The organism is Streptomyces sp. Je 1-332 (assembly GCF_040730185.1).
In the GTDB taxonomy this organism is placed as follows: Bacteria; Actinomycetota; Actinomycetes; order Streptomycetales; family Streptomycetaceae; genus Streptomyces.
Map to the genome: position 1 here is coordinate 4998486 of NZ_CP160402.1, position 455617 is coordinate 5454102.

General features: G+C 70.1%; 400 protein-coding genes, 2 tRNA genes and 4 pseudogenes (2 of these 406 only partly in view). 216 read left to right on the forward strand and 190 right to left on the reverse strand.

Annotated elements, in window-relative coordinates; all coding sequences use genetic code 11:
- The 3 genes from ABXJ52_RS22795 to ABXJ52_RS22805 all read right to left on the reverse strand — a co-directional run.
- Positions 1 to 852, reverse strand: the 5' portion of a protein-coding gene (locus ABXJ52_RS22795) for an acyltransferase (RefSeq protein ID WP_367044490.1). Its footprint begins 204 nt before the window's first position; 852 of the gene's 1056 nt are visible here — the first part of the coding sequence; the start codon lies at positions 850 to 852; the stop codon falls past the left edge of the window.
- Positions 853 to 935: 83 nt separating this feature from the next.
- Positions 936 to 2294, reverse strand: a complete 1359-nt coding sequence (locus ABXJ52_RS22800) for an alpha-2,8-polysialyltransferase family protein (RefSeq protein WP_367044491.1) — start codon at positions 2292 to 2294, stop codon at positions 936 to 938.
- Positions 2294 to 3271, reverse strand: coding sequence for a glycosyltransferase family 2 protein (locus tag ABXJ52_RS22805; RefSeq protein ID WP_367044492.1), 978 nt, complete (start codon positions 3269 to 3271; stop codon positions 2294 to 2296). The genes ABXJ52_RS22800 and ABXJ52_RS22805 overlap by 1 nt, the downstream gene beginning before the upstream one ends.
- Before the next feature lie 198 nt (positions 3272 to 3469).
- On the opposite strand from ABXJ52_RS22805, the gene ABXJ52_RS22810 reads away from it, so the two are divergent.
- From ABXJ52_RS22810 to ABXJ52_RS22870, 13 genes are all read left to right on the forward strand, one after another.
- Positions 3470 to 4822, forward strand: a complete 1353-nt coding sequence (locus ABXJ52_RS22810; RefSeq protein ID WP_367044493.1) for a DUF6716 putative glycosyltransferase — start codon at positions 3470 to 3472, stop codon at positions 4820 to 4822.
- 56 nt (positions 4823 to 4878) lie between these two features.
- Complete coding sequence (locus tag ABXJ52_RS22815; protein WP_367044494.1) at positions 4879 to 6165, forward strand: N-acylneuraminate cytidylyltransferase; 1287 nt, start codon at positions 4879 to 4881, stop codon at positions 6163 to 6165.
- A gap of 14 nt (positions 6166 to 6179) precedes the next feature.
- Positions 6180 to 7121 (forward strand): N-acetylneuraminate synthase family protein, encoded by a 942-nt coding sequence (locus tag ABXJ52_RS22820; RefSeq protein WP_367044496.1) that lies wholly within the window; start codon positions 6180 to 6182, stop codon positions 7119 to 7121.
- 87 nt (positions 7122 to 7208) lie between these two features.
- Complete coding sequence (locus ABXJ52_RS22825; RefSeq protein WP_367044497.1) at positions 7209 to 8321, forward strand: hypothetical protein; 1113 nt, start codon at positions 7209 to 7211, stop codon at positions 8319 to 8321.
- 139 nt (positions 8322 to 8460) lie between these two features.
- Positions 8461 to 9720, forward strand: a complete 1260-nt coding sequence (locus ABXJ52_RS22830) for a M20 family metallopeptidase (RefSeq protein ID WP_367044498.1) — start codon at positions 8461 to 8463, stop codon at positions 9718 to 9720.
- A 175-nt stretch (positions 9721 to 9895) separates the two neighbouring features.
- Positions 9896 to 11002 carry a BMP family ABC transporter substrate-binding protein gene (locus ABXJ52_RS22835; protein ID WP_367044499.1) on the forward strand — a complete coding sequence of 369 codons (1107 nt, stop codon included), beginning with the start codon at positions 9896 to 9898 and terminating at the stop codon, positions 11000 to 11002.
- Between the two features lie 209 nt (positions 11003 to 11211).
- Positions 11212 to 12267: a BMP family ABC transporter substrate-binding protein gene (locus ABXJ52_RS22840; protein ID WP_367044500.1), complete on the forward strand. Its 1056-nt coding sequence runs from the start codon at positions 11212 to 11214 to the stop codon at positions 12265 to 12267.
- A 54-nt stretch (positions 12268 to 12321) separates the two neighbouring features.
- Entirely contained in the window at positions 12322 to 14076 is a 1755-nt protein-coding gene (locus tag ABXJ52_RS22845; protein ID WP_367044501.1) for an ABC transporter ATP-binding protein, read from the forward strand.
- On the forward strand, positions 14073 to 15215 hold the full coding sequence (locus ABXJ52_RS22850; protein WP_367044502.1) for an ABC transporter permease: 1143 nt from the start codon (positions 14073 to 14075) through the stop codon (positions 15213 to 15215). The genes ABXJ52_RS22845 and ABXJ52_RS22850 overlap by 4 nt, the downstream gene beginning before the upstream one ends.
- Positions 15212 to 16474, forward strand: a complete 1263-nt coding sequence (locus ABXJ52_RS22855) for an ABC transporter permease (RefSeq protein ID WP_367044504.1) — start codon at positions 15212 to 15214, stop codon at positions 16472 to 16474. The genes ABXJ52_RS22850 and ABXJ52_RS22855 overlap by 4 nt, the downstream gene beginning before the upstream one ends.
- The gene (locus ABXJ52_RS22860) at positions 16471 to 16860 is read left to right on the forward strand and encodes a cytidine deaminase (RefSeq protein WP_367044505.1); all 390 of its coding nucleotides are present in this window, start codon (positions 16471 to 16473) and stop codon (positions 16858 to 16860) included. The genes ABXJ52_RS22855 and ABXJ52_RS22860 overlap by 4 nt, the downstream gene beginning before the upstream one ends.
- Before the next feature lie 134 nt (positions 16861 to 16994).
- Positions 16995 to 18272, forward strand: coding sequence for a thymidine phosphorylase (locus ABXJ52_RS22865; protein WP_367044506.1), 1278 nt, complete (start codon positions 16995 to 16997; stop codon positions 18270 to 18272).
- 262 nt (positions 18273 to 18534) lie between these two features.
- Positions 18535 to 18894 carry an STAS domain-containing protein gene (locus ABXJ52_RS22870; protein ID WP_367044507.1) on the forward strand — a complete coding sequence of 120 codons (360 nt, stop codon included), beginning with the start codon at positions 18535 to 18537 and terminating at the stop codon, positions 18892 to 18894.
- Here the strand turns inward: ABXJ52_RS22870 and ABXJ52_RS22875 are convergent.
- Both ABXJ52_RS22875 and ABXJ52_RS22880 read right to left on the reverse strand, forming a co-directional pair.
- Positions 18781 to 19788, reverse strand: a complete 1008-nt coding sequence (locus tag ABXJ52_RS22875) for a sigma-70 family RNA polymerase sigma factor (RefSeq protein WP_367044508.1) — start codon at positions 19786 to 19788, stop codon at positions 18781 to 18783. The genes ABXJ52_RS22870 and ABXJ52_RS22875 overlap by 114 nt on opposite strands.
- 112 nt (positions 19789 to 19900) lie before the next feature.
- Complete coding sequence (locus ABXJ52_RS22880; RefSeq protein ID WP_367044509.1) at positions 19901 to 21214, reverse strand: MFS transporter; 1314 nt, start codon at positions 21212 to 21214, stop codon at positions 19901 to 19903.
- Between the two features lie 62 nt (positions 21215 to 21276).
- Here ABXJ52_RS22880 and ABXJ52_RS22885 point away from each other — a divergent pair, with 62 nt between their 5' ends.
- Positions 21277 to 22275, forward strand: coding sequence for a LysR family transcriptional regulator (locus tag ABXJ52_RS22885; protein WP_367044510.1), 999 nt, complete (start codon positions 21277 to 21279; stop codon positions 22273 to 22275).
- Between the two features lie 125 nt (positions 22276 to 22400).
- On the opposite strand, the gene ABXJ52_RS22890 is transcribed toward ABXJ52_RS22885, so the two are convergent.
- Entirely contained in the window at positions 22401 to 23165 is a 765-nt protein-coding gene (locus ABXJ52_RS22890; protein ID WP_367044511.1) for an alpha/beta hydrolase, read from the reverse strand.
- 114 nt (positions 23166 to 23279) lie between these two features.
- On the opposite strand from ABXJ52_RS22890, the gene ABXJ52_RS22895 reads away from it, so the two are divergent.
- Both ABXJ52_RS22895 and ABXJ52_RS22900 read left to right on the forward strand, forming a co-directional pair.
- Entirely contained in the window at positions 23280 to 24449 is a 1170-nt protein-coding gene (locus ABXJ52_RS22895) for an adenosine deaminase (protein ID WP_367044512.1), read from the forward strand.
- Positions 24450 to 24582: 133 nt separating this feature from the next.
- Positions 24583 to 25002: an ATP-binding protein gene (locus ABXJ52_RS22900; RefSeq protein WP_367044513.1), complete on the forward strand. Its 420-nt coding sequence runs from the start codon at positions 24583 to 24585 to the stop codon at positions 25000 to 25002.
- A gap of 91 nt (positions 25003 to 25093) precedes the next feature.
- Here ABXJ52_RS22900 and ABXJ52_RS22905 read toward each other — a convergent pair whose 3' ends face one another.
- From ABXJ52_RS22905 to afsQ1, 5 genes are all read right to left on the reverse strand, one after another.
- Complete coding sequence (locus tag ABXJ52_RS22905; RefSeq protein WP_367044514.1) at positions 25094 to 25297, reverse strand: PspC domain-containing protein; 204 nt, start codon at positions 25295 to 25297, stop codon at positions 25094 to 25096.
- 90 nt (positions 25298 to 25387) lie between these two features.
- Positions 25388 to 25936, reverse strand: a complete 549-nt coding sequence (locus ABXJ52_RS22910; RefSeq protein ID WP_367044515.1) for a VanZ family protein — start codon at positions 25934 to 25936, stop codon at positions 25388 to 25390.
- A 113-nt stretch (positions 25937 to 26049) separates the two neighbouring features.
- Complete coding sequence (locus ABXJ52_RS22915) at positions 26050 to 26649, reverse strand: hypothetical protein (RefSeq protein ID WP_367044516.1); 600 nt, start codon at positions 26647 to 26649, stop codon at positions 26050 to 26052.
- Positions 26646 to 28226, reverse strand: coding sequence for a HAMP domain-containing sensor histidine kinase (locus ABXJ52_RS22920; RefSeq protein WP_367044517.1), 1581 nt, complete (start codon positions 28224 to 28226; stop codon positions 26646 to 26648). The genes ABXJ52_RS22915 and ABXJ52_RS22920 overlap by 4 nt, the downstream gene beginning before the upstream one ends.
- On the reverse strand, positions 28223 to 28900 hold the full coding sequence (gene afsQ1, locus ABXJ52_RS22925; RefSeq protein ID WP_030562528.1) for a two-component system response regulator AfsQ1: 678 nt from the start codon (positions 28898 to 28900) through the stop codon (positions 28223 to 28225). The genes ABXJ52_RS22920 and afsQ1 overlap by 4 nt, the downstream gene beginning before the upstream one ends.
- A gap of 181 nt (positions 28901 to 29081) precedes the next feature.
- Here afsQ1 and ABXJ52_RS22930 point away from each other — a divergent pair, with 181 nt between their 5' ends.
- Complete coding sequence (locus ABXJ52_RS22930) at positions 29082 to 29849, forward strand: SigE family RNA polymerase sigma factor (RefSeq protein ID WP_367044519.1); 768 nt, start codon at positions 29082 to 29084, stop codon at positions 29847 to 29849.
- A gap of 169 nt (positions 29850 to 30018) precedes the next feature.
- On the opposite strand, the gene ABXJ52_RS22935 is transcribed toward ABXJ52_RS22930, so the two are convergent.
- Positions 30019 to 30657 (reverse strand): ATP-binding protein, encoded by a 639-nt coding sequence (locus tag ABXJ52_RS22935; protein WP_367044520.1) that lies wholly within the window; start codon positions 30655 to 30657, stop codon positions 30019 to 30021.
- Positions 30658 to 30780: 123 nt separating this feature from the next.
- Here ABXJ52_RS22935 and ABXJ52_RS22940 point away from each other — a divergent pair, with 123 nt between their 5' ends.
- The gene (locus ABXJ52_RS22940; protein ID WP_367044522.1) at positions 30781 to 31176 is read left to right on the forward strand and encodes a hypothetical protein; all 396 of its coding nucleotides are present in this window, start codon (positions 30781 to 30783) and stop codon (positions 31174 to 31176) included.
- Between the two features lie 23 nt (positions 31177 to 31199).
- Here ABXJ52_RS22940 and ABXJ52_RS22945 read toward each other — a convergent pair whose 3' ends face one another.
- The gene (locus ABXJ52_RS22945) at positions 31200 to 31727 is read right to left on the reverse strand and encodes a hypothetical protein (protein WP_367044524.1); all 528 of its coding nucleotides are present in this window, start codon (positions 31725 to 31727) and stop codon (positions 31200 to 31202) included.
- On the opposite strand from ABXJ52_RS22945, the gene ABXJ52_RS22950 reads away from it, so the two are divergent.
- A complete protein-coding gene (locus tag ABXJ52_RS22950) occupies positions 31726 to 31857 on the forward strand; it encodes a hypothetical protein (RefSeq protein WP_367044525.1) in 132 nt (43 codons plus the stop codon). The two genes, ABXJ52_RS22945 and ABXJ52_RS22950, sit on opposite strands and share 2 nt — an antisense overlap.
- A 105-nt stretch (positions 31858 to 31962) precedes the next feature.
- On the opposite strand, the gene ABXJ52_RS22955 is transcribed toward ABXJ52_RS22950, so the two are convergent.
- Genes ABXJ52_RS22955 through deoC form a run of 3 tightly spaced genes read right to left on the reverse strand, consistent with a single transcriptional unit; the run spans position 31963 to position 35254 of the window.
- Positions 31963 to 32853 (reverse strand): aldehyde dehydrogenase family protein, encoded by an 891-nt coding sequence (locus ABXJ52_RS22955; protein WP_367044526.1) that lies wholly within the window; start codon positions 32851 to 32853, stop codon positions 31963 to 31965.
- Positions 32846 to 34285, reverse strand: a complete 1440-nt coding sequence (locus ABXJ52_RS22960; protein ID WP_367044527.1) for an aldehyde dehydrogenase family protein — start codon at positions 34283 to 34285, stop codon at positions 32846 to 32848. Before ABXJ52_RS22960 ends, ABXJ52_RS22955 begins: the two co-directional genes overlap by 8 nt.
- Positions 34286 to 34288: 3 nt before the next feature.
- Positions 34289 to 35254 carry a deoxyribose-phosphate aldolase gene (deoC, locus tag ABXJ52_RS22965; protein ID WP_367044528.1) on the reverse strand — a complete coding sequence of 322 codons (966 nt, stop codon included), beginning with the start codon at positions 35252 to 35254 and terminating at the stop codon, positions 34289 to 34291.
- Positions 35255 to 35472: 218 nt separating this feature from the next.
- On the opposite strand from deoC, the gene ABXJ52_RS22970 reads away from it, so the two are divergent.
- Together ABXJ52_RS22970 and ABXJ52_RS22975 are read left to right on the forward strand one after the other, a co-directional pair.
- Entirely contained in the window at positions 35473 to 36123 is a 651-nt protein-coding gene (locus ABXJ52_RS22970; protein WP_367044529.1) for a PH domain-containing protein, read from the forward strand.
- A 215-nt stretch (positions 36124 to 36338) separates the two neighbouring features.
- On the forward strand, positions 36339 to 36479 hold the full coding sequence (locus ABXJ52_RS22975; protein ID WP_367044530.1) for a hypothetical protein: 141 nt from the start codon (positions 36339 to 36341) through the stop codon (positions 36477 to 36479).
- Between the two features lie 9 nt (positions 36480 to 36488).
- On the opposite strand, the gene ABXJ52_RS22980 is transcribed toward ABXJ52_RS22975, so the two are convergent.
- From ABXJ52_RS22980 to ABXJ52_RS22995, 4 genes are all read right to left on the reverse strand, one after another.
- Positions 36489 to 37736: a glycosyltransferase family 39 protein gene (locus ABXJ52_RS22980; protein ID WP_367044531.1), complete on the reverse strand. Its 1248-nt coding sequence runs from the start codon at positions 37734 to 37736 to the stop codon at positions 36489 to 36491.
- A gap of 141 nt (positions 37737 to 37877) precedes the next feature.
- Positions 37878 to 39521, reverse strand: a complete 1644-nt coding sequence (locus ABXJ52_RS22985) for a phospho-sugar mutase (RefSeq protein WP_367049194.1) — start codon at positions 39519 to 39521, stop codon at positions 37878 to 37880.
- 617 nt (positions 39522 to 40138) lie between these two features.
- Positions 40139 to 40960: a purine-nucleoside phosphorylase gene (locus ABXJ52_RS22990; protein ID WP_367044532.1), complete on the reverse strand. Its 822-nt coding sequence runs from the start codon at positions 40958 to 40960 to the stop codon at positions 40139 to 40141.
- Between the two features lie 133 nt (positions 40961 to 41093).
- Complete coding sequence (locus ABXJ52_RS22995; protein ID WP_367044533.1) at positions 41094 to 41531, reverse strand: gamma-glutamylcyclotransferase; 438 nt, start codon at positions 41529 to 41531, stop codon at positions 41094 to 41096.
- Positions 41532 to 41691: 160 nt separating this feature from the next.
- On the opposite strand from ABXJ52_RS22995, the gene ABXJ52_RS23000 reads away from it, so the two are divergent.
- Positions 41692 to 43140: an NAD(P)H-quinone dehydrogenase gene (locus ABXJ52_RS23000; protein WP_367044534.1), complete on the forward strand. Its 1449-nt coding sequence runs from the start codon at positions 41692 to 41694 to the stop codon at positions 43138 to 43140.
- Positions 43141 to 43350: 210 nt separating this feature from the next.
- A complete protein-coding gene (locus ABXJ52_RS23005) occupies positions 43351 to 44328 on the forward strand; it encodes a DeoR/GlpR family DNA-binding transcription regulator (RefSeq protein WP_367044535.1) in 978 nt (325 codons plus the stop codon).
- Here the strand turns inward: ABXJ52_RS23005 and ABXJ52_RS23010 are convergent.
- The gene (locus ABXJ52_RS23010; RefSeq protein WP_367044536.1) at positions 44314 to 44961 is read right to left on the reverse strand and encodes a helix-turn-helix domain-containing protein; all 648 of its coding nucleotides are present in this window, start codon (positions 44959 to 44961) and stop codon (positions 44314 to 44316) included. The two genes, ABXJ52_RS23005 and ABXJ52_RS23010, sit on opposite strands and share 15 nt — an antisense overlap.
- Before the next feature lie 165 nt (positions 44962 to 45126).
- Positions 45127 to 46899 carry a biotin carboxylase N-terminal domain-containing protein gene (locus ABXJ52_RS23015; RefSeq protein ID WP_367044537.1) on the reverse strand — a complete coding sequence of 591 codons (1773 nt, stop codon included), beginning with the start codon at positions 46897 to 46899 and terminating at the stop codon, positions 45127 to 45129.
- Positions 46900 to 47248: 349 nt separating this feature from the next.
- On the opposite strand from ABXJ52_RS23015, the gene ABXJ52_RS23020 reads away from it, so the two are divergent.
- The gene (locus ABXJ52_RS23020; RefSeq protein ID WP_367044538.1) at positions 47249 to 47707 is read left to right on the forward strand and encodes a hypothetical protein; all 459 of its coding nucleotides are present in this window, start codon (positions 47249 to 47251) and stop codon (positions 47705 to 47707) included.
- Positions 47708 to 47745: 38 nt separating this feature from the next.
- Here ABXJ52_RS23020 and ABXJ52_RS23025 read toward each other — a convergent pair whose 3' ends face one another.
- The 4 genes from ABXJ52_RS23025 to ABXJ52_RS23040 form a co-directional block, all read right to left on the reverse strand.
- Positions 47746 to 48363 carry a nucleoside triphosphate pyrophosphatase gene (locus ABXJ52_RS23025; protein WP_367044540.1) on the reverse strand — a complete coding sequence of 206 codons (618 nt, stop codon included), beginning with the start codon at positions 48361 to 48363 and terminating at the stop codon, positions 47746 to 47748.
- A gap of 20 nt (positions 48364 to 48383) precedes the next feature.
- Positions 48384 to 48512 (reverse strand): hypothetical protein, encoded by a 129-nt coding sequence (locus tag ABXJ52_RS23030; RefSeq protein WP_272902837.1) that lies wholly within the window; start codon positions 48510 to 48512, stop codon positions 48384 to 48386.
- Positions 48513 to 48608: 96 nt separating this feature from the next.
- Positions 48609 to 48815 (reverse strand): acyl-CoA carboxylase subunit epsilon, encoded by a 207-nt coding sequence (locus ABXJ52_RS23035; RefSeq protein ID WP_367044542.1) that lies wholly within the window; start codon positions 48813 to 48815, stop codon positions 48609 to 48611.
- Between the two features lie 26 nt (positions 48816 to 48841).
- On the reverse strand, positions 48842 to 50488 hold the full coding sequence (locus ABXJ52_RS23040) for an acyl-CoA carboxylase subunit beta (protein WP_367044544.1): 1647 nt from the start codon (positions 50486 to 50488) through the stop codon (positions 48842 to 48844).
- A 128-nt stretch (positions 50489 to 50616) separates the two neighbouring features.
- On the opposite strand from ABXJ52_RS23040, the gene ABXJ52_RS23045 reads away from it, so the two are divergent.
- The 5 genes from ABXJ52_RS23045 to hutH all read left to right on the forward strand — a co-directional run bounded on the left by ABXJ52_RS23045 (position 50617) and on the right by hutH (position 57240).
- On the forward strand, positions 50617 to 51510 hold the full coding sequence (locus tag ABXJ52_RS23045; RefSeq protein WP_367044546.1) for a biotin--[acetyl-CoA-carboxylase] ligase: 894 nt from the start codon (positions 50617 to 50619) through the stop codon (positions 51508 to 51510).
- 617 nt (positions 51511 to 52127) lie between these two features.
- Positions 52128 to 53207, forward strand: coding sequence for an adenylate/guanylate cyclase domain-containing protein (locus ABXJ52_RS23050; protein WP_367049196.1), 1080 nt, complete (start codon positions 52128 to 52130; stop codon positions 53205 to 53207).
- A gap of 98 nt (positions 53208 to 53305) precedes the next feature.
- Complete coding sequence (locus ABXJ52_RS23055) at positions 53306 to 54103, forward strand: enoyl-CoA hydratase-related protein (protein ID WP_367044547.1); 798 nt, start codon at positions 53306 to 53308, stop codon at positions 54101 to 54103.
- Positions 54104 to 54198: 95 nt separating this feature from the next.
- On the forward strand, positions 54199 to 55365 hold the full coding sequence (locus ABXJ52_RS23060; RefSeq protein ID WP_367044549.1) for a diguanylate cyclase: 1167 nt from the start codon (positions 54199 to 54201) through the stop codon (positions 55363 to 55365).
- Positions 55366 to 55701: 336 nt separating this feature from the next.
- A complete protein-coding gene (hutH, locus tag ABXJ52_RS23065; protein ID WP_367049198.1) occupies positions 55702 to 57240 on the forward strand; it encodes a histidine ammonia-lyase in 1539 nt (512 codons plus the stop codon).
- 92 nt (positions 57241 to 57332) lie between these two features.
- On the opposite strand, the gene ABXJ52_RS23070 is transcribed toward hutH, so the two are convergent.
- Both ABXJ52_RS23070 and ABXJ52_RS23075 read right to left on the reverse strand, forming a co-directional pair.
- Positions 57333 to 58103 (reverse strand): PepSY domain-containing protein, encoded by a 771-nt coding sequence (locus ABXJ52_RS23070; protein WP_367044551.1) that lies wholly within the window; start codon positions 58101 to 58103, stop codon positions 57333 to 57335.
- Positions 58104 to 58157: 54 nt separating this feature from the next.
- Positions 58158 to 58892, reverse strand: a complete 735-nt coding sequence (locus tag ABXJ52_RS23075; RefSeq protein WP_367044552.1) for a TetR/AcrR family transcriptional regulator C-terminal domain-containing protein — start codon at positions 58890 to 58892, stop codon at positions 58158 to 58160.
- Between the two features lie 130 nt (positions 58893 to 59022).
- Between ABXJ52_RS23075 and ABXJ52_RS23080 the strand changes: the two genes are divergently transcribed.
- Entirely contained in the window at positions 59023 to 60330 is a 1308-nt protein-coding gene (locus ABXJ52_RS23080) for an MFS transporter (RefSeq protein WP_367044553.1), read from the forward strand.
- Here the strand turns inward: ABXJ52_RS23080 and ABXJ52_RS23085 are convergent.
- Positions 60324 to 60677 (reverse strand): hypothetical protein, encoded by a 354-nt coding sequence (locus tag ABXJ52_RS23085; RefSeq protein WP_367044554.1) that lies wholly within the window; start codon positions 60675 to 60677, stop codon positions 60324 to 60326. The genes ABXJ52_RS23080 and ABXJ52_RS23085 overlap by 7 nt on opposite strands.
- A gap of 110 nt (positions 60678 to 60787) precedes the next feature.
- Between ABXJ52_RS23085 and ABXJ52_RS23090 the strand changes: the two genes are divergently transcribed.
- From ABXJ52_RS23090 to ABXJ52_RS23100, 3 genes are all read left to right on the forward strand, one after another.
- Positions 60788 to 61156 carry a hypothetical protein gene (locus tag ABXJ52_RS23090; protein WP_367044555.1) on the forward strand — a complete coding sequence of 123 codons (369 nt, stop codon included), beginning with the start codon at positions 60788 to 60790 and terminating at the stop codon, positions 61154 to 61156.
- Between the two features lie 258 nt (positions 61157 to 61414).
- Positions 61415 to 62677 (forward strand): Ig-like domain-containing protein, encoded by a 1263-nt coding sequence (locus ABXJ52_RS23095; protein WP_367044556.1) that lies wholly within the window; start codon positions 61415 to 61417, stop codon positions 62675 to 62677.
- A gap of 185 nt (positions 62678 to 62862) precedes the next feature.
- Positions 62863 to 63546 (forward strand): ABC transporter ATP-binding protein, encoded by a 684-nt coding sequence (locus ABXJ52_RS23100; RefSeq protein WP_367044557.1) that lies wholly within the window; start codon positions 62863 to 62865, stop codon positions 63544 to 63546.
- Positions 63547 to 63710: 164 nt separating this feature from the next.
- Here ABXJ52_RS23100 and ABXJ52_RS23105 read toward each other — a convergent pair whose 3' ends face one another.
- Positions 63711 to 64088, reverse strand: a complete 378-nt coding sequence (locus ABXJ52_RS23105; protein ID WP_367044558.1) for a nuclear transport factor 2 family protein — start codon at positions 64086 to 64088, stop codon at positions 63711 to 63713.
- Positions 64089 to 64147: 59 nt separating this feature from the next.
- Between ABXJ52_RS23105 and ABXJ52_RS23110 the strand changes: the two genes are divergently transcribed.
- Positions 64148 to 64540 carry a helix-turn-helix domain-containing protein gene (locus ABXJ52_RS23110; RefSeq protein WP_367044559.1) on the forward strand — a complete coding sequence of 131 codons (393 nt, stop codon included), beginning with the start codon at positions 64148 to 64150 and terminating at the stop codon, positions 64538 to 64540.
- 154 nt (positions 64541 to 64694) lie between these two features.
- Entirely contained in the window at positions 64695 to 65147 is a 453-nt protein-coding gene (locus ABXJ52_RS23115) for a hypothetical protein (protein WP_367044560.1), read from the forward strand.
- Between the two features lie 22 nt (positions 65148 to 65169).
- Here ABXJ52_RS23115 and ABXJ52_RS23120 read toward each other — a convergent pair whose 3' ends face one another.
- Positions 65170 to 66105, reverse strand: a complete 936-nt coding sequence (locus tag ABXJ52_RS23120; RefSeq protein ID WP_367044561.1) for a helix-turn-helix transcriptional regulator — start codon at positions 66103 to 66105, stop codon at positions 65170 to 65172.
- Positions 66106 to 66223: 118 nt separating this feature from the next.
- Between ABXJ52_RS23120 and ABXJ52_RS23125 the strand changes: the two genes are divergently transcribed.
- Both ABXJ52_RS23125 and ABXJ52_RS23130 read left to right on the forward strand, forming a co-directional pair.
- On the forward strand, positions 66224 to 67282 hold the full coding sequence (locus ABXJ52_RS23125; RefSeq protein ID WP_367044562.1) for an NAD(P)-dependent alcohol dehydrogenase: 1059 nt from the start codon (positions 66224 to 66226) through the stop codon (positions 67280 to 67282).
- A 218-nt stretch (positions 67283 to 67500) separates the two neighbouring features.
- Positions 67501 to 67884: a VOC family protein gene (locus ABXJ52_RS23130; RefSeq protein WP_367044563.1), complete on the forward strand. Its 384-nt coding sequence runs from the start codon at positions 67501 to 67503 to the stop codon at positions 67882 to 67884.
- On the opposite strand, the gene ABXJ52_RS23135 is transcribed toward ABXJ52_RS23130, so the two are convergent.
- Entirely contained in the window at positions 67881 to 68675 is a 795-nt protein-coding gene (locus tag ABXJ52_RS23135; RefSeq protein WP_367044564.1) for an alpha/beta fold hydrolase, read from the reverse strand. The genes ABXJ52_RS23130 and ABXJ52_RS23135 overlap by 4 nt on opposite strands.
- A 43-nt stretch (positions 68676 to 68718) precedes the next feature.
- On the opposite strand from ABXJ52_RS23135, the gene ABXJ52_RS23140 reads away from it, so the two are divergent.
- Positions 68719 to 69705, forward strand: a complete 987-nt coding sequence (locus ABXJ52_RS23140; protein WP_367044565.1) for an aminoglycoside phosphotransferase family protein — start codon at positions 68719 to 68721, stop codon at positions 69703 to 69705.
- A gap of 116 nt (positions 69706 to 69821) precedes the next feature.
- Positions 69822 to 70280: a helix-turn-helix transcriptional regulator gene (locus ABXJ52_RS23145; protein ID WP_367044566.1), complete on the forward strand. Its 459-nt coding sequence runs from the start codon at positions 69822 to 69824 to the stop codon at positions 70278 to 70280.
- A 9-nt stretch (positions 70281 to 70289) separates the two neighbouring features.
- On the opposite strand, the gene ABXJ52_RS23150 is transcribed toward ABXJ52_RS23145, so the two are convergent.
- Both ABXJ52_RS23150 and ABXJ52_RS23155 read right to left on the reverse strand, forming a co-directional pair.
- The gene (locus tag ABXJ52_RS23150) at positions 70290 to 70895 is read right to left on the reverse strand and encodes an ATP-dependent Clp protease proteolytic subunit (protein WP_367044570.1); all 606 of its coding nucleotides are present in this window, start codon (positions 70893 to 70895) and stop codon (positions 70290 to 70292) included.
- 5 nt (positions 70896 to 70900) lie between these two features.
- Positions 70901 to 71545: an ATP-dependent Clp protease proteolytic subunit gene (locus ABXJ52_RS23155; RefSeq protein ID WP_367044571.1), complete on the reverse strand. Its 645-nt coding sequence runs from the start codon at positions 71543 to 71545 to the stop codon at positions 70901 to 70903.
- 223 nt (positions 71546 to 71768) lie between these two features.
- On the opposite strand from ABXJ52_RS23155, the gene ABXJ52_RS23160 reads away from it, so the two are divergent.
- Both ABXJ52_RS23160 and ABXJ52_RS23165 read left to right on the forward strand, forming a co-directional pair.
- Positions 71769 to 72581: an MBL fold metallo-hydrolase gene (locus ABXJ52_RS23160; protein WP_367044572.1), complete on the forward strand. Its 813-nt coding sequence runs from the start codon at positions 71769 to 71771 to the stop codon at positions 72579 to 72581.
- A 150-nt stretch (positions 72582 to 72731) separates the two neighbouring features.
- Positions 72732 to 73283: a hypothetical protein gene (locus ABXJ52_RS23165; protein WP_367044574.1), complete on the forward strand. Its 552-nt coding sequence runs from the start codon at positions 72732 to 72734 to the stop codon at positions 73281 to 73283.
- A 306-nt stretch (positions 73284 to 73589) separates the two neighbouring features.
- Here ABXJ52_RS23165 and ABXJ52_RS23170 read toward each other — a convergent pair whose 3' ends face one another.
- On the reverse strand, positions 73590 to 73937 hold the full coding sequence (locus ABXJ52_RS23170) for a hypothetical protein (RefSeq protein ID WP_367044575.1): 348 nt from the start codon (positions 73935 to 73937) through the stop codon (positions 73590 to 73592).
- A 300-nt stretch (positions 73938 to 74237) separates the two neighbouring features.
- Here ABXJ52_RS23170 and ABXJ52_RS23175 point away from each other — a divergent pair, with 300 nt between their 5' ends.
- Positions 74238 to 75359, forward strand: a complete 1122-nt coding sequence (locus ABXJ52_RS23175) for a helix-turn-helix transcriptional regulator (protein ID WP_367044576.1) — start codon at positions 74238 to 74240, stop codon at positions 75357 to 75359.
- 300 nt (positions 75360 to 75659) lie between these two features.
- On the opposite strand, the gene ABXJ52_RS23180 is transcribed toward ABXJ52_RS23175, so the two are convergent.
- The 3 genes and pseudogenes from ABXJ52_RS23180 to ABXJ52_RS23190 form a co-directional block, all read right to left on the reverse strand.
- Positions 75660 to 76232 (reverse strand): SAVMC3_10250 family protein, encoded by a 573-nt coding sequence (locus ABXJ52_RS23180; RefSeq protein WP_367044577.1) that lies wholly within the window; start codon positions 76230 to 76232, stop codon positions 75660 to 75662.
- A gap of 56 nt (positions 76233 to 76288) precedes the next feature.
- Positions 76289 to 76620: pseudogene (locus tag ABXJ52_RS23185) on the reverse strand (type II toxin-antitoxin system PemK/MazF family toxin).
- Between the two features lie 72 nt (positions 76621 to 76692).
- Positions 76693 to 77283 (reverse strand): TetR/AcrR family transcriptional regulator, encoded by a 591-nt coding sequence (locus ABXJ52_RS23190; RefSeq protein WP_367044578.1) that lies wholly within the window; start codon positions 77281 to 77283, stop codon positions 76693 to 76695.
- Positions 77284 to 77436: 153 nt separating this feature from the next.
- On the opposite strand from ABXJ52_RS23190, the gene ABXJ52_RS23195 reads away from it, so the two are divergent.
- On the forward strand, positions 77437 to 77823 hold the full coding sequence (locus ABXJ52_RS23195; protein ID WP_367044579.1) for a DoxX family protein: 387 nt from the start codon (positions 77437 to 77439) through the stop codon (positions 77821 to 77823).
- Positions 77824 to 78213: 390 nt separating this feature from the next.
- On the opposite strand, the gene ABXJ52_RS23200 is transcribed toward ABXJ52_RS23195, so the two are convergent.
- The 6 genes and pseudogenes from ABXJ52_RS23200 to ABXJ52_RS23225 all read right to left on the reverse strand — a co-directional run bounded on the left by ABXJ52_RS23200 (position 78214) and on the right by ABXJ52_RS23225 (position 83517).
- Positions 78214 to 78594: a hypothetical protein gene (locus tag ABXJ52_RS23200; protein ID WP_367044580.1), complete on the reverse strand. Its 381-nt coding sequence runs from the start codon at positions 78592 to 78594 to the stop codon at positions 78214 to 78216.
- Between the two features lie 15 nt (positions 78595 to 78609).
- Complete coding sequence (locus ABXJ52_RS23205; protein WP_367044581.1) at positions 78610 to 79173, reverse strand: hypothetical protein; 564 nt, start codon at positions 79171 to 79173, stop codon at positions 78610 to 78612.
- Positions 79174 to 79500: 327 nt separating this feature from the next.
- Positions 79501 to 80725: pseudogene (locus tag ABXJ52_RS23210) on the reverse strand (IS701 family transposase).
- 330 nt (positions 80726 to 81055) lie between these two features.
- A complete protein-coding gene (locus ABXJ52_RS23215; RefSeq protein WP_367044582.1) occupies positions 81056 to 81472 on the reverse strand; it encodes a hypothetical protein in 417 nt (138 codons plus the stop codon).
- Positions 81473 to 81574: 102 nt separating this feature from the next.
- Positions 81575 to 82282: a peptide-methionine (S)-S-oxide reductase MsrA gene (gene msrA / locus ABXJ52_RS23220; RefSeq protein WP_367044583.1), complete on the reverse strand. Its 708-nt coding sequence runs from the start codon at positions 82280 to 82282 to the stop codon at positions 81575 to 81577.
- 116 nt (positions 82283 to 82398) lie between these two features.
- Positions 82399 to 83517: a hypothetical protein gene (locus ABXJ52_RS23225; protein ID WP_367044584.1), complete on the reverse strand. Its 1119-nt coding sequence runs from the start codon at positions 83515 to 83517 to the stop codon at positions 82399 to 82401.
- Between the two features lie 90 nt (positions 83518 to 83607).
- Between ABXJ52_RS23225 and ABXJ52_RS23230 the strand changes: the two genes are divergently transcribed.
- Positions 83608 to 84762, forward strand: coding sequence for a cystathionine gamma-synthase (locus ABXJ52_RS23230; protein ID WP_367044586.1), 1155 nt, complete (start codon positions 83608 to 83610; stop codon positions 84760 to 84762).
- A gap of 19 nt (positions 84763 to 84781) precedes the next feature.
- Here ABXJ52_RS23230 and ABXJ52_RS23235 read toward each other — a convergent pair whose 3' ends face one another.
- The 3 genes from ABXJ52_RS23235 to ABXJ52_RS23245 form a co-directional block, all read right to left on the reverse strand.
- Positions 84782 to 85036: a hypothetical protein gene (locus tag ABXJ52_RS23235; protein ID WP_367044587.1), complete on the reverse strand. Its 255-nt coding sequence runs from the start codon at positions 85034 to 85036 to the stop codon at positions 84782 to 84784.
- Positions 85033 to 85515, reverse strand: a complete 483-nt coding sequence (locus tag ABXJ52_RS23240; RefSeq protein WP_367044588.1) for a sigma factor-like helix-turn-helix DNA-binding protein — start codon at positions 85513 to 85515, stop codon at positions 85033 to 85035. Before ABXJ52_RS23240 ends, ABXJ52_RS23235 begins: the two co-directional genes overlap by 4 nt.
- A gap of 96 nt (positions 85516 to 85611) precedes the next feature.
- Entirely contained in the window at positions 85612 to 86115 is a 504-nt protein-coding gene (locus ABXJ52_RS23245) for a MarR family transcriptional regulator (protein WP_367044589.1), read from the reverse strand.
- A gap of 145 nt (positions 86116 to 86260) precedes the next feature.
- Between ABXJ52_RS23245 and ilvA the strand changes: the two genes are divergently transcribed.
- From ilvA to ABXJ52_RS23260, 3 genes are all read left to right on the forward strand, one after another.
- Positions 86261 to 87490 carry a threonine ammonia-lyase gene (gene ilvA, locus ABXJ52_RS23250; protein ID WP_367044591.1) on the forward strand — a complete coding sequence of 410 codons (1230 nt, stop codon included), beginning with the start codon at positions 86261 to 86263 and terminating at the stop codon, positions 87488 to 87490.
- Positions 87491 to 87786: 296 nt separating this feature from the next.
- Positions 87787 to 88803, forward strand: coding sequence for an ATP-binding cassette domain-containing protein (locus tag ABXJ52_RS23255; RefSeq protein ID WP_367044593.1), 1017 nt, complete (start codon positions 87787 to 87789; stop codon positions 88801 to 88803).
- A 14-nt stretch (positions 88804 to 88817) separates the two neighbouring features.
- On the forward strand, positions 88818 to 89657 hold the full coding sequence (locus tag ABXJ52_RS23260; protein WP_367049200.1) for an ABC transporter permease: 840 nt from the start codon (positions 88818 to 88820) through the stop codon (positions 89655 to 89657).
- Positions 89658 to 89731: 74 nt separating this feature from the next.
- On the opposite strand, the gene greA is transcribed toward ABXJ52_RS23260, so the two are convergent.
- Entirely contained in the window at positions 89732 to 90229 is a 498-nt protein-coding gene (greA, locus tag ABXJ52_RS23265) for a transcription elongation factor GreA (RefSeq protein ID WP_367044595.1), read from the reverse strand.
- 222 nt (positions 90230 to 90451) lie between these two features.
- Positions 90452 to 90859, reverse strand: coding sequence for a DUF4307 domain-containing protein (locus ABXJ52_RS23270; RefSeq protein WP_367044596.1), 408 nt, complete (start codon positions 90857 to 90859; stop codon positions 90452 to 90454).
- A gap of 113 nt (positions 90860 to 90972) precedes the next feature.
- Here ABXJ52_RS23270 and mca point away from each other — a divergent pair, with 113 nt between their 5' ends.
- Together mca and ABXJ52_RS23280 are read left to right on the forward strand one after the other, a co-directional pair.
- Complete coding sequence (gene mca, locus ABXJ52_RS23275) at positions 90973 to 91854, forward strand: mycothiol conjugate amidase Mca (protein ID WP_367044597.1); 882 nt, start codon at positions 90973 to 90975, stop codon at positions 91852 to 91854.
- Complete coding sequence (locus tag ABXJ52_RS23280; RefSeq protein ID WP_367044598.1) at positions 91847 to 92101, forward strand: hypothetical protein; 255 nt, start codon at positions 91847 to 91849, stop codon at positions 92099 to 92101. The genes mca and ABXJ52_RS23280 overlap by 8 nt, the downstream gene beginning before the upstream one ends.
- Before the next feature lie 57 nt (positions 92102 to 92158).
- On the opposite strand, the gene ABXJ52_RS23285 is transcribed toward ABXJ52_RS23280, so the two are convergent.
- The 6 genes from ABXJ52_RS23285 to ABXJ52_RS23310 all read right to left on the reverse strand — a co-directional run bounded on the left by ABXJ52_RS23285 (position 92159) and on the right by ABXJ52_RS23310 (position 100763).
- Positions 92159 to 95353: a tetratricopeptide repeat protein gene (locus ABXJ52_RS23285; RefSeq protein ID WP_367044599.1), complete on the reverse strand. Its 3195-nt coding sequence runs from the start codon at positions 95351 to 95353 to the stop codon at positions 92159 to 92161.
- Between the two features lie 208 nt (positions 95354 to 95561).
- A complete protein-coding gene (locus ABXJ52_RS23290; protein ID WP_367049202.1) occupies positions 95562 to 96101 on the reverse strand; it encodes a hypothetical protein in 540 nt (179 codons plus the stop codon).
- Positions 96102 to 96121: 20 nt separating this feature from the next.
- Entirely contained in the window at positions 96122 to 98101 is a 1980-nt protein-coding gene (locus ABXJ52_RS23295; protein WP_367044601.1) for a hypothetical protein, read from the reverse strand.
- Positions 98098 to 99261: a 5'-methylthioadenosine/S-adenosylhomocysteine nucleosidase gene (locus ABXJ52_RS23300; RefSeq protein WP_367044603.1), complete on the reverse strand. Its 1164-nt coding sequence runs from the start codon at positions 99259 to 99261 to the stop codon at positions 98098 to 98100. Before ABXJ52_RS23300 ends, ABXJ52_RS23295 begins: the two co-directional genes overlap by 4 nt.
- The gene (locus ABXJ52_RS23305) at positions 99262 to 100005 is read right to left on the reverse strand and encodes an NUDIX domain-containing protein (protein ID WP_367044604.1); all 744 of its coding nucleotides are present in this window, start codon (positions 100003 to 100005) and stop codon (positions 99262 to 99264) included.
- 191 nt (positions 100006 to 100196) lie between these two features.
- A complete protein-coding gene (locus ABXJ52_RS23310; RefSeq protein WP_367044605.1) occupies positions 100197 to 100763 on the reverse strand; it encodes a Uma2 family endonuclease in 567 nt (188 codons plus the stop codon).
- Positions 100764 to 100900: 137 nt separating this feature from the next.
- On the opposite strand from ABXJ52_RS23310, the gene ABXJ52_RS23315 reads away from it, so the two are divergent.
- Positions 100901 to 102922 carry a thioredoxin domain-containing protein gene (locus tag ABXJ52_RS23315; protein WP_367044606.1) on the forward strand — a complete coding sequence of 674 codons (2022 nt, stop codon included), beginning with the start codon at positions 100901 to 100903 and terminating at the stop codon, positions 102920 to 102922.
- 66 nt (positions 102923 to 102988) lie between these two features.
- Here ABXJ52_RS23315 and ABXJ52_RS23320 read toward each other — a convergent pair whose 3' ends face one another.
- The 5 genes from ABXJ52_RS23320 to ABXJ52_RS23340 all read right to left on the reverse strand — a co-directional run bounded on the left by ABXJ52_RS23320 (position 102989) and on the right by ABXJ52_RS23340 (position 107226).
- Positions 102989 to 103750 carry a Mut7-C RNAse domain-containing protein gene (locus ABXJ52_RS23320; RefSeq protein WP_367044607.1) on the reverse strand — a complete coding sequence of 254 codons (762 nt, stop codon included), beginning with the start codon at positions 103748 to 103750 and terminating at the stop codon, positions 102989 to 102991.
- A 189-nt stretch (positions 103751 to 103939) separates the two neighbouring features.
- Positions 103940 to 104077, reverse strand: coding sequence for a hypothetical protein (locus ABXJ52_RS23325; protein WP_367044609.1), 138 nt, complete (start codon positions 104075 to 104077; stop codon positions 103940 to 103942).
- Positions 104078 to 104119: 42 nt separating this feature from the next.
- Positions 104120 to 104755 carry a TetR family transcriptional regulator gene (locus ABXJ52_RS23330; protein WP_367044611.1) on the reverse strand — a complete coding sequence of 212 codons (636 nt, stop codon included), beginning with the start codon at positions 104753 to 104755 and terminating at the stop codon, positions 104120 to 104122.
- Positions 104756 to 104766: 11 nt separating this feature from the next.
- Positions 104767 to 106320 (reverse strand): MFS transporter, encoded by a 1554-nt coding sequence (locus ABXJ52_RS23335; protein ID WP_367044613.1) that lies wholly within the window; start codon positions 106318 to 106320, stop codon positions 104767 to 104769.
- A gap of 159 nt (positions 106321 to 106479) precedes the next feature.
- The gene (locus ABXJ52_RS23340; RefSeq protein ID WP_367044614.1) at positions 106480 to 107226 is read right to left on the reverse strand and encodes a hemolysin III family protein; all 747 of its coding nucleotides are present in this window, start codon (positions 107224 to 107226) and stop codon (positions 106480 to 106482) included.
- Between the two features lie 310 nt (positions 107227 to 107536).
- On the opposite strand from ABXJ52_RS23340, the gene ABXJ52_RS23345 reads away from it, so the two are divergent.
- Positions 107537 to 109390 carry a phosphoenolpyruvate carboxykinase (GTP) gene (locus ABXJ52_RS23345; RefSeq protein ID WP_367044615.1) on the forward strand — a complete coding sequence of 618 codons (1854 nt, stop codon included), beginning with the start codon at positions 107537 to 107539 and terminating at the stop codon, positions 109388 to 109390.
- Between the two features lie 150 nt (positions 109391 to 109540).
- On the opposite strand, the gene ABXJ52_RS23350 is transcribed toward ABXJ52_RS23345, so the two are convergent.
- Positions 109541 to 109951: a hypothetical protein gene (locus ABXJ52_RS23350; RefSeq protein WP_367044616.1), complete on the reverse strand. Its 411-nt coding sequence runs from the start codon at positions 109949 to 109951 to the stop codon at positions 109541 to 109543.
- A 91-nt stretch (positions 109952 to 110042) separates the two neighbouring features.
- Positions 110043 to 111254 (reverse strand): pyridoxal phosphate-dependent aminotransferase, encoded by a 1212-nt coding sequence (locus ABXJ52_RS23355; RefSeq protein WP_367044617.1) that lies wholly within the window; start codon positions 111252 to 111254, stop codon positions 110043 to 110045.
- A gap of 233 nt (positions 111255 to 111487) precedes the next feature.
- On the opposite strand from ABXJ52_RS23355, the gene ABXJ52_RS23360 reads away from it, so the two are divergent.
- Complete coding sequence (locus ABXJ52_RS23360) at positions 111488 to 112321, forward strand: serine protease (protein ID WP_367044618.1); 834 nt, start codon at positions 111488 to 111490, stop codon at positions 112319 to 112321.
- Between the two features lie 193 nt (positions 112322 to 112514).
- The gene (locus ABXJ52_RS23365; RefSeq protein ID WP_367044620.1) at positions 112515 to 113399 is read left to right on the forward strand and encodes a trypsin-like peptidase domain-containing protein; all 885 of its coding nucleotides are present in this window, start codon (positions 112515 to 112517) and stop codon (positions 113397 to 113399) included.
- Between the two features lie 69 nt (positions 113400 to 113468).
- Here ABXJ52_RS23365 and ABXJ52_RS23370 read toward each other — a convergent pair whose 3' ends face one another.
- On the reverse strand, positions 113469 to 114893 hold the full coding sequence (locus ABXJ52_RS23370; RefSeq protein WP_367044621.1) for an FG-GAP-like repeat-containing protein: 1425 nt from the start codon (positions 114891 to 114893) through the stop codon (positions 113469 to 113471).
- Between the two features lie 257 nt (positions 114894 to 115150).
- Here ABXJ52_RS23370 and ABXJ52_RS23375 point away from each other — a divergent pair, with 257 nt between their 5' ends.
- Positions 115151 to 115762 (forward strand): hypothetical protein, encoded by a 612-nt coding sequence (locus ABXJ52_RS23375; protein WP_367044623.1) that lies wholly within the window; start codon positions 115151 to 115153, stop codon positions 115760 to 115762.
- 1873 nt (positions 115763 to 117635) lie between these two features.
- Here the strand turns inward: ABXJ52_RS23375 and ABXJ52_RS23380 are convergent.
- Positions 117636 to 119240 (reverse strand): D-aminoacylase, encoded by a 1605-nt coding sequence (locus tag ABXJ52_RS23380; protein ID WP_367044625.1) that lies wholly within the window; start codon positions 119238 to 119240, stop codon positions 117636 to 117638.
- 304 nt (positions 119241 to 119544) lie between these two features.
- Positions 119545 to 120852 (reverse strand): amino acid deaminase, encoded by a 1308-nt coding sequence (locus ABXJ52_RS23385; RefSeq protein ID WP_367044627.1) that lies wholly within the window; start codon positions 120850 to 120852, stop codon positions 119545 to 119547.
- 227 nt (positions 120853 to 121079) lie between these two features.
- Between ABXJ52_RS23385 and ABXJ52_RS23390 the strand changes: the two genes are divergently transcribed.
- From ABXJ52_RS23390 to ABXJ52_RS23410, 5 genes are all read left to right on the forward strand, one after another.
- Positions 121080 to 122213, forward strand: a complete 1134-nt coding sequence (locus ABXJ52_RS23390; protein WP_367049204.1) for a sugar kinase — start codon at positions 121080 to 121082, stop codon at positions 122211 to 122213.
- Entirely contained in the window at positions 122210 to 122968 is a 759-nt protein-coding gene (locus ABXJ52_RS23395) for an IclR family transcriptional regulator (protein WP_367044629.1), read from the forward strand. The genes ABXJ52_RS23390 and ABXJ52_RS23395 overlap by 4 nt, the downstream gene beginning before the upstream one ends.
- Before the next feature lie 7 nt (positions 122969 to 122975).
- The gene (locus ABXJ52_RS23400) at positions 122976 to 123395 is read left to right on the forward strand and encodes a RidA family protein (protein WP_361181956.1); all 420 of its coding nucleotides are present in this window, start codon (positions 122976 to 122978) and stop codon (positions 123393 to 123395) included.
- 173 nt (positions 123396 to 123568) lie between these two features.
- Positions 123569 to 125056, forward strand: a complete 1488-nt coding sequence (locus ABXJ52_RS23405) for a gluconate:H+ symporter (protein WP_367044631.1) — start codon at positions 123569 to 123571, stop codon at positions 125054 to 125056.
- A gap of 150 nt (positions 125057 to 125206) precedes the next feature.
- Positions 125207 to 126538 carry an Nramp family divalent metal transporter gene (locus ABXJ52_RS23410; RefSeq protein WP_367044632.1) on the forward strand — a complete coding sequence of 444 codons (1332 nt, stop codon included), beginning with the start codon at positions 125207 to 125209 and terminating at the stop codon, positions 126536 to 126538.
- Between the two features lie 78 nt (positions 126539 to 126616).
- Here ABXJ52_RS23410 and ABXJ52_RS23415 read toward each other — a convergent pair whose 3' ends face one another.
- On the reverse strand, positions 126617 to 127630 hold the full coding sequence (locus ABXJ52_RS23415; protein WP_367044634.1) for a chitinase: 1014 nt from the start codon (positions 127628 to 127630) through the stop codon (positions 126617 to 126619).
- A 283-nt stretch (positions 127631 to 127913) separates the two neighbouring features.
- On the opposite strand from ABXJ52_RS23415, the gene ABXJ52_RS23420 reads away from it, so the two are divergent.
- The 12 genes from ABXJ52_RS23420 to ABXJ52_RS23475 all read left to right on the forward strand — a co-directional run bounded on the left by ABXJ52_RS23420 (position 127914) and on the right by ABXJ52_RS23475 (position 138502).
- On the forward strand, positions 127914 to 128828 hold the full coding sequence (locus ABXJ52_RS23420) for a hypothetical protein (protein ID WP_367044635.1): 915 nt from the start codon (positions 127914 to 127916) through the stop codon (positions 128826 to 128828).
- A gap of 93 nt (positions 128829 to 128921) precedes the next feature.
- Positions 128922 to 129635: a Flp pilus assembly protein CpaB gene (gene cpaB, locus ABXJ52_RS23425; protein WP_367044636.1), complete on the forward strand. Its 714-nt coding sequence runs from the start codon at positions 128922 to 128924 to the stop codon at positions 129633 to 129635.
- A 187-nt stretch (positions 129636 to 129822) separates the two neighbouring features.
- Positions 129823 to 131448, forward strand: coding sequence for an AAA family ATPase (locus tag ABXJ52_RS23430; RefSeq protein WP_367044637.1), 1626 nt, complete (start codon positions 129823 to 129825; stop codon positions 131446 to 131448).
- Between the two features lie 166 nt (positions 131449 to 131614).
- Positions 131615 to 131941: a TadE/TadG family type IV pilus assembly protein gene (locus ABXJ52_RS23435; RefSeq protein WP_367044638.1), complete on the forward strand. Its 327-nt coding sequence runs from the start codon at positions 131615 to 131617 to the stop codon at positions 131939 to 131941.
- Positions 131942 to 131951: 10 nt separating this feature from the next.
- Positions 131952 to 133310 (forward strand): CpaF family protein, encoded by a 1359-nt coding sequence (locus ABXJ52_RS23440; RefSeq protein WP_367044639.1) that lies wholly within the window; start codon positions 131952 to 131954, stop codon positions 133308 to 133310.
- A complete protein-coding gene (locus ABXJ52_RS23445; RefSeq protein ID WP_367044640.1) occupies positions 133310 to 134254 on the forward strand; it encodes a type II secretion system F family protein in 945 nt (314 codons plus the stop codon). The genes ABXJ52_RS23440 and ABXJ52_RS23445 overlap by 1 nt, the downstream gene beginning before the upstream one ends.
- A gap of 27 nt (positions 134255 to 134281) precedes the next feature.
- Positions 134282 to 135157 carry a DUF5936 domain-containing protein gene (locus ABXJ52_RS23450; protein ID WP_367049205.1) on the forward strand — a complete coding sequence of 292 codons (876 nt, stop codon included), beginning with the start codon at positions 134282 to 134284 and terminating at the stop codon, positions 135155 to 135157.
- A gap of 475 nt (positions 135158 to 135632) precedes the next feature.
- The gene (locus ABXJ52_RS23455) at positions 135633 to 135821 is read left to right on the forward strand and encodes a hypothetical protein (protein WP_367049207.1); all 189 of its coding nucleotides are present in this window, start codon (positions 135633 to 135635) and stop codon (positions 135819 to 135821) included.
- Entirely contained in the window at positions 135818 to 136429 is a 612-nt protein-coding gene (locus ABXJ52_RS23460) for a pilus assembly protein TadG-related protein (RefSeq protein WP_367044641.1), read from the forward strand. The genes ABXJ52_RS23455 and ABXJ52_RS23460 overlap by 4 nt, the downstream gene beginning before the upstream one ends.
- A 33-nt stretch (positions 136430 to 136462) precedes the next feature.
- Positions 136463 to 137059, forward strand: a complete 597-nt coding sequence (locus tag ABXJ52_RS23465; RefSeq protein WP_367044642.1) for a hypothetical protein — start codon at positions 136463 to 136465, stop codon at positions 137057 to 137059.
- Between the two features lie 3 nt (positions 137060 to 137062).
- A complete protein-coding gene (locus ABXJ52_RS23470; RefSeq protein WP_367044643.1) occupies positions 137063 to 137713 on the forward strand; it encodes an OmpA family protein in 651 nt (216 codons plus the stop codon).
- Between the two features lie 45 nt (positions 137714 to 137758).
- The gene (locus ABXJ52_RS23475) at positions 137759 to 138502 is read left to right on the forward strand and encodes a hypothetical protein (RefSeq protein WP_367044644.1); all 744 of its coding nucleotides are present in this window, start codon (positions 137759 to 137761) and stop codon (positions 138500 to 138502) included.
- 337 nt (positions 138503 to 138839) lie between these two features.
- Here the strand turns inward: ABXJ52_RS23475 and ABXJ52_RS23480 are convergent.
- Positions 138840 to 138956 (reverse strand): annotated as a pseudogene (locus ABXJ52_RS23480) (ketosteroid isomerase); the annotation flags it as partial.
- Between the two features lie 58 nt (positions 138957 to 139014).
- Between ABXJ52_RS23480 and ABXJ52_RS23485 the strand changes: the two are divergent.
- The gene (locus ABXJ52_RS23485; RefSeq protein ID WP_367044645.1) at positions 139015 to 139773 is read left to right on the forward strand and encodes a class I SAM-dependent methyltransferase; all 759 of its coding nucleotides are present in this window, start codon (positions 139015 to 139017) and stop codon (positions 139771 to 139773) included.
- Positions 139774 to 139939: 166 nt separating this feature from the next.
- Positions 139940 to 140446, forward strand: a complete 507-nt coding sequence (locus tag ABXJ52_RS23490; protein WP_367044647.1) for a DinB family protein — start codon at positions 139940 to 139942, stop codon at positions 140444 to 140446.
- A gap of 75 nt (positions 140447 to 140521) precedes the next feature.
- On the opposite strand, the gene ABXJ52_RS23495 is transcribed toward ABXJ52_RS23490, so the two are convergent.
- Positions 140522 to 141742, reverse strand: a complete 1221-nt coding sequence (locus ABXJ52_RS23495) for a winged helix DNA-binding domain-containing protein (protein ID WP_367044649.1) — start codon at positions 141740 to 141742, stop codon at positions 140522 to 140524.
- Positions 141743 to 141857: 115 nt separating this feature from the next.
- Between ABXJ52_RS23495 and ABXJ52_RS23500 the strand changes: the two genes are divergently transcribed.
- Positions 141858 to 142250 (forward strand): helix-turn-helix domain-containing protein, encoded by a 393-nt coding sequence (locus ABXJ52_RS23500; protein ID WP_367049209.1) that lies wholly within the window; start codon positions 141858 to 141860, stop codon positions 142248 to 142250.
- 249 nt (positions 142251 to 142499) lie between these two features.
- On the opposite strand, the gene ABXJ52_RS23505 is transcribed toward ABXJ52_RS23500, so the two are convergent.
- A complete protein-coding gene (locus tag ABXJ52_RS23505; protein ID WP_367044651.1) occupies positions 142500 to 142832 on the reverse strand; it encodes a DUF192 domain-containing protein in 333 nt (110 codons plus the stop codon).
- A gap of 309 nt (positions 142833 to 143141) precedes the next feature.
- On the opposite strand from ABXJ52_RS23505, the gene ABXJ52_RS23510 reads away from it, so the two are divergent.
- Positions 143142 to 143666: a hypothetical protein gene (locus ABXJ52_RS23510; RefSeq protein WP_367044653.1), complete on the forward strand. Its 525-nt coding sequence runs from the start codon at positions 143142 to 143144 to the stop codon at positions 143664 to 143666.
- Between the two features lie 297 nt (positions 143667 to 143963).
- A complete protein-coding gene (locus ABXJ52_RS23515) occupies positions 143964 to 145166 on the forward strand; it encodes an IS110 family transposase (RefSeq protein WP_367040134.1) in 1203 nt (400 codons plus the stop codon).
- A 28-nt stretch (positions 145167 to 145194) separates the two neighbouring features.
- Here ABXJ52_RS23515 and mgrA read toward each other — a convergent pair whose 3' ends face one another.
- Positions 145195 to 146232: an L-glyceraldehyde 3-phosphate reductase gene (mgrA, locus tag ABXJ52_RS23520; protein ID WP_367044655.1), complete on the reverse strand. Its 1038-nt coding sequence runs from the start codon at positions 146230 to 146232 to the stop codon at positions 145195 to 145197.
- Between the two features lie 129 nt (positions 146233 to 146361).
- Here mgrA and ABXJ52_RS23525 point away from each other — a divergent pair, with 129 nt between their 5' ends.
- From ABXJ52_RS23525 to ABXJ52_RS23540, 4 genes are all read left to right on the forward strand, one after another.
- Positions 146362 to 147123, forward strand: a complete 762-nt coding sequence (locus ABXJ52_RS23525; protein ID WP_367049210.1) for an isoprenyl transferase — start codon at positions 146362 to 146364, stop codon at positions 147121 to 147123.
- Positions 147124 to 147452: 329 nt separating this feature from the next.
- Positions 147453 to 148775 carry a PhoH family protein gene (locus tag ABXJ52_RS23530; RefSeq protein WP_367044657.1) on the forward strand — a complete coding sequence of 441 codons (1323 nt, stop codon included), beginning with the start codon at positions 147453 to 147455 and terminating at the stop codon, positions 148773 to 148775.
- 417 nt (positions 148776 to 149192) lie between these two features.
- A complete protein-coding gene (locus tag ABXJ52_RS23535; RefSeq protein WP_367044659.1) occupies positions 149193 to 149933 on the forward strand; it encodes a lytic transglycosylase domain-containing protein in 741 nt (246 codons plus the stop codon).
- A 125-nt stretch (positions 149934 to 150058) separates the two neighbouring features.
- On the forward strand, positions 150059 to 151408 hold the full coding sequence (locus ABXJ52_RS23540; protein ID WP_367044660.1) for an AI-2E family transporter: 1350 nt from the start codon (positions 150059 to 150061) through the stop codon (positions 151406 to 151408).
- An 82-nt stretch (positions 151409 to 151490) separates the two neighbouring features.
- Here the strand turns inward: ABXJ52_RS23540 and ABXJ52_RS23545 are convergent, their stop codons facing one another.
- Positions 151491 to 152024 (reverse strand): alkyl hydroperoxide reductase, encoded by a 534-nt coding sequence (locus ABXJ52_RS23545; RefSeq protein WP_367044661.1) that lies wholly within the window; start codon positions 152022 to 152024, stop codon positions 151491 to 151493.
- Positions 152025 to 152040: 16 nt separating this feature from the next.
- Positions 152041 to 152595, reverse strand: coding sequence for a peroxiredoxin (locus tag ABXJ52_RS23550; protein ID WP_361832984.1), 555 nt, complete (start codon positions 152593 to 152595; stop codon positions 152041 to 152043).
- Between the two features lie 129 nt (positions 152596 to 152724).
- On the opposite strand from ABXJ52_RS23550, the gene ABXJ52_RS23555 reads away from it, so the two are divergent.
- Entirely contained in the window at positions 152725 to 153663 is a 939-nt protein-coding gene (locus ABXJ52_RS23555; protein ID WP_367044662.1) for a LysR substrate-binding domain-containing protein, read from the forward strand.
- 48 nt (positions 153664 to 153711) lie between these two features.
- Here the strand turns inward: ABXJ52_RS23555 and ABXJ52_RS23560 are convergent, their stop codons facing one another.
- The 3 genes from ABXJ52_RS23560 to ABXJ52_RS23570 form a co-directional block, all read right to left on the reverse strand.
- Positions 153712 to 156027: an ABC transporter permease gene (locus ABXJ52_RS23560; protein WP_367049211.1), complete on the reverse strand. Its 2316-nt coding sequence runs from the start codon at positions 156025 to 156027 to the stop codon at positions 153712 to 153714.
- A gap of 107 nt (positions 156028 to 156134) precedes the next feature.
- Entirely contained in the window at positions 156135 to 156821 is a 687-nt protein-coding gene (locus tag ABXJ52_RS23565; RefSeq protein WP_367044663.1) for an ABC transporter ATP-binding protein, read from the reverse strand.
- Positions 156818 to 157345, reverse strand: a complete 528-nt coding sequence (locus tag ABXJ52_RS23570; RefSeq protein ID WP_367044664.1) for a PadR family transcriptional regulator — start codon at positions 157343 to 157345, stop codon at positions 156818 to 156820. The genes ABXJ52_RS23565 and ABXJ52_RS23570 overlap by 4 nt, the downstream gene beginning before the upstream one ends.
- 273 nt (positions 157346 to 157618) lie before the next feature.
- Between ABXJ52_RS23570 and ABXJ52_RS23575 the strand changes: the two genes are divergently transcribed.
- Complete coding sequence (locus tag ABXJ52_RS23575) at positions 157619 to 159883, forward strand: transglycosylase domain-containing protein (protein WP_367044665.1); 2265 nt, start codon at positions 157619 to 157621, stop codon at positions 159881 to 159883.
- A gap of 69 nt (positions 159884 to 159952) precedes the next feature.
- Here the strand turns inward: ABXJ52_RS23575 and ABXJ52_RS23580 are convergent, their stop codons facing one another.
- The 4 genes from ABXJ52_RS23580 to ABXJ52_RS23595 form a co-directional block, all read right to left on the reverse strand.
- Positions 159953 to 162031, reverse strand: coding sequence for a SpoIIE family protein phosphatase (locus tag ABXJ52_RS23580; RefSeq protein ID WP_367044666.1), 2079 nt, complete (start codon positions 162029 to 162031; stop codon positions 159953 to 159955).
- A gap of 55 nt (positions 162032 to 162086) precedes the next feature.
- Positions 162087 to 162734 (reverse strand): class I SAM-dependent methyltransferase, encoded by a 648-nt coding sequence (locus tag ABXJ52_RS23585; RefSeq protein WP_367049213.1) that lies wholly within the window; start codon positions 162732 to 162734, stop codon positions 162087 to 162089.
- Between the two features lie 172 nt (positions 162735 to 162906).
- The gene (locus ABXJ52_RS23590) at positions 162907 to 163593 is read right to left on the reverse strand and encodes a DUF402 domain-containing protein (RefSeq protein WP_367044667.1); all 687 of its coding nucleotides are present in this window, start codon (positions 163591 to 163593) and stop codon (positions 162907 to 162909) included.
- A 64-nt stretch (positions 163594 to 163657) separates the two neighbouring features.
- Positions 163658 to 165070 carry a class II fumarate hydratase gene (locus ABXJ52_RS23595; RefSeq protein WP_367044668.1) on the reverse strand — a complete coding sequence of 471 codons (1413 nt, stop codon included), beginning with the start codon at positions 165068 to 165070 and terminating at the stop codon, positions 163658 to 163660.
- A gap of 122 nt (positions 165071 to 165192) precedes the next feature.
- On the opposite strand from ABXJ52_RS23595, the gene ABXJ52_RS23600 reads away from it, so the two are divergent.
- On the forward strand, positions 165193 to 166734 hold the full coding sequence (locus tag ABXJ52_RS23600; RefSeq protein ID WP_367044669.1) for a ricin-type beta-trefoil lectin domain protein: 1542 nt from the start codon (positions 165193 to 165195) through the stop codon (positions 166732 to 166734).
- 84 nt (positions 166735 to 166818) lie between these two features.
- Here the strand turns inward: ABXJ52_RS23600 and ABXJ52_RS23605 are convergent, their stop codons facing one another.
- Positions 166819 to 168519: a fumarate hydratase gene (locus ABXJ52_RS23605; RefSeq protein ID WP_367044670.1), complete on the reverse strand. Its 1701-nt coding sequence runs from the start codon at positions 168517 to 168519 to the stop codon at positions 166819 to 166821.
- Positions 168520 to 168698: 179 nt separating this feature from the next.
- On the opposite strand from ABXJ52_RS23605, the gene ABXJ52_RS23610 reads away from it, so the two are divergent.
- Together ABXJ52_RS23610 and ABXJ52_RS23615 are read left to right on the forward strand one after the other, a co-directional pair.
- Complete coding sequence (locus ABXJ52_RS23610) at positions 168699 to 169388, forward strand: DUF1707 domain-containing protein (protein ID WP_367044671.1); 690 nt, start codon at positions 168699 to 168701, stop codon at positions 169386 to 169388.
- A 127-nt stretch (positions 169389 to 169515) separates the two neighbouring features.
- Positions 169516 to 169896 (forward strand): WhiB family transcriptional regulator, encoded by a 381-nt coding sequence (locus ABXJ52_RS23615; RefSeq protein ID WP_361055699.1) that lies wholly within the window; start codon positions 169516 to 169518, stop codon positions 169894 to 169896.
- An 81-nt stretch (positions 169897 to 169977) separates the two neighbouring features.
- Here ABXJ52_RS23615 and glpX read toward each other — a convergent pair whose 3' ends face one another.
- On the reverse strand, positions 169978 to 171009 hold the full coding sequence (glpX, locus tag ABXJ52_RS23620) for a class II fructose-bisphosphatase (RefSeq protein WP_367044672.1): 1032 nt from the start codon (positions 171007 to 171009) through the stop codon (positions 169978 to 169980).
- A 226-nt stretch (positions 171010 to 171235) separates the two neighbouring features.
- Here glpX and ABXJ52_RS23625 point away from each other — a divergent pair, with 226 nt between their 5' ends.
- Positions 171236 to 171754: a DUF4245 domain-containing protein gene (locus tag ABXJ52_RS23625; RefSeq protein ID WP_367044673.1), complete on the forward strand. Its 519-nt coding sequence runs from the start codon at positions 171236 to 171238 to the stop codon at positions 171752 to 171754.
- A gap of 92 nt (positions 171755 to 171846) precedes the next feature.
- Here ABXJ52_RS23625 and ABXJ52_RS23630 read toward each other — a convergent pair whose 3' ends face one another.
- The 4 genes from ABXJ52_RS23630 to ABXJ52_RS23645 form a co-directional block, all read right to left on the reverse strand.
- Complete coding sequence (locus ABXJ52_RS23630) at positions 171847 to 172437, reverse strand: malonic semialdehyde reductase (RefSeq protein ID WP_367044674.1); 591 nt, start codon at positions 172435 to 172437, stop codon at positions 171847 to 171849.
- A gap of 176 nt (positions 172438 to 172613) precedes the next feature.
- Positions 172614 to 172901, reverse strand: a complete 288-nt coding sequence (locus ABXJ52_RS23635; RefSeq protein WP_367044675.1) for an exodeoxyribonuclease VII small subunit — start codon at positions 172899 to 172901, stop codon at positions 172614 to 172616.
- A 10-nt stretch (positions 172902 to 172911) separates the two neighbouring features.
- Positions 172912 to 174138, reverse strand: coding sequence for an exodeoxyribonuclease VII large subunit (gene xseA / locus ABXJ52_RS23640; RefSeq protein ID WP_367044676.1), 1227 nt, complete (start codon positions 174136 to 174138; stop codon positions 172912 to 172914).
- 383 nt (positions 174139 to 174521) lie between these two features.
- The gene (locus ABXJ52_RS23645; RefSeq protein ID WP_367044677.1) at positions 174522 to 175964 is read right to left on the reverse strand and encodes an APC family permease; all 1443 of its coding nucleotides are present in this window, start codon (positions 175962 to 175964) and stop codon (positions 174522 to 174524) included.
- 76 nt (positions 175965 to 176040) lie between these two features.
- Here ABXJ52_RS23645 and ABXJ52_RS23650 point away from each other — a divergent pair, with 76 nt between their 5' ends.
- Entirely contained in the window at positions 176041 to 177033 is a 993-nt protein-coding gene (locus tag ABXJ52_RS23650) for a 4-hydroxy-3-methylbut-2-enyl diphosphate reductase (protein WP_367044678.1), read from the forward strand.
- 35 nt (positions 177034 to 177068) lie between these two features.
- Complete coding sequence (ppgK, locus tag ABXJ52_RS23655) at positions 177069 to 177812, forward strand: polyphosphate--glucose phosphotransferase (RefSeq protein WP_367044679.1); 744 nt, start codon at positions 177069 to 177071, stop codon at positions 177810 to 177812.
- A gap of 78 nt (positions 177813 to 177890) precedes the next feature.
- On the opposite strand, the gene ABXJ52_RS23660 is transcribed toward ppgK, so the two are convergent.
- Positions 177891 to 178574 carry a DUF6542 domain-containing protein gene (locus ABXJ52_RS23660; RefSeq protein ID WP_367044680.1) on the reverse strand — a complete coding sequence of 228 codons (684 nt, stop codon included), beginning with the start codon at positions 178572 to 178574 and terminating at the stop codon, positions 177891 to 177893.
- A 197-nt stretch (positions 178575 to 178771) separates the two neighbouring features.
- Here ABXJ52_RS23660 and ychF point away from each other — a divergent pair, with 197 nt between their 5' ends.
- The 3 genes from ychF (at position 178772) to ABXJ52_RS23675 (ending at position 182561) form a co-directional block, all read left to right on the forward strand.
- The gene (ychF, locus tag ABXJ52_RS23665) at positions 178772 to 179860 is read left to right on the forward strand and encodes a redox-regulated ATPase YchF (RefSeq protein WP_367044681.1); all 1089 of its coding nucleotides are present in this window, start codon (positions 178772 to 178774) and stop codon (positions 179858 to 179860) included.
- Between the two features lie 282 nt (positions 179861 to 180142).
- On the forward strand, positions 180143 to 181876 hold the full coding sequence (locus tag ABXJ52_RS23670) for a DUF262 domain-containing protein (RefSeq protein ID WP_367044682.1): 1734 nt from the start codon (positions 180143 to 180145) through the stop codon (positions 181874 to 181876).
- A 16-nt stretch (positions 181877 to 181892) separates the two neighbouring features.
- The gene (locus ABXJ52_RS23675) at positions 181893 to 182561 is read left to right on the forward strand and encodes a UPF0758 domain-containing protein (RefSeq protein WP_367044683.1); all 669 of its coding nucleotides are present in this window, start codon (positions 181893 to 181895) and stop codon (positions 182559 to 182561) included.
- A gap of 5 nt (positions 182562 to 182566) precedes the next feature.
- Here ABXJ52_RS23675 and ABXJ52_RS23680 read toward each other — a convergent pair whose 3' ends face one another.
- The 5 genes from ABXJ52_RS23680 to hsdR form a co-directional block, all read right to left on the reverse strand.
- Complete coding sequence (locus tag ABXJ52_RS23680; RefSeq protein WP_367044684.1) at positions 182567 to 183676, reverse strand: restriction endonuclease subunit S; 1110 nt, start codon at positions 183674 to 183676, stop codon at positions 182567 to 182569.
- A 29-nt stretch (positions 183677 to 183705) separates the two neighbouring features.
- Entirely contained in the window at positions 183706 to 185226 is a 1521-nt protein-coding gene (locus ABXJ52_RS23685) for a class I SAM-dependent DNA methyltransferase (RefSeq protein WP_367044685.1), read from the reverse strand.
- 1 nt (position 185227) lies between these two features.
- A complete protein-coding gene (locus ABXJ52_RS23690) occupies positions 185228 to 186169 on the reverse strand; it encodes a nucleotidyl transferase AbiEii/AbiGii toxin family protein (RefSeq protein WP_367044686.1) in 942 nt (313 codons plus the stop codon).
- The gene (locus ABXJ52_RS23695) at positions 186166 to 186765 is read right to left on the reverse strand and encodes a hypothetical protein (RefSeq protein WP_367044687.1); all 600 of its coding nucleotides are present in this window, start codon (positions 186763 to 186765) and stop codon (positions 186166 to 186168) included. The genes ABXJ52_RS23690 and ABXJ52_RS23695 overlap by 4 nt, the downstream gene beginning before the upstream one ends.
- 101 nt (positions 186766 to 186866) lie before the next feature.
- Positions 186867 to 189389: an EcoAI/FtnUII family type I restriction enzme subunit R gene (hsdR, locus tag ABXJ52_RS23700; protein WP_367044688.1), complete on the reverse strand. Its 2523-nt coding sequence runs from the start codon at positions 189387 to 189389 to the stop codon at positions 186867 to 186869.
- Positions 189390 to 190087: 698 nt separating this feature from the next.
- Between hsdR and ABXJ52_RS23705 the strand changes: the two genes are divergently transcribed.
- On the forward strand, positions 190088 to 190372 hold the full coding sequence (locus tag ABXJ52_RS23705; protein WP_367044689.1) for a hypothetical protein: 285 nt from the start codon (positions 190088 to 190090) through the stop codon (positions 190370 to 190372).
- Complete coding sequence (locus tag ABXJ52_RS23710; protein WP_328902081.1) at positions 190354 to 190767, forward strand: PIN domain-containing protein; 414 nt, start codon at positions 190354 to 190356, stop codon at positions 190765 to 190767. Before ABXJ52_RS23705 ends, ABXJ52_RS23710 begins: the two co-directional genes overlap by 19 nt.
- Before the next feature lie 734 nt (positions 190768 to 191501).
- Here the strand turns inward: ABXJ52_RS23710 and ABXJ52_RS23715 are convergent.
- The 3 genes from ABXJ52_RS23715 to ABXJ52_RS23725 form a co-directional block, all read right to left on the reverse strand.
- A complete protein-coding gene (locus ABXJ52_RS23715; RefSeq protein WP_367044690.1) occupies positions 191502 to 192341 on the reverse strand; it encodes an HAD family phosphatase in 840 nt (279 codons plus the stop codon).
- Positions 192342 to 192559: 218 nt separating this feature from the next.
- Complete coding sequence (locus tag ABXJ52_RS23720) at positions 192560 to 192718, reverse strand: hypothetical protein (protein WP_367044691.1); 159 nt, start codon at positions 192716 to 192718, stop codon at positions 192560 to 192562.
- 143 nt (positions 192719 to 192861) lie between these two features.
- Complete coding sequence (locus ABXJ52_RS23725) at positions 192862 to 193008, reverse strand: TetR family transcriptional regulator (RefSeq protein ID WP_367044692.1); 147 nt, start codon at positions 193006 to 193008, stop codon at positions 192862 to 192864.
- A 391-nt stretch (positions 193009 to 193399) separates the two neighbouring features.
- Here ABXJ52_RS23725 and ABXJ52_RS23730 point away from each other — a divergent pair, with 391 nt between their 5' ends.
- Positions 193400 to 195007, forward strand: coding sequence for an MFS transporter (locus ABXJ52_RS23730; protein WP_367044693.1), 1608 nt, complete (start codon positions 193400 to 193402; stop codon positions 195005 to 195007).
- Between the two features lie 203 nt (positions 195008 to 195210).
- Positions 195211 to 195410 (forward strand): annotated as a pseudogene (locus tag ABXJ52_RS23735) (IS30 family transposase); the annotation flags it as partial.
- Here the strand turns inward: ABXJ52_RS23735 and ABXJ52_RS23740 are convergent.
- From ABXJ52_RS23740 to ABXJ52_RS23775, 8 genes are all read right to left on the reverse strand, one after another.
- Positions 195410 to 196807 (reverse strand): lysine 2,3-aminomutase, encoded by a 1398-nt coding sequence (locus ABXJ52_RS23740; protein ID WP_367044694.1) that lies wholly within the window; start codon positions 196805 to 196807, stop codon positions 195410 to 195412. The pseudogene ABXJ52_RS23735 and the gene ABXJ52_RS23740 sit on opposite strands and share 1 nt — an antisense overlap.
- Positions 196791 to 198080 (reverse strand): pyridoxal phosphate-dependent aminotransferase, encoded by a 1290-nt coding sequence (locus ABXJ52_RS23745; RefSeq protein ID WP_367044695.1) that lies wholly within the window; start codon positions 198078 to 198080, stop codon positions 196791 to 196793. The genes ABXJ52_RS23740 and ABXJ52_RS23745 overlap by 17 nt, the downstream gene beginning before the upstream one ends.
- Positions 198080 to 199708 (reverse strand): AMP-binding protein, encoded by a 1629-nt coding sequence (locus ABXJ52_RS23750; RefSeq protein WP_367044696.1) that lies wholly within the window; start codon positions 199706 to 199708, stop codon positions 198080 to 198082. The genes ABXJ52_RS23745 and ABXJ52_RS23750 overlap by 1 nt, the downstream gene beginning before the upstream one ends.
- Positions 199709 to 199786: 78 nt before the next feature.
- Positions 199787 to 200104: a phosphopantetheine-binding protein gene (locus tag ABXJ52_RS23755; RefSeq protein WP_367044697.1), complete on the reverse strand. Its 318-nt coding sequence runs from the start codon at positions 200102 to 200104 to the stop codon at positions 199787 to 199789.
- Positions 200101 to 201147 (reverse strand): ketoacyl-ACP synthase III family protein, encoded by a 1047-nt coding sequence (locus ABXJ52_RS23760; RefSeq protein ID WP_367044698.1) that lies wholly within the window; start codon positions 201145 to 201147, stop codon positions 200101 to 200103. Before ABXJ52_RS23760 ends, ABXJ52_RS23755 begins: the two co-directional genes overlap by 4 nt.
- Positions 201148 to 201359: 212 nt before the next feature.
- Positions 201360 to 202238 (reverse strand): NAD(P)-binding domain-containing protein, encoded by an 879-nt coding sequence (locus ABXJ52_RS23765; RefSeq protein WP_367044699.1) that lies wholly within the window; start codon positions 202236 to 202238, stop codon positions 201360 to 201362.
- A gap of 73 nt (positions 202239 to 202311) precedes the next feature.
- Positions 202312 to 203574, reverse strand: a complete 1263-nt coding sequence (locus ABXJ52_RS23770) for a cytochrome P450 (RefSeq protein WP_367044700.1) — start codon at positions 203572 to 203574, stop codon at positions 202312 to 202314.
- A 33-nt stretch (positions 203575 to 203607) separates the two neighbouring features.
- Complete coding sequence (locus ABXJ52_RS23775) at positions 203608 to 204786, reverse strand: acyl-CoA dehydrogenase family protein (RefSeq protein ID WP_367044701.1); 1179 nt, start codon at positions 204784 to 204786, stop codon at positions 203608 to 203610.
- Between the two features lie 421 nt (positions 204787 to 205207).
- On the opposite strand from ABXJ52_RS23775, the gene ABXJ52_RS23780 reads away from it, so the two are divergent.
- Positions 205208 to 206557, forward strand: a complete 1350-nt coding sequence (locus tag ABXJ52_RS23780; RefSeq protein ID WP_367044702.1) for an NAD(P)/FAD-dependent oxidoreductase — start codon at positions 205208 to 205210, stop codon at positions 206555 to 206557.
- 67 nt (positions 206558 to 206624) lie between these two features.
- On the opposite strand, the gene ABXJ52_RS23785 is transcribed toward ABXJ52_RS23780, so the two are convergent.
- Entirely contained in the window at positions 206625 to 208736 is a 2112-nt protein-coding gene (locus tag ABXJ52_RS23785) for a BTAD domain-containing putative transcriptional regulator (protein WP_367044703.1), read from the reverse strand.
- 258 nt (positions 208737 to 208994) lie between these two features.
- Positions 208995 to 210587 (reverse strand): aminotransferase class III-fold pyridoxal phosphate-dependent enzyme, encoded by a 1593-nt coding sequence (locus ABXJ52_RS23790; protein WP_367044704.1) that lies wholly within the window; start codon positions 210585 to 210587, stop codon positions 208995 to 208997.
- A gap of 174 nt (positions 210588 to 210761) precedes the next feature.
- Here ABXJ52_RS23790 and ABXJ52_RS23795 point away from each other — a divergent pair, with 174 nt between their 5' ends.
- Together ABXJ52_RS23795 and ABXJ52_RS23800 are read left to right on the forward strand one after the other, a co-directional pair.
- The gene (locus ABXJ52_RS23795) at positions 210762 to 211310 is read left to right on the forward strand and encodes a flavin reductase family protein (RefSeq protein ID WP_367044705.1); all 549 of its coding nucleotides are present in this window, start codon (positions 210762 to 210764) and stop codon (positions 211308 to 211310) included.
- A 103-nt stretch (positions 211311 to 211413) separates the two neighbouring features.
- The gene (locus ABXJ52_RS23800) at positions 211414 to 211818 is read left to right on the forward strand and encodes a nuclear transport factor 2 family protein (protein ID WP_367044706.1); all 405 of its coding nucleotides are present in this window, start codon (positions 211414 to 211416) and stop codon (positions 211816 to 211818) included.
- 79 nt (positions 211819 to 211897) lie between these two features.
- Here ABXJ52_RS23800 and ABXJ52_RS23805 read toward each other — a convergent pair whose 3' ends face one another.
- Positions 211898 to 212314 carry a nuclear transport factor 2 family protein gene (locus ABXJ52_RS23805; protein WP_367044707.1) on the reverse strand — a complete coding sequence of 139 codons (417 nt, stop codon included), beginning with the start codon at positions 212312 to 212314 and terminating at the stop codon, positions 211898 to 211900.
- 208 nt (positions 212315 to 212522) lie between these two features.
- Between ABXJ52_RS23805 and ABXJ52_RS23810 the strand changes: the two genes are divergently transcribed.
- The 4 genes from ABXJ52_RS23810 to ABXJ52_RS23825 all read left to right on the forward strand — a co-directional run bounded on the left by ABXJ52_RS23810 (position 212523) and on the right by ABXJ52_RS23825 (position 244492).
- A complete protein-coding gene (locus ABXJ52_RS23810; RefSeq protein WP_367044708.1) occupies positions 212523 to 226259 on the forward strand; it encodes a type I polyketide synthase in 13737 nt (4578 codons plus the stop codon).
- Positions 226260 to 226346: 87 nt separating this feature from the next.
- A complete protein-coding gene (locus ABXJ52_RS23815; RefSeq protein ID WP_367044709.1) occupies positions 226347 to 236984 on the forward strand; it encodes a type I polyketide synthase in 10638 nt (3545 codons plus the stop codon).
- A gap of 68 nt (positions 236985 to 237052) precedes the next feature.
- A complete protein-coding gene (locus ABXJ52_RS23820; protein ID WP_367044710.1) occupies positions 237053 to 243610 on the forward strand; it encodes a thioester reductase domain-containing protein in 6558 nt (2185 codons plus the stop codon).
- Positions 243611 to 243724: 114 nt separating this feature from the next.
- Entirely contained in the window at positions 243725 to 244492 is a 768-nt protein-coding gene (locus tag ABXJ52_RS23825) for an alpha/beta fold hydrolase (RefSeq protein WP_367044711.1), read from the forward strand.
- Positions 244493 to 244556: 64 nt separating this feature from the next.
- Here ABXJ52_RS23825 and ABXJ52_RS23830 read toward each other — a convergent pair whose 3' ends face one another.
- The 4 genes from ABXJ52_RS23830 to ABXJ52_RS23845 all read right to left on the reverse strand — a co-directional run bounded on the left by ABXJ52_RS23830 (position 244557) and on the right by ABXJ52_RS23845 (position 247670).
- Positions 244557 to 244775: an acyl-CoA carboxylase epsilon subunit gene (locus ABXJ52_RS23830; RefSeq protein WP_367044712.1), complete on the reverse strand. Its 219-nt coding sequence runs from the start codon at positions 244773 to 244775 to the stop codon at positions 244557 to 244559.
- Positions 244776 to 244789: 14 nt separating this feature from the next.
- Positions 244790 to 246361, reverse strand: a complete 1572-nt coding sequence (locus ABXJ52_RS23835) for an acyl-CoA carboxylase subunit beta (RefSeq protein ID WP_367044713.1) — start codon at positions 246359 to 246361, stop codon at positions 244790 to 244792.
- Positions 246362 to 246441: 80 nt separating this feature from the next.
- Positions 246442 to 247299: a 4'-phosphopantetheinyl transferase superfamily protein gene (locus ABXJ52_RS23840; RefSeq protein WP_367044714.1), complete on the reverse strand. Its 858-nt coding sequence runs from the start codon at positions 247297 to 247299 to the stop codon at positions 246442 to 246444.
- Positions 247300 to 247301: 2 nt separating this feature from the next.
- The gene (locus tag ABXJ52_RS23845) at positions 247302 to 247670 is read right to left on the reverse strand and encodes an acyl carrier protein (RefSeq protein ID WP_367044715.1); all 369 of its coding nucleotides are present in this window, start codon (positions 247668 to 247670) and stop codon (positions 247302 to 247304) included.
- 274 nt (positions 247671 to 247944) lie between these two features.
- Here ABXJ52_RS23845 and ABXJ52_RS23850 point away from each other — a divergent pair, with 274 nt between their 5' ends.
- From ABXJ52_RS23850 to ABXJ52_RS23870, 5 genes are all read left to right on the forward strand, one after another.
- Positions 247945 to 248577, forward strand: a complete 633-nt coding sequence (locus tag ABXJ52_RS23850; RefSeq protein WP_367049215.1) for a TetR family transcriptional regulator — start codon at positions 247945 to 247947, stop codon at positions 248575 to 248577.
- Positions 248578 to 248690: 113 nt separating this feature from the next.
- A complete protein-coding gene (locus tag ABXJ52_RS23855; protein ID WP_367044716.1) occupies positions 248691 to 249356 on the forward strand; it encodes a DsbA family oxidoreductase in 666 nt (221 codons plus the stop codon).
- Positions 249357 to 249481: 125 nt separating this feature from the next.
- A complete protein-coding gene (locus tag ABXJ52_RS23860; RefSeq protein ID WP_367044717.1) occupies positions 249482 to 249964 on the forward strand; it encodes a nucleoside deaminase in 483 nt (160 codons plus the stop codon).
- A 93-nt stretch (positions 249965 to 250057) separates the two neighbouring features.
- Entirely contained in the window at positions 250058 to 250378 is a 321-nt protein-coding gene (locus ABXJ52_RS23865) for a multidrug efflux SMR transporter (RefSeq protein WP_367044718.1), read from the forward strand.
- Positions 250379 to 250477: 99 nt separating this feature from the next.
- Positions 250478 to 250897, forward strand: coding sequence for a multidrug efflux SMR transporter (locus ABXJ52_RS23870; protein WP_367044719.1), 420 nt, complete (start codon positions 250478 to 250480; stop codon positions 250895 to 250897).
- Between the two features lie 74 nt (positions 250898 to 250971).
- On the opposite strand, the gene ABXJ52_RS23875 is transcribed toward ABXJ52_RS23870, so the two are convergent.
- The 3 genes from ABXJ52_RS23875 to ABXJ52_RS23885 all read right to left on the reverse strand — a co-directional run bounded on the left by ABXJ52_RS23875 (position 250972) and on the right by ABXJ52_RS23885 (position 252577).
- On the reverse strand, positions 250972 to 251742 hold the full coding sequence (locus ABXJ52_RS23875; RefSeq protein WP_367044720.1) for a glucose 1-dehydrogenase: 771 nt from the start codon (positions 251740 to 251742) through the stop codon (positions 250972 to 250974).
- Positions 251739 to 251861 (reverse strand): hypothetical protein, encoded by a 123-nt coding sequence (locus ABXJ52_RS23880; RefSeq protein WP_367044721.1) that lies wholly within the window; start codon positions 251859 to 251861, stop codon positions 251739 to 251741. The genes ABXJ52_RS23875 and ABXJ52_RS23880 overlap by 4 nt, the downstream gene beginning before the upstream one ends.
- A 65-nt stretch (positions 251862 to 251926) precedes the next feature.
- Positions 251927 to 252577, reverse strand: a complete 651-nt coding sequence (locus ABXJ52_RS23885) for a ScbR family autoregulator-binding transcription factor (RefSeq protein ID WP_367044722.1) — start codon at positions 252575 to 252577, stop codon at positions 251927 to 251929.
- Positions 252578 to 252815: 238 nt separating this feature from the next.
- Between ABXJ52_RS23885 and ABXJ52_RS23890 the strand changes: the two genes are divergently transcribed.
- A complete protein-coding gene (locus tag ABXJ52_RS23890; RefSeq protein WP_367044723.1) occupies positions 252816 to 253742 on the forward strand; it encodes a ScbA/BarX family gamma-butyrolactone biosynthesis protein in 927 nt (308 codons plus the stop codon).
- 89 nt (positions 253743 to 253831) lie between these two features.
- On the opposite strand, the gene ABXJ52_RS23895 is transcribed toward ABXJ52_RS23890, so the two are convergent.
- The 10 genes from ABXJ52_RS23895 to ABXJ52_RS23940 form a co-directional block, all read right to left on the reverse strand.
- Positions 253832 to 254572 (reverse strand): 4'-phosphopantetheinyl transferase superfamily protein, encoded by a 741-nt coding sequence (locus ABXJ52_RS23895; RefSeq protein ID WP_367044724.1) that lies wholly within the window; start codon positions 254570 to 254572, stop codon positions 253832 to 253834.
- Positions 254573 to 254626: 54 nt separating this feature from the next.
- Entirely contained in the window at positions 254627 to 254869 is a 243-nt protein-coding gene (locus ABXJ52_RS23900; RefSeq protein WP_367044725.1) for a DUF6253 family protein, read from the reverse strand.
- The gene (locus ABXJ52_RS23905) at positions 254866 to 255705 is read right to left on the reverse strand and encodes a maleate cis-trans isomerase (protein ID WP_367044726.1); all 840 of its coding nucleotides are present in this window, start codon (positions 255703 to 255705) and stop codon (positions 254866 to 254868) included. Before ABXJ52_RS23905 ends, ABXJ52_RS23900 begins: the two co-directional genes overlap by 4 nt.
- A 51-nt stretch (positions 255706 to 255756) precedes the next feature.
- The gene (locus ABXJ52_RS23910; RefSeq protein ID WP_367044727.1) at positions 255757 to 256482 is read right to left on the reverse strand and encodes a transglutaminase family protein; all 726 of its coding nucleotides are present in this window, start codon (positions 256480 to 256482) and stop codon (positions 255757 to 255759) included.
- A 14-nt stretch (positions 256483 to 256496) separates the two neighbouring features.
- On the reverse strand, positions 256497 to 257627 hold the full coding sequence (locus ABXJ52_RS23915) for an acyl-CoA dehydrogenase family protein (RefSeq protein WP_367044728.1): 1131 nt from the start codon (positions 257625 to 257627) through the stop codon (positions 256497 to 256499).
- 82 nt (positions 257628 to 257709) lie between these two features.
- Positions 257710 to 258084 (reverse strand): ectoine synthase, encoded by a 375-nt coding sequence (locus ABXJ52_RS23920; RefSeq protein WP_367044729.1) that lies wholly within the window; start codon positions 258082 to 258084, stop codon positions 257710 to 257712.
- A gap of 104 nt (positions 258085 to 258188) precedes the next feature.
- Positions 258189 to 258452 (reverse strand): acyl carrier protein, encoded by a 264-nt coding sequence (locus ABXJ52_RS23925; protein WP_367044730.1) that lies wholly within the window; start codon positions 258450 to 258452, stop codon positions 258189 to 258191.
- Positions 258449 to 259918, reverse strand: a complete 1470-nt coding sequence (locus tag ABXJ52_RS23930; RefSeq protein ID WP_367044731.1) for an AMP-binding protein — start codon at positions 259916 to 259918, stop codon at positions 258449 to 258451. The genes ABXJ52_RS23925 and ABXJ52_RS23930 overlap by 4 nt, the downstream gene beginning before the upstream one ends.
- Before the next feature lie 215 nt (positions 259919 to 260133).
- On the reverse strand, positions 260134 to 260577 hold the full coding sequence (locus ABXJ52_RS23935; RefSeq protein ID WP_367044732.1) for a MarR family transcriptional regulator: 444 nt from the start codon (positions 260575 to 260577) through the stop codon (positions 260134 to 260136).
- 125 nt (positions 260578 to 260702) lie between these two features.
- Positions 260703 to 261812: a transposase gene (locus ABXJ52_RS23940; protein WP_367049216.1), complete on the reverse strand. Its 1110-nt coding sequence runs from the start codon at positions 261810 to 261812 to the stop codon at positions 260703 to 260705.
- Between the two features lie 120 nt (positions 261813 to 261932).
- On the opposite strand from ABXJ52_RS23940, the gene ABXJ52_RS23945 reads away from it, so the two are divergent.
- Complete coding sequence (locus tag ABXJ52_RS23945; RefSeq protein ID WP_367044733.1) at positions 261933 to 262541, forward strand: TetR/AcrR family transcriptional regulator; 609 nt, start codon at positions 261933 to 261935, stop codon at positions 262539 to 262541.
- Positions 262542 to 262575: 34 nt separating this feature from the next.
- On the opposite strand, the gene ABXJ52_RS23950 is transcribed toward ABXJ52_RS23945, so the two are convergent.
- From ABXJ52_RS23950 to fusA, 3 genes are all read right to left on the reverse strand, one after another.
- A complete protein-coding gene (locus tag ABXJ52_RS23950) occupies positions 262576 to 263802 on the reverse strand; it encodes a serine hydrolase domain-containing protein (protein WP_367044734.1) in 1227 nt (408 codons plus the stop codon).
- A gap of 57 nt (positions 263803 to 263859) precedes the next feature.
- Positions 263860 to 264813: an aldo/keto reductase gene (locus ABXJ52_RS23955; RefSeq protein ID WP_367044735.1), complete on the reverse strand. Its 954-nt coding sequence runs from the start codon at positions 264811 to 264813 to the stop codon at positions 263860 to 263862.
- Positions 264814 to 265052: 239 nt separating this feature from the next.
- Entirely contained in the window at positions 265053 to 267149 is a 2097-nt protein-coding gene (fusA, locus tag ABXJ52_RS23960; protein WP_367044736.1) for an elongation factor G, read from the reverse strand.
- A gap of 427 nt (positions 267150 to 267576) precedes the next feature.
- Between fusA and ABXJ52_RS23965 the strand changes: the two genes are divergently transcribed.
- Positions 267577 to 268218 carry a hemerythrin domain-containing protein gene (locus ABXJ52_RS23965; RefSeq protein ID WP_367044737.1) on the forward strand — a complete coding sequence of 214 codons (642 nt, stop codon included), beginning with the start codon at positions 267577 to 267579 and terminating at the stop codon, positions 268216 to 268218.
- Between the two features lie 150 nt (positions 268219 to 268368).
- Here ABXJ52_RS23965 and ABXJ52_RS23970 read toward each other — a convergent pair whose 3' ends face one another.
- A complete protein-coding gene (locus tag ABXJ52_RS23970) occupies positions 268369 to 268638 on the reverse strand; it encodes a hypothetical protein (RefSeq protein ID WP_367044738.1) in 270 nt (89 codons plus the stop codon).
- A 171-nt stretch (positions 268639 to 268809) separates the two neighbouring features.
- Here ABXJ52_RS23970 and ABXJ52_RS23975 point away from each other — a divergent pair, with 171 nt between their 5' ends.
- Positions 268810 to 269088, forward strand: a complete 279-nt coding sequence (locus ABXJ52_RS23975; RefSeq protein WP_367044739.1) for a chaplin — start codon at positions 268810 to 268812, stop codon at positions 269086 to 269088.
- Between the two features lie 80 nt (positions 269089 to 269168).
- Here the strand turns inward: ABXJ52_RS23975 and ABXJ52_RS23980 are convergent, their stop codons facing one another.
- The 7 genes from ABXJ52_RS23980 to ABXJ52_RS24010 form a co-directional block, all read right to left on the reverse strand.
- Positions 269169 to 270041, reverse strand: a complete 873-nt coding sequence (locus tag ABXJ52_RS23980) for a tyrosinase family protein (RefSeq protein ID WP_367044740.1) — start codon at positions 270039 to 270041, stop codon at positions 269169 to 269171.
- Positions 270042 to 270080: 39 nt separating this feature from the next.
- Positions 270081 to 270494, reverse strand: coding sequence for a tyrosinase family oxidase copper chaperone (locus ABXJ52_RS23985; protein WP_367044741.1), 414 nt, complete (start codon positions 270492 to 270494; stop codon positions 270081 to 270083).
- Positions 270494 to 271087 (reverse strand): vitamin K epoxide reductase family protein, encoded by a 594-nt coding sequence (locus ABXJ52_RS23990; protein ID WP_367044742.1) that lies wholly within the window; start codon positions 271085 to 271087, stop codon positions 270494 to 270496. Before ABXJ52_RS23990 ends, ABXJ52_RS23985 begins: the two co-directional genes overlap by 1 nt.
- Positions 271088 to 271247: 160 nt before the next feature.
- Positions 271248 to 271751 (reverse strand): DUF5949 family protein, encoded by a 504-nt coding sequence (locus ABXJ52_RS23995; RefSeq protein WP_367044743.1) that lies wholly within the window; start codon positions 271749 to 271751, stop codon positions 271248 to 271250.
- A 265-nt stretch (positions 271752 to 272016) separates the two neighbouring features.
- Positions 272017 to 272298, reverse strand: a complete 282-nt coding sequence (locus tag ABXJ52_RS24000) for a hypothetical protein (RefSeq protein ID WP_367049218.1) — start codon at positions 272296 to 272298, stop codon at positions 272017 to 272019.
- 244 nt (positions 272299 to 272542) lie between these two features.
- Positions 272543 to 273187 (reverse strand): hypothetical protein, encoded by a 645-nt coding sequence (locus ABXJ52_RS24005; RefSeq protein WP_367044744.1) that lies wholly within the window; start codon positions 273185 to 273187, stop codon positions 272543 to 272545.
- A gap of 199 nt (positions 273188 to 273386) precedes the next feature.
- Positions 273387 to 273626, reverse strand: a complete 240-nt coding sequence (locus ABXJ52_RS24010; RefSeq protein ID WP_367044745.1) for a chaplin — start codon at positions 273624 to 273626, stop codon at positions 273387 to 273389.
- A gap of 371 nt (positions 273627 to 273997) precedes the next feature.
- On the opposite strand from ABXJ52_RS24010, the gene ABXJ52_RS24015 reads away from it, so the two are divergent.
- The 8 genes from ABXJ52_RS24015 (at position 273998) to ABXJ52_RS24050 (ending at position 283373) form a co-directional block, all read left to right on the forward strand.
- The gene (locus tag ABXJ52_RS24015) at positions 273998 to 275146 is read left to right on the forward strand and encodes a glycosyltransferase (RefSeq protein ID WP_367044746.1); all 1149 of its coding nucleotides are present in this window, start codon (positions 273998 to 274000) and stop codon (positions 275144 to 275146) included.
- Positions 275143 to 276621: a sugar transferase gene (locus ABXJ52_RS24020; RefSeq protein WP_367044747.1), complete on the forward strand. Its 1479-nt coding sequence runs from the start codon at positions 275143 to 275145 to the stop codon at positions 276619 to 276621. The genes ABXJ52_RS24015 and ABXJ52_RS24020 overlap by 4 nt, the downstream gene beginning before the upstream one ends.
- A gap of 98 nt (positions 276622 to 276719) precedes the next feature.
- A complete protein-coding gene (locus ABXJ52_RS24025; RefSeq protein ID WP_367049219.1) occupies positions 276720 to 278018 on the forward strand; it encodes an O-antigen ligase family protein in 1299 nt (432 codons plus the stop codon).
- On the forward strand, positions 278015 to 279667 hold the full coding sequence (locus ABXJ52_RS24030; RefSeq protein WP_367044748.1) for a lipid II flippase MurJ: 1653 nt from the start codon (positions 278015 to 278017) through the stop codon (positions 279665 to 279667). The genes ABXJ52_RS24025 and ABXJ52_RS24030 overlap by 4 nt, the downstream gene beginning before the upstream one ends.
- Positions 279668 to 279728: 61 nt before the next feature.
- Entirely contained in the window at positions 279729 to 280442 is a 714-nt protein-coding gene (locus ABXJ52_RS24035) for a polysaccharide deacetylase family protein (RefSeq protein ID WP_367049220.1), read from the forward strand.
- Positions 280439 to 281587 carry a glycosyltransferase gene (locus tag ABXJ52_RS24040; RefSeq protein ID WP_367044749.1) on the forward strand — a complete coding sequence of 383 codons (1149 nt, stop codon included), beginning with the start codon at positions 280439 to 280441 and terminating at the stop codon, positions 281585 to 281587. Before ABXJ52_RS24035 ends, ABXJ52_RS24040 begins: the two co-directional genes overlap by 4 nt.
- Positions 281587 to 282246, forward strand: coding sequence for a lipopolysaccharide biosynthesis protein (locus ABXJ52_RS24045; RefSeq protein WP_367044750.1), 660 nt, complete (start codon positions 281587 to 281589; stop codon positions 282244 to 282246). Before ABXJ52_RS24040 ends, ABXJ52_RS24045 begins: the two co-directional genes overlap by 1 nt.
- Positions 282247 to 282251: 5 nt before the next feature.
- Positions 282252 to 283373, forward strand: coding sequence for a GNAT family N-acetyltransferase (locus tag ABXJ52_RS24050; protein ID WP_367044751.1), 1122 nt, complete (start codon positions 282252 to 282254; stop codon positions 283371 to 283373).
- A 47-nt stretch (positions 283374 to 283420) separates the two neighbouring features.
- Here ABXJ52_RS24050 and ABXJ52_RS24055 read toward each other — a convergent pair whose 3' ends face one another.
- Positions 283421 to 284650, reverse strand: a complete 1230-nt coding sequence (locus ABXJ52_RS24055) for a glycosyl hydrolase (RefSeq protein WP_367044752.1) — start codon at positions 284648 to 284650, stop codon at positions 283421 to 283423.
- Between the two features lie 130 nt (positions 284651 to 284780).
- On the opposite strand from ABXJ52_RS24055, the gene ABXJ52_RS24060 reads away from it, so the two are divergent.
- Together ABXJ52_RS24060 and ABXJ52_RS24065 are read left to right on the forward strand one after the other, a co-directional pair.
- The gene (locus tag ABXJ52_RS24060; protein ID WP_367044753.1) at positions 284781 to 286061 is read left to right on the forward strand and encodes an ATP-grasp domain-containing protein; all 1281 of its coding nucleotides are present in this window, start codon (positions 284781 to 284783) and stop codon (positions 286059 to 286061) included.
- A complete protein-coding gene (locus ABXJ52_RS24065; RefSeq protein ID WP_367044754.1) occupies positions 286054 to 287334 on the forward strand; it encodes an NAD(P)-binding domain-containing protein in 1281 nt (426 codons plus the stop codon). The genes ABXJ52_RS24060 and ABXJ52_RS24065 overlap by 8 nt, the downstream gene beginning before the upstream one ends.
- Positions 287335 to 287525: 191 nt before the next feature.
- Here the strand turns inward: ABXJ52_RS24065 and ABXJ52_RS24070 are convergent, their stop codons facing one another.
- The 3 genes from ABXJ52_RS24070 to ABXJ52_RS24080 form a co-directional block, all read right to left on the reverse strand.
- Positions 287526 to 288410 (reverse strand): chaplin, encoded by an 885-nt coding sequence (locus ABXJ52_RS24070; RefSeq protein WP_367044755.1) that lies wholly within the window; start codon positions 288408 to 288410, stop codon positions 287526 to 287528.
- Positions 288411 to 288512: 102 nt separating this feature from the next.
- On the reverse strand, positions 288513 to 288704 hold the full coding sequence (locus tag ABXJ52_RS24075) for a chaplin (protein WP_367049223.1): 192 nt from the start codon (positions 288702 to 288704) through the stop codon (positions 288513 to 288515).
- A gap of 291 nt (positions 288705 to 288995) precedes the next feature.
- Positions 288996 to 289406 (reverse strand): rodlin, encoded by a 411-nt coding sequence (locus tag ABXJ52_RS24080; protein WP_367044756.1) that lies wholly within the window; start codon positions 289404 to 289406, stop codon positions 288996 to 288998.
- Positions 289407 to 289612: 206 nt separating this feature from the next.
- Between ABXJ52_RS24080 and ABXJ52_RS24085 the strand changes: the two genes are divergently transcribed.
- The 7 genes from ABXJ52_RS24085 (at position 289613) to ABXJ52_RS24115 (ending at position 295778) form a co-directional block, all read left to right on the forward strand.
- Positions 289613 to 290023, forward strand: a complete 411-nt coding sequence (locus ABXJ52_RS24085; protein WP_367044757.1) for a rodlin — start codon at positions 289613 to 289615, stop codon at positions 290021 to 290023.
- A gap of 597 nt (positions 290024 to 290620) precedes the next feature.
- Positions 290621 to 291556 carry an LCP family protein gene (locus ABXJ52_RS24090; protein WP_367044758.1) on the forward strand — a complete coding sequence of 312 codons (936 nt, stop codon included), beginning with the start codon at positions 290621 to 290623 and terminating at the stop codon, positions 291554 to 291556.
- Positions 291557 to 291667: 111 nt separating this feature from the next.
- On the forward strand, positions 291668 to 292075 hold the full coding sequence (locus ABXJ52_RS24095) for a rodlin (RefSeq protein WP_367049225.1): 408 nt from the start codon (positions 291668 to 291670) through the stop codon (positions 292073 to 292075).
- A 106-nt stretch (positions 292076 to 292181) separates the two neighbouring features.
- Positions 292182 to 292490 (forward strand): trypco2 family protein, encoded by a 309-nt coding sequence (locus ABXJ52_RS24100; RefSeq protein ID WP_367044759.1) that lies wholly within the window; start codon positions 292182 to 292184, stop codon positions 292488 to 292490.
- Positions 292491 to 292502: 12 nt separating this feature from the next.
- A complete protein-coding gene (locus ABXJ52_RS24105; protein WP_367044760.1) occupies positions 292503 to 293570 on the forward strand; it encodes a trypsin-like peptidase domain-containing protein in 1068 nt (355 codons plus the stop codon).
- A gap of 124 nt (positions 293571 to 293694) precedes the next feature.
- Entirely contained in the window at positions 293695 to 293859 is a 165-nt protein-coding gene (locus ABXJ52_RS24110; protein ID WP_367044761.1) for a hypothetical protein, read from the forward strand.
- A gap of 59 nt (positions 293860 to 293918) precedes the next feature.
- Entirely contained in the window at positions 293919 to 295778 is a 1860-nt protein-coding gene (locus ABXJ52_RS24115; protein WP_367044762.1) for an HEXXH motif domain-containing protein, read from the forward strand.
- Positions 295779 to 295813: 35 nt separating this feature from the next.
- Here the strand turns inward: ABXJ52_RS24115 and fxsT are convergent, their stop codons facing one another.
- The 3 genes from fxsT to ABXJ52_RS24130 all read right to left on the reverse strand — a co-directional run bounded on the left by fxsT (position 295814) and on the right by ABXJ52_RS24130 (position 302897).
- Positions 295814 to 299716, reverse strand: coding sequence for an FxSxx-COOH system tetratricopeptide repeat protein (gene fxsT / locus ABXJ52_RS24120; RefSeq protein ID WP_367044763.1), 3903 nt, complete (start codon positions 299714 to 299716; stop codon positions 295814 to 295816).
- A gap of 419 nt (positions 299717 to 300135) precedes the next feature.
- Entirely contained in the window at positions 300136 to 301587 is a 1452-nt protein-coding gene (locus tag ABXJ52_RS24125; protein ID WP_367044764.1) for a hypothetical protein, read from the reverse strand.
- A 203-nt stretch (positions 301588 to 301790) separates the two neighbouring features.
- Positions 301791 to 302897, reverse strand: coding sequence for a threonine synthase (locus ABXJ52_RS24130; protein ID WP_367044765.1), 1107 nt, complete (start codon positions 302895 to 302897; stop codon positions 301791 to 301793).
- 250 nt (positions 302898 to 303147) lie between these two features.
- On the opposite strand from ABXJ52_RS24130, the gene ABXJ52_RS24135 reads away from it, so the two are divergent.
- From ABXJ52_RS24135 to ABXJ52_RS24165, 7 genes are all read left to right on the forward strand, one after another.
- The gene (locus ABXJ52_RS24135; RefSeq protein ID WP_367044766.1) at positions 303148 to 304722 is read left to right on the forward strand and encodes a S8 family serine peptidase; all 1575 of its coding nucleotides are present in this window, start codon (positions 303148 to 303150) and stop codon (positions 304720 to 304722) included.
- A 268-nt stretch (positions 304723 to 304990) separates the two neighbouring features.
- Positions 304991 to 306139 carry an alpha/beta hydrolase gene (locus tag ABXJ52_RS24140; protein WP_367044767.1) on the forward strand — a complete coding sequence of 383 codons (1149 nt, stop codon included), beginning with the start codon at positions 304991 to 304993 and terminating at the stop codon, positions 306137 to 306139.
- 174 nt (positions 306140 to 306313) lie between these two features.
- Positions 306314 to 307066, forward strand: a complete 753-nt coding sequence (locus tag ABXJ52_RS24145; RefSeq protein ID WP_367044768.1) for a GntR family transcriptional regulator — start codon at positions 306314 to 306316, stop codon at positions 307064 to 307066.
- A 411-nt stretch (positions 307067 to 307477) separates the two neighbouring features.
- A complete protein-coding gene (locus tag ABXJ52_RS24150; protein ID WP_367044769.1) occupies positions 307478 to 307663 on the forward strand; it encodes an SPOR domain-containing protein in 186 nt (61 codons plus the stop codon).
- An 18-nt stretch (positions 307664 to 307681) separates the two neighbouring features.
- Positions 307682 to 308077, forward strand: a complete 396-nt coding sequence (locus tag ABXJ52_RS24155) for a (deoxy)nucleoside triphosphate pyrophosphohydrolase (RefSeq protein WP_367044770.1) — start codon at positions 307682 to 307684, stop codon at positions 308075 to 308077.
- 180 nt (positions 308078 to 308257) lie between these two features.
- Positions 308258 to 308674: an ATP-binding protein gene (locus tag ABXJ52_RS24160; RefSeq protein ID WP_367044771.1), complete on the forward strand. Its 417-nt coding sequence runs from the start codon at positions 308258 to 308260 to the stop codon at positions 308672 to 308674.
- A 166-nt stretch (positions 308675 to 308840) separates the two neighbouring features.
- On the forward strand, positions 308841 to 311459 hold the full coding sequence (locus tag ABXJ52_RS24165; RefSeq protein ID WP_367044772.1) for a SpoIIE family protein phosphatase: 2619 nt from the start codon (positions 308841 to 308843) through the stop codon (positions 311457 to 311459).
- Between the two features lie 58 nt (positions 311460 to 311517).
- Here the strand turns inward: ABXJ52_RS24165 and ABXJ52_RS24170 are convergent, their stop codons facing one another.
- From ABXJ52_RS24170 to ABXJ52_RS24200, 7 genes are all read right to left on the reverse strand, one after another.
- The gene (locus ABXJ52_RS24170) at positions 311518 to 312231 is read right to left on the reverse strand and encodes a PspA/IM30 family protein (RefSeq protein ID WP_367044773.1); all 714 of its coding nucleotides are present in this window, start codon (positions 312229 to 312231) and stop codon (positions 311518 to 311520) included.
- 97 nt (positions 312232 to 312328) lie between these two features.
- Positions 312329 to 314437, reverse strand: a complete 2109-nt coding sequence (locus ABXJ52_RS24175; RefSeq protein ID WP_367044774.1) for a TPM domain-containing protein — start codon at positions 314435 to 314437, stop codon at positions 312329 to 312331.
- Positions 314438 to 314648: 211 nt separating this feature from the next.
- On the reverse strand, positions 314649 to 315323 hold the full coding sequence (locus tag ABXJ52_RS24180) for a phosphotransferase (RefSeq protein WP_367044775.1): 675 nt from the start codon (positions 315321 to 315323) through the stop codon (positions 314649 to 314651).
- Positions 315324 to 315421: 98 nt separating this feature from the next.
- On the reverse strand, positions 315422 to 316228 hold the full coding sequence (locus ABXJ52_RS24185) for a succinate dehydrogenase/fumarate reductase iron-sulfur subunit (RefSeq protein ID WP_367044776.1): 807 nt from the start codon (positions 316226 to 316228) through the stop codon (positions 315422 to 315424).
- Positions 316225 to 318177 (reverse strand): fumarate reductase/succinate dehydrogenase flavoprotein subunit, encoded by a 1953-nt coding sequence (locus ABXJ52_RS24190; protein ID WP_367044777.1) that lies wholly within the window; start codon positions 318175 to 318177, stop codon positions 316225 to 316227. Before ABXJ52_RS24190 ends, ABXJ52_RS24185 begins: the two co-directional genes overlap by 4 nt.
- Positions 318177 to 319010 carry a hypothetical protein gene (locus ABXJ52_RS24195; protein ID WP_367044778.1) on the reverse strand — a complete coding sequence of 278 codons (834 nt, stop codon included), beginning with the start codon at positions 319008 to 319010 and terminating at the stop codon, positions 318177 to 318179. Before ABXJ52_RS24195 ends, ABXJ52_RS24190 begins: the two co-directional genes overlap by 1 nt.
- A gap of 101 nt (positions 319011 to 319111) precedes the next feature.
- On the reverse strand, positions 319112 to 319426 hold the full coding sequence (locus ABXJ52_RS24200; RefSeq protein WP_367044779.1) for a hypothetical protein: 315 nt from the start codon (positions 319424 to 319426) through the stop codon (positions 319112 to 319114).
- A gap of 378 nt (positions 319427 to 319804) precedes the next feature.
- Between ABXJ52_RS24200 and ABXJ52_RS24205 the strand changes: the two genes are divergently transcribed.
- The 14 genes from ABXJ52_RS24205 to ABXJ52_RS24270 all read left to right on the forward strand — a co-directional run bounded on the left by ABXJ52_RS24205 (position 319805) and on the right by ABXJ52_RS24270 (position 338312).
- Complete coding sequence (locus ABXJ52_RS24205) at positions 319805 to 322129, forward strand: ABC transporter family substrate-binding protein (RefSeq protein ID WP_367044780.1); 2325 nt, start codon at positions 319805 to 319807, stop codon at positions 322127 to 322129.
- A gap of 333 nt (positions 322130 to 322462) precedes the next feature.
- Complete coding sequence (gene typA / locus ABXJ52_RS24210) at positions 322463 to 324337, forward strand: translational GTPase TypA (RefSeq protein WP_367044781.1); 1875 nt, start codon at positions 322463 to 322465, stop codon at positions 324335 to 324337.
- A 437-nt stretch (positions 324338 to 324774) separates the two neighbouring features.
- Positions 324775 to 325377, forward strand: a complete 603-nt coding sequence (locus ABXJ52_RS24215; protein WP_367044782.1) for a hypothetical protein — start codon at positions 324775 to 324777, stop codon at positions 325375 to 325377.
- Between the two features lie 521 nt (positions 325378 to 325898).
- Complete coding sequence (locus ABXJ52_RS24220; RefSeq protein ID WP_367044783.1) at positions 325899 to 327539, forward strand: ABC transporter substrate-binding protein; 1641 nt, start codon at positions 325899 to 325901, stop codon at positions 327537 to 327539.
- Positions 327540 to 327681: 142 nt separating this feature from the next.
- The gene (locus ABXJ52_RS24225) at positions 327682 to 328608 is read left to right on the forward strand and encodes an ABC transporter permease (protein ID WP_367049226.1); all 927 of its coding nucleotides are present in this window, start codon (positions 327682 to 327684) and stop codon (positions 328606 to 328608) included.
- Positions 328601 to 329593 carry an ABC transporter permease gene (locus ABXJ52_RS24230; protein ID WP_367044784.1) on the forward strand — a complete coding sequence of 331 codons (993 nt, stop codon included), beginning with the start codon at positions 328601 to 328603 and terminating at the stop codon, positions 329591 to 329593. The genes ABXJ52_RS24225 and ABXJ52_RS24230 overlap by 8 nt, the downstream gene beginning before the upstream one ends.
- Positions 329594 to 329613: 20 nt before the next feature.
- A complete protein-coding gene (locus ABXJ52_RS24235) occupies positions 329614 to 330666 on the forward strand; it encodes an ABC transporter ATP-binding protein (protein ID WP_367049228.1) in 1053 nt (350 codons plus the stop codon).
- Positions 330659 to 331825, forward strand: coding sequence for a dipeptide ABC transporter ATP-binding protein (locus tag ABXJ52_RS24240; RefSeq protein ID WP_367044785.1), 1167 nt, complete (start codon positions 330659 to 330661; stop codon positions 331823 to 331825). Before ABXJ52_RS24235 ends, ABXJ52_RS24240 begins: the two co-directional genes overlap by 8 nt.
- 92 nt (positions 331826 to 331917) lie before the next feature.
- Complete coding sequence (locus ABXJ52_RS24245; RefSeq protein WP_367044786.1) at positions 331918 to 332448, forward strand: GNAT family N-acetyltransferase; 531 nt, start codon at positions 331918 to 331920, stop codon at positions 332446 to 332448.
- 90 nt (positions 332449 to 332538) lie between these two features.
- A complete protein-coding gene (locus tag ABXJ52_RS24250; RefSeq protein ID WP_367044787.1) occupies positions 332539 to 334170 on the forward strand; it encodes an ABC transporter substrate-binding protein in 1632 nt (543 codons plus the stop codon).
- 71 nt (positions 334171 to 334241) lie between these two features.
- Entirely contained in the window at positions 334242 to 335165 is a 924-nt protein-coding gene (locus ABXJ52_RS24255; RefSeq protein ID WP_367044788.1) for an ABC transporter permease, read from the forward strand.
- Positions 335158 to 336135: an ABC transporter permease gene (locus ABXJ52_RS24260; protein WP_367044789.1), complete on the forward strand. Its 978-nt coding sequence runs from the start codon at positions 335158 to 335160 to the stop codon at positions 336133 to 336135. The genes ABXJ52_RS24255 and ABXJ52_RS24260 overlap by 8 nt, the downstream gene beginning before the upstream one ends.
- Before the next feature lie 4 nt (positions 336136 to 336139).
- On the forward strand, positions 336140 to 337186 hold the full coding sequence (locus ABXJ52_RS24265; protein WP_367044790.1) for an ABC transporter ATP-binding protein: 1047 nt from the start codon (positions 336140 to 336142) through the stop codon (positions 337184 to 337186).
- Positions 337173 to 338312, forward strand: a complete 1140-nt coding sequence (locus ABXJ52_RS24270) for a dipeptide ABC transporter ATP-binding protein (RefSeq protein ID WP_367044791.1) — start codon at positions 337173 to 337175, stop codon at positions 338310 to 338312. The genes ABXJ52_RS24265 and ABXJ52_RS24270 overlap by 14 nt, the downstream gene beginning before the upstream one ends.
- Positions 338313 to 338646: 334 nt before the next feature.
- On the opposite strand, the gene ABXJ52_RS24275 is transcribed toward ABXJ52_RS24270, so the two are convergent.
- Positions 338647 to 340824, reverse strand: a complete 2178-nt coding sequence (locus ABXJ52_RS24275; protein ID WP_367044792.1) for a prolyl oligopeptidase family serine peptidase — start codon at positions 340822 to 340824, stop codon at positions 338647 to 338649.
- Positions 340825 to 340973: 149 nt separating this feature from the next.
- Here ABXJ52_RS24275 and ABXJ52_RS24280 point away from each other — a divergent pair, with 149 nt between their 5' ends.
- From ABXJ52_RS24280 to ABXJ52_RS24295, 4 genes are all read left to right on the forward strand, one after another.
- Positions 340974 to 341168 (forward strand): hypothetical protein, encoded by a 195-nt coding sequence (locus ABXJ52_RS24280; RefSeq protein WP_160507048.1) that lies wholly within the window; start codon positions 340974 to 340976, stop codon positions 341166 to 341168.
- A 31-nt stretch (positions 341169 to 341199) separates the two neighbouring features.
- On the forward strand, positions 341200 to 342171 hold the full coding sequence (mshB, locus tag ABXJ52_RS24285) for an N-acetyl-1-D-myo-inositol-2-amino-2-deoxy-alpha-D-glucopyranoside deacetylase (RefSeq protein WP_367044793.1): 972 nt from the start codon (positions 341200 to 341202) through the stop codon (positions 342169 to 342171).
- A complete protein-coding gene (locus ABXJ52_RS24290) occupies positions 342168 to 342638 on the forward strand; it encodes a DUF6113 family protein (RefSeq protein WP_367044794.1) in 471 nt (156 codons plus the stop codon). The genes mshB and ABXJ52_RS24290 overlap by 4 nt, the downstream gene beginning before the upstream one ends.
- A gap of 170 nt (positions 342639 to 342808) precedes the next feature.
- The gene (locus ABXJ52_RS24295; protein ID WP_367044795.1) at positions 342809 to 345028 is read left to right on the forward strand and encodes a hypothetical protein; all 2220 of its coding nucleotides are present in this window, start codon (positions 342809 to 342811) and stop codon (positions 345026 to 345028) included.
- 135 nt (positions 345029 to 345163) lie between these two features.
- Here the strand turns inward: ABXJ52_RS24295 and ABXJ52_RS24300 are convergent, their stop codons facing one another.
- Both ABXJ52_RS24300 and ABXJ52_RS24305 read right to left on the reverse strand, forming a co-directional pair.
- A complete protein-coding gene (locus ABXJ52_RS24300) occupies positions 345164 to 346006 on the reverse strand; it encodes a transglutaminase-like domain-containing protein (protein ID WP_367044796.1) in 843 nt (280 codons plus the stop codon).
- A gap of 69 nt (positions 346007 to 346075) precedes the next feature.
- Entirely contained in the window at positions 346076 to 346543 is a 468-nt protein-coding gene (locus ABXJ52_RS24305; RefSeq protein WP_367044797.1) for a DUF2000 domain-containing protein, read from the reverse strand.
- A 49-nt stretch (positions 346544 to 346592) separates the two neighbouring features.
- On the opposite strand from ABXJ52_RS24305, the gene ABXJ52_RS24310 reads away from it, so the two are divergent.
- Positions 346593 to 347399, forward strand: a complete 807-nt coding sequence (locus ABXJ52_RS24310) for an AraC family transcriptional regulator (RefSeq protein WP_367044798.1) — start codon at positions 346593 to 346595, stop codon at positions 347397 to 347399.
- Positions 347400 to 347409: 10 nt separating this feature from the next.
- On the opposite strand, the gene ABXJ52_RS24315 is transcribed toward ABXJ52_RS24310, so the two are convergent.
- A complete protein-coding gene (locus tag ABXJ52_RS24315; protein ID WP_367044799.1) occupies positions 347410 to 348246 on the reverse strand; it encodes a transglutaminase-like domain-containing protein in 837 nt (278 codons plus the stop codon).
- Positions 348247 to 348286: 40 nt separating this feature from the next.
- The gene (locus ABXJ52_RS24320; RefSeq protein ID WP_367044800.1) at positions 348287 to 349306 is read right to left on the reverse strand and encodes a GNAT family N-acetyltransferase; all 1020 of its coding nucleotides are present in this window, start codon (positions 349304 to 349306) and stop codon (positions 348287 to 348289) included.
- A 143-nt stretch (positions 349307 to 349449) separates the two neighbouring features.
- On the opposite strand from ABXJ52_RS24320, the gene fdxA reads away from it, so the two are divergent.
- Positions 349450 to 349770, forward strand: a complete 321-nt coding sequence (fdxA, locus tag ABXJ52_RS24325; RefSeq protein WP_030573070.1) for a ferredoxin — start codon at positions 349450 to 349452, stop codon at positions 349768 to 349770.
- A gap of 106 nt (positions 349771 to 349876) precedes the next feature.
- Positions 349877 to 350980, forward strand: coding sequence for a bifunctional succinyldiaminopimelate transaminase/glutamate-prephenate aminotransferase (locus tag ABXJ52_RS24330; RefSeq protein ID WP_367044801.1), 1104 nt, complete (start codon positions 349877 to 349879; stop codon positions 350978 to 350980).
- Here the strand turns inward: ABXJ52_RS24330 and ABXJ52_RS24335 are convergent.
- Positions 350893 to 352137, reverse strand: a complete 1245-nt coding sequence (locus ABXJ52_RS24335; protein ID WP_367044802.1) for an MFS transporter — start codon at positions 352135 to 352137, stop codon at positions 350893 to 350895. The genes ABXJ52_RS24330 and ABXJ52_RS24335 overlap by 88 nt on opposite strands.
- Positions 352138 to 352217: 80 nt before the next feature.
- Here ABXJ52_RS24335 and ABXJ52_RS24340 point away from each other — a divergent pair, with 80 nt between their 5' ends.
- Positions 352218 to 353198, forward strand: coding sequence for an ArsR family transcriptional regulator (locus ABXJ52_RS24340; protein ID WP_367044803.1), 981 nt, complete (start codon positions 352218 to 352220; stop codon positions 353196 to 353198).
- 75 nt (positions 353199 to 353273) lie between these two features.
- Here the strand turns inward: ABXJ52_RS24340 and ABXJ52_RS24345 are convergent, their stop codons facing one another.
- Together ABXJ52_RS24345 and ABXJ52_RS24350 are read right to left on the reverse strand one after the other, a co-directional pair.
- Positions 353274 to 353744 (reverse strand): ATP-binding protein, encoded by a 471-nt coding sequence (locus tag ABXJ52_RS24345; RefSeq protein ID WP_367044804.1) that lies wholly within the window; start codon positions 353742 to 353744, stop codon positions 353274 to 353276.
- Between the two features lie 302 nt (positions 353745 to 354046).
- On the reverse strand, positions 354047 to 354970 hold the full coding sequence (locus ABXJ52_RS24350) for a heavy metal transporter (protein WP_367044805.1): 924 nt from the start codon (positions 354968 to 354970) through the stop codon (positions 354047 to 354049).
- A gap of 62 nt (positions 354971 to 355032) precedes the next feature.
- Here ABXJ52_RS24350 and dapE point away from each other — a divergent pair, with 62 nt between their 5' ends.
- Together dapE and ABXJ52_RS24360 are read left to right on the forward strand one after the other, a co-directional pair.
- Entirely contained in the window at positions 355033 to 356124 is a 1092-nt protein-coding gene (gene dapE / locus ABXJ52_RS24355; RefSeq protein ID WP_367044806.1) for a succinyl-diaminopimelate desuccinylase, read from the forward strand.
- A gap of 105 nt (positions 356125 to 356229) precedes the next feature.
- The gene (locus ABXJ52_RS24360; RefSeq protein WP_367044807.1) at positions 356230 to 356985 is read left to right on the forward strand and encodes a TIGR00730 family Rossman fold protein; all 756 of its coding nucleotides are present in this window, start codon (positions 356230 to 356232) and stop codon (positions 356983 to 356985) included.
- 64 nt (positions 356986 to 357049) lie between these two features.
- On the opposite strand, the gene folP is transcribed toward ABXJ52_RS24360, so the two are convergent.
- A complete protein-coding gene (gene folP / locus ABXJ52_RS24365; protein ID WP_367044808.1) occupies positions 357050 to 357910 on the reverse strand; it encodes a dihydropteroate synthase in 861 nt (286 codons plus the stop codon).
- Positions 357911 to 358033: 123 nt separating this feature from the next.
- Between folP and ABXJ52_RS24370 the strand changes: the two genes are divergently transcribed.
- Together ABXJ52_RS24370 and ABXJ52_RS24375 are read left to right on the forward strand one after the other, a co-directional pair.
- Positions 358034 to 358438 (forward strand): DivIVA domain-containing protein, encoded by a 405-nt coding sequence (locus ABXJ52_RS24370; RefSeq protein ID WP_367044809.1) that lies wholly within the window; start codon positions 358034 to 358036, stop codon positions 358436 to 358438.
- Positions 358435 to 359025, forward strand: coding sequence for a DNA-3-methyladenine glycosylase I (locus ABXJ52_RS24375; protein WP_367044810.1), 591 nt, complete (start codon positions 358435 to 358437; stop codon positions 359023 to 359025). The genes ABXJ52_RS24370 and ABXJ52_RS24375 overlap by 4 nt, the downstream gene beginning before the upstream one ends.
- On the opposite strand, the gene ABXJ52_RS24380 is transcribed toward ABXJ52_RS24375, so the two are convergent.
- Positions 359022 to 359822, reverse strand: coding sequence for an enoyl-CoA hydratase-related protein (locus tag ABXJ52_RS24380; RefSeq protein ID WP_367044811.1), 801 nt, complete (start codon positions 359820 to 359822; stop codon positions 359022 to 359024). The genes ABXJ52_RS24375 and ABXJ52_RS24380 overlap by 4 nt on opposite strands.
- Positions 359823 to 360142: 320 nt before the next feature.
- Here ABXJ52_RS24380 and ABXJ52_RS24385 point away from each other — a divergent pair, with 320 nt between their 5' ends.
- Positions 360143 to 360310 carry a DUF3117 domain-containing protein gene (locus tag ABXJ52_RS24385; protein ID WP_003966491.1) on the forward strand — a complete coding sequence of 56 codons (168 nt, stop codon included), beginning with the start codon at positions 360143 to 360145 and terminating at the stop codon, positions 360308 to 360310.
- 89 nt (positions 360311 to 360399) lie between these two features.
- On the opposite strand, the gene ABXJ52_RS24390 is transcribed toward ABXJ52_RS24385, so the two are convergent.
- Positions 360400 to 361098 (reverse strand): O-methyltransferase, encoded by a 699-nt coding sequence (locus tag ABXJ52_RS24390; protein WP_367049230.1) that lies wholly within the window; start codon positions 361096 to 361098, stop codon positions 360400 to 360402.
- Positions 361099 to 361251: 153 nt separating this feature from the next.
- Between ABXJ52_RS24390 and sigE the strand changes: the two genes are divergently transcribed.
- The 5 genes from sigE to ABXJ52_RS24415 all read left to right on the forward strand — a co-directional run bounded on the left by sigE (position 361252) and on the right by ABXJ52_RS24415 (position 366660).
- Positions 361252 to 362019, forward strand: a complete 768-nt coding sequence (gene sigE / locus ABXJ52_RS24395; RefSeq protein WP_367044812.1) for an RNA polymerase sigma factor SigE — start codon at positions 361252 to 361254, stop codon at positions 362017 to 362019.
- Complete coding sequence (locus ABXJ52_RS24400; protein WP_367044813.1) at positions 362016 to 363119, forward strand: zf-HC2 domain-containing protein; 1104 nt, start codon at positions 362016 to 362018, stop codon at positions 363117 to 363119. Before sigE ends, ABXJ52_RS24400 begins: the two co-directional genes overlap by 4 nt.
- Positions 363120 to 363245: 126 nt before the next feature.
- A complete protein-coding gene (locus ABXJ52_RS24405) occupies positions 363246 to 365234 on the forward strand; it encodes a trypsin-like peptidase domain-containing protein (protein ID WP_367044814.1) in 1989 nt (662 codons plus the stop codon).
- 82 nt (positions 365235 to 365316) lie between these two features.
- A complete protein-coding gene (locus ABXJ52_RS24410) occupies positions 365317 to 365799 on the forward strand; it encodes a sec-independent translocase (protein ID WP_367044815.1) in 483 nt (160 codons plus the stop codon).
- A gap of 186 nt (positions 365800 to 365985) precedes the next feature.
- Positions 365986 to 366660, forward strand: a complete 675-nt coding sequence (locus tag ABXJ52_RS24415; protein ID WP_367044816.1) for a hypothetical protein — start codon at positions 365986 to 365988, stop codon at positions 366658 to 366660.
- Positions 366661 to 366753: 93 nt separating this feature from the next.
- Here the strand turns inward: ABXJ52_RS24415 and ABXJ52_RS24420 are convergent, their stop codons facing one another.
- From ABXJ52_RS24420 to ABXJ52_RS24430, 3 genes are read right to left on the reverse strand one after another with little or no spacing between them, the layout of a single operon-like run.
- Positions 366754 to 367887 (reverse strand): Mrp/NBP35 family ATP-binding protein, encoded by a 1134-nt coding sequence (locus ABXJ52_RS24420; RefSeq protein ID WP_367044817.1) that lies wholly within the window; start codon positions 367885 to 367887, stop codon positions 366754 to 366756.
- A gap of 44 nt (positions 367888 to 367931) precedes the next feature.
- Positions 367932 to 368507, reverse strand: coding sequence for a DUF1003 domain-containing protein (locus tag ABXJ52_RS24425; RefSeq protein WP_367044818.1), 576 nt, complete (start codon positions 368505 to 368507; stop codon positions 367932 to 367934).
- Positions 368494 to 369774: a CBS domain-containing protein gene (locus ABXJ52_RS24430; RefSeq protein ID WP_367044819.1), complete on the reverse strand. Its 1281-nt coding sequence runs from the start codon at positions 369772 to 369774 to the stop codon at positions 368494 to 368496. Before ABXJ52_RS24430 ends, ABXJ52_RS24425 begins: the two co-directional genes overlap by 14 nt.
- 194 nt (positions 369775 to 369968) lie before the next feature.
- Between ABXJ52_RS24430 and ABXJ52_RS24435 the strand changes: the two genes are divergently transcribed.
- The gene (locus tag ABXJ52_RS24435) at positions 369969 to 370745 is read left to right on the forward strand and encodes a hypothetical protein (RefSeq protein WP_367044820.1); all 777 of its coding nucleotides are present in this window, start codon (positions 369969 to 369971) and stop codon (positions 370743 to 370745) included.
- Positions 370746 to 370808: 63 nt separating this feature from the next.
- Here ABXJ52_RS24435 and ABXJ52_RS24440 read toward each other — a convergent pair whose 3' ends face one another.
- Together ABXJ52_RS24440 and ABXJ52_RS24445 are read right to left on the reverse strand one after the other, a co-directional pair.
- Positions 370809 to 371336 carry a hypothetical protein gene (locus ABXJ52_RS24440; protein WP_367044821.1) on the reverse strand — a complete coding sequence of 176 codons (528 nt, stop codon included), beginning with the start codon at positions 371334 to 371336 and terminating at the stop codon, positions 370809 to 370811.
- Positions 371337 to 371370: 34 nt separating this feature from the next.
- On the reverse strand, positions 371371 to 372492 hold the full coding sequence (locus ABXJ52_RS24445) for a magnesium and cobalt transport protein CorA (RefSeq protein ID WP_367044822.1): 1122 nt from the start codon (positions 372490 to 372492) through the stop codon (positions 371371 to 371373).
- Positions 372493 to 372963: 471 nt separating this feature from the next.
- On the opposite strand from ABXJ52_RS24445, the gene ABXJ52_RS24450 reads away from it, so the two are divergent.
- Positions 372964 to 373548 (forward strand): suppressor of fused domain protein, encoded by a 585-nt coding sequence (locus ABXJ52_RS24450; protein WP_367044823.1) that lies wholly within the window; start codon positions 372964 to 372966, stop codon positions 373546 to 373548.
- 18 nt (positions 373549 to 373566) lie between these two features.
- Here the strand turns inward: ABXJ52_RS24450 and ABXJ52_RS24455 are convergent, their stop codons facing one another.
- On the reverse strand, positions 373567 to 374856 hold the full coding sequence (locus tag ABXJ52_RS24455) for an MFS transporter (RefSeq protein WP_367044824.1): 1290 nt from the start codon (positions 374854 to 374856) through the stop codon (positions 373567 to 373569).
- 191 nt (positions 374857 to 375047) lie between these two features.
- Here ABXJ52_RS24455 and ABXJ52_RS24460 point away from each other — a divergent pair, with 191 nt between their 5' ends.
- From ABXJ52_RS24460 to ABXJ52_RS24470, 3 genes are all read left to right on the forward strand, one after another.
- A complete protein-coding gene (locus tag ABXJ52_RS24460) occupies positions 375048 to 375689 on the forward strand; it encodes a DUF6758 family protein (RefSeq protein ID WP_367044825.1) in 642 nt (213 codons plus the stop codon).
- Between the two features lie 236 nt (positions 375690 to 375925).
- Positions 375926 to 376813 carry a PHP domain-containing protein gene (locus ABXJ52_RS24465; RefSeq protein WP_367044826.1) on the forward strand — a complete coding sequence of 296 codons (888 nt, stop codon included), beginning with the start codon at positions 375926 to 375928 and terminating at the stop codon, positions 376811 to 376813.
- A 79-nt stretch (positions 376814 to 376892) separates the two neighbouring features.
- Positions 376893 to 377498: a MarC family protein gene (locus tag ABXJ52_RS24470; protein WP_367044827.1), complete on the forward strand. Its 606-nt coding sequence runs from the start codon at positions 376893 to 376895 to the stop codon at positions 377496 to 377498.
- Between the two features lie 138 nt (positions 377499 to 377636).
- On the opposite strand, the gene ABXJ52_RS24475 is transcribed toward ABXJ52_RS24470, so the two are convergent.
- On the reverse strand, positions 377637 to 377813 hold the full coding sequence (locus ABXJ52_RS24475) for a hypothetical protein (protein WP_367049494.1): 177 nt from the start codon (positions 377811 to 377813) through the stop codon (positions 377637 to 377639).
- Between the two features lie 184 nt (positions 377814 to 377997).
- Between ABXJ52_RS24475 and ABXJ52_RS24480 the strand changes: the two genes are divergently transcribed.
- Positions 377998 to 378948: an NYN domain-containing protein gene (locus ABXJ52_RS24480; protein WP_367044828.1), complete on the forward strand. Its 951-nt coding sequence runs from the start codon at positions 377998 to 378000 to the stop codon at positions 378946 to 378948.
- On the opposite strand, the gene ABXJ52_RS24485 is transcribed toward ABXJ52_RS24480, so the two are convergent.
- Both ABXJ52_RS24485 and ABXJ52_RS24490 read right to left on the reverse strand, forming a co-directional pair.
- The gene (locus ABXJ52_RS24485) at positions 378945 to 379844 is read right to left on the reverse strand and encodes an alpha/beta hydrolase (RefSeq protein ID WP_367044829.1); all 900 of its coding nucleotides are present in this window, start codon (positions 379842 to 379844) and stop codon (positions 378945 to 378947) included. The two genes, ABXJ52_RS24480 and ABXJ52_RS24485, sit on opposite strands and share 4 nt — an antisense overlap.
- A gap of 732 nt (positions 379845 to 380576) precedes the next feature.
- Complete coding sequence (locus ABXJ52_RS24490) at positions 380577 to 382853, reverse strand: DEAD/DEAH box helicase (protein WP_367044830.1); 2277 nt, start codon at positions 382851 to 382853, stop codon at positions 380577 to 380579.
- Positions 382854 to 383316: 463 nt separating this feature from the next.
- On the opposite strand from ABXJ52_RS24490, the gene ABXJ52_RS24495 reads away from it, so the two are divergent.
- Complete coding sequence (locus ABXJ52_RS24495; protein ID WP_367044831.1) at positions 383317 to 384054, forward strand: ferritin-like fold-containing protein; 738 nt, start codon at positions 383317 to 383319, stop codon at positions 384052 to 384054.
- A gap of 431 nt (positions 384055 to 384485) precedes the next feature.
- Here the strand turns inward: ABXJ52_RS24495 and ABXJ52_RS24500 are convergent, their stop codons facing one another.
- The 4 genes from ABXJ52_RS24500 to ABXJ52_RS24515 form a co-directional block, all read right to left on the reverse strand.
- Positions 384486 to 384758: a hypothetical protein gene (locus ABXJ52_RS24500; protein WP_367044832.1), complete on the reverse strand. Its 273-nt coding sequence runs from the start codon at positions 384756 to 384758 to the stop codon at positions 384486 to 384488.
- A gap of 219 nt (positions 384759 to 384977) precedes the next feature.
- A complete protein-coding gene (locus ABXJ52_RS24505; RefSeq protein WP_055565193.1) occupies positions 384978 to 385205 on the reverse strand; it encodes a DUF3107 domain-containing protein in 228 nt (75 codons plus the stop codon).
- A 131-nt stretch (positions 385206 to 385336) separates the two neighbouring features.
- Positions 385337 to 385978, reverse strand: coding sequence for a TetR/AcrR family transcriptional regulator (locus ABXJ52_RS24510; protein ID WP_365860495.1), 642 nt, complete (start codon positions 385976 to 385978; stop codon positions 385337 to 385339).
- 144 nt (positions 385979 to 386122) lie between these two features.
- Positions 386123 to 386338 carry a hypothetical protein gene (locus tag ABXJ52_RS24515; protein ID WP_367044833.1) on the reverse strand — a complete coding sequence of 72 codons (216 nt, stop codon included), beginning with the start codon at positions 386336 to 386338 and terminating at the stop codon, positions 386123 to 386125.
- A gap of 233 nt (positions 386339 to 386571) precedes the next feature.
- On the opposite strand from ABXJ52_RS24515, the gene ABXJ52_RS24520 reads away from it, so the two are divergent.
- The 7 genes from ABXJ52_RS24520 to moeZ all read left to right on the forward strand — a co-directional run bounded on the left by ABXJ52_RS24520 (position 386572) and on the right by moeZ (position 395434).
- Positions 386572 to 387561 (forward strand): alpha/beta hydrolase, encoded by a 990-nt coding sequence (locus ABXJ52_RS24520; RefSeq protein WP_367044834.1) that lies wholly within the window; start codon positions 386572 to 386574, stop codon positions 387559 to 387561.
- A gap of 8 nt (positions 387562 to 387569) precedes the next feature.
- A complete protein-coding gene (locus ABXJ52_RS24525) occupies positions 387570 to 389117 on the forward strand; it encodes a DUF3152 domain-containing protein (RefSeq protein WP_367044835.1) in 1548 nt (515 codons plus the stop codon).
- A gap of 234 nt (positions 389118 to 389351) precedes the next feature.
- Positions 389352 to 391088 carry a DUF3492 domain-containing protein gene (locus ABXJ52_RS24530; RefSeq protein WP_367044836.1) on the forward strand — a complete coding sequence of 579 codons (1737 nt, stop codon included), beginning with the start codon at positions 389352 to 389354 and terminating at the stop codon, positions 391086 to 391088.
- Complete coding sequence (locus ABXJ52_RS24535; protein WP_367044837.1) at positions 391085 to 392323, forward strand: hypothetical protein; 1239 nt, start codon at positions 391085 to 391087, stop codon at positions 392321 to 392323. The genes ABXJ52_RS24530 and ABXJ52_RS24535 overlap by 4 nt, the downstream gene beginning before the upstream one ends.
- Positions 392324 to 392501: 178 nt before the next feature.
- The gene (locus ABXJ52_RS24540) at positions 392502 to 393455 is read left to right on the forward strand and encodes an NAD-dependent epimerase/dehydratase family protein (RefSeq protein WP_367044838.1); all 954 of its coding nucleotides are present in this window, start codon (positions 392502 to 392504) and stop codon (positions 393453 to 393455) included.
- The gene (locus ABXJ52_RS24545; protein ID WP_367044839.1) at positions 393443 to 394192 is read left to right on the forward strand and encodes a spherulation-specific family 4 protein; all 750 of its coding nucleotides are present in this window, start codon (positions 393443 to 393445) and stop codon (positions 394190 to 394192) included. The genes ABXJ52_RS24540 and ABXJ52_RS24545 overlap by 13 nt, the downstream gene beginning before the upstream one ends.
- 63 nt (positions 394193 to 394255) lie before the next feature.
- On the forward strand, positions 394256 to 395434 hold the full coding sequence (gene moeZ / locus ABXJ52_RS24550; protein ID WP_363209138.1) for an adenylyltransferase/sulfurtransferase MoeZ: 1179 nt from the start codon (positions 394256 to 394258) through the stop codon (positions 395432 to 395434).
- Between the two features lie 135 nt (positions 395435 to 395569).
- On the opposite strand, the gene ABXJ52_RS24555 is transcribed toward moeZ, so the two are convergent.
- The 3 genes from ABXJ52_RS24555 to ABXJ52_RS24565 all read right to left on the reverse strand — a co-directional run bounded on the left by ABXJ52_RS24555 (position 395570) and on the right by ABXJ52_RS24565 (position 401792).
- Positions 395570 to 397135 carry an alpha/beta hydrolase gene (locus tag ABXJ52_RS24555; protein WP_367044840.1) on the reverse strand — a complete coding sequence of 522 codons (1566 nt, stop codon included), beginning with the start codon at positions 397133 to 397135 and terminating at the stop codon, positions 395570 to 395572.
- A gap of 91 nt (positions 397136 to 397226) precedes the next feature.
- Entirely contained in the window at positions 397227 to 398771 is a 1545-nt protein-coding gene (locus tag ABXJ52_RS24560) for an alpha/beta hydrolase (RefSeq protein ID WP_367044841.1), read from the reverse strand.
- A gap of 114 nt (positions 398772 to 398885) precedes the next feature.
- Complete coding sequence (locus tag ABXJ52_RS24565) at positions 398886 to 401792, reverse strand: lysylphosphatidylglycerol synthase transmembrane domain-containing protein (RefSeq protein WP_367044842.1); 2907 nt, start codon at positions 401790 to 401792, stop codon at positions 398886 to 398888.
- Between the two features lie 161 nt (positions 401793 to 401953).
- On the opposite strand from ABXJ52_RS24565, the gene ABXJ52_RS24570 reads away from it, so the two are divergent.
- The 6 genes from ABXJ52_RS24570 to nudC all read left to right on the forward strand — a co-directional run bounded on the left by ABXJ52_RS24570 (position 401954) and on the right by nudC (position 412750).
- Positions 401954 to 402373, forward strand: a complete 420-nt coding sequence (locus tag ABXJ52_RS24570; protein ID WP_367044843.1) for an MGMT family protein — start codon at positions 401954 to 401956, stop codon at positions 402371 to 402373.
- 251 nt (positions 402374 to 402624) lie between these two features.
- Positions 402625 to 405840, forward strand: coding sequence for an ATP-dependent DNA helicase (locus tag ABXJ52_RS24575; protein WP_367049232.1), 3216 nt, complete (start codon positions 402625 to 402627; stop codon positions 405838 to 405840).
- Positions 405841 to 405954: 114 nt separating this feature from the next.
- Positions 405955 to 406650 (forward strand): hypothetical protein, encoded by a 696-nt coding sequence (locus tag ABXJ52_RS24580; RefSeq protein ID WP_367044844.1) that lies wholly within the window; start codon positions 405955 to 405957, stop codon positions 406648 to 406650.
- Between the two features lie 90 nt (positions 406651 to 406740).
- Positions 406741 to 410304, forward strand: coding sequence for an ATP-dependent DNA helicase (locus tag ABXJ52_RS24585; RefSeq protein ID WP_367044845.1), 3564 nt, complete (start codon positions 406741 to 406743; stop codon positions 410302 to 410304).
- A gap of 10 nt (positions 410305 to 410314) precedes the next feature.
- Positions 410315 to 411736 carry a dipeptidase gene (locus ABXJ52_RS24590; protein ID WP_367044846.1) on the forward strand — a complete coding sequence of 474 codons (1422 nt, stop codon included), beginning with the start codon at positions 410315 to 410317 and terminating at the stop codon, positions 411734 to 411736.
- Positions 411737 to 411802: 66 nt separating this feature from the next.
- Positions 411803 to 412750 carry an NAD(+) diphosphatase gene (gene nudC / locus ABXJ52_RS24595; protein ID WP_367044847.1) on the forward strand — a complete coding sequence of 316 codons (948 nt, stop codon included), beginning with the start codon at positions 411803 to 411805 and terminating at the stop codon, positions 412748 to 412750.
- Here nudC and ABXJ52_RS24600 read toward each other — a convergent pair.
- Positions 412747 to 412986 carry a mycoredoxin gene (locus ABXJ52_RS24600; protein WP_344522160.1) on the reverse strand — a complete coding sequence of 80 codons (240 nt, stop codon included), beginning with the start codon at positions 412984 to 412986 and terminating at the stop codon, positions 412747 to 412749. The two genes, nudC and ABXJ52_RS24600, sit on opposite strands and share 4 nt — an antisense overlap.
- Positions 412987 to 413136: 150 nt before the next feature.
- Between ABXJ52_RS24600 and ABXJ52_RS24605 the strand changes: the two genes are divergently transcribed.
- The 5 genes from ABXJ52_RS24605 to ABXJ52_RS24625 all read left to right on the forward strand — a co-directional run bounded on the left by ABXJ52_RS24605 (position 413137) and on the right by ABXJ52_RS24625 (position 417070).
- Positions 413137 to 415350: an ATP-dependent DNA helicase UvrD2 gene (locus tag ABXJ52_RS24605; protein WP_367044848.1), complete on the forward strand. Its 2214-nt coding sequence runs from the start codon at positions 413137 to 413139 to the stop codon at positions 415348 to 415350.
- 167 nt (positions 415351 to 415517) lie between these two features.
- Positions 415518 to 415892, forward strand: a complete 375-nt coding sequence (locus tag ABXJ52_RS24610) for a hypothetical protein (protein ID WP_367044849.1) — start codon at positions 415518 to 415520, stop codon at positions 415890 to 415892.
- 167 nt (positions 415893 to 416059) lie between these two features.
- Positions 416060 to 416428, forward strand: a complete 369-nt coding sequence (locus tag ABXJ52_RS24615) for a WhiB family transcriptional regulator (protein WP_160507109.1) — start codon at positions 416060 to 416062, stop codon at positions 416426 to 416428.
- Complete coding sequence (locus tag ABXJ52_RS24620) at positions 416425 to 416748, forward strand: hypothetical protein (RefSeq protein ID WP_367044850.1); 324 nt, start codon at positions 416425 to 416427, stop codon at positions 416746 to 416748. The genes ABXJ52_RS24615 and ABXJ52_RS24620 overlap by 4 nt, the downstream gene beginning before the upstream one ends.
- 121 nt (positions 416749 to 416869) lie before the next feature.
- Complete coding sequence (locus ABXJ52_RS24625) at positions 416870 to 417070, forward strand: hypothetical protein (RefSeq protein WP_367044851.1); 201 nt, start codon at positions 416870 to 416872, stop codon at positions 417068 to 417070.
- A 20-nt stretch (positions 417071 to 417090) separates the two neighbouring features.
- Here the strand turns inward: ABXJ52_RS24625 and ABXJ52_RS24630 are convergent, their stop codons facing one another.
- Together ABXJ52_RS24630 and ABXJ52_RS24635 are read right to left on the reverse strand one after the other, a co-directional pair.
- The gene (locus ABXJ52_RS24630) at positions 417091 to 418446 is read right to left on the reverse strand and encodes an AarF/ABC1/UbiB kinase family protein (protein ID WP_367044852.1); all 1356 of its coding nucleotides are present in this window, start codon (positions 418444 to 418446) and stop codon (positions 417091 to 417093) included.
- Between the two features lie 41 nt (positions 418447 to 418487).
- The gene (locus ABXJ52_RS24635) at positions 418488 to 419636 is read right to left on the reverse strand and encodes a ThiF family adenylyltransferase (protein WP_367044853.1); all 1149 of its coding nucleotides are present in this window, start codon (positions 419634 to 419636) and stop codon (positions 418488 to 418490) included.
- 225 nt (positions 419637 to 419861) lie between these two features.
- On the opposite strand from ABXJ52_RS24635, the gene ABXJ52_RS24640 reads away from it, so the two are divergent.
- The 4 genes from ABXJ52_RS24640 to ABXJ52_RS24655 all read left to right on the forward strand — a co-directional run bounded on the left by ABXJ52_RS24640 (position 419862) and on the right by ABXJ52_RS24655 (position 423698).
- A complete protein-coding gene (locus tag ABXJ52_RS24640) occupies positions 419862 to 420458 on the forward strand; it encodes a M48 family metallopeptidase (RefSeq protein WP_367044854.1) in 597 nt (198 codons plus the stop codon).
- 117 nt (positions 420459 to 420575) lie between these two features.
- Positions 420576 to 422234, forward strand: a complete 1659-nt coding sequence (locus ABXJ52_RS24645) for a TerD family protein (RefSeq protein WP_367044855.1) — start codon at positions 420576 to 420578, stop codon at positions 422232 to 422234.
- A gap of 11 nt (positions 422235 to 422245) precedes the next feature.
- Positions 422246 to 422926, forward strand: a complete 681-nt coding sequence (locus ABXJ52_RS24650; protein ID WP_363308073.1) for an AIM24 family protein — start codon at positions 422246 to 422248, stop codon at positions 422924 to 422926.
- 16 nt (positions 422927 to 422942) lie between these two features.
- On the forward strand, positions 422943 to 423698 hold the full coding sequence (locus ABXJ52_RS24655; protein ID WP_367044856.1) for an AIM24 family protein: 756 nt from the start codon (positions 422943 to 422945) through the stop codon (positions 423696 to 423698).
- Between the two features lie 111 nt (positions 423699 to 423809).
- On the opposite strand, the gene ABXJ52_RS24660 is transcribed toward ABXJ52_RS24655, so the two are convergent.
- A complete protein-coding gene (locus ABXJ52_RS24660; RefSeq protein WP_367044857.1) occupies positions 423810 to 424334 on the reverse strand; it encodes an NUDIX hydrolase in 525 nt (174 codons plus the stop codon).
- Entirely contained in the window at positions 424331 to 425776 is a 1446-nt protein-coding gene (locus ABXJ52_RS24665; RefSeq protein WP_367044858.1) for a zinc-dependent metalloprotease, read from the reverse strand. The genes ABXJ52_RS24660 and ABXJ52_RS24665 overlap by 4 nt, the downstream gene beginning before the upstream one ends.
- A gap of 191 nt (positions 425777 to 425967) precedes the next feature.
- Between ABXJ52_RS24665 and ABXJ52_RS24670 the strand changes: the two genes are divergently transcribed.
- The 4 genes from ABXJ52_RS24670 (at position 425968) to ABXJ52_RS24685 (ending at position 429132) form a co-directional block, all read left to right on the forward strand.
- Positions 425968 to 427080 carry an NAD-dependent epimerase/dehydratase family protein gene (locus ABXJ52_RS24670; protein ID WP_367044859.1) on the forward strand — a complete coding sequence of 371 codons (1113 nt, stop codon included), beginning with the start codon at positions 425968 to 425970 and terminating at the stop codon, positions 427078 to 427080.
- Positions 427081 to 427200: 120 nt separating this feature from the next.
- On the forward strand, positions 427201 to 427665 hold the full coding sequence (locus ABXJ52_RS24675) for a molybdenum cofactor biosynthesis protein MoaE (protein WP_367044860.1): 465 nt from the start codon (positions 427201 to 427203) through the stop codon (positions 427663 to 427665).
- A 141-nt stretch (positions 427666 to 427806) separates the two neighbouring features.
- On the forward strand, positions 427807 to 427977 hold the full coding sequence (locus tag ABXJ52_RS24680) for a hypothetical protein (RefSeq protein WP_367044861.1): 171 nt from the start codon (positions 427807 to 427809) through the stop codon (positions 427975 to 427977).
- 66 nt (positions 427978 to 428043) lie between these two features.
- Positions 428044 to 429132 carry a PDZ domain-containing protein gene (locus ABXJ52_RS24685; protein WP_367044862.1) on the forward strand — a complete coding sequence of 363 codons (1089 nt, stop codon included), beginning with the start codon at positions 428044 to 428046 and terminating at the stop codon, positions 429130 to 429132.
- A 72-nt stretch (positions 429133 to 429204) separates the two neighbouring features.
- Here the strand turns inward: ABXJ52_RS24685 and ABXJ52_RS24690 are convergent, their stop codons facing one another.
- Positions 429205 to 429744, reverse strand: a complete 540-nt coding sequence (locus ABXJ52_RS24690) for a PPA1309 family protein (protein ID WP_367044863.1) — start codon at positions 429742 to 429744, stop codon at positions 429205 to 429207.
- Positions 429745 to 429890: 146 nt separating this feature from the next.
- Between ABXJ52_RS24690 and ABXJ52_RS24695 the strand changes: the two genes are divergently transcribed.
- The 4 genes from ABXJ52_RS24695 (at position 429891) to ABXJ52_RS24710 (ending at position 435289) form a co-directional block, all read left to right on the forward strand.
- Complete coding sequence (locus ABXJ52_RS24695; protein WP_367049234.1) at positions 429891 to 432860, forward strand: UPF0182 family protein; 2970 nt, start codon at positions 429891 to 429893, stop codon at positions 432858 to 432860.
- Positions 432861 to 432910: 50 nt separating this feature from the next.
- Positions 432911 to 432984 (forward strand) — tRNA-Met (locus ABXJ52_RS24700).
- A gap of 219 nt (positions 432985 to 433203) precedes the next feature.
- Positions 433204 to 435003, forward strand: coding sequence for a tetratricopeptide repeat protein (locus tag ABXJ52_RS24705; RefSeq protein WP_367044864.1), 1800 nt, complete (start codon positions 433204 to 433206; stop codon positions 435001 to 435003).
- Positions 435004 to 435215: 212 nt separating this feature from the next.
- Positions 435216 to 435289: transfer RNA gene (locus ABXJ52_RS24710), tRNA-Met, on the forward strand.
- A gap of 58 nt (positions 435290 to 435347) precedes the next feature.
- On the opposite strand, the gene ABXJ52_RS24715 is transcribed toward ABXJ52_RS24710, so the two are convergent.
- The 4 genes from ABXJ52_RS24715 to ABXJ52_RS24730 all read right to left on the reverse strand — a co-directional run bounded on the left by ABXJ52_RS24715 (position 435348) and on the right by ABXJ52_RS24730 (position 438750).
- On the reverse strand, positions 435348 to 436499 hold the full coding sequence (locus ABXJ52_RS24715) for an ABC transporter substrate-binding protein (RefSeq protein WP_367044865.1): 1152 nt from the start codon (positions 436497 to 436499) through the stop codon (positions 435348 to 435350).
- A gap of 54 nt (positions 436500 to 436553) precedes the next feature.
- The gene (locus ABXJ52_RS24720; RefSeq protein ID WP_367044866.1) at positions 436554 to 437432 is read right to left on the reverse strand and encodes an ABC transporter permease; all 879 of its coding nucleotides are present in this window, start codon (positions 437430 to 437432) and stop codon (positions 436554 to 436556) included.
- Positions 437429 to 438223: an ABC transporter ATP-binding protein gene (locus ABXJ52_RS24725; protein WP_367044867.1), complete on the reverse strand. Its 795-nt coding sequence runs from the start codon at positions 438221 to 438223 to the stop codon at positions 437429 to 437431. Before ABXJ52_RS24725 ends, ABXJ52_RS24720 begins: the two co-directional genes overlap by 4 nt.
- A 110-nt stretch (positions 438224 to 438333) precedes the next feature.
- Positions 438334 to 438750 carry a Fur family transcriptional regulator gene (locus ABXJ52_RS24730; protein WP_367044868.1) on the reverse strand — a complete coding sequence of 139 codons (417 nt, stop codon included), beginning with the start codon at positions 438748 to 438750 and terminating at the stop codon, positions 438334 to 438336.
- A 126-nt stretch (positions 438751 to 438876) separates the two neighbouring features.
- Between ABXJ52_RS24730 and ABXJ52_RS24735 the strand changes: the two genes are divergently transcribed.
- Complete coding sequence (locus ABXJ52_RS24735; protein WP_367049236.1) at positions 438877 to 440346, forward strand: catalase; 1470 nt, start codon at positions 438877 to 438879, stop codon at positions 440344 to 440346.
- An 88-nt stretch (positions 440347 to 440434) separates the two neighbouring features.
- Here the strand turns inward: ABXJ52_RS24735 and ABXJ52_RS24740 are convergent, their stop codons facing one another.
- Together ABXJ52_RS24740 and hisN are read right to left on the reverse strand one after the other, a co-directional pair.
- Positions 440435 to 440836 carry a CBS domain-containing protein gene (locus tag ABXJ52_RS24740; RefSeq protein WP_367044869.1) on the reverse strand — a complete coding sequence of 134 codons (402 nt, stop codon included), beginning with the start codon at positions 440834 to 440836 and terminating at the stop codon, positions 440435 to 440437.
- Between the two features lie 168 nt (positions 440837 to 441004).
- Positions 441005 to 441805 (reverse strand): histidinol-phosphatase, encoded by an 801-nt coding sequence (gene hisN / locus ABXJ52_RS24745; RefSeq protein WP_367044870.1) that lies wholly within the window; start codon positions 441803 to 441805, stop codon positions 441005 to 441007.
- A gap of 162 nt (positions 441806 to 441967) precedes the next feature.
- On the opposite strand from hisN, the gene ABXJ52_RS24750 reads away from it, so the two are divergent.
- A complete protein-coding gene (locus tag ABXJ52_RS24750; protein WP_367044871.1) occupies positions 441968 to 442573 on the forward strand; it encodes a helix-turn-helix domain-containing protein in 606 nt (201 codons plus the stop codon).
- Between the two features lie 18 nt (positions 442574 to 442591).
- On the opposite strand, the gene ABXJ52_RS24755 is transcribed toward ABXJ52_RS24750, so the two are convergent.
- From ABXJ52_RS24755 to ABXJ52_RS24770, 4 genes are all read right to left on the reverse strand, one after another.
- On the reverse strand, positions 442592 to 442915 hold the full coding sequence (locus tag ABXJ52_RS24755) for a multidrug efflux SMR transporter (RefSeq protein WP_367044872.1): 324 nt from the start codon (positions 442913 to 442915) through the stop codon (positions 442592 to 442594).
- Positions 442916 to 443024: 109 nt separating this feature from the next.
- Positions 443025 to 444038, reverse strand: a complete 1014-nt coding sequence (gene rsgA / locus ABXJ52_RS24760; RefSeq protein ID WP_367044873.1) for a ribosome small subunit-dependent GTPase A — start codon at positions 444036 to 444038, stop codon at positions 443025 to 443027.
- 16 nt (positions 444039 to 444054) lie between these two features.
- Positions 444055 to 445371, reverse strand: a complete 1317-nt coding sequence (gene aroA, locus ABXJ52_RS24765) for a 3-phosphoshikimate 1-carboxyvinyltransferase (RefSeq protein WP_367044874.1) — start codon at positions 445369 to 445371, stop codon at positions 444055 to 444057.
- Between the two features lie 41 nt (positions 445372 to 445412).
- A complete protein-coding gene (locus tag ABXJ52_RS24770) occupies positions 445413 to 446135 on the reverse strand; it encodes a M50 family metallopeptidase (protein WP_367049238.1) in 723 nt (240 codons plus the stop codon).
- A 61-nt stretch (positions 446136 to 446196) separates the two neighbouring features.
- Here ABXJ52_RS24770 and ABXJ52_RS24775 point away from each other — a divergent pair, with 61 nt between their 5' ends.
- From ABXJ52_RS24775 to ABXJ52_RS24820, 10 genes are all read left to right on the forward strand, one after another.
- On the forward strand, positions 446197 to 447012 hold the full coding sequence (locus tag ABXJ52_RS24775; RefSeq protein ID WP_367044875.1) for an SOS response-associated peptidase: 816 nt from the start codon (positions 446197 to 446199) through the stop codon (positions 447010 to 447012).
- 1 nt (position 447013) lies between these two features.
- Positions 447014 to 447655, forward strand: a complete 642-nt coding sequence (locus ABXJ52_RS24780) for an alpha/beta family hydrolase (RefSeq protein WP_367044876.1) — start codon at positions 447014 to 447016, stop codon at positions 447653 to 447655.
- A 275-nt stretch (positions 447656 to 447930) separates the two neighbouring features.
- Positions 447931 to 448611: a sigma-70 family RNA polymerase sigma factor gene (locus ABXJ52_RS24785; protein WP_367044877.1), complete on the forward strand. Its 681-nt coding sequence runs from the start codon at positions 447931 to 447933 to the stop codon at positions 448609 to 448611.
- Entirely contained in the window at positions 448608 to 448952 is a 345-nt protein-coding gene (gene rsrA / locus ABXJ52_RS24790; protein WP_367044878.1) for a mycothiol system anti-sigma-R factor, read from the forward strand. The genes ABXJ52_RS24785 and rsrA overlap by 4 nt, the downstream gene beginning before the upstream one ends.
- Before the next feature lie 191 nt (positions 448953 to 449143).
- Positions 449144 to 450496 (forward strand): HD-GYP domain-containing protein, encoded by a 1353-nt coding sequence (locus tag ABXJ52_RS24795; RefSeq protein ID WP_367044879.1) that lies wholly within the window; start codon positions 449144 to 449146, stop codon positions 450494 to 450496.
- 20 nt (positions 450497 to 450516) lie between these two features.
- Positions 450517 to 451749, forward strand: coding sequence for an HD domain-containing protein (locus tag ABXJ52_RS24800; RefSeq protein WP_367049240.1), 1233 nt, complete (start codon positions 450517 to 450519; stop codon positions 451747 to 451749).
- A 101-nt stretch (positions 451750 to 451850) separates the two neighbouring features.
- A complete protein-coding gene (locus ABXJ52_RS24805; protein ID WP_344530122.1) occupies positions 451851 to 452831 on the forward strand; it encodes a hypothetical protein in 981 nt (326 codons plus the stop codon).
- Between the two features lie 64 nt (positions 452832 to 452895).
- Positions 452896 to 453546, forward strand: coding sequence for a peptide deformylase (def, locus tag ABXJ52_RS24810; protein ID WP_367044880.1), 651 nt, complete (start codon positions 452896 to 452898; stop codon positions 453544 to 453546).
- Between the two features lie 305 nt (positions 453547 to 453851).
- Entirely contained in the window at positions 453852 to 454973 is a 1122-nt protein-coding gene (gene cyc1, locus ABXJ52_RS24815) for an epi-isozizaene synthase (protein WP_367044881.1), read from the forward strand.
- Positions 454970 to 455617, forward strand: partial view of a cytochrome P450 gene (locus ABXJ52_RS24820; protein WP_367044882.1) — the beginning only. 702 nt of this gene lie beyond the right edge of the window; only the first 648 of its 1350 coding nucleotides appear in the window; the start codon lies at positions 454970 to 454972; its stop codon lies beyond the right edge, outside the window. The genes cyc1 and ABXJ52_RS24820 overlap by 4 nt, the downstream gene beginning before the upstream one ends.

A 455617-nucleotide genomic window follows, 5' to 3' on the forward strand; every position in this document is an offset into this window, starting at 1 on the left:
TCCCGCCACCGTCAGCCACTTCCAGTCGACCCGGTGCAGCGCGCCGAGCGCGATCAGCAGGACCGCCGCGAAGCCCGCCGTCACGACCGCGATGATGCCGAAGGACGTGCGGTAGGAGAAGAACTCCGGGTCCGGCGCGTGCCAGAGACGGTCCACCGCGTAGTGCTGGCCGATCAGCCAGCTCACGCCCACGATGCCCCACGCCGTGAGGTCCCTGCGGTCCCGGTGGACGAGGTAGATGCCGATGCCGCCGATGAAGAAGGGCGCGTACTCGGGCATGAGGACGAGGTCGAGCAGCGGCTCGTTCGCACCCTCCGCGACGACCGCGGCCAGGGTCCACACCGCGCAGAACAGGATCACGCGGGCCCGGTTCGCGCCGGGCATGACGACGCAGAGCGCGAAGAGGGCGTAGAAGCGCAGCTCGGCCCAGAGCGTCCAGCAGACCCCGAGCACCCGGTCCACGCCGAGCGGTTGCTGCAGCATGGTCAGGTTCACCAGGGCGTCGCTGGGCGAGACCGCCTCGTACGCCACGACGGGCAGCGCGAAGACCGCCGTCACCAGGATGATCGCCGCCCAGTAGGAGGGGAGCAGCCGCGAGGCGCGCGAGGCGAAGAACGCACGCAGCGGACGGCCCCAGCCGCTCATGCAGATCACGAAGCCGCTGATCACGAAGAAGATCTGCACGCCGAGACAGCCGTACGCGAACCAGTTGTGCGCCGTGGGGAACTGGAGCTGCGGCGAGCTGCCCCACGCCTCGGAGATCTCACCGTCACGCCCGCCGTAGTGGTAGGCCGCGACCATCAGGGCCGCGATGAGCCGCAGCCCGTCCAGGGCTCTGAGGCGCGGGCGCACCCGCCGGATGGTGGGAGCCGCGATGGTGCGCGCGAGAGTGTCCGCCCCTGAGTTTTCCCTCGGGAGCGTGGCTGTGGGAGAGGTCATCCGAGTGCGGTCCGCTTGATGGAGCGCTGGACCGAACGGGCGCGGCGCGCGACCCTGCGTACGGCCGCGTTGCGCGGGATGAACGAGAGCTGCGGGGGCAGCGCTCCGGGCAGGGCGAGGGCCGTGAGGCGGCGCCGCTTGAAGTAGCGCCAGGTGTGCGGGGTCAGGCGCGTCGAGAGGTAGCTCTCGGCGGCCCCGCGCCGGCGCGGGTAGATCTGCGGCTGCATGGCGAAGCCGACGGCGACGAGCAGCTCGCCCAGGTCGGCGACCGGCATACCGGGCTGCCGCCCGGTGACCGCGCCCTGGTCGCCGAGGTCCGGGATCAGCGCGTCCACGATGGTGACCGGGACGCGGTTGCTGTTCTGGTAGGGCGCGAGCCGCTCCAGGAGGGTCTCCGTGCCCGTGCGGGCGACTGGAAGGCCGTAGAGCGCGGATGCGGTGAGCAGCGCGGTCGAGAAGCAGCCGATGACGAGCGCGGGCCGCATCCGCTGGTACAGGACCTCGGCGAGGACCGGCGAGTCGAGAACGGTCAGCTCCACGCCGATCGCCTCCGCCTCCTTCTCCAGCATGCGCGACCAGCGGGCGGGCGCCGTCGGGTGCGGCTTGAACACCACGCGGGTATGGCCGAGTTCGGCGGCGCCGCGCACCATGCGTACGTGCAGCTCCTCCTCTTCCTCGGCGGTCAGGATGCCGAGGGCGGAGAGGTACTGGCCGAGGAGCAGGGCGGGTTCGGCGATGTCCGGGACGTCCGCTGCGCCCGCGTCGGATTCGGCGAGGCGGGCGAGCACCTTCACGAACGCCTCGGTCGGCACGATCTCCGGCTCGACGTCGAACTCGGTCAGGAGCAGCGGGGTCAGGCCGGGCACCAGGTCCAGGTGCAGGAGGCGGCGTACGCGCGTTCCGACCAGCGGGTCGATCTTGTTGCGGGTCGGGCCGTAGCTCATCAGGCCGTCCGCGTAGACGTCCACGGGCGCGCCCGTGAAGATCTGCGCGAGGGCCAGGGCCGGGTTGACCTGGATCGACTCGACGGCCAGCTCGATGTCGTCGTCACCGAGGTCCCACAGGAGCCGGATGTACCGCTCCCACATCGGGATGTCGTCCGCCCGGGGGGCCCAACCGCCCGGGTGGAAAGGGGAGATGGTCTCGTTCCAGGACCGTACGTCGTCGAACCGGTCCCGCAGTTGCGCGAAACCCGGCATCTCGTCCACGGCGACCGTCGTCTCCGGTGTCGCCGCGTTGTTGCTGACGAGCAGCAGCCGCCGGTCGGCGGGACCGAAGCGGTCGGCGTCGATCGCGGCGGCCAGCGTCGCGGTTCCGTACAGCGTGGACGCGAAGAAGATCTGCGTCGTCGCCATTACGCGGCCACCTCCGCCGAGACCGGGCGCCTGCGAAGACGGCGGAGACGGGTCGCCCGCTGTATGTCCATGGAGTCGAGGGCGTCGTCGAGAACGCCCTGCGGCATCCGCTTCAGGGCGGCCGCGCTCAGTCTCTTCAATTTCCGCGCCACTTGTGGCTCGAACCTTTCGATGGATCCCAGATGGTGGGAAATGATCGCGCAATAGGTACGGACGGCCTTCGGCAGGAGTTTGTCGGCGTCCCGGTCCTCGGCTGTTTCGCGTACCACCTGGTCGAATGCCCGGATGAAATCGAGTTGCCGCACGTCGCCGATCTGGGTCAGTGACGAGGCGACCCCGCGCCGGTAGAACACACCGAGCAGACCCACCGCGGCGAACGATTCCGCCTCGCGGTGCAGGCGCCAGATCCAGGGCCGGTCCTCCGCGGTGCGCAGACCGTCCGTGAAGTGCAGGATGCCCTGGTCGGCGAGGCGCCGGTGGTAGATGCCCGCCCAGGCGTAGGCGTAGTCGACGGACGTCGACCGGTCGGCGGGCAGGATGACGTCCCGCGGCGGCATGACGACACCGCGCCTGCCGTGCGGGACACGGTGGATGCTGCGGGCCCGAGCGGTGCACTGCACATGGTCGGTACGCACGAAGTCACAGCCCAACTCCTCGATGGCTGCGACGAGTTGCGCGTAGTAACCGGGGGCGAGCCAGTCGTCACCGTCCAGGAAGGTGAGGTACTCGCCGCGCGCCGCGTCAAGGCCCGTGTTGCGGGCGGTCGCCAGACCGCCGTTCGTCTCATGTCGGAGATGGACGGCGCCGGGCAGCTCGCGCGCGGCACGCTCCAGGATCTCTGGAGTCTCGTCCTTCGAACAGTCGTCGACGAGAATGAATTCGAAGTCTTCACGTGCGTTCGCCCGCAGACTCCTCAAGGTGTCGGGCGCGTATTGCTGCACGTTGTAGAACGGCACGATGACGGAGAGCTTAACCACGTGGGTGACGTTAGGTGTCGGCCCGGCATTCGTCTTGGCCGAGGGTGAGATGCCAGGTGAACGAAGCATGGCGGAACGGTTAACCCGCCTGCTTGGCCGCGGATTCCCGGGCTGATTCGCCATTCGTCGGCGTTCTGTTAACCGTTTGTTGCACCTGAGTTGGGCCGCCAATCTCAATGCCTTCCTAGCGTCCTTCCTGTGCCAGTAAGCAACAGCGGGACGACACGGATCACCGTGCTCGCCGACTCCGACACCCGGTGGAAATGGGGCGCGCTCACCGCGAGCCGCCTCGCCGGCGAGGGAGCGGACACTCACCTCGACGGACGCCTCCTCAGGGGCAGGGCCACGCCCACCGTCCGGCAGCTCGAAGAGGTCGGGGTGCGCGCGGACACGCTCCGCGAGGTCACCGCCGTCGAGTTCCTGCGCGAGGTGGAGCGCGAAGCGCCCGACGTGATCGTGCTCGCCCTCGTGGGCGGCGCGGTCCAGGCGCTCCTGCACGGGCTCGCCCGTACGGCGGCCTCGGCGGTTTCCGGGAAGCGGCGCCCCGTGATCGTCACCGGCTACGTCGGAGTCGTCTACGAGAAGCTCGCCGACGGCCTGCTGTTGCGGCACGGCGCGGACGTCGTCCTCGCCAACTCCCGGCAGGACGCGGAACGTTTCCGCGCCGTGTACGAGGGAGTGGGCGCCGACGCGTCGGGCGTCGTGGAGAGCGCGCTGCCGTTCCTCGGCGGCGCCGCCTACCGCGAAAAGGGCCGGGGGACGGACCAGGAGACCGACCAGAAGAACGACCCGTACACGGTCGTCTTCGCTGCCCAGCCCTCCGTGCCCGACAGCCGCGCACACCGCACGTATCTGCTGCGCCGCATGGTCGAGCACGCACGGCTCCACCCGGACCGCGAGGTCCTGATCAAGCTGCGCAGCAAGCCCGGCGAACACACCACGCACATCGAGGAACTGCCCTACCAGAAGCTCGCCAAGGGCGAGGACCTGCCGCCCAACTGCCGCCTCGTGTACGGGAACATGGGCGAGGTCCTCGACCGCACCGACCTGCTCGTCACGGTCAGCTCCACCGCCGCGCTCGAATCCCTGCACCGCCGCATCCCCACCGCGGTCCTCACCGACCTCGGGGTGCGCGAGGCGCTCGGCAACCACCACTTCATCGGCTCCGGATGCCTGGCGTCCTGGGACGAGATCGACGCCGGGTACAGCCCCGAGGCCGCCCCGGAGTGGGTCGCACGGCAGGGCGTCGCGCCCGACGGGACGTACGCGAAGGCCTTCGACGCGGCACGTGAGCGCGTCACGAGCCTCCTCGCGCAGGACCAGCTGCCGCCCATCACCCCGTACTACAGCCTCATCACCGCCCCCGGATACCTCCCCGGCATCCTGGCCCGCCACCACCTCGGCCCCGACGGCTCCCCGCTGCCGGGCGCCCCCGCCGCGGACCGTGGGCCCGGCCCCGTGCGCCAGGCCGTCCGCAGCGCGGCACGTGGCGCCTACCGGCACGGGGTGCAGCGCGTGGCCCCCGTCATCCGGCGGATGGGCGAGCTGTGATCCCCGCGCGAGGCATCCCCAGACAAGGCACTCACGGCATCCCCCAAGGAGCCCCCATGTCCCACCCCCACCCAGCGGGAGCCCCCGCCCGCCGCGTCCTCGCCGTCATCCCGGCCCGCGGCGGCTCCAAGGGCGTGCCCGCCAAGAACCTCGCCCCGGTCGGCGGCGTGCCCCTGGTGGCGCGCGCCATCCGCGAGTGCCTGGCCGCGCGGTTCGTCACGGACGTCGTCGTCTCCACGGACGACCACGTGATCGCCGAGGCGGCGCGCTCGGCCGGCGCCGAGGTGGTCCTGCGGCCCGCGGCGATCGCGGGGGACACCGCGACCAGCGAGGCCGCGGTCCTGCACGCCATGGACGCCCACGAGTCGCTGCACGGCGCCTCCGTGGACGTCGTCCTGCTCGTGCAGTGCACCAGCCCCTTCATCGTCCGCGAGGACGTGGACGGCGTGGTCGGCTCGATCATCGAAGGCGGCGCGGACACCGCGCTGACCGTCGCGCCCTTCCACGGCTTCGTGTGGCGCGACGCCGACGACGAGCCCAAGGCCATGGACGCGCGCCGCACCGGCGAGGTGGGCGGCACCACGAAGGTGGCGAGCTCCACCGCCACCGACGGCGGCTACGGCATCAACCACGACAAGTCGTTCCGCCCGCGCCGCCAGGACCGCCCCCAGGACCTCCTGGAGACCGGCGCGGTCTACGCGATGGACGTCACCGGCTTCCGTGAGCACAAGCACCGCTTCTTCGGCCGCACGGAGCTGGTCCGCACGGACCCCGCGCGCGTCCTGGAGATCGACGACCCGCACGACCTCGCCCGCGCCAGGGCGCTCGCGCCGCTCTTCGACTCCGGCCGGGCGGACGCCCTTCCGACGCGCGACGACATCGACGCGGTCGTACTCGACTTCGACGGCACCCAGACGGACGACAGGGTGCTGATCGACTCCGAAGGACGGGAGTTCGTCTCCGTGCACCGCGGGGACGGCCTCGGCATCGCCGCCCTGCGGGACGCGGGCATCCCGCTGCTGATCCTGTCCACGGAACAGAACCCGGTCGTCGCCGCGCGGGCCAGGAAGCTGAAGCTTCCCGTCCTGCACGGCATCGACCGCAAGGACCTCGCACTCAAGCAGTGGTGCGAGGAGCAGGGCATCGCTCCCGAGCGCGTGCTCTACGTCGGAAACGACGTCAACGACCTCCCGTGCTTCGGCCTCGTCGGCTGGCCCGTGGCGGTCGCGAGCGCCCACGACGTCGTACGCGGCGCCGCACGTGCGGTCACCGCTCTCCCCGGTGGTGACGGCGCGATCCGAGAGATCGCCGCATGGATCCTCGGCCCCTCCCTCAACAAGTAAGGAAAGTTCCTGCCATGAGCTCTACGGTCTCCAACTCCCGTCTGCGCACCTTCGGTTCGAAGACGGCCGGACCCGGTCAGCCCGTCTACATCACCGGCGAGATCGGCATCAACCACAACGGCGAGCTCGACAACGCGCTCGCGCTGATCGACGTGGCCGCCGACGCCGGCTGCGACGCGGTCAAGTTCCAGAAGCGCACCCCGGAGATCTGCACCCCGCGCGACCAGTGGGACATCGAGCGCGACACCCCCTGGGGCCGGATGACGTACATCGACTACCGCCACCGCGTGGAGTTCGGCGAGTCCGAGTACCAGGCCATCGGCGAGCACTGCAAGAAGCGCGGCATCGACTGGTTCGCGTCCCCGTGGGACACCGAGGCCGTCACCTTCCTGGAGAAGTTCGACGTCCCCGCCCACAAGGTCGCATCTGCCTCCCTCACGGACGACGAGCTCCTTCGCGCCCTGCGCGCCACGGGCCGCACGGTCATCCTCTCGACCGGCATGTCGACCCCGAAGCAGATCCGCCACGCGGTCGAGGTCCTCGGCTCGGACAACATCCTGATGTGCCACGCCACGTCGACGTACCCGGCGCAGGCCGAGGAGCTCAACCTCCGGGTCATCAACACCCTCCAGGCCGAGTACCCCAACGTCCCGATCGGCTACTCCGGCCACGAGACGGGCCTGCAGACCACCCTCGCGGCGGTCGCACTCGGCGCCACGTTCGTCGAGCGCCACATCACCCTCGACCGCGCCATGTGGGGCTCGGACCAGGCCGCGTCGGTGGAGCCCCAGGGCCTCACGCGCCTCGTCCGCGACATCCGCACCATCGAGGCCTCCCTCGGTGACGGCGTCAAGAAGGTCTACGAGTCGGAGCTCGGCCCGATGAAGAAGCTGCGCCGCGTCGCGGGCGTCGTCGCCGAGGCCGACGCCGCCGAGCGCGAGCCGGTCGCGGTCTGAGCGCGCAGGCGCTCTTGGCGGGACCTCTCACCGGGAGTCCCGGAGCCCCCGGGACCCCCCACAAGGACAGGACACGGTCATACGACGATGAGCCCCCGACCCGGGCCGACGGCCCCCACCGCTGCGGCGCCCACCACCCTGGCGTTCGTAGAGAGCCCTGTGCAGCTCCTCAACGTCCTGGAGTGGGCGCATTCGGCGGGGGCGACAGGCCCGGCCGGGGGGCTCACCGTCGTCGTCCTGTCCCCGAACGACCCCATGACCCGCGGCCAGCTGCGCCGCATGGCCCAGCTGGCCCGTGACGAGGGCCTGAACGTCCGCTGGGAGGAGGCGCGCGGCGGCGCGGCTGCTCCCTTCCAGACGATCGGCGGCCTGACGGGCTCGCTGCGGGCGGCGGACAGGATCGTGATCGGCGACCCGTTCTCGCGCTACGTCCAGCTGTTGTTGACCATCACCAGGGCCCGCTCGCTGGTGGTCGTGGACGACGGCACGGCCACGATGGAGTTCGTGGCGCAGCTGGCGGCGGGCGAACGCCTGGTGCGCTGGCACCGCCGCGGGGGCCGCCCCGGCATGCGCGACCTGGCCTTCGCCCCGATCTCGTCCTCCGCACGCCGCCGCCTGACGCCGGGCGGCAAGCGCACGGTGGAGGTCTTCTCGTCCATGCCGATCGAGAAGGCCCCGGAAGGCGTGACGGTGACGGCCAACACCTTCGCGTGGACGCGGGAACGGTTCGGCCCGCCGCGCATCTCCAAGGGCGCGGACCTGGTGGGCACGTCGCTGGTGGAGACCGGCGTGGTGGACCCGGACCGCTACGTGGAAGCGGTCCGCTCCCTGGCCCGGGCACACGGCGCCACACGCTATTTCGCACACCGGCGCGAAAGCGCCGAGAAACTCCACCGCCTGGCGGTGGAGACGGGCCTGCAGGTGGTACGCCCGGACCTGCCCCTGGAGCTGATCGCCCGCCGGGGCCCGATCGGCCGCACGATCCTCAGCTTCCCGTCGACGGTCGTCCACACTTTGCCCCTGGCCCTGGCGGGCACGGATGTCCGCGTCGCGGTCTGCGACATCGACCCGGCCTGGCTCACGGAGAACGCCTCACCACGGGCGCAGGGCTTCTTGTCGGGGGTGACGGGAACGGCACGCGATGTGCACCGGCTGGCCTCCATCGCCTCCCCGACACAGAAGATCGCGGCCACGGCCTGAAAGCCAGGAACTTTACCCACCTCAACCAGCGCTCATGCGCCCCGCGGCCACTTTTTCTTACCCTATCGGGCTGAAGTTTTGTTGATCGTGGGTCAGTTGGACCGTGCCTCGCCCTACCCTTCAGAGGGTGAACCAACTGATGTCACGAGAGTCCGAGCGAGGGTCCGGGGCCGATCTGCCCGGGGAAACAGCGGGGGACGCCCCCGGGGAAGCGGTGCTCCCGGGTGCGCTCCCGGAAGCCCTGCGCGCCGAACTCATCGCCTTCCGCCGCGACTTGCACATGCACCCCGAGCTCGGAAACCAGGAGTTCCGCACCACCGCGGCCCTCAAGGCCCGGCTCGAACGCGCGGGCCTCGAACCCCGCGTACTGGACATCGGCACGGGGCTCGTCTGTGACATCGGTGAGCAGGGCGACCCCGTACGCCCCATGCTCGCTCTGCGCGCCGACATCGACGCGCTGCCCATCCCGGACACCAAGCTCGGCGTCCCGTACCGCTCCACCGTGCCCGACCGCGCCCACGCCTGTGGGCACGACGTGCACACCACCGTGGTGCTCGGGGCCGGCCTCGTCCTCGCCGAACTCGCGAAGCAGGGGCAACTGCCGCAGCCCGTACGGCTGATCTTCCAGCCGGCGGAGGAGGTGCTGCCCGGGGGAGCGCCCGACGCGATCGAGTCGGGGGTGCTCGACGGAGTCGGACGCATCGTCGGCGTGCACTGCGATCCGCGGGTGGACGCGGGGAAGATCGGGCTCCGGCACGGTGCCATCACCTCCGCCTGTGACCGCCTGGAGGTCTCGCTCGACGGTGCGGGGGGCCACACCGCGCGCCCCCACCTCACCACCGACCTCGTCACCGCCGCCGCCAAGGTCGTCACCGAGGTCCCCGCCCTGGTCGCCCGGCGCATCGACGCCCGCTCGGGGCTCGCGGTGACCTGGGGCCGCGTGGAGTCCGGGCACGCCTGCAACGTCATCCCGCAGCACGCCGAACTCTCCGGCACCGTCCGCTGCCTCGACCTCGCGGCCTGGCGCAAGGCGCCCGACCTGGTGCACGGGGCCATCCAGGAGATCGCCGATCTCTACCGCGCCAAGTCCGAGGTGAACTACATCCGCGGCGTGCCGCCCGTCGTCAACGACCCGGACATGACCGAGCTGTTGCGGGAGGCCATGGAGCTGCGGCTCGGGGAGCACTCCGTCGAGGACACCGAACAGAGCCTCGGGGGAGAGGACTTCTCCTGGTACCTCGAACACGTCCCCGGGGCCATGGCCCGCCTCGGCGTCCGTACGCCCGGCGAGCGCACTGTCCGCGATCTGCACCAGGGCGACTTCGACGCGGACGAGACGGCGATCACCGTGGGCGTCGAGCTCTTCACCGCCGCGGCGCTGATCGACGGCATCCGGTAGGTAAGCACCGCTATCGGCCGGTTACGGCGGGCCCGTTCACCCGGACGTAACCGGCCCTCGGCACGAATAGGTAACGGCAGTGCGAAACCCCGTTCCCCTCCCTTTCTACGCGCGTTACTGTGCGCCGAAATCAGGCCCGTCCAGGGTGCTTTGGGGAACGTAAGGGGTGCGTCCTATGCGTCTTCGTCGAGGATCTCGTGGAACACGGGGATCGAGGCTCTCCCAGGTGGCCGTCGTGGTGGCGTCCCTCGCCCTCGCGGCCTCAGCGTGCGGCAAGACAAGCAACGAGGCGTCGGAGGACGAGGGCAAGGACGACAAGTCCGGTGGTTCCTCGGAGTACAGCGCCAAGGGCATCGGCCTCGCCTACGACATCGGCGGCCAGGGCGACCAGTCCTTCAACGACGCCGCGTACGCCGGGTACGCGAAGGCCCGCAAGGACTTCAAGATCGGCGGCGTGGACATGGAGCCGGGCGACGGCGAGTCCAGTGCCGACAAGGTGCAGCGGATCGAGCAGCTGGCCAAGCAGGGCTACAACCCGGTCATCGGCGTCGGCTACATCTACGCCCCCGCCATCAAGGAAGCCGCGGCGAAGTTCCCGAAGACCACCTTCGGGATCATCGACGACAACACCGTCAAGGCGGACAACGTCTCCGACCTGGTCTTCCACGAGGAGCAGGGGTCGTATCTGGCGGGCGTCGCGGCGGCCAAGGCCACCAAGGCCGATCACGTCGGGTTCATCGGCGGCGTGGACATCCCGCTCATCCACAAGTTCGAGGCCGGCTTCGTGCAGGGCGTCAAGGACACGAACCCCAAGGTCAAGGTCGAGAAGCAGTATCTGACCGAGAAGCCCGAGGACGGCGGCTTCAGCAGCCCCGACAAGGGCCAGAACGCGGCCAGTGGGCAGATCGAGTCGGGCGCCGACGTGCTCTACCACGCGGCGGGGCTCTCCGGTCAGGGCGTGATCCAGGAGGCCGGCTCGCAGAAGGTGTGGGCGATCGGCGTCGACTCCGACCAGTACAAGCAAAAGGCCCTCGCCAAGCACAAGGACTACATCCTCGGCTCGGCCCTCAAGGACGTCGGCGGCGCCGTCTACGACCTGACGAAGTCGGTGGTCGACGGCAAGCCGATCACGGGCGAGCAGCGCTACGACCTCAAGTCGGGCCGCGTCGGGTTCGCCGACACGAACCCGAAGTACACGGCGATGAAGGACGTGGTCGCCGCCGTGGAGAAGGCCGAGAAGGACATCATCGACGGCAAGGTCACGGTCAGCACCACGCCGTAACCCGGTCCGTGGCAGGTGGGGCGCCCCGTGCGGTGAGGGGCGCCCCACAGTGCGTACATGCTCCCGCAACCTCGCGGCCACAGCTCGATAACGGACGGGACAGAAGGGTTCTTATGTCAGGTCTACGCGCGTTACGCTGCGGCGAAATCAGCGCCAGGTGAGGCGCTCGTACGTGCTTGTGCTTGCTTGTACATAAGGAGTTCCTCTCTATGCGCCGGGTTTCCCGAATTGCCGCAGCGGGCGCAGCCGCCGCCGCACTCGCCGTCTCCGCCACCGCTTGCGGCGGCACGTCCAGCGACGCCGCAGGCTCCAAGAGCGACGGCAAGAGCAAGGGCGTCGCCATCGCGTACGACGTCGGCGGCCAGGGCGACCAGTCCTTCAACGACGCCGCGACGGCAGGCATGGACAAGGCCGCCAAGGACCTGAAGGTGGGCAAGAAGGCCGTGGAGCCGACGGACGGGGAGTCCGACGCCGACAAGAGCCAGCGCCTCACCGAGCTCGCCAAGCAGGGCTACAACCCGGTCATCGGCATCGGCTACGCCTACGCCCCGGCCGTGAAGGAAGTCGCCGCGAAGTTCCCGAAGATCAGCTTCGGCATCGTCGACGACGCCACCATCAAGGCGGACAACGTCTCGGACCTGGTCTTCAACGAGGAGCAGTCCTCGTACCTCGCGGGCGTCGCCGCGGCCAAGGCCACGAAGACGAAGAGCGTCGGCTTCATCGGCGGCGTGAACAACAACCTGATCCGCAAGTTCGAGGCGGGCTTCGTCCAGGGCGTCAAGGACACCGACAAGTCGGTCAAGGTCAAGCGCCAGATGCTCACCGAGAAGGCCGAGGACGGCGGCTTCTCCAGCCCCGACAAGGGCAAGGAGGCGGCGAGCGGCCAGATCGAGGGCGGCGCCGACGTGGTCTACCACGCCGCGGGTCTCTCGGGTCAGGGCGTCATCGAGGCGGCCGCCGCCGAGAAGGTCTGGGCGATCGGTGTCGACTCCGACCAGTACAAGCAGAAGGCCCTGGACAAGTACAAGAAGTACATCCTGACCTCGGCGACCAAGGACGTGGCCGGGGCGGTGTACAACCTGACGAAGTCGGTCCAGGATGGCAACGCCAAGGGCGGCGTGGTCCGTGCGGACCTGAAGTCCGGCGGTGTCGCGCTCGCCGACTCGAACCCCGAGTTCAAGAAGATGAAGGACCTGCAGGCCGCCGTGAAGAAGGCCGAACAGGACATCGTCAGCGGCAAGACCAAGGTCAAGACCACGCTGTAACCGGACTGCGCTGTCACAGCGAAGTCAGGGGCGCGGAACGGGGTGTGGGGGACGATGGTTTCCCCCGCGCCCCGTTCGCGCGGACCACTGCCCAACTCCCGTCGAACCAGGGGCGCTACGCGCGTAGGTGGCCCCTTTCCTGAGGATTCCCGAGGAGAGTGCGCCATCGACGCGTCCACCAGTCCCGACAAGGACAAGTCCACCGCCAAGGTCTCGACCGGCCCGGATGGCACCGCCGTTGAACTCACCGGCATCACCAAGCGTTTCCCGGGCGTCGTGGCCAACCACGACATCCGCCTGACCGTCCGCAAGGGCACCGTGCACGCCCTCGTCGGCGAGAACGGCGCGGGCAAGTCGACCCTGATGAAGATCCTCTACGGCATGCAGAAGCCGGACGAGGGCACCATCTCCGTCGACGGCACCCAGGTGACCTTCGCCGGCCCCGCCGACGCCATCGCGCGTGGCATCGGCATGGTCCACCAGCACTTCATGCTCGCCGACCAGCTCACGGTCCTGGAGAACATCGTTCTCGGCAGCGAGAAGCTGCACGGCATCGGCGGCGCCGCCCGCCGCAAGATCGCCGAGATATCCGACCGTTACGGCCTCGGGGTGCGCCCCGACGCCATGGTCGAGGACCTGGGCGTCGCCGACCGGCAGCGCGTGGAGATCCTCAAGGTCCTCTACCGAGGCGCCACCACGCTGATCCTGGACGAGCCCACGGCCGTGCTCGTGCCGCAGGAGGTCGACGCGCTCTTCGACAACCTGCGCGAGCTGAAGTCCGAGGGCCTGTCCGTCATCTTCATCTCCCACAAGCTGGGCGAAGTCCTGTCCGTCGCCGACGACATCACCGTCATCCGGCGCGGCACCACGGTGGGCACGGCGATCCCGTCCGAGACGACGCCCCGCCAGCTCGCCGAGCTGATGGTCGGCAGCGAGCTGCCCACCCCGGAGACGGCCGAGTCGACGGTCACCGACCGCGCGATGATCGAGGTCGAGGAGCTCAAGCTGCTCGCCGACGGCGAGTCGGGCCGCGCCCTCCTCGACGACATCTCCTTCACCATCCACGAGGGCGAGGTCCTCGGCCTCGCGGGCGTGGAGGGCAACGGCCAGACCGAGCTGATCGACGCGCTCATCGGCCTCAAGCACGCCGACTCCGGCGTCATCCGCATGGCCGGCAAGGACATCACCGACCTCGCCACCCGCCACCGCCGCGAGCAGGGCGTCGGCTACATCCCCGAGGACCGCCACCGCCACGGCCTCCTCCTGGAGTCACCGCTCTGGGAGAACCGCATCCTCGGTCACGTCACCGAGAAGCCCAACTCCCGTGGCAAGGGCGGCTTCTGGCTCGACACCAAGGGTGCGCAGGCCGACACCCGGCGCATCGTCGAGCAGTACGACGTCCGCACCCCCGGCATCGACGTCACGGCGGCCTCCCTCTCCGGCGGCAACCAGCAGAAGCTGATCGTCGGCCGCGAGATGAGCCACAAGCCCCGCTTCCTGATCGCCGCCCACCCCACCCGTGGTGTGGACGTCGGCGCGCAGGCCCAGATCTGGGACCAGATCCGCGAGGCACGGCGCGAAGGGCTCGCGGTGCTCCTCATCTCGGCGGACCTGGACGAGCTGATCGGCCTCTCCGACACCCTCCGCGTGATCTACCGCGGACGGCTCGTCGCCGACGCCGACCCGGCCACCGTCACGCCGGAGGAGCTCGGCTCGGCCATGACCGGCGCGGCGTCCGGCCACCTCGAACACGTAGAAGAAGACCCCGAAGAGGGCTCTGGCGACGCTTCGGAGGACGAGGCCCGATGAAGAAGTTCGACAAGGAGCGCGTGCTCCTCGCGGTGGCCGGACCGGTCATCGCGCTCGTCGTGGCCGTGGCGCTGACCTCGGTCGTGCTGCTCGCCTCGGGCAAGAACCCGATCGAGCCGTACACCCTGATGCTGGAGCAGATCAGCTACTCCGACGTCCAGGTCCTGACCATCAACCAGGCCGGGATGTACTACCTGGCGGCGCTCGCGGTGGCCATCGGCTTCCGCATGAACCTGTTCAACATCGGTGTGGACGGGCAGTACCGCCTCGCCGCGATGACCACCGCCGTGGTCGGCGCGCACATCGCGCTGCCGGCCCCGCTCCAGATCCCGCTCCTGATGCTGGTCGCCATGCTCACCGGCGCCTTCTGGGCGGGCATCGCGGGCATCCTGAAGACCACCCGCGGGGTCAGCGAGGTCGTCGCGACGATCATGCTCAACGCCATCGCGACGAGCGTCATCGGCTACATGACCCTCACCGACAACTTCGGTGTCCCGGTCGGCAACAACCAGACCACCGGCGAGATGCACAAGTCCGGCTGGTTCCCCGGCATCAGCATGGGCGAGTCCGGCGAGATCTACGGCTTCGTGATCATCGCCGCGCTCGCGGGCGTCCTGTACTGGGTCGTCCTCAACCGCACCCGCTTCGGCTTCGACCTGCGCGCCACCGGCGCCTCCACGTCGGCCGCAGCGGCCTCCGGCGTGAACGCCAAGCGCATGGTGCTCAGCGCCATGCTGATCTCCGGCGCGGTCGCGGGCCTCGCGGGCATGCCGATCCTGCTCGGCGACACCCACACCTACAGCCTCAGCTTCCCCGCAGGCCTCGGCTTCACCGGCATCGGCATCGCGCTGCTCGGCCGCAACAACCCGGTCGGCATCGCGTTCGCCTCGCTGCTCTGGGCCTTCCTCGACAAGGCGTCGCCCGCCCTCGACTACGCGACCCCGGTCGCGTACGACAAGGAGATCGCGGTGATCATGCAGGGTCTCATCGTGATCGCGGTCGTCGTCTCCTACGAGGCCGTACGCCGCTGGGGCCTCAAGCGCCAGCAGCGCCGCGTCGGTGAGGAACTGGCCGCCGCCGCGCGCAAGAACGGCAAGAACGGCACCAACGACACCGTGAAGGAGGTGGCTGCCCGATGAGCTCGGCAACCGTAGCCAAGCCCCCGGCCAAGCAGCCCGCGCCGGGCCGCCGCCGCATATCGCTCCCCGTCCTCCTTCTCGTGATCGCGGGCGTCCTCGTCCTGACGTCCGTGGTCCGGCTGATCACCGACGCGAACGGCATCACCTCCACCGGCCAGATGTCGACCGCGCTGCGGCTCGCCGTGCCGATCGGCCTCGCGGGCCTCGGCGGTCTGTGGGCCGAGCGCGCGGGCGTGGTCAACATCGGCCTCGAGGGCATGCTGATCCTCGGCACCTGGTTCGGCGCGTTCGCCGGTTACCAGTGGGGCCCGTGGGTCGGCATCCTGTTCGGCATCCTCGGCGGAGCGCTCGGCGGTCTGCTGCACGCGATCGTCACGGTCACCTTCAACGTCAACCACATCGTCTCCGGTGTGGCCCTCAACATCCTCGCCCTGGGCGTCACGCGCTATCTCTCCACCTTCGCCTTCGAGGGCAAGGAGGGCGGCACGTCGAAGCAGTCGCCGCCGGTGGACTCGCTCGGCGAGTTCTCCGTGCCGGGCCTCTCGAACTGGCTGCAGGACCTGAACGAGAAGCACTGGTTCCTCGTCTCGGACATCGCGGGCCTGCTCGGCGGCCTGTTCACGAACCTGTCGCCGCTCACCGTCATCGCCATCGCGATGGTGCCGCTGAGCTGGTGGGTCCTGTGGCGCACGTCGTTCGGTCTGCGCCTGCGCTCCTGCGGCGAGAACCCGGTGGCCGCCGAGTCCCTCGGCGTGAACGTCTACAAGTACAAGTACCTCGCAGTGATCATCTCGGGCGGCCTCGCAGGCCTGGGCGGCGCGTTCCTGTCGCTCGTCGCCTCGAACATCTACCTGGAGGGCCAGACCGGCGGCCGCGGCTACATCGGCCTCGCCGCCATGATCTTCGGCAACTGGATGCCCGGCGGCCTCGCGCTCGGTGCCGGCCTGTTCGGTTACACCGACAGCCTGAAGCTCCGGGGCGGCGGCACGAACGTCCACGCACTGCTCCTGCTCCTGGCAATCCTGCTGGTCATCGGCGCGGCGTACCTCGTATGGCGCAAGCGTTACGTCCCCGCGGCGATCACCGCGGCCGTCTCGGCGCTGATGTTCGCGTGGTACGGCTTGACCGACGAGGTGCCCAACCAGGTCGTCACCGCGACGCCGTACGTCGTCACGCTGCTCGTGCTCTCGCTCTCCGCCCAGCGGCTGCGGATGCCGAAGGCGGACGGCCAGCCCTACCGAAAGGGACAAGGAACGTGACCGATACCGACTGGGACGCGCTGCGGGATGCTGCGCGGGAGGCCATGTCCCGTGCGTACGCGCCCTACTCAGGCTTCCCGGTCGGTGCCGCGGCCCTCGTGGACGACGGCCGCACGGTGGCGGGCTGCAACGTCGAGAACGCGTCGTACGGCCTCGGCCTGTGCGCCGAGTGCGGCCTTGTCTCGCAGCTCCAGCTCACCGGGGGCGGCCGTCTGACGCACTTCACCTGCGTCGACGCCAAGGGCGAGATCCTGATGCCGTGCGGCCGCTGCCGCCAGCTGCTCTACGAGTTCGGCGGCCCGACGCTCCTGTTGGAGACGGCCGCGGGCATCCGGACGCTGGAGGACATGCTGCCGGACGCGTTCGGCCCGCAGCACCTGAACTGACGTACGGCCCCTGCCGGTTGCGGTCCGGTCGGCAGGGGCCGTCTTCATCTCGTGGCTCTATGCGCGTAGAGTTTCGCGATCACTGTGTTGGACCCGTTGTAGATCATCGTTGTAGGCGCAAGAGGGGTTATGCCATGGACGTCATCTCCGTCATCCGTACGAAGCGGGACCGCGGCGAGCTGAGCGGCGAGCAGATCGACTGGGTCATCGACGCGTACACGCGCGGCGCGGTGGCCGACGAGCAGATGTCGGCCCTGGCCATGGCGATCCTGCTGAACGGCATGAACCGCGGCGAGATCGCCCGCTGGACCGCCGCGATGATCGCGAGCGGCGAGCGCATGGACTTCTCGTCCCTGTCCCGCCCCACCGCCGACAAGCACTCCACGGGGGGCGTCGGCGACAAGATCACGCTGCCGCTCGCCCCGCTGGTCGCGGCGTGCGGCGCGGCGGTCCCGCAGCTCTCGGGCCGGGGCCTCGGCCACACCGGCGGCACCCTGGACAAGCTGGAGTCCATCCCGGGCTGGAAGGCGCTGCTCTCGAACGAGGAGATGCTCTCGGTCCTTGACGGCGTGGGCTCGGTGATCTGCGCGGCGGGCGACGGCCTGGCCCCGGCGGACAAGAAGCTGTACGCGCTGCGGGACGTGACGGGCACGGTGGAGGCGATCCCCCTGATCGCCTCCTCGATCATGTCGAAGAAGATCGCCGAGGGCACGGGTTCGCTGGTCCTGGACGTGAAGGTCGGCACGGGCGCGTTCATGAAGACGCTGGAGGACGCGAGGGAACTGGCGTCCACGATGGTGGGCCTCGGCACGGACCACGGCGTACGCACGGTGGCGCTGCTCACGGACATGTCCACGCCCCTTGGCCTGACGGCGGGCAACGCCCTTGAGGTCCGCGAGTCGGTGGAGGTCCTCGCGGGCGGCGGCCCGGCGGACGTGGTGGAGCTGACCCTCGCGCTGGCGCGCGAAATGCTGGACGCGGCGGGCCTGAAGGACGTGGACCCGGCGAAGGCGCTGGCGGACGGCTCGGCGATGGACGTATGGCGCCGGATGATCTCCGCGCAGGGCGGCGACCCGGACGCGGCCCTCCCGGTGGCCCGGGAGACGCATGTCGTGACGGCGCCGACGTCGGGCGTCCTGACCCGCCTGGACGCGTACGACGTGGGCGTCGCCGCGTGGCGCCTGGGCGCGGGCCGCGCGCGCAAGGAGGACGTGGTCCAGGCGGGCGCGGGCGTCGAGCTGCACGCGAAGCCGGGCGCTCAGGTCCGCGCGGGGGAGCCGTTGATGACCCTGCACACGGATACTCCGGAGCGCTTCGACTACGCCTTGCAGGCGGTGGCCGGTTCCTTCGACATCGCCCCCGAGGGCACGGGCTTCGCGGCGACGCAGATCGTCCTGGACCGCATCGCCTGAGCCGGACCTGGGGCTCCGCCCCAGACCCCGCTCCTCAAACGCCGGAGGGGCTGTTTCCCGCCCACCCACCCGATTACCCCGGAGCTGGCCATTTCCAGCCCGTCCGGCGTTTGAGGACGAACTCGGCGAAGCCGGTGATGACGGCACCCAAGGCCCCCGCGCCAGAGCGGGTTTTCGGGAAGGGGCGGGGTTGGGGAAGTGCCCGCCGCAGGCGAAACGGACCTACCGATGAGTTCCGAGCGCCCGCACGGTCTCCCCCAACATGGACGACACACACCGGCCGGAGCTGACGCTGACCGGCACCCTCGACCGAGAGGCCACGCACCGCCTCTGCGAGGAGGCCCGCGCCACGCTGCGAACGAGCGGCGCGGAAGTCCTCGTATGCGACGTCGCAGACGTAGGCCCACCCGTCCTCTCCGCGATAGACGCCCTGGCCCGCCTGCAACTCACCGCCCGCCGCGCAGGCGGCCGGATCCGCGTCAGGAACCCGGCCCCGGCCCTGCGCGAGCTACTGCACCTCGTCGGGCTCCCCATTGAGATCGAGATGGACCGGCAGGCCGAACAGCGGGAACCACCTGGGCGTGTCCAGGAAGCAGTGGAAGCCCGCGATCCGCCCCTCTGAGATCTCGATGACCTGCACCGCCCACGGCGCGAACCCGCCCTTCTCGGGGTCGGGCTTGTAGTGGGCGAACCCCGGTGTGCCGTTGACGTCGACCGGGAACAGCCGGCTGCCGGCGCAGGCGGCGCCCATCGTCGACATGAAGCCGGTGATGTCGGACGTGCCGCGCAGCCAGAGGTCGAACGGGGGCATCGTCATGATGGCGTCTTCGTGCAGCAGGGCCGTCAGGGCCGCCATGTCATAGCCCTCGAACGCGGCCACGTACCGCTCGAGGAGCTTTTGCTGCTCGTCGTCCAGGGGATCGGACACCGCGGTGTCGTCGGCGTGCCCCTCGGCCAGCGTCGCCCGCGCCCGCTGCAACGCGCTGTTGACGGAGGCCACCGACGTGTCGAGGAGCTCGGCGGCCTCGCTGGCCTTCCACGCGAGGACCTCGCGCAGGATCAGCACGGCCCGCTGTCTGGGCGGCAGTTGCTGCAGGGCGGCGACGAAAGCGAGCCGCACGGACTCCTTCGCCACGGCGGCCTCGGCGGGGTCGCTGACGGAGGGCAGCACGCGCGCGTCCGGCATCGGCTCCAGCCACACGTTGTCCGGGCGGGGAGTGAGCGCGGCCTGGGCCAGCGGCGCCGCCGCCGTCAGGTCCATGGGCCGGGCGCGGCGGCTGCCGGCGTTCAGCATGTCCAGGCAGACGTTCGTCGCGATGCGGTACAGCCAGGACCTCAGGCTGGAGCGGCCCTCGAACTTCTCATGGCTCCGCCACGCCCGCACCATCGTGTCCTGCACCGCGTCCTCGGCCTCGAAGGCCGAGCCCAGCATGCGATAGCAGTACCCGGTCAGCTCGACCCGGTGCTTCTCCAGCGTGACGTCGAGCTCCGACGTCGTACCTGCGATGTCAGTCATACCAACCCACCCACCCCTGCGGCTGCCACGAAAGTCCCAGCACTTTGGAAGCTACCGCAGCCCACTGACAACGGCCCCCGGAGTGAGAAAACCCGCAGGTGAGAAGGGTGGTTCAGTGCGCCGCCACGAGCCCCCGCCGCTCCTGACGCGCCCGCCGCTCCTGCACCCGGGCCACGCGCGACCCCCAGACGGTGATGGAGACGACGCCGAGCACCGCGAGCAGCCCCAGGCCCACCGTCCCGGCCCAGCCCCCCGCGTGGAAGGCGACCGCGCCGAGCGTGCCGCCCGCGCTGGAGCCCAGGTAGTACGCGGACTGGTAGAGCGCCGAAGCCTGCGCGCGCCCCGCGGTGGCCGTACGGCTCACGGACGAGGAGGCGACCGCGTGCCCCGCGAAGAACCCCGCGGTGATCAGGACGAGCCCGAGCAGCACCATGACCAGGGAGTCGGAGAGGGAGAGCAGCAGACCCCCAGCCGTCGTGCTCACCGCCAGGTACAGCGCCCCGCGCCTGCCGAGCCGCGCCACCAGCTTGCCCGCTGCGGCCGACGAGACCGTACCGACGAGGTAGACCAGGAAGATCGAGCCGATGATGCCCTGCGGGAGCGAGAACGGCGCTTCGGTGAGGCGGTAGCCGATCACGGTGTAGACCGCGCCGAAGACCGTCATGAACAGCGCGCCGATCGCGTACAGGCGGCACAGCAGCGGGTTGGAGAGGTGCGAACGGATCGTCCTGCCGAGCGCCTTGGGGTTGAGCGAGCCCGCCGTGAAGTGACGCGGCGCGGGCAGCAGCGCGCGGAAGGCGAGTGCGCACAGGACGGCCACGACACCCACCACGCCCACGGCCACGCGCCAGCCCCATGCCTGCGCGACCCAGCCGGTGATGATGCGTCCGCTCATGCCGCCGATGGAGTTGCCCGCCACGAACATGCCGATCGCGGCGACCAGCGCCTTGGGCCGCACCTCTTCCGCGAGGAAGGCCATCGCGGACGCCGGGAGCCCGGCGAGCGCCGCGCCCTGCACGGCGCGCAGCGCGATGAGCGCGCCGATGGACGGCGCGAAGGGGACGAGGAGACCCACGACGACCGCGACCGTCAGGGAGACCGTCATGAGCGTCCGGCGCCCGAAGCGCTCGCTGAGCGCGCTCAGGGGCAGGACGAAGAGGGCCAGTGCGCCCGTCGCCGCCGACACCGTCCAGCTCGCGGAGCTCGCGCTGACGCCGAAGTCGGCGGAGACGAGGGGGAGCAGTGCCTGCGTGGAGTACAGGAGGGCGAAGGTCGCGACGCCGGCGAGGAAGAGGGCGAAGCTCATCCGGCGGTAGCCGGGCCCGCGGGGCGTGAGCCGGGAGTCGGCTTCGGGAGAGGCATCGGTGGACGACGGGGGAAGGGCGGCCGCGTGGGTGGCGGACGCCCCGCTACTGGCAGGAGGCATGCGTCGAACGTAAGCACCCAGGACTCATCCGTCCAATGCATGAACTGGTCATAATCGTTCCCATGGAGCATGAGCGCAGTTCAGGGCGGCGTCTGTCGCAGAGTAGTAACGTAGGAGACATCGGCGCGACAGTGTCCGCGCCGGCCGAGCTGACCCCGGAGTCCTGGTCGGCGCTGCTCTCGCCGCGGCTCGCGTACTTCGCGGGGGTCGCGCGCACGGAGCATGTGACGCGGGCCGCGCAGGAGATGCAGGTGCCGCAGTCGACGCTGTCGCGCGCGTTGGTACGCCTCGAACAGGACCTGGGTGTCGACCTGTTCGCGCGGCACGGCAGGACGGTGTCCCTGACCCCGGCGGGCCGCACCTTCCTCGCCTCGGTGGAACGGGCGCTCGGTGAGGTGGAACGGGCCGCGGAGTCCGTACGGGCGGACGCGGACCCGGCGTCGGGCAAGGTGGCCTTCGGGTTTTTGCACACGATGGGCTCGGAGACCGTGCCCGGTCTGATCCGCGCCTTCCGCGCGGACCATCCGAGGGTCCGCTTCAGCCTCGTACAGAACTACGGGGAGGCGATGATCGAGCGGCTTCGGGCGGGGGAGCTGGACCTGTGTCTGACGTCGCCCGTGCCGGACGCGCCCGATCTCGTCGCCCGCCGCCTGGACGAACAGCGCCTGCGCCTGGTCGTGCCGGACGACCACCGTCTCGCCTCCCGCAAACGGGTCCGCCTCGCGGAGGCGGCGGACGAGGCCTTCGTGACCCTCGAACCCGGCTACGGTCTGCGGCGCATCACGGACGACCTCTGCCAGGAGGCCGGCTTCAAGCCGCGGATCGCGTTCGAGGGTGAGGAGGCGGAGACGCTGCGGGGCCTGGTCGCGGCGGGGCTCGGGGTGGCCCTCTTGCCGCCACCGGCCGTGCCGCGCCCGGGAGTCGTGGAACTGACGGTGACGGGCCAGCGGGCGGTACGGGAGATCGGCGTGGCCTGGCTGGACGGGCACCCGGACACTCCGCCGGTGGCGGCGTTCAAGAGGTTTCTGTTGGGGCGGCGGGGGCGGTTGCTGCCGGAGTAGTTCCTTTCCCCAGATCCAGCCCGTCCGGCGTTTGAGGACATCTTGTACGGGGGTCCAGGGGGCGGAGCCCCATGGTTTCGGGAAGGGGCGGGATCGGGGAAAGCCCCGCAGGGCCCGCCCCCCCCTCAGTGCCGCATCGACTCCCCGAACCCCGCCGCGAGCGGCATCCGCAACCCCAACGGCGGCGGAGCCGCCAACGCGTCCTCCAGCGGCCGCGCGTACGCATGGCCGAACAGCGATCCCAGGACGAAGTCCGAGGCCAGCGCCTCCACTTCGGACTGGTGCTGCTGCAACCGGTGTCTGTCGGAGTGGACTTCGAACCGGCACACCTCCCGGTTCGCCTTCTTCGCCCGCGCCGCGAGCCGGAACGAGAGCTCGGGGTCGGTCCGCTCATCGTTCGTGCCGTGCACGATCAGGACCCGCCGCCCCGCGAGCTGTTTCACCGGTTCGGGGGACGCGGCCACGTCGTCCTCCGGCAGCCAAGGGGCCAGCGCCAGGACGGAGTTGACCGCTTCGTGGCCACTGGCCCGCAGGGCGGCCCGGCCGCCCATGTCCCTGCCGACGAGGCAGATCGAGACGTCGCCGTAGAGCCGGACGATCTCGTCCGCCGCCCACTCCGCGTCCCGCGCGAGCTGCGCCTGCGCCCCGTTCCAGCCGCGGTAGCGGTAGTGCACGACGTGCGCGGCGAGCCCCTCCGCGCGGCCGTCCCGGGCCAGCCTGCGGCCGAGCGCGCGCATCGAGTTCGCGGCGAAGGGGGCCGGCTTGCGGGCGGAGGTCTCGTGGCCGCCGGGGAGCAGCAGCACCGCGCCGCTGACCGCCGATGGGCGGGCGCCGATCACGCGCCCGAGCCTGGCCGCGCGCGCGGAATCGGGCGTCGCTTGCTGTGCCATGACAGAACAGTGTCAGAAGCGATGGTGTACGCCACCCTTCCGCAGGGTCACTGTTACGTATCGACCCGTGAGATCCCCCCGGCGATCTACGCGCGTAGGCGCTAGAGTGCCGAGATGACGAGCCAGACCACCAAAGCCGGTCAGACGGACCGCGAAACGCCCAGCGCCGACCAGATCCGCCGCGCCCCGAAGGTGCTCCTGCACGACCACCTCGACGGCGGCCTGCGCCCCGGCACGATCGTCGACCTCGCCCGCGAGTCGGGTTACGAGGGTCTGCCCGAGACCGACCCCGACAAGCTGGGGATCTGGTTCAGGGAGGCCGCCGACTCCGGTTCGCTGCCGCGCTATCTGGAGACCTTCGCCCACACCTGCGCGGTGATGCAGACGAAGGACGCCCTCAAGCGCGTGGCCGCCGAGTGCGCCGAGGACCTCGCCGAGGACGGCGTCGTCTACGCCGAGATCCGGTACGCCCCCGAGCAGCACCTGGAGCAGGGCCTCACCCTCGAAGAGGTCGTCGAGGCCGTCAACGAAGGCTTCCGGGAGGGCGAGCGGCGCGCGAAGGCCAACGGCCACCGCATCCGGGTGGGCGCGCTGCTGACCGCCATGCGGCACGCGGCCCGCGCCCTGGAGATCGCCGAACTCGCCAACCGCTACCGCGATCTGGGCGTCGTCGGCTTCGACATCGCGGGCGCGGAGGCGGGCTTCCCGCCCACCCGGCACCTCGACGCGTTCGAGTACCTCAAGCGCGAGAACAACCACTTCACCATCCACGCGGGCGAGGCCTTCGGTCTGCCGTCCATCTGGCAGGCCCTGCAGTGGTGCGGCGCCGACCGCCTCGGCCACGGCGTGCGGATCATCGACGACATCCAGGTCGCCGACGACGGCACCGTGAAGCTCGGCCGCCTCGCCAGCTATGTGCGCGACAAGCGCATCCCCCTGGAGATGTGCCCCAGCTCCAACCTCCAGACGGGCGCGGCGAGCTCGTACGCCGAGCACCCCATCGGCCTGCTGCGCAAGCTGCACTTCCGCGCCACGGTGAACACCGACAACCGCCTGATGTCGGGCACCAGCATGAGCCGCGAATTCGAGCACCTGGTCGAGACTTTCGGTTACACGCTCGACGACATGCAGTGGTTCACAGTCAATGCGATGAAATCAGCGTTCATTCCTTTCGATGAACGCCTTGCCATGATCAGTGACGTGATCAAGCCCGGATATGCCGAGCTGAAGTCCGAATGGCTGTTCCGTCAGACCGCCTCCACCAGGGCTTCTGTCGACGTGTAACAGAAATCGAAGCATTGTGGGCGCGGCCGGGAACATTAATTCCCGGTCGCGTTTTGCTGTTTGCGGACCGCCCCTTCACATGTTTACGGTCATGGGCCGCTCAAAAGTCCCCGTCATCAAGGACGCATTGAAGATGAAGCAGTCTGCAGCCAAGACCCTCGGTGTCGCCGCTCTCGGCGCCGCCTTCGCCGCCGCAGGCGCGGGTGCCGCCAACGCCGCGCCGGCCCTGCCCGACGCCACGGGCGCCCTGGGTTCCGCCACCGCCATGCTGCCCACGGAGCAGCTCGGCGAGAACCTGCCCGCGGGTGGCCCCGAGGCGGTCTCCGCCGGCCAGAACGTGGTCGGCAGCACCCTGCAGGCCTCCGCGCCGACCGTCGGCAAGCTCGGCGAGAGCATGAAGCACGCCGACGACCGGGGCAAGCCCGCTCCGGCCGACCCGGTCACCGGTCTGCTCGGCGGCCTGCCGCTGGCCGGCGCCCTGCCCGTGCAGGGGCTGCCCCTGCAGGGACTCCCCCTGGAGGGCCTGCCCGTGAACGGTGTGCCGCTCGGCTGATCAGCACGGTCTCCGCACACGCCGATGGGGCGCACCCCCGCTCAAGGGTGCGCCCCATCGGCGTACGTGTGTGGCAGCAAGGGCCGCCGATTCACCAGGCTGCCTGCCTGGCCTTGCTGTCGGAGGGCAACAGGACCCAGAGCGCGATGTAGAGCAGGAACTGCGGGCCGGGCAGCAGACACGACACCACGAAGATCACGCGCATCGTGGTCGCCGATGTGCCGAAACGCTTGGCGAGGGCGGCGCACACTCCGCCGATCATCCGGCCGTTGGTGGGGCGGGCAAGGGCGGTCATGGTGGCTCCTTCGTGAACCGTCGGTACGAGCTCCGGGGCGTGTACCCCGATGTCTCAAAGCTACGTTCGCGAAGCGGGCAAAGCGTCGCTCTAGGGTGCGATACCGACCCTGGGAATCGTCGGGGTCGACCCCTGAGAAGCGTCCTCCCGTGGGAGGGGCGCGCGGTGCTCCACATCAGTACGGCGACGGAGCCTGGCCCTGAGCGCGGGCACCACCGCGACATGCGCGAGAGCCACACCCACGGCGTTCAGGAACAGCGAGTCGACATCGACGACCTGCCCGGGGACCCCGGTCTGCAGCAGTTCGATGCCCAGCGAGATCAGCGCGCCCGCCGCGACCGTCCGCACCAGCGAACCCAGCGGCGACACATGGACCCGACCGCCGGCGAGCGGAAGCAGCACACCGAGCGGGGCGAGCAGCAGCAGACTGCCGCCTATCTGCCGGGCTGCCTGCGCGGGACCGAGCGCCAGATCCGCCTTGATGCCGGCGAACGGCTGCAGATTCGCCGCGCTGACCCACGGCACGTCCAGTGGACGCAGAGTGAGCCAGCCGACGAACAGAAGATGCGCGACGAGGAGGAATCCTCCTGCCGCACGGAAGCGGATGGCGGCCCCGTGGCCGCCCGAGCCTTGACGCACGCACCCCAAGACGCGCCTAGCGGCAGGATCGGTTCCGCGCATTCACTCCCGGTGCGCGGCAGTGTCCTGATCGCACACCGTGACTGTCCTGATCGGCCGCTTCACCGGCTCGGTCACTTCACCGTCTCCGTGGGCGGAGCCACCGTCCCGGGGCGCTGGCGGACCTCCTGGGTGCATTCGTAGCGGCGCAGGGGGGCGTCGCCGGGGCCGCCCATGATGACCTCGCGGTCGTCGCCCGCCGCCGCGCTGTCCGCGAACGTGCAAACGACCTGGGCGAGCGCGAACGCCGACAGGTCCTCCGGAGACGTGCTGAACCGCAGCGCGTCCTCGGGGTCCCCCTTCCCGGGGCCGCCGACCACCGTGCCACCCCGTACGTCCGTGGCGAAGCCCGCCTGCTTCTCCTGGTCCGATGGCGTGTGCGACAGCTCGTCGAGGAGCGCCTGCGCGATACGGACCCGGTCCGTCGTCGCCTTCTCGGTGGGGATCCGCACCGACCGGTCGACGGTCACCAGCTGCGCCGCGCACACCAGGAAGACCTGCACCGGGACCCCGCTGGACTGCGAGGCGATGCTCGACCCGGACATCACGCAGGGCACCCGTGACGGGCCGGGGCCGAAGTCCGTCGGCACCTCCGTCGAGCGGATGCCGCAGCCCGCGAGAAGCGTGGTCAGCGCGGTGGCGAGGAGTGCGGCGCGCAGCCGTGGGCGGCTCATCGCTTCTCTCCCTCGACGGCGGCGTCGCCGTCCGTGCCCTCCGCGGCCTCGTCGTCGGGCAGCAGCTCCGACGGATCGCGCGGCAGCCACAGCGTGAACACCGCGCCGCCCTTGGGCGAGTTCGCGGCGGTGATCTCACCGCCGTGGATATGGGCGTTCTCCAAGGCGATGGAGAGCCCGAGCCCGCTGCCCTCCGACCGCGGCCGGGACGCGCTCGCCTTGTAGAAGCGGTCGAAGACGTGCGGCAGTACGTCCTCGGGGATGCCGGGGCCGCCGTCCCGCACCGCGATGAGGAGCTTCTCGCCCGCGAGCCGTACGGAGACCTCCACCGGGGAGCCACCGTGCTTGAGCGCGTTGCCGATGAGGTTCGCCAGGATGACGTCGAGGCGGCGCGGGTCGAGCCGCACCGTGATGCCGCGCTCCGCGTCGAGCTCGACCGCGTCGAGCCAGGCACGGGCGTCGATGCAGGCCGTGATCTGGTCGGCGATGTCCACGTCGTCCAGGACGAGCCGCGCCGTGCCCGCGTCGAAGCGGGTGACCTCCATCAGGTTCTCCACCAGGTCGTTGAGGCGGCGGGTCTCGCTGACCACAAGACGCACGGCGGGCTCGATCATCGGGTCGACGCTGCCGGTCTCCGCGTCGAGCTCCTCCTCCAGGACCTCGGTCACCGCGGTGATCGCGGTCAGCGGCGTACGCAGCTCGTGCGACATGTCGGCGACGAAGCGCCGCGACGCCTCGTCACGGGCGCTCATGTCGTCGACCTTCTTCTCCAGGCTCTCCGCGGTCCGGTTGAACGTCCGTGACAGGTCGGCCAGTTCATCCGTGCCCGACACCCGAAGCCGCGTGTCCAGCTTGCCCTCGCCGAGCCGCCGCGCGGCAACCCCCAGCCGGTGCACCGGTTTGAGCACGGTGGTCGCCGCGGCCTGCGCGAGCAGGGCGGAACCGATGAGCGCGAGCCCGGTGGCGATCGCGAGTGACCAGCCGAGCGAACTGAGGTCCTTCGCCTCCGGCTCCAGGGACTTGAGCATGTAACCGGTCGGCCCGCCACCGATGACCTTGGCGCCACCCACGAGATACGGGGCGCCGTCGTCGACGGTCCGCTGCCAGTACAGGTGGTACGGGCTCTTGTTGCTGGAGGTGAGCGGCTGCTCCTTGTTCACCGTCTTGCGCAGCGACTTGGGCACGTCGGCGAGCGTGAAGGCGTCCAGGTCCGAGTAGCCGACGATCGTGTCACCGTCGGTGTTCTCCCCGATCAGGAGCACGCTGTAGCGCTGGCTGCTGTTGGCCATCGTCCCCGCGGCCTGCTGCAGTTCGTCCTGGGTCGGATTGGGCGGCAGGGCGCCGGCGCGCGTCTGCATCTCCTGCTGGAAGTCCTTCAGGGCCGCGTCCTGCGCGCGCGTCAGGACGGCCTCGCGGTTGAGCCAGTACGCGATTCCGGAAGCCGTCACGGCGGCGGTGAGCGCCACCAGACCGAACACCACGACGAGCCGGAGCCTGAGGCTCGTGAAGCGCAGCCCCGCCATGATCGCCTTGCGCGCCGCGGCCCAACCGCGGAGCTTGTCCTGCGGTTTGGTCACTGAGGAGTGTCCAGCCGGTAGCCCACTCCACGCACCGTACGGATCAGCGTCGGCGAGGACGGCACGTCCTCCACCTTCGCGCGAAGCCGCTGCACACAGGCGTCGACGAGCCGGGAGTCGCCGAGGTAGTCGTGCTCCCACACCAGACGCAGCAACTGCTGCCGCGACAGGGCCTGTCCGGGCCTGCGGCTCAGCTCCAGGAGCAGCCGCAGCTCGGTCGGCGTGAGCTGCAGATCCTCGCCGTTCTTCGTGACGGTCATCGCGGCGCGGTCGATGACGAGCGAACCGAACGTCGCCGCGTCGTTGGCCTCGCGCTCACCGCGGCGAAGGACCGCGCGGATACGGGCGTCGAGCACCCGTCCCTGCACGGGTTTCACGACATAGTCGTCGGCACCGGACTCGAGCCCGACGACCACGTCGATGTCGTCACTGCGCGCGGTCAGCAGGATGATCGGCAACTGGTCGGTGCGCCGGATGCGACGGCACACCTCGAAGCCGTCGATGCCCGGCAGCATCACATCCAGCACGATCAGGTCCGGCCGCTGCTCACTGAGCAGCTTCAGGCCGTCCTCGCCGGTGGCAGCAGTAGCCACCCGATGCCCTTGGCGGGTGAGCGAAAGCTCAAGGGCCGTACGGATGGCGTCGTCGTCCTCGATCAGCAACAGGGAAGGCACGGACGTCATTCTGTCCCATGGCAAGGCCACAGTTCGACTGTTGGAGCGCTCCCACACCTACCCCCTACAACTAGAAGCGCTGTTGCAGGCCTGTGACAGTCGGCGGACACCGTCATGAAGTGGGTCCGGCAGAGTTTTGGTCACACGGAAAAGGCCGGACTCCACCGACGGGGGGCGCGAGATGAACACACTGCACAGCACCAGCTCAAGCGCAGTAATCACGCGTCTCCATGACGTGATCCGACCTGCCGAGAGGCACGAGAAGTCCGGTGCCGTGAGCGGGCGGGGGTGCGCTCGCGGCACCGGGCGTCAGCACACCACGTACATGACGGTGGTTGACGCGTTCCGGGGGGAGACCCGCGGAGACGATGGGGGGGCTCACGGGGGAGCCGCGTACAGGGAGGGCACGGGGGAGCGCACTTCGGTGTCGGAGGCGGAGTTCACCGCCTACGTCCAGGAGCGTCGTGCCTCCCTGTACGCAACCGCCTATCACCTGACCGGTGACCGTTTCGAGGCCGAGGACCTGCTCCAGAGCGCCCTCTTCTCGACGTATCGCGCCTGGGACAGGATCAGCGACAAGGCCGCGGTCGGCGGTTACCTCCGCCGCACCATGACCAACCTGCACATCAGCGCCTGGCGGCGCCGCAAGCTCAACGAATACCCGACCGAGGAGCTGCCGGAGACGGCGGGCGACACGGACGCGATGCGTGGCACCGAACTCCGCGCGGTTCTCTGGCAGGCCCTGGCCCGCCTCCCCGAACTGCAGCGGACGATGCTGGTCCTGCGTTACTACGAGGGCCGCACGGATCCCGAGATCGCGGACATCCTCGACATCAGCGTGGGCACGGTGAAGTCCAGCATCTGGCGCTCCCTGCGTCGGCTGCGCGAGGACGAGGTCCTCAGCTTCGGCCGTGACCAGGAAGAGTCCTTCGGCGAGTTGGTCGCCTAGGGATCATGGGGGGCCGCCGCTCCCGGGGGGAGGCGGCGGTGGCAGGGGGGGGACACGGGGGAAGACGGGGATCACGGGGGATCCACGGGGGAAACAAGTGGCGGGACCGGAAGGCCGGGGGGTCTTTCCGGTCCTTCTGCTTTTGCTACGGAATTGCTCCCCGGCGGAGTTACGCGGCTTCCGCGCGGGCCTTCGCGCACCGGCCGGCGGCGGCTGCCGCGAGCCGTCCGAGGGCCTCGTCCTTGCCGCAGGGGTGACAGCCGAGCGCGGTCTGCCGGGCGACGATCACGCGCTCGGCCCGCATCAGCCGCCACCCGCGCCGCAGCAGGAACGCCACGGACTTGCGTCCCTCGCGCAGATCCCGCAGGAGCCGCCGCCGGAAGGTGGTGGAGGGGCGGCCCCGGAGGCAGATCGCGTCGGCGAGCACGCCGATCTCCCGGCACCGGTCCACGATGTCCGCCGCGAAGATGCCCTCGGCGATGAACAGGGGTGTCCGCTCGATGTCCATCGCCGTCTCGCCCGTACGCGAGCTGGTGGCGATGTCGTAGACGGGGATGCGCGTACGTCCCGTGCGGCACAGCTGCTCGATGGCGGCGACGGCGACGTCCGTGTCCCAGGATTCGGGGGAGTCCCAGTCGATGTCCGTGCTGCCGGGGACCTGCGGCAGTGTCGGGTCGTCGCATTCCTTGTAGAAGTCGTCGAGGCACAGGACGGGCAGTCCGGAGCGGGCGGCGAACGACGACTTGCCTGAGCCCGAGGGGCCGGCGAGCAGCACGACTCGGGTGGGTATCGGGGGATGGGAACTCACGAGAGAACAGTTTGCTGCATTGAGCCGCCCAGGCGACCCGACGGGTAGGGCTTTGGTGCCCGCAACCCACCTCAACTACGCTGTGTGCGCATCTGATTACCCAAGAGGATTAGGGCGGAACCCATGGCACGGCACGCAACAGCCTCCAAGCACCTCTCCCGCGTCCTGCTGCGGGCGGGTCTGACGGTCACCGTCGCGGGCACGGCGCTCGGTATCGGCGGCGCGGCGACGGCGAGCGCCGCTCCGGAGCCCTCGGCGTCCGAGAATCTCCCGGCGGCCGGTGCGGGCGTACTCCGGGCCGTCGAGGAGGTCGCCGCGGGTGGCCTCGGGCCGACCAAGGAGCTGAAGCTCAACCCGCTCGCGGGCACGGGGTCCGACCCGCTGGACAACGCCCTCGGCACCCAGATCGCGGACTTCAAGCCGGTCTCGACGGCCCCGCTGACCGCTCCGCTGACGCAGGGCGCGGCGCTGAAGGACCTGCCGCTGGTGAGCCAGGCCACCGGCGTGCTGCCCGGCTAGGGGCTGCTGACGCGGGGCCCCTGTCACCCCTTCCGCAGGGGGACTTCCCGCACCAGCCACGCCACCGCGAAGGCCGCCGCACCGAGCATCGCGGCGCCGAGAGCCACGCCGTGCATGCCGCCGGTGACCGCCGTGCGCACCGTCTCGCGCACTCCCTCCGGCATGTTCCTGACCGCATCGGGTGTCCACGAACTGCCGCCCTCCGGCATGCCGCCCGATGTCAGGCGGCTCGCGTAGACGGCGCCCAGGACGGCGATGCCCAGTGAGCCGCCGATCGTGCGCAGGAGTGTGGTGGTGCCGGTGGCGGCGCCCATGTCGCGCGGCTCCGCGCTGTTGATGGTGATGAGCAGGGTGCTCTGGATCAGGAAGCCCATGCCCGTGCCGAGCACGAGCGTCAGCGCGGAGGTCACCGCGGTGGGGGTGTCCGCGCCGACCGCGAGGAGCGCGAGGCCGCCGACGGCCGTCAACGCGCCCCCGTGGACGGAGTCGGAGGGCTGGTCGTCCGGTGACGAGACCAGGATGGGCCTCGCGCCGCAGATGACGTACCTCATGGACACCGGCCGCTGCCCCACCTACCAGCGCTACGGGAGGAAGTCGCGCCGCAAGGACGACGCCACCTGGATGTACGAGACGGGCCTCGAATGTGTCCTGGACGGGATCGCGGCACGGCTCGGCATCTGACCGAGCCGCTGAGAAGGGCGAAGCCCCGGCGCCTCCTGGACGGAGGGGGTGCCGGGGCTTCGCCGTGCGGAGTGGCTCGGTGTGCTGTGGTCGGGCGGCGGGGCCTCAGTACGAGGAGCCGGACGCGCCCAGAGAACCCGTGGGGTGCCAGACGGTCTTGGTCTCCAGGAAGGCGGTCAGGCGGTGCGTGCCCGGGTCCGCCGACCAGTCCACAGGCTGTGGACGGACGACGCGCTTGAGGTTGTCCGCCGCGGCGACCTCCAGCTCCTTGGCCAGTACGTCGTCCTCGACGCCCGCGAGGTCGATCGCGTTCACGTCCTGGTGCGCGGCGAGCGACGGGGTGATCTCCGCCGTACGGCCCGAGAGGATGTTGACCACGCCGCCGGGCAGGTCGGAGGTGGCGAGCACCTCGCCCAGCGAGAGCGCCGGGAGCGGGGAGTCCTCGCTCGCGATCACCACGGCCGTGTTGCCCGTCGCGATCACCGGGGCGATGACCGACACCAGGCCGAGGAACGAGGACTTCTGCGGGGCGACGACCGTCACCACGCCCGTCGGCTCCGGCGAGGAGAGGTTGAAGAAGGGGCCCGCGACCGGGTTTCCGCCGCCGACGAGCTGGGCGATCTTGTCGGTCCAGCCCGCGTACCAGACCCAGCGGTCGATCGCCGCGTCCACCACCGCGGCGGCCTTCGACTTGGACAGGCCCTCCGCCTCGGCGACCTCGCGGACGAACTGCTCCCTGCGGCCCTCCAGCATCTCCGCGACGCGGTAGAGGATCTGGCCGCGGAGGTAGGCCGTCTTGCCCGCCCAGCCACCCTGCGCCTTGCGCGCGGCGGAGACGGCGTCACGCGCGTCCTTGCGGGAGGAGAGCGGGGCGTTGGCCAGCCACTTGTTCTTCGAGTCAGTCACCTCGTACACCCGGCCGCTCTCGGAACGCGGGAACTTCCCGCCCACGTACAGCTTGTAGGTCTTGAAGACGCTCAAACGCTGCTCAGACATCGAGGTAAGCCTCCAGGCCGTGGCGGCCGCCCTCGCGGCCGTAACCCGATTCCTTGTAGCCGCCGAAGGGCGAGGTCGGGTCGAACTTGTTGAACGTGTTGGCCCAGATGACGCCCGCCCGCAGGCGGTCGGCGACCGCGAGGATGCGCGAGCCCTTCTCCGTCCAGATGCCGGCGGAGAGGCCGTACTGCGTGTTGTTGGCCTTGGCGACGGCCTCTTCCGGCGTGCGGAAGGTCAGCACCGAGAGCACCGGGCCGAAGATCTCGTCGCGCGCGACGGTGTGCGCCTGCGTGACGTTCGTGAACAGCGTCGGCGCGAACCAGTAGCCGGAGGAGGGCAGTTCGCACGGGGCGGACCAGCGCTCGGCGCCCTCCGCCTCGCCGGTCTCGGTCAGGGCCTTGATGCGGGCGAGCTGCTCGGCGGAGTTGATCGCGCCGATGTCCGTGTTCTTGTCCAGCGGGTCACCGAGGCGCAGGGTGGTCAGGCGCCGCTTCAGGGCGTCGAGCACCTCGTCCTTGACCGACTCCTGTACGAGGAGGCGCGAGCCCGCGCAGCAGACCTGGCCCTGGTTGAAGAAGATGCCCGTGACGATGCCCTCGACGGCCTGGTCGATGGGGGCGTCGTCGAAGACGATGTTGGCGCCCTTGCCGCCCAGTTCGAGCGTGACCTTCTTGTCCGTGCCCGCGACCTGGCGCGCGATGGCCTTGCCGACGGCGGTCGAGCCGGTGAAGGCGACCTTGTTCACGTCCGGGTGCGCGGTGAGGGCCGCGCCCGCGTCGCCGTACCCGGGAAGGATGTTGACGACGCCCTTGGGCAGGCCCGCCTGGCGGCAGATGTCCGCGAAGAACAGGGCGCTCAGGGGCGTGGTCTCGGCGGGCTTCAGGACGACGGTGTTGCCCGTCGCGAGGGCGGGGGCGATCTTCCACGCGAGCATCAGGAGCGGGAAGTTCCAGGGGATGACCTGGCCCGCGACGCCGAGCGGCTTCGGGTCCGCGCCATAGCCCGCGTGGTCGAGCTTGTCGGCCCAGCCCGCGTAGTAGAAGAAGTGCGCGGCGACCAGCGGGAGGTCGGCGTCGCGCGTCTCCTTGATGGGCTTTCCGTTGTCGAGGGTCTCCAGGACGGCCAGTTCGCGGCTGCGCTCCTGGATGATCCGCGCGATGCGGAAGAGGTACTTGGCGCGCTCGGCGCCCGGCAGCGCGGACCACTTCTCGAAGGCCCTGCGGGCGGCCTTGACCGCGCGGTCGACGTCTTCGGACGAGGCCTGCGCGACCTCGGAGAGGACCTCTTCGGTGGAGGGCGAGACGGTCTTGAAGACCTTGCCGTCGGCGGCCTCCACGAACTCGCCGTCGATGAACAGGCCGTACGACGGCGCGATGTCGACGACCGCGCGGGACTCCGGCGCGGGAGCGTACTCGAAGCGTGGGGAAGTCATGGGTCAGTCCACCGTCACGTAGTCGGGGCCGGAGTAGCGGCCCGTGGCCAGCTTCTGGCGCTGCATCAGCAGGTCGTTGAGGAGCGATGAGGCGCCGAAGCGGAACCAGTGGTTGTCCAGCCAGTCCTCGCCCGCGGTCTCGTTCACCAGGACGAGGAACTTGATCGCGTCCTTGGAGGTGCGGATGCCGCCCGCGGGCTTCACCCCGACCTGTACGCCGGTCTGCTCGCGGAAGTCGCGCACGGCCTCCAGCATCAGGAGGGTGTTCGCGGGGGTGGCGTTGACGCCGACCTTGCCGGTCGAGGTCTTGATGAAGTCCGCGCCCGCGAGCATGCCGATCCAGGAGGCGCGGCGGATGTTGTCGTACGTGGACAGCTCGCCGGTCTCGAAGATGACCTTGAGCCGGGCCTCGCCGGAGGCTTCCTTCACGGCGCGGATCTGCTCGAACACCGTCATGTAGTCGCCGGCGAGGAAGGCGCCGCGGTCGATGACCATGTCGATCTCGTCGGCACCCGCCGCGACGGCCTCGCGGACGTCGCCGAGCTTCACGTCGATGGCGGCGCGGCCCGCGGGGAAGGCGGTCGCGACGGAGGCGACCTTGACGCCGCTGTCGCCGACGGCTTCCTTGGCGGTGGCCACCATGTCCGGATAGACGCAGACCGCGGCGGTCCTCGGGGTGCCGCGGTCGGTCGGATCGGGGTGCACGGCCTTCGCGCCGAGCGCCCGGACCTTGCCCGGGGTGTCGGCGCCCTCCAGCGTCGTCAGGTCGATCATCGAGATGGCGAGATCGATGGCGTACGCCTTCGCCGTCGTCTTGATCGAACGGGTGCCGAGCGCTGAGGCGCGTGCCTCCAGGCCGACCGTGTCGACGCCGGGCAGCCCGTGGAGGAAGCGGCGCAGCGTGCGGTCCGACGCTGTGGCGTCCGTCAGCGCGTGTGCGGTGGGGGCGGATGCAGGGGGCATGGTCACGAGGGGAGCATATCTACGCGCGTAGCGGCTGTACAGGGGGCGGGTTGCTCCGGGGGTGGCTCCGTGGGTTGCTCTGCGGGTGGCTCCTGGGTGGCTCCCGGGTGGCTCCCCCTTTGGCAGGGCGCCGTCTTCCTCTCGAGGCCCGCCGCTTCGTGGCGGATTTCTCCCACCCGCCCACCCGATCACCCCGCAGTGAAGCGCTCAGGCAGAATCAACCCATGAGTGAGCCCCAGCACCCCCAGGCTGAGCCCGAGTACAAGGACCGGACCTACCGGTCGTCCGGCGGTATCGCCGGAGGCGTCCTGCTGCTCGCCCTCGGCGGCTGGCTCGGCATCGACGCGATGATCCGGGGGGAGGGCCGCACCCCGTGGCTCGCGCTCGCCGGGCTGCTCCTGGCGGTGCCGCTCGTCGTCGCCTTCACCCTGCGCCCCGCCGTGTACGCCAACGACGACCGGCTCCGCGTCCGCAACCCGTTCCGCACGATCACGCTCCCGTGGGCGTCGGTCTCGGGGCTGCGTTCCGGGTACTCGAACGAGGTCCTCACCCAGTCCGGCACCAAGTACCAGCTCTGGGCCATCCCGGTCTCCCTGCGCGGCCGCAAGAAGGCGGCGCGGCGGAGGTCGCAGGCGATGGCCGCCGGTGATCCGAGCGTCGGCGGCCCCGGTCTGCGTGCTTCGACGCGGCCCGGTCAGCCGCCGTCCCAGCGCGCCGCCGGTGACCAGGTCATGGACGACCTGCGCGACCTGTCCGAGCAGCGCGCCGCCGCGAAGTCCGCGCAGGGCGAGCCCGAGGTCCGCTGGGGCTACGAGATCCTCGCCCCGGCGGTGGCCGGGGTGGTGCTGCTCGCGGTGATCCTCGCCGTTGGCTAGAGGCCGCGCTCACGGCGGGCCCGTCCACGCGAGCAGCGTGTGGCCCCCGAACGCTGCCGATGTCGTCGCCGCTACCACCGTCACCGTCACGGCCACGTGCGTCCGTTGGGGCTTTGAGAGTCTCGCGCCGGCGGTGGCCGGGGTGGTGCTGCTCGCGGTGATCCTTGCCGTTGGTTAGAGGCCGCGCTCACGGCGGGCCCATCCAGGCGAGCAGCATGTGGCCCCCGAACGCTGCCGATGTCGTCGCCGCTACCACCGTCACCGTCACGGCCACGTGCGTCCGTTGGGGCTTTGAGAGTCTCGCGCCGGCGGTGGCCGGGGTGGTGCTGCTCGCGGTGATCCTCGCCGTTGGTTAGAGGCCGCGCTCACGGCGGGCCCATCCAGGCGAGCAGCATGTGGCCCCCGAACGCTGCCGATGTCGTCGCCGCCGCCACCATCACCGTCACGGCCACGTGCGTCCGTGCGCGGGCCAGTGTCGCCGCGAGCGGCAGCAGCAAGGGGAAGCCGGGGAGCAGGAAGCGGGCGCGGGGGAAGTAGACCCCCTTGCTGCCGAGCACGATCAGGAGCAGCAGGCCCGTGAAGACCAGCAGCGGCAGCGGCTGCCGGTCGCCCACCGACAGGACGAACAGCGCCACCGACGCGAGCAGCGTCGCGGTCACCATGATCAGGAACAGCTGCGGACGCTGCGCCGCGAGCAGGTCGTACATCGTCCGCAGGGTGGCCACCCCGCCGTCCCACTCGTTGCGCCACAGCTTCTGCACGGCGAAGTAACCGTCCCAGCGGCCGAGCCGCAGCCCCACCCAGCCGACGTACGAGAGCCAGCCGAGCGGGGCGAGCAGGGCGCCCAGAAGCGTGTGTACGCGCGCCTTGCCGTCGCCCTTCGCCCGGCGCGTGCGCCACAGCGTGAGCAGGGCCGTCAGGGACACCGCCGCCGCGAGCGCCACCCCCGTAGGGCGGGTCAGGCCCGCGAGTGCGGCCAGCGAACCCGCCCAGATCCAGCGGCCGGTGAGCACGGCGTACAGGGACCACGCCGTGAGTGCCGTGAAGAGCGACTCCGTGTAGCCCATCCACTGCACGAGCGCGATGGGCAGCGAACCCCAGAGCGCGGCGAGCAGGACGCCCGCCCTGCGCCCGTACAGATGGTCGCCCACCGCGAAGATCCCCCACGCCGCGAGCAACGAGCAGAGGACGGAGACCGTGAGACCCACGGCGCCGCGCGGCTCCGGGACGAGCACGCTGCCCGCCCTGATGAGCAGCGGGTGCAGCGGGAAGAAGGCGAGGTTGTTCGCGTCGATCTGGGTGCCCAGGGTGTTCGCGTACCCCTTGTCGGCGATCCTCAGATACCAGTCGCAGTCCCACGACTCCGCAAGAAGATGCCAGACGTCCCGGTGCTCCCTGCGGGCCCACAGGGCGAAGACGACGGCCCCGAAGAGGCGTACGGCGGCGTACGCGAGGAGTGCGGGCGACGCGTGGCGCAGGGCGCGGGTGGCGCGTGCCCTGCGGTCCGTGCTGAGGTTCCGCGCGCTGCCGGGGCGGCCGGCCGGGGGAACGATCCGGGGTGCGGCGGCGGACGCCGGGGCGGTCGAGGTCTCTGGGGTCGGTCCGTACGGCACTGCGGCAGCTCCCGGAACGTGATCGTGCGCTGCCGGTCACCCTTCCTGGGGGACCGGCAGCGCACGGGGTCGCTGCGGCAGCTGCGCCGGCGGAACCACCCGGACGGGTGGCCCCCCGCCGCTGTCCGCGTCGGCTATCGGCTAGATGCCGGCGGCCGCCGAAAGGTCGCGCTTGATCGCCGCGAGGAGTTCCGTGGCCTCGGTGCGGGCGGCGGGCAGGCCGGACTTCTCCGACACCGGGACCACCACCTCCAGGTAGCACTTCAGCTTCGGCTCCGTGCCGCTCGGGCGCACGATGACGCGGGCCCCGTCGAGCGTGTAGCGCAGGCCGTCCGTGGGCGGCAGCGTGTCCGTGCCCCGCGTGAGGTCCTCGGCCCTGGTCACGGGCAGACCCGCGAGCACGGTCGGCGGCTGCTCGCGCAGGCGGCGCATCGCGTCCGCGATCACGGAGAGGTCCTCCACGCGGACCGAAAGCTGGTCGGTGGCGTGCAGCCCGTGCTCCACGGCGAGGTCTTCCAGAAGGTCGAGCAGGGTGCGCCCCTGCTCCTTCAGCTCGGACGCCAGCTCGGTCAGGAGCAGCGCCGCCGTGATGCCGTCCTTGTCGCGTACGCCTTCGGGGTCCACGCAGTAGCCGAGGGCCTCTTCGTAGCCGTAGCGCAGGTCCTCCACGCGGGCGATCCACTTGAAGCCGGTGAGGGTCTCCTCGTAACCGAGGCCCGCCTTCTGCGCGATCCGGCCCAGCAGGGAGGAGGACACGATCGACTCGGCGAACGTGCCGCGGGCGCCCCGACGCACGAGGTGGGCCGCCAGGAGCGCGCCGACCTCGTCGCCCCGGAGCATGCGCCAGTCAGCGCCGCCGGGGCCGTCCTTGACCGCCGCGGCGCAGCGGTCCGCGTCCGGGTCGTTGGCGATGATCAGGTCCGGGTCCGCCTCGCGGGCCTTGGCGAAGGAGAGGTCCATCGCGCCCGGCTCCTCCGGGTTGGGGAACGCGACGGTCGGGAAGTCCGGGTCGGGCTCCGCCTGCTCGGCGACGAGCTCCGGGGCGGGGAAGCCCGCCCGCTCGAACGCCGCGAGGAGCATGTCCTTGCCGACGCCGTGCATCGCCGTATAGACGGTGCGGGCCGTGCGGGGGGAGCCGGGGGACAGGACGGCGTCGGTACGGGCGAGGTAGGCGTCGAGGACGTCGTCGCCGAGGGTCTGCCAGCCGGACTCGGGGCGGGGCACGTCGTGCAGGCTCGCGACGGCGTCGATCTGCGCCGCGATCTCCGCGTCGGCGGGCGGGACGATCTGGGAGCCGTCGCCGAGGTAGACCTTGTAGCCGTTGTCGCGCGGGGGGTTGTGGCTCGCCGTCACCTCCACGCCGGCGACCGCGCCGAGGTGCCTTATGGCGAAGGCGAGTACGGGGGTGGGGAGCGGGCGGGGGAGCACCGCCGCCCTGAGTCCGGCGCCGGTCATCACGGCGGCCGTGTCGCGCGCGAAGTCGGCCGACTTGTGGCGGGCGTCGTAGCCGACGACGACCAGACCGCCGGTCTGTCCCTTGGCCTTGAGGTACGCGGCGAGGCCCGCCGCCGCGCGGATGACCACGGAGCGGTTCATGCGCATGGGGCCCGCGCCGAGCTCCCCGCGGAGGCCGGCGGTGCCGAACTGGAGGGTGCCGCTGAAACGGGCGGTCAGCTCTGCGGTGTCCTCGGCGTCGATGAGCTTCGCGAGTTCCTCGCGGGTCTCGCTGTCCGGGTCCTCGGCCAGCCAGGCCTGGGCCCGCGCGATGAGTTCAGAGTCGTCCAGCACGGTTCTTCAGCCTCTCGTATGCGGGGTTCTGTGCGGGCCGGGTATGGCTACCCGAGCCCGGGGCGGGTGCGGGGTGGGTACCCGGGCGGTTCGGTTCCGGGGCGGCCCCCGGTGCGTCTACCCGTTGCGGGTCGGGGGGCTTGCCCGGCTTGGGCCGCGGGTGCGTCTGTCTTTGGTGCGGCCCCCCCGGTGGGGCCTTTCTGTCCCACCGCTTCGCGGTGGATCTTTCCCGCCCACCCACCCGTTCACCCCGCGGCGGCAATGGCTTACGCACCCGCCCGACGCTCCGGGGCAAACGGGTGGGTGGGCGGAAAAGCCCGTGCGGCAACAGGCCTGACGCTCCGGGGCAAACGGGTGGGCGGGAGGGAAGGCCTGTACGGCAACAGGCCCGACGCTCCGGGGTAAACGGGTGGGTGGGAGGGAAGGCCTGTACGGCAACCAGCGCTCCGGGCCACCAAGGCACAGTGCAGGGGCGCTCCCCCGGGGAGAGAAGCCCCAGGCCGACCGAAGCGCTCCCGGAGCAACGCACCCCGCCGGGCAAGTCGCCCCGCCGGGCAAGGGCACCCGCTAAGCAAGACGGCCCCCGCCAGGCCGGAGTCCCCCGCAGGGAAAAATTAAATGCGGCCCAAGACGTCGCCCAGCAGCTCGCCCATGCGGGTAGCGCTGTCGCGGCCCGCCTGGAGGACTTCCTCGTGGTTCAGGGGCTCACCCGTCATGCCCGCGGCGAGGTTCGTCACCAGGGAGATGCCGAGCACCTCCGCACCCGCCTCACGCGCGGCGATCGCCTCGAGGACCGTCGACATGCCCACCAGGTCCGCACCGATCGTGCGGGCCATGCGGATCTCCGCCGGAGTCTCGTAGTGCGGGCCGGGGAACTGCGCGTAGACGCCCTCTTCGAGGGAGGGGTCGATCTCCTTGCAGAGGGCGCGCAGCCGCGGCGAGTACAGGTCCGTGAGGTCCACGAAGTTCGCGCCGACGATCGGCGACGTGGCCGTCAGGTTGAGGTGGTCGTTGATCAGGACCGGCTGGCCGGGACGCATGCCGTCGCGCAGACCGCCACAGCCGTTCGTCAGCACGATCGTCTTGCAGCCCGCGGCCACCGCGGTACGCACGCCGTGCGCGACGGCGGCGACGCCACGGCCCTCGTAGTAGTGGGTGCGGCCCAGGAAGACCAGGGCGCGCTTCTCCCCGATCGAGATGGAGCGGATACGCCCCCCGTGTCCTTCCACGGCCGGCATCGGGAAGCCGGGCAGCTCGGTGACGGGGAACTCGGCGTCGGGCTCGCCGAGCGCGTCCACCGCCGGCGCCCAGCCGGAGCCCATCACAAGGGCTACGTCATGGGTCTCGGCGCCCGTCAGCTCACGCAGACGCGTGGCGGCGGCGTCGGCGGCGACGTAGGGGTCGCCCTGGTCATCCGAAATAACTGAAGCGTTCACGCGGACGAGAGTAGCCGCTCTCGCCCTACGCGCGTAGATGACGATGCTCACGGGATTCGGATCGTTGTCTTGTCGTTTCCGACGAGAGCCCGCCGGGGCATGCCGCGAGCGCCCCCGCGCATCCCGCGAGCGCCTAGCAGGGCCGCTTCCGCAGCTCCATCACATAGTCGTGCGGCGCCCCCGCGGTCTCCGCCGCGTCGGCGATCTCCCCCAGATAGCGCGCGGACGGCAGGCCACCCTCGTAACCATTGAGGACGTACACCCAAGCGGGTTCCTCGCCGTCGAGGGTGTCCACGCGCACCCGCATCCTGCGGTAGATGTCGAGCCCCACGCCCTCCCACCGGTCCATGGAGTCCTCGTCCATGGGGGCGACGTCGTAGAGCGTCACGAAGACCTGCGAGCGCGGTGCCTCGACGAGAGTGGCGAGTGCGCCCTCCCACCCCATGTGCTCCCCGCCGAACGTCAGCCGCCAGCCGTTCAGCCAGCCCGTCTGGCGCAGCGGCGAGTGCGGGGCGCGGCGTGACATGAGCCGCGGATCCAGATTGCCGGCGTACGCGGCGTAGAGCGACATGTGATCGAGGGTACGGCAGGTGACGCGTGCGCCCCTCCGGTGCGCACCGGCCCCTCCAGTGGTGCGCGCAGGCCCCTCCAGCGGTGCGCGCAGGCCCCTCCAGTAGGGAGAACGTCCGGATGGCGCCCCCGGGGCGAAGCACCTTGAAGCGTGCGGGACAATGGAGTACGTGACTCGGATCGTGATCATTGGCGGCGGACCCGGCGGATACGAGGCGGCACTCGTTGCCGCCCAGCTCGGCGCGGAGGTGACCGTCGTCGACTGCGACGGTCTTGGCGGGGCGTCGGTGCTCACCGACTGCGTCCCGTCGAAGACTCTGATCGCCACGGCCGAGGTGATGACCACCTTCGACTCCTCCTATGAGGAGCTCGGCATCATCGTCGCGGACGACACCCCGCACATCGACACCCCCGCCCGCGTGGTCGGCGTGGACCTGGGCAAGGTCAACCGCCGTGTGAAGCGCCTCGCGCTCGCGCAGTCCCACGACATCACCGCGTCCGTCACGCGCGCCGGCGCCCGCGTGCTGCGCGGCCGTGGCCGTCTGGAGGGCCAGCAGGACACCGACGGCTCGCGCAAGGTCGTCGTGCGCGCGGCCGACGGGACCGAGGAGACCCTCGTCGCCGACGCCGTGCTGATCGCGACCGGCGGGCACCCGCGCGAGGTTCCCGACGCGCAGCCCGACGGCGAGCGGATCCTCAACTGGACGCAGGTGTACGACCTGGACGAGCTCCCCGAGGAGCTCATCGTGGTCGGATCCGGTGTCACCGGTGCCGAGTTCGCCGGCGCCTACCAGGCGCTCGGGTCGAACGTCACGCTCGTCTCCAGCCGCGACCGCGTGCTGCCCGGCGAGGACCCGGACGCCGCCGCCGTCCTGGAGGACGTCTTCCGCCGCCGTGGCATGAACGTGATGTCGCGCTCCCGCGCCGCCTCCGCCAAGCGCGTGGGCGACCGCGTCGAGGTGACGCTCAACGACGGCCGTGTCATCTCCGGTACGCACTGTCTGATGGCCGTGGGTGCCATCCCGAACAGCAGCGGCATGGGCCTGGAGGAGGCCGGGGTCAAGCTCAAGGACTCCGGGCACATCTGGACCGACAAGGTCTCCAGGACGTCCGCTCCCGGTGTGTACGCCGCCGGTGACGTGACCGGGATCTTCGCGCTGGCCTCCGTCGCCGCCATGCAGGGGCGCATCGCGATGTACCACTTCCTCGGCGACGCGGTGACGCCGCTGAACCTGAAGACCGTCTCGTCGAACGTCTTCACCGACCCCGAGATCGCGACCGTCGGCTACAGCCAGTCCGACGTCGACGGCGGCAAGATCGACGCCCGTGTCGTCAAGCTGCCGCTCCTGCGCAACCCGCGCGCGAAGATGCAGGGCATCCGCGACGGCTTCGTCAAGATCTTCTGCCGTCCCGGTACGGGCATCGTGGTGGGCGGTGTGGTCGTCGCGCCGCGCGCTTCGGAACTGATCCACCCCATCTCGATCGCGGTCGACAACAATCTGACGGTCGAGCAGATCGCGAATGCGTTCACCGTGTATCCATCCCTTTCGGGCTCGATCGCCGAGGTCGCGCGTCAACTGCACACGCGGAAGTCGGCGGGCGAAGCCTGATCGCGGGCCGATGGTCGGTTGAACGCCGACTGACCGGGATTCGCGCGGTGTGGCAACTCCGCGCAGGTCACAGGCTGTTGTCGCCCATTCTCCCGGCATAGGCGTGGCGAGTAGGCGCCTATACCACTTCGCGCCCAGCTGTGCGAACAACTTCTGTAATTCGGCGCAAACTGCTGAAAGCAGACGGTCGTTGGGGTTACTGTCAGTTTCGTGTTCGCTGCAGAACGTCGCCAATTGATCCTCGAAATGGTGCGGGCCAACGGAGCGGTATCGCTCCGGGAGCTCGCCCGCGTCGTCCAGACCTCCGAAGTGACCGTACGGCGGGACGTGCGCGCGCTGGAGGCAGAAGGACTCCTCGACCGCAGACATGGCGGTGCGGTATTGCCGGGCGGATTCACGCGGGAGTCCGGCTTTCCGCAGAAATCACATCTCGCGACCGCCGAGAAGACGGCTATCGCCGATCTCGCGGCGGGACTCGTCGAAGAAGGCGAAGCCATCGTCGTCGGGGCGGGTACGACCACGCAGGAGCTGGCCCGACGGCTCGCGCGGGTACCCGGTCTGACCGTCGTCACCAACTCCCTGTTGGTGGCACAGGCGCTGGCCCATGCCAACCGCGTCGAGGTCGTCATGACCGGCGGCACCCTGCGCGGGTCCAACTACGCGCTCGTGGGCAGCGGGGCCGAACAGTCCCTGCAGGGCCTGCGGGTCTCACGCGCCTTTCTGTCGGGCAGTGGTCTGACCGCCGAACGCGGGCTCTCCACGTCCAACATGCTCTCGGCGAGCGTGGACCGTGCGCTCGTGCAGGCCGCGGCCGAGGTGGTGGTCCTCGCCGATCACACCAAGCTCGGCACCGACACGATGTTCCAGACGGTGCCGACGGACGTCATCACGCGCCTGGTCACGGACGAACCGCCCACGCACGACGACCGCGCGGCCACCGAGCTGCAGGCCCTGGCCGACCAGGGAGTGCAGATCGCCGTCGCCGGCGGGACAGTGAGCCCCAACTCCGGGCCGGGGGTGGATTCCGTCCCGGCGCGGCAGCCGCGCCGGGACGTGCCACTGCCGGGACAGCGCCGTAACCACGGCGGTCACGGGTCGGGCCCCGGGGCGCAGTTGCGCAGTGCGGTGCTCGGGGAGCAGCAGCCCGGGGAGCGGGCCGCGCGGGTGGCGGATCTACGCCGCCGCTGAACCGGCAGCCGCCGCCGGGGCCGGACCGCGGTCTTCGGGTGCCGATCCTTCGGGCTTCAGGCCGCGCAGGGTCAGCGTCAGGAGACGGTCGGCCAACTCGGGGTCGTCCGGGGTCTCTTCGGCGGCCAGCGCGATCGCGTTGGTCAGCTGCAACAGATCGCCGATCGAGACACCGGGGCGTACGGCACCGGCCTGCTGGGCCCGTACGAGCAGGGCTGTGCCCGCCTCACGCATGGGCCTGCTGCACTGCGAGAGTGCCGAACTGTCGTCGTGCGACGCCGACATGAGGGCGCGCGACAGCCCGCGGTACTCACCCGCATGAGTGATGATGGCGCGCAGCCAGGTCACCAGAGCCGAGCAGGGCTGCGGGTCTTCGAGCAGCGCTCGGGAGCGGACGAGCAGATCGCTCAACGCCTCTTCGAAGACCGCGTTCATCAGGGCGTGGCGGTTGGGGAAGTGGCGGTAGAGGGTGCCGATGCCTACGTTCGCGTGGCGGGCGATTTCTTCTAGCGAGGCGCTTGTGCCGTGCTCTGCGAAGGCGGCGCGGGCCTCTGCGAGGAGCTTGTCGTAGTTGCGGCGCGCGTCCGCCCTTTTCGAGCGGGGGCGCTCTTGCGGGCTCTCTGCCTCTGCCATGGCGTGCCTCCCTGGACGTACGCGTGCTTCAAGTCTGCCCGAAGCGTGCGTGCCGTTCATCACCGGCTTCGCCGAGTTCGTCCTCAAACGCCGGACGGGCTGGATACTCCGCTGGCCGGGCTGGAAGCTCCAGCCCGGCCAGCGTACGAGCAAACGCTCTGCGGGTCAGTCCTTGATCTCGCAGATCACCGCGCCGGAAGTCAGGCTCGCGCCGACCTCCGCCGTGAGGCCCTTGATCGTGCCCGAGCGGTGCGCGTTCAGGGGCTGTTCCATCTTCATGGCCTCCAGGACGACGACCAGGTCGCCCTCCTGCACCTCCTGGCCCTCCTCGACAGCGATCTTGACGATCGTGCCCTGCATGGGGGACGCCAGGGTGTCGCCGGAGGCCGCGGGGCCCGACTTCTTCGCCGCGCGGCGCTTGGGGCGGGCGCCGCCCGCGGCGGCCGTGCGGGCGATGGTCATGCCCAGCGAGGAGGGGAGCGAGACTTCGAGGCGCTTGCCGCCTACCTCGACGACGACCGTCTCGCGGCCCGGCTCCTCGTCCGTCTCGGCGTCGGCCGTCGCGGAGAACGCGGGGATCTCGTTGACGAACTCGGTCTCGATCCAGCGCGTGTGGACCGTGAACGGGTCGGTGGAGCCGGTCAGTTCGGGGGCGAATGCCGGGTCCTTGACGACCGCGCGGTGGAACGGGATGGCCGTGGCCATGCCCTCCACGTTGAACTCCGCAAGGGCGCGCGCGGCCCGCTGCAGCGCCTGCTGACGCGTGGCGCCGGACACGATCAGCTTGGCGAGGAGCGAGTCCCACGCCGGGCCGATGACGCTGCCGGACTCCACGCCCGCGTCCAGGCGCACGCCCGGACCCGACGGCGGGTCGAACACGGTCACGGTGCCGGGCGCCGGCAGGAAGCCGCGGCCCGGGTCCTCGCCGTTGATGCGGAACTCGAAGGAGTGGCCGCGCATCTCCGGGTCGCCGTAACCCAGTTCCTCGCCGTCGGCGATGCGGAACATCTCACGGACCAGGTCGATGCCGGTGATCTCTTCGGTGACCGGGTGCTCCACCTGGAGACGGGTGTTGACCTCCAGGAAGGAGATCGTCCCGTCGGTGCCGACGAGGAACTCGACGGTGCCCGCGCCCTCGTAACCGGCTTCCTTCAGGATCGCCTTCGAGGCCGCGTACAGCTCGGCGTTCTGGGCCTCGCTCAGGAACGGCGCGGGCGCCTCCTCCACCAGCTTCTGGTGGCGGCGCTGGAGCGAGCAGTCGCGGGTCGAGACGACGACCACGTTGCCGTGCTTGTCGGCCAGGCACTGCGTCTCCACGTGCCGCGGCTTGTCGAGGTAGCGCTCCACGAAGCACTCGCCGCGGCCGAAGGCGGCAACAGCCTCGCGCACCGCGGAGTCGTACAGCTCGGGCACCTCTTCGAGGGTCCTTGCCACCTTCAGACCGCGCCCGCCGCCACCGAAGGCGGCCTTGATCGCGATCGGCAGACCGTGCTCCTCGGCGAAGGCGACGACCTCGTCGGAACCGCTGACGGGGTCCGGCGTACCGGCCACCAGGGGGGCACCCGCGCGCTGCGCGATGTGCCGGGCCGCGACCTTGTCACCGAGGTCACGGATGGCGTGGGGCGGCGGGCCGATCCAGATCAGGCCCGCGTCCAGGACGGCCTGCGCGAAGTCGGCGTTCTCCGAAAGGAATCCGTAACCGGGGTGGACCGCGTCCGCCCCCGCGTCCTTGGCCGCAGCAAGCACCTTGGAAATGTCCAGGTAGCTGGTGGCCGGAGTGTCACCGCCCAGCGCGAACGCCTCATCTGCCGCACGTACATGCAGAGCATCCCGGTCAGGATCTGCGTAGACGGCTACGCTCGCGATCCCTGCATCCCGGCATGCCCGAGCAACGCGGACAGCGATTTCGCCACGGTTGGCGATGAGCACCTTGCGCACGATGGCTCCCTCCTTGAAACAAGCCGAGTTTAGGGACTGCCGACACGACCTTTCGACCCGTCCCCAATGGTGAGCTTGCCCACACGGAGCGTGATCCGGGCCTGCCCGTACCGCGAAATCCCTTGTCGCACCACGGTACGCAGGGTCCCTTACCGGCAGACTAACGTCCCGGTGTGGCCAAGGTCTCTGTGAGAGCGTGCTGCGGCAGAGGGCCAATCTTTGTGGAGTCCCTACGAATGGCCCAATGATTCTTTGCCTTCGGTCAGCCCCTTGTCCCCCGGTTTACCCGTTAGTAGCGTTCGCGATGTGTGGCACGTACTGGCGGTAACAGTGGAAGAGGGTGGGCGCCGTGGCGCGTAGACCGGTGGCCTGGGTGGGCGCGATCGTGCTTCTCGTGGAGGCGGTCGGCATCGCACTCCTCAACTGGTTCCTCGGACTTGTGGTCAACAAGCAGGACATGTCCCTCGCCGGGCTCGACCCGCACGCGATGTCCGTCTCGACGTGGATCGCGGGCGGCGTCTTCGGCCTCTACCTCGCGCTGTGCGGCGTCGTCATGCTGCGCTCGGCGATCACGGACCGCGCGCCGGGCCGCTTCGGCCGCCTGCTCCTGATCAGCGCCGCCGTGGTGCACGCGCTGCTCGGGGCGTTCTCGGTGGGCCTGGTGGGCTGGCCCGCCTTCGCCTTCATGATGATCGTGCTCGGCCTGATCGTCCTGACGCTGGTCGCGTACGACCGGCAGGGGGCGGCGGCGGACGGCGACGCCCCGGAGAGCGACGCCCCCGGGAACGGCGCCCCTCAGCCCGCCTGAGCCCTTCGGGCCCGCGTCCGAGCCCTCGACCGTCCTGCCTACTGCGCCCACAACTCCGTGATGCCGACGCCCAGTTCGGACAGCAGGCGGCGCAGCAGCGGCAGCGAGAGGCCGATGACGTTTCCGTGGTCGCCCTCGATCGAGTCGACGAAGGGGGCCGAGCGGCCGTCGAGCGTGAACGCGCCCGCCACGTGCAGCGGTTCACCGCTCGCCACGTACGCGGCGATCTCCTCGTCCGACGGCTCCCCGAAGCGCACGACGGTCGACGCGACCGCCGACACATGGCGGCCCGCCACGGTGTCGTACACGCAGTGGCCGGTCTGCAGGACGCCCGCGCGCCCGCGCATCGACTTCCAGCGGGCCGTGGCCTCCTCGGCGTCGGCGGGCTTGCCGAGCGCCTGGCCGTCCAGTTCGAGGACCGAGTCGCAGCCGACGACCAGCGCGCCCTTCACGTCCGGGCGCGCGGAGACGACCGACGCCTTGGCCTCGGCGAGAGCGAGGGCGAGTTCGGCGGGGGTCGGTGCGGAGATCGCGTCCTCGTCGACCCCGCTGACGATCACCTCGGGGGCGAGACCGGCCTGGCGCAGGAGGCCGAGCCGGGCGGGGGACTTGGAGGCGAGGACGAGACGGCGGGGCTGTCGGGGCTGATCACTCATGCGGGCCAGGTTAGCGAGCCTCAGTGGATGCCGAGGACGAACATCGCGACGACCATGGCCAGGGCGAGGACGAGTCCCGCACGGCGCATCTTCGCCTGCATGTCCCGCATGTCCTTGGGCGGGTTGTTCTCCGGGTCCGACCACAGCATGTAACCGATACTGCTCGCGGTGACGGCGGGGCGCCTGAGTACGCGTACTCAGGCGCCCCGGCCCGTCTCACTCATTCTCGCGCCGCGCGGCCCCGCTCACCCGGGCCAGTAGGTGCGGCCCCACGACGTCGGCCCCGGTGCGGGCAGCCGGTGACGGGCCACGCGCGCGGGGTCCGCCCAGGCGTCGAGGGCCCGGGGCGCGCCGGACGGCTGGTCCGCGACCGCCGCGGCGCGCGCTTGGACCACCGCGAGTGCGGCGGCCAGCTCCTCCGGGGTCGGATTGCCCCGTACGACCTTGATCATGAACGGTCTCCTCTCGGGGGCGGGGTCTAGAGGGGGATGTTGCCGTGCTTCTTCGGGGGAAGGGATTCCCGCTTCGTACGCAGCTGACGCAGGCCCCGTACGAGATGGGAACGCGTCTCCGAGGGCATGATCACGGCGTCGATGTAACCGCGCTCGGCCGCCGTGTACGGGTTGAGCAGCCGGTCCTCGTACTCCTGGATGAGGCGGGCACGGGTCTCTTCGACGTCCCCGGAGGCCTCGGCCGCCGCGATGGTCTTGCGGTGCAGGATGTTGACCGCGCCCTGCGCGCCCATCACCGCGATCTGCGCGGTCGGCCAGGCCAGGTTCAGGTCCGCGCCCAGGTGCTTGGAGCCCATGACGTCGTACGCGCCGCCGAACGCCTTGCGGGTGATGACGGTGATCAGCGGGACCGTCGCCTCCGCGTAGGCGTAGATCAGCTTGGCACCGCGGCGGATGATGCCCGTGTGCTCCTGCTCGACGCCCGGCAGGAAGCCGGGCACGTCGACGAAGGTGATGACCGGGACGTTGAACGCGTCGCAGGTGCGGACGAAGCGGGCGCCCTTCTCGGAGGCGTCGATGTTCAGGCAGCCGGCGAACTGCGTCGGCTGGTTGGCGACGATGCCGACGGGGCGGCCCTCGATGCGGCCGAAGCCGGTGACGATGTTCGGCGCGAACAGCGGCTGCGTCTCGAGGAACTCGGCGTCGTCCAGGACGTGTTCGATCACGCCGTGCATGTCGTACGGCTGGTTCGCGCTGTCCGGGATGAGCGTGTCGAGCTCGCGGTCCTCGTCCGTGAGCTCCAGGTCCGCCTCCTCGGGGAAGGCCGGGGGCTCGCTGAGGTTGTTCGAAGGGAGGTAGGACAGAAGGGACTTGACGTACTCGATCGCGTCCTTCTCGTCGCCCGCCATGTGGTGCGCGACGCCGGAGGTGCTGTTGTGGGTGCGGGCACCTCCGAGCTCCTCGAAGCCGACGTCCTCGCCGGTGACCGTCTTGATGACGTCGGGTCCCGTGATGAACATGTGCGACGTCTGGTCGACCATGACGGTGAAGTCGGTGATCGCCGGGGAGTAGACGGCGCCGCCCGCGCAGGGCCCGACGACGAGGGAGATCTGCGGGATGACTCCGGAGGCGTGGGTGTTCCGGCGGAAGATCTCCCCGTACATCCCGAGGGCCATGACGCCCTCCTGGATGCGGGCGCCGCCGGAGTCGTTGATGCCGACGACCGGACAGCCGGTCTTCAGGGCGAAGTCCATGACCTTGACGATCTTCTGGCCGAAGACCTCGCCGAGTGCACCGCCGAAGACGGTGAAGTCCTGGGAGAAGACGGCCACGGGGCGGCCGTCGACGGTGCCGTAACCGGTCACGACGCCGTCGCCGTACGGACGGTTGGCCTCGAGGCCGAAGTCCGTCGATCGGTGCTGGGCGAACTCGTCGAACTCGACGAAGGAGCTCTCGTCGAGGAGCAGTTCGATGCGCTCGCGCGCCGTCAACTTGCCCTTGGCGTGCTGCTTCTCGACCGCGCGGGCCGAACCGGCGTGCTTGGCCTCCTCGATGCGGCGCTGCAGATCAGCGAGTTTTCCCGCAGTCGTGTGGATGTCGATACCCGCGCTGGACCCGGGGGTATCGCTTGCGGCGCTTTGCACGGGCACGTTGGGCTCTTCCGGCTCGGACATAGGGATATGGCTCCCTGCCTGCTCAAAGGGGCGACTGGCTGCTTGCGGCTGGCTTGCTACTGACTCGTAGGGTATCGGCGCGCATACGGTTCGGCAGTGCGGCGTTTACCACACCTAAGGTGGCTTGCATGACGCCGCGAGATGCTTCAGACGACTCCTCCGACCTCCCTGAGGGCAACCGCTGGTCCGACCTGGAAAGGCCGCCCCTGAACGTGGCGTCGCTGCGGCGAGCGCTCGTGCGGGACGGGGGGCTCTGGACCTCTCTGGACGTGGTGCCCACGACGGGGTCGACCAACACGGACCTGGCCGCCCGCGCGGACGAACTGCCCGAGGGGGCGGTCCTGGTGGCCGAGGAGCAGAGCTCGGGCCGCGGCCGCCTCGACCGCCGCTGGTCCGCGCCGGCGCGCTCTGGTCTCTTCTTCTCCGTACTCCTCAAGCCGGGGGCCGCGGTGCCGGTCGAGCGGTGGGGGTGGCTGCCGCTGCTGACCGGGGTCGCCGTGGCCACGGGGCTTTCGCGGGCGGCCGGGGTGGATACGGCGCTCAAGTGGCCGAACGACCTGTTGGTGACGGTGGGCGGAGAGGAGCGCAAGGCCGGGGGAATTCTGGCGGAACGGGCGGGTTCCGGTTCCGGCGCCGGGGGCGGGGTGGTGGTGGGCGTCGGCATCAACGTGACCCTGCGCGAGGACGAACTGCCGGTGCCGGGAGCGGGGTCGCTCGCGCTGGCGGGGGCGGCTTCGACGGACCGGGACACGGTGTTGCGGGCCGTGCTGCGTTCCCTGGAGCAGTGGTACGGGGACTGGCGCACCGCGGAGGGCGACCCACTGGCGTCCCGCCTCCAGGAAACGTACGCGGCGGGCTGCGCGACGCTGGGCCGCAAGGTCAGGGCGGAGCTGCCGGGCGACCGCTCGATCACGGGGGAGGCGGTGGCGGTGGACGGCGACGGCCGCCTCGTCCTGGCTACGGAGGATGGGGTGCAGGAGCCTGTGGGGGCGGGGGATGTTGTGCATTTGCGGGGGGCGTAGGGGGGCGTAGGGGGGGGCGGTGCGGGTGCGGTGCGTGGGTTGCGGGCCTGGTCCGCCTTCGGGTGCGGGTGCGGGTGCGGGTGCGTGGGGCTGCGGGTCCGGTCCGTGTGTGGGTGCGGGGCCGCGCCGGTATGTCCGTCCTCGCTATCGTCCGGTGGCCGCTGGGGTGCTTCGGCTCCGGAGCGCCGCGAACCGTGCTCCGGGCAGACATACCGACACGTCCCCTCCCGTCTCGTCGCCGACTGCGGGTGCGCGCGGGCTGCCGACCGCGCGCGGAGGCTGCCCTGCGGACCCCTGTAAACACCCCGGGGTAATCGGGTGGGTGGGTGGGAGAGGTTTGTTCGTTCAGGTGAGGATGCGGGGCAAACGGGCGGGTGCGTGGGGAAGAGGTGTTCGGCGGGGCGACTGCGGGGGACCCAGTCCAAGGCGCCCCGCCAGAGAAAGGCGTGAGCTGCGGCACACCTGCCGTAAAGTTGGCGCCGGTCGATACCTGACCGCGGCAGATCGGAAGGGCAGCAGGCGTGACCGTCGACGACACGGGCTCCGGAGCGGGTGCATCCCCCGGCCCCGACGGTGAGCCCGGACGTACCGCCGGGCCCGTCGATGCGTTCGACTCGATGGACTCCGGGGACGAGAAGCCGGGAGACCCGGAGAAGGACCCCCTCGCCCTGCGCCTCGAAGGGCTGATCCTCGGCGCGGACCGCCGCTACACCCCGTTCCAGGCGGCCCGCAGCGCCGGCGTATCCATGGAGCTGGCCTCCCGCTTCTGGCGGGCCATGGGCTTTCCCGACATCGGCCAGGCGAAGGCCCTGACCGAGGCGGACGTCCTCGCGCTGCGCCGCCTCGCCGGCCTCGTCGAGGCGGGACTGCTCAGCGAGGCGATGGCGGTACAGGTGGCCCGGTCCACCGGACAGACCACCGCCCGCCTGGCCGAATGGCAGATCGACTCCTTCCTGGAGGGTCTGACGGAGCCGCCCGAGCCGGGCATGACGCGGACCGAAGTCACGTATCCGCTGATAGAGCTGCTGCTGCCGGAGCTGGAGGAATTCCTCGTCTACGTGTGGCGCAGGCAGCTCGCCGCCGCCACCGGACGCGTCGTACAGGCCGCCGACGACGAGGAAATGGTCGACCGGCGCCTCGCCGTCGGATTCGCCGACCTCGTCGGCTTCACGCGGCTCACCCGCCGTATGGAGGAAGAGGAACTCGGCGAGCTCGTCGAGGCCTTCGAGACCACGGCGGCGGACCTGGTCGCCGCGCACGGCGGACGGCTCATCAAGACGCTGGGCGACGAAGTGCTGTACGCCGCCGAGAACGCGGGCGTCGCCGCGGAGATCGCCCTGCGGCTGATCGAGACCATGGCCAACGACGAGACGATGCCGGAGCTGCGCGTCGGCATCGCGTTCGGCACGGTCACGACGCGGATGGGCGACGTCTTCGGTACGACGGTGAACCTCGCGAGCCGCCTCACGTCGATAGCGCCCAAGGACGCGGTCCTGGTGGACGGCGCGCTCGCCGAGGAGCTGACGCGGACGGGCGATGCGCCGGCCTCCGAGACCGAGGCGGCGGAGGCCGCGGAGCTGGCCGAGAAGGAGGGCTCCGAGCCGCCCTCCTACCGCTTTGCCCTGCAGCCGATGTGGCAGCGGCCCGTACGAGGCCTCGGTGTCGTCGAGCCCTGGCTGCTTGCCCGGCGTAGCTGACCCGGAATTTTCCCCGCCCGCCCTCGTGGCGCTCCGTGACGGTGACATGATCCTCGTACGAAGAGGTAACGGTCGTTAACCTGACGTGGAGGAATGCGATGAGTGGCGAGCAGCGGTTCGGGGATTTCGTCGGCGTCAGGCGGCACGCCTATGTCGCCGAGCTCGTTCTCGACCGGCCCAAGGCCATGAACGCCGTGTCCACGGACATGGCCCGCTCCATCGGCTCCGCCTGCGACGCCCTGGCTCAGGACCCCGACGCCCGCGTCGTGGTCCTCACCTCCACCCATGAGCGGGCCTTCTGTGTCGGCGCCGACCTGAAGGAGCGCAATTCCTTCTCCGACGCCGAGTTGGTGCGGCAGCGGCCCACCGCGCGGGCCGCCTACACCGGCGTACTCGAACTGCCCATGCCGACCGTCGCGGCCCTGCACGGCTTCGCGCTCGGCGGCGGGTTCGAGCTCGCGCTCGCCTGCGACCTCATCGTCGCCGACCCGACCGCCGTGGTCGGGCTCCCCGAGGTGTCGGTCGGCGTGATCCCGGGCGGCGGCGGTACGCAGCTGCTTCCGCGCCGGGTCGGCGCGGCGCGGGCCGCCGAGCTGATCTTCACCGCGCGGCGTCTGGAGGCGGGCGAGGCGCGGGAGTTGGGGCTTGTCGACCAGCTGGTGGGCGAGGGCGAGGACCGTACGGAGGCGCTCGCGCTCGCCGAGCGGATCGCCGCCAACTCGCCCGTCGGGCTGCGCGCCGCCAAGCGGGCCCTGCGGCTCGGGCACGGGCTCGACCTGCGGGCCGGCCTCGAGGTCGAGGACGCCGCCTGGCGCTCGGTGGCCTTCTCCGGTGACCGGGCGGAGGGCGTCGCGGCGTTCAACGAGAAGCGGAAGCCGCAGTGGCCGGGGGAGTGAGGGGCACGGTGCTCCGGGGTCACTGGAACAGGTAACCCACACGCTGCGTAATGTTCCAAACGCCCAAATTGTCGTAAATCTCCTAGCCTAGGGAGATGGGAGAGGATGTCAGGCTGCGGGCCGTGGTCGTGCTGGCGCAGGGGATGGCCGCCGCGCACACTCCGCGTGAGTCCTGGCGGGCGGCAGCGCGCGGCGCGTGCCGTGCGCTGTCCGGGAGTTTCGCTGCGCTGTCCGTCTGGGAGCGTGACCTCGGGCGGCTGAGGGTGCTCGTGAACGTGGGCGAACGGGCCGAGGGGGAGGAAGAGTTCCCGGAGCGCGAGGCGTATCCCGTGAACGAGTTCCCGGAGATCACCGAGTTTCTGCACGAGCGGTGGGCGGGCGGCGGTGAGCCGCACGCCTGGGTGGAGACGGCGCGGGGGCCCGATGAGGCCACGGCGCCCGGTTACTGCCATCAGCGGGTCGCGGCCCTGCGCAGGCGGGGGCGCGGCTGCTGTGTGGTCGCGCCGATCGTGCTGCACGGGCGGGCGTGGGGCGAGCTGTATGTGGCGCGTCCGGTGGGGGCGCTGCCCTTCGGCCGCGCGGACGCGGACTTCGCGACGGTGCTCGCCTCGGTGGTCGCGGCGGGCATCGCGCAGACCGAACGCCTGGAGGAGGCCCGTCGCCTCGCCTTCACCGACGCGCTGACGGGCCTCGCCAACCGGCGTGCGGTCGATCTGCGTCTCGAGGAGGCGGTGGAGCGGCACCGGGCGGAGGGGACGGTGGTGAGTCTGGTCGTGTGCGACGTGAACGGCCTCAAGTGGGTCAACGACACCCAGGGCCACGCGGTCGGCGACCGCCTCCTCGAACGCTTCGGTTCGGTGCTCTCGCTGTGCGGGGCGATGCTGCCGGGGACGCTGGCGGCGCGGCTCGGTGGGGACGAGTTCTGCCTGCTCTCGGTGGGGCCTTCCGCGGATGAGGTGGTGCGGGTGGCGGACGAACTGTGCGTACGGGCGGCCGAGTTGGAGCAGGGGGAGGGGGTCGCGTGCGGGGTCGCCTCCACGGAGGATCCGATCGGCGAGGTGCGCTCGGCCCGCCGCCTGTTCCGCCTCGCGGACGCGGCACAGTACCGCGCGAAGGCCGCGCGTGCGGCGAAGCCGGTGGTTGCGGGGCGCGAGGGGGTGGACGATCCGGTGGTCCGCCTCGCGGACTCCGCGGGGGCGTTGCCCGCGGGGGCGTTGCCCGCGGGGGAGCGGCGGCGGTTTCGGGGGCGGGGGCGGAGGTAGGGGGGCGGGGGGCTGGGGGGTGTCTTCCCCTGCGGGCCGGTGGGGGCTTGTCGCGCAGTTCCTCGCGCCCCTGGTGGGGCTGGGCGTGTATGTCCCCGTGCGGGCCGGTGGGGGCTTGTCGCGCAGTTCCTCGCGCTCCTGCTGCGGGCCGGTGTGATCGGGCCCCGTCAGGGGCGCGGGGAACTGCGCGGGCGGCCCCCACCGGGCCGCAGGGGAGGTGCGGGCTCAGCCGTTCCGTCCGCCCCGGCGGGGGCTGGGGCAAGGGCCGGTAAGTGGCTCAGTCCCGCTTCGGTCGTGACACTTTGGGATTCAGTCCGTACGCTGCTGAATATGGATATGCACACCGTGGTCCTGGGGACGTCCGGGACAACCGCGGCGGACGTCATCGCCGTCGCCCGCGGCAACGCCCGCATCGACCTCTCGGCCGAAGCCGTGACCGCCCTCGCCGCCTCGCGCGAGATCGTCGACGCGCTCGCCGCCAAGCCCGACCCCGTCTACGGCGTGTCGACCGGCTTCGGCGCCCTCGCCACCCGGCACATCGGCCCGGACCTCCGCGCCCAGCTGCAGCGCAACATCGTCCGCTCGCACGCGGCGGGGATGGGCCCGCGCGTCGAGCGCGAGGTGGTGCGCGCGCTGATGTTCCTGCGGCTGAAGACGGTCTGCTCGGGGCGCACCGGCGTACGCCCCGAGGTCGCCCAGACCATGGCCGACGTGCTCAACGCGGGGATCACCCCCGTCGTGCACGAGTACGGCTCGCTCGGCTGCTCCGGCGACCTCGCCCCGCTCAGCCACTGCGCACTCACGCTCATGGGCGAGGGCGACGCGGAGGGCCAGGACGGCGAGCTGAAGCCCGCGGGCGAGCTGCTCGCCGCGCACGGCATCACCCCCGTGGAGCTGCGCGAGAAGGAGGGCCTCGCCCTCCTGAACGGCACCGACGGCATGCTCGGCATGCTGGTCATGGCCCTCGCCGACCTCGACGCCCTCTACAAGTCCGCCGACATCACCGCCGCCCTCACCCTGGAGGCGCTCCTCGGCACCGCCAAGGTCCTCGCCCCCGAGCTGCACGCCATCCGCCCGCACCCGGGCCAGGGGGCCTCCGCCGCCAACATGCTCGCCGTTCTCGAAGGGTCGGAGCTGACCGGCCACCACCAGGACGACGCGCCGCGCGTCCAGGACGCGTACTCGGTGCGGTGCGCCCCGCAGGTGGCAGGCGCGGGCCGGGACACGATGGCGCACGCGCGCCTCGTCGCCGAGCGCGAGCTCGCCGCCGCCGTCGACAACCCCGTCGTCCTGCCCGACGGCCGCGTCGAGTCGAACGGCAACTTCCACGGGGCACCGGTCGCGTACGTCCTGGACTTCCTCGCGATCGCCGCCGCCGACCTCGGCTCGATCGCCGAGCGCCGCACCGACCGGCTGCTCGACAAGAACCGCTCGCACGGCCTGCCGCCGTTCCTCGCGGACGACGCGGGCGTCGACTCCGGCCTCATGATCGCCCAGTACACGCAGGCGGCCCTTGTCAGCGAGATGAAGCGGCTCGCCGTCCCGGCGTCCGCCGACTCCATCCCGTCCTCCGCGATGCAGGAGGACCACGTCTCGATGGGCTGGTCCGCCGCCCGCAAGCTGCGTACGGCCGTCGACAACCTGACCCGCATCGTCGCGATCGAGCTGTACGCGGCGACCCGCGCGGTCGAACTCCGAGCCGGTCTCACCCCGGCCCCCGCGACGCGGGCGGTCATCGAGGCGGTCCGCAAGGCGGGCGTCCAGGGACCGGGCCCCGACCGCTTCCTCGCACCGGACCTCGCGGCGGCCGACGCGTTCGTGCGCTCCGGCGCGCTGCTCGCCGCGGTCGAGCCGGTGACGGGCCCGCTGGCCTAGCGACAGCAGTTCGTATGGAGGGTGCGTCGCGTACGCGGAAGGGGGCGCCGTCACAAAGGTGACGGCGCCCCCTTCCGCGTGGTGACGGAGTGTCAGTCGCGGTCGACGTGCTCGCGGGTGATGTTGCCCTTGACCGCGTCGATGTCGAAGTCGGTCTTGTTCCAGTCGTCGGTGACGACGTCGACGGACCAGACGAGCGCCTTGTTGTCGTTGTCGTCGAGGCCGATCGACGTGACCGTGCCCTTCTTCTTGTCCGTCGCGGTCTTGGCCGCCTGCTCCGGCGTCTGCTTGACGCGGGAGAGCCAGTCGGCCGTCTCCTTCTTGTCCTCGGCGTCCTGGTCGCTGTCGGGCGCGGAGCTGATCACCTTGCCCGAGACCGCGTCGATGCGGACGTGGTGCACGGTGCCGTCCTTCTCGGCGACCTCGGCGACCCACTGCGGGGTGCCCGCGCTGCCGCTCGGGCTGGGGCTGCCACTCGGGCTCGCGCTCGCGTCGTCATCGTCGGTGTCGTCGTCACCGTCGTCCACGCCATCGAGGTCGAGGTCGGTCAGCTTGCCGCCCGAGACCTTCCCCACCGCCGTGGTGGCGGCCTTGTCGTAGGTGACCTTGGTGGTGGCGAGCAGCGCCTTGCGCTCCTGCTGGTCCTGCGTGAGGGACGCGCTGCCCGTGGGGCTCTCTGTCGGCGCCTCCTTCGGAACGGACTTCGCCGCCTTCGAGGTCGCCTCCGAGGACGCCTTGCCGCTGTCCTCACCGCACCCTGTCACCAGGGCCGCCGAGGCCACGAGGGCGCACATGGCGCCGACGAGACGGAGGTTGCGGGCGCGCGGGGCGCCGCTCTTGCTGAAACGGGGCTCGAATCTCATACCCGCATGCCTAGCCCCAGCCCCGTATCAGGCGCAGTTGCCGCGCGGCCAGGGTCACCCGATCGCGCGGCGCGCGAGCCCCTCCAGCAGCACATCCACGGCGAACTCGAAGACGGCGTCCGAGGATTCGGCCGCCAGCTCATCGGTCGCCCTGCGCAGATACGGCAGGTCGTCACCGGACCCGGAGCGCAGCCATGGCGGCGGGACCTGCTCCAGGTCGGCGCGGTCGACGTCCGGGGGCGGCCGGTCGTACGCCCGGTCCTGCAGCTCGACGAAACCGACGACGAACCGGATGGCCTCCATGCACGCGAGGTAGGCGTCGCGCAGGGGCAGCCCGACCTCGGTGAAGAAGCCGATGAGCCCGTCGACGTTGCGCAGCATGGCCGGATGGCGGGCCGTGGTGATGTTCTCGCTCAGCGCGAGGGTGGTCATGCCCGGATGACGCCGGTAGTGGGCCCGCAGACCCCGGAGGTAGGCCCGCAGGGAGTCGCGCCACCGGTCGGGGTCGAGCCCCGGCGGTGACCACCGTGCCTCGAACACCTCTGCGGCGACGGTGATCAGGTCCCGCCGGTCCTCCACGTAGTTGTAGAGCGCCCGCGGTGAGACGCCGAGCTCGCCCGCGAGGGAGCGCATGGTCAGCTCGGCGGCCCCATGGCTGCCGAGGAATTCCAGCGCGGCACCGCCCACACCCTCGCGGGTGAGGGTGGCACGGCCTTTGCGGTGGGTGGGCCGCCGCCGGGAACTTGTGGCCGCGGGCGGGGAATCGGGGTCCGGAGTCTCGCTGTGCATTGCCCTGAAGGTATCGCCCACTTGAACTTCACACCCGTTGACTTTAGTGGACCGGCACGACAGAGTGGCGCGAAGTAAGGCAGACCTAACCCGACACCCGACACCCCGTGCCCGCCTCTTGGAGTCGCCCGTGCCCCGCCTGTCCGGCCTCGCCATGGATCTCACGCCGCTGCGCGAGCACCGCGATTTCCGTCTTCTCTACGCCGGGTTCCTCGGCGCCCTGCTCGGCACCCTGATGACGAGCGTCGCCGTGGCCGTGCAGATCTACGAACTCACCGGATCGCCGTTGCAGATCGGTCTGGTCAGCCTGGCCAGGGCGCTGCCGCTCGTGGTCGGCGTACTGATCGGCGGTGTCCTCGCGGACCGCACGGACCGCCGCCTCCTGATGCTGGTGACCCGGCTCCCCCTGGCGCTCGTGGCCGCCGGGCTCATGCTCAACGCGCTCCTGCCGCACCCCCAGCTGTGGGTGATCTACACGGCGACCGCTCTCACCGGGCTCTTCGCAGGGCTGGGCGGCCCGGCGATGATGGCGGCGATCCCCGCCCTCGTCGGCACCGAACGGCTGGCGGCGGCCGGTGCGTTGACGGCAGCGTCCACGCAGCTCGCCGCGCTGCTCGGGCCCGCGCTCGGCGGCATCCTCATCGCGGGACCCGGGATCGCGGCCTGCTTCGCGGTCGACGCGGCGGGCTTCCTGGTCTTCGGCGTGGCCCTGTTCTTCGTGCGCCCTCTGCCGCCGGCGACGGCCGCCGGGGGCAAAGGGGTCCGGCAGGCCTTCGCCGCCGTGGCGGACGGCGTGCGCTTCGTGCGGGGGCACCGGCTCATCGTCGGGCTGCTGCTCGTCGACGCGGCGGCGATGGTCTTCACGATGCCGCAGGCGCTGTACCCGGTCCTCGCGGACGAGCAGTTCGGCGGCGGGCCCACCGTGGTCGGCCTGCTCTACGCCGCTCCCGCGCTGGGCGCCCTCGTCGGGGCGGCGACCAGTGGCTGGACGGCACGGGCGGGCGGGCACGCGCTGATCGGGGCGGTGCTCGTGTGGGGTCTGTCGCTGACGGGCTTCGGACTGACGACGTATCTGCCGCTGGCGCTCGCCCTGCTGGCCCTGGCGGGCCTCGGCGACCTGATCTCGGAGACCCTGCGTTCGGCTCTGCTCCAGCACGGCACCCCCGACGCGCTGCGCGGCAGGGTCAGCAGCCTCTGGATGGTGCAGGCGACGGTCTCCCCGGCCCTGGGCAACGCGGCGGTCGGGTTCCTCGCCGAACTGAGCGGCGCACGGTCCGCGGTGACCGTGGGCGGACTCGTGTGCGTGGTGGCGACGCTCCTGGTGGCCGCGGGATCCCCCGCGCTGCGGGCCGCGCGCCTGGGCACCCCGGCACCGGCCGGGGCCGCGGCCCCGGGGCGCCCCGAGGAGCATGCCCCCCGGTCAAGCGCCCCTCAGTAAGCCGGCCCCTGCCGCTCCCTGCGTACCGAGAACGCGACGAACCCCGCCCCGAGGCCGAGGAACGCCGTCCCGCCGATCAAGTACGGGGTCGTGTCGACCCCGGCGCCCGTGTCGGCGAGGCGGTCCTCCGCGGCGGCGGTGTTCTTGGCGGCGGCGGTGCTCTCCGAGGTGGCGGCGCTCTGCGAGTTCAGCGTCGCGCGGCGCTGTTCGGTGTGGACGACCCGGGGGGCGTCGGGGGCCTCCGGGGATCTGAAAGTCGCCGTCGCGTTCGCGGAGGGAACGAACCACAGGGCGCCGAGGAGGGCCCCTGCGGCGGTGGCGGTCAGCAACGATCGACGTGCGGACACGGAATCGGATCCCCCTTGTGGCGCTGGCGAATTGGCCGTGTGGGGCGATGGTAATGAAAGGCGCGGGTCGCGGGAAAGTCGCGGGGGCCATGGGTCGTACGCTCCGACTCATGAGCACACCTGAGACATCACGTTTTGTACGGCTCCGCGTCGAATTGGTGGTGGAGGTCGACGGATCCGGCGAGCTGGCGTCCTCGGCCCTGCGCCGGATCGCGGAGGACGAGCACATGCCCGCCGAGGAGCGAGTGCACGCCGAGACGGCCGTCAAGGAGGACGACGCGGAGGCGCTCGCCTATCTGGTGGACCCGTTCGACCTGGTCAGCGGCGTGCCGGGAGTGGAGCTCACGCAGGCCTCCTGGAGCAGCGAGCAGATCGACTACGACCCCGATTCGCCGGACTGGGGCCCGGACGAGGATGATGACGACGACGAGGCCGATGAGGACATGGCCCGGGACGGTGCTGGTGGCCGTGGGCTGTAGACGGTAGACGGTGGGCGAGAGGTCTTACGTCTAACCGGACGGAAAAACGGAACCCGCAGCCCCGGACGGCAACCGCCGCCCGGGGTTCCGTCGTCTCAGAGGTGCACGGCTGTCACCGGCGCACCGCATGACGTGGTGTTCCCCACATCTTCCGCGGAAGTGGAACGGGACGAACCGGGCAGGACGTTATGCGGGATTACGGGGACTCCCGGCGTTCTTGGCGTGTTGGGGATTTCGGCAACGATGGAGAAGCGTGTGATGACGGACAGTAGGCGTCGGCGCGGACGGCGCAAGGGTCTTGCGGCCGTGTCCGCTCTGGTCGGCGGCGTCCTTGTGCTCTCGGCCTGTAGCGGCGACGACGGCGACAAGAACAGTGCCGGTGGCGGCAAGGAGTCGCAGAACCAGGTCGACGAAGCCGCCGCCAAGAAGACGTCCGAGGCCGACATCAAGATCGCGCCCAAGGACGGCTCCGACAACGCGAGCATCAACAGCGCGGCCAAGGTCACGGTGAGCAAGGGTTCGCTCACGGATGTCACGATGACGACCGAGACCGGCACCGCGGTCGAGGGGCAGATAGCTGCCGACAAGAAGAGCTGGAAGCCCAGCGGCCAGCTGGAGCGTGCGACCACGTACAAGATCTCCGCGACCGCCAAGGACTCCGACGGCCGCAAGGCGCACGAGAACTCGAAGTTCACGACGGTCTCGCCGGACAACAGCTTCATCGGGAACTTCACGCCCGAGGACGGCTCCACGGTCGGCGTGGGCATGCCGGTGTCGATCAACTTCGACAAGGCGATCACGAACAAGAAGGACGTCCAGTCCCACATCAAGGTGTCGTCGAGCAGCGGCCAGGAAGTCGTCGGCCACTGGTTCGGCAACAACCGCCTGGACTTCCGCCCCGAGGACTACTGGCAGGGCAACTCCACGGTCACCATGAAGCTGGCCCTGGACGGTGTCGAGGGCGCGGACGGCGTCACCGGCGTCCAGGAGAAGACGGTCCAGTTCAAGATCGGCCGTAACCAGGTCTCCGTGGTCGACGCCAAGACCAAGCAGATGAAGGTCATGCGGGACGGCAAGGTCGTCAAGACCATCCCGATCTCCGCGGGCTCCCCGGAGAACAAGACGTACAACGGCAAGATGGTGATCTCCGAGAAGTTCAAGGAGACCCGGATGAACGGCGCGACGGTCGGCTTCACGGACGACGACGGCAAGGGCGAGTACGACATCAAGGACGTGCCGCACGCCATGCGTCTGTCGAACTCCGGCACGTTCATCCACGGCAACTACTGGGGCGCGAAGTCCATCTTCGGCGGCGCCAACACCAGCCACGGCTGTGTCGGCCTCGAGGACGCCAAGGGCGCGGGCGACAAGAGCACCCCGGGCGCCTGGTTCTACGACAACTCGATGGTCGGTGACGTCGTGGACGTCCGGAACACCGGCGACAAGACGGTCCAGCCCGACAACGGCTTCAACGGCTGGGTCATGGACTGGGCCCAGTGGAAGGCCGGTTCGGCCGTCTAGGACGCCGAGCACGCGACGAACGGCGGCGGCCCGCACCCCTCGACGGGGGTGCGGGCCGCCGCCGTCGTGGCTTCTCATCCTTCTCTCAAGCCGCCCTTACCCGACGATCAGGGGGCGTACCTAGCTTCGCGTACACGCACGCTCGCCGACGGCCCTCGCCGTGGCCGTACCGCAGGAGTCACCGCATGTACCAGCTCAAGGACGTCACCAAGCAGTACCGCAGGGGCACGGAGACCGTTGACGTGCTCGCCGGGGTGGACCTGGCCATCGGCGACGGTGACCGGCTCGTCGTCCAGGGCCCGACGGGCGGCGGCAAGTCCACGCTCCTGCAGATGCTCGGCGGGCTCGACCGGCCTACGTCCGGCAGCGTCGAGCTCGACGGCGTCGACCTGGCCGCGCTGCCCGAGGCGCGGCTGACCAAGGTGCGCGCCGAGTCCATCGGCTTCGTCTTCCGGTCCTGCAACCTGATTCCCACGCTCAGCGCCGAGGAGAACGTCGAGACGGCGCTCGTCCCGACGGGCCTGCGCGCCGCGGACCGCCGCGAGCGCGCCGCCGACGCGCTGGCGTCCGTGGGCCTCGCCGAGCGCCGCAGCCGGCTGCCCGCCGAGCTCTCCGGCGGCCAGCAGCAGCGCGTGGCCATCGCCCGCGCCCTGGTGAAACGGCCGAAGGTACTGCTCGCCGACGAGCCGACCGGCGACCTCGACGCGTCCACGCGCGACGAGATCATGGAGCTGCTCGAAGGGCTCTGGAAGGAGCACGGGCTGACGTTCGTGATGGTGACGCACGACAGCGCCATCGCAGACAGGGCGCCCCGGCTCGCGACGATCCGGGGCGGGCGGATCAAGGTCACGGAGCGGACCGCTCCGTGACCCACTCACGCCCGCGGCGGACGCCGAGGACCGCCACGGCCACGGCACCCACGTCGCGTCCGTCGCGGCCGGCTCCGGCGCGAAGTCGGGCGGGGAACAAGTCGACGCTGTCGATCTACAACGCCTACTACGGCAAGTAGACCGCGGGCAGGTCATCGCGTGAGCTAGCCGCTCACGCCGGGCGCGGCGCCGAACGGACTGTCGATCACGTATCGCCAGTACCCGTCGGCGCCGCGTCTCGCCACGTCCGTGGCGGTGGACTTCACGACGCCCTCGATCTCCCAGTCGACGACGAGCAGCGCGATGTCGCCGGAGACGTGCACATGGCGGGGGTGCACGGAGATGGGCAGTCCGATCGCGAGGAACGGGCCGTTCTCCCGCGCGATGGCCGCGAGGCCGTGCACCGCGTCCCCCGACTCCGGCACGAACGCGGCACTCTCCTCGTACAGTTCGTGCACCGCCCCCGGGTCCCCGCTGTTGAACCGCTCGGCGAAGGCCGCGGGGACGTCGGCGGCGCGCGTGGGCAGGGGAATGTTCGGCATGGGCAACCCTTCTGGCACGGCTCGACAACCGCACAGACCGCACAGTAGGAGGCGCCCTCGTGACTCACCGAACGGTAAGCCAGGGCGCGGGCCAGGGGCTCCCCGACGACCCCCGGGCCCGCGTCGAGGCACCCACCCCCGGCTGCCCCGTGGAGATCACCCTCGCCGCCCTGCGCGGACGCTGGACCACCCTGATCGTCCGTGAACTGCTGCGGACCGGTTCCTACACGTACAGCGAACTGGCGTCCACACTGCCGGAGTTGTCGGACAAGGTGCTCACGGAGCGGCTGGGCCAGCTGGTCGCCGCGGGTGTCGTCCTGCGTACCAGGACACCTGCCTGGCCCTCCACGGTCACCTACGAACTCACCCCCCACGGGAAAGAACTCGGCCCGGTCCTGCAGGCGTTGTGGGACTGGGGAGCGAGCGTGCCGGCACCACCCACCGCAGAGTAAGCCGACGTCAGCGGACGTCAGCGGACGAAGCGGGCCTTCTCGGCGGACGCCGAGTTCCGCTCCGCTTTCCGCGCCTGCATAGAGTGGTGCACCCGCGTGGCGGTCCACTTCTCGTCCCCGACAGCAGCCCATCAACGCACCGGTAGGTTTTCCCATGCCCGACAATGATCCGCGCGTCTACGAGGCCACGTTCCTCCGCACTCCTTTCCAACTGCTGTTCGGCGCGGGATGGAAGAAGCTGGTGGCCTTTCGGGTGGACAGTGAAGGTGTCCTGCTCGGTGGCGCCCCGGCTCAGTACAAGAAGCAAACGGCCTTCGCGCCATGGGAAGACATCGAGTCGGTGGTCCTCTGGTACCAGAAAACGGCCGGTCAAGGAATCAACCACATAGGCCTCAGGCGCCGACCGGGGGCTCCTCGCCTTGCCGGACCGAACAGCAAGATGACGCCACAATCGGCGGAGAGAGTCGCTCCGCACGTGGAGTACGACCTTCTCCTCGCCAGCCGCCCGATCACCTTCTGGCGCGTGGACCCAGAGGCGCTTCACGCGGCGGTCACCGCGTTCGCACCGAACGTGCCGGTACTGGTCCACCAACAAGCAGCGCAGTAGGCCCGGCGGGCGCCCGGGAGAGCTAGCTCCCCGCCCCCGCCGCTCCGGCGCGCGTGGCGTCCGCTCCCCAGTTGGCGAGGAGGCGTAGCGCGTCCGCCGACGCCGAGTCCGGCTCCGCGTGGTACGTGATCAGTGACTGGTCGTGGTCGTCGGGGAGGCGGAGCGTCTCGTACGACAGGGTCAGATCGCCCACCAGGGAGTGATGCAGGCGCTTGACGCCGTGGCCCTTCTCCCGCACGTCATGCGTGGCCCACAGGCTCCGGAACTCCTCGCTCTTCACGGAGAGCTCGCCGACCAGGGCCGAGAGCAGCGGGTCGTTCGGATAGCAGCCCGCGTCCATCCGCAGGAAGCTCACGATGTCCGACGCCTTCTGGTCCCAGTCCCGGAACAGGACGCGCGACTCGGGCCGCAGAAAACAGATCCGGGCCCAGTTCCGCTCCTCCGGCGGCAGCGCACCCCAGTCGCCGAAGAGCGCGGCGGCCATGCGGTTCCAGCCGAGGATGTCCGTGCGGCGTCCTGCCACATAGGCGGGGACGCCGTCCAGCGCGTCGACGAGCTGGAGCAGCGCGGGCCGCACACGCTGCGGGCGTGCCGCGCGCTTCTTCTTGTGCTGCTTCGGCTTGGCCAGATGCGTCAGGTGGGCGTGCTCGGCGTCCGTCAGACGCAGGGCACGGGCGATCGCGTCCAGGACCTCGCCCGATACGTTGCGGCCGTTGCCCTGCTCAAGACGCGTGTAGTACGCCACGGACACCCCCGCGAGCTGCGCGAGCTCCTCGCGGCGCAGCCCCGGCACCCTCCGGTGACGCCCGAAGTTCGGCAGGCCGACATCCTCCGGCTGCAGCCGGGCCCTGCGGGTGCGCAGGAACTCGCTGAGCTCGGCGCGCCCGTCGAGGGGCTCCGGCGGCTCGGGGGCGGTGGAGTGCGCGGCGGGGGAGTGCGCTGGCTGGTCGGCGTCCATACAGTCCAGTATCCGGGGTCGTACGCAGCTGAGCCTGTCCCCACCAGTAGTAGGACCACTGGACGTACGCAAAGCCGTGACCTGGGTAGATGCCCGCAAGGCTGGCACGGTGGATGGCATGACCGCACAGACCAGCACCACCACCGTCTCCGCTTACGCCGCGCCCTCCGCCAAGGCCCCCCTGGAGCGGACCACCGTCCCGCGCCGCCCCGTGGGCGCGTCCGACGTACTGATCGACATCAAGTACGCCGGCATCTGCCACTCGGACATCCACCAGGCGCGCGACGGCTGGGGCGAGGGCATCTTCCCGATGGTGCCGGGCCACGAGATCGCCGGCGTCGTCACCGAGGTCGGCTCCGCCGTCACCAAGTTCGCGGTCGGCGACCGCGTCGGCGTCGGCTGCATGGTCGACTCCTGCCGCGAGTGCGACAACTGCAAGGCAGGCCTTGAGCAGTACTGCGCCCAGGGCAACATCCAGACGTACAACGCCCTCGACAAGAGCGGCGAGCCCACCTACGGCGGCTACTCCACGCACATCGTCGTCGACGAGGCCTTCACCCTGCGCATCCCCGACGGCCTGTCCCTGGACGTCGCCGCGCCGCTCCTGTGCGCCGGCATCACCACGTACTCCCCGCTCCACCGCTGGAACGCGGGCCCCGGCAAGAAGGTCGCCGTCGTCGGCCTCGGCGGTCTCGGCCACATGGGCGTCAAGATCGCGCACGCCATGGGCGCGGAGGTCACCGTCCTCTCGCAGACCCTGCGTAAGAAGGACGACGGCCTGAAGCTGGGCGCCGACCACTACTACGCGACCAGCGACGAGTCGACGTTCGAACAGCTCGCCGGTTCCTTCGACCTGATCCTCTCGACGGTCTCCGCGCCGCTGCCCCTGGACAAGTACCTGGGCCTGCTGCGCCCGGAGGGTTCCTTCGTGAACGTCGGCGCCCCCGAGGAGCCGGTCTCGCTCAACCTGTTCTCCGTGATCGGCGGCGGCAAGACCCTCGCGGGCTCCATGATCGGCGGCATCCGCGAGACCCAGGACATGCTGGACTTCTGCGCCGAGCACGGCCTGGGTTCGGAGATCGAGCTGATCGACGCCGACCAGATCAACGAGGCGTACGAGCGCGTGCTCGCCAGTGACGTGCGCTACCGCTTCGTGATCGACGCGTCGACGATCTGAGCAGGCCCGCTCTGAGCAGGCCCGCTCTGAGCAGGCCCGCTCTGAGCACGCCCGCTCCAGCCTGGGGCCGCATGGCCGGAACTCGACTCGGCCTGCGGCCCTAGGCCGCATTGCGCACCAGGTGGGGGGCCATGTGACCGATGCCGGGGGCAGGGCGCGTGCCTAGGGTGGTGGACATCAGCACGGCACTTCAGACGAAGCAGGGAAGAGGTCGCACGATGTCCATCGCGCTCAACCACACCATCGTCGCCGCCAAGGACAAGAAGGCGTCCGCTCAGTTCCTCGCCGACATCCTGGGCCTCGAAGTGAGCCCCCAGTACGGGCCGTTCATCCCCGTCGAGATCCCGAACGGCGTCACGCTCGACTACATGGAGAGCGGCGAACCGATCACCCCGCAGCACTACGCCTTCCTGGTCTCCGAGGACGACTTCGACGCCATCTTCGGCCGCATCAAGGACGCGGGGCTCACCTACTGGGCCGACCCGCACCACACGGTCGTGGGCGAGATCAACACCAACGACGGCGGCCGGGGCGCGTACTGGGACGACCCGGACGGCCACAGCCTGGAGATCCTCACCAGGCCGTACGGCAGCGGAAGCTAGGACCCGACCTCCGCCAGGAAACCCAGCACGAGCGGCGTCGCGACCTCCGCGAACTCCTCGAAGTACGCGTGCCGCGCACCGGAGATGAGCCGCATCCGCGCCCCGGGGACACGTTCCGCGAGCAAGGGCGCGTTGGCGGCCGGGTTGAACGCGTCGTCGGCCCCGTGCACGACGAGGGTCGGCGCCGCGATCCGCGGCAGCGCGTCCCAGGCGTCGTGCCGCGCGCTGGCCCGCAGATGGCGCCGACGGGCGTGCGGGGGCATGTCCGGATCGCCGAGGGTGTGAAACACCTGCCGTTCCCCCTGCCGGGCGAGCCAGCCGGGGGTGTACATCAGCTCCAGCAGGGCCCGCCGCGCTGCCGCCGCGTCGCCCTGCCCGAGCGCGGCGCGCACCTCCGGCCCGCGTTCGACGCCGTGCGGCGCCCCCGGCGACGTACAGCCGAGGACGAGCCGGTCCACCCGCTCCGGATGGTCGGCGGCCAGCCACTGGGCGACCCGGCCGCCCATCGACGTTCCGTACACATGCGCGCGGTCGATACCCGCGTGGTCGAGCACGGCGACGACGTCGCGGGCGAAGCCGGGCGTGCTGTAGCTGTCGGTGTCGGGGCGGCCGCTCTCGCCGGTGCCGCGCCAGTCCAGTACGACGGTCGTGTACGCGGCATCGAAGCCACCCCGCACCGGGTCCCACCAGCGGCGGCTGTTGGACTGCCCGCTGAGCAGGACCAGGGGGCGGCCGGAGCCGTGGACCTCGTAGTGCAGGGCGGTGCCGTCGGCGGCTTCAGCGAAGGGCATGGGGTGAACCGTAGCCATCCGCCGTCCTCGCTAGGGTGCCGGGATGACCGGGACACCCATCGAGGTACCAGAGAGCTTCGCGCTGAGCACGGTCCAGCGGGAGGGCGAGCGGGGCAGGGCCTGGCTCGCGACACTTCCCGAGCTGGCCGGTGATCTGCTCCGGCGCTGGAAGTGCGAGCCGACGGAGGCGGTCACGCACGGGCAGGTCGGCATCATCGTCCCCGTGAGACGGACGCACGACGGGATGCCCGCCGTCCTGAAGATCTCCTTCCCGCACCCCGGCAACGTGCACGAGCCGGACGCCTTCGCGGTGTGGTCGGGCCGGGGCGCGGTCCGGCTGTACGAGCGGGACGACGCGCGGTTCGCGATGCTCCTTGAGCGGGCCGGGGCTGCGGCCGGAGCGGGCGGGGGTTCGTTGGCCGACGTGGAGGACACCGACGAGGCGGTGGCCGTGGTCGGGCGCCTGGCGCGCCGCCTCGCCGTGCCCGCGCCGCCGGGGCTGCCGCGGATGAGCTCGCTCGTGGCCGAGTGGGAGTGTGAACTGCGGGACGAGGACCGGGAGTTGGGGTCACCGCTGCCGGCCCGCGTGGTGGCCGCCGCGATCGGGACCGTGCGGGAACTGGGCCGGGATCAGCCCGACACCCTCATCCACGGGGACCTGCACTTCACCAACGTACTGAGGTCGGAGAGGCCGGAGGGGTCGGAGGGGGCGGAGAGGTCGGAGGGGTCCGAAGGGCCGGAGCGAGACCCCTGGCTCGCCATCGACCCCAAGGGCTACGTCGGCGACCCGGCGTACGACTCGATCACGCTGCTCCGCAGCCGTTTCGAGCCCTTGCTCACCGCGCCCGATCCACGGGCCGCGGCCCTGCGCAGACTCGCCGTCTTCGCCGACGCGGCGGAGGTCGACCGCGAACGGGCCAGGCGGTGGGCGCAGGCGCGGGCGGTGACGGCGGCGCACTGGGGGATGCGGCACGGCGACCCCGCGTGGATGGTCAAGGCGACGGAGGCGCTCGCGGAGGCGCTGACGTGACGCGCTGACGGGAGGCCTCCGCACGGGGTGTTCGCCGGGGCGTTCGCGCGGGGCGTTCGCGGGGGGCGGAACGCCGATCACTGCCCGCAGGGCCGGGCGGCTCCTACGCTGAGAGGGTGAGCAGCCAAGAGCGGTACCACGAACCGGAGCAGGGCCGGCAGAGCGAGCAGCAGGCCCGCGTCATCCCGTTGCGCCCGCGCCCGCGCTCGGAGCGGCCCGCGCCGCAGCGCCCCGCCCCCGTGCGTACGACTCCCGTGCCAACTCCCGTGACACCGGCGGCGAAAGAGCCCCTGTGGCGTGACGTGGTCGGTGACGTGCTGCGCCGCGAGCGCCTCGCCCAGGAACGTACGCTCAAGGACGTCGCGGAGGCGGCCCGCATCTCGATGCCGTACCTCTCCGAGCTGGAGCGCGGCCGCAAGGAGGCTTCCTCCGAAGTCCTCGCGGCCGGCGCCCGTGCGCTCGGCCTGAGCCTGGCTGACCTGCTCTCCCTGGCCCAGACCGAGTTGATCCGGCACGCCGCCCCGCAGCCGACGCGCACGAGCCCGCGCCAGGGAGACATCCGACTGGCGGCCTGACTGACGGGATCAGGCCGCGGCGAGCATCCGCCGACTGAGGACCTCGTCGGCGAGTCCGTACGCCACCGCGTCCTCGGCGGTGAAGACCTTGTCACGGTCCATGTCCGCGCGCAGCGTGGCGACATCGTGTCCCGAGTGCCGGGACAGGACGTCCTCCACCTGCGAGCGGATCCGCAGCATCTCCTTGGCCTGGAGAGCGAGGTCGGAGACGGTGCCCTGCTGCCCGCCGCTCGCGGGCTGCCCGAGCAGGACGCGCGAGTGCTCCAGGACGAACCGCCGACCGGGGTCGCCTCCGGCGAGGAGCACGGCGGCGGTGGAAGCGGCCTGCCCGACGCAGAACGTCGAGATCGGGGCGCTGACGAAGCTCATGGTGTCGTAGATGGCCATGAGCGAAGTGAACGATCCTCCGGGCGAGTTGATGTAGATGGCGACCTCGCGCTCCGGGTTCGAGGACTCCAGGTGCAGCAGCTGCGCGATGACGACGTTGGCCACACCGTCGTCGATCTCGGTCCCGAGGAAGATGATCCGCTCCGAGAGGAGGCGGCTGTAGACGTCGTAGGCACGCTCGCCCTGGGGGGTGCGCTCGACGACGGTCGGAATCGTGTACTGGCTCATCTCGGTCAGACCCCCAGTCCCATACGCGGCTTCGACGCGGCAGGCCGTACATCGGCGAGCGAATCGAGCACCCGGTCGACCATCCCGTACTCCTTGGCCTGCTCGGCGGTGAACCACCGGTCGCGATCCCCGTCACGCGAGATGGTCTCCGGTGACTGACCGGTGTGCTCGGCGGTGATCCGTTCGACGGACTTCTTCGTGAACTCCAGGTTCTCGGCCTGGATGGCGATGTCGGCGGTGGTGCCGCCGATGCCGGCGGACGGCTGGTGCATCATGATCCGCGCGTTGGGCAGGGCGTACCGCTTGCCCGCGGTGCCGACGGTCACCAGGAACTGCCCCATGCTGGCGGCGAATCCCATGGCGAGGGTCGAGACGTCGTTCGGGATCAGCCGCAGGGTGTCGTAGATGGCGAGCCCCGCGGTGACGGACCCGCCCGGGCTGTTGATGTAGAGGCTGATGTCGGTCCGCGGGTCCTCGGCGGAAAGCAGCAGCATCTGCGCGCACACGCGGTTCGCGGACACCTCGTCGACCTGGGTCCCGAGGAAGATGATCCGCTGGGTCAGCAGCTGCGCGGCCAGATGATCGTCGAACCGCGTCGAGGGCGTCTCGCCCTCGGAGGCTGCTCGCGGGGCACTGACGACGGTCGGCATCGTTGGTCCTCCTGACGGTGGGTCTTTCCTGTCCCACCACCTTCGGCCGCCCCCTCCCGCCGCGTAAGACTTCTTGGCCTGCGGCAGATTCGCTGACGGCAGAGGGCCCGGAAGGGCCCGGAAGGGCCCGGAAGGGCCCGGATGCGGGGGTCGTCGGATGGGCCGACGATGGAGAGGTAGGCCGCGGCGCGATCACCACCCCTGGGGGGCTCGGAGGTGCGTCATGGTCGTGCGCAAGGTTCGCCCGGACGTCAGCGTCCTGAGCGACAGTCTCGAGGTTCCGGGGATCGGGCACATCCCGGTCAACGCCTTCGTGCTGCACGCCGCCCAGCCCGTCGTCGTCGACACCGGCCTCGGGCTGCCCGACCGGAACTTCCTGGACGAGGTCGCGTCCGTCATCGACCCCGCCGACGTGCGCTGGATCTGGCTGACCCACCCGGACCGTGATCACACGGGCGCGATCTTCGACCTGCTGGCCGCTGCGCCCGAGGCCCGTCTCGTGACCACGTTCCTGGCCTGCGGAATCATGTCCTGCGAGCGGCCGGTGCCGCTGGATCGCGTCTATCTGCTCAACCCGGGCCAGACCCTGGACGTGGGCGACCGCACCCTCACCGGGGTCCGGCCACCGCTGTTCGACAACCCGGCCACCGTTGGCTTCTTCGACGACCTCTCGGGAGCCTGCTTCAGCTCGGACTGCTTCGGAGGCCCGCTGCCCAGCGCCGAACTGGCCCAGGCCGACGACGTCCGTGCCGTCGCCCCGGAGGACCTGCGTGCGGCGCAGCTGCTGTGGGCCACGGTCGACAGCCCGTGGGTGCACAACGTGGACCCACAGAAGTTCCTCGGCAGCTTCCAGCAACTACGGGACAGAGGACCCGAGTTCATCTTCTCCACGCATCTGCCACCGGCGGTGGGAATCGCCGGACCGATGATCGACACCCTGGGCTCGGCAGCCGGCGAAACGGCCTTCGTGGGCCCGGACCAGGCGGCTCTGGAACAGATGCTGACGCAATTCGAGCCCAGCGGCGGCGGCCACTAGCCGCGGCGCCGGGCACCGGCCTCGAAGAGGCGACTGACGCAGGAAAAAACGGATGCCCAAGGCGACGTCGCCGTACACAGGAACAACTCGTGGTGTCAGCGCATCACGGCCCATATCGCCGACCTGCAGGGTCAGATCAACCGCTTCGGCATGCAGGCCGCCGAGAACTCACCGCAGGACGCGGAGATCCTCCGGAAAGCCGCGATGCAACTCAAGGCGGCCAGGGATTCCCTGCAGGAGAGCAGCCTCTGGTCGCGGACCACCGGCGGGGCGACCGACCGGGCGCTGGCCAATGTTCACGAGGCCGAGGTCGCCCTCCTGCGCATCGCGCCGCAGGAGGAACTGCGCTGGAAGGGGCTGTCCGTCCTCGTACAGGCCCGCTCTGGTATGCCCTTCGGGACCACGCCGACCTGGCGAAGCGTGTGCCTCATCGAGTTCATCGGGCTGTTCTCGGCAGCGGTCGCCGGAGCGGTCTCACTGCGAAGGGTGCGCGGAAGCTCCGGCCTCTACCACGTGGCGACCAGCCTGCTCCTGCTCCGGCTTCCGGTCGGGGCGCTGACCGCGGTCATCGGAATCATCCTGCTCAGCGGCAGTTCTTTCGACAAGAAGAACCGGGGCCGCAGCGGCAGACCGGGGGAACTAGCGCCTACCGCTCTCCCCTTCCAGGCCAGGAGCGTCGAACCGGCGGAACTGGCGCAGTGACGCCACGCCAGCCCCGCCCTGCACTACGTCGGCGAGCCCGCCTCACCCAAGGCAGGATGGGTGATCGTGGCACTGAAGAACTGAACCGCCGACAGCTCGAATCCGGTGTGGTGCGTCATGCCTGCGTGCCGGAGACACCACAACTGCACCTCATCCGGGTCAGCTGCACCTCATCCGGGTCAGCCAAATCCACCGAGTGCTCACTACAGACGAGGCACTTACCTACGTGGCGCACGGCCGTCCCTGGCATGGCCGCCAGCGTCCATTCGAGCGGCACGAAACGGCCTCGTGGCAAGCCGCCCTCACTCACTCGACCGCCCCTGCCGGATGCTGCGGATCGTCGTCGTCCTCGTCGCTGTCGTCCACATCGGATGGGTCGAAAGCGGACAAGCGATCTCCCCGGCTCTCCGCGATCCGGTGGACCTCCCGAAGCGACTCGGTCAGCCGGGCAGCCACGAAGCGGAGTTCCTCAGGCGTGGCCTTGCGGTCAGCGATCGTGTCCGCCGCATGCCCGAGCAGATCACCTGCCATGCCCAGTTGCACGCTCTCGATGTTGTCGGCCATCCGCGCCATGAAGCCGGTGCCCGGACCCACGAGAACGCAAGGGTTCCCATCTAGCGTCGACCAAGGCAGCACCCTCACCTGATTCGTCATGCCGTCACCTCCATCCTGTGCAGCAGGCGGGGCCAGATGGCCCGGGCCAGGGGCAGGTGAGGCCACGTCGAAGGCCCAGTGGTGCTCCGGATGAGGAGGCAGAGGCCGTGACGACGGCTTGGCGACCCGGGTGAAGAGTCCGGCATGTTGACGCTCCTTATCAGCGTTGACCATGCCCCGGGGCCGGTCGCACGGTCGCCGGGGTCTGTCTCGCCATCCTTGCCATTAGGCCTGCGCTAGCGGGAGTTGACAGCCGTTGACAGCTAAGGTGGAGGCCACGGTCAACACCAGGGGAAGCCCATGAGCGCCGACTTCGGAATCAAGCTCCGCGCACTCCTCACGGAGAGAGGGATGAGCCTGCGCGGCACTGCTCGTGCGCTCAACTACAACGTGGCCTATCTGTCTCGTGTTTCCAACAGCCGTCAGCGCCCCTCCGTCCAGTTGGCCGAAATGCTGGATGATTTCCTTCAGGCTGGCGGGGAATTAGCGCAATTGGCCGCGCCGAAAAGCGCACTCGCGGCAGTCGAGTTCAGTGGTCCGGATTCGGATATCTCGCACATGAAAGAGAGTGCGGCGTTCACTCTTCGGCACGCTGACCAGCACGGCGGGGATTCTGTGGCTCCCGTCGCAGTTCAAGTTTGGCGCTCTGCCCAACGCAAGCTTGATGCCGGAGAAATCCCGGAAGCGGCGCAGCGACGCTACCTGGCCGCCGTGTCGGAAGCCGCCGAAGTCGCTGGATGGCTTCTGTTCGATGCTGGGGCACACGACGCCGCCCGCAGCGCGTTCCTCGAATCGCACATGCTGGCCCGTCACGCAGGTGAGCGCCCCCTTGAGTGGTTTGCCCTGGACATGCTCGCCATGCTCGACACGGAGCGAGACCGGCCCGGAGGAGTCCTCCGTATTGCTGAAGAGGTCTTGTCGCGGCGCCGAATTCCTCCCCGCGTCGCACTACTCGCTCGCGTCAGGCGCGGCAGGGCACTGGCGCAGATAGGGGAACGACAGCGCGCCTTGATTGACCTGAGTGCGGCACGTGGAGGGCTTGAGGATTCTCTAGATCCGCGAGACCCAGAGTGGACATGGTGGGTGAACCAGCAAGAGGTCAGAGGGCATTCGGGGCATGCCTTCTTGAGTCTCAGCGATCTGGGTTCGGCTATCCACATTTTTCACGAGGCGCTCGAACGCGCCACACCGAGGGGTGCCATGCTCTACCGCATTGGGCTTGTGCGTAGTTACGCGCAAGGGAAAGCATGGAAAGAGGTCGAGGAGGAAATCCACAAGATCTTGCCACTCCTGAACACCATCAGCTCAGGCCGGAATCGCCCCCTGTTGCGGCATGCACTGCAAGTGGTTGATCAAGCGACTTCGGTACCCGCAGGCCTCTCGGCCCTTGCCAGGGACACAGTCGCGACGATCGCTCCCTGAGGCGTTCGCCTGATCACTCATCGGTGCCTAGATTCCAAGGCGTTGATCATGCGATCCGGGATGGCAACACATGATGAGAATCTTCAGCTTCGGCTGGCTGGTGGAAACGTCGAAGAAGGGTGTCGCTGTGGCATTGATGGCGCGACTGAAAGCGCGGTGTTGGTCAAGGCCAAAGAAGCCTATGTCACGCGAGACGTAGTCTCGTGATCCAACGAGTCGGCTTCCGTGAGGTGTCCTGCACATAGAGGGGAGTAGCGACGATCAGACGCGGAACGTAATTGCCCTCCGGGATGTTGAGATCTACGCGTGCCAAACCTTGTACGCGGGCGCGATGGGCAGGTGCATGTGCCGGGCGATCATATCGAACACCCAACGTGCAACCTGGTTGGGCTGGTTCACGCGAGGTACTGCCAGGGCTTGCCGATCCAGGTCCTCGGGAATCTCCATGCTGCCCCGCGCGTCGGACCCGTTGATCTTGAGGATGAGACTGTGCGGCCACCCGGTTCCTGAACCCATCCGTCCGGCGGTCGCCGTCTTCTCTAGGAGATGTTCTGTCGAGCCGCAAAGCATGAGATCGACAGGAGTGCCGCCGCGTCCGCGTTCGTTTGGCAAGGAACCGAAGAACAACAGGACGTCATCGAGGTCGGGAAGCGCGCTGTCTTCGTGAGACGTGCTCCATCCCATCCTGAGATCGAAGTAGATCCAGTCCCCTGTAGTCAGATCGGGCGCATAGAAGTGAGCTGCTTCGCGCTCGATGTCCCGTCGCACTTGGTGCAGTTTGTGTAACTCGGCTTCAGTGGGCGTTCGCGCAGCTGGAGGCGCCAGTTCCACCGCAGCGACTTGGAAGCCAACGGAGGCAGCTACGGTTGGCATGCGCCTAGTACTCCAGCCGTAGATCGTGATCTCGATGGTGAGTGGCGCCTCTCCGCCTACCCGGGTTCACCGAGACGGAGGGCACCCTCAATCTCGCTGAGCTTCGCGGAGGACAAGACGCCCGCCCGCTCGATCAAGTCGCCCCGGGACACAGTGGTCAGCCACGTGCAGGGGGAAAAGCCCGGGCGCGGGAACACGAACCGCAGCACGCCTTCAAAGGGCGATCCTTCCATGGCACCTACTTGCACTTCGACGCCCGGACCGCTGGTGTCGACGCCGCAGGAGTGACGACCTGCATCGCCCGGGTCCTGGACGCGTCATCTGCCGCCAGCAGTACGACCAACCGCCGCTCGTCGAACTTCACCCACCAGACTTCGCCACGTTGCACATGTCCTCCTGACTCAGGACGGCAGGCGGAACTGCGCGACCCTGACGCGTTGATCGCGGTACCTGGCAGGGCTCAACTGCGGGTTCCGTACGCAGCGAGGAACATCTCGATCAGCGCGTCGACCTCGGCTGTGCCGACGGGCCGGTTCGAGAGCAGGTAGCGGTAGTAGAGGGCGCCGCAGAGGACTTCGGTGGGGAAGGTCAGGTCCGCGTCAGCGGCCAGTTCGCCGGTGCGCTGCGCGCGCGTGGTGCGTTCGAGGGTGCGCTGTTCGACGGTGGCCAGGAAGCGTTGGTGCAGTTCTGCCCGTAGGTCGGGATCCGCCTGCGCTTCGGCGATCACTGCACGGTAGAGAGGCCCGAGAGGTGGCTCGCTGAGCGCTGCGGTGGAGCGCAGGAACTGTTCGCGCAGGTCCGCGCGGACATTCCCGGTATCGCGGTAGTCCAGATCAGTGGTCCACACATGGCTGAGCGCATCGAAGATCAGGGCGGATTTGGACGGCCAGCGGCGGTAGACCGTGTGCTTGCCCACGCCTGCCCGGCGGGCGAGCGCCTCGATGCTCAGGCCGGCATAACCGTCCCGGGCGGCGATATCGATCGTCACGCTGAGCAGTTCCTGGGTGCGCACTGTGCCGCGGCGTCGTGGGGTGGCGGGCGTGTCAGGCATGCCTCCATCGTATATCGGCACAGGGCGTGCCGTTGACAGGCTTGGGTGGATGCAGGCACGATTCAGCCATGGATCGGCACGAGCCGTGCCGATCCAGGCCCCGTCGCTGCCCTAAGGACTGCCGGGGCCCGCCATGGAATCAGGAGAATCGTCATGACTACTGCCCTGTGGATTGTCGCCGGGCTGCTCGCGGCCGCCTACTTGATCGGCGGCGGCGGCAAGTTGCTCCTAGCGAGGGAGAGGATCGCCGCCGTCGGAGCGAGTTCGCGATGGGTTGAAGACTTCAGCAGAGGCGGCGTGAAGGCCATCGGAGCTGTCGAGGTCCTGGCCGCGGTGGGTCTGATCCTTCCCGCGACGCTCGACATCGCGCCGATTCTGGTGCCGATGGCCGCCCTCGGCTTGATGATCCTTATGGTCGGCGCCGTGGCCACCCGCATCCGGCGCAACGAGCTCAAGTTCATGGCCGTGGACCTGATTTACGTCGCCCTTGCCGGTTTCGTCGCGTGGGGACGCTTCGGCCCCGAGTCCTTCGCCCACTAAGAGCCCGTCCTTGGACCCTGGCGCCTGTTCAACCGCTACGGCCTGGGCGATGCCCACCTGCGACGCCGAAGGCAACCGCACCAACACCTGAGCCTGCCCCACACATGGCTGTGATGTTGTACAGCGACCCCGGCATGTTGGCTTCCGACGGCCCCCTGTGTTTCGCTTCCGTAGCCTTCGGACGTCCTGAAGCGGAGCTGACCACTAGGCAAGTGCGTGTTTGAGTACCTGGGAAAGCCAGGTCGGAGCGGGTGCGTGACGCGTGGAGCAAGAGTCCTGCGCGAGCGTCACGGTCGGTCCGACCGAGCCCTTCGTAGACGACGAAGTCGCCTTGAGAACCCGTCTCGGAACCCTCGAATCAGGGTTCCGAGACGGGTTCTGACAGTACGGTTAGCGTCCGCTGAGTCGGGTGCTCAACTCCGTGACGAGGTGGTAGCCGCCGGCGAGGTCGATGTCGGTCCGCTCTCGGAGGAGCCTGATGGCGGCGTCGCGATTGCCGCCGTTCAGGAGAGCCGTCATCTCGGTCACCAGCTGGGTGTCGAGTCCCTGCAGGGTGTCCAGTGCCTGGCTATAGGTAGTGGGCAGCGTGTTGCCCTCGGTGAGGAGACTCAAGGCCACAGGGGCTTCGCCCAGTCCTAGGCCCGAGCCCTTTCGCAGGCGTCGTACGGCCTTGGCCGTGCGGCCATCACCTGCCAAAGCCTTCGCCTCGTCCTGGGCTTCCTGGTCGACTGGTGTGATCAGCGCGGTCGTGCGTGCCTTGGCAGTCGTCATGGTGCGGACCTCCGGTCAGCTGCAGTGCTTTTTGATCATGTCGACACCGAGGATGGCTCCCGCCAAGCCGCCGAGGGTCGCGCCCAGTTCGCTGAGCTTCTCCTCGCCCTTGGAGACGCGGATCAGGAGGGAGGCTGCCTCCTTGACGGAGCCCACCTTCTTGATGAATGCCTTGAGCTTGAGGAGCTTCGCAACCGGAATCGCGGCTGACGCGAGAGCGCCCGCGACGGCGGTGACGCACTTGGCCTTCTGCCACCAGCCGAAGGCCACCGCTGCGTTCTTGCTGTTCTTGCTGTCGGCAAGGTGTTCGTCCAGGTATGCCTGTACTGCGGCGTCTCCTTGCTTCGTCACGCTGTCGGGCATCGCGTCGATCACGGTCAGCGCTGCAATCAGCCGCTGGCCATCGGGCGTGTCCAGCTCCTCCTGGGCTGTCATGGGCCGGTCTGCAGCGGCGGCTACGGTGCGGGCCGCAGGGCCATGCTCGGCTGCTGAAGCGGCGTAGGAGAGCCCGGTGCTGAAGATTGCGGCTGCAGCTATCACAGCAGTGGCGGTGGTCACTCTGGTGAACTTCACGTTCATTCCCCTGATTGCATGGAACCCAGTTGGTCATGGCTGGGCGGCACACAGCGCTTCCGGTGGTCCTACGGAACGCGTGCGCCGGAGTGATCTTCTAAGGTCGACGCGTGTAGCACCAAGAGACTTGAGGATCTTCAGAGGAACTCCGGCGCAAGCGGGGAATTCGCCTCGGCCTCCACGCCGACTACCCACGCCACCTGATGCTGAGCACCCAGCGAGCGGGGGCGGCCCTCGGGCGCCGATTCATCCAACGAGACGCATGTACAAGATCAGCCGATGTTCAAGGACAAGCTCTAAGCGCCCTAATGCTCCAGCTGTAGAGCGTGATCTTCACGTCATGGACGCGGCTTGTCGCCGGTAATGACTCGTTCGTGATCGCGCCTGGTGGCGGCGTCGCCAGTCAGACCAGCCGAGCCGGTGGGCCAGCCCGTGGAGGGGTCGGATGGCGACGGTGAGGAACAGTCGTTGGATCTCGTTGCAGGTGAGCGGGATGAGGTCGTCGGGTCCTGGTCGGCGGGTGTGTTCGTCGGCGCGGACGACGGCGAGGAAGGCGTGGGCGAGCATGGCGAGGGTGACCCAGCGGGCCCATGAGGGGTAGCGGCGGACCTGGTGCTCGTCGAGCCCCGCCAGCTCCTTCTCGGCCTGGAAGGTCTCCTCGACCCGCCACCTGGAGCCGGCCGTCTTGACCAGGGTCCTGAGCGGTGCCGGGTGGATGGAGTGGCAGCGACAGTAGGCCAGTTCGCCGGCGGTCCGGTTGCGGCGAATCAGCAGTTGGCGGTGGCCGGGTGCGGGGTCGGTGAGGTCGATGACGGCCCAGTCGTAGAACCGCTGCCCCTTCGCCCCACGTCCGGCGGAGAGCGTCTGCCATGCCCTCTTGGGCAGTTTCCCCGCCAGGTTGTCTGCGCGAAACTTCCCTGCTGGGGTGGTCACCTCACTCGAGCACGCCACTGCCAGCACGTAGCCCATCCCACGTTCCTCCAAGGCGGAGCGCAGTCTCGGGTTCCCGCCGTAGACCTCATCGCCGGTCACCCACTCGACGCGGTGTCCGGCGTCCAGGAATCGTTCGATCATCGCCGCGGCCAGTTCCGGCTTGGTCGCGAAGACGGTCTCCTGGCTCAGCCCGGCTGCCCGGCAACGTTCGGGGTCGTCACGTACAACTCCCGGTCCACCGCGGCGTGCCCGCGGGCGCCGGCGTAGACGAGGTAGACGGCGACCTGGGAGTTCTCGATCCGTCCGGCGGTGCCGGTGTACTGACGCTGAACCCCGACGGTGCGGGCGCCCTTCTTCACGTCCCCGGTCTCGTCCACGACCAGCACCGCAGCCTCGTCGTTCAGATGCTCCGCGACGTACGCGCGGACATCGTCGCGGACGGCATCGGCGTCCCAGGATGCCCGTGACAGGAGGTGCTGCATGCCATACGGAGTCCCTTCCCCAGCCCACTCCGCGCGAGCGTCCAGCAGTTCTTGCGCGGCAGGTCCGACAACAGCCCCCGCACCAACCGCCCAGCGCGCAGCCGGGGTTCGACCCGGGCGAACCGTCCCGCGATACGGCCCATGGGCACCTCGAACGCCTCCCGCCAACGGCCGGGATCTATGCCGTGACCTGCGGCCACCGTCTGATCGTTTGTCTTCACACACTGATGATCACCGGTGGCCGCACCCATGTCCGGACCGGCCCCCACCAGCAAGGTCACGATCTACAGCTGGAGTACTAGGCGGGCGATCCGGGAAAAATGCCTCCAGCCGCCGCCGAGAGAAATAGATCATGTTGTTGAAGCGCATGCCCTGCCCCCTCGTAGGTCATCCGATAGTCCGGCAACCGGGACGCTCAGAAGGTCAGTGCGACCGACATAAAAAGAAGCCGCCCCTCCCGGCCACTAGCGCCCTCACTGGACGACGACGCCAGGTACCAACGCAACCAGACCTGATACGAAGCTGCCTGCCCCGGCCAGCGTGACGATGGCTGCCTTGCCGTCAGAGAACAGCCCTGAGCAGAAGGCGCGCACCTGCCGACGGACAATCAGCATCTTCAGCTTCTGCCAGCGGTGTTGGCGGATGTGGCACCCCAGCAGCAGACCCGAGGCGTTGTTGCGGCACCCGTCTACGCGCCCTCGAACCGCTGCGCCGCACGTCACGGGCGCCTGAAAGAAGCACCACAAGAGCACGACCGCGGACAGGATGACCACCACTGCCGGGCCAGCGGCAGAGTTGACCCACGCCGCGATCAGTAGCGCGCCAGCCAGGACGCCCCACCATTGACCCAGTCCGCCGAAATGCTTCTTGCTCGCCCCCGAAGTCGCCATGAACAACATCGTGGCGACTAGGAAGCATGGTCATGCCGCCGAGGCCAACGTTGACTGAAAGTGACCTTCCGACGGCTGGCGGGTGGGGCTTTTGCCCTGCCGCTACTCCGTAGCCCCCGGGGCAGGAGCGATCCCCGTCGGGCAGGCGCGGCCCCAGTTCGTCTCCGACGGGCTGTCCAGCCGGAGGCCCGTGCCGCCGATTCCGCAGTAGCCGTCCGGGTTCTTGTCCAGGTACTGCTGGTGGTAGCCCTCGGCCGGCCAGAACGGGCGGGGGGCCGCCGGGAGGATCGTGGTGGTGATCTCGCCGTGGCCCGCCGCGGTGAGTACCTGCTGGTACGCGTCGCGGGACGCCACCGCGCCCGCTTCCTGGTCGGCGGAGTGGGTGTAGATCGCCGAGCGGTACTGCGTGCCCACGTCGTTGCCCTGGCGGAAGCCCTGCGTGGGGTTGTGGGACTCCCAGAAGAGCTTCAGGAGCGCGGCGTACGAGACCTGGGCCGGGTCGAAGACCACGCGGACCACCTCCGCGTGACCGGTCAGGCCCGAGCAGACCTCCTCGTAGGAGGGGTTTTCCGTGTAGCCGCCCTGATAGCCGACATACGTCGTCCAGACCCCTTGCGTCTGCCAGAACTTGCGCTCCGCTCCCCAGAAGCAGCCGAGCCCGAAGTCCGCCATCTGCAGGCCGTCGGGGTATGGGCCGAGGAGGGGGTTGCCGAGGACCGTGTGGCGGGAGGGGACCTCGAATTCGGGGGTCGCTCGGCCCTTCAGGGCCTGCTCGGGGGCGGGAAGCTCGGGCGTGCGGCCGAAGAGCATGGGGGCGTTCCTCCTGGGGCGGGATGAAGCGTGATCGCGCGGCTCTCACGTCAACGTGCGCGGGGCGAGCCGCATTCCTCGGCCGGGCTCGGTACGCCCCTCGGGGGGGGCGGCGCTCAGTGCGACAGCGTCGCCGGGCTGCCGCCGTTCGCCTCGTACCCCGCGACCGCGAGCGCGCGGTACACCGCGTAGTCCGCGGCGGGGTCGAAGGACTCGGTCCAGGGCAGGGCGCCGATGTGGCCGTCCACGTGCACCAGCTGGTTCATCGCCTCCGCCCAGCGCTCGCTGCGGACCAGGAACCACAGCAGGAGGTGCCGCACATGGGCGAGCATCGGGTCGTCGGGGCGGGCCGAGTGCACCGCGTACAGCGCGCCCTCCATGGCCTTCGCGACGACCTCGCTCTCGTAGAAGCCGCGGACGAGATTCACCTCGGGCATGTGCTCGTACACCGCGAAGAGCGGGAGCGCGGACAGCAGCGAGCCCTTGGGGGCGCGGGCCGCCGCGGCCTCGGTGAAGTCGGTGGCCAGCTCGCGCGAGCCGTGCCACTTCTCGCACCAGTAGTGCAGGGCCGCCAGATGCGCCCCCATGTGCGCGGGCGCGCGGTCCAGGATCTTCAGCCACAGCTGCTCGAACTCCTCGCGCGGGTACGCGAGGCCACGCGCGATGGAGAGCTCGATGATGTACGGGACGGGGTCGCCGGGGGAGAGGAGCGCCGCCTGTGCGCAGGCCGCCTTCGCCTCCTCCAGGATGATGCGGAACTCGTCGGTCCCGGGCTGGGACGAGCGCCAGGCCTGCTGGACCAGGAACTCGGCGTGCACCGCGGCGCCGCCCGCGTCCTTGGGCGCCTCGGCGCGCCACACCCGCAGCCACTGCCCGCCGGGCTGGTCGCCGACCCCGCCGGGCCGCTCCTTCAGCTCCAGGGATGCCGCGCCCGCGAACGCCTGCACGCGCTGCCAGCGCACCTCGCCGTGCACCTCCGTGCCCGCGAGCAGCTGCGAGGCCGCCTTCCAGCTCTGCGACTGCTGGACCACGTCGAGGACGTCCAGGAGGTCGTGGTCCGGGCCCGGCATGCGGATGTCCAGCTCCTCCTGGCGCGCGAAGCCGTAGTTCGCCGGGTCCGCGGCGTCCGGCGAACCGGGGGCGACCTGGCGGATTCCGCCGCGCCTGCGCAGCAGGAACGGCCCCAGAACCGCGCCGATCATGATCGCCGCCATCAGCACCCAGAGAATCTCCATGAGTACAAGCGAACCAGACTGCTCTGACACTTGGCGAACCAGTCCTGAACTCGTCTGCTCCCTCCCCGCCCCGGACTAGGCTCTGGCCACATGAGTGACACGTTCAGGAGCCAGAGTTTCGAGACCGTCGCGATCCACGCGGGCAACACCGCCGACCCGCTCACCGGCGCGGTCGTCCCGCCGATCTATCAGGTGTCGACGTACAAGCAGGACGGCGTCGGCGGGCTGCGCGGGGGCTACGAGTACAGCCGCAGCGCCAACCCCACCCGTACCGCCCTTGAGGAGAACCTGGCTGCCCTGGAGGGCGGCAGGCGCGGGCTCGCCTTCGCGTCGGGGCTGGCGGCGGAGGACTGCCTCCTGCGTACGCTGCTCGCTCCCGGTGACCACGTGGTCATCCCCGATGACGCGTACGGCGGCACGTTCCGGCTCTTCGCGAAGGTCGTCTCCCGGTGGGGCGTGGAGTGGTCGGTCGCCGACACCTCCGACCCGGCGGCGGTACGGGCCGCGGTGACCGACCGTACGAAGGCGATCTGGGTGGAGACCCCCTCCAACCCGCTGCTCGGCATCACGGACATCGCCGCGATCGCGCAGGTCGCCAAGGAGACGGGGGTCAGGCTCGTCGTCGACAACACCTTCGCGAGCCCCTACCTCCAGCAGCCACTCGCGCTCGGCGCGGATGTCGTCGTGCACTCCCTGACGAAGTACATGGGCGGGCACTCGGACGTCGTGGGCGGTGCGCTGGTCGTCGACGACGCCGAGCTCGGCGAGGAGTTGGCGTACCACCAGAACGCGATGGGCGCGGTGGCCGGGCCCTTCGACGCGTGGCTGGTGCTTCGCGGCATCAAGACGCTGGCCGTCCGGATGGACCGGCACAGCGAGAACGCGACGAAGATCGCCGAGATGCTGACGCGGCACGCGCGCGTGACGCGTGTTCTCTACCCCGGGCTTCCGGAGCACCCCGGTCACGAGACAGCGGCCAAGCAGATGAAGGCGTTCGGCGGGATGGTGTCCTTCCAGGTCGCCGGGGGCGAGGAGGCGGCGGTCGCCGTCTGCGACCGGGCGAAGCTGTTCACCCTGGGGGAGTCCCTGGGCGGTGTGGAGTCCCTGATCGAGCACCCGGGGCGGATGACGCACGCCTCCGTGGTGGGCTCGGCGCTCGAGGTTCCCGCGGATCTGGTGCGCCTCTCCGTGGGCATCGAGTCCGCCGACGACCTGCTGGCCGACCTGCAGCAGGCGCTGGGCTAGGCCGCGCCGCGGCCCCCGGTCACCAGCGGGTGAGGGGTGGAGTCGTCTCCGACGGCGGTTCCACCCATGGCTGCTCGACCGACGCCCAGACCACGAAGGCGATCGCCGCTGCGAGCAGCAGCAGCCACAGCAGTCGGCGCAGGGCGTTTCTGCGGCGCAGCATGCGGCTGCCGCGCCGGACGGCTTCCTCATAGAGCTCCGGCGGGGCCGAGGGGGGTGTGCCGCCGTCCAGGAGTCGGCGGACGGCGTCGGCCCTTCGGTCGTACTGGTTCATGACGGGGCCGCCTCTCCCAGGGGCAGCGTCGGCGCCGGGCCGCGCGGCGGGTGCAGGACCGTCTCCATCGCGCGGACGCAGATCGCCTCCACCCGGTCGGCGGGCAGACCGAGCAGCGCCGCCGTCTGCTCCTCGGCGACGCCCTCGTAGAGCCGCAGTACGAGAATCAGCCGCTCCTGGGGCGTGAGGCGGGCCAGGATGCCGCCATGGCCGCGGTGGCGCCGCCAGGCCCCGCGTGCGAAGCGCAGGGCCAGCTGCTGGCGCGTGCGGTCGTACGGGTCCTCGCCGCGCATCCGGTCCCAGGTCGCGTACGAGTGGGCGAGGGACGCGGTGAGCAGGGCACGCGCGCGTGGGTTGGCGCCGGACGGTTCGGCGGTGAGCAGCGTCGCGGCATGCAGCAGCCGCCCTGCCGCGCCCGCGACGAACGCCTCGAACTCCCGGGCCCGGCGGGCGTTCAGGAACGCCTGCCGCTCGCGCACCGCGCCTCCCGCCTGGAGGGGACCGGGCCCCCGGTCTCATATGAGGCCAGGCACGTGTCCCGGGTCAAGAGGCGGGCGCCCCGGAGCTTTTCGGCCTTACGAGGCGGGCGCGTCCGGGGCCGGCTGCGAGGCCTGGCGGGCGGAGAGCGCGGAATTGAAGCGCGTGAGGAGCGTGCAGAAGCTCTCGCGCTCCTCCGGGGACCAGTCGCCGGTCAGCTCGGCCATGAGGTCACGCCGTGACGAGCGCACTTCGTTGAGGCGCGCCTCGCCGCGCGGCGACAGCTGGAGCACGACGGCGCGGCCGTCCTCGGGGTGCGAGGTGCGCTTGACGAGACCGGTGTCGACCAGCGGGGCGACCTGCCGGGTGACCGTCGAGGAGTCGATGCCCATGCTCGCCGCGAGCGCTTTGACACCCATCGGCCCCTCCTTGTCGAGGCGGTTGAGCAGCAGGTACGCGGCGCGGTCCATGGAGTTGCGGACCTGTCCTACGCCGCCGAGGCGGGTCTGCTCCGCACGGCGGGCGAACACGGCCACTTGGTGCTGCAGCGTGTCGAGGAGGCCGGGATCGCTGGCGGTCGTCATGTCCGGAGTTGTGGGCATGGCCGGGGGCTCACTTCATGCGAGGGCGATGGGTTGGGGGACAGGGTACGCGGCCGGGACGCGGGGCGTACCGGCGCTGCGCAAACCAGTCTCGGCACGTGGGCACCGCAGGAGGACCCCGGTGTGAACTGGGAGACTTGCGGTCATGAGCTACCGCACGCCTCACTCCTTGCCTTCGGTCACCCTCGACGACGTGCGCGGCGCCCAGAAGATGCTCTCGGGCGTGTCCCGGATGACGGCGATGGAAGGCAGCAGGCACCTGTCGCAGCTGGTGGGCGCGCCGGTGCACTTCAAGTGCGAGAACCTCCAGCGGACGGGTTCGTTCAAGCTGCGCGGCGCGTACGTACGGATCGCGGGCCTGCTCCCCGAGGAGCGCGCGGCCGGTGTGGTCGCCGCGAGCGCGGGCAACCACGCGCAGGGCGTGGCCCTCGCGTCCTCGCTGCTCGGCGTGCGGTCCACGGTGTTCATGCCGGTGGGCGCGCCGCTGCCCAAGGTCGCGGCGACCCGTGAGTACGGCGCGGAGGTGCGGCTGCACGGCCAGGTGGTCGACGAGACGCTTGCCGCGGCCCAGGAGTACGCCGACGAGACGGGCGCGGTCTTCATCCACCCCTTCGACCACCCCGACATCATCGCGGGGCAGGGCACGGTGGGCCTGGAGATCCTGGAGCAGTGCCCCGAGCTGCGCACCCTGGTCCTCGGCGTCGGCGGCGGCGGGCTCGCCGCTGGCATCGCGGTGGCCGTCAAGACGCTGCGCCCGGACGTCAAGGTGATCGGCGTGCAGGCCGCGGGCTCGGCGGCGTATCCCCCCTCGCTCGCGGCGGGGCACCCGGTGGCGATCGAGAACCCGGCGACGATGGCCGACGGCATCAAGGTCGGGCGCCCCGGCGACGTGCCGTTCCGGATCATCGACGAGCTCCTGGACGGCATCGTCACCGTCTCCGAGGACGAGCTGTCCAGCGCGCTGCTGCTCTGCCTGGAGCGGGCCAAGATGGTCGTCGAGCCGGCGGGCGCGAGCCCCGTCGCGGCGCTCCTGAGCAGGCCGCGGGAGTTCGAGGGCCCGGTGGTCGCCCTCCTGTCGGGCGGCAATGTCGACCCGCTCCTGATGCAGCGGATCCTGCGCCACGGCATGGCGGCGGGGGGCCGCTATCTGTCGCTGCGCCTGCGCCTCACGGACCGGCCGGGAGCGCTGGCCACGCTGCTCGGGGTGTTGTCGGTGGTCGACGCCAACGTCCTGGACGTGGGCCATGTGCGGACCGATCCGCGGCTCGGACTCACGGAGGTGGAGGTGGAGTTGCACCTGGAGACCAAGGGGCCCGCGCACTGCACCGAGGTCGGCACGGCTCTGCGCGAGGCGGGTTACACCGTCATCGGCTGACGGCTGCACCTCTCATCGGCCGACGGCCTGCACTCCTCATCGGCCGACGGGCCTGCACTCCTCATCGGCTGACGCGCCTACACCCACGTCGGCCGACGGCGCGGGCTCATCGAAATTCCCCTGCATCAGGCTCCGTTCCCCGCTATTTTGCGTTATCCACAGGCTTCGCCCAACCCGTTGAAGAGACGCGATGTATCGCGTTATGGTGTGTCTCACGTCACTGGTCGCCGGGCGCGTCATACCCGGCAAATCTAAGCTTTCCGTAGAAACTCACCCAAACCACTGGGGGAACCCACATGCCAGGCGCCATCTACGCCGAGGGACTGGTGAAGACCTTCGGCGACGTAAGGGCTCTGGACGGCGTCGATCTGGATGTCCCGGAAGGCACCGTGCTCGGCCTCCTCGGGCCGAACGGCGCGGGCAAGACGACGGCGGTGCGCTGTCTGACGACGCTTCTCACGCCGGACAGCGGGCGCGCGGTCGTCGCGGGCATCGACGTACTCAAGAATCCGAACGAAGTGCGGCGCTCGATCGGCCTCTCGGGCCAGTTCGCCGCGGTCGACGAGTACCTCACGGGCCGCGAGAACCTCCAGATGGTCGGCCAGCTCTACCAGATGAGGGCGAAGGAAGCGAAGGTCAGGGCGGGCGAGCTGCTCGACCGGTTCCATCTCGCCGACGCCGCCGACCGCCCCTCCAAGACGTATTCGGGAGGCATGCGCCGCCGTCTCGACCTCGCCGCGGCGCTCGTCGTGTCACCCCCGGTGATGTTCATGGACGAGCCGACGACGGGCCTCGACCCGCGCAACCGCCAGCAGCTCTGGGAGGTCATCCAGGAGCTGGTCTCGGGCGGCACGACCCTGCTGCTCACCACCCAGTACCTCGAAGAGGCCGACCACCTGGCGCACGACATCTGCGTCATCGACCACGGCCGCGTCATCGCGCGCGGCACCTCGGACCAGCTCAAGGCGCAGACCGGCGGCGAGCGCGTCGAGGTCGTGGTGCACGAGCGCGAGGACATCACCGCCGCCGTCGAGGTCCTGCGGGGCCTCGGCAAGGGCGAGGTCGCCGTAGAGAACCACACCCGCAAGCTCACGGTCCCCGTCTCCGGCGGCGCCAAGCTGCTCGCCGAGGTCATCCGCGAGCTGGACGCCCGCGGGGTCGAGATCGACGACATCGGGCTGCGCCGCCCGACCCTGGACGACGTGTTCATCTCGCTGACGGGCCATGCCGCCGAGGTGACCGACGAGGGGAACGGCGAGGCGGAAGACGCCCAGGGCGCCCAGGGCAAGGCCAAGAAGGAGGCCGACAAGTGAGCACCGCCACCGGCATCGTGAACAAGTCCACGACGGGCCCCAGGCCCGCGGGCGGCATCGGCCAGTCCGTCAGGGACTCCCTGGTCGTCGCCAAGCGCAACCTCATCCGGATGTCGCGCATCCCGGAGATGGTCATCTTCGGCCTGATCCAGCCGATCATGTTCGTGGTGATGTTCAGCTACGTGTTCGGCGGCTCGATGCAGATCGGGGCCAGCACCGACCCTTCGGTGTACCGCAACTTCCTGATGGCGGGCATCTTCGCGCAGACCGTCACGTTCGCCACCGCCGGCGCGGGGGCCGGTATCGCCGACGACATGCACAAGGGCCTCATCGACCGCTTCCGGTCGCTGCCCATGGCCCGCGGCGCCGTCCTCACCGGCCGGACCATCGCCGACCTCGTCCAGACCGCGCTCACCCTGGTAGTGCTCGCGATCGTCGCGCTCCTGGTCGGCTGGCGCGTCCACGAGGGCATCGGCAAGGCGCTGGCCGCCTTCGGCCTGCTGCTCCTCCTCGGGTACGCCTTCACCTGGATCGGCGCGCTGATCGGCCTGTCGGTCCGCACCCCGGAGGCGGCCACATCGGGCGGCCTGATCTGGCTCTTCCCGGTCACGTTCATCTCGAACGCCTTCGTGGACTCCAGCAACCTGACGCCCTGGCTGCGCCACGTCGCCGACTGGAACCCCTTCAGCGCGACCGTCCAGGCCTGCCGCGAACTCTTCGGCAACCCCGGTGTCTCCACGTCCACGGCCTGGCCCATGCAGCACCCCGTCTGGGCCTCGGTGATCTACTCCATCCTGATCGTCGTGGTCTTCCGCACCCTCGCGGTCCGCAAGTACCGCTCGGCCACCGCCTGACGCCGGACACGCGAAAGGCCCCCGGCGCCACGTGCGCCGGGGGCCTTTCGCGTCAACCGAAGAGCCAAGAGGCCTCAGGCCTGGTACGGCTTCGCCTGGAGGATCTTCACCGAGGCGAGCTTGCCGTTCGGCAGTTCGTACTGCGCGTCCTCGCCGATCTTCTTGCCGTTCACGCCGCTGCCGAGCGGGGACTGCGGCGAGTACGTCTCGATGTCGGAGCTCGCGTACTCGCGGGAGGCGAGCAGGAACGTCAGGGTGTCGTCCTCGTCACCGTCAAAGGCGATCGTCACGACCATGCCCGGCGCGACCACGCCGTCCGCGGCCGGCGCCTCGCCGACCTTCGCATGCTCAAGGAGCTGGGTCAGCTGGCGGACGCGGAGCTCCTGCTTGCCCTGCTCCTCCTTGGCCGCGTGGTACCCGCCGTTCTCGCGCAGGTCGCCCTCCTCACGTGCCGCCGCGATCTTCGTAGCGATCTCGGTGCGCGCGGGACCAGACAGGTACTCCAGCTCGGCCTTGAGCTGGTTGTACGCCTCCTGGGTCAGCCAGGTGACGTTCTCGCTGGTCTGGGTCACAGGTGCTCCTCGTAGGTACTGGGAATACAAAGCATCGCCCTACCCAGAAGGATGTTCCCTCACGGGTGGGCGAAACCACGAGCCTAACAATTCAGGCGCGTGAGGGGGAGGACATAAGCCGTCAGAAATACGTCGACGCAGGTGAGAGCCGATACGCCGGGGGCGTCGGCCGGTCAGCGTGACGCGTGGGGCGGCCTGTCGACGGCCCGCAGACGGCCCGCGTCAGTCGGAGTGGCAGCCGAGCAGCTCGGCGCTCGTCCCGCGTGCCTTCGTGCGCAGCGTGACGACCTTGTCGATCCGGCCCTCGTTCTGGTCGAACCGGAAGTCCGCGCGGCCCACCTCTTCGCCGTCCTCGGCCTGTGAGCGCAGGGTGCAGTAGCCCTTGGCGTCCGCGTCCTTGCGCACCTCCAGGTGCACCTTGACCGCGCTCGCCGACACGACGTCGAACTTGATCACTTCGCCGCTGACCTTGGTGCCGGAGACGTAGTCGTATCCGAACCAGCCGATCATCAGGAGGAAGAGCACACCGAGGACCCCACCGGTGATCTTCAGCTTCCGGTCCGCGCGCTCGTCGGCCGAGCGCGAGTGGCCGTATCGACCCTCGACGGGCTTCTCGCTCACGGCCGTCATGATCGTCCTCCTGGAAAAGGGATGCCGGAATTTTCCGCCCCCCGGTTCCGTCACTATAGAAGCCGCCCATTGCGCCATATTGACCAGGGCGCCGGATCACTGAGGATCGAGTCTTGACTGAGCAGCTGCGACTGATGGCCGTCCATGCCCACCCCGACGACGAGTCGTCCAAGGGCGCGGCCACCATGGCCAAGTACGTGTCCGAGGGGGTGGACGTGCACGTCGTGACCTGCACGGGCGGGGAGCGCGGCGACATCCTCAACCCCAAGCTCCAGGGTGACAAGTACATCCAGGAGAACATCCACGAGGTGCGCCGCAAGGAGATGGACGAGGCCCGCGAGATCCTCGGCGTCAAGCAGGACTGGCTCGGCTTCGTCGATTCGGGTCTGCCCGAGGGTGACCCGCTGCCGCCGCTGCCCGAGGGCTGCTTCGCGCTGGAGGACGTCGACAAGGCGGCCGGTGAGCTGGTCCGGCAGATCCGTTCCTTCCGTCCGCAGGTCATCACGACGTACGACGAGAACGGCGGCTATCCGCACCCCGACCACATCATGACCCACAAGATCACGATGGTGGCCTTCGACGGTGCGGCGGACGCCGAGAAGTACCCGGAGAGCGAGTTCGGCCCGGTCTTCCAGCCGCAGAAGCTCTACTACAACCAGGGCTTCAACCGCCCCCGCACCGAGGCGCTGCACAAGGCGATGCTCGACAAGGGCCTGGAGTCGCCCTACGGGGACTGGCTGAAGCGCTGGGACGAGTTCGAGCGGGTCGAGCGGACGCTGACCACGCACGTTCCCTGCGCCGACTTCTACGAGGTCCGCGACCGGGCGCTGATCGCGCACGCCACGCAGATCGACCCCGAGGGCGGCTGGTTCCGCGTGCCGATGGAGCTCCAGAAGGAGGTCTGGCCCACGGAGGAGTACGAGCTCGCGAAGTCGCTCGTCGATACATCCCTCCCCGAGGACGACCTCTTTGCGGGCATCCGCGACAATGCCTAGCGTGAACGCACATCTGGCAATGACGCATCTCGTCCCTCTCGCCAAAGAGGTCGACGATGACAAGGTGACCCCGGGTGTTCTCGGCTTCATCGTCTTCGCGGTGATGGCCCTCGCCGTCTGGGGGCTGATGAAGTCGATGAACAAGCACATGCGGAAGGTCGACTTCAAGGAGCCCGCGGGGTCCGGCAAGGGTGAGGCGAAGCCCGCCGAGGCCGAGCCCGCCGAGGCCGAGGCCCGCAAGGGCTGACCCGCCCTCGCCGGGAGCTGGCCCGTCCTCGCCGGGAGCTGGCGCCCTCGCTGAGAGCTAGCCCGCCCTCGTCACCGTCACTCCCATCACCTCACGGGAGTGACGGTTCGGCACCATGCCCAGGCGCCAGGCCTGCCAGCCCGCCTCCAGCTCGGCGCCGCGCTCCAGGAGCAGGCCGAACGCCTCCATGTAGTCGGCGAGCTTGCCGTCGCGCGTCGGGTGGCCGGCGCGGGCCAGCTGGCTGAGTTCCTCCTGGGCGACGGCGGTGCCGATCTCCCAGCCGCCGGGCGAGCCGTAGGGCAGCAGGGTGCAGCGCAGGAAGCGGGCCCAGTCCTCGCCCCTGCGGTCGCCGTACGACGCGAACAGCGCCGCCGCCTCGTCGCACAGAGCCAGCGCCTGCTGGGCGCGCGTGTTCCCCGCGTCCACGACCGCGAGCTCCAGACACGTCCAGGCCTCGCCGTGCGCGACCCCGATGCGCTGGAAGTCGGCGCGGGCGTCGACCAGGAGCTGGCGGGCGAAGCCGGAGTTGCGCAGCGACCCCGTCTGGGCGGCGCGCTGGTCGCGGGTCACGCGCGCCGAGTGATGCCGCGCGCAGGCCAGGCCGTACACGTCCCGCATCCGCGAGAACATCGTCCGCGAGCGCTCCAGCTCGCGCACCGCCTGGTCCAGGCTGCCCGCCTCCTCCAGGGCCTGGCCCAGGTAGTAGGCGCTCCACGCCTCGCCGCGCGCGTCCTCGTTGTCGCGGTGCCGGGAGACCGCCTGCCGCAGCCCGTCGACCGCGGCCGATGCGTCGCCGTCGACAAGCCGGGCCCGCGCGAGCTGCGTCAGGGCCCATGCCTCGCCGCGGCCGTCACGCGTACGCCCGTACAGGTCGAGGGCTCCCCGCAGCTGCTCCTCCGCGCGCGGTACGTCGCCCATGCGCAGGCAGAGCTGGCCCAGCTGGAAGTGCGCCCAGGCCTCGCCGTGCAGGGAGTCGTTCTCGCGGTGCAGGACGAGCGAGGTCTCCAGGAGGCCGAGGGCCTGGTTGAGGTTGGCGCGGTCACGCTCCACCGCGGCGAGGGCGTGCATCGTCCAGGCGCGGTCACCGGCGAGCTCGTCCGGGGCCTGCAGATCGAGGGCCTCCCGCAGCCGCGCCGACGCCTCCGTCAGGTTTCCCTGGTGGTGCAGGGTGATCCCCAGGGAGCACAGGGCGAGGGCGGCGCCCGCGTCCTGATGGGCCTCCATGTACAGGTCCACGACGGACGTCAGGGTCGTGCGCGCCTGGTCGAGCTCGCCGAGCTGACGGGACGCGATGCCGGTGCGCCACTGCACGCTCCGTGAGAGAAGCCCCTGCCCGACGGCCTGCGTGAGCTCGCTGATCTCGCCAAGGCGGTAGAGGTCGCCGCGCAGCAGGCAGTAGTCGCACAGGGCGCCCAGGAGATGGAGCACCGCCTCCTGGTCCACGCCCTCCGCGTGCCGCAGCGCCGCCGTGATGAAGCTGGACTCGTCGTCGAGCCAGCGCAGGGCCGCGTCGAGCGAGGAGAAGCCGTGCCGGTCGAACTGGCCCGCCCGCGTCGACATCTTGCCGTCGACCAGGCGGATCACCGATCCGGCGAGCTCGCTGTAGCTGACGATCAGGCGTTCCTGCGCGGCGGTGCGCTCGCCGGGCTCCTCCTCGTCGATGAGGCGGGCGAGGGCGAAGGCCCGTACGAGGTCGTGCAGGCGGTAGCGGGTGCCGCGCACGTGGTCGACGAGGCCCGCGCGCGAGAGCGCGGTCAGCTGGCGGCCCGCCTCCTGCTCGTCGGAGCCGAGCAGGGCAGCGGCGGCGGCCGCCCCCAGCGACGCGCGGCCCGCGAGCGCGAGCCTGCGCAGCAGACGCCGCGCGGGCTCGCTCTGGTCGGTGTAGCGCATCCACAGGACGCGCTCCACGGGGTCCACAGGGCCGTACGCGGCCAGGTCCGCGGCCAGCTGCGTCGCCGTGCGCGAGCCGATCGACGACCCGGCGACGCGCAGGGCGAGCGGTAAGCCGCCGCACAACTCCCGTACGGCTTCGGCGGATTCGGCGTCATAGGGCCCGGAGGCGTCCTCGGCCGCTTCCCTCAGGAGCTCCTCGGCGCCCGCCGCGTCCAGCGGCTCCACCGGCAGCTGGTGCACCCAGGCGGGCAGGTCGGCGGGGAGGTCGAGGGGCCCCCGGGTGGTGACGAGCACGAGGCTGTCGGAGCGCTCGGGCACCAGCGTGCGCACCTGCTCCGGGTCGCTCGCGTCGTCGAGCACGACGGTCACCGCGAGGCCGGTCAGATACTGGTGGTAGATCTCGCTGAGCCGCTTGACCTGCTGTTCCTGCGAGGAACGCTCACGGAAGAGCAGCTGCTCGCGCGGGGCGCCCAATCGATTCAGCAGGTGCAGGAGCGCGTCCCGCGTGGACAGCGGCTGTGAGCTCTCGCCCCGCAGGTCGACGACGCACGCGCCCCGGAACTGGTCCCGCAGATCGTGCGCGGCCCGCACGGCGAGCGAGGAGCGCCCGGAGCCGGGCGCGCCGTGCAGCACGACGACGGTGGGCCGGGTCTCGGTGCTGGCCCGCGCGGCGTGCACCCACTGGGCGACGCGGGCGAGCTCGGCCCGGCGCCCCGCGAACGGCCCGTCGGGCGCGGGAAGTTGGGTGAAGGACTGCTCCAGTACGGTACGCCGCCGAGCCGCCGCGCTCTTGTCCGTGCCGCGCAGCTGCGGCGACGCCTTCTTCTTGCCGGTGGAGGTCTGCAACACCCGCTGCTGGTCGAGGAAGGGCCGGATGCCCCGCACGTCGAGGGCCGTCAGCCACTGCAGCCGCAGCTGCGCGGGCCCGCCCGGCTGGCTGATCGCACCGGCGCGACGGCTGGCCGCGGGTACGTGCGCCGCGGTGACCTTCAGAACGGTGGTGGCCGCGCCGACGACGGCGACGGCGGCGCCCGCGCCCATGGCGGTCGACACCGCGGTCCCCAGGACCAGGTCGGCAAGACACGCGCCCACAGCGGCAACTGCCGCCACCAGCAGCGGAGTTCCCGCCCCTTCCCTGGCATACCGCTGCCGGAAGGAGAGCTGCCCCGCCTCCGCCTCGTCGACGGCCTGCGCGTACGCGGCGTACTCCTCGGCGGCGGTCTGCTCCATGGTGTCCAAGGCGCCACGGGCCCGCGAGAGCAGCACACCCCCGTCGATACGACCGCCGGAGCGCCGCACCTCTTCCTCCACCGCCCGCACCAACAGCCGCTCGGCTTCGGCCCGATGGCTGTCCCGCATATGGATCCCCCTCCGAGAGCAACATCTGAGATCACCAGTCACCTGCGTTCACAAGTGTCCTGCGTAGGAGCCTTCGACGCGAGGGCGTCAGCGGATCACGTGGGAGCACCACCAAGACGCCTTCGCCCGTAGCCCAGCGCGCGGCCACGAAGCCCGAACCCGCGCGGCTCGCCGCGGGCCCGTGGCAGCTGCGCACCGTCCGGTGCGGCTACCGCTCCACGCGGCGCAGGAACTGCCAGCCCAGGACGATCAAAGCGAGCGTCTGCACGAGAGAAGTGAGCGCGAGCAAGGGCTGAACGGTAGGAGAGCACCAGAACGCGGCCGTGCAGACCATCGGCAACACCAGGTACGCGAACAGGTCCACCGCGGTCTGAAGCCGCTTGCGCATGGTGCGGCCTGCAACGTTGCGGTGGTAGACCTCCCAGCCGAACATCGTGCCGTGGGTGGAGGCGAGTTCCCCCAGGCGCGGTCCCAGTTGGTCGCGGACGTAGTAGCTGATTGCCGAGACCTTCTCGTCGTTGACCAGGTAGGTCCATCCCAGAATGAGGCAGATCACGGGGACGGAGAGGAGTAGTCGGAACTGTCCGCTCTGGACGGTGATAGCCACGACCGCAGTGGCCGCGGCGAGCGTGAAATAGAGCAGGTTGTCGCGGAATCCTATGCGGGCCTTCTGTTCCTCCTTGAGGCGGTCGTATTCGGTCAGCAAGATTTTTCCCTCGGTGACATCATCCGTGGAATTCACAGGCATTCCCATGCTCGAATTCAGGATCACCCGGCGAACTGAAATGGCGTCAGGTTGTCGGGGCTGTGTCGTTCGATCCAACCCTTCCCGTCTGCCGCGATCCCCTCCAGTAGGCGGAAGGTATGGGTGGATCCGGCCGCGCTGAGGTTGATCTCGGAGATTTCCCTGGAATTCTCGTCCGGCGCCAGTTGATGGGCATCGGCGTCCTTGACGCGTATCTTCCTGGCTGGCCCGTTGGTGAGGACGAGTTCCAGGTCGTAGCCTCCATCGACGTTCTCCGCGACCTGGACGGAGGACAGAGCGTCGAAGCGGTAGTTGCTCCGCTGTTCGTTCTTGCGCGTTGCGTCGGAGAAGCTGAACTCGGAGCTCATCTCGCGGATGCCGTCCTGGGTGAACAGGAACAAGCGGAACACGTAGTGCGAGTACCGCCAGGGGCCGCGCCTGACGCGCCCTCGTTTGTAGGAAGGGGCGGGGGAAACCAGGATGGTGTGGGTGATCAGATCGCGCCAGGTGAGCCGGTGGTGCCGGAGCGCCTCATCGACGAACGAAGTCTTGTCGCAGGCGAGCCAAGTCTCCATTTGCTGCTCGCTGGGACGCGTGGTGTCCAGGAGGGACTGCCAGCGCTGGTGCGCAGCCTGTCGTGCTGTCAGTTGCTCACGGTACTTCAGGGTCTCCCTGGCCAGCCGGTGCTCTTCACGCCGGACCTGCAGCCACAGCGAAGCGGTTGCGTGCCCGGACCAGGCAGCACCGAGCATGGCAAGGAAAGCCCATAGCGATCTAGGCGAGGGGGCACCCGAAACTGCCGTTTCGAACGCGGTCAGAGCCGTGACGCCGAGAACGGCTAGGGCCACCACGGTCACGGCCTTCGTCTTGACAGGAGTCCGGCTATGGCGGTGATCTTCGAATAGGGTGCCGTTGTTGTGGCGGTTCCTGGCGTCCTCAGCGAGGTACCGGATCAACCAGGTGACCCGGTCCACACCGACCCGGCTCTCCCGATAAAGGTCCGCGATCTCGGCGGCGAGGCTGTTGCGGACCTGAGCGGTGTGGGCGAGCCAGGCGTCCGGCGTGAACTCGTGTGGCGTGCGAACGCTGAAGTAGTGATCGAACGAATGGCGGACGCGTTTGGTGAACCCGTCCTCGTCTGAGGAAGGACTGTACGTGTGCGGGATGCGAGCCCCGGCAGTGAGGTGCAACCGGGGTTCCTGGCACCACCGGTCACCGAAGCGGGCGGCAGTCAGACCCGCGCTGAGCGCCACCAGTAACTCGACGGTCGCCTCGGCCGCATCCGAGATCAGTGCCAGGCACCAGAGGAGCACGCTGCTGATGATGAACAGGACTGTGCGGACAGGGAGGGCCGCCTCGGCGGCGGCAGCGGTGCTCGGGTGGGGCTGAACGGCGCGCGCCCCGATAGGGGCAGGCGCGAAGTAGGCCCAGACCCGCCGGCTCCGGTCGTTGCCGAACCGCCCCGCCCTGGCTCGTTCACAGGTCTCCGCCCACAGGTCGTCTTTCAGTCCTCCGGTGAGCATGAGGTCGAGGTGGCGGAGGATTGCGTTGTGCTGGCGGAGCGGCAGATCTTGCAGCTGCTTCAGCACTGGGCCGGTCTCGCCGTGGGCGGTGCTGAGCACCGTCAGCAGGCCGAAAGTGACGCGCAGAGCTTCTTTCCACTCGTCCTCGGCGAAGGTCTGTACGAGCCCGGAGCTGTAGTGGAGCCGTTGGACCTCTTCGGCACTGAGGTCGTCGTAGGTGCGTGCGCTGAGCACGGCGAGCGCCCAGTGGAAACGAACTTCCGCGCTGTCGTACCCGTGAGCGATCGCATCAGTGATCATTTCGCGGGCGCGGCTGGGGATGCCGTCCTCCAGTAGCCGCACGCCCACCCTGTACTTCTCCTGGGGTGAAGCGTCCGGGTGGACGAAGTAGACACTGGAGTTGTGTACGGTCTCAGCCTGGATTCCGACGGTGGAGTCGTATGCGGCCGAGTTGTATGCGGCATCGCTGGTCTGGCTCATGCTCGCTCACCGGCCGCCGCCACCATGGGGGCCAGCTCGGCCACCAGTGCGGGGCACTCCGCGACCAACCCACGCAGCCTCTTGAGCGTCATGGCAGTCCGCTTCGACGATTCGGGGGTGTTCCTCCCGGCTGTCCGGAGGGCGGAGTCCAGATCGTTCAGGGCCTCTCGGTAGGTGTCCTCGTCGAGGGCGCCCTCAGTACGGTGCCGCCCCAACTGCTCGCGGAAGCCGTTCAGCTCCGCGATCAGGTCCGTCGTGCCGGATGCCTTCGGGGCCGAGTTCATGTGGACACTGCTGCCCATGACCGAGCCGGCCATGATACCGACGGTGCTGTTGTGTGCGGTGTTGCTGACGCGTCGGTCCAACCTGTCGGCCGAACGGACCCCGTCGTCCTGAGACATTGCGGTCTCCTTCTGTTCCCCCAACAACTCCACTGCTAAGCGGGTGGCGAACGCAGCTGCGTTCGCCACGGCCCGTGGCTGCCAGCTGCGGTCCGTAGCACTGTTTTTCGTGCCGTCCGCCCGGTCGCTGATCCCTCGGACGATGGCCACCGGAGCCCCGTTGAGATGGCCGGCTTGTGCCACACCTGCAGCCTCCATCTCGATGGCGAGTGCGTCGTTGTAGTGCTGTCGGATCCACTTCGCTTCGTCCGAGATCATCGAGTTCTGGACGACCTCTCCAGCGGCGATCGCCCCGAAGCACACCCGCGGCATGTCCTCGTAACCGGCCGTGGGGTCCGCCCAGTCGTTCAGGCGGGCCAGGTGTGCAGCGAGCTGGCTGATGCCGTGCGGTGCTTCCCACACCCGAGGGCGGGCTTTGAGTCCATCGTCCTCGCTGGTGCCGCCGTGGTAGGCGTACACGTGTGTCGCCATCACCACGTCGCCCAGCCTGGCGGTCTCCCACAGGGCTCCAGCGACCCCGACGAACAGCACGGCCACCGGCGAGAATTCCTGAATCGCGCGTTCGGCGATCACTGCTGCGGAACTGTTCCCCTTGCTCGTCAGGCCGAGTGCGACACGGCACGATGTGCCCTGCACAGTTCCCACCTCGAACCGGGTACCACGCTTATGACGATGCACCTGCGTACCCGCGAGCTTCTGGCGCACAGCCTGGTATTCAAGATTGAGGGCAGTGAGAACCACCACTTGGCCACTTGGCATCTATGCCTCCTTCTCTTTCGTGATCTCTTCCATCACGGATGGCGCGGGTCGGATCAGCGGGGGGAACAGCATCGTCTTCGGGCCGGTCCGGTACAGCCGTGCCGGCCGTCCTCCTGTGGTCCTGCGATTCGTGCCTACTGGGACGATGAACCCCTTTACGGCTTGGACCTTTCGGTAGAAATTGCGAGTGTCGAGTTCGGTGCCCCAGACGGCTTCGTACACTTGTTGTAGCTCTGTGATGGTGAAGTTTTCTCTGCAGAATGCTGTGGCCAGAGAAGAGAACTCGAGCTTGGTGCGCGCGCGTTCGATCCCGTCGCTAACGATTCGGCGGTGATCAAAGGCGAGCTTCACTTCACCGGACAGGACGGCTTCTGCGGGAACCCACGCGGCATCGGTGGCATCCGTTCCCGCGACCGGCTCCGGCAGCCTCGGTGCGATCGCCAGGTGGGCTACGGATACGACTCGGCCCCGAGGATCACGGCCCGAGTCCCCGTACACGGCCAGCTGTTCAAGGTGGACCGAACCGGCGGGTAGGGCGGTTTCCTCGCTCAGTTCGCGGTGGGCGGCATCCAAAATCTCCTCATCGCCGTGGCTCAGAAATCCTCCGGGCAGCGCCGAGATGCCACGGAAGGGATCTTCACCCCTCTCCACCAGGAGCACGTGGAGGCGGCTCTCCCTCAGCGTCAGGATCACGAGGTCGACCGTCAGCAGTACAGGAGGAGGTGACCACACGTCATGTTGCATGTCGTGCAAGGTACTTCAGTTACTGTCACTTGCACAATAAGGAAGTCGCCGTGCCAGGGTCGGCCATGGTGGCGAAGGGCGAGCGGGGCGTGTGTGGAGGGTTCCAACCCGGTCGGCCCCGCCGACGGCAAGGCTGCAGACCAGTCCGGCGATGGGTGTCGTCGGTGGGGCTGTCGCGCAGATGCAGACCGTCAGATGGAACCCAGGTCGACATTGACGGAGAAGGGTGCAGCAGTCTTGATCGCGGCGGTGAACATCTCGCCGTCCCTGTAGCTCTTGGTCGCAGGGTCGAGGACGTAGGTGTAGACGATGGGAACGCCGGTGGCGGCCTGCTCGACCCGCCAGTAGAAGGGGATGCCGGCCTTGGCGTACTGGTCGACCTTTACGACCCGGTCCGTGGTTTCCGAACCGGGCGACACGATCTCGACGACCAGAAGCACGTGCTCGGGGCGGGTGGGCGTGAGGTCGATGGTTTCCGCCCGGTAGACGATGACGTCCGGACGGCGGTTGGTGAGTGGAACGTCCTGCAGGCGGACGTCGAAGTCCGTGTCTGCGTTCCAGTCGGGGCCCGCGGCTGCGTCCAGGGCATTGGCCAGGATGCGGGCCAGCCGGTTGTGGCGCTTCGAGGCGCTCGGGCTCACGACGACCATCCCGTCCACGATTTCGATGCCGGTGCACTGCTCCTCGGACCAGGAGTCGTACTGTTCCGCGCTGATCTGCGTATGCATCCAGGCGGGCGCCACCATCTCGGCGGTCATGGTGTACCTCCTTCGAGAGGAGCCTCGGCAGTTCCGGCACTCTTGTGCTCAGCCTACTGTCCTGCGATGCGGCGCACCGGATTCGGAAGATGGTGGGCTTCGCCCTCAGGGCGAAGCGCTGTGAGAGCCTGGATGGCATGAACCGGCTAGCTGGTGTGACCTCGCCTTATCTGCTTCAGCACGCTGACAATCCGGTCGACTGGTGGCCCTGGGAACCGGAGGCATTCGAGGAAGCGCGACGGCGCGATGTACCCGTCTTGCTGTCGGTCGGCTACTCCGCGTGCCACTGGTGCCACGTCATGGCGCACGAGTCCTTCGAGGACGCCGGCACGGCCGCCTTCCTGAACGCGAACTTCGTCAGCGTCAAGGTCGACCGCGAGGAGCGGCCCGACATCGACGCCGTCTACATGGAGGCCGTACAGGCCGCGACCGGCCAGGGTGGCTGGCCCATGACGGTCTTCCTCACGCCCGACGCCGAGCCCTTCTACTTCGGCACGTACTTCCCGCCCGAGCCCCGGCACGGCATGCCCTCCTTCCAGCAGGTGGCCGACGGGGTCCGGCGTGCCTGGGAGGACCGGCGTGACGAGGTCGCCGAGGTCGCCGGGAAGATCGTGCGGGACCTCGCCGACCGGCAGCTGGCGTTCGGCGCCGACGAACTGCCCGGCGAGGACGAGCTCGCCCAGGCGCTGCTCGGCCTGACGCGCGACTACGACGCCTCGCGCGGCGGCTTCGGGGGTGCGCCCAAGTTCCCGCCGTCCATGGTCGTGGAGTTCCTGCTGCGGCACTACGCCCGCACCGGCTCCGAGGGCGCCCTCCAGATGGCGGCCGACACCTGCGAGCGGATGGCGCGCGGCGGCATCTACGACCAGCTGGGCGGCGGCTTCGCGCGGTACTCCGTGGACCGGGAGTGGGTCGTGCCCCACTTCGAGAAGATGCTGTACGACAACGCCCTGCTCTGCCGGGTCTACGCCCACCTGTGGCGGGCCACGGGCTCGGACCTCGCGCGGCGCGTGGCTCTGGAGACGGCCGACTTCATGGTGCGCGAACTGCGCACGAACGAGGGCGGTTTCGCCTCCGCGCTCGACGCCGACAGCGAGGACGCGGCGAGCGGCAAACACGTCGAGGGCGCGTACTACGTGTGGACGCCGGAGCAGCTGCGCGAGGTGCTCGGCGACGCCGACGCGGAGTTGGCCGCGACGTACTTCGGGGTGACGGAGGAAGGGACCTTCGAGGAGGGCGCCTCCGTGCTCCAACTCCCCGACACGGGCGGTGTGGTGGCCGACGCCGCGCGGATCTCCTCGATCCGGGAGCGGCTGCTCGCGGCGCGCTCGGAGCGCCCCGCGCCCGGCCGGGACGACAAGATCGTCGCCGCCTGGAACGGGCTCGCCGTCGCCGCGCTCGCGGAGGTCGGCACGTACTTCGACCGGCCGGACCTGGTGGCGGCGGCGGTGGGCGCGGGCGATCTGCTCGTGCGGCTGCACATGGACGACAGGGCGCGCCTCTCCCGTACGTCCAAGGACGGTCAAGTCGGCGCCAACGCAGGTGTGTTGGAGGACTACGCCGACGTCGCCGAGGGGTTCCTCGCGCTGGCCTCCGTGACGGGGGAGGGCGTGTGGCTGGAGTTCGCCGGGTTCCTGCTCGACCACGTGCTCGGGCAGTTCGTGGACGCGGAGTCCGGATCCCTGTACGACACGGCGGCGGACGCCGAGCAGTTGATCCGCCGGCCGCAGGACCCCACGGACAACGCGGTGCCGTCCGGGTGGACGGCGGCTGCGGGGGCGCTCCTCTCGTACGCGGCGCAGACCGGCGCCGAGCCGCATCGCCTCGCGGCGGAGCGGGCGTTGGGTGTGGTGAAGGGGCTCGCGCCGCGTGCTCCGCGGTTCATCGGGCACGGGCTCGCGGTGGCCGAGGCCGCGCTCGACGGGCCGCGTGAGGTCGCGGTGATCGGTTCCGTGGGCGGGGAGTTGCATCGCACCGCCCTGCTGGGGACGGCGCCGGGGGCTGTGGTCTCGGTCGGCCCCGAGGGGGGCGACGAGCTGCCGCTGCTCGCGGGGAGGGGCATGGTGGGCGGACTTCCGGCGGCTTACGTCTGCCGCCGGTTCGTCTGCGACGCGCCGACGGTGGATGCGGGGGAGTTGGCGGCGAAGCTTTCGGGCTGACGCCTGGGGGTTCTTTTCCCCAACCCCGCCCCTTCCCGAAAACTCGCTCGGCGCGAGGGCCCCTCCTCAGCCGGGAAGGGGCGGGGTTGAGGTTGGGGTTGGGGTTGGGGAGAATTCCGCGACCGCCCCCGCCACGATCCCCTCCAGCCGGTCATGATGGGCTCCCCGCCAGTACACCCGCCCGCACTCCCCGCACTCCGCGAACACGTCGTACGACCCCCGGGTGCCGCCCTCCAGGCGGTCCGCCACGTCCTCCTTGGTGGCCGCCCGCAGGGAGCCGTTGCAGGCCGTGCATCGCGTCCAGGGGGCCAGTGCGGGGGCGAACCGGCCCAGCACGTCCCGCAGTTGCTCCTCCGGCGCGTCGCTGTAGACGTACGCCCCGGCCCACAGCTCCCGCCGCCGCAACAGCCCCCGGTCCCTGCTCAGCAGCACCCGCCGCTCGGCGGCCGAGCGCGTGGCGAGGGCGGGGTCGCCGATGTCCGTGCTCTCGTACGCCGCGTCGACGCCCAGGAGCCGCAACCGGCGGGCCAGCGTGCCGAGATGGACGTCGAGGAGGAAGCGCAGAGGGGCGCCGGGGACGGGCTGGGGGCGCGGGACGGCGCGGACCTCCACCGACTCGTCCGCCGACGGGACGTGCGAGACGGGGACTTCGGCGCCGTCCACGAAGAGCGAGCCGACCTCCGTCAACGGCACCCCGAGCGACTCGACGACGTGCCCGAGCGTGGACACGCCGTCCGTAACGGCCTTGGTGGGACCGCCCCTTCGCTCGTGCGGGACGAAAATGCCCAGCTCGGGGGCGAAGCGGATGAGGATCTCGGGACCGTCCATGCGGTCAGGATGGCATGCGGTCAGCTACGGCGACCGGGTATTTTCCCGAGGGATCTCCCCGGGGCGCACGCGCGAGTCAGGCCTCCCGCGTGCCCGTGCCGAAGCCGTCGACCAGCATGCTCAGGGGCGCGGTCGACCAGCTCGCCCAGGTCGTCCCCGTGGCTGTCATCCCCGGGGCGCACGCGCGAGTCAGACCTCCCGCGTGCCCGTGCCGAAGCCGGTGATCAGCATGCCGAGGGCTCGGTCCACCAGAGTGCCCAGGTCGTCCTCGTGGCTGTGTTCAGCCCAGTACGCCGCCGTCTGCGTGAGGGCGGCGGTGAGGATCATCGCGAACGCCCGGACCCCACCTACCCAGGGTGCACGCGCGAGTCAGGCCTCCTGCGCGCCCGTGCCGAAGCCGGCGATCAGCATGCCGAGGGCTCGGTCCACCAGGGTGCCCAGGTCGTCCTCGTGGCCGTGCTCGGCCCAGTACGCCGCCGTTTCCGTGAGTGCCGCGGTGAGGCTCATCGCGAACACCCGGACCTCCAGTTCCTCGGGGTCGCGGCCCGCGCGTTCCGCGATGACGCGGCACAGCATCCGGCCGGTGACCGACATGCTTTCCAGGAGCCGGGAGCGGACCGCGGGGACCTCGATCATCAGGCGGGTGCGGAGGCGCGAGACCTCCGGCTCCTCCGTGAAGCCGAGGCTCACCGCCCTGCGCAGCACGTGCCGCAAGGACTCCACGATCGGCTCGTCCGCGGGGCGCGCCCGCAGATCGTCCTCCAGGAGCGGGTCGTACTCGTCGGTGAGGACGATGTCCTCCTTGGTGGGGAAGTACCGGAAGACGGTGGACGGCGACACCTCCGCGGCCTCGGCGATCTGCTCGACCGTCGTCGCGTCGTACCCCTGCTCCTCGATCAGCCGGTAGGTGGCCTCACGGATCGCGATGCGCGTCTTGAGCTTCTTCCGTTCGCGGAGCCCCAGCTGGGAGCCCTGCGAGGAAGCGGTGATTCGTGCGGCCGTCATGGCGTTCATTGTCAGGCATCCTCGATCCGCCGTGCCATGTCGCCGTCGTCCGGCGGCGCGGGATCCGACTTCGGCAGCAGCGCGGCGACCAGCAGCGCCGTCACAAGCGCCGCGACACCGCTCACCAGGAGGACCGTCACCATGCCGTCGATGTACGCCTCGTCGGCGGAGTCGGCGAGCCGGGAAACCCCGAGCCGTTCGGCGACCGCGTGGGCGGCCACCACCGACTCGCCCGACGCCTCCGCTGCCGCGTCCGGGATCGTGCCGGTGTCGAGGCGGTCGACATACACGCTGGAGAGCAGCGAGCCGAGCAGGGCGATGCCGATGGCGCTGCCGACCTGCCGCACGGTCATCAGGAGCCCCGCGCCCGATCCCGCCCGCTCCACGGGCAGCGCCCCGAGGGCCGAGTCCATGGCCGGCACGACGGCGAAGCCGAAGCCGACCCCGGCGACGGTGAGCCACAGCGCGGTGAAGCCGTAGCCGGAGTCGGGCGTCGTACGGCTGCCGAGGATCGCCGCGAAGGCGAGGACGACGAGCCCGGCGCTGATCACCGCACGCGCCCCGAAGCGGCGTACGACGGGCTCCGCGCCCTTCGCCGCGACGAGGAGGCCGCCCATCATCGGCAGCATCCGCAGACCGGTGCCGAAGGCGTCATGCCCGAGCACCGCCTGCAGATACTGCGGAAGCACGAACATCAGGCCCGACAGGACGAACATGACGAGCGTCGCCGCGACCGTGTTGAGCAGGAAGCCGCGGTGGCGCAGCAGGGACATGTCGAGCATCGGGCGCGGCATGTTCCGTTCGCGCAGGACGAGCCCGGTGAGCAGGACGGCCGCCCCGGCGAACATGCCGAGGATCAGCGGGTCGCCCCAGCCCCGTACGGGGGCTTCGATGATCGCGTAGATGAGCGCGCCGAGCCCGGCCGCGGTGAGGGCGGTGGCGGCGACGTCGACCTTGGGGGCGGACGGATCGGTCGTCTCCGGGAGCAGGAAGACGCAGGCCGTGATCCCGATGCCCACCATGGGGACATTGATCAGGAAGATCGAGCCCCACCAGAAGTGGTCGAGGAGCCAGCCGCCCACGATCGGCCCGAGCGGGGCGCCGAGCGCGGAGGCCGCGGAGACGATGCCGATGGCCTTGGTCCGCTCGCCGGGGGCGAAGAGCGCCGGCAGCACCGCGAGAGCGAGGGGCATGACGAGCGCGCCGCCCATGCCCATGACCGCCCGTGCCACGACGACCAGCTCCACCGAGTCGACGAAGGTGCCGATCAACGAGCCCACCAGGAAGATCCCGAGCCCGGTGACCAGCATCCGGCGGCGCCCGAACCGGTCGCCGAGCAGCCCGGCCGGAAGCATCAGGGCCGCGAACACGACGACGTACGCGTCCGCCATCCACTGCTGTTCGCCCGTGCTCGCGTCCAGTTGTCCGGCCATCGTCGGCAGGGCGACGTTGAGGATCGTCATGTCGAAACCGAGCACGAGCATGCTCGCGACCAGGGCGGCGAGCGCCCACCAGCGGCGTGGGTCCTGCCGTTGTGCGGCAGACGAGCTTGTGACAGTGGCCATGAATTGAGAGTAACTATCAAATAGTAGTCACCGTCAAGAGGTGCACGTGCGCGTCCGGGCGCGTGCGTCCGGGCATGCGCGTCCGGGCATGCAAATGGCCGCGGCTCGAAAGCCGCGGCCATGAGAGAGCGGAGGGGGCAGGTAGCCCCTCCGCTGGTTCTATCCGTGCCGGTAAGCCACCAGCGAGATGCCCACGTAGTGCACCGCGAACGCGGCCAGCGTCAGGGAGTGGAAGACCTCGTGGAAGCCGAAGAAGCGCGGGGAGGGGTTGGGGCGCTTGATGCCGTAGATCACGCCGCCCGCGCTGTAGAGCAGCCCGCCCACGATCACCAGGACCAGGACGGCGACGCCGCCCGCCCGCAGGAAGTCGGGCAGGAAGAAGACCGCGGCCCAGCCCATGGCGATGTAACAGGGGGTGTAGAGCCAGCGGGGCGCGCCGACCCAGAAGACCCGGAAGAGAATGCCGGCCACCGCCGCGCCCCAGACGCCCCAGAGCAGCCACTGCCCCTTGGAGTCGGGCAGGAGCAGCATCGTCAGCGGGGTGTACGTGCCCGCGATGATCAGGAAGATGTTGGCGTGGTCGAGTCTGCGCAGTACGCCGTCCGCGCGCGGACTCCAGGTGCCCCGGTGGTAGATCGCGCTGACTCCGAAGAGCAGGCACGCCGACAGGACGTAGATCCCGCAGGCGATCCGCGCGCGCGTGGAGTCCGTGAGCGCCAGCAGCACGATGCCCGAGACGAGCACCGCCGGGAACATGCCCGCGTGCAGCCAGCCGCGCATCTTGGGCTTCACTTCCGCGAGGTCGGGAAGCGGCAGGGCGTCGAGCACGGACGAGTCGGAGCTGGAGGCCGCGTCGCGGCCGTTGGTCTTGCTGTTCGTGATCGCGTCAGGGACGGGAGCGGTCATGGGAGAAATCGTACCTACGCAACCGTAAGTTAGGCATCAGTCAGGGGAGAACCGTGGCGCACAAGTGGCGATGCTCACGGTGATACCCGAGCGTACAAGTGACGGATTCGCGTACGGCAGGCCGACCGGGCGAGTGGCGATACTCACGCCGCTCACTTGTGACGCCCCCTGGACATATGCGCGGATGCGTCGGATGATCAAATGAGTGCGGTCGGCACCGGATGAGCGCCAGAGGGATCAACACGTGAAGCGTCCGGGTCGCAGCCCCCACGGGGCAACAAACCTATAAACCCCTCGTATAGGAGCAATCGTGGCGCGCGACATCGCGGCTCCCCTTCTCTCTGAGACTCTGGGCACCGTTCCCACCAACCACCAGGAGCTCGTCTCCTGGGTGAACGAGATCGTCGAACTGACGCAGCCGGACAGCGTGGTCTGGTGTGACGGATCCGAGGCCGAGTACGAGCGCCTGTGCGAGGAGCTCGTCGCCAAGGGCACCTTCAAGAAGCTCGACCCGACGCTGCGCCCGAACTCGTACTACGCGGCCTCCGACCCGACCGACGTCGCGCGCGTCGAGGACCGCACCTTCATCTGCTCCGAGAAGGAAGAGGACGCGGGCCCGACCAACCACTGGAAGGCCCCCGCCGAGATGCGGGAGATCTTCCAGGGCTCGGACGGCGAGGGTGGTGTCTTCCGCGGCTCGATGCGCGGCCGCACGATGTACGTCGTGCCCTTCTGCATGGGCCCGGTCGGCTCGCCGCTGTCCGCGATCGGCGTGGAGATCACCGACTCCGCGTACGTCGCCGTCTCCATGCGCACCATGACCCGCATGGGCCAGGCGGTCCTGGACGAGCTCGGCGACGACGGCTTCTTCGTGAAGGCCGTCCACACGCTCGGTGCCCCGCTCGAAGCGGGCGAGGCCGACGTCCCGTGGCCCTGCAACTCCACGAAGTACATCTCGCACTTCCCCGAGGACCGCGAGATCTGGTCGTACGGCTCGGGCTACGGCGGCAACGCCCTGCTCGGCAAGAAGTGCTACGCCCTGCGCATCGCCTCCGTCATGGCGCGCGACGAGGGCTGGCTGGCCGAGCACATGCTGATCCTCAAGCTGACGCCCCCGCAGGGCGAGTCGAAGTACGTCGCCGCCGCGTTCCCGAGCGCCTGCGGCAAGACCAACCTCGCCATGCTGGAGCCGACGACCCGCGGCTGGACCGTCGAGACCATCGGCGACGACATCGCCTGGATGCGTTTCGGCGAGGACGGCCGGCTCTACGCGATCAACCCCGAGGCCGGCTTCTTCGGCGTCGCGCCCGGCACCGGCGAGCACACCAACGCCAACGCCATGAAGACCCTGTGGGGCAACTCGGTCTTCACGAACGTCGCGCTCACCGACGACAACGACGTCTGGTGGGAGGGCATGACGGAGGAGACTCCCGCCCACCTCACCGACTGGAAGGGCAACGACTGGACCCCCGAGTCGGGCGTCCCGGCGGCCCACCCGAACGCCCGCTTCACCACGCCCGCCTCGCAGTGCCCGATCATCGCGCCCGAGTGGGAGGACCCCAAGGGCGTGCCGATCTCGGCGATCCTCTTCGGCGGCCGGCGCGCCAGCGCGGTGCCGCTGGTGACGGAGTCCTTCAACTGGCAGCACGGCGTCTTCCTCGGCGCGAACGTGGCCAGCGAGAAGACCGCCGCGGCCGAGGGCAAGGTCGGCGAGCTGCGCCGCGACCCGTTCGCGATGCTGCCGTTCTGCGGCTACAACATGGGCGACTACATGGCCCACTGGGTCAAGGTCGGCGCGGACAAGCCCGACCAGTCGAAGCTCCCGAAGATCTACTACGTGAACTGGTTCCGCAAGAACGCCGAGGGCAAGTTCGTGTGGCCCGGCTTCGGCGAGAACTCCCGCGTCCTGAAGTGGATCGTGGACCGGCTCGACGGCAAGGCGGAGGGCGTCGAGACGCCCATCGGCATCCTGCCGACGGTCGACTCGCTGGACACCGAGGGCCTCGACCTGGCCAAGGACGACCTGGAGTTCCTGCTCACGGTCGACAAGGAGGTCTGGCGCGACGAGGCCTCGCTGGTCCCCGAGCACCTGAACACCTTCGGCGACCACACGCCCAAGGAACTGTGGGACGAGTACCGCGCCCTGGTGCAGCGTCTCGGCTGACGATCCCGTATCCCGGGTAGGTGGCTCCCGGTCCGAGCGCCTAGAGGCGTTCGGACCGGGGCCGTTCATGGGCCGTGCCCGAAGGGGCGCGGGGAACTGCGCGCCCAGCCACGGCGCATCCGCGGTCGCGCAAGCAGCCTTCGCGGTAGCTCAGTGGGCGCCGACCAGCCGGGCCGCGCCCGCATGCGCATCCATACGTCGCGCGGCGAGAATCGCGGCGGCCGTGTCCGCCCGGGACGCGGCCACAACCAGCGCACGCCCGGCGAGGGCGTGGGCGCGCTGGTGCAGGGCGGTGAGGTGCGGTTCGTGAATGGCGCTCACCACGGCCGAGCGGACGGGCGGCAGGCCGCCGCGCAGCCGGGCCACCTCGGCCGACAGCTGCTCGGCGGCGTCGTCCAGATCGGCGGCGGGCGCGAGGGCGCGCAGCTCGTCCGTGACGGCGAGCAGCGCGGCCAGATGCGCGGCGAGCTGGATGTCCAGCTCCTCCTCGCGGGAGCGGTGGGGGAAGTCGCCCGGGTCGGCCATGGCATGGACCGACTTGGTGCGGATCGGCTCGTACATGGGATGGCCTCCTGGCGGGTAGCTTGAAAGCCATCCTACATTAGATTCAGTCTAAAGTTGAGTCGGGTAGCTCTCCGGAGTCGGTACGGGGCTAGGGCTGGCTGTAGCCCTCCAGGAAGGTGCCGATCCGCGTCACGGCCTCGGTCAGGTCGGTCACCGTGGGCAGCGTGACGACCCGGAAGTGATCGGGCTCCGGCCAGTTGAAGCCGGTGCCGTGGACGACCATGATCTTCTCGGCGCGCAGCAGGTCGAGCACCATCTGGCGGTCGTCCTTGATCTTGAAGACCTTCGGGTCGAGCCGCGGGAAGAGATAGAGCGAACCCTTCGGCTTCACGCAGCTCACGCCGGGGATCTGCGTCAGCAGGTCGTACGCCGTGTCGCGTTGCTCCACCAGCCGGCCGCCCGGCAGTACGAGGTCGTTGATGGTCTGGCGTCCGCTGAGCGCCGCGACCACGCCGTGCTGACCCGGCATGTTCGCGCACAGGCGCATGTTCGCGAGGATCGTCAGACCCTCGATGTACGAGGACGCGTGCGCCTTCGGACCCGAGATCGCCACCCAGCCGACGCGGTAACCGGCGACTCGATACGCCTTCGACATGCCGTTGAAGGTGAGGGTGAGCAGGTCGGGGGCGATGGCGGCGGTGGGGGTGTGGACCGCGTCGTCGTAGAGGATCTTGTCGTAGATCTCGTCCGAGCAGACCAGGAGATTGTGGCGGCGCGCGATGTCCGTCAGGCCGCGCAGCATGTCCTCGCTGTAGACGGCGCCCGTCGGGTTGTTCGGGTTGATGATCACGAGCGCCTTGGTGCGGTCGGTCACCTTGCGCTCGATGTCGGCGAGGTCCGGCATCCAGTCCGCCTGCTCGTCGCAGCGGTAGTGCACGGCCGTGCCGCCGGAGAGTGAGACCGCGGCCGTCCACAGCGGGTAGTCCGGGGCCGGTACGAGGACCTCGTCACCGTCGTCGAGCAGGCCCTGCATGGCCATCACGATCAGCTCGGAGACGCCGTTGCCGATGAAGACGTGCTCCACGTCGGTCTCGATGCCCAGGGTCTGGTTGTGCATGACCACCGCGCGACGGGCCGCGAGGAGACCCTTCGCGTCGCCGTAGCCGTGCGCGTCGCCGACGTTGCGGAGGACGTCCTCCAGGATCTCGGGCGGGCACTCGAAGCCGAAGGCGGCGGGGTTGCCGGTGTTGAGCTTGAGGATGCGGTGGCCCGCGGCTTCCAGGCGCATCGCCTCCTCGAGTACCGGGCCCCGGATCTCGTAACAGACGTTGGCGAGCTTCGTCGACTGGATGACCTGCATGTCCGCGAGCTTACGGGCGCACAACGAGACCCGCCTCGTGTTTTGCGCCACGTAGCGCAGGGGGGCGTAGGGGGGGAGGAGGCAGGGGGGGCAGGGGGAGGCGGAGAGAAGCGTCCTGTCAGCGGTCAGCTCTGTCCGTATGCGGTCTTGTCCTCGCGGCCGGGTGCCCCAACAATGCGCATGACAAAACCGAAACAACTTCGGTCACACAGTCATCAGAGGGGACCCCCCACATGAACAAGCCTCTCGTCGGTGCGTGCTTCGCCGTGCTGCTCCTCGGAGCGACGGCGGCGCCCGCGACGGCCGTCAGTGACGAACGCCCCGCCAAAGCCAAGGCGGTTGACTTCGCCGGGACGGTGGCGCTGAGCAACTGTTCCGGCTCCGTCGTCCGCGTGCCCGACTCGCAGCCCGGCGACCCTGCGCTCGTGATGTCCAACGGCCACTGCCTGGAGAGCGGCTTCCCGGCGCCCGGTGAGGTCGTCGTCGACAAGCCGTCCTCGCGCAGCTTCACTCTCCTCGACTCCAGCGGCGGTGACGCGGGCACGGTCAAGGCGAGCAAGATCGCGTACGGGACGATGACCGACACCGACCTCTCGCTCTACGAACTCACCAGCACCTACAGCGAGATCGAGAGCCAGTTCGGCATCAAGGCGCTCGAACTGAACGCGGCGCGCCCGGAGCAGGGCAAGGCGATCACCGTCGTCTCCGGCTACTGGAAGAAGATGTACAAGTGCAGCATCGACGGCTTCGCGTACCGCCTCAAGGAGGGGAACTGGACCTGGAAGGACTCGGTCCGCTACACCCCCGACTGCCAGACGATCGGCGGCACTTCGGGCTCTCCGGTGGTCGATGACGCGACCGGCAAGGTGGTCGCCGTCAACAACACCGGCAACGAGAGCGGCGAGGAGTGCACGGACAACAATCCGTGCGAGGTAGACGAGAACGGCAAGGTGACGGTCCGCGAGGGCATCAACTACGCCCAGCAGACGTACGGCGTCGTGCCGTGCGTGGCGCCCGGCAACAAGATCGACCTGAGCCGCGAGGGCTGCGAGCTCCCCAAGCCGTAAGGGTCCGTTCCTCGGCGGGACCGGCTCTCCCCGGCCGGTCCCGCCATCGGTCGGACCGGCTCTCCCCGGCCGGTCCCGCCGAAATGCAAGAGTTCTCACCCCTTGTCCCTGATTCACGGCCCCCCGAAGAATGCCCATGACAACAACACAGGGCACGGCACAGCCACATGCAGCTACAAGGGGGGCTCCACACATGAAGAAGGCTCTCGCGGGCGGGTTACTCGCCCTCACCCTCGTAGGGTTCGGCTCCGCTCCCGCGATCGCGGTTCCGGACAGCGCACCGTCGAAGCCGGCGGTCGGGGAGGCCGCGGCTGGGGAGGCCGCGAAGAAGGGCGTCGACTTCGCGGGCACCGTCGCGCTCAGCAACTGCTCGGGCTCCGTCGTCCGGATGCCGCAGTCGAAGGCGGACGACCCCGCCCTCGTCCTCTCCAACGGCCACTGCCTGGAGACCGGGTTCCCGGCGGCGGGCGAGGTCATCGTCGACCAGCCGTCCACCCGCACCTTCGAGCTCCTGGACGCGAAGGGCGCGGAGAAGGCGACGCTCACGGCGAGCAAACTCTCGTACGCGACGATGACCGACACCGACATCTCGCTCTACCAACTCACCACCAGCTACGCCGACATCAAGAAGAAGTACGGCATCAAGGCGCTGGAGATCGAGGACGACCACCCGGTCAGGAAGCGGGCGGTCACCGTCGTCTCCGGGTACTGGAAAGAGACGTACACCTGCAAGATCGACGGGTTCGCGTACCGCCTCAAGGAGGGGGAGTGGACCTGGAAGGACTCCGTCCGCTACACCCCCGAGTGCCAGACCATCGGCGGCACGTCCGGCTCACCGGTGATCGACCACAAGACCGGCAAGGTCACCGCCGTCAACAACACGGGGAACGAGGACGGCGAGCGCTGCACCCTCAACAACCCGTGCGAGGTGGACCGGAAGGGCAACGTGACGGTCCGGCACGGCATCAACTACGCACAGCAGACGTACGGGATCGTGCCCTGCGTCGGACACGACAGCAAGATCGACCTCACCCGCAAGGGCTGCAAGCTGCCGCGTCCGGCGGCGAGGCGGGGGTAGCGGCTTCGCGCCTTCCGACGTACGTGGCCCCCGTCTCCGTCCCACCGACGGGGCGGGGGCCGTTCGCCGTCAGTCCTGCATGGCCTCGCCGAAGCGCGAGCCGGCCGCGAGGCCGAACTCGGCCGAGCTGAGGGACTGGGAACCGGAGCCGGTGAGACCGGACGACGTACCCGGCAGGGTCCACAGGCCACCGCTGCGGTTGTTCTCGAAGGAGGCTGTCACCGCCAGGTCGCCCTTGCCGTTCTTGTCGTAGTCGGCGATCCGGACCCGTGCACCGAAGAGGTCCCCGGCCTCCGCGGCGCCCGGAACTCCGGCGGTGTCCTGGGAGATGCGCACGACTCCGGACTGCGAGACACCGGAGGCGGTTCCGCGGAACACGGTCACGTCACCGGCGTTGTCCAGGTCGCCGAGCTGTTCGCCGTTGGCGCCGACCACCAGTTCGGCCTTGCCGTCGCCGGTGATGTCACCGATCGCCACCGAGGCACCCCAGTTGTCGCCGTCCTCGTTGACGCCGGGCACACCGGTGCTGTTCTGGTGCAGGGTCATCGGCTCGCCGAAGCCCGTCCGGCTGCCGTAGCGGACGGTGACATAGCCGGAGCCGTTGCTGGGGTCGTCGATGGAGAAGGAGCCGGGCCAGGTCAGAGAGGTCGCCATGTCGTCGTAGCCGTCGCCGTTGATGTCGCCGAGAGTGACGGCGGTGTCTCCGTCCTCCACGCGCTGGATGCGGTTCGGGCGGCCCTCCTGGCCCGTGAAGACGGCGGTGCCCGGACGTCCGGTGCCGGGATCGCCGGTTACCGCCAGGTCGTCCTTGCCGTCCCCGTTGACGTCGCCCACGGCCGCCTCCGAGAACCGCAGGCCCGCACTGGATGACGTCAGGGTGTGAGCAGGGACCGGCTTGCTGCCCCGGGCCATGCCGCCCTCGTAGACAACGACCGCGCCCGGCTCGATCACCGCGAGGTCCGCGCCGCTGTCGCCGGTGAAGTCCCCCACCGCGACGTCCCAGCCGTGGTACTGCCACTGCTCCGGATTCTCCACAGTGGTCGTGGTGCTGCTGGTGAACGGCTTGGTGCCGCCCCACAGGATGGTGACGCTGCCCTGGCCCTCAACGGCCTCCACATCCTCGCCGTCGGCGCCCACGACGAGGTCCGCGAATCCATCACCGTCGAGATCGCCGCTGGCCATCGAGATCCCGAAGTGGTCACTGTCTTCCGGCGTACCCGGTACTCCCGCGGAGCTCTGCGTGAGAGAGACCTTCTTGGTGGTCAGGCCGTCGGCCGACCCGAGAGCCACGACCACCTCACCCGCGGCCTGCGCCCCGCCGACGGTCTTGTACGGAGCGCCGATCGCGAGGTCCCGGTGCCCGTCGCCATTGAAGTCGTCGGCGAGCTTGGCGGGAGCGGCGGCAGCCGACGCCACTGGACCAACGACGAGCAGACCGCCGGTCAGCGCGGTGACGGCCGCGGTGGCGACGACGGTACGGAAGGGCAGGGGCATGAAGGTTCACTCCTTGGAGCTGTGCTGGACGGTGCCATAGACAGCCAAGGGGATCGAAGGGTTGTACGAGGGGGGTGTGCGTCGGGGGGGCGCGGATTCCGTTTGCCGACTCCCGACTCCCGAGTCCCGAGTCCCGAGTCCCGGGTCCCGGGTCCCGCAACCGGACGGGACGCCACCCGGTGACGCCCGGCACCGCCGGTGAGACGTTGCCCGTGGCACGCCCCGCCGGACGGGCCGGCGGGTGCGAAGGGGGCACCATGACCAAGATGATCGGTCACGTGGAGTACGCGAATGACGAGGCGGAAGCGACCGAACTGCTCACGGAGTACAGCGAGTCGATCGGCCTCCCCTGGGGCCTGATCCCGCAACGCAAGCGCGAAGCCTCCGTCCGTATCGCGACCTACGAGGACAAGAACAACGGTCTGGCGGCGGCCAAGAAGACCTTCGACGACGACGTGAGGGAACAGCGGGTCGCGGAACGGGTGGCGGAACGCAAGGCGGCCATCCAGAAGCAGGCCGACTCCTTGGTGAAAGCGGTAGGAGTGAAGAGCAACGCCGGCCTGCTCCTTGACCTGTGCAGGCACCACTACGAGCAGGCCAACAACCCCAACTTCACCTTCGGCTCAGGCATGACGGAGTCCGAGTACGCCACGTTCCAGGAGGAGTGGGAGGAGGCCGCCCAGCTGGCCACGCAGCGCTACAACCAGTTCACGAACCTCTACTCGACCGAGATCCAGGACAAGGAGGCCCTCGGCAAGGGCCAGGTCGGAGACACGTTGGCCACGCGTGGGAGGCAGGGCAACGTGTTCGTGACGGTCGTGGGCGCGAAGTTCAACGCCCACATCGACATCAAGGGCAGGAAGAAGTAGCGGCGGGCTGGGGTCACCGAAGGGTGGCTTTGCTGGGCCGGGGGCGTTGCTGCTTGCCGGGGTCATCCGGTTGTCCGGAGGTTGGCGGTTCCGGGCCGGGAGTCAAGGGCGCTCCGCTGCGCTACGCGTCGGCTTCGCCGATTCCGCTGCGCTCCACCCTTGACTCCCGCCCCTCCACCACGCGAGGGAAGACGACCGGACGGCCCAAGGGGCGGGACTCTCGGGGACTGCCGGGGGCTGTTCGGTTTTCCTGCCGGGTGCGGACTGGTTCGTCGGGGGTGCCCGGTGGTGGGCGGGGTGCGCGGCCGGCTCGGGAACGGGTGAGGGTGTCGTCAAGCGGGTGCGGACTGGTTCGTTGGGGGTGGCCGGTGGTGGGTGGGGTGCGCGGCTCGTTCGGGAATGGGCCCCGGGCTCGTCAAGCGACTGCCGACCGGATCTTCCGGGGTGACCGGGACGGGAAGACGGGCGCGGGCCCGTCGGGAACGGGTCCCGGTCTCGTCAAGCGTCTACCGGCCGGATCTTCCGGGGTGGCCGTCAGGGGACGAGGTGAGCGGCGGGTCCCGGAGGGACGAGGGGCTCGCCGAGACCCGCACCGCATCGGCACGCATCGGCACGCATCGGCACGCGTGGGCACGACGGTGACACGCAGCTGACGAGGAGCCCGTTCACTCACCGAGCAGCGCGCCGTGGGCTGGTGGGGGGGTGCGGCACCTATTTCCGAGAAGGCGCATCGGCCAACGCGCGCGCCCCCCAACTTCCAGAACACAACTTTGGCAAGTAGGTGCGCCACAGCACCAGAGCATGAGAGCGCCACGGCACGATCACGCGGTGTGCAGAAAAGTCCCACCGATCCCCGCCCCCGCATGTGGGAGAGCGGGAATTATCTGCACCTGGCACTCCACCGAGCCCGCGCACGTCTCCAAGCCCCGGCCACCCGCGCACATCCGGTCGGCAGACGCCTGACGAGACCGAGCGCACTTCCCGACGGTTTCGCGCCCGTCTTCCCGTCCCGGTCACCCCGGAAGGTCCGTCCGGTAGACGCTTGACGAGACCGGGACCCGTTTCCGACGGGCTCGCGCCCGTCTTCCCGTCCCGGCCCCCCGGAAGATCCGGTCGGCAGACGCTTGACGAGACCTTCGCCCGTCTCCGAGTCGGCCGCGCACCCCGCCCGCCGCCGGGTGCCCCCGACGAACTGGTCCGCGGCCGCTTGACGAGACCTTCGCCCGTCTCCGAGTCGGCCGCGCACCCCGCCCGCCGCCGGGTGCCCCCGACGAACTGGTCCGCGGCCGCTTGACGAGACCTTCGCCCGTCTCCGAGCCGGCTGCGCACCCCGCCCGCCGCCGGGTGCCCCCGACGAACTGGTCCGCGGCCGCTTGACGACACCCTCACCCGTTCCCGAGCCGGCCGCGCACCCCGCCCACCACCGGGCACCCCCGACGAACTGGTCCGCGGCCGCTTGACGAGACCTTCGCCCGTCTCCGAGCCGGCTGCGCACCCCGCCCGCCGCCGGGTGCCCCCGACGAACTGGTCCGCGGCCGCTTGACGAGACCCTCGCCCGTCTCCGAGCCGGCCGCGCACCCCACCCACCACCGGCCACCCCCGACGAACCAGTCCGCACCCGGCACGGAAACCCCAACAAGGTGGCGGCAGTGGTCGAGAGTCCCGCCCCTTGGGCCGTCCGGTCGTCTTCCCTCGCGTGGTGGAGGGGCGGGTGTCAAGGGTGGAGCGCAGCGGAATCGGCGAAGCCGACGCGTAGCGCAGCGGAGCGCCCTTGACTCCCGGCCCGGAACCGCCAACCTCGGGACACCGGATGGCCCCGGCAAGCAGCAACGCCCCCGGCCCAGCAAAGCCGCCCTGCCGTGGCCCCAACCCCCTACGGCGTCCGGCGGACGGAGCCGCCCGCGAGGATGTCCGTGCGTCGGCCGTCCTTCATTACGAACTTGCCGTCGATCAGGACGTGCGGGATGCCTGTCGGCAGGGTGCGGGGAGCGTCGAAGGTGGAGCCCGCCGCGACCGTCTCCGGGTCGAAGAGCACCAGGTCGGCGCGGTAGCCCTCGCGTACGAGGCCCCGGTCGGGCAGGCGCAGGCGGGCCGCCGGGCGGCCGGTGAGGTGGGCGACGCAGTCCTCCAGGGTGAGGACGCCGAGCTCGCGTACGTAGCGGCCGAGGTACTGCGGGAACGTGCCGTACGCGCGCGGGTGCGGCTTGAAGCCCTGGAGGATGCCGTCGCTGCCACCCGTGTGCACGGGATGGCGCATGATCGCCTGGACGTTCTCCTCGTGGCCGACGTGCTGCAGGATCGTCGACCCGAGCTTGTCGTTGATGAGGAGGCGCCGGCCGGTGATCCAGGGCTCCTCGCCGCGCTGGGCAGCCGACTCAGCGATGGTCTTGCCGACGCAGGAGGCCAGACCGGGGTCGCTCACACCGGAGATCTCGATCTTGTCCCACTCGATCGGTACGCCGTGACAGCCGTCGGCGCCGATGACCTCCATGTGGTGGCGGATCTTCTCGGCGGTCTCGTCGTCCTGGAGCCGGGCGAGGATCGCGTCGGGCCCGCCCTCGCTGGCCCAACTGGGCAGCATGGCGACGAGAGTCGTGCAGCCGGGGGTGTAGGGGTAGGTGTCGAGCGTGATGTCGGCGCCGCCGGCGAGCGCGTCGTCGAGGAGCGCGAGCAGGTCGGGCGCCTTGCCCTTGTTCACGCCGAAGTTCATGGTGGCGTGCGCGAGGTGGAGGGGGCAGTTCGCGGTGCGGGTGAGGTTGACCATCTCCTCGTACGCCTGGAGGGCGCCGGCACCGTAACTGCGGTGGTGGGGGCAGTAGTAACCGTTGAACTGGGCCACCACCTTGCAGAGCTCGGTGAGTTCGGAGTCGTCGGCGTACATGCCGGGGGTGTAGGTGAGCCCGGAGGACATGCCGACGGCCCCCTGCTCCATGCCCTCGGCGACGAGCTGCTTCATGTGCTCGACCTCGGCGGCGGTGGCCGGGCGGTCGTCCCAGCCGACCGCGTACATGCGGACGGTGCCTTGGGGGATGAGGTAGGCCGCGTTCACGGCGGTGCCCTGCCGGTCGAGACGGTCCAGGTACTCGCCGACGGTGCGCCAGTCGAAGTCGATGTCGTTGCCGTCGCCGTTCCAGCCGGTGATGGCCTGGCGGACCTGGGCGAGGGTGCGGTCGTCTACGGGGGCGTAGCTGAGGCCGTCCTGGCCGATGACCTCCAGGGTGACGCCCTGGGCGGCCTTCGCGCTGTGGTCCGGGTCGCGGAGGAGGGCGAGGTCGCTGTGGGCGTGCATGTCGATGAAACCGGGGGCGAGTGCCAGGCCTTGGGCGTCCACTGTCTTGGCCCCCGCGAGCCGGGGACCGTCGCCCTCACCTTCCCTGCGGATCTCGGTGATCCGCCCCTCGTGTACGCCGACATCGGCTCGGTAGGAGGCACCTCCGGTGCCGTCGATGACGCGTGCGTCCCGGATCACCAGGTCCATGGGGGTGCCTCTCCTGCTTGTCACTTTGCTGCGGGCTGTACGTGGTGCACCCGGCCTCCGGCCGGGTTGTGTCTCCCACCCGCACCACCCGTGCGACTCTCGTCGCCGGGTGCGGGTGGCCCTGGCGGGGGCGAGCCACCATCGGCGACTGCGGGGCAATCGGGTGGGTGGGTGGGAGACATCCGCCGCGAAGCGGCGGTTCAGGCTCTTCGCCCGCGGACCCGGCTGCGGGGCAGTCGCGTGGGTGGGTGGGGGACACCCGCCGCGGAGCGGCGGTTCAGGGGATCCGCCCAAGACCCAGGGGTCAGAAATAGGTACGGACGTAGTCCGTGACCGTCCCGTCCGCCTCGACCAGAGGAATCAGCTGCCACTTGTCGAAGGCCGTGCAGGGGTGGGAGAGACCGAGCCCCACCCAGTCGCCCACGGCGAGATCCGCCTCGGGCGCCGTACGGACCCACCCGTGCTGGTCGGAGAGCCCCGTCACCGCGACCCCCGTGGCGGGCCGGTCCACCCCGTCACGGTGGACGACCTGCGCCTCGGGCAGGTCGAGGTCGTACGCCGCATCCCGCTTGCCCGCGTTGATGAACGCCTGCTCGGACGTGGGCCGGGACACCACCTGCGTCCAGAGCCGGAACGCCGGGTGCAGCGCGCCCTCGTCCGGGATGCGGTTGAAGGGGGTCAGGTGGCGGTAGTGACCGTCGTCATGAGAGACGTACGCCCCGGAGCGGAGCAACTTCACCACGGGCACCGACAGTTCGGGAAGCTCCGCGAAGACGTCCGCCACCGCGTCGAACCACGCGCTGCCACCCGCGCTGACGACGATCTCGTCCAGGTCGGCGAACCGGTTCGCCTTGTCGAACTCGACCGCGAGCGCGGTGAGGCGGCGCAGCCAGTCCCGTACGCGCTCGGGCGTCGCGTCAGGCACCTCACCCTCGTACCCGGCGACACCCACCAGACGCAGCGTGTCCGCCGCCGCGACCGCGTTGGCGATCTCGACGCACTCGGCCTCGGTCCGCACGCCCGTGCGCGCCCCGTCACCCGCGCCGAGCTCCACCACGACGTCGACGGGACGCGTCGCGCCCGCCTCGCGCAGCGCGGCGTCCATCAGGGCGACGCCGGGCACGGAATCGACGTAGCAGATGAAGCGGAAGGAGGGGTCCGCCGCCAGCTCGCCCGCGATCCAGCGCAGCGCCGCCGCGTCCACCAGTTCGTTGGCGAGGAAGATCCGCTCGACGCCGTAGGCCCGCGCCACCCGCACCTGGTGCGGCACGGCGAGGGTGATGCCCCACGCACCCCGCTCCAGCTGACGCGCGAAGAGCTGCGGCGCCATGGACGTCTTGCCGTGCGGGGCGAAGGCGAGGCCGTGCCGCTCGGAGTACGTCTCCATCAGCGCGAGGTTGTGCTCGAGGCGCTCGGCGGAGAGTGCGAGGACGGGGGTGGTGAAACCGTCAGTGAAGAGGTTCCTGCGCTGGGCCGCGAGCTCGCCGACCGTCAGGCCCTCCGCGTCCGGCGGAAGGCCCTTGAAGCGGTGGTCGACCCGCTCATCTGCGAGCCGGTCGAGCTCCCGGGCGGAACGTCCGGCGGAGCGGTCGGCTGCGTTGTCGGCGGCCATGGCGCCTCCTCGAAAAGGTGCGTTGCGTTATGTGCAACGGTCATTGCGTATGTCGCTTACTGCTGTCTAACATCCGAGCCAACGCCGGGTCAACGGATCCGGACCGTCGGTTGAGGGGCAGGAAGATCGTGACCGCAGAGGCCGCAAACGCCGCACAGGCCGCACAGGCGGCAGTGGCCACGCAGGCGGCAGAGGCCGCCCAGGCTGCAGCGGCCACGCAGGCAGCAGTGGCCGCACAGGCAGCAGTGGCCGCACAGCCGGCAGTGGACGTCGTCGCGCTCGGCGAGTCCATGGTCACGTTCCTGCCCTCCCGCGCGGGCCGCCTCGCCGACGTCCCCTCCTTCGATCGCGGAATCGGCGGCGCCGAGTCGAACGTCGCCTGCGCGCTCGCCGCGGCCGGCCACCGCACCCGCTGGGTCAGCCGCGTCGGCGCCGACGGCTTCGGGGACCACCTCGTCGAGGCCATCGCCCGCTACGGCGTCGACACCCGGTGCGTCGGCCGCGACCCGCACCGCCCCACCGGCATCTACTTCCGCACCGCCGACGACCGCGACACCGACGCCCACGAGGTCCTCTACTACCGCGCGGGATCGGCCGCGTCGGCGATGGCACCGCGCAGCGTCGACCGCGAGGCCCTGGACGCCGGCCGCATCCTGCACCTCTCCGGCATCACCGCGGCCCTCTCCGCGGACTGCCTCGCCCTCCTGCGCGACCTGACCGCGCCCCGCCCCGGCCGGCCGCTCGTGTCGTTCGACGTGAACTACCGCCCGGGTCTCTGGAGCGCCGGGACCGGCGAAGGCCCGGCTGTCCTGCTCGACCTCGCCCGCGGCGCCGACCTCGTCTTCGTCGGCGAGGACGAGGCCGCCGACGCCTGGGGCGTCACCGGCGGCCCCGACGCCATCCGCGCCGTGCTCCCCGAGCCCGCGACCCTCGTCGTCAAGCAGGGCAGCGGCGGCGCCACCGTCTACACGGAAGACCTCCCCGAAGGTGCGCCCGCCGTCTTCCAACCGGCGCTCAAGGTCGACGTCGTCGCCCCCGTCGGCGCCGGGGACGCCTTCGCCGCCGGGTTCCTCTCCGCGACCCTGCGCGGACTGGACGCCGAGCGGCGCCTGCGCCACGGGCACCTCATGGCGGCCGCCGCGCTCACCGTCCCCGGGGACCTCGCGACACCGCCCGCGAGGGCGCACACCGACCGTCTCGCCGCACTGGACGCCGAGGCCTGGGGGACACTTCGTCTCGGCCCGGGCTGGACGGACGGCGTCCCCGGAAACGCCCCCGGGAACGTCTCCGGAAACGCCCCCGGAGACGTTCCCGAGAACGACGCCGCGAACACCGAGGCCAAGGAGGAGGCACGTACATGAGCCAGACCGTCGACCGAGCCCTGTCCATCCTGCCGCTGCTCGCCGAAGGCCCCGCCGACCTCGGCCAGGTCGCCGAGCGTCTCGAGGTGCACAAGTCCACCGCCCTGCGGCTCCTGCGCACACTCCACGAACACGGCCTGGTCTACCGCCAGTCCGACCAGCGCTACCGCCTGGGCGCCCGCCTCTTCGCGCTCGCGCAGGAGGCCGTCGAGAACCTCGACGTACGCGAGATCGCGCACCCCCACCTCCTCGCGCTCAACGAGAAGTGCGGCCACACCGTGCACCTCGCGGTCTACGAGGAGCAGGAAGTCCTCTACATCGACAAGGTCGAGAGCCGCTACCCGGTGCGGATGTACTCGCGCATCGGCAAGCCGGTGGCGATCACGGTCGCCGCCGTCGCCAAGCTGCTGCTCTCCGACTTTCCCGAGGCCGAGCGCCGCGCCATCGCGGAGAAGCTCGACTACCCCACATACACGTCCCGTTCGACGCCCAACGCCGCCGCGTTCCTCAAGGAACTCGGCACCGTGCGCGAACAGGGATGGGCCACCGACCTCGGTGGCCACGAGGAGTCCATCAACTGCATCGGGGCCCCCATCCGCGGTGCGGACGGCCGGGTCGTCGCCGCCATGTCGGTCTCAGCGCCGAACGTCGTCGTCACCGCCGACGAACTCCTCACGCTGCTCCCGCTGGTGCGCCGTACGGCGGACGCCATCAGCCGGGAGTACTCCGGCAAGTCACCCCTCAAGGAAGTCTGAACGACCGATGACCGAGAACACCGTAAAGACCGCGCTCACCCCGGCAACCCACACCACCCCGCCCGCGAAGTTCTCCCACGGCGTGAAGAAGGGCAACATCCTTCAGGTCGCCGGTCAGGTCGGCTTCCTCCCGGCGGAGGAGGGCAAGGCCCCCACCCCCGCGGGCCCCACCCTGCGCGAGCAGACCCTCCAGACCTTCGCCAACGTCAAGGCGATCCTCGAAGAGGGCGGCGCGACCTGGGACGACGTGATGATGATGCGCGTCTACCTCACGGACGTGGACCACTTCGCCGAGATGAACGAGATCTACAACGCGTACTTCGAGGAGCAGGGCCTCAAGGCCCCCGCCTCGGCCCGCACCACGGTCTACGTGGGCCTGCCCAAGGGTCTGCTCATCGAGATCGACGCGCTGGCTGTCCTCGGCTGATCAGCCGAGACCGACGCGCCGGCCGTCCTCGGCTGATCAGCCGGGCGCCGCGCTTCTGAACTGAACAAACCCCCGCAAGCCGTACGTCTTCACGGCGCGGTGCCAACTCCCCTGGTGGCGCCGCGCCGTGATCCCCCCTGCCCCGAAAGCCCCATGCACTTACGAGGTCAAAGATGTCCCCGTCCCTCTCCACCGCGCTCGCGGCCGCCGCCCCCGAGGCCCCACCGCACACCGGCGGAATCCTCACCCTGATCGACGGCACCGCCGGCCTGCTGACCGTCGCCGCGCTCGGCATCGTGCTTCTCCTCTTCCTGATCATCAAGGTCAGGCTGCAGCCCTTCGTGGCGCTGCTCGCGGTCTCCATAGTCGTCGGCCTCTCGGCCGGCCTCTCCGTCACCGAACTCTTCGGCACGGTCCAGAAGTCCGACGCGGTCTCCGTCATCGAGTCCGGCATGGGCGGCATCCTCGGCCATGTGGCGATCATCATCGGCCTCGGCACGATGCTCGGCGCGATCCTGGAGGTGTCGGGTGGCGCAGAGGTCCTCGCCTCCCGCCTCCTGGGCCTCTTCGGCGAGAAGCGCGCCCCCCTCGCGATGGGCCTGACGGGCCTCATATTCGGCATCCCGGTCTTCTTCGACGTCGGCATCTTCGTCCTCGCGCCGATCGTGTACGCCGCCGCCAAGCGCAGCGGCAAGTCGATCCTGCTCTACTGCCTGCCGCTGCTCGCGGGTCTCTCGATGACCCACGCGTTCCTGCCCCCGCACCCCGGCCCCGTGGCCGCCGCCGGTCTGCTCCACGTGGACCTCGGCTGGGTCATCCTGATGGGCCTGATATGCGGCATACCCGCCGTCATCGCGGCCTGGGTCTACTCCGCCTGGATCGGCAAGCGCATCTTCGTGCCCGTCCCGCAGGACATGGTCGAGGCCGCCGAGGAAGCCAGGTCGGCCGTCGTCGCCGAGCAGCGCGCCGCGGGCGTGGAGCCGGGCGAGAAGCCGGTGCCGCTGGGCATCGTCTTCGCGATCATCGGAACGCCGCTGTTCCTGATCCTCCTCGCGACCTTCTCGTCGATCGCCTTCGACCCCTCGACCCTGCGCAGCGTCATCGAGTTCTTCGGCAGCCCCTTCGTGGCCCTGACGATCGCCCTGCTCATGGCGTACTACCTGCTCGGCATCCGGCGCGGCTGGTCGCGCAAGTCCCTCGAGACGGTGTCGACTTCGTCCCTCAAGCCGGTCGGCAACATCCTGCTCGTGGTCGGCGCCGGCGGTATCTTCGGCGCGGTCCTCAAGGCGAGCGGCGTGGCCGGGGCCCTCTCGGAGACCTTCCAGGACGTGGGCCTGCCGATCATCGTCCTCGCCTACCTGCTCTCCCTGGTGCTCCGCGTGGCCCAGGGCTCGGCGACGGTGGCGATCGTGACGACGGCGGGCATCGTGGCCCCGCTCCTGTCCGAGGGCGACTACTCCCAGGCCTTCATCGCCCTGGTCATCATGGCGATCTCGGCGGGCTCGATCTTCGCCTCGCACGTCAACGACGGCGGCTTCTGGATGGTGGCGAAGTACTTCGGCATCTCGGAGCGCGACACACTGAAGACGTGGACGGTCCTGGAGTCGGTCCTCTCCCTGGCCGGGTTCGCGGTGGCGGCCGTGGTGAGCCTGTTCGTGTAGCCCCGTTCGCGCAACACCGACACCTCGCAACACCGACACCCCGAAACCGCGACACCCCGCGGGCCCGGACGCGTGAGGGCGTCCGGGCCCGCGACGTCGTCTTCGGCCAACCCCTTGTGCCGCGCGCCGCCATGCGGTTTCTTGATCGGCATGGCTGATACGACAGGCAGTGGCACTGCCACGGGAGATGCGGCACCCCAGCCCCGCAAGTCCAGCTGGAAATACATCGGGCCGGGCATCGTCGTCGCCGCGACCGGCGTCGGCGCGGGCGACCTCGTCGCCACGCTCATCGCGGGCAGCAACTTCGGCTACACCCTGCTCTGGGCCGCCGTCATCGGCTGCGTCGTCAAGATCTCGCTCGCCGAGGCCTGCGGACGCTGGCACCTGGCGACCGGCCGCACCCTCTTCGACGGCTGGGCGAGCCTCGGGCGCTGGACGTCGTGGTACTTCGGGATCTACGTCGTGATCTGGGGCTTCGTGTACGGGGCGGCGGCCATGTCGTCGTCCGGCCTGCCGCTTCAGGCCCTCTTCCCCGACGTCATGGATCTCAAGTGGTGGGCGATCCTGACCGGCCTCGTCGGCCTGGTCTTCGTCTGGTTCAACAAGTACTCCGTCTTCGAGAAGGTCATGACGGTGCTCGTCGGCATCATGTTCGTCGTCACCGTCTATCTCGCCATCCGCGTCACCCCGAACCTGGGCGACGCGTTCGCGGGCCTGCTGCCGGTGCTGCCCGACGAGAAGGACTCCATCCTCAACACGCTCGGCCTGATCGGCGGCGTCGGTGGCACCATCACCCTTGCCGCGTACGGCTACTGGGTCAACGCCAAGGGCTGGACGAACACCGGCTGGATGAAGGTGATGCGGCTCGACAACCGCGTCGCGTACATCACCACCGGCGTCTTCGTCGTCGCCATGCTCTTCGTGGGCGCCGAGCTGCTGCACTCCGCGAACGTCGCGATCGCCGGTGGCGACAAGGGGTTGGTGCAGCTCTCCGACATCCTGGAGAAGGAGTACGGAGGGGCCACCGCCAAGCTCTTCCTGATCGGCTTCCTCGCCACGTCCTTCACCTCGCTCATCGGCGTCTGGCACGGCGTGAGCCTGATGTTCGCGGACTTCGTCGAGCGCTACCGCAAGCTGCGGGCGGGCGCCGACTCGAAGGCCCTGTCCGGCGCGGAGGTGGCGTCCGGAGCCCGCGAGAAGTCGGTGCCGTTCCGCGCGTACCTGCTGTGGCTCACGTTCCCGCCGATGATTCTCCTCTTCCAGGGCGAGCCGTTCCGCCTCATCATCATCTACGGCGTGCTCGGCGCGGCCTTCATGCCCTTCCTCGCGCTCACCCTGGTCTGGCTCCTCAACTCCTCGCGCACGCCCAGCGAGTGGCGCAACGGCTGGCTCAGCAACGGCATGCTGGCGATCGCGGGCCTGCTGTTCCTGGTCCTGTGCGTCAAGCAGATCACGGACCAGGACTGGAGCAGTTTCTTCTAGCGCCCCGCCGTACATGCCGCAGCGCCGCCGGGGGAGCGGCGGCGCTGCAGGTGTGGGGATACGACCGCCGGGTTTCGGCTACGGCAGCCCGTGGACGTGCGGGCCGACCGCCTTGGACCAGGCGTTGCCGTCCGCCGCGTCCCAGTTCGTCGACCAGGTCATCGCACCCCGGATGTCGGGGTACGTCTTGGACGGCTTGAAGGAACCGCAGCTGGTGCCCTTCGCCAGGCAGTCGAGGGCCTGGTTCACCACGGACGGCGAGACGTAGCCGCCGCCGGCCGCCTTCGCCGACGCCGGGACGCCTATGCCGACCTGGGACGGGGCGAGGCCGCCCTCCAGCTGGATGCAGGCGAGCGCGGTGAGGAAGTCGACCGAGCCCTGGCTGTAGACCTTGCCGTCACAGCCCAGCATCGAACCGCTGTTGTAGTACTGCATGTTGACGACGGTGAGGATGTCCTTCACCGCGAGCGCCGTCTTGAAGTACTCGTTCGACGTCGACTGCATGTCGATCGTCTGCGGCGCCATGGTCAGAACGAACCCCGAACCCGCCTTCCCGGCAAGGGATTTCAGGGCCTGTGACATGTACGTCGAGTTGAGCCCGTTCTCCAGGTCGATGTCGACGCCGTCGAAGCCGTACTCCTGCATGAGCTTGTACGCCGAGTCGGCGAAGGCGGTCGCCGACGCGCCGTCGTTGACGGACACCGCGCCCTTCTCGCCGCCGACCGAGAGGATCACGGACTTCCCGGCCGCCTGCTTGGCCTTGATGTCGGCCTTGAACTGGTCGACGGTGTACCCGCCGAGCCCGGCCGAGTCGAGGTTGAAGGCCAGCTCGCCCGGCGTGCCGGTCGCGTCCGCGAAGGAGACCGCGATGATGTCGTACTCGTCCTGTACGTCGCTCAGCTTCTGGACCGTGGCGCCGTTGTCGAAGTTCTGCCAGTAGCCCGTCACCGCGTGCTTCGGCACGGCGCGGGTGTCGGCGTCGGCGTTGTCGGCGCCGCCGGTGAGCAGGCCGGTGAGCGCGAGGGCGAGTGCCGTGGTCAGACCGATGACGGACCCTGCCTTCCTGCGTGTCCTGCCGCGTGCGTGGTCCACTTCTGCCTCCGGTGGGGGGAGTTGGGGCTTTCGGAGCGTTTCTACGGGGCGAACTCGGCCCTGTGGGGGGGCGTTCTTGGTCGTACAAGCTGGTCCAGACCAATCGGGTTGTCAATACCTCTGACGAGACCTCTGACGAGACCTCCGAGGCCGCCTCTCACACCACCCGGGCCCCGCGAGTCCGGCCAACCTCTGCGTGAACAGTGGGAAGTTGGGTGTTGAGGTGGCGATGACCTGGATAAGGTGCTGAGGCAGAAGTGCACGAAGACCGGGGGGTGTGCGTATGCCGACCGCCATAGCCGTCACCGGCCCTGACCTGGTGCTGCCGTCGCCCGACCGGCACACCCCGTCCGCGGCCGTACTGCAGAGTGCCGTCCAGTCACCGCGGACGTACTCCCTCGACCAGGCGCTCACCGAGATGCACACGCTCATCGAGCACCACGGCTATGTGATCGTCCTCTGCCCCGCGTCGGCGCCGCCGGCCCTGGTCCAGCGCATGCACGCGATCCGCTCCGTCCTGGAGAGCGACCGCATCGCCATCCTGCGCCCCGACCTGCCGCCGCTCGGCCTCGCGGTCCTCGCGCTCCAGCTCCGCCAGCTCTCCATCTGCGACTTCAGCCCCGGCGTGCTCGCCTCGGCGGCCCGCCTCCTCTCCCACTACATCTACGCGGGCGCGCTGCTCGGCTCGGTGGCGAAGCTGGACCGCGTCCCGGTCACGCTCCAGTCCCACGCGAAGTCATGGATGCCGGGCACCCAGTTCGCCGTCCTGGCGACTCCCCGGCCCGAGCTGATCAAAGTGACGGGGGAAGCGATGCTCCCCGGCCCCGGATTCGGTACGAAGATGCTGTACGCCAACGGGCAACTGGGGTCCGACTGGGTCACCGAAGCCCTCGCTCCCGCCTGGCGGACCCAGGGGGTGGCGGAGGCGCGCCTGCCGGGGGAGTCCGCGCGGTGGTGGGCGACGGGCAAGCTCGTCGAGTTCGCCGCGGCGATCCCCGACATCTCCGTGCTCTACCAACTGGTGTCGTCCGTCCGCCGCGACGACTGCCACTGGTGCGGTCTGGAACTCATCGGCGACCGCTGCGGCTTCTGCGCCGCGCCGTTGCTGCCGCCGCCGGAACGCGCGGCGCCGGCACCCGCCGCCCGCGCCTCCGCTTCCGCTTCCCCCGTACGGGCGCTGCCGCGAGGCGCGACGTAGACCAGGCCCCTGTCGTGCACTGCCCCGAACTGAACGCGCGCCACCCCGCTCACTGTCCGTAGCCGTCCGCACCCGATCGAGGTAGTCCGGTTCATGAACTCACGCCAGCGCCGCGGCGTCATCCTGCTGGTCCTTTCGGTCCTGGCCGCGTTCGGCGCGTTCGCGGGCGTCCTCTCGGTGATCCGGGACGTGAACTCGAAGGTGGGGCCCGAGGTCGCCGCGTACAAGCTCAAGGGGGACATCGCCCCCTACAAGGAGCTGAGCGCGGACCAGTTCGAGAAGGTCGAGATGCCGGAGCGTTGGCTCTCGGAGAACGCGGTCACCGATCTGCGCCAGGTCCGCGGCAAGATCGCGGTGACGGAGCTGCGGGAGGGGTCGCTGCTCCAGACGGACATGATCGTCGACCGCCCCGAACTCGATCCGGGGCAGCAGGAGATCGCCATCATGATCGACGCGGCGACGGGTGTGGCGGGCAAGATCACGCCCGGCGCGACGGTCAACATCTACGCCACTTTCAAGGCCGAGACCGACAACGCCAAGGACCAGTCGAAGGTCATCGTCGAGTCGGCGAAGGTGATCGACGTGGGCAAGCTGACGGCCCTGGACCCGGACCAGGACGACCGCAGCAGCCGTCGTACGGCGACGGAAGCGGTGCCGATCACGTTCGCCCTGGACACGGCGGACGCGCAGCGCGTGGCGTACGCGGAGTCGTTCGCGACACACGTACGGCTCGCCTTGGTCGGCCAGGGCGAGGAACCCGCCATCCCCCGGGGCGACCGAACGTACACACTCGACGAGGACAAGTAGGGGGCCTGCGCATGAGGCGACGCACGTGTGAACCGCCGCTGCGCGGCGGATCTCTCCCGATCACCCCGTGGGGCAATCGGGTGGGTGGGCGGGAAATGCCTGTGCGGCGGCACCAACTGCCGGGTGACAGTGGCCGGGACGTCCAGGCCGCAGGTGCCCCGCAGCCCCTGCCAGGAGGCGAGGCCGTATGACGACCCGCATCCTCCCCGCCGTGGGGGACATGGACGCGGCCCGCGCGCTGTCGACGCTGACGGGACAGCTGCCGGACGCCGAACCCGCCCTGCCCGTCGCAGACTCCACCGCCCTGCTCGACCACCTGGCAAGACTCGCCGCGGAGTCACTCGACGAGCTCCCCGAAGTCGTCCTCATCCATGAGCGCATCGGCCCCGTCCCCGCCCTGGACCTGATCCGCGACCTCGTACTCCGCTTCCCCGCGGTAGGCGTCATCCTCATCACCGCCGACACCAGCCCCGCCCTCCTCACCGCCGCGATGGACTCCGGCGCCCGCGGCATCGTCGGCTTCCCCCTCGCGTACGACGCGCTCGCCGAGCGGGTGCACGCGGCGGCCGCCTGGTCGGCGGGGATGCGCAGGCACCTGGGCAGCGCCGGCATAGAGCTCTACGCCGGGCCGGGGGAGACCCAGGGCGGCGGCCACGTCGTCGCGGTCAGCGGGGCCAAGGGAGGCGTGGGAACCACCCTCGCCACCGTCCAACTCGCCCTCGCGGCAAAGGCGTCCGGCCGCAGCGTCGCCCTCCTCGACCTGGATCTCCAGGCCGGCGACGTCTCCTCGTACCTGGACGTGCAGTTCCGCCGTTCCATCGCCGACCTCGCGTCGATCACCGACATCACCCCCCGCGTCCTCCAGGACGCCGTCTACACCCACGAGACCGGCATCGGCCTCCTCCTGGCCCCCGGCGAGGGCGAGCGGGGCGAGGAGATCACCGACCGGGTGGCCCGTCAGACGCTCAGCGCCCTGCGCAGCCGCTACGACGTCGTGCTCGTCGACTGCGGTACGTACGTCACCGGGGCGAGCGCGGCGGCGATCGAACTCGCCGACCAGGCGATCCTCCTCGTTACCCCGGACGTCGTCTCCGTACGCGCCGCCAAGCGCATGGTGCGCCTGTGGGACCGCCTCCAGATCCGCAAGGCGGAGGAGACGCTCACCGTCGTCAACCGCCACGGCAAGGGCGCGGAGATCCAGCCCTCCCTGGTGGAAAGGGTGACGGGGACACGCGTGGCCCGCACCACCGTGCCCGCGAACTTCAAGGAACTACAGGGCGCGGTCGACGCGGGTCGGATGCAGGACCTGGACAGCAAGTCCTCGGTGAAGCAGGCGCTGTGGGCGCTGGCGGGCGAGCTGGGCCTGGTGGACCCGGAGGCGGCGTCCACCGGGCCCAAACGGCTGACGCTCCGCAAGCGGGCCACAGCCGCACACCAGAACGACCGGGGCGCCGTAACCCTGGAGTTCGCCGGGATGTTCCCGCTGCTGCTCGCCGTGATGGGCCTCCTGTGGCAGTGCGCGCTGTACGGCTACACCTTCTCCCTGGCGGGCAACGCGGCGGACGAGGCCGCGCGTGCGGCGACGGCGGCGTACGCGGTGGGGGAGGGCGGCGCGGCGGCATGCGAGGCCGCGGCGAAGGAGCACCTGCCGTCGGCGTGGCAGGGCGCGGAGGTGGCCTGCACAGACGAGGGAACGGTGTGGAAGGCCCACGTGGACGCGGACGTACCGCTGTTCTTCCCCGGGGTCGACGCGGGGTGGAGCGTGAGCGGGGAGGCGGGCGCGGCGAAGGAGGGCGAGGACGGCGATGGGTAACCCGGCAGCGCCGCGTACCGCCGGACACCGGCTCCGCCGAGTCCGCCCGCAAACGCCGGCCGGGCTGAACCACCGACGCCGAAGCGTTCGGCGCCCGCAGAGCCAGGAGCGGACCCGGCACCCCCTGCGAAAGAGAACGCGCCTCGACGACGACCGAGGCGTATCCATGCTCGAATTCGCCGGCTTCCTCCCCATCCTGCTCCTCATCGGCCTGGCCGCCATCCAACTGGGCCTCGTCGGTTACGCGGTGAATCAGGCGGGATCAGGCGCCCGCGCCGCGGCACGCGTCGCCTCCCAGGGTGAGGGCGGCGAGGCGGCGGGCCTCGCGGCGATGGACGGAAGCCTCGACGCCGGGGTCGTCATCAGCGGGGGCGGCGCCACGACGACGGCGGACGTCACCGTCCAAGTCCCCACACTGCTCCCCTTTGTGGACGGATGGTCCGTCACGAAGTCGGCGACCATGCCCAACGACGATGACGAAGACGGGAGCTGAGAGAGAACAGATGAGCCTCCGCGACCGCATAGCGACCCCGAACGACCACGGCAAGGGAAACGACCCCAGCCGCGACGACAGCCTCGTGGCCGTCTACCGCTCCAAGCTCCTGGAAGAGATCGACCTCGCCGAGATGTCGTCCCTCACCACGGCGGACCGCCGCGTCCGCCTCGAACGCGTCATGGGCCACATCATCAGCCGCGAGGGCCCCGTCCTCTCGACCTCGGAGCGCTCCCAGCTCATCCGCCGCGTCGTGGACGAGGCCCTGGGACTCGGCGTACTGGAACCGCTCCTCGCCGACGCCTCCATCACGGAGATCATGGTCAACGGCCCCGACTCGATCTTCGTCGAGCGCGCCGGACGCGTCGAACAGCTCCCCCTCCGCTTCGCGTCGAACGACCAGCTCATGCAGACCATCGAACGCATCGTCTCCACGGTCAACCGCCGCGTCGACGAGTCGAACCCGATGGTCGACGCGCGCCTGCCCACCGGCGAGCGCGTGAACGTGATCATCCCGCCACTGGCCCTCACCGGCGCGACGCTCACCATCCGCCGCTTCCCGCGCGCGTACACGCTGCACGAGCTGATCGGCCTCGGCTCGCTCGACGAGCACATGCTGCTCCTGCTCTCCGCCTTCGTACGGGCCCGCTTCAACATCATCGTCAGCGGCGGAACGGGCTCCGGAAAGACGACGCTCCTCAACGCCCTCTCCGGCCTCCTCCCCGCCCACGAACGCATCATCACCATCGAGGACTCGGCCGAACTGCAACTCCAGCAGGACCACGTGATCCGCCTCGAATCCCGGCCCCCGAACGTCGAGGGCAAGGGCCAGATCACCATCCGCGACCTGGTCCGCAACAGCCTCCGTATGCGCCCCGACCGCATCATCGTCGGCGAGGTCCGAGGCGGCGAGACCCTCGACATGCTGCAAGCCATGTCGACGGGCCACGACGGTTCCCTCGCCACGGTCCACGCGAACACGGCGGAGGACGCCCTGATGCGCCTGCAGACCCTCGGATCGATGTCGGAGGTGCAGATCCCCTTCGAGGCGCTGAAGGACCAGATCAACTCGGCGGTGGACGTGGTCGTTCAGCTGGCCAGGCACGCGGAAGGCTCCCGCAAGGTCGCCGAGATCGTCCTGCTCGTCTCGCACGGCCGCGAACAGTTCCGCATCGCCCCGGCGACCCGCTTCGTGCCGCACCAGCCGGGCGGCAACGGCCTGGACCGCCGCGTGCACGGCTACTTCGAGCATCTGCCGCTTCCGCGCTCCGTCGCCGAGCGGCTGTACGTCGCGGGAGAGCCGGTGCCGCCCGGTTTCGGCGTGGCCCAGGCCATCGACGTACTGAACACGAGAGAGGCCATCGGCTGATGGAGAACCAAGCCGCCCTCCTGGCCCTGGGCGCCACGATCCTGACGGGCACGCTCGCCGTCGCGGGAGTCCACGCGTACGCGTCCGGCCGTGCCCAGCGCCAGGCCCTGGTCGACCGCCTGGCGATCGGCCCCGGCACCGGGAGCGGCTCGGGCCGCGGCAGGCGCTTCGGCGCGGTCGACCGCCGTCTGCGCCGTACCCGCCTGGGCCGCTCCATCCACCTGCGCCTCTCGGCGACGGGCCTCGACCTGACAACGGGCGAGTTCTTCGTCTACGTCGTGGCCGTCGTCGCCGCGCTCTGGCTGATGGCGGCGGCCACACTGGCCCCCTTCTTCGGCCCGATCGCGGGCCTGGTGGCGGTCTGGAGTGCGGTGGTCTTCCTCAACTGGCAACGCCAGAAGCGCATTGAGGCGTTCATCAACCAACTCCCCGACGTGGCCCGCATCCTGGCGAACGCCACGGCGGCGGGCCTGGCCCTGCGCACCTCACTGGCGATGGCGGCGGAGGAGCTGGAAGCGCCGGCGGGCGAGGAACTCTCCATGGTGGCCGACCAGTTGACGCTGGGCCGCTCGATCGACGACACGCTGGGCGAACTGGCGCAGCGCCTCCCGTCCCGCGAACTGATCGTCCTCGTGACGACCCTGGTCCTCTCCAACAAGGCGGGCGGCTCGGTGGTGAACTCCCTGCGCAACCTCACGCAGACCCTGGAAGACCGCAAGGAGACGCGACGCGAGGTCCGCACGATGCTCTCGGAGGTCCACGCGACGGCGTTCACCGTCCCACTCCTGGGCCTCGGCTCGCTGCTCCTCATCAACTCCTCCAACGAAGGCGCGCTGGCGAGGGTGACAGGCTCCCCGATGGGCCAGATGCTGATCCTGATCTCACTCGGCCTGTACGCGGTGGGCTTCTTCGTGATCAGGCGCCTCGGCAAGATCGAAGTGTAGGGAGCGGTCGACGTGTTCGGTCTGGCGATGGCGGCCGTGATGGGCCTGGCGGTGGCGGGGGTGTGCCAGGGCATCCGCATGTACCGGGCGGAGGCGAAACTCCCCTCGGACCTGGCGATCGCCCTGGAGGTGGGCGCCACCCGCGTCTCGACGGCGGGCTCGGCGGTGGACCGCCTCGGCATACGCTTCGCGCCGCTGGTCCTGCGCCTGATGGGCCCGAAACGCGTGGACGCCAAGCGCCGCAAGATAGACATGGCAGGCAACCCCGGAGGCCTGACGATCGACCGCTACGCGGCACGCAGAGCGGTGTACGGCATCTTCGGCACGGTCATGGCCCTGGTCTTCCTCACCAACGGCTCATCCCTCTTCGGCCTCCTGACCTTCGCCTTCGGAGTGACGGCGGCGGACGGACTGATCTGGCAGGCGATACGGGAACGCCGCGAGGTCATCGACCGCACCCTGCCGGACTTCCTGGACGTCCTCGCGGTGGTGGTCTCGGCGGGCCTCGGCTTCCGCCAGGCCCTAGACCGCGTGGCGGAACGCTACGAGGGCCCCTGGGCGGACGAACTCCGCATCACCCTCCGCCAGATGGACATGGGAGTGAGCCGCCGCCAGGCCTTCGACGAACTACGCCGCAGAAACGCCTCCGAACAGGTCTCCCAGTTCGTCTCGGCGCTCCAGCAGGGCGAGGAACTGGGCTCACCGATCGCGGACACCCTGATCCAACTGGCAACGGACATGCGCCGCACGGACGCCCAGAACTCCCGCCGCAGGGCGGCGAAAACGATCCCCAAGGCAACGATGGTGACGCTGGTGTTCATGCTTCCGGCCACGATGATCCTGATCGCGGCGGGGATGTTTCTCGGTTCGGGTTCGGACTTCGGCTCGATCCTGGGGAAGTGAGGACGCCATGACCGGCTCGCAGAGCGGCGGGACGATCGCTGGTATCAAGCCACTGCACCAAACCCCTTCGCGCCTGCAACCAAATATGGGACAGTCGCCCGGAGGGTGGGAGGGTTGCGATGCCCCCGGGGATGGCCCCAGTCGAGCCCTGCTAGCCCAACCACCCTTTGCAAAAGGCGAGTTCACGGTATTCACGGGAGGGGAAGTCGTGAAACGCAAGGAACCACCACCGGCCCCACCAAGGACCTCCACCGCACACCCCCGGGGTGCGTGATGACCTCGCCCCCGGGGAAGAGAACTCGCCAACTTCCGCGTAACAGAAGGCATTGGTTGCGGAGAGTGGCTGTTGGGTCACAAGATCTCGCGTACGTTGCCTATGACGACAGCGGCGTCGGAAGTGGTTGCGCCAGCAGTGCGGGTATCGGGTGGGAGAGAAGGGGCCGTCGTGCTGAAGGATCGCGTACTCAGAGTCTGGATCGACTGGACGGTGACCGTTGCTTCCCGGGTTCGGGGGAAGGGGCGGGATGCGGGGGCTGGGTTTGTGGAGTATGCGGGGTTGATGATTTTGATCGCGGGGATCTATACGTTGATCGACAGTCTGGCCCTGGACAACAAGATCTCCACGGCCATTGGCAACGCTGTGGGCGACGTAATCGGCGGGTGACACCCCGCCCCTCCCTGCGAAGCGATCGCGGGCAGACTCTCCCCATCTACATCTGGATGACGGGGATTCTGCTTTTCGTTGCGTTCGCCTTCTTTGCGTTCGCTCAAGCGGCTTCGGCGCGTAACGGCGCGCAATCGGCGGCCGACGCGGCAGCGTTGGCTGCTGCGCAGGACTCCAGGGATGAGCTGGTCGATGGACTGGGTCAGGCCATCGGTGACGGCGACGCTTGGCTCGACTGGTTGGACGGCGACAAGTTCACCGGTGACGGGGCCCAAGGGGCGGCTGACGCGTTGGCCGCTGATAACGACTCGGCCGTAACTGGCTTTGGTCCGGAGGAAGTGAGCGGATTTCCGGGCTACCGGGTCGAGATCGAGACCAATTACACCGTAGGCGATTCGATCATCCCCGGTACGGAGTCCCAACACGCCAAGGCGTCGGCGACCGCGGTCATCAAGCCGCGCTGCGGCATCACCCCTGCTTCTGACCCGGAGAAAGAGGTGGAGTTCGAGTGTGACGGCGGAGCTTCCTTCGAGATCGATCCTGACGACTTCGATCTAGAGGATCTGCCGGACGCATCTGCTCTCTTCTCCGTGCATCTGGCCGACTGACACAGCGATCGACGAAAGAAGGAAGCCGTAGCGATGAACATTCGGCGCACCATGAAGACTCGCAGGGCGATGACCGCTGTGGCGTTCACTACTGGGCTGGTCCTCACGGTCGCTGGCTGCGGCGGTGGTGGGGGCGACGACAAGTCCGACCAGGACTCCAAGCCTTCCGCGCCGGCAAAGAGTGACGACGGTGGGGGTGAGAAGAAGGAGTCGCAGGCTCCCCCAGCCGACGAGGCGCTTGCCGAATCCAAGGGGGACGGGGTGACGCTGGTAATCAACTCTGCCAAGCGTGATGAGGGCGGCTTCCTTACCGTCGCAGGCAAGGTGACGAACACCTCTGGTGGTCTGTGGACCGGAGGCCAATGGCGCGGAGATGAGAAGGAGTTGCAGAAGAATGGCGGCTCCATTGCTGGTGCCAGCCTCGTGGACGAACAGGGGAAGAAGCGGTACCTGGTCCTGCGAGACACCTCTGGGCGCTGCCTCTGCACCAAGTTCGAAGGCGGCATCGACTCGGGGAACACCGTCGACTGGTTCGCGCAGTTCCCCGCCCCTCCGGAGGGGACGAACAAGTTGACGTTCCAAGTGGGCGGGATGGCCCCCGCTGCCATCGAACTCTCCGAGGGCGAGTGACCCATGGGCCACCCACGATCACGCACCCTCACGACAGCCACCGCCACCCTCACGGCCCTGGTCCTCCTGACCGTCACGCCCGCATCCGCCGACGACGAAGACCCCAGCGCCCCCCCGGGCAGCACCACCACATCCCCGCCCCCCGAGGTCGACTCCAACAGCCCGGGTCTGAAGCTCGCCGACGGTGCGACCCTCGCCCCGGCGAAGGTCCTGGACATCAAGTCCGTGGTCGAGGACCTCGGCGGCGAGGAACGCCGCGAGGACACCAACACCGACGTCAAGTTCGCACTGCAGGCAGAGGTCCTGTTCCCCAAGGACAGCAACAAGCTGAATCCGGAGGCGAACGCCCGTATCAAGGCGATCGCGGAGGAGGCCAAGGCGCAGAAGGCGACGAACGTCAGGGTGTTCGGCTTCACGGACAACCTCGGCTCGTACAGCCACGGCAAGACCCTGTCCCGCAAGCGCGCGGAAGCGGTGCACGACAAGCTTGCGAGCTACCTGGGCCCCGAAGTCACCTACTCCGTACGCGGCTACAGCGAGGACTATCCGATCGCGGACAACACCTCCGAGCAGGGCCGCAAGAAGAACCGCCGAGTCGAGGTCACGTTCCCGCGAGGAACGGCAGGAGGCGCCGAAACGGGCAAGCAGAGCTAGGCGCGGGCCTTGCCCCTGACGCCGGCCCGCGAACCACAATGGCCCATGGACGGCAAGAACAACGATCACACGAAGCCCAGCCAGCCCAGTGAGCCCAGCAAGAGCGAGTGGAAGAGGATCCGGGAGGGGCTGCGCTTCGGGCAGGTCTTCACCGGAACGGTGGTCCGCGTCCCCAAGCCCGGCGCGATCGGACTCTTCGTGGACATCGGGCTCCCGGTGGGCGGCTTCGTCGACGTCCTGCTCCTGCCGACGGCAGCGGAGGCCTGGCCCGCCGAAGGCACGGTCACCAGCTTCGAGGTGTGGTGGGCGGCCCCGGATCGGGCGCAGATCCGCCTGAAGCCGCTCGAACCGGCATACCTGAACGAGGACTTCGACGACCTCGTGGCGAGACTGCGCCCCGGCTGGCCCTCCCTGGCAGGGCAGCCCATGGACTACATGGAGCGGATGATCGAAACCCTGAAACGGGAGTTCGGCGCCGAAGACGGAAGCTTCCTGCTCCGTCTGCGGTGCGACCTGACCTGGGACCGTTCGGCCTTCACCCGCCTGGAACGGGCCATGCGAGCCGTCTGCGCACACTTCCAGCCGACATCCCAGCTCGACCGATGGCTGGCCGAGGGCTTCTACGAGATCGCGATCGCTGTGCCGGAGTGGACCGCGCACCCCGACTTCCCGCGCCCGACCCCCGCCGCCTACTACGAGGACTGCCTGGAACGCATCCGCGACCTGGCCGACTGGTTCTTCAGGGGCGAGTCCTCGTACCTGGAAGGGCATGTCTGGGCCGATCTATAAGGTCCCCTCCACAAGCTCCAAGGCCAGGAGCACGACCACACTCGGGACAGCGTGCGCCATCGGCGCCATGCGCACCGCGTGAGCCGAGAGGGGCGACGCGCCATGAAACGGAGCTCAGGTGCGACGAGGGCGGAAACAGGCGGACGTGGCGTTGGCGCCTCCGACCGCACGAGGAAATGCGCTGAGGCAGGGCCCCGGCAAGAACCCAAACCCCCGGGCCCTGGCAGCGACACGACGGGCCGACCACCCCGGTCGGCAGGCGCTTGACGAAACCACCCCCGCCCCGAGGCAACCGCGCACCCCGCCCCCCCCCAGCAGCCTTAAGTCCGCCCCCACCCCACCGCCTCCCGACCGCGAGGCTGTCCTCGTACATGTGATGGCGGGTGATGAGGCCCGCCTCGACGGTGAGATGCAGCGCGAAGCGCGCACGGTAGGGGTGGCCCGTCGACCGCGCGATTACCTTCGGAGTAATGGGCGCGAGCCCCGGCCCCGTGCGATGCGAAGATCGGTCCATGAGCAGTTTCGACACACTTGTGGCGGAAGCCGAGTCGGCCCCGACCGAGGGCTGGGACTTCTCCTGGTTCGAGGGGAGGGCCTCGGAGGAGCGGCCCTCCTGGCGGTACGCCCACGCCATGGGGGAGCGGCTAGGGCACGCCACCGCCTCCCTCGACATCCAGACCGGCGGCGGTGAGGTCCTCGCCTCCGCGCCCTCGCTCCCGCCGCTCGCCGTCGCCACGGAGGGGTGGGCGCCGAACGTCGCCAAGGCAACCGCCCTGCTGCATCCGCGGGGCGTGGTGGTCGTTTCCTCGCCGGAGGACGCGCCGCTGCCCTTCGCCGCGGAGGCCTTCGACCTGGTCACAAGCCGGCACCCGGTGAAGGCACATTTCGACGAGATCGCGCGCGTGCTGCGCCCCGGGGGCACGTACTTCGCCCAGCACGTGGGCCCCGCCAGCGTCTTCGAGGTCGTCGAGTACTTTCTCGGGCCCCAGCCCGACCACGTACGGAACGGGCGTCACCCCGACGGCGAACGTGCCGAGGCGGAGGCGGCGGGTCTGGAGATCGTCGACCTGCGGGCCGAGCGGCTCCAGATGGAGTTCTACGACATCGGGGCCGTCATCCACTTCCTGCGGAAGGTCGTGTGGATGGTGCCGGACTTCTCGGTGGAGCGGTACTGGTCGCGGCTGCGGGAACTGCATGACCAGATCGAGGCGGAGGGCTCGTTCGTGGCCCACAGCACGCGTCATCTCTTCGACGCCCGTAAGAAGAGCTAACCGCCCGTAAGAAGAGCTAACCGTCCGGGAGGGGGGAGCGGATGACCAAGGCGGGAGTCCTCAAGGAGACGACCGCGGCGCCGAGCCACCTCGATTAACCCCTCCAAGCCCTCTAATCCTTCTAATCCCTCGACAGCGGTCACGGTGATCGGGGACGCTTCGCGCGATGACCAGAATCAATGACACCCCGCCCGCCTGGGACGACCGTACCCAGCTCACCACGTTCCTCGACTACGCACGGGAGACCGCCCGCGCCAAGTGCGACGGCGTCTCCGCGGAGAACGCCCGCAAGGCACTCCTGCCGGGCTCGCCGCTGATGACCATCAGCGGACTGATCAACCACCTCCGCTGGGTCGAGTACTACTGGTTCCAGGTGGTCTTCCTCGGCGAGGAAGACCGGGCCCCCATGACGGACGAGGACCCCGACCGCGAGATGCGTATCGCCGTCGACTTCCCGCTCACGCAGTTGCTCGACGAGTACGCCGAACAGAGCGCCCGCTACCGCGAACTGGTCGCAGGGAACGCCCTGGACAAGCAGGCCCAGCGAACCATCCGTAACGGCCTCCACGTCGACCTGCGCTGGATCCTCCTCCACCTCACCGAGGAGACGGCCCGCCACAACGGCCACCTGGACATCCTGCGCGAAATGCTCGACGGCACGACCGGCGACTAGGCCCGAGTAGGGCATGACTGAGGTACAGCTGAGGCACGACTGAGGCTCGACTGGGGCACGTCCAGATACGGCTGCCTAGGCGTGCGCCCCCACCGTCACCTCTCCCATCACCAACTCCGCCGTCCCTTCCAGCACTTCCCCCACCCGCTCCACCTGCCCCGCGAGCTCCCGCTCCTGGGTGGCGTTCAGCGCCCCCAGTGGCTCCACCGTGACCGTCAGCCTTCGGCCGGAGCGGCGCTGGTGCCAGACTCCCGCGACGACCCCGTCGACCAGCATCACGGGGAAGTTGCCGGCCTGGCCCCCGGCCAGCGCCCGCTCGTAGGCCCGGCCCGGGAAGAGCCGCTCACGCGGGTGGGAGGCGATCACGTACGCGTCGAAATACGGCAGCAGCCGCACTCCCCGCACCAGTTCCTCTGTCTCGCCTGGCTCCCGGGGAAACTCCGCGTCACCCACGACCACCCACGCCGAAACGGGTGCCGACGCCGACGACATTGACGGCCCCCCGCCCATCTCCACCCCTTCGATCTCCCCGGCAGCCGCCAGTCCCCCGAACACGTCCTTCACCCAACCACCCGGCGCCGCAGCCCACTTGGCGAACTGGGCCGGGGTCGCGGGGCCGTACGCGTACAGGAAGCGTCGTACCAGCCGCGCCGTCGCCTCCTCGGCGGAGAGCGTCGGCTCCCCGGAGTCGGTGGTGGGCGGGCGCGTGTACGTCACCTTGCGGCCCCGGTTCGGTGCGAAGCACAACGCCCCGCGGTGGCCCGCCAGATGCATCACCGAGCGCCAGCGCGGCCACATCCCCTGGAAGGCGGGCATCACCAGGTCACCCGCCCAGGGCCCCGTACGCGCCACGACCTCGTCGCCGAGTTCGTCGATGGTCAGCTGGGCCCCGTCGAGCGCTTCTCCGATCGCGCTCACGATCTCCTCCGTCTGGGCAGGAGTCAGCCGGTCGCCCGCCTTGAAGGGGCTCGGCCCGTACGGGATCGCCGACAACGCGGCTGTCCACAGAGGGAGTTGTGCGGTTGGCAGCAGGTGGATCGTGCCGCGTGGTCCGTACGTCTTGACCAGGCTCGGCTCCTCACCCCACAGCGCATCCCGTACGTCCTGCCGGTTCGCCCCGTCCATCCGCAACCCCACCGAGAGCTCGGCGGCGGACATCACCTGCGCCTGTGCGGCAAGCATGGCGTCGACCACCTCGCCGGCCCCCGCCTCGCCCGGTTTGGCCGGCGCCCGCAGGAACTGCCGCTCCATGCGACGGGCGTTGGCGGCGCTCCATGAAACAACGGCCCCGGTCATCGGCGTTCCCCTTCAGTACTCTCGATCCAGTCAGTGGCTCTGCGGACACGAGGAGTGGACCATGCCGAAGAGCGGCGCGGAGGTTGATTCGGGCAGCGTCATGGAAAGCACAGGGATGGCCAGGCAGAGCATCACGGGAAGCGGCAACGTGGGCAAGACGCTGTACGCCTGCGGCCTGGACGCGGCCGTGGACGTCGTCGGCGGCAAGTGGAAGCCGATGATCCTCTGGGCGCTGTCCGCGGGCACGACGATGCGCTTCGGCGAGCTCCGCCGGAACATCACCGGCATCAGCGAGAAGGTGCTCATCCAGCAGCTGCGCGAGCTGGAGTCCGACGGCATCGTGCACCGCGAGGTGTACCGGGAGGTGCCGCCGAAGGTCGAGTACTCGCTGACCCCCCTCGGCCTGTCCCTGAACGAGGCGCTGATCCCGCTGGGCGTGTGGGGCGACGAGCACATGGAGGAGCTGGTGGCCAACAGGGACTGCAAGAAGTCGGGCAAAGTCGCCTGACGAAAAAACGCCACTGATGGTTGCGTGGCGCGCCGATCGTTAGCCAAGTGATCCCGGAACAGGTGGCGTTGATTCCGCATCGTTATCGCCACCGGCTCGATCTGAGGCCGCACATCACGTAAGTTCAGACCAAGGCGAATTCGCGTGAGCAAAGCCACGTGTGCGGTGCCGCGCGGTGGAGGGGGCTGCGCGGCCCCGCGCGCCTTCCCCCATCTGCTCCCGGCCTGCTCCCGGCCTCCTGCTCCCGGCCTACTCCACCTCCACCCGCAGCCGCACGCCCCGGCCGACGCGCCACCCCGCCATCGCCCCGGCCTCCGCCTCCAGTACATGCCGGGCCCGCAGCCGGGGGCGCCCGATCCGCCCCGGACGCATCGTCCGCACCGACAGCACCCGTAGCCCCCGGTCCAGGTAAGCCACATCTATGGCGAACCGCATCCGCACCGTGTGCACGCTGGTCGCCGGGGTCAGCAGCAGGGCCCCGGTCACCCCGTCCCGGCCGAGCAGCCCGCGCCTCCGCGCGCTCGGGGAATCCGCGATCTCCAGGGGGAGGGCCCGACCGCTCGGCAGAAGAAGCGACGCCATGCGAGCCGAAGCTAGCGCCCCACCCGCCCGCCGCGTCAAGCGCCCCACCCGCCTGCCGCGTCAAGGGAGCCCCTGCCCACGTCCCTCCTGTGGGCTACCGCCGTACAGGGCTGAAATCTGTCGCCAGCGGCCGAAATCCGGTGGCAGAACAGGGTCGCGGAGTTGTCGGGCGGTTTCGGAGAGTAGTTGTGGCATGCCGATGCGCGCGGCATCCCTTACGAAGGGTTATGGTGGAAACCCCCCCTCGGGCCGGTCCATCTCCCCCCCATGGACCGGCCCGATTTTTTTGTGCCGGATATGGTCAGGGACATGTCGAACCAGTTCCCTCCACCACCGTCCCCGCATGAGAACCCCCAAGCGGGCCTGCCCCGCTACACGGGCCCTGCGCAAGACCCCTACAACGGCTACGGCTACGGGTATGGGTACGGCTACGGTCCGGTCCAGCCGCAGAAGATGCCGGGCGGCGTCCGCGCCGCGCAGGTGATCATCTGGGTGCTCTCGGGGATGTGCCTGCTCGGCTCCGTCCTCGGCGGCGTGCTGTACGGGCCTCGGGTCGCAGGCGCGGTTCTCGGGGGCAACTTCCTCCTGATACCGCTGTGCGTCCTGGCTTTCCGATACCACCTGCCGGGGCACGGGAAGCGTGTCGCGTCGATCGTGCTCAGCAGTGTGCAGATCCTGGTGGGATTCGGCGCCCTTGGCCGAGGGGGTGGCCCGGGTGCCCTCATCCTCGTCGGCTGCTCGATCGCGCTCGTGATCCTGCTGAGCCAGGGTGGCGCGGGCGCCTGGTTCAAACGCCCGCGCACCCCCGCCCCGGGGCAGGGATACGCGGGCTGAGGCGTTCCGCCAGGACCAGCCCCGCCAGGGCGCCCCCCGTTATGTTTTCCGCGGTCCTGCAAGAGGGCCGCTGGCCTCCGGGCCCGGCATGGCTGGTCCCCCCTGTCGAAGCGATGACCTGGGGGGTGGTGCCACCGGGCCCGAGAGGCGCCGTTGGAGACGCTGATGAGAGGTCCGACTACCGCCCGGCCGAGCGCAATGCCCGGTCCTTCGCAGGCGGCAGGTCTGCATAACGTGGATGCGCGCACGACGCCAACGCCCAGGCCAGCACGCACAACGTCCGTTCGGGAGGACGGTTTGAACGAGTACGACGAGATAGGTGTCTTCCTGGGCCTGGACGTGGGGAAGAGCGCTCACCACGGACACGGACTCACCCCGGCCGGCAAGAAAGTCTTCGACAAGCAACTGCCCAACACCGAACCGAAGCTGCGGCAGGTCTTCGACAAGCTCCGCGAGAAGTTCGGCACCGTCCTGGTCGTCGTGGACCAGCCGGCCTCGATCGGCGCTCTGCCGCTGACAGTGGCCCGCGACACGGGCTGCCAGGTCGCCTACCTGCCGGGCCTTTCGATGCGACGGATCGCTGACCTCTACCCGGGCGAGGCAAAGACCGATGCCCGCGACGCGGCCGTCATCGCGGACGCCGCCCGCACCATGCCGCACACCCTTCGCTCGCTTCAGCTGACCGACGAGATCACCGCCGAGCTCACCGTCCTCGTCGGCTTCGACCAGGACCTGGCGGCCGAGGCCACCCGCACATCCAACCGGATCCGGGGCCTGCTCACCCAGTTCCACCCGTCCCTGGAACGGGTCCTGGGCCCGCGTCTGGATCACCCGGCGGTCACCTGGCTGCTGGAACGCTACGGATCCCCAGCCGCGCTGCGAAGAGCCGGACGCCGCAGGCTGGTTGAGGTGGTCCGGCCCAAAGCCCCGCGCATGGCAAAACGGCTGACCGACGACGTCTTCGATGCACTCGACGAGCAGACCGTCGTGGTCCCGGGCACCGGCACCCTGGACATCGTGATCCCCTCGCTGGCCCGCTCGCTCGGCGCCGTTCACGAGCAACGACGGGCGGCAGAATCCCAGATCGCAGCCCTGCTGGAGGACCACCCTCTTTCCAAGGTCCTGACGTCGCTGCCCGGCGTCGGCGTCAGGACCGCCGCCGCACTGCTGGTCACCGTCGGCGACGGCACCAGCTTCCCCACCGCCGCCCACCTCGCCTCCTACGCCGGCCTCGCCCCCACCACCAAGTCCTCCGGGACCTCGATCCACGGCGAACACGCCCCACGGGGCGGCAACCGGCAGCTCAAACGCGCGATGTTCCTGTCCGCGTTCGCTGCCCTGCACGATCCTGCCTCCCGCACCTATTACGACAAATGCCGGGCCAGAGGAAAAACCCACACCCAAGCGCTCCTCCGCCTCGCCCGACAACGGATCAACGTGCTGTTTGCAATGCTCCGCGACGGCACCTTCTACGAACCCAGAACCCCACGCCTCGCTTGACGAAAGACATAGAGGCACCCCCCCAGGACTAACCCCGTCCGGCCCAGATGTTGGTGCCGGGCGTGGACACCGCGTACGTGTCGATCTCGCTGAGCTCCTCGTCCGTGAGCTTCGGGCCCGCCAGTGCCGCGACGTTCTCCTCCAGCTGCTTCACGCTGGAGGCGCCGATCAGCGCCGAGGTCATCCGCTCGTCGCGCAGGACCCAGTTGAGCGCCAGCTGCGCGAGCGACTGGTCGCGGCGGGCCGCGATGTCGTTCAGGCCGTTGAGCCGGCGCACGACCTCCTCGCTCAGGAGGTCGGGGTCGAGCGACTTGCCCTGCGTGGCGCGCGACCCCTCGGGGATGCCCTTCAGGTACTTGTTCGTGAGCAGGCCCTGCGCGAGCGGCACGAACGAGATGCAGCCCATCCCCGCGTCCTCGAGGGTGTCGAGCAGGCCGTCGTCCTCGGTCCAGCGGTTGATCATCGAGTACGAGGGCTGGTGGATGAGCGCGGGCACGCCCATCTCCCGCAGCAGCCGCGCCGCTTCGGCGGTCTGCTCGCTGTTGTAGGAGGAGACACCCACGTACAGCGCCTTGCCCTGCTGGACGGCGGACGCGAGCGCGCCCATCGTCTCCTCCAGCGGGGTCTCGGGGTCGAAGCGGTGCGAGTAGAAGATGTCGACGTAGTCGACGCCCATCCGCTTGAGCGAGGCGTCCAGGGACGACAGCAGGTACTTGCGCGAACCCCACTCGCCGTACGGGCCGGGGTGCATGAGGTAGCCCGCCTTGGTCGAAATGACCAGTTCATCGCGGTACGGGGCGAAATCCTGGGCGAACAGCTTGCCGAAGTTGAGCTCGGCCGAACCGGCGGGCGGGCCGTAGTTGTTCGCCAGGTCGAAGTGGGTGACGCCCAGGTCGAAGGCGCGGCGCAGGATCGCGCGCTGGCTCTCCAGGGACTTGTCGTCACCGAAGTTGTGCCACAGGCCGAGGGAGACGGCGGGCAGCTTCAGGCCGCTGCGGCCCGTGCGCCGGTACTCCATGGCGTCGTAACGGTCCGCTGCTGCTCGGTACAGAGACGTGTCGTTCATGGGTACGAAGCTACTTCAGCGAGGGATCTTGCGGGGCCGGTGCCCGCGTCCCCCAGGGCGGAACCCCGCCCTCACAGCGGTAGGCTTTCGCCTTCGGGGACTGCCATCTGCATGGAGGGGCTGACAGAAGTGAACCTGCGCGACCTGGTGTACGGACTTTACGCACGCCGGGTGGAAGGCCGCCTCGACCACGACCAGGTGCCCAAGCACATCGGGGTCATCCTCGACGGCAACAGGCGCTGGGCGAAGGCGTCCGGCGGGACCACCGAACAGGGCCATCAGGCGGGCGCGTACAAGATCGAGGAGTTCCTCGGCTGGTGCGCCGAGACGGACGTCGAGGTCGTCACCCTCTGGATGCTGTCGACCGACAACTTCGACCGCCCCGAGCGGGAGCTCATCCCGCTGCTCGGCATCATCGAGGACACGGTCCGCAGCCTCGCCGCCGACGGCCGCTGGCGCGTGCACCACGTGGGCACGATGGACCTCCTTCCCGCCCGCACCCAGGCCGTCCTCAAGGAGGCCGAGCAGGCCACCCACGGCAACAAGGGAATACTGGTCAACGTGGCCGTCGGTTACGGCGGCCGGCAGGAGATCGCCGACGCGGTCCGCTCGCTGATCCTGGACCACGCGGAGAAGGGCACGAGCCTGGAGGACGTCGCCGAGACCGTCGACGTCGACCTGATCTCCAAGCACCTCTACACCCGCGGCCAGCCGGACCCCGACCTGGTGATCCGAACGAGTGGCGAGCAGCGTCTTTCCGGCTTCATGCTCTGGCAGTCGGCCCACTCCGAGTACTACTTCTGTGAAGTCTTCTGGCCGGCCTTCCGCAAGGTCGACTTCCTGCGTGCGCTGCGTGATTACGCGGCCAGGCACCGGCGCTACGGCGGCTGACGCCCCACGCGGCACGCGAGGTGCTCACGTCGGTGAGGCGCGAGTAACCCAGAGTTCACGGACGCGCCGTCATATGCCATGGCATGGCTGCGCTTGTTCGAGGGAATAAGCCTTCCAGGCCGACATCCGATTCACGGATGTCGGATCTCAGCGGGCGGCATGGGGCCGTCCGCCCGGGAGGCCCTTTGCACCAGGACGACCGTGCGGTGAGTACGGGCGAAGTGGAGGGCCGGAGCTCGGCCCGCGCACTGCGGCACGAGACCGGTCCGGACTTCTCCCGGCATCCTTCCCGTCGCTCCCCGACCTCATCCGAGGGGGTACGTCCTTCCGTGGTGACCAGCACAAAGCGCCGCATGCCCGACAGGCGCACCTATGTTCTCGACACCAGCGTTCTGCTCGCAGACCCGAACTCCATGTACCGCTTCGACGAGCACGAAGTCGTGCTGCCCGTCGTCGTGGTCACGGAGCTCGAGGCGAAGCGGCACCATCCCGAGCTCGGCTACTTCGCCCGGCAGGCCCTGCGCCTCCTGGACGACTGCCGGGTCAGGCACGGTCGCCTGGACGCGCCGATCCCGATCGGCGACCTGGGCGGCTCGCTGCGCGTCGAGCTCAACCACTCCGATCCCGGCGTGCTTCCGGCCGGCTACCGGTTGGGGGACAACGACTCACGGATTCTCGCCGTAGCGCGCAACCTCCAGGCAGAGGGATACGACGTCACCGTCGTGTCGAAGGATCTGCCTCTGAGGATCAAGGCGTCCTCGGTCGGCCTCCTCGCGGAGGAGTACCGCGCCGAACTCGCCATCACGGACTCCGGCTGGACCGGAATGTCCGAACTGACCCTCTCCGGCGAACAGGTGGACCTCCTCTTCGAAGAAGACACCCTGTACGTCCCCGAGGCGGCCGACCTGCCCGTCCACACGGGCCTCACCATCCAGTCGGAGAGGGGCAAGGCCCTCGGCCGTGTCACGGCCGACGGCAACGTCCGTCTCGTACGCGGCGATCGTGAGGCCTTCGGCATCAAGGGGAGGAGTGCGGAGCAGCGCATCGCGCTGGATCTGCTGCTCGACCCGGACATCGGCATCCTGTCGATGGGCGGCCGGGCGGGCACCGGCAAGTCGGCTCTCGCGCTCTGCGCGGGACTTGAGGCGGTCCTGGAGCGCCGCCAGCACCAGAAGGTGATGGTCTTCCGGCCGCTGTACGCGGTGGGCGGGCAGGAGCTCGGCTATCTGCCCGGCACGGAGGCCGAGAAGATGGGCCCCTGGGCCCAGGCGGTCTTCGACACGCTCGGTTCGGTGGCGGGCAAGGCGGTCATCGAGGAGGTGACGGCGCGCGGCATGCTCGAAGTGCTCCCGCTCACCCATATCCGCGGGCGCTCGCTGCACGACGCGTTCGTGATCGTGGATGAGGCCCAATCCCTGGAGCGGAACGTCCTTCTGACCGTTCTGTCCAGGATCGGGGCGAACTCCCGTGTCGTCCTCACTCATGACGTCGCCCAGCGCGACAACCTCCGAGTGGGGCGGTACGACGGGGTAGTTGCCGTTGTGGAGAAGCTGAAGGGGCATCCGCTCTTCGCCCACGTCACGCTCACCCGCTCCGAGCGTTCGCAGATCGCGGCCCTCGTGACCGAGATGCTGGAGGACGGTTCGATCTGACCGAGTTCACCCTGGTTGCAGGGGAGTTGGCGCCGCCCGGCGAAGCGAAGGAGCTTAGCCGGGCGGCGTCTTGGCGTTCGCCCTTTTCCGAAAAACTCCTGGGGCAAACGAGGTGTGAGCTTTCACACGCAACGGGGAATTGCCTTGCGGCGTCCGGCTGGGGCAGAGTCTGGGTCCTGTCAGGCCCCGCATGCGACACACCTGTACCTTGGGGGTACCTCCCACGCATTAAGCAGTGGGGGAGGTACCGCAAACCGGAAACATCAGAACTTCATAGTGGCCGTCGCATGCCGCCCGAGCACCACGCGGCGCTCCCGTAACGGGGGTTGCCCATCGGGCCCGTGCCTCCCGTGACCGATACCAAGTGGAGGCCAGCGCCAGGGGCAAGATTGCGTCCGCGAGGTCACCTAGCGGGCGATGCTGGAAGGAAACCGTGTGAGCCGGATTTCGGTCCGGGGATTCGCCGTGGCATCCGCCACCGCGGTCACCACTGTTGGCGCTGTCGTCGGTGTCGCCTCGGGCAGCACCCCGGGCGCCTCGAATGACAACGACTTCGAGGCGACGGCAAGCGACGCGACACTCCTCGCAGACATCCCCGCGGGTCAGCAGGCCCAGGTGCAGACCGCGTCCCTGACGCAGCAGGCCGACGCGCAGGCCACGGCCGCCGACACGGCCGCGAAGAAGTCCGCGGCAGAAGCGGCCCGCAAGCAGGCCGCCGAGTCGGCGATCGCGAAGCAGAAGGCCGCAGAGAAGGCGGAGGCCGCAGAGAAGGCGGCCGCCAAGAAGGAGCGCGAGGAGAAGGCGGAGGTCAAGGCCAGCCGTTCTTCCGCGCGCGACGCCTCGGACTTCGCCCCGCAGTCCTCGTACTCCGTCTCGCAGGTCCAGGCGATGGCACGGCAGATGGTCCCCGGTGACCAGTTCCAGTGCTTCAGCAACATCGTCAACCACGAGTCCACCTGGAACTACAAGGCCAGCAACCCCTCTTCGGGTGCCTACGGCCTCGTCCAGGCGCTCCCCGGTTCCAAGATGTCCTCGGCCGGTGCCGACTGGCAGACGAACCCCGCCACGCAGATCAAGTGGGGCCTCGGCTACATGAACGACCGCTACGGAAGCCCGTGCGGAGCCTGGGACTTCTGGCAGGCGAACAACTGGTACTGAGCCGCTCGCCGCTCAACCTTCAGAGGCCCCTCACCGTCCTTCGGTGGGGGGTCTCAGCCGTGTACGGTCAGTCCGACAACTTCCAGGGGGGAGTGGTGCGGAAAGACGGGGGAAGAGGACGGATCATGTCGCGAGTACCAGGGTGGATCGGCCGGCTCGGAGACGGACTGTCTCAGTTGGGCGAGCGCAGGAGCGAGCGTTCGCGGTCGGACGACGACTTCGAGGACGACGCCAGGCGCTCGCGACGGTCGTCCGCCGGTGACCCCTCCGACGAGGCCTCCCAGGAGGCGGAGACGGTGGTGCCCGCGCCGCCCGCGTACGCCCCGGACATAGCGGCAAGGCCCGACCCCGTCGCCGCGGTGCCGTGGGGGATGCGGGTCGCCGCCGAGGCCGGCTGGCGCCTCCTCGTACTCGCGGGCACGCTCTGGGTGCTGATGAAGGTGATCAGCGCCGTACAGCTGGTCGTCTTCGCCTTCGTGGCGGCGCTGCTCGTCACCGCGATGCTGCAGCCCACGGTGGCCCGGCTCAGACGGCTCGGTCTGCCCAGAGGGCTCGCGACCGTCCTCACCGCCGTACTCGGCTTCGTCGTCATCGGGCTCGTCGGCTGGTTCGTCGTCTGGCAGGTCATGGAGAACGCGGACACGCTCTCAAGCCAGCTCCAGGACGGCATCGACGACCTGCGCAACTGGCTCCTGAACAGCCCGTTCCATGTGACCGAGGATCAGATCAACGAGATCGCCAAGAGCCTGCGGGACGCGGTCGGCGCGAACACGGAGGAGCTGACGACGGCGGGCCTCGAAGGGGTCACCGTCATCGTGGAGACCATGACGGGCATCCTGCTCGCGATGTTCTCGACGCTGTTCCTGCTGTACGACGGCAAGCGCATCTGGCAGTGGGTCCTGAAGCTGGTCCCGGCGCCCGCGCGGCCCGGCATCGCGGGCGCGGGGCCGCGTGCCTGGCGCACGCTGACGGCCTATGTGCGCGGCACGGTGATAGTGGCCCTGATCGACGCGATCTTCATCGGGCTCGGGATCTACTTCCTCGGGGTGCCGATGGCCGTGCCGCTGGCCGTCTTCATCTTCCTCTTCGCGTTCATCCCGCTGGTGGGCGCTGTCATCTCGGGCGCGCTCGCCGTGGTGGTGGGTCTGGTCACCCAGGGGGTCTTCACCGGAGTGATGACCCTGGTGGTCGTCCTCGCCGTGCAGCAGATCGAGGGGCACATCCTCCAGCCGTTCATCCTCGGGCGCGCCGTACGGGTGCATCCGCTGGCCGTGGTGCTCTCGGTGGCCGCGGGCGGGCTCGTCGCCGGGATCGGCGGGGCGGTCGTCGCGGTACCGCTGGTCGCCGTCACCAACACGGTGGTGGGTTATCTGAGGGCGTACTCCCGCGAGGCCGCATTGAAGCAGGCACCTCAGCCGCGGGGGGCGACGGCCGTGGACGTGGCCCCCGTGGAGCGCGAGCCCGCCGCCGAGTGACACGGTCCTCGTACGGGGACGCGTACATGAAGGGGCCCCGCGGACTTGAAGTCCGCGGGGCCCCTTCACGTTGCTCGGATGCTTACTCGGAGAGCACGGACTCCGAGTCCAGCGTGACGCCGACCGCCTGGATCACGGCGGCGATCTTGAAGGCTTCCTGGATCGTCTCGCGGTCCACGCCGGCCTTCCGCAGCACCTGCTCGTGCGAGTCGAGGCACTGGCCACAGCCGTTGATCGCGGAGACCGCGAGCGACCACAGCTCGAAGTCGACCTTCTCCACGCCCGGGTTACCGATGACGTTCATCCGCAGGCCGGCCCGCATCGTCCCGTACTCCGGGTCCGAGAGGAGGTGGCGCGTGCGGTAGAAGACGTTGTTCATCGCCATGACGGCCGCGGCCGACTTGGCGGCGGTGTACGCCTCGGGGGAGAGGTTCGCCTTCGCCTCGGGCTCCAGCTCGCGCAGCACCTTGGGGGAGCGGGAGGCGATCGCGCAGGCGAGCACCGTGCCCCACAGCTGCTGCTGCGGCAGGTCCGAGTTGCCGATGACCGAGCCGAGGTTCAGCTTCAGGTCCTTGGCGTAGTCCGGTACGGCGGACTTCAGTTCGTCGAGTGCCATGTCAGTACCTTTCCGTTCACTCGCCCGAGAGGAGCGCGACCGGGTCGAGGGTCTCGTCGCCCTGGGTCCAGTTGCAGGGGCAGAGCTCGTCGGTCTGGAGCGCGTCGAGGACCCGGAGGACCTCCTTGGGGTTACGGCCCACGGAACCGGCGGTCACCATCGTGAACTGGATCTCGTTGTTCTGGTCGACGATGAAGACGGCGCGCTGCGCGAAGCCGTCCTCGCCCTCGATGCCGAGGTCACGCATGAGCTCGTGCTTCGAGTCGGCCAGCATCGGGAAGGGCAGGTCGGTCAGGTCCGGGTGGTCCTTGCGCCAGGCGTGGTGCACGAACTCGGAGTCACCGGAGAAGCCGAGGATCTGGGCGTCACGGTCGGCGAACTCGTCGTTCAGCTTGCCGAAAGCGGCGATCTCGGTCGGGCACACGAAGGTGAAGTCCTTTGGCCACGCGAAGACGATCTTCCACTTGCCCTCGTAGGTCTTGTGGTCGATCTGCTTGAACTCAGCGCCCTTCTCCAGGGAGACGCAGGCGGTCAGATCGAACTGGGGGAACTTGTCACCGACAGTGAGCACGGACTCTCCTTGCAGCATCGGAACCCGGGTAAGGGGCTCCAGGGGGATGGACTGCTGTCGATCGTGGCACAGAGTGCATTGATTCGGGAAATAGCTACACTCTGTTCCGTTGATCGGAGGTGGCTATCAGTGCAAGCCATAAATAGGGGCAAGCAGCCCAGCCTGGCGCAGCTGCGCGCCTTCGCGGCCGTGGCCGAACATCTGCACTTCAGGGACGCGGCGGTAGCAATAGGGATGAGTCAGCCCGCGCTCTCCGGTGCCGTGTCCGCCCTGGAGGAGACACTCGGTGTCACCCTGCTCGAACGTACGACCCGCAAAGTGCTGCTCTCGTCCGCCGGTGAGCGCCTCGCGGTGCGGGCCAGGGCCGTGCTCGACGAGGTCGGGGCGCTGATGGAGGAGGCCGACGCCGTGCGCGCGCCGTTCACCGGCGCGCTGCGGCTGGGCGTGATCCCGACCGTGGCGCCCTATCTGCTGCCCACGCTCATCGGGCTCGTCCACGAGAAGTACCCGGATCTGGACCTTCAGGTGCACGAGGAGCAGACGTCCTCGCTGATCGAAGGCCTCGGCGCCGGACGGCTCGACCTGCTCCTTCTCGCCGTGCCGCTCGGCATGCCCGGCGTCAGCGAACTCCCCCTGTTCGACGAGGACTTCGTGCTCGTCACGCCCCTCGACCACTGGCTCGGCGGACGCGAGGGCATCCCGCGCGACGCCCTGCGCGAGCTGAACCTGCTGCTGCTCGACGAGGGGCACTGCCTGCGCGACCAGGCCCTGGACATCTGCCGGGAGGCGGGGCGCGCGGACGCCCCGGTGACCACGACCGCCGCCGGGCTCTCCACCCTCGTACAACTGGTGGCGGGCGGGCTCGGCGTGACGCTGCTTCCGCGTACCGCCGTCCGCGTCGAGACCAGCCGCAGCAACCAGCTGCTCACCGGGTACTTCGCGGACCCGGCGCCGACCCGGCGTATCGCGCTCGCGATGCGTACGGGGGCCGCGCGTGCGGCGGAGTACGAGGAGCTTGCCGCCGCGCTGCGGGGGGCCGTGAAGCCGTTGCCGGTGCGGGTGGTGTGACCCCGCACCGGCAACGCACCGCCCTATATCGCTTCCCTCTTACGGGAGTTACTCCGTGCGCAGGCCGTCCGGGCGCATCATGCGCCACAGCGGCGGCAGGCTGAGCAGTGTCACGACGGCGACGAGGGCGGCGCCCGCGGCCGTCAGCGGGGCGAAGAGCCACCAGTCGGTGACCGTCTTGTCGATCATGCGGACCATGACCCATCCCAGACCGAGGCCGCCCGCGACGGCGAGCACGAGGCCGATCGCCACCGGGATCGCGGTCTGCCACAGGATCGACCAGGCCATCGACACGCGGCGCGTGCCGAACGCGGTGAGCGCGGCCAGCAGGCGCTTGCGCTCCCGCAGTTGCTCGATCATCGAGACCAGCAGGGACGCCGCGATCAGCCCCATCGTCGCCATCGCGCCGATCTGCAGACCGGTCTGGATGGTGGCGTACTGCTTGTCGCGCTCGACCGCGCGCAGCGTCATCACGGAGAGGAACGGGTCGACGTGGGCCGCGGTGTTGCGGATGAACTCCTCGCCGTCCCTGACGTCCGGGTCGACCTGGATCATCGCGGTCGTCGAGGCGTTGGTCATCCTGGAGACGTCGATCGCACCCGGCGTCGCGTAGATGCCGTCGTGCAGGTCGCCGCCCGGGTCGGGGCGCGCCTGGACCGTGCGGGAGTCCGCGGGCAGCGTCCACGGGACGTGTTTGCCCGCTCTGTCCCAGCTGTCGGAGTTCAGGTCGATGGGCTTGCCCGGACGGGCCGACTCGTCGACCCACTTGTTCATCCTGGTGTTGCCCGTGTGCACGACGAAGGTGTCGCCGTCCTGGCAGGAGCCGATCCGGGCCAGCTCGCGCAGGTTGGCGCAGGTGCCGACCGTCAGCTCCGTGGTGGGCCGGATGTCCTCGGGGTTCTTCATCGTGCCGGGCTTCACGACGTACGAGGAGACCGTGCCGATGACGTTCTCGACGCCCTTGGTCGTGCGGAACCTGTCGATCATCCGCTGGGCGAGCTCGCCGTCGCCGACGTCGGCCCGGACCACCAGCTTGGCGCGGCCGGGGTCGTCGCCGGTCACCCGGTTGAAGTCGTCGTGCATCGCGACGAACAGCATCTGCAGGGCGACCGCGCCCGCCACGGCCACGGTGATGCCGCTGACCGCGCGCGCCGCCGTACCGCTGCTCAACTGAAGCCTGCGGGTAGCCAGTTGCCAGGGCACGGGGCCCCCGCCGCGCAGCCGGGCCACGCTCGCCTCGACGAGCCAGGGCAGCAGCGCGGCCAGGCCCACCAGGGTGAGCGTCGCGCCCGCGCCGATGGCGAAGACCGGCGGCGCGTAGTCGCCCCCGACGCGGCCCGCCGCCAGCAGGATGCCGAGGCCGAGCAGCGGCATCACGACGCGCCACCACAGGCGGCGCTTGCGGGGCTTGGTGCTGCGCACGACCCCGAGCGGCTCGATGGAGACGGCCCGCAGCGAGATGAGCGTGACCACGACGGCCGTGAGCGGCACGGCGAGCACGATCAGGGCGGCGAGGGCGGGCACCGGCACCACGTCGGAGGGGAAGGCGCTGATCCGCCACCCGTCGAGGGTGCCGACCAGTTCGCGTACTCCCATGAAGAACAGTCCGCCCGCGGCGAGCCCGAGCAGCGCGCCGCACAGGGCCTCGCCCGCAGCGATCCGCCGCACGCTGCGCGCGTCGGCGCCGACCAGGCGCAGGGCGGCAAGACGCCGGTCGCGCCGGTCGCCGCCGAAGCGGACCGCCGTGCCGATGAAGATGACCACCGGGGTGAGCAACACCACGCAGATCAGGACCACCAGGACGATCAGCATCGGGTCCATGGGTTCCGCGGGCTGTTTGTAGCCGTAGCCGTCCACGCGGTGGCCGCCCTTGGCCGGGGTGAGGGCGTCGGAACCGGCGTAGTAGTAGAGCTCCTTGGGGTTGGTCAGGCCCGCGTCGCCGATGGTGCCGGTGACCTTGTAGTCGCCGTACCGCTCCTTGAGGAGGGCGCCGTCGGAGCTGTTCAGGAGGTCGCGCAGGGCGGGCGACACGATCATCTCGCCGTCCGCCGGGATCTTGTCCAGGCCGGGCGGCAGCACCGGGTGGGAGCCCTCGGCGCGCAGCACGCGACCGCTCACCGTCGAGTCACGGAAGTCGGTGGGGACGTCGCGCTGGAGGACGGTGGAGTCGGAGGGCTTGATCTTCTCGCCCGAGAACTCGCCCTCGGCCGTGCGGGCCACCGAGCGGTTCTCGCGCTCCGTGAGCAGGTTGGGCACGGACGCCGCGCCGAGCAGCAGCGCCACACCGAGGCCGACGCCGACCGCCGTGAGCAGGGTGCGGGTCCAGCCCTCACGGCCGCCGCCGACGGCGAAACGTATGCCCATCGCCAGGTCGCGGGCGAAGGCGCGGGGCCCTCCCTTGGATACCTTCGCGGTGGCGTCGGCGAGCGGCGGCCGGGGAGCGGTTCCGGCCTTTGTGCGGGTGTCGGGACTCATATCGCCCGCTCCATGTCGCGGGCCCTGCCGTCGCGTACGACGATCTCGCGGTCGGAGTAGGCGGCGACCCGCGTCTCGTGCGTGACCAGGACCACGGCGGTGTTCGCCGAGCGCGCGGCGTCGGTGAGCAGCTCCATGACGCGCTCGCCGTTGAGGGAGTCCAGCGCGCCGGTCGGCTCGTCGGCGAAGATCACGCGCGGGCTCGTGGCCAGCGCGCGGGCCACGGCGACGCGCTGCCCCTGGCCGCCGGAGACCTCGCCGGGCCGCTTGGCGCGGACGTCGTCGACCTCCAGACGCTCCATCCACGTACGGGCGGTCGCCTCGGCCTCCTTGCGCTTCGCGCCGCCCAGCCGCAGCGGAAGCGCGACGTTCTCCACGCAGGTCAGCTCGGGGACCAGCTGGCCGAACTGGAAGACGAAGCCGAACTCGCTGCGGCGCAGGGCGCTCAGCGTGGCGTCCGGCAGGTCCGTGAGCTCGCGGCCGTTGTAGGTGATGGAGCCCGAGTCGGGCTTCACGATCCCCGCGAGGCAGTGCAGGAGCGTGGACTTGCCCGAGCCGGACGGGCCCATCACGGCGACGACCTCGCCGGGGTGGATGGAGAACCCGGCGTCGTCGAGCGCGGTCGTGGGACCGTACGTCTTGCGCAGGCCGGACGCGGTCAGAAGGGAGCCGGCGGGGGTCATGCGGAGCGAACCTCCTGGGCGAGCTTGCCGAGTCGGGCCGCGGCCAGTTCCAGCCAGCGCAGGTCGGCTTCGAGGTGGAACAGCGCGTGGTCGCAGATCAGCTGGTCGGCGAGGTCACCCTTGCGCTTGCGGTCGGTGAGGATGCGCATCAGACGCAGATGCTCGGCCCGCTGGGCGTCCAGCATCTCCGAGGCGTCGCGCTCGGTGAGGAGCGCGAGGACGACCTTCGTGTAGAGGGTCGACTGGAGGTAGGGCTCGGGCTTCTCCGGGGTGGCGAGCCACTGCTCGACATCGGTGATGCCGGCGTCGGTGATCGCGTACCGCTTGCGCTCGGGGCCGCCGCCCGCCTCTATGCCGTCGACCTCGACGAGGCCGTTCTTCAGGAGGCGGGACATGGTCGAGTAGACCTGCCCGTAGTGCAGTGGCTTGTCGTGACCGAACTTCTCGTCGAAGGTGCGCTTGAGGTCGTAGCCGTGGCGCGGGCCCGACTCAAGGAGGCCGAGGAGGGTGTGACCGATGGACATGCGGAGCACTCTACACCGTGTGTATACGTGCCATGTATACACACGGTTCCGAGCTGACCGGTGGCTCACAGGTTCGAGAAGCGGGCAACCTTCTGAGGCCAGTGTTCGTCGGTTCTTAAGGGCAGGTGCTCATTGTCACGTCCGGAAAAGACCGGATCGGCAGGAGTTTGTCCCAGGGTGCGGTGTTAGCTTCGTGAGCTGACTCGACGTACGCACTCTGTGTACGCATCGACGTACGCACGAGGACTAGACGGAAGCGGAGCACAGAGGACCATGGGCCGAGCGGAAGAGCGACAGGCGCGGCAGCGCGGCGCGCGCCGGGCATCGCGCGGGCGCCCCGCCGGTGGCGGCAAACCCAAGCGCACGGGCATACGCCGGTTCTTCACGCTGAAGAAGATCCTGGGCACGTTCTTCGGGCTCTGCCTGCTGGGCATGCTCTCCTTCGTCGTCCTCTACATGGTGGTCGACGTGCCCGAGGGCAACGCGGCGGCCAAGCTCCAGAGCAACGTCTACAAGTACAAGAACGGCGACGTCATCGCCAGGACCGGCGAGCGGAACCGCGAGGTCGTCGACCTGGACAAGGTGCCCAAGGCCGTGCAGCGCACGTTCGTGGCCGCCGAGAACAAGTCCTTCTACAAGGACAAGGGCGTCGACTTCAAGGGCACGGCCCGCGGCCTGATCAACACCGTTTCCGGCAAGGGCAAGCAGGGCGGCTCGACGATCACCCAGCAGTACGTCAAGAACTACTACTTGACGGCGGATCAGACGGTGACCCGCAAGCTCAAGGAACTGGTCATCTCACTGAAGGTGGACCAGAACAAGAGCAAGGACTACATCCTCGCCGGGTACATCAACACCAGCTACTACGGCCGCGGCGCCTACGGCATCCAGGCCGCGGCCCAGGCGTACTACGGCGTCGACGCCGAGGAGCTGTCCGTCTCGCAGGGCGCCTACCTCGCCGCCCTCCTCCAGGCCCCGAGCCAGTACGACTGGACCTCCGCGACGCCCGCCAGCAGGAAGCTGGTCGAGGCGCGCTGGAACTACGTACTGGACAACATGGTCGAGGAGAACTGGCTGTCGGCGAGCGAGCGCGAGGGCATGAAGTTCGACAAACCGGAGCCGCCCAAGGCGGCGCCCGGCCTCGAAGGCCAGAACGGCTACCTCGTGAAGGCGGCGAAGGACGAGGTCATGAAGGCCGGCCACCTCAGCGAGAAACAGTTCGACGCGGGCGGCTACACGATCACGCTCAACATCGACAAGAAGAAGCAGAAGCAGCTCGAAAAGGCAGTCGACAAGAAGCTGAACGACCAGCTCGACCCGGACAAGCGCAAGGCGGACGCCCGGGTGCAGGCGGGCGCCGCGTCCGTCGACCCCAAGACCGGCAAGGTCCTTGCGATGTACGGCGGCCGGGACTACGTGAAGCACTACACGAACAACGCGACCCGGCGTGACTACCAGCCTGCCTCCACCTTCAAGCCGCTGATCCTGGCCGCCGCCCTGGAGAACGGCGCCAAGACGCAGTCGGGCCAGCCGATCACGGCCAACACGGTCTACGACGGCACCAGCGAGCGCCCGGTCAAGGGCAGCGACGTCGCCTTCGCGCCGCCGAACGAGGACGACAAGAGTTACGGCCCCTCCACCGTCCAGAAGGCGATGAACAAGTCCATCAACTCCGTCTTCGCGCAGATGGGCGTGGACGTCGGCATGGACAAGGTCCTGGAGACCGCGGGCAAGCTCGGCATGGACGTAGAGGATCTGCCCGCCGTGCCCGCCCAGACCCTGGGCACCATGGGCGCGAGCCCGCTGGAGATGGCGGGCGTCTACGCCACGCTCGACAACCACGGCAAGAAGGTCACCCCCGCGGTCGTGGCCTCGGTGGAGCACAAGGACCGCACGATCGAGCTGCCGGACCCGGTCGGCGAGCAGGTCGTCGAGCGCGGCACCGCGGACTCGCTCACCTCGGTCCTGACCGGCGTGGTCGACGACGGCACGGGCCGCGCGGTGCGCAGCCCGGTGCAGGACGTGGCGGGCAAGACCGGTACGTCCGACGACAACAAGTCGGCCTGGTTCACCGGTTACACGCCGAAGCTGGTCACGTCCGTCGGTCTGTTCGGCGAGGGCGCCGCGGGTACCTCCGAGGAGAGCAAGCAGGTCTCCATGAAGGGCGCGGGCGGTCTGCCGCGCGTCGACGGCGGCAGCTTCCCGGCGCAGATCTGGGCGGCGTACACCTTCGACGCGATGGGCTCGCCCAGCGAGTTCGACCTGGACACCTCCATGGGCGCGGCCATCGCACCGCCGCCGGAGCCGACGACGCAGGCCCCGAAGGAGCCGACGCGGGAGCCCACGAAGACCAAGGACCCGACGACGAAGCCGCCGACGGACGACCCGACGACGGACAAGCCGACGGAGACTCCGACGACCGAACCGCCGACGGACGACCCGACCACCGAGCCGCCGACGGGCGACCCGGAGGAGCCGGACCCGACGGACTCCATCGAGATCCCGGAGAACCCGAACGGACGGCCGGGCAGGGACTGACGGACACGCGGCACGGCGAAGGCCCCGGAAGCACACGCTTCCGGGGCCTTCGCCTGAACTGCTCGGTGCTCAGCTGTGGTTCAGCTCGAACCACACCACCTTGCCGGTGCTGAGCCGGGTCGCACCCCACCGCCGGGCAAGGCGGTTGACCAGGTAGAGCCCCCGGCCGCCCTCGTCCGTGGCCCGCGCCTGGCGCAGGCGCGGCAGTTGCGGCACGTCGTCGCCGACCTCGCAGCGCAGTACGTCGGTGCGCAGAAGACGCAGGGTCACCGGCCGCGTCGCGTACCGCACGGCGTTCGTCACGACCTCGCTGACCAGGAGCTCCACGGAGTCGGTCAGCTCCTGCAGGCCCCAGCGCTCCAGGGCGCTGCGGGCCAGGCGCCGGGCGCGGGACGGCGTGGCGTCCTCCGGCTCCAGGAACCAGTACGCGACGTCGCTCGGCGCGATGCCGTCGAAGCGGGCGGCGAGCAGCGCGATGTCGTCGTCACGGTCGCCGGGGCCGAGCATGTCGAGCACGTCGTCGCACAGGGCTTCCAGGGGCGGCGGATGGTCCGGGCCCGTCAACTGGGCGGTGGCGGCGAGCCGTTCGCGCAGCTGCTCTATCCCGGTCCACACGTCACGCAGACGGGACTCGACAAGTCCGTCCGTGTAGAGCAGCAGGGTGGCGCCCGCGGGCGCGTCCAGCTCCACGGCCTCGAAGTCGACGCCGCCCACGCCGATGGGCGCGCCCGGCGGGACCCGCAGGACTTCGGCGCGGCCGCCCAAGTGCAGCAGGACGGGCGGCGGATGGCCGGCGTTGGCGATGGTGATGCGGTGCGCGACCGGGTCGTAGACCGCGTAGAGGCAGGTCGCCATGCGGTCCGAGCCGAGCCGCTGGGCCTGCTCGTCCAGATGGTGCAGGACCTCCTGGGGCGGCAGGTCGAGCCCGGCCAGGGTCTGCGCGGTCGTCCGCAGCTGGCCCATGATCGCCGCCGATGTCATGGAGTGCCCCATGACGTCGCCCACGACGAGCGCGACCCGGCTGCCGGGCAGCGGAATCGCGTCGTACCAGTCGCCGCCGACCCGGGCCGTCTCCGCGGCCGGGAGGTAGCGGGACGCCAGGCGCACGCCGGTCGGGCGCGGCAGGGTCTCGGGCAGCATCGTGCGCTGGAGCTCGTCCGCGATGTACGCCTCGCGGCCGTAGAGCACGGCCTTGTCGATGCCGAGCGCGCTGTGCGTGGCCAGTTGGGCCGCGACGAGGAGGTCGTCGCCCTCGAACGCGGGTCGGTCGGGGCGGCGCAGGAACACCGCGGCGCCGATCACCCGACGCCTGCCGCGCAGCGGGGCGAGGATCGTCCGCTGGCCGGAGGGCACCGTGCGTCCCTCGCCGAGCAGTTCGGGCAGGGCGGCGCGGGCCGCGGGGGCGTCGGCGAAGACCGGGCGCACCCCGCGCAGGACCTCGGCGAGGGCGCCGCCGGGGCGCACCTCGCACAGTTCGGCGGTGGTCACCAGGTCGGTCTGCACCTGGAGGGTGGGCAGGGGGCTGCCGCTCTCGGTATCCGGGTCCTCGGCGCCTTCCTCGATCGAGCGCAGCCGGTCGGTGCGGCGCAGGCGCAGGATGAGCGCGCCGCTCGGCCGCTCCTCGCCGACCGGCAGCGGGTCGCGCAGATAGACCAGTATCGCGTCGGAGAACGTCGGCACCGTGGCCCGGCACAGGCCCATGACGATCTCGTCCAGGTCGATGCCGCGGGCGATGCGCCGGGTCGCGGCGCCCACGAAGCGCAGCCGGTCGCCGTCGCGTCTCATCGCCGCGGGGCCGGAGCCCGGCGGCCGTGGCTGTCCCGTACGCCGCTCCTCACCGCCGGGGGCGCCCGCGGGGGCGCCATCGGGATCGTCGTGGCCGCCACCGCCCTGGCCCGCACCCTGGTCGGGGCGCGGCCGGTGCGGGTCGGGCTGCTGGGCCGAGGGCCCGGGCGACTGGGAGTGCTCGTCGCTGGGGCTCGCGGTGGAGTCGCCCGTGCGGGCCTGGGACTGTGCGGGTAAAGCGGCCGCGCCCGGGGTGTCCCGCGCCTTCGGGGCACGCGCCTGCGCCCCGCGGGGATCCGCGGGGGCGGCGGGCCGGGCAGCTCGGGGCTGTCGGCCCTCGTCGGGGATGGAGTGCTCCGTCACGCGTTTCGAATCCGTCCGTCCGGGGCTGCGCCTTGGTGTCCGGTGGCTACGTTGGTCAGCCGCGTCGGCAGTGCAAGAAGAGCTGGTGTTCGGGTGGTACGTCGGTGGTCGCCGGGGCGTAGGAGTACGTGTCCTCGTCGACGATCTCGAAGCCCGCGTCACGTACGACCTGCCGCAGTTCGTCCCGCAGGTATCCGGATACCCGGATTGTGTGCCCCAGGAACGGAATTCCCGCGTCGTCCAGGTCGGCCTCGACCATGGAGAGCGCGAGCAGACCCCCGGGGCGCAGCAGTCCGTGCAGCAGCCGCAGAGCGTACGGGATCTCGGCGCGCGGCAGCATGAGGAGCGCGAAGAATGCCGCGATCCCGTCGAACTTCCCTACGCCGCCCGGCCCTTCGGAGCGCAGTGCCGCCACGTCGAGCTGCCGGAACTCGACGTTGTGCGCGGGTACGTTCTTCAGGGCGAGGTCGAGCATGCCCGAGGAGAGGTCGATGCCGAGGACCGAGTGCCCGGCGTCGGCGAGCTGCCGGGCGGTGGGCAGTCCGGTGCCGCACCCCACGTCGAGCACCCGGGAGCCGGGCGGCAGCGCGTCGGCGAGCCTGCGCCCGGCGGCCAACTGGCCGTCCTTGTGCGGGAACGCGTCGTCGTAGTGCTGTCCGATGGCGTCGAAGGCCTCGGCCTGGCCCGTCCGGTCGGGCAGCATGCCGGATGGCCCGCCGTACCTCTCGAACCCGCTCGCCTCGCTCACGTTCTGCCGCCCTTCGCTGACATCCTGTCAGGCAACGCGCAAGCTCAGGGAGTTGCTGCTGAGTTGCTGCTGTGCGCCCTTGCGGAGGACGATCCTACGTTTGAACCATGGGGGCGCATCAAGGGTCTCATGACGTCACATGTGCGGGCGTGCGATCCCAGTCGTCCGGCAGGGGCGGAATCGCCCAGTCCGGATCGGGGCGCCAGTGCGGCCAGTTGTCCGAAAAGGGCCGCCCCCACGAGCGGATCACGTCGATGGCGGCGTCCCCGGCGGCCCGCACTTCCCGCGCCTTTCCCGCCTCCATGAGGCCGGCGTGCTGGGCCTGGACGAACTCGTCCTCGTCGTGCCAGAGCCATGTCCGGTCGGGCCGCACGGAGATGTCCAGAAAGTGATCCTCGGAGTCGATGCCGCCGGCCCAACGGGTGCGCGGCTCCTCTAGGTTCACGTACCAGTTCTTGAAGCGCCATCCCGGGTCCCAGAACAGCCACACCGACCACGGCTCCGCGGGGCGGGCCAACTTCAGTACGCCCGTGCCGGACCAGCGGCCCCTGCGCAGGGCGCGAGGCTTCGTGTAGCGGGTGGCGAGTGGTTCCTGGTGGACGGAAGTCCCGTCGGCCATGACGGGTTTCACGCATTCCGTGCCGGGGGCCATCCATACGGCGAGCACGTCTTCGGTGTCCCGCACGACCGTGACGGGCCGGCAGATGTGAATGCCTTGACCGGCGTTCTCCTTGTACCGCCACAGGACGTGGGAGCCGGGGGCCCAGCGTGCTGCTTCGCTGCTCGTCGTTGGCGGCGTGGTGAGGTCTGTCATGCGGAGATATTAGTCGGCGCCCGGACAAGCTCCTCGGAACGTGCCCGGGTGCACAGGAAAACAGCTATGGATGCGTCATCCGCAGCACGTCCAGCGCCTCGTCCAGCTGGGTCAGGGAGAGCTCGCCCCGCTCGACGTACCCGCCCTCCAGCACGACCTCCCGGATGGTCTTCCGCTCGGCCAGGGACTTCTTGGCGACCTTCGCCGCCTCCTCGTAACCGATGTACTTGTTCAGCGGCGTGACGACGGAGGGTGACGATTCGGCGTACTCCCGTGCCCGCTCGGCGTTCGCGGTGATTCCGTCCACCGTCCTGTCCGCGAGCAGCCGCGACACATTGGCGAGCAGCCGCACGGACTCCAGGACGTTCTTGCCGATGACCGGCAGCATCACGTTCAGCTCGAAGTTGCCGGCGGCCCCCGCGGCGGCGACCGTCGCGTCGTTGCCGGTGACCTGCGCGGCGACCATGAGGACCGCCTCCGGGATGACCGGGTTCACCTTTCCCGGCATGATCGAGGAACCGGGCTGGAGATCGGGCAGGTTGATCTCGGCGAGGCCGGTGCGCGGCCCCGAGGCCATCCAGCGCAGATCGTTGGCGATCTTCGTCAGGCCCACGCCGATCGTGCGCAGCTGCCCGCTGGTCTCGACGATCCCGTCGCGTGCGCCCTGGGCCTCGAAGTGGTCCCTGGCCTCGGTCAGCGGCAGGCCCGTGGCCCGCGCCACCTCGTCGATCACGGCCGCCGAGAAGCCGGGCGGTGTGTTGATGCCGGTGCCCACCGCCGTGCCGCCGAGCGGCAGTTCGGCGAGGCGGGGCAGCGAGGCCCGGAGCCGTTCGACGCCGTAGCGCACCTGGGCCGCGTACCCGCCGAACTCCTGGCCGAGGGTCACGGGCGTGGCATCCATCAGATGCGTGCGGCCCGACTTCACCACGTCGGCGAACTCCGCGGACTTGCGCTCCAGGGCGGTCGCCAGATGTTCCAGCGCCGGGATCAGGTCCTGCGTCACGGCGCCGGTGGCCGCGACGTGGATCGAGGAGGGGAAGACGTCGTTCGACGACTGGGAGGCGTTCACGTGGTCGTTCGGGTGGACGTCCCGGCCCAGGCGCTCCGTGGCCAGCGTCGCGAGGACTTCGTTCGTGTTCATGTTGGACGACGTGCCGGAGCCGGTCTGGAAGACGTCCACGGGGAAGTGCTCGTCCCAGCGGCCTTCGGCCACCTCGCCCGCGGCGTCCGCGATTGCCTCGGCCACGTCCTTGTCGAGAACCCCGAGGTCCGCATTGACCTTCGCCGCGGCCGCCTTGATCCGGGCGAGGGCGGCGATGTGCGCGCGCTCCAGGCGCTGCCCGGAAACGGGGAAGTTCTCCACGGCCCGCTGCGTCTGCGCACGCCACTTGGCGTGTTCGGGGACCCGCACCTCGCCCATGGAGTCGTGTTCGATCCGGTAGTCACCGCTGTCGCTTGCGCTGGCGTCGCTGGTCATGCCTCGAACCTACCTCTCCGTCAAACCTCGCTGAAAAGTTGAGCACTTGTCTTGTTCCAGGTATTCCCAAGGCTCTTACTGACCAGTAAAAACCGTGGGTAACACCAAACCGGGGAGGCGCAATGAAGCGCATCAGACGCGGCCGCCGGAGCAGCCTGCGATGTACGTTCGCGGCGGCCGTGGCGATGGCGGCGGTAGTCGGCACGGCAGCCGCCGTGCCGGCCCAGGCCGCGGAGGAGGGGACCAGGGCACCGGTGTCCACGCCCCTGCCGCCCGAACTGGAGAAGATCAGGGCGGCCGAGGCCACCGAGCTCTACGGCGACCCGGCCGAGCGCCCGCTCGCCGAACGGAAGACCGGGCTCATCTCGCTCGGCGACAGCGAGATCTCGGGGGAGGGTGTCGGAACGTACGAACCGGGCACCGACGGCCCCGACAACTGGTGCCACCGCTCCCCGGACGCCGCCATCCACCGCACCGGCATCCCCGCCGACGTGACGTACAACGTCGCCTGCTCGGGGGCGCAGACCGTCAACATCAGGATCGGCGGCCAGCAGCAGTACCCCGACGAGCTGGTGCAGAGCGACAACCTCGCCGTCAAGGCGCGCAACACGAAGATCAAGGCGGTGATGCTCGTCATCGGGGCCAACGACGACCTTCAGTTCGCCCCCGTGATGACGGACTGCGTGACGCGCTTCCTGCTCAGCCAGGGCGCCTGCGCGGGCAAGTACAACGACGGCTGGCAGGCGCGGGTCGACGCGCTCGTGCCCAAGGTCGAGCAGTCCATCCGCGACCTGAAGACCGTCATGAAGGACGCGGGTTACGCGGGCGACGACTACAACCTGGTCGTCATGGGGTACCCCAGCCCGATCGGCCCGGACTTCCGTGACAACCCCAAGTTCCCCGGCAAGCTGATCTGCGGCGGCCTCGGCTACGACTCCGACACCGAGTGGGGCCGCAACTACGCCGTCCCCGCCTTCGAGACCGGCATGCGCAAGGCGGTCAAGGCCGCGGGCGCGACCTACCTCGACAACTCCCGCCTCTTCCACGGCCATGAGGTCTGCATGGAGGACACCTGGGCGCGCGGTCTCTACGTGGACCTCTCCAACCCCTTCCCGCCGGACTCCAATTCGGTCCGCCAGTCCTTCCACCCCAACGCCCGCGGTCACGCGGCCTTCGCCTCCTGCCTGACGCAGATCTACAACTCCGGCTGGAGCGAGGGCGGTTGCGCGGACCCGGCGAGCACGGGCAGCCCGAAGCTGTACCAGGGCGGTTGGGACGACGCGTACAAGCCGCTGAAGAACGCGGGCACGGGGACGTGCGTGGACGTCGACGCCTCGAAGAGCCGTAACGGCACCAAGGTCCAGGGCTGGGACTGCACCGGCAACCGCAACCAGACCTGGTGGTACGACGGTGCTGCCGGCGGGCAGCGGTCGCTGCACACCGGCCTCACCCAGGACCGCTGTCTGGACGTGCCCGGCACCGCAAAGGAAGGCACCGCCGTCACGCTGTGGAACTGCCACGGCGGCGCCAACCAGAAGTTCGTACGCGAGTCCGGGACCCTGCGTCCGGCCGCCGAGAGCGGGCTCTGCCTGACCCTGGCGGGGGCCAAGGAGCCGCTGCGGCTCCAGAAGTGCACGGGGGCGGCGAACCAGCGGTTCGCCTGAGGAGCCCGCCTTTGCGGGAACTGCGCGTCCTACGCCGCGGGTGCGTCGTGGCCGGTCGCACAGTTCCCCGCGCCCCTCAGAACATCACGCCAGGCCAGGACCCCGCACCGGGATGGACGTGAACGTCGGCTCCGGGGCCGGGTTCTGGAAGAAGTCGTTGCCCTTGTCGTCGACCACGATGAAGGCCGGGAAGTCCTCCACCTCGATCTTCCACACCGCCTCCATGCCGAGCTCCTCGTACTCGACGACCTCGACCTTCTTGATGCAGTCCTGCGCCAGACGCGCGGCCGGGCCGCCGATCGAGCCGAGGTAGAAGCCGCCGTGCGCGTCACAGGCGTCGGTGACCTGTTTCGAGCGGTTGCCCTTGGCGAGCATGACCTTGGAACCGCCTGCCGCCTGGAACTGCTCCACGTAGGAGTCCATCCGGCCGGCCGTCGTCGGGCCGAAGGAGCCGGACGCGTAACCCTCGGGGGTCTTCGCCGGGCCCGCGTAGTACACCGGGTGGTCCTTCAGGTACTGCGGCATCTCCTCGCCGGCGTCGAGGCGTTCCTTGATCTTGGCGTGCGCGATGTCGCGGGCCACGACGAGGGGGCCGGTCAGCGAGAGGCGGGTCTTCACCGGGTGCTTGGTGAGCTCGGCGAGGATGTCGGCCATCGGCTGGTTGAGGTCGATCTTCACACTGCGTACATCAGCGGCTCCGCCGCGGGCCGCGGCCTCATCGAGGTGCTCGTCGGTCGTCTCCGGCAGGAAGCGCGCCGGGTCGGTCTCCAGCTGCTCCAGGAAGACGCCGTCGGCGGTGATCTTCGCGGTCGCCTGGCGGTCGGCCGAGCAGGAGACGGCGATCGCGACGGGCAGCGAGGCGCCGTGGCGCGGCAGACGCACCACGCGCACGTCGTGGCAGAAGTACTTGCCGCCGAACTGCGCGCCGATGCCGATCTTCTGCGTCAGCTCGAAGACCTTCTCCTCAAGATCCTTGTCCCGGAAGCCGTGGCCGGTCGGGGAGCCCTCGGCGGGCAGCTCGTCCAGGTAGTGCGCGGAGGCGTACTTCGCGGTCTTGAGGGCGAACTCGGCGCTGGTGCCGCCGACGACGATCGCCAGGTGGTACGGCGGGCAGGCGGCCGTTCCCAGCGAGCGGATCTTCTCCTCCAGGAACTTCATCATGGAGGCCTCGTTCAGGACGGCCTTCGTCTCCTGGTAGAGGAACGACTTGTTGGCCGAGCCGCCGCCCTTGGCCATGAAGAGGAACTTGTAGGCGCCGCCGTCGGTCGCGTACAGCTCGATCTGGGCCGGGAGGTTGGAGCCGGTGTTCTTCTCCTCCCACATGTTCAGGGGAGCCATCTGCGAGTAGCGCAGGTTCAGCTTCGTGTACGCGTCGAAGACGCCCTTCGAGAGCGCCTTCTCGTCCTCACCTTCGGTGAGGACGTTCTGGCCGCGCTTGCCCATGACGATGGCGGTGCCGGTGTCCTGGCACATGGGGAGCACGCCGGCGGCCGCGATGTTCGCGTTCTTCAGGAGGTCGAGCGCCACGAACTTGTCGTTGCCCGACGCCTCGGGGTCGTCGACGATGCGCCGCAGCTGGGCCAGGTGCGCGGGCCGCAGGTAGTGCTGGATGTCGTGGATCGCCTCGGCGGCGAGGGTGCGCAGCGCCTCGGGGTCGACCTTGAGGAACGTCCGCCCGTCGGCCTCGAAGGTGGAGACACCCTCGGCGGTCACCAGCCGGTACGGCGTGGTGTCCTCTCCCAGGGGGAGCAGATCGGAGTACTCAAACTCTGGCATTACGGCCATTCCTCACTCGGCAGACAGCGGCGCGGCCTCCATTGGCGACGCGCCAACCAGCGTAGAACGCGACGGGACGGCCGGGCTTGTGAGGTAAGGCTCAGTAGCCTTCGCGTTGCCCTCATGGGTTGTCCGAGGTTGTCCACAGGGGTAGTCGCGATCTATCGCGTTTGGGTAGGCTGAGTGATGTGGACCTAGAGAAGCGCCCCCAGCCCCCCGAGCAGACCCACCCGGAACCGCAGCCCACGGGCATGCGCGCGTCGGACGCCGACCGGGACCGCACGGCGGACATCCTCCGCGAGGCCCTTGCCGAGGGCCGGCTGACCGCCGAGGAGCACGGCGAGCGGATCGACGGGGTCTATCGCGCCAAGACCATGGGTGAACTGGAGCCGCTGGTCAGCGACTTGCCCGCGGCGGGCGGTGCGGCGCGCCCGACGGTGATTCCCGAGCCCGTCCCCTCCCGGCCTTCGGACGGCGTGGTGCCTCCGGTCGCCGACGAGAACCTGGTCGCGGTCTTCAGCGCCTCGGTCCGCAAGGGGCGCTGGCGCGTGAGCCGCCGCATGCACGCGTACGCGATCTTCGGCAGCGTGGAGATCGACCTCAGCGAGGCGATCTTCGAGCAGCGCCAGATCGTCATCAAAGCGATCTCCGTCTTCGGCAACGTCGAGATCCGCGTCCCGGAGAACGTCTCGCTGCGGGGCACCGGCACGGGCGTGCTCGGCAACTTCGAGGTGGACACGCTCGATTCGGTCGAGCGGGACGCGCCGGTCGTCTTCGTCGACGGGTTCGCGGTTCTCGGCAACATCGAGGCGAAGCCGAAGCGGGGCAAGCTCGTCCGGGACCTGCACAAGCACCTGCGCAAGCATCTCGGCCACTGAGGGGCGCATTAGGGCCCACTGACGGCGCGAAGTTCCGCTAATCGGAACTCAGTGCATAGGCGCATGCACAGCGGGTAGAGCTGCTGCATCGTCTCTCGCTCGCGAAGCCGTCGTCAGGAGTAGACCCGTGCTGCAGCCGTCGCATCAGTCCCTGCAGGTCGCCGCCGTTCCGGCCCAGCGTGGACCAGTGCGAGATCGCAACCAAGACGCCCCATGGCACACCGAGGCGGTGTGCCGACGAGACGAGGCCGGGCTGTTCTTCGCCCCGTCGAAGGAACCGACCGCCTCACGTCTGTCCCGGGAAGAAGCCGCGAAGCGCGTCTGCGGCGGCTGTCCGGTGATGGTCGAATGCCGGGAGCACGCCCTGCTCCAGCCCGAGCCGTACGGCGTCTGGGGCGGCCTCACGGCCGCGGAGCGCCGCGTGGTGCTCGCCCGGCGGCGCCGCCGCGAGGTCGAGCTCAAGAAGGCCGCGCACACGACCGCGGGGCCGATCGCCGCCGCCGGATAGGCCTGTTCTTCCGTACGCCGAAGGGGGCGTCCCCCGCACGGGGCGCCCCCTCCGGTGTGCGCAACTCGCGCTCTGCAAAGCCTACTTGGCGCGGTCGAAGTCGATGGCGCTGTAGGCGCGCAGCTTCGCGAGGCGGTGGTCGGAGTCGATCTTGCGGATCGTGCCCGACTTGGAGCGCATGACCAGGGACGAGGTCGAGGCCTTCTCGGCGGCGTAGCGCACGCCCTGGAGCAGTTCGCCGTCGGTGATGCCGGTCGCGACGAAGAAGACGTTGTCCCCGCGGACCAGGTCGGTCGTCGACAGCGTGCGGTCCAGGTCGTGGCCCGCGTCCAGCGCTCGCTGGCGCTCAGCGTCGTCCTTCGGCCACAGCTTGCCCTGGATCGTTCCGCCGAGGCACTTGATCGCGCAGGCCGAGATGATGCCCTCGGGGGTGCCGCCGATGCCCATGAGCATGTCGACGCCGGTGCCCTCGCGCACGGCCATGATCGAACCGGCGACGTCGCCGTCCGAGATGAACTTGATGCGCGCGCCGGTCTCCCGGATCTCCTTGACGATGCCCTCGTGGCGGGGGCGGTCGAGGATCATGACCGTGACGTCCTCGGGCGAGCGGCCCTTGGCCTTGGCGACGCGGCGGATGTTGACGGACGCCGGGGCGTTGATGTCCACGTAGTCGGCGGCTTCCGGGCCCGTGACCAGCTTGTCCATGTAGAAGACCGCGGACGGGTCGAACATGGCACCGCGGTCGGCGGCGGCGAGCACGGCGATCGCGTTCGGCATCCCCTTCGCGCACAGGGTCGTGCCGTCGATCGGGTCGACGGCGATGTCGACCTCGGCGCCGGTGGTGTCGCCGATGCGTTCTCCGTTGAAGAGCATCGGGGCCTCGTCCTTCTCGCCCTCACCGATGACGACGACGCCGTTCATCGAGACGGTGGAGACGAGGGTGCGCATGGCCCTGACGGCGGCGCCGTCGGCGCCGATCTTGTCGCCGCGGCCGACCCAGCGGCCGGCGGCCATGGCGGCGGCCTCGGTGACCCGGACGAGCTCCAGGGCGAGGTTGCGGTCGGGAGCCTCGGGAGAGACTTCGAGCTCGGACGGGAGATGATGCTCGGTCATCGGAGAGCACCTTTCTGCTGATACAAAAAAGTGGCGCGCCCGTAGGGCGTCCTTGGAAGGGCGGGGGTGGGAGACGGGAGGGCGGCCGGATGAGGGTTTGGCGACGACTCTATCCGTAGGTCGACAAAATGAGCAGAGGGCCCCACGCATGAGCGGATCGGACGCCGGGGGCGGTCAGGGGAGCACCGGGGGAAGAGGCGTGGACCGCGCCTGAGAACATGGGGGCGTGGCAGGCAGACAAGGCAAGCAGACCGTACGGAACATGCTGTGGTCGATGGCGGTGATCGCGCTCGTGGCAGGCGCGATGTACATCTTCATCCCGCACGACGACTCCAAGAGTCCCGTCAAGCGCGTGGACTACCGCGTGGAGCTGCTGTCCGCGCGCCGGGCGGCGGCGTATCCGGTGGTCGCCCCCGAGGGCCTGGCCAAGGCGTGGAAGCCGACGTCGGTGCGGTTCGACGGCTCCAAGGGCGACAGCTGGCACCTGGGTTTCCTCGACCCGTCCGGTGAGTACGTCGCGGTCAAGCAGTCCACGGCCAAGCCGGTCAAGTTCATCGAGGAGGCCACACAGCGGGCCGTGCGGACGAAGGCCACCGAGAAGATCGCCGGCCAGACGTGGCACCGCTACGAGGGCCAGACGTACGACGCCCTGGTGCGCGAGGACAAGGGCGCGACGACGGTGATCACGGGCACGGCGTCGTTCGGCCAGCTGTCGGAGATGGCGCAGGCGCTGAAGACGTCCTGAGTGGTCGTTGTTCAGTGGTACGAGTGAGGGCCCCGGCGGCAGTCGCCGGGGCCCTCACTCGTACCACCCGCTCGTCGGCAGGTGTGGCGGTCTCAGACGGTCTGGATGACCTGGTCGAGCTCGAGGCGCGGGGAGCGCGGGAACCAGGCGTTCTCGGCGGGCTTGCCGATGTTGACGATCATCAGCGGGGTGTGGTCGCCGTCCAGGAACTCCTTCTGGACACCGGCGGCGTCGAAGCCGGTCATCGGGCCCGCGGCCAGGCCGGCGGCGCGCACGCCGATGATGAAGTAGGCGGCCTGCAGCGCGGCGTTGAGGTGCGCGGCGCCCTCGCGGGCCGGGCGCTCCGAGAAGAAGACGTCCTTGGCCTGCGGGAAGTGCGGGAACAGCGCCGGCAGCTCCTCGTGGAACTCGTTGTCCGCGGAGAGGATCGCGACGAGCGGGGCGGAGGCGGTCTTGGGCTGGTTGCCCTCGGCCATGTGCTGGACCAGGCGCTCGCGGGCCTCGGGGGAGCGGACCAGCGTGATGCGCAGCGGCGACAGGTTGAAGGCGGTCGGGCCGAACTTGACCAGGTCGTAGATCGCCTGCACCTGCTCGTCGGTGACCGGCTCATCGGTGAAGGAGTTCGCGGTGCGGGCCTCGCGGAAGAGCAGGTCCTGTGCGGCGGGGTCAAGGACGAGAGACATGGATCAACCTTCTCGGTGCGTCGTGCGTGGATCAGCTTGCTTCACCGACCGTACGACGCTGCGGTTTAATCTTCAACCAAATCGGGGGTTGGGTGATCCGCTTCACAACGCACCAGGTCAGGGCGAGGCGCCGCGCTGGTCCTGCCGACCTGCCGACCTGCCGACGTGCCATCGCGCTAGTGGTTCTCGGCGTCCTCGGCGTCCGCGCCCGCGCCCGCGTCAGCGCCGTCGTCCGCGTCCCCGTCGGGACCGGCCAGGGCCGCGTCCAGGCGGGCGCGGGCGCCGTCCAGCCAGCGGCGGCACACCTTCGCCAGTTCCTCGCCGCGCTCCCACAGGGCGAGCGACTCCTCGAGCGTGGTGCCGCCGGTCTCCAGGCGGCGTACGACCTCGATGAGCTCGTCCCGCGCCTGCTCGTAGCCGAGTGCGTCCGCCGGGCTCGTGGCCTCGTCCGTCTTGCTGGTCATGTGCCCCACCCTAAATGTCGGTTCGTGCGGTCTCTGTGGCCCGTACGGTGAACTCGCCCTCGGCGACCCGGGCCCGCAGCTCCTCGTCGGGAGCCACCTCCTCTGGGGCGCGCACCACGGCGCCGTCGGCCTTCTGCAGCACCGCGTACCCCCGCTGGAGCGTCGCGGCGGGGGAGAGGCCCACCACGCGCGCGTGGGTGTGCGTCAGCTCGGATTCGGCGCGGTCGAGGAGATGCCCGAGCGTGCGGCGGCTGCGGTCGACGAGCGCCGAGACCTGCTCCTCGCGCTCCTCGATCATGCGGTGCGGGTTCTCCATGGAGGGGCGGGCGAGGGCGTGCGCGAGGCCGCGGTCCTCGCGGTCGAGGAAGGCGTCCATGCAGCGCCGGGCCCGGTCCCGCAGCCACCGCACGCGCTCGTACTCCTCGCCGACGTCCGGCACGACCTTCTTGGCGGCGTCGGTGGGGGTGGAGGCGCGCAGGTCCGCCACGTAGTCGAGCAGGGGGTTGTCCGGCTCGTGGCCGATCGCGGAGACGACGGGCGTACGGCAGGAGGCGACGGCCCGTACGAGCTGCTCGTCCGAGAACGGCAGCAGGTCCTCGACGCTGCCGCCGCCGCGGGCCACGATGATCACGTCCACGGCGTCGAGGGCGTCAAGATCCTTCACGGCCTGCACGACCTGCGGCACGGCGTGCACGCCCTGGACGGGGACGTTGCGCACCTCGAAGCGGACGGCGGGCCAGCGGTGCCGGGCGTTCTCCAGGACGTCCCGCTCGGCGGCGGAGGCGCGACCGGTGACGAGCCCGATGAGCTGCGGCAGGAAAGGCAGCGCCTTCTTCCGTTCGGCGGCGAAGAGCCCTTCCCCAGCGAGGCTCTTCTTCAACAACTCGATCCGCGCGAGCAGTTCGCCCACACCGACGGGCTTTATCTCGACGGCCCGCAGGGACAGCTGCCCCCGGGGCGCGTACCACTCGGGCTTGGCGCGGACGACGACTCGGGCGCCCTCGGAGACGAGGTCCGCCACGGCGTCGAACACCTGGCGGTAGCAGGTGACGCTGACGGAGATGTCGTGCGAGGGGTCGCGCAACGTCATGAATACGACGCCGGCGCCGGGCCTGCGGGACAGCTGCGTGATCTGCCCCTCGACCCACACGGCACCGAGCCGGTCGATCCACCCCCCGATGAGCCGCGACACCTCACCCACGGGCAACGGGGCCTCAGCGGACGTATTCAAAGCCATGCCCGGAGCGTATAACCCACCACCGACACCCCAACTCCCACGCACACCCGCGAAGCCCACCCCGCAGCCCTCCACAACCGCGCTCGCGCCTCGGCCCGCACAACTCCCGCGCCCCGGCCCCCACCGTCGCGGCTCCCACGCTCGGGGCTCTGCCCGGCCTCGCCCCACACAACTCCCGCGCCGCGTACGGGCCGTTCAACCGGCGCTCCTACGACGAGGACCGGACGCGGAGTATCGGGTGGGTGGGCGGGAAAGATCCGCCGCGAAGCGGCGGTTCAGTACCCCGTAAGGCGCCCCCGCCAGCGAAAGCGTTCAGGCCCCCCGTAAGGCGCCCCGCAGCCCAAGCGGCCCCCCACGCCCGGGGGGGGGCAACGCCCACCGAGTCAGTGACCCCCCGGCGGGGGCGAGGAAGCCCCCCGGCGCCCCCGCTGGCCGAACAGCACCGCAAGCCCCGCAGCGAACCAAACCGCCCCCACCACCTGCGCAGACCCCGCAGCCTCCACGATCACGGCAATGGTGATCGCGGCCCCCAGCACCGGCACCAGAAGGTGCCGCCACCAGCTGACCGCCCCTCCCCGCTTCCGTACCGCGAACCACCCCACCACGCTCGCGTGCAGCAAAACGAACGCCGTGAGCGCCCCGACATTCACCACCGACACCAGGTGATCCATCCCGTCGTCCCGTCGAGCCGCCCACACCGCCGCCACCATCGTGATCACAGCCGCGCACAGCAACGCGAGCCGAGGCGTCCCGGAATCCGTCCTCGACAGCGCCCCCGGCAGCCGCCGGTCGCGAGCCATGGCGAACAGGAGCCGACCCGCCGCGGCCTGCCCGGCCAGGGCGGCGAAGGCCGCGCCGATCGCCTTGCTGACGGCCACCAGGTCATGGAGCCAGTCCCCGACCGCCGAGTCGACCGCATCGTAGAAGGCGGACCCCTGCTTGACCGGCTCGGCGGCCAGCTGCGCCGACGACATCGGTTCGAGCAGAGCGACCAGATACGTCTGGGCGATGAACAGCACACCGGCGAGCGCCAGACAGCACAGCACCGCCCGCGCCACCTTCGCCGAGCCCCCCGTCACCTCCTCCGCGAACGAGGCGATCGCGTCGAAGCCCAGATACGAGAGCACCGCCACCGACACCGCCCCCACCACGGCACCCAGCGCGAAGGCCCCTTGCGACCCATCCCCGCTCAGCGGGGAGAGCCAGTCCCGCTGGGCCCCGTCCTGCGCCAGGACGACGATCGCCGACACCACGAAGACAAGGAGGACCACGATTTCCATGGCGAGCACCAGGAACCCGACCCGCGCGGCCGCCCGTACGCCCCACAGGTTCAGCGCGGTCGTCACCACGACCGCGATCGCCGTCCACACCCACCGGGAGACGGAGGGCACGAGCGCCTCCATCGCGATCCCGGAGAAGAGATAGGCGACGGCCGGGATGAGGAGATAGTCGAGCATCGCCATCCACCCGGCGATGAACCCGGGGCCGTTGCCGAGCCCCACGCGCGCGTAGGCGAAGACGGAACCCGCCTGGGGGACCACCTTCACCATCTGGGCGTAGCTGAACGCGGTGAACGCCATCGCGACCGTGGCGATGATGTAGACGAGCGCCACCGCGCCGTGCGACTTGGCGTCGAGCGTCCCGAAGACGCCAACCGGTGCCATCGGGGCGATGAACAGCAACCCGTAGACGACCAGATCACGGAAGCCGAGACTGCGCCGAAGCCCGTCGCCCTCGACAGCGGCACCAGCAGCGCTGTGGGCGCCGCCCGTCGTGTCTGAGTCGCCGGGCTTGCTGGACTGGTCACCGGACTGGTTACCGGACATCGTGCCTCCGTAAGTGAACGCAGGCCCCCAGTCTCCCCAAGAAGCCGATCTTTGACGCGCTGGGCTCGGCCTTACGATGGGGGGCATGACTGCTTCGACTCCTGCCCGCCGAGTCCTGCTCGCCGCCCCCCGCGGCTACTGCGCGGGTGTGGACCGTGCCGTGATCGCCGTCGAGAAGGCCCTTGAGCAGTACGGGGCCCCGATCTATGTCCGCCACGAGATCGTGCACAACAAGTACGTGGTGCAGACCCTGGAGAAGAAGGGGGCCATCTTCGTCGACCAGACGGCGGAGGTCCCCGAGGGCTCCATCGTCATGTTCTCCGCGCACGGAGTGGCGCCGACGGTCCACGCCGAAGCCGCCGAGCGGAAACTGGCGACGATCGACGCGACGTGCCCCCTGGTCACGAAGGTGCACAAGGAGGCCGTCCGGTTCGCCAAGGACGACTTCGACATCCTCCTGATCGGTCACGAGGGCCACGAGGAGGTCATCGGCACGTCCGGTGAGGCCCCCGACCACATCACGCTGGTCGACGGCCCCGACGACGTCGCGAACGTCGAGGTCCGCGACCCCGACAAGGTCGTCTGGCTCTCTCAGACCACCCTCTCGGTCGACGAGACCATGGAGACGGTCGACGCCCTCAAGACCAAGTTCCCGGGCCTGATCTCCCCGCCCAGCGACGACATCTGCTACGCCACGCAGAACCGCCAGGTCGCGGTGAAGAAGCTGGCGGAGGACGCCGAGCTGGTCATCGTGGTCGGCTCCAAGAACTCCTCGAACTCGATCCGCATGGTCGAGGTCGCCCTCGACGCCGGCGCGGCCGCCTCGCACCTCGTCGACAACGCCGAGGAGATCGACGAGGCCTGGCTGGAGGGCGTGACCACGGTCGGCCTCACCTCGGGCGCCTCCGTGCCCGACGTCCTGGTGGACGGCGTCATCGAGTGGCTCGCCGAGCGCGGGTACGGGGACGTGGAGACGGTGAAGACGGCCGACGAGTCGATCACCTTCTCGCTGCCGAAGGAGCTCCGCCGCGACCTGCGCGCCGAGGCCGCCGAGCTGTCACAGAAGTAACGCAGCTGTCGGAGGGTGGCCGTACGGTGGGTCTCATGCAGATCTTCGGTGTGGACATCGGCGGATCAGGGATCAAGGGCGCGCCCGTTGACCTGGACCGTGGAGACCTGGCACAAGAGCGGCACAAAGTACTGACCCCGCAACCGGCCACGCCCGACGGCGTGGCCGACAAGGTGCGCGAGGTGGTCGAGCACTTCGGCTGGACGGGCCCGATCGGCGCCACGTTCCCCGGCGTGATCACCGACGGTACGGCGCGCACCGCGGCCAACGTGGACAAGAGCTGGATCGGCACGGACATCGAGAGCCTGATCGCGGACCGGCTCGGTGACACCGGGCCGGTCACCGTCCTGAACGACGCGGACGCGGCGGGCGTGGCCGAGATGAACTTCGGGGCGGGCCGCGGCCGGACGGGCACGGTCCTCCTGCTCACCCTCGGCACGGGCATCGGCAGCGCCTTGTTCACCGGCGGCCGCCTCGTCCCGAACACCGAGCTCGGCCATCTTGAGCTGCACGGTCACGACGCGGAGAAGAAGGCGTCGTCCAAGGCCAAGGAGGACGAGGACCTCAGCTGGGAGCACTGGGCGCACCGCGTCCAGAAGTATCTGGCCCACGTGGAGATGCTGTTCTCGCCCGAGCTCTTCATCATCGGCGGCGGTGTGAGCCGCAAGTCGCACAAGTTCCTGCCGTTGATCAAGGACATCAAGGCAGAGATCGTCCCCGCGGAGCTGCAGAACAACGCGGGGATCGTGGGCGCGGCGATGGCGGCGGCGGAAAAGTAACCACGCGGAAGCGGGAAGGCCGCCTCCCCGGCGGGTGCCCCGCCTCCCTGGCAGGCAGCCCGGCCCCCGGGTCGGGCCTCACGCAGTGGGCATACGCCGCTTGGCCACTCCCCGCGGCCCCGCGCCCATCCCCGGCCCGGTCCCCGCCCCAGTTGCCGGCCCCTGCCCCGGCCCGGCTGCGGCGGGGGAGACGGCCCGCGCCCGGCGCCGCTGCCCCATGAGCTTGATCCGGCGTCCGGCCACGATGAGAGCGGCGACGATCGTCCCGCCGTACAGCCAGCCCGCGTGCAGCGCGAGCGCGGTGATCAGCCCCATGAAATGTCCGCTGAAGCCGCCGCCGTTGCCCCCGGAGATCGGGATAAGACCCACGGCGAAGGCGATCGGCACGGCCACCGGCGCGGTCACCAGATCGGCGGGCCGCACCCAGAACGCGGTGAGGATGCTCACGGGCACGAACAGCACCCCGTACGCGACGACCGAACTGCCGAAGAGCAGCCACAGCAGACAGGCGAGCAGGAACATCACCGTGGCGCAGAAGAGCCCGCTGCCGAGCCCCGTGAGGCGCGGGTTCGGCATCGCGCGCAGCTTGCGGTAGAGCGGCAGCGCGCGCAGTTTGCGTACGAAGGGCGGGACCGGGCGGCGGGGCCGGGACGCGGCGCGGTAGACCGCCGCCGCCTCGGTGGGCCTGCCCTGCGGCGGCAGGGGCGCGGTGCGTCGCGGCCGGGCCGGAGACTGGGGGGGACGCGTCCTGTGTTGCTCCACCGGACCAACCTAGGTCGAGCCATACCGATAATCCTGCATGGGACACGCCCTTTGGCCGACCTTGGCCAAGCGTTCGATACAAGTCCGGTACGCCGACGAGTGCGGGGCCCGCACGCCGTAGACTGGGGGATCGCCCTACGGTCGCTCCGGCCCTTTGGGCCGTCCACCCACAGCACTCACGTACGGGAAGTCGCAACGTGTCGCTCACGATCGGAATCGTCGGCCTGCCCAATGTCGGCAAGTCGACCCTTTTCAACGCCCTGACCAAGAACGACGTCCTTGCGGCCAACTACCCGTTCGCGACGATCGAGCCGAATGTCGGCGTGGTCGGCGTCCCGGACCCCCGCCTCACGAAACTGGCGGAGATCTTCAGCTCCCAGAAGGTCCTCCCGGCGACGGTCGACTTCGTCGACATCGCGGGCATCGTGCGCGGCGCGAGCGAGGGCGAGGGCCTGGGCAACAAGTTCCTCGCGAACATTCGCGAGTCGGACGCGATCTGCCAGGTCATCCGCGCCTTCAAGGACGAGAACGTCGTGCACGTGGACGGCAAGGTCTCGCCCAAGGACGACATCGAGACGATCAACACCGAGCTGATCCTCGCCGACCTCCAGACCATCGAGAAGGTCCTCCCGCGCCTCCAGAAGGAATCGCGCATCAAGAAGGACATCGCACCGAAGGTGAAGGCGGTGGAGGAGGCCCAGGCGATCCTGGAGAAGGGCGACACGCTCTTCTCCCAGGGCATCGTCCAGGGCTCGGGCCGGGAGGAGCTCCTCCACGACCTCCACCTCCTGACGACGAAGCCCTTCCTCTACGTCTTCAACGTGGACGAGGACGAGCTGACGGACGACGCGTTCAAGGCCGAGCAGAGCGCCCTGGTCGCCCCCGCGGAGGCGATCTTCCTCAACGCGAAGCTGGAGTCGGACCTCGCGGAGCTGGACGAGGAGGAGGCCCTGGAACTCCTCCAGTCGGTAGGCCAGGAGGAACCGGGCCTCGCCACCCTGGCCCACGTGGGCTTCCGCACCCTGGGCCTCCAGACGTACCTGACGGCGGGCCCGAAGGAATCCCGAGCCTGGACCATCCCCCAGGGCGCCACGGCCCCCGAGGCCGCGGGCGTCATCCACACGGACTTCCAGAAGGGCTTCATCAAGGCCGAGGTCATCTCCTTCGAGGACCTGGTCGAGGTCGGCTCGGTCGCTGAGGCCCGCGCGAAGGGCAGGGCGCGCATGGAGGGCAAGGAGTATGTGATGCAGGACGGGGATGTGGTGGAGTTCCGCTTCAACGTGTAGCGGCTGACGTACCACCACATCGCTGATCTGGCAAACATCCAGGTCAGTAGGGGTCCGATCCTCCGGGGTCGGGCCCTTAGCTTTTTCCCGTGCTGGATCGGTGCTGGATAATCTGACCCTTCGTCACCTGCCATCACCTCTCGTCACCCGTACCGTGCTGGATTTGTGCTGGGTGTCCGAGCGGCACGCTGGCACGCAGTGGGACTGCGTCCCTGTCCGACGGATTGTCAGTGCTGACTCTTAGGATTGTCTCGACAGCTGCACAGGCGAGCAGGCACAGCAGTGGAGGGGCAGATGGGGTCATCTCAGGGCTCTGGGCGCGTCACAGCGCCTGAACCGACGATTGCGCCGATTTCGACGCTCGCGCACCGCGTGCTGTCCGGAGAGATCGTTCTTCCGAAGTATCAGCGGGCGTTCGTTTGGGAGCCGGAACAGGTTCTTTATCTGCTGGACTCGGTTCGCCGGAACTATCCCATCGGCAGTTTGCTGATGTGGCGTACGTCCGACCGTAGGCTGGCCAGCGGTCACGAGATTGCTGGACTGACCGCTGTCCCGCAGGTTTCCGGGGCTCTGGTGCAGTACGTCATCGATGGACAGCAGCGGCTGGCGAGCCTTGTGGGCGCGATGCACGGTGAGGGGGCACGGTGGGGGATCGGATTCGACCTGGCCCGTGAGGAGTTCCTGTACCTCACTGAGGAGACCCCGGCCGGTGCGCACGTAATTCCCGTGCGCGACCTGGACTCGGCGAGCTCGATGATGGCGTGGGTGCTGAGGGATAAACCGACCGACGAGCACGTGCGTCGTGCTCAGGCACTGAGCGATCAGTTCCGCGGGTACCAGGTGCCGGTCGTGACCATGCTCGAGGTCACCGAGGAAGACTCGGCCCGCATCTTCGAGCGGATCAACAGCACGGGCACGAGGATGGACATCGTCGATCTTGTGCGAGCCGGGACCTGGTCGAGCGACTTCGACATCAAGGAGGAGATCGAACAGCTGCTGCAGGTCCTCGACCGGAAGCGGTACGGCCGGGTCGACACCAAGTCGATGCTCCGCACGATCTCCGCAGCCGCCGGTCTGGGGTTCTCCACGAAGTCCATCCAGGACCTGAGGCGTCTCGACCGCGCAGAGTTGCAGGACGCGGTGACCGAGGCCAGCAAGGCGGCCGCTCGAGCGGTCGACTTCCTTTTCACTCAGATCCGGACCCCTCGCGCCGAGGCTCTGCCGTACTACAACCAGTTCGCGGTCCTGGTGGAGTTGTTCCGGCAGCTCCCCAAGCCGTCCGCCGATCAATACGCGGCGATCGGCCGGTGGTTCTGGCTGACGGCGAGCAGCGAGTACTTCAAGGGCTGGCGCGAGTCGCAGATGACTGCCGACCTTGACGCAGTGAGCGCCTTCGCCGCCGGCCAGGCGACGGAGATCGAGACCGGGGCGGCCCTGCCGCGCGACGTGCTTTGGCAGCGGACGCAGTTCTCACGTGCCAACGCGCCAACCAAGCTGCACGTCTTGCTGATGTCGTACGAAAAGCCGGTGGACCTCAACACCGGTCAGGCCATCGACACTGACAAGGCGCTGGCCGGGCAGAACGACAAGCAGTTCCACCACTTCTTCCCGCGCGCCTTTCTGAAGCGACGCGGAGTGAGCGCGGCTCGAGCGAACGTGTGCGGAAATCTGATCATGTTGAGCGCGATCACCAATAACAACGTCTCCGACTCTCCGCCCTCCGTGTATCTCAAGGACTTGATCGACTGGCACGGCGAGGACACTCTGAGAGCTCGGCTGCGGACCTGTCTCGTCGAGGAGGACGCCTACCAGGCTGCTCTGCGAGATGACTACGAGGGCTTCTTGAAGGCTCGCTCGCGGACCCTGCACGCGCGTCTGATCGACCTGATCGGATCGGCGGCCGAGGGCGGTGATGGCTCAAGGCCGGACGTCACGTCGATGGGTGCCGAGGGGTCCGAGGAGCCCGACCCCGTACCTGACGACGCGGAGCCGTTCGACCGCGACTCGGTCGACTGAGCCGGGCCTGATCGGCATGCGCATGAAGGAGGTCCCGGCGCAGGATCGGCCACGAGAACGGCTGCTCGACCGAGGTGCGGAGGCGCTGTCCGACCGGGAGCTCCTCGCACTGCTGCTGGGGGCGGGCCTGGCCGGCCAGGACGCCGTGGAACTGGCGGGTCGGTTGATCGCCCGGCACGGCGGGCTGTGTGCGCTCTCGCGCGTCCCTGCTCATGAGCTCGCAGTCGGCCTGCCGGGTGTAGGCCCGGCGAAGGCGGCGCGGGTCGTGGCGGCGTTTCAGTTAGGACGGCGGGCGGCGGTGCAGCAGGCTCCCGGCCTGCGGCGAATTTCCGGCTCCGCCGACCTGGCAGCCGTCGCGAGCCCTCTCCTCCGTGGCTTGCGCCATGAACGCGCGGTTCTGGTGACCTGCGACGGGGCGGGCGCGGTCCTCCGTACCTCAGTCCTCACCGACGGCGCGTCCGACCGCACTCTCGTCCCGGTCCGCGACACCCTCGCCCGAGTTCTCGCCCTCGGCGGTGCCGCGTTCGGCGTCGCCCACAACCACCCCACCGGCCGCCTGACGCCGAGCGAGGCCGACCGCCTCACGACATCCCGCCTTACGGCGGGGGCGGAAGCGGTCGGCCTACGATTCCTCGACCACGTGGTGGTGACGGACGAGGGGTGGCGGAGGGTCCCGCCCGACTGACCCGCCTACAGGCGCCCGGAGAAGGCGGCGTCGAGCAGCCCTTTACGCAGCGTTTCCAGGTCGGCGTCCTGCCGGGCGCCGGCCTCGGCGACCCCCCGGGCTAGTGTGAGGCGCTCCGCGATGCGGCGCTGTGCCGGTAGCGACGGGAGGGGAACCTCCGTGGCGAGCAGTCGACTCACGTTGACTCGCTGACGGCGAGATCCCATGCCACTGCCTTGGTCCTTAAGGCGGTGGTGCAGCCCATCCCAGCGCGCGAGATGAGTCATATAGGAAACGTCAGCAACCTCTTCATCGATATCGAATGTAGGGAATTCGTGCGAGACGTGAATTCCATTAAAATCCGCCGAAACAACGGCAAGCGACCCCTCCCAGCCAAAAAGCTTGCTGTAAACGAACTGCTGACTCTTCAGCTGGTTGTACCGCGGGTATTTGGTTTCATTTCCCGAGATCACGGGTCTGTGGAACAAGCCTCGCCCACGGTTCAGGATTCCGGCAGTGCGATACTTCTTCTCAGGTGAGACTGCGACGAAGTCATTGCTCTCGTCGAGGACACTGGAAAGCGGTCGTTGCTCCGCGATGGAGCCAAATAGCGCATCTGCGTGCTGTCGCACGAGCGCGTCCGACTCCTTCTTCAGCTGTACCACTCGGGAAATACTGCCCATCGCCGCGTCCAGCTTGTCGGCAATGCGGCGTTGCTCCAGCAAGTCGGGCAGCGGAATCTGACTGCTCAGAAATCGTTCGGGTTTTACTCGTTGCCGCCGAGACCCCATACCCGAGGCTTCCTTGCTCAGTGCAGCGTGGAAGCTGGGCCAGGTGACATAATGTCGCACATATCGCGGATCGAGCTTTGTGTCATCGACCTCGAATGTCGGGAACTCGTGCGAGACGTGAATCCCGTCAAACTCTTCCGGTACAGATGCGACGGCCCCTTCCCACCCGAAGAGCTTGCTGTAAACGATTTGACCGGATCGCAGGCGATTGTATTGACGGTAATTTGTCTCCGAACCGAAGATTACGGGACGACGAAACAGTCCGCGCGCGTAGCTATAAAGGCCTGCCGTTTCGTACTGAGCGTCCTCAACGACCGTGACAGCGTCCTTGGTGGGCGTTAGCACCTCACCTAGAACCACGACTGGATACCTGCTCATGACGTGGTTTCACCGAGCCCCGCCTTGAGTCCCTGCAACAGCTCCAGGATCTCTTCCTCCGTTTTCACCAGCTCGTCCACCAGCTCCTCCGGCGTGCGATGAGCCAACTCGTCGCCGATATGCGGGTTGGCGCGGTCGAGGTTGTAGCCGTCCGCGATGATCTCCGCCGCTGGGACCGACCACGCGCGCTCTCCCGCCTCGCGGCCTTCACGGGATTTGCCGCCCCACCAGGCCACGCAGTCGTCGTACTCCTCCAGCCGCTGCGGCTTCGTCTTGGTGTAGCCGCGGCGGCCCTCCGGGAGGGCGATCTCGTAGAACCAGACGTCCCGCGTGGGGCCGGTCTTCTCGAAGAAGAGGATGTTAGACGGAATCTGGGTGTACGGCGCGAAGACGCCCTGCGGCAGGCGGACGACGGTGTGCAGATTGCACTCCTTCATCAGCTTCTTCTTGATCTTCGCGCCGATCGAGTTCTCGCCGGAGGCGAAGAGCGAACTGTTCGGCAGGACGATCGCACAGCGGCCGTCCAGTTTTAGCTGGTCCAGGATCGAGTACAGGAAGAGCCAGGCCGTCTCCTGTGTCTGGAAGGCGGACGGGAAGGCCGTCACGACCGACGACTCCTCCTCCCCGCCGAACGGCGGGTTAGTAAGGACGACGTCGACCTTGTCCGCCGCCTGCGAGTTCCGCATGGTGAGGAGCGCGTTCTCCCGGCGAAGGCGGGGGGCGTGCACGCCGTGGAGGAGCAGGTTCATCGAGGCGAGCAGGTACGGCAGTGGCTTCTTCTCGATGCCCTTGAGGTTCGCGTGGAGCTCACGCTGCTGTGTCTCGGTCTTGACCCTCCCCTCCAGTTCCTCGTGGGCCTGCACCAGGAATCCGCCGGTCCCGCAGGCCGGGTCGAGGATCGTCTCGCCGAGTTCGAGGAACGACTGCCGCACCATGAAGCGGTTGACGGGGCGCGGGGTGTAGAACTCGCCGGAGTCGCCTGCGGCGTCGCGCATCTCCCGCAGGATCGACTCGTAGACGAACGCCATGGTGTGGATGTCGTCGTGCGAAACAAAGTGGATCTTGTTGACGATGTTCACGAGGTCACGCAGCAGCGTGCCCGATTGCATGCGGTTGACGACGTCCTTGAAGATCAGCGAGATGACGTTGCGCGGGTCCTCCGCCCCCCGGTCCGCCTCCCTATCCAGGCCCGCCAGGTATGGGATGAGCTCGTCGTTGACGAAGGTCTTCAGCTCGTTGCCGCTGAGATCCTCGTCCGTCGCCCAGTCCGTCCAACGGTAGGGCTTCTCGATCGCCCGGCGGTATGCGCCCGGGTTCAGTGCCTCGCCCTCTTCCTCGACGCGCTCCTCGAACGCCTTGAGGAACAGAAGCCAGGACAGCTGCGGCAACCGGTCGAGGTCGCCGTTCATGCCGGCGTCCTTGCGCATGGTGTCGCGCGCGGACTTGATCAGGGACGCGAGACGGGCCTGAGTAGTGACGGGTGCCTTCTCCGCCGCTTTCCTTCTGGTCGCTGTCATGTCAGTTCAGTTGGTCCTTCTGCTCGTTCTGTCCCGGAAATGCGATATCTCCGTCGCCCGCCCCCGCGTCCTCGGCAAGCGTCCGGGCCCACAGCTCGCGGACCAAGGTAATCGCGGCGTCGAGGGTCGGTGGAATGCCGGTCGCCAACTCCTCGGCGATCTCCGGATAGTCGACCCGCCACCGCGGCGGCGGGTCATGAAGGACGAGGGGAACCTCGTGCGTGGCCCGTACCGCGAACACGTGTCGCACGGTCTTCAACAGGTCCATGTCGCCGGAGAGCCCGCTCTCGATCAGGAGCACGAGGTCCACCAGATCCTTGACCCGGGTATTGGGCCGGTCGCCGTAGTCGCGGGTGAGCGCGTGGAGTTTCTCTGCGAAGTGCTGACGCCGATCGACCGCCTCGATCGCACGCGCCGGCGCCCCGGCGAACTCCAGTGTGTTGGGCAGGGGTAGGAGCTCGGTGCGTGAGATCTCCTCGCCACGGTCGACCACGTCCACCCTGACACCGGCGAAGACCTTCCCCGCCAGGTGCGCCTCGACGGAAAAGCGCCACCCACCCCGCCCGGCGACGTCCGCCTTCAGAGCGACCGGCGTGGCGACACGGAACCGGAATCCGTCGGCGTCGAGGTCGCGGTCCAGGGCCTCGATGAGCAGCTCGCGGACCGCATCCCCGTCAAGACCTCCGCCGACCGGCTCGGGCCGTACCGCCAGGTCGAGGTCCTTGGTGGTGCGCGCGCGCCCGGTGAAGCGGAACTCCATGACGGCACCACCCTTCAGCACCCAGCCGCCGACGCGGTCCTCGGCCAGCCGTGCCGCGAGACGGTCGAAGACGACCAGCCGCCGACGTCGAGCCAGGTCCGCACCGGTCTCGGCGGCCTCCTGCTTGAGTCGCGCCTCCAGCGCCCTTCTCAGGTCCGCCGCATCCCGGTATCGCCCGGTCACGACAGCGCCCCGAGTGCGCGCTCGATACCCAGCTCGGATCGTGGTCCGCACAGTTGGGCTGCGTGCAGCAGCTTCCGGCGGGTGATCATGCCGCGCTCCAGGGCCTCGGACACCGCGGATTCGAGCACGTCCTGGTCCTCCCCATCGGCCGCACTCTCTGCCAGCGCCCTCAGGGGCGTCGTCACCCGGTACCCGGTACGCCCCTCGCTGTCTCCGGTTCCGAGTTCGGCGCGGTGCAGGATTACGGCGCCCGCGCTCTGGCGAAAGCCGTGCGGCACGGTGAGATGGATGCGGGAGGGGTTGGCCACTCCCAGGTCATGAGCCGCAAGGGCGCTGGTGTGGGAAACCACCGCACGACCCTTGCTCCACAGCGACCAGCGGACGAACTGCTCGTCGCCTTCGCTCGGCAGGTCCGCAAACTCGCGGAAGCGGTAGATCGCCCGGTCGACCAGAAGCCAGTTGCCGTGCTGCGCGTGGTAGCGCTGGGCCTGGTATGAATACCCCGCCGTCCGCGCTTGAGCGGCGGTGAAGTACCCCCGCTGCCCGGCGGCGATCCGCCAGAGCGCGGCGCGGGTATCCGTACGGTCTCTGAGCACCCCTTCAGCTTAGCAGTACTTAAACACAATGCTGGCTTTACTTTTACGGGTCCTATCAACATCAAAGTAAAGTCAGCTTATATTTCTACGACTTGCGCGCGTCAGACCGCAGTGAGCAGACGGGTCGCGAGATCGTCGATGGCCTGATGTGCCTTCCCGGGCTCTCCGAACCGGCTGGTCAGCTCGGCCACCCGTCCCATCTCGGTGAAGGGCGGCACCCTGAGCGTCTCCACCTTCAGCTGCGGCGACCCGGACTCCTCGAACTTGAGGAGCATTGCTTCGAGCACCTCCCTGGCTCGGTCCCCGAAGGAGTCCAGGAACTCCGCATGCTCCCGGCGGAACCACGTCAGTCGTTCGTCCCGGCTCACGACGGCGAGCCCATCCCAGGCTACGGACACCAGCAGGTCCACGGGGTCCACCTCGCGCATGCCCAACTCCTCGGGCAGACGCTCGACGTCGATCTGTGCCGACTTCAGTGCCGCCATCAGAACGGCGCGGCTCTTCGCTTGCGCCCACTGAGTACGCAACTGGGCCGGGTCAAGGTCGAGTTCCAGCACCCGGTCGTGCACCCACTGCTGCACGGTCACCAGTTGGAGTCGCTTTCCGTCGTCCTTCAGGATGTACCGCAGCTCACCCACCTTGTACACGTCGACATCTTTGACTGTGTACCGGTTCCTGGAGCGGGAAAGAATCCTGTCGATCTCCTCGGCGTCGGTGATGTCGCCGTCCTGTGCTCCGGCCACGGAGTCGCCGTCAGCGTCGAAGACGCCACCGTCTTGCCGGGTGTACTCCGCCTGTGGCTCAGCGGCGGACTCGGCGTCCGTATCCTGCCCGGACTCAGTCGCAGGGGTCAGATCCTCCGAGTCCACCACTCCACCCTGATCGTCGGTCCAGTCCCGGACCACCTTGAGCGGCGGTCCGTCGAAGGCCGGGTCGTCGAAGAGCCGCGACGCCTCGACGAAGTCGATGATGTCGAACGACTCCTTGCCGATCTCCGGGCAGAGTCGAGTGCCCCTGCCGATGACCTGCTTGAACTCCGACATGGAGGCCATCCGTCGGAACAGCACCACGTTCCGCACGGGTGGCATGTCCACCCCCGTCGACAGCAGCTTCGACGTCACCGCGATGACCGGCTCGTTGCTGTCCGCCTTGCGGAACTCCTCCAGTGCTTCGCCACCGTGCGAACCGTCGTCTCCGACGATGCGCCGCACGAAGTCCGGGAGCGCGGCGACCTCCTCGGGGGCGGCGTTGAACAACGCGGTCCGCATACGGGCCGCGTGGTCGTTGTTCTCGCAGAAGACGAGGGTCTTGCCGAGCCGCCTCTCCTCGGCCGTGGCGCGCAGATGGTCAAGGAGGTATCGAGCCGCCAACTCGGTCCGCTCAAGGATCACCATGACCCGTTCGTAGTCCTTGGGGCCGTAGAGATTGTCGGGGATCTCCCGGTCGTAGATGTCCTTCTCACCCGGCTGCGGCCGGTAGCCCTCCACGTCCACGTTCAGCCGGACCCTGCGCAGTCGGTACGGCGAGAGGAATCCGTCCTCGATACCGTCCTTGAGTGAGTACGTGAAGACGGGGTTGCCGAAGTACTCGTACGTGTCCGTCTTCCGCCTGTCATCGGCGACCGGCGTGGCCGTGAGACCGATCTGTACAGCCGGCGAGAAGTACTGGAGGATCCTCCGCCAGCGGCCGTCACTGGCGGCGCTCCCCCTGTGGCACTCGTCCACAATGACGATGTCGAAGTAGTCCTCCGGGTACTCCCGGTAGAGCTCTTCTCCCGGCGCACCCTGCTCCAGGGTCTGGTAGAGGGCGAAGTAGACCTTCCGTCCGCGCTTGGCCTCACCCCCTGTGATCTTGTAGACGTCGTCCTTTCCGAACACCTCCTGGAAGTAACGGTCCTTAGGGTCGTCGACGAGCATGTTGCGGTCCGCGAGGTACAGCACACGTGGCTTCCGGCCGCCGAATACCTCGGGCGCGTTCATCAGTCGCGCCACCAACTGGAGCGCGAGCATGGTCTTGCCTGTGCCCGTTGCCAGGACGAGCAAGATGCGACGCTCGTCGCGGGCCAGAGCGGCCAAGGCCCTTGTCACGGCCACCCGCTGGTAGTAGCGCGGCCGCTGGGATGTGCTGTCGGAGTTGCGCAGCGTGTAGTCGTACGCGGTCGAGAGGAGTCGCTCGCCGAGAGGTGTGTCACTCACACCCTGGTCCTGAAGGAACCGCCCCCAAAGCTCCTGTGGGGAGGGGAACTCCTGGATGTCCCGGATCACCGGCTGCTTCGGGTTGCTGAAGTCGATCTCCACGATGTCACGGCCGTTGGTGGCGTAGGCGAATCTCAGCCCCAACTTGCGCGCGTACCGTCGTGCCTGCTCGACCCCGTTCTCTGCGCTGAGACGGTATCGCTTGGCCTCCACCACGGCGATCGGAACGTCCGCGACGTACTCCAGGACGTAGTCGGCGACCAGCGGCCTTCCCTTGCGGTGACGCCTCTTGGTCGGCACGAGTTGCCCGTTGTTGATCCCGTACTGGGACCTGATCTGCCGAGTGGCCCACCCGGAGGCCGCGAGTGCCGGAAGGACGAACCGCTTGCACGTTTCGTCCTCGGTCAACTGATTCGAACCGAAGGTCATGGGGTCAGGTTTACTGCATGTCTCTGACCGTCGAACCGGGAGAGCGGAATCAGCCACCACTCCGGCCGGATTTCCTCTGGATTGCCAGGTCGGCAGCCTCACGGGAGCCCGTGGCCGGGCTGATTGGCGGTCCGCGAAGGCCCCCGCACTCGTTACGGCACCTCGCCGTCTCGGCTGCGTTGGCAAACGGTGCCTTGTTCCACGAGCTCTCTCCGTGGCTCGGTCACAAGCCGACCAAGGTGACCGCGGACATCTGCAGCCCTTTGATCACCGAGGCATGGGACCGTGACGCCCGGTCGTGGCAGACTCGGAGTGACCTCGCCCGCAGCGTGGCGGACTGGATGTGCTGGATAAGTTTCGACGGTGCTGGATCGGTGCTGGATGCCTGCGCATTTCTGCAGGTCAAAGCCTCACCGTGGAGTTCCGGTTCAACGTGTAGCGGGTGACTCAACACCGCGTCGCTGATCTGGCAAACATGCAGGTCAGATTGGGTCCGACTCTTCGGGGTCGGGCCCTTTGTTTTTCCCGTGCTGGGATGGGATGAGGGTGCCCGTGCTGGGATTCGGGCAGCGATCTGCCCGATATGAGGGTGGGCGCGAGGGCCTTCACCCACCCCACACGCCTACTTAACGCTCCTGGGGGGGGCTTGTGGCTTCCGGCCGTGGCACTTTTCCTACTCGTTTGACACAATCGGTGGCATGGCTGATACGACGTACGGCATCGGGGAAGGTCCGGCGACGCGGGTGAGTCTGTCGCTGCCGGAGGGGACCGCGGAGGCGATCCGGGCGCGGGTGGGTAAGCGGGAGTTCTCCGCGTTCATCGCCGAGGCGGTCGAGCGTGAGCTGCGCGGGCAGGTCCTGGACGAGTACCTGGCGGACTACGAGAGCCGCAAGGGGCCGGTCTCCGAGCCGGCTCGTCAGCGGGCACGCCAGGTCTTCGACGAGGTGTTCGCCGAGGAGGCCGAGTGGCCCGCCGCAGGCTGAGTCACGAGGGGACGCTGGTCCTCGACAGCGAGGGATTCTCGAAGCTGCTTGCCGACGACGAGCAGGTGGTGGCTCTGATCGCTGAGGCGCGCTCGCGCGGCATGGAGGTCGTGATCAGTGCGCTCACCATCATCGAGGCCGTCCACGCCCGTACGAACAAGTCCCGCTTGAATTGGGTGCTTTCCGGCCTGCGGGTCGTTCCCGTCGGCGACGAGGAGGCGAGGGCAGCCTCGAAGCTGCTGATGAATGCCGGATTGCACGGACACAAGTACGCGATCGATGCGGCCGTCGCCGAGGCCGCGCTGCGACAGCATCGCCCCGTGGTCATGCTGACTTCCGATATTGACGACATGGCCAAGCTGTGCGGCGAGCGGGTACGGCTCGTGGCGGTGTGATCTCCCTTGGTCCGGCTCAGTAGGAGCGGGGTCCGTAGGGGCCCCAGTGACCGAGGAAGGGCCTGAGGTCGTCGCCGCTGGGTTTCGGCAGCGTGGGCAGTTTCGGCGCTGAGGCCGATTCGGTGAGGTTTTGGGGGTGCGCGGGGCCGTGCCCGGCAAGCGCCTCCTCGAATCTTGCCGGTTTGTCGCCCTTGGCTCCTGGCGGCTCGCTCAAGCGTGAAGGCGGGGCCCTCGGCGGCGTGAAGGGGCGCTACCTCATCGACAAGTCCGCGCTGGCTCGCCGGGGCAAGCCTGAGGTGCGGGCGCGGCTGGATGCGCTGATCGCGACGGACTCCTCGCGGTATGCACCCCGACTGAGTACGAGGTTCTTTACTCGGCGCGCGGCAAGCCTGAGGCGCTGCGACTGCGCACCCTGCTCTGCGGTTTCGACTATCTGCCCTGCAACGAGACATGATCGCTTCGGTGAGCGGGCTGCGAGCCGAGTGGGTCGTGGAACCCGGCACCGCCGACTGACAGGAACATGCAAGCTACGCCCTGGAATTCAGGGCAGAGCTTCGACCGACGTACATCGGCGCCGCGTCCGTTGAGTAGCGTTCTCGGCGTCGGGCCTCCTCGTACTTTGTCGCGAATCCCGTGCTGGGATGACCTGGCATTCCCGCAGGTCAAGGTCTTGTTCCGCTTCAACGTCTGACGCCCGCCACGGCATCGACATGATGACCTGGCAAAAACGCAGGTCAGATGGGGTCGCCCGCTACTGCGGGTGGCCCCGTTTTCGTTCCCGTGCTGGATGGGTGCTGGGTGGGTGCTTGATGAGGTCGGGCGCTGAGTACAGCCCGATCCGCCGCGCGGCGGACCCCTGCCTGACTTTGGGTCTGTTCCCGCCATATGGTCCCGGCTGCTGCTTCGGCGTCGACGGAGCGCAGCAATGGCTCGTCGATGGCGTGTAGTGAGGCGACAAGATGGCGTACCCCGGCCTCGTGCATCAACTGGCGTTGGTAGCTGTGCTCGAACGTGCTGGGATGCCCGATGAAGGCGACATCGAGGGCGCGGGCCGTTTCCGCGACGCGAGCGACGTCGTCGATGAACAGGACCTGGTCGAGGCGGAGACCGAAGACCTCGGTCGAGATCTCTCGTATGCCCGGACGGAAGTCGTTGGTGCAGACGTACTCCGGTCCGTCGAAGAGGTGTTGGTGCCCTTCGAGGAACTGGTCGAAGTGCGACCTGTCCAGCCCTCCGTAGCAGATGGTGTGCAGTCCGAGGCGGCGCAGGCGCTCCAGCAGTTCGACGGCTCCGTCGAGGAGGTGCACCGGACTGGATCGTACGTACGCTGACCGCTCCGCGAAGTAAGAGCGCAGTGCCTGGTCCCCGGTCATCGGGGTGGTGACGGCCTCGGCCAGCCGCTCGCCGGCGACCTGCTGCGGCTGCGAGAAGATGCGCCGTTCCAAGTCGGCGCTGTAGCGGCCGCCGTGGCCCGTGATGAACTGGTGGATGACAGGGCTGAAGGTGTCGTTGAGCAGCACGCCGTCGATGTTCACCGCGGCGAGCCGGAGGTGTCCGAGGCTCTCGTCGTTCATCGAATCTCCGTATTCGGCATGAGGCGCGCATCCGGCCTCAGGTGGATGGTTTTCGCGTCAGGGGGGGAGAGGTGCTTCTCGGTCGCCCCGGCCGCCCCGGAAGCAGGGATGGCCCCGGCAGACGGGACGCTTCTGTTCGCCGTGCGTCTGTTCGCCGTGCGCTGGTGTGCGCCCGCTCCGGAGTGAGATGCCACGTGACGCAGCTGCGGTGCGATCACTCACCTCAGCAGGGTGCCGACGCGTCGGCTCGCCTTGATCGTGGCGGGAGTGGGTTCCGTGATCAGGCCCGGACGGGCCGCCTGCCCCATGAACACGACGCGCTTGGAGTGATCCCGCGGCCGCTCACGGCCCAGGAGTACCTCTGCGTGCCGGTACACGCCGCCGCGTCGAGATCGGCGACGGCGTGCGGACCCCGTCACGCAACTCGCCGCTGTCGCGCGCCCGTTCCAGGCACGCTTCCGTGATCATCGTCCAGTTGCGGTAGAGAGAGGCGTCATGCGTGTCGAAGGTGTTGGTCTGCTCACTGGTGAGGCAGGACACCTGCCCGCAGGGTGGGGTCCCTCTGTAAGTGGAAGTACAGGGCGCCCGGGGTGACTCCCGACCGCTTCGTGATCTTGTTGATGTCGGCGCCGGAGAATCCGAACTCGTCCAACACCTCGGCCGTCACCAAGCGGATCTCCCCCCGAGCCCTGGCAGCGCGTTCCTGTGTGGGTCGCAAGAGCGACACCTCCCCCGAAAACAAAAAGAACACACGTTATGTTACGACCTACAGGGCCGCCGCGCCAGACCCGGGCCTGCCTGAGCGGCCGCGGCCGGCATGCCGGATGGCCGCGCCGAGCTGGTTCCGAGTTTCGAGGAGGGCCCTTCTGGCGCGTCATCACAAGGTAATCGCGAGGTAACCGAATACTTTCAGCCGCACCCATGGAGCGGAATTCGGCTACTTATTTACGAAGTCATCGAAAGCGTGCCTCGCGTGACCGCCCGATTACCCGCAGATTCGAGATCGGCGGTATTCCTGGAGATTGGCTCCCTTTACCAAGACGATGGAAGGCACTTGTATGGACGCCGCTCTCCTCTCCTCCACCCCACGGCGCGCAGGCCCACGTCAGTGGACCGGTCTGGCCATTCTGGCGCTGCCGACGCTGCTGCTCTCCCTCGACGTCACCGTGCTCTTTTTGGCCCTGCCGCATTTGAGCGCGGATCTCGGCGTCACGAGTACCCAGTCCCTCTGGATCATGGACATCTACGGATTCCTGATCGCCGGGTGCCTCATCACGATGGGCACGGTCGGTGACCGCATCGGCCGGCGGCGGCTGCTGTTGATCGGTGGTGCGGCCTTTGGCGCCGCCTCCGTGCTCGCCGCCTATGCGACGACTCCCGAACTCCTCATCGCCACGCGCGCGTTGCTCGGCGTCGCCGGGGCCACACTGATGCCGTCGACGCTCGCTCTCATCATGAACATGTTTCCCGACCCCCGGCAGCGCGGCACGGCGATCGGCATCTGGGTCAGCTGCTTCTCGCTGGGCATCGCCATCGGTCCTGTCCTCGGCGGCCTGATGCTGGAGTACTTCTGGTGGGGCTCGGTCTTCCTGCTCGCGGTGCCCGTGATGGTGCTCCTCCTGGTGCTCGGGCCTGTGCTGCTTCCCGAGTCGCGCGGGGAGGGGGGACGGCTGGACCTGCCGAGCGTGGCGCTCTCGATCGCCGCGATGATCCCGGTGATCTACGGGATCAAGGACCTGGCCAAGAACGGGTTCTCGGTCCTCGGGATCGCCTCGGCGGTCGTCGGCGTGGGCATCGGCTGGGCATTCGTCAAGCGACAGCTGGGGCTGGAGCACCCGCTGCTCGACCTCCGTCTCTTCGCCACCCGCCGGTTCACGGCGGCCCTGGTCATCGTGCTGTTCGGTCTGCTGGCCATTGGCGGGGTCTACCTGTTCGTGACGCAGTATCTGCAGCTGGTGCACGGACTCTCGCCGCTCGGTGCCGGGCTGTGGCTGCTGCCCGCCGCGCTCAGCATGGTGGTCTCCTCCATGGTCGCGCCGGCACTCGCCCAGCGGATCCGGCCCGGCGTCGTCGTCGGCGCGGGATTGTTCGTGTCCGCTGCGGGGTTCCTGACGCTCGCTCGGGTACCGGTGGACGGGCTGCCGCTGCTCGTCTTCGGCTTCACTCTTGTCTATCTGGGCATCGGACCGATGATGGCGCTCGGCTCCGACCTGATTGTCGGCTCCGCGCCGCCGGAATCGGCTGGTTCCGCGGCCGCCGTCGGGGAGACCGGCATGGAGATCGGGATCGCGCTCGGCATCGCGACCTTCGGCAGTTTCGGCACCGCCGTCTACCAGTCCCAAGTGCTCGGGGAGGAGTTCGCCCAGGCCCCCGCCGCTGTGGTGGAGGCTGCCCGCGACTCGCTGGCCGCGGGCGTCTCCACCGCGGCCGACCTGCCGGGCGCCGCTGCCCTGCTGGCGCCTGCGCGTGAGGCCTTCACCGACGCCTTCAACGCGGTCAGTCTGGCCGGCGGGTTGCTCGTCGCGCTGCTGGCTGTCGGCGCGTTCGTCGCACTGCGCGAGGTCCAACCGCCCGGGGAGGCGCACGACGCGGGGGAGGCGCACGACGCGGGGGAGGCGCACGACCCCGCGAAGGACTCGTCCGCCTCCCTCACGGCCTCCGCCTGACAGGCGCGATGGACGCCGAAGTTCCGTAGGAGCGGCGGCCACTGGGACGAGGGAGGTCGCTCCGCGAGCGGGAGGAATACCTTCGGCTGGCGGATCTTCTTGTGGATCTTGGGGTGGGCGCCACGGAGGCCTGCCGGATCGTCGGCGTCAACCGCCGCACCGGCAGGAGATGGCTGTACGGCCGGCAGGCATCCGGGAGGAACAAGCGGGCGAGTTCGTGGGACCAGGGATGCGAGATGGCCGCTCGCCACGTGTTCACCATCGCCCGCGACACCCCGGTCCACTTCTGCGCCCGGCACCCCCCGAGCACCTGGAGGCCGTGGCCGCCGAACTCAACAGCCGGCCACGTCAGACGCTCGGCTGGGAAACCCCAGCCGAGCGTCTGACGAACCTGCTCGCGTCCTACACCGTCTCCAGCAGCTTCAACTCCTCGGCGGCGTTCGGCAGTTCCAGCGGCTGCTCCATCGGAGGGTCGAAGGGGAACCGGTCCGCGAAGGCGGGCTTGAGGTCGTCGAGCCACACCGCGTTGGGGTCGTAACGGGCGAAGAACGGCTTGCCCACCAGCGAGGAGTTGCGCGCCTGGAGCATCCGCAGGGCGAAGACCTTCTCGCCCGCCAGCTCCAGCACGCCGTCCACGCAGACCTTGCCGGGCGTCGCCGACATCGACGGGCCTCGGACGGTCCGGGCCAGCCCCGAGACGTTCCGGTACGCCGCCTGGTAGATCTCGTACGCCCGGGCGAGCGGCACCGCGAAGTAGTCCTGCGGGCCCGTGTCGCGCTCCACGAACATGTAGTACGGAACCATTCCCATCCGGGTCTGGGTGCGCCACATCGCCTGCCACACGTCCGCTTCGTCGTTGATCGTGCGGATCAGCGGCGCCTGGGTGCGGATGACGGCGCCGGTGTCCTGGATACGGCGGACCGCCGTGGACACCAGGGCAGGCTCCAGCTCGCGCGGGTGCGTGAAGTGCGCCATGAAGGCAAGGGACTTGCCGGCGGCCGTGACCTTCTCGAACAGCCTCAGCACCTCGTCCGCGTCGTTGTCGCCCACGAAGGTGTCCGGCCAGTACGCCAGGGATTTCGTGCCTATGCGTATCGACTCCAGCTGTTCGACCTCCAGGAGCGGCTCGACGTACCGGCTGAGCACCGCGGCCGACATGATCATCGGGTCGCCGCCGGTGAACAGGACGCTCGTGACCTGCGGGTGGCTCTGGAGGTACGCCTTGAGGCCGTCGACCTCCTGACCGGCCATCTTGAGGTCCGGGTCCCCCACGAACTGCGCCCACCGGAAGCAGTAGGTGCAGTAGGCATGGCAGGTCTGGCCCTGCTTCGGGAAGAACAGCACCGTCTCGTCGTACTTGTGCTGCACGCCCGGCAGCGTCCCGTCGCCGAAGCTCGGCATGTTGAGCTCCATCTGGCCTGCCGGATGCGGGTTGAGACCGGCCCGCACCCGGTTGGCGGCCGCGTTGAGCTCGCGCTTGGGCGCGCCGGAGCGCAGCAGGCCGGCCAGGTGGGCGACGTCCTTCGCAGGCAGCATGTCCGGCTGTGGGAACACCAGCCGGTAGATCGGATCGTCGGGCGCCGCGTCCCAGTCGATCAGTTCCTCCAGGACGTACGGGTTCGTCCGGAAGGGCAGGACGGTGGCCACGGCCCTGGCCGCCAGCCGCTCGTCGGGGCCGAGTCCCGCGCGCTGCAGCAAACCGTCGAGGTGCGCGGCGGTGTACGCGCGGAACTTGTGGGGTGCCCGGCCCGCACCGGAGTCGGGACGCTGTGCGGATTCGGCTTCATTCGGCGAGAACACTGACATCGGTCCTTGTCTGGTGCAACAGCTTGGCGAGGCTCTCCTCGATGCGTGAGAGAGCCTGGGAAATGTGCGGCAGCCGCAGTGGGTCGTCGGAGGCGAGCGCGGCATGGCGCAGCTCGTCCGTGTCCCCGTAGAGCTGGCAGGTCGCGATCCGGAAGCGCAGGGTCTCCGGGCGGTCCCCCAGGTGGTGTCCGCCCAGGACCGCGACGCCGGACTGTTCCAGGAGACGTTCCTGGAGGGAGACGGAGTCCGTGATGCCGAGCCGGGCGAGCGCCTCGCGCTTGGGTTCCAGGTCGGGATAGAGGTAGAAGGCGCCCGTGGGGCTGCGGCACAGCGCGCCGGCGTCGACGAGCACACGGTGCACAGCCGCGGCCACGACACCGTGCAGGCGGGTGCAGCGTGCGATGTAGGCGGTCAGCTCCGGCGGTTCGGCGAACGCGTACGCCGCGACCTCCTGCATAGGGCCGGCCAAGTTGGACCACACCTCGCTGGCGGCGGACGCCACGCGGTCGCGGATCCCGTCGCCCCGCGTCCCCTCGGGGAAGCGCGCGGCTCCGATGCGCCAGCCGCCGATCGCCAGGTTCTTGCTCAGCCCGGTGGTGACGACGGTGCGTTCCGGCGCGGCCTCGACCGGGCTGAGGAAGGGCTCGGTCGGGTCGTGCAGCACATCCCGGTAGATCTCGTCGGAGACGATCAACAGGTCAAGTTCCCGGGCGAGCGCGCACAGTTCCCGGACCAGCCCGGGCGGCGCGTACGTGCCCGTCGGGTTGTCCGGGAGGGTCAGGATCAGGATGCGAGGGTCGTCGCCCGCGGCACGCGCGGCGAGCACGGTGTCCCGCAGCAGCTTCGGATCGGGCACGCCGCCGCAGAGGTCGGGCAGGTCCACGCCGAAGACCTTCTTGCCCATGGCGCGGGCCTGCGGGGCGTACGTGTTCCAGGCGGGACGCGGGATGACCAGGTCGCCCGGCACCACCATCTGGAGCGCCATCAGAAGGGGCTTGCTGCCCGGCGCGACGATGATCTGCTCGGGCCGGGTGGGCAGTCGGCGGCGGTCGAAGTAGCCGGCGACGGCCTCGCGTACGGCGAGGTCCCCCACCACGGCCCCGTACGCGCTGCGCCGCGCGCCCTGAGCCAGCCGGTCGACCAGGCCGGGGAACACCGGCAGCCGGGACTCGCCGAACCCGAGGTGGAGGATGTCCTCGCCACCCGCGCGGCGCTCGGCGACGAGCTGGTCAAGTGCCATGTTCGGCGAGATCTTCCTGCTGGCCATCAGGGTCCCTCCCGGCCCGTGACGACCGTGCTCCTCGGGGCGAACAACTCCCGGAGCCGGGCACGGTCGATCTTTCCGTGGGTGTTGACCGGCATGTCGTCCAGGGAGTGGATCTCCTGGGGGACCATGTAGCCGGGAACGGCGCGCGCGCAGTGCGCCCGCAGCGCCGTCTCGTCGAAGGGTCCGGCGGCGTCCGCCTCCGGCACGACGAAGGCGGTGAGGACCGGGTCGCCGGTCTCGCCGCGGGGCTCAAGGAGCAGGCAGGCCGCAAGCGCGACGCCTGGGGCGCCCATGACGCAGCGCTCCACCTCTCCCAGGTCGACGCGGTTGCCGAGGACCTTGACCTGGTGGTCGGCGCGGCCCCGGAAGTACAGCTCCCCGTCGACGCCGCGCACCGCGAGGTCCCCGGTGCGGTAGACGACCTTTCCGGACTTGGGCGACAGCGGGTCGGGGACGAGAGCGGCGCGGGTCGCCTCGGGATCGTTCCAGTAACCGGTGAAGAGCGCCGGGCTGTGGAGGTAGATCTCGCCGAGGACGCCAGGCTCCACGATCGCCCGGTCGGACTCGTCGACGAGCACGAGGTCGGCGCCCGGGTGGCCGAAGCCGATCGAGAGCCGGTCGGTGCCGTCGGGCAGGGGACGCGGGACATCGGCGAAGGAGCAGGCGACGGACTCGGTCGAGCCGAAGCAGTTGACGATCCGCGCGCCGGGCTGCGCTTTCTGCAGTGCCCGCAGCTCCGCGAGAGGGAACTCCTCGCCGGAGAACAGCACACCCCGCAGGCTGAGCCGGGCGAGCCGCTCGGGCTCGTAGGTCAGCACATTGCGCCAGATCGACGGCGCCCCGTTCACGTGGGTCGCCGCTACCTGGTCGAGGAAGGCCAGGAACTTGCGGGGCCACGGCAGCAGTTCGCGCGGGACCGGCACGACGGCCGCTCCGCTGCCCAGGGCGAGGCCGGTGTCGAGCAGCGAGAAGTCGAACTGGAGGGGTGAGGTGGAGGCGACCCGGTCGCCGGGCCGGACGATGTCGTGGGCGAGCATGCCTCGGTAGAAGGAAATGATGGCCCGGTGGCTCATCACCACTCCCTTGGGCACGCCCGTGGTGCCGGAGGTGAAGATGATGTAGGCGGGGTCGGTACAGACCAGCTCGGTTCGGTGCGAGGCGGTGACGACGGGGGCCCGCTCGGCCAGCAGGTGGTCGGGACCGAAGGTCGCGAGTCCGACGGACACCGGTATGTCAGGGCGTTCGTCCGTTCCGACGGCCCGCAGGTGCAGTACGGGTTCGGCCGCGGCGACGATGGCCTGGAGCCGCTGCCGGGGCACGCCGGGGCTCACAGGGATGAACGGGACGCCCAGCGACGCGCAGGCGATCAAGAGCGCGATGGCGGCGCCGGAGTTCTCCGACTCCACGACCACCCGGTCGCCGATGCCGAGGCCCAGGTCGCTCAGCCGTGACGCGTAGAACTGGGCCTGACGCTCCAGTCCCAGGTGGGAGGTCTCACGGACCGTACCCTCGAAGAAGTCGACGACGGCGGGGAGGTCGGGCGCGGCGGCCACCCCCGCCAAGAGGAATTCATGCAGGAACTCACTTCCTGGCCCTGCTTCGCGCAGCTGACTTCGACCTGTTTCCAAGACGCGCTCTCCCTAGTTTCCTTGCTCTGTTCGGAAGTCCTGCTCCACCACTCCGGGGTGCTTTGTCCAGCCGCATATTCAGCTGGTGGCCGGCGCCACCGCGCAACGCTCCACCAACTGGCTCATCGCCTCGACACTGCAGAAGTTCTCCAGAACCATCTGGTCGTCCGGGACTTCGAAGTCGAAGGTGCGCTCGACGTAGCGCACCAGCTCCATCGCGAAGAGCGAAGAAGCCAGGCCCAGCTCGAAGATGTCGTCGTCGTCCCGCACCGTCTCGTCGGGGAAGCGCCGCGCGATGAAGTCCCGGATGGGGCTGATGACGCCGACGCCGGCGGCTTCCCACTGCTGCCCGGGCTCGCGGCCCGTGTCCGCCGCGTCCCGGACCCCGCCGGTCATCGGGTGACCGACCAGTCGGGCGCGTCCTGGACCTCGAGGACGGCGGTGCCGAAGCTCCAGCCGCCGCCGGTGCCGACGAGCACCACCTTGTCGCCGGGGCGGGCCTTGCCGCTCTCCAGCAGGTGGTTAAGGCCGGCGATCTGGTCGCCTCCCCCGAGGTGGCCGACCTGGCGGCCCCACTCCCAGGTGGTGCGTGACTGGTCGATGCCGAGCGACTTGAGCAGGTCCCAGTCGAAGAGCGAGCATCCGACGTTGGGGTACACGAACCACGCCACGTCGGCGATCGTGGTGTCGGCGTCGGCCAGGGCCGCGTCCATGGACTGCTGCTGGCGTTTGTCGAGACTGACCATGACCGACATCAGGTTGACGCCGCCCGCGAGGTACTGGTCCTTGCGGGGGCCGAGGCTGATGGGCCAGGACGCCGGGTCGCTGTAGTCGGACCATGGCGCGTCCCCGCGCCAGAACCCCTCGTGCGCGGGATCGCTGACCACGTTGCTGGAGAGCACCTGTGCCACGCCGCTGCCGCGGGTGAGGACCAGTCCGGTCGCCCCGTCGGCCAGGACGATGCCGCTGTCCGTCGCGTACCGGTCGAACAGCGGGCCGGCGAACTTGTCGCTGGTGGTGACCAGGGCAGCGGAGGGCGCCGGGCGCGCGGAGACGTACGCGGCCGCGAGGTCGAGGGCGGCCATGCCGCCGTTGGACGCCTGGCCCACGTTGAACGCGGAGGCGCCGGACCGGCCGAGCACCTTGCCCTGGACGTAGGAGGCGGGGCTTGCGAGGTCCAGGCCGGTGAAGCCCACGCTCGCATACGTGAGCAGATCGATGTCGCCGGGGTCCGTCCCGGCGCGGTCCAGGGCGGCCGCGGCCGCGGAGACGGCCATATCGGGGGGAAATTCTTCGGCGGAGGCGACCCGAATGGCGACGAACTCATCGGACTCCGCCTCGGCGGCGTCGTAGCGCCCTTGCGCGACGGTCTCTCGGACGTCCTCCTTCGCGCACAGATATGCCGCTGTTCCCGCGACGTAGACGTCCTTCCATTTCATTCCGGACTCCTCCTTGTGAAGCGATACCAGCAATTCCATACGAACGTAGCCGAGCACACTCCTCGTCAACTCATGTCCGGTACAGCGACAGGTAATTGACCACTCACCTTCGATCAATTCGGGCGTGCGCATGCGCCGTCCGGGCTGTCGAAATGGCCAGGGGGCCTGACACGTGCTGTGTCAGACCCCCTGCGTGCTTGGTCGTGCGGCGCCTACTTCTTGAACGCCTCGACCAGGCTGGAGAGCGCGTGCGTACCGTGCCCCGCAGCGACGCGCTTCTCGATCAGCGCCTGGATGGCGACCGACATGTCGCTGTTGATCCCCAGCTGGTTGCTCGTCTTCACGAGATGGGAGATGGCAGCCTTGTTGACGTTGAGGCTGGAGATCTCGGTCTCGAACGAAGCCGAGTCGATCTCCTCGGCGCTTTCCGGGATCGCCGGAGTGATGACGTGCTCGATCCAGGTGTTCGCGAAGGGCAGGAACTCGGCAGCCGAGACGCCTACGGTGCTGACCAGGGCCTGGGCGTGGAAGTAGCCGGCGAGGCTGGACCACAGCATGGTGAGCAGTGCGAGGTCGTAGATCATCGGTACACCGGCGTCGGTGCCGAGGTAGACGCTGTTGCCACCGAGCAGCTTCAGCAGCTCCTCCTGCCCGGCGAACACCTCCTGGGCGCCGCCGTAGAAGATCAGGGCCTCGGGAAGGCCGATCATCTGCGGGACGGCCATGATGGCACCGTCCAGGTACTGCACACCGTGGTCCGCGGCCCAGGCGGCAGCGCTGCGCGCCTCGTCCGGGGTACCGGAGGTGAGGTTCACGACGACCTTGCCCCGGAGCGCGTCGCTCAGCGGCCCGAACAGGTCGTTCATGACGTCGTAAGTGGACACGCACACCACGATCACGGGGCTCGCGTCCACCGCTTCCCGGACGTCGCCGGCCGCGACCGCACCCTTGGCAACCAGGGCGTCGGCCTTGCCTGCCGAACGGTTCCAGACGGTGGTCCGGTTGCCGTTCCGGACGAACGCATCGGCCAGGGCGGCACCCATCATGCCCAGGCCCAGTACGGTCACGGGCCCCTGGTTGGTGTTGCTCATTGACTGACTCCTTCTGTTGGTTCTTCCATACGTTTGGCTGCCGGCGTGGGTGCCGGGCAGCCAAGTCGTGGGGTCATCGCGCAGCCACGGCCGGTGCGGCGGGTTCGCCGAGGAGCGCCGGCAGCGCGGCATGGCCGTTGGAGATGAACGACGGCAGGGGTCTGATGCGCTCCGGCTCGGTCAGCGCCGCTTCGGGGAAGCGGGCGAACAGGGCGGGCAGTCCGATCGTGGCTTCCAACCGGGCCAGCGGGGCGCCCACGCAGTGGTGGACTCCGTGCCCGAAGGAGACGTGCTCCTTGCGCGTGGGCCGGGTGGGATCGAACTCATCCGCCGTCGCGCCGTGCACCAGGGGGTCACGCCCCGCGGCGCCGAAGGCGATGACGATCGGGTCGCCCTTCGCGATGGTCACATCGTCCAGCCGGATCTCCTCCACCGCGTACCGCATGGGCAGATTGGCGAACGGTGCCTCGAGGCGGAGTACCTCATCGACCACGTCCTCCCAGGGGAGTTCGCCGCTGCGCGCCGCCCGCAGCCGCTCGGGGTGGGTGAGCAGCAGGTGGATCGCGTGATCGAGGAGATTGACGGTCGTCTCATGGCCGGCCGTGAACATCAGGAGGATGGTGTCCACGAGTTCGCGCTCGCTGAGCCCCACGCCCCCCTCGTCGTCACGCACCAGAACGAGGTCACTGATCAGATCGTCGGCCGGATTCCCGCGCTTGACCGTCACCACCTCGTGGAGAAGGCGGTACAGAACAGTCTCGTTGGCCTTTGCTTCCTCCGGGGTCGCCGTGGTGTCAAGGATGGCGTGGACGGATCTGAGCAGACCGGGCCGTATGTCGTCCGGGATGCCGAGGAGCTCCGAGATGACCTGGGTGGGCAGCGGGTAGGCGAACTGGGCGCGCAGGTCCACCGGTTGGCCTGTGGGCGACTTGGCCAGTGAGCCGAGCAGGGCCTCGGTGATCTCCTCGATGCGGGGACGTAGCCCGGCGGTCCGGCGTGCGGTGAAGGCCCGGGCCACCAGTTTGCGCAACCGCTTGTGCTCGTCGCCGTACGCAGTGATCATGTTGCGGTCCGCCACCCACATGGCCAGTGACCACGTCTGGGCGAACTCGCTCTCTCCGTTTCCCCACTGGGGCCAGTGCCGGTACGGGTCCCGGGAAACCCGTGGGTCCGTGAGCAACTGCTTGACCAGCGCCTGGTCGGTGACCCACCAGGCGGTGACGTCTCCGGGGAGCCGCACCCGCGTCGCTCGCCCCTGCTCGCGCAGATAGGCGGACTCGCCGTGGACGTCACCGCCGGTGACGTCGATGGCGTACGGGCATGTACTTGTTGTCATCGGGGAACCTCGTCTCCGCTTCCCGGCCGGTGGTTACAGGAACAGGCTGTCGGGGTCCAGTCCGAGCAGAACCCGGCCGTGTACCTCGAGGCCCATGTTCGGAGCCATCAGACCGTGCCGGGACAGGCCCTCCAGGTCGCGGTAGAAGCGCTGGAAGGGGGACTTCCTGGCCAGCGCGGATCCGCCGCTCACCGAGTGCAGGGCCTCCACCGCCTCCTTGACCAGCTGGATCGCTATACCGGCCTGGCCGCGCACCGCGGCCTTCTCCTCCCAGCTGGGCTGCTCGCCGTCGTCCGCGCGCTGCTGGAGCACCGGCAGGAAGTTCGTCGTCAGCGCCTCGGCGGCTGCGATCTTGTTCGCGGCTGTGGCCACCTGAAGCTGGGTGAGCGGGTGTTCGCGCTGGTCGGTCCAGTTGCTGTAGGCGATGCCGCGGCCGTTCAGCTGCTCGACGAAGACTTCGTACGCCGCCTTGGCCATACCGATGTAGGCGGCCACGGACTCCACCACGACAAAGCTGATGAGGCCGTAATTGCGGCCGGTGGCACCGGTGTTGGAGCGTCGGCCGGTGGTGCCGAGGACGGCCTCCTCGGAGGTGGCGACCCGGTGCTCGGGGACGAAGACGTCCGTCGCGGTCGTGGTGGAGCTGCCGGTCGCGGCCGCGGCGGAGACGTGCCAGTCGTCGGCGATGGTCAGCTCGGACATCGGGACGATGGCGAAGACTTCTTCGACGGTGCCGTCGGGGTGCTCGAGCTCGGCGGCGAGCAGGTCCCAGTGAGCGCCGCGGCAGCCTGAATTGAACCGCCAGGAGCCGTTGAGGACGTAACCGCCGGGTGCGGGGACCATCTTGGCGGTGGGCGTGAACCCGCCCGATATCCGTACGGATCCGCCCTCGAAGATCTCCTCCTGCGCCTTGTCCGGGTACAGGCTGGCCATCCAGGCGCTGGAGACCCAGGCCACGGCGGCCCAGCCGGTGGAGCCGCAGCCGCGGGAGATCTCGGTGAGGACCTCGTACTGGTCGGCCAGCGGAAGGTCCAGGCCACCGAAGCGTTGGGGCACGGCCATGCGGAAGACGCCGGCTTCTTCCAGGAGGTCGATGTTCTCCTGCAGGATCCAGCGCTGGTCTTCCGACTCGAGACCGTTCTCCCTGAGTTTCGGGACGATGTCCCGCACCGCCTTCAGGACATTCTCGGCCTCGTTCGTGGTCTCCGTCACCCTGACTCCTTGTGGATTTAATCGCGACGTTTTCGATTTAAAGAGCTCGCTGCTGCTGTGTCCGAAGGTAGTCCATGGTGATTTCCGAAGGCTCATCGAGAGGTAATCGGTGGCTCGCTCCAGAAGGCCCGTCCCTCCTGTTCGAAGCCCTATCGGGCAATTCTTCGGTAACTGGCAGATAATTCCGGTCCGAAATGTCGCCGGCGTGATCATCGGTTATCGGGCGATGAGGGGAAGGAGTCCATCCGAGGAGGGGCCGTGCCACAAACTTCCGTATCCCGTTGTGACGTTCTCGAGCAGCAGCGGTCGAAAATACCCGGCTCGCCCCATCAGCAAGGGAAGCGGAATGAAGTTCAGCAAGGACCAGGAATTCTCGCGGGGTCGTCACGCTGCGCGGCCCTCGCGGCGCAGCGTGCTCAAAGTGGGTGCCGCCGCAGCCGCGGCAGGCACCGGCGCGACACTGCTCGGAAATGCCACCGTGCACGGCGCCGAGGAGGAGGTCCATGACGCCATCGTCATCGGCGCCGGCTTCGCGGGCGTCACGGCCGCGAAGGAGCTCCGGGCCAAGGGCAAGAAGAAGGTGCTGATCCTCGAGGCTCGCGACCGCATCGGGGGCCGTACCTGGACCAGCACCTTCGCCGGCGAGAAGGTCGAGATGGGTGGCACCTGGGTCCATCAGAAGCAGGCCCACATCTGGGGTGAGATAGATCGTCTGGGGATACCACTGATAACCGACGAGGGCCCCACGAAGGCCATCTTCCCGACCGAGGGCGGCGGTTACGCCGAGGTCGACATGGTGGAGGGGTTCACTCGCCAGACGAAGCTGCTCGAGAAGGTTCTCGAGGGCTCGCGGGACTACTTCCCCGAGCCGTACGACCCCTTCAAGCGTCAGGACCTGCTCGCGGACCTCGATGGTCTCTCCCTGCGCGACCGATTCGACCAGCTGCGTTTCTCCCCCATCGAAGAGGCCTACCTCCACAGCACCACCGGTGCGTACGGCGGTGGCCTCGCCCGTGGCGCGCTGACCCAGCTGGCCCACTGGTGGGCGCTGTCCGACTGGAACATGGACACCTTCCAGGCCATCAACACCATCCGTCCGACCATCGGTCTGCCCGGTGTGCTGCAGAAGCTGCTCGATGAGTCGGGCGCCCGGGTCGCGCTCAACGCACCGGTCTCGTCGGTCACCGACGACGGCACGGTCGTGCGTGTCACCGCGGGCGGCAGGACGTACCGGGGTGCCACCGCCGTCGTCGCGGTGCCGACGAACCTCTGGAACTCCATCGACTTCAAGCCCGGTCTGCCGGCCGAGTACCGGCGTATGGCCACCCAGACCGTCGGTGTGCCGACCACGAAGAAGGTCTGGCTGCACGTGGCCGGTGACATCGGCCGGCCCCTCGCCAACACCGCCGCGGGCGAGCTCATCGACGGCCTGATCCCGATGATGAAGACGTCGAGCGGTCTGATCATGCTTGCCTTCAGCGTCAGCCCCGACCTCGACGTCAGGAACAAGACGCAGATCCAGTCGGCGGTCAGGAAGTTGATCCCGGCCGCTGAGGTCCTCGAGGTCAAGGGGAAGGACTGGGGTGCGGACCCCTATGCCAAGGGTGGCTGGACCTTCAAGCGTCCCGGACAGCTGCTCGGCAGCCTGCGCGCGGTCCGCCAGCGCCAGGGCCGTATCGCCTTTGCCACCAGTGACATCTCCACCGGCTGGAACGGCTACGTCGATGGAGCCGTGGAGTCGGGACTGCATGCGGCCGGCCTGCTGGTCTGAGGGGTCACGAGGGGGGGGCCGGCAGTCCGCGAGCGGACTGCCGGCCCCCCCTCGTCGTACAGGTATGTCAGTTCCTCGATGCCAGGGACGGCAGCGGGCGCGCGGGCCGGCCGAGGCCGCGATCGGATCCGGGAGGGAGGGTGATGGTCGTGACGCTGTGCGGAGCGCTCGCCCAGTCCGGCCGGCTGTGCAGCAGTTCGGGCCTGGATCCCGCTATGACCATGAGCGGTACGGGTGGTGAGGGATGCCCCAGGGATTCGATGAAGTCGAGCAGGGGCTCGTGCGCCAGATGCAGATCGTCCAGGAGCAGCACCAACGGGCGGCGGCCGGTGGCCATCTCCGCGAACTGACGCCAGGCTTCCAGCCAGATCTCCGTTCCGAAGTCCTTCACCGGGCGGACCGTGGGATCGATGAAGGGGACGAGCCGGGCTCCGAGCCAGTTCGCCTTGCCCTCGTCGCCTGCGAGGCTCCGCAGGGTCGCTTTCAGCTTGCCCTTGATGGTGCGGGACGAGTCGTCCTCCGACACCCCGCAATACGCCGAGAGGATCATGGAGTGGAGCAGGTACGGGTCGTCCTCGAAGGTGAGTGACCGGCTGAGGAACAGCGGTCGGACACTGTGCAGTTCGGCCTCGGCCTGCCGCTTGAACCGCGTGAACAGACAGGCCCGCGCGGCGTCGGAGGGGCTGAGCACCGTGACCCGGTGGGTCCTGGCCCACTGGTCCGCGTGCCTCAGGAGCCGGACGAGCAGGTCCAGTTCGCGTCGGTGCTCCGCTTGCCCGGCGGCGTACGGCTCCGCGGACGTGGGCTCTTCGGGGAGGTTCCGCTGTACCTGCCAGCGGTCCGGTGCTTCGGCGACCCGGCGGTAGTCGAAGAGGGGCTCGGTCGCCTCTCGCGTCCGGCCGCAGACCTGGATCTCGTGGGCGGGCACGTGGGGCAGCAGGGTCTGGCACTCGCTCAGCAGTGTTCCCTTCGCCGGCGGAGCGGTGGTGCGGCTGTCGTCATCGAGCCGCATCAGTGCCTCGCCCGTGGTCACCGCGATCTGTACGGAGATGCCCGCCGCGGCTGGCCCCTTCGGGTCCGGCCCCGTCGCACCGTCACGGATCGCGATCGCCGCGCGCACGGCACGCTCGGCATGGTGGTGCTCCTGGGGATCGGTGGGGAACAGGCCGAAGAGGACGTCACCCAGCGAGCCGGCGACCGTTCCCCCGTGCCACTCGATCTCCTGCTGGGCCCGGGCGGCAGGGTAGGCGAGCTTGGCGTCCACGTCCTCGCAGTCCACCGCGTCCAGGTCCATCCCCGGGCCAAGACCGGTGCGCACCAGCAGGACGCTTGCGTCGCGGCGCTCCCACACCTTGGATTCGGCTTCCCGAGCGGTGGGTTGGGGGCGCGGGGCGGTCGTCACGGCTTTCGAGGGGACCGGCGCCTGGAGGGAGGTGTCGTGGGTGAGGATGTCCTGCTGCAGCTGCTGCAGTTCACGGATCGGCTCCAGGCCCAGGTCGTCGGAGAGCGCGGTGCGCAGCCCGCTGTAGACGCTCAGCGCGTCGGCCTGCCGGCCGCACCGGTAGAGCGCGAGCATCAACTGCCTGCAGGAACGCTCGCGCAGGGGCTCGGCGTCGACCATCGATTCGAGCTCGCCGAGTACGGCGTAGTGCTGTCCGGAGGCCAGTCGGGCCTCGAAGTAGTCCTCCTGGACGTCGAGCCGGGTGTTCTGCAGGGTGGTCAGTTCGGGCCAGATGAAGCCGGCCTCCACCAGGTCGGAGAGGGCGGGGCCGCGCCACAGTTCCAGTGCTTCCCGCAACAGCCTCGAGGCCTCTTCCGCCGCGCCCGCGGCCAGTTGGGCCCGGCCTTCGCCCACCCACCGGTGAAACAGATGCAGGTCGATGTCGTCGCGGTCGACCCGCAGGGAGTAACCGGGCGCCTGGGTCCGCAGCTCGACCGCGTTGTGCTCGTCGTCCGTGACGCCGCCGGCGAGCGCTCGGCGCAGCCCCCAGACGGCGTTCTGCAGGATCTTGCGGGCGGTGGCCGGAGGTTCCTCCACGCTCCACAGCGCCCTGAGGAGCTGGCTGCTGGGCACCACCTGGTTCGGCTGGAGGAGAAGGAATCCGAGTGCGGCACGCTGCTTGGTTCCTCCCAGGGGGAGGGTCTGACCTTCGGAGACAGCTTCGAGCGGACCCAGCATGCGAAACCACATAGATACCCCCAACGTGTGTTACCGGCAGGCTGCGAGTGAGGCGTCGCGAAACGCGCAGTGCCTCGCCCAGCGGCAGATCTTTCTCGGCCACTGTGCAAAGAATAAACCAAACGATCGTTTTTTTCTAGCGTGTGGCGGCCGGGCCGGGTGGCGGTGCCTGCCGTGTCGCCACCCGGCTGGATGCACGTAAACGCGGTGGTTTGTAGGCTTTTTCCGTTGCCTGCTGCTGGGTGGGGGTGGGGTGCTCTACGTGGCAGGAAGCGAGAGGGGGCGCTGGTAGTTGCCGCGGATGATGTCGCAGATGTCCCTGAGTGCCGTGTCGAGCTGCTGGATCTCGTCGTCGGACAGGAAGACCGAAGGCTCGAAGCGCAGGGTGTTCGCGGCGCTGGCCGTCGGGAAGGTGCGGATCCGGTGGCCGCGGAGCAGATGTCCGGCGAGCAGATAGCCGAACAGCCCGGCCCTTGCGGCCTCCTGGATGGGAGGAGCCGGCGCGTCCGACTGGTCGTGGAACTCGATACCGGTCATCAGGCCACGGCCGCGTACGTCCTTGACGACCTCGGGGTAGTCCTTGTGGACCGAGGCCAGCATGTCCTTGAGCCGGGTGCCGCGCTCGGCCGCGAGCCGGTAGACACGGCCGTCGTCCGCCTCGATCAGCTCGATCACCTTGAGCGCGATCAGGCTGGAGAAACCGTCCTTGGCGAAGGTCGAGCTGTGGATCAGTTCGAACTGGCCCTGGTAGCGGGACTCGCGGATGAGGAGGGCCGACGTCTTGGCGATGCCGCCGCCCAGGCTCTTCGCCAGGGTGTAGTAGTCGCCGCGCAGGCCGAGGGCGCTGCTGGCGAGGAAGTCGCCGGTGCGGCCCATGCCACTTTGGATCTCGTCGATGATGACGGGACAGTCGATCTCCGCGCAGACCCGCTGGATCTCCTCGGCGAACTCCTTGGACAGCTCCCGGATGCCGCCTTCGCCCTGGATGGGCTCCACCATGAACGCGCAGAACACCGGAGTGTCCTGAGCGGTCACCTTGACCAGGCCGTCCTCGACGGTGAGGCCGAGCAGCGTCGACCGCTCCTCGTCGACGATCCGCCGCAGGGCGCCGGGCTGGTCCACGGGGACGAACCTGGCCTGGGTGGCGAGTGCCTTGAACGGGGCCCGGTAACCCTCGTTGTGGGTGAGCTGGACGCTGCCCACCAGCTTCCCGTGGAACGAGCCCTCCGGGGACAGCAGGACGGGGGGCCTCGCGGCCTGCACCGCGTTGAGCCGGGTGAGCGCGTCGACGAGCTCTTCCAAGGCCGCGGGGCTCGAGGCCTGCGGGGTGAGACCGAGCTGCTCGAAGACGGCGGGCGGCACCGTCGCCAGGTCGCTGCGGACGGCGGAGCGCACTGGCTCGAGGTCCGTGCCGATCTTCTCGAGTACCGCCTGGAGCCGCAGCACGCGATCGAGCTCGGCATGCTTGACGGCCGCCTCGTTGGCCTCGGCGCCCGAGTTGGCGAAAATGGCCAAGTAGGGTTCTTCGTCGCCCACTTCACGCTGGATGACGCGGTTCAGGGCGAGCGCGAGACGGTTGGCCTCGGGGTGCAGCGAGAACTGGGCGTGCACCGGGACCCTGGCGTCGAGCAGCGACTTCGCATACGCCGTGAGGGCCGGGTGGTTGTGGCCGAGCAGCAGCGACCCGTAGCCGCCGGCATAGTCGACCACGGGAATCTCCCGGCCGTCCGCGCCACGCATGAAGAGCGTGTTTCCCTCGCCCCTGATGTATTCGACGTCGAGGCCCGCGGAGGCGAGGACGCTGCCGAGGAAGGGTTCGGCCAATTGCGGCTGGTCAAGTATGGAATTCATGGGGTCAATGTGGCCGAGCGACTGCCAGCCGGAGTCCACCAGTTGGTCATCGGGCCGTCAGCGGATGCAAGATCTGTCGGTTACTCGGCGATGAATTGGCGGAAAGTGGCGATCGGCTAGCTTCACATCGACTGAGGCCTTGACGTTCATGCCGTTGAATCCGAAGAAGGTGCAATGACCTCTGTATCCGCCGCCTATGAACCCGCGGTCTCGCGCACCGGCAGTCCTGTTGCTGGTGCGCCGGCCTCCCTGCGGAACGTGATGTCCCAGTTCGCAACTGGAGTCGTCGTACTGACAGTTGGGGGCGGACGGCCCCATGCGATGACCGCGAATGCCTTCAGCTCCGTGTCGTTGGCGACGCCGAGCGTGCTGTGCTCCGTGGCCCACAGCGCCGTCATGCACGACGTCCTGGAGGGTGGCGGGAAATTCGGCGTCTCCGTCCTCAGTGCCGAACAGGAGTATCTCGCACGGCACTTCGCCAACAAGGAACGCGAACTCGGAGCCGCCCAGTTCGAAGGCGTCGACTGCTTTGCCGGGCTGCACACCGACGCTCCACTGCTTCGCGGGGCGCTGGCCTGGATGGAGTGCGAGCTGGAAGCAGCCCACTCCTCGGGTGACCACACCATATTCATCGGGTCCGTCCTGGAGAGCAGGGTCGGGGACGGGCACCAGGGATTGCTCTTCTTCGACGGGAAATTCGGTCGGGCGAGCAGGGTTGCTTGACCGGCGATTACCGGGCGAACACCGTCCGAATGCTGCACTGAGAAGGAGCCCGCTGCCATCCGGCGTGTGGTGCGAACAACAACAGAGAAGAGGGCCGGTCGGCATGACTGCTGCAACCGATCTGTACAACCTGGAACTGACGGATGACCCGGACGTGCAGAACGACGTCTTCCTCAGGATATTCAACTCGGGTGACGGAAACGCCTTCGACCGCCTGTACCGCGACGACGCCATTTCCAACCTCTCGGGTCAGCCGTTGACCGGCGCCGAGCGGACCGCGGCCATCGTCGAGATGCTCGCCAAGGGCCCCACGCTGAACTCCAAGGTGAAGCACTCCTACACCGCCGGCGATGTCACGCTGATCGTGGTCGACTTCGAGCTCGGTCTGCCCGGTGAGAACGGGGAACTCATCCCGGTCAAGGGTTCGTGCACCGATGTCATCCGTCGTGTCGACGGCGACAAGTGGCTGATGGCCGTTGACCGTCCGGTCGCGGACATCACCGTCTGAGCCGTTCCGGCGAACGAAAGAAGCGCACGATCCGGAGCTTGTGGATCGTGCGCTTCTTTCGTGCCGGCGTATCCGAGCCTCACGCGGCGGCGGGGGGCTCCTCGCCGAACGGGTCGTCGATGGCGTACAGCCAGGCGCCGCCGTCCTCGGTGCGACGCAGTACGTCGAGGCCGACGCCCACGAGCTGCTCGCGGCCGCCCTTCCCGTCGTCGACCTGCATGGTCCAGTCGACCACGAGGAGCGCGGTGTCGCCCGTCACGTAGGCCTCACGCACGTCGGCGGCTATCTGAGGCCGCGCGGTGGCGAAGAACTCCTTGACGGAGTCGCGGCGCGCCTGGCCGCTGACCGGCTTGCCCCGCTCCCACACGGCGACGGCCTCGTCGGTGTAGAGCGCGTTGACGGCGTCGGCGTCGTTGGCGTTGAAGGCGGCGACATAGCTCTCGAGGTGCTTCTCGATATCGCCGGGCAGCTCGGCGCCCTTGGTGGTCTTGCCCATTGAATACCCTCCGGTTTTCTGCGGATTTGAATTGGTGAGCCCATGAGGAAGGTATCCCGGGGTGGACACTGCAAGCCCATCGATGGGTAACGCCCCGCAGCGCACACCCTGTTGACCGCAATTACCGGGCCGTGATCACACGTTGGCAGTCGGATACCGGGGCGTCTGTACGGTCGAATTCGGAATACCCAGCCAACTCTCTTGGAGCATGGCGACGCATTCAGGGAAAGGGCACCCGGAAGTGACGACGACCGAGCAGGACACCAGGGCATTCAGCGGACCCGGAGCGCAGAACGAGCCGATCGCCGTGGTCGGCATGGCGTGCCGGCTCCCCGGCGCGCCCGGCCCCGCCGACTTCTGGGAGCTCCTGACCAGCGGCACCAGCGCCGTCGGAGAGGTGCCGGCGGATCGTCTGAGCAACGGTGTGCCCGTGGCCGTCGAGCGCGGCGGATTCCTGGACACGGTGGGTGACTTCGACGCACCGTTCTTCAACGTCTCGCCCCGCGAGGCCGCGGCGATGGACCCCCAGCAGCGGATCGTCCTCGAGCTGGCCTGGGAGGCACTGGAGGACGCCGGGATCGTCCCGGCCACCCTGCGCGGCAGCCGCACCTCCGTGTTCGTCGGCACCCTGCGCGACGACTACACCAACCTGGTGTACCAGCACGGCACCGACGCGATCACCCAGCACACCATGACCGGCGTGAACCGCGGCGTCATCGCCAACCGGGTCTCGTACCACCTGGGTCTGAACGGTCCCAGCCTCACCGTCGACGCAGCCCAGTCGTCGTCGCTCGTCGCCGTCCACCTCGCCTGCGAAAGCCTGAGGCACGGGGAGTCCACGACCGCCGTCGCGGCTGGTGTGAACCTCAACCTGCTGGCCGAGAACGTGACGACCGAGTCGCGGTTCGGTGCCCTGTCACCGGACGGCACCACCTACGCGTTCGACGCCCGCGCCAACGGCTTCGTGCCTGGCGAGGGCGGCGGAGTCGTGATTCTCAAGCCGCTGGCCCGGGCACTCTCGGACGGCGACCGCGTATACGGCGTGATCCAGGGCAGCGCGGTCAACAACGACGGCGCCACCGACGGGCTCACCGTGCCGAGCGAGGACGCACAGCAGGCGGTGCTCCGGGAGGCGTACGAGCGTGCGGGCATCGACGCCGACGAGGTGCAGTACGTCGAACTGCACGGCACCGGCACCCCGGTCGGCGACCCGATCGAGGCAGCGGCCCTCGGCGCCGCCCTCGGTACCGGCCGGGCGGCGAACGCCCCGCTGCGCGTCGGCTCCGTCAAGACCAACATCGGGCACCTCGAAGGCGCGGCCGGTATCGCCGGCCTGATCAAGACCCTGCTGAGCATCCACCACCGCCGACTGCCCGCGAGCCTCAACTTCGAGACCCCCAACCCCCGTATCGCACTGGCCGAGCTGGGCCTTTCCGTGCAGCGGGAGCTCACGGCCTGGCCGAGCGAGGAGAGGCCGCTCGTGGCCGGTGTCAGCTCCTTCGGCATGGGCGGCACCAACTGCCATGTCGTGCTGTCCGAGGCGCCATCCGCCGACGGCCCCACCGCCGGCTCCGTCGCGACTCCCGGGGTGGCATCGCCGCTGCTGCCGTGGGTCGTCTCCGGTCGTACCGAAGACGCCCTGCGTGACCAGGCGCGGCGTCTCGGCGAGTTCGCCGCCGCCCGTCCGGGGCAGTCGCCCCGCGACACCGGCCTGGCCCTGGTCTCCAGCCGTACGCTCTTCGACCGGCGTGCGGTCGTCGTGGCCGCGGACCGCGACGGTCTGCTCGGTGGTCTGCAGGCGCTGGCCGCGGGCACCCCCGCCGCCGGTCTGGTCACCGACGAGGTGCAGGCCGGCGGCCTCGGTGTCCTCTTCACCGGCCAGGGGGCCCAGCGCGCCGGGATGGGCCGCGAACTGTACGAGACCTACCCGGTGTTCGCCGCCGCCTTCGACGCGGTGGCCGCCGAGCTCGACCCGCTGCTCGACCGGCCGCTCGCCGAGGTGATAGCCGAGGGCGGCCCCGAGCTCGACCGCACCGGCTACACCCAGCCCGCACTGTTCGCCGTGGAGGTCGCGCTCTTCCGGCTCGTCGAGTCCTGGGGCGTGCGACCGGACTTCCTGGCCGGGCACTCGATCGGAGAGCTCGCCGCCGCGCACGCCGCCGGCGTGCTGTCCCTGCCGGACGCGGCCCGTCTGGTGGGCGCCCGCGCCCGGCTCATGCAGGCCCTGCCCGAGGGCGGCGCCATGATCGCGGTGCAGGCCTCGGAGGACGAGGTGCTGCCGCTGCTCGAAGGCCGCGGTGACCGGTTGGCCATTGCTGCCGTGAACGGCCCCGACTCGGTGGTGATCTCCGGCGACGAGCAAGCGGCCCTCGAAGTGGCGGGAGAACTCCGGGAGTCAGGCCGCAAGATCAAGCGGCTCGACGTCAGTCACGCCTTCCACTCGCCGCTCATGGACGCGATGCTCGAGGAGTTCCGCGCGGTCGCGCAGACGCTCGACTACCGCGCGCCGTCCATCCCGGTCGTCTCCGGCGTCACCGGGGAGCGCGCCACCACGGAGCAGCTGACCTCGCCCGACTACTGGGTCGACCAGGTCCGCCGGCCGGTGCGCTTCCTGGACACCGTGCGCACCCTCGAGGCCGGTGGCGCCGGCACGTTCGTCGAGCTGGGCCCGGACGGCGTGCTGTCGGCCCTCGCCGCCGACTCGCTGACCGACTCCGAGGCGGTCGTGGCCGTCGCTGCCCTGCGCGCGGGCCGGCCGGAGGTGCAGAGCCTGTTGGCCGCCGTCTCCGCCGCCTTCGTGCGCGGGGCCGACGTCGACTGGCTCGCCGTGTACGGGGACGGGGCGGACCCGGACGGATCCCGGGCCCGCCGCGGTGAGCTGCCCACCTACGCTTTCCAGCGACGGCGGTACTGGTTCGACGCCGCCGCGGACCGTGCCCCTCGGGCGCTGCCGTCCCTCGACGCACCGGCCGCCGGTTCCGACGAGCGGTCGCCCGCTCCACGAGGCCGGCTCGGCCGGCGTATCGCCGGTCTGTCCGAAGCCGAACGCGCCCGGGTCGTCGTCGATTTGACGAACAGCCACATCGCCGCCGTACTCGAATACGCGTCAGATGAACGGGTGCCTCCGCACACCCCGTTCAGGGAGCTGGGCTTCAGCTCCCTGATGTCCACCGAACTGCGCGGCGCCCTCGCCAAGACCACGGGTCTGCGCCTGCCCACCGGTCTGCTCTTCGACCACCCGACGCCCGCGGACCTGGCCTCGTTCCTGGAGGCCGAACTGCTCGGCGTGGCCGGGGAGGACGCCGAAGAGACCGCGGCCACTGCCCACGACGAGCCGATCGCCATCGTCGGCATGGCCTGCCGCTATCCGGGCGGCATCTCCTCGCCCGAGCAGCTGTGGCGGCTCGTGGCCGAGGGCGGCGATGCCGTCTCCGGCTTCCCCGTCCACCGCGGCTGGCCCGAGGACCTCTACGACGCCGACCCCGACCGTCCGGGCAAGAGCGCGGTCAGGCAGGGCGGATTCCTGCACGAGGCGGGCGAGTTCGACGCCGCCTTCTTCGGTATCTCGCCGCGCGAGGCACTCGCCATGGACCCGCAGCAGCGCCTGCTGCTCGAGACCGCATGGGAGGCCGTCGAACGTGCGGGCATGGATCCGGCCGCGCTCAAGGGCACCCGCACCGGAGTCTTTGTCGGCGCGACCGCTCTGGAGTACGGGCCGCGCATGGACGACGCGCCCGAAGCGGTCCAGGGCAGTCTCCTGACCGGCTCCACCCCCAGCGTCATGTCGGGCCGCATCGCCTATCAGCTGGGCCTGATCGGACCCGCCGTAACGACCGACACCGCCTGCTCCTCGTCGCTGGTCGCGCTGCACCTGGCGATACGTTCGCTGCTCTCGGGCGAGACCAATCTCGCCCTCGCCGGCGGTGCCACCGTCATGTCGTCGCCCGGCATGTTCGTGGAGTTCTCCCGCCAGCGGGGTCTGTCCGCGGACGGCCGCTGCAAGTCCTTCGCAGCGTCCGCCGACGGTACCGGCTGGGGCGAGGGCGTCGGCCTGCTCCTCGTTGAGCGGCTCTCGGACGCTCGGCGTAATGGTCACAACATTCTTGCTGTGGTGCGTGGTTCGGCGGTCAATCAGGATGGTGCGTCCAATGGGTTGACTGCTCCGAATGGTCCGTCGCAGGAGCGGGTGATCCGCCAGGCCCTCGCCAACGCCGGACTCACCACGGCCGATGTGGATGCCGTCGAGGCGCACGGCACGGGTACGACCTTGGGTGACCCGATCGAGGCGCAGGCTCTGCTGGCGACGTACGGTCAGGACCGGCCTGAGGACCGTCCGCTGTATCTGGGTTCGCTGAAGTCGAACATCGGGCATGCGCAGGCGGCTGCCGGTGTCGGTGGGGTCATCAAGATGGTGCAGGCGATGCAGCATGGCGTGCTGCCCAGGACGCTGCACGTGGATGAACCGTCGCAGCACATCGACTGGGCGGCGGGCGGCCTGGAGCTGCTCACCGAGGCCCGCGACTGGCCCGAGGCGGACCGTCCGCGCCGTGCGGGAGTCTCCTCCTTCGGCATCAGCGGCACCAACGCCCACGTCGTCATCGAGCAGGCCCCGGACCGCGTGCCGGCCGAGCGCACCCTGCCGAACGGGGCAGCCCCGCGGGTGCCCGCCCCGTGGGTGCTCTCCGCCCGCACCGATGCGGCCCTGCGCGCCCAGGCGGGCCGGCTCAAGGAGTACGCCGAGACCGCCGTCGACACCGCTGGACAGGCCGCCGACGTCGGACTGGCGCTCGCCACCACCCGTACCGCCTTCGAGCGACGCGCCGTGGTCCTCGGGTCGTCGCCGGCCGAGTTCCTCGCCGGCCTCGACGCACTCGCCGCGGGCACGGCCGCCGCCAACGTGCACCTGGGCAGCGCGGCCGCGACGGGCCGCACCGCCTTCCTCTTCACCGGGCAGGGTGCCCAACGTGCGGGTATGGGGCGTGAGCTGTACGCCGCCCACCCGGTGTTCGCCGCCGCGCTCGACGAGGTCATGGCGGCCTTCGACGGGCTCTTGGACATCCCCCTGCGCGAGGTGGTGTTCGCTCCTGAGGGCAGCGACAAGGCGGCGCTGCTCGACCTCACCACGTACACCCAGCCCGCCCTCTTCGCCATCGAGACCGCGCTGTTCCGGCTCCTCGAGCACCACGGCATGGTCCCCGACCTGCTGGCTGGGCACTCCATCGGCGAGCTCGCGGCCGCCCACGCGGCGGACGTGCTCTCGCTGCCCGACGCCGCCCGGCTGGTCGCGGCCCGCGGTCGGCTCATGCAGTCGGCGCCCGCCGGCGGTGCCATGGTCGCGATCGAGGCCGAGGAGGCCGAGATCGCGAAGTCGATCGCCGGGCGCGAGACGACCGTCTCGATCGCCGCGGTCAACGGCGCGCGCTCCGTGGTGATCTCGGGCGACGAGACCGCGGTCCTGGAGATCGCGGAGGGCTGGCAGGGACAGGGCCGGCGCACGCACCGTCTCACGGTGAGCCACGCCTTCCACTCGCCGCACATGGACGGCATCCTCGACGCCTTCCACGAGGTGGCGGCCGGAGTCGAGTTCAAGGCCCCACGTATCCCCGTGATCTCCACGGTGACCGGGAAACAGGCGGGCACCGAACAGCTCACCTCGCCCGACTACTGGACCCGGCAGATCCGGGAGGCAGTGCGCTTCGCGGACGCCGCCGGGGAACTGGCCGCCCAGGGCGCCACCGTCCTGGTCGAGGTCGGCCCGGACGCCGTGCTGACCGCGCTGGCCGGCCGAGCCCTGGAAGACACCGCCGTCACGGCGGTCGCGCTGCTGCGCACGGGCCGCCCGGAGGTGGAGACGCTCTGCGTGGGCATCGCCCTGGCGCACGCCCACGGGGCAGCGCTGCGGGCGGGGTCCTTCTTCCCCGGCGCGGAGCCGGTCGGGCTGCCCACCTACGCCTTCCAGCGGGAACACTTCTGGCTGATGCCGGAGGCGCGCACCGACGCGCGCAGCCTCGGCCTCGACGCCGCCGGACACCCGCTCCTGATCGCCTCCGTGGAGTTCGCGGACCGCGAGGACACCCTGTTCATCTCCCGCGTCTCCCGCTCCGGACACGCCTGGCTCGCCGACCACACCATCGTCGGCAATGTGATCGTCCCGGCCACCGGGTTCCTGGAACTCGCCCTGGCCGCAGGCGACCTTGTCGGTGCTCCGCAGGTGTGGGAGCTGACCCTGGAGGCGCCGCTGCCGATGCCGCCGGGTGAGCCCGTGCGGCTGCAGGTGGCGGTCGCCGCCCCTGACTCCGCGGGACACCGCCCGTTCACCGTCCACGCCCGCCCGGACGGCGCCGTCGGGGGCACGACGCAGTGGACCCGCCACGCCACCGGCGTGCTGGCACCGAACGAGCCGGTGCCACCCGTGACTTCACCCGACTTCACCCAGTGGCCGCCGGCCGATGCGGTGGCGGAGCCCCTGGACGGCGTGTACGAACGGCTCGACGCGCTCGGCTACACCTACGGCCCCGGTTTCCAGGGCCTGCGCGCGCTCTGGCGGCGCGGCGATGACGTCTTCGCCGAAGTCCGGCTGCCCGAGGCGCTGCACGACCACGCCGGGCGCTACGGCATCCACCCCGCGCTCCTCGACTCGGTGCTGCATCCGCTGGTGCTCGATGCGGCCGTCGAGGGCGAGGAGGACCGCATCCGGCTGCCCTTCAGCTGGTCCGGCACCGTGCTGCACACGGTGGGGGCCACCGAGCTGCGCGTCCGCATCTCACCCACCGGCACCGACACGTTCCTGCTGAGCATGGCCGACGGGACCGGGGCGCCCGTCGCCGAAGTGGCGTCACTCGCCCTGCGCCCGGTCGCCAAGGACCGCCTCGCGGTGGCGGCCCCCGCCGCGGCGGACGCGCTGTTCGGCGTGGAGTGGACCGCACTGCCCGCACCCGCGGCGGATACGTCACTGACCTGGGCCGAGGTGGGAACCGGCCGGATCGCGGACGTGGCGGAGGCCGACATCGTCGTCGTGCGGATCACCCACGGCGCCGAAGCGGCCGCAGCGCCGCACGACGCTGCCCACGAGGTGCTCCGGCACATCCAGGAGTGGGTGGCCGATGAGCGGTTCACCGACGCACGGCTCGTCGTGGTCACCAGGGGCGCCGTCGCCACCCGCCCCGACGAGGAAGTCTCCCTCGCCGCGGCCACCGTGCCGGGGCTCGTCCGCTCGGCGCAGGCCGAGCACCCGGGCCGCCTGGTGCTCGTCGACGTCGACTCCGACGCTCCGCTCGGGTCCGGGGACCTGGCGGATCCGCTGTCCGCCGCGCTGGCCCTGGACGAACCCCAACTGGCCCTGCGCGAAGGCAAGGTGTACGCGCCGAGGCTCGCTCGGCGCGCCCCCTTCGCTCAGGCGCCCGCCAAGGCCCTCGACCCGGCGGGCACCGTCCTGATCACCGGTGGTACCGGCGGTCTCGGGGCCCTGTTCGCCCGACACCTGGTGACCGAGTACGGCGTACGGCATCTGCTCCTGAGCAGCAGGCGCGGGCCTGCCGCGCCGGGAGCGGCCGAGCTGGAAGCCGAACTGGCCGCTCTGGGCGCCAGGGTGACGGTGGCCGCCGCCGACGCCGCCGACCGCGAGGCGCTGTCGGAGCTGCTCGACGCGATCCCCGGCGAGCACCCCCTGACCGCCGTCGTGCACACCGCGGGTGTCCTCGACGACGCGACCGTCGAATCGCTGACCGAGGACCGGCTGGACGCCGTACTGCGTCCAAAGGTCGACGCGGCCTGGCATCTGCACGAGCTCACCAAGGGCCTGGAGCTCTCGGCCTTCGTCCTGTTCTCCTCGGTGTCCGGCATCACGGGCACCGCGGGACAGGCCAACTACGCGGCAGCCAACACCTACTTGGACGCCCTGGCCCAACACCGCCACGTCCAGGGGCTGCCCGCTCTCTCGCTGGCCTGGGGCCTGTGGGACGCCACGCACGGGATGGGCGCGGGCCTCACCGAGGCCGATCTCACCCGGTGGGCGCGGGCCGGGATGATCCCGCTGGGACCCGAGCAGGGCCTGGCCCTCTTCGACGCGGCCCTCGCCGGTGAGTCGGCACTACAGGTTCCCGTACGGCTGGCACTGACCGCGCTCGGCGAGGGGAACACGCCGGTTCCCGCCCTGTACCGGGGCCTGGTGCGAACCAAGGCGCGCCGTGCCGCGCAGGCCGGAACGGGCGTTGGGGACCAGTCCGGAGCGCTGCGGCAGATCGTCGGGCTCCCCGAGGCCAAGCAGAAGGACGCCGTCCTCGACCTGGTGCGCTCCGCCGTCGCGGGTGTGCTCGGTCACGCAGGGGCGAAGGCGGTCGATCCCGACCGGGCGTTCAACGAGATCGGCTTCGACTCGATGGCGGCTGTGGACCTGCGCAACCGCCTCAGTGCGACCACCGGCCACAGACTGCCGGCCACCGTGGTGTTCGACCATCCGACCCCGGACGCGCTCGCGGCGTATCTGCTCTCCCGCGTCCTCGAGGAGAAGACACCTGCCGCCGTCACCAAGGCGCAGGGCGGGGCGAGTGGAGTGCACGATCCGATCGCGATCGTCGGCATGGCCTGCCGTTTCCCCGGCGGGGTGGCGTCACCCCAGGATCTGTGGCGGCTCGTGTCGGAGGGCACCGATGCCGTGAGCGGGTTCCCGGTCAACCGTGGCTGGGACCTGGAGGGCCTCTACGACCCCGACCCCGACCGGACCGGGACGTCCTACGCCCGCGAGGGCGGCTTCCTGCACGAGGCGGACCTGTTCGACCGGGAGTTCTTCGGGATGTCGCCACGTGAGGCGACCGCCACCGACCCGCAGCAGCGCCTGCTGCTCGAGACCGCGTGGGAGGCCTTCGAGAGCGCGGGCATCGACCCGGCACAGGTGCGCGGCAGCAACACGGGCGTCTTCACGGGCGCCATGTACGACGACTACGCGTCCAGGCTCGCCTTCTCCCCGGAGGAGTTCGAGGGCTTCCTGCTCGCGGGCAACCTCTCCAGCGTCCTGTCCGGCCGGCTCTCCTACACCTACGGCCTCGAAGGCCCCGCCGTCACCGTCGACACCGCCTGCTCGTCGTCCCTGGTGTCCCTGCACATGGCCGCGAACGCGCTGCGCACCGGTGAGTGCGACCTGGCCCTCGCCGGCGGTGTCACCGTGATGAACAGCCCCAACACCTTCGTGGAGTTCTCCCGTCAGCGGGGTCTGTCCGCGGACGGGCGTTGCAAGTCGTTCGCGGCGGGTGCGGATGGTACGGGTTGGGCGGAGGGTGTGGGTCTGCTGCTCGTTGAGCGGCTTTCGGATGCTCGGCGTAATGGTCACAACATCCTTGCTGTGGTGCGGGGTTCGGCGGTCAACCAGGACGGTGCTTCCAACGGCCTGACTGCTCCGAATGGTCCGTCGCAGGAGCGGGTGATCCGCCAGGCTCTGGCGAATGCGGGTCTGAGCACCGCGGATGTGGACGCTGTCGAGGCGCACGGAACCGGCACCACCCTGGGTGACCCGATCGAGGCGCAGGCTCTGCTGGCGACTTACGGTCAAAACCGGCCTGAGGACCGTCCGCTGTATCTGGGTTCGCTGAAGTCGAACATCGGGCACGCGCAGGCGGCTGCCGGTGTCGGTGGGGTCATCAAGATGGTGCAGGCGATGCAGCATGGCGTGCTGCCCAGGACACTGCACGTGGATGAGCCGTCGCAGCACATCGACTGGGCGGCGGGCGGTCTGGAGCTGCTCACCGAGGCCCGCGAATGGCCCTTGGCGGACCGTCCGCGCCGTGCGGGAGTCTCCTCCTTCGGTATCAGCGGCACCAACGCCCACGTCGTCATCGAGCAGGCCCCGGAGGAAAGAAGCCGGGCCGGGGCACCGGCACCGGAGGCGGGGCACCAGCCGGTGCTGCCGTGGATCGTCACGGGCAAGAACGAGGAAGCGGTGCGCTCGCAGGCTGGGAAACTCCACCGGTTCGCCGAGGACCACCCGGAGCTCTCCGCGTCCGACATCGGCTTCTCCCTCGCCACCGGCCGCGCGGTACTCGACCACGGCGCCGCGGTGACCGGCGGCGACCGCGATTCCCTGGTGCGCGCTCTCGATGCGCTCGCACTCGGCCAGGACGCCCCCGGCACGGTGCGTGGCAACGCGCTGAACAGAGGGAGGACCGCGTTCCTCTTCACCGGCCAAGGCAGCCAACGGCTCGGCATGGGGCGTGAGTTGTACGAGACGAGCCCCGTCTTCGCCAAGGCGCTCGACGAGGTCTGTGCCCTCCTGGACAGCGAACTGGTCCTGCCCGTCAAGAGCGTCCTGTTCGCCTCCGAGGGGTCGGCGGACTCCGCGCTGATCGACCAGACGGTGTTCACCCAGTCCGCTCTCTTCGCCCTCGAGGTCGCGCTGTACCGACTCTTCGAGCATTACGGGATCACCCCCGACTACCTGCTCGGCCACTCTCTCGGTGAGGTCACGGCGGCTCACGTCGCAGGCGTCCTCGACCTCAAGGACGCCTGCGTCCTGGTCGCCGAGCGCGGCCGCCTGATGCAGGCGGCCCGCACCAGCGGTGCGATGGCCGCCGTGCAGGCGGCCGAGGAAGAGGTACGTGCCTCCCTGGCCCCCTACGGAGACCGGATCTCCATCGCCGGCGTCAACGGGCCGATGGCCGTGGTGATCTCCGGTGACGAGGAGGCCGTGGCGGAGGTCGCAGACGCCTGGAGCGCCAAGGGCACCCGGGTCAAGCGGCTGCCGGTGTCGCACGCCTTCCACTCGGCGCACATGGACGAAGTTCTCGAGGAGTTCCGTGACGTCGCAGCCGAGCTGACGTTCCGGGCGCCCGCCATTCCGATCGTCTCCAACGTGACCGGTGTGCTCGCCACCGACGAGCAGCTGACGTCGCCCGATTACTGGGTGAGCCACATCCGTGCGGCCGTGCGCTTCGCGGACGGCGTCCGCTGCCTCGAAGCGGAGGGCGTGACCGACTATCTGGAGCTCGGCCCCGACGGCGTACTGACCGCCATGGCCCAGGCATGCCTCACCGATGAGGCCGGCGCGCTCGCGCCCGCCCTGAGGCGTGGCAGGCCCGAGGCGGAGACCGTCGCGCAAGCACTGGCCCTGCTGCGGATGCGGGGCGCATCGCCCGACTGGGCGTCGGTGTTCCCCGGCGCACGGCAAGTGGCGCTGCCCAGCTATGCCTTCCAGCACGAGCGGTACTGGCTGGACGCTCCGCAGGCGCCCGGCGACGCGGCGGGTCTCGGGCTGACCGCGGCCGGACATCCGCTGCTCGGCGCCGCCATGGACCTGGCCGACGGCGACACCCACGTCTTCACCGGACGGCTCTCGTTGCGTACGCATCCGTGGCTGGCCGACCACACGGTGGCCGGCACGGTGCTCCTGCCGGGCACCGGTTTTGTGGAGCTGGCCGTTCGGGCCGGGGAGCAGCTCGGTGCCGAGCGGGTCGAGGAGCTCATGCTCTCGGCGCCGCTGGTGCTGCCGGAGCGTGGCGGGGTCCGGGTCCAGGTGGTCGTGGGTGCGGCCGACGGGGCCGGGATCCGCAGCATCGACATCTACTCGCGGGCCGACGAGGGCGACGGCTCCGACGATGGCCCATGGGTCCTCAACGCCAACGGAGCGCTCTCTCCTGTCGGTTCGGGCGGTGCCGAGCTGAGCGTGTGGCCGCCGGCCGGCGCCCAGGAAGTGCCCCTCGATGGTCTCTACGAGCGGTTGGTGGGGGAGGGCTATTCGTATGGTCCGGGGTTTCGGGGGTTGCGTCGGGTGTGGCGGGGTTCGGTGGAGGGGGAGGTGTTCGCGGAGGTTGTGCTGCCGGAGTCGTTGCGTGGTGATGCGGGGCGGTTCTTGTTGCATCCCGCGTTGTTTGATGCCGCGCTGCACCCGTTGTTGCCGGGTGTGTTGGCTGATGGCGGGCCGGCGTTGTTGCCGTTCTCGTGGTCCGGGGTGAGCGTGCACGCTGTGGGTGCGTCTGTGCTTCGGGTCAAGTTGAGCCTCACCGGTTCTGAAGTGGCTTCGTTGGTGGTGGCCGATGGTGTGGGTGCGCCGGTGGTGACGGTGGAGTCGCTGGTGTTGCGGCCGTTGTCGCTGGAGGCGTTGGGTGAGGCGGGTTCGGCCGGGCGGGAGGGGTTGTTCCGGGTGGACTGGTCTGCGGTGCCTGTGCCTGTGCCTCCAGTGTCTGAGGTTGCGGGGTCGTATGCGGAGCTGTCTTCGGTGGGTGCTGAGGGTCCGGTGCCGGAGGTCGTGCTTTTGCCGGTCTCGGGTTCTGGTGACGCCGATGACCTGGCGGTTGCCGCGCATGGCGCGGTGCGGGGTGTGCTGGGTTCGGTGCAGGGGTGGCTGGCCGATGAGCGGTTCGCCGACTCGACGCTGGTCGTGGCTACGCGTGGTGCCGTCGCTGTGGGGGATGAGCCGGTCACCGATCTGGTGCACGCGGGCGTGTGGGGTCTGCTGCGTACCGCTCAGACGGAGAATCCGGGCCGCATCGTTCTGGTCGATGTCGATGGTGCCGATGTCGATTCGATGGAGATACCTGCGGGATTGATCGAGTCAGGTGAGCCTCAACTCGCGGTTCGTAAGGGGAAGTTCTTCGTCCCGCGGCTTGCTCGCGCGATGTCCGGGGCGGAGGGTGCGGCGCCGGTGCGGTGGGACCAGGGGACCGTTCTGGTCACGGGTGCCACCGGGACGCTGGGCGCTGTACTGGCCCGGCATCTGGTCGTCACCCGGGGAGCGCGCAACCTGCTGCTCGTCAGCCGCCGAGGTGCTGAAGCACCGGGCGCGAAGGACCTTGCTGTCGAACTGACGGCCCTCGGTGCGGACGTGACGCTGGCTGCGTGTGATGTCGCCGATCGTGGGGCGCTGGCCGAGCTGTTGGCCGCGATTCCTGCCGAGCACCCCTTGACCGGGGTGGTGCACACGGCCGGTGTCCTGGACGACACCGTTTTCGGTGATCTGAGTCCTGAGCGTCTGGACGCGGTGCTGCGGCCGAAGATCGATGCGGCGTGGAATCTGCATGAGTTGACGAAGGACCTGGATCTGTCGGCCTTCGTTGTCTACTCGTCCATCGCGGGTCTGATCGGGAACGCGGGTCAGGCCAACTATGCGGCCGCCAACACGTTTCTGGACGCGTTGGCGCAGCACCGTCGTGCGCAGGGGCTGGCCGGTACCTCGCTGGCCTGGGGTCTGTGGGACCAGGCCAGCACCATCAGCGGCAGCCTCGACGACACCGACCTGCGTCGTCTCGGCCGTCTTGGCCTGCGGCCGTTGTCCTCGGTCGAGGGGCTCGACCTGTTCGACGCGGCTGAGATCACCGGTGAAGCCGTCCTGGCCGTCTCCCGGATCGACACCGCCGCCCTGCGCAAGCGGGGCGACGCACTGCCGCCGCTGCTGCGCGGCCTGGCGCCCGCCGCACCGCGGCGCGGCGCCGCCGCGGGGTCCGGCAGCAGGCAGGACGACGGCGGACCTTCGCTGGCCGACCGGCTGGCGCCGCTGTCCGGGGAGGAGCGGGAGCGGGCTCTGACGGATCTCGTGCGCGCTCATGTCGCCGGAGTCCTCGGCCATGCCGACGCCGGCTCCGTCGATGCGGAACGGGCCTTCCAGGAGCTCGGCTTCGACTCACTCACCGCGGTCGAACTGCGCAACCACCTCAGCAACGCCACCGGTCTGCGCCTGCCCACCACCCTGGTCTTCGACTACCCCAACCCCACCACCCTCGCCACACACCTGCTCGGGCAGATCGTCGTCGAGGAAGTGTCGGCCGCGGACCCGGTACTCGGCGAACTCGGCAGGCTCAAGGCCGCGATCCGGGACGCCGCGACCGACACGGAGGCATCCGACCGGATCACCGCCCAGCTGCGGGAGCTGCTCGCGATCGCCGGCGGCCCGGCTGCCGAGGACGGCGACCTGGACGACGCGAGTGACGAGGAGCTGTTCGCCCTGATCAACGAACTCGACTGACCGAGTTCACCACCAAGCAGAGCCAGGTGGGCGCAGCGCGCCCACCCGTCCATCACGAGCCACACCGCGTCGGGGAGCTGAGATCAAGTGGCGAACGAGCAAGAACTCCGGGATTACCTCAAGAAGGCCATCAGCGATGCGCGGGACGCGCGTAAGCAGCTGCGCGAGGTGCAGGAGAAGGCCCAGGAGCCGATCGCGATCGTCGGCATGGCCTGCCGCTACCCCGGTGGTGTCACCACCCCCGAGGCGCTGTGGCAGCTGGTGTCCGACGGCACCGATGCCGTGAGCGGGTTCCCGGACAACCGTGGCTGGGACCTGGATGCCCTCTATGCCACGGACCCGGACGAGGCGGGCACCAGTTACGCCCGTGAGGGCGGCTTCCTGCACGACGCCGACCTGTTCGACCCGGAGTTCTTCGGGATGTCCCCGCGGGAGGCGCTCGCGGTGGACCCGCAGCAGCGCCTGCTGCTCGAGACCACCTGGGAAGCGTTCGAGCGGGCGGGCATCGACCCGGCCACGGTGCGCGGCAGCCGTACCGGTGTCTTCACCGGGCTGATGTACAACGACTACGGTTCGCGGCCCGACCTGCCCGCCGAGGGCAACGAGGGCTATCTCTTCAGCGGCAGCGCGGGCAGCATCGCCTCGGGCCGGCTCGCCTACACCTTCGGCCTCGAGGGTCCGACGGTGACGGTGGACACCGCCTGCTCGTCGTCCCTGGTGGCCCTGCACCTGGCCGCGAACGCGCTGCGCAACGGAGAGTGCGACCTCGCCCTGGCCGGGGGCGCCGCCGTGATGTCCACGCCGACCGCGTTCATCGAGTTCTCCCGGCTGCGGGGTCTGTCCGTGGACGGGCGTTGCAAGTCGTTCGCGGCGGGTGCGGACGGTACGGGTTGGGCGGAGGGTGTGGGTCTGCTGCTCGTCGAGCGGCTTTCGGATGCTCGGCGCAATGGTCACAACATTCTTGCTGTGGTGCGTGGTTCGGCGGTCAATCAGGATGGTGCGTCCAACGGGTTGACCGCTCCGAATGGTCCGTCGCAGGAGCGGGTGATCCGCCAGGCTCTGGCGAATGCGGGTCTGAGCACTGCGGACGTGGACGCCGTCGAGGCGCACGGAACCGGCACCACCCTGGGTGACCCGATCGAGGCGCAGGCTCTGCTGGCGACTTACGGTCAAAACCGGCCTGAGGACCGTCCGCTGTATCTGGGTTCGCTGAAGTCGAACATCGGGCACGCGCAGGCGGCTGCCGGTGTCGGTGGGGTCATCAAGATGGTGCAGGCGATGCAGCATGGCGTGCTGCCCAGGACACTGCACGTGGATGAGCCGTCGCAGCACATCGACTGGGCGGCGGGCGGTCTGGAGCTGCTCACCGAGCAGATGCAGTGGCCCGAGACCGAAGGGCGTCAGCGCCGCGCGGGAGTCTCCTCCTTCGGCTTCGGCGGCACCAACGCGCATGTCATCGTCGAGCAGGCCCCGGAGGCCGAGGCGGTGCAGGAGCCCGCCGACGAGGTGCGGGCTCCGGCCGTGCTGCCCTGGATTCTCTCCGGCAGGTCGCAGGATGCCGTCGCCGACCAGGCCCGTCGTCTTGTGTCGTACGTCGACGAGCGCCCCGGAACCGAACCGCTCGACGTCGCCTACTCCCTGGTCACCGCCCGTGCGTCGTTTGATCACCGTGCCGTGGTGACGGGCCGCGACCGTGCCGCGCTGCTCGACGGAGTCCGCGCGCTCGCTTCCGGCGGAACCTCTCCCCACGTGGTCCGGGGCAGCAAGGCCACCGGTAAGACCGCGTTTCTGTTTGCGGGTCAGGGTGCTCAGCGGGTGGGGATGGGGTTGGAGTTGTGTGCCGCGTTTCCTGTGTTCGCTGAGGTTTTTGGTGTGGTGGTGGGTGCGTTTGATGCTCATCTGCCGGGGTCGTTGCGTGAGGTGATTGCTTCGGGTGAGGGGTTGGACCGGACGGAGTTCACGCAGCCGGCGCTGTTCGCGGTGGAGGTGGCGTTGTTCCGGTTGCTGGAGTCGTGGGGTGTGCGGCCTGATTTTGTGGCGGGGCATTCGATCGGTGAGCTGGCGGCGGCGTATGTGGCGGGGGCGTTCTCACTGGAGGACGCGGTGCGGCTGGTGGCTGCGCGTGGTCGTTTGATGCAGGCGGCTCCTGAGGGCGGGGTGATGGTCGCCGTCCAGGCGTCGGAGGAGGAGATTCTCGCTTCCCTTGAGGGGCTCGAGGATGTTGTCGGGGTTGCGGCGCTGAACTCTGCTGATTCCGTGGTGATTTCGGGGGATGCGGAGGTGGTGCGCGAGGTCGCGGGGGTGTGGGAGGCGCAGGGCCGCAAGGTGAAGGAGCTGGCGGTCAGTCATGCCTTCCATTCGCCGCACATGGATGGGGTGTTGGAGGAGTTTCGTCGTGTGGCGGGGTCGGTTGAGTACCGGGCTCCGCGGCTGGTGGTGGTGTCCACGCTGACCGGGGTGGCGGCCACTGAGCGGGAGTTGATGTCGCCTGATTACTGGGTGGCCCAGATCCGTGGCACGGTCCGTTTCGCCGATGCGGTGGCCGCGTTGCGGGCGGAGGGTGTTTCCGCGTTCGTCGAGGTCGGTCCGGATGCGGTGCTGACCGCGCTGGCGCAGAGTGTTCTGGCCGGTGAGGACGTGGAGGCTGCGGCGGTGGCGGTTGCGCTGCAGCGCCGCGGCCGCGACGAGGCCCAGGCCCTGGTGAACGGGGTCGGCCGACTGCATACCGCGGGTGTCCGGGTCGACTGGCAGGCCTACTTCGAAGGAAGCGGCGCCCGCCGTACCGATCTGCCCACTTACACCTTCCAGCACCAGCGCTACTGGCTGGATGCGGCCGAGGCCCGGGCCGACGCCGCGGGTCTCGGACTGAACCCCCTCGAGCACCCCATCCTGGGCTCCTTCCTGGGCCTGGCCGACCGCGACGAGTACCTCTTCACCAGCCGTATCTCCCTACGTACGCATCCGTGGCTGGCCGACCACACGGTGGCCGGCACGGTGCTCCTGCCGGGCACCGGTTTTGTGGAGCTGGCCGTACGGGCCGGGGAGCAGCTCGGTGCCGGGCGCCTGGACGAGCTGGCGATGTCCGCTCCGCTGGTCCTGCAGGCCGACGGCGGGGTCCAGGTCCAGGTGGTCCTCGGAGCACCCGACGGCTCGGGCCGGCGGAAGCTGGACATCTACTCGCGGGCCGACGAGAACGGGGGCGTCGACGACGACCCGTGGACGCTGAACGCGAGCGGCGCACTCGCCCCCGCCGAAGCCGACTCCGGTGACGCACTGATGGTGTGGCCACCCGCCGATGCCACCGAGGTCGAACTCGATGGTCTCTACGAGCGGTTGGTGGGGGAGGGCTATTCGTATGGTCCGGGGTTTCGGGGGTTGCGTCGGGTGTGGCGGGGTTCGGTGGAGGGGGAGGTGTTCGCGGAGGTTGTGCTGCCGGAGTCGTTGCGTGGTGATGCGGGTGGGTTCCTGTTGCATCCGGCGTTGTTTGATGCCGCGTTGCACGCGTTGTTGCCGGGTGTGTTGGCTGATGGCGGGCCGGCGTTGTTGCCGTTCTCGTGGTCCGGGGTGAGCGTGCACGCTGTGGGTGCGTCTGTGCTTCGGGTCAAGTTGAGCCTCACCGGTTCTGAAGTGGCTTCGTTGGTGGTGGCCGATGGTGTGGGTGCGCCGGTGGTGACGGTGGAGTCGCTGGTGTTGCGGCCGTTGTCGCTGGAGGCGTTGGGTGAGGCGGGTTCGGCCGGGCGGGAGGGGTTGTTCCGGGTGGACTGGTCTGCGGTGCCTGTGCCTGTGCCTCCAGTGTCTGAGGTTGCGGGGTCGTATGCGGAGCTGTCTTCGGTGGGTGCTGAGGGTCCGGTGCCGGAGGTCGTGCTTTTGCCGGTCTCGGGTTCTGGTGACGCCGATGACCTGGCGGTTGCCGCGCATGGCGCGGTGCGGGGTGTGCTGGGTTCGGTGCAGGGGTGGCTGGCCGATGAGCGGTTCGCCGACTCGACGCTGGTGGTGGCTACGCGTGGTGCCGTCGCTGTGGGGGATGAGCCGGTCACCGATCTGATGCATGCCGGTGTCTGGGGTCTGCTGCGTACGGCTCAGACGGAGAATCCGGGTCGGATCGTTCTGATCGATGTCGATTCGGAGGACGTTCCTGCGGGGCTGGCCGAGTTGGAGGAGCCTCAACTCGCGGTCCGTGACGGCAAGTTTTTCGTTCCGCGGCTTGCTCGCGCGATGTCCGGGGCGGAGGGTGCGGCGCCGGTGCGGTGGGACCAGGGGACCGTTCTGGTCACGGGCGCCACCGGGACGCTGGGTGCCGTACTGGCCCGGCATCTGGTCGTGACCCGTGGTGCGCGCAACCTGCTGCTCGTCAGCCGCCGGGGCGCGCAGGCGCCGGGCGCGATGGAGCTCGAGGCCGAACTGACCGCGCTGGGCGCCCAGGTGACGCTGGCTGCGTGTGATGTCGCCGATCGTGGGGCGCTGGCCGAGTTGCTGGCCGCGATTCCTGCCGAGCATCCCTTGACCGGGGTGGTGCACACGGCCGGTGTTCTGGATGACACCGTTTTCGGTGAGCTGAGTGCTGAGCGTCTGGATGCGGTGTTGCGGCCGAAGATTGATGCGGCGTGGAATCTGCATGAGTTGACGAAGGACCTGGATCTGTCGGCCTTCGTTGTCTATTCGTCCATTGCGGGTCTGATCGGTAACGCGGGTCAGGCCAACTATGCGGCTGCCAACACGTTTCTGGACGCGTTGGCGCAGTACCGTCGTGCGCAGGGGCTGGCCGGTACCTCGCTGGCCTGGGGTCTGTGGGACCAGGCCAGCACCATCAGCGGCAGCCTCGACGACACCGACCTCCAGCGGGTGAAGCGCCTCGGTCTGCGGCCGTTGTCCTCGGTCGAGGGGCTCGACCTGTTCGACGCGGCTGAGGTCACCGGTGAAGCCGTCCTGGCCGTGTCCCGGATCGACACCGCCGCCCTGCGCAGGGGTAACACGGCCCCGCACCTCCTGTTCCGGGGCCTGGTGCCCGCGGTCCGGCGTCGTGCGGACTCCGCCCACACAGGCGGTGGATCCTCGCTGGCCGACCGGCTGGCGCCGCTGTCCGGGGAGGAGCGGGAGCGGGCTCTGACGGATCTCGTACGCACTCATGTGGCCGGAGTCCTCGGTCATGCCGATGCCGGCTCCGTCGATGCGGAACGGGCCTTCCAGGAGCTCGGCTTCGACTCACTCACCGCGGTCGAACTGCGCAACCACCTGAGCAACGCCACCGGTCTGCGCCTGCCCACCACCCTGGTCTTCGACTACCCCAACCCCACCACCCTCGCCACACACCTGCTGACCGGCCTCTTCGGCTCCGAGCAGGAGTCCGCGTCCGCCGCGGTGACGGCGGACGCGGCACACTTCGAGCCGATCGCGATCGTCGGCATGGCCTGCCGTTACCCCGGAGGCGTCTCCTCCCCGGGCGACCTGTGGCGCCTGGTCTCCGAGGGCACCGACGCGATCACCCCGTTCCCCGCCAACCGCGGCTGGGACCTGGAAGGCATCTACGACCCCAACCCGGACCGCACGGGAACCAGTTACGCCCGTGAGGGCGGCTTCCTGCACGAGGCGGACCTGTTCGACCCGGAGTTCTTCGGGATGTCCCCACGTGAGGCACTCGCCACCGACCCGCAGCAGCGCCTGCTCCTGGAGACCGCGTGGGAGACGCTGGAGAACGCGGGCCTGGTCCCCGCCACCCTGCGCGGCAGCCGCACCGGTGTCTTCGCCGGCGTGATGTACCACGACTACGGCTCCCAGCTGACGTCCGTTCCGGAGGACCTGGAGGGCTATCTGGCCAGCGGCAACGCGGGCAGCGTCGCCTCGGGCCGGGTCTCCTACACGCTGGGCCTCGAAGGTCCCGCCGTCACCGTCGACACCGCCTGCTCGTCGTCCCTGGTGGCCCTGCACATGGCCGCGAACGCGCTGCGCAACGGTGAGTGCGACCTGGCCCTCGCCGGCGGTGTCACCGTGATGGCGACGCCGACCTCGTTCATCGAGTTCTCCCGGCAGCGGGGCCTCTCCGCGGACGGCCGCTGCAAGTCCTTCGCCGCGGCTGCCGACGGCACCGGCTGGAGTGAAGGCGTCGGCCTGCTGCTCGTCGAGCGGCTCTCCGATGCTCGGCGCAACGGTCACAACATCCTTGCTGTGGTGCGTGGTTCGGCGGTCAACCAGGATGGTGCGTCCAACGGCCTGACCGCTCCGAATGGTCCGTCGCAGGAGCGGGTGATCCGCCAAGCCCTCGCCAACGCCGGACTCACCACGGCCGATGTGGATGCCGTCGAGGCGCACGGCACCGGCACCACCCTGGGTGACCCGATCGAGGCGCAGGCCCTGTTGGCCACCTACGGTCAGGACCGGCCCGAGGGCCGCCCGCTGTATCTGGGTTCGCTGAAGTCGAACATCGGGCACGCCCAGGCGGCCGCCGGTGTCGGCAGCCTGATCAAGATCATCGAGTCGATGCGGCACGGTGTGCTGCCCAGGACCCTGCATGTCGACGAGCCCACCGGGCACGTCGACTGGGAGGCCGGTGCGGTCGAGCTGCTCACCGAGGCCCGTGACTGGCCCGAGGCGGACCGGCCGCGCCGCGCGGGAGTCTCCTCCTTCGGCATCAGCGGCACCAACGCCCACGTCATCGTCGAGCAGGCCCCGGAGGCCGAAGCGGTGCAGGAGCCCGCCGACGAGGTGCGGGCTCCGGCCGTGCTGCCCTGGATTCTCTCCGGGAAGTCACAGGGTGCGGTCGCCGACCAGGCCCGTCGTCTTGTGTCGTTTGTGGAGGGGAGCCCGGGTGTCGGCGCGCTCGATGTTGGTTTCTCGCTGGCGACGGAGCGTGCGTCGTTTGATCACCGTGCTGTAGTGAGCGGTCGTGATCGTGCGGCGTTGCTGGACGGTGTGCGGGCGTTGGCTGCGGGCACTCCGCATGCGGGTGTGGTCAGTGGTGTGCGGGCCGGTGCGGGCAGGACTGCGTTTCTGTTTGCGGGTCAGGGTGCTCAGCGGGTGGGGATGGGGTTGGAGTTGTGTGCCGCGTTTCCTGTGTTCGCTGAGGTTTTTGGTGTGGTGGTGGGTGCGTTTGATGCTCATCTGCCGGGGTCGTTGCGTGAGGTGATTGCTTCGGGTGAGGGGTTGGACCGGACGGAGTTCACGCAGCCGGCGCTGTTCGCGGTGGAGGTGGCGTTGTTCCGGTTGCTGGAGTCGTGGGGTGTGCGGCCTGATTTTGTGGCGGGGCATTCGATCGGTGAGCTGGCGGCGGCGTATGTGGCGGGGGTGTTCTCGCTGGAGGACGCGGTGCGGCTGGTGGCTGCGCGTGGTCGTTTGATGCAGGCGGCTCCTGAGGGCGGGGTGATGGTCGCCGTCCAGGCGTCGGAGGAGGAGATTCTCGCTTCCCTTGAGGGGCTCGAGGATGTTGTCGGGGTTGCGGCGCTGAACTCTGCTGATTCCGTGGTGATTTCGGGGGATGCGGAGGTGGTGCGCGAGGTCGCGGGGGTGTGGGAGGCGCAGGGCCGCAAGGTGAAGGAGCTGGCGGTCAGTCATGCCTTCCATTCGCCGCACATGGATGGGGTGTTGGAGGAGTTTCGTCGTGTGGCGGGGTCGGTTGAGTACCGGGCTCCGCGGCTGGTGGTGGTGTCCACGCTGACCGGGGTGGCGGCCACTGAGCGGGAGTTGATGTCGCCTGATTACTGGGTGGCCCAGATCCGTGGCACGGTCCGTTTCGCCGATGCGGTGGCCGCGTTGCGGGCGGAGGGTGTTTCCGCGTTCGTCGAGGTCGGTCCGGATGCGGTGCTGACCGCGCTGGCGCAGAGTGTTCTGGCCGGTGAGGACGTGGAGGCTGCGGCGGTGGCGGTTGCGCTGCAGCGCCGCGGCCGCGACGAGGCCCAGAGCCTGGTGAACGGGATCGGCCGACTGCACACCGCAGGTGTCCGGGTCGACTGGCAGGCCTACTTCGAAGGAAGCGGCGCCCGCCGAACCGATCTGCCCACCTACACCTTCCAGCACCAGCGCTACTGGCTGGAGGAGCGGAACACCACCGTCACCGCCACCGGCTCCGCCCTCGGGCACCCGGTCCTTGCCTCGAAGGTCGAACTCGCCGACGACAAGGGCGTGTTGTTCACCGGAGAGATCTCCGTGCACAGCCACCCGTGGCTCGTCGGCCACGCCGTCCTCGAAGACCCGGTCCTGCCCACCGCCGTCCTGGCCGAACTCGCCGTGCGCGCCGGCGACGAACTGGGCGCCGGCACACTGACCGGGCTCACCGTGCACACCCCGGTGGTGCTGCCCCGGAGCAGCGCGATGGAACTCCAGCTCACCGTCGCCCCGGTGGACCGGGCCGAGCAGCACGCCTTCACCCTGCACGCGCGTACGACGGGCGAAGGCAGCCGGTGGACCAAGTACGCCGAGGGCACCCTGGCGGCCGGCAACGGCGTCCCGGAACCCCTGGAAGGCCCGGCCGCCGAGGTCGCGCTCATCGATGAGCTGCACCCGGAGGCGGCACGCTACGGGATCCACCCGGAGCTCCTCGACGCCGTGCTCAGCGCTCCCGAACTCCTCGCGAGCGCGGGCACCGCACCGGCCGGCACCACCCGGGTCGCCGCCGAGTGGCATGACCTACGTCTGCACGCCACCGGCGCCACCGCGGTATCCGTATGGACGGACGTCCTCGACGGGGGCGCCCTCTCCGTCCAACTGTCCGACGCCTCCGGGCAACTGGTCCTGACAGTGCAGCGGCTGGTCTTCCGCGATGTGCCGGACGCCGAGTTCGCCGCGGCCGGTGAGGCGACGCTGCCGCTGTTCCGGCTCGAGTGGGGCGCGACCACCCTGCCCGATCCCGAGACCCCGGTCCGCTGGGGCGTACTCGGTGCCGCCTCGGCCACCGACACCGGCGGGCTCCCCTTCGCGGATGTCGAGACGCTGGCGTCCGCGGTCGAGGCCGGTGCGCCGGTCGACGCCGTACGCCTGTGGGCCCTGCCCGGAGCTGAGGCGGGCGCCGACGTGGTGACCGCGCTGCACTCCCGCACCCACGAAGCCCTGGCCCTGGTCCAGGAGTGGCTGGCCGACGACCGGCTGGCCGGGACCCCGCTGGTCGTGCTGACCCGGGGTGCCGTGACCACCGGCATCGAGGACGTGCCGGACCTCGCGGGCACCGGAGTCCTGGGGCTGCTGCGCTCCGCGCAGGCCGAGGCCCCCGGCCGGATCGTGCTGGTCGACCTGGAGCACCGGCCGGGCGCCACCGACAACGGTGCGACGGCCCTCGCCGGGCCTCTCGCCCCGGTTGTGGCCTCCGTCCTCGCCTCCGGTGAAACCCAGGTCGCGATCCGCAGCGAAAAGCCCTGGCTGCCCAGACTGCAGCGCAGCTGCTCCGGATCGGCGCTGACGGCGGAGTCCACCGTCATCTGGGACCCGGCCGGCACGGTGCTCGTCACCGGCGGAACCGGCACCCTGGGTGCGGCGACCGTCCGATACCTGGTCGCCGACCACGGTGTGCGCCGGCTGCTGCTGCTCAGCACGAGCGGTTCCAGCGCCCCGGGCGCCCGGGAGCTTCGTGCCGACATGGCGGAGCTGGGTGCCGAACTGACCATCATGTCCTGCGACGTGGCGGACCGGCACGCCCTGGCGGCCGCCTTGGCGGCCATTCCGGCCGAGCACCCGCTCACCGGTGTCGTGCACGCCGCGGGCGTCCTCGACAACGGCCTGATCGCCGACCTGACCGCGGACCGCGTCGACGCGGTGCTGCGGCCCAAGGCGGACGCGGCCTGGCACCTGCACGAGCTGACGAAGGACCTGGACCTGTCCGCGTTCGTCCTGTTCTCCTCCAGCGTGGGCGTGATCGGCGGCCCGGGTCAGGCCGACTACGCCGCGGCCAATGCCTTCCTCGACGGTCTGGCGAACCACCGCGCGGCGACCGGACTCGAGGCGACCTCCATCGCCTGGGGCCTGTGGGACGTCGAATCGGGCATCAACGCCGGGCTGGGCGCAGCGGGCCGCAGCCGTTACCGGCGGGAGGGCTTCCGGGAGATCTCCGTGGCCGAGGGCACCGGCCTGCTGGGCGCGGCGCTCATCGACGGCGAGGCCCAGATCGTCGCACTGCCGCTCGACCTGGCGGCCATGCGCGCACACGGCCCGACTGCGCCGGTATTCCACGGACTGGTCGGGGCAGCCCGGCGACGTACCGCCACAGCGGCCGGTGAGGCCGCCGAGACGCTCGGCAACCGCCTCGCGGCCCTGCCCGCGGCGGAGCGGCAGCGAACCCTGCTCGACCTGGTGTGCACCGAGATCGCGGCCGTACTGGGCCACTCGGGCGCCCGCACCATCGACGCCGAACGGCCTTTCCAGGAACTCGGATTCGACTCGATGACCGCGGTCGACCTGCGCAACCGCCTGGTCGCCCTGACGGGACTCCGGCTGCCCGCCACCCTGGTCTTCGACCACCCGAGCCCCGTGGGTCTCACCGGCCATCTGCTGGGTCTGATGGCGCCGGACGTCGCCGAGGAGCCTTCTCCCGCGCTCGCCGAACTGGACCGCCTGGAAGCCGCACTGGCCGACGGGGCCGGGGACGGCGAGGTCCGTACGGCAGTCACCGCGCGGCTGCGGTCGCTGCTGTCCCGGCTCGGCGAGACGGCCGAGGACGAAGGGCCCGGCGTGGCCGCGTTCGAGTCGGCATCGGCGTCGGAGATCTTCGACTTCATCGACACCCAGCTCGGACGTTCCGCGAACTGACCGGGCGGGCGCACCCCGCGCCCGCCCCGCCACTTCGCCCGCATCTAACGAGGAGAGACTCAACCGGCATGGCGAACCAGTCCAATGAAGAGAAGCTGGTCGATTACCTGAAATGGGTGACGGCAGACCTGCACAAGGCGCGTCAGCGGATCACCGAGCTGGAGTCCGGTCAAGGCGAGCCGATCGCGGTCGTCGGCATGGCCTGTCGCTATCCGGGCGGCGTGCGCTCGCCGCAGGACCTGTGGGAGCTCGTCCGTGACGAGGGCGACGCCATCTCCGAGTGGCCGACCGACCGGGGCTGGGACATCGAGGGCCTGTACGACCGAGAACCGGGCAAGGCCGGGAAGTCGTACACCCGCGAAGGCGGATTCCTGGACGAGGCGACCGAGTTCGACGCGGCCTTCTTCGGGATCTCACCGCGCGAGGCCCTCGGCATGGACCCGCAGCAGCGAGTCCTCCTGGAGACCGCGTGGGAGACCTTCGAGAGCGCGGGCATCGACCCGGGCGTCCTCAAGGGCAGCAGAACCGGTGTGTTCGCCGGTGTCGTCGAGCAGAGCTACCTCGACCGCGAGGGGCCCGAAGAGCTCGAGGGCTACCTGATGACCAGCAAGCTCAGCAGTGTGGCCTCGGGCCGCATCGCCTACACCTTCGGCCTGGAGGGACCGGCGGTGTCCATGGACACCGCCTGCTCCTCATCGCTGGTGGCGCTGCACATGGCAGTACAGTCGCTCCGCTCCGGCGAATCGACGCTCGCCCTGGCCGGTGGCGTCACCGTCTCCGGATCGCCCAGCGGATTCGTCGACTTCTCCCGTCAGCGGGGTCTGGCTCCCGACGGCCGTTGCAAGTCGTTCGCGGCGGGTGCGGACGGTACGGGCTGGAGCGAGGGTGTGGGTCTGCTGCTGGTCGAGAAGCTGTCGGATGCCCGGCGCAATGGTCACAACATCCTTGCCGTGGTGCGTGGTTCGGCGGTCAATCAGGATGGTGCGTCCAACGGCCTGACTGCCCCGAATGGTCCGTCGCAGGAGCGGGTGATCCGCCAGGCTCTGGCGAATGCGGGTCTGAGCACCGCGGATGTGGATGCCGTCGAGGCGCACGGCACGGGTACGACATTGGGTGACCCGATCGAGGCGCACTCGCTGCTCTCGACGTACGGACAGGGCCGCCCCGCGGACCGCCCGATGTATCTGGGCTCCCTGAAGTCCAACATCGGCCACTCCGTCGCGGCTGCGGGCGTCGGCGGTGTCATCAAGATGATCAAGGCGATGCAGCACGGTGTGCTGCCCAGGACCCTGCATGTCGACGAGCCCACCGGGCACGTCGACTGGGAGGCCGGTGCGGTCGAGCTGCTCACCGAGGCCCGCGACTGGCCGGAGACCGGCCGGCCGCGCCGCGCGGGGATCTCCGCGTTCGGCGTGAGCGGCACCAACGCGCATGTCGTGATCGAGCAGGCCCCCGCTGTCGAGCCGCGGGCCGACTCCGACGACCCGGCCGCGCGTCTGCTGCCCGCCGTGCCGTGGCTGCTTTCCGGCAAGTCCGACAAGGCACTTCGTGATCAGGCTCGTCGTCTTGTGTCGTTTGTGGAGGGGAGTCCGGGTGTCGGTGCGCTCGATGTGGGTTTCTCGCTGGCGACGGAGCGTGCGTCGTTTGATCACCGTGCTGTAGTGAGCGGTCGTGATCGTGCGGCGTTGTTGGACGGTGTGCGGGCGTTGGCTGCGGGCACTCCGCATGCGGGTGTGGTCAGTGGTGTGCGGGCCGGTGCGGGCAGGACCGCGTTTCTGTTTGCGGGTCAGGGTGCTCAGCGGGTGGGGATGGGGCTTGAGTTGTGTGCCGCGTTTCCTGTGTTCGCTGAGGTTTTTGGTGTGGTGGTGGGTGCGTTTGATGCTCATCTGCCGGGGTCGTTGCGTGAGGTGATTGCTTCGGGTGAGGGGTTGGACCGGACGGAGTTCACGCAGCCGGCGCTGTTCGCGGTGGAGGTGGCGTTGTTCCGGTTGCTGGAGTCGTGGGGGGTGCGGCCTGATTTCGTGGCGGGGCATTCCATCGGTGAGCTGGCGGCGGCGCATGTGGCGGGGGTGTTCTCGCTGGAGGACGCGGTGCGGTTGGTGGCTGCGCGTGGTCGTTTGATGCAGGCGGCTCCTGAGGGCGGGGTGATGATCGCCATCCAGGCGTCGGAGGAGGAGGTCACCGCTTCCCTCGAGGAACACGGTGGCGCGGTCTCCATCGCCGCCGTCAACGGCCCGCGCGCGGTCGTCGTCTCCGGCGACGAGGACGCGGCCGAAGCGGTCGCCGCGCTCTGGCGCGACAAGGGCGCGCGGACCAAGCGCCTCACCGTCAGCCACGCCTTCCACTCCGCCCACATGGACGGCATGCTCGACGACTACCGCGCCGTCGCCGCCTCCCTCACCTACACACAGCCGACCATTCCGGTCGTCTCCACGGTGACCGGCCGCGCGGCCTCCTCGGCCCAGCTCACCTCACCCGAGTACTGGGTGACTCAGGTGCGAGGCGCCGTCCGCTTCCTGCCGGCCGTGCGCACCCTCGAGTCCGACGGCGTCGGCACCTTCCTGGAGATCGGCCCCGACTCGACCCTGAGCGCCCTGGCCGCCGACTGCGTACAAACCTCCGACCCCGTACTGGCCGTGCCCGCCCTGCGCAACGGACAGGCCGAGACCGACGCGCTGATCCGGACGGTCGCAGCGCTGCACAACCGCGGTGTCCGCGTCGACTGGGCCGCCTTCTTCGCCGGCACCGGCGCGCGGGCCACGCCCCTGCCTACCTACGCCTTCCAGCGTGAGCGGTACTGGGTCGGGCCCACCGCCGAGACCACCGACGCCGCCGGGCTCGGACTGCACTCCGGGAACCATCCGCTACTCGGCGCCAAGATCGAACTCGCCGACGGAGAGGGGGCGTTGTTCACCGGCCGCGTCTCGCTGCGCAGCCATCCCTGGCTGGCGGCGCACACCGTGATCGGTACCCCCACGCTGCCCCCGGCCGCACTCGTCGACCTCGTGATGCGCGCGGGCGACGAGATGGGCGCCACCACCGTGGACGCGCTCACCGCGCTCACCCCGCTGGTGCTGCCCCCCGACGCACCGCTCCAGCTCCAGCTCACGATCGGCGCCCCCGACGAGGTACAGCGGCGTGCCTTCACGCTGCACGCGCGCCCGGACGGTGCCGAGGTGCCGTGGACCGTCTACGCGAGCGGTCGGCTGGGCTCCGGTGCGCAGGCCGCGAGGTCCGCCCCCGCCGAGTGGCCGCCCGCCGGCGCCGAACCGGTCGACCTGGACGAGACGCACACGGCAGCGGGCCTGACCGGAGCCTGGCGGCACGAAGGCGAGCTCTTCGCCGAGGTCGCTCTGGCCGAGGACCGCCATGCCGAAGCCGCTGGCTTCGGACTGCACCCGGCGCTGCTCGAAGCGGCCCTGCGCACCGCCGAGCTCACCGGCATGGACGGCGGGTCGATCGCAGGCCGGCGTCACGCCGGCCAGTGGCACGGCGTCCAGTTCCATGCGACGGGTGCCATCGCCGCCCGGGTCCGAGTGACCCCGGCAACCGAGCAGACCGTTGCGCTGCGGCTGGCCGACCGGGCGGGACAGCCGCTGGCCACGGTGCGTGCCGTGACCTCGCGGCCCGTACGCGCCGACGAGGTCGATGCCGTACTGGCCCGCAAGGAGGACGCGCTCTTCCAGGTGGACTGGCGGCCGACCGAACTGCCGGCCCCGGAGCGCCCGCTCGCCCTGGCCACCCTGGGCGTCGAGTACGACTCCGTGGCCTCGGCCGCCGCCGCCATTGCCGCGGGTACCGGCCCCGACGCCCTGCTCGTACGGCAGCGGCCCGTCGGCGACGACGTGGTGGGCTCCCTCCACGCCCGTACCCGGGAAGCCCTCGACCTGGCCAAGGCCTGGTTGTCGGACGAGCGGACCGGCAGCACACCGCTGGTGCTGATCACCCGGGGCGGCGTCGCGACCGGCTCCGAGGACGTTGTGGACCTCGCGGCCTCGGCCGTCTGGGGGCTGTTGCGTTCGGCGCAGTCGGAGGCGCCCGGCCGCATCGTCCTCATCGACGCGGACGGTGCGGACGACGTGGACTACGCAGACGACGTGAACGACGCAGACGCAGGCCTTCCGGCCGAGCTCGCGGCCGCGGTACTGATCTCGGGTGAGCCCCAGACGGCGGTCCGCGACCACCGGATCCTGATCCCGCGGGTGGCCCGTGCGCAGGGGGCCACTCTGGGAACCGGCACCGGCACCGGCACCGGCAGCTGGTCCCCCGACGGCACCGTCCTGATCACCGGCGGCACGGGCAGCCTCGGCTCCCTCTTCGCGCGCCACCTGGTCAAGAAGCACGGCGTCCGTCACCTCCTGCTGCTGAGCAGGCGCGGACCGGATGCTCCGGGTGCGGCGCAACTTCGTGCAGAAATAGCCGGGTTGGGGGCAGATGTCACCATCACGGCGTGTGACACCGCCGACCGCGAGGCGCTGGCCGGGGCGCTTGAGGCCATCCCGGCGGAGCATCCGCTGACGGGCGTGATCCATGCCGCGGGCGTCATCGACGACGGCCTCGTCACCGACCTCACCCCCGAGCGGCTCGCCCACGTCCTGACCCCCAAGGCCGACGCCGCCTGGTACCTGCACGAGCTGACGAAGGATCTGGGCCTCACCGCCTTCGTCCTGTTCAGCTCCATCGCGGGCGTGATCGGTGGCGCCGGCCAGTCCAACTACGCCGCAGCCAACGCCTTCCTCGACGGTCTCGCGGCACACCGCGCCGCCCGTGGCCTCCCGGCCACCTCGGTAGCCTGGGGTCTGTGGGCGCAGGAGTCCGGTATCACCGGCGACCTGGATGCGGCCGACCTGGACCGGATCGCCAGGGCGGGCTTCCGGGCGGTTCGCTCGGACCAAGGCCCCGATCTCCTCGATGTCGCGCTGTCACTGCCCCACCCGGCCCCGGTGGTCACCGAGCTGGACATCGCCGCCATGCGCGAACAGCCGGAGCACACCCCGTTGTTGCTCACCGGGCTGGTCCGCAGGCCGGTGCGGCGCAGGGCCAACAACTCCGAGAGGGGCGCCGAGGACCTGACGGCGGAGCTTGCGGGGCTCGGCGATGAGGAGCAGCTGCAGGCGGTGCTCGAGGTCGTGGGGACGGAGGTCGCCATGGTGCTCGGGCACACCGACGGCCGGTCGGTCGATGCCGACCGCTCCTTCGCCGGGCTGGGATTCGACTCGCTGACGTCGGTCGAACTGCGCAACAGGCTCGGTGCCCACCTCGGCCTGGGCCTGCCGGCCACCCTGGTCTTCGACCACCCCACGCCCCGCGCCATGGCCGCGTATCTGCGCACCGCACTGCTCGGCGCGGCGGACGGCGCCGCCGACGCGGGGGAGACCTCGCGCGGCGAGGTGGACTTCCAGGCGGAGATCCGGCTCGCCGACGACATCCGGCCGGCGGCGGAGGTCGTGCCGTTCGCCGACGATCCGGCCGAGATCTTCCTGACCGGTGCGACAGGATTCCTCGGCGCGTTCCTGCTGCGTGATCTGATGCGGGACACCCGGGGGACGCTGCACTGCCTGGTGCGCGCCTCCGACGAGACGGAGGGGCTGCGCCGGCTGCGCGAGAACCTCGAGTGGTACCAGGTCTGGGACGAGGTGGACCCGAGCCGGCTGAAGGTCGTCGTCGGTGACCTCTCCAAGCCCCGGCTCGGCCTAAGCGAGGACGAGTTCGACGAGCTGGCCCGTACCGCGGACGCCGTCTACCACGCGGGTGCGACGGTGCACTGGCTGCACCCCTTCACCTCCCTGAAAGCGGCCAACGTACGGGGCACCGAGGAGGTTCTGCGGCTCGCGGCGAAGCATCGCACCGTGCCCGTGCACTACCTGTCGACCACCGGTGTCTTCGCGGGGGAACTGGCGGGCGGCGAACCTCTGAAGGTCACCGACACCACCGGACCCGCCGAGGCGCTGCCGAGCGGCTATCTGCAGAGCAAGTGGGTGGCCGAGCAGGTCATCGGCCTGGCCAGGGAGCGCGGGCTTCCGGTGTCCGTCTACCGGGTCGACGTGATCTCGGGCGACCAGGTCAACGGCGCCTGCCAGACGCGCGACTTCGTCTGGCTGAGCCTGCGCGGTCTGGTGCAGGCGGGCGCCGCGCCCACCGGTCTGGTCGGAAAGGTCCACCTGACGCCGGTCGACTACGTGAGTTCCGCGGTCGTCGCCCTGTCCAAGCAGGCGGACGCGGTGTCGGGCACCTTCCATCTCTACAACCAGAGCCACCTGAGCTTCGCCGAGTTCATCGCCGAACTCCGCTCGACGGGCTACCGGTTGGACGAACTGGACTGGAAGGCCTGGAGCACCCTCGTGCGGTCGGACACGGACAACGTGATGCTGCCGCTCCTGGAGGCCTTCGAGATGATGGCCCACGCCAACGAGGCCTTCTACCCTCCGGTCGACACCAGCGTCGCCGAGCTCGCGCTGCGGGGCACCGGAGTCGAATGCCCCGAGATGACTGTCGAGCTCTTCGAGAGGTACGTCGCCTTCTTCGTACGGGCCGGCTTCTTCCCGGAGCCGGATCCGGAGCCGGAGCCGGAGCCGCAGGCCGGCACCGCGGAGCGCGACGAGCTGCCACAGCTCCAGGCGTCCTGACCCGCCCGAAGACCTCCGGGGCCTGACTCTCCGCCCGCCTCTTCACTCCTCACCCTTGTCGACAAGCGGCTGCCCCTGCTCACCCGCAGGGGCAGCCGCTGGAACGGAGCCCTCATGGAAAGCCGCTGGCTGAGGCGGTTCACGCAGACATCCGATGCCGAGCTCCGACTGGTCTGCTTCCCCCACGCAGGAGGCGCGGCCACCGCTTATGTGCCGTTGTCCCGTGCGCTCGCTCCCGCCGTGGACGTACTCGCGGTCCAGTACCCGGGACGACAGGAACGCCGCCTGGAGGCGCCGGCCGCCTCTCTCACGTCGCTGGCCGAGAGCGTCGCGGACGAGCTGATGACCGCCATGGGCACCGGGGTGCCCTACGCCTTCTTCGGCCACAGCATGGGCGCGGCCATCGCCTATGAGACGGCCCTGCGCATCGAGGAGCTGGGCGGGACCATGCCGGTGCGGCTGTTCCTGTCCGGCCGCGGTGCCCCCACCCCGGCGCCGCGCGGAAGTGACCTGGTGCACGACGACGCGGAGCTGATCGAGAAGATCCGGAGTCTCGGAGGCACCGCGACCGGTGTCCTCGACGAGCCCGATCTGCTCGAGATGGTGCTTCCCGCCCTGCGCGCCGACTACGGCATCCTCGGCGGCTATCACTGGAGCCCCCGCCCGCCGCTCGACACACCCTTCACCGTCCTGGTCGGCGATGCCGACCCGGTGGTCGCCACGGCCGATGCACGGGCCTGGCTGGAACACTCCACCGCGCAGGGCGAGTTCCACGTCCTTCCCGGCGGACACTTCTATCTGGACAGCCGGACTGCCGCGGTGGCCGAAGTGATCGGCGCGGCGCTGAGGCGCGTCAAATCCCCGTCGCTACCCGCCAGGTAGCCGGGAACCCGACGACTGGCGACATGGCCCGTACGGGATGACTCGCACCCCGTACGGGCCACCTCTAGCTCGCCGACCTCCAGGTACGCGGCCCCTGGAAGGGGCCCACCCGCTCGGGCCTGCGCCACTGTGCGACGGCCCGCTGCTGCCGTGACACGTCGTCGGGCTCGGCGCCGACGGCTGCCGCCCGGGCGAGCAGAACCGCGGTGAGCGCGGCGAGTTCCGCGGCGTCGAGGTTCCCCCGCTCCACCCGCAGTAGCTGCGATATTTCCTGTCCCTCCATGTTCAACTCCCTTTCTACTGGGGCGGGTTGCCGTGCTTGCGGCGCGGCAGGTCGGCGTCCTTGGTGCTCAGCATGGACAGCGAGCGGGCCAGCACCGAGCGGGTCTCACGAGGGTCGATGACGTCGTCGACGAGCCCGCGCTCGGCGGCGTAATAGGGGTGCACCAGCTCGGTCCGGTACTCCTCGATCTTCTGCGCGCGCATGGCCTCGGGGTCCTCGGCCGCGGCGATCTCCCGGCGGAAGACCACGTTCGCGGCGCCCTCGGCGCCCATGACCGCGATCTCGTTGGTGGGCCAGGCCAGGGCGATGTCCGCGCCGATGGAGCGGGAGTCCATCACGATGTAGGCACCGCCGTACGACTTGCGCAGCACTACGGAGATGCGCGGCACGGTGGCGTTGCAGTAGGCGTACAGGAGTTTCGCACCACGCCGGATGATGCCCTCGTGCTCCTGGTCGACGCCCGGCAGGAATCCCGGCACGTCGACCAGGGTGACCAGCGGAATGTTGAAGGAGTCGCAGAACTGGACGAACCGCGCGCCCTTCTCGCTGGCCTTGATGTCGAGGACACCTGCCATGGCGGCGGGCTGGTTGGCCACGATGCCCACCACGGCGCCGTCGATCCGGGCGAGCCCGCAGACGATGTTCGGTGCCCAGCCGGCGTGCACCTCCATGAAATCCCCGTCGTCGACGAGTTCTTCGATCACGCCGTGCATGTCGTAGGAGCGGTTTCCGTCGGCGGGCACCAGGTCGAGCAGGGCGTCGCCGCGCCGTTCGGCGGGGTCGTCGACGTGCGCCTTGGGCGGCAGCTCGCGGTTGTTGGCGGGCAGCATCGACAGCAGGTAGCGGACCTCGGCGATGCAGGTCTCCTCGTCGTCGTACGCGAAGTGCGCGACGCCCGAGGTCCCGGCGTGTGCGTCGGCGCCACCGAGCCCGTTCTGGGTGATCTCCTCGCCGGTGACCGCCTTGACGACGTCCGGGCCGGTGATGAACATCTGCGAGATCCCGCGGACCATGAAGACGAAGTCGGTGAGCGCGGGGCTGTAGGCCGCACCGCCGGCGCACGGGCCGAGCATCACACTGATCTGAGGGATGACGCCCGAGGCCTTGGTGTTGCGCTGGAAGATGCCGCCGTAGCCGGCCAGCGCCGAGACACCTTCCTGGATCCGGGCACCGGCACCGTCGTTGAGGGACACGAGGGGTGCTCCCGCGGCGATGGCCATGTCCATGATTTTGTGGATCTTCTGGGCGTGCGCCTCGCCGAGCGCGCCACCGAAGACCCTGAAGTCATGGGCGTACACGAACACCGTTCTGCCGTCGACGGTGCCCCAGCCGGTCACCACGCCGTCGCCGTGGGGGCGCTTGGCCTCGAGGCCGAAGCCGGTCGCCCGGTGCCGTCGCAGTGCTTCGACCTCGCCGAAACTCCCCTTGTCAAGCAGGAGTTCGATCCGCTCGTAAGCGGTCAGCTTGCCCTTGGCGTGCTGTCGCTCGGTGGCCTTCGGGTCGGTCCCGTCGCGGGCCAGCTCCTTCAGCGCGGACAGCTCGTTCAGCCGTGCACCGGCATCAGCCGGAGATTCCGTAGTCGGCATGGTCCTACCACTCCTTCCATCGTTCATCCGAGGTGGACGTTCATCCGAGATCGGCGTTCGTCCGAGATCGACCGTGTTCTTCACGCGCGGGCGTCCGGACCTGCCGGCAGCACCGTGGACAGGTGCTCCTTCGCGGAAGCGATCAACTCGACGCCCCGCTCGGCGTCCTTGGTGTAGAGGCTCTCCATGGGCACCCGGCGAGCGGTCATGCGCTGGTCCGTGCCGGCCTGGACGGCCACCGCGGCGACATGGCTGGGATAGCCGGGTACATTGCTGACGATCCAGCCCGGCGGTCTGCGAGGATCCGCCGGATTGCTGCGCCCGCCCAGGTAGTCGGCGGCCAGGTCGCGCTTGAGTCCGGTGCCGATGCCTTTGAGGTACGCCTCTTTACGGGTCCACAGTCGCCCGAAGGCCATGGGTTGTTCGGAGGCGGGCAGTTCGGACAGCTCACTCCGCTCGGCGGGGTGCAGCGTGGGCAGACACAGCTCGCTGGTCTCGGCGGTGGGGATCCGCTCGACATCGACTCCCACGGGTGCGGCCGAAACGCCGATGAGGGCCAGACCGTGGCTGTGGGACAAGGAGAAGTGAACGGGTGCGGGCGGGGTGGCGGCCACGTAGGGCCGGCCGTGAGGCCCGCCGCACTCCGGGCACGCGGCACGTGCCAGGACCAGCTCGGCGGGATCGGAGCCGACGTAAGCGGCGAGCACCCGCCTGAGCGCGATGTGCGAGGCGACGTACAGGAGCCGGTCGTACGGCCGCAGGAAGGAGGCGGCCCGCGTCCGCTCGGCGTCGTCGAGCTCGGAGGTCAGCATCGCCCTGGCCCCGCCGTCGGTCCATGGCTGGCGGAGTGTCCACAGGTGCAGTTCGTCCCGCTCGACGGCGAGGGCCGGTGGCCGACGGGCGACGCCTGCGCCGGCGAGGGCGGCTGGTGAGTTCACGGTCATACTTCGGGGCAGACCGGAGTGCCGGAGCGGGCGGGCTGCTCCAGTGCCGCTTCCACCTGGGCGGCCAAGCCGGTGGCGATCTCGGTCACGCTCTGGTTGGTCAGCAGGAGGTGGGCCGGCACGTCGACGTGCAGACCCAGTTCCAGCATGCGCTTGAGACGCAGCGCCATGATCGAGCCGACTCCCTGGTTGCGCAGGGGGTGTTGAGCGCTGACACGATGTGCCGCCGGTACGTCCAGGGACTGTCTGAGTTCCTGGAGGATGTACTCCTCGATCATTCGAATACGCTCATCGGCGGCTGCCGTACGCAGCTCCTGCTGGTCCGGCAGGCGTAGAAGGTAGTCGGGCGAGGTCTGTTCGAGCACGGTCGCTCCCTAGCTGGGTGTACAGGCAGTGTCCTGACCCAGGTGGAAACAGCTGATAACCGCGGACTCATGACCCGCACATCTGGTCGGGGCGGCCGATTACTGGCCAGTGGTCCCCGGCATTGGACCCTGGAACCTCACCTTCGCTGGGAACGATGCCGTCCCCCTTTCCCCATACCTTCCAGACGGCCCCGGTCATGGGGAGCCCCGCCTCCCGGCCCCGGCACGGCTTGTCCCCTGTCGACCATGACCAGGGAACAGAGAGAACTGCGTGATGCAAGAGCGTGCTGCGCTGACCCGCCGGGCCCTGATCGGGACGGCTGCCGCCGAGTTCGATTCGCATGGCTACGAAGGCACAACCCTGGCCCGGATCTGCAAGGCTGCCGGAATCTCCATAGGTGCGTTGTCCTACCATTTCGCCGCGAAACGCAATCTTGCGGAGGCGGTGGCGCACCAAGGCGAGGTGGCTGTTCGGGACATGGCCGAGCGCGTCCTTGCCCGACAGGGCCGGGCTCTTGAGTCCGCGATCGGCCTGACGCTCGAACTGGCAAGACTCCTGGAGCGGGATGTCACCGTCCGCGCGGCCGCACGCCTGGGGGCCGAGCTCCGCTTCGACTGGTCGGCCGCATGTCTCTCCACCGTGAGCCTGCTCCTCGAAGAGGCCAGTGCGGAGGGGCAGTTGCGTTCCGGCGCCGCCCCCGCGAGTCTCGCCACGCTGGCGGCCTACCTGGTGGGCGGCGCCGAGTCGCGCATCCGGGCGCGGAGCGGGCAGCCCGGAGCCGGCGAGCAGAGAGCAGCGGACGAACTTGCGGAGATCTGGGCGATCGTCATGCCTGAAGTGCGCGCCACAGTGGCAAAGGGCAATGGCCGGCGCCCGGACGGAAAGCCGGACCGCCAGTACCTGTAGCCAGGACGAGGCACCGAAGTGCATGATCATGCAATCGCTTCAACCCTGCCCATCATCCCGTCGAGCGATCATTGCTTGCATGGGCAATCAAGAATCAATTGGAGGGTCCGTATATGGCCGAGCCCGTGAAGATCAAGATCTGGTCCGACTACGTCTGCCCCTTCTGCATGCTGGCCGAAGGCCCTCTTGAGGAGGCGATCCAGGATGTCGGCGCAGACGTGGAGATCGAATGGATGCCTTTCGAGCTGCGTCCGCACCCTCAGCCCACCCTGCGGCCGGAAGACGATTACCTGCCCAGGATCTGGGAGGGCGCCGTTTACCCCGTGGCCCGCCGCCTGGGGGTGGACATCACGCTCCCCGACGTATCCCCGCAGCCCTACACCGCTCTCGCCTTCGAGGGCTACCAGTACGCGGCCGAGCAAGGCCTGGGGACCGCCTACACCCGGCGGATGTTCCGTGCCTTCTTCCAGGAGGGCCAGGACCTGGGACAGATCGACGTCCTGGCCACCCTGGCCGGCGAAATCGGGCTGGACGAAGCCGGGTTCCGGGCCGCGCTCGCGCATGGCGGCTATCGCGCCAAGCACCGGGACGCCCTGCGGGAGGCGGCAGCCCATCAGGTGCAGGCGGTGCCCACCATCCTCATCGGTGACACCCGCATCGAAGGCGTTCCGCGCACCGCCCAGGTGCGCAAGGCGATCCTCGACGCCCAGGCGCAGCAGGCCGGGGACGCCGTTCACGGCGCCGCCTGCGGTATCGACGGGAGCTGCGCGCATGCTTGACGTTGATTGCTTGCGCATGCAAGAGTTGGTCGCGCGCCGGGTCGAGAGTCGACGCCGGGCTTGCGAGTTCTTTATTGCATGTGCAGGCAAAAGCTAGTCAGGGTTACACGGGAGACCAACTGCTCATGGGTACACACGAAAGCGAACTGGCGGACTACGCCCAGGAAGCGATCCGGCTCAGCCGGGAGCATGTCGCACAGGGCGGTATCCCGTTCACCGGCGTGATCGTGGGCAGAAGTGGACGGATCCTGGGGACCGGCTTCAACCGGGTCCGGGAGGACAACGACCCGACCGCCCACGCCGAGATCGTGGCTCTGCGGGAAGCCACCGCCGAGCACGGGATCGGCGCCGTGGCAGGAGCGACCCTGATCGCTTCCGGTGAACCCTGCGCTCTGTGCTACATGGCGGCGTTGTACGCAGGCATCGGCCGTATCGCGCACGCCGCCGACCGCAGGACCGCTGCTCGCTACGGCTTCGACTACACGGACTCGTACTCCGTCTTCGCCGAGGATCCGGCGAGGTGGCCCCTTGAGGTCACCGCGCTGCAACTGCCCGAAGCGGAACAGCCGTTCCAGGACTTCCTCACCATGAGCCGAGCCCTGCGATAACCGGGCTGTCGCCTCACGGCACCGTCGTACGACATCTTTCTCACCCTCGCTCACCCTCGCTCACCATCGTTCACCGCACGGAAAGGCCCCCCCATGCACTGGCTCTACCTGGCGATCGCCGTCGCCTTCGAGGTCACGGTCGCCATCGCCGTCGGAAAGGCCGAGGGCTTCAAGAATCGCAAGTGGACCGCGATCACCCTGCTCAGCGGGGCTGCCGCGACCTACTTCCTCAGCAGGGCGCTCCTGAAGCTGGACGTCGGCGTCGGATACGCCCTGTGGACCTCCGTCGCCGGCGTCGGCATCACCGCCATCGGAGCGCTGTTCTTCGGTCAGCGTCTGAACCTGAACAAGGCCATCGGAATGGTCCTCGTCATCGGCGGCGTCGTCGGCCTGCAGCTGAGCGGTTCCGCCTGAGCCCGGCGCGGATCTTCCGGCCGCACACGCCGCGCACGCCGCACACGCCGTGCACCCCGTAACCACCTGACGACACCCTCACGAGAGGACCCATCTCCCATGTCCAACGCAGCCCGGAGCTCCGCCAACGCCTGGCTCATGCTCCTTCTCGCCGGAGCCTTCGAGGTCGGGTACGCGCTCGCCGTCGGCGGCAGCGAGGGCTTTACCCGCCTGACCTGGTCCCTGGTCGCCGTGGTGTTCTTCCTGCTGACGCTCTACGCCCTGAGCCTTGCCCTGCGCACGATCGACGTGGGTGTCGGCTATGCCGTGTGGGCGGGTATCGGCGCGGTCGGGGCCGCGGTGCTCGGCCCGTTCTTCTTCGACGAGACCCTCACCGCGGCCAAGGGCGTCTGGCTCGCGGTCATCATCGCGGGGGTGATCTGGCTCAAGCTCGCCGACCGCACGAAGTCCCCTGAACCGGTTGCCGCAACGCCGGAGTCCGAGCACCTCGTGGGCAGGCCCGAAGCGGTTCGGGTCTGACGTTCGCCGACAGTACGCCCCAGGCGCCTGCGGCCCTTTCCGACAAGGGCGGCAGGCGCCTGGGGCGTCCTTCGTCACTTCGCGGTTCTGCCGCCGTCCACTGCGAGGGCGGATCCGGTCGTGAAGGACGAGGCATCCGAGCAGAGCCAGGCGGCGGCGCGGGCGATCTCGGTCGGATCGGCGAGGCGCTGCAGGATCGCCTTGCCGCCGAAGCGGGAGCGCACAGCGGGGTCGCCGGTGAGGATGCCGTCCATCATCTCCGTGTCGGTGCTGCCCACCACAAGGGCGTTGACGCGGATGCCGTGTTCGCCGTATTCGGCGGCCGCCGCCCTGGTCAGACCGAGAACCGCGTGCTTCGCGGCCACGTAGGCGGCCGAGGCGGAAGTGGCACGTACGCCCGCGACGCTGGAGGTGTTGACGATCGAACCGGCGCCGGCCGGCAGCATGGCGGGGATCTGGGCGCGCAGACAGTTCCACACGCCGCGCAGATTGACGTCCATGGTGCGGTCGAAGACGTCGTCGGGGAGCTCGTGCAGTACCGTTCCGGCGCTGGCGTAACCGGCGTTGTTGAACGCGCAGTCGAGCCTGCCGAACTGGCCGACCGCCGTGGCGACGGCGCGTTCCATGTCCTCGGGGCGGGTGACGTCGCCAGGCAGGGCCACTGCCCGGCCGCCGTCCTTCCTGATGCGCTCGGCGACCTCCTCGAGCCGGTCGACCCTGCGCGCCACGAGTGCGACGGCGGCTCCTTCGGCGGCGAAGTGCCGGGCCGCCGCGGCGCCGATTCCGCTGGAAGCGCCGGTTATCAGCGCCACCTTCCCGGACAGCAGTGGCCCAGCCGGAGTCATGCGGGTCTCCCCGGTATGAAGTGGCGGCTCACCGGGCTGGAGTGGTGGCTCACCGGGCTGGAGATGTCGTCGAGCGGGACACCGTCGATGTTCGGGGCGGCCAGATGCAGAGCAGGCATGCGACTCCGTAAAGGATCGTTGACGACGGGCAGGGCGGGCAGGGCGGGCAGGGCGGGCAGGGCGGTCAGGGCGTGCTGGGCTTGTCGGGCATCATCTCGGCGCCGCGGGCGGGGGCCGTCTCGGCGCGGGTGATCACGGACGGGACCGCGATGCCCGGGAGGAGCAGGTTCCACATCTGCTGGGTGCGCTGGGGGAGGTCCGCGCGGCCGCTGGCGACATTGGAGTACATCTGCATCCCGGTACAGGCGGCGAGCACGAACTCCGCGACCAGGACCGGTTCGATGCCCGGCTGCAGCTCGCCGTCGTCCCGCGCCTCTTCCAAGCAGCTGGTCAGGATCCCGCGAAACTTCTCGTACGGCTCGGCGTTCAAGGGGCCGTTCATGGAGGTCTGTTCATTCGTCAGCCGTACGCCGGCCCGGAGCAGCGGGTCGCTCTGCAGCTGCCACGACCACACGAGGGTGAGGTCGATGAGCCGCTGCAGGCCGCGGACGGCAAGCAGGGGAACGAGGGAATCCGGCTGGCTGTTCATCACCGCCCTGGCCAGGTCCTCCTTCGAGTCGAAGTGGAAGTAGAGCGCCCCTGCCGTCACTCCGGCGCGCTTGAGGATGCGGCTGATGCTGGCCCCCGCATAGCCGAACTCGTCGAAGACCTCCGCGGCCGCGTGGATCAGCACGCGGTGGGTCTGTTCCGCCCGCTCCTGTTTCAGTTGCGCCATGTCTCTCACCTTCTCAAAAAGAACGCTCCTGATGTTAGCGGGGACGGGCGTAGCCTGAGCAAGTCCGGTTCCTGGGCCTTTGATTGCTTATACCGCCGCAAAAAGGAAACCAGTACCAAGAGATTACTCCCTCTTGACTCAATGAAACAGAAGGATCATTATGTTTACCGGGCGCACAGAGTGGGTTTCATTTAGCTCTCTGTAGTCGCCCAGCAGTCATTCGATCTTGGGGGCGAAGATGTCTGTTTCTGTACTGGGCGTTGAGGCGCGACCGATCCACCAGTGGCAGGTGCACAAACTGCGGGGGGAGGAGGCGCTGCTCAAGACCTGGGCCGAGCCTTCACCGGGGCGCTATGTGCTCATGGCGCGCTGGCCGCGGGGCCACAGCTTCTACAGGCCGTCGCAGGGTGGGTACGACCCGATGCTGCTCGTCGAGAGTGTGCGCCAGGCGGCGGAGCTGCTGTCCCATGCGGTGTACGACGTTCCGCGGGAGTTCAAGCAGGCGTGGGAGGACTTCAGTTTCACGGTCGAACCACTGGCGTCGCTGGTGACCACCGCCGAGGAGGAAGTGCGCCTCGTGGCGACCTGCTCGGACGTGGTCCGCCGCGGCAGCAGGTTCGCCGGCATGACGGTGGATACCGAAGTCCACCTGGGGGAGCGGCTGATGGGTACCGCGCGCACTCGCTTCAACAACCAGCCCGCGGCGATATACCGGCGACTGCGCGGGAGCTACGCGGACGCGGACGCCGCGCTCGCCCGCTGCCTTCCGGCGGGCCCGCCCGAAGAGCCGCACCGGGTGGACCGGTGCTCTCCGGACGACGTGGTGCTGTCGCCGACTCGGGGTGGCGTCCCCGGACGGTGGATGCTCCGGGTGGACCCCACGCACCCGGTCCTGTTCGACCACGCTGTGGATCACGTGCCCGGGATGCTCCTCCTCGAGGCCGCCCGGCAGGCCGCGCACGCCGTTGGCGACGGCACTTCGGTCGTCACCGGGATGCGGACGGACTTCGTCCGGTACGTCGAACTCGACGCCCCCGCAGTCGTCCTGGCCGGCAGGCCGGTTCACGACGGCACGGGCCGGTGCCGCGTGGACGTGTCGATCGAGCAGCACGGCGTCCGGGTCTTCACCTCCGAGGTGGCCGTCGAGCAGGCGATCTGCCCGTAGGCCTTGGCACGCAGCGCGGCGGGCGGTCCGTACCCCCTTCCAAGGGGGTACGGACCGCCCGCCGTCGGGTCAGGCCGGCACCCGTCGGGTCAGGCCGGCACCGGCATCACCTCAGGAAGCACCTCGTGCATGGTGACTTCCACGTGCACCGAGGCCGGGACCGCGAAGCTGGCCTCGTACCCGGGTGGCGCGAGCAACTGCCGCACCCGCCAGCCGAGCGGCTGGCCGGTGAGATCCAGCCGGTTCATGATGGCGGCCATGCCCTGCCCCGTCGCCTTGGCCATGGCCTCCTTGCGGGTCCACAGTCGGGCGAAGTCCCGGACGAGTTCGTCGTCCGGGACGTTGCCCAGCCACTGCTGTTCCCTGGGGTGGAGGAACGGCAGGTAGTCGGCGACGGATTCCGGTGTCGGCCAGGACTCGATGTCGATGCCGATGGTGGCTTCGGCGACCGCGATGGCCACGTGGTCGCCGGTGTGCGACATCGAGAACTCCACCGCCTCCCGGCCCGGCTCCGGATCACTGATGGCCGGCCTTCCGTGCGCCCCGCCGCAGCCGGGACACGGCTGCCGCAGAAAACCGACGCTCCTGGGTGAGCGGTCGAGCGACGAACCGAGGACGCTCCGCAGCGCCCAGTGGGCGAAGACGTAGGCGTCCCGGGCGGCCGGCTGCGGTATCCCGGCGAGCCGGGTCCGCTCCTTCTCATCGAGCCAGTCGGGCGGGGCCTCGTCGTTCACGAGGCGCTGCCCGGCCGGCGCCCGGACGATCCAGATGCCGACCGGATCGAGGACCTCCCCCGGGGGTGCGTCGGACCACTTGAGGTCGTGTGTCATGTCGATACGGCTCCTGATGCGGCGTGGACCCGGCCGGTCCCGCCACGGGTCGGATCAGGCGATAGCTGCGAGCAGCGGCCACGGACCGGTCGTGGTGTGCTGCTCGAGGCCCTCGGGAGCGAGATAGCGCCGGAATCCCGGCACCTGATCCGCCGGGCGCAGCGCCCCGCGGTGCAGTACCAGACCGCGCACGGCGGTCCCGTCGTCGTGCCAGCACACCAGCGGGATGCGGTACTCCGGCGTGTCGCAGGTCTCCTGCACGGCGGCTTCGTAGCCGTACGCGGACAGCAGGCTCATCGGGCCGCCCCCGCCCACGCACTCCTGGCCGCTCCCGGGGCCTTGGGGGCGACGCCGAACAGGGCGCCGTAGTCGGTGATCCGCGCGGCGGCCTCCGTCCCGCCGGCCAGGTGCAGCGCATGCCAGAACAGCACCTGGTTCGCGGTGAGTACGGGGAACCCGAGCCGCTCCTCCAGGCCCGCGATGGTGCCCACGGCGCGAATGCCGTTGCCGGCGACCAGCACTGCCTGCGGCCGCTGCGGGGCGACGGCGGACTCGATCCACTGCACCAGCGCCTCCGGCGTGATCAGCTTCTGGTTGCTGGGGAGGCCGCAGGGGCCGTGGTGGACGACGTCGAAGCCCCGCTCGCCGAAGTACGAGGCGCCCAGGGCGGACAACTCGTCGTCGAACCACGGCGGGTTGACGAGCGCGATCCGCTCGGCGCCCAGGGCGTCGAAGCCGGCCGCGGCCGCGTGGGTCGTGCCGGTGAGCGGGATGCCCCGGGTCCGCTCGGCGAGCCGCTCGAACAGCTTCCGCTCGCCGTCGGCGCCCAGGACGTACGCGGAGCTGGTGAACCCCAGGGCGATGGAGTCCAGCGGGGAGGCGGCGAGCAGCTCGACGGCGTCGTCGATGAGGGGCGGGTCGATGAAGGCGCGCACCGGGTCGTGCGGGATCTTGGGGTCCATCTCCCCGCCGGGGCGCATCGCCCCGAAGTGGACGCGTGAGCCGTGGACGTAGACGTCGCGCGGCGCCATCGCCTGAAGCTCGGACTCGGGCCCGACGTCCGCGTGCGGTACGACGACGCCGACGCGGGCGGCCGCGGCCCAGCCGTCCTCGTGGGCCTGGAACTGCGTCATGGGGTGCTTCTCCTCTTCTGCTGTGCCGTTACGGATACGCCGCCGCGCGGCTCAGGCCGCCTCGTCGGCCAGCGAGCCGCCACTGACGGTGCCGGTGCCGTCCCCGTTCAGGAATTTCGGGTGCTTGCGGCGCATGTTGCCCATCACGAACTCGTACGGGACGTCGTCGAAGTCGCCGTGGTCGGTGAGGAATTCCATGCTCTGCCGCCCCTGCGCGTCGAAGGGGTGGTAGAGGCTGTCGGAGCGGCCGTCGAACTCCAGCGGGGTCATGCCGTACAGCCGGCACAGGAGCTTGTTGAAGACGGGGGTCACCTTCACCCAGCGGCCGTCGAGGTACACGGTGGCCAGGCCGTGGAAGAAGACGTCGCCGCCGATGTACGAGGTCAGACGGTCGGAGGCCAGGTGGTTGCGTACGTCGCTGTAGTGCAGCCGGGCGGGGATGCCGACGGCGCGGCAACAGGCCGCGTAGAGCACGGACTTGTGCAGGCAAAAGCCCTTGCCGCCGGCGATGACGCTGGACGCCGTGAGGCCCTGGGGCGACAGGTCGGCGCCGTAGACCTCGTAGTGGATGCGGTCGCGTACCGCGTAGTAGAGGGCGACGGCGAGGTCGACCGGGTCCGCGGTGTCGCGGTCGATATCGCCCAGAGCCTTGTCGACGAAGGCTCTGACGGTCTCGTGCTCGTGGTCGAGGAAGTCGGTGGCCGCCGTGAGGAGGGCGCGGTCGTCAAAGGACAGCTCCTCGGACGCGGTCGGCCGCTCGGCCAGGGTGTCGGTCATGCGGATGCCTCTCGTCACAGGCCCATGAGGGCGGCGATGCAGTTGCGCTGGATCTCATTGGTGCCGGAGTAGATGGAGCCGGCGGCGGCGTTGCGCAGCTCGCGCTCGATGCCCGTGTCGGTCAGGTAGCCACGGGCGCCGAAGATCTGGACCGCGTCCTGGGCGGTGCGCTGGTTGGCCTCGCTGACCACGATCTTGGTGGCGGCCACGTCCAGCGAGGCGTCCGTGCCCTGTTCGACCTTGCGGCCGGTGTCGTACAGCCACTTGCGGGCCGTCTCCACGGCGATCTTCATGTCCGCGATCTTGTGGGAGACCGCCTGGTTCTTGCCGATGGCGCTGCCGAACTGCTGCCGGGTGGTGGCGTGTTCGACCACTCGCTTCAGTCGGTGGGTCATCTCGCCGAGGTTGACGGCGAAGGAGAAGAGGACCTCCCGCTTCATCACGTGATCCATGACCAGGAAGCCGGCGCCCTCGCTGCCGAGCCGGTTGCCGACAGGCAGCCGGACGTCTTTGAGCGTGACCTCGCTGATCGGGGAGGTGCGCAGCCCCATCGTCTCCAGCGGCTCGCCGACCGTCAGGCCCGGTGTGCCGCGCTCGGCGAGGAAGGTGCTCAGCCCGAAGGCGCCCGGCTTGCCGGTACGGACGTAGAGCAGGAAGAGGTCGGCGACCGGCGCGTTGGTGATGAACAGCTTGCCGCCGTTGATCACGTACTCGTCGCCCTCGCGGACGGCCGTGGTCCGGATGTTCATCACGTCCGAGCCGTGACCCGGCTCGGTGATCGCATGCGCGGTGATGGCCTGCCCGGAGGTGACCTGAGGCAGGTAGCGCGCACGCAGGTCGTCGGAGCCGAACGCCTGCAGCGGGATGCCGACGCTGACGATCTGTGTGGACGCCGAGAAGTTCAGACCGGCGTCGCGGCTGGTGTAACCGAGGCCCTCGAGGGCCGTCATGGTCTCGGTGAGGGTCCGTCCGGCGCCGCCGTACTCCGGCGCGAAGGGGAGGGTGAAGAGCCCGGACTGCTGCAGCGGCTTCCACTTGTCGTGCGGGAACTCGGCGGCGCGGTCCCAGCGGGACACGTCGTCGTTCAGCTCGTCGCCGTAAGGGGCTGTGATGCCGAAGGTGTCTGCGGCTTTGTCTACGGCCATGCGTGTTCTGCCTCGTCTTTCGCTGGGCACTGGGCATCGGGTGCGGGGCCGCGGCGGCGCGGCCCCGCACCCACGTCGCGGATCAGTAGCGGGAGAACCCGTCGTCGGAGAGCGAGTGCTTCTCGTCGCCACGCAGCGCCGGGCTGAAGACGGAGACGAGGAGGAGGTCCTCGTCGTCGGAGGCGATCAGGTGATGGGCGTCGTTCATGTCCAGGGCGTAGATGGTCCCGGTCATGATCTTGTGACGGTCGCCGTCCCTGGTGACGACCTCGCCCGAGCCGCCGATGCAGTAGCAGGCCTCCAGATGGCCGAGGTACTGCAGCGCGCTGGAGGTGCCCTGGCGGACCAGGGTCTCGCAGACGGTGAAGCCCATGCCGTCGGACTCGGTGAGCAGGCGGTGGCTGGTACCGCTGCCCCACTCGACCGCGGGGACGTCGGAAAGGGAACGGACGATCATGGCGAATACTCCTGTCATCGCTGTGTTCTGGGCGAGCACTGCTGGTGCGCCGCGGGTGTGCGGGCTGTGCGTGTGCGGGCGGTACGAAGGGAGAGGACTGCCTGTCAGACCGTGGCCGGAGCGACCGCCTTGCCGACGAAGCCCCGGATGTCCGCGAGGGTGCGGTAGACGGCCGGCTCCAGCGGGATGTCGTCGACGGGGATGCTGTACGTGTCGGAGATCCAGGCGATGAGGCGGACCAGACCGAGGCTGTTCACGACGGTGCTCTCGATGAGGTCGAAGTCGTCGGTCAGGTCCTCGGTGTCCTCACCGGCCAGGAACTCCTGGACTATGTAGTCGCGGATCGGGTCGTTGGTGGCGGTACTCATCGAGAGGCTCCATTCAGTTGGGTGTGCTTGATCGAGTTACGGTCCGGTTTGCCGGTCGAGGTCTTCGGCAGCGGAGCGCCGCCAAGACCCACGGAGCTGGGCACGGCGTGCTTCGGCAGGTGCTTCGCCGCGTACGCCCGCAGTCCGAGCGAGCTCAGGGCGGCGCCGTCCCGGCGCACGACTTCGGCGTGCAGCCGGGTGCCGGCCTCCGGGTCGGGCAGCGCGACGACGGCGGCCTCGACGACGCTCGGATGTGACGCGAGGACGGTCTCGATCTCCAGGGTGTTGGTGCGCACGCCGCGCACCTTGACCTGGAAGTCGGTACGTCCCTGGAGGAAGTAGCGGCCGTCGGGGTCGCGGTGGACGAGGTCGCCGGTGCGGTAGAACATGGTGCCGCCGCCGCGCGGATCCGGCATGAAGGCGTGCGCGTTGCGGGCCTGCTCCAGATAGCCGCACGTCTGGAATGGGGTGTGCACCAGCAGTTCGCCGGTGCCGGGACCCTGCAGGACCTCGATGCCGTCGGCCCCCTCGACCGCCAGCACGGCGTCGGTGCCCTCGATCGGGGTGCCGATGGGCAGCGGGTGCACGTACGCGCCAGGATCGATGTCGTGGATGAAGCTGTCGTTGGTCTCCGTGCAGCCGAAGACGTTGTGGAAGCGGGCGGCCGGACAGGCGGCGAAGGTGTCCTGCAGGCCCTGCTCGGAGGCGGCCTCCCCGGTGAACACGACCGTACGGACCGCCGGATAGCGGGCGTCGTCCGCGGCCAGCAGCCGGTGCAGCAGCGGCACCCCCTGGACCAGGGTCACCTCGTTGCTCCGCGTGAGGTCACGGAGATAGCCGGGGTCCCCGCTGGCTCCGGCGTCGGCCAGCACGACGGTGCCGCCGGCCTGCAGCACCGTCCAGACGTCGAGGAGCGCCAGGTCGAAGTTGAGTGGTGAGAAGCTCAGCGACACGGTGCTGCCGTCGAGCCCGAACTTCGTGGTGGCCCAGGCGCCGAAGCGGTCGAAAGCCTCGATGCGGACCGGGACGAGCTTGGGTACGCCGGTGGACCCGGAGGTGGTGAGGGTCAGCAGCGACTCCTCGGGGTCGGGGGCGCTGAACCCGTCCGACAGTGCGGGATCGGCTTCCTCTCCCGCCAGGGCCACGCCACCGCCGGGGACCGCGGCGGCCGACAGCGGGCCGTGGGCCTGGGCCGTGAGGGTGGACAGGGCGGCGACGCCCAGACCGGGCGACGGGACCAGGGTGTTGATCCCCTGACGCCATGCTCCGAGGAGCAGTGCGATGGTCTCCGGCGACTTGTGGGCCGGGACGCACACGGCACGTACGGGGCCGAAGCCGGCGCCGTCGAGATCTGCGGCGGCGCGGCCGGTCAGCTGCTCGAGTTCCGCGTAGGTGACCCGGCGGCCGGCGCTGACGAGCGCGGCGCTGTCGGGCTGGTCCTGTACGTGTCGGCTGATTGCCTGCAACAGGCGAGGCGAAGGCAACGGTCCCCCCTCGGTGGATGGCGATCTTGGCTACGAGGGAGAACCTACGGGGTTTTATATGCATGGTCAAGCAAGTAAAAGTTTAGATCAAGTGATCCAGGTCACTGCCCCTCACACCGGAAAGAAGCTCGAACATGCAAAGACGGCGGGGAGGCCGGGCCGGCCCGGATGCTTCCCGCCGTCTGTGGGCGTTCGGTTCAGGCGGCGCTGCGCAGCGCTTGTACGGCGCGGGCGAACTGGTCGTCGGCGCTCGCGGTGTTGAGGGTCGAGCTGAGCATGTCCGCGTACGTGGCGCGGGCGTCCCGGTAGCGCTTGCGGCCCTCGTCGGTGATGACGGCGAAGATGCCGCGCCTGTCGTCGGCGCAGTTGTCCTTGTGGGCGTAGCCGGCACTGTCCAGCCGCCCCACCAGGCGGGTCACTGAGCTCTGACTCAGGCCGATGTGGTCCGCGAGCTCCTGCATGCGGCATTCGCCCTTCTCGGCCTGGTCGAGGACCTGCAGGGCCCGGTACTCGGACAGGCCGACGCCGTGCCGGCGCTGCAGGGTGTGTGCGAGTTGACGCTCCACGAAGGCATGCAGGCCAAGGACAGCTTCCCACATAGCCTGATCTGAGGCGGCGCGCGGCTGCTGGTGGATCGTCATGAAATGGCTCCCCTTCTCGACTGCTATCCCACGACAAAGATACATGCCCATGCAATGATCTGGAGAGTTTTAGGGCGCACGAAGGTAACCCAGCCCCGCTGAGTACTTGTGGACGCAAGCAATCGTCAGCGCTCAATGCCCTCCAATGTGCTGTACGCGTAGGCGGCCGAGACGAGGGTCATGTGCCGGTGCCAGCCGGGGAACGACCGGCCCTCGAAGTCGAGGAGGCCGAAGTCCTCGCCCATGCGGTGGATCGCGGCCCGAGCCCCCTGGGGTGAACGGGTCAGCTCGAAGAGTTCGACCGGGTGGCGGTCGGTGATGTTCGTCAGCCAGATCCGGCCCGGGCGTCCGCGGCTCACGTCCCATGCGGCAAGCAGTCTGCCCGCTCCGTGACTGGGCTCGCCGTCCGGCCGCTCCCCTCGTATCGAGGTGTCGTACGAGACGACCGGCCGGCCCGCCCCAGTCGGGTGCCGTACGCCCCGGCGCAGCAGCAGGGTGCGCACCGACTCCCTTTCGCCGGGCGGCAGTTCCGGATCGGCGAGGGTGGTCTGGCCCGGGATGGCGAGGGCGAAGGCGTGCCCGCTGCCGTGCAGTCGCCGCACCAGCGGTGTGACGTCGAACAGGGACGTCAGGTCGGCCACCACCGGTGCCGTCCGTCCGTTCGGCCAGGACGTCATCTCCTGGACCAGGCGCAGGGCCTGGGTCCACAAAGGCTGGGTCTTCGTCGTCGCGGGGATCCTCGCCCGGTCGCGCACCGCATCGTCGCGGGTGAACCGGGGAGGCAGGAAGAGCTCCCAGTCGACCGGTAGGTGCGCCTGCCCGGAGTCCAGGAACAGGCCGAGGCCCAGCTGGCAGTTGACGGTGCGCCCCGACTCCGGCAGGAAGCGCTGGTGCACCCCGGCCGAGTGGCTGCCGCGCTTGGGCAGCACCGCCGAAGCCAGCGTCCAGGACTGTACCGGCAGCGACTGGGCGATCCAGCGGGCCAGTTCGCCGCGCGCCGGAGCCCACTCCCACGGGCTGACGCTGACGAACTGGTGCAGCGACTCCGACGCCGCCTCCGAGCCGGTCACGACGGCCGCCATGCGGCGCACGGTCTTCTTCCCGTGCGTCCGCAGCAGCCCCTGCAGATACATATGGCCCCAACGCTGCTGGTCGGAGCGGTGCAAATGGCCGAACAGGCGCTGGGGCAGGTCACCCGGCGGCCGGCCCCCTGTCACGTCGGGCGTCTCGTGCATCGTCGTCACTGCAGGTCCCTTCCAGGTGGGCGGTCCCTGGGCAGACTAACAAACATAGAGAACGTTCGTTATGATTTTCGTCGAGGAGCAGCTACTTACCGATGTCCAAGGAGAACGCGCATGCAGAAACGGGCGGCCAGAACGCGCCAGGCCTTGCTGGAAGCGGCCGCCGAGGAGTTCGCCGAACGAGGCTACGAAGGCGTCTCCCTGCAGGGGGTGGTCTGGCGGGCGAAGACCTCGATGGGCTCTTTGACCTTCCACTTCCGGACCAAGACGGTCCTGGCCGAGGAGGTGCGCAGGCTCGGGCGCGCCCGCTTCGGGAGCTGTCTGGAAGACCTTGCGGCCGCCGACTCGCTGGGGGAACTGCGTGGCCTGATCGACTCGCTGGCCCGACTGGCGCACGACGACCCCTTCGTACGCGCCGCGCGCCGCCTGGACGCCAACCGCCCCGAGGGCGAGCCGCCGTTGGCCGAGGCCTGGCTTCCCGGGCTCCGCGGGCTGCTCGACCGGGCCTGTGGCGCACACCGGATTCGTCCCGGCGTATCTCCCGAGGACGCTGTGGACCTGCTCGCTTACCTGGCGGAGGGCGCCATGGCCGCCCTCGACACGACCCGGGACCCGTCCTGGAACCCGGTCGGGGACCCGCTCTGGGACATCGTCCTGCACGGCCTCGCTGCCGACCGGACGGGCCGGACCGGCCCGATGTGGCGCGGGGCGGAACCCACCTGAGGACGGGCTCCGGCCCCCGCGTCCCGGCCGTGGCTCAGGCGGTCCGCAGCGCCCTCGCCACCTCGTCCAGGACCCCCGCGCCCGGCCCCGCCGTCAGCCGGCTGCAGATCCAGGCGGCCCCGGCCCCGGCCTGCGGCCAGGCCCGGTAGGAGACTCCGCCGGGACCCTGGTGACCGAAGGCGCCGGAGCAGACGGTCGGGTGACGGCCCGCGTCGAGGAGCTGGAGGCCGCCCTCGCCGTACGCGCTGATCCCGCCGAGCAGCGGATCCAGACCCTCGACCCAGAAGCTCCGCGCCTGGTCGAGTGTGCGGCGGGACAGCAGCAGCGGCTCCTCGCCCGGGGTCCTTACGGCGTCCGCGGCCAGGATCCCCTGCAGCCGGGCGAGACCGCGGGCCGAGGCGTACGCCCCCAGCGAGGGGATGACCGCGTAGCGCCGCCGGGTCTCGCTCCACACCTCGGCGTCCGCGGGAAGCGGGGGCGGGTTGTTCCACACCCGCTCGAAGAGGTCCGCCCCGCTGTCACCCGCCCCGCCGGCCGGCATCGGCACCCGGGCGCCGAAGCCCGCGTCGTACGAGATCCGCGCCGCGTTCGGCAGCTGGTCGGGGACGAGGCCGAAGTGGATGTCGACGCCCAGTGGGCCCGCGATCTCCTCCAGGAAGAACAGGTCGAGATCGCGGCCGTCGACCCGGCGTATCACCTCGGCGGTGATCCACCCGGCGGTCCCCGGCCCGTGCAGCACGCCGCCGGCCCGGGGGTCTTCCTCCAGGCCGTGCAGTTCGAGCAGCGCGGCCATCATGTAGGGGTCCTCGATGTCCCGCTGGCCGAGGCCCGTGGCCATGCCCGGCAGCCGGGCGGTGAACGTGAGCACGTCCCGCAGCGTCACCGCGCCCTTGCCGCGCGCCGCGAACTCCGGCCAGTATTCGGCGATCGGCCGGTCCAGTTCCAGCGCGCCCATGTCGGCGAGCAGCAGGACCGCCGTGGCCAGGATTCCGTGGGAGCCCGTCAGGAGCGGCTGGAGGGTGTCGCCGGTCCACGGTGTCCAGGTGACCGGGTCGGCTCTGCCGTGCCACAGGTCGACGACCAGTTCGCCGTCTCGTTCGACCGCCAGCGCGGCTCCTTGGGAACCGGGCGGACCCGCATCCCGGCAGGCCCGTTCGAAGTAGTGGCGCACGGACGCGAACCCGGGAGCCGTGGTGCCGTGAACGGCGGTCGTCGTCTCCCGTGGCCGGGGGATGACCTGCCGGATCAGAGAGGTCGTCATATGAGGAACTCCAGAAGAGATAGAGAGTGAGGGACAGCGGTGTGAGCTGGGCCCGGCTCAGGCCTCAGGGGCTCCCGACGGGTAGGGAAGGAACTCCAGGTCGGTCAGGTCCTGGTCGGTCAGGCGCACCCGGTCGCTGCCGAGGTTTTCCACGAGGTGGTCCGGCGCACTCGTGCCGGGCAGCGGTACCACGTGCTCGCCGAGCCGGAGCAGCCACGCCAGGGCCACCTGCGCGGAAGTGACCCCGTGCCGGGCGGCCACATGGGCGACGGCCTGCGCGAGCGCGAAGTTGTGGCGGATGGCGCGCGGGGCGAAGCGGGGCTGGGTGCGGCGCCAGTCGTCCGGGGCCAGATCGTCCGGCCGGGACAGCACCCCGGTCAGCAGGCCACGCCCGAGCGGCGCGCCGGCCAGCAGCGCGATCCGGCGCTCCACCGCGTACGGCACGACGTCGTCGAGACCGCAGCGCGTGAACAGCGACACCTCGGCGGCCATCGCCGCCGCCTCGTGCACGGCTTCGGCGGCGCGGGCCTCCTGCACCGTGACGACGGGCAGTCCCAGCATGCGGATCTTTCCCGCCCAGACCTGCTCGGCCAGCGCTCCCCAGCTCTCCTCCAGCGGTACGCCGGGATCGACGCGGCGCAGCAGATAGAGGTCGATGTGGTCCACGTGCAGCCGACGCAGGCTCTCGTCGACCGCGGACCGTAGCGCCTGCGGACCGCCCGCGGGCCGCAGCGCACCGTCCGCGTCACCGAGCAGGCCGCCGCCGGTGCACAGCACCACCTCGTCCCGGTGCCCGCGGATGGCCTCACCGACCAGCCGCTCGTTGTCCCCGGCCGCGTAGGCGCCTGCCGTCTCGACGAGGGTGACCCCGAGGTCCATCGCTTCCTGGACCAGCGATACGGCCTTGCTCCTGTCCCTCAGGGCAGGGGCGTAGCGGTACGAGAGGCCCATCGCCCCCAGCCCCAGCCTGCCGACGACCGGCCCGTCCCTGCCCAGTGTTGTGGTCCGCATCCTGCGAGAACTCCCTTCTCCACGGAGGAAAGCGACCAGCTCATGGCAACAGCCCGGGATGCTGAAGAACAGCATTCCGCTGCTACTTGCCGAACTCGGACGACTTAGGGATGTTCACCGTGCCGGTTGCCGGTTGCCGGTTGCCGGTTGCCGGTTGCCGGTTGCCGGGTAACGCGGGAATGGCCCCGCTCTCACGAGCGGGGCCATCCCTTTGTGCCAGGCGGTGCCATCCCTTTGCGCTAACGGGCCGAGGCCTCGGCGGACAGCGCTACCGGCACCCCCGCGTACCCCACCCCCCGAGCAGAGAACGTCCCCCGCCCTTGGGTGCGGCTGCGCAAACGGGTTGCATAGCCGAAGAGTTCGGACAAGGGCACCGTTGCCGTGATCGTGGCCGTGCCGGAACGCGTGGTCGAGTTCGTGATCCGGGCTCGGCGGGCCGCCAGGTCGCCGAGTACTCCGCCCACTGCCTCCTCCGGGAGCGTTGCGGTCAACTCCATGACCGGTTCCAGGAGTTGCAGCTCCGAAGCCCGCAGTGCCGCACGCAGGGCGAATCTGCCCGCCGTCCGGAACGCCATCTCCGAGGAGTCCTTGGAGTGGGTCGCCCCGTCGGTGAGCGTGACCCGCAGGCCCGTCACCGGGTGGCCGCCCAGGGGGCCCTCGGCGAGAGCGTCCCTGCAGCCGGCCTCCACCGCGCGGATGTATTCCTGCGGCACCCGGCCACCCGTCACCGTGGAGGCGAAGGTGAAGGTGGGCGGCGCGTCCGGGCCCGCCTCCACCGGGGCGACATCGAGCACCACATGGGCGAACTGGCCCGCCCCGCCGTCCTGTTTGACGTGCCGGTACACCAGGCCCGACACCCCGCGCACGACCGTTTCGCGGTACGCCACCTGCGGGCGGCCCACGCCGACCTCGATGCCGTGGGCGCGGCGGATCTTCTCCACCGCCACCTCCAGATGCAGCTCACCCATGCCGGAGAGCACCGTCTGGCCCGTCTCGCGATCGGCCCGTACCGCCAGCGACGGGTCCTCTTCGACCAGACGCGCCAGTGCCGAGGACAACCGGCCTGTGTCCACGCTCCGTTGCGCCTCCACCGCCACCGAGACCACCGGTTCCGCCACCGTGGGAGGTTCCAGAATCAGGGGCGCCGCCGGGGAGCACAGCGTGGTGCCGGCGCGGGCCGTCTTCAGGCCCACCACGGCCACGATGTCGCCGGCCGTCGCCCGGTCCAACTCCGCGTGGCGGTCGGCCTGTACGCGCAGGATGCGGCCGATCCGCTCGGTGCGGCCCGTGCCCGCGTCCATCACTGTCTCTCCCTTCGTGATCGTCCCCGCATACACGCGCACGTACGTCAGCCGCCCCGTCGCCGTCGCGTTCACCTTGAACGCCAGGCCCACGAACGGCGCCCCCGGATCGGCCGCACGCTCCTGCACGGTCTCGCCCAGAGTCCCCCGTACCGGCGGAACGTCCGTCGGCGACGGCAGATAGGCCACGACCGCTTCGAGCAACGGCTCGATGCCACGGTTCCGGTAGGCGGAACCACACAGCACCACCACGCCCTCACCGCTGAGAGTGAGGTCGCGCAGCGCGGCCGTCAGGGTGGGGGTGGTGAGCGTCGACGTCGTGCAGTACTCCTCCATCGCCGCCGGGTGCATCTCCGCCACCTTCTCCTCCAACTCCCGCCTGCGCTCGTGAGCTTGAGCGGCCAGAGCTTCGGGGATCGGAGTCGTCTCGTACGAGTCGTTGCCCGCGTGCCAGAGCAGTGCGCGCATGCGCAGCAGGTCCACCACCCCGGTGAACTCGTCCTCACGACCGATCGGCAGCTGCACCACCAGCGGGACCGTGTGCAGGCGATCCCTGATCGACGCGACCGCCGTGTCCAGGTCCGCGCCCGCGCGGTCCAGCTTGTTGATGAACGCGATCCGCGGCACCTCGTACCGATCGGCCTGGCGCCACACCGACTCGCTCTGCGGCTCGACGCCCGCGACGGCGTCGAACACCGCCACCGCACCGTCGAGCACCCGCAGCGAGCGCTCCACCTCGTCGGCGAAGTCGACGTGACCCGGAGTGTCGATCAGGTTGACCCGGTGCCCGTCCCAGGCGCAGCTGACCGCCGCCGCGAAGATGGTGATCCCCCGGTCGCGTTCCTGCGCGTCGAAGTCGGTGACGGTCGTGCCGTCATGGACCTCACCTCTCTTGTGGGTGGCGCCGGTCAGGTAGAGGATCCGCTCGGTGACGGTCGTCTTGCCCGCGTCGACGTGGGCGAGGATGCCGAGATTACGGACGGTGGTCGATGAAATGCGCGTCTGGAAAGGGGTGTTGGTGTTGTTGGTGCGCACGGCCCTGGGCCTTTCGGTGTGATGCGGGGCGGGGCAGCGCGATTGAGGGCGGAACGGAGCCGGACCGAGGACGACGGCCTCCATGCCCGGACAGGCAGAGGCGCGTCGGTACGTCAGAGGGGTCGCCCGGAGATTCAGTGACGGCCGCGCAGCCGGCACCGCACGCGCGAAGACACCAGGATCACGTCGAACCGCGACCGGGGAGCGCAGGCAGCTGTGCGGTGACGCATGGCCCGGCTCCTCCCTCACTGGCTGATCATTCGGCTGCCCGAAGTCTAGGCAGCCGGGCCCCTGCGCCGCACGGGAATATCGCAGGGCATGTGGGAGCCACAGCCGTCTGCGGCAGCCGGGTGACGCGAACGCCCCCGGCGCGGCCGTCTGCCGAGGCAAGATCGCAGCAGCCAGCCTTCTGTGAGGAGCGACATCCATGACCGAGTCCATCGCCCATCTGCCCTCGGGGCACCAGACGATGCTGCTGGCCCACCGTGCCATGGTGCGCGATCTCGACCGCGTGGCCCGCAGCGCCGAGCAGCTCGCCCGTACTCCCGACGCCGAACAGGCCGCCGCCCTACTCGACTACGTGGACAAGCTGTTCCAGGTGATCGAGCACCACCACGAGGGCGAGGACGACTTCCTCTGGCCCCGGCTGCGTGAACTGGGCGCGGACCAGAAGGCGTTGGCCCTCATGACCGCCGAGCACGAAGAGCTGGCGAAGGTCCTGCACACCTGGCACGAGACGAGCCAACGGCTCGGCACGGACCCCGCTGTCGCGGCGGAACTCGCCACCCGTACGGAGGAGGTGCGCGAACAGCTGGCCGGGCACGCGGGGGACGAGGAGCGCGAACTCCTCGGCCGCCTCGCCCCGGCGCTCGGCAAGCAGGTCTGGAAGGGCTTCGCGACCCACATGCGCAAGACGGCACCAGGCTGGACGCTGCGCTTCATGCCGGCCTGGCTGCTGTCGGTGGCAGGGCCGGGTGAACAGGGCGGTGTCGCGGCGGCGCCGATCGGCCGGCTGTTCAGTGGCTGGCTGGAGAAGCGCCAACGAGCCGCCTTCGGCGACAACTACTGAGATCCGCTACTGAGATCCACTACTGAGGTCCATTACTAGATCCACCGGGCAGTCGGCATCGGTCATGCGTGAGGCGGGGCGGGGCTGCTCGGGCCCGGCCCCGCCTCTCCTCGCACGTGAGACGTGCGGCTACTACGACTCCTGCTGGTGCTACTGGATCCCGCCCAGCAGACCCGTGACCGGTGCGGCCATGTCGGTCAGCTGGTGCAGCTGCTGCAGCTCGTACAGGCCGTTGAGTCCCTTGAGCTGCTCGGTGACGGACGGCACCTCGGCGCGGTGCTCCTCGGGGATCGAGGACGCGGCGAGCGAGTCGATCGTGCCGGTGGGGGAGATGGGGGCGGCGCTCGCGGCGGGCGCGGCCAGGGCGGTGGCGCCCGCCGCGAGAGCGAGGGCGGCGGCCATGCGTCGTGTTGAGATCATGTGATGCGCAACGGATCGGAACAGCGCTGGACACGGTCGCCCGGACGAATTCACCGACGATTTCACCAATGATGTACCGATCAGTGCCGTTACCTGCGGTCGATGAGGCCGTTGAAGGGACAGTAGGGCCGCGTACATGCGGCTGTACTCGTCAATTCAAAGGAGAACGTGATGTCTCGCATCGCGAAGGCAGCCGCTGTTGCCGTCGGCACGGGCGCCGTGGTGCTCAGTGGCACCGGTATGGCCATGGCTGACGCCGGCGCCGAGGGTGCGGCCGTGGGCTCGCCCGGCGTCCTTTCGGGCAACCTCGTCCAGGTCCCGGTCCACGTCCCGGTCAACGTGTGCGGCAACACTGTGGACGTCATCGGGCTGCTGAACCCGGCGTTCGGCAACACCTGCGTGAACGCCGACGGCGGACACAAGGGCGGCCACGGCGGCTACGGCAGCTGACCCCCGTACGTGAACCCCCGGCGGCCAACGGCCGCCGGGGGCTTCGTCATGCCGGTCACGCGTAGCGGTAGCTGCCCCCGTCACGCGTACCGGTAGATGCCCCGGTGGCTGATCAGCTCGTCCGGCTTCGCGTCCCACGGCGGCATCCCCTCGTAACGCGCGCAGATACGGCCGCGCGGCGGCCCGTTGCCGGCCCTCGGAGGCTTCTCGGGCAGGTAGGGCGCCGAGCGGGGGTGGCGCGCCTGCCAGCGGTCCCACAGCAGGTCCACGAAGGCGTGGTTCAGCCAGAACACGGGGTCGTTGACCGACGCGCCGCCGAGCATGTGTCCGCCGACCCAGCGATGGACGCGGTTGTGGTTGCGCCACTTGCTGTTGCCGATGCCGGACGTCCACCCCTCCAGCTTGTTGCGGAAGCCGGTGGACGAGGTGGAGTCCCAGGGCGCCTTGTCGTACAGGGGGTCGCGCATCGCACGGGACAGCTCCGCCTCGGTGGGCAGCTCGATCGGGTTCTGCGGCCGGCCGAAGTCACGCATGAGGAAGTCACCGCTCGTCTCCCCTTCCTTGATGATCCAGGCCCCGTTCGTACGGGCGAACGGGCCTGTCATCACCTGCCGGTCGGTGCGGCGCCCGTTGCCGCCCATGAGCCCGCTGCCCCAGAGCGAGGCGCCGGGTGACCTGTCCGCCGTCCAGTCCCAGTACGGGACGGACACCGCGGAGTCCACCCGTTGCAGGGCCCGCTCGAACTCCAGCAGGAACCGGCGGTGCCAGGGCAGGAACGAGGGCGTCATGTGGGCCACCCGCAGTCCGTCGTCGCCGTCGGACACGTAGTGCTCGATATGGACCCGGACGAACTCGTCGTACTCGCCCTTGCGTTTGAGCTCGAGCAGCGCGTTGACGAATCGCCGCTTCTCGGCACTGGTGAGCCGGGCCTGGTTCTTGCGCGTGTGGACCACGTCGGTTCGCTCCTCCGGTCCGGGCGTGCGGGGCGGTGATCAGGTGTGCACGGCGCGCAGTTGCTGCCCGGGGCCGAGTTCGTCCACTGCCCTGCGGGTGGCGATGAGAGGCGTCGGATACGACTGGTAGTGGTCGATCATGCTCAGATAGCCGCCGTCGGCGCGCCGTATGAGGTGGAGCGGGCGTCCGTCGACGGTGATGTCCCAGGAGACGTCCGTGTGGGGGCCGTTCGCGGTGGCTCTCGACCCGCGGATGTGCCGGCCCGCGTAGATCTCGTCGAACGAACCGTCACCGAGGTCGTCGGACGAACCGTCACCAAGGTCGTCGGACGGCGGGTCCTGAGCCGGTTGCCTGGTCCACCAGTGGAGGGCGGCCTGCCCCGTGACGGCGGTGACGGCGACGGCGATGAGGTTCCGCATCGTGGCTCGGCGGGTGAAGGCTGTGATCGGCATCAGCTGGTCCAGAAGTCCCACCAGCGGGTGAGGACCAGCATGCCGATGATGCCGACGTGCAGCACCGGAAGCACCCAGGTGAACTCACCGAAGAACGTACGCAGCCAGGGCTGCGCGGGCAGAAGGCCGTTACGGACGTTGAACGAGGTCACGTACCAGAACATGACGATCGTGGCGACCCAGGCCAGGCAGCACCACAGGCACAGCGAGTTGATCTCGTACAGCGACTGGTACATCAGCCAGGTGCAGAAACCGACGCCGAAGAGCATGCCCGCGTTCAGCGTCAGCCAGTACCAGCGCGGGAAGCGCGCACGGCCCAGCAGACCCATCCCGACGCACATCACGACGGCGTACGCGGCGATGCCCAGCATCGGGTTGGGGAACCCGAACACCGACGCCTGCTCGCTCTTCATGATGTTGCCGCAGGAGACCACCGGGTTGAGGCTGCACGCCGGTGTGAAGTCCGGGTCTTCGAGGAGCTTGAACTTGTCCAGCGTGATGACCCACGCCGCGAGCAGCCCCGCGGCGCCCGTGATCACCAGAAGCAGCGCGAACGCACGGCTCCCACCGGCGTCACCGGACGGCGGATCCACACGCCCTAAGGGAGATTCGGGCCTACGGGCCTCAGGAAGAGACGTCTTGGTGTACATCGCTGCGATCCTCACTGGGTTCACCGGGGCCCGTCGGTTCGTCCCGAGCGGCGGGCCCCGGTCGTGTGCGGGCTCCGGTGGTGTGCGGGCTCCGGTGCGGCTCCTAGCCGCGCAGGCTCTTCGCGGTGAGCAGGCAGTGCGCGGACCGCGTCATCGTCTCCTCGGTGCCCGCGAACGCCGCGAGAGCCTCTTCGGAGAGGGGTACGCCGGGCTTGGCCTCGGGCCAGGGGCGCGTGGTGAACATGAAGTAGGCGTGCCCGCGCTCGCCCACCGCGGCGAGCCACTCCGGCGGTACGACGCACTGGGCGTTGAGGTGCGGCATGTTCAGCACGGCCTGGCCGGCCTCGACGAGGAGCGTGACGGGCAGGCTCGGATTGCGGGAACTCTCCACGACGGGGCCGCCGATGGGGAGTCCGGTGTTCTCAAGGAGGAGCTCGATGGCTTCGGTCGCGCCCTCAAGGCCGCCTTCGCCGTCGCCGAGCGAATAGGCGAGCAGGAAGGGCATGTCCTTCTCGTCCTCGGGGTGTTCACCACTCCAGGCGACCACCGTGAGGGTGCCCAGATCGGCGGCTCGGAAAGTGCGGGTCTCGCTCGATGTCGACGTCATCCCGGAACCGTATCGATGTGACCTGATTCCCCGACTCCGGCTGTCACTTGTTTGGGTGAGTACGGGCGAGCGATCACACGATCGGGGCACCTACGGCTCGAACTCCGGGGCTCTGCAGTCGAACTGAGAGGAAGTGGCAAGAAGGGGGGGAGGCCCGGGAAAGGGCTGAGGGCCGGCCCGCGGAATATTTCCGCGGAACCGGCCCTCACTGTCGCGTGTTGTTTCACCGCGGCAATCGCACCGAATGAAGGAGCGGGAAAGAGCTCTACTTCGAGACGGGAAGTCCGCCGAGGAGCTTGCCGGCGCCGCCGCCCGCGTGCACGCTCTTCGCCGCACCCGTGAGGGTGTTGACGACCGAGTCCTTGTTCTCGGTGTCAAGGGCGTTGGTGGCCAGCGGGGCCGCGTCCAGCTGCGACGAGTGGGCGGCGAGCGTGTCGACTGCACCGTTCAGGCTGGTGGGCGTGAGGTCGGCGGCAAAGGCGGGTGCGGCGGCACCAGCGATGACCATGGATCCGGCAACGACGGCGGCAGCCTTCAGGGGCTTCATCATGTTCCTTTCTGCGGCGACGGGCGGTCGCCAGAGGGGATTTTCACTTCGCCATGGGTAACGAGCGCTGTGTACGGCGGAAACTCTGTGCGGCGGAAAATCCCGGAACCCACCCGAACGAAGGCGGGGTCTTTTTCTCCTATGAGATGGACACGTGTGAGACGGGCACGTGTGGGACGGGAACATGAGAAACCCGTCGCGCCGGACAGAGGTCCGACGCGACGGGCAGTGGTCGACTCGGCGCTCAGGAAGCCGCGGGCTCCTTCGGCAGGGCCGGCAGGCCCGCCAGGTCGGGCGCGGGGAGGCCGCCGCCGACCAGCGTGGCGGCGAGGACGTTGACGAGACCGGTGAGCACGGGCGGGACCGCTCCCGCCGCCTTCGCGGCGTCGCCGCCGGTGGCCGCCTTGAGCAGGGCGTCGACGGTGGTCTGCAGTGCCTTCAGGGCGTCGGCCTTGGGGTCCGGCGCCGCCTTGTCGGTGTCGGACGGGGCCTGGGGGAGCGCCGGGGTCTGCGGCACCGTGGAGGTTTCGGGAGCCGCCGGCTTCTGGGGGAGTGCCGGTGTCTGGGGCGCCGTACCGGTGGCCTCCGTGATGGCTTCCTTCGCCGAGGCGGTGAGCTTCGTGGCGTCCGCCTCGGGAAGTTGCCCCTTCTCGGCCTTGAGCACGGCGGTGAGCAGATCGGTGACCGGGGTGAGGACGCCGCCGACGTCGCCCAGGGTGTTGACCTGGGCCAGCAGCTTTTCCACGTCGGGAACAGGCTCGCCGGCCGCTTGCCGGGTGCTGCCCTGCGAGGAGCCGCTCTCGGCTGCGATGGCGGGAGCGGCCGCCCCGAGGAGGAGCGTGGCGGAGAGGACGGTGGTCGCGATACGCCGTACGGGCAGAGCGCGCATGGATGTTCCCTTCGGTGATGCGTCTCGGTGACGTGTCGGATCTTGTGTTCACCGTGAAAGCGGTGGACATCGGCCGCAACCGAGCGACTGCCATTCGGGGGCATGACGCACGCCGGGGGTATGGCGGGAACGCACGACGGCCGTCCTCCTCGGGGGAGAACGGCCGTCGCGACGAGCGTGCAGCGGTGCTGCTGGAGCGTCAGGCGTTGACGCAGGTGTTGCCGAACGCCGGGTTCAGCAGACCGATGACGTTGATGGTGTTGCCGCAGGCGTTGACCGGGATGTGGACCGGGACCTGGACGGCGTTGCCCGAGATGACACCGGGGGAGTTGACGGCGGCACCGTGGGCACCGGAGTCGGCGGCGGCGACGCCGGCGCTGCCGGCCATGGCGGCCACGGCAACGGTGGAGAGGGCGAGGGCCTTCGCGGTACGCGACATGGAGAGTTGCTCCTTGGTCAGTTGATGCATCGGCAGGGCGGGGTGCCCGGCCCATGGATCAACGGACTTCGCCCGCAGGGGTTGTGGGCCCAAAAGGGTGATCTGCTGGCGCGGGGTTAACGCGACGGCCCCCGCGCCCGTGTTCGGGGAAGGCTCCGCGCGTTACGCACTTCACGATTCCGACACACTTGTCAGCCTTCCTGGATTAATGCAAAAAGCGGCTAGTGTTGCTCTCCTCCTGAAGCCATTTGAATGAACAAGTGCGGGAAGTTGCGAGTTGCGTGTGACTGTCGCATGAAATTCTCCCTCCTGGTTCGGAACCTTTCCCGAAAGGGCAACGCCGGTCATGCGTTATTCCGTGCGGCTCTCCCATGTCAGCAACTGACCCCCGGCTGAGCGTCCTTCACGTCGCGCAGCCCGTCGACGGCGGAGTGGCCCGCGTGGTCACCGACCTGGTGAAGTCCCAGCTGTCCACGGGGATGCGGGTCGACGTGGCATGTCCGGACCGCGGCGGCCTGCCGGCTGCCGTGCGCGGCACGGGATGCGGTGTCCACGGATGGGCGGCGACCCGCTCCCCGGGGCCGGGCCTCGCGGACGAGGTCCGGCGCATCTCCCGCATCGTCGACGAGGTCGGGCCCGACGTCGTGCACGCCCACAGCGCCAAGGCCGGACTCGCCGTCCGGCTCGCCCTGCGCGGCATGGTGCCCACGGTCTTCCAGCCGCACGCGTGGTCCTTCGAGGCCGTCGGCGGTGTGGGCGCGGGGCTCGTCCGGCGCTGGGAGCGCTTCGGGGCGCGCTGGGCCACGCACGTGGTCTGCGTCAGCGAGGCGGAACGGCTCACCGGGCAGCGGGCCGGGATCGAAGCGCCCTGGTCCGTGATCCCGAACGGGGTCGACGTCGAGCGCTTCCGTCCCGAGGCCGCGCAGAGCGCGCGCACGGCTCTGGGGCTCTCCCAGCGGGAGCCTCTGGTGGTGTGCGTGGGACGGCTGTGCCGGCAGAAGGGACAGGACGTCCTGCTGCGGGCCTGGGCCGCGGTCGCCGAGCGGATGCCGCTCGCCCGGCTCGCCCTCGTGGGGGACGGACCCGACGCGGCAGGACTGCGGGAACAGGCGCCCGCCTCCGTGCGGTTCGTCGGAGACGTCCAGGACGCCGCACCTTGGTACCGGGCGGCCGACCTCGTGGTGCTGCCGTCCCGGTGGGAGGGCATGGCACTCGTACCCCTGGAGGCGATGGCCTGCGCACGGCCCGTGGTGGTCACCGACGTGGACGGCGCACGTGAGAGCCTGCCGCCCGGCCTCGCGCCCCACGGCCTCGTCCCCCCGGAGGACCCGGAGGCACTGGCGCGCGCCCTCCTCCAACTGCTCGGCGACCCGCCGCTGCGTGAATCCCTCGGCCGCGCGGCGCACCGCCACGTTCTGAACACCCACGATGTGCGGCACACCGCGGAAGCTGTCGCGGCCGTGTACCGCGCGCTTCTGGACGTGGGGCCCATCAAGAGCAGGGAGTCCAGCAACCCGTGAGTGCGGAACGAACCGTCGCCCCTGCCGCGCAGCCACGGGCGGCCGACCACGCCATCGCCACCGCCTCGGTCATCCCACCCCGCGGGGGCGGGCGGCGCCGCGGGACGAGCAGCGAGCGGGGGGCTTCGGCACGCCGCTCATCGGTCCTGCCCCTGCTCACCGTCGACAGCGCGGCCGCCCTCCTGGGGACCGTGCTGCTCACCGGGCCGCAGCGCCACCCCCTGTTGGTGGTCCTGCTGCTCGCCGGGGTGACCGGCCTGAACGCACGCGCCGCGCTCTACCGCCCGCTCGCCGTGCCGAGCGCCCTCGACGAACTGCCCTCGCTGGCCTGGCAGGCCCTCCTGAGCTGGTGCGCCGTGGGGCTCCTGGCCGCGAGCACCTCCGTACTGAGCCCGCTCTCCCTGGCCACCCTGTGCACGGCGGCGGCGCTCCAGAGCGTGCTGTGCTGCACCGGCCGCGGCGCCCTGTACTGGTGGGCCCGCAGAGCGGTGCTCCGGCAGCCGCGCCCGGCCCTGGTCGTCGGCCCCTGCTCCGTCGCGCGGCGCGTGGCGGACGCGGTCCTGCGCCACCCGCAGGCCGGGGTGCGGCCCGTGGGCATCGTGGGGGAGGCGCCCGCCGAGCGCACGGAGTCCGAGGGCGCCGAACTGCCGGTGCTCTCCACGATCGAGGAGCTGCGCCGCGCGGTCATCCAGAACGCCGTGCGCACCGTCCTGGTCGTCGGACCGACCCCCGGCCCGGAGCAGATCGGGTGGCTGCGGACGCTGAGCGGTTCGGGCTGCGACGTATGGGCGATCGACGCCACGCAGCCGCCGGGTTACGACGCGCCGGGGCGGCAGGCGAGATCCGCGCGGCTCGCAGGGTTCCCCTGCCGTCCGCTCGTGCCCGTGCGGCGCACACACTTCAGTGTCAGCAAGCGCGCCCTCGACCTCGTGACCTCGGGGGCCCTGCTGCTGCTCATCAGCCCCGTGCTCCTCACCTGCGCCGCGGTCCTGCGGGCCACCGAAGGGCCCGGGGTGATCTTCCGTCAGGAGCGGATCGGCAGGGGCGGGCGGCCGTTCACCTTGCTGAAGTTCCGCACCCACCGTCCCGCGGACCCGCACGAGGCGGCGACCAGGTGGACCGTCGCGGGCGAGCAGCGCATGAGCCGCTTCTGCCAGTTCCTGCGCCGTACGTCGCTCGACGAGCTTCCCCAGCTGTGGAACGTCCTGCGGGGCGACATGAGCCTGGTCGGGCCGCGGCCCGAACGGCCTTATTTCGTCGGTCAGTTCAGCAAGGCGCACCCCGGTTACGCCGAGCGCCACCGCATGCCGACCGGCATCACCGGGCTCGCCCAGATCCAGGGGCTGCGGGGCGACACCTCGATCGAGGACCGGTGCCGCTTCGACAACGCCTACATCGACAGCTGGTCGTTCTGGCAGGACCTGTGCATCCTGCTGCGCACCGCCGCATCCCTCGTACGCCCGACGGGGAGCTGACCCGGTTGAACGCCGCCCCGATCGCGATCTTCCCGGCCGGATCGCCCGCCGCGGCACTGGCGTCGGCGCTCCGGAGCGCCGGGCCCGTGCTGCCCGTCATGGCCCTGGTCGCCCTGCTCGCGCTCCCCGCGGCGCCGGGCGACGGCGGCTCCGGCGGCGGCTCCGGTGGCGGCACGGTCGCCGACGCGGCCTCCGCTCTGGTGGTGCTCTGGTGCGTGGCCCGCACCGTGCGCGCGGCGCGTCGGCCGCTGACGCGGACCGCCGCCGTCGTGCTCGGTCTGCCGGTGCTCGGCATCGCCGTCGCGGCGGTCGGCGCGAGCACCGCGTCCGCCGGGGTGACCGGCCTGGTGCGCTACCTCCAGATCTTCGTCCTCGTACCGGCCGCCGTCCTGATGCTCGTGCGCGACCGACGCGACTTCCGCCTGGTGGCCTGGTCCCTCATCGCCCTCGCCCTCTTCCAGGGCTCGATCGGCGTCTATCAGTACGCCACGGGTACGGGCGCCAGCTACATGGGTTCGGACGTCCGGGCCGTGGGCACCTTCGGCCCGACGGACGTCATGGGGATGTCGACCGTGGTGGCGTACGGCCTGGTGTGCGCGGTCGCGCTCGCGCTCGGACCGGCCGCCCCGAGCCGGCGTCAAATGCGACTGAGCCAGCGGCAGTTGGCTCTGGTGTGCGCGCTGCTCCTGATCGTTCCGCTCGCGCTCTCCTTCAGCCGTGGCGCCTGGATCGCCACCGTCGTGGCCTGCGGCGCGCAGCTGGGCCTCGCGGGCGTGCGGAACGCGCTGCGGGCCCTCGCGGTGGTGGCGGCCGCAGCCGTGGTCCTCGTGGGCGGGTTCGGCATCGGCACGCAGATGCTCCAGGAGCGCGTCACCAGCATCACGCAGGTCACCGACGCCCCCGACCAGTCGGTCACCGACCGGTACACGATGTGGGCCGCCGCGGTGGACATGTGGCGTGCCGAGCCCGTGACGGGCGTGGGGCTCAAGGTCTTCCCCGACCACCGCGACAGCCACGCCTCGCTCGCCCTGTCATCGGCCAGCGACACCGCGGGCGCGGGCGCGGAGTTCAGCCGCCAGCCGCTGCTCTCCCCGCACAACATGTACCTGCTCGTCCTCGGCGAGCAGGGCCTGCTCGGCCTGTGCGCCCTCGTGGGCAGCTGGGCGGCCTTCCTGCTGCTCGGCCTGCGACGCCTCACCCGGGTGCGCGGGGGCGCCGGCGCGGACTGTGCGCTCACCGCGTGCGGGCTCCTGGTCTGGCAGCTGGTGGACTTCAGTTACGCCGACATCGGCGGCCCCTCGACGGTGCTCACGGCCGTGGTCCTCGGGCTCGTGGCCTGGTGGGCGCTGGCCGGCAGCGCCGTGTCCGCATCGGCGCCGGGGGAGGTACCGCGATGACCTCCACGACCCACTCCGTGGACACGGAAGCGGCAGGCAAGGTGCCCGTTCCGGCGACCGGAGCCGAGCCGGTCAGGGGCGCCGACCCCTCCAACGGCTTCCTCGCCAAGGCCGCGCTGGTCACCGCGTTCCTCACGGTGGCCGGATCGGTGCTCGGTCTCGTACGCGACCAGGCGCTCGCCCACTTCTTCGGGGCGGGCCCCGAGACCGACGCCTTCCTCGTCGCGTGGACCGTCCCCGAGGTGGCCACCACCCTGCTCATCGAGGACGGCCTCGCGTTCGCGCTCGTCCCCGCCTTCAGCATGGCGCTGGCCCGCCGCGGCCGTGGCACGGGCCGCGACCCGGTCCGCGCCCTGGTCGCCACGTCGCTGCCCCGCCTGATGCTGGCCTCCGGGGCCGTCGCGCTGATCCTGATGGCCGGGGCGCCCGTCCTGGTGGAGGTCCTCGCGCCGGGGCTGCCCGACCCGCGGCTCGCCGTGGACTGCACGCTGCTGACCGCCACCTGCGTCTTCACGTTCGGCCTCGCCGGTTACTGCAGCGCGGCCCTGCGCGCCCACCGCAGGTTCGTGGCCCCGGCGGGCATCTACGTCTTCTACAACATCGGCATCATCACCGCCGTGTTCGTCCTCGCCCCTCGCTACGGCGTCCGGGCGGCGGCCCTGGGCGTCGCGGTCGGCGGCGTACTCATGGTGCTCGTCCAGGCCCCCTCGCTCTGGCGGCAGCTCACCCGCGACACCGCGGAAGCGCCCGTCGAGACGGAGGCGGGTCTCCCGTCACCCGCGCTGATGAGCGGCACCCTCGTCGCCACCGTGCTGCTGTTCGCGCTGTGCCGGCAGTCGCAGGTGCTCATCGAGCGCTTCCTGGCGTCCTCGCTGGAGTCGGGGGCCATCTCGCACCTCAACTACGCCCAGAAGGTGGCGCAGGTGCCGATGATCCTCTCCCTGATGCTGTGCACGGTCACACTCCCCGTCGTCGCGCGCGCCCTGGCCGACGGTGACGTCAAGCGCGCCAGGTCGCGTGTGGAGCGGGACCTGGGCCTGGCCGGCTGTGTGGTCCTCCTCGGCACCGCCGTGGTGATCGCCTGCGCGCCCCAGCTCATCCAACTCCTCTTCCAGCGCGGCGCGTTCACCGCGGACGACACGGTCGCCACGGCCGCCGTGATGCGCGTGTACGCCCTGGGTCTCCTCGGCCACACGCTGGTGGGAGCGCTCGTCCGCTCCTACTTCTCCGGTGGACGCGCCACATGGTTCCCGCTGGGCGCGATGGCGGTCGGGGTCACCGCGACCGCGGGGATCGGCAGCTGGACGGTGGACGTGTGGGGCGTATGCGGCATCGCGCTCGCCAACGCGGCGGGCATCAGCGTCACCGCCTTCGTGCTGCTGTGCGGGATGGGTCCGCGCAATGTGCCGATCCGGGTCCGCAGGGTGGTGGGCGAACTGCTCAAGCCGGTGGCCGCGACGGTGTGCGCCACCGCCGCCGGAGGGGCCGTCGCGGGCGGCGTCGGCTCGCCGTTCGCCGCCTTCGCCGCCGGTTCGTCGGCCGTCGTCGCCGTCTTCGTCCTGGTGCTCTGGGCCCTGAAGGCCCAGGCCGTCGCGCCGGTACTCCGCTCCGTCACATCCGCCACACGAAAGCTCACGCATGTCCGTTGACACAGCACTCGGTGAGAACCCCCGTACCCGGCGCACACGGCACTGGCTGCCCGAAGCGCCGATGTGGGTGGCGATGTACCACTCCGTGGCCCACTGCGCGGACGACCCCTACAAGATCACTGTCTCGCCCGAACGCCTCGCGGCCCAGCTGCGCTGGCTGCGGCGCCAGGGCCTGCGCGGGGTGAGCATGTCGCGGCTGCTCACGGCGCGCGCCCGGGGCGAGGGGCGCGATCTGGTCGGCCTCACCTTCGACGACGGTTACGCCGACTTCGTCACCAACGCCCTGCCCCTCCTGCACCACTACGACTTCGACGCCACCCTCTTCGTGCTCCCCGGCCGCCTCGCGGGCGACAACGCGTGGGACCCGCTGGGCCCGCGCAAACCGCTCCTCGACGCGAAGGGCATCCGCCGCGCCGCCGCCGAGGGGATCGAGGTCGCCTCGCACGGCCTCACCCACGTCGACCTCACGCAGGCGGACGACCGGCTGCTGTGGCAGGAGACCAGCGGCAGCCGGGTCGCCCTCTCCGACCTCATCGGCCGCGAGGTCGAGGGCTTCTGCTATCCGTACGGCACCGTCGACCAGCGCGTCGTCGAGTCCGTACGAGCGGCCGGCTACCGCTACGGATGCGCGATCTCCCCGGGCGCCCTGACCGGAGTGCACGCCGTGCCGCGCGTCCACATCGGGCAGGAGGACACCGCCCTGCGGCTCCAGCTGAAGCTGCGGCTCAACCGGCTGCGCCGCCGTACCGTCCGCGAACCGGCGGTGAGCGAATGAGAGCCCTGCACATCATCACCGGCCTCGGGGTCGGCGGCGCCGAGCAGCAACTGCGCCTGCTCCTGCGCCACTTGCCCGTCAGCAGCGACGTCGTGACGCTCACCAACCCGGGGCCGGTCGCCGACGGTCTGACGGCGGACGGAGTGCGCGTCATCCACCTGGGCATGTCCGGCAACCGCGACCTGGGCGCGGTGCCCCGCCTCGCGAAGGTCATCCGGGGTGGCGGATACGACCTCGTGCACACCCACCTGTACCGGGCCTGCCTCTACGGCCGCATCGCCGCGCGCCTGGCGGGGACGCGCGCCGTCGTGGCCACCGAACACTCCCTCGGCGACTCGCAGATGGAGGGGAGGCCGCTCACCGCGGGCGTCCGCGCGCTGTACCTGACGGGCGAACGTCTGGGGCGGGCCACGGTGGCGGTCTCTCCGTCCGTCGCCGAGCGGCTCAGCCACTGGGGGGTGCCCCGGCAGCGCATCCATGTCGTACCGAACGGCATCGACGTCGAGCGGTTCCGCTTCGACCCCCGGGCCCGGATCGCCGCGCGTCGTCAACTGGGGCTCCCGGACGAGGCGTTCGTCGTCGGCGGGGTCGGCCGCCTCACCCCCGGTAAGCGGTTCGATGTTCTGCTGCACGCCTTGGCGGCGCTGCCACGTGACGTACGCGTGCTGCTGGTGGGCGGCGGCCCCGAGGAGGCGGGGCTGCGGGCGACGGCAGCCCAACTGGGCGTTGCGGACCGGGTGTTGTTCGCCGGGGAGCGGCCTCACACATCCGAGGCGAGCCCTGGTGGGGCGGCGGGGGCCGACCTCCCGGCGCTCCTCGCCGCCATGGACGTCCTCGCGTCGCCGTCGCCCGAGGAGGCCTTCGGCCTCGCCGTCGTGGAGGGTCTCGCCGCCGGTCTGCCGGTGCTCTACGTCCGGTGCCCCGCCGTCGAGGACCTGCCGCCGGACGCGGCCGTCGGCGCCGAACGCGTCACGGGCGACCCGGATTCCTTCGCGCGGGCGCTGCTGCGGGCCCGGTCGGCGGGACCACGGCCGCGCCTGCCCCTGGAGGCCGCACACCGCTACAGCATCACCCGCAGCGCGGCACAGCTGATGCACGTATACGAGGCAGCCGCCTCCGGCTCGACCCCGAGAGTGAGTTCCTGATGACCGATACCCTCAGCAGGCGGTTCCGCCCAGTCGACGCGGCCCCGATGCTGGCCCGCGTGAAGCGCCTGCCCGCGTGGTGGCTCCTGCCCGCGGGCGCCGCGCTCGGCGCCCTCACCGGCGGCCTGTACGGCGCGGTCGCGACACCCGAGTACACCGCGACCAGCTATGTGATCGCCGTACCGCAGAAGGACTCCGACCCCACCGCCGCGCTGGGCTTCGCCACGGCGTACGGCCGGGTCGCCACGCAGCTCGCGGTGCTCGGCGACGCACAGGTGGAGTCGGGCGTCTCGCCGCAGACCCTGCGCGAGAGCGTGCAGGCCGCCACATCGCCCGACGCCCCGATGATCTCCATCTCGGCGTCCGCGGCCAAGCCGGGCAAGGCCGCCGACATCGCCAACGCCGTGGCGCGCTCCCTGACCAACAACGCGAACCACACCAAGGAGAGCACGCAGGTACGCCTCCTGCAGCTCTCCCGGGCGGTCGAGCCCGATGCCCCCGCGTCGGCGACCGCACCCATGACCGCGTTGGTGGGAGCCTGCGCGGGAGGCCTGCTCGGCGGGCTCGCCCTCCTCGTGCGCCCTCGCCGCGGCGAGGACACGCCATCGGCCGCGGTGCCCGGCCCCGCGCAGTCCGCCGACCTCAACCGGGAGAGGTGACGGGGATGGCCGACAGCACACTGACGGTCGAACTCTGCACGGACGAGGCGGAGTTCGGGGGGCTCGCCACGGCGTGGGCCAGGCTGCACCGCGGCTGCCGGACGGCGACGCCGTTCCAGAGTCACGCGTGGCTGCACTCCTGGTGGCTCTCCTACGGCACACGCGGGCGGCTCCGCGTGGTCCTGGTGCGCAGGGACGGCGAGCTCGTCGCCGCGGCGCCGCTGATGCGCGCGTACGTACCGCTCCCGGCGCTCGTGCCGCTGGGCGGCGCGATCACCGACTTCACGGACGTGCTGCTCGACGACGCGTGCGCCGACGAGGCCGCGGACGCGCTGGCCGACGGTCTGTCGCAATTGGCCCGCGGCGCGCTGATCGACTTCCGCGAGGTCAGGTCGGGCGCCGCGGTCGAGCGCGTCTACGCACGCTGGCGCGGGCCCCGGCTCCGCCTCGCGGGCTCGCTCTGCCTGGAGCTGCCCAGCACGTCGCTGCCCGAGCTGCTCGGACGGCTTCCCGCGCCCCGGGCACAGCGGGCGCGCGCCAAGATCCGGAAGCTGCAGGCGGTGGGCGTCGAGCGGCGGGTCGTAGGACACGACGAGGTCGACGACTCCATGCGCACGCTCCTTCGCCTGCACCAACTCCAGTGGCAGGGGCGCAAGGTGACCCCCGAGCACCTCCGGCCGCGGTTCTCCGAGCACCTGATCCGGTCGGTCGGCCTGATGGTCAGGGAGGGCGGCGCGGTGGTCACCGAGTTCCGGCTCGACGACACGGTGGTGGCCACCGATCTGACCCTGCTCTCGTCCCAACTGGCCGGGGGCTATCTGTACGGGGCGGACCCGCGGCTGCGCGAGCGGAAGGTGGACGTGGCGACGATGCTCCTGCACGCCTGCACGGAGTACCACGCCTCCACGGAGGCCGCTGACAGCGGCCGGAGCCGGGTCCTCAGCCTCCTGCGCGGCGACGAACCGTACAAGCACCACTGGCGCCCCGAGGAGGCGACCAACCACCGGCTGCTCCTCGCCCGGCGGCGCACCGCTCCCGTACTGCGGGCCGCCGCGTGGGAGGCGGTGGCCCGCAACCGGGGCAGGGAGTTCCTGCGCAAGCGCCGGGAACGCCAGGAACGGCCCTGACCCGTTCCTGATCTCCGACCGGTTTCCTGATCTCTGACCGGTCCCGGCTACGACCGCTTGTACCAGTCAAGACGCATGCACAGCTTGCCGCCGAGCCAGTGCTCGACCCAGTCGCCCAGGTTCAGCGGGGAACAGTTCGGCGGTGTCGTTGGCTTCGTCGGCTCCGGGGTCGGCCCGGTGTCCTTGCGGCCGAAGAGCAACGACCGGTAGGCCTTGGACGACTTGGGATTGTCGTCGCACTGCCACACGCCGTGCGGGCAGTAGTCGGTGACGGTGTTGTACAGCGGCTTGTGCTCGTCCATCCAGGCGAGCATCTTCCGCATGTACTCCTCGTTGTCGCCGTTACGGAAAAGGCCCCACTCCGGGTAGGAGATCTCCTTGCCATGGGCCTTGGCGAATTCCACGTGCTGCTTCAGGCCGTACGGCTCGCTGACCTGCTCGGCGAAATCGGTGCCCATCGGCTGGTCGTACGAGTCCATGCCGACGATGTCCACGACGTCGTCACCCGGATAACACTGCGTCCAGGGAATGGCGTCCCGGCCCCTGTTCGGTGTGAAGTCGAACTTGAACTTCTGGCCCGGCACCGAGCGCATCGTCGTGACGATGCGCTTCCAGTACTTCTTCCAGGACTCCGGATCAGGGCCGCACCGATGGGTGTACGTGGTGCCGTTCATCTCCCAGCCGAGCACCACGACGGTGTCCGGAACATTGAGCTTCACGAGCCGCTCGGCGAGGACGCGAAAATGCTGGTCGAATGCGCCGGCGGCGGCCCGGCGGAGCAGTGAACGGACCTCCCAGTCGCCGACGTGGGCCTCGTTGCGCTCCATCATGGGGACGTTGAGCACGAAGAGCCGGTCGTCCTTCGCGCGCCGCCACTGGGCCCAGCTCTCCAGGAAGTTCGGGGCCCCTTCGATATTGCTCCACCGGTCACCCGGCAGATAGGTGTGCCCCACGCGCAGCTCGGCGCCGCCCAGCCATTTGCTGAGGTCGGTCATGCGCTCCACGCCCTGGGGCCCGTAGGTGAGGTAGGCGCCGAACGCGGGTGACGCGGCCGGTGGCGTCGTGGCGGTGGGGGAAGGGGTGGGGGAGGGGGAGGCAGCCGGGGGCGTCGCCGTCGCCGCCGTCGTCGGCAGGCCGGGCGCAGAGGCCGATGGCTCGGGGTCCTGTCCGGCTCCCCACGCATAGCCGGGTCCGACGGCGAGCGCTGCCGACACGACGATTCCGGTGGCGACGAATGCCGGCCGTTTACTGATGGTCCGGCGTCTCTGCAAGGCCATGTCCGCTCCTTATGCTGCGCCTCCGTCTACTGACACTCAGTCATATGTATTTCTATTGCGCCGATCGAGCCCCTAATCCTTTGGGCGTGCCCTTCGCCCGCATGGGGGATCGAATTGAGAGGATTCGGCCGTGCTGACTCTCGACACCCGGGTCCCCGCGGTTCTGCTGCGGATCGACCGGAACCCCTTTCATCACGGCACGCTCGGAGCTGTTCGGTCACTGGGCCGTGCGGGAGTGGAGGTGCATGTGGCGGCATCCGATTTCGCGGAGAGCCCGGTGCGCAGATCCCGCTATCTGCACCGGACGCATCCTTCGCCGCCCCCGGGCGCGTCACTCCGGGAAATCGCCACCGTATTGCGCCGCATTTCCCACCGGGTGGCCAGGCCTGCCGTGCTCATTCCGATGGACGACGCGGGCGCCCTCGCGATCGGACGCCTCCAGAAGGAACTGGCCGACATCTACCTCCTGCCGGACCAGGCGAGCGGCCTGGCGGAACGGGTGGCCGACAAGGCGGAGCTCACCCAGGTGTGCGCGTCCGCCGGCATCCCCCACCCGGTCACGCTCATGCCGGAGTCCCCGGCCCAAGCAGCAGCCGCCGTCGGGCAGTTGGGCCTCCCCGTGGTGGCGAAGTGGAGCCGCCCGTGGCTGGTCCCCGGCGGCACCGGCCTGCGCAGCACGGTCCTGGTGCGGTCGGCGCGCCAGGCCCAGGAGCTCTACCGGCGGAGCGAGGAGGCGGGCAGTCACCTGCTGTTGCAGGCCTTCCTGCCGGGCGGCTCCGGGCGCGACTGGTTCGTCCACGGATACGTCGACCGGAGCGGGGCCGTGCGCGGCGGCGGCTCGGGCCGCAAGCACCGCGCCCGGCCCCGCGGGACGGGCCTGACGGCGGTGGGCGAGTGGACGCCCGACCCAGGACTGCGGGCCGGGGTGGAGAGGCTGGTCGAGAGCCTGGGCTACCGCGGGATCCTCGACCTCGACTTCCGGGTGGACTCCGCGACGGGCGCGTACTGCCTGCTCGACTTCAACCCGCGGCCCGGCGCCCAGTTCCGGCTCTTCGCCGACGGGGCCGACCTGGACGTGGTGCGTGCTCAGCACCTGGACATGACACACCGGCCACTGCCGGCCGCCGCCGCGCTCCCCGGCCGCTCGTTCGTCGTGGAGAACTACTCACCGCTGGCCGCCCTGCGCGTCTTGATGACAGCGGGGCCCGCCGCCACGGCGACCCGCCGCCGCGAACTGGCCTGGCACGCCCGGGACGACATGGCTCCCGCGCGTGCCCTGTGGGTGCTGTGGTGCCGGCACGTGACACGGCGGCTGCTCGGCCGGCTGCGGCGGACGGCACACGTGGGCGCGCCGGCCGCGCCGACGGCGCCCGTACCGATGACGAGAGAGCGAGCAGTCGCCGATGCATGACCTGTTGGTTGTCGGAGCAGGCCCCTACGGTCTCTCCATCGCCTCACACGCCGCCGGCGCCGGACTCGACGTACGCGTCTTCGGCCGCCCCATGGCGTCCTGGCGTGACCACATGCCGCGGGGGATGCTCCTGAAGTCGGAGCCCTGGGCGTCGAACCTCTCCGACCCCCGCCACCGCTACGGCCTCGCCGCGTACTGCGACCGCCACGGGGCGCGGGCCCGGCACGGCGAACCGGTCTCCGTGGAGACGTTCGCCTCGTACGGCCTGTGGTTCGCCCAGCACGCCGTACCCGACGTCGACGAACGCATGGTGGCGTCGGTCGGCGCCTGCCCCGGGGGCTTCGAGGTGGTCACCGAGGACGGCCGGGCCGTCCGTGCCCGCACGGTGGCCCTGGCCGTCGGTGTGCTCCCCTTCGTCGAGATCCCCCCGGCACTGCACGGGCTCGGCACCGAGCACGTCTCGCACAGCAGCCACCACCGGGACCTGACCCGCTTCCGCGACCGGGACGTCACCGTGATCGGCGGGGGCCAGGCCGCCCTGGAGACCGCGGCGCTCCTCGCCGAGCAGGGAACCCGGGTGCGGGTGCTCGCCCGGTCGCGCCGGCTGAACTGGAACAGCGTGCCCCCGGCGTGGCAACGCCCGTGGTGGGAGTCGGCCCGCGCCCCGCACAGCGGCCTCGGCTGCGGATGGCGCAACTGGTTCTACGCCGAGGTACCGGGCGGCTTCCGGCGGCTCCCGGAGGCCACGCGCGCCCGCGTCTCGGCGTCGGCGCTGGGCCCGGCGGGGGCCTGGTGGGTGCGCGACCGGGTCGAGTCGCGCGTCGATGTGCGGCTCGACCACGAGGTCGTCGAGGCGTCCCTCGCGGCGGGCCGGGTGCGGCTGGCGACCGTGGGCAACGCGAGCGGCGGCCCGGACTTCGAGACCGACCACGTCATCGCGGCCACCGGTTTCCGGGCCACGAGCGCCCGCCTCGGCCTGCTGGCCCCGGACGTGCGCGGCGCTCTGGCGGTGAACGCCGCCCAGGAGCCCCGCGCGTCCGCCGAGTTCGAGTCCTCATACCCCGGTCTGTTCCTGGCGGGTCTGGTGACGGCGTCCAGCTTCGGCCCGGCCATGCGCTTCGTGCACGGGGCGTCCTTCACGGCGCGCCGGCTGGTACGGGGCGTTCGCCGCAGCCTGCGGCGGGAGCCGCTCGACACCCCCGGCCGTCAAGCTCCGAGGGGGAACCCCGGCTCTCGGGAACCCGATCAGGTGATGCGGTCGGCGAACGGGTGAATCGGTTCTTCGTCCACCATGATCAGGTGGTGGACTCTGTCGTCATGGGACGGGCCTGGTTGCCCTCCGCCAGCCGTCGGCGTCTTCGCCGTAGGTCGGCAACACCCCCCTCGCGGGCCGGCCCCCCTCGCCTCCTGGCGGGGAAGAGACCCTCGGGTGTCTCTTCCCCGCCAGTTGCGTGTCCGGGTGCCCTAGCGGCCGGATGAGGCGCGTCCGCGGCGGTACAGGATTCCCCCGCCGACCAGCAGGGCGGCGCTCGCGGCCGCGGCGGTCAGGAGGTCCTGGTCCCCGCCGGTCGCGGCGAGCCGGGCGCCCGCGTGCTGCACCTCGTGGGCGACCGACGGAAGCCGGGAGGCCGAGGTCGAGGACGCCACGTCCTGCGGCGGCTGACCGGCCTTCACGGGCGGCATGGCACGATCGGTCGGCGGCACGACCCGGGGAGTCGTCTCCGCCTCGGGCGGCAGCTCGGTCGAGGGAGGCGTCTCCTGCCGCGGGGGCTTCGGTGCGGGCGCCCCGTTCGAGCAGCTGTTGCCGCCGGTCGGGTTGAGCAGGCCGATGACGTCCACGGTGTTGCCGCAGGCGTTGACCGGGACGTCCGCGGGTGCCTGGGCGTTGTTGCCCGACAGGATGCCGGGCGAGTTGGTGGCCTCGCTCCGAGCCAGCGACTGGGTGCCCGCGTGCGTGCCCGGGTGGGAGCCGTGGGAGCCCGAGTGGCTGTCCCTGCCCGGGGTGTGGTCGTCGTCCGAGCCGTAACCCGCGCCGTCGTCCGTCCGCGCGCCCCCTCGCTCCTGCGTCACCGTACGTTCCGGTGCACGGGAGTGCTCCTTGTCCGAAGCCCCGGCGTTCGCGCAGTTGTTGCCCATGGCGGGGTTGCCCACGCCGACCACGTTCGCGCTGTTGCCGCAGGCGTTCACCGGCACCTCCACGGGGGCCTGCACGCTGTTCCCCGACAAGATCCCGGGCGAATTCGCCGCCACGGCGTCCCCGCCCGCGGCGAACGCGCTCGAGCCGGACAGGGAGAGGATGCTGCTCGCGGCCGCGGTCGCGAGCATCCCTTTACCAATGACCTGTCGCATCTAGTTGTCTTCCTCTGAGCAGTGGAAAGCCGGCCTTGGAGGCGTAGCGACGCGCTCCGAGGCCGGCCATGAAATAAAGCAGCCTGGTGGCTGGGTGCTACCTCAGACGTTGGCGCAGGTGTTGCCGAACGCCGGGTTCAGCAGGGCGATCACGTCGACGGTGTTGCCGCACACGTTGACCGGAACGTGGACCGGGACCTGGACGACGTTGCCGGAGAGAACGCCCGGGGACCCGACGGCCGCGGCCTGGGCACCGGAGTCGGCGAAGGCGGGGGCAGCCATGCTCATGGCCATCACGACACCAGCGATGATCGTCGCGCTCTTCTTGTGCTTCACAGATGTTCCCTTCTCTGTGGTCATGCCGATCTGGCAGTCGAAACCGAGCGAGCACTTCATGTACGTCTCGCACCATGACCCGCAGTTGGCAAACGAGTTGACGGTCCCGAGGAAACCGCCGGTTTCGACCGTTCAGTAAATTCACCCGAATTACCGCATTCGAGTTACCGCAGGGGAGAATGAAGAAGCCCGGGCCGCCTGCCACGCCTTGCGGCGGTCAGGCGGCCCGAGCGATCCTCAGCCGGCAGGTCAGCCGTTGAGCTCACCGTTCCCGGACAGGACCGGGATGTCGTTGAGGATGTGCGACAGCGGCTCGTCGCCCTTGGCCTGCGTCGAGTTCTCGGTGCACTGCTGGTTCTGCGGCGCCGACAGGATCGGGATGTCCTGGACACCGACGTTGACGAGCCCGACGAGCGAGGTCAGGTTCGCCTTGACCGGCAGACCGACACAGGGCTTGTTCAGCGAACCCTGGACGAGGGAGAGCTGGGGGCTCATGTCGCCGTGCGTCGCGGAGTTGCCGTACGCCTGCTGGGAGCCGTTGCCGCTCAGGGAGGTGGTGCCGTGGTCGTCACCGATGGCCAGCGCCGACGGGGCCGCCGCGGCGGTCATACCGACGACGGAAACGGCAACTGCCGCCGTGGCCATAGCCTTCTTCATCATTTTGTGTGTTCCTTTTCTGGCAGAAGCTCGAGTCACTGCGCGCTGAACAACCGGTCGGCGCGAGTTTGAGTTTCGGGGCTTCACTCGGTTGGGGTGCGCGTCCGCTCCGCATTGGGCCATCAGGGTGAATGGGAGCAACTAAGCGCAGGGCGTGGAGTTAATCAGAGCGCTCCGGCGAACGGGGTTTCTCCAGAAGGGAATTAGTTGTGATCAAGAAGGGTATGGCCGCAGCCGCGGTTGCTGTCTCCGTCGTCGGCATGTCGGCCGCAGCAGCTCCGTCGGCGATGGCGATCGGCGACGACCACGGCACGACGTCGCTCAGCGGTAACGGCGCCAAGCAGGCGTACGGCAACTCCGCCACGTACGGCAACATGAGCCCGCAGATGGCGCTGATCCAGGGCTCGCTGAACAAGCCCTGCATCGGTCTCCCCGTCAAGGCGAACCTGACCTCGCTCGTCGGGCTCGTCAACGTCGGTGTCCAGGACATCCCGATCCTGTCGGCGCCGCAGAACCAGCAGTGCACCGAGAACTCGACGCAGGCCAAGGGCGACGAGCCGCTGTCGCACATCCTCTCCGACATCCCGGTCCTGTCCGGGAACGGCAAGGGCAACCACTGATCCTTCACGCATCGCACAGCGGGCCGCCGTTCACCGGCGGCCCGCTGCCGTGTGCCACACCCTGCGCGGTCAGCCCCGCGGCCAGTGATCGCGTGTGACGAGTGCTCTCCACTCCTGGTCGGGACGGCCCGGAACGGTTCTCCCCTGCCGCGCCCAGGAATCCTGCAACGACGTGAAGATGGGGTCATCGACGCGGCACTCCGGAGAATTCCTGCTCACCGGGATGAGGCTCTGCCGCTTCCATTGACGCTTGAAGTCAGCCATGTTCCCTCGCCATCGACGGGCGTATGTCGAGCCATCTGTTCCAGATGTGACATCCGGGGAAACCGAACGGCTTAGGGCGAACGAGTTGTTGTTCGTGCGCGCCGCCAACTGCCGCACTCGGCGGTGGCGACGAGCGGTTTACCGTTTCTTCGTCCCGGTTCCCCCGCAGCGGAGTCCAGCTTGCGTACTCACGTCAACTCACCGGCCGGATCCCGGCGTGCGCGAAGGCTGCGTGTCGCCGTTCCGGTGATTCTGCTGGCCGCCGCCGCCGTGGGAATGGGAAATGCCGCGGCACTGCCGCTCCCTGTCCAACGCGTCGATGTCTTCGGCGACATGAAGAATCGACCGAACGAGGGAAGCGGTACGAATATCCTCCTGATGGGGACGGACGGCCGCGACACGATCACGCGCAAGGAGAAGCGGCAGTACTACGCGGGCGGAGTCGCCTGCGACTGCACGGACACGCTCATGCTGGTCCATGTCTCGCAGGCACAGGACCGCGTCAGCGTCGTCAGCCTCCCGAGGGACTCCTACGCCGACATCCCCGCCCACCGCGACAAGGCCACGGGGCAGGAGCGTCCCGCACGGCCGGGGAAGATCAACGGCGCCTATGCGCAAGGCGGTCCCGCGCTCTCGGTGCGGACGGTCGAGTCGATGACCGGCGTCCGCGTCGACCGGTATCTGCAGCTCGACTTCCGGCGCTTCATGGACAGTGTCGAGACGGTCGGCGGCGTGCGGGTCTGCACGCCCCGCGCGCTCAAGGACAAGACGACGAAGCTCGACCTCACTCCCGGCAGCCATCTGCTCAACGGCGGCCGGTCCTTGCAGTACGTCCGCTCCCGCCACGTGGACAACAGCGCCGACTTCGGACGCATCCAGCGCCAGCAGCGCTTCCTCGTCGCCGCGTTGCGCGGCGTACGGACCGAGAACGTCCTGGCCGACCCGGTCAGGGCGGCGCGGCTCGCGCGGTTGCTCGTCGGCTCGGCGCGGGTCGACCGGGGATTCAGCACCGAGCAGATCCTGACGCTCGCGACGCGTCTGGGCAGGCTCCCCGCGTCGTCCATGGAGTTCACCACGGTGCCGGTCAGCGGCTTCAGCGAGAAGCTGCACGGATCGCTCCAGTGGGACAGGGCCAAGGCCGGCAAGGTCTTCACGGCCCTCAAGCACGACCAGCCCCTGACGAGCCCCAACTCGCAGGCCAGGCTGAGCGATCCGCCGCGCTTCGCGAGCCCGGCGACCGTTCGCGGTGACACCCTGGAATGCCGTTGACGGCGCTCTGATTACTGGGCCAACCGGGTCGAAGGTCGAAACCATCGCCGTGTCAGGCAGTTGATCATCACGCGGCTCTGCCAAGGGAGCCCGCTCTTGAAGGGAATCAAAATGAACAAGCTGTGGGCATCCGCGGCCATTGCCGCCTCCGTCGCCGGTATCTCGGCAGGGATGGCCCCCCAGGCCCTGGCGATCGGTGACGACCGCGGCACCACGTCGCTCAGCGGCAACGGCGCCGAGACGGCGTTCGGCAACTCCGCGACCAAGGGCAACCAGAGCCCCCAGCTCACGCTCGTCCAGGGCACGCTGAACAAGCCCTGTGTCGCCCTGCCGGTCAAGGCGAACGTCACCTCGCTCGTCGCGCTCGTCAACGTCGGTGTCCAGGACATCCCGGTCCTGTCGGCGCCGCAGAACCAGCAGTGCACCGAGAACTCGACGCAGGCCAAGGGCGACGAGCCGATCTCGCACATCCTGAACGACATCCCGGTCCTGTCGGGCAACGGCTCCGGCAACGGCTGAGCAAGCCCTCGGGGGCCGGCCGTCGTCGTGCCGGCCGGCCTCCTCGGCTCTCCCCCCGTGTCGCCTCCACCGTGTGGAGGCGACACGCCTGGGGTAGAGGCCCGGCGTGATTGAACTCGCCGAAATGATCGCGCAGTTACGTGGGCAACTCGCCGCCGCCATGGCCGCGGCCGAAGATGCCGAGGACACTGGTCTGCGCTTCGAGCTCGGCGCCGTACAGCTGGAGACGGAGTTCGTCGTACAGCGGTCCGCCGGAGCCGACGGCAGGATCCGCTTCTGGGTCGTCGAGGCAGGCGCCTCCGGCCAGCAGGCGAACAGCACCACCCATCGTGTGTCGCTCAGCCTGGAGCCCCGCGTCCGCGGCTCCGGTGAACGGCCCTGGGTCAGCGGTGACCGGACCGTGCGCGAGCGCTGAGCCCGGACACCCATGGCGACGGCAGAGGGTCTCGAGGCGGCGCGGGTCGCCGAAATACTGGTGGAGACGCCGGGCGGGGAGCCCGGGCGGCGCGGGTCCGGCTACCGCGTGGGGGAAAGGTCCGTGCTGACGGCCGCACATGTGGTCGCGGGACCCCTGACGTCGGTGCGGGTGCGCTTCGACGCCGATCTGCCGGGGGAGTGGAGCGCGGACGTACGCGTCGTGCTGCTCGCCGAGACCGTGGACATGGCACTCCTGGAGATCATGACCGTGCCGCCCGGGGGTCCGGCAGTAGGGACTCCCCGATACGGCACCGTGCCCGACGCCGATGTGGTGCTGCCCGTCAGCGCGATGGGCTTTCCCCGTTTCAAGCTGCGGGACGACAGCATGCGCCTCCTCGATGACGGCGCCCCCAGCCAGTACCGCGACTCCTGCCATGTCTCGGGGACCGTCTCCGTCCTGTCCAACCGCCGCGAGGGCACACTCGAACTGGCCGTTCTCGCGCCGCGCGCGGACCCCGAACCGGAGCGCTCGCCGTGGGAGGGAATGTCCGGTGCGGCTGTCTGGTCCGGCGGCGCCGTCATCGGAGTGATCAGCGCCCATCACCGGTCGGACGGTCTGGGGCGGCTCGCGGCGGGGAGGGTGGAGCAGTGGTACGGCGCGCTGTCGTCGGCCGAGTTGGAGCACCTGCGCGAGGCCGCTGGTCTGCCGGCACCTGGAGGGCTTGGTTCCGCGGCGGATCCGGAGGGGACGGCGGCTCCCGCGAGCCTGGCGGGCCTCCCCTCTGACCTGCCATTGCGTGAACTCATGGGGCTGGTCGACGCCTTGGTGGAGGTGCCGGCCCTCAAGGACGCGGGCGGGCTCGGTCTGGTGCTCGCGAGCATCGACGCGGAGATCGCCGCGAACCGCCCCAGGGACCCCAGACTCCGGATGGACATCTACGGCATCGTGCACACCTGTCTGCGCTACCGGGGCACGCTCGATCAGCTCCTTGAGACCGTCCGGCTGCTGGAGGGACAGTCGACGGAAGTGGCCCGTCTTGACCGTGAGGCGGCCCAACTGGCCAAGCGATACTGCTGACTTGATGTCGGGCACGGCTCGGATGCGGGGTTTCGCAGCGTGCCGTGCTGGGTCATCATGAGGGGGAAAGGGATGGCGCATGCACGGAATCGCGGGAGGGGACTTGGCAGCCGTGGAGCAATCGATGCCTGCCGTCGAGTCCGATCTCGTAGATCTCTCGGGGGTTTCACTTGAAGCGCTGCTCTCCATGGACCGCAGTGCCATCGCGGGGTCGCTCGACCCCCTGCTGCGCCACATCGACGACGCGCGCGCCGTCACCATGTCGTACAGCCCCTCCCGATTCGACTGACACGGCCGCGGCCGTCACCGCGCCGTGGAGCACCCATGTCGGATAGGCGCGGAGCGTCCGTGTCGGACAGGCGCACGGCGACGACAGGTCTGGCGTTCCACCGGCTCTCGGAGTCCAGTGCTGCGGCTCTGGCGCTGGGCGAGGGCGGCAGCGCGGCCGTGGAGGAACTCGTCACCGCCGAGCGCAGCCGCCGACTGCTGCTGGTGCGGGCGCTCGCCGACGGCCTGAGCGAAGGTGACCCGCCGCAGCCCGCCGGGACGGGCCCCATGTCGCACCGGGCGGCCTGGACGTTGCTCGCGCGCACCCAACAGCTCGCGCCCCAGGCGTTCGAGGACACCCTGATGTGCCCGCACACCGGTATGTGGCTGTCGCTCGCCCTGCGCAGGCTGCGCGGCGCGACGGCCTACGAGGACGCACCCCTGTGGGTGGTCATCGGGCACCTTTCGGCGCTCGCCGCCGCCGCCGCGACCCGGGCCGGCCTGAACTTCTCCCTCACCGTGCCGGTGCGCCACGGCCGGGTGCCGCTGCCCACCCTGGGCTGCGCGGCGTTCGAGGACGTGGCGGAGCCGTGGGGCACGGCCCAGGTCGACGCGCGGGAGGGACGGCTGCGGATCACGGCGGGCCGGCAGACCGTGACGGCCGGGCCCGACTGGTCCCTCGGTGCGCCGGGCTGGCACGCGGTGCGCCGCCTGGAGCTGGAGCCGACAGGGCCGGGGAAGCGCCTGGCGCTCGACGAGTTGGATCCCTATCGCACCTTCCCGCACCCGAGCCCGCCCCGCCTGCTGTCCGCCACCGAGGCGCGGACGTGGGAGGAGCAGCTCACCGAGGCGTGGGCGATCCTCCGGCGTGACGAGCCGCAGAGCGCGGAGGCGATGCGCGTCGGGCTGATGTCGCTCGCGCCCACGCCGGCCAGGGAGCGATACCGGCCGCACAGCGTCACGGCCGGGGACGCGTTCGGCGGTGTCATGGCGTCACGGCCGGACGACGTGGCCCAGCTCGCCGCGACGCTGGTGCACGAGTTCCAGCACACCAAGCTGGGCGGTCTGATCCACCTGGGACCGCTGAGCGAGCCGACGGACCCGCGGGGGGCGCACGAACAACTCTTCTACGCCCCGTGGCGGGACGATCCGCGGCCGCTGAGCGGTCTCCTCCAGGGGATCTACGCCTTCGCAGGTGTGGCCCGGTTCTGGTCCGTCCACCGGCATGCCGCCGACGCCGCGTACGCCCCGATGGCCCACTTCGAGTTCGCCCTGTGGCGTGCCCAGGTGTCGGCCACCGTGGACCTCGTACACCGCCACGACCGTCTGACCTCCCTGGGGCGGCGGCTCCTCGGCGCACTGCGCGGGCGGTGCGAAGAATGGATGTCCGAGGCGGTGCCGCCCGCCGAACTGGCGGCGGCGCGAGAGGCGGCGGCCGACCACCGCGCCCGCTGGCGCGCCCACCATCTGCGGCCGCCCGCCGCGGCCGTGGAGGACGCCGTGGGGGCCTGGCGGCGAGGAGAGGCCCGGCCGCCTGCCACGCTCGCGGCGCGGCCCGAACTCGCTCCGGTCGCCGATGCGCGCTACCTGGACACCGCGGCTGTCCTGGCCCGCTACCGCCTCGGCTCCCCGGCGGCCGACCCCGGTGACATCGAGGGCGTCCAGCCGGCCGACCTGCTGCTCGCGCGCGGGGAACTGAGCGGGGCGCGGGACGCCTTCGTCGAACAACTCGGCGGCGAGAAGCCGGTGTTCGCGGCCTGGGCGGGTCTTGGCAGGGCCCTGGCAGGGGTGGCCGAGCACCGGGATGCCTCCCGCCTGCTGCGCCACCGCCCGGAACGGGCCCGCGCCGTACAGAGCGCGCTGGAGCACGCCACCGGGCAGCGGGCCGATCCGGTGGAGCTGGCCGCGTGGCTGGGGCGGGGCGAAACGGACCTGGACTAGCGCGGTGGGGCGCGAAGGCCCCACCGGCATGTGGGTTACAGCGGCACCGGGTCGATGTCGCAGTTGGCCCGCTGACCTGCCTTGGCCTGGACGGTGGCCGGGTGCGGGGCGGCGTTCTCGGAGCGGAGCCGGGGCTCGTCGAGCACGCGCTCCATCCGCGCGATCGTGTCGGCCCGCAGGGTGGCCCCGTCGGTCTCCTCGCCCACCGCGACCAGGTCCGTCGCCAGGTTCAGGGCGCAGGCCAGCGTGGTCGGGTGGTCCTCCCCGAGCGTGCCGCGGCAGCGCTCAAGGGTCTCGTCGCCGAGCGTCCGGGCCGCGGCGTGGTCGCCGAGCGCGGCCAGGTCGCTGGCCAGGTTGATGGCGCAGGCCAGGGCGATGGGGTGGGCCGCACCGAGCCGTTCCGTCAGCGAGGAAAGGGCCGTTTCGTCGAGCCGGCGCGCCTCGTCGGGCTGACCGAGCAGACGCAGCGTCACCGCGAGGTCGATGTCGGCGGACAGGACGTGCGGGTGGCTGGGGTCGAAGATCTCGCGGTACCCCTGGCAGGCCTTGACCCCTCGCTCACGTGCCGCCTGGAGGTCGCCGTTCTCGCGCAGGGCGATGGACAGGGTCAGGGCGGCGGAGAGCGACTGAGGGTGGTTGTCGCCGTACCGGCGGGTGAAGCGTGAGCTGGCGTCGAGGGCCAGTTCGAGGGACTTGGCGTGGTCGCCCTCCTTGCGGCAGGCCTCGCTGAGCTGGCGTACCGTCTCGATGGTTGCGGGGTTGCCGCTGCCGAAGACCTCGCGGTAGGCGTTCAGGACGGCTTCCTGCCGGGCGCGTGCGCTGACGTAGTCGCCGGTCTCGCGCATGTCGATGGCGACGTTGAGCTCGGAGTGCAGCGTCTGCTGATGGTCCTGGCCGAGAACCCGCAGCTTCAACGCAAGGGTCTGCTGGTCGAGTTCGTGGGCCTTGCGGTAGTCCCCCATCAGGCGCAGGCTCACCGAGAGGTTGTGGGCGGTGTTCAGCGTGGTCGGATCCTCCTCGCCGAAGGCCCGGCGCGCCCGCTCGTAGACCGTGGCGTCCAGCTGGGCGCCGAGGGCGAAGTGTCCCTCGACGCGGCGGACGGCCGCTTCGAGTTGGATGGCGTCCAAGGCGTCCTCGCGGGTGTCCTCACCGACGGCCGGGGCTGTGCGCTCGTAGATCTCCCTGATTCGGGCCACCAGCGACGCTGCCTCGCGGTGCCGGCCGACGCTCCAGTAGAGGAAGGTCAGTTTCTGCCCCACGAGGAGCGTCATCTGGTCTTCCTCGCCGAACACCTCCCGCCAGGTCTCCCAGGCCCGCTCGGAGAAGTCGATCGCCACTTCGTGGTCGCCCCAGCGGTAGAGGTACTCGGCGACGTTCAGGACGAGCTGGCGTACCCAGGGCTGGTCCGACTTGACCGCGTCGGACGCGATGACGTGGCTGTAGAGCTCCGCGTAGCGCGGCCAGTTGGCCGGGGAGACCGGGGACTTGGGGTCGGCGGCGGCCAGCAGGGTGTGGGCCCCGTGACGCATCCGGGCCTGTTCCTCGGGAGACATGCGGTTGTTCAGGACGAGCTGTACGAGGCGGTGCATCTCGATGGAGTTCGTACGGTGGTCGATGCGGGCGAGGGAGTAGCGGTTCACTTCCCTTATGGCGCGCGCGAGCCGCATCGGGTCGTTCAGCGTCGCGTCGAGCTCGGGGAAGATGCTGCTGTTGCCGAGGCCGGAGAAGATGGACCGCGAGATCGGGTCCGGGGCGAAGTACGAGCAGAGCTGCAGCAGACGCAGGGCCGATGGGCTGCGGTTCTCCAGGTGGTCGAGGGAGACGTTCCAGGCGGCCGCGACCGGCAGTTGGTAGTCCGGGGGCGGGGACGTCTCCAGAAGCTCGGTCCGCTTGTTCTCGAAGAGGCGCAGATACTCCGAAGCGGGCATGCCCGTCTCCGCACGCCACGCGGCGGCCTGCTCCAGGGCGAGCGGCAGGTCTCCCAGCGCCTCGGCGAGACGGTCCGCCTCGTCCTCCTGGAGGGGCGGCCCGGAGTGGCGCAGGAGTTCCTTGCTCTCCTCGCGGGTGAAGACGTCCACTTCGAGTGAGCCGCCGACCAGGCCCCACCGCCGGTTGCGGGAGGTGACCAGGATCGTGCCGTTGCCCCCGGTGGGGAAGTAGTGACGTACCTGCTCGGGGTTGTCGGCGTTGTCGAAGATCAGCAGCCAGCGTGAGTAGGGCCGTCCCTCGCGCAGCGCCTCACGCACCGCGGGGCCCGCGATGTTCGCCTCGGTGCTGGTCTCCAGGCCCAGGCGTCCGGCCAGCTCGACCAGCGCCTGACCGATCTGGCCCGGCCGCTCGGAGGGAATCCACCAGACGATGTCGTACTCACCCTGATGGCGATACGCGTACTCGATGGCGAGCTGGGTCTTGCCGACGCCGCCCATGCCGTGAATCGCCTCGGGCAGGACCGTGGTCGTGCCCTCCCGCAGACGCTCGCCGAGCAGTTCGAGCAGCTCCGCGCGACCGGTGAAGTTCGGGTTACGGGGCGGCAGGTTTCCCCAAACGCGCGGCTGTGATGTGCGGTCCCCCTCCACCGTTTGCTGGGACGTAGTCGACATCGCCAATACTCCTTCAGGATGGGGCCGGGAGTCGGGGGTTCGACCGCTTTTCTCCAGGCTGACTGCGTATCGACGATCGTGCCAGCCAAGTACCCCTGCCAGCAGGGCGGCGCGCTGCATGAAACGTCCGGAGAGTGCCCTCAGCGCGGCGAGTTCCACGCGGAGGAAGCCGATGTTGCGGCTGTTCACCCGGGGCATGGCCAGGGTGTCGAGCGGTTCGGCGGGGGAGGGGAGCAGCGAGGGGGCGCCGGTGCCGTCGCCCGCCAGTAACGCGCGTACGTCGTGCAGGATCCGCGCCGTGTCGCTGCGGCGGCCGAGCGCGAGCAGCTCCTCGCGGATGTCGGGAGCGAAGGAGAACGCCACGTCCGTGATGTCGTCGCCCTGCTCCCCGCTGGGCCGGACGAGGCCGCTCATCAGCAGCTCCGACACGTGCGCGGGGCCGGCCCCCGGCGTGGTCTCCAGGACCTTGCGGATCAGCGGGAGGCTCAGGGGGACGGCGGACAGGCGCGTGGCCAGGGTGAAGGCCGTGGGAGAGGCCCCGGCGCGATAGTCCGAGACGCGTTCCGCCGCGGGCACCGTGCTGCGCGGGTCGGGGACCTCGTCCGTCCAGGGCAGGGCCCGCGCGGCGTCCGGCCTGCGCTTCCACTCCCGCGCACGGACAGCGGACATCTCGAGCCACCGCGGCTCAGGTCCCATGACGAGCTGGGTCCAGGCCTCGGCCCAGCGGTTGGTCAGGGCGAGGACCGGCACGAGGACCGCGTCCCCCTCGACCTCCGGCTCTGCCGGGTCGCGCGACTCGACGGGGGCATCGCGCAGCTCCCAGTCGAGCTCGCTGTTGGCCGCCCAGGCGTGGTCGGCGCGCAGCCGCACCCGGCAGACGTCCAGGCCCGTGCGGAACCACAGCTGTTGGGGGAGCACGTGCACGACGGCGACCGGGCAGGTGCGGCTCCAGGCGCGCAGCAGGGGCATGACCGCGCCCGAGCGCCAGCCGGCCGCGAGACCGTCGGTGAGCACGAGGATCACGCGGCGCATGTCTCCCGCGCTGCCGAGCGGTTCCTCGGGGCCGATGCGGGCCGGGTCCGTCTCGTCGGTGCCGCGCAGGCTCAGGACGCGTACGCGCGCGAAGTCCCCTTCGCGGTTCAGCTCGTCGACCAGGTCGTCGACGGCGTGGTCCCAGATCCGCATGGTCAGGTGGCTGTCGAGGACGAGCACCGCCTCGGAGCGTTCCTGTCTGCCCGGGCGGCCGGTCGCCGCGCGCCCGAGTCGGCCGAGAACGGACGCGGCCTCACGACGTGCCCGCGTTGCCGGTCCCTGCCGCTGCCCTCCGTCGTCATGCATATGCGCCCTCAAGGCGTCGTGGCGGCCAGGACGATGGTGCGGAGTCCCGCAGTGCGCGGGCGTGCGTGACATCCACAAGCGCAGCGTGACAGTGCGCCCGCAGTGCAAGCAAGGGGGTACGGCGGCATGGGCCGGGGCGCACGGGCATCTTGCCGGAAGTCGCGCCCTGGGAACGGGAGTTCGTGCCTCCGGCGGTGAGTGTGATGCGCCTGGCGAGTGGCTCCGTGCGCCCGGCCGTCGAAGAGGTGCGCCCGGGTGTCGAGGAGGTGCGCCCGGCCGTCGAGGGTGTGCGCCCGTCGGGCGGAGGTGTGCGCCCGGTGGGAGACGCCCGTACGGCAGCGGAGGCGGTCTGGGTCACGGCGCGGCACCCCCTCTCGCCGGGTGCGGGAGGTTCACGGACCGGTGGCCGGCGGGGCCGGTCAACTCGTCACCGGCGTACGGTCGGGCCCCGGCGGCCCGGGTCTGCGCTCCGGGTCGTCGAGCAGGATCGCCAGATGGCGTCCCACGTGGTTGTCCCAGCCCTCGGGGCCCAGCGCCAGTGCTTCCTTGCGCCAATTTCCCGCGCGCGTCACCAGACCGGCGAGGCCCCTGTCCTGGACCATCTCGGCGACCGCCTCCTTGAAGGCGGGGTCGCCGCAGTCGCCGCGGTGCCAGATCATCGCGGGCACCCCCGCGCGCAGTCCCGCCATGAACTCCTGATGGCTGGCAGGTGAGTCGGTGCCGGGGGGCTGGCTCAGAACCAGGCAGACCGCGTGGTCGTCCTCCTTCAGCTCGCGCTCCAGATGGAAGTGCGACTGGCCTGGAGGGTTGAAGTACGAATGGCTGTCGGCGGGCTGCTCCTTGAGCTGGCGCCACTTCTTGTGCCAGGGACGGTGCCAGGCGGCCTTGCGCAGGCGCTCGAAGCTGCGGATCAGAACCGCGTAGTCCATCACCAGAGGGGTCGGGGAGGAGGACGAGGACTCCTTGTGCCACCACTCGACGGGCTCGCCGAGTAGTTCCCACGGGAGGATGAATTCGAGGACGACCGGTTGTCGCAGGTCCGCCCACCGCTCCTCGGTCTGCTCGATGAGGACCTCGACCTCGGAGGGCAGGTCGTCACGGTGCAGATGCAGGGTCTCGCCCGGCACGGGATGCCAGCCCTCGGCGTCCGACTGCCGCCAGTGGGAGAGGAAGTAGCGGTCGGGGTCCACTCCGTCCGGCTCGAACTGGATCATCAGATACGCGGGCACCATGGACGGCGGGGCCTGCCGGGCCAGGTCGCCACGCTGCCAGTCGGCGATCTGCTCCTCAAGGCCCCACGTCCTGGCCTGCTGACGGTTCCAGCGACGCAGGTCCTCCGCTGCCTCCATCTGTCCGTCCTCCACGAGCCGTTCGGCGGCCAGGGCCAGGAACGCCATGCTGACGGGGAGTTCCTTCGCGGCGGTGTTGTCGCCGGCCAGTCGTAGAAAGACTGCCCATCCCGTGTCGCACCACGCGGGCAATTCCTGGGTGCGTGAGCGGCTTGCCCGCCGGGCGAGGGTGGCGAGGCCCGCCGATGAGCGCATGTCACGGAGGATCGGCTGCAAAGGATGCAGGTCGGCGCCGTCGAAGAACTCCACGGCCTCCCACTCGTCCACAAGACGCAGCAGCGACAGGATCGCGGAGGACTGCTGCTCCAGATACTGCAGACAGCGCACCAGACTCGGCAGGCCGTCGGGGACCTGCCCGCAGTGCTCCACCAGTTGCAGCAACCAGGGCCGCAGCGCCCCGTTGCGCAGCGGCTCCACAGGGTGTTCCAGCTCTTCGCTCAGCATGCGCACCCAGAGATCGGCGCTGTTCTCCTGCCGTACCGTGCTCGAATCCTGCAGTACGTCGACGATGTCGGCGACCAATTCGTTGCGAACCCTCGCAGGGCTGCGCCCGTCCACCCCCGTGACCTCCCCGATCGCACCGTCATATCGATGGTGGCGACAAGCGTACGGCCACAGTCCAGCTCAGGGCAGGCCTCCGGCCATGTGCGGAGCCGAGCTGTGACCATCAATCCCGTGGCGCCAACTGGCCTGTACGCAAAGCGAGTTCATTCGTTCGAGCAGTTTCAGCCGTCGGCGAGCCCTGACTTCAGGCCCGCCCCGCACAGCGGAACCACGGCCGTCCGCTCGCCGAGCGCTCCGTCCCGTACGGCCGCCCAGCAGGCGACGCCGGTCGCCTCGACGTACAGGCCGCGTCCTGCCAGGTCCAGCTGGGCGGCGCGGATCTGGTCCTCCGTGACCGTCAGGAAGCCGCCGCCGAGACCGCGTACGGCCCGCAGGATCTGGCGTGCGCGGGGCGGCTGCGGGATCGCGATGCCCTCCGCGAGCGTGGGGGCCGCCGGCGTGGTGCCCAGGGGTTCGTCGGCGCCCGCGCGCCACGCCTCGGCCAGCGGGGAGACCGCGGCGGCCTGCACGGCGTACAGCGCGGGAGCCTTCGCGATCAGGCCCGCCGTGTGCAGTTCGCGCACCGCGAGGGCCGCGCCGAGCAGCAGGGTGCCGTTGCCCGCGGGCACGACGAGCGCGTCCGGCAGCCGGCCGCCCAGGTCCTCCCACAGCTCGTGGACGTAGGTCTTGGTGCCTTGCAGGAAGTAGGGGTTGTGCACGTGCGAGGCGTAGAAGGTGCCCGGTTCGTCGGCCGCCGTCCGGGCCGTCCACGCCGTCTTCTCGCGGTCGCCGGGGACGACTTCGAGCCGTGCCCCGTGCGCGCCGATCTGTTCGAGCTTCTTCGGTGACGTGCCCTCCGGGACGTACACCGTGCAGGGCAGCCCGGCCCGCGCGCAGTACGCGGCGACCGCCGTGCCCGCGTTGCCGCTGCTGTCGGCGATCACCCGGTCCGGGGCGAGGCGCAGGGCGAGGGCGGCGAGCATGACCGCGCCGCGGTCCTTGAAGGAGAGCGTCGGCATCAGGAAGTCGAGCTTGGCCGAGATCGCGCCATCCAGCGGAACGAGCGGTGTGCGGCCCTCGCCGAGCGAGAACGCGGGGGCCGGCAAGGGCAGGGACTCCGCGTACCGCCACAGTGAATTGACCCTGCCGGTCAGGGACTTCAGCGGTGCGGGATTGGGGGAGAAGTCCAGGTCGAGGGGGCCGCGGCAGACGGGGCAGCACCAGGCGAGGGTGCCCGAGGGGACACGGGTTCCGTCGGTGGGGCAGAAACAATCCGGCAATGCTGTCATGTAGTCAGGCTAGTTGGGGCAGTTGGGGCCGATGTGTCATGACGGGTGCGTGGCGGTCATGTTACGTCCGGTCCTGACCCTTGTGGGATTCCTATGGATCCGCCAATCTTTCGTCCCGACGAAGGCAAGTTTCCGTCGCGGTGAGGGCGAGAACGGGCATTTTGCTTGACATGTCCCTGTCGGTATCCCTGTCTGCGCCATCCCTCACCATCCCCCACCAGCGCACCACCTATTGAGGAGGACCCCTCAGATGGCAGTGATGCGTCATACCCGCCGAAGACTGGCCGGGATCAGCGCGACAGCGGTCGCGGCCCTCGCCCTCGGCGTCGTCTCCGCCCTCCCCGCGACCGCTCAGCCGGGTCAGGCCGAAGGCACGATCGAAAACGCCGGAGCCCCGGGTGCGATACCGGGCAGCTACATAGTCAGCCTCGACGCGGACGCCGCGAAGGCCGACTCCAGGCAGGGCAAGGCCCTGGCCGAGAAGTACGGCGCCGAGATCGACCGTACGTACAAGAAGGCGCTCAACGGCTACGCGGTCGAGCTCTCCGCGGCCGAGGCCAAGAAGTTCGCCGCGGACCCGGCGGTCACGTCCGTCGTGCAGAACCGCACGTTCACCGTCGACGCCACCCAGCCGAACCCGCCCTCCTGGGGTCTTGACCGCATCGACCAGAAGACGCTCCCGCTGAACAACTCGTACACCTATCCGGACTCCGCCGGTGAGGGTGTCACGGCGTACGTCATCGACACCGGAGTCCGCATCAGCCACAGCGACTTCGGCGGACGCGCCTCCTACGGCTATGACGCCATCGACAACGACAACACCGCCCAGGACGGCCACGGCCACGGCACGCACGTCGCGGGCACCGTCGGCGGAACCCTGCACGGCGTGGCCAAGAAGGCGAAGATCGTCGGTGTGCGCGTCCTGAACAACCAGGGCTCCGGCACCACCGCGCAGGTCGTCGCCGGCATCGACTGGGTCACCCAGAACGCGGTCAAGCCCGCCGTGGCGAACATGTCACTCGGCGGCGGCGCCGACAGCGCCCTGGACGCGGCCGTACGCAACGCCATCGCGTCCGGCATCACCTTCGCCGTCGCGGCCGGCAACGAATCCGTCAACGCCTCCACGCGCTCGCCCGCGCGCGTGACCGAGGCCATCACGGTCGGCGCCACCACGAACACCGACGCCAAGGCGAGCTACTCCAACTTCGGCAGCGTCCTCGACCTGTTCGCGCCGGGCTCGTCCATCACCTCGGCCTGGAACACCAACGACACCGCGACGAACACCATCTCCGGTACGTCGATGGCGTCCCCGCACACCGCGGGTGCCGCGGCGCTCTACCTCGCGGACAACCGTGCGGCGACCCCGGCGCAGGTCTCCGCGGCACTGGTCGGCGCGGCCTCCACCGGCGTCGTCACCAGCCCCGGATCGGGCTCGCCCAACCGCCTCCTGAACGTGGGTCCCGGCTCGACCAACCCCCCGGGCTCCAAGTTCGAGAACACGACCGACTACGCGATCAACGACAACGCCACGGCCGAATCTCCGGTCACCGTGAGCGGCGTCCCGGGTTCGGCGCCCGCCACCCTGAGCGTGCCGGTAGCCATCAAGCACACCTATGTGGGTGACCTCCGGGTGCAGCTGATAGCGCCCGACGGCAGCGCGTACACGCTGAAGGGCTATGGAACCGGCGGCAGTTCGAACGACATCAACACCACCTACACGGTGAACGCGTCGTCCGAGACGGCCAACGGCACGTGGAAGCTGCGGGTGAGCGACAACGCGGCGCAGGACGTGGGGAGGATCGACTCCTGGGCGCTGCAGTTCTAGGCCGCAGGCCGCAGGCCGTGAGCTGAGCTGCTTCCGTACGTATGCGGCCTCGTCCGCGGAGACCGGCTTCGGGGCCTCGACCCGGCCCGCTCCGCGGGTGAGGTTGCTCAGCTTAAGGGCCTTTTGTCCGCTTCTGTGATAGTTCTTCGGCGTGACGACTGTCGTGACGCCGGCCGCCGCGGGCCGCCGCACTCCGGGGCCCGCGGCGTCGATCCCTCCCCGAAGGGGTAGCCGCAACAGCGGGAACGGCCCCGGGGTTTCGCGCCTCGTGCATCTGTCCCGCTGGCTCCTCGTCGCCATCACCCTCCTGAACGCCGCCCTCGTCGTGCTCGTCGCCGCCCCGCTGCCCCGCATCTCCCTCCTGGTGCTCGTCGCGGCGGCGGTCACCTCCTGGGGGCTCGTGCTCGTGCCGCCCGCGGTCATCGGTCTGGTCGCCGGAGCGGCCGCGGGGCGGCGCCACCCCTGGTGCGCGGGGCTGGCCGTCCTGACCGCGTTCCTGGGGCTCGTGTACGCCGTCATGCCGTACGCCGCCGCGTACCGCACCGCCCAGGGCCAGGGGCAACCCCTCGTCCCCTCCGCCTACTTCGAGGGCGTCAACTACGCCAAGGCCCCCGACGGCGACCGCACCCGCCGCTACGCCCGCATCGGGACGCGGCGCGAGAAGCTGGATCTGTGGACCCTGCCGAAGCGGGACGGGGTGCGTCACCCGGCGGTGGTCTGGGTGCACGGGGGAGGGTGGAACAAGGGGCACCGGGGGCAGAGTCCGGCGTGGAACCGCTGGTTCAACGCGCGGGGCTGGTCGGTCTTCGACATCGACTACCGGCTCGCGCCCCGCGCGACCCAGCTCGACCAGATCGGCGACGTGAAGTGCGCCGTCGGCTGGGTGCGGCGGCACGCGAGCGTGTTCGGTATCGACCCCGAACGCCTTGTGCTCGCGGGCAGTTCCGCGGGCGGCAACCTCGCGCTCGCGGCGGCCTACACGGAGGGTGACGACCGCGTCCCCGCGTCCTGTGCGGTGCGTGACAGCTCGGTCGCCGGGGTGATCTCCCTCTACGGGCCGACCGACATGGCGCGCCTCATCGCGGGCACCGCGCTGCGCGCCGACCCCATGATCCCGCGGCTGATGGGCGGTTCGGCGAAGGCAGTGCCCGCCCGCTACCTGCTCGGTTCGCCCGCGAAGCTCGTACGGACCGATGTGCCGCCCACACTCCTGCTGCACGGCAGCGCGGACCGGGCGGTGCCGGTGGCGCAGGCGCGCGAGCTGGCGCGGCGACTCGACGCGGCCGGGGCGCGGTCGACCTATGTCGAACTCCCCTGGGCCGACCACTGCTTCGACGTGAACTGGGGCGGCTGGGGGAGTCAGATCGCACGCGCGGCGGTCTCCCGCTTCCTCGCCATCCGGGGCGAGAGCGCTTGATCGACGTCCCCCGGAGTGCCGTGGGAATGTGATCGCCATAGCTGTGGAAAGCCCCTGCGTAAAGCCCTGCGCACCCCAAAATCATCACTTCGGGTGATTCCTTGGCCTTGGGTTGCGGCCAACAACCCACGGTTGCCAGGCTGTTGCTGTCTGTCAAGCTGATGGGAGTGGCCAGTGACTTTCGGTGAACAGCCGGCGTATCTGCGTGTCGCGGGTGATCTCCGCAAGAAGATCGTCGACGGTTCGCTGCCGCCGCACACCCGGCTCCCCTCGCAGGCCAGGATCCGCGAGGAGTACAAAGTGTCGGACACGGTCGCCCTGGAGGCCCGCAAGGTCCTGATGGCCGAAGGCCTGGTCGAGGGGCGTTCCGGATCCGGCACCTATGTGCGCGAGCGCCCCGTGCCCCGTCGCGTGGCCCGCACCGGCTATCGCGCGTCCGGCGGTTCGACGCCGTTCCGTCAGGAGCAGGCGGAGGACGGCGCGCGCGGCACCTGGGAGTCGCGCAGCGAGCAGGTCGAGGCCGGCAGCGCGATCGCCGAGCGTCTCGGCATCCGCGCGGGCGACCGCGTCATGTGCACCAAGTACGTGTACCGCGACGCGGGCGAGGCGATGATGCTCTCCACGTCCTGGGAGCCCCTCGCCGTCACCGGACGCACTCCGGTGATGCTCCCCGAAGAAGGGCCGCTGGGGGGCTGCGGAGTGGTCGAGCGCATGGCGGCCATCGACGTGGTCGTGGACAACGTCGCGGAGGAGGTCGGCGCGCGGCCGGGGCTTGCGGAGGAGCTCATGGCGCTCGGCGGTGTCCCCGGCCATGTGGTGATCGTCGTGCAGCGGACGTACTACGCGTCGGGCAAGCCGGTCGAGACGGCCGACGTCGTGGTCCCCGCCGACCGCTACCGAATCGCATACCACCTGCCGGTGAGGTGACCGAACGCTCCGGCGCACGCCCGGAATCCGGACGGGCCCGTCCGCCCGCCGTGATCGCGGGCTGACGCTCGCCCCGTTTGCGTGACGCCGGAGCAACCACGCCCAGAACAGGGGGCGTTGGGTTCTGGCCGTTCTCGCTGCCGGTCCCGTACGCCTACGTACCCGATGTGCTCTGTGAGCCCGCGCGCCGACTGACGCGGGACCGGCAAGGGCCCGCACCGGTCGAACCGGTGCCACCAGGGGGCGCACCCGACAAGGTGCGCCCCCTTCCTATTGGCCGATTGCGTACCTCTTTGTGCAAAGTCGTATCCGCTGAGTAAAGGTCGGGCGTAGGCTCGGGCATATGCGGATTGCGGTTTCCTTACTGACCGAGGCGTGGCGCGCGCCGGGGGCGGGGAGCGGAGGGGCGCGATGAATGACGGAACGGCCGTACTTCCCTGGCTCGTCATACGTCAGGATGACAATGGCAACCGCTACAGGGTGGGCAGGTACGCGACGAAGGCCGAGGCCGAGAGGATCGCGGAAAGCCTCGACGACCACGGCCGCCAGCGCCTGTACAGCGTGGAGAGGCTGAGCCAGAACAGCAGCGCGCGCTGACCGCTTAGGCTCCGCCGTATGACGGAACGCATCGTGGTGGGCGCCGCCCTGTACGACGACGGGCGCCTGCTGGCCGCGCGGCGCAGTGCGCCCCCTGAGCTCGCGGGCCGCTGGGAACTGCCCGGCGGGAAGGTCGAGCCGGGCGAGCGGCCCGAGGAAGCCCTGGTGCGGGAGCTGCGCGAAGAGCTGGGCGTGGACGCCGAGCCGGTCGCGAGAGTGCCGGGGCGGTGGCCGCTCAAGCCGGGGTACGTCCTGTGGGTCTGGACGGCGAAGCTCCTGTCCGGAGTCCCCGAACCCCTGGAGGACCACGACGAGCTGCGCTGGCTCTCGCCGGACGAGGTCTGGTCGGTGGACTGGCTGGACGTGGACGTCCCGGCGGTCGCGGCGGTCGCGGCGGCGATGGAGTGCCGCTAGCAGGGGGGTGGGAGCGCCGTCGGCCGGGGAGCGTGCGAGGTCTGTCTCTCCGCACTTGAGCCCCACCTACGCCGTTCGTGCCACAGTGCGCCAAGGTAAGCGGTAATTCCGGCGGGATATCGGGTATGTGCCCATTAACCCCATGAAACCGGACAAGGGTCCGCTGTTGCTGGTCTGGAAGTGATCGGCGTGATCGACACCGAAGGCGACTGCGCCGAGTGGGATTTTCCCGCGGACGCGGGCGCCGTGCGCATGGCCCGTGCCGTCGTCCGCAAGCAGCTCGGAGCCTGGGGCCTCGCCGCGGTCGGCGACATCACCGTGCTCCTCGTGAGCGAACTGGTGACCAACTCCCTGCGGCACGCGTCGGGCCCCATCGGAGTACGGCTCGTACGTCCGGCCGGGCCCTCGGGCACCCTCCTCGTCGAGGTGTCCGATCCGCTTCCCGACCCGCCCCAGGAACGCGACACCTCCCCTGATGACGAGGGGGGCAGGGGGATCCAGTTGGTGGCCCGCGCGTCCCGGCGCTGGGGGACGCGGCAGGGCAGGACGGGGAAGACGGGCAAGACGGTGTGGTTCGAGCTGGTGCTGCCGGGTTAGAAGACTGGCAGCGTGAGACGGACACAAGACGGTCACGGGCCAAAAAGAGTTGAGTCCGTGCTGTGATCGTGAACGCCGTGTGGCGTGGTTCCGTAGTGCTGGATACTGCGGGCAGCCGCATCCGGTGACCGGTGCCGGACGTGGTGAGCTGGAGGGGACGGTTCGCGTGAGCGAGATACCAGCGAAGGCGACGGAGCAGGACGGGCCGTCGGGCGACGCCAGGGGCGAAGCTGCGGATGACGTGATGTGGCAGAGCAGTCCACCCGGTTCGATCTACGACTACATCAAGGTGGCGTCGTTCTCGATAGGCCCCGACGGTCTCATCGACCAGTGGAGCCTGCGTGCCGAGCGGCTGTTCGGTGTGGCCGCCGAGGACGCCGTGGGCAGGGACCCGATCGAGGCCTTCGTCCCGTCCGAGCTGCGCAGCGGCGGGCACCGCAAGATGGCGGAGATCCTGGACGGCAGGGAGTGGACCGGGTCCGTTCCCTTCCGGGCGCCCGCGCGGTCCGACGGGTCCGGCGCGGAGACGTACAAGGGCTCCGAGGGCATCGCCGAGGTCTACGTGATGCCGACCGGGACCGAGGAGGGCGAGCGGGCCGCCGTCTGCATCGTCGTCGACGTACGGGCGCTCCGGCAGATCGAGACGGACCTCGCCGCCTCGCAGGCCATTTTCGGCCAATCTCCCTTCGGTTTCCTGCTGTTCGGCACGGACCTGAGGGTGCAGCGGGCCAACCGCCGTTTCGCCGCGGTCTTCGGAGGCGGCGTCGAGGAGCACCGCGGGCGCACCGTCCACGACTACCTGCCGCGGCACGAGGCCGACCGTATGGCCGCCGCCCTCAAGCGGGTCCTGGAGACCGGCGACTCCGTCACGGACATGCAGATAGTCGGCCCCGCCCCCGGCAGCAACGACCGCCGCCACTGGTCCATCAACCTCTACCGCGTGCACAGCGGTTCCGGCCGCCCCATAGGCGTCGCGGGCCTCGGCACCGACGTCACCCGGCGGCACGCCGCCGCCCGCGAAGCCGCCCACGCCCGACGTAACCTCGCCCTCCTGAACGAGGCGGGCGCACGCATAGGCAACTCCCTCGACCTGGAGACGACCGCGCGCGAGCTGCTCGACGTCACCGTCCCCGGCTTCTGCGACCTCGCGTCCGTGGACCTCTACCAAGGCCTGCTCGACGGCGACGAGACACCCCCGGGCCTCGCCGACGGAAGCGCCGAACTGCGCCGCGTCGCCTTCGCCAGTGCCGTAGCCGACGCGCCCTTCCCGGAAGGCGGCCACCCCGTCGACGTGGGCGCTGTGCACCGCTTCGCCTTCACGTCGCCCTGCGCCGACGCCCTGCGCGCGGCGCGTCCGCGGCTCGTCTCCGCGGCCGACGACGGCTCCGCGAGCAGGCTCACCGGCGGGCTCATCCAGTCGACGCTCGCCGTGCCGATGGTCGCCCACGACACCGTCGTCGGCCTCGCCCAGTTCTCCCGTACGAAGGGGAGCGAGCCCTTCGGGGAGCGCGACCGCGCCCTCGCCGTCGAGCTCGCCGCGCGCGCCGCCGTCTGTATCGACAACGCCCGCCTCTACCGCCGCGAGCACGAACGCGCGCTGATACTGCAGCGTTCCTTGCTCCCGCCCGACGACCCCGAGGCGTCAGGCCTTGACATCGCCTGCCGCTATCTGCCGGGCAACGCGGCGACCGAGGTCGGCGGCGACTGGTTCGACGTCATCGAACTGCCGGGCCACCGCACCGCCCTGGTCGTCGGCGACGTCATGGGCCGCGGTCTGCGGGCCGCCGTCGCCATGGGTGAACTGCGCACCGCCGTACGCACCCTGGCGCTCCTGGACCTGGAGCCCGCGGAGGTGCTCTCCGCGCTCGACGAGATCGCCCGCGGCCTCGGCGACCCCTCGGGCACCCAGCAGGCCACCAGATCGGCCCGGCAGACGCGTGCCGCGAGTGAGACGGACCTCTCCGAGGTCTACCTGGCCACGTGCGTCTACGCGGTCTACGACTCCGTCACGCGCCGCTGCACCTTCGCCAACGCCGGCCACCTGCCGCCCGTACTCGTCGAGCCCGGCGAGACTCCGCTCATGCTCGACGTGCCGCCCGGCATGCCGCTGGGAGTCGGCGGTGAGCCCTTCGAGGAGGTCGAGGTCGAGCTGCCCGAGGGCGGCCTGCTCGCGCTGTACACGGACGGGCTCGTCGAGTCGCGCCACCACCCCCTCGACGAGGGCCTGAACGCCTTCGTACGCGCGCTCGACGACCCCGCGCCCGCTCTCGAGGACGTCTGCGACCACGTCCTGAACACCCTCGACACCCACCACGGGGAGGACGACATCGCGCTGCTCATGGCGCGCATCCAGGGCCTGCCCGCCGAGGCGGTCGGGGACTGGACGCTGGAGCGCGACCCGAAGTCGGTGGGCCGGGCCCGCGAACTGGCCTGCCAGCAGCTGCGCACCTGGGACCTCGACCCCCTCTGCGACACGGCCGAACTGCTGGTCAGCGAGCTGGTCACCAACGCGCTGCGGTACGGCGAGGGTGACATCCGGGTGCGGCTCCTGCTCGACCGCACCCTGGTGTGCGAGGTGTGGGACGCGGGCCTCGTCCAGCCGCGCCGCCGCCGGGCGCGCGACACGGACGAGGGCGGGCGCGGGCTGCAACTGGTCGGCCTGCTGAGCGCCGCGTGGGGCTCGCGCAGGACGCCGCGCGGCAAGACGGTGTGGTTCGAGATGCCGTTGCCGGAGAGCGGGGTGGAGCCGATGGACGCGGCGGAGGCGCTGCTCAGCCTGTTCTGAGGGCCGCTACGTGGCCCTGTGGTCGCGTACGTGGTCGTGTGGTCGGTCGCGTACGTGGTCAGGTGGTCGCTTTGAGCGCGGCGAGGCGGGCTTCGACCTCCGCCGTGTCGCCCAGGCTGTCCAGCTGCTCGAACTGGGCGTCCAAGGAGGAAGCGGCGAGCTCCTGCTTGCCCAGCGCCTTCGCCTCCTCGCGGCGCACCTTGTCCTCGAAGCGGTGCAACTCGCTGGCCGGGTCGAGGACATCGATGTTCTGGGCGGCGTCCATCATCTGGTTCTGGGCCTGCGCGGTCTTGGCGCGGGCGACCAACTGGTCGCGCTTCGACTGCAGTTCGGTCAGCTTGATCTTCATCTGGTCGAGGCCCGACTTCAGCTTGTCGACCACCTCCGTCTGCGAGGCGATCGTCGGCTCGGCGTCCTTGGCCTCCCGCTCGGACTGCAGCTGCCGCTGCAGCGCGACCTTGGCCAGGCCGTCGAACCTGTCGGCCTCCACGGCACTGCCGCCGGACCGCAGCTCGTCGGCCTTCTTGCTGGCCGCGACCGCCTTGGTGCCCCATTCCGCGGCGGCTTCCTGGTCCTCCTTGCGGTCCAGTTCCAGCATCCGCAGATTGCCGATGGTGGTCGCGACCGCCTCCTCCGCCTCCCTGATGTTGTTCGTGTAGTCGCGGATGAGCTGGTCGAGCATCTTCTGCGGGTCCTCGGCCTGGTCGAGGGCGGCGTTGATGTTGGCCTTGGCGAGCTGGGCCACGCGGCCGAGGATCGTCTGCTTGGTCATGACGGGCTCCTTTGTGTGAGGGGTGGTGGCAGCGGGACGGGCGGGCAGCGGGGTGGACCGGGGGGGCAGGCGGCCGGAGCGGCGGGGCGGGCGTGGCTCAGAACCTTCCGCCCCCGCCCATCCGGCCCCGGGTACCGCCGCCGCCGAAGCTTCCGGGACCGCCTCCGCCGAAGCCACCGCCGCCGAAGCCGCCCCCTCCGAAGCCGCCCCCGCCCATGCCGCGGCCTCCTCCGAAGAGCTCGCCGAGGATGATGCCGCCGAGGACCGCGCCGCCCATGCCGCCGCCACGGCCGCCGGCGCCTCCGTAGGGGTTGCCGTAGCCGCGTACGTCGCGTTCGGCGAGCTGCTGGGCCTGCCGGGCCTGGGTGTCGGCCTGCTGGGCCTCGGCGAGCGCCGCGGAGGCGTCGGTGTCCTTGGCAGCTTCCGCACCCGCGAGATGGCGTTGGGCCTCGGCGAGGCGGGTCCGCGCCTCGCTGCCCACGCCGCCCCGGTGCGTGTCGATGAGGTCCGCCGCCGTTCCCACGGCGCTGCGCGCGGTGAGCAGGGCCTGGCCGAGGAGGGTGGCTGCGCGCTGTCGGGTGACCTCGCGCTCGCGGGCGCCCTTGAGGGACTCGTCGAGGACCGCGTCGGCCTCCTCGACCCGGCGCAGGGCGTCGATCGGGTCGTGCGGGCCCGCGGCCATCTTCTTGCGGACCTCGGCGACCACCGTCTCCGCGCGGGCGATACGGCCGTGCAGGTCGGCCGTGGAGGCCCCCGCCGTGGTGCCTTCGAGGAGGCCGCGCGCCTCGGCGAGGTCGGTCTCCGTCTCGGTGAGCGCGGCGGGGAGCTTCTCCGTGGCCAGCGCCAGCTCGTCGGCGAGCCGGTCGACGGCGTCCACGAGGGTGCCGGCCTGGTCGATGGCGCCCTCGGCGGCCCGCAGATGGACGGCGGCCTTGCCGTTGTCGCCCGCGTCGATGGCCTGGCGTGCCTCGTTCAGATGCGTCGTGGCGAAGACGAGGCGGTCCTTGGCCTGCTCCACGTGGCCGACCACGGCCGCGGACGCGGGTGGCGCGTACTGTTCGCGGATCTTGCCGAGGGTGGTCTCCGCCGCCGATGTGCGGCCCGTGACCTCCCGGAACACCTGCTCGGCGTGGTCCAGGGCTCCCGTCACGTCGCGTTCCAGGGCGCGCAGCTGGTCGAAACCCGCGGCCTCCGCGTCGAGGCGCCGTCCCGCCTCGGTGCAGCGCGCGACGATCTCGTCCAGCATGGTGCGCCGGGTCGCGTCGTCCTCCGGATAGGCGTCGTCCAGCTGCTGGCGCAGCTTGAAGGCCGTGGTCAGCTCGGAGCGTGCGTACGCGAGCGCGTCCGTGAAGGGCCGCACCGCCTCGTCGCCGAACTGGGCGGTGGCGAAGCCGAGTTCCTCCGCGCTGGTGCGGATCGCGTCGTCGGTCTCCACCAGGAGCTGCTTGCTGCGCTTGTCGAGCTCCGGGAGCGGGGTGGGCCCCTGGCCCGCCGCGCCCTTGCCCCAGCCGCCGGCTCCGGGCGTCGTCCGCGTGTTCGTACGCCGCTTGCGGCGGCTGTACGCGACCGCCGCGAGGGCGCCGGCGCCGCCGACCACCGCGATGGGCAGGACGAGGTCGCCGGTGGCCGTCTCCGCACCGCCGCCGCTGCCGCCACCCGGATCGGCGGCTCCCGGGGTGATCTCCGGGGTGGGGACGGGCCTGCCGGTGAGGACCGCGCTGTAGCCGTTCGCGGCGCCGATGGCCGCGCCCGCCCAGTCGTTCTGCCGCAGCGCGGGCTTGATCGCGGTGGTCGCCACGTCCTGGAGCTGGGCCTCGGTGAGCCGCGAGTCGGCGTCCGCGGAGTAGGCGTACTGGCGGTCGTGCGTGGCTACGGCGAGCAGCAGGTCGTCGAGACCGAGCCCGTTGCGCTGAGCGGTGACATCCGCCCAGTCCTGCGCGCCGCGCCCGGAGAAGTCTCGTACGTAGACGACGAAGAGCTGGAGGCCGCGGTCGTCGTAGAGTCGGTCGAGCGCCCGTGCGGTGGCGTCCTTGCGGTCGCCGAGCGCGCCCACCTTGTCGGTGATCTGGCCGTCACGGGAGAGCGTGACCGGGTCGTCGGCCGGGGCGGCGAGTGCCGAGGGGGCGGCCAGCAGCAACAGGCACCAGCTGAGCAGTGCGACAGCTACCGCTGACGCCCGCACGACTATGTGTGAGGGCGGCGTCACATTTGGGAGCGTATGACCGTCTTGGGGGGTGCGCGACCGGGGGAACGGGCGGGGGATCGGGCGGCGTCCTTCCCCAGGGTCTCTGTCAGCCTCGGGTCCTCTGTCAGCCTCGGGTCCTCTGTCGGCCCTGGGTCCTCCGTCCGCCTCGGGTCCTCTGTCCGCCCCGGGGCGCCCAGCGTCTCGTGCCGCCTCCCGTCAGTGCTGCCCAGCGCTACTCCAGCACCAGCTCCACCGCCGCATCCAGCCACCGCAACTCGTCCGCCCCCAGCGTCGGGTTCGCTGCCCGGCGGGCGCGGGCCTCCGCGAGGTGGTTGGTCGCTGTGGCCCTGACATCGACCGCCGCGTCCGTCAGGAGCGTGGCCAGGGCGGCGCGTGACCCCGCGGCCTCGGGTCTGCCGCTCACCGCGACCTCCGCGAGGATCAGCGCCGACATCGCCCAGTCGAGGCCGGGCGGCCCCTCCTCCGTGGTGGCCCAGTCGATCACCACGGGGCCCTCCGGGGTGAGGATCACGTTCCCCGGGTGGAGATCGAGATGCAGGACGCGGTCCGTGGGCGAGGCGGACGAGCGAGCAGGAAGGGCGTGCAGCGTGTGCAGCGACCGGGCGAGGATCACCGCCGCCTCCTGCGGCGTGATCGCGCCCCGCAACGCGGCCTCCGCCATGGTCGGCCCCGTCAGCCGCCCCATGACCAGGTCGGTGGGCGGCGCCCCGGCCTCGGCCGGGCGCACCGGCGGTACGGGATACCCGTGCTCGTACAGATACGTCATGACGGCGGCCTCGTCCGTCGCGTCGGTCCCGTCCCGATACCGGCGCAGCACCCACGTGTCGTCCAGTGCGAAGACATCCGCGGTGCGACCCGAGCCGAGCAGTCGATCAGTCGTCCCCATCCCGGGAGCGTAAGCCGCCTCCTGGTCCTCCGCAGCGAAATGGCGCCTCATCCGGCGAACTCCACCTCCGGACACCTCCCCGAAGGGCCGTAGCGGCGCTACTGCTCCCCCCGCCGCCGGATCTTGTTCCCGAGCCACACCAGCGGATCGTACTTCCGGTCAACTGTCCGTTCCTTCAAGGGGATCAAGGCATTGTCCGTGATCTTGATGCCCTCCGGGCACACCTCCGTACAGCACTTCGTGATGTTGCAGTAGCCGAGGCCGTGCTCGTCCTGAGCGGTCTTCTTGCGGTCGATGCCGCTCTCCGCCGCCGCGTCCAGCGGGTGCATGTCCAGCTCCGCGACCCGCATCAGGAAGCGTGGTCCCGCGAACGCCGCCTTGTTCTCCTCGTGGTCGCGCACCACATGGCACGTGTCCTGGCACAGGAAGCACTCGATGCACTTGCGGAACTCCTGGGAGCGGTCCACGTCCGCCTGCTGCATGCGGTACTCGCCGGGGCCGAGGTCCGCAGGTGGCACGAAGGACGGCACCTCCCGCGCCTTCGTGTAGTTGAAGCCGACGTCCGTCACCAGGTCCCGCACCACAGGAAAGGCCCGCAGCGGTGTCACCGTGATGACGTCCTCGCGGCTGAACACCGACATCCGCGTCATGCACATGAGCCGCGGCCGGCCGTTGATCTCCGCCGAGCACGAACCGCACTTGCCCGCCTTGCAGTTCCAGCGCACCGCGAGGTCGGGGGCCTGGGTCGCCTGCAGGCGGTGGATGATGTCGAGGACGACCTCGCCTTCGTTGACCTCGACCGTGAAGTCCTCCAGGTCGCCGCCCTCGACGTTCCCGCGCCAGACCCGGAACCGCGCGTCGTACGAGGTGGAACTCGGCGTGGACGCGGACGTAGACGTACTCACTCGTAAAGCTCCTCTTCGGCCAGGTACTTGACCAGCTCTTCCTTATCGAAGAGAGCAAGCAGGTCGGGACGGATGGGCTCGGTGGTGACCCGCACCAGGTCGATCTGGCCGCGTACGGGGTCGGTCGCCGCGAGCCCGCCGGAAGGATCCGTGAGCTGGCAGAGCAGATTCGCGCGGCGCCATTCGCGGTTCATCCCCGGATGGTCCTCGCGGGTGTGGCCGCCCCGGCTCTCCGTGCGCTCCAGGGCGGCCCGCGCCACGCACTCGCTGACGAGCAGCATGTTGCGCAGATCGAGTGCCAGGTGCCAGCCGGGGTTGAACTGTCGGTGCCCCTCGACGCCGGCCCGCCGTGCCCGCACGCGCAGTTCCGCGAGCTTCTCCAGGGCCTGCTCCATCTCCGCCTCGCGGCGGATGATGCCGACCAGGTCGTTCATCGTCTGCTGGAGTTCCTGGTGGAGGGTGTACGGATTCTCCGGTGTCGCCCCTTCCTCGGGGCCCTCCGCACTGAACGGCCGCAGCGCCTCGGCGGCCGCCGTGTCCACCTCGACCTCGTCCACCAACGGCCTCGCGCCCGCCCCGGTGAGACCCGCCCCGGAGAAGCCCGCCGCGTACCGCGCCGCGTGCAGCCCCGCGCGCCGCCCGAACACGAGCAGGTCGGACAGGGAGTTGCCGCCGAGCCGGTTGGAGCCGTGCATGCCGCCGGCGACCTCTCCTGCCGCGTACAGACCCGGTACGCGCTCCGCCGCCGCCGTGTCCGACTCGACCGCGATGCCGCCCATCACGTAGTGGCAGGTCGGTCCGACCTCCATCGCCTCGGCGGTGATGTCGACGTCCGCGAGCTCCTTGAACTGGTGGTACATCGAGGGCAGTCGGCGCCGGATGACCTCCGCGGGCATGCGCGTCGACACGTCCAGGAAGACCCCGCCGTGCGGCGATCCGCGGCCCGCCTTCACCTCGGAGTTGATCGCGCGCGCCACTTCGTCGCGCGGAAGCAGCTCCGGAGGGCGCCGGTTGTTGTCCGGGTCGTCGTACCAGCGATCGCCCTCGTCCTCCGACTGGGCGTACTTCTCCTTGAAGACGTCCGGCACGTAGTCGAACATGAACCGCTTGCCTTCGGAGTTGCGCAGTACACCGCCGTCGCCGCGCACCGACTCGGTGACCAGAATGCCCTTCACCGAAGGCGGCCAGACCATCCCCGTCGGGTGGAACTGCACGAACTCCATGTTCAGGAGCGGCGCCCCGGCGAGCAGCGCGAGCGCGTGGCCGTCGCCCGTGTACTCCCACGAGTTCGACGTCACCTTGAAGGACTTGCCGATGCCGCCGGTCGCGAGAACGACGCTCGGGGCCTCGAGCACGAAGAAGCGGCCGGACTCGCGGTCGTAGCAGAACGTGCCACTGACCCGCTCGCCCTCCTTGAGGACGCGGGTGACCGTGCACTCCTGGAAGACCTTCAACCGCGCTTCGTGGTCCCCGAATTCGCGTTCGTCCTCCTGCTGGAGGGAGACGATCTTCTGTTGAAGGGTGCGGATGAGCTCCAGGCCGGTCCGGTCGCCCACGTGCGCGAGGCGGGGATACTCGTGCCCACCGAAGTTGCGCTGGGAGATCCGCCCGTCCGCCGTACGGTCGAACAGCGCGCCCCAGGTCTCCAACTCCCATACGCGGTCCGGAGCTTCACGCGCGTGCAGCTCGGCCATCCGCCACTGATTGAGGAACTTGCCGCCGCGCAGGGTGTCGCGGAAGTGCACCTGCCAGTTGTCGCCGGAGTTCACGTTGCCCATGGAGGCCGCGATGCCGCCCTCGGCCATCACCGTATGGGCCTTGCCGAACAAGGACTTGCAGATCACTGCGGTACGGGCGCCCTGCTCACGTGCCTCGATCGCGGCCCGCAGGCCCGCTCCTCCGGCTCCCACCACGACAACGTCCCACTGCTGCCGCTCCACTTGAGACATCAGAACAACCTCGGATCGTCGAAGGCGCCGGACGCGATCAGATACACGTAGAAGTCGGCGAGCGCCACGCTCACCAAGGAAGCCCAGGCGAGCAGCATGTGACGGGCATTCAGCTTCCCGACCCACTGCCACATGCGGTAGCGCACGGGGTGCTTGGAGAAGTGCTTGAGCTTGCCGCCGACGATGTGCCGGCAGGAGTGGCAGGAGAGGGTGTACGCCCAGATCAGCACGATGTTGACCAGCATGACGAGCGTGCCGAGGCCCATGTGGCCCCACTCGTAGTGCTCATCGCGGAACGAAAGCACGGTGTCGTACGTGAGGATGCCCGCCACCGGGACCGCCGCGTAGAAGAAGTAGCGGTGGATGTTCTGCAGGATGAGCGGGAAGCGGGTCTCTCCGGAGTACTTCTTGTGCGGCTCGGCGACCGCGCAGGCGGGCGGTGACGCCCAGAAGCCGCGGTAGTACGCCTTGCGGTAGTAGTAGCAGGTCAGGCGGAAGCCGAGGGGGAAGATCAGGATCAGCAGGGCGGGGGACAGGCCCCACCAGCTGCCGAAGATCTCCCAGTTGGGTCCCGACCGCATCGGCTCGCAGTTCTCGGCGAGGCACGGTGAGTAGAACGGTGAGACGTAGGGCGCCGCGTAATAGTCCGCGTTGGCGAAGGCCCGCCACGTCGAGTAGACGATGAAGGCGAAGAGGCCGGCGGCGGTCGCGGCGGGCGCGAGCCACCAGCGGTCGGTCCGCAGATGGGCAGCGCTGATCGCGGCGCGCGTCGCCGCTCTGACGCCGCCGGGATCCTGACCGCTTTTCAGATGGGGTTCCGTGCCGGTGGCCAACGAGGCTCCACTCCTTTGTCCTCAGGTTCGTCCGCAGGTTCGTCCGCAGGTCGGGCGGCCTGGCTCGGCCGCCGAAGGGCGCTCAGGGCGCGCCGGACCGGTCAAGGCGCGTGCCGGTCGCTCGCGCCGAGGCCCTCGTCGTCCGAGTCCGTCCACAGCGAGCTGTCGTACGGCGTATCGGGGATGGTGACCAGGTCAAGACGTTTCTGCGGGGCCACGGCCGGGTCGTGGGCCGAGGCGCGCAGGAGCGCGACGCTCTCGCGCAGGTGGTCGGCGTCCGCCCGGACGCGGCGCACGTCGATCGCGGCAGGCCCGCCCCGGGAACCATCGCCGACCTGCTGCTCCAGCTTGCCGACGGCGCGGAGCAGCTCGTCGACACTTCGCTGAACAGCCGTCAGATCATCCTGCAGAGCCATGACTTGCCCTCACTTCAGGGGTGCGGTGGCAACGTTCATGCGCCTGCGAGTGTCGCGCGTCACATCCCGGCTTGTGAAGGGATCTGCAGGGATTCCCGGCTCGCACGCGCCGAAACGCGCCGCTGGAACGCGCCGGGGTGTGCGCCGCCGCCCCGACGTGCCTCGGGGCGCGGGCCGATCCCCTCGTCACGCTCGGTCACGCGGGGTTGGGCCGCACGAGTGGGATCCGGTGCCCCCACGCCGTGTCGTCCCCCAGGGCCGGGTCCCGTCCCCTTCAGTGGATCGATAGATGTGATCAGCTCCATATACCGCCAAACGTGATCAAACCCGGCCCGGTCCTGGTAGCGGGCGGCCGGGCGAGCCCCGGAGGTACCCGTCATGTCACCAGACCGCGCCAGACTGAGATCTGCCGTGTTCCTCGCCACGGGCGTGCTGGCCCTGCCCAGCCTCGCCGCCTGCAGCTCCCAGGACGAGGCGGGCTCCCCGACCGCCGGCCAGGACATCGCGCCCGCGGCCCGGGACCACGTCGCCGACGGCGGGACCATGAACTGGGCCGTCGACGTGATGCCGGAGACCCTCAACTCCTTCCAGTCGGACGCGGACGCGGGCACGTCGCGGATCGCGGGAGCGGTCCTGCCGTCGATGTTCCGGCTCGACGCACAGGGCAGGGCGCAGCAGAACACCGACTACCTGGAGTCCGCGAAGGTCGTCGAGCGCGAGCCCAAGCAGGTCGTGCTCTACAAGCTCAACCAGCAGGCGGTGTGGAGCGACGGCCGGGAGATCGGCGCCGATGACTTCGCGGCCCAGCAGCGCGCTCTGTCCGGCAAGGACAGCGCGTACTGGACGGCACGCAACGCGGGGTACGACCGCATCGAGAAGATCGAGCGCGGCGCGGACAACCTGGAGGTGCGCGTCACCTTCAACAAGCCCTACGCGGACTGGCGTTCGCTCTTCTCGCCGCTGTACCCGAAGGAGGTCATGGGCACTCCTGACACCTTCAACGACGGTGCGCGGCGCAAGCTCAAGGTCAGCGCGGGCCCGTTCGCGGTGCAGGACTTCGACAGCAAGGCGGAAGAGGTCACGCTGGTCCGCAACCCCCGCTGGTGGGGCAGGCCCGCGAAGCTCTCCAAGCTGGTCCTGCGCGAGGTACCGCGTGCCGAGCGGGCCGCGGCGCTCGCGCAGGGCAAGGTCGACCTCGCCGAGATCGACGCCCCCGAGGCGCGGCGCATCGCGAACGCGGCGCACGACAAGGGCGTCCAGGGCCCGCTCAGCCACGGCCCCGAGTCGCGGCTGACCCCGGCCAAGGCGCTGCGCTCCTGGGCGGTCGCCCACGGCTCCGACGAGGAGGCGGCCGACAGCGAGCAGCTGGCCCGGCAGCGGACCGGTAAGGCGATCAAGAAGTACGCCACCGAGCAGACGGGCCTGCGGGGCTACACCGTCCGCAAGTCCCTCGAACCGGCCTACACCCAGCTCGCCCTCAACGGCACCGACGGCCCGCTCGCCGACGACCGGGTGCGACGCGCGGTGGCCCGCGCCCTCGACCGCGAAGAGCTCGCCAAGGCGGTCCTCACGCCGCTGGGCCTGCCCGCCAAGCCGGTCGGCAGCCACCTGGCCCTCGCCGGGCAGCAGGCGTACGCGGACAACAGCGGGGCCCTCGGCGACCAGGACACCGCGGAGGCGCGGGCGCTGCTCGCCGACGCGGGGTGGACGCAGGGCGGCCCGGTGAAGGAGCCGAAGGGGAAGACGGCCGGGGGAGAGGCGGACGCCAAGAAGTCGAAGGCGGACTCCGGATCCGACGGCGCGAAGGACTCGGCGGGGGACTCGGACACGGCGGAGGACTCGGGCGACGACGGTGCGTACGTCGTCGGCGAGGACGACGAGAAGCCGGGCGACAGCGGCACCTCGGTGCTCGCGCCCGCTCCGGCGGCGGCCTACCAGCAGGCGGCGCTCACCCGCCAGGCGGCGTCCTTCGGGGCCCACCGCGAGGCGGACAAGGAGAAGAAGAAGGACCCCGGCGGCCACACGAAGCAGCACGCGGAGGGGAAGTCCGAGAAGAAGGCCGCGAAGGGCGGTGCGCCCGGGGCCTACGCCCCCAAGGGCACGGCGGCCCCCAAGGGCTCCGCCGCGGGCGGCCCCATGGCCAAGGACGGCAAGCCCCTCACCCTGCGCTTCGTGCTGCCCTCCGGCGAGGGCTCGGAGTCGCTGCGTACGGTGGCCGACCGGATCTCGCGGATGCTGGAGAAGATCGGGATCCGCACGGAGACGGCGAAGGTCGCCGACGACAGCTACTTCAAGGACCACATCGCGTCCGGCCAGTACGACCTCGCCCTGTACTCCTGGCCCGCGACGGCCTTCCCGGCGACGGACGCGCGCCCGATCTTCGCCAAGCCGGTGCCGGCCGCGGACGGGTCGCTGAACGTCGAGCAGAACTACACGCGGGTCGGTACGGATCACATCGACCAGTTGTTCGACCAGGCGATGGGGGAGCTCGACGAGGACGAGAACCGCGCCCTGGTCAAGAAGGCCGACGCCCGCATCTGGGCCGAAGCAGGATCGATTCCTCTCTACCAGCGCCCCCAGCTGATGGCGGCCCGCACGAACCTCGCGAACGCGGGTGCGTTCGGTTTCCAGGTGCCGAACTACGAGGACATGGGTTTCCTGAAGCCGGGCGCCAAGCCGGCGGGCAAGCCCGCGGACAAGTAGCTCTGCCTCGGGTCACACGGCAGCTTCACCGCAGGTCAGACGGCAGCTTTACCGCAGGTCACGCTCAGATTCCGCTCAACTCCCTTGCCCGCCGGCACCCCCGGCGGGCAAGGTCGTGCCCACCCCTTGACCCGCATGTTCCCCAGCACCTCCCAACACCACCCCAGCACCCCGAAAACCCCTGGTCAGGCCCCCCACGAGGCCCCGCGGAGGTCTCCCCCGCGCAAGGCACGTAGACTGGGGTGAGGCCGTGGCGTGTTGTCTGCCCGGCAGGGCACGCGTGCCGGACCGTACGCGCGGCCATCCACTCTTCCCGGGAGAAGCGCAGCTCGTATGCCCACGCGCCATGACATTCGTAATGTTGCCATCGTCGCCCACGTCGACCATGGCAAGACCACCCTGGTCGACGCCATGCTCAAGCAGGCCGGCTCCTTCGCCGCGCACGCAGCCGAGTCCCTCGACGACCGCATGATGGACTCGAACGACCTGGAGCGTGAGAAGGGCATCACGATCCTGGCCAAGAACACGGCCGTCAAGTACCACCCCAAGGATGGCGGCGACGTCATCACCATCAACATCATCGACACCCCCGGCCACGCCGACTTCGGTGGTGAGGTCGAGCGCGGCCTGTCGATGGTGGACGCGGTCGTCCTCCTCGTGGACGCCTCCGAGGGTCCGCTGCCCCAGACCCGCTTCGTCCTGCGCAAGGCCCTCGCCGCGAAGATGCCGGTGATCCTCTGCATCAACAAGACGGACCGTCCTGACTCGCGCATCGCCGAGGTCGTCGACGAGACGTACGACCTGTTCCTGGACCTGGACGCGGACGAGGACCAGATCGAGTTCCCGATCGTCTACGCCTGCGCCCGTGACGGCGTCGCGTCGCTGACCAAGCCGGAGGACGGCACCGTCCCGGCCGACAGCGACAACCTCGAGCCGTTCTTCTCCACGATCCTGGAGACCGTCCCGGCCCCGAAGTACGACGAGGACGCGCCCCTCCAGGCGCACGTCACGAACCTCGACGCCGACAACTTCCTCGGCCGTATCGCGCTGTGCCGTGTCGAGCAGGGCGAGCTGAAGAAGGGCCAGACCGTCGCGTGGATCAAGCGTGACGGCACGATGGCGAACGTCCGCATCACCGAGCTGATGATGACCGAGGCGCTCACCCGCAAGCCTGCCGAGAAGGCCGGCCCCGGTGACATCTGCGCCATCGCCGGTATCGCGGACATCATGATCGGCGAGACCCTGGCCGACCCCGAGAACCCCATCGCGCTCCCGCTCATCACGGTCGACGAGCCCGCGATCTCCATGACCATCGGCACCAACACCTCGCCGCTCGTCGGCAAGGGCGGCAAGGGCCACAAGGTCACCGCCCGTCAGGTGAAGGACCGTCTGGACAAGGAGCTCATCGGTAACGTCTCGCTCCGTGTCCTGGACACCGAGCGTCCCGACGCCTGGGAGGTCCAGGGCCGTGGTGAGCTCGCGCTCGCCATCCTGGTCGAGCAGATGCGCCGCGAGGGCTTCGAGCTGACCGTCGGCAAGCCCGAGGTCGTCACCAAGCAGATCGACGGCAAGACGTACGAGCCGATCGAGCGCATGACGATCGACTCGCCCGAGGAGCACCTCGGCGCCATCACGCAGCTGATGGCGACCCGCAAGGGCCGTATGGAGACGATGACCAACCACGGCTCCGGCTGGATCCGCATGGAGTGGATCGTCCCGTCGCGCGGCCTCATCGGCTTCCGTACGGAGTTCCTGACGCAGACCCGCGGCACCGGCATCGCGCACTCGATCTTCGAGGGTCACGAGCCGTGGTTCGGCGACCTGCGCACCCGTCACAACGGCTCGCTCGTCGCGGACCGTTCGGGCTCGGTCACGCCGTTCGCGATGGTCAACCTCCAGGAGCGCGGTGTCATCTTCACCGAGGCCGGCACCGAGGTGTACGAGGGCATGATCGTCGGCGAGAACTCGCGCGCCGACGACATGGACGTGAACATCACCAAGGAGAAGAAGCTCACCAACATGCGTGCGGCTTCCGCGGACACGACCGAGAACGTCGTGCCCGCCCGCAAGCTGTCCCTTGAGCAGTCCCTGGAGTTCTGCCGCGACGACGAGTGCATCGAGGTGACCCCGGAGACCGTGCGTATCCGCAAGGTCGTCCTGGACGCCAAGCAGCGCGGCCGCTCCGCCTCGCGCGCCAAGCACGGCTGATCCAGCAGGATCGAGCAGGACCGATGGCCGGCACCCCCTGGGGCGCCGGCCATCGGCCTTTCCGCCCAACGGGGCACTGTGTCGCGGGAGATGCAGCTTCATTGGCATCGCAAATTCACCGGCCCCTCTTTCGGTGGGCGGAATCGGAAGCCCTTCCGGCGGGCGGCGCCATCGCGCGCGCCGACGGAAGCCTCCGTCGTCTGTCCCACTCCAGCCCCCTGAAGAGCAACTTTCAGCGAAATAAGCCGACTTGACGTCATGTCAGTTCGGCTGCGCATGAACGCGACATGCCGACGCCGTGAACCTCAAGTTTCGCCCAACTTCCTGGACGCGTCACATTCGCAACCTTTAAGTTGAACGCGTCTCGTCAAAGGATGAGACGGGTCGGGGGGCGGCATGACATGCCATATCCCCCTGCGAAACGGGGAGTTGTTCAGATGGGCAAGAGGGTCATTGCTGCTGTCGCTGCGACCGGCGCGGTAGCTTCTCTGATGGTCGGCGTATCGGCGACCACGGCATCCGCCGGTGAAGCCGGGGAGCAGATCTGCGACCGGGGCAGTCGCACGGTGAAGTGGGCGTCGACGGCGAAGCCCTGGAAGATCACTCACGCGAAGGGCTACGAGAAGGCGTACTCGGGGGGCGCTCGCGAAGTCACGAGGAGCGTCGAGCACATCAGGACGCTGTCGTCCGAGCGTGAGATCACAGCGGGCGCCAACGCTGGATTCAGCGTGGCCAAGGTGCTGGTAAGCCTCGACGTCAATGTCCAGGGGACGTACAGGCACCGGAAGGACCGCACCACGACCCATAACCTGACGGTGAAGGACACGCTCGCGAAGAAGGGGCAGTACTACTTCTACGTGGGTCGCCGACAGGCGTCGGGCGCATGGGTGGGCTACCGCTGCGACGGCGGCACCAAGTGGATCAAGACCACGTACGGCACGGCGAAGAGCTACGGAGTGACCGTGGACGGCGCGGTGCGGTGCGGCGAGAGCGTCAGCCGTAAGTCGCTCGCCTACGTGGTGAAGAAGAAGTACTGCTGATCGAACTGCTTGCTGAGAACCCCTGAGACCAGGGGGCTTCGGCAATCGCTCTGTGGCCCGGCACCCTAGGTGCCGGGCCACAGCTGTGTCGGCACTACGCTGGGGCCACGTCGGAGGCCCGTCGCCGCATCTACGCGCGTCCATCCGGGCGGCCCGTGTCGACCGCCTTCGGGGGAGCAGCCGCAACCGGATTTCCTGGCCGTGCGTCCGGAATGCGGACATCGTTGACCGTTAGATGTGTAACACGTCCGTTTCGCAACCATCTATCTCGGATCAGTTTGTCCGGATTTTGGAAGTTGTACGCACCAGGTGTGATTGAACCGAGACCAAAAGACTGTGGTAGGTCGGTACCTCATGGCTAATAGTTGACCGCGTATAGCTCGGGTCAATGGGTCACGCGCTGTGGGGAGCGCCGACTCACGAGCACACTGGGGTACTCGATCTACGCGCCGTCAGGGGTGTCGGCGTGGTTTCTCGTACCCCTCTTGTAGTGAACCAGTGGACTCATGAGGAGGAACCCCATGCGTGGTGCCAAGAGCGCCAAGTGGGTCGCGTGCGCGATAGCCGTCACCCTGGCCGCCAGCGCCTGTGGCGGTGGCGGTAGTGACAGCAGTGACGACATGAACAAGGGCAAGGCTGACCCGAAGGGCATCGTCACCGCGCAGCTCAGCGAGCCGCAGAACCCGCTGCAGCCGGCCAACGCCAAGGAGAGCCAGGGCAGCCGCGTTCTGCGCACGGTCTTCTCGGGTCTGGTCGACTACAAGCCCGGCAGCAGCGAGCTGGAGAACATCAACGCCGAGTCGGTCAAGCCGAACAAGGACTCCTCGGTGTGGACCGTCAAGCTCAAGCCGGGCTGGAAGTTCCACGACGGGACCCCCGTGACCGCCAAGTCCTACGTGGACTCCTGGAACTGGTCGGCCAACGTGGCGAACAACCAGACCAACTCCAGCTGGTTCGCCGACATCAAGGGCTACGAGGACGTCCACCCTGAGAAGGGCAAGGCCAAGTCCGACAAGATGTCGGGTCTGAAGGTCGTCGACGAGAACACCTTCACCATCTCGCTCAACAGCCCCGTCTCGTACTTCGCGTACAAGCTCGGCTACGACGTCTGGGCGCCGCTCCCGGAGGCCTTCTTCAAGGACCCGAAGGCGTTCGGCCAGAAGCCCATCGGCAACGGCCCCTACAAGTTCGTCTCGTGGGACCACAACAAGCTGATCAAGGTCCGTAAGTTCGACGGCTACAAGGGACCGAACGCGGCCAAGAACGGCGGCATCGACTTCAAGAACTACACGACCGCCGACGCCGCGTACTCGGACATCCGCTCGGACAACCTCGACTGGATCGAGCAGGTTCCGACCACCGCGCTCACGAACTACAAGCAGGACCTCGGCGACCGCGCGATCGACGAGGAGTACTCCGCGGTCCAGTCGATCGTCCCCGCCTTCTACACCAAGCAGTTCAAGGACATCGACCCCAAGGTCATCCAGGGTCTGTCCATGGCGATCGACCGCGACACGATCACCAAGAAGGTGCTGCACGGCACCCGCACCCCGGCCGACTCCTTCGTGGCTCGCGGTGTGCTCGGCCACAAGGACGGCGCCCTCGGTGACGTCGCCAAGTACGACCCGGCGAAGGCCAAGGCCCTGATCAAGGAGGGTGGCGGTGTTCCGGGCAACAAGATCTCGATCCAGTTCAACGCCGACCAGGATCACAAGCCGTGGGTCGACGCGGTCTGCAACAGCATCCGCAAGGCCGTCAAGGTCGAGTGCGTCGGCGACTCCAAGCCGACCTTCCAGGCCGACCTGAACGCGCGTGACAACAAGCAGGTCAAGTCCATGTACCGCGGTGGCTGGGTACTCGACTACCCGGTCAACTCGAACTTCATGAGGGACCTGTACGGCTCCAAGGCCGCCGGTAACACCAGCGGGTTCTCCAACAAGGAGTTCGACGAGCTGAGCACCAAGGCCGACAAGGCCGCCACGCTCGACGAGACCGTGAAGCTGTACCAGGAGGCCGAGCAGATCCTCGTCAAGGAGATGCCGGCGATTCCGCTGTGGTTCTACAAGGTCAACAGCGGTCAGTCGGTCAACATCCTCGGCAAGATCCCCTACGGCCAGGACGGCGATCCCATCTTCACCGACGTCCAGGTGAAGCAGAAGTAAGCATCGGGACCACCGTCGGGTGCCGCCGCCCCAGCCGGGGCGGCGGCACCCGCCGACGGCGCAGGCCCGTAACTCTCCACCCCCACCCTACGGTTGAGAAGAGTGCGTGCCGTCGCCGAACCCCTCACGGCATGGAGGCATGATGGGGCGCTACGCCGCTAGGCGACTGCTCCAGATGATCCCGATCTTCATCGGGACCACTCTGTTGATTTTCCTCATGGTCCACATCCTTCCCGGAGACCCCATCCGGGCGATGTGGGGCGACAAGGCAGCCGACCCCGCACAGGTCGCGGCGCTGCGCCATGAGTTCGGGCTCGATCAGCCGGTGTGGAAGCAGTACACCGACTACATGACCAACCTGTTCCAAGGAGACTTCGGCCAGACATTCGGCGGCCGCGAGGTCATCGACGTCATGTCGGAGGCCTTCCCCGTGACGCTCAGGCTCGCGGCGCTCGCCATCATCATCGAGATCATCATCGGGATCAGTCTCGGCGCCTGGGCGGGTCTCCGCGCGGGCAAGACCGCGGACACCGGCGTCCTGGTCTTCACCTTGTTCGTCATTTCCATCCCGGTGTTCGTGCTCGGCTACCTCGCCCGGTTCATCTTCGCGGACGAGCTCGGCTGGCTGCCGCCCAACGTCCAGGACTCCACGGACATCACCCAGTTGTTCCTGCCGGCCTTCGTCCTGGCCATGCTCTCCATGGCGTACGTCGCGCGGCTGACCCGGACGACCTTCGCCGAGAATCTGCGGTCCGACTACATGCGTACCGCGACGGCCAAGGGCCTGCCGCGCCGGCGCATCATCGGAGTCCATCTGCTGCGCAACTCGATGATTCCCGTGATCACGTTCATCGGCACGGACATCGGCGGCTTCATCGGCGGTGCTGTCATCACCGAGGGCATCTTCAACGTGCAGGGCGTGGGTAACGTCCTCTACAGGGCGATCCAGACAAGCGAGGGTTCCACGATCGTCGGCGTAGTGACGGTCATCGTCCTCGTCATCCTGCTGCTGAACCTGATCATCGACCTGCTGTACGCGGTCCTGGACCCGAGGATCCGGTATGCCTGACACACCCGCGAGCAAGACGGCGATCCACGTGTCCCCGGAGGCGGCCGGCGCGAAAGGCGCCACGGACACCGCGGTCGCGGATACCGCCGCTGCCAAGGACAAGGTCTCCAGCGCGCAGAAGAAGCCCCGTTCGCTGTGGGGCGACGCCTGGTACGAACTCCGCCATCGCCCCATGTTCTGGATATCGGCGACCCTGCTGGTCCTGCTCATCGTGATCGCCGCCTTCCCCGGGCTGTTCACCAGCGCGGACCCGCGGGACGGTGACCTCACCAACCACTTCCTGAGCAAGCCGGAACTGGGCCACTTCTTCCAGCCCGACTGGTTCGGCTACGACGGTCAGGGTCGTTCCATCTACGCCCGCGTCATCTACGGAACTCGGGCATCGATCCTGGTGGGCGTGGGTGTGACCGTCCTGGTCACGCTGGTCGGCGGCTTGTTGGGAATGCTGGCGGGATACTTCGGGGGATGGATCGACTCCATCATCTCTCGTATCACCGACGTCTTCTTCGGTCTGCCCTTCCTGCTCGGCACGATGGTCATTCTGAACGCCTTCACCGAACGCAAGGTGTACGTGGTCATCGCCGCCCTCGCGTTCCTCGGGTGGACTTCGATCGCACGGGTGACGCGCGCCTCCGTGATCAGCGCGAAACAAGCGGACTACGTGACGGCGGCTCGTGCCCTCGGTGCCGGTACTACCAGGATGCTGTTCCGCCACGTGATGCCGAACGCCATCGCGCCGACCATCGTCGTGGCGACGATCGCGCTGGGTGGTTACATCTCGGCCGAGGCGACTCTCTCGTACCTCGGACTTGGTCTCGCCGACCCGACGATCTCCTGGGGCATCGACATCTCCCAGGGCAGTAAGGCGATCCGGGACAACCCGCACGCGCTGTTCTTCCCTGCCGGAATGCTGAGCATCACGGTCTTCGCGTTCATCATGCTCGGCGACGCGGTGCGCGACGCCCTCGATCCCAAGTTGCGCTGAGGGAGGCGTACGTGACCAGCATCGATCTCAAGACAGACTCCGCCTCCGCCCCACGTTCAGGTGAGGAGAAGAGCGGGCGGCTCCTGGATGTACAGGACCTGCACGTCGAGTTCCACACCCGTGACGGTGTCGTCAAGGCAGTCAACGGCGTCAACTACAGCGTGGACGCGGGCGAGACGCTCGCCGTTCTCGGTGAGTCCGGCTCCGGCAAGTCCGTGACGGCCCAGGCCATCATGGGCATCCTCGACATGCCGCCCGGCAAGATCCCGCAGGGCGAGATCCTCTTCCGCGGCCAGGACATGCTGAAGATGTCCAACGAGGAGCGCAGGAAGATCCGCGGCCGCAAGATCGCGATGATCTTCCAGGACGCGCTGTCGTCGCTCAACCCCGTGCTCTCGGTGGGCTACCAGCTCGGCGAGATGTTCCGGGTGCACGACGGGCTCGGCCGCAAGGAGGCCAAGGCCAAGGCCATCGAGCTGATGGAGCGGGTGAAGATCCCGGCCGCCAAGGAGCGGGTGAACGACTACCCGCACCAGTTCTCCGGCGGTATGCGCCAGCGCATCATGATCGCGATGGCGCTCGCCCTGGAGCCGGACCTGATCATCGCCGACGAGCCCACCACGGCTCTCGACGTGACGGTCCAGGCGCAGGTCATGGACCTCCTGGCCGATCTGCAGCGCGAGTACAACATGGGCCTGATCCTGATCACCCACGACCTCGGCGTGGTCGCCGACGTCGCGGACAAGATCGCGGTCATGTACGCGGGCCGGATCGTCGAGACGGCCCCGGTCCACGAGCTCTACAAGCGCCCCGCGCACCCGTACACGCGCGGTCTGCTCGAGTCGATTCCCCGGCTCGACCAGAAGGGCCAGGAGCTCTACGCGATCAAGGGCCTGCCGCCCAACCTGCTCCACGTCCCGTCCGGCTGCGCCTTCAACCCGCGCTGCCCCAAGGCGGAGGACATCTGCCGTACGGACGTTCCGGCGCTGGTGCCGGTGACCGAGCAGGACGGCACGGATCTGCCGGGCCGCGGCAGCGCGTGCCACTTCTGGAAGGAGACGATCCATGGCTGAGCCGACGAAGGCTTCGAAGCTCTCGAAGACGGAGGAGCCCGCCGACGCCACCCCGAACGTCTCCGAGGTGGAAACGGTCGACGCGGCCAGCGCCGAGGAGGCCGTCGCGGCCATCGAGGCGCCGGTGGAGCGCGGCGAGCCGATCCTCCAGGTCCGCAATCTGGTGAAGCACTTCCCTCTCACCCAGGGAATCCTCATCAAGAGGCAGGTCGGCGCGGTCAAGGCGGTCGACGGCATCTCCTTCGACCTCTACCAGGGCGAGACGCTCGGCATCGTGGGCGAGTCCGGCTGTGGCAAGTCCACGGTCGCCAAGCTCCTGATGACGCTGGAGCGGGCGACGGCCGGGGAGGTCTTCTACAAGGGCCAGGACATCACCAAGCTTTCGGGGCGCGCCCTGAAAGCGGTCCGCCGCAACATCCAGATGGTGTTCCAGGACCCCTACACGTCCCTGAACCCCCGTATGACGGTGGGCGACATCATCGGGGAGCCCTTCGAGATCCACCCCGAGGTGGCTCCCAAGGGCTCGCGCCGCCAGAAGGTCCAGGACCTCCTGGACGTGGTCGGCCTCAACCCCGAGTACATCAACCGCTACCCGCACCAGTTCTCGGGCGGTCAGCGCCAGCGCATCGGCATCGCCCGTGGTCTGGCCCTGAACCCCGAGATCATCATCTGTGACGAGCCGGTCTCGGCCCTGGACGTCTCCGTCCAGGCCCAGGTCATCAACCTGATGGCGAAGCTGCAGGACGAGTTCAACCTCTCGTACCTCTTCATCGCGCACGACCTGTCGATCGTCCGGCACATCTCGGACCGCGTGGGCGTGATGTACCTCGGCAAGATGGCGGAGATCGGCTCGGACGAGCAGATCTACGAGCACCCGACGCACCCGTACACGCAGGCGCTCCTTTCGGCTGTCCCGGTGCCGGACCCGGAGGCTCGCGAGGGCCGCGAGCGGATCATTCTGACCGGCGACGTCCCGTCCCCGGCGAACCCGCCCTCGGGCTGCCGCTTCCGCACTCGCTGCTGGAAGGCGGAGGCGAAGTGCGCGGAGGAGACCCCGCTGCTCGCGATCCCCCAGCGTTTCGTGGGCCAGGACACCCCGGCGGCGCATGAGTCGGCGTGCCACTTCGCGGAGGAAAAGGACGTCGTGCACGCGGCGTGAGTCCGCGGACGGCCTGTACGTGATGGGGGCGCCCGGAACCATTTGGTTCCGGGCGCCCCCATTTTCCGGCGTCAACGCGGGAGGAATGGTGTGTGGTGCGTGGACTTCGGTCCTGGAGGGAAGGGGATGCCGTCGCCGTGCTCGCGGCCTTCTCAGCCCCGGAGATGTCCCGGCAGTCCGATGTGCCGGTCGACTCCGGTGAGGGTGCTCTGCGTTGGATCGCGCTGCGGGAGGAAGAGGAGCGTGCCGGGACCGCGTACGCCTTCGCGGTGGTCGACGAGGACGACGTCGCGCTGGGAAATGTGGCGGTCGGTGCGGTGAACCATGTCCACGGGACGGGCTGGGTCTCGTACTGGACGGCACCGTCGGCACGGGGCCGCGGTGTGGCGACGTACGGGTGCGACGCGCTGGCGCGGTGGGCCTTCCGCGAACTGGGGCTGTTCCGGCTCGAACTGGGCCACCGGATCAACAACCCGGCGTCCTGCCGGGTGGCCCGGACCGCCGGCTTCGTGGCGGAAGGCGTGCAGCGCCAGAAACTCGCGTACGAGGGAGTGCGCCACGACGTGGAACTGCACGCGCGCCTGGCGTCGGACTGGCATACGAGGGTTTCCCGGTCCTACTAGCCCCGGAAAGCCTCCATAAAGATGCGTAACACAGCGCATTGGGGTGTATTTGGGCCTAAGTGTGACTCAGGCCTGAAAGGGAGGCTCTCCATGCGTGGAGCCACGCACGCCAAGTGGGCCGCATGTGCGGTGACCGTCGCCCTCGTGGCGACCGCCTGTGGTGGAGGCGGGGACAGCGGTGGTGGCGGCGACGGCTCCGGCATCGTGGGGTCCTCCTGGGGTGATCCGCAGAATCCGCTGGAGCCCGCGAACACCAACGAGGTGCAGGGCGGCAAGGTGCTCGACATGCTCTTCCGGGGTCTCATGCGGTACGACCCGAAGACCGGCGAGGCCAAGAACATGGTCGCCGAGAAGATCGACACCAAGGACTCGCAGAACTTCACCGTGAAGATCAAGAAAGGGTGGAAGTTCAGCAATGGCGAGGCCGTCACCGCGAAGTCCTTCGTCGATGCCTGGAATTACGGCGCCCACCTGAAGAACAACCAGAAGAACGCCTACTTCTTCGGCTATATCGAGGGGTACGAAGACGTCCACCCGGAGAAGGGGGACGCCAAGGCCGACACGCTCTCCGGGCTGAAGGTCGTCGACGACACCACCTTCACCGTCAAGCTCACGCAGAAGTTCTCCACCTGGCCCAAGACCCTCGGCTACCCGGCCTTCGCACCACTGCCCAAGGCGTTCTACGCCGACCACGACGCATGGCTGGCCAAGCCCGTCGGCAACGGCCCGTACACCGTGGACTCGTACGCCAAGGGGTCCAAGATGTCCCTGCGGAAATGGGAGGGGTACAAAGGGCCGGACAAGGCGCGGAACGGCGGTGTGGACCTCAAGGTCTACACCGACAACAACACCGCCTATACGGACCTGATGGCGGGCAACCTCGACCTCGTCGACGACGTTCCCGCCTCTCAGCTCAAGAACGCCAAGAGCGATCTGGGTGACCGCTACATCAACACCCCGGCGGGCATCATCCAGACCCTCGCCTTTCCGTTCTACGACAGCAAGTGGTCGAAGCCCGGGATGGAGAAGGTCCGGCAAGGGCTCTCCATGGCGATCAACCGCGACCAGATCACCGAGACCATCTTCCAGCAGACCCGGACCCCCGCCACCGACTGGACGTCCCCGGTGCTTGGCAAGGACGGCGGGTACAAGGCAGGGCTGTGCGGGGACGCCTGCAAGTACGACGCGGCCAAGGCGAAGAAGCTGGTCGAGGACGGCGGCGGCATCCCGGGCGGCACGCTGAAGATCACGTACAACGCGGACACCGGCTCGCACAAGGAATGGGTCGACGCGGTCTGCAACTCCATCAACAACTCCCTGGGCCAGGACAAGGCATGCGTCGCCAACCCGGTCGGCACGTTCGCCGACTTCCGAAGCCAGGCGTCGCAGCAGAAGCTTGACGGCGCCTGGCGCGCGGGATGGCAGATGGACTATCCGCTGATCCAGAACTTCCTGCAGCCGCTGTACTACACGGACGCCCCGTCCAACGACGGCAAGTGGTCCGACAAGAAGTTCGACGACCTCGTGGACAAGGCCAATGCCGAGACCGACACCGCGAAGGCCGTCTCCACCTTCCAGGACGCCGAAAAGGTGCTCGCCGAGCAGATGGCGGTCATTCCGCTCTGGTACCAGAACGGCAGCGCCGGCTACTCGGACAGGGTCTCCGACGTGGCCCTGAACCAGTTCAGCGTCCCGGTCTACAACGAGATCAAGGTCAGCTGAGGCCAGGGAGCCGGTCGTCCGACGCCCGTCATCGCGTCGGACGACCGCTTCCGTTACTTCCGGAGCCCTTCATGGGACGTTATGTGATCCGGCGTCTGCTGCAGATGATCCCCGTCTTCTTCGGCGCCACGCTGCTGATCTTCCTGATGGTGAACGTGATGGGCGACCCCATCGCGGGCCTCTGCGGCGACCGAAAGTGCGACCCCGCGACGGCCGCCCAGCTGAAGAAGGAATTCGGCCTCGATAAGCCCGTGTGGCAGCAGTACGTGACTTATATGGGCAATGTCTTCACCGGCGACTTCGGCACCGCTTTCAACGGGCAGAAGGTCACCGAGCTGATGTCGACCGCCTTCCCGCTCACGATCCGCCTGACGCTCGTCGCGATCGTCTTCGAGATCGTCATCGGAATCACGCTGGGCGTCGTCACGGGCCTGCGGCGCGGTCGTCCCATCGACACCGTCGTACTGATCCTGACGCTCGTCGTCATCGCCATTCCCACCTTCGTCACCGGCCTGCTCCTGCAGCTGTTCCTCGGTGTCGAGTGGGGGATCATGAAACCCTCCGTCTCCTCGGAGGCGCCCGTCAACGAACTCATCGTGCCGGGGCTCGTGCTCGCCTCCGTGTCCCTGGCGTACGTGACGCGTCTGACCCGGACCTCGATCGCCGAGAACCGCCGTGCCGACTACGTCCGCACCGCCATCGCCAAGGGGCTGCCCAGACGCCGTGTCATCATCCGGCACCTGCTGCGCAACTCACTCATCCCGGTGGTCACCTTCATCGGCACGGACATCGGCGCGCTGATGGGCGGCGCGATCGTCACCGAGCGGATCTTCAACATCCACGGCGTCGGCTTCCAGCTCTACCAGGGGATCCTTCGCCAGAGCACGCAGACCGTCGTCGGCTTCGTGACCGTCCTCGTCCTGGTCTTCCTGGTGGCCAACCTGATCGTCGACCTCCTGTACGCCGTACTCGACCCGAGGATCCGTTATGCCTGAACCCCGAGAGCCAGACGGAGCCATCGCCCCGACCGGTGCGGGCGGCGCGATGGACCTCGCGGCGACCGAGGGGACGACGCTGGAGAAGACGCCGGGCGGACCCGGCGGCACCGGCCCATCTGCCCCCGCCCGCAGTCTGTGGTCCGACGCCTGGCGCGAGCTGCGGCGGAACCCGGTCTTCATCATCTCGGGCCTCGTCATCCTCTTCCTTGTGGTCATCGCGATCTGGCCGTCCTTGATCGCTTCCGGCAATCCGCTCTCCTGCGACCTGGCGAAGAGGGAACAGGGATCCCAGCCCGGCCACCCCTTCGGCTTCGACGGCCAGGGCTGCGACGTCTACACACGGACCGTGTACGGGGCCCGCGCCTCGGTCACCGTCGGCGTCTGCGCCACGCTCGGTGTCGCGATCCTGGGCAGCGTGCTCGGCGGACTCGCGGGGTTCTTCGGGGGGTTCTGGGACGCGATCCTCTCCCGGATCACCGACGTCTTCTTCGCCATCCCCGTCGTACTCGGCGGCCTGGTGCTCCTGTCGGTCGTCACCAGCAACACCGTCTGGCCGGTGATCGGCTTCATGGTCCTGCTCGGCTGGCCGCAGCTCTCGCGCATCGCCCGCGGCTCCGTCATCACCGCCAAACAGAACGACTACGTCCAGGCGGCGCGGGCCCTGGGTGCCTCCAACTCGCGGATGCTCCTGCGGCACATCGCGCCGAACGCGATCGCGCCGGTCATCGTCGTGGCCACCATCGCGCTGGGCACGTACATCGCCCTGGAGGCGACCCTCTCGTACCTCGGCGTCGGTCTGAAGCCGCCGACCGTGAGCTGGGGCATCGACATCTCGGCCGCCTCCCAGTACATCCGCAACGCCCCGCACATGCTGCTCTGGCCCGCCGGAGCGCTCGCGATCACCGTGCTCGCGTTCATCATGCTCGGCGACGCGGTGCGCGACGCCCTCGACCCGAAGCTGAGGTAGGCGCATGGCAACCGTGGCATCCCAGGCACCAGGGGCGTCCACCTCGGGGGCGGCCAAGCTGCTCGAAGTGCGCGACCTGCACGTGGAGTTCAGGACGAGGGACGGCGTGGCCAAGGCCGTCAACGGCGTCGACTACACCGTCAGCGAGGGCGAGACCCTCGCCGTGCTCGGCGAGTCCGGGTCCGGCAAGTCCGTGACCGCGCAGGCCATCATGGGCATCCTCGACATGCCGCCCGGGAAGATCACCGGCGGCGAGATCCTCTTCAAGGGCCAGGACCTCCTGAAGCTCAAGGAGGAGGAACGGCGCAAGACGCGCGGCGCCGGCATGGCGATGATCTTCCAGGACGCGCTCTCCTCGCTGAACCCCGTGGTCAGTGTCGGCCAGCAACTCGGCGAGATGTACGTCGTCCACCAGGGCATGTCCCGCAAGGACGCCAGGGCCAAGGCGGTCGAACTGATGGACCGGGTGCGCATCCCGGCCGCGAAGGAACGCGTCACGCAGTACCCGCACCAGTTCAGCGGCGGCATGCGCCAGCGCATCATGATCGCCATGGCCATGGCGCTCGAACCCTCGCTGATCATCGCCGACGAACCGACCACGGCCCTCGACGTGACCGTCCAGGCCCAGGTGATGGAGCTCCTCGCCGAGCTCCAGCGCGAGCTGCACATGGGCCTGATCCTCATCACCCACGACCTCGGCGTCGTGGCCGACGTCGCCGACAACATCGCCGTCATGTACGCGGGGCGCATCGTCGAGAAGGCCCCCGTGCACGAGATCTACAAGGCACCCGCGCATCCGTACACGCGCGGCCTCCTGGAGTCGATCCCCCGGCTCGACCAGAAGGGCCAGGAGCTCTACGCGATCAAGGGCCTGCCGCCCAACCTCATGAACATCCCGCCGGGCTGCGCCTTCAACCCCCGCTGCCCGATGGCCCAGGACATCTGCAGGACCGACGAGCCGCCCCTCTACGACGTGACGTACGAGGGCCTGGCCGCCGACCGCCGGAGCGCCTGCCACTTCTGGAAGGAGACGCTCCATGCCTCGTGGTGAGCACATCAGCAGGAAGCAGCTGGAGGACGAGGGCGAGACCGCGCGGCAGCTGCTGCACAAGGCGCAGGCGGAGCACGAGTACGCCGCGCACGGCTCGGCGTCGGGTCATGAGCCGATCCTCCAGGTGCGGGGCCTGGTCAAGCACTATCCGCTCACGCAGGGCGTCGTCATCAAGAAACAGATCGGCGCGGTCAAGGCCGTCGACGGCGTCGACTTCGACCTCGGGCGTGGCGAGACGCTGGGCATCGTGGGGGAGTCGGGCTGCGGCAAGTCGACGGTCGCCAAGATGCTGGTGAACCTGGAGCGGCCGACCGCGGGCGAGATCCGCTACAAGGGCGAGGACATCAGCAAGCTGTCCGGGCGCGCGCTGAAGGCCGTGCGCCGCAACATCCAGATGGTCTTCCAGGATCCCTACACCTCGCTGAACCCCCGTATGACGGTCGGCGACATCATCGGGGAGCCGTACGAGATCCACCCGGAGGTCGCGCCGAAGGGCTCGCGGCGGCAGAAGGTGCGGGAGCTGCTCGACGTGGTCGGGCTCAACCCCGAGTACATCAACCGCTATCCGCACCAGTTCTCCGGCGGCCAGCGCCAACGGATCGGGATCGCGCGGGGGTTGGCGCTGCGGCCCGAGATCATCGTGGCGGACGAGCCGGTGTCGGCGCTGGACGTCTCGGTGCAGGCGCAGGTGGTGAACCTTCTGGACCAGCTCCAGAGCGACTTCGACCTGAGTTACGTGTTCATCGCCCACGACCTGTCGATCGTGCGGCACATCTCCGACCGGGTCGGCGTGATGTACCTGGGGCGGATCGTCGAGATCGGCTCCGAGGACGAGATCTACGAGCATCCGACGCATCCCTATACGCAGGCGCTGCTTTCGGCTGTGCCGGTGCCTGATCCCGAGGCGCGGGAGCGTCGGGAGCGGATCATTCTCTCCGGGGATGTGCCTTCGCCCGCCAATCCGCCCTCGGGGTGCCGGTTTCGCACGCGGTGCTGGAAGGCGCGGGAGCGGTGTGCTCTGGAGGTGCCGGCGCTGGCCGTTCCGGCGGAGTTCCGCCACACCGAGGGCCCGGCGGCCCATGACTCGGCGTGCCACTTCGCTGAGGAGAAGCAAGTGGTGCCGTAGGGGCGGTCCCTGCGGGGCCTTCCCCAACCCCGCCCCTTCCCGAAACCAGGGGGCTCCGCCCCCTGGACCCCCGAGATCGCCCTTCGGGCTCTGTCCTCAATCGCCGGACGGGCTGAAAGTTCAGCCCGTCCGGCGATTGAGGACAAGGCCCTCGCGCCGAGCGAGTTTTCGGGAAGGGGTGGGGTTGGGGACGAAACCTGTTGGTGCTTTACACGCGGGCAATCGCACCGTCGCGCCGACGATATACGCCCCCGGCAGGCTGAGCCTCGTACGGCCGTGCGGGTGCCGTAGACCGGCCGGGGGTTGCCATGTCACCTCGGCCGGTCGCCCGCGCTCAGGACAGTCCGAGCGAACGCTTCAAGAAGTCCACCTGGAGCAGCAGCAAGTTCTCCGCCACCTGTTCCTGCGGAGTCATGTGCGTCACCCCCGACAGGGGCAGGACCTCATGGGGCCGCCCCGCGGCCAGCAGTGCCGAGGAGAGGCGCAGGGCGTGCGCCACCACCACGTTGTCGTCCGCGAGGCCGTGCACGATCATCAGCGGCCGGGACGGGTTCTCCGGGGCCGAAAGACCCTCCTCCGTGACGAGGGAGTTCAGGGCGTACGGGGCCGGGTCCTCGCCGGGGTTGCCCAGATACCGCTCCGTGTAGTGCGTGTCGTACAGCTGCCAGTCCGTCACCGGCGCCCCCGCGACGCCCGCGTGGAAGACGTCGGGGCGGCGCAGGACCGCGAGCCCCGCGAGGTAGCCGCCGTAGGACCAGCCCCGGATGGCGACCCGGGAGAGGTTGAGGGGGAACGACTCCGCGAGGCCCTGGAGCGCGTCGACCTGGTCGTCCAGGGTGAGGGTGAAGTCCCGCCGGACCGCCTTCTCCCACGCGGGGGCGCGGCCCGGAGTACCCCGGCCGTCCGCGACGACCACCGCGAAGCCCTGGTCGGCGAACCACTGGGACGTGAGGTACGGATTGTGGGCGGCGAGCACCCGCTGGCCGTGCGGGCCGCCGTACGGGTCGAGGAGCACCGGCAGCGGGCCCGAGCCCTCCTCGTAGTCCGTGGGGAGCAGGACGGCGCACGGGATCTTGCGTGCGCCCCCTTCGGTCAGGGTCACGCGCGGCGTGAGCCCCGGGCGCCGCGCGTGTGAGGCGACGGTGGCCACCTGCTTGCCGTCGCGCAGTACCTGGACGCGTGAGCCCGGCTGGTCGAGCGTGGCCGTCACGAGGACTGTGAGGCCTCCCGAGCGGACCGCCGAGTGCACCCCGGGTTCGGTGGACACACGCTCCACGCCCAGTTCGTTGACCCGGTAGACGTGTACCTCGCCGGTCTCCGGGACGGCCGCGGCCGCGCCCGCCGACGCCGAGATCAGTACGTCGTCGTCCGCCACGTCGAGCACCGCACGGACGTGCAACTGCGGCCCCGTCAGCGGGCGTTCACCCACCGCGAGGACCCGCGCACCGCCCTCGTCCACGATCCGCACCAGGCGTCCGCTGGGGGACCAGGAGGGAGCCCCGGGGAAGAGCTCCAGCCACTGCGGGTCCTCCTCCGCGTGCACCATGCGGGTCGAGCCGTCGTCCGGGTCCACCGCCAGGTAGAGCTGGCTGAGCTGGTCCCTGGACTGGACGAGGAGCAGCGGCGCACCGGCCGACGACCAGTGCACCCGCGCCAGATAGGGGTAGCGGGCGCGGTCCCACATCACCTCGGTGCGCGTGCCGTCCAGGGTCACGACGAAGAGGCGTACGTCCGCGTTGGCCGTGCCCGCCGCCGGGTACGCGACCCGCGCCGGCTCCGTCTCCGGGTGCGCGGGGTCTGCGATCCACCAGCGCCGCACCGGGGCGTCGTCGGCGCGGGCGACAAGGAGGCGGTCCGACTCCGGCGACCACCAGAAGCCGCGCGAACGCTGCATCTCCTCGGCCGCGATGAACTCCGCGAGGCCGTACGTCACGGTCTCCTTCTCGACGGAGTCCGGCTCCGGCGCCACCAGGGCGCGGTCGTTATCCCCCTCGGCGCCCGTCACCCGCAGCGCGCCCCCGGCGACGTACGCGATGTGGCGGCCGTCGGGCGAGGGGCGCGGGTCGATCACCGGTGTCGGGGTGGGCAGTTCGCGTGCCGTGCCCACGCGCAGCTCCGCCGTGAAGAGCCGTCCGGACAGGGCGAAGGCGGCGAGCTCCACCGCCGCGTCCGTCGCGTAGCCCACGATGCCCGCGCCGCCCTCGCGGCTGCGCTCACGCCGGGCCCGCTCCGCGGCGGAGAGCCGCTCGACGCCGCCCTTCAACAGGGCCTGAGGGTCGGCGGCGACACGCTCCACCGCGCCGTCCGCCAGGTCCAGGACCCAGAGTTGGTTCGCCCGGTCGGTGCCGGACGACGAGCGCAGGAAGGTGACGCGGGACCCGTCGGGCGCCACCGTGAACGCGCGGGGCGCACCGAGAGTGAAGCGTTGCGTGCGGGCGTGCAGGCGAGGGAAGGAGAGCCGCTGCGCGTGACTCTCGGCGGGCCCGGCGGTTCCGGGCGTCTCGGTGGTCATCCTCCGAGCCTATGGGGCATGCGCCCCCTTGTGCTGCCGTGCTCCGAGTCATGCGGGCCCACGGATAGTTATGATCCGTAGCGCTTAGTGGGTATGAACCTGCTGGCGTCCGCACTGGTGCAGGGTCCTGGACTTGGAGGTGAGCCGCCGTGGCACTCTCGATTTCGGCGGTGGTGCTACTGGCGATCATTGTCTTCTTGCTGGTCAAGAAGTCAGGATTGAAGACCGGCCACATGATCGTCTGTGTGCTCCTCGGCTTCTATCTGGCGAGTTCCTCCATCGCCCCGACGATCAACGAACTGACGACGAACGTGGCGGGGATGATCGGCGACATCAAGTTCTGATCTCCGGGCGGGGTGCTCGTAGGGTGGTCCCATGACGGAACTGCCCGCCCGGCGTCTGCTGCTCGTGCACGCGCACCCCGACGACGAGTCGATCAACAACGGCGCGACGATGGCCAAGTACGCGGCCGACGGCGCCCATGTCACGTTGGTCACCTGCACGCTGGGCGAGGAGGGCGAGGTCATCCCGCCCGAACTCGCCCATCTCGCGCCCGACCGCGAGGACGCGCTCGGCCCGCAGCGCATCGGCGAGCTGGCCGCCGCGATGAAGGAGCTCGGCGTCGCCGACCACCGCTTCCTCGGCGGCACCGGACGCTACCGCGACTCCGGGATGATGGGCATCGAACAGAACCACCGCGCGGGCGCCTTCTGGTCCGCCGATCTCGATGCCGCCGCCGCGCACCTCGTCGAGGTCATCCGCGAGGTGCGGCCGCAGGTGCTCGTGACGTACGACCCGGACGGCGGGTACGGCCACCCCGACCACATCCAGGCCCACCGGGTCGCGATGCGCGCCGCGGACCTCGCGGCCGAGAGTGCCTTCCGCGGCGACCTCGGCGAACCGCACACCATCGACAAGATCTACTGGAACCGCGCGCCGCGCTCCGTCGTCGAAGAGCGGTTCCGGTGGATGGAGGGTGCCCTGCGGCACTCCCCGTTCACGACCCCCGGCGTGCCCGCGGACGTCCCCGGTGTGACGGACGACGAACGGATCACGACGGAGATCGACGGGACGGCCTTCGCACGGACGAAGGCGGCGGCGATGCGCGCGCACGCCACGCAGATCGAGGTGCAGGGTCCGCTCTTCGTCCTGTCGAACGGGCTCGCGCAGCCGATCTTCGACGTGGAGTACTACGAGTTGGTGCGAGGAAAGGCCGGTGCGGTGGACGGCGAGCGTGAGACGGACCTGTTCGCGGGGCTCGAAGGTGTGGGGCGTGACGGCTCGGCAGGACACGCGGGCTCGGGGCGCGAAGGCTCGGCGGGGCGCGAAGGGGTGACGGCGCTGTGAGTACTCGTTCGCGTGCCACATCGTCGTCGCCGGCTTCCGGCGCGTCGTCCGCTGCCTCCCCGCCGGGCAGCGCCCTCGCCCAGCCGCCCAACCTCGGCCGTTTCGCCGCCTATGGGGGCCTCTTCGTCCTTGGCCTTGTCATCGGCGCGGCCGGTGCGCTCGTCCAAGGGGGCTGGTTCCCGGCCTGGTTCCCGGGCGGGTTGCTGCTCGCGCTCCTCGGGGCCGCCGGGCTCTTCTACGGGGGAGCGCGTGCCGTCGGTACCAGAGCGGGGGCGGTGGCGCCTGCGGCGGGCTGGTTCGTCTCCGTCATGCTGCTCACGGCCAGCCGGCCCGAGGGGGACTTCCTCTTCGGCGCGGGCGTCGGCTCGTACGCCTTCCTGCTCGGCGGGATGGCGGTCGCTGTGATGTGTGCCACCCTCGGCCGGCGGCCGCAACCAGGCGGGCCCGCCGCCCGACTTGGCAAGTGACGTACCACTTCAGCCCGTGTAGCGCACGGGTTTGACGGCGGTCACAGGATGAGTGCCGACGGCGGCCAGTATGGTGGTGCGCGCCGCCGAGCCTCCCCCAGCCTCCGGCCGGGGGGAATTCCCCTCCGCGCGGGGAGCACGGGCGGCGGAGCCAACCGGGAGAACCTGCCTTGAGTCGTGAAACTGACAGTTCGTCCTCCGGGCCCCAGGGGCGCGGTGGAGCCGCTTACCCCTCGGGGACGCCGCCGTACGGCTCCCCCGCGCAGGGTGCCGCGTCGGACGGCGCCGTGGAGGGCGCGCAGCGGCAGGCCGCCGACGAGCGGCCCGATGAGCCGAAGACCGAGACCACGCTGACCACGCGTATCCGGATCAACATCCCCGGGTCGCGGCCCATCCCACCGGTCGTCATGCGCACGCCCGTCGGGGACAGTGACGCCGGTGCGTCACGTCCGCTGAACGGCGGCCCCGCGGCCGAAGGACCCGACTCCGGGGACGGTGCCGGGCGTCCGGGGGCCGCGAACGGCGCGGGTGGTCCCGGTGCTGCCGGGGCGCCCGCCGCGGGCTCCGCGCCCGCGGGGCCTTCCGCCGCCGGGGCGTCGTCGCCTTCCGCTCCGGCCGAGGAGAAGACGAGCGACTGGTTCGCGCCGCGCAAGAGCAGTGCGGGCACCGGCGGAGCGGGAGCCGGCGGCAACGGCTCCGGTACGGGCTCCTTCGACGTGTCCGGCGCCGTGGCGGCGGGCCCGCTTGGCACGGGTGCGCCGCAGGGCGGCGACCCGCAGCGCGGCGATCTGCCGTACTTCTCCGGAGGCGGCGAGGGTGACGGCGGCCGTGGACCGTCGGGACCCACCAGCGGGCCGATGACCGGCGAAGGGCCGCTGACGCCGCGGCCGGTCGATCCGTCCAACCCGGCCAACCAGGCCAACCCGGCAGGCCGGGCGAACCCGTTGACCCCGCCGGGGCACGGTGGTTCGGGCGACGTCGGCAACCCTGCCGGCCCGGGTAACCCCGCCAACCAGGGCAACCCGGGTAATCGCCCCAACGCGGGCAATCCCGGCAATCGCCCCAACCCGGCGAACCCTGCCGCCCGTTCGGGTGCCGGCGCGGGTGCAGGCGCGGGAGCGCCCGCGATGGGCGACGACACCGCCATCCTCACGCCGCAGAAGGCGGGCCCCCTCCAGGGCCCCGGCGGCCCCCGGCCCCCCGCTTCCGGCGGCCCGGTCCCCGGCGGCCCCGGCTCCATCCCGGGCGGTCCGAGCGCGCCCTCCCCGGGGACCAACGTCTCCGGCGACACCCTGACCAGCGGCATCCCCGTCGTACCGCCCGCGCAGAACTCACCGTTCGCCACGGGTCCGCAGGGTGACGGGCCCGTGCCGCACACCCCGCCCAAGCTGCCCGAGCCGGTCCAGCCGAACGTGCCCGTCGCCGCGGCCCCGGCCAAGAAGAAGGGGCGCAACAAGCTCGTTCTGGTGGCCGTCGCGGTGGTCGTCGTGGCCTGCGGTGCTTACGGCGCCGGTCTGTTGATGAACCACGCCGACGTACCGAAGGGCACCACCGTGCTCGGCGTCGACATCGGCGGCGGCACGCGCGACGAGGCCGTGAAGAAGCTCGACGCGGCGATCGGCGAGGACGTCACCAAGCCCCTGAAGCTGTCGGTCGACGGCGAGACGGTCACGCTCAAGCCGGACCAGGCGGGTCTGACCCTGGACAGTCAGGCCACCGTCCGCGAGGCCGCGGGCAGCGACTACAACCCCGTATCGGTGATCGGATCGCTCTTCGGCGGCGCGCGCGTCGCCGAGCCGGTCATGCCCGTGGACGAGGAGAAGCTGGCGGCCGCCCTGGAGCGCGCCGCGGGCGGCTCGGGCTCCGCCAAGGAGGGCACGGTCAAGTTCGTGCCCGGCAAGGCCGTGCCCGTGTACGGCAAGGCGGGCAAGGGCATTGACGTCGCCGCGTCGACGACGGCCGTCTCGGAGGCGTACAAGAAGCAGGTCGAGACCGGCAGCGCCGGCGCCGTCGAGGTGCCCGTCACGACCCGCAAGCCGACCGTCCCGGACGCCGAGGTCGACAAGTTCATGACGCGCTTCGCGAAGCCCGCCATGTCCGCGAACGTCACGATCAAGGCGGGCAACGCCTCGATCCCGTTCGGCCCGGCGAAGTCCCTGCCGAAGGTGCTCCAGACGAAGGTGCTGGAGAACGGCACGCTGCAGGTGCACTACGACACCGTCGAGCTCAAGAAGCTCTACGGCAACGTCTTCGACGGCATCCTGATCCAGCGCGGCAACGGCGACAAGACGCCGGTCCAGCCGACGGACGTGGCCGCCGCGATGAACAAGGCACTGATCGGCAAGACACCGGCGGAGCGGGTCGGTGTGATCGAGACGAACGCGAGCTGATCCCCGTACGCACCCGGAGGCCGGGCGGACCACGGAAGTGGACCGCCCGGCCTCCGGCGCGACCGGCACGACATCTGTCAACGTCGCCCGGGACCGGGGTCGGCTCTCAACTGCCCGTTCCGACACGTCAGTTCGTCAGTTCAGCATCGCCCGCGCCCCGTGTGCCTCCTGGCGCAGTCGTACCGCCGCCGCCTCGTCCGTGGCGGCCAGGGCGTCGGCGTACAGCTCGATCTCCCGCGCTCCCGCGAGGAAATCGCCGCGCTGGACGAGGAGTTGGGCCCGGTCGTAGTGCAGCCGGTCGGAGTGCGCCGGCAGCAGCAGGGAGAGTTCGACCGCCCACAGTGCGACGTCGGAGCGCTCGGGGCGGACCGCCGCCCACGCGCGGATGTTGTTGAGGACGCGCAGGACGATGTCGACGGGGCCCGCGGGCTCCAGCATCGACGGCACGAGCGGCGTGCCCGTGGACCCCGCCACCAGCAACCGCGCGTCCGTGGGCGACAGTACGTGCCCGCCCGCGAAGGGGTTGGCGAGGACCTGCTCGTCCTGCGCGCCGAAACCGACCACGAAATGGCCGGGCAGGGCCACTCCATGGACGGGCACGCCCGCACGCCGCGCGACCTCGATCCACACCACCGAGAGCAGGATGGGCAGGCCTCTGCGCCGCCGCAGGACCTCGTGCAGCAGCGCCGACCGAAGGTGCTGGTAGTCGCCGGGCCTGCCCTTGAACCCGTAGTGCGTGCCGAGGAGTTCGGCCAGCGCGAGCGCCCAGGACCGGGGTCCTTCGGCCTTGTCGGGCAGCCGCTCGGCCAGCTGGTCGGCGAGGCGGTCGAGGACGCGCCGCGTCGTGCGCATGCCCGCGTCGTCGAGATCCGGGTCCGCCTCCGCGCCGATCAGCAGGCACAGCAGCGCGAGATCGGGGCGCGCGGACCGCGCCTGATCGGCGAAGAGGCGTCGCCGTTCGGGGGATCGGGGGTGCATAGATGCTTGGTGCCCCGCCGGGCCGATCGCTAGCGCTCCGATCTCTCCCCGCGCCGGTGTCCCGCTCGGTCAAGGGTGCATCCGGGCCCCTTTGAGGACCTTGTCGACCGCGTTGCGCGGCCCGTGGACGAGCATGCCCACCAGGTCGAGCTGATCGGCCGGCACGGCCCGCACCGCCGCCCGGTTGTCCCGGTCGTTGCCGGTGGCGAACAGGTCGGACGTGAACACCGCCCTCGGCAGCGAGCGCGACAGGGCGCGGCCGTGCGCGGCGGTCAGCGTCTCCTTCGACCCCTCGAAGACCATGACGGGCTGGCGGAACATCGACAGGTAGGGGGTGCCGTCGGCGTCCTCGTACGGCTCGCCGATCACCTCGGGTGCCGCCGTGCCGAGCCCGCTGACCAGGAACGCGGTCACGTTGAGGCGCTGCCAGGGCTCCAGGTCGTCACGGAGCAGGACGGCGATCTTCGTGTCGAAGCGGACGGGCGCCTCGCCCGTGATCCCGGCGGTCGCGGTGTCTGTCTCAGCGGTGGTTCTCATGCTTCGAGACTGCCGAGTGGGCCGCCCTCGCGTCTTGTACGTTCTTTGCATGGTGGCCCGGCAGGAGATATCCGCATGGCGCCCGCCGGTCGCGGGTGTCGTGGAGGTGTTCCATGCCCACTTCACCGAGCACGCGTACCCGATGCACGTGCACGACGCGTGGACCCTCCTGATCGTGGACGACGGAGCCGTCCGCTACGACCTGGACCGGCACGCACACGGCACACCGGCCGACACCGTCTCCCTGCTCCCGCCCCAGGTCCCGCACAACGGCTCGCCCGCCACCCCCGACGGCTTCCGCAAACGCGTCCTCTACCTGGACATGACCCAGCTGGACGCGAGCTTCATCGGCCCCGCGGTGGACGGCCCCGACCTGGTCGACCCCGTCCTGCGCAGCCGCGTGGGCCGGCTGCACGCGGCTCTCGCGCAGCGGGGCGACGAGCTGGAGGCCGAGAGCCGCCTGGCCCTGATCGGCGAGCGGCTGCGCGGCCACCTGCGCCCCAGGCTCACCACCGGACCGGCCGGCGGCCCCGGCCGGGGCGTCGCCCAGGACCTCCGTGACCTCCTCGACGAGCGGCTGCTCGACGGCGTGACGCTGGACGAGGCCGCGCGCCTGGTCCACGCCCACCCCACCCATCTCGTACGCGCCTTCAGCGGGGCCTTCGGCATCGCACCGCACCAGTACGTGATGTCCCGCCGTGTCGACCGCGCCCGCCGGCTCCTCCTGGCGGGACAGCCGCCCGGCGAGGTGGCGGGCGCCGCGGGTTTCTACGACCAGTCGCACCTCACCCGGCACTTCAAGCGGGTGGTGGGCATCGCCCCGGGGCGCTACGCCCGTACGCGAAAAGCCAGTTGAGCGGACAGCGTCAGTTGAGCATGGCCCGCGCGGCCCGCGCCTGGTCCCGTACCCGGTCCGCCGTGGTCGGCTCCACCGGCGTCACCACGTCGGCGTACTCCTCCAGTTCCGCCGCGCCCGCGAGGAAGTCACCGCGCTGGACGAGCAGTTGGGCCCGCTCGTAGCGCAGTCGCGCCGGATGGGCGGGCAGCAGCAGGGAGAGCTCGACCGCCCAGAGCGCGACGTCCGAGCGCTCGGGGCGGGCCGCGGCCCATGCGCGGATGTTGTTGAGGATGCGCAGCACGATGTTCAGCGGATCGGCGGGCGTCAGCATCGAGGCGGACACCGTGCCGCCCGACGAACCGGCGACGAGCAGCTCCGCGTCGGCGCCCGTGAGCAGCCGCCCGCCGGCGAACGGGTCGACGAGCACCTGCTCCTCGCGGGCGCCGAAGCCGACCACGAAGTGACCGGGCAGCGCGACGCCGTAGACGGGCGCGCCGGCCCTGCGCGCGACCTCGATCCACACCACCGAGAGCAGGATCGGAAGCCCGCGGCGGCGTTGGAGGACCTCGTGCAGGAGCGAGGACCCCAGGCGCTGGTACTCGGCGGGCGTTCCCATGAACCCGCTCCGCGCGCCCAGGAGTTCGGCGAGCGCGGCGGCCCACTCCCGCGCCCCGCCGGGCCGGTGGGGGAGCAGCCCGGCGAGCCGGTCGAGCTCGATCTGCGCCGCGTCGATGCCGTCCTCGCCGAGCTCCGGATCCGCCTCCGCGCTCACCAGGAGGCACAGCAGGGAGAGGTCGGGCCGCTCGGACCTGGCCTCCTCGGCGAACCGCCGCCGGGAAGCGGCCGTCCTTGACTCCTCGTGCATGGGTGCCTCGTGCCTTACTTACCGAGCCGACCGGTAGAAGCTACCGAGCCGACGGGTATCGATAGTGGTGGTACGTGTGGTGCGCGGCGAAGCCAAGACCGCCGTACAGCGCCCGCGCACCCTCGTTGTCGTCCTCGACCTGCAGCCACGCCGCCGAAGCGCCTTCGGCCAGCGCCTGCCGGGACAGCGCGGCCATCACCGCGGTGGCCAGTCCCCGCCTGCGGTGCGCCGGATCCACCTCGACCGCCATGAACCCCGCCCAGCGTCCGTCCACGACGCACCGCCCGATCGCGGCGGGCCCCGCACTTGCAGAGGCCCCGGGCACGGAAGCGAACCACACCGAGGGGCCGCCCGCCAGCACCTTGAGCACATGCGGCCCCGGGACCCCGAAGCGCTTGTACCGCCGCAGCCACGCCTCGTCGAAGGAGCGCGACAGAAGCACCTGTTCCGCCCCTGTTCCGGGCGCTTCCAGATCGCCGAGGGGCGCGAGAGCGCCGATGTGGAGCTCGGCGCTCACCTCGCGCTCCCAGCCCCGCTCCGCGAGCTCCGCGCAGAGCAGCTCCTGGGTGCCTTCGGCCCCGGTCGCGGTCTGGACGTACGCGGGCAGCTCCCGCGCCTCGTACCAGGCGCGTACCTGGCCGAGGGCCTCGTCCAGCGGCCGTCCCGGATCGCCCAGCGGGAGTACCGAGTTGGCCCGCCGGGTGAATCCGGCCGCCGCCCGCAGCTCCCACTCGCCGAGCTGCTCGCTCTCCACCGGCTGCCAGGCGCGCGCGGAGACGCGCGCCAGCTCCGCGTAGGAGGCCGCCGGACCGCGCCTGCGGGCCGGAGCCGGGGGGACGACCTTGCCCGCGACCAGCGCGCTCTCCGCGATGTGGACACGCTCACCATCGCGCCGTGTGATCAGTACCACACCGTCATTCCACGATGTGAGAACACCCACCGTGTCAGTGAACTTGCCGTCCGTTCTCGACCCGTCGTTCAGGCGGCGTACGGAGACTCGTTTGCCCACGTCAGCAGGGTTGATACGGACCTCGAGCCGTCCGCCCGCAGTGAATTCCACAGCTCTGTACGCCCCTCCTGTTCGGATCATGCCCGGGAACGGAGATACTAGAGGCGGGCATCGACGACGCCGCGCTCCCGCGCGCCAGGCGAGCGGAGCCTGAAGACGGCCCGCCAACGCCCGTATCGAGGAGGAACGACAGCGTGACCTACGTCATCGCGCAGCCTTGTGTCGACGTCAAGGACAAGGCGTGCATCGAGGAGTGCCCGGTCGACTGCATTTACGAGGGCTCCCGGTCCTTGTACATCCACCCGGACGAATGCGTCGACTGTGGAGCCTGCGAACCGGTCTGCCCGGTCGAGGCGATCTTCTACGAGGACGACACTCCTGAAGAGTGGAAGGACTACTACAAGGCGAACGTCGAGTTCTTCGACGAGCTCGGATCGCCCGGTGGTGCCAGCAAGCTCGGCCTGATCGAGCGCGACCACGCCTTCATCGCCGCATTGCCGCCGCAGAACCAGTAACGGCAGCTTGAAGCGCCGCCCCGGTCCCGTACGGCACATCCCGCCGTGCGGGACCGAGGCATTTCCCCATACACGCAGTACGTACACGCAGTACGGGAGTCAGCACGTGTCCGTAGTCTCCGGTCTCTCCGGCCGCCTTCCCGCCTTCCCCTGGGACAAGCTCGAGCCGTACAAGGCCACGGCCGCCGCCCACCCCGGCGGCATCGTCGACCTGTCGGTGGGCACCCCGGTCGACCCGGTGCCGGAGCTGATCCAAAAAGCGCTGGTCGCGGCGGCGGACTCGCCGGGCTATCCGACGGTGTGGGGCACGCCCGAGCTGCGTGACGCGATCACCGGCTGGTGTGAGCGGCGCCTCGGCGCGCGCGATGTCACGCACCGCAACGTGCTCCCGGTCGTGGGCTCCAAGGAACTGGTCGCCTGGCTCCCGACGCAGCTCGGCCTCGGCCCGGGTGACGTCGTGGCCTACCCGCGCCTGGCCTACCCGACGTACGAGGTGGGCGCGCGCCTGGCCCGCGCCGAGTACGTCAGTTACGACGACCCGATGGAGCTCGACCCGGCGAACCTCCGGCTCCTGTGGCTCAACTCGCCCTCGAACCCCACCGGTCGCGTCCTGTCCAAGGACGAGCTGACCCGCACCGTCGCCTGGGCGCGCGAGCACGGCGTGCTCCTCGTCAGCGACGAGTGCTACCTGGAACTCGGCTGGGAGGCCGAGCCCGTCTCGGTGCTCCACCCGGACGTGTGCGGTGGTTCGTACGAGGGGATCGTCGCCGTCCACTCGCTCTCCAAGCGGTCGAACCTCGCGGGCTACCGCGCCGCGTTCATCGCCGGTGACGCGGAGGTCCTCGGCGCCCTGCTGCAGATCCGCAAGCACGGCGGCATGATGACGTCCGCGCCGACGCAGGCCGCGGTCGTCGCCGCGCTCGGGGACGACCAGCACGTCCACGAACAGCGCGAGCGGTACGCGGCCCGCCGCACCGCCCTGCGCGACGCCCTCCTGAAGCACGGCTTCCGCATCGAGCACAGCGAGGCGAGCCTCTACCTCTGGGCGACCCGCGACGAGTCCTGCTGGGACACCGTCGGGCACCTGGCGCGGCTCGGCATCCTCGTGGCCCCCGGCGACTTCTACGGCCCGGCGGGCGACCGCTTCGTACGCGTCGCGCTCACCGCGTCGGACGAGCGTGTGACCGCGGCGGTGGAGCGGCTCGCCTGAGCCGCTGACCGCAGCCCCGGAGCGAGGGCGAGCGTGACGGCTACGGACGCCATGGCGAGGACGGTCATGGCGGCCGGAGCCGACGTCAGCTGGGCGACGCCGCCCGCGAGCGCGGCGCCCACGCCCTGCATCGTGAGCATCCCGGACGTGTGCAGGCCAAGGGCGTGACCGCTCAACTCGTCGGGCGTGAGGGCGATCAGCTGTTCCTGAAGCAGCAGGCTCGCCGAGAACCCGACCGATGCGAGTGTCACCGCGGTGAGCGCGAGGGGCAGCTCGGGGCGCAGCGCGAAGACGAGGTACGGCACGGCGAGCAGCAGCCGCAGCGGCGCGCCGAGCCGCTCCCGCCACCTCCGTGACAGGAACCGCCCGGCCAGCACGTCCCCCGCGAGCATCCCGAACGCGGCGAAGGCGAACAGGAGCCCCGCGCGGTCGGGGTCGAGCGGCACATAGAGCGACTCGCAGCCCACGATCAGGCCGTTGGGCACCCACAGCGCGAGATACACCGAACGGCGCGGCGCGGACGACCACAGCAGCGCGTTCGTACGCCAGGTCGCGCCGATCGAGGGGCGCCCGCCTGCCCGCGGCGCCCTGCGGGAAAGACCCAGGCGCGCGGCGACCGCCGCGGCCAGGTACAGCGCGGCGCCGGCGAGCAGCGTGCCGCGCGGCGAGAACACGGCGAGCAGGGCGCCGCCGAGACCGTAGCCGCAGATCTGCATGGTGCCGCTCGACATGTTGATCACCGAGCGGCCGAGCAGATAGCCCTCCTTGGTGAGGATCTCGTTCAGCAGCCCGTACCGCACACCCCCGCCGAGCGCGGCCAGGCTCCCGAGCACCAGGAGCAGCGCGAAGGCGGCCCACAGCGGCAGCCCGGGGACGGCCTGGACCGCGGTGGCCAGGGCGAAGAACAGCGCGATGCCCGCCGTCGCACCGCGCGGCGGCAGCCGGTCAGCCGCCGACAACAGACAGGCGGCGCCCACGACCTGGGCGAGCGCGGGGCCGAACATGCCGAGCGAGGAGAGCAGCGGCGAGCCGGTTCGTTCGTAGATCAGCGTGCCCAGGGCCAGGCCGCTCACTGTCTGCGCCGCGGCGAGGAAAGAGGCGGTCAGGAAGAACGGGGTGAACTCCGGAGTGCGGAAGAGCTCGCGATAAGTGCGCATGCGACGGAGTCTTCGGGGGCTCCGTGCGCGAGGGTTAATGTTTCGCGCGGCGGCGAAAGGTGCCGGGGAAGGGCGGGGGCATGGGCTGGTGGCAGGTCAACGCGGACACCCTCGCGGACAGCCGCTTCGTCGTGTCGCCGCTGGCCGAGGCGACGGCGAGCCTCTTCTCGCTGGCGCGCCGGACGGCGACGCACCCGGGGGAGCGCGACTGGCTCGAGACCCATCTGCCCGCCTACCACCGGAGGCTGGCCGCCGACCCCGGCCTCGCGGAGCTGGTGCGGGCCGCGATGGGCGACCGGACCCGCTGGATCGCGGACTTCCTCACGCCGACTCCCCTCGGCGACGGCGCGAGCTCCTTCGCCGAAGAGGTGGCGCACATCCGCGAGACCCCTGACGCGACCGCCCAGGCGCACCTGACGGTGTCCTACGGCAGCACGCTTCCCCCGGAACTCCTGCGCCCCGGCGTCCCGGACCGGATGGCGGACCTCCTGGAGTGGGTGTGGACGCGGACGGTGCTGCCGCGCTGGCCCCGGATCCGTACGGTCATCGAGGCCGATGTCATCGCGCGCACCGCCCAGTTGAGCCAGGGTGGCTGGGCCGAGGCGCTGAACGGCATGCGGCCGGGGATGCGCTGGCTGGGGGAGAGCAGGCTCCAGATCAACAACCACGACTATCCTCCGCGCGAGATCTCCGGGGCGCGCCTCCTCTTCGTGCCGGTCACGCCCCGGCAGGGCTGGGCGTCGTGGAGCGCGGCGGACCGGTACGCGCTGGTGTACCCGTGCTCGGGGGTGCTCGCCGACACGGACCGGCCGGCCGCGGTGCCCGAGCCGCTCGGCAGACTCCTTGGTCCGGCGCGGGCGCGCGTCCTGGTGCTCCTCGCGACGCCGAAGAGCACCTCGCAGCTGGTCACGCTGACGGGGCAGGGGCTCGGGTCGGTGGGCCGCCATCTGCGGGTGCTGCTGGACGCGGGGCTCGTGCGCGGGCGGCGTACGGGGCGGTCGGTGCTGTACTTCCGTACGGCGGCGGGAGAGGTCCTCGTCGAGGCGCAGCGCCCCGGGTGAGGCGCGGGGCGGCAGGCAAGCGACGAGGGCCCGGAGCCAGTCGGCTCCGGGCCCTCATCGGCTTGTACGCGGCGGTCAGCCGAGCGGCAGGCCCTTGACCGGCAGCTGGTCGGTGGGCAGTCCGCCCTTGGTGACCGTGTCCGTCGGCAGGCCCTCGCCGACGGCGTCGGTCGGCAGGCCGCCCTTGGTGGCGGTGCCCGCGGTGTCGCCGACCACGTCACCGGCGCTGCCGGCGAGGTCACCCGCGGCCTTCTGGGCGACCGGGGTCGCGGTCTTGGCGCCCGATCCGACGACCTTGCCCGCGGCCGGGACGCCCTTCTTCACGGCCTTGCTGCCGGACTCACCCGCGAGACCGGTGGTGTTCTGAGCCGCGCCGTCGACGGTGTTGCCCAGACCGGCGCCGTCCACGGCGGACACACCGCCCAGGTTGGGGGTGGCCGGAAGTTCGGCGGCGCTTGCGGAGCCGGCCGCACCGACCACGGGAGCCGCCCCCGCTGCGATGAGCAGCGCGGCGCGAGCGATCCGGCGGGTCAGGGGGAGGGACATGATGCTCCTTCAGACGGGAGAGAACGTTGGTGTGTCCGGCCGGATGGGGCCCGGCGCTCGGACGCAGTGACTACCGCTCGAAGCCCTCGAAGGTTGCGGTGGCCCAACGCAAAGAATTGGCAATGCATCGCATAATCGGCTGTGGATAAAAACGGGCAAAAGGATCAGTCGGTGGAAGGCTGCTGAATCGTCAATGCCCTGTGCTCGCAAGGGTCCGGCGGGTGCGGGGAGGAGTGCGCGAAAGTCTGGGCGGCGCATCGCCCGTGCGTGATCAGCGTGACTCGATCGGGTGACCCGTCGTACTACTGCCCCACGACAATTCGGACGTCGCCGGCGCCCGTCGCGTCGCCCGTGCGCCGGTCGGCCTCGCCCGCCTTGCCCGGCTTGCGCCATTCCTTCCCGGAATCCGCGGCGCTCCACTCCCTGCCGCCGTACGAGACGCGCTCGATGCCGAGCGCGGACGCCTGGGCCACCGCCCAGTGCGCGAGCTCCCAGCCCCGCTGCTCGGCCCCGCCCTCGGCGCCTGCCGCCGTGGCGTTCACCGGCACGGTGACCGTGTCGCCGCTGCCACCCTTCGGGGTCACCTCGCGGCCGAAGTCGCGGACCAGGGCCTCGCGCACCCGCGCCGGGTCGCCCGGCTCGTCGGCCGTGCGGCCCTCGCAGGTGAGGGTGGCGGGTGCACGGCCCGTCAGCGCGGCGGCGAGCAGCGCGGCGTCCGGCTCGTGCTTCGCGTACGCCTGGGGGTAGCCGCTGCGCTGCACGCGCTGCGCGGCGACGGTCAGGGGGAGCCGTGAATAACCCGGGACGTCCTTGAGGTGGGAGTAGAAACGCGCCGCCGAGTACGCGGGGTCCATGATCTGTTTCTCGTTGCCCCAGCCCTGCGAGGGCCGCTGCTGGAAGAGGCCGAGCGAGTCCCGGTCGCCGTGGCTGATGTTGCGAAGGCCCGACTCCTGCAGGGCCGTCGCCAGGGCGATGGTGACCGCACGCTCCGGCATGCCGCGCGAGGTGCCCACGGCGGCGACCGTCGCCGCGTTCTGCGCCTGCTCCGCGCCGAATTCGTACGACGCGCCGTCTCCGCTGCCCGAGACGACCTGGCAGCGCGGAGCGGCCTTGCCGCCGAAGACGTACTGGACGATCACATAGCCCACGAGCGCGAGAAGGACCGCGACCGCGGCCCCGATACGGAGGAGGCGGCCGCGCCGGACGAGGGTGGGGGGCTCAGGCACGCGACCAAGGTACTGGAGGCCACCGACAGGCCCGCGCGCCGAGGGGCGTTAGGGTCGCAGCCATGGCCCAGACCTCACACGACACGCCGCTCGACCTCACGCTCGACGCCGCCGCGCTCACCGCCCAGCTGGTCGACCTCCCGTCGCCGAGCGGCCAGGAGAAAGCCCTCGCGGACGCGATCGAGACGGCCCTGCGCGGTCTGCCGCACCTCACGGTCGACCGGCACGGCAACAACGTGGTGGCGCGCACGAACCTGGGCCGGGCCGAGCGCGTGATCCTCGCCGGACACATCGACACGGTCCCGATCGCGGACAACGTGCCCTCACGTCTGGACGAGGACGGCGTCCTGTGGGGCTGCGGCACCTGCGACATGAAGTCGGGCGTCGCGATCCAGCTGCGCATCGCGCAGACCGTGACCGAGCCGAACCGCGACCTCACCTTCGTCTTCTACGACAACGAAGAGGTCGCCGCCCACCTGAACGGCCTCGGCCATGTCGCCGAGGCCCACCCCGACTGGCTCGCCGGTGACTTCGCGATCCTCCTGGAGCCGACGGACAACCAGGTCGAGGGCGGCTGTCAGGGCACGCTGCGCGTCCACCTCAAGACGAAGGGCACGCGCGCGCACTCCGCGCGCGCGTGGATGGGCTCGAACGCCATCCACAAGGCCGCGCCGATCCTGGCGAAGCTCGCCGCGTACGAGCCGCGCAAGCCCGTGGTCGACGGCCTGCAGTACCACGAGGGCCTCAACGCCGTACGCGTCGAGGGCGGCGTCGCCACCAACGTCATCCCCGACGAGTGCACCGTCGTCGTCAACTTCCGCTACGCGCCGGACCGCTCCGAGGACGAGGCACTCGCCTTCGTGCGCGACTACTTCGCCGACTGCGAGATCGACGAGTTCATCGTCGACGACCACACGGGCGGCGCGCGCCCCGGCCTCGACCACCCGGCGGCCGCGGCCTTCATGGCGGCGGTCGGCGGCGAGGCCCTTCCCAAGTTCGGCTGGACGGACGTCTCCCGCTTCAGCGCGCTCGGTGTGCCCGCCGTGAACTACAGCCCGGGGAACCCGCTGCTCGCCCACAAGATCGACGAGCGCGTGAAGGCCGCCCTCATCCCGGAGGCCGAGAAGCGGCTGAGTGCCTGGCTGACATCCTGATTTCCCGCAAGGGTCCGTCGCCCGTAACGCCCGTGGATCTACGCTGAAGCAGCACGTCGAGCACACCAGCACGTCGAGCAGGACCGTCAGTGGAAGGGGACGTTCATGGGTAGTCCAGAAGGGCAGGGCCCGCGGGACGAGCAGCACTTGGGGCCCGTGGTGCGGCGGCGTGAGCAGATCACCCCCGGCACCACCGACCAGCGGCTCCTCGACACCGACGCCGAGGGCGAGTCGGAGTGGGTGCACACCGACCCCTGGCGGGTCATGCGCATCCAGTCCGAGTTCGTGGAAGGCTTCGGCGCGCTCGCCGAACTCCCCAGCGCCATCAGCGTCTTCGGGTCGGCCCGCACACCTCCGGGTTCGCTCGAGTACGAGGCGGGCGTCCGCATCGGCAAGGCACTCGTCGACGCGGGCTTCGCCGTGATCACCGGGGGCGGCCCCGGCGCCATGGAGGCGGCCAACAGGGGCGCGCGCGAGGCCAAGGGCGTCTCCGTCGGCCTCGGCATCGAGCTGCCCTTCGAGCAGGGCCTGAACGAGCACGTCGACATCGGCGTGAACTTCCGCTACTTCTTCGTGCGCAAGACCATGTTCGTGAAGTACGCGCAGGGCTTCGTGGTGCTGCCCGGCGGCCTGGGCACCCTGGACGAGCTCTTCGAGGCCCTCACCCTCGTCCAGACCCGCAAGGTGACCCGCTTCCCGATCGTCCTCTTCGGTTCGGAGTACTGGGGCGGACTCGTCGACTGGCTGCGCGGCACGGTGGTGGCGGGCGGCAAGGCCTCCGCACACGACCTGCACCTCTTCCACGTCACGGACGACGTGGACGAGGCGGTGTCCCTGGTGACGAAGGAAGTCGGCCGCTAGGCCCTGGCCGGGCGGCCTCAACGGGCGGCCTCACCGGGCGGGCATCCGGCCCGTCCGGTGGCCGCTAGGCGAGCCCCCGCCGCGCCACCGCAGGCTCCCGGTGGCCCGCGATCGTGGTCACCATGTCGAGGACCTGCCGGGTCTCCGCGACCTCGTGCACCCGGTACACCTGGGCCCCCAGCCACGCCGACACCGCGGTCGTGGCCAGTGTTCCCAGCACGCGCTCCTTGACCGGCTTGTCGAGCGTCTCGCCGACGAAGTCCTTGTTGGACAGGGACACCAGCACGGGCCAGCCGGTCTCCACCATCTCCCCGAGCCGCCGCGTCGCCTCCAGCGAATGCCGCGTGTTCTTCCCGAAGTCGTGCCCGGGATCGATCATCACGGACTCACGCGGCACCCCGAGCGCGACCGCGCGCTCGGCGAGGCCGAGCGTGACCGAGAGGATGTCGGCCATGACGTCCTCGTACGTGAGCCGATGGGGGCGGGTCCGCGGCTCGGCGCCACCCGCGTGCGTGCACACCAGACCCACGCCGTAGCGCGCCGCCACCTCCGCGAGGCGGGGGTCGACCCCGCCCCACGCGTCGTTCAGGACGTCGGCGCCGGCCTCGCAGACCGCCTCGCCGACCTCGTGCCTCCACGTGTCGACGCTGATGACGACGTCGGGGAACCGCTTGCGCACGTCGGCGACGAAGCCGACCGTCCGCCGCGCCTCCTCCTCGGCCGTCACCTCGTCGCCGGGACCGGCCTTGACCCCACCGATGTCGATGATGGCGGCGCCCTCCGCCACCGCCTGCTCCACGCGGGCCAGCGCGGGCTCGTCGCGGAACGTGGCGCCCTGGTCGTAGAAGGAGTCAGGGGTCCGGTTCACGATCGCCATGATCACCGGCTCGTGCGCGCCGAATTCACGCCTGCCAAGCCTGAGCATCCCCGGTGAGCCTCCTTCGTCGGTGCCGTGGTCCGGCCGCCTGCGACCTTAACTGTCACAGGCGCATGGCACGATCGGACCCTGACAGTTTCAGCACGGCAGTCGAGCGTGGGGGCCGAAGAGATGGTCTTGTTCTTGTTCCTGGTCATCGCCCTCGTCGTGGTGGTCGGCGCGGTGACCCTGGCCGTGGTGGGCGGAGGGGAGCGCGCCGCGCTGCCCGACGTGGCGGCCGAGCGGTTGGTCGACCCGCTGCCGCTGGACCGTGCCCTGCGCCGCGCGGACGTGGAGGCGGTGCGCTTCCCGCTGACCGTGCGGGGCTATCGCATGGCCGACGTGGACGACGCGCTCGGCCGCCTCGCCGCCGAACTGGCCGAGCGTGACGCCCACATCGCGGAGCTGGAGGCGGCACTCGCCGGCGCCCAGGCCACCGCGGTCGGCGGCCCCGGCCTCCTCAAGACGCACGCCCCGGCCACGCTCCAGGACGAGCCGGCCCCCAAGGACGCCGCCGAAGAGGAGGACGGCCGATGAGCGGCGACGCCCTGGCGGGCCCGGACGGCAGACTGCGCTGCCCCTGGGGCCTCTCGACCGAGGACTACGTGACCTACCACGACGAGGAGTGGGGCCGCCCGGTCCACGGGGACGACGCGCTGTACGAACGGCTCTGCCTGGAGGCCTTCCAGTCGGGCCTCTCCTGGATCACGATCCTGCGCCGCCGCGAGGGCTTCCGTGCCGCCTTCGCCGACTTCAGGATCGCCGAGGTCGCGCGGTTCACGGACGCCGACCGGGAGCGCCTCCTCGCCGACCCCGGCATCATCCGCAACCGCGCCAAGGTCGACGCGACCCTCGCCAACGCGCGCGTGCTCGCCGACTGGCCGGACGGAGAACTCGACGAGCTCATCTGGTCGCACGCTCCGGACCCCGCCTCCCGCAAGGCCCCGAGCGCCCTGGCCGACGTACCGGCGATCACGCCCGAATCCACGGCCCTGTCCAAGGCCCTGAAGAAGCGCGGCATCCGATTCGTCGGCCCCACCACGGCCTACGCCCTGATGCAGGCCTGCGGCCTGGTGAACGACCACCTGGAGGACTGCGTGATCCGCGTCCCCCAAGGGCGCTAGCGGCCCAGGTACTTCGGCTTCGCCTTGTCCAGGAACGCCTGGACGGCGATCGCGTGGTCCTCGGACGCGCCCGCCTTCGCCTGCAGCTCCTCCTCCTTGGCCAGGGACTCCTCCAGGGTGTGGCCCGCCGCGTAGGCGAGCGACTCCTTGAGGGCCCCGTAGGCGAGGGTGGGGCCCTCGGCGAGGGTGCGGGCCAGCTTCTCGGCCTCGGCGGCCAACTCGGCCTCCGGGACGACCTTGTTGGCGATCCCCAGGCCGTACGCGTCCTGTGCGCTGATGTTGCGCGGGAACAGCAGGAGATCGGCGGCGCGGCCGGGACCGATCAGGCGCTGCAGCGTCCAGGAGACGCCCGAGTCGGCGGTCAGCGCGACCCCGGCGAAGGACGTGTTGAAGCGCGCGGTGTCCGCGACGACGCGGTAGTCGGCGGCGAGCGCGAAGCCGAACCCCGCGCCGGCCGCGACGCCGTTGACCCCCGCGACGACCGGCTTGGCCATCCCGGTCAGGGCGCTCAGGATGGGGTTGTAGTGCTCCCGCACCGTGCTCATCGTCTGTCCGGTGCCCGCCGCGCGGTCCGACGTGAGCAGTCCTACGTGTTCTTTGAGGTCCTGTCCCACACAGAAGGCACGCCCGGTCGCGGTGAGCAGGACGGCACGGACCGCGGGGTCCGACCCGGCCGACTGCACCGCCTCGCGCAGAGCGACCTTGGCCTCGACGTTCATCGCGTTCATCGCCTCGGGGCGGTTGAGCGTGATGGTCGCGAGCCCGTCGCTCACCTCGTAGAGCACGGTGTCGGCCATGGTGAATCCCCTCCAGTGGTCCTGCGCCGGTCATCTTTGTCCGGGCCCAGCATGACGGAGATCATCGGGCTGCGGCATGAGGGGAGATATGTGACCTGCGTCAAAGAATTGCCGGCCGCGGAGGCGTGAGAGGCGGCGAAGTATCGCAGCCACATCGTCGAATTGAGTGGTTTTGCGGGTGCGCGTTGCGCAAGCGATGCAGACCGATGTTGGTCATCGGGTCCTGCCATGCGGGATAATGGCCTGGAAGCAATATGTTCGATGCCGGTGACACCTGGGTTGTCGGCTGCGATGAGCTGGTTTCAGGAAGGGGAACGAGCATGGCGGCCATGAAGCCGCGGACGGGCGACGGCCCGCTCGAGGTGACCAAGGAGGGGCGGGGCATCGTCATGCGCGTTCCGCTCGAAGGCGGCGGACGACTTGTCGTCGAACTGACTCCGGACGAGGCCGATGCACTCGGCGACGCCCTGAAGAAGGTCGTCGGCTGACGCGGAAGCGCCCACACTTTTTCACTGCCCCGGCATCGTACAAACGAGCCGGGGCAGTGCTATGTCCGGGTCCCGCCGAGGTGCGTGATCTATCGCTTGACGGCGCAGAGGAGGCCGTCGCCCACCGGGAGCAGCGAGGGCATCAGGTCCTGGCTCTCGCGCACGGTGCGCAGCAGCTCGCGGATGCGCAGCACCTCGACGGGCTGCGGACCGGAGTCCACCGTCCGGCCGTCGGAGAAGGCGCCCTCGAAGCAGACGAGCCCGCCCGTGCGCAGCAGGCGCAACGATTCAGCGAGGTAGTCCAGGTACTCCGTGCGGTCGCCGTCACAGAACACGAGGTCGTACCCGCCGTCCGCGAGGCGCGGCAGTACGTCGAGTGCGCGGCCGGGGATGAACCGCGCGCGGTTGCCGGCGAACCCGGCGGCGCGGAAGGCCTCCCGCGCGAACTGCTGACGCTCCGGCTCGGGGTCGACGGTGGTCAGGACGCCGTCGGGCCGCATTCCGTGCAGCAGGTGGAGCCCGGACACGCCCGTGCCCGTCCCGATCTCGGCGACGGCCTTGGCGTCCGCCGTGGCCGCGAGCAGGCGCAACGCGGCGCCGGTACCGGGAGACACCGAGGGCAGCCCTGTCTCCTGGGCCCGGTCACGGGCCCAGCGCGTGGCCTCGTCCTCGGCGACAAAGGCGTCGGCGAACGCCCAGCTCGTCTGCCGGTTGCCGGTAATGGCCCTCTCCTGTCCCCGTGGTTGCCTGGCCGTGACTGTATCCGTTGGGGGTGGGAACCCGCAGATGGGACCGGGCGTTTAGTAGGGGTAGGCGGACGCCGGGGGTAACGAATGGATCAAGACTGGCCGCGGGGCCTTCGACCAGGCAGGACACCTGGCAGGAAGCCCGTACCAAATTCCAGTAAAAACGCTTATCCGGAGCTAACGGGCGAGGTGGTTATGGTAGGGGCTCCACTGGACACCACCAGAGCCGACAGGGGAGGTGCGGCTGCGTCCGCGAACCGGGGAGGAGCGCTGAAGCGCTTTCTCAGGTTGGTGGGTGAGCCGAAATCCGTGACCGACACCGCTGACCGATTCCACGCTGCCAGCTCCGCTCAGACCGCGACCTTTGCCGCTGACGCGGATGCGCAGGCGTGGACTCCGCCCACCTGGGAGGAGATCGTCAGCACGCACAGCGGACGGGTCTATCGCCTGGCGTATCGCCTGACCGGTAATCAGCACGACGCCGAGGACCTCACGCAAGAGGTCTTCGTCCGTGTCTTCCGGTCCCTGTCGACCTACACCCCCGGCACCTTCGAGGGCTGGCTGCACCGCATCACCACGAACCTGTTCCTGGACATGGTGCGCCGCAAGCAGCGCATCCGTTTCGACGCCCTCGGGGACGACGCGGCGGAGCGCCTTCCCAGCCGTGAGCCGTCGCCGCAGCAGGTCTTCAACGACACGCACTTCGACGCGGACGTGCAGCAGGCGCTGGACACCCTCGCTCCGGAGTTCCGCGCGGCCGTGGTCCTGTGCGACATCGAAGGCCTCTCGTACGAGGAGATCGCCGCGACCCTGGGCGTCAAGCTGGGCACGGTCCGCAGCCGTATCCACCGTGGCCGATCGCAGCTGCGCAAGGCCCTTCAGCACCGGTCGCCCGAAGCCCGCGCCGAGCGCCGCTCGCTCGCAGGGGCCGTGGCGCTGGGAGGAGGGGGCGCGACCGCGTGAGTGGATCACGGTCGAAACCTGTCGAACGGCATCTGGCCGAGCAGCATCTGGGGGACCGACTCGCCGCCCTGGTGGATGGTGAGTTGGGCCATGACGCGCGTGAGCGAGTCCTCGCTCATCTCGCGACCTGTCCGAAGTGCAAGACCGAGGCCGACTCGCAGCGGCGGCTCAAGAGTGTCTTCGCCGAGGTGGCCCCGCCGCCTCCCTCCGAGAGTTTCCTCGCCCGGCTGCAAGGCCTGCCCGGCGGCGGCAGTGAGCCTCCTTCCGGCCCAAGACCTCCTGGAAGCGGCGGCTTCGCCACCGCGGACAGTGAGTCAGGGCTGCCGCCGAGCGGAGTCTTCGGCGTGCGGCCGGAGACCTTCGGCTATGCCCCCGCGGGCGCCCATGCCGCGGTGCTGCCGAGTTCGGGGCGCGGTTTCCGTATCCATGACGTCGACCACCGCGACGTGGGCCGGCACGAGGCCGAGCGGTCGCTGTGGCGCGGGCGGCGGTTCGCCTTCGCCGCCGCGGGTGCGGTGTCGCTGGCCGCGATAGCGCTGGGCGGTGTCACGACGGGCGTCCCCGCCGACCCGGGTGACCCGCGTGCGGGCTCGGGCACCAGTAACAGCTCCGGCAGCACCAACAGCCAGGGCAACAGCAACAACTCGGGTGCCGGCAACAGCAATGCGTCGCCTACGCGTGCGCCGGGTGCGGCCACCACGGCTCCCGATTCCGTCCGGCGCCGTGGCAGCGGACCGCTTTCCGTGCAGGGCCAGCGCCCCGGAGTCCTCGCGGCGCCGGTCGCGCCGACGCAGGCGACCGGGCCCTTGCTGCCCGGTGCGCCCGGGGTGCCCGCGCGAGGTCCTCGTATCCAGCAGCCGTCGCTGTCCGCCCAGCAGCAGATCGCGGCGCCGATGCTGACCGGCGCGGCGATCATGTCCCCGCTAATCCGGCCGGCCCCTCCCGTCGTGTCGGGCGGCCCGGCCGCCGCGGGCACCGTGCCGACGCTGGGCGGGATCGCCTCGGAGGGCTCGGGGCCGGGTGGTGAGGCGGACCCGGCGCACACCTCGGCGTCCTCGCCCCTCGAAGGCACACTGCAGGGCACTTCACAGATCCGCTGAGGTGCTCTGCGCTTCGGCGGGGGAACCTGGTTGAATCCTCGGTGGGCCGTGCCTGGCCGAGGCTTGTGGCGGGCGCGGAGTTGAGCACGTGATCGGCGTCCGCCGTAGGCCAGGTGTGGGGAGAGCATGGACGAGGGCAAGCCCACGAAGGCGAAATGGTGGAGCCGCCCCAGGTCGGAGTCCGCCTCCGAACCGGAGCACGGCGCTGCCGACGAGGCGACGGCCACCACCGGCCGGGCGGAGGACGCCTCGGGTGACTTCACGCTGGCGGCGGCGGTTCCGCCGGGGGCGGGGCCTGAGCCGACTTCCCCCGCTCCGGACGCCGCGGCGGCTCCGCGGGGCGCCCCTGACCCGGGAGTCCCCACGCAGCCCGGCACAGGCCCGCTCGCGCCCGGTAACGCCGCTTCGGGCAGCCCGGCTGCGGGCCGCCCCGGCTCGGGCCCGGCTGACGCTGCTGCTGGTGGCGCGGCCCCGGGCGTCTCCGCGCCGGGCGGTAGCGACGCTGCTCCCGGTGGCGCGGCCCAGGACGCCGCGGCCGTTGCGCCTGGCGTCCCCGGCACGGACGTACCCGCCCAGGCCGGCCCTGCTCCCGCCGACCGCCCCCGCCCGCTGCACGACCCCGACCCGTACAGCACCCCGCCGTACGGTGAGCCCGGCCCCTGGGCCCCCGCCCCGCCCGTACAGCACCCGGCGGCCACCCCGCCCCATGGCACGCAGCACCCCGCGGCGAGTCACGGCGGGACCCCGCCTCACGGCACCCCCGGACCTGCCCCGACCCCGCCCGTACAACACCCGGCGGCCACCCCGCCCCACGGCACGCAGCCCCCGGCGGCGAGTCACGGCGGGACCCCGCCTCACGGCACCCCCGGACCTGCCCCGCAGTCCCAGCCGCAGGTCCACCCCCAGTCACCCGCGACCCCCGCCCCGGCCCGGCAGCCCTATGACCCCTGGAACGCGCCCCTCCAGCAGAACGGTGGGGTTCCTGTTGATGAGGCCAAGCAGACGAGGCTGGCGCGGCGGATCATTCTGGTCGGGATCGCTGTCATCACGCTCGTGGCCGGTGGCATCGGTGGAGCCATCGGGGCCTATCTGGAGCGCAACGGCGGAGTGTCCGACATCGAGCTGCCGCAGGCCACGTCGCAGGACAAGGCGCGGGCCAAGGACAGCGTGGCCGGGATCGCGGCGAGTTCGCTGCCCGGCGTCGTGACCCTGCACGTCAGCGGCGACGAGGCACAGGGCACCGGTACCGGCTTCGTGCTGGACGGCAAGGGCCACATCCTCACCAACAACCACGTGGTCGAGCCCGCGGGGACCGGCGGCGAGATAACGGTGACGTTCAGCGGCGGCGAGAGCGCCAAGGCGGAGGTCATCGGCCGCGACGCGGGGTACGACCTCGCCGTGGTCAAGGTCTCCGGCGTACGCGGACTGAAGCCGCTGCCCCTCGGCAACTCCGAGAACGTCCAGGTGGGCGACCCCGTCGTCGCCATCGGCGCCCCCTTCGACCTCGCCAACACCGTCACCTCCGGCATCATCAGCGCCAAGGAACGCCCCATCACCGCCGGCGGGGAGAAGGGCGACGGCAGTGACGTCAGCTATGTCGACGCGCTGCAGACCGACGCCCCCATCAACCCCGGCAACTCCGGCGGCCCCCTGATGGACGGCGACGCCCGCGTCATCGGCATCAACAGCGCCATCCGCTCCGCCGACGACAGCTCCGCGCCCGGCGGCGGCCAGGCCGGTTCCATAGGGCTCGGCTTCGCCATCCCCATCAACCAGGGCAAGCGCGTCGCCGAAGAGCTGATCAACACCGGCAAGGCCACGCACCCTGTGATCGGTGTCACGCTCGACATGGAGTACACGGGCGACGGCGCCCGCGTCGGCGACAAGGGCAAGGACGGCGGCCCCGCCGTGAACAAGGGTGGCCCCGGCGACCGCGCGGGGATGAAGCCGGGCGACGTCATCACCGAAGTGGATGGTCAGCGCATTCACTCCGGCGACGAGCTGATCGTCAAGATCCGCGCGCACCGGCCCAAGGACAGCCTGGAACTGACCGTCCAGCGAGCGGGAAAGGACCGGAAAGTGACGCTGGTGCTCGGGGCCGCTGACGGGAGCTGATCCACGTCTGTCGCCCAGCGGCTACCGGACGGACAGGAACGCCGGGTACCGTGGACCCGGTCCGGATGGCAAGGAGCTCAAGGTGTTCTCAGACATTGGCCCGCTCGAGGTAGTGGCGCTGATCATCCTCGCCGTGCTCGTTTTCGGCCCGGACAAGCTGCCCAAGCTGATTCAGGACGCCTCGCGCACCATCCGTAAGATCCGTGAATTCTCGGACAGCGCCAAGGCGGATATCCGCAGTGAACTCGGCCCGGAATTCAAGGACTTCGAGTTCGAGGACCTGAATCCGAAGACCTTCATCCGCAAGCAGCTCGACAACGACGAGCTCGGCCTGAAGGAAATCCGGAACGGCTTCGACCTCAAGAAGGAGATGGCCGAGGTCACGGACGCCGTGCACGGGCGGGAGAGTGAATCCTCCGACGGCGCCACGGGTTCGGACAGCGCGTCCGGCACAGGCGGCGGCCGCGTCGACATGGCCAAGAAGGACGGCGGCCTCGACATGGACAAGAAGCCCGAGAAGGCCGCGCCCGCCGACCCCCCGCCGTTCGACGCGGACGCCACCTGACCTCCTTCGAGGCACCCGCGGCGCGCCCCCGAGCGCGCTTCCTCGCGCCCCTTCCGATACACCCGTCCGCCGACCGGTGTCCCAGCTTCCGGAACGGGTGTGGCTATCCTGCCTTGTTGTCCGGCTGAGGACGCCCGAGGGGGGCGGGCCCTGCGGACCGATGAGAACGAGGAGGCGGCCGGGTACATGGAGACGACAAGTCGCGTAGGCGCACAGGCGCCGGCCGCGGACGGCACCGCACAGGCGATGCCCTCCGCCCGGCGCACGGTCGACAGCTATCTGCTGGCGCCCTTCCCCTGGTACGGCCTCGACGAGGCCTTCACGGGGCAGCGCTGGCTGATGCAGGTCGGCAACGCCGCGGACGGCGCGGTGGAGCACGGCTCCATCGGGCACGGCGATGAGCCGTCGGTACGGAGTGACGGACCCTTCGGGAACAGCGACAAGGAGCGCTTCGCGGTCGTGGTGACCGTCGCGGCCAACCCGGTGCGCCGCAGCCCGGACGGCACGGGCCTGCTGGAGGCGACCTCGGTGTCGTCCGCGGCCTGGCTCGCCGGAGTGGGGCTGCTGTCCTTCACCTGGCCCAGCCAGATGGACCACACTCTGCGCGACGACTGGCTGGACCAGCAGACCGAGACGGCCTGGGTCCTCGCGGACGATCTGCAGGGCGACGACTGGTCGACGCTCTCGCTCCCGGTGGACGGGGTGCCGACCTCGTTCCACTACCGCGAGTCCGAGTTCGGCTGGGTGCTCGCCGGGTCCACCGAGCAGGGCGTGCACCTGGGCGCCTACGGGCGCGGCATGAGCGCGTACGGCCTGGGCTTCTCCGCGGTCAAGGACATCCACGAGTACGCGGCCGACTAGCGCGAGGCCCGAACACCGCGCACATACGCCGATGGGGGCGCCGCTCATGACGAGCGGCGCCCCCATCGGCGTACGGAAGGAGCCTTGGAGGCCTCAGAACTTGTTGCGCGGGGTGATCCCGAGGGTCATGCCCGCCAGGCCGCGCTGGCGGCCGCCCAGCTTGCCCGCGATCGTGCGCAGCGCCGAGCCCGCCGGGGAGTCCGGGTCGGTCAGGACGACCGGCTTGCCCTCGTCGCCGCCCTCGCGCAGGCGGACGTCGATCGGGATGGAGCCGAGGACCGGGACGTTGGCGCCCGTGGTCTTCGTGAGGCCCTCGGCGACGCGCTGGCCGCCGCCCGTGCCGAAGACGTCGACCATCTCGCCGCAGTGCGGGCAGGGCAGCCCCGCCATGTTCTCGACGACGCCGACGATCTTCTGGTGGGTCTGCACCGCGATGGAGCCCGCGCGCTCGGCGACCTCGGCCGCCGCCTGCTGGGGGGTCGTCACGACGAGGATCTCGGCGTTCGGGACCAGCTGGGCCACGGAGATCGCGATGTCGCCCGTGCCCGGCGGCAGGTCGAGCAGCAGGACGTCCAGGTCGCCCCAGAAGACGTCCGCGAGGAACTGCTGGAGGGCGCGGTGGAGCATCGGGCCGCGCCATACGACCGGGGCGTTGCCCGGCGTGAACATGCCGATCGAGATGACCTTCACGCCGTTCGCCGACGGCGGCATGATCATGTCCTCGACCTGGGTGGGCTTGCCGTCCGCGCCCAGCATCCGGGGCACGGAGTGGCCGTAGATGTCCGCGTCCACGACGCCGACCTTCAGGCCGTCCGCCGCCATCGCGGCCGCGAGGTTCACCGTCACCGAGGACTTGCCGACGCCGCCCTTGCCGGACGCGACGGCGTAGACACGGGTCAGGGAGCCGGGCTTGGCGAAGGGGACCTCGCGCTCGGCGGTGCCGCCGCGCAGGGCGCTCGCCAGCTCCTTGCGCTGCTCGTCGCTCATCACGTCGAGCGTGACGTCGACGTGCGTGACGCCTTCGACGGCGGCGACCGCGTCGGTCACGTTCTTCGTGATGGTCTCGCGCATCGGGCACCCGGAGACCGTGAGGTACACGGTGACCGCTACCGCCCCATCAGGGGAGATATCGACCGATTTGACCATCCCCAACTCGGTGATGGGTCGATGGATCTCGGGGTCGTTCACCGTCGCCAGTGCTTCACGCACCGCGTCTTCCGTAGCCATAAGACCGATAGTACGGCGCGGTAACCCCGCCCCGGAAAGAGCCGTCAACGGTCGCCTACGTCACGCCCGCCGCTCTCCTCGGCCGGGAATACGACGCGATGGCTCCTGCGCTGCTCCTCCAGCTCCTTGACCAGGTCCTGGAGTTCGCTGCGGATCCAGTCGCGGGTGGCCACCTCGCCGAGCCCCATGCGCAACGAGGCGATCTCGCGGCTCAGATACTCGGTGTCCGCGATGGAGCGCTCGTTCTGCTTGCGGTCCTGTTCGAGGTTGACCCGGTCCCGGTCGTCCTGCCGGTTCTGCGCGAGCAGGATCAGAGGCGCCGCGTACGACGCCTGGAGGGACAGTGCGAGGGTCAGGAACAGGAAGGGGAACGGGTCGAAGCGCAGCACCTCGGGCGCCCAGACGTTCCAGGCCACCCAGACGATGATCGTGACCGTCATCCAGACGATGAAGCGCCCCGTGCCGAGGAACCGCGCGATCCGCTCCGAGAGCCGCCCGAACGCCTCGGGGTCGTACTCCGGCAGGAACTTGCGGCGCGGCGGCCGCGGCTGGTCGAGCCGGAAGCGCGGCGCGGGCCTGGGCTCGACGCGGGTGTCCCGCTCCCGGTCAGCCGGTGGCATGAGGCACCCCCTCCTCTTCCTGGTGGAACTCGGTCTCGCGCCAGTCGTCCGGCAGCATGTGGTCGAGCACGTCGTCGACGGTGACCGCACCGAGCAGCGAGCCGCCCTCGTCGACGACGGGGGCCGCCACCATGTCGTACGTGGCGAAGAACCCGGCGACCTGTGGCAGCGCGGTCTGCGGCAGGAGCGTCTGCAGATCGTCGTCGAGGATCGAACTGACCAGCGTGTACGGCGGATCGCGCAGGAGCCGCTGGAAGTGCACCGTGCCGAGGTACTTGCCCGTCGGTGTCTCGTCCGGCGGGCGGCACACGTAGACCTGCGCGGCGAGCGCGGGGGACAGGTCCTGCTGGCGCACCCGCGCCAGGGCGTCCGCGACCGTCGCGTCCGGCCGCAGCACGATCGGCTCGGTCGTCATCAGACCGCCGGCGGTGCGCTCCTCGTACGCCATCAGGCGCCGCACGTCGGCCGCGTCGTCCGGCTGCATCAGCGTGAGCAGCCGCTCCTTGTCCTCCTCGGGCAGCTCGGCGAGCAGGTCGGCGGCGTCGTCCGGGTCCATCGCCTCCAGGACGTCCGCGGCGCGCTCCTCCTTGAGCTTGCCGAGGATCTCGATCTGGTCGTCCTCGGGGAGCTCTTCGAGGACGTCGGCGAGCCGGTCGTCGTCGAGGGCGGCGGCGACTTCGGCCCGCCGTTTCGGCGTCAGGTGGTGCAGGACGTTGGCGAGGTCCGCGGGGCGCAGCTGTTCGAAGGTGGCGAGCAGGCTCTCGGCGCCCTGGCCGTGCTCCTCCAGGGAGAAGCCGTCGACGGCCGACCACTCGACGGTGAGCGTCTCGCCCTTGCGCCGGAAGGTGCCGCCCTTGCCCTTGCGTACGAAGACCCGGTCGATCTCCCAGTCGCGGCGGGCCGGCAGCTGCTGCACCGACACGTCGAGGACGGTGACCTCCTCGTCCGACTCGACGAGCCTGACCCGCCGGTCGAGCATCTCGCCGAGCACGAGCCGCTCGGTGGGCCGCTGCTCGAAGCGCCGCACGTTCAGTACGCCGGTCGTGATGACCTGGCCCGACTCGATGCCGGTCACCCGCGTCATCGGCAGGAAGATGCGCCGCCGCGTCGACAGCTCCACGACCAGGCCGAGGAGGCGGGGCGGCCTGCGCTGCACCCGCAGCGTCGCCACCAGGTCGCGCACCCGGCCCACCTGGTCGCCGTTCGGGTCGAAGACGGCGGTACCGGCCAGATGCGACACGAAGACCCGGGACGCGCTCGCCGCCATTGCTCGCGCCTCCCTCGCCGGTTGCTCTCTTCGCCGATCTGTCGATCAATGCGGGCTTCAGGCTAGCCCGTCCCGGTCGGATACGCCCCGGCGGAGGGTCCGGCCGCACTGGCGACGATCCACCTAGTCAGCACGGGTACGCTGCCGTACTGCCGTAGCCGTAGCCGTCGTCCCCACGAGAGGCAGCGACCCCTGTGTCAGCGATTTCCCCGGTCCGCCGCATCCACAAGAAGACACTCGTGAGCGCGGTGTGCGCGGGTCTCGTCCTGGGGGTCACCGGTCTGACCGGGTGCAGCAGCGAGGAGGACCCGGACGCGGGCACGAACGGCGTCGGCAAACTCTCCGCCGCGAAGATCCAGAGCAAGTCACGCGCCGCCGCCGACGCGGCGCCCGCGGTGCGGCTGTCGGGCACGCTGGTCAGCAAGGGCCACACGTACAAGCTCGACATGCGGCTCAAGGACGAGGGCGGCACCGGCTCGGTCACCTCGAAGGGTGAGACCTTCCAGCTGCTGCGCGTCGGCAAGCAGCTCTTCCTGAAGGCCGACTCCGCCTTCTGGACCCACGAGGAGGCCAAGGGCGGCGATGAGAAGCCCGGCAAGGCGGACGACCAGGCCGCGGCCAAGCTCGACGGCAAGTACGTGAAGGTCCCCGAGGAAGACGCGTCCTACCAGCAGCTGAGCGGCTTCACCGACAAGGACGTCCTCCTGGAGGGCATGCTCACCCTGCACGGAGCGCTCGCCGCCGGGGACCGCGGCACGATCGACGGCAACCCCAGCATCGAGATCACCGGCGACAAGGGCGCGGGCGGCACCCTGGAGGTCTCCCTGGAGGGCAAGCCCTATCCGCTGCGCCTGGAGCGCGCGGGCGACGCGGGCACGCTCCGGCTCAGCGACTGGGGCAGGGACTTCCCCCTGAGCGAGCCGGGCGAGGACGAGATGGTGGACTACGGCGAGCAGCTGCCCGACTCGTAGGACGTACCAGGGCCTGTGGGGCGTACCAGGACTTGTGGGACGTACTAAGGCTTGTGGGACGTACTAGGGCGTGTCGCCCTGGCTCTGCCGCTTCTTGCGCTTGAACAGCAGCCGGGGCAGCGCGTCGGGCACCGGCTGCCGGGTGGTCGCCACGGTCGGCAGGGGCCGGGCCGCGAGTGAGCCGTCGGGCAGGTCCGTGATCGTGTCCCGCGGGGTGAGCCGGACGACCCGGCACTCGTCCGCCCAGCGCTGCGGCATCCGCTCGCCGTCGGGCGCGTTCAGGCGCTTGCCCTTGAGCTCGGCGACGGCCGCCTCCCACGCATCGGAGCGCGGCGCGAGCTCGCTCACCGCCGCCGTCCAGGCGATGAGGCGCCCGCCCTTGTCCTTGCTGCGTACGGTCACTTCGGCGGTGCCGCCGTCGACGAGACCCGGCAGCGGCTGCTCGCCGGGGCCGTCCCCGACGAGATGCGCGGCGCCCTCGTGCCATACGTGCCACAGGGCGCGGGCAGGACCTTCGCCGCGCACCCAGATGAGGCCCGACTTCTTGGTGGCCTCCTCGACGAGGGCCCGGGCGAGCAGCGTTTCTGTCATGGCCGCAGCCTATCGAGCCGCCTGCCGGGTGCGGCTAGAGCCAGCCGTTGCGCTTCAGGGTGCGGTGGATGGCCCAGCAGACGCCGCCGATGAGACCGAGCACCATGGGGTAGCCGAACCGCCAGTGCAGCTCGGGCATGTGGTCGAAGTTCATGCCGTAGACCCCGCAGACCGCCGTCGGCACGGCGATGATCGCCGCCCACGAGGTGATCTTGCGCATGTCCTCGTTCTGCGCGACCGCGGCTTGCGCGAGGTTGGCCTGGAGGATCGAGTTGAGCAGTTCGTCGAAGCCGACGACCTGTTCCTGCACGCGGGCCAGGTGGTCGGCGACGTCACGGAAGTACTTCTGGATGTCTGGGTCGACGAGCCGCATCGGCCGCTCGCTCAGCAGCAGCATCGGCCGAAGCAGCGGAGAGACGGCCCGCTTGAACTCCAGGACCTCCCGCTTGAGCTGGTAGATCCGCCCGGCGTCGACGCCGCGCGCGGAGCCCTTGCCCTTGCTCGGGGCGGAGAAGACCTCCGTCTCCACCTCGTCGATGTCGTCCTGCATCGCGTCGGCGACCGCGAGATAGCCGTCGACGACGTGGTCGGCGATGGTGTGCAGGACCGAGGACGGCCCCTTGGCCAGGAGCTCGGGCTCCTCCTGGAGCCGGCGCCGCAGGGCGCGCAGCGAGCCGTGGCCGCCGTGCCGCACGGTGATGAAGAAGTCCCGCCCGGTGAAGCACATCACCTCGCCGGTCTCCACGATCTCGCTGGTGGCGGTGAGTTCGGCGTGCTCGACGTAGTGGATCGTCTTGAAGACGGTGAACAGCGTGTCGTCGTAGCGCTCCAGCTTGGGCCGCTGGTGGGCGTGCACCGCGTCCTCGACGGCGAGGGGGTGCAGCCCGAACTCGGCCGCGATACCGGCGAATTCGGCCTCGGTCGGCTCGTGCAGACCGATCCAGGCGAAGCCGCCGTCGCGACGCACCTGGAGCATCGCCTCGTGCGGCGTGAGCGTGTCGTGGCAGGCCGCGCGGCGGCCGTCGCGGTAGACGGCGCAGTCGACGACGGCGGAGGCCGCGGTGGGGTCGCGCGTGGTGTCGTACGAGCTGTAGGCGCTGCCGTCCTTGCGGAGCGAGGGGCGGACGGCGGCGCGAAGGTCACGGATCATCGACATGGGCAGGCTCCTTTGACGGAGGCCGCCGGCGACGGGTGGAACTACCCGGAATGGGGACGTCCTGCTGCGGGTGTTTGGCACGTCCACAAAGCGGGGAGCACCGCACCATCGCGGTGGCAGCTTCGCTACTGACTCAGATCAGAGAACTCAGAGAGATCAGGTGGAAACGAAGTGCTCTTCCGTCGCACGCGAGCACGGGGAGTACCGGCGCACAGTGGCAGCTACAGAGCTGCGTGAGATGTCAGACGGAAGAACGGGTGGTACTGCACGGTCGACTTCGATCCATGGCAGCCCCACCTCCTCCGGCCGGTCCCCCGTGGGGGAGGTCCCAAGCGCGTAGCGCGCGAAGTCATCTGCCCGGGCTTGAGAGCGCGCTCTGCGTGCTGCCCGGAACCAGCGGCCAACACTATCAGCCGACTGAAGAGTCAAGCCCCGCCTTTACCCGTCTCTGACGAGTTCTATGCTCGCGGGATGGCTGATGTTCTTGCTCTGGTCGAGGCCCGTCTCCGTACCGCCCTCGGTGAACCGGACGCCCGCGCCGCGGTGACCTTCCTCGGCACCGACCGCGTCGAAGTGCTGCGTTTCACGGACGGGGACCTGGTCAGGTACGCCACCCTCGGCATGTCAGCCCAGCCGATGGCCGATCCCACCGCCGCCCTGGCCGACCCGGTGAAGGGCCCGCGCGCGGAGTTGATCCTCTCGGTGCGGGCCGGCGTCGCCGACACGGACAAGGTGCTGCGGCCACTGGCCGTCCTCGCAGCCTCTCCGCAGGTCGAGGGCCTCATCGTGGCCCCCGGTGCCTCGCTCGACGTGGGTGAACCGCTGTGGCCCGGCGCGCAGTTCACGTCGGTCCTCGTCGCGGAGTCGGGTGGTCTGGTGGAGGACCTGGAGCTGGACGAGCCGATGGAGCCCGTACGGTTCCTGCCGGTGCTGCCCATGACGCCGAACGAGGCCGCGTGGAAGCGGGTGCACGGCGCGGGGGCCCTCCAGGAGCGCTGGCTGAACAGCGGTACGGACCTGCGCGATCCGCTGCGCAAGTCCGTGTCCCTGGACTGAAGTCCCGTACGGAGACTTTCAGTTGGCGAAGACGGTGACGCCGTCCTCCGCCGCGTGCTTCGGTTCGAGCTCCTCGGCTTCGTGCGTCAGGGATTCCTTGCGGACCCAGACCACGACCGCGCCGAGCACCGCCGTGACGGCCGCGACCACGAAGGGGATGTGGATGTTGCTCCACTCCTCGATCTTCGGCGCGAAGAACGGGGCCGCGGCGGCCGCGAACCACCGGACGAAGTTGTAACCGGCGCTGGCCACCGGGCGTGGCGCGTCCGATACGCCGAGCGCGAGCTCCGTGTAGACGGTGTTGTTCACGCCGATGAAGGCGCCGGACAGGATCGTGCAGACGATGGCCGTGGCGTGGTTGCCGTACCCGAGCACCAGCACGTCCGCCGCGAGGAGTACCAGCGAGCCGCCGAGCACCTTCAGCGAGCCGAGCCGCGCCTGCAGCCGCGGGGCCACGAGCACCGAGAAGACGGCGAGCAGCAGACCCCAGGCGAAGAAGATCGCACCCGACTTGTACGGGGTCATGTTCAGGACGAACGGCGTGAAGGCAAGGACCGTGAAGAACGTGTAGTTGTAGAAGAACGCGGAGGCGGCGGCCGACGCGAGCCCACCGTGACCGAGGGCCTTGATCGGCGCGAGCAGGGACGTCTTCTGCGCGGGCTTCGGCTGCTCCTTCAGGAACGCCGTGATGCACAGGAACCCGACGGCCATCAGGGCGGCCGTGCCGAAGAACGGGTAGCGCCAGCTCGCGTTGCCGAGCACCGCGCCGAGCAGCGGCCCGCACGCCATGCCGAGACCGAGCGCCGACTCGTAGAGCAGGATCGCGGCGGCGCTGCCGCCGGCCGCCGCGCCGACGATGACCGCGAGCGCGGTCGACACGAAGAGCGCGTTGCCGAGCCCCCATCCGGCGCGGAAGCCGACGAGTTCGCCGACCGACCCCGAGGTGCCGGCGAGCCCCGCGAAGACCACGACGAGCGCGAGGCCGAGCAGCAGGGTCTTCTTGCCGCCGATCCGGCTGGAGACGAAGCCGGTCACGAGCATCGCGACGGCGGTGATCAGGAAGTACGAGGTGAAGAGCAGCGAGACCTGGCTCGCCGACGCGTCGAGGCCCTTGGCGATGGAGGGAAGGATGGGGTCGACGAGCCCGATGCCCATGAAGGCGACGACGGACGCGCCCGCGGTGGCCCAGACGGCCTTCGGCTGGCGCAGAAGACTGGTCGCTCCCTCGTCGAACGGATCCTCTGCGGAGGGCCCTCCCGGGCGTCCATCCAGCTGTCCTGACGGGGCTCCTCCTGTACTGCTGTTCATGCCTGCTCCTTCAGCGGCTTCCGTTTCGGCGATTTCCGTATCAGCGACTTCCGTCGAGATCGTTGACGTATACATACATTAGTTAGCCAAGCTAAAAGATGCAAGCTACATCTAGTTTCGCCTGGTGACAGGGCCACCGGACGGGTGATCGTCCTTGACGGGGCGACGACCGGGGAGGACCGTTGGTGGCTATGAGGGGCGAACCCAGTTGCCCGAAGTGTGGTGGCCGGGTCAGGGCTCCCGGTCTCTTTGCCGACTCCTGGCAGTGCGATGTCCACGGGACGGTGCATCCGCTGCAGCCTGTGATCCCGCCCAGCGTCGAGGCCCTCCAGGTCGTGGTGCACCGCGCGCAGGTGCCGGTGTGGATGCCGTGGCCGCTGCCGGTCGGCTGGTTGTTCACTGGCGTGGCCTGCGCGGGCGACGACCGCAGTGGTGGCCGCGCGACCGCCGTGGCCTGCTCGGGTCCCGCGCCGCTCGGCGGCATGGGCGAGCTCGTGCTGGTGGCGGAGGAACTCGGCGTCGGTCTCGGCGCGCGGTACGCGGGCATCGACGGCCCGGACCCCGGCCCGTATCTGAACGTCGACAAGCCGGCGCAGGCCAAGCTCCTCGCGGCGGGCCGGCCGACCCCGCTGTGGCATGTGCCGGGCACGCCGGACGACCGAGCCGTCTTCGCGGGCGAGGCGCGCGGCCTGTGGCTGTGGGCGATCGCGTGGCCGGAGCAGTCGGGACTCCTGATGTACGACGAGCTGGTGCTCACCGACCTGCGGGACGCGGGGGCCGAGGTGGACCTCCTGCCGTGCGGGGCGCTTTCGCCGCGGATTCTTATGCCGTGAGGGGGGGGGCTGCCGCCCTGCGGGGCGGGGGTGCTGTTCGCGGGCCCCGGGGGCGTCGGCGGGCGGTGGGGTGCTCTTTGCGGGCGTCGGAGACTGCGCGGGCATCGGCGGGATCGCGGGCTGTGCGGTGGTGGCGCAGTGAGGGGGGTCTCCTCTGTGGCGGCCGGTGGGGCGTTCGGGTCCCGTTATCCTTGAGCGTCCCCTCGTCCGCCCCGTCAGAGCCTGGAGTCCGCGTCGTGCGCATCGACCTGCACACCCACTCCACCGCTTCCGACGGCACGGACACCCCGGCGCAGTTGGTGCGCAACGCCGCCGCCGCCGGCCTCGACGTCGTCGCGCTCACGGACCACGACACCACCCGCGGGTACGCCGAGGCCATCGAGGCCCTGGGCACACTCGACCGGAGTCTCACCCTCGTCACCGGCGCCGAACTCTCCTGCCGCCTCGACGGCGTGGGCCTGCACATGCTGGCCTACCTCTTCGACCCCGACGAGCCCGAACTCGCCCGTGAGCGCGAGCTCGTACGCGACGACCGGGTGCCCCGCGCGAAGACGATGGTCGGCAAGCTCCAGGAACTCGGCGTCCCCGTCACCTGGGAGCAGGTCGCGCGCATCGCGGGCGACGGCTCGGTCGGCCGCCCGCACATCGCGGAGGCCCTGGTGGAACTGGGCGTCGTGCCCACCGTCTCGGACGCCTTCACGCCCGCCTGGCTCGCCGACGGCGGCCGCGCGTACGCCGGCAAGCACGAGCTGGACCCCTTCGACGCGATCCGCCTGGTCAAGGCCGCGGGCGGCGTCACCGTCTTCGCGCACCCGGCGGCCGTCAAGCGCGGCCAGGTGGTGCCCGAGGCCGCGATCGCGGCGCTGGCCGCCGCGGGTCTCGACGGTGTCGAGGCCGACCACATGGACCACGACCCGGCCACCCGCACCCGGCTGCACGGCCTTGCCGCGGACCTCGGTCTGCTGGCCACGGGGTCGAGCGACTACCACGGCAGCCGCAAGACGTGCGTCCTCGGGGAGTACACCACCGACCCCGAGATCTACGGGGAGATCACGCGCCGCGCGACCGGGGCGTTCCCGGTGCCGGGCGCGGGCGGAAGCGCTGCCGCCACCGCTACCGCTTGATCCTCACTTCCCCCTGAGCGCCGACCTTCCCCGCGGCGTTCCTCGTACCACTTTCTCCACTCTCTGCAAGGCCACCACTGTGTTCGACGTCGCCGTCTTCGGCTCCCTCTTCCTCACCCTTTTCGTCATCATGGATCCCCCTGGGATCACCCCGATCTTCCTCGGGCTCACCTCCGGACGTCCGGCCAAGGTGCAGCGGAAGATGGCCTTCCAGGCCGTGTGCGTCGCCTTCGGCGTGATCGCGGTCTTCGGGGTCCTGGGACACCAGATCCTCGACTACCTGCATGTCTCCGTCCCCGCGTTGATGATCGCGGGCGGTCTGCTGCTCCTGCTGATCGCGCTCGACCTGCTCACCGGCAAGACGGACGAGCCGAAGCAGACCAAGGACGTCAACGTCGCCCTCGTGCCCCTCGGCATGCCGTTGCTCGCGGGGCCCGGCGCGATCGTCTCCGTCATCCTGGCGGTCCAGGACGCCGACAGTGCCGCCGCGCAGCTCTCCGTGTGGGCGGCGATCGTGGCGATGCACGTCGTGCTGTGGCTGGTGATGCGCTACTCGCTGCTGATCATCCGGGTCATCAAGGACGGCGGCGTGGTTCTGGTGACGCGGCTCGCGGGCATGATGCTCTCCGCGATCGCCGTGCAGCAGATCATCAACGGCGTGACGCAGGTGATCAACGGCGCCTAGGGCGCGCGAGGCGAGGCCGTCGGGCATGCCAAGGGCCCCCGTACCAAAGGTGTACGGGGGCCCTTCAACCGGTTCAGCCTGTGCTCAACCTCTGCTCAACCTCTGTCTTGCTCAACCTCTGTCTGCTCAACCTGTGCGTTACGAGGCCGGGGATTCGGCCGGTCGGATATAGATGCGCTGGCCGATCGCTGCGGCCTGCTGCACGATCCGATTGACGGAGGCGGCGTCTACGACGGTCCGGTCCACGGCGGCGCCGTCGACGTCGTCGAGTCGCATGATTTCGAAGCGCAAGGGCTTCTCCCTTCGTCTGGTCATCCTCCTGAAGGAGAACTACTGGGTTGTGGCCGCCGGGACAGCTGTGTCCGGCGTTCCATACGGGTACAACGAGTTGCCCCCAGCAAACATTCCCTACGCTAAGGAAATTTTTCGACAGACTAATTACTCGCGAGTAGCGAGACCGGTTGTGTTCGCTGCGTGACCAACGGAACAATGAGCCCCGATGAACGACGAGATCGAGATCAGCGCCCAGAACAGCGCCCAGAGCGCCCAGGACGCCCAGAACAATGCCCGGATCAGTGCCCAGCTGGAGCGCGCCAACGGCCTCCTTGAGCGCGTGCTGGCCGAGGTGGCGAAGACGCCGTCCACCCACGCGATCTTCGTCGACGCCGGGTATGTCTACGCGGCGGCGGGGCGGCTCGCGGTCGGCACAGAGGACCGGCGCGCCTTCGACCTGGACGCGGAGGGGCTGATCGAGGCCCTCATCGACAAGGCGCGCACGATCTTCGCGGACAGCCGCCTGCTGCGTGTCTACTGGTACGACGGTGCGCGGCGCCGCATCCACACCATCGAGCAGCAGTCGATCGCGGAACTTCCCGACGTCAAGGTCCGCCTCGGCAACCTCAACGCGAACAACCAGCAAAAGGGCGTGGACTCCCTCATCCGGACGGACCTGGAGTCACTCGCCCGGTACCGCGCGATCAGCGACGCGGCCCTGATCGGGGGCGACGAGGACCTCGTCTCGGCGGTCGAGGCGGCGCAGGGGTACGGCGCGCGGGTGCACCTGTGGGGCATCGAGGCGAGCGAGGGCCGCAACCAGGCGGAGCCGCTGCTGTGGGAGGTCGACAGCCAGCGCACGTTCGACCTCGACTTCTTCAAGCCGTACGTCTCCCGGCGCAGCGCCGCGGCGACGTACGAGACGGCGGGTACGCCGCGGCCCAACCGCGAGGACGTGCGCTTCGTGGGCGCGCAGATCGCCGCGAAGTGGCTTGCCGCGCGGGGGCGCGCGGCGCTGGTGGATCTGCTGCCGGGGCATCCGTACCTGCCGGGGTCCGTGGACCAGGAGCTCCTGGTGGAGGCCGAGAAGCTGCTCGCGTACTCGCTGCGGGGGCAGTCGGATCTGAGGCGGGCGCTGCGGGACGGCTTCTGGGAGCACCTGCAGACGCAGTACTAGCCGGCGGCGCCGCTGATCCGGTCCCAGAAGGCGATGAGGGCGGCGGCGGTCTCCGTGGGGCGGTCGGTGTTGGGGGAGTGCTCGGCACCCGCGATGACCGTACGGTGGGCCCGCAGCCGCTCGGCCATCTCGTCGAGCCAGGGAATGGGCCAGGTGTCGTCGCGCTCGCCGGAGATGACGTGCTTGGGCAGCGGAGTGGCGGCGAGCTCCGTGACCCGGTCGGGCTCGACGCACAGCTGCTTGCCGGTGGCGATGAGCTGGGCGGGGCTGTGCCGCAGCCAGCGCTCGCGCAGGGCCTCTCCGTCGAGGTCGGCCTCCTCCGGCGGATCCATGGCCTGGATCGCCGCCCAGGCCTCGGCCATGGACAGGACGCTGAGCGCGTCCGTCAGCATCTTTGCGCGGGCCTGCTGGGACGGCGTGATGGCGGCGGGGCCCGAGGCCATGAGGGTGAGCGAGGCGAAGGTGTCGGGGGCGGCGCGGAGGGTGGCGGCGCGGAGGGTGGCGGCGCGGGCGACAAGGCCTCCGAGGGAGTGGCCCAGGAGGTGGGGTGAGCTGTGGCCGTTTCCGTCTCCGTCTCCGTCGCCGATCGCGTCGACCTGGGCGAGGACGTCGAGGGCCAACTGCTCCTGGGCGTAGGGAGATTCGTCGTCCGTGGGGCCTTGGCTCTCGTACTGACCCCGGCCGTCTACGGAGACGGCTCGGTACCCGGCGTCGGCGATGGGCCTCAGCAGGGCGATGAAGTCCTCCTTGCTCCCGGTGAATCCGGGGAGCAGCAGGACGGTGCCCTTGGCCTCGCCGGCCGGGCGGGCGTCGAGGGTCGCGAAGCTGCCGCGCGCGGTGTCGAGGAGCCGCGCGTCGACGCCGGGGGGCGGGGTGAAGGTCGGGGGCCTGCTCATGCCTTGAGGCTAGCTGGCGGGGTCGGCTTTCCCGGTGGGGCCCTGCGGGGTGCCTTCCCTGCGGTGGGCTGGCTGCGGGTACGCGTCGCCCGGCGCTGGGCTCTCGCCGGGGGCGTTGCGCGGATGGCTGGCTGCCGGTGCGTTGTGAGTACCTGGCCCGCGGCTTCGCGCCGGGTCTTTCCCGCCCACCCGCCCGATGCCCTGCGGTCGCAGGGAACTGAAGGGACAGTGGCTGGCTGCCGGCGCGTTGTGAGCGCCTGGGCCGCCGCTTCGCGCCGGGTCTTTCCCACCCACCCACCCGATTGCCCGGTAGCTGTTGTGGGTTGAGGGGGTGATGGCTAGCTGTTGGTGCGTCGTGTGTACTGGGCCGCCGCTTCGCGCCGGGTCTTTCCCGCCCGCCCGCCCGATTGCCCGGTAGCTGCTGAGTACTCCCCACCCGCCCGCTCCACTGCCCAGTAGTTGCTCAGTGGCCGGGTGGGGTTTCCGTCGGTGGTTTCTTTCTGGGGCCGCCAGCCCGCCCGCTGGGCCCTGCAGCTGCTGGGGCAGCAGTTGGTGGTCTCTTGCTGTTGGGGTGCCGTGTTGCTGCCGGGTATTGGGTGGGTGGGCGGGAAAGATCCGGCGCGGAGCGCCGGGACAGGGCCGCCGAGCGTGCGGGGACGGGGACGGGGACGGCGAAGGCCCGGCACCCCGTAGGGGGCCGGGCCTTCAGGCGTCAAGCCTCAGCGGAGCGTCTCAGCTCTCCTCGGCCGGCGCAGCAACCGCCTTGCGCGCCCTGCGGCGCGGCTTGGCGACCGTGGCCTCCTCGGCGGCAACCGGAGCCTCCGCGGCCTTACGCGTACGGCGGCGCGGCTTCGACTCCTCCGTCGGCTGAGCGGGGATCTCGGCCTCGACCGTGTCCACCACGGCTTCCGCAGCCTTGCGCGTGCGGCGGCGCGGCTTGGCGGCCGGGGCCTCGGCCTCGACCGTGGCAGCTTCCGTCACTTCGGCCACCGGCTCCGCTGCCTTGCGGGTCCTGCGGCGGGGCTTGGCCGCGGGGGCCTCGGCCTCGGCCAGGGCGGCTTCCGTCACCTCAGCCGCGGGCTCCGCAGCCTTGCGGGTCCGGCGGCGCGGCTTGGCGGCAGGGGCTTCGGCCTCGGCCTGGGCAGCTTCCGTCACCTCGGTCACCGGCTCCGCAGCCTTGCGCGTGCGGCGGCGCGGCTTTTCGGCGGGGGTCTCGGGCTCAGTGGCCTCGACCGTGTCCACCACGGCTTCCGCTGCCTTGCGGGTCCTGCGGCGGGGCTTGGCCGCGGGAGCCTCGGCCTCGGCCTGGGCGGCTTCCGTGACCTCGGCCACCGGCTCCGCAGCCTTACGCGTGCGGCGGCGCGGCTTGGCGGCCGGGGCCTCGGCCTCGGGCAGCTCCGTCACCTCGGCCACGGCCACCGGCTCCGCTGCCTTGCGGGTCCTGCGGCGGGGCTTCTCGGCCGGGGCCTCGGCGGGAGTGGCTTCGGCGGGCTCCACGGCCTCGACCGTCTCGACCACGGCCTCCGCCGCCTCCGAACCACTGCGCGTCCTGCGGCGGCGACGCGGCGCGCGGGGCTCCGTCAGCTCGGCCTCGGGGGCGGCCACCACCTCAGCCGCGGCCACCGCGGGGGTCTCCAGCGGCGTACCCGAACGCGTGCGGCGGCGGCGACGCGGCGTACGCGCCTCACGCGGCTCGCGCTCCGGGGCGGCCTCGGAAGCACGCCCACGGTCACGGTCACGCCCGTCACGATCACGTCCGTCACGGTCACGCCCGTCACGGCCACGGCCGCCACGATCGCGCGAGCCACCCTTGCCGCCGGTCTCGCCGAGGTCTTCGATCTCCTCGGCGCGCAGCCCGGCACGGGTCCGCTCGGCGCGCGGCAGCACACCCTTCGTGCCCGCCGGGATGTTCAGCTCCTCGTACAGGTGAGGAGAGCTGGAGTACGTCTCGACCGGGTCGTTGAAGCCGAGGTTCAGCGCCTTGTTGATCAGCTGCCAGCGCGGGATGTCGTCCCAGTCGACCAGCGTGATCGCGATGCCCTTGGCGCCCGCGCGGCCGGTGCGGCCGATGCGGTGCAGGTAGGTCTTCTCGTCCTCGGGGGACTGGTAGTTGATGACGTGCGTGACGCCACCGACGTCGATACCGCGCGCGGCGACGTCCGTGCAGACGAGCACGTCCACCTTGCCGTTGCGGAACGCGCGCAGCGCCTGCTCACGGGCGCCCTGCCCGAGGTCGCCGTGCACGGCGCCCGAGGCGAAGCCGCGCTTCTCGAGCTGCTCGGCGATGTCGGCGGCCGTCCGCTTCGTACGGCAGAAGATCATCGCGAGTCCGCGGCCCTCGGCCTGCAGGATGCGCGAGACCATCTCGGGCTTGTCCATGTTGTGCGCGCGGAACACGTGCTGCTTGGTGTTCGCGACGGTCTGGCCCTCGTCGTCCGGCGCGGTGGCGCGGATGTGCGTGGGCTGCGACATGTAGCGACGGGCCAGGCCGATGACCGCGCCCGGCATGGTCGCCGAGAACAGCATCGTCTGACGCTTGGCCGGAAGCATGTTGATGATCCGCTCGACGTCGGGCAGGAAGCCCAGGTCGAGCATCTCGTCGGCCTCGTCGAGGACCAGGCACTTGATGTGCTTGAGGTTCAGCTTCTTCTGGCCCGCGAGGTCGAGCAGACGACCGGGTGTGCCGACGACGATGTCGATGCCCTTCTTGAGGGCCTCGACCTGCGGCTCGTAGGCCCGGCCGCCGTATATGGCGAGGACGCGCACATTGCGCGCCTTGCCGGCGGTCAGGAGGTCGTTCGTCACCTGCTGGCACAGCTCACGCGTGGGGACGACGATGAGCGCCTGCGGGGCGTCGGTCAGCTGCTCGGGCTTGGCCCGGCCGGCCTCGACGTCCGCGGGGACGGTGACGCGCTCCAGGAGCGGCAGTCCGAAGCCGAGCGTCTTGCCGGTGCCGGTCTTCGCCTGGCCGATGACGTCGCTTCCGGAGAGCGCGACGGGGAGCGTCATCTCTTGGATGGGGAAAGGGCTGGTGATGCCGACGGCCTCAAGGGCCTCGGCCGTCTCGGAGAGAATTCCGAGATCGCGGAAAGTCGTAGTCAGGGCATTGCCTCTTCTGTGAGACGCGGCCCGAGGCGAACGCTGGGGGTCGTGACCGTGCCACTACCGCCGGCTGCTTGGGGGGCGGGGCCGGGGGCGCGGGACCACTGCCTGCGCTCGAGCGCTCGTACCGCTGAGGTTCCCTCCTCGTGCCGTCCGCACTGTGCGGGCCGCCTGGAGGGCTGTCGGGTCGGAGCCGATCGGGCCTCCGACCGGGCATCCTCATTCGTACGGCCCGACGAATATTCGGCAGGCGCATTACCACTGTACCCCGGAATCTCGCAGCCGTGTCTGGCGAATTGGTCACGTCACTGTCGTCACAGTCACTGACCAGGCCCTTACACGTTGCTGCGCGCGGGCTATTGTGCGGTTTATGGAGACGCCTGACACCGCCGCTGACACACCTGCCGAACCCAAGGGAATCGCTGCCCAGGACTGGACCACCGCTGCCGCCGACCCGAACTACCGCGCCGCGGTCGTGGACCTCCTCGGAGCGCTTGCCTACGGGGAGCTCGCGGCGTTCGAGCGGCTCGCCGAGGACGCGAAGCTGGCGCCGACGCTGGGCGACAAGGCGGAGCTGGCGAAGATGGCGTCGGCCGAATTCCACCACTTCGAGCAGTTGCGGGACCGGCTCTCGGCGATCGGCGCGGACGCGACCGATGCGATGGAGCCGTTCGTGGCCGCGCTCGACGGCTTCCACCGTCAGACGGCGCCGTCCGACTGGCTGGAGGGCCTGGTCAAGGCGTACGTGGGTGACTCGATCGCCAGCGACTTCTACCGCGAGGTCGCGGCGCGGCTCGACGGGGACACCCGTCGTCTCGTCCTCGGTGTGCTCGACGACACGGGGCACGCGAGCTTCGCGGTGGAGAAGGTGCGGGCCGCGATCGACGCGGATCCGCGGGTAGGGGGGCGGCTGGCGCTGTGGGCCCGTCGCCTTATGGGCGAGGCGCTCTCGCAGTCGCAGCGGGTGGTTGCTGACCGGGATGCGTTGTCGACCATGCTGGTCGGGGGCGTTGCCGATGGGTTCGACCTTGCCGAGGTCGGGCGGATGTTCTCGCGGATCACTGAGGCGCATACGAAGCGGATGGCTGCGCTTGGCCTTGCGGCGTAGTCGCTGGGGCTTCGGGGGGCCGGGGGGATCTCGTCTGCGGGTGGGGTGGCGGGTGGGGTGTGGTTGCTCGCGCCGTTCCCCGCGGCTCTAGGGGGCTGGTCCGTGCGGTTCTTGCTGCGGGTGGGTGGGGGTTGCTCGCGCAGTTCCCCGCGCCCCTTCGGGGGTGGCCGGCCGTTTTCGGCTGCGGGTGCGTGGGGGCTTGTCGCGCAGTTCCCCGCGCCCCTTCGGGGTGGGCCGTCGGTTTGCCCGTGCGGGTGGATTTGTGGTTGCTCGCGCAGTTCCCCGCGCCCCTGACGGGGCACTGCCCTCCCCGTGTCCAGTTCCCCCCGTCCCTGACGGGGGCGCTGCCTCCCGGGGGCCTGGCGGGGGCTCTCGTTGCCCCGGCGGGGCTCCCCCCGCCCGCGCGCCCCGACGGGCGCTGAGGCTTGCCCCTACGCCGTCGCTGAGCGACGGCGCAGTCGGCCTCGGCTGGGGCGGATCAGTAGGGAGAGCAGGGCCGCCGCTACGGCCACCGCGCCGATGATGGTGCCGGGGGCGTGGCCCGCGCCCAGGGCCATGTGTGTGACGAAGGCGCCGATCACGGCTCCCGCGGCTCCGGTCGAGAGGACCAGGCTGCGGGCGGGGAGCCGGTGGGACAGTCGGTGGGCCGTGGCCCATGCCAGGGCGAAACCGAGCAGTGCGGAGCCGAGTGCTTCCAGAATCACAGGGTGTTCCTCCCTCGCGGCCAGGTGCAAAACGGTCGTAGCCGGTATTACCCCCGGTGGCCGGAATGCAATCCTCCAGAGCTCGCCGGAGACCGCCGGAGTCCTCTTGGAACCCCCTTCGGGGCCCCTCCCGCATGGTGCGTCAACACACGGAAACGGCCCGGTGGTTGCAACCACCGGGCCGTTCCCGTACTTCGTCCTGCGTGCCGCGCCCCTGAACTACAGGGCGCTGAAACCCACCTTGCGTGCGGTCGGCTCACCGAGCTCGACGTATGCGAGGCGGTCGGCCGGAACCAGGACCTTGCGGCCGTGGTCGTCCACGAGGCTCAGCAGCGGCGACTTGCCGGTCAGCGCCTCGGACACCGCGTGCTCGACTTCCTCGGCACTCTGGCCGCTCTCCAGCACGATCTCGCGGGGCGCGTACTGCACGCCGATCTTGACCTCCACGGCTTTGTCCCTCCGACGCTCAGTGATGTGCGCGGCCTGCCGCGCCGTACTCAGCACACATTAGCCCGGTGAGGCGACCTGCATGCTTGTGCCGCTGCACGCCAGTAGCGAACAGAGATCGGGAACAGAAGTCAGTGGCCGTCCACGCCGTGCAGCGGGAAGCCCGCGATACCGCGCCAGGCCAGCGAGGTGAGCAGTTCGACCGCCTTCTCGCGCGGGACCGTGCTGCCGCTGGCGAGCCAGTAACGCGCGACCACCTGGGAGTAGCCGCCCAGGCCCACCGCGAGCAGCATCGCCTCGTCACGGGGCAGGCCCGTGTCCTCGGCGATGACCTCGCAGATCGCTTCCGCGCACTGGAGGGTGACCCGGTCCACGCGCTCACGGACGGCGGCCTCGTTCGTCAGGTCGGACTCGAAGACCAGACGGAAGGCGCCGCCCTCGTCCTCCACGTACGCGAAGTACGCGTCCATCGTGGCCGCGACGCGCAGTTTGTTGTCCGAGGTGGAGGCAAGTGCCGTACGGACGGACTGCAGCAGTGATTCGCAGTGCTGGTCGAGCAGGGCGAGGTACAGGTCGAGCTTGCCGGGGAAGTGCTGGTAGAGCACCGGCTTGCTGACTCCGGCCCGCTCGGCGATGTCGTCCATCGCCGCCGCGTGGTACCCCTGCGCGACGAAGACCTCCTGCGCCGCGCCCAGCAACTGATTGCGTCGGGCACGACGCGGCAGGCGTGTGCCCCGCGGGCGCGCTGCCTCTGTCTGCTCGATGGCTGTCACGCCGCCTCCCATGATCGTGAATGTGCGGTGTGCGCCGCGCGGCCATCGTACTTTTCGGTAACCGTGATGTGCGCGGTACGAGCGGAGAATTTCACGGACTGGATGACCGTGAAAGCCGTGCGTAGCAGGGCAAACACGGGCAGCTCAGCGATAGTCGTCTTCGTCGAGGCTGACGACGCGGGCCTGTTCGGCCAGGTCGGCCTCGTTGGCCGTCGTCGTGTCCACGTCCTGCAAGGAGTCGTCCTCGCTCGGCGTGAGATCGGTCTGCTGCTCCGCGGCATCGGCCTCGGGCGCTTCGGCGCTGTGGTCGGCGTTTTCCTCGACCTCGAAGGTGTCGGGGTCGGTCGGGTCGACGGTCATCGTGGCTCTCTTCCCTGGAGGACTAGTGGTGCGAGTGCCCTGTTCGCCCTCTTCTATGAGCGTAGGAGACTGCCGAACGGGGCGCTACGCGATCTCCGGGCGATCTCCGGGTCATGTCCGGGCCATCTCCGGGTACTCCCTGGGCGCCTCTCCGGGGGGCGCCGGGCGACGTCGGCCGGATCTGTGACTGCGAACACATGAACCACCGTGTGATCGTCTCGTAACATTGCCGCATGTCCTCGACCGAGCTGCCAAACGTGATCGCCGCCACCGTCGCCCCCAAGCCGGGCGTCGTGGCGGTCGCGGCGGGCGAGCAACTCGACTCGGTCAGCCTCCCCGGGCTCACGCTCTCGGTGCGTTCCAGGCCGTCGGTCCGTGAGGGCCTTCCCGCCGCGTTGTACGTGCACGGGCTCGGCGGTTCCTCGCAGAACTGGTCGGCCCTGATGCCGCTCCTCGAGGACGTCGTCGACTGCGCGGCGATCGATCTTCCGGGCTTCGGTGACTCTCCGCCGCCGGACGACGGCGACTACTCGGTCACGGGGCACGCGCGCGCGGTCATCCGTTACCTGGATACGCGCGAGCACGGGCCCGTGCATCTGATCGCGAACTCGCTGGGCGGCGCCATCACCACCCGCGTCGCCGCCGTCCGCCCCGACCTGGTCCGCACCCTCACGCTGATCTCGCCCGCGCTCCCGGAGCTGCGGGTGCAGCGCACGGCGGTGCCGACCGGGCTGCTCGCGGTGCCCGGGGTCGCGGCCCTGTTCACCCGGCTCACCAAGGACTGGACGGCCGAGCAGCGGGTCAGCGGCGTCATGGCGCTCTGCTACGGCGACCCGGGGCGGGTCTCGTCCGAGGGGTACAGCGCGGCCGTACGGGAGATGGAGCGCAGGCTCGCCCTTCCGTACATGTGGGACGCGATGGCCCGCTCGGCGCGCGGCATCGTGAACGCGTACACGCTGGGTGGCCAGCACGGGCTGTGGCGGCAGGCGGAGCGGGTGCTCGCGCCGACGCTGCTCGTCTACGGCGGCAAGGACCTGCTCGTCTCGTACCGCATGGCCCGCAAGGCCGCCGCCGCGTTCCGCGACTCACGGCTGCTCACTCTTCCGGACGCGGGGCATGTGGCGATGATGGAGTATCCGGATACGGTGGCCACGGCATTCCGCGAACTGCTCGCGGACACGGGCGAGTTGCATGCATCCGGTCATTCGGACGCGGGGAGCTGAGGCGGCGAGTGGGACGTCATAGCCGCCGGGGTTCGGCCGACCTCGCAGACAACACGGACAACACGAACACCGACGACATACCGTCACCGCAGGGCGCACGCCCGCCGGGCCCCGGCACGGGCCGCCGCCGACGCGCCCCGGGAGACGAGGGCACCCCCGCCCACGGCTTCCCGCAGGCGACTCCGCCGCACGGGATCCCGCGGGCCAATGGGGCCCACGGTGGGCCCCAGGTCACTCCGTCGCACGGGGTCCCCCAGGCGACGCCCGCGCACGGCACGCCCCAGGCCACCCCTCCGCACGGCACCCCGCAGGCGACTCCCTCGCACGGCGTGCCGCATGTTCGTGGTGGGCATCCCGAGCAGCGTGAGTCCGGTGAGGCGTGGGGCGCCGGGCCGCGGCTCGGCGCCTCCTACGGGGCGCCCGGCGTGCGGCCCGCACCGCCCCGTATGCCGGGGCCGCGCCGCGAGTACGTGGACGCGTTCAGCGGCGAGTTCGCCGACGAAGACCTCTTCGGGGGCGGCGCGAGCCGTCCCTCGTCCATGTCGGCCGCTGCCCCGCCCCGCGACCCGTACGCCTCCGTCACCGACTGGGACCGCGCGGTCGACGAGGACGAGGAAGCTCAAGGAGCGCTCTGGGCCGACGGAGACGACGGAGACGACGGAGTTGGCGGGGCATACGGGGCTGACGAAGCCGACCCCTACGGCCCCGACGGACCCGGCGGCTTCGATGACGATGACGGCAGCGACAGCAAGGGTGGAGGCAAGGGCCGCGCCTTCACCGGCATCGCCGCCGCCGCTGTCACCACCGTTCTCGCGATCGTGGTGGCCGGCCAGGTGACCGACGGGCCGAAGGATTCCGCGCCCCGGCCGCAGGCGGCGAAGGGCCAGGAGAAGCGGGCGGCCGGCGGCGACGCGTCCCGTTCGGACGACCGCCCCACGCCTCCCGAGTCGGCCCCGGCGACGTACGAGACGAAGATGGCCAAGAAGTACCCGCTCGACGCCAAGCTGACGGCGTCCGGCGACTTCGACGCGATGGCCGGGTTCGAGAAGGCGCCGGGCAAGGGGCAGTTGTACCGCTACCGCGTGGACGTCGAGAAGGGGATGGGCCTGGACGGCGAGCTGTTCGCGTCGGCCGTGCAGAAGACCCTGAACGACGAGCGGAGCTGGGCGCACGGCGGAGGCCGGACCTTCGAGCGGATCTCCTCGGGGAAGCCCGACTTCGTGATCACGCTCGCGAGCCCGGGGACGACCGGGAAGTGGTGCGCGAAATCCGGTCTCGACACCCTTGAGCAGAACGTCTCCTGTGACTCCGCGGCCACCGACCGCGTCATGATCAACGCCTACCGGTGGGCGCAGGGCGCCAAGACCTACGGCGACCGCATCCACCCGTACCGGCAGATGCTCATCAACCACGAGGTCGGTCACCGGCTCGGCTTCAATCACACGGACTGCGCGAAGGACGGCGAACTCGCGCCCGTCATGCAGCAGCAGACGAAGTTCCTCGATCACGACGGGATCAAGTGCAAGGCCAACCCCTGGGCTTTCCCCAAGAGTTGAGCCCCCTGTCAGTGATGGCTGGCCGCAGCTTGACGCTCCGTAGCTGAAGAGCGCTCTCCGGGCCTCATAGCGCGACAGAACGCTACCGGCACGGGAAAGTTACTGCCGTTCACCCCTTTTGGTGGCGCGATGGACAACCGTCCATCGCGCCACCGGCTTGTCCGCATACGTTCGTCCCGCTGCGAGCCGCCGGCCCAACGGCGGCTCCCCACATGGGAGATCGGGGGTGTACGCGTGCGCATCGGACTGCTTACGGAGGGTGGCTATCCGTATGTGAGCGGTGAGGCCAGGCTCTGGTGCGACCGGCTCGTGCGCGGGCTCGGGCAGCACGAATTCGACATCTACGCCCTCAGCCGCAGCGAGCGGCAGGAGGCGCAGGGCTGGATCGAGCTGCCGCCCCAGGTGAACCGCGTGTGGACAGCGCCCCTGTGGACGGTCGATGACCACGGCGTGGCCTTCGGGGCCGGGTACGGACGGCGGGCGCGGCGGCGCTTCGCGGAGTGCTTCGGCGAACTGGCCGCCGCTGTGTGCGACTCCGGAGCGGCGGGCGCCGCGGGGGCGTCAGGCGCCGGCGACGCGTTGGCGGACCGTTTCGGCAGTGCGCTCCACGGCCTCGCCGAACTCGCGAGGGACCACGGCGGCCTCGTCGCCGCGCTGCGCTCCGAAGCCGCCGTGCGCGCCCTGGAGAGCGCGTGCCGCGCGCCCGGCGCACTCCGCACGGCGCGCGCCGCACGCGTACCCGACCTGCTCGCCGTGGCAAGCCACCTTGAGCGCGCCCTGCGCCCGCTCTCCCTCGACTGGTACGGGGACGACGGCCTCGGCGCGGTGGACCTGTGCCACGCCACGTCCGGCGGCCCGGCGGCGCTCCCCGGGCTACTCGCCAAGCACTTCTCCGGAGTGCCGCTCCTGGTCACCGAGTACGGCGTGCAACTGCGGGCGCACTACCTCGCGACCGGCGACGAGACGCTGAGTGCGCCGGCGCGGGCGCTGCTCACCTCCTTCCACGGCAGGCTCGCCGCCGAGGTGTACCGCCAGGCCACGATCATCACCCCCGGCAACACGCACGCCCGCCGTTGGCAGGAGCGGTGCGGAGCCGAGCGGACGAAGCTGCGCACGGTCTACCCCGGCATGGAGACGTCCCGCTTCGCCGAGGTCGGCGACCGGGAGGACCCGGGGGACCCCGACACCCTGGTGTGGGTCGGCCGCATCGAGCCCGCCAAGGACCTGATCTCCCTGCTCCACGCCTTCGCCGAGGTCCGCAAGGAGGAGCCGAAGGCGCGGCTGCGCATCGTGGGGGCGCCCGCGGAAGGCCCGGAGGCGCACGCCTACCTCGCACACTGCAGGGCGCTCGCCGCGCAGCTCTTCCCCGACGAGGCTCAAGGCGCCCACGCCGTCGGCGACAACCCCGTGTCCTTCGAGGAGATCGGCGCGCCCGGGACGCCCGAGCTGGCGGACGCGTACGCCGCGGGGAGCGTCGTCGTCCTCTCCAGCGTCGTCGAGGGCTTCCCGATCAGTTTGGTCGAGGCGATGTTCTGCGGGCGGGCCACGGTCTCCACGGACGTCGGCGCGGTCGTCGAGGTCATCGGCGGCACCGGGCTCGTGGTGCCGCCGCGCAATCCGCGGGCGCTCGGCGAGGCGTGCGTGGCGCTGCTGCGCGACGCCGGGCGGCGCGAACGGCTCGGGGCGGCGGCGCGTGCGCGGGCGCTCGAACTGTTCACCGTGGAGCAGAACACCGAGGCCTTCCGCGGCATCTACCTGGAGATCGTCTCGCACTGCCCGGTGCGCAGGGAGGCGCTCGACGACGCGGGCGAGCCGGTTCCCTTCGCCCATCCGGCGGAGGCGTACATGCCGGGGCGGTGGGCGGTCGCCGCGGGTGGTGTCGGCGCGGACGAGGGCGCGGGCCCGGGCGGGGCGCCCAGCTGGGCCCAGGAGACGGACAGACCGGAGCGGTTGAAGGGGGCGGGGGTATGAGCAGGGAGCAGCAGGTCGACGCGCCGCGGGCTCCGGGAAGTCCGGGCGGGTGGGACGTGCGGTCGGAGGAACTGGTCGCCGACGCGGCACTGGTGCGCGAGCCCGACGCCTGGCGGGGCTCCGGCGGTGGCGTCGGAGCGGGTGCCAAGCCCGCGCGGCGCGGCGCCGTGGATCCCGTGAAGGCGCTGATGCACCGGCATCGGGAGCTGTGCGAGCGCGCCGTCGACCCGCTGGAGATCGCCGCGGGCCTCGAGGCGCACGGAGTGACCGACCGGACGGCCGCACGGTTCAGGCACCGGGACGTGTTCGCGCTCGCCGAGGAGATGTACGCGCGCGTGCCGCGCGACGAGCGTGACGATCGCGGCGAGGGGGAGCGCGGGGCCTCCGTGCTCGCTCCCTCGCGCGGAGCCCCCGAAGTGCCCGCCGGATGGGCGCTGTTCGCCCTGCTGCCGGGGGTGGCCTGCGGACTCGCCGCCGTGGGGATCGAGCTGAGCGAGGGGCGTGCGCGGTACGCGGTGGGGCTCGGTGGCGCACTCGCCGTGGCCGTCGCGCTCCGGGTGGCCCTTCGGTACGGGCCGCTGCGTTCCGCGCACCATGTCGCGCCGGCCACGCGCGCGTGGGTGTGCCTTCTCGTGGCGTACGCACTCTTCGGCGACGGGCTCATGCGGGCCGCCGTCGCGGGCGGACCCGACGGCCTCTGGGCGCCGTCGACCGCCGCCGCACTGGGGCTCTCGCTCGCCGTGGCGCCCGCCGTGTGGTGCGCGCGGCTGTTCGCCGTGGGGGCACGGGGACGGCTTCCGCTCAGCCGAGGGCTCGCCGAGTTCACCGCAGCCGTGCGGCCGTTGCTGGTGGGAATCGTCGCGCTGTACCTGTGCGCCCTGGGCGCCCTGCTCGTGGGGGCAGCGGCGGTCTACGGCGTGCCCGCCTCCGCCGGCGCCTGGGCGCTCGGCGCCCTGCTGCTGCTGTCCCGGCTGCTCTCCTCGTACGGGTTCACGCGGGCGCCCCTGCTGATGCTGGGCGCCGCGGTCGCGGTGGAGGCGGTATCGCTCGCCTCCGTGTTCGCGGGGCGGCTGCCCGGGGCCGCGTGGCTCGCGGCGCCGGTGGAGGTCGCGGTCCGCGCCTGGGGGCCCGGTGCCGTACCGCTCGTCGCGTGCGGCGCCGCCGCGGGCGTGCTGTTGCTCCATTCCCTGCGGGTGCTCAGCCGGGCGTCCGCGCACGGCGACGGAGCGCCCTGAGGACGCGCGCCGCCAGAACTCCCTGGCCCCATGCGACATCTTCCGGGCCCCATTCGAAAACTTTCTCTCCCGCGGGGCCGACACCGCGGGCCTTACCCCGTGATTTACGGCAACCCCCTGAAGGAGAACGCCAGATGAGCACCCCCAGCATCCGAGAATCCGGCCCGGGAGCCGCCCGATGAGGGTGCTGCTGATCGGAGCCAACGGATACCTCGGCCGGTTCGTCGCCGACCGGCTGCTCGCCGACCCGGCGGTGCAGCTCACCGCGCTCGGCCGCGGCGACGACTCGGACGTACGGTTCGACCTCGCGAGCGGCAGCCCCGGCGCGCTCACCCGCTTCCTGGACGCCGTGCACCCGGGCGTCGTCATCAACTGCGCGGGTGCCACCCGTGGCGGCGCCCGCGAGCTGACCCGGCACAACACCGTCGCCGTCGCCACGATCTGCGAGGCCCTGCGCCGCAGCGGATGCGGGGCGCGGCTCGTGCAGCTGGGATGCGGTGCCGAGTACGGGCCGAGCCAGCCGGGGTCCTCCACCGCGGAGGACGCCGTGCCGAGGCCCGGCGGACCGTACGGCGTCAGCAAGCTCGCGGCCACCGAGCTGGTCCTCGGGTCCGGTCTCGACGCCGTCGTCCTGCGGGTGTTCTCGCCCGCCGGGCCGGGCACCCCGGCCGGATCGCCGCTCGGACGGCTGGCCGAGGCCATGCGGCGGGCCATGCAGGCCGGTGACGGCGAGCTCAAGCTCGGGGGCCTCGGCGTCCAGCGGGACTTCATCGACGTACGCGACGTGGCGCGCGCCGTGCACGCCGCCTCGCTCTCCGCCGCCCAGGGGATCGTGAACATCGGCGCCGGTCGCGCCGTACGACTGCGGGACGCGGCGGCCGTCCTGGCGCGCGTCGCCGGCTACGGCGGAGCCCTGCACGAGCTCGACCAGGGCGCCATGCGGCAGACCATCGGGCACCCCCGCGCCGAATCCGAGCACGGGAGCCCGGCCGCCTACCCCTACCCCGACGGATGCGGCAGCTGGCAGCAGGCCGACGTGCGCACCGCGCGCGACCGGCTCGGCTGGCGCCCCCGGATCAACCTCGAGGAATCACTCGCCGACATCTGGATGGAGGCGGCATGCCGCATCTGACCAGCACAGCCACGGGCACAGCGCACACCGACGTACGTCTCGGCTTCGGCATCCCCGGCTTCGCGCACCCCCTCGTCGCGCCCGCCGAATGGTCCGAACTCACCCGCCCCGGAACCCCTTTGGACTGGGTTGTCCTGAATGTCAGCCGGGGCCCCGGGGATCGTCCGGACCCGCACTGCCTGGCGGCGGCGGGACGGCTGCGGAACGCGGGCGTGCGTGTTCTCGGTCACCTCGACGTGACGTACGGCGCGCGCAGCTTCGGAGAGCTGATCTCCGACGCCCATCGCTACCTCGACTGGTACCAGGTCGACGGCTTCTCCCTGGACCGCTGTCCCACGGAGCGGGCGGCGCTCCCGGAGGTGCGCAGGACGGTCACGACGCTGCGGGCGCTCCGCGACGACGCGCACATCGTCCTCGGGCATGGCACCCACCCGTATCCCGGATACGCGGAATCCGGCGACCAGTTGGTGACCTTCTCCGGCCCCTGGAGCGATTACCGCTGGTCACAGGTGGCCGAGTGGACCGCCGACTACCCACCCGAGCGCTTCTGCCACTTCGTGCACGGCATGCCGCGCGGCCATCTCGACGAGGCGCTGCGCATCGCGCGCTGGCAGGGCGCGTCGACGATCTACTTCACCGACCGGGTGGACGGCGGGGGAGGGGACGAGCCCTGGGAGTCGATGCCCGGGTACTGGGACGAAATCGTCTCGCGCATCGGAACGGGTGTCTCGGAATGAAGAGGGGCGTGGCAGTGTTACGGACAGAACAACCGTTTCCATATACCGACCAACGGAGTCTCCGTGTCGCTGCCACCCCTGGTCGAGCCAGCATCTGAGCTCACCGTCGACGAGGTTCGCAGGTACTCCCGCCACCTGATCATCCCCGACGTCGGGATGGACGGGCAGAAGCGGCTGAAGAACGCCAAGGTGCTGTGTGTCGGCGCCGGCGGCCTCGGGTCGCCGGCGCTGATGTACCTCGCCGCGGCGGGCGTCGGCACGCTCGGCATCGTGGAGTTCGACGAGGTCGACGAGTCGAACCTGCAGCGCCAGATCATCCACAGCCAGGCCGACATCGGCCGTTCCAAGGCGGCGTCGGCGAAGGACTCCGTCCTCGGCATCAACCCGTACGTGAACGTGATCCTCCACGAAGAGCGGCTCGAGGCCGAGAACGTGATGGACATCTTCAGCCAGTACGACCTGATCGTCGACGGCACGGACAACTTCGCCACGCGTTACCTGGTCAACGACGCCTGCGTGCTGCTCAACAAGCCGTACGTCTGGGGTTCGATCTACCGCTTCGACGGCCAGGCGTCCGTCTTCTGGAGCGAGCACGGCCCGTGCTACCGCTGCCTCTACCCCGAGCCCCCGCCCCCCGGCATGGTCCCGTCCTGCGCCGAGGGCGGCGTGCTCGGCGTGCTCTGCGCGTCGATCGGGTCCATCCAGGTCACCGAGGCGATCAAGGTCCTGGCCGGCGTGGGCGACCCGCTGGTCGGCCGCCTGATGATCTACGACGCCCTGGAGATGCAGTACCGCCAGGTCAAGGTCCGCAAGGACCCCGACTGCGCGGTCTGCGGCCCGAACGCCACCGTCACCGAGCTCATCGACTACGAGGCCTTCTGCGGCGTCGTGTCGGACGAGGCCCAGGAGGCGGCGCTCGGCGCGACGATCACTCCCAAGCAGCTCAAGGAGTGGATCGACGCGGACGAGAAGATCGAGATCATCGACGTGCGCGAGCAGAACGAGTACGAGATCGTCTCGATCCCCGGCGCCAAGCTGATCCCCAAGAACGAGTTCCTCATGGGCACCGCCCTGGAGAGCCTTCCGCAGGACAAGAAGATCGTCTTGCACTGCAAGACGGGTGTCCGGTCCGCGGAGGTCCTCGCCGTGCTGAAGTCCGCGGGCTTCAGCGACGCGGTGCACGTGGGCGGCGGCGTGATCGGCTGGGTCAACCAGATCGAGCCCGAGAAGCCGGTCTACTAGGCGTAGCGCCTGAACGGACGACGAGGGGCCCGCACCTTTTGGTGCGGGCCCCCTCTCGTCCGCGGCCCGTCCGGGGCCGACCTCAGAGCATCGCCTCGACGGCTCGTCTTCAAACGCCGGACGGGCTGGGATTCCCTACGTCTCGCAGACCTTGCCGTCCTTCGGGGGCTTTCCGTTCAGCAAGTAGTCGTCGACCGTGTCGTCCACGCAGTCGCTGCCCATGCCGTACGCGCCGTGGCCCTCGCCCTTCCAGGTCAGCATGGTGCCGACGCCCTTGCCGAGTTCGTCGGCCATCTTCCGCGCACCCTCGTAGGGCGTCGCCGGGTCACCGGTGTTGCCGACCACCAGGATCGGCGCCGAGTCGGGGGCGCTGACCTCGGGGGAGTCGTGCAGCCCGGCCACCGGCCAGTCGTGGCACCAGCCCGCCGTGTCCCAGCCCATGAACTCGCCGAAGACCGGCGATATCTCACGGAACTCGCCCAGCTGTCGCTTCGCCTCGGCGGGCGTCGTCCGCGCCTTGCCGTCGCGGCAGGAGATCGAACGCTGCGAGTGGCTCTGCGTGCTGTAACGCCCGGACTCGTCCCGCTCGTTGTAGGCGTCGGCCATCTGCAGCAGGGCCGAACCGTCGCCCTTCTCGGCCTGTTCGAGGCCGCGGGTCAGGGCGGGCCAGCTCTGCTTGCTGTACAGCGTGACCGTGATGCCGGTGAGCGCCAGGGACTGGGTGAGCTTGCGATCGCCCGTCCCGGGCAGTGGCTTGGCGTCGAGGCGCTTCAGGAGGCGCACTATCTTCTGCGATCCGTCCTTCGGGTCCTGGCCCGAGGACTTCAGATAGTTCTCCAGGGCGCGCTGGAAGCCCCGCGCCTGGTTCTTGGCATGGCCCACCGAGTCCGCGCTCGGGTCGACGACGGCGTCCAGGGTCAGACGCCCCACCTTCTTGGGGAACAAGTGGGCGTACGTGCCGCCCAGTTCGGTGCCGTACGAGATGCCCATGTAGTGCAGCTTCTCGTCGCCGAGGGCCTGGCGCATCACATCCATGTCCCGGGCGGCCTCGCCCGTCGAGACATGGCCGAGGAGCTTGCCCGCGTCGCGCGCGCAGCCCGCGCCGAAGTCCGCGGCGTCCTTGAAGTACGCCGCTTCCTCGGCCGGGGTGTCCGGGGTGAGGTCGACGGACTCCGCGGCCTGGGTCTCCTTGTCGCTGCGACAGCGCACGCCCTCGCTTCCCGCCACCCCGCGCGGGTCGAAGCTCACCAGGTCGTACCGCTCGCGCAGCGTGCCGTACATGTCCGCGAACGACGGCAGCATGGAGACGCCGGAGCCGCCGGGGCCGCCGAAGTTGAACAGGAGCGAGCCGATGCGCTTGCCCTCGCCGGTGGACCGGGCGCGGATCAGGGCGACGTCGATCGTCTCGCCGTCCGGCTTCGCGTAGTCCAAGGGGACCTTGAGGGTCGAGCACTGCCACTCGGAGCCGGGCGCGGGCTCTGTGCCGCTCGCCTTGCAGCCGCCCCAGTCGAGCTTCTGCGTGGTGAGCGAGGCGGGCAGGGTGGAGGAGGGGTCGGGCTTCGGTGACTGCTCGGGGCCGGTCGGCGCGGGCTTCGCGTCGTCCTTGCCCCCACTCTCGTCGGAGCCACCGCAGCCGACGGCGAGCCCCGCCACCAGAACCCCTGCGGCGGCCAGAGCTGCTGACCGTACGAAACGCGGCATGGAGCGCTTCCCCCCTCGGAAGACAGTCAAGCCATAGTAGGCGGGGCCACTGACAGTGACCTGGGCGGCCCGGCGAACGGCCGCCGCTCCGTCACGAGCAGACCGTGCCCTCCTTCGGCACGGTGCCGTCCAGCAGATAGCCGTCCACCGCGTTCCGCACGCACTTGTTCTTGCTGTCGTACGCCCCGTGCCCCTGGCCCTTGTACGTCAGCTCGACGCCCACGTCCTCGCCCAGCGCGTCCGCCATCTTCTTCGCGCCCTCGTACGGCGTGGCCGGGTCGCCCGTGTTGCCGATGACGACGATGGGGGGCGCCGCCTGCGCGCTGACGTCCGGGTGCTCGGCGGCGCCGTCCACCGCCCAGTCGGTGCAGCCGACCATGCCCCACGCCAGGTAGTCGCCGAACAGCGGCGACGCCTCACGGAACGCGGGGAGCTTCTGCTCCACGTACTCCGGCGTGTAGCGCGCCTTGTCGTCCGCGCAGTTGATGGAGATGTTGGCCGCCTGGATGTTGCTGTACGTCCCGTCCTGGTTGCGGCCGTTCATGGCATCGGAGAGCGTCATGAGGATCTTGCCGTCGCCGTCGTACGCCTCGTCGAGGCCCTCCGTGAGATACGGCCAGAAGTCCGCGGAGTACAGCGCCTGCGCGATGCCGTTCGTGGCGGCGGTCTGCGTCAGCTTCCGCGGCGCGATGGCGGGCAGCGGCTTGGCGTCCAGGTCCTCGAGGAGCTTCGCGATCCTGTCCTTGACGTCCTTCTCGGTGTCGCCGACGGGGCAGTCCTCGACCTTCGACGTGCAGTCCTTGGCGTAGTTGTCCAGCGCGCGCTGGAAGCCCTCGGCCTGGCCGAGCGATCCCTCCTCCGCGGTCTCGGTGGGGTCGACGACCGCGTCGAATACGGCACGGCCCACCCTCTTGGGGAACAAGTGCGCGTAGACGCCGCCGAGTTCGGTGCCGTACGAGATGCCGAAGTAGTGCAGCTTGTCGTCACCGAGCACCTGGCGCATCAGGTCCATGTCGCGGGCCGCGTCGGTGGTGCGCACGTGGGGGAGCACCTCTCCGGAGTTCTTCTCGCAGGCTCCGTTGAAGCCCTTCACGTTGTCGACGAGCTTCGTGCGCTCGGCGCCGTCGTCGGGCGTGGAGTCCTGCTGGAAGTACGTGTCCAGCTGTTTGTCGTCCTCGCACCGCACGCCCGCGCTGCGGCCGACCCCGCGCGGGTCGAAGCTCACCAGGTCATAACGGGTGCGCAGTTTGGCGTAGTCCTCTCCGAAGGCGGGCAGAGTGGTGACGCCCGAGCCGCCCGGGCCGCCGAAGTTGAAGACGAGCGACCCGATCCTGCGGTCCTTGCCGCCGCTCGACGCGGCGCGGATCAGGGCGATGTCGATCGTGTCCCCCTTGGGCTTGTCCCAGTCGAGGGGCGCCTTCATGGTGGCGCACTGCCACTTGGCGCCGCCGGGCAGCGGAGAGGGTGCCTCACCTCCGCCTTCGGAGGCGGCGGGCGCGGGGCAGTCCTTCCAGCTGAGCTTCTGGGCCGACACATCCTCTGCCTTGGAGTCCTTCGAGCCGTCACCGCCGCAGGCCGCGAGGGTCGTGGACAGCAGGACGACGGTGGCGGCGGCACGTGCCTTGAGGTTGGGCATGCTCCCCATCCTGCGGGGGGCGCAGACGGGGCGCACGGCTGGCTCGGCCTTCCGTGAACAGGCGTCCTTCTCTTAAAGAAGCGCTCCCTTCTCTAAAGAAGACCCTCCCTGTCTCTAAAGAAGGCCCTTCCTGGTCAGGTGGTTGAAGAACAGCCACCCCGGGAGCACCGGCAGCCACAGCGTGAGGAGTCGGAACAGAAGCACCGCCGGAGCCGCCACGTCCTTGGGCACGCCCACCGCGACAAGACCGAGGGTGAGCGTCGCCTCGACGGCCCCGATACCGCCGGGCGTGGGCGCCGCGGAGCCGAGCGCGTTGCCGGCGAGGAAGACCACGGCGACGCTGGCCAGGGTCAGGGGCGTCATCTCCGTGGTGCTGAAGGCACGTACCGAAGCGTCGAGACAGAGCACGAACATCAGCGTCAGGAGCAGCATGCCGCCGATGCCGGTGAGCAGCTTCTGCGGGCGTTGCAGTACGTCGAGCATGCGCGGCACGACGCCCGCGAAGAGCGAGCGCACGCGCGTGACGACGAACTTCCGTAGGAAGGGGATCGCGGTCACCACGAGGACGAGCACCGCGACCGACAGGAGACCCGCGATGACGGTCCGGGACGGCGACAGGGAAGGCGTCTTCTCCGTACCGGTCACATAGCCGAAGATCATCAGCAGCATGATGTGGGAACCGAGCCCGAACAGCTGCGAGGCGCCGACGCTCGCCACCGCGAGTCCGGAGCGCACCCCGGAGCGCTGCAGGAAGCGCGTGTTGAGCGCGACGCCGCCCACCGCCGCGGGCGCCACGATCTTCACGAAGGACCCGGCGACCTGCGCCTGCACGGCCCGCAGGAACGGCACACGCTCCGGCACGAAGCCGAGCAGGCTCATGGCCGCCGCGAAGTAGCTCAGCGCCGAGCACGCCACGGCCACGGCGACCCAGCCCCACTCGGCCTCGCCGATGATCGTGTTGAAGTCGACGTGGGTGAGCTGCGAGAGCAGGAAGTACGCGCCGATGGCTCCGGCGATGAAGCTGATCAGCGTGCGCGGCCTGATCCGCTCCAGCTGGGCGGGTTCGACGGGCGCCTGCGGCCGGATCAGCAGCACCTGGTGGCGGATCTGGGTGAGCAGATCCTCCTCGCGGGCCTGGTCGAGCGCTACGTCTATCGCCTGCTTCTCGGCCTGCTTCTCCGCGCGTACGGCCTTGCGGTCGGGCCCCTTCGCGCCGCCCTGGGCGGTCTCCAGCGCCTCCGCCGCCGCGTCGGCGTCCGCCTCCGCCGCGCGGGCCAGCTTGTCCTTGCGGGACGCGTCGAGGACCGCCTCGCGCTCGCGCTGGGACCGCTCCCTGGCCAGCTTGCGCAGCGTCCCCCGGGTGGAGCGGGTCAGGGCGATGGGCTGGAGCAGCGGCAGACAGTCGGCGACCGTGTCGGGGCCGAGCACTTCCACCGCGGTCGCGACGGCGCGCTCGGCGCCCACGCGAAGACCGAAGGCGGTCAGGAGCTGGGCGATGTCCATCCGCAGGACCAGGTCGCCCGCGGCGATCTCACCGCCTCGCAGGTCGGTCAGGATCACCGTGCCGGAACGATCCACCAAAATCGCGTCGCCCGCGAGCCTGCGGTGCGCGATCCGCCGTGACTGGAGCGCCTGCACCTGCCGCCAGGTGTCGCACAACAGCTCGTCGGTGATGGCGTCGTCCGGCAGGGAGTCCAGGGTGCGGCCGCCCGTGTGCTCGTAGACGAGGATCACCGCGTCGGGGCCGAGCTCGGAGGTGGCGATCAGCTTGGGCGCGTTGGCCCCGGCCGCGATCGCCGCGTACGCCAGGAGGGCCTCCTGCTCCAGGGCCTGGCGCAGTGACTGCAGGCTGCGGCGCTGGGTGATGCCGCGCAGCGTCAGCCTGCGCCACACGCGGTAGAAGAAGCCCTGCGCCTGCTGTTCGCGGTCGATGACCGTGACGTCCAGGGGCGGGCCGTCCTCCAGGGTGACGAAATAGCGGCGGCCCCGGTCGCCGTGCTCGCTGTCGGGGGACTCCTCGCGGGCCGCGCTCACCGGGCGGAAGCCGACGTGCCGCAGACCGGCGAGGAGCGTCTGGCCGGTGGGTCTGACGTTCGGCGAGCCGACCGCGTACAGCGTGCCGTAGGCCACGCTCCAGCCGAGCAGGACGGTGAGGATGATCGAGAACGGCGTCGTGTAGCCGGTGACCAGCATGGTGAAGGCGTCGAGCAGGAGCACCACCCACAGGACCACCCGCCAGCGTGGCCGCCGGGACATCCCCACTGCTGTCATGTACGCGATGACGGGCGCGAGATAGCCGTGCACGGGGTCGGTGAGCGCGTGCAGATCGCCGGGCGACGGCCGGGTCAGCGCTTCCTGGATGGAGTCCGGCGCGGCCTTGGCGACCCACAGGTCGGTGGCCAGCGTGACGCCGTGCGCCAGGACGGCCGCGAGGACGCCGTCCGCGATGCGCAGGCCGTCCCGTTTGACCAGCCGCTCGATCGCGAACGCGACGGGCACGAGCAGGACGCCGATGCTCGCGGTGAGGCCCGCGAACTTGATCAGGAGGTCGGGGGCCTGTTCCGTGCCCTTGTCGATGTCCTGGGCGAGTCCTGACGTCGTGCCGTGCGCGAAGGCGGCGATGGCGAGGACGACGACGATCCCGAGGATGCCGACGAGCAGCCGCATCAGGTCCGAAGGGCGGTGCACGCGCGCGGCGAGCAGCGGTTCGTCGCCGGCGACGCGGTCGGAGTGCGCCTCGCTGTCGCAGTCGTCGACGCAGTCCTCGGAGCCGTCGGAGCCCTCGGGGCCGCGGCCGTCGGAGCCCGCGGCGTTCCCGGGAACGAAGGCGGCGTGGGCGCCCTGCTCGGCTGCCGGCCGAGCGTCCTCGTCTCTGCCGGACTTCTCGTGCTTCTCGTGCTTCTCGTGCTTCGTCAGGGAGTGCCCACCGGTGTCCGGGTGCGCCTCGGCCGCAGGGGTGCCCGCCGTCTCATCGGGGTGCACATCCTGCTGCTCCGTCGCCTCTTCTTGATCTCGTATCACCAGTCACCGCCCGCACGATGGTGGCATGCCCCACCGACAGAGGGGGGCATCAGGGTGCAATGCGGGGGCGCAAAGTGTTCACCCAGCTCCAGTTTGTCTCCTGCCGCACACTCTGTCGCGGGCCGCTCACGGTGTCGGTGGCGTACGGCAGGATGGTCCGGATGAGCGAGGAGAGCGGACCGGAGCATGGGCTTCCGGAGTACCCGGAGTACGCGGAGCGGGTCCTCGAGGTCGCGGAGCTGATCCCTCCGGGGCGGGTGATGACGTACGGGGACGTCGCGGAGTGGCTGGAGGAGGGCGGACCCCGGCAGGTCGGCAGGGTGATGGCGCTCTACGGGGGCGCGGTTCCGTGGTGGCGAGTGGTCCGCTCGGACGGCGTGCTCCTGCCCGGACACGAACTGCGTGCGATCGGCCACTACCGCGCGGAGGGCACCCCGCTGCGTGAGGCGAGCCGCGCGGCCCAGGGCCACGTGCCGCGCCTCGACATGCGGCGGGCGCGGTGGGACGGCACGGCAGCGGTCCACGACGCGGCGGGAGGCGGCGGCGCCGACCGCCCGCAGGCTCCGGAGGCTCACATCTGACAGCTTCGGCCATCCCGCGCGGTCGCGGGGGGCCGGTGGCCCGTACGGGGGAAGCCACGCGTCCCGCACGTCCGCTGGCGTAGCGTCGACAGCACGCATTTCTCTCACCCCGCAGCCATCGCGCAGCCGTTTTCCACCACGTACACCCACCAGGACCGGCGACCCACGTGAGCTCCACTTCTTCCGCCCGGCACACCCGGCACCCGTCGCACCACCCGGTGCGACAGGGGGCCCAGGGCGCCTATCGACTGGTGCGTACCCCGCCGGTCCGCGTGGACCCCCCTCGTCTTGACGCACGGCAGCGTGCGGTGGTTGACCACCCCGGAGGACCGCTGCTCGTCCTCGCGGGGCCCGGCACCGGCAAGACGACGACGCTCGTGGAATCCGTCGCCGCGCGCGTGGCCAAGGGCACGGAGCCGGAGCGGGTCCTGGTCCTCACCTTCAGCCGCAAGGCCGCGGTGGAACTGCGCGACCGCATGGCGCTGCGCATGGGAGCGGCCAACGCCCCGCAGGCGACGACCTTCCACTCCTTCTGTTACGCCCTCATCCGCGCCCACCAGGACGCGGACCTGTTCGTCGAGCCCCTCCGCCTCCTGTCGGGTCCCGAGCAGGACGTGGCCGTACGGGAGCTGCTCGCGGGCCAGATCGACCTGGCGGGCGAGGGGCGCTCCCACGTCCGCTGGCCGGACGAGCTGCGCGCCTGCCTGACCACGCGTGGCTTCGCGGACGAGGTGCGCGCGGTGCTCGCCCGGAGCCGTGAACTGGGCCTCGGCCCCGACGCCCTGGACGCCTTCGCCCGCCGCGCGGGCCGCCCGGACTGGGGCGCGGCGGCGGCGTTCCTCGCCGAGTACCTGGACGTACTCGACATGCAAGGAGTGCTCGACTACGCCGAACTGGTGCACCGCGCGGTGCTGCTCGCCCGGCGTCCCGAGGTCGCACGGGCCCTCGGGGCGCAGTACGACGCGGTGTTCGTGGACGAGTACCAGGACACGGACCCGGCGCAAGTACGGCTACTGCACGCGCTGGCGGGCGGCGGACGCTCCCTCGTCGCGTTCGGCGATCCGGACCAGTCGATCTACACCTTCCGGGGCGCCGACGTGAACGGCATCCTGGAGTTCCCCGACCGCTTCCCGCGCGCGGACGGCACCGCGGCGCCGGTCGAGGTCCTGACCACGTCCCGCAGGTCCGGCTCGGGTCTTCTCGCCGCCACGCGCCTGCTCACCCGCCGTATGCCGCTGACCAGGCTGCCCGCCGAGAAGGTACGGGCCCACCGGGAGCTGGCCGCGGTCAGGGACGGCGGCCACGTGGAGACCTACACGTACCCGACGTCCGGCGCCGAGCTCGACAACATCGCGGACATCCTGCGCCGCGCGCACCTGGAGGACGGCGTCCCCTGGGGCGAGATGGCGGTCCTGGTCCGCGCGGGAGCCCACACGATCCCCGCGGTCCGCCGCAGCCTCACCGCGGCCGGCGTCCCCCTGGACATCGACGGCGACGACATCGCCCTGCGCCACGAACCGGCGGTCACGCCCTTGCTGACGGCGCTGCGGGCGGTGGCGACGGCGGTGGTGACCCAGCCGCCGCCAACTGGGGCCTGGCTCGACACCGAGACCGCCCTGACCCTCCTGACGTCCCCCCTCGCCGGCATGGACGCCGCTGATCTCCGGCGTCTCGGGCGGGCCCTCCGTGCGGAGGAGCGTGCCGCTGGGAACCACCTCCCGCCGCCCTCCGACGACCTCCTTGCGCGCGCCCTCGCCGAACCGGAGCGGCTCGTCGCGCACGACCCCGCGTACGCGCGTGGCGCCCAGCGGCTCGGCGCGCTGCTGAGCAAGGCCCGTGGGTGTCTCGCGGGCGGTGGCACCGCCGAGGAGGCGCTCTGGGAGCTGTGGGACGGCACACCGTGGCCGCGCCGCCTGGAGCGGACCGCGCGACGCGGAGGCGCCGCGGGGCGCAACGCCGACCGCGATCTCGACGCCGTCTGCGCCCTGTTCGCGTACGCCTCCCGTGCGGAGGAGCGCACCGGAGGGCGCGGCGCCCTCAACTTCCTGGAGGAGACCGAGGCGCAGGACATCGCCGCGGACACCCTTATGCGCAGGGCGGTACGCCCCGACGCCGTACGCCTGATGACGGCGCACCGTTCCAAGGGCCTGGAGTGGCGGCTCGTGGTGGTCGCCGGTGTCCAGGAGGGCCTCTGGCCCGACCTGCGCCGCCGCGGCTCCCTCCTGGAGGCCGACCGCATCGGAAGTGACGGCCTCGCCGAGCCCCTCACTCCCGGAGCGCTCCTCTCCGAAGAGCGCCGGTTGTTCTACGTGGCCGCCACGCGCGCGCGTGAACGCCTCGTCGTCACCGCCGTCAAGGCGCCCGCGGACGACGGAGACCAGCCGTCCCGCTTCCTCACCGAACTCGGCGTCGAACCCAAGGACATAACGGGCCGCCCGCGCCGCCCCCTGTCCGTCTCCGCGCTCGTCGCCGAGCTGCGCTCCACCACCGTCGACCCCCGGGTCTCGGAGCCGCTGCGCGAGGCAGCCGCACACCGCCTGGCCCGGCTCGCCGCGCTGAGCGACGCCGACGGGCGCCCGCTCGTGCCGTCCGCGCACCCGTACCGCTGGTGGGGCATGTACGAGCCGACGGCGAGCGAAGTCCCCCTGAGGGACCGCGACAAGCCCGTCGTCCTCTCCGGAAGCGCCCTGGACCAGCTCGCCAACACCTGCTCCCTACAGTGGTTCCTCGGCCGCGAGGTGAAGGCGGACGCCCCCGCCACCGCGGCGCAGGGCTTCGGCAACGTGGTGCACGTCCTGGCCGACGAGGTCGCGTCCGGCAGGACACCCGCCGATCTGGCCGTCCTTATGGAGCGCCTCGACTCGGTCTGGGACGCGCTGGCCTTCGACGCTCCTTGGAAGTCGGCTCAGGAGAAGGAGCACGCGCGCGTGGCGCTCGAGCGCTTCCTCCAGTGGCATGTGATGGACCGCGCTGCCCGCACGCCCGTCAGCAGCGAGCACGACTTCGACGTGACCCTCGAAGCGGGCCCCTATGAAGTACGCGTACGCGGATCCATGGACCGCGTCGAGCAGGACGCGCACGGGCGTGCCTACGTAGTGGACTTCAAGACCGGCAAACAGACCCCCACCGCCGCCGAAGTGGCCCGCCACCCGCAGCTCGCCGTCTACCAACTCGCCCTGCGCGAAGGCGCGGTCGACGACGCCTTCGAAGGCGTGCGCCCAGAGGCGGGCGGCGCGGAACTGGTGCAGCTGCGCCAGGGCGCCGCCAAGAAGGACGGCGGCGAAGCCCTCCCCAAGGTGCAGGCCCAGGAGCCGCTCTCCGGGGAGTGGGTGGGCGACCTCCTCGCCACCGCGGCGGGCAAGGTCCTCGACGAACGCTTCACGCCCACCACCGGCCAGCACTGCACGCACTGCGCCTTCCGGGCCTCGTGCAGCGCCAAGCCGGAGGGCAGGCAGGTCGTGGAGTGACGCCCCCGGAGGGAACCAGTGGCCAACGTCACCTCTCACACCTTGTGTTCATAGCAGGCTCACAGGCCATCTAAAGTCGCGGCAAAGCTCTACGTCTTCTGAGGAGAAACACACATGGCAGCCAACCGGAAGCTCCTGGCCGCGGCAGTCGCCTGCGCCGCCGCGTTCGTCGGCATCACGGGCTGCTCCAGCGAGGAGAAGGACCCCTTCGAGGGAATGAGCGCCGACAAGATCGCCAAGAAGGCGTCCGACGCGTCCAAGGACGCGGGCTCCTTCCGGGTCGCCGGCGAGGGCAAGCAGGACGCCGAGACGGTCAAGGTCGACTTCTCGGTCGCCAAGTCCGGTGACTGCAAGGGCAAGGTGGGCGGCGGCGCGGCCGGCACCGCCGAGCTGCTCGTGTCCGGCAACACCCAGTACATGAAGGGCGACGAGGCGTACTGGAAGAAGGCCATGGGCGGCAGCGGCAAGGCCGCGGCCCTCAAGGACAAGTGGGTCAAGACGCCGAACGGGGAGAACGGCGGTGTCTGCGACCCCGACGCCATGTTCCAGTCCAAGGACCTCAAGGACATGAAGCGCGAGAAGGACTCCGAGGTCGACGGCAAGAAGGCGGCCGTCCTCACGAAGAACAAGTCGGGCAAGAAGACCACCTTCTACGTCGCCGCCGAAGGCAAGCCCTACTTCCTGAAGGTCGTCACCTCGGGCAAGGAGGACCCGGGCACGATGAACTTCTCGGACTACGGCAAGCCCGTCGCCGTCAAGGCCCCGGCTCCGGGCGACGTCATGGACATGGAAGAGCTCATGAAGTCGTGACGCCCGGAAAGTCCTGACGCCAGGAGCGAAGGCGGTCACTGACACCCGGGCCCGCCCCGATTGTCAGTGGCCGCCGCTAGCCTCTCTGACGTGCCACCTCGTATCACCGACCCCGAGCAGCTCAAAGAGCTCCTCGGCATCCCGTTCACCCCGGAGCAGACGGCCTGCATCACCGCGCCGCCCGCCCCGCAGGTGATCGTGGCCGGAGCCGGGTCGGGCAAGACGACGGTGATGGCGGCCCGCGTGGTCTGGCTGGTCGGCACGGGGCAGGTCGCCCCCGAGCAGGTCCTCGGCCTGACGTTCACCAACAAGGCGGCGGGTGAACTCGCCGAGCGGGTGCGCCAGGCGCTCATCAAGGCCGGCGTCACCGACCCCGAAGCCCTGGACCCGGACCATCCTCCGGGCGAGCCGGTCATCTCCACGTACCACGCGTTCGCGGGCCGCCTGCTGACCGACCACGGCCTGCGCCTGGGACTCGAACCCACCGCCCGGCTGCTCGCCGACGCCACCCGCTTCCAGCTCGCCGCGCGCGTGCTGCGCGAGGCGCCGGGCCCCTATCCCGCGCTGACCCGTTCCTTCCCCGACCTCGTCAGCGACCTCCTCGCCCTCGACAGCGAGCTCGCCGAACACCTCGTACGGCCCGAGAAGCTCCGCGCTTACGACACCGAGCTGCTGAGCACCCTGGAGGGCGCCAAGCTCTCCAACGCCGACCTGCGCAAGGTGCCGGAGACAGCCGCCGCCCGGCTCGAACTGGCCGAGCTCGTCGGCCGCTACAGGGAGGCGAAGCGCTCCCGCGACCTCCTCGACTTCGGCGACCAGATCGCCCTCTCCGCGACGCTGGCCCGCACGCGCGCGGAGGTCGGCGAGATCCTGCGGGACGAGTTCCGGGTCGTCCTGCTCGACGAGTACCAGGACACGTCGGTGGCCCAGCGCATCCTCCTGGCAGGCCTCTTCGGGGGCGGAACGGGCCACCCCGTGACCGCGGTCGGCGACCCCTGCCAGGCGATCTACGGCTGGCGCGGCGCGTCCGTGGCGAACCTCGACGACTTCCCCGAGCACTTCGCGTACGCCGACGGCAGCCCCGCCGCCCGCCACGCGCTCAGCGAGAACCGCCGCAGCGGCGGCCGTCTCCTGGACCTCGCGAACGGCCTCGCGGAGCCGCTGCGGGCCATGCACGCGGGCGTGGAGGCGCTGCGGCCCGCGCCCGGGGCCGAGCGCGACGGCATGGTGCGCTGCGCCCTGCTGCGTACGCACGCCGAGGAGATCGACTGGCTCGCCGACTCGATCGCGCACCTCGTGCGCACCGGCAAGGCCCCCGGTGAGATCGCGGTCCTGTGCCGCACGGCCACCGACTTCGCGCAGATCCAGGGCGCGCTTGTGGCCCGCGATGTCCCCGTGGAGGTCGTCGGCCTCGCCGGACTTCTGCACCTCCCCGAGGTCGCCGATCTGGTCGCCGTCTGTGAGGTGCTCCAGGACCCGGGTGCGAACGCCTCCCTGGTGCGCCTGTTGACCGGCCCACGCTGGCGCATCGGCCCGCGCGACCTCGCCCTCCTCGGCCGCCGCGCGCGCCTTCTCGTACGTCACGGGCACGCCTCTCCGGACGACGACCCCGACCGGCGTCTCGCCGAAGCGGTCGAGGGGGTCGACCCCGCCGAGGTGATATCGCTCGCGGACGCGCTCGACACCTTCCTGGAGACGCCGCTGGAGGAGGACACGGAGGACGACGGGCTGCCCTTCTCGCCGGAGGCGAGGGTGCGGTTCGCGCGTCTCGCCGCCGAACTGCGCGATCTGCGCCGCTCGCTGGCCGACCCGCTGATGGACGTGCTGCACCGGGTGCTCGCCGTCACGGGCCTCGAGGTCGAACTTTCCGCGTCACCGCACGCCCTCGCGGCCCGCCGCCGCGAGACGCTCTCGAACTTCCTGGACGTCGCCGCGTCCTTCGCGGCGAACGACAGCGGGGCGAGCCTGCTGGCCTTCCTCGCCTTCCTGCGGACGGCCGCGCAGTACGAGAAGGGCCTGGACAACGCCCTGCCCGGCGGCGAGAACACGGTCAAGGTGCTCACCGCGCACAAGTCCAAGGGCCTGGAGTGGGACGTCGTGGCCGTCCCCGGCCTGGTCACCGGTACGTTCCCCAGCACCCAGGGCCGCGAGAAGTGGACGGCCCAGGGCAAGGTCGTCCCGCACGCGCTGCGCGGGGACGCGGCGACCCTGCCCGACATCGAGGCGTGGGACTCGCGGTCCATGAAGGCCTTCCACGAGGACATGAAGGAGCATCAGCGCACCGAGGAGCTCCGCCTCGGCTATGTGACGTTCACCCGCCCCCGCTCGCTGCTCCTGGGCTCCGGCCACTGGTGGGGCCCTTCGCAGAAGAAGCCGCGCGGCCCATCGGACTTCCTGAGGGCGCTGTACGACCACTGCGCGGTGGGTCACGGCGAGATCGAGGCCTGGGCGGACGAACCGGATGAGGGCGAGGAGAACCCCGCCCTGGCGGAGGGCGCCGCCGAGCACGCGTGGCCGCTCCCGCTGGACGACATGTCCCTGGCTCGCCGTAGGGCCGCCGCCCGGACGGTCCTCACGCAGTTGGACCGCCTGACGGGGGAGGGGGCCCCCGATGCGACGGACGACGCCCGCTCGCACGAGGAGCCCCACCCGTCGGCGTACGACGATGTGCCCCCGGCCGAGGACCCGGACTGGCCACCCCCTCCGGAGGACGAAGAGCCGCCGGACGCCGCCCCCGGGGACGCCGACCCCGAGGACGCCGACCCCGAGGACTGGGACTCCTGGACATCGGCCCGCCCGACAATCCCGCACCAGGCAGCCGCCCCGCCCTCCGAGCCGCAGGCCCGCCCGCACCCCGCGACCCCCGACCCGCAGGAGCCCCGCCTCACCCCGGAGGAGGCCCGCCTCACCCCGGAGGAGGCCCGCACGCTCGCCTCCTGGGACCGTGACCTGGACGCCCTCACCGGCGAACTCCTGCGTGCCCGGGAGACGATCAGGGACATCCCCGTACCGGCATCCCTCACCGCGTCTGAGGTGCTGCGTCTCGCCGCCGACCCGGAGGGCTTCGCGCAGGAGCTCGCGCGCCCCATGCCGCGTCCACCACAACCCGCGGCCCGACGAGGCACCCGTTTCCACGCCTGGATCGAGACGCGCTTCGAGGAGCTGCGCCTCCCGCTGCTCGGCCCCGAGGAACTGCCGGGCGGCGGCCCCGGAGAGGCCGAGATCGCCGACGAGCGCGACCTGGACGCGCTCAAGGAAGCCTTCGAGCGCACCGAGTACGCCCACTGCACCCCGCACCGCGTCGAGGTGCCCTTCCAGCTGACGCTCGCCGGTCGTGTGGTCTGCGGCCGGATCGACGCCGTCTACAAGGAGGTCGACGGCGACGACGTGACGTACGAGATCGTCGACTGGAAGACCAGCCGCACCCGCACCGCCGATCCCCTCCAGCTCGCCGTCTACCGCCTGGCCTGGGCCGAGCTGCACGACGTGCCCCCGGAGTCCGTGAAGGCGTCGTTCCTGTACGTGCGCAGCGGGGAGATCTCCCGCCCCGCGCACCTGCCGGGCCGGGCCGAACTGGAGCGGATCCTCCTTGCGGAACCGGACGGGCAGCCGGGTGACGAACCACCGGACGAAACGGCTCCCGGGGGCGGCTAGGCTCGTGACCATGAGCCAGTCCGTTGACAGTGACGTCAGTGGCGTCAGCGCCGTTCGTACGTACATCCAGACCCACCGTGCCGCCTTCCTCGACGACCTCGCCGAGTGGCTGCGCATCCCCTCTGTGTCGGCAGAGCCCGACCACGCACAGGACGTGCGGCGCAGCGCGGACTGGCTCGCCGCGCAGCTCAAGGAGACCGGCTTCCCGACCGCCGGGGTCTGGCAGACGGCCGGCGCTCCCGCTGTCTTCGCCGAGTGGCCCTCGGGCGACCCGCAGGCCCCCACGATCCTGGTCTACGGCCACCACGACGTGCAGCCCGCGGCCCGCGAGGACGGCTGGCACACGGACCCCTTCGAGCCCGTCGTCCAGGGCAACCGCCTCTACGCGCGCGGAGCCGCCGACGACAAGGGCCAGGTGTTCTTCCACACACTCGGCGTCCGCGCCCACCTCGCCGCCACCGGCCGCACCGCCCCCGCCGTGAACCTGAAGCTCCTCATCGAGGGCGAGGAGGAGTCGGGCTCCCCGCACTTCCGCGCGCTGATCGAGGAGCACAAGGAGCGCATCGCGGCCGACGCGGTGATCGTCTCGGACACCGGAATGTGGGCGGAGGACACCCCCACGGTGTGCACCGGCATGCGCGGCCTCGCCGACTGCGAGATCCAGCTGCGGGGCCCCGACCAGGACATCCACTCGGGCTCCTTCGGCGGCGCCGTCCCGAACCCGGCGACCGCCGCCGCCCGCCTCGTCGCCGCACTGCACGACGAGCACGCGCGCGTGGCCGTACCCGGCTTCTACGAAGGCATCACCGAACTCACCGACCGCGAGCGCGAACTCTTCGCCGAGCTGCCCTTCGACGAGCAGCGGTGGCTGAGCACGGCCAAGTCGCACGCGACATACGGAGAAGCGGGCCACACCACCCTGGAGCGCATCTGGGCCCGCCCCACCGCAGAGGTCAACGGCATCGGCGGCGGCTACCAAGGACCGGGCGGCAAGACGATCGTCCCGTCGTCCGCCTTCCTGAAGCTGTCCTTCCGCCTCGTCGCGGGCCAGGACCCGGACCGCGTCGAAGAGGCCGTACGCACGTGGGTCGCCGACCAGTTGCCCGACGGGATCAGCCACTCGATCACCTTCGGCGCCGCCACGCGCCCGTGCCTGACGCCGCTCGACCACCCCGCCCTGCAGTCCGTCGTACGGGCGATGGGCCAAGCCTTCGAACAGCCGATCCGCTTCACCCGGGAGGGCGGTTCGGGACCGGCGGCCGACCTCCAGGACGTACTCGCCGCCCCCGTGCTCTTCCTGGGCATCTCCGTGCCGTCCGACGGCTGGCACGCACCGAACGAGAAGGTCGAACTCGATCTGCTCCTCAAGGGAGTCGAGACGACGGCCTACCTGTGGAGCGATCTCGCCGAGCACTGGCGCGATGCACACTGAGCCGCGCCTTGCCGACCTTGCCGCCTTGCCGCACCACCCATTCCATCGGGGGAGTTGGAAGCACCTGTGACGACCTGGACCGACCGCACCGCTGACCGTCCCGTCTCGCTCACCGCACCGAGCGGTATCGACCGGGCGGCCCACCACCGCCTCGACGAGGCCTGGCTCGCCGCAGCCTGGAGCCACCCCACGACACGGGTCTTCGTGGTCTCCGGCGGCCAGGTGCTCATCGACGAGACACCGGACGGCAGCACCGAACTGGTGATGACGCCGTCGTTCGAGGCGCCCCTCACCGAAGCCCACCGCTACTTCCTGGGCACGGACGACGACGGCGTCAGCTACTTCGCGCTGCAGAAGGACTCCCTGCCGGGCCGCATGGACCAGCAGGCCCGCCCCGCGGGCCTGCGCGAGGCCGGGCTCCTGCTGTCGCCCCGCGACGCGGGCCTGATGGTGCACGCCGTCGCCCTGGAGAACTGGCAGCGCCTGCACCGCTTCTGCTCGCGCTGCGGCGAGCGCACGGTCATCGCTGCGGCCGGACACATCCGCCGCTGCCAGGCGTGCGGCGCCGAGCACTACCCGCGTACGGACCCGGCCGTGATCATGCTCGTGACGGACGACCAGGACCGCGCGCTCCTCGGCCGCCAGGTGCACTGGCCCGAGGGCCGCTTCTCGACGCTCGCGGGCTTCGTGGAGCCGGGCGAGTCCATCGAGACGTCGGTGCGGCGCGAGGTCTGGGAGGAGGCCGGCGTGACGGTCGGCGACGTCGAGTACGTCGCGAGCCAGCCCTGGCCGTTCCCCTCCAGCCTGATGCTGGGCTTCATGGCCAACGCCACGTCGTACGAGATCAACGTGGACGGCGAGGAGATCTCCGAGGCGCGCTGGTTCTCCCGGGAAGACCTGCGGGCCGCATTCGAGTCCGGGGAGGTCCTGCCTCCCTACGGGATCTCGATTGCGGCCCGACTGATCGAGCTCTGGTACGGAAAGCCCCTGCCGAAGCCGGGCACCGTCGGCTAGGCCAGCTTCTGCTTCACCTGGGCCAGCGACGGGTTCGTCAGCGTCGAGCCGTCCGGGAAGAGAACGGTGGGAACCGTCTGGTTTCCGCCGTTCGCCTTCTCGACGAAGGCCGCGGAGTCCGGGTCGTGCTCAATGTTGATCTCGTTGTACGTGATGCCCTCGCGGTCCATCTGGCCCTTGAGCCGGCGGCAGTAGCCGCACCACGTGGTGCTGTACATCGTCACAGTGCCCGGCATGTGTCTCGCGCTCCTTTGTTGCTCGGGGTGCGTCATCGCAATGACCTGAACGTACGTGACCCGGCCACCATTCCCGCATTAGTACGACCGCACCGGCCTCCCTGTGGACAACCGGCTCACGCGCCTCCGGCGACCTGGCAGCATGGCGGGGTGACAGCAGCAACGCACTCCACACTCTTCCCGCAGGTCCCGGACTCTGCCGACGCGGTGCTCGCCGGGCTCGACCCCGAGCAGCGCGAGGTGGCCACCGCCCTGCACGGGCCGGTGTGTGTCCTGGCGGGTGCCGGCACGGGCAAGACCCGGGCGATCACGCACCGGATCGCCTACGGCGTGCGTGCCGGAATCCTCCAGCCGGCCAGCGTGCTCGCCGTCACGTTCACCAACCGCGCGGCGGGCGAGATGCGCGGGCGCCTGCGCCAGCTCGGCGCCTCCGGGGTCCAGGCCCGCACGTTCCACTCCGCCGCCCTGCGCCAGCTCCAATTCTTCTGGCCGAAAGCAGTCGGTGGCCAGCTGCCGCGGATCGTCGACCGCAAGATCAAGCTCGTCGCGGACGCTGCGGCCGCGTCCCGCATCCGCCTCGACCGCAATGAACTGCGCGACGTGACGAGCGAGATCGAGTGGTCCAAGGTCACCCAGACCGTCCCCGCGGACTACGCTGCCGCCGCCGCCAAGTCCGGCCGCCTCATCCCCCGGGACGCGGCGGAGATCGCCCAGATCTACGGCGCGTACGAGGACCTCAAGCGCGACCGCTCCGTCATCGACTTCGAGGACGTCCTGCTCCTGGCCGTCGGCATCCTCCAGGACCGCCACGACATCGCCGACCAGGTCCGCGCCCAGTACCAGCACTTCGTGGTCGACGAGTACCAGGACGTCAGCCCGCTCCAGCAGCGCCTCCTGGAGCTGTGGCTCGGCGACCGCGACAGCCTCTGCGTCGTCGGCGACGCCAGCCAGACGATCTACTCCTTCACCGGCGCGACCCCCGACCACCTGCTGAACTTCCGCACCCGCCACCCCGGGGCGACGGTCGTCAAGCTCGTCAGGGACTACCGCTCCACGCCCCAGGTCGTCCACCTCGCCAACGGCCTGCTCTCCCAGGCCCGTGGCCGCGCGGCGGACCACCGCCTCGAACTGATCTCCCAGCGCGACGCCGGGGCCGAGCCCTTCTACACGGAGTACGCGGACGAGCCCGCCGAGGCCGAGGGCGCCGCCCGCCGCATCCGTGCCCTCATCGCCGACGGCGTCCCGGCGAGCGAGATCGCCGTCCTGTTCCGCACGAACTCCCAGTCCGAGATCTACGAACAGGCGCTCGCCGACGCCGGTGTGCCCTACCAGCTGCGGGGCGCCGAGCGGTTCTTCGAGCGCACCGAAGTCAGGGAGGCTGGCGCCGCGCTGCGCGGCGCGGCTCGCTTCGGGGGCAACGACTCCCTGCTCGACGACGTCGTCGACCTGCCCTCGCAGGTCCGGGCCGTGCTTTCCACGAAGGGCTGGACGACACAGCCGCCTGCGGGTTCCGGCGCGGCCCGTGACCGCTGGGAGTCCCTGGCGGCCCTGGTGCGCCTCGCCGAGGACTTCGCGCGGGCCAAGCCGGACGCGACGCTCGCCGACCTCGTGGCGGAGCTCGACGAGCGCGCGAACGCCCAGCACGCGCCGACCGTGGAGGGCGTCACCCTCGCCTCGCTGCACGCCGCCAAGGGCCTGGAGTGGGACGCCGTCTTCCTGGTCGGTCTCGCCGAGGGCATGATGCCGATCACGTACGCCAAGACCGACGAGCAGGTGGAGGAGGAGCGTCGCCTCCTATACGTGGGCGTCACCCGGGCCCGTCTCCATCTCTCCCTCTCCTGGGCGCTGTCGCGTTCACCGGGAGGCCGCGCGGGCCGTCGCCCCAGCCGCTTCCTGGACGGGCTGCGACCGGGCTCGGGTGCCGGCGCCGGTGCACGCGCGGCGGCCGGCGGGCCCGGTGGCGTCGAGCGCGGCAGCGGCAGCGGCGGCGAGGAGAGCGGCGGCTCCAGGAGCCGCCGGAGGACGAGCAGGTCCCCGGCCCGGTGCCGGGTCTGCGGGCGGACCCTGACCGACGCGGGCGAGATGAAACTGATGCGGTGTGAGGACTGCCCGTCCGACATGGACGAAGGGCTCTACGAACGCCTGCGGGAGTGGCGCTCGGGCCAAGCGGAGCTCCTTGGCCAGCCCGCGTACTGCGTGTTCACGGACAAGACCTTGATCGCGATCGCGGAGGCCGCACCCGACGAAGAGGGAGAGCTGGCCCGGATCCCTGGCGTCGGCGTGCGCAAGCTCAACCGCTTCGGATCTGATGTCCTCGCCATTTGTGCAGGTGACGACCGTGTAAGGGGCGCCGATGGCAACTGATTCAAACTCGTCGAAAAAATAGTTTGCGCAGGCGCAAGGAAGACCCATAGGTTCTTAAGCACGGGAACGGCGGCTTCTCCGAAGCCCTGGCCTCGTGCTGTACTTAATAGTCCGCCCGCAGGATCGGTTCCGGTCGATCCCATAGACGCCGAGAGGAGGCGATTCCAGTGATCAGCATCAACGAGAGCTTCATCAGCACCGCGAAAATGACCGATCGCTCGGTCGTCGCTTCCTGCCTGCTCGGCTTCTCGAACCTGGGCACCGGTCTGTCCGGTGGCATCGCTGCCGCCGCGATCCGTCCGGAGTCCTCTGTCCTGCCTCTGTCCCTCCCGCGTAACGCCGGCACCGCTCTCAACGTGCTTCCGATGCGTGAGGTCAATGAAGGCAGCGAGCGAGCGACCAAGGCACCGGAAGCAGTAGTGACGGCACAGGCGCAGGCCTATGCCTTTGCCGCAGCCGGTGCCGGATCCAAGAAGCAGACGACGCAGCACCACACGATGTGGGCCTTCCGTGGGCTCGAACCCTGGAGTGATCCAGTCTGATCCTCGATCAGACCGGCGCCTTCAGGGCCGCGGAACCCCACCCGGGATCCGCGGCCCTTCTGTTTTCCCCAAAACGGGATGACGGAGCGAAGGGGCCGAGCAAGACCCGGTACCAGCCGCCAACCGGCCGACCCAGGCCGGCACGACCAGACGAGGAAAACACCACCGTGCAACTCGAAGCGCACGCCCCGTCCGTACCGCCTTCAGAGACTCTCCCCCCGCCCGCTCCCACGGAGGACCCGACCTTGACTCCCCTGACCGCGCTCACCGCGCTCGACGACGCCATCGAGAACCTCGGCGTACCCGTCCCCTGCCGTGCCTACGACCCGGAGGTCTTCTTCGCCGAGTCGCCCGCCGACGTCGAGTACGCCAAGTCCCTCTGCCGTACCTGCCCGCTGATGGAGGCCTGCCTGGCCGGCGCCAAGGAGCGGCGCGAGCCGTGGGGCGTCTGGGGCGGCGAGCTCTTCGTCCAGGGTGTCGTCGTTGCCCGCAAGCGGCCGCGTGGCCGTCCGCGCAAGAACCCGGTTGCGGCATGAACACCGTCGGAACAATCGATCGCCCCCTGACGCACGACCCCAAGAAGCAGGCCCCGATGAAGGCAGCCACCGCCGAGCCCACGCGCTCCGCAACCACAGACTTCACCACCACCGGTGCGAACGACTCGCGCCAGAACAGGACCCGCGAGATGCAACTCATCCCAGAAGCCTTGGCTCGTGCGCATATGCACGAACGCATGCTCGAGGCCGAGGCCCAGCGTCCGGCCGCCCGTCTGATGGCGGCCCGCCGGATGCAGCGCCGCGCCGAGCGCGCGTCGCTGCGCGCCAGGCGCGCGCTCGCCATCGCCGTCATGCAGTGACGAGCCGGCCGACGCGCTGACTGAGCTTCACCACGATGCCCCCGGGGGCCGGTCCGAACGGACCGGCCCCCGGGGTGCGTTGTACCGGGCGAACCTCCGGGAGCGGCGATAGGGTCGCCGGGTGGACCAGCAGACTCCTCAGCCCGCGGGCATCGAGAATGCCGAGAACCTCGTGTGTTACTGCTGCGGCACGGTCGCCGACGGCGCGCCACCCACCTGGACCTGCTCCGTGGAGAACGGCGTCCGGCGCTACTTCTGCGACTCCTGCGCCCGCGAGAACCTCAGAGCCATCGAGGGAAGACTCGACTCCGCCTGGTGGTGAGGCCCACCTGGTGGTGCGACCTAGCCGGTGGTGCGGTCCCCCTCGTCCTCCGGCTCCTCAAGGAAGCCCGGCAGCCACTCATCGAGCTCGTCCCGCATCCGCACCGTCGCCCCGAGCTGACACAGCACCCCGATCGTGCTCAACGTCACACGGTGGATCAGCAGATACGACGGCGGGAGATTCAGCCGCTTGCCCAACTGATAGGCGGGGGAGCGGGGATCGGCGACCCGCGCCGCCTGGCCGCGCATCCAGCCGCGGGTGAAGGTGAACTCCTCCACCAGCATCGGTTCGATGATCGGCAGGAGGTAGTCGAGCACCGCGTCCGGTTCGAGCTCCACGGACTCCTGGACGAAGTCCTCCTCGCGCAACATCGCGTAGACCGCGTCGGCCTCGCCCTCGAGCGTCATCCGCAGCGAGCGGCCGATGGTCGGGGGGAGCCCGCCAGGCAGCCGGTCCACCGTGCCGAAGTCGAGGACCCCGAGCCGCCAGCCCTCCTTCTCGTCGGGCAGCAGACGGAAGTTGCCCGGATGCGGGTCGGCGTGCAGCAGGCCGGTGCGCGCGGGACCCGAGAAGAGGAATCGGGCAAGGAGCTGTCCCGCCCGGTCCCGCTGCTCCTGCGTGCCGTCCGCGATCACGTCCGAGAGCGGTGTCCCGTCGATCCACTCGGTCACCAGGACCTGCTCGCACTGATGCACCACATCGGGCACCACGACATCCGGATCGTCCGCGAACTCCTCGGCGTGCGCCCGCTGCGCCTGGGCCTCCAGGCTGTAGTCGAGCTCCTCGGACACCCGGTCGCGCAGCTCCGTGATGAGCGGCTTGATGTCCATGCCCGGGATCAGCGGTCCAAGGAGCTTGGCGAACCGGCTCAGTTGGTTCAGATCGGAGAGCAGTGCCTCGCCGGCCCCCGGATACTGCACCTTGACCGCGACCTCGCGCCCGTCCGTCCACACCGCCCGGTGGACCTGGCCTATCGAGGCGGCGGCGGCCGGCTTGTCCTCGAACTCCAGGAACAGCTCGCGCCAATCCTCACCGAGCCGCTCCGCGAGCACGGCGTGCACGGTCCGCGTCGGCATCGGCGGCGCCGCTTCCTGCAGCTTCGTCAGCGCGGCGCGATAGGGCCCCGCGACCTCCTCCGGCAGCGCCGACTCGAAGACCGACAGCGCCTGGCCGAACTTCATGGCCCCGCCCTTGAGCTCGCCGAGCACCTTGAACAGCTGCTCCGCAGTGCGCTGTTGCAGCTCGCGGCCGACGATCTCCGCCGACTTGCCCCCGATCCGCTTGCCGAGCCCCCAGGTCGCCCGCCCGGCGAAGCCGAGTGGCAGCGCGGCCAGTTTGGCGGTACGGGTTACCGCCTTCCGGGGAAGATCAGACATGCGCCCCTCCAAGTCCCAGACAGCCACGCCTTCGCAGGCGGTTACCCGGCCATTGTGTCGTGCGGCTCCGCGTCCCCGACGAGGTGTTCCCCCTTATCCACCACACCCGCCCCGCATGGGCACGTGAGATGCGGTGACACCGGCCGTGCGTGCCAGTCGAAACCGGGCACGGACGCCTCCCAGCGAGCCCCCGCGCTCGCCGGTGCCGCCCCGTCCAGAAAGGCCAGGGCATGCGCCGCGGCAAGGCCGGCGACCGTGGTCGACAGGGCCAGATCGCACGCGTGCACATGGCGCGCGCGTCCCGAACGCCACTGTGCCAGCATGCGCGGCCAGGTCGGATCCCGGTCCGCGCGATCCAGCGCAAGACAACCGGCACAGGCCGTCGTCCCTGGCAGGACGAGCGGACCGACCACTCCGGTTCCTTCGATCACCCCCGCGTAGAGGTGAGGTGTTCCCGACGAGACGAGCGGCTCGGCGGTGAGCGGGTCCGGCGCGTGGGCGTCGAGCCCGTCTCGCGGAGCGATGATCACGAGGGAGAGGCCCGGCTCCCCTTCTCCAGACGCCCCCGCTTCCTTCCGGCCCCGGCGGGGCGCTCCGTCCGGAGCCGACTGCCGCACGATCCGCCGGGCCGCCGTGTCCCTGCGCTCGCCGACCGCTTCGACGGGCAGGCCCCCCGGTGCCACGTCCCAGGGTTCGACGACCCCTCCGTCCAGCACGTCGACCTGCCCCACGCCCGCCCCGGACAGGACCGAAGCCACCACCGCCCCCACCCGGCCCGCTCCCCGGACCTGCACCCGCATCGCCCGGCGCGCCGCCAGCTTCCTCATCCCGTCGCCCGGCCCGCGCGTCACGACCGACAGGGAGGCCGCATCGGGGCGCAGCCGGTCCATGGCCGGTGTCCTCTTGCGCAGGGCGTCGGCCGCCGCGCCCCCTCCCGTCGCGTCGTCGAGGAGACCGGCTCCGGACAGCCGCCGCACGAGCTTGTCCACGTGGTCGTCGGGCAGACCCATCCTCTTGCCCTCGTCGCGCAGGAGCGGGAGCCCGCGTGTCCCGTCCAGGAGCTGGAGAAAACTGCCCGTCGCCGTGTCGACAGGGCCGAGCACCAGAGCGTGCGCGGGCGCCACGCCGAACTGGATGGTGTTCAGATCGCGCCAGCCGCGCCGCAGCGCCGGTTTCAAGATCGGATGCATGGTCGTCGTCCCCCCGTGTTTCCCGTGTTTCCCCGTGCTTCTCCGGCGCTGTCCCCGTGCGCATCACCGGTTCACAGCCAGAATGCCCGCCCCGCCGAAAGGCCGCCGAGCGTTGTCCACAGGCAGGGGGTATTCGTCGTACTAATCGATCGCACGGGGAGCGATGCCCCGCCGAACCGTCCCGGAGGCGGGACTTCCCCCACGCCCAGCGGGTAACGTCGGGGCGTGCCCGCCGACCCACTGCACCGCGCCGGAAATCCACAGCGCAGCACGACCAGCCCGCCGTCCCCCGGCTCGGGGAGGAGCGCGGTCGAGGTCCGACGGAGCGCCCGCCGCCGCAGAACGGTCTCCGCGTACCGAGAGGGCGATCGAACCGTCGTGCTCATCCCCGCCCGTATGTCCGAGGCCGAGGAACAGCGCTGGGTCAACGTCATGCTCGACAAGCTCGCGGCCCAGGAGAGCAAGCGGGTCCTGGGCGACGCGGAGCTCGCCGAGCGCGCCGAGCGTCTCTCCGAGCAGTACTTCGACGGCCGGGCCAGACCCACGTCCGTTCGCTGGGTCACGAACCAGAACACCCGGTGGGGTTCGTGCACCCCGTCGGAGGGCAGCATCCGCCTTTCGCACCGGCTGCAGGGCATGCCGGAGTACGTCGTCGACTACGTCCTCGTCCACGAGCTCGCGCATCTCCTCGTCCCCGGGCACGGGCCCAACTTCTGGCAGCTCCTCGAGGCCTACCCCCGTACGGAGCGGGCCCGTGGGTACCTCGAAGGCGTGGTCGCGGCAGACCGGCTGCCCCATCTGCCCGCCGCCCGCGACGAGTGAATTTCCGCCGGGCGCGGAGGTTGTGTACCGGGTCTGTACCGGCTTGGTCCGCTGTCGGACTTTGCGGATAGCCTGACGCGACGCATTTACATTCGGGATGGGGGACGGTCGTTACGTATGGCCAGGGAATTCCAACGCGGCCACAAGGCCAAGATCAGTGACCTCACCGCGGGGACCGATCTGTACGTGGGCGTGCAGATCTCCGCCCCCGGACTGAGCTTCGACATCAGCTGCTTCGGCCTGGACGCGGACGAGCGCCTGTCGGACGACAGTTACTTCATCTTCTTCAACCAGCCGAAGTCTCCCGAGGAGTCCATCCAGCTCCTCGGCGCGCAGGCCGGTGACACGGAGTCCTTCCGCGTCACGCTCGACCGGATCCCGGCGAAGATCCAGAAGCTGTCGTTCACCGCGACGATCGACGGCGCCGGGCAGATGTCACAGGTCGCCCCCGGGTACATCCGGATCGTCGCCGGCGGCGAGGAAGTGGCTCGCTACTCCTTCAACGGCGCGGAGTTCTCCACGGAACGCGCCGTGATGCTGGGCGACTTCTACCTGAAGGACGTCTGGCGGTTCGCCGCGATCGGCCAGGGCTTCGACGGCGGTCTCGACGCGCTCCTGAAGAACTTCGGCGGCGAGGTCGCCGAGGAGGAGCCCGCGCCGCAGGCACCGCAGGCCACCGGAGCCCCGGCCTTCGCGCCCCCCGGCCAGGCCGCCGCGCCGCCCGCGTTCGGCGCCCCCGCCGGACCACCCCCGCAGACCCCGGCCCCCGCACCCGCTCCGGCCCCGGCCCAGAACTTCGCGCCACCCGCCCCGGCTCCGGTAGACCCCTCGGTGCACTCCGCGCAGACCATCGTGGCGCCGATGAACCAGCCGCAGGGCGGCACGGTCCCGCCCCCGCCGGCTCCCACGCCGTACGGCCAGCCCGGCCAGCAGCCGCAGCAGCCGCAGTTCGGCCAGGTCCCCGGCCAGTCGGCGCCCCCGCCGCCCGGGTACGGCCAGCAGCCGAGCGCCCCGATGCCTCCCGGCTACGGCCAGCAGCCCCCCGGCCAGTTCCCCGGGCAGCCCGGCTCTCCGTCCCCGTACGGAGCCGCCGCTCCCCAGGGCGCTCCGCAGGCCGGCGGCGTGGCAGCGGCTCTCGCCGCGTACCGCGAGGCCCCCACCGGGCAGCGCTGGACGCAGCAGAACGAGAAGATGATCCGTGTCGACCTCGGCGTCAGCGAGCAGGCCGTGCTCGCCCGCCAGGGCAGCATGGTGCTCTACCAGGGCAAGGTCGAGTTCAGCTACAAGGGCGCGGGCTTCGCGGGCCGCGTCGTGGGCAACTCGACCGGCCAGGAGATGCAGCTGATGCGCTGCTCCGGCCGCGGCCAGGTCTTCCTCGCCGAGGAAGGCACGCATCTGCACCCCATCGAGCTCCAGGGTGACGCGATCTGTGTCTCCGCGGAGAACGTCCTCGCCTTCGACGAGGCCCTGCAGCACGAGGTGCGCAGGATCGAGGGACACGGCATCCCCGGTGGCGCGCTCTTCGTGATGCAGTTCCAGGGCACCGGCACGGTCATCGTCAAGACGCACGGTGTGCCCGTCGTCCTGCCCGTCACGCCGACGACCTTCGCCGACTGCCACGCCGTGGTCGCCTGGTCGGCCGCGTCCCAGGCGATCGTCTCCAGCCAGGTGCGGCTGCGCGCCAACGCGTCCGCGGGCGCCACGGGGGAGAGCGTCAACCTCCAGTTCCGGGGCGCTCCCGGCAACTTCATCATCGTCCAGCCGTTCGAGGTCTGAGGGAGCCCGTCATGAATCAGCAACTCGCGGGCTTCGCCCCCGCGCCCGTCGCCGCCCGTATGGAGAACCACGGCCACCACATGGTCAAGGTGGCGATGCAGACCGGGAACGACCTCCTCGCGCGCGTGGGTTCGATGGTCGCCTACGAAGGGTTCGTGCAGTACGAGCCCAATCCGCCGGCGGTCCGCCAGATCGCCAAGGAGTGGATGACCGGCGAGGGCGCACCTCTGATGAAGTGCTCCGGAGACGGCCTGCTCTATCTCGCCGACTACGGGGCGGACGTCGTCGTCATCAACCTGGCGGGCGACTCGCTCTCGGTGAACGGCACGAACCTCCTGGCCTTCGACGCGAACCTCCAGTGGGGCGTCGAGCGGGTCAAGGGCCTTGCCAAGTTCGCGGGCCAGGGCCTGTGGAACATCAAGATCTCCGGCCAGGGCTGGGTGGCCCTGACCTCTCGCGGCACCCCGGTCGTCGTCGACTGCGGCCGCGGCGAGGACGAGACGTACGTCGACCCGGACGCTCTGATCGCCTGGTCCCCGAACCTCAAGGTGAAGGGCAAGCGCAGCTTCAAGGCCGGTTCGCTCATCGGGCGCGGCAGTGGCGAGGCCTATCAGATGGGCTTCTCCGGGGAGGGCATCGTCGTCGTACAGCCCAGCGAGGACAGCACCGACCGTCTCCGAGCTCGGGGCTGAGGGGGAGCAACACATCATGCAGAGCCCACTTTTCGCGCACACCGAGCAGCAGACTCAGGAGCGCTACACCGTCCAGAACCCGCAGCTGCTGCGGGTCGCCCTCGCGGGCCACGACGACATCCTGGCCCGCAAGGGCGCGATGGTCGCCTACCAGGGTCTGATCGAGTTCGACGCCGAGTACCAGAGCCAGGGCAACCAGCGGGCCCGTGCGCACACCGGCGAGGGCCTCGACCTGATGCGCTGCCACGGCCAGGGCACGGTCTATCTCGCCAACCTCGCCCAGTACATCCACGTAGTGGATGTGGACCAGGACGGCCTGACCGTAGACAGCAGCTATGTCCTCGCGCTCGACTCGTCGCTGACCCACCAGGTCATCGCCGTGGACAGCCAGTACGGCATCTCCGGCTCCGGGAAGTACCAGCTCAACATCACGGGCCGCGGCAAGGTCGCCCTGATGACCTCCGGACAGCCGCTGATGCTGCAGGTCACCCCGGACCAGTACGTGAACGCCGACGCCGACGCGATCGTCGCCTGGTCCAACGGACTGCGGGTGCAGATGCAGGCCCAGACGCACTCCTCCGGAGTGTGGCGCCGTCGCGGGAACACCGGTGAGGGCTGGGAGCTCAGCTTCATGGGCCAGGGTTACGCCCTCGTCCAGCCGAGCGAGATGCTGCCGCCCCAGAATGCGGTCATCGGGCAGGGCACCAGGGCTCAGTACGGCATGGGCCAGCAGGGTGCGCGGGGGCAGAACCAGGGCAACGTCTGGAGCTGAACCCTCTCCGGGCGGGACTGAACCAGAAGGGGTACGGGGAATCTGCGGGCCGGTCGTGGCTGGTCGCGCAGTTCCCCGCGCCCCTTCGGGGCGCTCCTGGGGAGCCGCCTCTTAAAGCCGCGCCCTCGTTGCCTCCACCAAGCGCACCACCGACTCGTCGGCCACGCCCGCCACCTCGTCGTAGGCGAACCAGCGCAGGTCCAGTGACTCGTCGCTGATCGCCTCGACGGCGTCCTGCGGGGCCAGTGCGGCGTACTGCACGTCGAGGTGCTGCGTGCAGGGCCCCGGGATCGGGTGGCGGTCCAGCCGGACGGGGCCCCCGGACAGCAGCGTCAGGCCCGGCACGCCCGACTCCTCCGTGGCCTCGCGCAGCGCGGCCGCGGCCAGGGTCGGGTCACCCGGCTCGCAGTGGCCGCCCATCTGGAGCCACATCCGCAACTTCTTGTGCAGGGTCAGCAGCACACGCCCGCGCTCCGGGTCGATCACCAGGGCGCTGGCCGTCACGTGGCCGTCCGCGCAGGCCTTCCACATGCCGTCCCCGGGGTGGGCGGCGAGATGGTCCAGGTAGTACTGGCGCAGGTCTTCCTGGTCCTCGTAACCCTTCAGCACGAGGACCGCGTCGTCGTACAGGCTCACTTCTCGTCGTCGCCCTTGTCGCTGTCGTCCTCGGTGGTGTCCTTCTTGAGGTCCGGCTTGGCGGGGCCGCCCGCCGCCTCGCCGAGCATCTTGTCCAGCTCGGAGAAGTCCAGCTGCTCGTGGTGCACGAAGCCGTCCGGGTCGTCCAGGTCCGAGGCCGTCGGCAGCATGTCCGGGTGGGCCCACAGGGCGTCGCGTCCGTCCACGCCGCGCGCGTCCGTGAGCGAGGCCCACAGGCGCGAGGCGTCCCGAAGGCGGCGCGGGCGCAGCTCCAGGCCGATGAGCGTGGCGAAGGTCTGCTCGGCGGGACCGCCCGAGGCGCGACGGCGGCGCAGCGTCTCGCGCAGCGCGTCGGCGGACGACAGGCGGGGCTTGGCCGCCGCGTGCACGACCGCGTCCACCCAGCCCTCGACGAGCGCGAGAGCCGTCTCCAGGCGGGCCAGGGCGGCCTTCTGGGCGGGAGTGTCCTCCGGCTGGAACATGCCCTGCTGGAGCGCTTCCTGCAGCTGCTCGGGGTTCTGCGGGTCGAGCTGGCCGACCACGTCCTCCAGCTTGGCGGTGTCGACCTTGATGCCGCGGGCGTACCCCTCGACCGCGCCGAACAGATGCGAGCGCAGCCACGGGACGTGGGCGAAGAGCCGCTGGTGGGCGGCCTCGCGCAGCGCCAGATAGAGCCGGACCTCCTCCTGGGGGACGCCCAGGTCCTTGCCGAAGGCCTCGACGTTCACCGGAAGGAGGGCCGCCTTGCCGGCCGGGCCGAGCGGCAGGCCGATGTCGGTGGAGCCGACGACCTCGCCCGCGAGCACGCCCACGGCCTGGCCGATCTGCTGCCCGAACATGGCGCCGCCCATGGAGCGCATCATCCCGATCAGCGGGCCCGCCATGGCCTGCATCTCCTCGGGGAGCACGTCACCCATGGCGAGGCCGACGCGCTCGGCGACCGGGTCGACCAGCTCCTTCCACACCGGGAGGGTCGCCTCGACCCACTCGGCGCGGCTCCAGGCCACGGCCACGCCCGAGCCGGACGGCAGGGACGTCGCGTCGTCGAGCCACAGGTCGGCGAGGCGGACGGCCTCCTCGACCGCGCCGCGCTCCGTGGGGCCGACGCTGGCGTCCTTGGTGCCGTCCGACGTCCCCTGGGAGACGGTCTGGCGGGCGATGTCCTTGGCCATGTCCCAGTTCACGGGACCGCCCTCGTACGAGAGCATCTGGCCGAGCTGCTGGAACGCGGCGCCCAAATCGTTCGGGTTCATCGAACCGAACATGGCTGCGAACGGGTTGTCACCGCCCGGGCCGCCCGCGCCGGGCAGGCCTCCGAAGCCGAACGGGTTCCCAGGGCCACCTGCACCCTGTCCCCCTCCGGGGCTGTCCTTCTTCTTGCCCTCGTCGCCGTTCTCCGGCTCCTCCGGCGGAAGGCCGAATCCGAATGGGGTGTCACTCACGGGATTCCTCGGCTCGTCAGGCCGCCGGTACTGTTCCGGCGGCGGCTGCCTTACAACACCACCCAGCGTAGACACCGTGACGGGATCGGGCCTCAGTGCTTCGCCGACTCATGGCCTGCGGCAGGATGGATGCCACCTGGTACGTACGCGTCATTCGCGTATCTACTGAAGACAACCGCTGGAGACGCCTGGTGAGTTCCCCAGATCCACAGGTTCGCGCAGCGCGAAACCTTTCAACCCCGGCCCCCGTCCGAGGGCCCGTGGTCGCCGTCACCGGCGCCGCCTCCGGTGTGGGCGCGCTCCTGACCGAGCGCCTGGCCGCGTCCGAGGAGATCAAGCAGGTCGTCGCCATCGACGAGCGGCGGGGCGAGTGCGCCCAGGCCCAGTGGCACATCCTGGACGTCAGGGACCCCGCCATCGCCGAGAAGCTGCGGGGCGCGGACGTCGTGGTCCACCTCGCGCTCGATCTCGACCTGGAGACCGACGCGGCGGCCCGTACGGCGTACAACGTGCGCGGCACGCAGACCGTGCTGACGGCCGCCGCGGCGGCCGGCGTCCACCGCGTCGTGCTCTGCACCTCCGCGATGGTCTACGGAGCACTGGACGACAACGAACTGCCCCTCTCCGAAGACGCCGAACTGCGCGCCACCGCGGAGGCCACCGGTGTCGGCGACCTCCTGGAGGTCGAGCGCCTGGCCCGGCGCGCTCCCCGGGCCCACCCCGGTCTGAACGTCACCGTGGTGCGGCCCGCGATCCTGGTCGGCGGCACGGACACCGCGCTCACGCGGTACTTCGAGTCGCCCCGGCTGCTCGTGGTGGCGGGGTCCCGCCCCGCCTGGCAGTTCTGCCACGTCGAGGACCTGTGCAGCGCCCTGGAGTACGCCGTCCTGGAGAAGGTCGACGGGGAGCTGGCCGTCGGCTGTGACGGCTGGCTGGAGCAGGAAGAGGTCGAGGAGCTCAGCGAGATCCGGCGCATGGAGCTGCCCTCCACGGTGGCCCTGGGCGCCGCCGCGCGGCTGCACCGGATCGGTCTCACGCCGTCTCCGGCCGGGGACCTCGCGTACACGATGTATCCGTGGGTGGTCAGCGTCAGCAGGCTGCACGACGCGGGCTGGCGGCCCCAGTGGACGAACGAGGAGGTCCTCGCGGAGCTGCTGGAGGAGGTCGCGGGGCGCCGGACCGTGGCGGGCCGCAGGCTCGGCCGCAAGGACGCGACGGCCGCGGGAGCCGCGGGAGCGACGGTCGCGCTGCTGGGCGCCGCGGCGGTGGTGCGGCGCGCGCGGAAGGCGCGGCGCCGGATCTGAGTCTCGCCGCGGGGTCGGCCGAGCGCTGTCGCCCCCTGTAGAGAACTCCAACGCGGCACGCGCGCGTGCCGGGCGAAAGCGCTATTCCGTGATGTCCGTGCCGTGCGGCACCATGGCCGCATGGCACGCACCACGAACGACCACCCCGGCGAGCAGGCCGCACAGGACCCCATCAGGCTCCTGGCGATCCGTGACGCACCGCTCTCCCTGGACGAGGTCTTCCGGGCCGTCGGTGACGACGCCGCGGGCGGCACCGCGCTCTTCGTGGGAACGGTGCGCAACCACGACGGCGGTGCGGACGTCGACGAGCTCGGCTACTCGACCCACCCGACGGCCGAGGCCGAGATGCGCCGGGTGGCCGAGAAGGTCGTCGGTGAATATCCGGTGCGCGCCCTGGCGGCCGTCCACCGCGTCGGCGACCTGGCGGTGGGCGATCTCGCGGTCGTGGTGGCCGTCTCCTGCCCGCACCGCGCCGAGGCCTTCGCCGCCTGCCGCAAGCTGATCGACGACCTCAAGCACGAGGTGCCGATCTGGAAGCACCAGCGCTTCTCCGATGGCCAGGAGGAGTGGGTCGGCGCCTGCTGACGTCCTGCCGATCCCATCCGGCCAGTTGGCCCCCTGGAGCCTCCAGTTGCGTAACCCGACCCCTGGCGTGAGCGTTGACGCAGCGGATGGTTAATCTGCTGATCAGTCAGTTGCGGTCGCTCAAGGGGTCGGGAGGTCGACATGGCATCACTTGCCTGGTTGCTGATTCCGTTTGCGGCAGCCGTCGGTGCGGGGCTGTGGGCTGCCCTGGCGGCGCGCAACCGCAGGTCCGGCAAGACCGGGGACAACACCGAGCTGAACGGCTACGCGGCCTTCCGCGAGGCGATGGAGAAGTCGCACTCCGGGACGTGAGGCCCCGGGCCCCGTACGGACCGGCCCCAGGGGTGCACTGACAGGCAGGTCCCGTACTGTCGTTCCATGCCACGCCGCACCGCGACGATGCTCGCCTCCACCCTGATGCTGATCGCGCTGCTCTGCGCCGGAGTCCTCATCAAAGTGCCGTACTCGGAGATGTCCCCGGGTCCGACGGTGAACACCCTCGGCGACCACGGCGGCGAGCCGGTGCTGCAGATCTCCGGTCACAAGACCTACCCGACGACCGGTCACCTCAACATGACGACGGTCCGGGTCACGAGCGCCGACTACAACATGAACATCGCGGAGGCCGTGTACGGCTGGCTGGCCCACGACAACATCGTGGTGCCGCACGACACCCTCTACCCGGACGGCAAGACCGAGCAGCAGTCGACCCAGGAGAACGCCGAGGAGTTCAGCCAGTCCCAGGAGAGCGCGAAGGTCGCGGCGCTCAGGGAACTGGACCTCCCGGTGAAGTCCCAGGTCGTCGTCTCCACCGTCTTCAAGAACAGCCCCGCCGAGGGCAAGCTCCACGCGGGCGACGTCATCAGGAAGGTCGACGGCAAGCCCGTGAAGGAGATGTCGGACGTCGCCGAGCTGGTCACCAAGCACAAGCCGGGCCAGGACGTGACCTTCAGCCTCGTCCCCGTCAAGGAGGCGGCCGCCGCCGAGAAGGCCGGCAAGGAGCCGACCCGGACGGAGGACGTGAAGATCACCACGGAGAAGGCGAAGGACGGCCGCGCGATCGTCGGCATCCAGGCGGGCACCGATCACACGTTCCCGTTCACCATCGACATCAAGCTCGCCGACGTCGGCGGCCCCAGCGCCGGACTGATGTTCGCGCTCGGCATCGTCGACAAGCTGACCCCGGACGACCTCACCGGCGGCAACTTCGTGGCAGGCACCGGCACGATCGAGGACAACGGCAAGGTCGGCCCGATCGGCGGCATCGGCATGAAGACGGTCGGCGCGCGCGCCAAGGGCGCAAAGTACTTCCTGACGCCGAAGGACAACTGCGCCACGGCGGCGAAGGACGTCCCGGACGGCCTCACGCTCGTCAAGGTGGACACCATCGACGACGCGGTCAGCTCCCTCGACGACATCCGCAAGGGCGACACCGCGGACCTGCCGCAGTGCACGGTGAAGAAGTAGCCGGTCAAGAAGCAGTAGCCGGACGTACGCGGGCAGGGTCGGGCCCCACCCGCGTACGGGAACGGCGTGGTGTCAGGCGAACGTGGCCGCAAGCGCCTCCGCGAGGCCCGGAACCAGGTCGGACCCCGTCAGGACCTCGGTGGGCGAGTCCTTCTCGCGCAGCCGCAGGGCCGACTCACGCGCACCGTCACGGAGCACCGCGACCGTCATGCGGACCTCCTGGCGGTCCGGGTGCTCGGCCACCCACTTCGCGAGCTGAGCCTCGCTGAGCCCCTCGGGGACGGACGTCTCCGCGGACGGCGGCAGCATCAGACGCTCCACCGTGAGGGCGCAGCCGGCCACGGCGTCCGGCCAGGCGATGGTGCCGAGGAACTCGTCCAGCGGCTTGCCCTCCGGGATCTCCTCCTGCTCGATGGGGGTGAGGCCGGTTTCCTCGGGGGTGTTGTCGAGGCCGAGCTGGTTGGCGAGGCCGGGTTCCTGGGAGCGCAGTCGCGCCGTGTCGACGAGCGCGAAGAGGCGTGCGGGCCGGTCCCAGCCGAGGCCGGACGCGTACTCGTCGATCTCGAGTACGGCTCGGGTGAGGGGGCTCGCTGCCATGGGAGTGTTGGACATGGTCACAATCCTGCCTCGTTAGTCCCGAGAAACGGGAACCGAGTAAAGCGTAGGTAAGTTGCATAGGTGTGGGTCCACGATCACAGGACCCTGACGGATCAACAGAATCAACATCGAACTTCGAGGTGCGCACCTTGGCTTTCCAGATGCCGGACCGCGGCGGAGGCCCGACGGGGCCACGGATCAGAGTGGGCCGACCGTCCCGTCGCGTCCGGACCTTGCTCATGACACTGGGCATCCTGGCGGTACTCGCCATGGTGTTCGTCATGTTCGCGGGGTTCTGGACGGACTGGCTGTGGTATCGCTCGGTCAACTATTCGTCGGTCTTCACGACGACCCTGTGGACCAAGATCGGCCTGTTCTTCGTCTTCGGCCTCCTGATGGCGGCCGCGGTCGGACTGAACATCTGGCTGGCGCACCGGCTGCGTCCGCCGCTGAGTGCCATGTCGATGGAGCAGCAGAGCCTCGACCGGTACCGCATGAGCATCGCGCCGTACAAGAAGTGGCTGCTGCTCGGCATCGCCACGCTCGTCGGCCTGATCGCCGGTGCCTCGGCCGCGGGCCAGTGGCGCACGTGGCTCCTGTGGGTGAACGGCGTCTCCTTCGGTCAGAAGGACCCGCAGTTCCACCTGGACGTGTCGTTCTTCGCGTTCGACCTGCCCTGGTACCGCTTCCTGCTCGGCTTCGGCTTCGCGGCCACGGTGCTCTCCCTGATCGCCGCCGCCCTGACGCACTACCTGTACGGCGGACTGCGGATCACCAGCCCCGGCGCGCGCGCCACGGCTGCGTCCACCGGGCATCTGTCGGTGCTGCTCGGCGTCTTCGTGACGCTCAAGGCAGTGGCGTACTGGCTCGACCGGTACGGCCTCGCGGTGAAGTCCAGTGACTTCAAGGCGACCGGCGACTGGACGGGCCTTCGCTACGTGGACGCGAACGCGTACCTGCCGGCCAAGACCATCCTGTTCTGCATCGCCGTCATCTGCGCCCTGCTCTTCTTCGGGACGCTGTGGCGGCGCACCTGGCAGCTGCCGGTCATCGGCTTCGGCCTGATGGTCCTCTCCGCCATCCTCATCGGCGGTCTGTACCCGGCCATCGTGCAGAAGTTCCAGGTCCAGCCGAACGAGCAGGCCAAGGAAGCGCCGTACATCAAGAAGAACATCGCGGCGACGCGCGACGCGTACGGCATCAGCGGTGTGAAGCCCGAGGACTACAAGGGCGCGGGCAAGGCCGACGAGGACCCCGAGAAGAAGCGCGACGACGCGGACTCGGCCGCCAACTACCGGCTGAACGACCCGAACATCGTCTCGCCGACGTTCCAGCAGCTGGAGCAGGAGCGCGAGTACTACCGCTTCCCGACGACCCTGGACGTGGACCGTTACAACGGCCAGGACACCATCGTCGGTCTGCGTGAGCTCAGCCTCGACAAGCTCGAGAAGCGCAACTGGATCAACGACCACTTCGCCTACACCCACGGGTACGGCATGGTCACGGCCAAGGGCACGGAGACGAAGAAGGGCTCCAAGGGAGCCCCGGACTTCACGAACTACGGCCTGCCGACCAGCGGCAACCTCGGCGAGTACGAGCAGCGGATCTACTACGGCGAGAAGACCACCCAGTACTCGATCGTCGGCGGGCCCCAGAAGGAGCTCGACTACGAAGAGGACGGCGGCGGCCAAAAGACCTACAGCTACAAGGGCGACAGCGGGGTCAATCTCTCCAACCCGATCAACCGTGCGGCCTACGCGGTGTCCTTCGGCGAACCGCAGATGCTGTACTCGGGCGCGATCGGTGAGGGGTCGCGGATCCTCTACAACCGCACCCCCAAGGAGCGCGTCGAGTCGGTGGCTCCCTGGCTGACCATCGACGGCGACACGTATCCGACGGTGGTCGACGGCAAGATCCAGTGGGTCGTCGACGCCTACACGACGAGCAACGGCTATCCGTACGCCTCGCGGACCACGCTCGGCGACACCACGGCCGACTCGCTGTCCGAGTCCGACGACCAACGCGCGGTGGTGGCCCAGCAGAACCAGGTCAACTACATCCGCAACTCGGTGAAGGCGACCGTCGACGCGTACACCGGAGAGGTCAAGCTCTACACCTGGGACGACAAGGACCCGGTCCTGAAGACCTGGAAGAAGGCGTTCCCGGACACCGTCAAGGACAAGGGTGAGATCCCCAAGGCCCTGATGGACCACCTGCGCTACCCCCAGGACATGTTCAAGGTGCAGCGCGAGCTCCTGACGCTCTACCACGTCACGGACCCGGGCCAGTTCTACAACGCGAGTGACGCCTGGCAGGTGCCGAACGACCCGACGAAGAAGGACAACAGCGCGGTTCCGCCGTACTACCTGTCCATGAAGACGCCGGGCCAGACGCAGCAGCAGTTCGCACTGACGACGACGTTCACCCCCAGCGGGCGCCCCAATCTGCGCGCCTTCATGACGGTCGACGCCGACGCCAGAAGCAAGGACTTCGGCAAGATGAAACTGCTGAGAGTCACTGGCGACGTGGACGGCCCGGAACAGGTCCAGAACAAGCTGAACTCGATGACCGAGGTCGGTAACTTCGTCCGGGACATGAAGGGCGCCGACTCCGACGTCCTCTACGGAAACCTGCTGACGGTGCCACTGGACGACGGGTTCCTCTACGTCGAGCCCGTGTACGTACAGGGACGCAAGTCGGCGTATCCGCTCCTGAAGAAGGTCGCGGTGTCCTACGGCACGGAGACCGCCTTCGCGGACTCCCTGAGCGACGGCCTCAACCAGGTCTTCGGCGCCGAAGGGACCACGAAGCCTCCGGCCGACGAGGGCGACACGGACGAGCCGACCGAGCCGCCCAAGTCGAACGACCCGACGGTGCAGGCTGCCCTCGACGACGCCCAGACGGCGTTCGAGGACGGGCAGACGGCCCTGAAGGACGGCGACTGGGAGGCGTACGGCAAGGCGCAGGACGACCTGCAGGAAGCCCTGCAGCGCGCCGAGGACGCCCAGGCCGCGGCGGACAAGAAGGGCGACAAGAACGGCGACGCGGACGCCGACAAGAACGCCGACAAGAACGCCGACAAGAACGCCGACAAGAATGGGGACAAGGACGGGGACAAGAACGGCGGCTGACCAGCTGCGAAACACCCTCCCCGCGCCGTGGTACGGTTGCAACACAACGGCGCGGGGTGGAGCAGCTCGGTAGCTCGCTGGGCTCATAACCCAGAGGTCGCAGGTTCAAATCCTGTCCCCGCTACTCAGGACGAAGGCCCGGATCCTTATCGGATCCGGGCCTTCGTCGTGTGTGCGTGGGGTCCGTGGAGTCATGCGCTGGCTTGTGCGAACCGTGCTCCCCCCGGGGGGAGTTGGGAAAACTGTGTTTCACTTATCTCTCTGTGGGCATGTCGACAAAACGCTGAAGTGACCTCGCTGGAGGCGGTATACCCGGTGTACCCAGGGTGCAGGTGGTGCGACGATGGACGTTATGGGGGACAAGGCAACTCTGTTGGATACAGGGCGGTTTGTGCAGGCGGCCGACCGGGAGGATCCCGGGACGGCCGCCGAAGAGTTGCGCCATAGGCTGGCCGCCGAGGCCGGGGACGTCGACGCGATGAGCGTCCTCGGAAGCCTGCTGCTGCGCCGCGGTGATCTCGACGGTGCCGAGTCCCTGCTGCGCGCCGCGACCGCCGAGGGCGACCGCGCCGCGGCCAACAACCTCGGAGTCCTCCTCCACCAGCGTGGGTACGCAGACGAGGCGGCCGGCTGGTGGCGGGTCGCCGCCGTCGCCGGTTCCGCGGCGGCCGCGCACGCGCTCGGGCGTCACCACCGCGAGCGCGGCGACGAGCCCGCCGCGGAGTACTGGCTGCGGCAGTCCGCCGAGCAGGGCCACGCCCTGGGGGCGTACGCCCTCGCCGACCTCCTCGAGCACCGCGGTGACGTCGGCGCCGAGCGCTGGATGCGGGCGTCCGCCGAGCGCGGTCACCGCGAGGCCGCGTATCGGATCGCCCGCGCCCTCGACCGGCGCGCCACCGCCGAGCAGCGCTCCGACGGCGGAGGCGTACGGTCCGCTGCCGTCGAGGCCGAGCAGTGGTACCGCCAGGCCGCCGCGCGCGGTCACCGGCGGGCCGCGCTGCACCTCGGCGCGATCCTGGAGCAGCGCGGCGAGCTGAAGGAGGCCGGGCGCTGGTACCTGAACTCCGCCAAGGACGGCGAGGCGCGTGCCGCCTGCGCCCTCGGCTTCCTGCTGCGTGACGCGGGCGACGAGGAGAGCGCCGCCGTCTGGTGGCTGAAAGCAGCCCAGGACGGCGACGGCAACGCCGCCAACGCCTTGGGCGCGCTGCACGCCGAGCGGGGCGAGACCCAGACCGCCGAGCGGTGGTACAGGGCTGCCATGGACGCGGGCGACGTGAACGGCGCGTACAACCTCGGGCTGCTCTGCGCCGAGCAGGGGCGCACCGTGCAGGCCGACCAGTGGTACAGGCGTGCCGCGTACGCCGGTCACCGCGAGGCCGCCAACGCGCTCGCCGTGCTGTTGCTCCAGGGCGGTGACGCGGCGGGCGCCGAGCCGTGGTTCTCCAAGGCCGCCGAGGCGGGCAGCGTGGACGCGGCCTTCAACCTCGGGATTCTGTACGCGTCCCGTGACGACGAGGACTCCGCCCTGCCCTGGTACGAGCGTGCGGCGGCCGCAGGGCACACCGAGGCCGCGCTCCAGGTCGGCACCGCGCGGCTGCGCGTGGGCGACGAGCAGGACGCCGAGCGGCATCTGCGGTGCGCTGCCGGTGGCGGCAGCGCGGAGGCGGCGTACCGCCTCGGCACCGTGCTCGACGCGCGGCGCTCCGCCGCGGGCCCGCCCGCTCTCGGGGAGCCCGCCGCGGAGAAGACCGAGTGCGAGGAGTGGTACGAGCGGGCGGCCCAGCAGGGGCACCGGCGTGCGCAGGTCCGGGTCGGGATGCTGGCCGCGGGGCGCGGTGATGTCGTCGAGGCGGCTCGGTGGTACCGCCTCGCGGCGGACGCGGGCAGCCGCAACGGCGCGTTCAACCTGGGGCTGCTGCTTGCGCGTGAGGGCAGTGAGCCGGAGGCCGCGCTCTGGTGGACCCGGGCCGCCGACGCGGGGCACGGGCGCGCGGCGCTTCGGCTTGCGCTGCTTTACGCTCGGCGCGGGCAGCTGGTGGAGGGGCAGCGGTGGGCTGCCCGTGCGGTGGAGCTGGGGCCCGCTGAGGTTTCCGAGCGGGCGGCTCGGTTGCGGGAAGCTTTGCAGCAGGAGCTGACTGCGTAGCCCCTGTGCTTGCCCTGCGCCTCGGCTTTTCGTGACGTGCGGCTCTCGGGCGGGTGCGGGTCGGTGGGTGGGCTGTGCCCACCCTTCCCCAAGCTCTCGGCTCCGCTCGAGCAGGGGAGGCCCCAATCGCCCTGCGGAACGCCTGCCCACAGCGGGGCGCGGAACGGATTTGCGCTGGTCGTCGCCCCTGACGTACGGTTGCAACACAACGGCGCGGGGTGGAGCAGCTCGGTAGCTCGCTGGGCTCATAACCCAGAGGTCGCAGGTTCAAATCCTGTCCCCGCTACTAAAGGCCAGAGGCCGGGAAGCACTAGCTTCCCGGCCTCTGGTGTGTTTAGCGGCCGCTACCGCCTGTGGCCCACCGCCTCCTCGTACAGCCTGCGGTCCACCGCCTTTCCCTCCGGGACTCTCTTGCCCTCGGCGACGCCCGCGGCTTCGTACGCCGCCTGGAGCCGGTCCGTGGTACCGGCCCGGATCTCCCAGTCCATGCGCAGTGACGGAGTCGAGCGCAGGACGGCCTCGTCGGTCTTCAGGAGCTTCGCGAGCTCGGTCACGAAGGCCTTGTCCGCCTTGTAGTCACCGGCGAAGTACGTGTTCACGGTCCTGATGTACGCGCGCAGCAGCGCGACGCCCGCGTCCGGGTCCTCGGTCAGGAGGTTGGGGCCGAACAGGAGACCGCCGAGCGGTTCGCCTCGGGGCTGGCCGCCGAGGAAGGCGTACCGCTTGTCGCCGTCGACCTTGCGCCAGACCGGGTCGAGGAGCCAGGCGGAGTCGGTGCCGCCGTTCTGGAGGGCGGTCAGGACGTCCGCCGAACCCAGCTGCTGGAACTGGATCTTGTCGAGGCCGCCGCCGTGCTTCTTCAGGGCCTTGCCCATGGGGTACGAGATGACCGAGCCCTTGCCGATCATGGTGCCGAGCTTGCGGCCCGCCATCGGGACATGGCCCGCGCTCTCGCCCTTCTTCAGCTTCACCCAGAGCCCGCTCTTGGACTTCGGGTCGGGTGAGAAGTTCCCGGCCGCCCATTTGATGGTGAAGCCGCCGGTGATGCCGTTCATGACGGCGGCCTCGGGGGCGGCCCACTGGGCGTCGATGTCGCCCTTGGCGAGGAGGGGGAGGGCGTCGGGGGTCGGCAGCACCTTGAGGTCGACGTCCAGGCCCTCCTTCTTGAACTCGCCCTTTTCCACGGCCATTTGGAGGGGTGCGACGTACTCGGCGCTGAGTGTGCCGGTCGCGATGGTGAGGCTGCGCTCCTTGGGTAGCGGGCGCGGGGCCGGGGCACCCTTGGCGCAGCGGGAGGGCGCGCGGTCCTTGGTGAGGTCGGAGGGGTCCGTCCAGCTGGCCTTGCCGCAGCCGGGGACCGCCTCGACGGTGCGGGGCTTCGTGGGCGCCGCCGAGTCCGGGGCGTCGTCCTCCTTCGCGCACCCCGCGGAGGTGAGCAGCGCGCCGGCCATGAGGACAGCCAGAGTGGAGAACCGGGTGCGGATGCGGGTGTGCATGGAGCCTCCGTACGCGTACGAATGGTTCATGACCGGTGGTTCACGAAGGGTGCTTCACGACTGGCTTCTGCCGCGGTCGCGCGGAGCCCATGGAGTGAGCAACCGGCCCGCGATCCGCACCAGTTCGGAGAAGACGACGCCGAGCACGGCGACGCAGACGATGCCGACGAACATCACGTCGTTCTGGAAAAGGGCGCGGGAGTCGAAGATCAGGTGGCCGAGGCCGTTCGACGCGGCGATCTGCTCCGACGCCACGATCACCAGGACCGCGACACCCGCCGCGATCCGCGCGCCCACGAGCACGGCGGGCAGCGACGCGGGCAGCAGGACATGGCGGAACATCTGCCACGGCGACGCCCCGAAGACCTGGCCCGCGTCGCGGTGTCCCGAGGGCACGGCGAGCACCGCCGCCATCGTCGAGATCCAGACGAAGAAGAAGACGGTGGCCGCCACGAGCGCGATCTGCGGGCCCTCGCCGAGGCCGAACATGTTCAGGAACACGGGCAGCAGGGCCAGCTTCGGTACGACGTACAGCGCGTCCAGGAGCGGTTCGAGCGCCGCGCGTACGAGGGAGAGCGAGCCCATGAGGAGGCCGAGCGCGTAGCCGGTGACCGTGCCGATCGCGTAGCCGGCGAGGACGCGCTTGAGCGTGGCCCACACGTCGGGCCACAGGTCACCGTCCGCCGCGCGCTCCCAGCCGTCTTCGAGGATGGTCTGGGGAGCGGGGTAGACGCGGTCGTCGATCCAGGCCTGGGTGGCGGCCAGTTGCCACAGCAGGATCAGGGCGAGGGGGACGGCGACGGCGAGGCCGATCTCCAGGGTGCGGCGCCTGCGGTGGGTGCGGGCGGGGTGCAGCTCCTGGGGGCCCGGCCTGCGGACGAGCACACCGTCCTGGGGTTCTTCGGGCGCTTTGGGCGAGGTGGTCGTCGTCATGCCACGGCCGCCTCGTCCCGTGCGTTCTCGCGGACCACCTCGCCGCGCAGCAGGTCCCACAACTCGCCCTTGAGAGCGGTGAATTCGGGCGTCGTGCGTACGTCACCGCTGCGAGGCCTCGGGAACGGCGGGCGGCGTTCGGCGATGATGCGGCCCGGGCGGGCGGACATGACCAGGACGCGGTCACCGAGAACGATCGCCTCTTCGAGGCTGTGGGTGATGAAGAGGGTGGTGGTGCGGGTGGTCTGGGTGAGGTCGAGGAGCTCGTCCTGGAGGATCGTGCGGAGCTGGGCGTCCAGGGCCGCGAACGGCTCGTCCATCAGCAGGATCTCGGGCTCCACGGCCAGGGCGCGGGCGATGGCCACGCGTTGGCGCATGCCGCCGGAGAGGGTGGCGGGGTAGGCGTCGGCGAAGTCGGCGAGACCTAAGCGGGTCAGCCAGTCCCTGGCACGGGCGTTCGCCTCGCGGCGGGGGACCTTCTGGATGTCCAGGCCGAAGCGGACGTTGGCCTGGACGGTCTTCCAGTCGTAGATGCCGTAGTCCTGGAAGATCATCGCGGCGGGGCGCTGCGCGGCTGTGCGGATGGTCAGCGCGCCCCTGGTGGGGCGCAGGAGGCCTGCGGCTATGCGGAGCAGCGTTGATTTTCCGCAGCCTGAGGGGCCGACTATGCAGGTGAATTCGCCGGGGGCGATCTTCAGGTCGACGGGGCCCAAGGCGTCCACGGCCTTGGCGCCGCGGCCGAAGGTTCTCGTTACTGCGTGGGCTTCTAGTTTCGGGTGCGGGTCTCCCACGGGGTCTCCTTGCGGAGGGCAGGCGGATGTTGGGCGCCGCCGACCATATGACGCACCGTCAGATTCCGGAAGAGGGTGTGCCGTGGCTGAGATGCACCGCAGGTGCCGAGCTACGCCCCCGCGCAGTTAGGGCACGTGCCCCTGTATGTGACGTCCGCGGCCTCGACCGTGAAGCCGAAGCGTTCCGAGTCGGGGAGGCTGCTCAAGGGGTTGCCCGTGGGGTGGACGTCGCGGATCGTGCCGCACTGCGCGCACACCAGGTGCTGGTGGGGGCGGTGGGCGTTCGGGTCGTACCGCTTGGCCCTGCGGTCCGTCGAGACCTCGAGGACCTCTCCGATGGTCACCAGCTCGCCCAGGGTGTTGTAGACGGTCGCCCGGGAGATCTCGGGCAGCTTGTCCACGGCGCGGGCGTGCACCTCGTCCGCGGTCAGGTGTACGTGGTCCCCGTCGAGGACCTCGGCCACGACGCGCCGCTGCGCGGTCATGCGCCAGCCACGGCCGCGCAGTCGTTCCAACAGGTCGCTCATGCGAACCAGCCTAGCAGGCGAGATGCCTAACTCCCGACGAGGTGTGACTTTGGATGTCCGCTTGACTTAGACAAAGTCCATCGTAGGATCGAGTTCAGCGAAACCCAAGGACAGGACTTGCAGGAAATGACGCAGGAGGCGCACGTGACGCAGGGACCGCTCACCACGGAGGCCGGCGCGCCGGTCGCCGACAACCAGAACAGCGAGACCGCTGGTGTCGGCGGTCCGGTTCTCGTCCAGGACCAGGCGCTGCTCGAGAAGCTCGCGCACTTCAACCGCGAGCGCATCCCGGAGCGCATCGTCCACGCGCGTGGCGCCGGTGCGTACGGCACCTTCACGCTGACCCGCGACGTCTCGCAGTGGACGCGTGCGAAGTTTCTCTCCGAGGTCGGCAAGCAGACGGAGACCTTCCTCCGGTTCTCCACCGTGGCCGGCAACCTCGGCTCCGCCGACGCCGTGCGCGACCCCCGTGGCTTCGCCCTGAAGTTCTACACGGAGGAGGGGAACTACGACCTGGTCGGGAACAACACCCCCGTCTTCTTCATCAAGGACGCCATCAAGTTCCCCGACTTCATCCACACGCAGAAGCGCGACCCGTACACGGGCTCGCAGGAGGCCGACAACGTGTGGGACTTCTGGGGTCTGAGCCCCGAGTCGACCCACCAGGTCACCTGGCTCTTCGGCGACCGCGGCATCCCGGCGACGCTGCGCCACATGAACGGGTACGGCTCGCACACGTACCAGTGGAACAACGAGGCCGGCGAGGTCTTCTGGGTCAAGTACCACTTCAAGACCGACCAGGGGATCAAGAACCTCACCACGGACGAGGCCAACCAGATGTCCGGCATGGACCCGGACTCCCACCAGCGCGACCTGCGCGAGGCCATCGAGCGCGGTGAGTTCCCGTCCTGGACCGTGCAGGTGCAGATCATGCCGGCGGCCGAAGCGGCGACGTACCGTTTCAACCCGTTCGACCTCACCAAGGTGTGGCCGCACGAGGACTACCCGCCGATCGAGATCGGCAAGCTGGAGCTCAACCGCAACCCGGAGAACATTTTCGCCGAGGTCGAGCAGAGCATCTTCTCGCCCGCGCACTTCGTTCCCGGCATCGGTCCCTCCCCGGACAAGATGCTCCAGGGCCGCCTCTTCGCGTACGGCGACGCGCACCGCTACCGCGTCGGCATCAACGCCGACCACCTGCCGGTGAACCGCCCGCACGCCACCGAGGCGCGCACCAACTCGCGTGACGGCGCGCTGTACGACGGCCGCCACAAGGGCACGAAGAACTACGAGCCGAACTCCTTCGGCGGCCCGTTCCAGACGGACCGGCCGCTCTGGGTGACCACTCCGGTCAGCGGTGGCACGGGCAACCACGAGGCGCCCTCGCACGCCGAGGACAACGACTTCGTGCAGGCGGGCAACCTCTACCGCAAGATGTCCGAGGACGAGAAGACGCGTCTGATCGACAACCTCGCGGGCAACATCGCGGGTGTCTCGCGCGACGACATCGCCGAGCGGGCGATCAACAACTTCCGTCAGGCTGACGGCGACTTCGGCAAGCGTCTCGAGGCCGCGGTCCAGGCCCTTCGCGGCTGAGACCGTTCGTCGTGGCTCCCTTCGGGGAGGAAGGCGGGCCGGTTCCCTTCGGGGGTCCGGCCCGCCCTCTTTCGTTTCCGGGGTGCGCTCAGACCGTCAGGGATGCCCCGTGACGCCTGCTCGGCGCCCAGCAGCGGATGATGTCGCGGACCGAGACGATGCCGGACGGTTCGTTCCCGTCCATCACGATCAGGTGCCGGAAGCCGCCGTGCGACATGGCGTCGGCGGCCTCCTCCAGGGTCCATGAGGGGGCGGCGAAGACGACATCGGTCGTGGTGTGGGTGCCGGCGGTCTCGGTGTCGGGGTTCTGGCCGAGCCCCAGCGAGATGAGGACGTCGCGCTCGGTCAGGATTCCCAGACCGGAGTTGTCGGAGTCGAGGACGACGGCCGCGCCGACGCGGCGCGTCGACATCAGGCGGGCCGCCTGGCGCAGTGTGTGGGCGGGACCGATGGTGAGGACCACCGTGCTCATGGCGTCGCGGACGAGCATGGGCTTGAGCCACCTCCTGAGTGGACCGCAAGAGAAGCGATTCACAAGTTCACAAGTGGGGGGACTCTCAGAGTCGCAGCCCTGCCCGTCCTCAACAAGGGGGCGCGTGCTGCCGGTTCAGGGCGCGCGAACCAAGGCGCGCGCCTCGGACGCGAGGAGTGCGAGCCGTCAGTAGCGCTGGTTGAGGTAGCCGAGCAGCTCGTCGTGGAGCAGGCCGTTCGACGCGGCGGCGTTGCCGCTGTGCGGGCCCGGGGCGCCGTCGAGGCCGGTGAAGCTGCCGCCCGCCTCGGTCACGATGATCGCGGTCGCCGCCATGTCCCAGAGCGAGAGCTCGGGCTCCGCGCAGAGGTCGACCGAGCCCTCGGCGACCATCATGTACGGCCAGAAGTCGCCGTACCCCCGGGTGCGCCAGACCGCGCGCGTGAGGTCCATGAACCCGTCGAGGCGGCCCTGCTCCTCCCAGCCTGTGAGCGAGGAGTACGCGAACGAGGCGTCCTGGAGCCGCGAGACCTTGGAGGCGTGGATCCTGGTCGCGGAGGTCAGGCTGCGGCCGGTGTAGGCCCCGGCGCCCTTCGCCGCCCACCAGCGGCGGCCGAGCGCGGGCGCCGAAACGACACCCACCACCGGCTGGAAGCCGCCCTCGCCCGCCTCCATCAGTGAGATCAGCGTGGCCCAGACCGGCACCCCGCGTACGTAGTTCTTGGTGCCGTCGATCGGGTCGATCACCCAGCGGCGCGGGCCCGTGCCCTCGACGCCGAACTCCTCGCCGAGGATCGCGTCGCGCGGCCGGCCCCGCTTCAGGTTCGAGCGGATCAGCTCCTCGGCCGTTTTGTCCGCCTCGCTCACCGGCGTCATGTCCGGCTTGGTCTCGACCTTGAGGTCGAGAGCCTTGAACCGGTCCATCGTCGCGGCGTCGGCGGCGTCCGCGAGGACATGGGCAAGACGCAGATCATCGTGGTAGTCGGGCATGAGTGAACAGTATCGATCTCGTTGTGCCTGAGCCACAGCGCCGTATGTCCGGGCCGTTCCGGGACATGACGCATACCGTTCCGGGTCGCGCCGGGGCTATTGACACCGCTCCCGAGCCCGTCAACTCTGGCCGCAGAGCCGCTTCGGCCCCGGGAGGCGACGATGCCTGCGGCACGGGAATCCCTACTGGACGCGGCCCGCGTGGCGCTCGCCGGCCGACCGTGGCCGCGCGTCCGCATGGTCGACGTCGCGGCCACCGCCGGGGTGTCCCGGCAGACCCTCTACAACGAGTTCGGCAGCAAGGACGGCCTCGCCCGCGCCCTGCTCCGGCGCGAGACCGACGCGTATCTGCACGGCGTGGAGCGGGCGTTGGCCATGGTGGGCGGCCCGGAGGACCGGCTCGCCGCCGTGGGCGCGTGGACCATCGCCGCCGCCCACGGCAGCGACCTCACGCGGGCGATGCTCACCGGCTGCTGGAGCGAACGCCTGCCCGCGCCGAGCAGGCCCGGGGTCTTGGCCTCAGCCGTACCGGCACAGCGGCGCGCGGACGCGGGCATCCCCTCGCCCGCCGAACTGCTCGCCCTCGTCCGGGACAAGGCGGTGAACGCGCTGGACGGCAGTGCGCGGCCGAAGGACACCCAGGAGCTGGCCATGGCCTGCGAGAGCGCCGTACGGATGGCGCTGTCGTACGTCGTCGCTCCCTCGTCGGCGGGTGCGGACCCCGTGGAACTCGTGCGCGGGGCCCTCGGGCGCTGGATCAACGCATGAGACCCCTGTGGTGACGTTCTAGTGCGCGGAGCCCGAGAGCTGCAGGCCGATGACGCCCGCGACGACCAGCGAGATGGAGACGATCTTGAGCGTGGAGACCACGTCACCGAGGAAGATCATTCCGTAGATCGCGGTGCCCGCGGCGCCGATGCCCGTCCAGACCGCGTAGGCGGGACCCACGTCGAGCTTGCGCAGCGCGAGCGTGAGCAGACCGAAGCTGCCCAGGGCGAAGGCCGCGAAGGTGATCGTCGGCCAGAGCCGGGTGAAGCCGTGCGAGAGCTTGAGGCAGACCGCGAAACCGGTCTCCAGGAACCCCGCGACGATGACCAGCAGCCACGCCATGTTTCTGCCTCCCGCAACCGTACGCTCGGTGACCGCTTCGCCTGGCTTGGAGCAGGCATGGTGCGATTATGCCTTTGCCACCGGTCCCCGGGCGCAAACAACGGCGAGGTCAGTCGTCCTCGCGTCGCTCACGGGTGGCGAGGAGCCTGCGTAGTGAGTAGAGCCGCGCGGGGTCCGCGTGACCCTGCTCCACCCACGTGTCGAGCGCGCAGTCCGGTTCGTCGTGGCTGCACGCGCGCGGGCACTCCTCCGTCCCCGGCACCAGATCGGGGAAGGCGAGGATGACGCGGGACGGGTCCACGTGGTGCAGGCCGAAGGACCGCACGCCGGGCGTGTCGATCACCCAGCCGCCGGGTGAGTCCGCCAGCGGGAGCGCTAGCGCCGACGTGGTGGTGTGCCGGCCACGGCCCGTGACGGCGTTGACGTGCCCGGTGCTGCGCCGGCGCTCCTCGGGGACCAGGGCGTTCACCAGCGTCGTCTTGCCGACACCGGAGTGCCCGACGAACGCGGTGACCTTGCCGTCGAGCACTTCGTGCACCCGGGCGAGTTCCGCGCTGTCGGTGAACTCCTCGCGGCTGGTGACCACGTAGGGCATGTCGAGCGTGGAGTAGGTCTCCAGGATCTTGTCGGCGGACGCCAGGTCGGACTTGGTCAGGACGAGGAGCGGCGTGAGACCGCCGTCGTACGCCGCCACGATGCAGCGGTCGATCAGGCGCGTGCGCGGCTCCGGATCGGCGAGCGCGGTGACGATGGCCAGCTGGTCGGCGTTGGCGACGACCACCCGCTCGTACGGGTCGTCGTCGTCGGCCGTGCGCCGCAGGACCGACGTACGCGGCGAGATGCGCACGATGCGCGCGAGGGTGTCCTTCTTGCCGGAGAGATCACCGACGAGCGAGACCCGGTCGCCCACCACGGCGGCCTTGCGGCCCAGTTCGCGGGCCTTCATGGCCATCACGATCCGGTCGTCGACCAGAACCGTCAGACGGCCTCGGTCGACGGTCAGGACCATGCCGTCGGACGCGTCCTCGTGCTTGGGCCTGATGTGGGTGCGCGGGCGGTTGCCCTTGCGGTTGGGGCGGACGCGGATGTCGTCCTCGTCGGGGTTCTTTCCGTAGCGGCGCATGTCCTGGATCCGCCCGTCAGTTCCCGAGCATTCCGGTCCAGAGGTCGGGGAAGTCGGGCAGCGTCTTCGCCGTCGTCGCCACGTTCTCGATCTGTACGCCCTCCACCGCCAGGCCGATGATCGCGCCGGCGGTGGCCATGCGGTGGTCGTCGTACGTGTGGAAGATCCCGCCGTGCAGGCGGCGCGGACGGATGTGCAGTCCGTCGGCGGTCTCGGTGACGTCGCCGCCGAGTTCGTTGATCTCCTTGGTGAGGGCAGCCAGGCGGTCCGTCTCGTGCAGCCGCAGGTGGGCGACGCCGCGCAGGGTCGAGGGGGAGTCGGCGAGGGCCGCGACGGCCGCGATGCCGGGGGTGAGCTCGCCGACCTCGCTCAGATCCACGTCGATGCCGTGGATCGAGCCGGAGCCGGTGAACACGAGCCCCTGCTCGGTCAGTTCGCAGGAACCGCCCATTTCGGTGAAGATCTCCCGCAGCTTGTCGCCGGGCTGCGTGGTGTGCGCGGGCCAGTCGGGGACGGTGACGCGGCCGCCGGTGACCAGGGCCGCCGCCAGGAACGGCTGGGCGTTGGAGAGGTCCGGCTCGACGGTCAGATCACGGCCGAGCAGCGCGCCGGGGGTGACCCGCCACACGTTCGGCTCGCCGCCCGACTCCGGGGTGTCCACCTGGGCGCCGACCGCGCGGAGCATGTCGACGGTCATCCGGATGTGCGGCATGGAGGGCAGGGCGGAGCCGATGTGACGCACCTCGACACCCTGGTTGAAACGCGGGCCCGAGAGCAGCAGGGCGCTCACGAACTGGGAGGACGAGGAGGCGTCGATCTCGACGGGGCCGCCGTCCAGGGCGCCGCCGCCGTGCACGGTCAGCGGCAGCGCACCGCGGCTGTCGTCGTCGATGCGGGCACCGAGCACGCGCAGGGCGTCGATCACGCCGTTCAGCGGCCGCTCGTACGAACGGGGGTCGCCGTCGAAGCGGATCGGGCCGTCGGCGAGGGCGGCGACCGGGGGGAGGAAGCGCATGACCGTGCCCGCGTTGCCGACGTCCACCGTGGCGGGGCCGTGCAGGCCGGAGGGGATGATCCGCCAGGCCTCACCGGAGCCGTCCGGACCGACGCCTTCCTCGATGCCGACGCCGAGCGCGCGCAGGGCGCCTGCCATCAGGAGGGTGTCGCGGGAGCGCAGCGGGCGGCGCAGCCAGCCGGGCTCGGCGGCGAGGGCGGCGAGGACGAGACCGCGGTTGGTGACCGATTTGGACCCGGGCACATGGACCGTCGCGGCGACGGCTCCGCTCGCGTGCGGGGCTGGCCAGAGGGTGCTGTGCGCTGGGTTCACGGTCATGCCCCCACTTTAGTGGCAGACAGCGGAGGGGTCGTGGCTGCTCAGAGGCCGAGCAGCCACCGCGCGCCGCCTATCAGCGAGCACAGCGAGACGGCGTGGAAGAGGAAGAGCCACATCCCCGCCGGGACGTGCGTGAGCCGCGACAGCTGGTCGGCGTCCGAGTCGCCCGCGCCGCCGCGCCTGCGCTTGGACTGCAGCTCGAAGGCGGGGCGTACGCCGCCCAGGAGCAGGAACCACACCACCACGTACGCGAAGGCCGCCTGCACCTGCGAGCTGGTCAGCCAGGAGACCAGCAGGAACGTGCCGCCGGTGAGGATCACCGTGAGGGCGCCGTACGCGTTCCGGATCATGACGAGCATCACGACGAGCAGCGCCGTCGCGATCCACAGGAAGGCGGTGATGTGGTCGGCGGCGAGGAGGGCGGCGCCGGTGAGGCCGAGCAGGGGCGGCGCGGTGTAGCCCGAGGCGGCGGTCAGGATCATGCCGAGGCCGGTGGGCTTGCCGCGGGAAACGGTGAGGCCGCTGGTGTCGGAGTGCAGCCTGATGCCGTCGAGGCGGCGGCCCGTCAGCAGGGCGACCAGGCCGTGGCCGCCCTCGTGCGCGATGGTGATCGCGTTGCGGGCCACGCGCCAGATGCCGTGCGGCAGGACGACCGCCAGCGCTACGACGCCGGTGGCGATCACCAGCCACTCGTCGGGGGCCGCCTGTGTGCCGAAGACCCGGTCCCAGAGGTCGGTCAGGCTGGCGGTCGCGGTTATTTCCATTGCTGGTGCCATGTTCTGGACCGGCTCCTCTGGTGGTACGGGGTCTGGCAGTCTGGCACGTATGTGCGGACGGTATGCATCGAGTCGTAGGCCCGAGGATCTCGCAGGAATCTTTGAGATCGAGAAGTGGGAGCCCGAGGAGGGCCTCGACCCCGATTTCAACGTGGCCCCCACCAAGGAGGTCTACGCGGTCCTGGACCGTCCTCTGAAAGACGCCGAGGACCCGAGTCCGGTTCGCCAGCTGCGCACACTCAAGTGGGGACTCGTCCCGTCCTGGTCCAAGACGCCCGAGGGCGGCGCCCGGATGATCAACGCCCGCGCCGAGACCGTGCACGAGAAGCCCTCCTACCGCCGGGCCTTCGCCTCCCGCCGCTGCGTCATCCCCGCCGACGGCTATTACGAGTGGGTCACCGGCTCCGACGAGCGCGACCTTGAGGTCGAGGGCAAGAAGAAGCGCCCTCGCAAGCAGCCGTACTTCGTGACGCCCGCCGACGGCTCGGTCTTCGCGATGGCGGGGCTCTACGAGTTCTGGCGTGACAAGACGCTTCCCGACGAGCACCCCCTCGCCTGGTGGGTGACGTGCACGGTGATCACCACCGAGGCGGAGACCGCGCCCCTGGCGGTCGCGCCCGACGAAGGCCCGCGCTCGCTGGCCGACATCCACCCGCGGATGCCGCTGATGCTCACGCCGGACCGCTGGGACGCCTGGCTCGACCCCTCGCGCACGGACGTCGAGGACCTGCGGCCGCTCCTGGAGCCGCCGCCGCACGGTCTGATGCGGGCCTTCCCGGTGTCGACGGCGGTCAGCAACGTACGCAACAACGGCCCGGAGCTGCTCAAGGAGCTGGAGGGGCCCGAGGAAGGCACACTCTTCTGATGTGACCAAGAGTGAGATCGCACCGACCGACGCGGGTGACGCACGCATCACCTGGCACCCCGCCCCGAAGAACAAGGCCCGCATGGTGCTGGCCCTCAGCCACGGCGCCGGCGGCGGCATCGAGGCGCGGGACCTGCGGGCCATCGCCGCCGCCCTGCCCGCGCACGGCGTCACCGTCGCCCTGGTGGAGCAGCCCTGGCGCGTCGCGGGCAAGAAGCTGGCGCCGGCGCCGAAGACCCTGGACGCGGGATGGAGGGGCCTGTGGCCGGCGCTCACCAAACCGGGCCTCCCCGTGATCGCGGGCGGCCGCAGCGCCGGGGCCCGCGTGGCGTGCCGTACCGCCACCGAACTGGGCGCCGCCGCCGTGCTCGCCCTGAGCTTCCCGCTGCACCCGCCGGGCAAGCCGGAGAAGTCCCGCGCGGACGAGCTGCTCGGCGCCGGTGTGCCCACGCTCGTCGTGCAGGGCGGCAACGACCCCTTCGGGAAGCCCGCCGAGTTCCCCGAAGGGACGTACGAGATCGTCGAGATCCCCTACGGCGATCACGGCTTCGCGATCCCCAAGCGCGCCGACCTGACCGAGACCGAGGCCATGACGCGCATCACGGATGGCGTCATCCGGTGGGCGGGAATGTTGGGTGCGTGACCTCTGTTGTGCCGAACAGACGCCAAACGCTGTTCGTACGAGAGGAAGTCCGCCGCATGGGTTCGACCATCTGCCCGCCCGTCTCCCGCCACCGCCCTTCTGCGGACGGGCAGAACCCGGCACCTTCTTTTTCCCGCTCCAGCGCCTCTGACCTGGAATGGACGGTGCTGAGCGCGCCCAAGACCGCTCCTATTCGAGCGGCGGCGGGACCGGATCGTCGTCTATCCTCCGATTCGAGTGGGACTGCTTTTGGTCTCACCACGTCTTTGGAGGAGGTGGGTCCGGTCACTGGGACCGACGCAGGGGCCGAGAACGGCCGGGCGGAGCGACCCGACGGAAGCGCCGAGACGTCTGCGGAGCGCACGGCCCGCTTCGAGCGGGACGCCCTGGGCTTCCTCGACCAGATGTACTCGGCGGCGCTGCGCATGACGCGCAACCCGGCGGACGCGGAGGACCTGGTGCAGGAGACCTACGCCAAGGCGTACGCGTCGTTCCACCAGTTCCGTGAGGGCACCAACCTCAAGGCGTGGCTGTACCGCATCCTCACCAACACGTTCATCAACTCGTACCGCAAGAAGCAGCGCGAGCCCCAGCGCAGCGCCGCCGAGGAGATCGAGGACTGGCAGCTCGCGCGCGCCGAGTCGCACATGTCCACCGGTCTGCGCTCGGCCGAGTCGCAGGCGCTCGATCACCTGCCGGATTCCGACGTGAAGTCCGCCCTGCAGGCGATCCCCGAGGAATTCCGCATCGCCGTCTATCTGGCCGACGTAGAGGGCTTTGCGTACAAGGAGATCGCGGACATCATGGGGACACCCATCGGTACGGTGATGTCCCGGTTGCACCGCGGCCGTCGCCAACTGCGCGGCATGCTCGAGGACTACGCCCGTGACCGCGGCCTCGTCCCCGCCGGCGCCGCGTCAGAGTCGTCGAACGAAGCGAAAGGCTCAGGCTCATGAGCTGCGGAGAGCCGCACGAGACGGATTGCAGTGAAGTCCTGGACCATCTCTATGAGTTCCTGGACCACGAGATGCCGGACAGCGACTGCACCAAGTTCGAGACGCACTTCGAGGAGTGCTCCCCGTGCCTGGAGAAGTACGGCCTTGAGCAGGCCGTCAAGAAGCTGGTGAAGCGCTGCTGCGGCCAGGACGACGTCCCCGCCGACCTGCGCTCCAAGGTCATGGGACGCATCGACCTGATCCGGTCGGGCGAGGCCGTGCCCGAGCACGACGTGACGGTCGAGACGACGGCCGCCGAGGGCAGCGTGTCCGCCAAGAGTCTGCGGGCCAAGGAAGCCTGAGCGTCAGGCAGTTGAGTGTGAGCAGGTCGTGACGGGAGTCCGTCACGGCCTGCTTTTTCTGTTCCCGGCGTTCACCGTCACTCGTACGTGCCAATTTCCGCGAGGGGGGCTCGGAGCGGGCGGCTCTCGTTCTAGTCTCCGGACCTTGGAACGTGGTCCCTGGGGACGGTCACGGGGGAGGAGACGGTGCCATGCGGTCCATCGCCCCATGGGCGCGCGCCTACATCCTGTGCGCCGCCCTGGCCGGAGCCGCCTGCGCCGCGCCCGCACTGACCTCGCCGCACACGCCGTGGGGCGCGCTCGCGCTCCTCGCCGCGCTCTACGCCGGGTGCGAGCAGATCACGCGGTGCCGGGTGATCGGCCGCCGCGCCGGGTCCGGGCTCAACGGCCTCGGCACCTTCTTCCCCGTACTGCTCGCCGCCGTCTTCCTGCTGCCGCCGGCCGCCGCCGCGCTCGTCGCGGTGCCGGGGGCGCTGCTCGCCCGCGTCGAGCGCCGCCCCCGGTGGGTGCGCAGACTCTGGCGTGCGGCCCAACTCGCCCTCGCCGCCTGGGCGTCGGCGTGGACGCACGGAGCGCTCGGCGGGCGCGAAGCCGTAGCCGCGCCCGACTTTCCGTACGCGCTCGCGCCCGCGGGAGCGGCCGTCCTCGCCTTCTCCGTCGTACTCACCGTCCTGGACGGCGGCATCCTGGCCACCGCGGAACGGGTGCCGGTGCGGACTGCGTGGCGGGGGCTCTTCCTGCGGTCGTGTCCGCCCGTCGCCGTGCACGGCCTCGCCGGACTGATGATGGCGGTGCTGTGGCGCAGTCCGTACGGGCCGCTCGCCGCGCTCCTCGTGCTGCTGCCGATGGGGGTCTCCTGCTGGGTCTTCGCGCAGTACCACCGCGAGCGCGCCGCCCATCAGGCCACCATCCGGGCGCTCGTGCAGGCCGTCGACATCAAGGACCGGTACACCCGAGGGCACAGCGAGCGCGTGGGGCGGGCCTCCGTGATGATCGCGCGGGAGCTGGGGATGGCGGACGAGCGCGTGGAGAGCCTGCGGTTCGCCGGCATCCTGCACGACGTCGGCAAACTCGGCGTACCGACCCGGCTGCTGCGCAAGGACGGGCCGCTGACCCCCGAGGAGCGGCGGGTCATCGAGCTGCATCCCGAGTACGGGCACGAGATGGTGCGCGGAATCGGCTTCCTCGGGGAGGCGCGGGCGGCGATCCTCCACCACCACGAGCGGATCGACGGGAGCGGATATCCCTACGGGCTCGTGGGGCGGCAGATCCCGGAGTTCGCCCGGGTGGTGGCCGTCGCGGACGCGTTCGACGCCATGACGTCCACGCGGTCCTACCGGCGGGGGCGCCCGGTCGCCGCCGCCGTGGCCGAGCTGTCCCGATGCGCGGGGGCGCAGTTCGACCCCGCGATGGTGGCCGCCTTGCGGCGGGCGCTGGAGCGGCACGGGTGGCACCCCGCGGTCACCTCGGACACCGGGGAAGTGCCCGCCCCTCGGCAGGAGGCCGCCGGTGTGCCCACGACCCCCGGGGCAGGAGCACGGTGAGGGCCCGCCTGCCCACCACGGTGGCGCTCTGTGTATACGGCGCCGCCGGGCTGCTCACCCTGCTCGGCCTGGGCTGGACCCTCTGGCACGGTGTGCACGAAGCAGGGATCGCGCTCGCCTTCGGGGCGCTCGTCGCCGTGGGGGAGCTTGCCCGGTGGGGCGCCGGCGGGAGCGACCGGGAGCCCGCGCCGCTCGGGGCCGCGGGCGCGCTGGCGTACGCACTGCTCGGGGAGGTCGGGGGGCGGCCCACACACCACGGTGTCTTCCAGGTGATCGCCGTGGTCGTCGCCGCTGCGCTCGTCGGCGCCGTCCCGCACGTGGCGCTCGGCAAGGGGCCCGCCCTCGACCACGTGGCCCGGCGCGTGCTCACCGTCGGGTTCGCCGCCGCCTGCTTCCAACCGCTCTACAACGCGGGGAAGTTGGAGGAGTGGGTGGGCCAGGGCCCCGCCTTCGCCGCCGTCATCGTCGCGCTGCTCGTGCTGACCGCTCTCTGCGACGCCGTGCTCGCCGCGGCCATGGCGCACGCCCGCACCCTCTGGCCCTTCGGACCGCTCCTGCGCGACGAGCTGCGGGCCATGCTCGGCATCGGGTCCGCCGTGTGCGCGACAGGGGCCGTCATGGCGCTCGCGGTCGCCGTGGCGGGGCTCTGGGCGCTGCCCGTGTTCAGCCTGCCGCTGCTCCTGACCCAGCTGTCCTTCGGGCGGTACGCGGCGGTGCGGACCACCTACCGGCAGACCATCACCTCCCTGGCCCGATCCACCGAGATCGCCGGGTACACCCCGCAGGGGCACGCGCGCCGCGTGGCCGCTCTCAGCCGTGCCGTGGGGCGTGAGCTGGGGCTTTCCGCGCCGGACCTCGCCGTCCTGGAGCACGCGGCGCTGATGCACGACATCGGGCAGCTCTCCCTCGTCGATCCCGTGCCCGCGGGCGCCACCGCGGCCCTGCCGGACGCGGAACAGCGGCGCATCGCCCTGCTCGGGGGCGCCGTCGTGCGTCAGACGGGGGTGAACGGCGACGTCGCCGTGGTCGTGGAACGGCAGGCGGACCCGTATCGCGATCAGCCGCTCACCGCCCGTATTGTGCGAGCCGCGAACGCGTACGACGAGATGGCCAGGGGAGAAGGTCCCACGGGTCCTCTCAACGCCCTGGAGCGGCTGCGCCTCGGCACCGGCCGCGACTATCAGCCCGAAGTCGTGGAAGCCCTGGCCCGGGTGCTTTCGCGGGGCGGTCATAGCTTGCCGCCGGCTGGGTAACCCATGGGTAATGAGCGGCCGTCCGACCGTACGTGGTTGGATGCGAAGAGGGCCCTCGGGCCAGCGAAACTCAGGAACTCAAGTACCGGCAGGCGGGAATCGTGAGGATCTTCGGCAAGGGACGGCACCGGCCCTCCGCCTCATGGCGGCAGGCCACCGACCGCGCCTTCACGCTGATCGGCGACGGGCGGTACGAGGACGCGGGCGCACTCCTGACCCGCGCGGCGGATCTCGAGCCGTGGCTCTCGGAGTCCTGGTTCAACCTCGCGCTGCTCCACAAGTTCCGGCACGACTGGGAGCAGGCGCGGGCCGCGGGCCTGCGGGCCGTCGCGCTGCTCGACCGGTCGCAGGGCGCCCCCGACTGGTGGAACGTCGGCATCGCCGCCACCGCCCTCCAGGACTGGCCGCTCGCCCGGCGGGCCTGGCAGGCGTACGGCCTGCGCGTTCCCGGCGGTGTTGCCGCCTCGGGGGAGCCGACCGGCATGGACCTGGGCAGCGCCGCCGTGCGGCTCTCGCCCGAGGGGGAGGCCGAGGTCGTGTGGGGGCGCAGGCTGGACCCCGCCCGTATCGAGGTGCTCTCCATCCCGCTGCCGTCCTCCGGGCGCCGCTGGGGCGAGGTCGTGCTGCACGACGGCGTCCCGCACGGCGAGCGGACGACGGGGGCCGGGGACTCGTACCCCGTCTTCGACGAGATCGAGCTGTGGGCGCCCTCACCGGTCCCCACCTGGGTGGTTCTCCTGGAGGCCGCCACCGAGGACGACCGGGACGCCCTGGAGAAGCTCGCCGCGGACGCGGGCTTCGCCGCCGAGGACTGGTCGTCGTCCGTGCGGCTGCTGTGCCGGATGTGCTCCGAGAGCCGCATGCCGAGCGACGAGGGCGACGGCGAGCACCTGGACCCGCACGACCACAGCGAGCCGGGTCACCCCGGGCCGCTCGGCCACCGCAGCCCAGGCGCCCTGTGGGTGCCCGAGCGCGAGTGCGGCATCGCGGCGCCCGCCGCCCTGGTGCGCGGCCTGCTCGACGGCTGGGTCGCGGACAGCCCGGACTCCCGCGACTGGCGGGATCTGGAAGAGGTCTGCTGACTCCTGGCCGTAGGCTGTACCGGCACTATCTCTTGTGGGTTCCCAGGAAGGCGTACGTCGGACAATGGCGCAGGACACTGAGCAGCAGGCCTCGGGCGGGGTCCTCCCCGTCGACGACGAGGGCTTCGTCATCGACACGGAGGACTGCGAGGAGCGGGAGACCGCCTACCGCGAGCGCGGCACGTCCCGGCCCATCACGGTCGTCGGCAACCCCGTGCTGCACAAGGAGTGCAAGGACGTCACCGCCTTCGACGCGGAGCTCGACCAGCTCGTCGCCGACATGTTCGCCAGCCAGCGGACCGCCGAGGGCGTGGGCCTCGCCGCCAACCAGATCGGCGTCGACCTGAAGGTCTTCGTCTACGACTGCATGGACGACGAGGGCAAGCGGCACGTCGGCGTGGTCTGCAACCCCGTCGTGCGTGAGCTCCCCGCGGACCGGCGCCGGCTGGACGAGGCGGGCGAGGGCTGCCTCTCCGTGCCCACGGCCTACGCCGACCTGGCCCGCCCGGACTACGCCGAGGTGACCGGGCAGGACGAGAAGGGCAACCCCATCAAGGTGCGGGGCACCGGGTACTTCTCCCGCTGCCTCCAGCACGAGACGGACCACCTGTACGGCTACCTCTACATCGACCGCCTGTCCAAGCGTGACCGCAAGGACGCGCTGCGGCAGATGGAAGAGGGCACTCCGCGCTACCCCGTCGTGCCGAACGCCTAGTCGACTCCGGACTCGCGCGTACCACGCGCCACCTGCGGCCCCTGGCCGGGAACTCCTTCCCGGCCAGGGGCCGTTCGCATGAAACGGTCCGAACCGGTCAGATGTGCGATCGAATCAGGCTCGTGATGATCCAGAATCGGTCACGTACAGGGATTTTCTCGGCACTGGGGGGGAGTGAATGGCGCAAATCTGTTCCCTGAACGGTCAGTTGTGGTGCTGAATGGAAAGCGCGGGGATACGCAACGGCGCGCGCCCGGTACGGCGGGAGGGGCGTGCGTTTTCACGCGGCTGAGAGGGGTTTGTCCGTGCCTGCATATTCACACGGCACTTCACCGACACAGACACGGGCGCCGGCGGTTTCCGTGCCACCGGCGTTGTCACTTCCGGTGATCGAGTCAGAGTTTCCTCGTCAACTCCATCCGTATTGGCCGCAGCTCCAGGAGAAGTCCCGGACGTGGCTGCGCGAAATGCGCCTCATGCCCGCCGACAAGGTCGAGCGGTACGCGGACAGCCTCTGCTACACGGACCTGGTGGCCGGCTACTACATTGGCGCACCCGACGAGTTGCTCAGCGCGATAGCCGACCTCAGCAGTTGGTTCTTCGCCTGGGACGACCGGCACGACCGTGACTCGGTGCACGGCAGGGCGGCGCAGTGGCGCCGGCTGTGCCGCGGGCTCCACGAGACGCTGCGGGCCCCCCGGCAACAACTGCACCACCGTGACCCTCTGGTGGCAGGGTTCGCCGACTGTGTCCTGCGGCTGTACTCGCACCTCGGTCCCAGCTGGAACGCCCGGTTCGCCCGGCATTTCCACAGTGTGATCGAGGCGTACGACCTGGAGTTCAGGAACCGCAGGACCGGAACGGTCCCGACGGTCGAGGCGTACATCGAGCTGCGCAGGCTGACGTTCGCGCACTGGACGTGGATCGACCTGCTCGAGCCGACGGCGCGCCACGAGCTGCCGTCGGCGGTGCGGAAGCATCCCGCGTATCGGCGGGCGGCGCTCGCCACGCAGGATTTCTCCGCCTGGTACAACGACCTGTGTTCGCTCCCCAAAGAACTCGCGGGAGACGAACTGCACAATCTCGGGATCAGTCTCATCCAGCACGAGGGCCTTTCGCTGGAAGAAGCTGTCGCGGAAGTGCACCGGCGGGTTTCCCGATGCATAACCGATTTCCTCGCGGCGGAAGAAGAAGTACTGCGTCTCGCCGGGCAATTGGCGGATGGCAGCGTGCAGGGCAGGGAACTCGCGGACGCGGTGGAATCGTGCGTCTTCAACATGCGGAACTGGTTCTCTTCCGTGTACTGGTTCCACCACGAATCCGGTCGCTATCGGGTGGACAGCTGGGACGACAGGTCCATTCCCCCGTATGTGAGCGACGCGGAACCGAGTGACCTGGCCGAAACTGAATTGGTAGGTGAGGAATGAGCGTCGAATCCGCTGTACCCGCGACAACAACTCCACCGCTCGTCAGCGGTGGTGCCCCGCTCATCGGTCACGCCTGGAACCTGGTGCGCGACCCGCTCGGCTTCCTCGCCGCGCTGCGGGACCATGGTGATCTCGTCCGCATAAGGCTGGGGCCCAAGACCGCGTACGCGGTCTGCGACCCCGAGCTGGTGGGGCAGCTGCTGCGGAGCCCCGACTACGTCGTCGGAGGGCCGCTCTGGGACACCCTGGAGGTACTGCTCGGCAAGGGCGTGGCGACCAGCAACGGCAAGCTGCACCGGCGTCAACGGCGCATGATGCAGCCGGCGTTCAGGCCCGACCGGATCGCCGGCTACGCCAAGGTGATGGAGGAGGAGGCCCGCCTGACGGCCGCGCGCTGGCAGCCGGGCGAGATCGTCGACATCAACGCGGAGATGTTCCGCACCGCCGTGCGCGTCGTCTCGCGCTCGCTCCTGGAGGTCGACGCGATCAGCGAGAAGGCGGACCGCATCGCCGAATCGCTGCACACCGTCTTCGAGGGCCTCTACCGCAGGATGGTGCTCTCGGTCGGGCCGCTGTACCGCGTGCCGACCCAGGGCAACCGCCGCTTCCAGAGCGCGCTCGCCGATCTGCACGCACTGGTCGAC

What these genes read in the sequence shown, in the direction of transcription:
- ABXJ52_RS22800 (WP_367044491.1), bottom strand. Translation starts at nt 2,294, where the DNA reads ATGGCGACGACGCAGATCTTCTTCGCGTCCACGCTGTACGGAACCGCG.
- ABXJ52_RS22815 (WP_367044494.1), top strand. Translation starts at nt 4,879, where the DNA reads ATGTCCCACCCCCACCCAGCGGGAGCCCCCGCCCGCCGCGTCCTCGCC.
- ABXJ52_RS22820 (WP_367044496.1), top strand. Translation starts at nt 6,180, where the DNA reads ATGAGCTCTACGGTCTCCAACTCCCGTCTGCGCACCTTCGGTTCGAAG.
- ABXJ52_RS22825 (WP_367044497.1), top strand. Translation starts at nt 7,209, where the DNA reads ATGAGCCCCCGACCCGGGCCGACGGCCCCCACCGCTGCGGCGCCCACC.
- ABXJ52_RS22830 (WP_367044498.1), top strand. Translation starts at nt 8,461, where the DNA reads ATGTCACGAGAGTCCGAGCGAGGGTCCGGGGCCGATCTGCCCGGGGAA.
- ABXJ52_RS22835 (WP_367044499.1), top strand. Translation starts at nt 9,896, where the DNA reads ATGCGTCTTCGTCGAGGATCTCGTGGAACACGGGGATCGAGGCTCTCC.
- ABXJ52_RS22840 (WP_367044500.1), top strand. Translation starts at nt 11,212, where the DNA reads ATGCGCCGGGTTTCCCGAATTGCCGCAGCGGGCGCAGCCGCCGCCGCA.
- ABXJ52_RS22845 (WP_367044501.1), top strand. Translation starts at nt 12,322, where the DNA reads ATGGTTTCCCCCGCGCCCCGTTCGCGCGGACCACTGCCCAACTCCCGT.
- ABXJ52_RS22850 (WP_367044502.1), top strand. Translation starts at nt 14,073, where the DNA reads ATGAAGAAGTTCGACAAGGAGCGCGTGCTCCTCGCGGTGGCCGGACCG.
- ABXJ52_RS22855 (WP_367044504.1), top strand. Translation starts at nt 15,212, where the DNA reads ATGAGCTCGGCAACCGTAGCCAAGCCCCCGGCCAAGCAGCCCGCGCCG.
- ABXJ52_RS22865 (WP_367044506.1), top strand. Translation starts at nt 16,995, where the DNA reads ATGGACGTCATCTCCGTCATCCGTACGAAGCGGGACCGCGGCGAGCTG.
- ABXJ52_RS22870 (WP_367044507.1), top strand. Translation starts at nt 18,535, where the DNA reads ATGGACGACACACACCGGCCGGAGCTGACGCTGACCGGCACCCTCGAC.
- ABXJ52_RS22875 (WP_367044508.1), bottom strand. Translation starts at nt 19,788, where the DNA reads ATGACTGACATCGCAGGTACGACGTCGGAGCTCGACGTCACGCTGGAG.
- ABXJ52_RS22880 (WP_367044509.1), bottom strand. Translation starts at nt 21,214, where the DNA reads ATGCCTCCTGCCAGTAGCGGGGCGTCCGCCACCCACGCGGCCGCCCTT.
- ABXJ52_RS22885 (WP_367044510.1), top strand. Translation starts at nt 21,277, where the DNA reads ATGGAGCATGAGCGCAGTTCAGGGCGGCGTCTGTCGCAGAGTAGTAAC.
- ABXJ52_RS22890 (WP_367044511.1), bottom strand. Translation starts at nt 23,165, where the DNA reads ATGGCACAGCAAGCGACGCCCGATTCCGCGCGCGCGGCCAGGCTCGGG.
- ABXJ52_RS22895 (WP_367044512.1), top strand. Translation starts at nt 23,280, where the DNA reads ATGACGAGCCAGACCACCAAAGCCGGTCAGACGGACCGCGAAACGCCC.
- ABXJ52_RS22900 (WP_367044513.1), top strand. Translation starts at nt 24,583, where the DNA reads ATGAAGCAGTCTGCAGCCAAGACCCTCGGTGTCGCCGCTCTCGGCGCC.
- ABXJ52_RS22905 (WP_367044514.1), bottom strand. Translation starts at nt 25,297, where the DNA reads ATGACCGCCCTTGCCCGCCCCACCAACGGCCGGATGATCGGCGGAGTG.
- ABXJ52_RS22915 (WP_367044516.1), bottom strand. Translation starts at nt 26,649, where the DNA reads ATGAGCCGCCCACGGCTGCGCGCCGCACTCCTCGCCACCGCGCTGACC.
- ABXJ52_RS22930 (WP_367044519.1), top strand. Translation starts at nt 29,082, where the DNA reads ATGAACACACTGCACAGCACCAGCTCAAGCGCAGTAATCACGCGTCTC.
- ABXJ52_RS22940 (WP_367044522.1), top strand. Translation starts at nt 30,781, where the DNA reads ATGGCACGGCACGCAACAGCCTCCAAGCACCTCTCCCGCGTCCTGCTG.
- ABXJ52_RS22950 (WP_367044525.1), top strand. Translation starts at nt 31,726, where the DNA reads ATGGACACCGGCCGCTGCCCCACCTACCAGCGCTACGGGAGGAAGTCG.
- ABXJ52_RS22945 (WP_367044524.1), bottom strand. Translation starts at nt 31,727, where the DNA reads ATGAGGTACGTCATCTGCGGCGCGAGGCCCATCCTGGTCTCGTCACCG.
- ABXJ52_RS22955 (WP_367044526.1), bottom strand. Translation starts at nt 32,853, where the DNA reads ATGTCTGAGCAGCGTTTGAGCGTCTTCAAGACCTACAAGCTGTACGTG.
- ABXJ52_RS22960 (WP_367044527.1), bottom strand. Translation starts at nt 34,285, where the DNA reads ATGACTTCCCCACGCTTCGAGTACGCTCCCGCGCCGGAGTCCCGCGCG.
- ABXJ52_RS22970 (WP_367044529.1), top strand. Translation starts at nt 35,473, where the DNA reads ATGAGTGAGCCCCAGCACCCCCAGGCTGAGCCCGAGTACAAGGACCGG.
- ABXJ52_RS22975 (WP_367044530.1), top strand. Translation starts at nt 36,339, where the DNA reads ATGTGGCCCCCGAACGCTGCCGATGTCGTCGCCGCTACCACCGTCACC.
- ABXJ52_RS22995 (WP_367044533.1), bottom strand. Translation starts at nt 41,531, where the DNA reads ATGTCGCTCTACGCCGCGTACGCCGGCAATCTGGATCCGCGGCTCATG.
- ABXJ52_RS23000 (WP_367044534.1), top strand. Translation starts at nt 41,692, where the DNA reads ATGGAGTACGTGACTCGGATCGTGATCATTGGCGGCGGACCCGGCGGA.
- ABXJ52_RS23010 (WP_367044536.1), bottom strand. Translation starts at nt 44,961, where the DNA reads ATGGCAGAGGCAGAGAGCCCGCAAGAGCGCCCCCGCTCGAAAAGGGCG.
- ABXJ52_RS23025 (WP_367044540.1), bottom strand. Translation starts at nt 48,363, where the DNA reads ATGAGTGATCAGCCCCGACAGCCCCGCCGTCTCGTCCTCGCCTCCAAG.
- ABXJ52_RS23030 (WP_272902837.1), bottom strand. Translation starts at nt 48,512, where the DNA reads ATGCTGTGGTCGGACCCGGAGAACAACCCGCCCAAGGACATGCGGGAC.
- ABXJ52_RS23035 (WP_367044542.1), bottom strand. Translation starts at nt 48,815, where the DNA reads ATGATCAAGGTCGTACGGGGCAATCCGACCCCGGAGGAGCTGGCCGCC.
- ABXJ52_RS23040 (WP_367044544.1), bottom strand. Translation starts at nt 50,488, where the DNA reads ATGTCCGAGCCGGAAGAGCCCAACGTGCCCGTGCAAAGCGCCGCAAGC.
- ABXJ52_RS23045 (WP_367044546.1), top strand. Translation starts at nt 50,617, where the DNA reads ATGACGCCGCGAGATGCTTCAGACGACTCCTCCGACCTCCCTGAGGGC.
- ABXJ52_RS23050 (WP_367049196.1), top strand. Translation starts at nt 52,128, where the DNA reads ATGGACTCCGGGGACGAGAAGCCGGGAGACCCGGAGAAGGACCCCCTC.
- ABXJ52_RS23055 (WP_367044547.1), top strand. Translation starts at nt 53,306, where the DNA reads ATGAGTGGCGAGCAGCGGTTCGGGGATTTCGTCGGCGTCAGGCGGCAC.
- ABXJ52_RS23060 (WP_367044549.1), top strand. Translation starts at nt 54,199, where the DNA reads ATGGGAGAGGATGTCAGGCTGCGGGCCGTGGTCGTGCTGGCGCAGGGG.
- hutH (WP_367049198.1), top strand. Translation starts at nt 55,702, where the DNA reads ATGCACACCGTGGTCCTGGGGACGTCCGGGACAACCGCGGCGGACGTC.
- ABXJ52_RS23070 (WP_367044551.1), bottom strand. Translation starts at nt 58,103, where the DNA reads ATGAGATTCGAGCCCCGTTTCAGCAAGAGCGGCGCCCCGCGCGCCCGC.
- ABXJ52_RS23075 (WP_367044552.1), bottom strand. Translation starts at nt 58,892, where the DNA reads ATGCACAGCGAGACTCCGGACCCCGATTCCCCGCCCGCGGCCACAAGT.
- ABXJ52_RS23090 (WP_367044555.1), top strand. Translation starts at nt 60,788, where the DNA reads ATGAGCACACCTGAGACATCACGTTTTGTACGGCTCCGCGTCGAATTG.
- ABXJ52_RS23095 (WP_367044556.1), top strand. Translation starts at nt 61,415, where the DNA reads ATGACGGACAGTAGGCGTCGGCGCGGACGGCGCAAGGGTCTTGCGGCC.
- ABXJ52_RS23100 (WP_367044557.1), top strand. Translation starts at nt 62,863, where the DNA reads ATGTACCAGCTCAAGGACGTCACCAAGCAGTACCGCAGGGGCACGGAG.
- ABXJ52_RS23105 (WP_367044558.1), bottom strand. Translation starts at nt 64,088, where the DNA reads ATGCCGAACATTCCCCTGCCCACGCGCGCCGCCGACGTCCCCGCGGCC.
- ABXJ52_RS23115 (WP_367044560.1), top strand. Translation starts at nt 64,695, where the DNA reads ATGCCCGACAATGATCCGCGCGTCTACGAGGCCACGTTCCTCCGCACT.
- ABXJ52_RS23120 (WP_367044561.1), bottom strand. Translation starts at nt 66,105, where the DNA reads ATGGACGCCGACCAGCCAGCGCACTCCCCCGCCGCGCACTCCACCGCC.
- ABXJ52_RS23125 (WP_367044562.1), top strand. Translation starts at nt 66,224, where the DNA reads ATGACCGCACAGACCAGCACCACCACCGTCTCCGCTTACGCCGCGCCC.
- ABXJ52_RS23130 (WP_367044563.1), top strand. Translation starts at nt 67,501, where the DNA reads ATGTCCATCGCGCTCAACCACACCATCGTCGCCGCCAAGGACAAGAAG.
- ABXJ52_RS23135 (WP_367044564.1), bottom strand. Translation starts at nt 68,675, where the DNA reads ATGCCCTTCGCTGAAGCCGCCGACGGCACCGCCCTGCACTACGAGGTC.
- ABXJ52_RS23140 (WP_367044565.1), top strand. Translation starts at nt 68,719, where the DNA reads ATGACCGGGACACCCATCGAGGTACCAGAGAGCTTCGCGCTGAGCACG.
- ABXJ52_RS23150 (WP_367044570.1), bottom strand. Translation starts at nt 70,895, where the DNA reads ATGAGCCAGTACACGATTCCGACCGTCGTCGAGCGCACCCCCCAGGGC.
- ABXJ52_RS23155 (WP_367044571.1), bottom strand. Translation starts at nt 71,545, where the DNA reads ATGCCGACCGTCGTCAGTGCCCCGCGAGCAGCCTCCGAGGGCGAGACG.
- ABXJ52_RS23160 (WP_367044572.1), top strand. Translation starts at nt 71,769, where the DNA reads ATGGTCGTGCGCAAGGTTCGCCCGGACGTCAGCGTCCTGAGCGACAGT.
- ABXJ52_RS23165 (WP_367044574.1), top strand. Translation starts at nt 72,732, where the DNA reads ATGCAGGCCGCCGAGAACTCACCGCAGGACGCGGAGATCCTCCGGAAA.
- ABXJ52_RS23170 (WP_367044575.1), bottom strand. Translation starts at nt 73,937, where the DNA reads ATGACGAATCAGGTGAGGGTGCTGCCTTGGTCGACGCTAGATGGGAAC.
- ABXJ52_RS23175 (WP_367044576.1), top strand. Translation starts at nt 74,238, where the DNA reads ATGAGCGCCGACTTCGGAATCAAGCTCCGCGCACTCCTCACGGAGAGA.
- ABXJ52_RS23180 (WP_367044577.1), bottom strand. Translation starts at nt 76,232, where the DNA reads ATGCCAACCGTAGCTGCCTCCGTTGGCTTCCAAGTCGCTGCGGTGGAA.
- ABXJ52_RS23190 (WP_367044578.1), bottom strand. Translation starts at nt 77,283, where the DNA reads ATGCCTGACACGCCCGCCACCCCACGACGCCGCGGCACAGTGCGCACC.
- ABXJ52_RS23195 (WP_367044579.1), top strand. Translation starts at nt 77,437, where the DNA reads ATGACTACTGCCCTGTGGATTGTCGCCGGGCTGCTCGCGGCCGCCTAC.
- ABXJ52_RS23200 (WP_367044580.1), bottom strand. Translation starts at nt 78,594, where the DNA reads ATGACGACTGCCAAGGCACGCACGACCGCGCTGATCACACCAGTCGAC.
- ABXJ52_RS23205 (WP_367044581.1), bottom strand. Translation starts at nt 79,173, where the DNA reads ATGAACGTGAAGTTCACCAGAGTGACCACCGCCACTGCTGTGATAGCT.
- ABXJ52_RS23215 (WP_367044582.1), bottom strand. Translation starts at nt 81,472, where the DNA reads ATGGCGACTTCGGGGGCGAGCAAGAAGCATTTCGGCGGACTGGGTCAA.
- msrA (WP_367044583.1), bottom strand. Translation starts at nt 82,282, where the DNA reads ATGCTCTTCGGCCGCACGCCCGAGCTTCCCGCCCCCGAGCAGGCCCTG.
- ABXJ52_RS23225 (WP_367044584.1), bottom strand. Translation starts at nt 83,517, where the DNA reads ATGGAGATTCTCTGGGTGCTGATGGCGGCGATCATGATCGGCGCGGTT.
- ABXJ52_RS23230 (WP_367044586.1), top strand. Translation starts at nt 83,608, where the DNA reads ATGAGTGACACGTTCAGGAGCCAGAGTTTCGAGACCGTCGCGATCCAC.
- ABXJ52_RS23235 (WP_367044587.1), bottom strand. Translation starts at nt 85,036, where the DNA reads ATGAACCAGTACGACCGAAGGGCCGACGCCGTCCGCCGACTCCTGGAC.
- ABXJ52_RS23245 (WP_367044589.1), bottom strand. Translation starts at nt 86,115, where the DNA reads ATGCCCACAACTCCGGACATGACGACCGCCAGCGATCCCGGCCTCCTC.
- ilvA (WP_367044591.1), top strand. Translation starts at nt 86,261, where the DNA reads ATGAGCTACCGCACGCCTCACTCCTTGCCTTCGGTCACCCTCGACGAC.
- ABXJ52_RS23255 (WP_367044593.1), top strand. Translation starts at nt 87,787, where the DNA reads ATGCCAGGCGCCATCTACGCCGAGGGACTGGTGAAGACCTTCGGCGAC.
- ABXJ52_RS23270 (WP_367044596.1), bottom strand. Translation starts at nt 90,859, where the DNA reads ATGACGGCCGTGAGCGAGAAGCCCGTCGAGGGTCGATACGGCCACTCG.
- ABXJ52_RS23280 (WP_367044598.1), top strand. Translation starts at nt 91,847, where the DNA reads ATGCCTAGCGTGAACGCACATCTGGCAATGACGCATCTCGTCCCTCTC.
- ABXJ52_RS23285 (WP_367044599.1), bottom strand. Translation starts at nt 95,353, where the DNA reads ATGCGGGACAGCCATCGGGCCGAAGCCGAGCGGCTGTTGGTGCGGGCG.
- ABXJ52_RS23290 (WP_367049202.1), bottom strand. Translation starts at nt 96,101, where the DNA reads ATGCCTGTGAATTCCACGGATGATGTCACCGAGGGAAAAATCTTGCTG.
- ABXJ52_RS23295 (WP_367044601.1), bottom strand. Translation starts at nt 98,101, where the DNA reads ATGAGCCAGACCAGCGATGCCGCATACAACTCGGCCGCATACGACTCC.
- ABXJ52_RS23300 (WP_367044603.1), bottom strand. Translation starts at nt 99,261, where the DNA reads ATGCCAAGTGGCCAAGTGGTGGTTCTCACTGCCCTCAATCTTGAATAC.
- ABXJ52_RS23305 (WP_367044604.1), bottom strand. Translation starts at nt 100,005, where the DNA reads ATGCAACATGACGTGTGGTCACCTCCTCCTGTACTGCTGACGGTCGAC.
- ABXJ52_RS23310 (WP_367044605.1), bottom strand. Translation starts at nt 100,763, where the DNA reads ATGACCGCCGAGATGGTGGCGCCCGCCTGGATGCATACGCAGATCAGC.
- ABXJ52_RS23315 (WP_367044606.1), top strand. Translation starts at nt 100,901, where the DNA reads ATGAACCGGCTAGCTGGTGTGACCTCGCCTTATCTGCTTCAGCACGCT.
- ABXJ52_RS23320 (WP_367044607.1), bottom strand. Translation starts at nt 103,750, where the DNA reads ATGGACGGTCCCGAGATCCTCATCCGCTTCGCCCCCGAGCTGGGCATT.
- ABXJ52_RS23325 (WP_367044609.1), bottom strand. Translation starts at nt 104,077, where the DNA reads ATGATCCTCACCGCCGCCCTCACGCAGACGGCGGCGTACTGGGCTGAA.
- ABXJ52_RS23330 (WP_367044611.1), bottom strand. Translation starts at nt 104,755, where the DNA reads ATGACGGCCGCACGAATCACCGCTTCCTCGCAGGGCTCCCAGCTGGGG.
- ABXJ52_RS23335 (WP_367044613.1), bottom strand. Translation starts at nt 106,320, where the DNA reads ATGGCCACTGTCACAAGCTCGTCTGCCGCACAACGGCAGGACCCACGC.
- ABXJ52_RS23340 (WP_367044614.1), bottom strand. Translation starts at nt 107,226, where the DNA reads ATGACCGCTCCCGTCCCTGACGCGATCACGAACAGCAAGACCAACGGC.
- ABXJ52_RS23350 (WP_367044616.1), bottom strand. Translation starts at nt 109,951, where the DNA reads ATGTACGAGCCGATCCGCACCAAGTCGGTCCATGCCATGGCCGACCCG.
- ABXJ52_RS23355 (WP_367044617.1), bottom strand. Translation starts at nt 111,254, where the DNA reads ATGCAGGTCATCCAGTCGACGAAGCTCGCCAACGTCTGTTACGAGATC.
- ABXJ52_RS23360 (WP_367044618.1), top strand. Translation starts at nt 111,488, where the DNA reads ATGAACAAGCCTCTCGTCGGTGCGTGCTTCGCCGTGCTGCTCCTCGGA.
- ABXJ52_RS23365 (WP_367044620.1), top strand. Translation starts at nt 112,515, where the DNA reads ATGAAGAAGGCTCTCGCGGGCGGGTTACTCGCCCTCACCCTCGTAGGG.
- ABXJ52_RS23370 (WP_367044621.1), bottom strand. Translation starts at nt 114,893, where the DNA reads ATGCCCCTGCCCTTCCGTACCGTCGTCGCCACCGCGGCCGTCACCGCG.
- ABXJ52_RS23375 (WP_367044623.1), top strand. Translation starts at nt 115,151, where the DNA reads ATGACCAAGATGATCGGTCACGTGGAGTACGCGAATGACGAGGCGGAA.
- ABXJ52_RS23380 (WP_367044625.1), bottom strand. Translation starts at nt 119,240, where the DNA reads ATGGACCTGGTGATCCGGGACGCACGCGTCATCGACGGCACCGGAGGT.
- ABXJ52_RS23385 (WP_367044627.1), bottom strand. Translation starts at nt 120,852, where the DNA reads ATGGCCGCCGACAACGCAGCCGACCGCTCCGCCGGACGTTCCGCCCGG.
- ABXJ52_RS23395 (WP_367044629.1), top strand. Translation starts at nt 122,210, where the DNA reads ATGAGCCAGACCGTCGACCGAGCCCTGTCCATCCTGCCGCTGCTCGCC.
- ABXJ52_RS23400 (WP_361181956.1), top strand. Translation starts at nt 122,976, where the DNA reads ATGACCGAGAACACCGTAAAGACCGCGCTCACCCCGGCAACCCACACC.
- ABXJ52_RS23405 (WP_367044631.1), top strand. Translation starts at nt 123,569, where the DNA reads ATGTCCCCGTCCCTCTCCACCGCGCTCGCGGCCGCCGCCCCCGAGGCC.
- ABXJ52_RS23410 (WP_367044632.1), top strand. Translation starts at nt 125,207, where the DNA reads ATGGCTGATACGACAGGCAGTGGCACTGCCACGGGAGATGCGGCACCC.
- ABXJ52_RS23420 (WP_367044635.1), top strand. Translation starts at nt 127,914, where the DNA reads ATGCCGACCGCCATAGCCGTCACCGGCCCTGACCTGGTGCTGCCGTCG.
- cpaB (WP_367044636.1), top strand. Translation starts at nt 128,922, where the DNA reads ATGAACTCACGCCAGCGCCGCGGCGTCATCCTGCTGGTCCTTTCGGTC.
- ABXJ52_RS23430 (WP_367044637.1), top strand. Translation starts at nt 129,823, where the DNA reads ATGACGACCCGCATCCTCCCCGCCGTGGGGGACATGGACGCGGCCCGC.
- ABXJ52_RS23435 (WP_367044638.1), top strand. Translation starts at nt 131,615, where the DNA reads ATGCTCGAATTCGCCGGCTTCCTCCCCATCCTGCTCCTCATCGGCCTG.
- ABXJ52_RS23440 (WP_367044639.1), top strand. Translation starts at nt 131,952, where the DNA reads ATGAGCCTCCGCGACCGCATAGCGACCCCGAACGACCACGGCAAGGGA.
- ABXJ52_RS23445 (WP_367044640.1), top strand. Translation starts at nt 133,310, where the DNA reads ATGGAGAACCAAGCCGCCCTCCTGGCCCTGGGCGCCACGATCCTGACG.
- ABXJ52_RS23450 (WP_367049205.1), top strand. Translation starts at nt 134,282, where the DNA reads ATGGCGGCCGTGATGGGCCTGGCGGTGGCGGGGGTGTGCCAGGGCATC.
- ABXJ52_RS23465 (WP_367044642.1), top strand. Translation starts at nt 136,463, where the DNA reads ATGAACATTCGGCGCACCATGAAGACTCGCAGGGCGATGACCGCTGTG.
- ABXJ52_RS23470 (WP_367044643.1), top strand. Translation starts at nt 137,063, where the DNA reads ATGGGCCACCCACGATCACGCACCCTCACGACAGCCACCGCCACCCTC.
- ABXJ52_RS23475 (WP_367044644.1), top strand. Translation starts at nt 137,759, where the DNA reads ATGGACGGCAAGAACAACGATCACACGAAGCCCAGCCAGCCCAGTGAG.
- ABXJ52_RS23485 (WP_367044645.1), top strand. Translation starts at nt 139,015, where the DNA reads ATGAGCAGTTTCGACACACTTGTGGCGGAAGCCGAGTCGGCCCCGACC.
- ABXJ52_RS23490 (WP_367044647.1), top strand. Translation starts at nt 139,940, where the DNA reads ATGACCAGAATCAATGACACCCCGCCCGCCTGGGACGACCGTACCCAG.
- ABXJ52_RS23495 (WP_367044649.1), bottom strand. Translation starts at nt 141,742, where the DNA reads ATGACCGGGGCCGTTGTTTCATGGAGCGCCGCCAACGCCCGTCGCATG.
- ABXJ52_RS23500 (WP_367049209.1), top strand. Translation starts at nt 141,858, where the DNA reads ATGGCCAGGCAGAGCATCACGGGAAGCGGCAACGTGGGCAAGACGCTG.
- ABXJ52_RS23505 (WP_367044651.1), bottom strand. Translation starts at nt 142,832, where the DNA reads ATGGCGTCGCTTCTTCTGCCGAGCGGTCGGGCCCTCCCCCTGGAGATC.
- ABXJ52_RS23510 (WP_367044653.1), top strand. Translation starts at nt 143,142, where the DNA reads ATGTCGAACCAGTTCCCTCCACCACCGTCCCCGCATGAGAACCCCCAA.
- mgrA (WP_367044655.1), bottom strand. Translation starts at nt 146,232, where the DNA reads ATGAACGACACGTCTCTGTACCGAGCAGCAGCGGACCGTTACGACGCC.
- ABXJ52_RS23535 (WP_367044659.1), top strand. Translation starts at nt 149,193, where the DNA reads ATGCTGGAAGGAAACCGTGTGAGCCGGATTTCGGTCCGGGGATTCGCC.
- ABXJ52_RS23540 (WP_367044660.1), top strand. Translation starts at nt 150,059, where the DNA reads ATGTCGCGAGTACCAGGGTGGATCGGCCGGCTCGGAGACGGACTGTCT.
- ABXJ52_RS23545 (WP_367044661.1), bottom strand. Translation starts at nt 152,024, where the DNA reads ATGGCACTCGACGAACTGAAGTCCGCCGTACCGGACTACGCCAAGGAC.
- ABXJ52_RS23560 (WP_367049211.1), bottom strand. Translation starts at nt 156,027, where the DNA reads ATGGGCATACGTTTCGCCGTCGGCGGCGGCCGTGAGGGCTGGACCCGC.
- ABXJ52_RS23565 (WP_367044663.1), bottom strand. Translation starts at nt 156,821, where the DNA reads ATGACCCCCGCCGGCTCCCTTCTGACCGCGTCCGGCCTGCGCAAGACG.
- ABXJ52_RS23570 (WP_367044664.1), bottom strand. Translation starts at nt 157,345, where the DNA reads ATGTCCATCGGTCACACCCTCCTCGGCCTCCTTGAGTCGGGCCCGCGC.
- ABXJ52_RS23575 (WP_367044665.1), top strand. Translation starts at nt 157,619, where the DNA reads ATGGGCCGAGCGGAAGAGCGACAGGCGCGGCAGCGCGGCGCGCGCCGG.
- ABXJ52_RS23585 (WP_367049213.1), bottom strand. Translation starts at nt 162,734, where the DNA reads ATGCTGCCCGACCGGACGGGCCAGGCCGAGGCCTTCGACGCCATCGGA.
- ABXJ52_RS23590 (WP_367044667.1), bottom strand. Translation starts at nt 163,593, where the DNA reads ATGACAGACCTCACCACGCCGCCAACGACGAGCAGCGAAGCAGCACGC.
- ABXJ52_RS23595 (WP_367044668.1), bottom strand. Translation starts at nt 165,070, where the DNA reads ATGACCAGCGACGCCAGCGCAAGCGACAGCGGTGACTACCGGATCGAA.
- ABXJ52_RS23600 (WP_367044669.1), top strand. Translation starts at nt 165,193, where the DNA reads ATGAAGCGCATCAGACGCGGCCGCCGGAGCAGCCTGCGATGTACGTTC.
- ABXJ52_RS23605 (WP_367044670.1), bottom strand. Translation starts at nt 168,519, where the DNA reads ATGGCCGTAATGCCAGAGTTTGAGTACTCCGATCTGCTCCCCCTGGGA.
- glpX (WP_367044672.1), bottom strand. Translation starts at nt 171,009, where the DNA reads ATGACCGAGCATCATCTCCCGTCCGAGCTCGAAGTCTCTCCCGAGGCT.
- ABXJ52_RS23630 (WP_367044674.1), bottom strand. Translation starts at nt 172,437, where the DNA reads ATGTCTCTCGTCCTTGACCCCGCCGCACAGGACCTGCTCTTCCGCGAG.
- ABXJ52_RS23635 (WP_367044675.1), bottom strand. Translation starts at nt 172,901, where the DNA reads ATGACCAGCAAGACGGACGAGGCCACGAGCCCGGCGGACGCACTCGGC.
- xseA (WP_367044676.1), bottom strand. Translation starts at nt 174,138, where the DNA reads ATGGCTTTGAATACGTCCGCTGAGGCCCCGTTGCCCGTGGGTGAGGTG.
- ABXJ52_RS23645 (WP_367044677.1), bottom strand. Translation starts at nt 175,964, where the DNA reads ATGTCCGGTAACCAGTCCGGTGACCAGTCCAGCAAGCCCGGCGACTCA.
- ABXJ52_RS23650 (WP_367044678.1), top strand. Translation starts at nt 176,041, where the DNA reads ATGGGGGGCATGACTGCTTCGACTCCTGCCCGCCGAGTCCTGCTCGCC.
- ppgK (WP_367044679.1), top strand. Translation starts at nt 177,069, where the DNA reads ATGCAGATCTTCGGTGTGGACATCGGCGGATCAGGGATCAAGGGCGCG.
- ABXJ52_RS23675 (WP_367044683.1), top strand. Translation starts at nt 181,893, where the DNA reads ATGCGCATGAAGGAGGTCCCGGCGCAGGATCGGCCACGAGAACGGCTG.
- ABXJ52_RS23685 (WP_367044685.1), bottom strand. Translation starts at nt 185,226, where the DNA reads ATGACAGCGACCAGAAGGAAAGCGGCGGAGAAGGCACCCGTCACTACT.
- hsdR (WP_367044688.1), bottom strand. Translation starts at nt 189,389, where the DNA reads ATGACCTTCGGTTCGAATCAGTTGACCGAGGACGAAACGTGCAAGCGG.
- ABXJ52_RS23705 (WP_367044689.1), top strand. Translation starts at nt 190,088, where the DNA reads ATGGCTGATACGACGTACGGCATCGGGGAAGGTCCGGCGACGCGGGTG.
- ABXJ52_RS23715 (WP_367044690.1), bottom strand. Translation starts at nt 192,341, where the DNA reads ATGAACGACGAGAGCCTCGGACACCTCCGGCTCGCCGCGGTGAACATC.
- ABXJ52_RS23730 (WP_367044693.1), top strand. Translation starts at nt 193,400, where the DNA reads ATGGACGCCGCTCTCCTCTCCTCCACCCCACGGCGCGCAGGCCCACGT.
- ABXJ52_RS23745 (WP_367044695.1), bottom strand. Translation starts at nt 198,080, where the DNA reads ATGGCCAGCAGGAAGATCTCGCCGAACATGGCACTTGACCAGCTCGTC.
- ABXJ52_RS23755 (WP_367044697.1), bottom strand. Translation starts at nt 200,104, where the DNA reads ATGACCGGCGGGGTCCGGGACGCGGCGGACACGGGCCGCGAGCCCGGG.
- ABXJ52_RS23760 (WP_367044698.1), bottom strand. Translation starts at nt 201,147, where the DNA reads ATGAAATGGAAGGACGTCTACGTCGCGGGAACAGCGGCATATCTGTGC.
- ABXJ52_RS23765 (WP_367044699.1), bottom strand. Translation starts at nt 202,238, where the DNA reads ATGAGCAACACCAACCAGGGGCCCGTGACCGTACTGGGCCTGGGCATG.
- ABXJ52_RS23770 (WP_367044700.1), bottom strand. Translation starts at nt 203,574, where the DNA reads ATGACAACAAGTACATGCCCGTACGCCATCGACGTCACCGGCGGTGAC.
- ABXJ52_RS23785 (WP_367044703.1), bottom strand. Translation starts at nt 208,736, where the DNA reads ATGCTGGGTCCGCTCGAAGCTGTCTCCGAAGGTCAGACCCTCCCCCTG.
- ABXJ52_RS23790 (WP_367044704.1), bottom strand. Translation starts at nt 210,587, where the DNA reads ATGAATTCCATACTTGACCAGCCGCAATTGGCCGAACCCTTCCTCGGC.
- ABXJ52_RS23795 (WP_367044705.1), top strand. Translation starts at nt 210,762, where the DNA reads ATGACCTCTGTATCCGCCGCCTATGAACCCGCGGTCTCGCGCACCGGC.
- ABXJ52_RS23800 (WP_367044706.1), top strand. Translation starts at nt 211,414, where the DNA reads ATGACTGCTGCAACCGATCTGTACAACCTGGAACTGACGGATGACCCG.
- ABXJ52_RS23805 (WP_367044707.1), bottom strand. Translation starts at nt 212,314, where the DNA reads ATGGGCAAGACCACCAAGGGCGCCGAGCTGCCCGGCGATATCGAGAAG.
- ABXJ52_RS23810 (WP_367044708.1), top strand. Translation starts at nt 212,523, where the DNA reads ATGGCGACGCATTCAGGGAAAGGGCACCCGGAAGTGACGACGACCGAG.
- ABXJ52_RS23820 (WP_367044710.1), top strand. Translation starts at nt 237,053, where the DNA reads ATGGCGAACCAGTCCAATGAAGAGAAGCTGGTCGATTACCTGAAATGG.
- ABXJ52_RS23825 (WP_367044711.1), top strand. Translation starts at nt 243,725, where the DNA reads ATGGAAAGCCGCTGGCTGAGGCGGTTCACGCAGACATCCGATGCCGAG.
- ABXJ52_RS23830 (WP_367044712.1), bottom strand. Translation starts at nt 244,775, where the DNA reads ATGGAGGGACAGGAAATATCGCAGCTACTGCGGGTGGAGCGGGGGAAC.
- ABXJ52_RS23835 (WP_367044713.1), bottom strand. Translation starts at nt 246,361, where the DNA reads ATGCCGACTACGGAATCTCCGGCTGATGCCGGTGCACGGCTGAACGAG.
- ABXJ52_RS23850 (WP_367049215.1), top strand. Translation starts at nt 247,945, where the DNA reads ATGCAAGAGCGTGCTGCGCTGACCCGCCGGGCCCTGATCGGGACGGCT.
- ABXJ52_RS23855 (WP_367044716.1), top strand. Translation starts at nt 248,691, where the DNA reads ATGGCCGAGCCCGTGAAGATCAAGATCTGGTCCGACTACGTCTGCCCC.
- ABXJ52_RS23860 (WP_367044717.1), top strand. Translation starts at nt 249,482, where the DNA reads ATGGGTACACACGAAAGCGAACTGGCGGACTACGCCCAGGAAGCGATC.
- ABXJ52_RS23865 (WP_367044718.1), top strand. Translation starts at nt 250,058, where the DNA reads ATGCACTGGCTCTACCTGGCGATCGCCGTCGCCTTCGAGGTCACGGTC.
- ABXJ52_RS23870 (WP_367044719.1), top strand. Translation starts at nt 250,478, where the DNA reads ATGTCCAACGCAGCCCGGAGCTCCGCCAACGCCTGGCTCATGCTCCTT.
- ABXJ52_RS23875 (WP_367044720.1), bottom strand. Translation starts at nt 251,742, where the DNA reads ATGACTCCGGCTGGGCCACTGCTGTCCGGGAAGGTGGCGCTGATAACC.
- ABXJ52_RS23880 (WP_367044721.1), bottom strand. Translation starts at nt 251,861, where the DNA reads ATGCCTGCTCTGCATCTGGCCGCCCCGAACATCGACGGTGTCCCGCTC.
- ABXJ52_RS23885 (WP_367044722.1), bottom strand. Translation starts at nt 252,577, where the DNA reads ATGGCGCAACTGAAACAGGAGCGGGCGGAACAGACCCACCGCGTGCTG.
- ABXJ52_RS23890 (WP_367044723.1), top strand. Translation starts at nt 252,816, where the DNA reads ATGTCTGTTTCTGTACTGGGCGTTGAGGCGCGACCGATCCACCAGTGG.
- ABXJ52_RS23895 (WP_367044724.1), bottom strand. Translation starts at nt 254,572, where the DNA reads ATGACACACGACCTCAAGTGGTCCGACGCACCCCCGGGGGAGGTCCTC.
- ABXJ52_RS23900 (WP_367044725.1), bottom strand. Translation starts at nt 254,869, where the DNA reads ATGAGCCTGCTGTCCGCGTACGGCTACGAAGCCGCCGTGCAGGAGACC.
- ABXJ52_RS23905 (WP_367044726.1), bottom strand. Translation starts at nt 255,705, where the DNA reads ATGACGCAGTTCCAGGCCCACGAGGACGGCTGGGCCGCGGCCGCCCGC.
- ABXJ52_RS23910 (WP_367044727.1), bottom strand. Translation starts at nt 256,482, where the DNA reads ATGACCGACACCCTGGCCGAGCGGCCGACCGCGTCCGAGGAGCTGTCC.
- ABXJ52_RS23915 (WP_367044728.1), bottom strand. Translation starts at nt 257,627, where the DNA reads ATGGCCGTAGACAAAGCCGCAGACACCTTCGGCATCACAGCCCCTTAC.
- ABXJ52_RS23920 (WP_367044729.1), bottom strand. Translation starts at nt 258,084, where the DNA reads ATGATCGTCCGTTCCCTTTCCGACGTCCCCGCGGTCGAGTGGGGCAGC.
- ABXJ52_RS23925 (WP_367044730.1), bottom strand. Translation starts at nt 258,452, where the DNA reads ATGAGTACCGCCACCAACGACCCGATCCGCGACTACATAGTCCAGGAG.
- ABXJ52_RS23935 (WP_367044732.1), bottom strand. Translation starts at nt 260,577, where the DNA reads ATGACGATCCACCAGCAGCCGCGCGCCGCCTCAGATCAGGCTATGTGG.
- ABXJ52_RS23940 (WP_367049216.1), bottom strand. Translation starts at nt 261,812, where the DNA reads ATGCACGAGACGCCCGACGTGACAGGGGGCCGGCCGCCGGGTGACCTG.
- ABXJ52_RS23945 (WP_367044733.1), top strand. Translation starts at nt 261,933, where the DNA reads ATGCAGAAACGGGCGGCCAGAACGCGCCAGGCCTTGCTGGAAGCGGCC.
- ABXJ52_RS23950 (WP_367044734.1), bottom strand. Translation starts at nt 263,802, where the DNA reads ATGACGACCTCTCTGATCCGGCAGGTCATCCCCCGGCCACGGGAGACG.
- ABXJ52_RS23955 (WP_367044735.1), bottom strand. Translation starts at nt 264,813, where the DNA reads ATGCGGACCACAACACTGGGCAGGGACGGGCCGGTCGTCGGCAGGCTG.
- ABXJ52_RS23965 (WP_367044737.1), top strand. Translation starts at nt 267,577, where the DNA reads ATGACCGAGTCCATCGCCCATCTGCCCTCGGGGCACCAGACGATGCTG.
- ABXJ52_RS23970 (WP_367044738.1), bottom strand. Translation starts at nt 268,638, where the DNA reads ATGATCTCAACACGACGCATGGCCGCCGCCCTCGCTCTCGCGGCGGGC.
- ABXJ52_RS23975 (WP_367044739.1), top strand. Translation starts at nt 268,810, where the DNA reads ATGTCTCGCATCGCGAAGGCAGCCGCTGTTGCCGTCGGCACGGGCGCC.
- ABXJ52_RS23985 (WP_367044741.1), bottom strand. Translation starts at nt 270,494, where the DNA reads ATGCCGATCACAGCCTTCACCCGCCGAGCCACGATGCGGAACCTCATC.
- ABXJ52_RS23995 (WP_367044743.1), bottom strand. Translation starts at nt 271,751, where the DNA reads ATGACGTCGACATCGAGCGAGACCCGCACTTTCCGAGCCGCCGATCTG.
- ABXJ52_RS24000 (WP_367049218.1), bottom strand. Translation starts at nt 272,298, where the DNA reads ATGAAGCCCCTGAAGGCTGCCGCCGTCGTTGCCGGATCCATGGTCATC.
- ABXJ52_RS24005 (WP_367044744.1), bottom strand. Translation starts at nt 273,187, where the DNA reads ATGCGCGCTCTGCCCGTACGGCGTATCGCGACCACCGTCCTCTCCGCC.
- ABXJ52_RS24010 (WP_367044745.1), bottom strand. Translation starts at nt 273,626, where the DNA reads ATGTCGCGTACCGCGAAGGCCCTCGCCCTCTCCACCGTTGCCGTGGCC.
- ABXJ52_RS24015 (WP_367044746.1), top strand. Translation starts at nt 273,998, where the DNA reads ATGTCAGCAACTGACCCCCGGCTGAGCGTCCTTCACGTCGCGCAGCCC.
- ABXJ52_RS24025 (WP_367049219.1), top strand. Translation starts at nt 276,720, where the DNA reads ATGGCCCTGGTCGCCCTGCTCGCGCTCCCCGCGGCGCCGGGCGACGGC.
- ABXJ52_RS24030 (WP_367044748.1), top strand. Translation starts at nt 278,015, where the DNA reads ATGACCTCCACGACCCACTCCGTGGACACGGAAGCGGCAGGCAAGGTG.
- ABXJ52_RS24035 (WP_367049220.1), top strand. Translation starts at nt 279,729, where the DNA reads ATGTGGGTGGCGATGTACCACTCCGTGGCCCACTGCGCGGACGACCCC.
- ABXJ52_RS24040 (WP_367044749.1), top strand. Translation starts at nt 280,439, where the DNA reads ATGAGAGCCCTGCACATCATCACCGGCCTCGGGGTCGGCGGCGCCGAG.
- ABXJ52_RS24045 (WP_367044750.1), top strand. Translation starts at nt 281,587, where the DNA reads ATGACCGATACCCTCAGCAGGCGGTTCCGCCCAGTCGACGCGGCCCCG.
- ABXJ52_RS24050 (WP_367044751.1), top strand. Translation starts at nt 282,252, where the DNA reads ATGGCCGACAGCACACTGACGGTCGAACTCTGCACGGACGAGGCGGAG.
- ABXJ52_RS24055 (WP_367044752.1), bottom strand. Translation starts at nt 284,650, where the DNA reads ATGGCCTTGCAGAGACGCCGGACCATCAGTAAACGGCCGGCATTCGTC.
- ABXJ52_RS24065 (WP_367044754.1), top strand. Translation starts at nt 286,054, where the DNA reads ATGCATGACCTGTTGGTTGTCGGAGCAGGCCCCTACGGTCTCTCCATC.
- ABXJ52_RS24070 (WP_367044755.1), bottom strand. Translation starts at nt 288,410, where the DNA reads ATGCGACAGGTCATTGGTAAAGGGATGCTCGCGACCGCGGCCGCGAGC.
- ABXJ52_RS24075 (WP_367049223.1), bottom strand. Translation starts at nt 288,704, where the DNA reads ATGGCCATGAGCATGGCTGCCCCCGCCTTCGCCGACTCCGGTGCCCAG.
- ABXJ52_RS24080 (WP_367044756.1), bottom strand. Translation starts at nt 289,406, where the DNA reads ATGATGAAGAAGGCTATGGCCACGGCGGCAGTTGCCGTTTCCGTCGTC.
- ABXJ52_RS24090 (WP_367044758.1), top strand. Translation starts at nt 290,621, where the DNA reads ATGAAGAATCGACCGAACGAGGGAAGCGGTACGAATATCCTCCTGATG.
- ABXJ52_RS24095 (WP_367049225.1), top strand. Translation starts at nt 291,668, where the DNA reads ATGAACAAGCTGTGGGCATCCGCGGCCATTGCCGCCTCCGTCGCCGGT.
- ABXJ52_RS24105 (WP_367044760.1), top strand. Translation starts at nt 292,503, where the DNA reads ATGGCGACGGCAGAGGGTCTCGAGGCGGCGCGGGTCGCCGAAATACTG.
- ABXJ52_RS24110 (WP_367044761.1), top strand. Translation starts at nt 293,695, where the DNA reads ATGCCTGCCGTCGAGTCCGATCTCGTAGATCTCTCGGGGGTTTCACTT.
- fxsT (WP_367044763.1), bottom strand. Translation starts at nt 299,716, where the DNA reads ATGCATGACGACGGAGGGCAGCGGCAGGGACCGGCAACGCGGGCACGT.
- ABXJ52_RS24130 (WP_367044765.1), bottom strand. Translation starts at nt 302,897, where the DNA reads ATGACAGCATTGCCGGATTGTTTCTGCCCCACCGACGGAACCCGTGTC.
- ABXJ52_RS24135 (WP_367044766.1), top strand. Translation starts at nt 303,148, where the DNA reads ATGGCAGTGATGCGTCATACCCGCCGAAGACTGGCCGGGATCAGCGCG.
- ABXJ52_RS24150 (WP_367044769.1), top strand. Translation starts at nt 307,478, where the DNA reads ATGAATGACGGAACGGCCGTACTTCCCTGGCTCGTCATACGTCAGGAT.
- ABXJ52_RS24155 (WP_367044770.1), top strand. Translation starts at nt 307,682, where the DNA reads ATGACGGAACGCATCGTGGTGGGCGCCGCCCTGTACGACGACGGGCGC.
- ABXJ52_RS24170 (WP_367044773.1), bottom strand. Translation starts at nt 312,231, where the DNA reads ATGACCAAGCAGACGATCCTCGGCCGCGTGGCCCAGCTCGCCAAGGCC.
- ABXJ52_RS24180 (WP_367044775.1), bottom strand. Translation starts at nt 315,323, where the DNA reads ATGGGGACGACTGATCGACTGCTCGGCTCGGGTCGCACCGCGGATGTC.
- ABXJ52_RS24190 (WP_367044777.1), bottom strand. Translation starts at nt 318,177, where the DNA reads ATGTCTCAAGTGGAGCGGCAGCAGTGGGACGTTGTCGTGGTGGGAGCC.
- ABXJ52_RS24200 (WP_367044779.1), bottom strand. Translation starts at nt 319,426, where the DNA reads ATGGCTCTGCAGGATGATCTGACGGCTGTTCAGCGAAGTGTCGACGAG.
- ABXJ52_RS24205 (WP_367044780.1), top strand. Translation starts at nt 319,805, where the DNA reads ATGTCACCAGACCGCGCCAGACTGAGATCTGCCGTGTTCCTCGCCACG.
- typA (WP_367044781.1), top strand. Translation starts at nt 322,463, where the DNA reads ATGCCCACGCGCCATGACATTCGTAATGTTGCCATCGTCGCCCACGTC.
- ABXJ52_RS24215 (WP_367044782.1), top strand. Translation starts at nt 324,775, where the DNA reads ATGGGCAAGAGGGTCATTGCTGCTGTCGCTGCGACCGGCGCGGTAGCT.
- ABXJ52_RS24220 (WP_367044783.1), top strand. Translation starts at nt 325,899, where the DNA reads ATGCGTGGTGCCAAGAGCGCCAAGTGGGTCGCGTGCGCGATAGCCGTC.
- ABXJ52_RS24225 (WP_367049226.1), top strand. Translation starts at nt 327,682, where the DNA reads ATGGGGCGCTACGCCGCTAGGCGACTGCTCCAGATGATCCCGATCTTC.
- ABXJ52_RS24230 (WP_367044784.1), top strand. Translation starts at nt 328,601, where the DNA reads ATGCCTGACACACCCGCGAGCAAGACGGCGATCCACGTGTCCCCGGAG.
- ABXJ52_RS24240 (WP_367044785.1), top strand. Translation starts at nt 330,659, where the DNA reads ATGGCTGAGCCGACGAAGGCTTCGAAGCTCTCGAAGACGGAGGAGCCC.
- ABXJ52_RS24250 (WP_367044787.1), top strand. Translation starts at nt 332,539, where the DNA reads ATGCGTGGAGCCACGCACGCCAAGTGGGCCGCATGTGCGGTGACCGTC.
- ABXJ52_RS24255 (WP_367044788.1), top strand. Translation starts at nt 334,242, where the DNA reads ATGGGACGTTATGTGATCCGGCGTCTGCTGCAGATGATCCCCGTCTTC.
- ABXJ52_RS24260 (WP_367044789.1), top strand. Translation starts at nt 335,158, where the DNA reads ATGCCTGAACCCCGAGAGCCAGACGGAGCCATCGCCCCGACCGGTGCG.
- ABXJ52_RS24265 (WP_367044790.1), top strand. Translation starts at nt 336,140, where the DNA reads ATGGCAACCGTGGCATCCCAGGCACCAGGGGCGTCCACCTCGGGGGCG.
- ABXJ52_RS24270 (WP_367044791.1), top strand. Translation starts at nt 337,173, where the DNA reads ATGCCTCGTGGTGAGCACATCAGCAGGAAGCAGCTGGAGGACGAGGGC.
- ABXJ52_RS24275 (WP_367044792.1), bottom strand. Translation starts at nt 340,824, where the DNA reads ATGACCACCGAGACGCCCGGAACCGCCGGGCCCGCCGAGAGTCACGCG.
- mshB (WP_367044793.1), top strand. Translation starts at nt 341,200, where the DNA reads ATGACGGAACTGCCCGCCCGGCGTCTGCTGCTCGTGCACGCGCACCCC.
- ABXJ52_RS24300 (WP_367044796.1), bottom strand. Translation starts at nt 346,006, where the DNA reads ATGCACCCCCGATCCCCCGAACGGCGACGCCTCTTCGCCGATCAGGCG.
- ABXJ52_RS24305 (WP_367044797.1), bottom strand. Translation starts at nt 346,543, where the DNA reads ATGAGAACCACCGCTGAGACAGACACCGCGACCGCCGGGATCACGGGC.
- ABXJ52_RS24310 (WP_367044798.1), top strand. Translation starts at nt 346,593, where the DNA reads ATGGTGGCCCGGCAGGAGATATCCGCATGGCGCCCGCCGGTCGCGGGT.
- ABXJ52_RS24315 (WP_367044799.1), bottom strand. Translation starts at nt 348,246, where the DNA reads ATGCACGAGGAGTCAAGGACGGCCGCTTCCCGGCGGCGGTTCGCCGAG.
- ABXJ52_RS24335 (WP_367044802.1), bottom strand. Translation starts at nt 352,137, where the DNA reads ATGCGCACTTATCGCGAGCTCTTCCGCACTCCGGAGTTCACCCCGTTC.
- ABXJ52_RS24340 (WP_367044803.1), top strand. Translation starts at nt 352,218, where the DNA reads ATGGGCTGGTGGCAGGTCAACGCGGACACCCTCGCGGACAGCCGCTTC.
- ABXJ52_RS24345 (WP_367044804.1), bottom strand. Translation starts at nt 353,744, where the DNA reads ATGTCCCTCCCCCTGACCCGCCGGATCGCTCGCGCCGCGCTGCTCATC.
- dapE (WP_367044806.1), top strand. Translation starts at nt 355,033, where the DNA reads ATGGCCCAGACCTCACACGACACGCCGCTCGACCTCACGCTCGACGCC.
- ABXJ52_RS24360 (WP_367044807.1), top strand. Translation starts at nt 356,230, where the DNA reads ATGGGTAGTCCAGAAGGGCAGGGCCCGCGGGACGAGCAGCACTTGGGG.
- folP (WP_367044808.1), bottom strand. Translation starts at nt 357,910, where the DNA reads ATGCTCAGGCTTGGCAGGCGTGAATTCGGCGCGCACGAGCCGGTGATC.
- ABXJ52_RS24370 (WP_367044809.1), top strand. Translation starts at nt 358,034, where the DNA reads ATGGTCTTGTTCTTGTTCCTGGTCATCGCCCTCGTCGTGGTGGTCGGC.
- ABXJ52_RS24375 (WP_367044810.1), top strand. Translation starts at nt 358,435, where the DNA reads ATGAGCGGCGACGCCCTGGCGGGCCCGGACGGCAGACTGCGCTGCCCC.
- ABXJ52_RS24380 (WP_367044811.1), bottom strand. Translation starts at nt 359,822, where the DNA reads ATGGCCGACACCGTGCTCTACGAGGTGAGCGACGGGCTCGCGACCATC.
- ABXJ52_RS24385 (WP_003966491.1), top strand. Translation starts at nt 360,143, where the DNA reads ATGGCGGCCATGAAGCCGCGGACGGGCGACGGCCCGCTCGAGGTGACC.
- sigE (WP_367044812.1), top strand. Translation starts at nt 361,252, where the DNA reads ATGGTAGGGGCTCCACTGGACACCACCAGAGCCGACAGGGGAGGTGCG.
- ABXJ52_RS24405 (WP_367044814.1), top strand. Translation starts at nt 363,246, where the DNA reads ATGGACGAGGGCAAGCCCACGAAGGCGAAATGGTGGAGCCGCCCCAGG.
- ABXJ52_RS24415 (WP_367044816.1), top strand. Translation starts at nt 365,986, where the DNA reads ATGGAGACGACAAGTCGCGTAGGCGCACAGGCGCCGGCCGCGGACGGC.
- ABXJ52_RS24420 (WP_367044817.1), bottom strand. Translation starts at nt 367,887, where the DNA reads ATGGCTACGGAAGACGCGGTGCGTGAAGCACTGGCGACGGTGAACGAC.
- ABXJ52_RS24425 (WP_367044818.1), bottom strand. Translation starts at nt 368,507, where the DNA reads ATGCCACCGGCTGACCGGGAGCGGGACACCCGCGTCGAGCCCAGGCCC.
- ABXJ52_RS24430 (WP_367044819.1), bottom strand. Translation starts at nt 369,774, where the DNA reads ATGGCGGCGAGCGCGTCCCGGGTCTTCGTGTCGCATCTGGCCGGTACC.
- ABXJ52_RS24440 (WP_367044821.1), bottom strand. Translation starts at nt 371,336, where the DNA reads ATGACAGAAACGCTGCTCGCCCGGGCCCTCGTCGAGGAGGCCACCAAG.
- ABXJ52_RS24445 (WP_367044822.1), bottom strand. Translation starts at nt 372,492, where the DNA reads ATGTCGATGATCCGTGACCTTCGCGCCGCCGTCCGCCCCTCGCTCCGC.
- ABXJ52_RS24450 (WP_367044823.1), top strand. Translation starts at nt 372,964, where the DNA reads ATGGCTGATGTTCTTGCTCTGGTCGAGGCCCGTCTCCGTACCGCCCTC.
- ABXJ52_RS24455 (WP_367044824.1), bottom strand. Translation starts at nt 374,856, where the DNA reads ATGAACAGCAGTACAGGAGGAGCCCCGTCAGGACAGCTGGATGGACGC.
- ABXJ52_RS24460 (WP_367044825.1), top strand. Translation starts at nt 375,048, where the DNA reads ATGAGGGGCGAACCCAGTTGCCCGAAGTGTGGTGGCCGGGTCAGGGCT.
- ABXJ52_RS24475 (WP_367049494.1), bottom strand. Translation starts at nt 377,813, where the DNA reads ATGACCAGACGAAGGGAGAAGCCCTTGCGCTTCGAAATCATGCGACTC.
- ABXJ52_RS24480 (WP_367044828.1), top strand. Translation starts at nt 377,998, where the DNA reads ATGAACGACGAGATCGAGATCAGCGCCCAGAACAGCGCCCAGAGCGCC.
- ABXJ52_RS24485 (WP_367044829.1), bottom strand. Translation starts at nt 379,844, where the DNA reads ATGAGCAGGCCCCCGACCTTCACCCCGCCCCCCGGCGTCGACGCGCGG.
- ABXJ52_RS24490 (WP_367044830.1), bottom strand. Translation starts at nt 382,853, where the DNA reads ATGACGCTCCCCGTCGCGCTCTCCGGAAGCGACGTCATCGGCCAGGCG.
- ABXJ52_RS24495 (WP_367044831.1), top strand. Translation starts at nt 383,317, where the DNA reads ATGGAGACGCCTGACACCGCCGCTGACACACCTGCCGAACCCAAGGGA.
- ABXJ52_RS24515 (WP_367044833.1), bottom strand. Translation starts at nt 386,338, where the DNA reads ATGACCGTCGACCCGACCGACCCCGACACCTTCGAGGTCGAGGAAAAC.
- ABXJ52_RS24520 (WP_367044834.1), top strand. Translation starts at nt 386,572, where the DNA reads ATGTCCTCGACCGAGCTGCCAAACGTGATCGCCGCCACCGTCGCCCCC.
- ABXJ52_RS24535 (WP_367044837.1), top strand. Translation starts at nt 391,085, where the DNA reads ATGAGCAGGGAGCAGCAGGTCGACGCGCCGCGGGCTCCGGGAAGTCCG.
- ABXJ52_RS24540 (WP_367044838.1), top strand. Translation starts at nt 392,502, where the DNA reads ATGAGGGTGCTGCTGATCGGAGCCAACGGATACCTCGGCCGGTTCGTC.
- ABXJ52_RS24545 (WP_367044839.1), top strand. Translation starts at nt 393,443, where the DNA reads ATGCCGCATCTGACCAGCACAGCCACGGGCACAGCGCACACCGACGTA.
- ABXJ52_RS24555 (WP_367044840.1), bottom strand. Translation starts at nt 397,135, where the DNA reads ATGCCGCGTTTCGTACGGTCAGCAGCTCTGGCCGCCGCAGGGGTTCTG.
- ABXJ52_RS24560 (WP_367044841.1), bottom strand. Translation starts at nt 398,771, where the DNA reads ATGCCCAACCTCAAGGCACGTGCCGCCGCCACCGTCGTCCTGCTGTCC.
- ABXJ52_RS24570 (WP_367044843.1), top strand. Translation starts at nt 401,954, where the DNA reads ATGAGCGAGGAGAGCGGACCGGAGCATGGGCTTCCGGAGTACCCGGAG.
- ABXJ52_RS24580 (WP_367044844.1), top strand. Translation starts at nt 405,955, where the DNA reads ATGGCAGCCAACCGGAAGCTCCTGGCCGCGGCAGTCGCCTGCGCCGCC.
- ABXJ52_RS24590 (WP_367044846.1), top strand. Translation starts at nt 410,315, where the DNA reads ATGAGCCAGTCCGTTGACAGTGACGTCAGTGGCGTCAGCGCCGTTCGT.
- ABXJ52_RS24600 (WP_344522160.1), bottom strand. Translation starts at nt 412,986, where the DNA reads ATGCCGGGCACTGTGACGATGTACAGCACCACGTGGTGCGGCTACTGC.
- ABXJ52_RS24620 (WP_367044850.1), top strand. Translation starts at nt 416,425, where the DNA reads ATGAACACCGTCGGAACAATCGATCGCCCCCTGACGCACGACCCCAAG.
- ABXJ52_RS24630 (WP_367044852.1), bottom strand. Translation starts at nt 418,446, where the DNA reads ATGTCTGATCTTCCCCGGAAGGCGGTAACCCGTACCGCCAAACTGGCC.
- ABXJ52_RS24635 (WP_367044853.1), bottom strand. Translation starts at nt 419,636, where the DNA reads ATGCATCCGATCTTGAAACCGGCGCTGCGGCGCGGCTGGCGCGATCTG.
- ABXJ52_RS24645 (WP_367044855.1), top strand. Translation starts at nt 420,576, where the DNA reads ATGGCCAGGGAATTCCAACGCGGCCACAAGGCCAAGATCAGTGACCTC.
- ABXJ52_RS24650 (WP_363308073.1), top strand. Translation starts at nt 422,246, where the DNA reads ATGAATCAGCAACTCGCGGGCTTCGCCCCCGCGCCCGTCGCCGCCCGT.
- ABXJ52_RS24655 (WP_367044856.1), top strand. Translation starts at nt 422,943, where the DNA reads ATGCAGAGCCCACTTTTCGCGCACACCGAGCAGCAGACTCAGGAGCGC.
- ABXJ52_RS24675 (WP_367044860.1), top strand. Translation starts at nt 427,201, where the DNA reads ATGGCACGCACCACGAACGACCACCCCGGCGAGCAGGCCGCACAGGAC.
- ABXJ52_RS24680 (WP_367044861.1), top strand. Translation starts at nt 427,807, where the DNA reads ATGGCATCACTTGCCTGGTTGCTGATTCCGTTTGCGGCAGCCGTCGGT.
- ABXJ52_RS24685 (WP_367044862.1), top strand. Translation starts at nt 428,044, where the DNA reads ATGCCACGCCGCACCGCGACGATGCTCGCCTCCACCCTGATGCTGATC.
- ABXJ52_RS24690 (WP_367044863.1), bottom strand. Translation starts at nt 429,744, where the DNA reads ATGTCCAACACTCCCATGGCAGCGAGCCCCCTCACCCGAGCCGTACTC.
- ABXJ52_RS24695 (WP_367049234.1), top strand. Translation starts at nt 429,891, where the DNA reads ATGCCGGACCGCGGCGGAGGCCCGACGGGGCCACGGATCAGAGTGGGC.
- ABXJ52_RS24705 (WP_367044864.1), top strand. Translation starts at nt 433,204, where the DNA reads ATGGACGTTATGGGGGACAAGGCAACTCTGTTGGATACAGGGCGGTTT.
- ABXJ52_RS24715 (WP_367044865.1), bottom strand. Translation starts at nt 436,499, where the DNA reads ATGCACACCCGCATCCGCACCCGGTTCTCCACTCTGGCTGTCCTCATG.
- ABXJ52_RS24720 (WP_367044866.1), bottom strand. Translation starts at nt 437,432, where the DNA reads ATGACGACGACCACCTCGCCCAAAGCGCCCGAAGAACCCCAGGACGGT.
- ABXJ52_RS24730 (WP_367044868.1), bottom strand. Translation starts at nt 438,750, where the DNA reads ATGAGCGACCTGTTGGAACGACTGCGCGGCCGTGGCTGGCGCATGACC.
- ABXJ52_RS24735 (WP_367049236.1), top strand. Translation starts at nt 438,877, where the DNA reads ATGACGCAGGAGGCGCACGTGACGCAGGGACCGCTCACCACGGAGGCC.
- ABXJ52_RS24740 (WP_367044869.1), bottom strand. Translation starts at nt 440,836, where the DNA reads ATGCTCGTCCGCGACGCCATGAGCACGGTGGTCCTCACCATCGGTCCC.
- hisN (WP_367044870.1), bottom strand. Translation starts at nt 441,805, where the DNA reads ATGCCCGACTACCACGATGATCTGCGTCTTGCCCATGTCCTCGCGGAC.
- ABXJ52_RS24750 (WP_367044871.1), top strand. Translation starts at nt 441,968, where the DNA reads ATGCCTGCGGCACGGGAATCCCTACTGGACGCGGCCCGCGTGGCGCTC.
- ABXJ52_RS24755 (WP_367044872.1), bottom strand. Translation starts at nt 442,915, where the DNA reads ATGGCGTGGCTGCTGGTCATCGTCGCGGGGTTCCTGGAGACCGGTTTC.
- rsgA (WP_367044873.1), bottom strand. Translation starts at nt 444,038, where the DNA reads ATGCGCCGCTACGGAAAGAACCCCGACGAGGACGACATCCGCGTCCGC.
- aroA (WP_367044874.1), bottom strand. Translation starts at nt 445,371, where the DNA reads ATGACCGTGAACCCAGCGCACAGCACCCTCTGGCCAGCCCCGCACGCG.
- ABXJ52_RS24770 (WP_367049238.1), bottom strand. Translation starts at nt 446,135, where the DNA reads ATGGAAATAACCGCGACCGCCAGCCTGACCGACCTCTGGGACCGGGTC.
- ABXJ52_RS24775 (WP_367044875.1), top strand. Translation starts at nt 446,197, where the DNA reads ATGTGCGGACGGTATGCATCGAGTCGTAGGCCCGAGGATCTCGCAGGA.
- rsrA (WP_367044878.1), top strand. Translation starts at nt 448,608, where the DNA reads ATGAGCTGCGGAGAGCCGCACGAGACGGATTGCAGTGAAGTCCTGGAC.
- ABXJ52_RS24795 (WP_367044879.1), top strand. Translation starts at nt 449,144, where the DNA reads ATGCGGTCCATCGCCCCATGGGCGCGCGCCTACATCCTGTGCGCCGCC.
- def (WP_367044880.1), top strand. Translation starts at nt 452,896, where the DNA reads ATGGCGCAGGACACTGAGCAGCAGGCCTCGGGCGGGGTCCTCCCCGTC.